This is a genomic window from Proteiniphilum acetatigenes DSM 18083, from assembly GCF_000380985.1.
GTDB classification, from domain to species: domain Bacteria; phylum Bacteroidota; class Bacteroidia; order Bacteroidales; family Dysgonomonadaceae; genus Proteiniphilum; species Proteiniphilum acetatigenes.
Genome location: NZ_KB905695.1, coordinates 1 through 450,365, shown reverse-complemented (window position 1 = coordinate 450,365; position 450,365 = coordinate 1). Strand labels below are relative to the sequence as shown.

At 42.4% G+C, this 450,365-nt stretch carries 351 protein-coding genes, 5 tRNA genes, 1 pseudogene and 1 riboswitch; of the genes and pseudogenes, 153 read left to right on the top strand and 204 right to left on the bottom strand.

The genetic code is table 11. The features are described 5' to 3' along the window. On the top strand, positions 1-292 hold a 292-nt coding region (locus tag F597_RS0108370), incomplete at its 5' end, for a transposase (RefSeq protein WP_026327273.1). A 9-nt stretch (positions 293-301) separates the two neighbouring features. On the opposite strand, the gene F597_RS0108365 is transcribed toward F597_RS0108370, so the two are convergent. From F597_RS0108365 to F597_RS0108285, 17 genes are all read right to left on the bottom strand, one after another. Further along, positions 302-1,063 carry an ABC transporter permease gene (locus F597_RS0108365; RefSeq protein ID WP_019539281.1) on the bottom strand — a complete coding sequence of 254 codons (762 nt, stop codon included), beginning with the start codon at positions 1,061-1,063 and terminating at the stop codon, positions 302-304. Continuing rightward, the gene (locus tag F597_RS20415) at positions 1,060-1,836 is read right to left on the bottom strand and encodes an ABC transporter ATP-binding protein (protein ID WP_019539280.1); all 777 of its coding nucleotides are present in this window, start codon (positions 1,834-1,836) and stop codon (positions 1,060-1,062) included. Before F597_RS20415 ends, F597_RS0108365 begins: the two co-directional genes overlap by 4 nt. Positions 1,837-1,924: 88 nt before the next feature. Further along, positions 1,925-2,833 (bottom strand): NAD(P)/FAD-dependent oxidoreductase, encoded by a 909-nt coding sequence (locus F597_RS0108355; protein WP_019539279.1) that lies wholly within the window; start codon positions 2,831-2,833, stop codon positions 1,925-1,927. Positions 2,834-2,865: 32 nt separating this feature from the next. Further along, the gene (locus F597_RS0108350) at positions 2,866-3,957 is read right to left on the bottom strand and encodes a CobW family GTP-binding protein (protein WP_169337969.1); all 1,092 of its coding nucleotides are present in this window, start codon (positions 3,955-3,957) and stop codon (positions 2,866-2,868) included. A 202-nt stretch (positions 3,958-4,159) separates the two neighbouring features. Further along, positions 4,160-5,923 carry an ABC transporter ATP-binding protein gene (locus tag F597_RS0108345; protein ID WP_019539277.1) on the bottom strand — a complete coding sequence of 588 codons (1,764 nt, stop codon included), beginning with the start codon at positions 5,921-5,923 and terminating at the stop codon, positions 4,160-4,162. Continuing rightward, entirely contained in the window at positions 5,916-7,712 is a 1,797-nt protein-coding gene (locus F597_RS0108340; protein WP_019539276.1) for an ABC transporter ATP-binding protein, read from the bottom strand. Before F597_RS0108340 ends, F597_RS0108345 begins: the two co-directional genes overlap by 8 nt. Positions 7,713-7,828: 116 nt before the next feature. Beyond that, positions 7,829-9,286 (bottom strand): D-alanyl-D-alanine carboxypeptidase/D-alanyl-D-alanine endopeptidase, encoded by a 1,458-nt coding sequence (gene dacB / locus F597_RS0108335; protein ID WP_019539275.1) that lies wholly within the window; start codon positions 9,284-9,286, stop codon positions 7,829-7,831. Positions 9,287-9,325: 39 nt separating this feature from the next. Beyond that, positions 9,326-9,646, bottom strand: a complete 321-nt coding sequence (locus F597_RS0108330; protein WP_019539274.1) for a type II toxin-antitoxin system RelE/ParE family toxin — start codon at positions 9,644-9,646, stop codon at positions 9,326-9,328. Continuing rightward, positions 9,633-9,884, bottom strand: a complete 252-nt coding sequence (locus tag F597_RS0108325) for a hypothetical protein (RefSeq protein WP_139224059.1) — start codon at positions 9,882-9,884, stop codon at positions 9,633-9,635. The genes F597_RS0108330 and F597_RS0108325 overlap by 14 nt, the downstream gene beginning before the upstream one ends. Positions 9,885-10,264: 380 nt before the next feature. Next, a complete protein-coding gene (locus F597_RS0108320; protein WP_019539272.1) occupies positions 10,265-10,882 on the bottom strand; it encodes a porin family protein in 618 nt (205 codons plus the stop codon). A gap of 178 nt (positions 10,883-11,060) precedes the next feature. Next, on the bottom strand, positions 11,061-12,287 hold the full coding sequence (locus F597_RS0108315) for a M16 family metallopeptidase (RefSeq protein ID WP_019539271.1): 1,227 nt from the start codon (positions 12,285-12,287) through the stop codon (positions 11,061-11,063). An 11-nt stretch (positions 12,288-12,298) separates the two neighbouring features. Further along, positions 12,299-13,255, bottom strand: a complete 957-nt coding sequence (locus tag F597_RS0108310; protein WP_026327271.1) for an NAD(P)-dependent oxidoreductase — start codon at positions 13,253-13,255, stop codon at positions 12,299-12,301. Positions 13,256-13,446: 191 nt separating this feature from the next. Further along, positions 13,447-13,520: transfer RNA gene (locus F597_RS0108305), tRNA-Asn, on the bottom strand. A gap of 30 nt (positions 13,521-13,550) precedes the next feature. After that, positions 13,551-13,624 (bottom strand) — tRNA-Asn (locus F597_RS0108300). A 111-nt stretch (positions 13,625-13,735) separates the two neighbouring features. Further along, a complete protein-coding gene (locus tag F597_RS21590) occupies positions 13,736-14,452 on the bottom strand; it encodes a hypothetical protein (protein WP_019539269.1) in 717 nt (238 codons plus the stop codon). A 308-nt stretch (positions 14,453-14,760) separates the two neighbouring features. Continuing rightward, positions 14,761-15,663: a tRNA (adenosine(37)-N6)-dimethylallyltransferase MiaA gene (miaA, locus tag F597_RS0108290; RefSeq protein WP_019539268.1), complete on the bottom strand. Its 903-nt coding sequence runs from the start codon at positions 15,661-15,663 to the stop codon at positions 14,761-14,763. 59 nt (positions 15,664-15,722) lie between these two features. Further along, on the bottom strand, positions 15,723-16,280 hold the full coding sequence (locus tag F597_RS0108285) for an IS1096 element passenger TnpR family protein (protein ID WP_019539267.1): 558 nt from the start codon (positions 16,278-16,280) through the stop codon (positions 15,723-15,725). A gap of 349 nt (positions 16,281-16,629) precedes the next feature. Between F597_RS0108285 and F597_RS0108280 the strand changes: the two genes are divergently transcribed. The 8 genes from F597_RS0108280 to F597_RS0108245 all read left to right on the top strand — a co-directional run bounded on the left by F597_RS0108280 (position 16,630) and on the right by F597_RS0108245 (position 24,742). Then, complete coding sequence (locus F597_RS0108280) at positions 16,630-16,947, top strand: SH3 domain-containing protein (protein WP_019539266.1); 318 nt, start codon at positions 16,630-16,632, stop codon at positions 16,945-16,947. Positions 16,948-16,993: 46 nt separating this feature from the next. After that, entirely contained in the window at positions 16,994-18,448 is a 1,455-nt protein-coding gene (gene rpoN / locus F597_RS0108275; RefSeq protein ID WP_026327270.1) for an RNA polymerase factor sigma-54, read from the top strand. A gap of 27 nt (positions 18,449-18,475) precedes the next feature. After that, positions 18,476-19,090, top strand: coding sequence for a hypothetical protein (locus F597_RS0108270; protein ID WP_019539264.1), 615 nt, complete (start codon positions 18,476-18,478; stop codon positions 19,088-19,090). 78 nt (positions 19,091-19,168) lie between these two features. Next, positions 19,169-19,549: a glycine cleavage system protein GcvH gene (gcvH, locus tag F597_RS0108265; RefSeq protein WP_019539263.1), complete on the top strand. Its 381-nt coding sequence runs from the start codon at positions 19,169-19,171 to the stop codon at positions 19,547-19,549. Positions 19,550-19,653: 104 nt separating this feature from the next. Then, positions 19,654-20,160 carry a 5-(carboxyamino)imidazole ribonucleotide mutase gene (purE, locus tag F597_RS0108260; RefSeq protein WP_019539262.1) on the top strand — a complete coding sequence of 169 codons (507 nt, stop codon included), beginning with the start codon at positions 19,654-19,656 and terminating at the stop codon, positions 20,158-20,160. Positions 20,161-20,282: 122 nt separating this feature from the next. Next, a complete protein-coding gene (locus F597_RS0108255) occupies positions 20,283-22,349 on the top strand; it encodes a dipeptidyl-peptidase 3 family protein (RefSeq protein WP_026327269.1) in 2,067 nt (688 codons plus the stop codon). A gap of 333 nt (positions 22,350-22,682) precedes the next feature. Next, entirely contained in the window at positions 22,683-23,024 is a 342-nt protein-coding gene (locus tag F597_RS0108250) for a DUF6686 family protein (protein ID WP_019539260.1), read from the top strand. A gap of 428 nt (positions 23,025-23,452) precedes the next feature. Next, positions 23,453-24,742: a bifunctional folylpolyglutamate synthase/dihydrofolate synthase gene (locus tag F597_RS0108245; RefSeq protein ID WP_019539259.1), complete on the top strand. Its 1,290-nt coding sequence runs from the start codon at positions 23,453-23,455 to the stop codon at positions 24,740-24,742. A 4-nt stretch (positions 24,743-24,746) separates the two neighbouring features. Here the strand turns inward: F597_RS0108245 and F597_RS0108240 are convergent, their stop codons facing one another. The 5 genes from F597_RS0108240 to F597_RS20405 all read right to left on the bottom strand — a co-directional run bounded on the left by F597_RS0108240 (position 24,747) and on the right by F597_RS20405 (position 27,217). Further along, complete coding sequence (locus F597_RS0108240; protein WP_019539258.1) at positions 24,747-25,007, bottom strand: type II toxin-antitoxin system RelE family toxin; 261 nt, start codon at positions 25,005-25,007, stop codon at positions 24,747-24,749. Further along, positions 24,992-25,201: a hypothetical protein gene (locus F597_RS0108235; RefSeq protein WP_019539257.1), complete on the bottom strand. Its 210-nt coding sequence runs from the start codon at positions 25,199-25,201 to the stop codon at positions 24,992-24,994. The genes F597_RS0108240 and F597_RS0108235 overlap by 16 nt, the downstream gene beginning before the upstream one ends. A 139-nt stretch (positions 25,202-25,340) precedes the next feature. Further along, complete coding sequence (locus tag F597_RS0108225; protein WP_019539255.1) at positions 25,341-25,934, bottom strand: hypothetical protein; 594 nt, start codon at positions 25,932-25,934, stop codon at positions 25,341-25,343. Positions 25,935-25,958: 24 nt separating this feature from the next. Beyond that, on the bottom strand, positions 25,959-26,408 hold the full coding sequence (locus F597_RS0108220; RefSeq protein WP_019539254.1) for a hypothetical protein: 450 nt from the start codon (positions 26,406-26,408) through the stop codon (positions 25,959-25,961). A gap of 218 nt (positions 26,409-26,626) precedes the next feature. Beyond that, positions 26,627-27,217 carry a DUF937 domain-containing protein gene (locus F597_RS20405; protein WP_044060124.1) on the bottom strand — a complete coding sequence of 197 codons (591 nt, stop codon included), beginning with the start codon at positions 27,215-27,217 and terminating at the stop codon, positions 26,627-26,629. A 312-nt stretch (positions 27,218-27,529) separates the two neighbouring features. On the opposite strand from F597_RS20405, the gene F597_RS0108210 reads away from it, so the two are divergent. The 37 genes from F597_RS0108210 to F597_RS0108035 all read left to right on the top strand — a co-directional run bounded on the left by F597_RS0108210 (position 27,530) and on the right by F597_RS0108035 (position 69,973). After that, the gene (locus F597_RS0108210) at positions 27,530-28,324 is read left to right on the top strand and encodes a thymidylate synthase (protein ID WP_019539252.1); all 795 of its coding nucleotides are present in this window, start codon (positions 27,530-27,532) and stop codon (positions 28,322-28,324) included. Further along, positions 28,321-28,836, top strand: coding sequence for a dihydrofolate reductase (locus F597_RS0108205; protein ID WP_019539251.1), 516 nt, complete (start codon positions 28,321-28,323; stop codon positions 28,834-28,836). Before F597_RS0108210 ends, F597_RS0108205 begins: the two co-directional genes overlap by 4 nt. 2 nt (positions 28,837-28,838) lie before the next feature. After that, a complete protein-coding gene (locus tag F597_RS20400; protein ID WP_019539250.1) occupies positions 28,839-29,408 on the top strand; it encodes an RNA polymerase sigma factor in 570 nt (189 codons plus the stop codon). A gap of 84 nt (positions 29,409-29,492) precedes the next feature. Continuing rightward, positions 29,493-30,638, top strand: a complete 1,146-nt coding sequence (locus F597_RS0108195; RefSeq protein WP_019539249.1) for a FecR family protein — start codon at positions 29,493-29,495, stop codon at positions 30,636-30,638. Between the two features lie 280 nt (positions 30,639-30,918). Next, positions 30,919-34,494 carry a TonB-dependent receptor gene (locus F597_RS0108190; RefSeq protein ID WP_019539248.1) on the top strand — a complete coding sequence of 1,192 codons (3,576 nt, stop codon included), beginning with the start codon at positions 30,919-30,921 and terminating at the stop codon, positions 34,492-34,494. Positions 34,495-34,524: 30 nt separating this feature from the next. Further along, positions 34,525-36,252 (top strand): RagB/SusD family nutrient uptake outer membrane protein, encoded by a 1,728-nt coding sequence (locus F597_RS0108185; protein ID WP_019539247.1) that lies wholly within the window; start codon positions 34,525-34,527, stop codon positions 36,250-36,252. 117 nt (positions 36,253-36,369) lie between these two features. Beyond that, positions 36,370-39,936, top strand: a complete 3,567-nt coding sequence (locus tag F597_RS0108180) for a TonB-dependent receptor (protein ID WP_245542009.1) — start codon at positions 36,370-36,372, stop codon at positions 39,934-39,936. Positions 39,937-40,007: 71 nt separating this feature from the next. After that, positions 40,008-41,885, top strand: coding sequence for a RagB/SusD family nutrient uptake outer membrane protein (locus F597_RS0108175; protein WP_026327267.1), 1,878 nt, complete (start codon positions 40,008-40,010; stop codon positions 41,883-41,885). 79 nt (positions 41,886-41,964) lie between these two features. After that, positions 41,965-43,131 (top strand): exo-beta-N-acetylmuramidase NamZ family protein, encoded by a 1,167-nt coding sequence (locus F597_RS0108170; RefSeq protein ID WP_019539244.1) that lies wholly within the window; start codon positions 41,965-41,967, stop codon positions 43,129-43,131. Between the two features lie 40 nt (positions 43,132-43,171). After that, complete coding sequence (locus F597_RS0108165) at positions 43,172-44,122, top strand: polysaccharide deacetylase family protein (RefSeq protein WP_157279029.1); 951 nt, start codon at positions 43,172-43,174, stop codon at positions 44,120-44,122. 137 nt (positions 44,123-44,259) lie between these two features. Continuing rightward, positions 44,260-47,328 carry a golvesin C-terminal-like domain-containing protein gene (locus F597_RS0108160; RefSeq protein ID WP_019539242.1) on the top strand — a complete coding sequence of 1,023 codons (3,069 nt, stop codon included), beginning with the start codon at positions 44,260-44,262 and terminating at the stop codon, positions 47,326-47,328. A 133-nt stretch (positions 47,329-47,461) separates the two neighbouring features. Then, positions 47,462-48,922 (top strand): glycosyltransferase family 2 protein, encoded by a 1,461-nt coding sequence (locus F597_RS0108155; protein ID WP_019539241.1) that lies wholly within the window; start codon positions 47,462-47,464, stop codon positions 48,920-48,922. Between the two features lie 76 nt (positions 48,923-48,998). Then, positions 48,999-50,321, top strand: a complete 1,323-nt coding sequence (locus F597_RS0108150; RefSeq protein WP_019539240.1) for a SpoIID/LytB domain-containing protein — start codon at positions 48,999-49,001, stop codon at positions 50,319-50,321. A 49-nt stretch (positions 50,322-50,370) separates the two neighbouring features. Then, entirely contained in the window at positions 50,371-51,651 is a 1,281-nt protein-coding gene (locus F597_RS0108145; protein ID WP_019539239.1) for an MFS transporter, read from the top strand. Between the two features lie 53 nt (positions 51,652-51,704). Next, complete coding sequence (locus F597_RS0108140) at positions 51,705-52,940, top strand: exo-beta-N-acetylmuramidase NamZ family protein (RefSeq protein ID WP_019539238.1); 1,236 nt, start codon at positions 51,705-51,707, stop codon at positions 52,938-52,940. Positions 52,941-53,053: 113 nt separating this feature from the next. Further along, positions 53,054-54,226, top strand: a complete 1,173-nt coding sequence (locus F597_RS0108135; RefSeq protein WP_019539237.1) for an acyltransferase family protein — start codon at positions 53,054-53,056, stop codon at positions 54,224-54,226. A 159-nt stretch (positions 54,227-54,385) separates the two neighbouring features. Beyond that, complete coding sequence (locus F597_RS0108130) at positions 54,386-55,225, top strand: hypothetical protein (RefSeq protein ID WP_019539236.1); 840 nt, start codon at positions 54,386-54,388, stop codon at positions 55,223-55,225. Positions 55,226-55,393: 168 nt separating this feature from the next. Beyond that, positions 55,394-56,215, top strand: a complete 822-nt coding sequence (gene murQ, locus F597_RS0108125; protein ID WP_019539235.1) for an N-acetylmuramic acid 6-phosphate etherase — start codon at positions 55,394-55,396, stop codon at positions 56,213-56,215. Between the two features lie 11 nt (positions 56,216-56,226). Next, on the top strand, positions 56,227-56,568 hold the full coding sequence (locus F597_RS0108120; RefSeq protein ID WP_019539234.1) for a hypothetical protein: 342 nt from the start codon (positions 56,227-56,229) through the stop codon (positions 56,566-56,568). A 59-nt stretch (positions 56,569-56,627) separates the two neighbouring features. After that, positions 56,628-57,449 (top strand): alpha/beta hydrolase, encoded by an 822-nt coding sequence (locus tag F597_RS0108115; protein WP_019539233.1) that lies wholly within the window; start codon positions 56,628-56,630, stop codon positions 57,447-57,449. A gap of 58 nt (positions 57,450-57,507) precedes the next feature. Next, positions 57,508-58,632: a lipid II:glycine glycyltransferase FemX gene (locus tag F597_RS0108110; protein ID WP_019539232.1), complete on the top strand. Its 1,125-nt coding sequence runs from the start codon at positions 57,508-57,510 to the stop codon at positions 58,630-58,632. A 495-nt stretch (positions 58,633-59,127) separates the two neighbouring features. Further along, positions 59,128-59,634, top strand: a complete 507-nt coding sequence (locus F597_RS0108105; RefSeq protein ID WP_026327266.1) for a GRAM domain-containing protein — start codon at positions 59,128-59,130, stop codon at positions 59,632-59,634. Positions 59,635-59,646: 12 nt separating this feature from the next. Continuing rightward, positions 59,647-60,558, top strand: coding sequence for a helix-turn-helix domain-containing protein (locus F597_RS0108100; protein WP_019539230.1), 912 nt, complete (start codon positions 59,647-59,649; stop codon positions 60,556-60,558). Between the two features lie 181 nt (positions 60,559-60,739). Continuing rightward, the gene (locus F597_RS0108095; protein ID WP_026327264.1) at positions 60,740-61,321 is read left to right on the top strand and encodes an O-antigen ligase family protein; all 582 of its coding nucleotides are present in this window, start codon (positions 60,740-60,742) and stop codon (positions 61,319-61,321) included. Between the two features lie 10 nt (positions 61,322-61,331). Then, positions 61,332-61,853 carry a hypothetical protein gene (locus F597_RS0108090; protein WP_026327263.1) on the top strand — a complete coding sequence of 174 codons (522 nt, stop codon included), beginning with the start codon at positions 61,332-61,334 and terminating at the stop codon, positions 61,851-61,853. Between the two features lie 198 nt (positions 61,854-62,051). After that, positions 62,052-62,840, top strand: a complete 789-nt coding sequence (locus tag F597_RS0108085) for a hypothetical protein (protein WP_019539229.1) — start codon at positions 62,052-62,054, stop codon at positions 62,838-62,840. Positions 62,841-62,888: 48 nt separating this feature from the next. Then, a complete protein-coding gene (locus F597_RS0108080; protein ID WP_157279026.1) occupies positions 62,889-63,170 on the top strand; it encodes a hypothetical protein in 282 nt (93 codons plus the stop codon). Further along, positions 63,145-63,522: a hypothetical protein gene (locus F597_RS22335; protein ID WP_157279023.1), complete on the top strand. Its 378-nt coding sequence runs from the start codon at positions 63,145-63,147 to the stop codon at positions 63,520-63,522. Before F597_RS0108080 ends, F597_RS22335 begins: the two co-directional genes overlap by 26 nt. Positions 63,523-63,546: 24 nt before the next feature. Continuing rightward, complete coding sequence (locus tag F597_RS0108070) at positions 63,547-64,056, top strand: GRAM domain-containing protein (RefSeq protein WP_019539226.1); 510 nt, start codon at positions 63,547-63,549, stop codon at positions 64,054-64,056. 171 nt (positions 64,057-64,227) lie between these two features. Further along, complete coding sequence (locus tag F597_RS0108065) at positions 64,228-65,208, top strand: clostripain-related cysteine peptidase (protein ID WP_019539225.1); 981 nt, start codon at positions 64,228-64,230, stop codon at positions 65,206-65,208. A gap of 44 nt (positions 65,209-65,252) precedes the next feature. After that, on the top strand, positions 65,253-66,296 hold the full coding sequence (locus F597_RS0108060) for a transglutaminase domain-containing protein (RefSeq protein WP_157279020.1): 1,044 nt from the start codon (positions 65,253-65,255) through the stop codon (positions 66,294-66,296). Positions 66,297-66,328: 32 nt separating this feature from the next. Next, the gene (locus tag F597_RS23100) at positions 66,329-66,640 is read left to right on the top strand and encodes a hypothetical protein (RefSeq protein WP_157279050.1); all 312 of its coding nucleotides are present in this window, start codon (positions 66,329-66,331) and stop codon (positions 66,638-66,640) included. Between the two features lie 53 nt (positions 66,641-66,693). Beyond that, positions 66,694-67,251: an HU family DNA-binding protein gene (locus F597_RS22210; RefSeq protein WP_019539222.1), complete on the top strand. Its 558-nt coding sequence runs from the start codon at positions 66,694-66,696 to the stop codon at positions 67,249-67,251. A 157-nt stretch (positions 67,252-67,408) separates the two neighbouring features. Continuing rightward, the gene (locus tag F597_RS0108045; RefSeq protein WP_019539220.1) at positions 67,409-67,630 is read left to right on the top strand and encodes a DUF433 domain-containing protein; all 222 of its coding nucleotides are present in this window, start codon (positions 67,409-67,411) and stop codon (positions 67,628-67,630) included. An 87-nt stretch (positions 67,631-67,717) separates the two neighbouring features. Then, on the top strand, positions 67,718-67,825 hold the full coding sequence (locus F597_RS23095) for a DUF5615 family PIN-like protein (protein WP_169337968.1): 108 nt from the start codon (positions 67,718-67,720) through the stop codon (positions 67,823-67,825). A gap of 108 nt (positions 67,826-67,933) precedes the next feature. Continuing rightward, on the top strand, positions 67,934-68,503 hold the full coding sequence (locus tag F597_RS0108040) for an NfeD family protein (protein WP_019539219.1): 570 nt from the start codon (positions 67,934-67,936) through the stop codon (positions 68,501-68,503). A 6-nt stretch (positions 68,504-68,509) separates the two neighbouring features. Then, positions 68,510-69,973 (top strand): flotillin family protein, encoded by a 1,464-nt coding sequence (locus tag F597_RS0108035; RefSeq protein WP_019539218.1) that lies wholly within the window; start codon positions 68,510-68,512, stop codon positions 69,971-69,973. A 96-nt stretch (positions 69,974-70,069) separates the two neighbouring features. On the opposite strand, the gene F597_RS0108030 is transcribed toward F597_RS0108035, so the two are convergent. Next, the gene (locus F597_RS0108030) at positions 70,070-71,152 is read right to left on the bottom strand and encodes a 3-oxoacyl-ACP synthase III family protein (RefSeq protein WP_019539217.1); all 1,083 of its coding nucleotides are present in this window, start codon (positions 71,150-71,152) and stop codon (positions 70,070-70,072) included. Positions 71,153-71,301: 149 nt separating this feature from the next. Continuing rightward, positions 71,302-72,606: a mechanosensitive ion channel family protein gene (locus F597_RS0108025; protein ID WP_019539216.1), complete on the bottom strand. Its 1,305-nt coding sequence runs from the start codon at positions 72,604-72,606 to the stop codon at positions 71,302-71,304. Between the two features lie 281 nt (positions 72,607-72,887). Between F597_RS0108025 and F597_RS0108020 the strand changes: the two genes are divergently transcribed. The 8 genes from F597_RS0108020 (at position 72,888) to F597_RS0107985 (ending at position 81,997) form a co-directional block, all read left to right on the top strand. Further along, positions 72,888-74,090, top strand: a complete 1,203-nt coding sequence (locus F597_RS0108020) for a saccharopine dehydrogenase family protein (protein ID WP_026327261.1) — start codon at positions 72,888-72,890, stop codon at positions 74,088-74,090. A 115-nt stretch (positions 74,091-74,205) separates the two neighbouring features. After that, complete coding sequence (locus F597_RS0108015; protein WP_019539214.1) at positions 74,206-75,702, top strand: CotH kinase family protein; 1,497 nt, start codon at positions 74,206-74,208, stop codon at positions 75,700-75,702. Positions 75,703-75,794: 92 nt separating this feature from the next. Next, positions 75,795-76,715 (top strand): aspartate carbamoyltransferase, encoded by a 921-nt coding sequence (pyrB, locus tag F597_RS0108010; RefSeq protein ID WP_019539213.1) that lies wholly within the window; start codon positions 75,795-75,797, stop codon positions 76,713-76,715. Positions 76,716-76,951: 236 nt separating this feature from the next. Continuing rightward, positions 76,952-77,404 (top strand): aspartate carbamoyltransferase regulatory subunit, encoded by a 453-nt coding sequence (gene pyrI / locus F597_RS0108005; protein WP_019539212.1) that lies wholly within the window; start codon positions 76,952-76,954, stop codon positions 77,402-77,404. A 17-nt stretch (positions 77,405-77,421) separates the two neighbouring features. Next, the gene (gene metA, locus F597_RS0108000) at positions 77,422-78,357 is read left to right on the top strand and encodes a homoserine O-acetyltransferase MetA (protein ID WP_019539211.1); all 936 of its coding nucleotides are present in this window, start codon (positions 77,422-77,424) and stop codon (positions 78,355-78,357) included. A gap of 158 nt (positions 78,358-78,515) precedes the next feature. Further along, positions 78,516-79,748: a glycosyltransferase family 4 protein gene (locus tag F597_RS0107995; protein ID WP_245542008.1), complete on the top strand. Its 1,233-nt coding sequence runs from the start codon at positions 78,516-78,518 to the stop codon at positions 79,746-79,748. Between the two features lie 15 nt (positions 79,749-79,763). Then, positions 79,764-80,780: a lysylphosphatidylglycerol synthase transmembrane domain-containing protein gene (locus F597_RS0107990; protein WP_019539209.1), complete on the top strand. Its 1,017-nt coding sequence runs from the start codon at positions 79,764-79,766 to the stop codon at positions 80,778-80,780. After that, a complete protein-coding gene (locus F597_RS0107985) occupies positions 80,777-81,997 on the top strand; it encodes a glycosyltransferase family 4 protein (RefSeq protein ID WP_019539208.1) in 1,221 nt (406 codons plus the stop codon). Before F597_RS0107990 ends, F597_RS0107985 begins: the two co-directional genes overlap by 4 nt. On the opposite strand, the gene F597_RS0107980 is transcribed toward F597_RS0107985, so the two are convergent. Continuing rightward, complete coding sequence (locus F597_RS0107980) at positions 81,948-83,150, bottom strand: lactonase family protein (RefSeq protein ID WP_026327260.1); 1,203 nt, start codon at positions 83,148-83,150, stop codon at positions 81,948-81,950. The two genes, F597_RS0107985 and F597_RS0107980, sit on opposite strands and share 50 nt — an antisense overlap. 238 nt (positions 83,151-83,388) lie before the next feature. Here F597_RS0107980 and F597_RS0107975 point away from each other — a divergent pair, with 238 nt between their 5' ends. The 3 genes from F597_RS0107975 (at position 83,389) to F597_RS0107960 (ending at position 85,059) form a co-directional block, all read left to right on the top strand. Next, on the top strand, positions 83,389-83,832 hold the full coding sequence (locus F597_RS0107975) for a DUF5606 family protein (protein WP_019539206.1): 444 nt from the start codon (positions 83,389-83,391) through the stop codon (positions 83,830-83,832). A 90-nt stretch (positions 83,833-83,922) separates the two neighbouring features. Beyond that, positions 83,923-84,759, top strand: a complete 837-nt coding sequence (locus F597_RS0107965) for a phosphatidate cytidylyltransferase (protein WP_019539205.1) — start codon at positions 83,923-83,925, stop codon at positions 84,757-84,759. A gap of 78 nt (positions 84,760-84,837) precedes the next feature. After that, positions 84,838-85,059 (top strand): winged helix-turn-helix domain-containing protein, encoded by a 222-nt coding sequence (locus F597_RS0107960; protein WP_019539204.1) that lies wholly within the window; start codon positions 84,838-84,840, stop codon positions 85,057-85,059. 91 nt (positions 85,060-85,150) lie between these two features. Here the strand turns inward: F597_RS0107960 and galE are convergent, their stop codons facing one another. Together galE and F597_RS0107950 are read right to left on the bottom strand one after the other, a co-directional pair. Then, on the bottom strand, positions 85,151-86,182 hold the full coding sequence (galE, locus tag F597_RS0107955; RefSeq protein WP_019539203.1) for a UDP-glucose 4-epimerase GalE: 1,032 nt from the start codon (positions 86,180-86,182) through the stop codon (positions 85,151-85,153). 134 nt (positions 86,183-86,316) lie between these two features. Next, positions 86,317-89,583, bottom strand: a complete 3,267-nt coding sequence (locus F597_RS0107950; protein WP_019539202.1) for a S41 family peptidase — start codon at positions 89,581-89,583, stop codon at positions 86,317-86,319. 207 nt (positions 89,584-89,790) lie between these two features. Here F597_RS0107950 and F597_RS21585 point away from each other — a divergent pair, with 207 nt between their 5' ends. Both F597_RS21585 and F597_RS0107940 read left to right on the top strand, forming a co-directional pair. Further along, positions 89,791-90,777 carry a peptidoglycan bridge formation glycyltransferase FemA/FemB family protein gene (locus F597_RS21585; protein ID WP_019539201.1) on the top strand — a complete coding sequence of 329 codons (987 nt, stop codon included), beginning with the start codon at positions 89,791-89,793 and terminating at the stop codon, positions 90,775-90,777. 133 nt (positions 90,778-90,910) lie between these two features. Beyond that, positions 90,911-91,825 (top strand): hypothetical protein, encoded by a 915-nt coding sequence (locus tag F597_RS0107940; RefSeq protein ID WP_019539200.1) that lies wholly within the window; start codon positions 90,911-90,913, stop codon positions 91,823-91,825. A 119-nt stretch (positions 91,826-91,944) separates the two neighbouring features. Here F597_RS0107940 and F597_RS0107935 read toward each other — a convergent pair whose 3' ends face one another. The 11 genes and pseudogenes from F597_RS0107935 to F597_RS0107890 all read right to left on the bottom strand — a co-directional run bounded on the left by F597_RS0107935 (position 91,945) and on the right by F597_RS0107890 (position 101,759). Further along, positions 91,945-92,784, bottom strand: a complete 840-nt coding sequence (locus F597_RS0107935; RefSeq protein WP_019539199.1) for a head GIN domain-containing protein — start codon at positions 92,782-92,784, stop codon at positions 91,945-91,947. A 255-nt stretch (positions 92,785-93,039) separates the two neighbouring features. Then, positions 93,040-93,567, bottom strand: a complete 528-nt coding sequence (locus F597_RS0107930) for an outer membrane beta-barrel protein (protein WP_026327258.1) — start codon at positions 93,565-93,567, stop codon at positions 93,040-93,042. A 152-nt stretch (positions 93,568-93,719) separates the two neighbouring features. Then, positions 93,720-94,727: an immunoglobulin-like domain-containing protein gene (locus F597_RS0107925; protein WP_019539197.1), complete on the bottom strand. Its 1,008-nt coding sequence runs from the start codon at positions 94,725-94,727 to the stop codon at positions 93,720-93,722. 13 nt (positions 94,728-94,740) lie between these two features. After that, positions 94,741-95,163, bottom strand: coding sequence for a putative signal transducing protein (locus F597_RS20390; protein WP_019539196.1), 423 nt, complete (start codon positions 95,161-95,163; stop codon positions 94,741-94,743). Between the two features lie 159 nt (positions 95,164-95,322). Then, entirely contained in the window at positions 95,323-96,387 is a 1,065-nt protein-coding gene (locus F597_RS0107915) for a hypothetical protein (RefSeq protein WP_019539195.1), read from the bottom strand. A gap of 155 nt (positions 96,388-96,542) precedes the next feature. Then, positions 96,543-97,877 (bottom strand): annotated as a pseudogene (locus F597_RS21575) (outer membrane beta-barrel family protein). A gap of 70 nt (positions 97,878-97,947) precedes the next feature. Beyond that, complete coding sequence (locus F597_RS22320) at positions 97,948-98,454, bottom strand: hypothetical protein (RefSeq protein ID WP_052319810.1); 507 nt, start codon at positions 98,452-98,454, stop codon at positions 97,948-97,950. 70 nt (positions 98,455-98,524) lie between these two features. Next, a complete protein-coding gene (locus F597_RS21565) occupies positions 98,525-99,577 on the bottom strand; it encodes a BF3164 family lipoprotein (protein WP_019539193.1) in 1,053 nt (350 codons plus the stop codon). 7 nt (positions 99,578-99,584) lie between these two features. Then, on the bottom strand, positions 99,585-100,229 hold the full coding sequence (locus F597_RS0107900) for a hypothetical protein (protein ID WP_019539192.1): 645 nt from the start codon (positions 100,227-100,229) through the stop codon (positions 99,585-99,587). A 48-nt stretch (positions 100,230-100,277) separates the two neighbouring features. Then, entirely contained in the window at positions 100,278-101,330 is a 1,053-nt protein-coding gene (locus tag F597_RS0107895) for a BF3164 family lipoprotein (protein WP_081624344.1), read from the bottom strand. A gap of 33 nt (positions 101,331-101,363) precedes the next feature. After that, positions 101,364-101,759, bottom strand: coding sequence for a hypothetical protein (locus tag F597_RS0107890; RefSeq protein ID WP_019539190.1), 396 nt, complete (start codon positions 101,757-101,759; stop codon positions 101,364-101,366). A 565-nt stretch (positions 101,760-102,324) separates the two neighbouring features. Between F597_RS0107890 and F597_RS0107880 the strand changes: the two genes are divergently transcribed. Next, positions 102,325-104,247, top strand: a complete 1,923-nt coding sequence (locus F597_RS0107880) for a carboxypeptidase-like regulatory domain-containing protein (RefSeq protein WP_019539188.1) — start codon at positions 102,325-102,327, stop codon at positions 104,245-104,247. A 99-nt stretch (positions 104,248-104,346) separates the two neighbouring features. Here F597_RS0107880 and F597_RS0107875 read toward each other — a convergent pair whose 3' ends face one another. From F597_RS0107875 to F597_RS0107860, 4 genes are all read right to left on the bottom strand, one after another. Beyond that, positions 104,347-105,393 (bottom strand): DUF4249 domain-containing protein, encoded by a 1,047-nt coding sequence (locus tag F597_RS0107875; protein WP_019539187.1) that lies wholly within the window; start codon positions 105,391-105,393, stop codon positions 104,347-104,349. Positions 105,394-105,410: 17 nt separating this feature from the next. Beyond that, positions 105,411-107,858, bottom strand: coding sequence for a TonB-dependent receptor (locus tag F597_RS0107870; RefSeq protein WP_019539186.1), 2,448 nt, complete (start codon positions 107,856-107,858; stop codon positions 105,411-105,413). A gap of 162 nt (positions 107,859-108,020) precedes the next feature. Further along, complete coding sequence (locus F597_RS0107865) at positions 108,021-109,028, bottom strand: hypothetical protein (protein WP_139224055.1); 1,008 nt, start codon at positions 109,026-109,028, stop codon at positions 108,021-108,023. A 217-nt stretch (positions 109,029-109,245) separates the two neighbouring features. After that, positions 109,246-109,857, bottom strand: a complete 612-nt coding sequence (locus F597_RS0107860) for an outer membrane protein (RefSeq protein ID WP_019539184.1) — start codon at positions 109,855-109,857, stop codon at positions 109,246-109,248. Positions 109,858-110,304: 447 nt separating this feature from the next. On the opposite strand from F597_RS0107860, the gene F597_RS21560 reads away from it, so the two are divergent. Then, positions 110,305-111,231 carry a GLPGLI family protein gene (locus tag F597_RS21560; RefSeq protein WP_019539183.1) on the top strand — a complete coding sequence of 309 codons (927 nt, stop codon included), beginning with the start codon at positions 110,305-110,307 and terminating at the stop codon, positions 111,229-111,231. Further along, entirely contained in the window at positions 111,228-113,861 is a 2,634-nt protein-coding gene (locus tag F597_RS0107850) for a carboxypeptidase-like regulatory domain-containing protein (protein WP_019539182.1), read from the top strand. The genes F597_RS21560 and F597_RS0107850 overlap by 4 nt, the downstream gene beginning before the upstream one ends. Positions 113,862-114,184: 323 nt before the next feature. Here the strand turns inward: F597_RS0107850 and F597_RS0107845 are convergent, their stop codons facing one another. Continuing rightward, positions 114,185-114,916, bottom strand: coding sequence for a lysophospholipid acyltransferase family protein (locus F597_RS0107845; RefSeq protein ID WP_139224054.1), 732 nt, complete (start codon positions 114,914-114,916; stop codon positions 114,185-114,187). A gap of 252 nt (positions 114,917-115,168) precedes the next feature. Between F597_RS0107845 and F597_RS22315 the strand changes: the two genes are divergently transcribed. Then, on the top strand, positions 115,169-115,453 hold the full coding sequence (locus F597_RS22315) for a hypothetical protein (protein WP_139224053.1): 285 nt from the start codon (positions 115,169-115,171) through the stop codon (positions 115,451-115,453). 102 nt (positions 115,454-115,555) lie between these two features. Here the strand turns inward: F597_RS22315 and F597_RS0107835 are convergent, their stop codons facing one another. The 11 genes from F597_RS0107835 to F597_RS0107785 all read right to left on the bottom strand — a co-directional run bounded on the left by F597_RS0107835 (position 115,556) and on the right by F597_RS0107785 (position 139,335). Continuing rightward, positions 115,556-116,593: an aldose epimerase family protein gene (locus F597_RS0107835; protein ID WP_019539179.1), complete on the bottom strand. Its 1,038-nt coding sequence runs from the start codon at positions 116,591-116,593 to the stop codon at positions 115,556-115,558. A gap of 29 nt (positions 116,594-116,622) precedes the next feature. Beyond that, positions 116,623-118,833 (bottom strand): alpha-galactosidase, encoded by a 2,211-nt coding sequence (locus F597_RS0107830; protein WP_019539178.1) that lies wholly within the window; start codon positions 118,831-118,833, stop codon positions 116,623-116,625. 129 nt (positions 118,834-118,962) lie between these two features. Next, positions 118,963-119,826: an outer membrane beta-barrel protein gene (locus F597_RS0107825; RefSeq protein WP_081624343.1), complete on the bottom strand. Its 864-nt coding sequence runs from the start codon at positions 119,824-119,826 to the stop codon at positions 118,963-118,965. A gap of 15 nt (positions 119,827-119,841) precedes the next feature. Next, entirely contained in the window at positions 119,842-122,997 is a 3,156-nt protein-coding gene (locus F597_RS20365; protein WP_081624342.1) for an immunoglobulin domain-containing protein, read from the bottom strand. A gap of 87 nt (positions 122,998-123,084) precedes the next feature. After that, positions 123,085-125,481 (bottom strand): glycoside hydrolase family 95 protein, encoded by a 2,397-nt coding sequence (locus tag F597_RS0107815; RefSeq protein WP_026327256.1) that lies wholly within the window; start codon positions 125,479-125,481, stop codon positions 123,085-123,087. 56 nt (positions 125,482-125,537) lie between these two features. Then, positions 125,538-127,148, bottom strand: coding sequence for a RagB/SusD family nutrient uptake outer membrane protein (locus F597_RS0107810; protein WP_019539174.1), 1,611 nt, complete (start codon positions 127,146-127,148; stop codon positions 125,538-125,540). A gap of 21 nt (positions 127,149-127,169) precedes the next feature. Then, the gene (locus F597_RS0107805) at positions 127,170-130,223 is read right to left on the bottom strand and encodes a SusC/RagA family TonB-linked outer membrane protein (protein WP_026327254.1); all 3,054 of its coding nucleotides are present in this window, start codon (positions 130,221-130,223) and stop codon (positions 127,170-127,172) included. 16 nt (positions 130,224-130,239) lie between these two features. Next, positions 130,240-132,252, bottom strand: coding sequence for an alpha-galactosidase (locus F597_RS0107800; protein ID WP_019539172.1), 2,013 nt, complete (start codon positions 132,250-132,252; stop codon positions 130,240-130,242). 273 nt (positions 132,253-132,525) lie between these two features. Next, positions 132,526-134,496, bottom strand: coding sequence for a glycoside hydrolase family 97 protein (locus F597_RS0107795; RefSeq protein ID WP_026327253.1), 1,971 nt, complete (start codon positions 134,494-134,496; stop codon positions 132,526-132,528). Positions 134,497-134,534: 38 nt separating this feature from the next. Then, positions 134,535-137,852 carry a tetratricopeptide repeat protein gene (locus F597_RS0107790; protein ID WP_019539169.1) on the bottom strand — a complete coding sequence of 1,106 codons (3,318 nt, stop codon included), beginning with the start codon at positions 137,850-137,852 and terminating at the stop codon, positions 134,535-134,537. 100 nt (positions 137,853-137,952) lie between these two features. Continuing rightward, a complete protein-coding gene (locus F597_RS0107785) occupies positions 137,953-139,335 on the bottom strand; it encodes a sugar porter family MFS transporter (RefSeq protein WP_026327252.1) in 1,383 nt (460 codons plus the stop codon). A gap of 332 nt (positions 139,336-139,667) precedes the next feature. Here F597_RS0107785 and F597_RS0107780 point away from each other — a divergent pair, with 332 nt between their 5' ends. Continuing rightward, positions 139,668-140,567 carry an AraC family transcriptional regulator gene (locus F597_RS0107780; protein ID WP_019539167.1) on the top strand — a complete coding sequence of 300 codons (900 nt, stop codon included), beginning with the start codon at positions 139,668-139,670 and terminating at the stop codon, positions 140,565-140,567. 32 nt (positions 140,568-140,599) lie between these two features. Here F597_RS0107780 and F597_RS0107775 read toward each other — a convergent pair whose 3' ends face one another. After that, positions 140,600-142,000, bottom strand: a complete 1,401-nt coding sequence (locus F597_RS0107775; protein WP_019539166.1) for an NfeD family protein — start codon at positions 141,998-142,000, stop codon at positions 140,600-140,602. A 95-nt stretch (positions 142,001-142,095) separates the two neighbouring features. Here F597_RS0107775 and F597_RS20360 point away from each other — a divergent pair, with 95 nt between their 5' ends. Then, positions 142,096-142,539 (top strand): 2-amino-4-hydroxy-6-hydroxymethyldihydropteridine diphosphokinase, encoded by a 444-nt coding sequence (locus F597_RS20360; protein ID WP_157279011.1) that lies wholly within the window; start codon positions 142,096-142,098, stop codon positions 142,537-142,539. A gap of 140 nt (positions 142,540-142,679) precedes the next feature. On the opposite strand, the gene F597_RS21555 is transcribed toward F597_RS20360, so the two are convergent. The 4 genes from F597_RS21555 to F597_RS0107750 form a co-directional block, all read right to left on the bottom strand. Beyond that, entirely contained in the window at positions 142,680-143,720 is a 1,041-nt protein-coding gene (locus F597_RS21555; protein ID WP_019539164.1) for a hypothetical protein, read from the bottom strand. 2 nt (positions 143,721-143,722) lie between these two features. Beyond that, positions 143,723-144,520 (bottom strand): hypothetical protein, encoded by a 798-nt coding sequence (locus F597_RS0107760; RefSeq protein ID WP_139224052.1) that lies wholly within the window; start codon positions 144,518-144,520, stop codon positions 143,723-143,725. A gap of 5 nt (positions 144,521-144,525) precedes the next feature. After that, complete coding sequence (locus F597_RS0107755; protein ID WP_019539162.1) at positions 144,526-145,341, bottom strand: hypothetical protein; 816 nt, start codon at positions 145,339-145,341, stop codon at positions 144,526-144,528. 378 nt (positions 145,342-145,719) lie between these two features. Further along, a complete protein-coding gene (locus F597_RS0107750) occupies positions 145,720-147,921 on the bottom strand; it encodes a RelA/SpoT family protein (RefSeq protein WP_019539161.1) in 2,202 nt (733 codons plus the stop codon). 123 nt (positions 147,922-148,044) lie between these two features. Here F597_RS0107750 and F597_RS0107745 point away from each other — a divergent pair, with 123 nt between their 5' ends. Together F597_RS0107745 and F597_RS0107740 are read left to right on the top strand one after the other, a co-directional pair. Next, positions 148,045-150,615: a beta-mannosidase gene (locus F597_RS0107745; protein WP_139224051.1), complete on the top strand. Its 2,571-nt coding sequence runs from the start codon at positions 148,045-148,047 to the stop codon at positions 150,613-150,615. 107 nt (positions 150,616-150,722) lie between these two features. Further along, entirely contained in the window at positions 150,723-152,102 is a 1,380-nt protein-coding gene (locus F597_RS0107740) for an MFS transporter (RefSeq protein WP_019539159.1), read from the top strand. A 136-nt stretch (positions 152,103-152,238) separates the two neighbouring features. Here the strand turns inward: F597_RS0107740 and F597_RS0107735 are convergent, their stop codons facing one another. Further along, positions 152,239-154,029, bottom strand: coding sequence for a MutS-related protein (locus F597_RS0107735; RefSeq protein WP_019539158.1), 1,791 nt, complete (start codon positions 154,027-154,029; stop codon positions 152,239-152,241). Between the two features lie 436 nt (positions 154,030-154,465). Here F597_RS0107735 and proS point away from each other — a divergent pair, with 436 nt between their 5' ends. After that, positions 154,466-155,947 carry a proline--tRNA ligase gene (gene proS, locus F597_RS0107730; protein ID WP_026327251.1) on the top strand — a complete coding sequence of 494 codons (1,482 nt, stop codon included), beginning with the start codon at positions 154,466-154,468 and terminating at the stop codon, positions 155,945-155,947. A 51-nt stretch (positions 155,948-155,998) separates the two neighbouring features. Next, positions 155,999-156,904: a 1,4-dihydroxy-2-naphthoate octaprenyltransferase gene (gene menA / locus F597_RS0107725; RefSeq protein ID WP_019539156.1), complete on the top strand. Its 906-nt coding sequence runs from the start codon at positions 155,999-156,001 to the stop codon at positions 156,902-156,904. A 59-nt stretch (positions 156,905-156,963) separates the two neighbouring features. On the opposite strand, the gene F597_RS0107720 is transcribed toward menA, so the two are convergent. Further along, positions 156,964-157,623 carry a hypothetical protein gene (locus F597_RS0107720; RefSeq protein WP_019539155.1) on the bottom strand — a complete coding sequence of 220 codons (660 nt, stop codon included), beginning with the start codon at positions 157,621-157,623 and terminating at the stop codon, positions 156,964-156,966. A gap of 150 nt (positions 157,624-157,773) precedes the next feature. Here F597_RS0107720 and F597_RS0107715 point away from each other — a divergent pair, with 150 nt between their 5' ends. The 5 genes from F597_RS0107715 (at position 157,774) to F597_RS0107695 (ending at position 163,482) form a co-directional block, all read left to right on the top strand. Then, positions 157,774-159,312, top strand: a complete 1,539-nt coding sequence (locus F597_RS0107715) for a helicase HerA-like domain-containing protein (RefSeq protein ID WP_019539154.1) — start codon at positions 157,774-157,776, stop codon at positions 159,310-159,312. 226 nt (positions 159,313-159,538) lie between these two features. Continuing rightward, on the top strand, positions 159,539-160,078 hold the full coding sequence (locus tag F597_RS0107710) for a hypothetical protein (RefSeq protein WP_139224050.1): 540 nt from the start codon (positions 159,539-159,541) through the stop codon (positions 160,076-160,078). 4 nt (positions 160,079-160,082) lie between these two features. Further along, the gene (locus tag F597_RS0107705) at positions 160,083-161,564 is read left to right on the top strand and encodes a DUF5687 family protein (RefSeq protein ID WP_019539152.1); all 1,482 of its coding nucleotides are present in this window, start codon (positions 160,083-160,085) and stop codon (positions 161,562-161,564) included. Positions 161,565-161,715: 151 nt separating this feature from the next. Then, complete coding sequence (locus F597_RS0107700) at positions 161,716-162,411, top strand: ABC transporter ATP-binding protein (RefSeq protein ID WP_026327250.1); 696 nt, start codon at positions 161,716-161,718, stop codon at positions 162,409-162,411. A 156-nt stretch (positions 162,412-162,567) separates the two neighbouring features. Next, positions 162,568-163,482, top strand: a complete 915-nt coding sequence (locus F597_RS0107695) for a DUF368 domain-containing protein (protein WP_019539150.1) — start codon at positions 162,568-162,570, stop codon at positions 163,480-163,482. Positions 163,483-163,489: 7 nt separating this feature from the next. On the opposite strand, the gene F597_RS0107690 is transcribed toward F597_RS0107695, so the two are convergent. Continuing rightward, complete coding sequence (locus tag F597_RS0107690; RefSeq protein ID WP_019539149.1) at positions 163,490-163,900, bottom strand: hypothetical protein; 411 nt, start codon at positions 163,898-163,900, stop codon at positions 163,490-163,492. A 322-nt stretch (positions 163,901-164,222) separates the two neighbouring features. Between F597_RS0107690 and F597_RS0107685 the strand changes: the two genes are divergently transcribed. Beyond that, positions 164,223-164,675: a hypothetical protein gene (locus F597_RS0107685; RefSeq protein WP_019539148.1), complete on the top strand. Its 453-nt coding sequence runs from the start codon at positions 164,223-164,225 to the stop codon at positions 164,673-164,675. Positions 164,676-164,798: 123 nt separating this feature from the next. Here the strand turns inward: F597_RS0107685 and F597_RS0107680 are convergent, their stop codons facing one another. Further along, positions 164,799-165,626 carry a transporter substrate-binding domain-containing protein gene (locus F597_RS0107680; protein ID WP_026327249.1) on the bottom strand — a complete coding sequence of 276 codons (828 nt, stop codon included), beginning with the start codon at positions 165,624-165,626 and terminating at the stop codon, positions 164,799-164,801. 11 nt (positions 165,627-165,637) lie between these two features. Beyond that, positions 165,638-167,773, bottom strand: coding sequence for a putative porin (locus F597_RS20350; protein WP_019539146.1), 2,136 nt, complete (start codon positions 167,771-167,773; stop codon positions 165,638-165,640). Positions 167,774-168,149: 376 nt separating this feature from the next. On the opposite strand from F597_RS20350, the gene F597_RS0107670 reads away from it, so the two are divergent. The 10 genes from F597_RS0107670 to hisIE all read left to right on the top strand — a co-directional run bounded on the left by F597_RS0107670 (position 168,150) and on the right by hisIE (position 178,374). Further along, on the top strand, positions 168,150-169,613 hold the full coding sequence (locus F597_RS0107670) for a LuxR C-terminal-related transcriptional regulator (RefSeq protein ID WP_019539145.1): 1,464 nt from the start codon (positions 168,150-168,152) through the stop codon (positions 169,611-169,613). 324 nt (positions 169,614-169,937) lie between these two features. Then, positions 169,938-170,414: a helix-turn-helix domain-containing protein gene (locus F597_RS21550; protein ID WP_019539144.1), complete on the top strand. Its 477-nt coding sequence runs from the start codon at positions 169,938-169,940 to the stop codon at positions 170,412-170,414. A 346-nt stretch (positions 170,415-170,760) separates the two neighbouring features. Next, positions 170,761-171,618: an ATP phosphoribosyltransferase gene (gene hisG / locus F597_RS0107660; protein WP_019539143.1), complete on the top strand. Its 858-nt coding sequence runs from the start codon at positions 170,761-170,763 to the stop codon at positions 171,616-171,618. Between the two features lie 74 nt (positions 171,619-171,692). Then, positions 171,693-173,141, top strand: a complete 1,449-nt coding sequence (hisD, locus tag F597_RS0107655; protein WP_019539142.1) for a histidinol dehydrogenase — start codon at positions 171,693-171,695, stop codon at positions 173,139-173,141. After that, a complete protein-coding gene (gene hisC, locus F597_RS0107650; RefSeq protein WP_019539141.1) occupies positions 173,128-174,144 on the top strand; it encodes a histidinol-phosphate transaminase in 1,017 nt (338 codons plus the stop codon). The genes hisD and hisC overlap by 14 nt, the downstream gene beginning before the upstream one ends. A 127-nt stretch (positions 174,145-174,271) precedes the next feature. Continuing rightward, positions 174,272-175,360 carry a bifunctional histidinol-phosphatase/imidazoleglycerol-phosphate dehydratase HisB gene (hisB, locus tag F597_RS0107645; protein ID WP_019539140.1) on the top strand — a complete coding sequence of 363 codons (1,089 nt, stop codon included), beginning with the start codon at positions 174,272-174,274 and terminating at the stop codon, positions 175,358-175,360. Positions 175,361-175,500: 140 nt separating this feature from the next. Continuing rightward, on the top strand, positions 175,501-176,079 hold the full coding sequence (gene hisH / locus F597_RS0107640; protein ID WP_019539139.1) for an imidazole glycerol phosphate synthase subunit HisH: 579 nt from the start codon (positions 175,501-175,503) through the stop codon (positions 176,077-176,079). Between the two features lie 145 nt (positions 176,080-176,224). Then, positions 176,225-176,947, top strand: a complete 723-nt coding sequence (gene hisA / locus F597_RS0107635; protein WP_019539138.1) for a 1-(5-phosphoribosyl)-5-[(5-phosphoribosylamino)methylideneamino]imidazole-4-carboxamide isomerase — start codon at positions 176,225-176,227, stop codon at positions 176,945-176,947. Between the two features lie 90 nt (positions 176,948-177,037). Then, positions 177,038-177,790 (top strand): imidazole glycerol phosphate synthase subunit HisF, encoded by a 753-nt coding sequence (gene hisF, locus F597_RS0107630; protein WP_019539137.1) that lies wholly within the window; start codon positions 177,038-177,040, stop codon positions 177,788-177,790. Further along, on the top strand, positions 177,787-178,374 hold the full coding sequence (gene hisIE, locus F597_RS0107625; RefSeq protein ID WP_019539136.1) for a bifunctional phosphoribosyl-AMP cyclohydrolase/phosphoribosyl-ATP diphosphatase HisIE: 588 nt from the start codon (positions 177,787-177,789) through the stop codon (positions 178,372-178,374). Before hisF ends, hisIE begins: the two co-directional genes overlap by 4 nt. Positions 178,375-178,398: 24 nt before the next feature. On the opposite strand, the gene F597_RS0107620 is transcribed toward hisIE, so the two are convergent. Continuing rightward, entirely contained in the window at positions 178,399-179,424 is a 1,026-nt protein-coding gene (locus F597_RS0107620) for a metallophosphoesterase (RefSeq protein WP_052319807.1), read from the bottom strand. A gap of 242 nt (positions 179,425-179,666) precedes the next feature. On the opposite strand from F597_RS0107620, the gene F597_RS0107615 reads away from it, so the two are divergent. The 5 genes from F597_RS0107615 to F597_RS0107595 all read left to right on the top strand — a co-directional run bounded on the left by F597_RS0107615 (position 179,667) and on the right by F597_RS0107595 (position 183,422). Next, positions 179,667-180,158: an RNA polymerase sigma factor gene (locus F597_RS0107615; protein WP_019539134.1), complete on the top strand. Its 492-nt coding sequence runs from the start codon at positions 179,667-179,669 to the stop codon at positions 180,156-180,158. A gap of 14 nt (positions 180,159-180,172) precedes the next feature. Further along, a complete protein-coding gene (locus tag F597_RS0107610) occupies positions 180,173-180,766 on the top strand; it encodes a hypothetical protein (protein WP_019539133.1) in 594 nt (197 codons plus the stop codon). Between the two features lie 67 nt (positions 180,767-180,833). Further along, positions 180,834-181,658: a prolipoprotein diacylglyceryl transferase gene (gene lgt, locus F597_RS0107605; protein ID WP_019539132.1), complete on the top strand. Its 825-nt coding sequence runs from the start codon at positions 180,834-180,836 to the stop codon at positions 181,656-181,658. Positions 181,659-181,798: 140 nt separating this feature from the next. Continuing rightward, on the top strand, positions 181,799-182,749 hold the full coding sequence (locus F597_RS0107600; RefSeq protein ID WP_019539131.1) for a hypothetical protein: 951 nt from the start codon (positions 181,799-181,801) through the stop codon (positions 182,747-182,749). Beyond that, a complete protein-coding gene (locus tag F597_RS0107595) occupies positions 182,736-183,422 on the top strand; it encodes an ABC transporter ATP-binding protein (RefSeq protein ID WP_019539130.1) in 687 nt (228 codons plus the stop codon). The genes F597_RS0107600 and F597_RS0107595 overlap by 14 nt, the downstream gene beginning before the upstream one ends. A gap of 30 nt (positions 183,423-183,452) precedes the next feature. Here the strand turns inward: F597_RS0107595 and F597_RS0107590 are convergent, their stop codons facing one another. The 9 genes from F597_RS0107590 to F597_RS0107550 all read right to left on the bottom strand — a co-directional run bounded on the left by F597_RS0107590 (position 183,453) and on the right by F597_RS0107550 (position 191,042). Further along, on the bottom strand, positions 183,453-184,637 hold the full coding sequence (locus tag F597_RS0107590; protein WP_026327247.1) for a class I SAM-dependent methyltransferase: 1,185 nt from the start codon (positions 184,635-184,637) through the stop codon (positions 183,453-183,455). A gap of 118 nt (positions 184,638-184,755) precedes the next feature. Further along, entirely contained in the window at positions 184,756-185,025 is a 270-nt protein-coding gene (gene rpmA / locus F597_RS0107585) for a 50S ribosomal protein L27 (RefSeq protein WP_019539128.1), read from the bottom strand. A 20-nt stretch (positions 185,026-185,045) separates the two neighbouring features. Beyond that, entirely contained in the window at positions 185,046-185,357 is a 312-nt protein-coding gene (gene rplU / locus F597_RS0107580; RefSeq protein ID WP_019539127.1) for a 50S ribosomal protein L21, read from the bottom strand. Between the two features lie 117 nt (positions 185,358-185,474). Next, positions 185,475-186,977, bottom strand: coding sequence for a bifunctional ADP-dependent NAD(P)H-hydrate dehydratase/NAD(P)H-hydrate epimerase (locus F597_RS0107575; RefSeq protein ID WP_019539126.1), 1,503 nt, complete (start codon positions 186,975-186,977; stop codon positions 185,475-185,477). Positions 186,978-187,058: 81 nt separating this feature from the next. Continuing rightward, a complete protein-coding gene (locus F597_RS0107570) occupies positions 187,059-187,970 on the bottom strand; it encodes a hypothetical protein (protein WP_157279008.1) in 912 nt (303 codons plus the stop codon). A gap of 282 nt (positions 187,971-188,252) precedes the next feature. Beyond that, positions 188,253-188,336 (bottom strand) — tRNA-Leu (locus F597_RS0107565). Positions 188,337-188,344: 8 nt separating this feature from the next. Next, positions 188,345-188,428, bottom strand: a tRNA-Leu gene (locus F597_RS0107560). 264 nt (positions 188,429-188,692) lie between these two features. Continuing rightward, the gene (locus F597_RS0107555; RefSeq protein ID WP_169337967.1) at positions 188,693-190,678 is read right to left on the bottom strand and encodes a PspC domain-containing protein; all 1,986 of its coding nucleotides are present in this window, start codon (positions 190,676-190,678) and stop codon (positions 188,693-188,695) included. A 7-nt stretch (positions 190,679-190,685) separates the two neighbouring features. After that, the gene (locus F597_RS0107550; RefSeq protein WP_019539123.1) at positions 190,686-191,042 is read right to left on the bottom strand and encodes a PadR family transcriptional regulator; all 357 of its coding nucleotides are present in this window, start codon (positions 191,040-191,042) and stop codon (positions 190,686-190,688) included. Positions 191,043-191,308: 266 nt separating this feature from the next. Between F597_RS0107550 and coaBC the strand changes: the two genes are divergently transcribed. Both coaBC and F597_RS0107540 read left to right on the top strand, forming a co-directional pair. Next, positions 191,309-192,508, top strand: coding sequence for a bifunctional phosphopantothenoylcysteine decarboxylase/phosphopantothenate--cysteine ligase CoaBC (coaBC, locus tag F597_RS0107545; protein WP_019539122.1), 1,200 nt, complete (start codon positions 191,309-191,311; stop codon positions 192,506-192,508). Positions 192,509-192,606: 98 nt separating this feature from the next. Next, positions 192,607-194,301: a M23 family metallopeptidase gene (locus F597_RS0107540; RefSeq protein ID WP_019539121.1), complete on the top strand. Its 1,695-nt coding sequence runs from the start codon at positions 192,607-192,609 to the stop codon at positions 194,299-194,301. Here F597_RS0107540 and pncB read toward each other — a convergent pair whose 3' ends face one another. Further along, positions 194,302-195,474 (bottom strand): nicotinate phosphoribosyltransferase, encoded by a 1,173-nt coding sequence (gene pncB, locus F597_RS0107535; protein ID WP_019539120.1) that lies wholly within the window; start codon positions 195,472-195,474, stop codon positions 194,302-194,304. A gap of 370 nt (positions 195,475-195,844) precedes the next feature. Here pncB and F597_RS0107530 point away from each other — a divergent pair, with 370 nt between their 5' ends. After that, positions 195,845-196,810: an NAD(P)-dependent alcohol dehydrogenase gene (locus F597_RS0107530; protein WP_019539119.1), complete on the top strand. Its 966-nt coding sequence runs from the start codon at positions 195,845-195,847 to the stop codon at positions 196,808-196,810. A gap of 15 nt (positions 196,811-196,825) precedes the next feature. Here the strand turns inward: F597_RS0107530 and F597_RS0107525 are convergent, their stop codons facing one another. The 23 genes from F597_RS0107525 to F597_RS20310 all read right to left on the bottom strand — a co-directional run bounded on the left by F597_RS0107525 (position 196,826) and on the right by F597_RS20310 (position 222,611). Then, a complete protein-coding gene (locus F597_RS0107525) occupies positions 196,826-198,421 on the bottom strand; it encodes an aspartate:alanine exchanger family transporter (RefSeq protein WP_019539118.1) in 1,596 nt (531 codons plus the stop codon). Positions 198,422-198,614: 193 nt separating this feature from the next. Then, positions 198,615-198,908: a PG0541 family transporter-associated protein gene (locus F597_RS0107520; RefSeq protein WP_019539117.1), complete on the bottom strand. Its 294-nt coding sequence runs from the start codon at positions 198,906-198,908 to the stop codon at positions 198,615-198,617. Positions 198,909-199,068: 160 nt separating this feature from the next. Continuing rightward, the gene (locus tag F597_RS23025; protein ID WP_342662278.1) at positions 199,069-199,254 is read right to left on the bottom strand and encodes an efflux RND transporter permease subunit; all 186 of its coding nucleotides are present in this window, start codon (positions 199,252-199,254) and stop codon (positions 199,069-199,071) included. Further along, positions 199,226-202,153, bottom strand: a complete 2,928-nt coding sequence (locus F597_RS20340; RefSeq protein ID WP_342662277.1) for an efflux RND transporter permease subunit — start codon at positions 202,151-202,153, stop codon at positions 199,226-199,228. Before F597_RS20340 ends, F597_RS23025 begins: the two co-directional genes overlap by 29 nt. A gap of 165 nt (positions 202,154-202,318) precedes the next feature. Next, positions 202,319-203,335 carry an efflux RND transporter periplasmic adaptor subunit gene (locus F597_RS0107510; protein WP_026327245.1) on the bottom strand — a complete coding sequence of 339 codons (1,017 nt, stop codon included), beginning with the start codon at positions 203,333-203,335 and terminating at the stop codon, positions 202,319-202,321. 143 nt (positions 203,336-203,478) lie between these two features. Beyond that, a complete protein-coding gene (locus F597_RS0107505) occupies positions 203,479-204,924 on the bottom strand; it encodes a TolC family protein (protein ID WP_245542007.1) in 1,446 nt (481 codons plus the stop codon). A gap of 9 nt (positions 204,925-204,933) precedes the next feature. Further along, a complete protein-coding gene (locus F597_RS0107500; RefSeq protein WP_026327243.1) occupies positions 204,934-205,545 on the bottom strand; it encodes a TetR/AcrR family transcriptional regulator in 612 nt (203 codons plus the stop codon). A gap of 505 nt (positions 205,546-206,050) precedes the next feature. After that, a complete protein-coding gene (locus F597_RS0107495) occupies positions 206,051-206,818 on the bottom strand; it encodes a LytR/AlgR family response regulator transcription factor (protein ID WP_019539113.1) in 768 nt (255 codons plus the stop codon). A 12-nt stretch (positions 206,819-206,830) separates the two neighbouring features. Further along, positions 206,831-207,454: a sensor histidine kinase gene (locus F597_RS22310; RefSeq protein WP_157279005.1), complete on the bottom strand. Its 624-nt coding sequence runs from the start codon at positions 207,452-207,454 to the stop codon at positions 206,831-206,833. Between the two features lie 869 nt (positions 207,455-208,323). Then, entirely contained in the window at positions 208,324-208,935 is a 612-nt protein-coding gene (locus F597_RS20335; RefSeq protein ID WP_044060119.1) for a porin family protein, read from the bottom strand. A 223-nt stretch (positions 208,936-209,158) separates the two neighbouring features. Next, entirely contained in the window at positions 209,159-209,629 is a 471-nt protein-coding gene (locus F597_RS0107480) for a hypothetical protein (RefSeq protein ID WP_019539110.1), read from the bottom strand. Between the two features lie 188 nt (positions 209,630-209,817). Beyond that, a complete protein-coding gene (locus tag F597_RS20330) occupies positions 209,818-210,693 on the bottom strand; it encodes an SDR family NAD(P)-dependent oxidoreductase (protein ID WP_044060118.1) in 876 nt (291 codons plus the stop codon). Next, positions 210,644-210,904, bottom strand: coding sequence for a hypothetical protein (locus tag F597_RS22305; RefSeq protein ID WP_019539108.1), 261 nt, complete (start codon positions 210,902-210,904; stop codon positions 210,644-210,646). Before F597_RS22305 ends, F597_RS20330 begins: the two co-directional genes overlap by 50 nt. A gap of 15 nt (positions 210,905-210,919) precedes the next feature. Next, entirely contained in the window at positions 210,920-211,861 is a 942-nt protein-coding gene (locus F597_RS0107465; RefSeq protein WP_019539107.1) for a UDP-3-O-acyl-N-acetylglucosamine deacetylase, read from the bottom strand. 196 nt (positions 211,862-212,057) lie between these two features. Further along, a complete protein-coding gene (locus tag F597_RS0107460) occupies positions 212,058-212,510 on the bottom strand; it encodes a thioredoxin family protein (RefSeq protein ID WP_019539106.1) in 453 nt (150 codons plus the stop codon). Positions 212,511-213,214: 704 nt separating this feature from the next. After that, positions 213,215-213,556: a hypothetical protein gene (locus F597_RS20320; protein ID WP_019539103.1), complete on the bottom strand. Its 342-nt coding sequence runs from the start codon at positions 213,554-213,556 to the stop codon at positions 213,215-213,217. Positions 213,557-213,709: 153 nt separating this feature from the next. After that, positions 213,710-214,003 carry a PG0541 family transporter-associated protein gene (locus F597_RS0107440; protein WP_019539102.1) on the bottom strand — a complete coding sequence of 98 codons (294 nt, stop codon included), beginning with the start codon at positions 214,001-214,003 and terminating at the stop codon, positions 213,710-213,712. 245 nt (positions 214,004-214,248) lie between these two features. After that, complete coding sequence (locus F597_RS0107435) at positions 214,249-217,377, bottom strand: efflux RND transporter permease subunit (RefSeq protein ID WP_019539101.1); 3,129 nt, start codon at positions 217,375-217,377, stop codon at positions 214,249-214,251. 73 nt (positions 217,378-217,450) lie between these two features. Next, positions 217,451-218,473, bottom strand: a complete 1,023-nt coding sequence (locus F597_RS0107430) for an efflux RND transporter periplasmic adaptor subunit (protein WP_026327241.1) — start codon at positions 218,471-218,473, stop codon at positions 217,451-217,453. 126 nt (positions 218,474-218,599) lie between these two features. Beyond that, positions 218,600-220,048 (bottom strand): TolC family protein, encoded by a 1,449-nt coding sequence (locus tag F597_RS0107425; RefSeq protein WP_026327240.1) that lies wholly within the window; start codon positions 220,046-220,048, stop codon positions 218,600-218,602. A gap of 210 nt (positions 220,049-220,258) precedes the next feature. Further along, complete coding sequence (locus tag F597_RS0107420; protein ID WP_139224048.1) at positions 220,259-220,867, bottom strand: TetR/AcrR family transcriptional regulator; 609 nt, start codon at positions 220,865-220,867, stop codon at positions 220,259-220,261. Between the two features lie 101 nt (positions 220,868-220,968). Beyond that, on the bottom strand, positions 220,969-221,817 hold the full coding sequence (locus F597_RS21545; protein ID WP_019539097.1) for a LytR/AlgR family response regulator transcription factor: 849 nt from the start codon (positions 221,815-221,817) through the stop codon (positions 220,969-220,971). Between the two features lie 38 nt (positions 221,818-221,855). Next, positions 221,856-222,611, bottom strand: a complete 756-nt coding sequence (locus F597_RS20310) for a LiaF transmembrane domain-containing protein (protein ID WP_019539096.1) — start codon at positions 222,609-222,611, stop codon at positions 221,856-221,858. A gap of 399 nt (positions 222,612-223,010) precedes the next feature. On the opposite strand from F597_RS20310, the gene F597_RS0107400 reads away from it, so the two are divergent. The 4 genes from F597_RS0107400 to F597_RS0107380 all read left to right on the top strand — a co-directional run bounded on the left by F597_RS0107400 (position 223,011) and on the right by F597_RS0107380 (position 228,434). Continuing rightward, positions 223,011-225,314: an NADP-dependent malic enzyme gene (locus tag F597_RS0107400; RefSeq protein ID WP_019539094.1), complete on the top strand. Its 2,304-nt coding sequence runs from the start codon at positions 223,011-223,013 to the stop codon at positions 225,312-225,314. A gap of 91 nt (positions 225,315-225,405) precedes the next feature. Further along, positions 225,406-226,761 (top strand): TrpB-like pyridoxal phosphate-dependent enzyme, encoded by a 1,356-nt coding sequence (locus tag F597_RS0107395; protein WP_019539093.1) that lies wholly within the window; start codon positions 225,406-225,408, stop codon positions 226,759-226,761. 565 nt (positions 226,762-227,326) lie between these two features. Beyond that, positions 227,327-227,875, top strand: a complete 549-nt coding sequence (locus F597_RS0107385; protein ID WP_139224064.1) for a chromate transporter — start codon at positions 227,327-227,329, stop codon at positions 227,873-227,875. A 1-nt stretch (position 227,876) separates the two neighbouring features. Next, complete coding sequence (locus F597_RS0107380) at positions 227,877-228,434, top strand: chromate transporter (RefSeq protein WP_019539091.1); 558 nt, start codon at positions 227,877-227,879, stop codon at positions 228,432-228,434. On the opposite strand, the gene F597_RS0107375 is transcribed toward F597_RS0107380, so the two are convergent. The 8 genes from F597_RS0107375 to F597_RS0107330 all read right to left on the bottom strand — a co-directional run bounded on the left by F597_RS0107375 (position 228,428) and on the right by F597_RS0107330 (position 238,447). Beyond that, positions 228,428-228,784: a hypothetical protein gene (locus F597_RS0107375; RefSeq protein ID WP_019539090.1), complete on the bottom strand. Its 357-nt coding sequence runs from the start codon at positions 228,782-228,784 to the stop codon at positions 228,428-228,430. The genes F597_RS0107380 and F597_RS0107375 overlap by 7 nt on opposite strands. Beyond that, positions 228,781-229,275 carry a GNAT family N-acetyltransferase gene (locus tag F597_RS0107370; protein ID WP_019539089.1) on the bottom strand — a complete coding sequence of 165 codons (495 nt, stop codon included), beginning with the start codon at positions 229,273-229,275 and terminating at the stop codon, positions 228,781-228,783. The genes F597_RS0107375 and F597_RS0107370 overlap by 4 nt, the downstream gene beginning before the upstream one ends. Positions 229,276-229,332: 57 nt before the next feature. Then, on the bottom strand, positions 229,333-231,753 hold the full coding sequence (gene topA / locus F597_RS0107365) for a type I DNA topoisomerase (RefSeq protein ID WP_019539088.1): 2,421 nt from the start codon (positions 231,751-231,753) through the stop codon (positions 229,333-229,335). A gap of 165 nt (positions 231,754-231,918) precedes the next feature. Beyond that, entirely contained in the window at positions 231,919-232,587 is a 669-nt protein-coding gene (locus F597_RS20305) for an IMPACT family protein (protein ID WP_019539087.1), read from the bottom strand. Positions 232,588-232,663: 76 nt separating this feature from the next. Beyond that, complete coding sequence (locus tag F597_RS20300; protein ID WP_019539086.1) at positions 232,664-232,933, bottom strand: DUF6496 domain-containing protein; 270 nt, start codon at positions 232,931-232,933, stop codon at positions 232,664-232,666. Positions 232,934-233,082: 149 nt separating this feature from the next. After that, positions 233,083-233,877: an ADP-ribosylglycohydrolase family protein gene (locus F597_RS0107345; protein WP_019539084.1), complete on the bottom strand. Its 795-nt coding sequence runs from the start codon at positions 233,875-233,877 to the stop codon at positions 233,083-233,085. 260 nt (positions 233,878-234,137) lie between these two features. Beyond that, the gene (locus F597_RS0107340; RefSeq protein ID WP_026327237.1) at positions 234,138-236,675 is read right to left on the bottom strand and encodes an adenosylcobalamin-dependent ribonucleoside-diphosphate reductase; all 2,538 of its coding nucleotides are present in this window, start codon (positions 236,673-236,675) and stop codon (positions 234,138-234,140) included. Between the two features lie 503 nt (positions 236,676-237,178). Then, positions 237,179-238,447 (bottom strand): serpin family protein, encoded by a 1,269-nt coding sequence (locus F597_RS0107330; RefSeq protein WP_026327236.1) that lies wholly within the window; start codon positions 238,445-238,447, stop codon positions 237,179-237,181. A gap of 298 nt (positions 238,448-238,745) precedes the next feature. On the opposite strand from F597_RS0107330, the gene speA reads away from it, so the two are divergent. Then, positions 238,746-240,644 carry a biosynthetic arginine decarboxylase gene (gene speA, locus F597_RS0107320; RefSeq protein ID WP_019539079.1) on the top strand — a complete coding sequence of 633 codons (1,899 nt, stop codon included), beginning with the start codon at positions 238,746-238,748 and terminating at the stop codon, positions 240,642-240,644. Here speA and F597_RS0107315 read toward each other — a convergent pair. After that, the gene (locus F597_RS0107315; protein WP_019539078.1) at positions 240,632-241,531 is read right to left on the bottom strand and encodes a cation diffusion facilitator family transporter; all 900 of its coding nucleotides are present in this window, start codon (positions 241,529-241,531) and stop codon (positions 240,632-240,634) included. The two genes, speA and F597_RS0107315, sit on opposite strands and share 13 nt — an antisense overlap. Before the next feature lie 17 nt (positions 241,532-241,548). Beyond that, a complete protein-coding gene (locus F597_RS0107310; RefSeq protein ID WP_019539077.1) occupies positions 241,549-243,693 on the bottom strand; it encodes a S9 family peptidase in 2,145 nt (714 codons plus the stop codon). A 265-nt stretch (positions 243,694-243,958) separates the two neighbouring features. On the opposite strand from F597_RS0107310, the gene F597_RS0107305 reads away from it, so the two are divergent. The 12 genes from F597_RS0107305 to F597_RS0107250 all read left to right on the top strand — a co-directional run bounded on the left by F597_RS0107305 (position 243,959) and on the right by F597_RS0107250 (position 260,065). Beyond that, complete coding sequence (locus F597_RS0107305) at positions 243,959-244,309, top strand: DUF488 domain-containing protein (RefSeq protein WP_019539076.1); 351 nt, start codon at positions 243,959-243,961, stop codon at positions 244,307-244,309. A 6-nt stretch (positions 244,310-244,315) separates the two neighbouring features. Further along, positions 244,316-245,650, top strand: coding sequence for a dicarboxylate/amino acid:cation symporter (locus F597_RS0107300; protein WP_044060117.1), 1,335 nt, complete (start codon positions 244,316-244,318; stop codon positions 245,648-245,650). A 165-nt stretch (positions 245,651-245,815) separates the two neighbouring features. Continuing rightward, positions 245,816-247,063 carry an efflux RND transporter periplasmic adaptor subunit gene (locus tag F597_RS0107295; protein WP_026327233.1) on the top strand — a complete coding sequence of 416 codons (1,248 nt, stop codon included), beginning with the start codon at positions 245,816-245,818 and terminating at the stop codon, positions 247,061-247,063. A gap of 217 nt (positions 247,064-247,280) precedes the next feature. Further along, a complete protein-coding gene (locus F597_RS0107290) occupies positions 247,281-247,955 on the top strand; it encodes an ABC transporter ATP-binding protein (protein ID WP_019539073.1) in 675 nt (224 codons plus the stop codon). Positions 247,956-247,970: 15 nt separating this feature from the next. Then, positions 247,971-249,257 (top strand): ABC transporter permease, encoded by a 1,287-nt coding sequence (locus tag F597_RS0107285; RefSeq protein ID WP_019539072.1) that lies wholly within the window; start codon positions 247,971-247,973, stop codon positions 249,255-249,257. An 8-nt stretch (positions 249,258-249,265) separates the two neighbouring features. Further along, positions 249,266-250,522 (top strand): ABC transporter permease, encoded by a 1,257-nt coding sequence (locus tag F597_RS0107280; protein WP_019539071.1) that lies wholly within the window; start codon positions 249,266-249,268, stop codon positions 250,520-250,522. A gap of 93 nt (positions 250,523-250,615) precedes the next feature. Further along, the gene (locus F597_RS0107275) at positions 250,616-251,932 is read left to right on the top strand and encodes an ABC transporter permease (protein ID WP_019539070.1); all 1,317 of its coding nucleotides are present in this window, start codon (positions 250,616-250,618) and stop codon (positions 251,930-251,932) included. Positions 251,933-251,944: 12 nt separating this feature from the next. After that, the gene (locus F597_RS0107270; protein ID WP_019539069.1) at positions 251,945-253,132 is read left to right on the top strand and encodes an ABC transporter permease; all 1,188 of its coding nucleotides are present in this window, start codon (positions 251,945-251,947) and stop codon (positions 253,130-253,132) included. Between the two features lie 219 nt (positions 253,133-253,351). Next, entirely contained in the window at positions 253,352-254,827 is a 1,476-nt protein-coding gene (locus F597_RS0107265) for a TolC family protein (protein WP_019539068.1), read from the top strand. A gap of 23 nt (positions 254,828-254,850) precedes the next feature. Further along, positions 254,851-256,206 (top strand): sigma-54-dependent transcriptional regulator, encoded by a 1,356-nt coding sequence (locus tag F597_RS0107260; protein WP_026327231.1) that lies wholly within the window; start codon positions 254,851-254,853, stop codon positions 256,204-256,206. A gap of 137 nt (positions 256,207-256,343) precedes the next feature. Beyond that, entirely contained in the window at positions 256,344-257,642 is a 1,299-nt protein-coding gene (locus tag F597_RS0107255; RefSeq protein ID WP_019539066.1) for a sensor histidine kinase, read from the top strand. A gap of 74 nt (positions 257,643-257,716) precedes the next feature. Further along, positions 257,717-260,065, top strand: a complete 2,349-nt coding sequence (locus F597_RS0107250; RefSeq protein WP_169337966.1) for a TonB-dependent receptor — start codon at positions 257,717-257,719, stop codon at positions 260,063-260,065. Positions 260,066-260,214: 149 nt separating this feature from the next. Here the strand turns inward: F597_RS0107250 and F597_RS0107245 are convergent, their stop codons facing one another. After that, positions 260,215-262,020 carry an ABC transporter ATP-binding protein gene (locus tag F597_RS0107245; RefSeq protein ID WP_019539064.1) on the bottom strand — a complete coding sequence of 602 codons (1,806 nt, stop codon included), beginning with the start codon at positions 262,018-262,020 and terminating at the stop codon, positions 260,215-260,217. Between the two features lie 255 nt (positions 262,021-262,275). On the opposite strand from F597_RS0107245, the gene F597_RS0107240 reads away from it, so the two are divergent. From F597_RS0107240 to hydE, 4 genes are all read left to right on the top strand, one after another. After that, positions 262,276-263,463, top strand: a complete 1,188-nt coding sequence (locus tag F597_RS0107240; RefSeq protein WP_019539063.1) for a glutamate-5-semialdehyde dehydrogenase — start codon at positions 262,276-262,278, stop codon at positions 263,461-263,463. A gap of 130 nt (positions 263,464-263,593) precedes the next feature. Beyond that, positions 263,594-264,355, top strand: coding sequence for a glutamate 5-kinase (gene proB, locus F597_RS0107235; protein WP_019539062.1), 762 nt, complete (start codon positions 263,594-263,596; stop codon positions 264,353-264,355). Between the two features lie 73 nt (positions 264,356-264,428). Beyond that, the gene (locus tag F597_RS0107230; protein WP_019539061.1) at positions 264,429-265,217 is read left to right on the top strand and encodes a pyrroline-5-carboxylate reductase family protein; all 789 of its coding nucleotides are present in this window, start codon (positions 264,429-264,431) and stop codon (positions 265,215-265,217) included. A 3-nt stretch (positions 265,218-265,220) separates the two neighbouring features. Further along, entirely contained in the window at positions 265,221-266,336 is a 1,116-nt protein-coding gene (gene hydE / locus F597_RS0107225; RefSeq protein ID WP_221406097.1) for a [FeFe] hydrogenase H-cluster radical SAM maturase HydE, read from the top strand. Between the two features lie 158 nt (positions 266,337-266,494). Here the strand turns inward: hydE and F597_RS0107220 are convergent, their stop codons facing one another. The 8 genes from F597_RS0107220 to F597_RS0107185 all read right to left on the bottom strand — a co-directional run bounded on the left by F597_RS0107220 (position 266,495) and on the right by F597_RS0107185 (position 273,618). Continuing rightward, positions 266,495-266,929 (bottom strand): SufE family protein, encoded by a 435-nt coding sequence (locus F597_RS0107220; RefSeq protein ID WP_019539059.1) that lies wholly within the window; start codon positions 266,927-266,929, stop codon positions 266,495-266,497. Further along, positions 266,926-267,936: a M28 family peptidase gene (locus F597_RS0107215; RefSeq protein WP_019539058.1), complete on the bottom strand. Its 1,011-nt coding sequence runs from the start codon at positions 267,934-267,936 to the stop codon at positions 266,926-266,928. Before F597_RS0107215 ends, F597_RS0107220 begins: the two co-directional genes overlap by 4 nt. 211 nt (positions 267,937-268,147) lie before the next feature. Next, positions 268,148-269,662 (bottom strand): potassium/proton antiporter, encoded by a 1,515-nt coding sequence (locus F597_RS0107210; RefSeq protein ID WP_019539057.1) that lies wholly within the window; start codon positions 269,660-269,662, stop codon positions 268,148-268,150. A 12-nt stretch (positions 269,663-269,674) separates the two neighbouring features. Next, positions 269,675-270,583 (bottom strand): S66 peptidase family protein, encoded by a 909-nt coding sequence (locus F597_RS0107205; RefSeq protein WP_019539056.1) that lies wholly within the window; start codon positions 270,581-270,583, stop codon positions 269,675-269,677. Between the two features lie 17 nt (positions 270,584-270,600). Then, positions 270,601-272,559: a DNA topoisomerase (ATP-hydrolyzing) subunit B gene (gene gyrB / locus F597_RS0107200; protein WP_019539055.1), complete on the bottom strand. Its 1,959-nt coding sequence runs from the start codon at positions 272,557-272,559 to the stop codon at positions 270,601-270,603. Positions 272,560-272,944: 385 nt separating this feature from the next. After that, positions 272,945-273,250 carry a Dabb family protein gene (locus F597_RS0107195; protein WP_019539054.1) on the bottom strand — a complete coding sequence of 102 codons (306 nt, stop codon included), beginning with the start codon at positions 273,248-273,250 and terminating at the stop codon, positions 272,945-272,947. A 1-nt stretch (position 273,251) separates the two neighbouring features. Next, positions 273,252-273,506 (bottom strand): 30S ribosomal protein S20, encoded by a 255-nt coding sequence (rpsT, locus tag F597_RS0107190; protein ID WP_019539053.1) that lies wholly within the window; start codon positions 273,504-273,506, stop codon positions 273,252-273,254. 40 nt (positions 273,507-273,546) lie between these two features. Continuing rightward, a tRNA-Glu gene (locus F597_RS0107185) sits at positions 273,547-273,618 on the bottom strand. A 352-nt stretch (positions 273,619-273,970) separates the two neighbouring features. Here F597_RS0107185 and rpmH point away from each other — a divergent pair. The 6 genes from rpmH (at position 273,971) to F597_RS0107150 (ending at position 278,987) form a co-directional block, all read left to right on the top strand. Then, the gene (gene rpmH, locus F597_RS0107180; RefSeq protein ID WP_019539052.1) at positions 273,971-274,117 is read left to right on the top strand and encodes a 50S ribosomal protein L34; all 147 of its coding nucleotides are present in this window, start codon (positions 273,971-273,973) and stop codon (positions 274,115-274,117) included. A 175-nt stretch (positions 274,118-274,292) separates the two neighbouring features. Further along, positions 274,293-274,958: a PASTA domain-containing protein gene (locus F597_RS0107170; protein ID WP_044060116.1), complete on the top strand. Its 666-nt coding sequence runs from the start codon at positions 274,293-274,295 to the stop codon at positions 274,956-274,958. Positions 274,959-274,968: 10 nt separating this feature from the next. Further along, positions 274,969-276,045, top strand: coding sequence for an RluA family pseudouridine synthase (locus tag F597_RS0107165; RefSeq protein ID WP_019539049.1), 1,077 nt, complete (start codon positions 274,969-274,971; stop codon positions 276,043-276,045). A gap of 161 nt (positions 276,046-276,206) precedes the next feature. After that, positions 276,207-277,199 (top strand): D-alanine--D-alanine ligase, encoded by a 993-nt coding sequence (locus F597_RS0107160; RefSeq protein ID WP_019539048.1) that lies wholly within the window; start codon positions 276,207-276,209, stop codon positions 277,197-277,199. Positions 277,200-277,213: 14 nt separating this feature from the next. Next, positions 277,214-278,365 (top strand): 1-acyl-sn-glycerol-3-phosphate acyltransferase, encoded by a 1,152-nt coding sequence (locus F597_RS0107155; protein WP_044060115.1) that lies wholly within the window; start codon positions 277,214-277,216, stop codon positions 278,363-278,365. Beyond that, the gene (locus F597_RS0107150; protein ID WP_026327224.1) at positions 278,328-278,987 is read left to right on the top strand and encodes a NigD1/NigD2 family lipoprotein; all 660 of its coding nucleotides are present in this window, start codon (positions 278,328-278,330) and stop codon (positions 278,985-278,987) included. Before F597_RS0107155 ends, F597_RS0107150 begins: the two co-directional genes overlap by 38 nt. Positions 278,988-279,049: 62 nt before the next feature. Here the strand turns inward: F597_RS0107150 and F597_RS0107145 are convergent, their stop codons facing one another. The 19 genes from F597_RS0107145 to F597_RS0107055 form a co-directional block, all read right to left on the bottom strand. Further along, positions 279,050-280,501: a SusD/RagB family nutrient-binding outer membrane lipoprotein gene (locus F597_RS0107145; RefSeq protein ID WP_019539045.1), complete on the bottom strand. Its 1,452-nt coding sequence runs from the start codon at positions 280,499-280,501 to the stop codon at positions 279,050-279,052. Positions 280,502-280,516: 15 nt separating this feature from the next. After that, the gene (locus tag F597_RS0107140; RefSeq protein WP_026327223.1) at positions 280,517-283,780 is read right to left on the bottom strand and encodes a SusC/RagA family TonB-linked outer membrane protein; all 3,264 of its coding nucleotides are present in this window, start codon (positions 283,778-283,780) and stop codon (positions 280,517-280,519) included. Positions 283,781-284,349: 569 nt separating this feature from the next. Further along, on the bottom strand, positions 284,350-285,123 hold the full coding sequence (locus tag F597_RS0107135; protein WP_019539043.1) for an energy transducer TonB: 774 nt from the start codon (positions 285,121-285,123) through the stop codon (positions 284,350-284,352). Positions 285,124-285,337: 214 nt separating this feature from the next. After that, a complete protein-coding gene (locus tag F597_RS0107130; RefSeq protein ID WP_019539042.1) occupies positions 285,338-287,560 on the bottom strand; it encodes a S41 family peptidase in 2,223 nt (740 codons plus the stop codon). Positions 287,561-287,715: 155 nt separating this feature from the next. Beyond that, positions 287,716-288,861, bottom strand: coding sequence for a 6-bladed beta-propeller (locus F597_RS0107125; protein ID WP_019539041.1), 1,146 nt, complete (start codon positions 288,859-288,861; stop codon positions 287,716-287,718). A gap of 183 nt (positions 288,862-289,044) precedes the next feature. After that, complete coding sequence (locus F597_RS0107120; protein WP_019539040.1) at positions 289,045-289,656, bottom strand: class I SAM-dependent methyltransferase; 612 nt, start codon at positions 289,654-289,656, stop codon at positions 289,045-289,047. 3 nt (positions 289,657-289,659) lie between these two features. Further along, a complete protein-coding gene (locus tag F597_RS0107115; protein ID WP_019539039.1) occupies positions 289,660-289,953 on the bottom strand; it encodes a rhodanese-like domain-containing protein in 294 nt (97 codons plus the stop codon). Positions 289,954-289,998: 45 nt separating this feature from the next. Beyond that, a complete protein-coding gene (locus F597_RS0107110) occupies positions 289,999-292,458 on the bottom strand; it encodes an FAD-dependent oxidoreductase (RefSeq protein WP_019539038.1) in 2,460 nt (819 codons plus the stop codon). 64 nt (positions 292,459-292,522) lie between these two features. Next, the gene (locus F597_RS0107105; RefSeq protein ID WP_019539037.1) at positions 292,523-292,885 is read right to left on the bottom strand and encodes a MarR family winged helix-turn-helix transcriptional regulator; all 363 of its coding nucleotides are present in this window, start codon (positions 292,883-292,885) and stop codon (positions 292,523-292,525) included. A gap of 199 nt (positions 292,886-293,084) precedes the next feature. Then, on the bottom strand, positions 293,085-293,759 hold the full coding sequence (locus F597_RS0107100) for a DUF4332 domain-containing protein (RefSeq protein WP_019539036.1): 675 nt from the start codon (positions 293,757-293,759) through the stop codon (positions 293,085-293,087). A gap of 136 nt (positions 293,760-293,895) precedes the next feature. Then, on the bottom strand, positions 293,896-294,795 hold the full coding sequence (locus F597_RS0107095; protein ID WP_139224046.1) for a hypothetical protein: 900 nt from the start codon (positions 294,793-294,795) through the stop codon (positions 293,896-293,898). A 66-nt stretch (positions 294,796-294,861) separates the two neighbouring features. Beyond that, positions 294,862-295,383, bottom strand: a complete 522-nt coding sequence (locus F597_RS21540) for a WG repeat-containing protein (protein ID WP_019539034.1) — start codon at positions 295,381-295,383, stop codon at positions 294,862-294,864. A gap of 47 nt (positions 295,384-295,430) precedes the next feature. Next, complete coding sequence (locus F597_RS20290; protein WP_139224045.1) at positions 295,431-295,859, bottom strand: hypothetical protein; 429 nt, start codon at positions 295,857-295,859, stop codon at positions 295,431-295,433. Positions 295,860-295,998: 139 nt separating this feature from the next. Then, entirely contained in the window at positions 295,999-296,556 is a 558-nt protein-coding gene (locus F597_RS0107080) for a hypothetical protein (protein ID WP_019539032.1), read from the bottom strand. Positions 296,557-297,118: 562 nt separating this feature from the next. Next, positions 297,119-297,553 (bottom strand): SRPBCC family protein, encoded by a 435-nt coding sequence (locus F597_RS0107075; RefSeq protein WP_019539031.1) that lies wholly within the window; start codon positions 297,551-297,553, stop codon positions 297,119-297,121. Between the two features lie 11 nt (positions 297,554-297,564). Continuing rightward, entirely contained in the window at positions 297,565-297,960 is a 396-nt protein-coding gene (locus F597_RS0107070) for a hypothetical protein (protein WP_019539030.1), read from the bottom strand. A gap of 72 nt (positions 297,961-298,032) precedes the next feature. After that, on the bottom strand, positions 298,033-298,953 hold the full coding sequence (estT, locus tag F597_RS0107065; RefSeq protein ID WP_019539029.1) for a macrolide hydrolase EstT: 921 nt from the start codon (positions 298,951-298,953) through the stop codon (positions 298,033-298,035). 367 nt (positions 298,954-299,320) lie between these two features. Further along, on the bottom strand, positions 299,321-301,645 hold the full coding sequence (locus tag F597_RS21535) for a M56 family metallopeptidase (RefSeq protein ID WP_019539028.1): 2,325 nt from the start codon (positions 301,643-301,645) through the stop codon (positions 299,321-299,323). Continuing rightward, positions 301,642-302,007, bottom strand: coding sequence for a BlaI/MecI/CopY family transcriptional regulator (locus F597_RS0107055; protein WP_019539027.1), 366 nt, complete (start codon positions 302,005-302,007; stop codon positions 301,642-301,644). The genes F597_RS21535 and F597_RS0107055 overlap by 4 nt, the downstream gene beginning before the upstream one ends. A gap of 371 nt (positions 302,008-302,378) precedes the next feature. On the opposite strand from F597_RS0107055, the gene typA reads away from it, so the two are divergent. After that, positions 302,379-304,181, top strand: a complete 1,803-nt coding sequence (gene typA, locus F597_RS0107050) for a translational GTPase TypA (RefSeq protein ID WP_019539026.1) — start codon at positions 302,379-302,381, stop codon at positions 304,179-304,181. A gap of 140 nt (positions 304,182-304,321) precedes the next feature. Here the strand turns inward: typA and F597_RS0107045 are convergent, their stop codons facing one another. The 23 genes from F597_RS0107045 to F597_RS0106940 form a co-directional block, all read right to left on the bottom strand. Then, positions 304,322-306,511: a DUF349 domain-containing protein gene (locus F597_RS0107045; RefSeq protein ID WP_019539025.1), complete on the bottom strand. Its 2,190-nt coding sequence runs from the start codon at positions 306,509-306,511 to the stop codon at positions 304,322-304,324. A 296-nt stretch (positions 306,512-306,807) separates the two neighbouring features. Continuing rightward, positions 306,808-308,121, bottom strand: coding sequence for a ribosome biogenesis GTPase Der (der, locus tag F597_RS0107040; protein WP_019539024.1), 1,314 nt, complete (start codon positions 308,119-308,121; stop codon positions 306,808-306,810). 117 nt (positions 308,122-308,238) lie between these two features. Continuing rightward, positions 308,239-309,132, bottom strand: coding sequence for a GTPase Era (gene era / locus F597_RS0107035; protein WP_019539023.1), 894 nt, complete (start codon positions 309,130-309,132; stop codon positions 308,239-308,241). 123 nt (positions 309,133-309,255) lie between these two features. After that, a complete protein-coding gene (locus F597_RS0107030; RefSeq protein WP_019539022.1) occupies positions 309,256-310,275 on the bottom strand; it encodes a beta-ketoacyl-ACP synthase III in 1,020 nt (339 codons plus the stop codon). A gap of 85 nt (positions 310,276-310,360) precedes the next feature. Then, positions 310,361-310,546: a 50S ribosomal protein L32 gene (gene rpmF, locus F597_RS21915; protein ID WP_076929590.1), complete on the bottom strand. Its 186-nt coding sequence runs from the start codon at positions 310,544-310,546 to the stop codon at positions 310,361-310,363. 31 nt (positions 310,547-310,577) lie between these two features. Further along, the gene (locus F597_RS0107025; RefSeq protein WP_019539021.1) at positions 310,578-311,156 is read right to left on the bottom strand and encodes a YceD family protein; all 579 of its coding nucleotides are present in this window, start codon (positions 311,154-311,156) and stop codon (positions 310,578-310,580) included. A 247-nt stretch (positions 311,157-311,403) separates the two neighbouring features. After that, complete coding sequence (locus F597_RS0107020; protein WP_026327217.1) at positions 311,404-312,495, bottom strand: phosphotransferase enzyme family protein; 1,092 nt, start codon at positions 312,493-312,495, stop codon at positions 311,404-311,406. 240 nt (positions 312,496-312,735) lie between these two features. Then, positions 312,736-313,383 (bottom strand): carbohydrate-binding family 9-like protein, encoded by a 648-nt coding sequence (locus tag F597_RS0107015; protein ID WP_019539019.1) that lies wholly within the window; start codon positions 313,381-313,383, stop codon positions 312,736-312,738. A gap of 191 nt (positions 313,384-313,574) precedes the next feature. Further along, complete coding sequence (locus F597_RS0107010) at positions 313,575-315,602, bottom strand: hypothetical protein (RefSeq protein ID WP_019539018.1); 2,028 nt, start codon at positions 315,600-315,602, stop codon at positions 313,575-313,577. Between the two features lie 4 nt (positions 315,603-315,606). Continuing rightward, positions 315,607-317,034, bottom strand: a complete 1,428-nt coding sequence (locus F597_RS0107005; RefSeq protein WP_019539017.1) for a right-handed parallel beta-helix repeat-containing protein — start codon at positions 317,032-317,034, stop codon at positions 315,607-315,609. 10 nt (positions 317,035-317,044) lie between these two features. Then, positions 317,045-318,781, bottom strand: coding sequence for a 3-keto-alpha-glucoside-1,2-lyase-like domain-containing protein (locus F597_RS21530; RefSeq protein ID WP_019539016.1), 1,737 nt, complete (start codon positions 318,779-318,781; stop codon positions 317,045-317,047). Positions 318,782-318,808: 27 nt separating this feature from the next. Continuing rightward, a complete protein-coding gene (locus tag F597_RS0106995) occupies positions 318,809-320,287 on the bottom strand; it encodes a glycosyl hydrolase family 28 protein (RefSeq protein ID WP_026327216.1) in 1,479 nt (492 codons plus the stop codon). Positions 320,288-320,330: 43 nt separating this feature from the next. Then, positions 320,331-321,494, bottom strand: coding sequence for a glycoside hydrolase family 5 protein (locus F597_RS0106990; RefSeq protein ID WP_026327215.1), 1,164 nt, complete (start codon positions 321,492-321,494; stop codon positions 320,331-320,333). A gap of 115 nt (positions 321,495-321,609) precedes the next feature. After that, complete coding sequence (locus F597_RS0106985; RefSeq protein ID WP_019539013.1) at positions 321,610-323,217, bottom strand: RagB/SusD family nutrient uptake outer membrane protein; 1,608 nt, start codon at positions 323,215-323,217, stop codon at positions 321,610-321,612. A gap of 39 nt (positions 323,218-323,256) precedes the next feature. Further along, entirely contained in the window at positions 323,257-326,742 is a 3,486-nt protein-coding gene (locus F597_RS0106980; RefSeq protein ID WP_019539012.1) for a TonB-dependent receptor, read from the bottom strand. Positions 326,743-326,772: 30 nt separating this feature from the next. Continuing rightward, on the bottom strand, positions 326,773-327,978 hold the full coding sequence (locus F597_RS0106975) for a FecR family protein (RefSeq protein WP_019539011.1): 1,206 nt from the start codon (positions 327,976-327,978) through the stop codon (positions 326,773-326,775). A gap of 31 nt (positions 327,979-328,009) precedes the next feature. Then, positions 328,010-328,594, bottom strand: coding sequence for an RNA polymerase sigma factor (locus F597_RS0106970; RefSeq protein ID WP_157278999.1), 585 nt, complete (start codon positions 328,592-328,594; stop codon positions 328,010-328,012). Between the two features lie 389 nt (positions 328,595-328,983). Then, the gene (locus F597_RS0106965) at positions 328,984-329,811 is read right to left on the bottom strand and encodes a hypothetical protein (RefSeq protein WP_019539009.1); all 828 of its coding nucleotides are present in this window, start codon (positions 329,809-329,811) and stop codon (positions 328,984-328,986) included. 37 nt (positions 329,812-329,848) lie between these two features. After that, positions 329,849-331,558 (bottom strand): RagB/SusD family nutrient uptake outer membrane protein, encoded by a 1,710-nt coding sequence (locus F597_RS0106960; RefSeq protein ID WP_026327214.1) that lies wholly within the window; start codon positions 331,556-331,558, stop codon positions 329,849-329,851. A 12-nt stretch (positions 331,559-331,570) separates the two neighbouring features. Then, entirely contained in the window at positions 331,571-334,996 is a 3,426-nt protein-coding gene (locus F597_RS0106955) for a TonB-dependent receptor (RefSeq protein ID WP_245542005.1), read from the bottom strand. Between the two features lie 235 nt (positions 334,997-335,231). Continuing rightward, complete coding sequence (locus F597_RS0106950; protein WP_019539006.1) at positions 335,232-336,413, bottom strand: FecR family protein; 1,182 nt, start codon at positions 336,411-336,413, stop codon at positions 335,232-335,234. A gap of 209 nt (positions 336,414-336,622) precedes the next feature. After that, positions 336,623-337,216 carry an RNA polymerase sigma factor gene (locus F597_RS0106945; protein WP_019539005.1) on the bottom strand — a complete coding sequence of 198 codons (594 nt, stop codon included), beginning with the start codon at positions 337,214-337,216 and terminating at the stop codon, positions 336,623-336,625. Positions 337,217-337,420: 204 nt separating this feature from the next. Further along, positions 337,421-339,838, bottom strand: a complete 2,418-nt coding sequence (locus tag F597_RS0106940) for a TonB-dependent receptor (protein WP_019539004.1) — start codon at positions 339,836-339,838, stop codon at positions 337,421-337,423. 174 nt (positions 339,839-340,012) lie between these two features. Here F597_RS0106940 and fldA point away from each other — a divergent pair, with 174 nt between their 5' ends. Continuing rightward, positions 340,013-340,519 (top strand): flavodoxin FldA, encoded by a 507-nt coding sequence (gene fldA / locus F597_RS0106935; RefSeq protein ID WP_019539003.1) that lies wholly within the window; start codon positions 340,013-340,015, stop codon positions 340,517-340,519. A gap of 225 nt (positions 340,520-340,744) precedes the next feature. Here the strand turns inward: fldA and F597_RS0106930 are convergent, their stop codons facing one another. The 4 genes from F597_RS0106930 to F597_RS0106915 all read right to left on the bottom strand — a co-directional run bounded on the left by F597_RS0106930 (position 340,745) and on the right by F597_RS0106915 (position 347,890). Then, positions 340,745-342,259: a BACON domain-containing protein gene (locus F597_RS0106930; RefSeq protein WP_019539002.1), complete on the bottom strand. Its 1,515-nt coding sequence runs from the start codon at positions 342,257-342,259 to the stop codon at positions 340,745-340,747. Between the two features lie 17 nt (positions 342,260-342,276). After that, positions 342,277-345,546: a TonB-dependent receptor gene (locus tag F597_RS0106925; protein WP_019539001.1), complete on the bottom strand. Its 3,270-nt coding sequence runs from the start codon at positions 345,544-345,546 to the stop codon at positions 342,277-342,279. 312 nt (positions 345,547-345,858) lie between these two features. Further along, positions 345,859-347,493, bottom strand: a complete 1,635-nt coding sequence (groL, locus tag F597_RS0106920) for a chaperonin GroEL (RefSeq protein ID WP_019539000.1) — start codon at positions 347,491-347,493, stop codon at positions 345,859-345,861. 124 nt (positions 347,494-347,617) lie between these two features. Further along, a complete protein-coding gene (locus F597_RS0106915) occupies positions 347,618-347,890 on the bottom strand; it encodes a co-chaperone GroES (protein ID WP_019538999.1) in 273 nt (90 codons plus the stop codon). A 530-nt stretch (positions 347,891-348,420) separates the two neighbouring features. On the opposite strand from F597_RS0106915, the gene F597_RS0106910 reads away from it, so the two are divergent. The 4 genes from F597_RS0106910 to F597_RS0106895 all read left to right on the top strand — a co-directional run bounded on the left by F597_RS0106910 (position 348,421) and on the right by F597_RS0106895 (position 351,798). After that, on the top strand, positions 348,421-349,227 hold the full coding sequence (locus F597_RS0106910) for an ABC transporter substrate-binding protein (protein WP_019538998.1): 807 nt from the start codon (positions 348,421-348,423) through the stop codon (positions 349,225-349,227). Positions 349,228-349,231: 4 nt separating this feature from the next. Beyond that, a complete protein-coding gene (locus F597_RS0106905; protein ID WP_019538997.1) occupies positions 349,232-349,762 on the top strand; it encodes a cob(I)yrinic acid a,c-diamide adenosyltransferase in 531 nt (176 codons plus the stop codon). 27 nt (positions 349,763-349,789) lie between these two features. Continuing rightward, on the top strand, positions 349,790-350,827 hold the full coding sequence (locus F597_RS0106900) for a FecCD family ABC transporter permease (protein ID WP_019538996.1): 1,038 nt from the start codon (positions 349,790-349,792) through the stop codon (positions 350,825-350,827). Between the two features lie 164 nt (positions 350,828-350,991). Next, positions 350,992-351,798, top strand: coding sequence for an ABC transporter ATP-binding protein (locus F597_RS0106895; protein WP_019538995.1), 807 nt, complete (start codon positions 350,992-350,994; stop codon positions 351,796-351,798). Between the two features lie 12 nt (positions 351,799-351,810). On the opposite strand, the gene F597_RS0106890 is transcribed toward F597_RS0106895, so the two are convergent. The 13 genes from F597_RS0106890 to F597_RS0106830 all read right to left on the bottom strand — a co-directional run bounded on the left by F597_RS0106890 (position 351,811) and on the right by F597_RS0106830 (position 374,752). Beyond that, positions 351,811-352,383, bottom strand: coding sequence for an SIS domain-containing protein (locus tag F597_RS0106890; protein WP_026327212.1), 573 nt, complete (start codon positions 352,381-352,383; stop codon positions 351,811-351,813). Between the two features lie 25 nt (positions 352,384-352,408). Next, positions 352,409-354,454, bottom strand: a complete 2,046-nt coding sequence (locus tag F597_RS0106885; RefSeq protein ID WP_019538993.1) for a glycoside hydrolase family 36 protein — start codon at positions 354,452-354,454, stop codon at positions 352,409-352,411. Positions 354,455-354,466: 12 nt separating this feature from the next. Next, positions 354,467-356,554, bottom strand: coding sequence for a glycoside hydrolase family 36 protein (locus tag F597_RS0106880; protein ID WP_019538992.1), 2,088 nt, complete (start codon positions 356,552-356,554; stop codon positions 354,467-354,469). A 12-nt stretch (positions 356,555-356,566) separates the two neighbouring features. Beyond that, positions 356,567-357,730, bottom strand: a complete 1,164-nt coding sequence (locus tag F597_RS0106875; protein WP_019538991.1) for an MFS transporter — start codon at positions 357,728-357,730, stop codon at positions 356,567-356,569. A 37-nt stretch (positions 357,731-357,767) separates the two neighbouring features. Then, positions 357,768-359,264, bottom strand: coding sequence for a glycoside hydrolase (locus F597_RS0106870; RefSeq protein ID WP_157278996.1), 1,497 nt, complete (start codon positions 359,262-359,264; stop codon positions 357,768-357,770). 21 nt (positions 359,265-359,285) lie between these two features. Then, positions 359,286-359,819 carry a hypothetical protein gene (locus F597_RS0106865; RefSeq protein ID WP_019538989.1) on the bottom strand — a complete coding sequence of 178 codons (534 nt, stop codon included), beginning with the start codon at positions 359,817-359,819 and terminating at the stop codon, positions 359,286-359,288. 22 nt (positions 359,820-359,841) lie between these two features. Beyond that, on the bottom strand, positions 359,842-360,816 hold the full coding sequence (locus F597_RS0106860; protein WP_026327210.1) for an ROK family protein: 975 nt from the start codon (positions 360,814-360,816) through the stop codon (positions 359,842-359,844). 13 nt (positions 360,817-360,829) lie between these two features. Then, a complete protein-coding gene (locus tag F597_RS0106855) occupies positions 360,830-363,229 on the bottom strand; it encodes a glycoside hydrolase family 2 protein (protein WP_019538987.1) in 2,400 nt (799 codons plus the stop codon). 11 nt (positions 363,230-363,240) lie between these two features. Next, complete coding sequence (locus tag F597_RS0106850) at positions 363,241-365,196, bottom strand: sialate O-acetylesterase (RefSeq protein WP_019538986.1); 1,956 nt, start codon at positions 365,194-365,196, stop codon at positions 363,241-363,243. 139 nt (positions 365,197-365,335) lie between these two features. Continuing rightward, positions 365,336-367,207, bottom strand: coding sequence for a RagB/SusD family nutrient uptake outer membrane protein (locus F597_RS0106845; protein WP_026327209.1), 1,872 nt, complete (start codon positions 367,205-367,207; stop codon positions 365,336-365,338). Positions 367,208-367,388: 181 nt separating this feature from the next. Next, the gene (locus F597_RS0106840) at positions 367,389-370,580 is read right to left on the bottom strand and encodes a SusC/RagA family TonB-linked outer membrane protein (protein ID WP_019538984.1); all 3,192 of its coding nucleotides are present in this window, start codon (positions 370,578-370,580) and stop codon (positions 367,389-367,391) included. Between the two features lie 409 nt (positions 370,581-370,989). Next, positions 370,990-373,605 (bottom strand): alpha-L-rhamnosidase, encoded by a 2,616-nt coding sequence (locus tag F597_RS0106835; protein ID WP_019538983.1) that lies wholly within the window; start codon positions 373,603-373,605, stop codon positions 370,990-370,992. 124 nt (positions 373,606-373,729) lie between these two features. Then, on the bottom strand, positions 373,730-374,752 hold the full coding sequence (locus F597_RS0106830) for a LacI family DNA-binding transcriptional regulator (RefSeq protein WP_019538982.1): 1,023 nt from the start codon (positions 374,750-374,752) through the stop codon (positions 373,730-373,732). Between the two features lie 126 nt (positions 374,753-374,878). Beyond that, a riboswitch (cobalamin riboswitch) is annotated at positions 374,879-375,084 on the top strand. Positions 375,085-375,220: 136 nt separating this feature from the next. Here F597_RS0106830 and F597_RS0106820 point away from each other — a divergent pair. The 9 genes from F597_RS0106820 to F597_RS0106780 all read left to right on the top strand — a co-directional run bounded on the left by F597_RS0106820 (position 375,221) and on the right by F597_RS0106780 (position 384,919). Continuing rightward, complete coding sequence (locus tag F597_RS0106820) at positions 375,221-377,359, top strand: TonB-dependent receptor plug domain-containing protein (RefSeq protein WP_019538981.1); 2,139 nt, start codon at positions 375,221-375,223, stop codon at positions 377,357-377,359. 138 nt (positions 377,360-377,497) lie between these two features. Next, entirely contained in the window at positions 377,498-378,007 is a 510-nt protein-coding gene (locus F597_RS0106815; RefSeq protein WP_019538980.1) for a bifunctional adenosylcobinamide kinase/adenosylcobinamide-phosphate guanylyltransferase, read from the top strand. Between the two features lie 145 nt (positions 378,008-378,152). Beyond that, positions 378,153-379,163 carry a nicotinate-nucleotide--dimethylbenzimidazole phosphoribosyltransferase gene (gene cobT / locus F597_RS0106810; protein ID WP_019538979.1) on the top strand — a complete coding sequence of 337 codons (1,011 nt, stop codon included), beginning with the start codon at positions 378,153-378,155 and terminating at the stop codon, positions 379,161-379,163. 5 nt (positions 379,164-379,168) lie between these two features. Beyond that, the gene (cobS, locus tag F597_RS0106805; protein ID WP_019538978.1) at positions 379,169-379,927 is read left to right on the top strand and encodes an adenosylcobinamide-GDP ribazoletransferase; all 759 of its coding nucleotides are present in this window, start codon (positions 379,169-379,171) and stop codon (positions 379,925-379,927) included. An 81-nt stretch (positions 379,928-380,008) separates the two neighbouring features. Further along, complete coding sequence (gene cobC, locus F597_RS0106800; RefSeq protein ID WP_019538977.1) at positions 380,009-380,536, top strand: alpha-ribazole phosphatase; 528 nt, start codon at positions 380,009-380,011, stop codon at positions 380,534-380,536. Positions 380,537-380,616: 80 nt separating this feature from the next. Next, positions 380,617-382,074 carry a cobyric acid synthase gene (locus F597_RS0106795; protein WP_019538976.1) on the top strand — a complete coding sequence of 486 codons (1,458 nt, stop codon included), beginning with the start codon at positions 380,617-380,619 and terminating at the stop codon, positions 382,072-382,074. Positions 382,075-382,175: 101 nt separating this feature from the next. Beyond that, complete coding sequence (locus F597_RS0106790; protein ID WP_026327208.1) at positions 382,176-383,198, top strand: pyridoxal phosphate-dependent aminotransferase; 1,023 nt, start codon at positions 382,176-382,178, stop codon at positions 383,196-383,198. A 66-nt stretch (positions 383,199-383,264) separates the two neighbouring features. Next, positions 383,265-384,239 (top strand): adenosylcobinamide-phosphate synthase CbiB, encoded by a 975-nt coding sequence (gene cbiB, locus F597_RS0106785; RefSeq protein WP_019538974.1) that lies wholly within the window; start codon positions 383,265-383,267, stop codon positions 384,237-384,239. Positions 384,240-384,388: 149 nt separating this feature from the next. Further along, complete coding sequence (locus F597_RS0106780) at positions 384,389-384,919, top strand: DUF192 domain-containing protein (protein ID WP_019538973.1); 531 nt, start codon at positions 384,389-384,391, stop codon at positions 384,917-384,919. On the opposite strand, the gene F597_RS20275 is transcribed toward F597_RS0106780, so the two are convergent. From F597_RS20275 to F597_RS0106760, 3 genes are all read right to left on the bottom strand, one after another. After that, a complete protein-coding gene (locus F597_RS20275) occupies positions 384,906-385,481 on the bottom strand; it encodes a pyridoxamine 5'-phosphate oxidase family protein (RefSeq protein ID WP_019538972.1) in 576 nt (191 codons plus the stop codon). The two genes, F597_RS0106780 and F597_RS20275, sit on opposite strands and share 14 nt — an antisense overlap. A gap of 123 nt (positions 385,482-385,604) precedes the next feature. After that, positions 385,605-388,037, bottom strand: a complete 2,433-nt coding sequence (locus F597_RS0106765; protein ID WP_019538970.1) for a S9 family peptidase — start codon at positions 388,035-388,037, stop codon at positions 385,605-385,607. Between the two features lie 97 nt (positions 388,038-388,134). After that, positions 388,135-388,890: an SDR family oxidoreductase gene (locus F597_RS0106760; RefSeq protein WP_019538969.1), complete on the bottom strand. Its 756-nt coding sequence runs from the start codon at positions 388,888-388,890 to the stop codon at positions 388,135-388,137. A gap of 217 nt (positions 388,891-389,107) precedes the next feature. On the opposite strand from F597_RS0106760, the gene F597_RS0106755 reads away from it, so the two are divergent. From F597_RS0106755 to F597_RS0106745, 3 genes are all read left to right on the top strand, one after another. After that, complete coding sequence (locus F597_RS0106755; RefSeq protein WP_019538968.1) at positions 389,108-389,338, top strand: hypothetical protein; 231 nt, start codon at positions 389,108-389,110, stop codon at positions 389,336-389,338. 122 nt (positions 389,339-389,460) lie between these two features. Continuing rightward, the gene (locus tag F597_RS0106750) at positions 389,461-390,588 is read left to right on the top strand and encodes an AI-2E family transporter (RefSeq protein WP_019538967.1); all 1,128 of its coding nucleotides are present in this window, start codon (positions 389,461-389,463) and stop codon (positions 390,586-390,588) included. A 351-nt stretch (positions 390,589-390,939) separates the two neighbouring features. After that, positions 390,940-393,486 (top strand): ATP-dependent Clp protease ATP-binding subunit, encoded by a 2,547-nt coding sequence (locus F597_RS0106745; protein ID WP_019538965.1) that lies wholly within the window; start codon positions 390,940-390,942, stop codon positions 393,484-393,486. 83 nt (positions 393,487-393,569) lie between these two features. On the opposite strand, the gene F597_RS0106740 is transcribed toward F597_RS0106745, so the two are convergent. The 6 genes from F597_RS0106740 to F597_RS0106715 all read right to left on the bottom strand — a co-directional run bounded on the left by F597_RS0106740 (position 393,570) and on the right by F597_RS0106715 (position 404,390). Next, positions 393,570-394,664 (bottom strand): glycoside hydrolase family 88/105 protein, encoded by a 1,095-nt coding sequence (locus tag F597_RS0106740; RefSeq protein WP_026327207.1) that lies wholly within the window; start codon positions 394,662-394,664, stop codon positions 393,570-393,572. Positions 394,665-394,698: 34 nt separating this feature from the next. Further along, positions 394,699-397,467 (bottom strand): glycoside hydrolase family 2 protein, encoded by a 2,769-nt coding sequence (locus F597_RS0106735; protein ID WP_026327206.1) that lies wholly within the window; start codon positions 397,465-397,467, stop codon positions 394,699-394,701. Between the two features lie 273 nt (positions 397,468-397,740). After that, the gene (locus tag F597_RS23090; protein WP_221406096.1) at positions 397,741-397,854 is read right to left on the bottom strand and encodes a RagB/SusD family nutrient uptake outer membrane protein; all 114 of its coding nucleotides are present in this window, start codon (positions 397,852-397,854) and stop codon (positions 397,741-397,743) included. Positions 397,855-397,973: 119 nt separating this feature from the next. Continuing rightward, complete coding sequence (locus F597_RS0106725; RefSeq protein WP_019538961.1) at positions 397,974-399,593, bottom strand: RagB/SusD family nutrient uptake outer membrane protein; 1,620 nt, start codon at positions 399,591-399,593, stop codon at positions 397,974-397,976. Positions 399,594-399,626: 33 nt separating this feature from the next. Further along, on the bottom strand, positions 399,627-403,088 hold the full coding sequence (locus F597_RS0106720) for a SusC/RagA family TonB-linked outer membrane protein (RefSeq protein ID WP_245542004.1): 3,462 nt from the start codon (positions 403,086-403,088) through the stop codon (positions 399,627-399,629). A gap of 276 nt (positions 403,089-403,364) precedes the next feature. Next, positions 403,365-404,390, bottom strand: coding sequence for a FecR family protein (locus F597_RS0106715; protein ID WP_019538959.1), 1,026 nt, complete (start codon positions 404,388-404,390; stop codon positions 403,365-403,367). Positions 404,391-404,714: 324 nt separating this feature from the next. On the opposite strand from F597_RS0106715, the gene F597_RS0106710 reads away from it, so the two are divergent. After that, positions 404,715-405,257, top strand: coding sequence for a hypothetical protein (locus tag F597_RS0106710; protein WP_019538958.1), 543 nt, complete (start codon positions 404,715-404,717; stop codon positions 405,255-405,257). 64 nt (positions 405,258-405,321) lie between these two features. On the opposite strand, the gene F597_RS0106705 is transcribed toward F597_RS0106710, so the two are convergent. Further along, entirely contained in the window at positions 405,322-405,873 is a 552-nt protein-coding gene (locus F597_RS0106705) for an RNA polymerase sigma-70 factor (RefSeq protein WP_019538957.1), read from the bottom strand. Positions 405,874-406,192: 319 nt separating this feature from the next. Between F597_RS0106705 and F597_RS0106700 the strand changes: the two genes are divergently transcribed. Beyond that, positions 406,193-406,915 carry a DsbA family oxidoreductase gene (locus F597_RS0106700; RefSeq protein WP_019538956.1) on the top strand — a complete coding sequence of 241 codons (723 nt, stop codon included), beginning with the start codon at positions 406,193-406,195 and terminating at the stop codon, positions 406,913-406,915. A gap of 89 nt (positions 406,916-407,004) precedes the next feature. Continuing rightward, on the top strand, positions 407,005-407,562 hold the full coding sequence (locus tag F597_RS0106695) for a GNAT family N-acetyltransferase (protein ID WP_019538955.1): 558 nt from the start codon (positions 407,005-407,007) through the stop codon (positions 407,560-407,562). Here F597_RS0106695 and F597_RS0106690 read toward each other — a convergent pair. Together F597_RS0106690 and F597_RS0106685 are read right to left on the bottom strand one after the other, a co-directional pair. Further along, the gene (locus F597_RS0106690; protein ID WP_019538954.1) at positions 407,540-408,055 is read right to left on the bottom strand and encodes a hypothetical protein; all 516 of its coding nucleotides are present in this window, start codon (positions 408,053-408,055) and stop codon (positions 407,540-407,542) included. The two genes, F597_RS0106695 and F597_RS0106690, sit on opposite strands and share 23 nt — an antisense overlap. Before the next feature lie 137 nt (positions 408,056-408,192). Further along, complete coding sequence (locus tag F597_RS0106685) at positions 408,193-408,807, bottom strand: DUF4230 domain-containing protein (RefSeq protein ID WP_019538953.1); 615 nt, start codon at positions 408,805-408,807, stop codon at positions 408,193-408,195. A gap of 298 nt (positions 408,808-409,105) precedes the next feature. Between F597_RS0106685 and F597_RS0106680 the strand changes: the two genes are divergently transcribed. Continuing rightward, on the top strand, positions 409,106-411,379 hold the full coding sequence (locus F597_RS0106680) for a hypothetical protein (RefSeq protein WP_019538952.1): 2,274 nt from the start codon (positions 409,106-409,108) through the stop codon (positions 411,377-411,379). Positions 411,380-411,691: 312 nt separating this feature from the next. Then, a complete protein-coding gene (locus F597_RS0106675; RefSeq protein WP_019538951.1) occupies positions 411,692-413,290 on the top strand; it encodes a DUF6377 domain-containing protein in 1,599 nt (532 codons plus the stop codon). Between the two features lie 135 nt (positions 413,291-413,425). On the opposite strand, the gene F597_RS0106670 is transcribed toward F597_RS0106675, so the two are convergent. The 8 genes from F597_RS0106670 to F597_RS0106635 all read right to left on the bottom strand — a co-directional run bounded on the left by F597_RS0106670 (position 413,426) and on the right by F597_RS0106635 (position 427,703). Beyond that, positions 413,426-414,442, bottom strand: coding sequence for a DUF4961 domain-containing protein (locus tag F597_RS0106670; RefSeq protein ID WP_019538950.1), 1,017 nt, complete (start codon positions 414,440-414,442; stop codon positions 413,426-413,428). A 12-nt stretch (positions 414,443-414,454) separates the two neighbouring features. Further along, the gene (locus F597_RS0106665; RefSeq protein WP_019538949.1) at positions 414,455-414,925 is read right to left on the bottom strand and encodes a hypothetical protein; all 471 of its coding nucleotides are present in this window, start codon (positions 414,923-414,925) and stop codon (positions 414,455-414,457) included. Positions 414,926-414,964: 39 nt separating this feature from the next. After that, positions 414,965-416,320: a glycoside hydrolase family 183 protein gene (locus F597_RS0106660; protein WP_245542003.1), complete on the bottom strand. Its 1,356-nt coding sequence runs from the start codon at positions 416,318-416,320 to the stop codon at positions 414,965-414,967. 44 nt (positions 416,321-416,364) lie between these two features. Beyond that, the gene (locus F597_RS0106655; protein WP_019538947.1) at positions 416,365-417,876 is read right to left on the bottom strand and encodes a RagB/SusD family nutrient uptake outer membrane protein; all 1,512 of its coding nucleotides are present in this window, start codon (positions 417,874-417,876) and stop codon (positions 416,365-416,367) included. Between the two features lie 200 nt (positions 417,877-418,076). Further along, positions 418,077-421,220: a SusC/RagA family TonB-linked outer membrane protein gene (locus tag F597_RS0106650; protein ID WP_019538946.1), complete on the bottom strand. Its 3,144-nt coding sequence runs from the start codon at positions 421,218-421,220 to the stop codon at positions 418,077-418,079. Between the two features lie 65 nt (positions 421,221-421,285). Further along, the gene (locus tag F597_RS0106645; protein ID WP_019538945.1) at positions 421,286-423,643 is read right to left on the bottom strand and encodes a GH92 family glycosyl hydrolase; all 2,358 of its coding nucleotides are present in this window, start codon (positions 423,641-423,643) and stop codon (positions 421,286-421,288) included. 61 nt (positions 423,644-423,704) lie between these two features. Continuing rightward, complete coding sequence (locus F597_RS0106640) at positions 423,705-426,287, bottom strand: glycoside hydrolase family 38 C-terminal domain-containing protein (RefSeq protein WP_052319805.1); 2,583 nt, start codon at positions 426,285-426,287, stop codon at positions 423,705-423,707. A gap of 30 nt (positions 426,288-426,317) precedes the next feature. Then, entirely contained in the window at positions 426,318-427,703 is a 1,386-nt protein-coding gene (locus F597_RS0106635; RefSeq protein WP_394333051.1) for an SGNH/GDSL hydrolase family protein, read from the bottom strand. Positions 427,704-428,185: 482 nt separating this feature from the next. Here F597_RS0106635 and F597_RS0106630 point away from each other — a divergent pair, with 482 nt between their 5' ends. Continuing rightward, positions 428,186-428,722: an RNA polymerase sigma-70 factor gene (locus F597_RS0106630; RefSeq protein WP_026327198.1), complete on the top strand. Its 537-nt coding sequence runs from the start codon at positions 428,186-428,188 to the stop codon at positions 428,720-428,722. 10 nt (positions 428,723-428,732) lie between these two features. Here the strand turns inward: F597_RS0106630 and F597_RS0106625 are convergent, their stop codons facing one another. Both F597_RS0106625 and F597_RS0106620 read right to left on the bottom strand, forming a co-directional pair. Continuing rightward, on the bottom strand, positions 428,733-429,335 hold the full coding sequence (locus F597_RS0106625; RefSeq protein WP_019538941.1) for a LysO family transporter: 603 nt from the start codon (positions 429,333-429,335) through the stop codon (positions 428,733-428,735). Further along, entirely contained in the window at positions 429,325-429,609 is a 285-nt protein-coding gene (locus F597_RS0106620; protein ID WP_019538940.1) for a LysO family transporter, read from the bottom strand. Before F597_RS0106620 ends, F597_RS0106625 begins: the two co-directional genes overlap by 11 nt. 169 nt (positions 429,610-429,778) lie before the next feature. Here F597_RS0106620 and F597_RS0106615 point away from each other — a divergent pair, with 169 nt between their 5' ends. The 7 genes from F597_RS0106615 (at position 429,779) to F597_RS0106570 (ending at position 442,494) form a co-directional block, all read left to right on the top strand. Continuing rightward, a complete protein-coding gene (locus F597_RS0106615) occupies positions 429,779-430,699 on the top strand; it encodes a FecR family protein (protein WP_019538939.1) in 921 nt (306 codons plus the stop codon). A 266-nt stretch (positions 430,700-430,965) separates the two neighbouring features. Then, positions 430,966-434,361: a SusC/RagA family TonB-linked outer membrane protein gene (locus F597_RS0106610; protein WP_019538938.1), complete on the top strand. Its 3,396-nt coding sequence runs from the start codon at positions 430,966-430,968 to the stop codon at positions 434,359-434,361. 4 nt (positions 434,362-434,365) lie between these two features. Beyond that, positions 434,366-436,201 carry a RagB/SusD family nutrient uptake outer membrane protein gene (locus tag F597_RS0106605; protein ID WP_026327197.1) on the top strand — a complete coding sequence of 612 codons (1,836 nt, stop codon included), beginning with the start codon at positions 434,366-434,368 and terminating at the stop codon, positions 436,199-436,201. A gap of 28 nt (positions 436,202-436,229) precedes the next feature. After that, positions 436,230-436,925 (top strand): DUF3823 domain-containing protein, encoded by a 696-nt coding sequence (locus F597_RS0106600; RefSeq protein ID WP_019538936.1) that lies wholly within the window; start codon positions 436,230-436,232, stop codon positions 436,923-436,925. A 343-nt stretch (positions 436,926-437,268) separates the two neighbouring features. After that, the gene (locus F597_RS0106585) at positions 437,269-439,989 is read left to right on the top strand and encodes a glycoside hydrolase family 2 protein (RefSeq protein ID WP_019538933.1); all 2,721 of its coding nucleotides are present in this window, start codon (positions 437,269-437,271) and stop codon (positions 439,987-439,989) included. A 58-nt stretch (positions 439,990-440,047) separates the two neighbouring features. Further along, on the top strand, positions 440,048-441,202 hold the full coding sequence (locus tag F597_RS0106580) for a glycoside hydrolase family 130 protein (protein WP_019538932.1): 1,155 nt from the start codon (positions 440,048-440,050) through the stop codon (positions 441,200-441,202). Positions 441,203-441,498: 296 nt separating this feature from the next. Further along, positions 441,499-442,494, top strand: coding sequence for a metallophosphoesterase family protein (locus F597_RS0106570; RefSeq protein WP_019538930.1), 996 nt, complete (start codon positions 441,499-441,501; stop codon positions 442,492-442,494). 151 nt (positions 442,495-442,645) lie between these two features. On the opposite strand, the gene F597_RS0106565 is transcribed toward F597_RS0106570, so the two are convergent. Further along, entirely contained in the window at positions 442,646-442,990 is a 345-nt protein-coding gene (locus F597_RS0106565; RefSeq protein ID WP_019538929.1) for a HepT-like ribonuclease domain-containing protein, read from the bottom strand. Next, positions 442,983-443,273, bottom strand: a complete 291-nt coding sequence (locus F597_RS0106560) for a nucleotidyltransferase family protein (RefSeq protein WP_019538928.1) — start codon at positions 443,271-443,273, stop codon at positions 442,983-442,985. Before F597_RS0106560 ends, F597_RS0106565 begins: the two co-directional genes overlap by 8 nt. Positions 443,274-443,474: 201 nt before the next feature. Between F597_RS0106560 and F597_RS0106555 the strand changes: the two genes are divergently transcribed. Continuing rightward, positions 443,475-443,825 (top strand): GntT/GntP/DsdX family permease, encoded by a 351-nt coding sequence (locus F597_RS0106555; protein WP_019538927.1) that lies wholly within the window; start codon positions 443,475-443,477, stop codon positions 443,823-443,825. Further along, positions 443,822-445,144, top strand: a complete 1,323-nt coding sequence (locus F597_RS0106550) for a glycerate kinase type-2 family protein (RefSeq protein ID WP_019538926.1) — start codon at positions 443,822-443,824, stop codon at positions 445,142-445,144. The genes F597_RS0106555 and F597_RS0106550 overlap by 4 nt, the downstream gene beginning before the upstream one ends. Here F597_RS0106550 and xylE read toward each other — a convergent pair. From xylE to F597_RS0106530, 4 genes are all read right to left on the bottom strand, one after another. Continuing rightward, positions 445,130-446,521: a D-xylose transporter XylE gene (xylE, locus tag F597_RS0106545; protein ID WP_026327195.1), complete on the bottom strand. Its 1,392-nt coding sequence runs from the start codon at positions 446,519-446,521 to the stop codon at positions 445,130-445,132. The two genes, F597_RS0106550 and xylE, sit on opposite strands and share 15 nt — an antisense overlap. Before the next feature lie 113 nt (positions 446,522-446,634). After that, a complete protein-coding gene (gene xylA / locus F597_RS0106540; RefSeq protein WP_019538924.1) occupies positions 446,635-447,966 on the bottom strand; it encodes a xylose isomerase in 1,332 nt (443 codons plus the stop codon). A 36-nt stretch (positions 447,967-448,002) separates the two neighbouring features. After that, complete coding sequence (locus tag F597_RS0106535; protein ID WP_019538923.1) at positions 448,003-449,478, bottom strand: xylulokinase; 1,476 nt, start codon at positions 449,476-449,478, stop codon at positions 448,003-448,005. Between the two features lie 135 nt (positions 449,479-449,613). Then, on the bottom strand, positions 449,614-450,365 hold a 752-nt coding region (locus tag F597_RS0106530; protein ID WP_019538922.1), incomplete at its 5' end, for an SDR family oxidoreductase.

The following is a 450,365-nucleotide window of genomic DNA, read 5'->3' as shown; positions in this document are numbered from 1 at the left end:
GGATCTGGGCCAGCATGTTTCCACACATACCTCACTGGTTGTCAAACCGGAAGAGGTGGAGAAGGTCTTGCCCTGGGTACATACGGCAATCAGCAATGTCAAACGCTTGTTACTCGACGTGCACCACAATAAACTCAAACCCGAATACCTGCAATATTACCTCGACGAATTCTGTTATAAATTCAACCGGAGATTTTTCGGGGAGAAACTATTTGACAGGCTTGTGATAGCCGCTGTTTCATATCCTCCTGAATTCAAATCCAAAATTTACAATAGGGCATATTGCGGATAATCATTTTTGTTAAATCTTAATCTTTTTTGAACTTGATAAAGCGAATACGACTGAAATAAACGATGTAAAGGTAAATATAATCAAGGCAATAAAGAAATAATTGGCTTCGGAGGTCCCCACCAACAAGTACCTGCACCCTTCGAGAACATAAGTAACAGGATTTCCCCACGAAACGGTCAGCAGCCATTTGGATGTCAATAATTCCCTCGGCAGAAAGGTGGTGCTGAGAAAAAGCAGGGGAAACACGGCATTTGTAACTATCGACGCACTTTGATACTGACCGGTACGTATCATAATGCCTGCCGAGAATCCGCATAAGGTAAACGACCACAACAGGGAAATGAGTAAAATTCCCAAAACGGAAAGAAATCCGAATTGAAAAGTTACGCCGAATAAGGCTCCGATGGCAATCAAAATTGCCGTAAACACAAGTGATGAAAGCGTGTCTGCAACCATCGGGGCAATAACCAACGACCAACGAGAGGCGGGCGAAAAGTAAAGACGTTTGAAATAACCCGACTGCATATCGGCATTGAGCGTTTGACCTGCCCCTGATGAAGAACCCATTGCCAATGAAATAACCGCTATCGGGAATAGAAATGACAGATAGCCTTTACCGGCAAAAGCCTCCAAATTGCCGATGCCCCCTATTCCCGCATTGTAAACGATGAGGAAGAAAAGACTCATGCCAAATCCCATAAGCGGTGCGGATGGCTGTTTTATCAGTTTGATAATCGCTCTTTTCATCAGTAATATATTTGCTGTATTCATCGCTTTTCGTCGTTTGTGGTGTTTTGTTTAGAAATGGATTTAATGTAATGCAGATAACTGTCGTCCAACGACATTGATGCTGATAGATTTACAAATTCTTTAAATCCCGCAATTGTACCCGAATAATGCAGTTGTCCTTCGATGATAAGCGCCATTTCATTGGCGTATTTATCGGCTTCATCAAGGTATTGCGTGGTTAGCAAAACAGTGGCGTTTTGCGTTTTATTTAGCTGTGTTATGACTTCCCAAAAATTGGCTCTTGCCAAGGGATCCATTCCAACGGTCGGTTCATCAAGAAAAAGGACTTTCGGATGATGTACCAAAGCAAGTGCACAATGGAGTTTTCGTTTGTTTCCTCCCGAAAGGGCACTTGTTTTTTTATCTTTTTCGTTTGACAGATGAAATAACGAAATAAGTTCTTGGGCTCTCGAAAACGCTTCTGCTTTCGACAGTCCGAATAATCTGCCTTGGAATACCAGCAAGTCCTCCACTTTCCCTGATGGGTCGAGTTCGTTGTCTTGCGAGGCAATACCGATGTAGTTTTGAATTTTTGCGCTTTCGGATTCGGGATTTATTCCACCAATCAAAAATTCGCCCGAATCTTTTTGTGATAAAGTGGTTACTATTTTAATAAGCGTGGATTTACCTGCTCCGTTCGGACCTAAAAGAGTGAAAAATTTCCCTTTTTTGATTTCAAGATCAATGCCTTTCAAGGCCTTCGCACCGTTTGGATAACTTTTGGTGAGATTGTGGATTGAAATTTCTGTTCCCATATTTTTTTTGCTGAAATAAGGAAACAAAAGTACAACGGTCAATTTTACGAAAATTGTAAAATCAAGACATTCTTAAGGTTGATAGCCTTTAAAATTCCTCCGCGGTCATTTCGTTGTTTACCATGGCACCGGCAATATTTCCCGCACCTACCGCATAGGCCACGGAACGCATTGGACTTGTATTGTCGCCACAAGCAAAGACATTGGCTATACTTGTTTTCTGGAACATATCTGTTTTGATAAGCCCTTGTTCCGTTAGTTCGCAACCTAACATTTCGGGTATTTTGCAATGTTGTTCAAACGCAGGACGTGCGTAAAGGGCTTGGAGCGCAAAAGTTGAATGATCCTTAAAGACGATTTGCCTGATCTTTCCGTTTTCGTGATCGAAGGAAGCAATCTCTTTCTCAATCAACGGAATGTTATGTCTGGCAAATTTATCCGCTTGTTCCTGTGTAAAATCGGCCTTGCCGTTCGTGAAAACAGTCAGGTGCCGGGTAAGGTTCCGTACCAATTGCGCATAGTGCAAAGCAAAATACCCGTTGGCTAAAATACCTGTCCTTTCATTCTTTACTTCATAGCCATGGCAATAGGGGCAATGGATGACCCCAATTCCCCAACATGCAGAAAAACCCTCGATGTCGGGCATCACGTCGATCACTCCTGTAGCAAAAACCAACTTCTTTGCCGTACACAGGGAACCTGTTTGCGTCGTTATCTCAAAACCGGTTCCTGATTTCTTTCCGCTTACGGCAAGATCGTTGTGAAACTTTACAGTATTGTAACTCAAAACCTGTGTTTTGGCTTTCTCTGCAATTACCTTCGGGTTTTCCCCGTCCTGAGTAATGAAATTATGCGAATGGGGTGTTTGCCGGTTACAGGGTTTTCCGCTATCGATAATTAAAACATTTCGTAACGAACGCCCCAATGCCATTGCTGCGGAAAGTCCTGCATAACTTCCACCTATAATGATCACGTCAAAGTTATTATGATCTGTCATACGATTGAATTTTGTAAAACTGGCTCATCACATCAGGGATAAATAAAATCTTTGTCCAGGCACTGCGCTAACATCTTTTCCAATCCCTGTGAGGCAAGGTCTTTACCGATAAACACCAACCTGCTTTTGGGCATTTCCTCAGGGGGCCATCTCTCCCCCATTGTAATGGCCAGCATATTAGAGACCGACTGGACGATCACCTTTTGCGGCTCATCGTTTGCCCATATAAAACCTTTCACCCTGTATATATTTTTCGCCTGGATATTGAGGAACATCATCAGGCGATGGCCGAACCGGTCGAGGTTGAACGGCCTGTCGAACACAAAGCTGAGCGAACTGATGCTGTGATGGTGAAATTCCTCATGATTCGGATGTGTGTCAGGGTGTGAATGGGAATGGGAGTGTGAATGGTCCTCTACATCGGCATGTGGGGCCGGATGAAGGATGGGATGATCGTGCCCGTCCTTACCGGTTGCCCCGAATGGGGGTATTTTACCGTCGAAATCGTCACGGTTGAATGCCATTATTTTTTCCAGAGGATAACCCGACTCTTTATCCCCCGATAGTATGACGGCAAACGGATTGATATTTCGAAGCAATTCCTCCAATCCGGAAAGATGTCCTTTACACACCGTATCACATTTATTGATCAGGATGATGTCTGCAAAGGTAATTTGCTTACGCGCCTCTTCGGTTTCTTCCAGTTGAAAATCGATCTGTTGGGCATCCACAATGCAGATGGTCCTTTCCAATTTGTAGCACTCCTCTATTTCCGGATAGACCAGGAACGGCTGTGCGATGGTCGCAGGGTCGGCTATGCCTGTGGTCTCGATGATCAGTTCGTCGAATTCATCGTTCCGTTTCCACAATGCATCCAACAGGTCGAACAGGTCTTCATTGAGGCTACAGCAAAGACAGCCGTTGTTCAACTCAAACACGTCCGTGCCGGGTGCGACGATCAGCCCGGCATCAATACCTTCCTCACCCAGTTCGTTTTCAATGATAAACGGGCGTATTCCTTTCCGGTAAGTAATGTATTCGTTCAGAAAGGTGGTCTTGCCGGCGCCAAGAAATCCGGAAATGATGGTTACGGGTTTTGCTGTTTCATATCGATTATTGTCCATGTTTACGTTTTTAGAGATTACAATATTTGCCTTGACAGATTCTATCAATATCTGTGTAATGGAAATACAAATATACAACTTTACCATAAATGCAACACTGTTTCATTAAAAAATAATAAGCCTCATACAAAACAGATTATCCAGACGGAACAAACTGTTAGCAAGTTGCTTGGTTAATGCACTCTTCTCCGACTTTTGGAAACTACCAGACAGGTTTGTTGTGTTCCATAGACGCATCGGTTGACTGCATGCGAAGCATCCGGGCAAAAAGCCCATTTTGTTTTATAAGTGCTGATGGAGAACCGGTTTCGGCTACATGTCCGTTTTCCAGTACGACGATTTTATCGGCATTGGCTACTGTACGCATTCGGTGGGCGATAATTAGCACGGTGCGGTTTTTGACGAGTTCCGAAATAGCAGCCTGTATCCTGGTTTCATTTTCAGCATCTACCGAAGCTGTCGCCTCGTCCAGCAACACGATGGGCGCATCTTTCAACAATGCGCGGGCAATGGATATACGTTGACGCTCTCCTCCCGAAAGTGTACTGCCATTTTCACCGATAATGGTACGGTATCCATCCGGGAGGTTGTGCACAAAGTCATCGCACTGGGCAGCATGCGCTGCACACAATACTTCTCCGTCGCTGGCATCTTTTTTACCAATGCGGATATTGTCCATCACCGATCCATTAAAGAGTACCACATCCTGAAAAACAATCGAATAATTTTTCAATAAGGCTTCAGGATCGATAGTAGTGATATCCGTACCACCGAGGGTAATAGTGCCGCTGTTTACATCCCAGAAGCGGGCCGCCAGTCTGGCCGCCGTACTTTTACCGCCGCCAGAAGGACCGATCAATGCTGTCACTTCTCCCTGACGGGCTTCAAACGAGACATCGTGCAACACTTTTTCCTCATCGTCTTTATAGGAAAAACCGACATGGTCGAAACGAATAGTATAATCGTTCACATAATAATCAGCGGTTCCGGTTTGCACAGGCAGATCCATAATTTCATTCATCCGGTTGATACGAATATCGAGAAAGAACAGTACTGCTCCATGTTCCAATGCGTTGAGCAACGGATTAAAGATCACGGAAGAGAGGATCAGGAAGAACAGGTATATCAGGAAATCCACCTTACCGGCGAGCAACAAGGTCGTCCCGACCAGTATCAGCGTGGGTATTCCCAACTTGATAAGGGCGTGCATGGTGTTAATGATCACCCCGATAAGTAACTCTCCATTGATTTGTCCTTTCTCAAACCGCTCTTGCTCATTCGACAGCTCATAAAGATATGTTTCTTCCTGTCCGTATGACTTGATCTCCTGGATTTGCTGGATCCCTTCCTGAATTTTCTCGGTAACCGCACGTTTTTGTAAATAACTCGCCTGATGCTCTCTCGTCTGCATCTTCTTGGTGAACCAGAGAACCGTCAAGGCTACGGGAACAACCCAGAAGACGGCAAGTGCCAATTGCCAATTCATAAAGCCAAGCCCGATCATCGTCAATATCAACGTAACAAATGAACCCACTAATTGCGGGACAGCATGGGAGAAGGTATGTTCCAGGTCGGTAGCGTCCTGCATGACCGTTGAGGTAAGGTCAGACAGGTTTTTCTCCCCGAAATAGGAAAGCGGCAGTTTACGTAGTTTTTCGGCTAGCGATATACGACGTACGGCACTTTCGTTATACACATTCACATAGGTATTTTCATATTGAAAACGGGTAATGACATAAATGATCCCGATAGCCATTATACTGAAGACAATATATTCCCATACAGAAGTCGTCACTACCTCCCGGCCATTCAAATAGGGCGACAGAAAGTGTTGCAGGAAAAGATATACCAAAATTACCGGCAGCATGAATGAAAAGTTCTGCAAAGTAGTCCATAATACTCCTTTGATAAAATCCCGGGCACCTTGTTCGCTCATGGCGAACCGTTTTTGTATATATTTAAGCATATTTTGTTGTCTTTCTAATGTCCCATTGGACTGATTGTTGATATTCGTTCCACATACGGCGGTAAAGGCCCTCCTTTTGAAACAATTGGGAATGTGTTCCCTTCTCGATAATGCGGCCTTGCTCCATCACCACGATAGTGTCGGCATCTGTCACCGAGGTGAGGCGATGAGCGATCATCACTACCGTCTTGCCGTGCATGAGACGACGTAACGCCTGCTGTATCTCCTGTTCGTTTTCGGGATCGGCAAAAGCGGTAGCTTCGTCGAGAAGCAGGATAGGAGCATCTTTCAGGAAGGCCCTTGCCAAAGTAATACGTTGCTGTTCACCGCCGGAAAGATAAATACCTTCCGTCCCTATTTTTGTATCAAGACCAGCTGGCAGCTTGTCGATGATCTCGCGGCATTGCGCCAGTTCGATAGCCCTGTCGATATCGGCAGGTGCTGCATCAGGATTGCCATAGAGAATATTATCCCGGATGGAGGTCTTAAAGAGTTCGGTGTTTTGAAAAACGAACGATATATGTTTCATTAATTCTTCAGGATGGATCTGTTTTACATTGACGCCACCGATAGATATCATACCGCGGCCGGTATCCCAGAAACGGGCAATAAGGCGTGCCAGAGTCGTCTTCCCGCTTCCGGAAGCGCCTACCAACGCGACAGTCTCCCCTTGCGGGATGGCCATTTCAATATGGGAAAGCGCATCTTTCGACGCTCCGTCGTAACGGAAAGAGACATCATTGAAACGGATATCGTAAATGGCCGGCATAGGCGTCGGCGGCTGCGGTGTCATGAGCTGCTGTTTTTCGTCCGTCATCGCTTCGATCCGCTTTACAGCTTCACCGGCCTGACGATAACCATCGATCACGTACATCAACTTCATGATGCATTGTCCGAAGAAAGGCGTGATAAGCACGTAGAAGATCAGATTCAACGAGACCTGTTGCCAATTACCGCCGATAAATATCAGAATAATTGCCAGGGGAACGAGCAGAAAAGCAAATCCGTTAATGGCTACGGTATAGACCGACATCGATTTCTTCATGGATGCGGAGTATTCCTTCACCCATTTGTTGTAATCCATGATACTATCATAAAACCGCTTAAACGAATAGACCGTTTGCTGGAACACTTTTACCACGGGAATTCCGCGTACATATTCCACTGCTTCGGCATTCATCGCTTCGAGCGAGGTCATATATTGCCGCATGGTGGCAGCATAGTTCTTCCCCATCATCAGATAAAACTGTGCGAAAGCAATCACCAGCGGGATCAGGCAGGCAAGCCCCAGACGCCAGTCGAAGACGAACATCAATATGAGCGTGGTGACAGACACCGTTATGCCTCCGGCCAGGTCAGGCATCTGATGGGCAACAAATGTGTGAATAATGCCGGCGTTATCGTCAATCACTTTCCGCATCTTTCCGGTGCTGTTCTTTGTGAAAAAGCCCAACGGCATGTGTACTGCTTTTTGCATAGCCGAATAACGCAGATTGCGCTCAAGGCGGAAAGCAGCCAGATGCGATAACATCAGCGAGGTAAAATAAAGCAGAATAAAGAGGATGGAAAAACCGAAGGCCCCCCAGGCATAACGGATAATTTCATTACCCGAAGCGGAGGCTCCTTGCGTGAACAACAGGCGGATGATAAGCCATACGCACACGAACGGTATCATCCCTATCAGGTTTCCTAAAACTGAGAGCACAATGGAAAATGGCATCAGCACACCTTTCTTTCCCATATGGCTTCTCAACAGGTTGAAGGTGGATGTCTGTTTCTGAGATTTCATTTTGTATTTTTTCACAAAAATACGACCTCAAAACAGTGATTTCAATCCCTTAAAATTGGGATTTTTTTTAAGAAATGCCATCATTTATAGGGAGTATCATGGCAGGTAATTGGGTTTCAAATATTGTGATCTACCGATAATAAAAACTGCTCAATGGCTCCTCTGACCTGGGGGCGGGTGCCATTGAATTTATTTACCATCACGGCAAATGCGTATTTTTTATTGCCGTCGATCAGATAACCGGCAAAACATTGGACTCCTCCGATGCTTCCGCTCTTGGCAACAACCTTCCCACTCAGCTTTGTATTACGCAGGAAATATTGGAGCGTACCCTCCTGCCCTGCCTTCGGCAGCGAGTTGAAGAATACTGTGGAATGACTGCTTCTATTGTACATATATACCAACAGGTCGGTCAGAAATTGTGCACTTACTGCGTTTTGTGGAGCCAGTCCACAACCGTCAAACATCTGCAATGAGGAAATTGAAATCCCTCTCTCTTTCCAAAACTCTTCCGTGTATTCGATTCCGGCCTCTAACGGATCAATGTATATATCCCCTTTACTATAACGCCCCATGGTACGGATAAGGTGCTCCGAAAAGTGGTTGTTACTTTCCACATTTATCTCCCGGATAATATCCTTCATGGGACGCGACACTTGTGTAAATATCACTTTCCCGACACGATAGGAAGCTGACTTCCGGTCTGTAGCACAAATTCCCGAAAGGTAGTCGTTACGCGCCGTTTCCACATTTCCTATCTGGAAACCGGCACGGGAAAGATAATCAGCCAACGTTTGTCCTAACAACAACCCCGGATCGGGGATATCTCCTTTAATACTGAATTCTGTCCTGCCTGCAGGAATATTCCCCCGCACCGCCCTATCGTACGAGAAAGGCTCACCATAGATATATCCGTTATCGCTCCCGGTACTATTCAAAGAAAGCGAATTTTGAAAGGTTAATCCCTTAATTTCCGGCTCTGTACGCAGGATACGAGGACAACTGTTTCTGTCAGTCGTATTAAAAAACAAGCGATAGCTATTGTCAAAAATACTGATACCATAAGCGCCTGCTGCATAATAATTCCCCATATCTATCCATGTCCATCCCGGCGCGACACCATCATAACCGAACAGATTATCCACTACATAAATGGTATACTCCTTGTCTTTAGGAAGTACCTTTGCGAGTGCTTCGGTACCATTGATAAAAAAGGCATTCCGATTTTCCCCGAAGGCTTCACTACCCAGTGTGGGATCGCCGGAGCCAAACACCAGGATACGCGACGGGTCATTGGCATCAAGGCCCACTTCGGTCTTATAACGGTAATTATCTCCGAAAGTTTCCAACACCGTAGCGGTGGTAAGCAGTTTCAGTGTCGATGCCGGTGTGAGTGATTTTTCAGCATCATATGAAACAATATGTTGACCGCTCTTCAGTTCCACGACGGACACCCCTACCGAAGCATGCTTCAGTGCGGGATGATCAATAAAACGCTGGAGCGCTGTCTGTGACTGTGAGTAGCCAAATCCGGCTACTAAAAGAAGAGTAAGTACAAGGAGATATTTTTTCATTGATCCAGAATTATTTTCAGTATAAAAAGTGAATGCAGATTATTCCTGTTCTTCAATAGTTAAATGATTCGATATAATCTTATTGATATAAATATTTTTGTTATCATCTATATCATAAATAATATACCAAATAGTATTTTGGTTACGACGATACCGATGAACTTTTTCATCAAAACGTTTATGGTCAGGATAAGTTGTATTTATATGAATTAGTTTAGAGGGAATACTTTCACACTGCTTCTTTAATTCAGAGATATAGTCTTGGGTAAACTGTACGCTTAATTCTATTTTATCCCAATGTAAAAGCCCTTCAAAAATATCATCAAAATCGTCAAGTGCCTGTAGACTATACAATACCATTATCAGTACAGAATTTTTTTCTTTTTCTTTCTACCAACTCCCAAAACAATTCACTTTTGATATATTCTCCACCAATATCCTTATCCAATGGCTCATCCCGCTTATACGTTTTTACAGGTTCTTCCACTGCCGGAAGATCGTTTTCAAAAGTAACAATATCGGGAAACTGTTTCAATTTCTCAACAATCTGCCTTCCTTCAGGCGATGTGATGTCTATTGTAAGTTTAATTTCTTTCATAATCACCCCCTGTTTTATATACGTGAAGCCGAGAGACAAACCAAACTTGTTGAGTTTGCCCGAGGCGTCTCTTATATTCTCCAAATATAAGAAATAATCCGGAAGAATATTGATCTCGGTCGGAAAATTCGAGAGAAATAAAAAAATGCCTGTAAAAACACTTTTAGTAATAATTACATGATATTTTCTCTAAATGTCGGTAATAAACAGGAATTAATTCCATCCAGAATTCTGCCCTAATTGAGGATTCAATGGGATTTGAGAAATAAATAATTAAAATTTAACACGGGTAAATTTAAATAACGCACTAAAAAAGGATGACCCCTTTTAAAGAGTCATCCTAATTGATAATCTATTTATAATTATTTTTTGGGCTATGGTTAGAATTTATAACCCACAGAAAGGTAAGCGTTCTGGTTTTTGATATTTCCGTCGGAGACATTGGAAATATTCACTAATCCCATATCCCAGCCCAGATCTATCAGAATAGGACCAAATTCGGCACCTACCCCAAGACCTAAACCGGCATCGAACGGTTTATACTGCCTGTTGCCATCACCGAATATCTTATCAACATCCCATTCCCCGGAGATATTACCAACCGAAGCCTTTCTGCTGCCACCCACTCCGTATGCTGCATAAGGGCCTGCATGGAACACGATTCGCGTTCCAGGTGAAACATCTAATTTATACGCATAGTGAACCGGCAGTTGCAGATACATCAGGTTTTCAGTGTATTTGGCATCCAGGTCAGTATTTTCTGTTTTGAATCCTTTGGTTGTGAAGAACAATCCCGTTTGGATAGCGCTGTTGTACATGAATTCATAGTCAGCCGCCAAACCTATGTGGAATCCAACCTTTGCATTTCTGTCGTCCAATTCGTCACCATAGAAGTTCGACATGTTCACACCACCTTTTACTCCAAGGTTTACCTGGGCACTTGCTGCCGTTACCATGATAAGCATCGCTGCGATCAGCGAAAATTTCATTTTTCTCATAATTTCGTTCTTTTAGTTAAAAATTTAGTTTGTTTGAAGAGTATGTCTTCATTTTTGTTCTGACTATTTCTTCCGGAAATAGTTTAAAAACTATATATACAACACCCGGCTGCCAAATATTGTTTTATCGGATATATTGTATCAAACGATAAAACTCTAGAAATACGTATCCGGCAGATCATACATAACTCAACTGAAAAGGAGATGTTGAGAATATTTCGTTGGCTACTTTTTTGATTTCCTGTTGTGTGATCCCGTCGATCCGGGAATAGACCTCGTTCAACGGGGTGTAGCGGTTAAAATGCAGAAAAGCTTTTCCCATTCCCAACGTATTGTTTTCATGATTTTCCGCAGCAATACCCATCTGCCCCTTCCACTGCCGTTTGGTCCGCATTAATTGTGTAGGAGTTAATTCAGTCTGCATGATTTTCTCAATTTCTTTGTTGATAAGTCTCAGGCATCTTTCCCTGAATTTCGGATCAGAAGCAAAGTAGATGGTGAACAGGCCGGTATCGGAGTACAATGTCAGATTTGATTCCACATGATAGACCAATCCGTGTTTTTCCCTGAGTGAAACATTGAGCCGGCTGTTGAGGCTTCCTCCACCCAGTATATGATTGATCATATACAATACATATTTATCCGGATGATACATATTGAATGTACGCCATCCCATCACGACATGCGACTGGGATGTATCTTTTTGCATCTCCGTCTTTTCGGGAACCAGAATAGCCGGGGATATACGCTGCTTAAGGGGTAATGCTTTATTCGACGGATTTGATGCAGACGAAAAATACTTTTCGGCCATCCGTACGACTTTTGAAAAAGAGGTTTTCCCGAAAGAAAAAAAGACCATATTATCCGGACGATACTGTCTCTCAACGAAACGCTTCATGTTCCCGCTATTGAATGATTGCAGTGTTTCAGGATCACCCAGTATATAGTGCCCCAAATCGTGGCCGTCAAACACCAGATTCTCAAAATCATCATATATCTGCTCCGAAGGAGAGTCTTCATATGAAAGAATTTCATCGATGATCACTTCCCGTTCCCTCTCGATCTGCCGGTCGGAAAACCGGGAGTGAAAAACAATATCATTCAACAGTTCCATGGTACGGGATAAATATTCTTCCGGAAATGCGGCGTACACAAACGTCTCTTCCTTGGAAGTGTAAGCATTAAGCTCTCCTCCTATATTCTCCATCCGGTCGACAACATGATGGGCTCTACGCTTCTCCGTACCTTTGAAAAGCATGTGTTCCACAAAATGAGCCATACCCTGCTCAGCAGGAAATTCATCACGGGTTCCACTGTTCACAGCAATCCCGCAATAGGATATGTCGGATGGAAAAGAACGGTGAATGATGCGTAGACCATTCGATAAAGTATGTGTATGTGTCATTACAAAAAAAATCAATTCACCCGTGATACGGAATAGGTACCTTCATAAAATCCCACAATGTTCTGTGTCATCTCGATCGACATATTGATACGATCCTCTATTGTTTTGGTTGCAGCGTGGGGAGCAAGCACCACATTATCGAGTTCCAGCAATTCCGGTAATATATGCGGCTCATTCTCGTACACATCCAATCCGGCTGCCCAGATTGTATTTTCTTTCAGCGCTTTTGCCAGTGCTTTTTCATCCACCATGCTGCCACGGGCCGTATTGATGAATACGGCGGTGGATTTCATCATCTTCAGTTGCTCTTCACCTATCATATGGTGCGTTTGAGGTGTATATGGCGCATTCAACGAGATATAATCGGCCGTTTTCAATAGCTCCTCAAATGCCACATACCGGGCGTTATATTGTTGTTCGATAGCTTCATCCAACCGATTCCTGTTATGATAAATGATTTCCATACCCGATGCCACGGCACGTCGTGCCAATGATTGCCCGATGCGTCCCATGCCGATAATACCCAATGTTTTTCCATATACCCGCATGCCGCTCTCTGCATAAATACCCCAGCTTACTCCTTCGGGTGTACGCAATTTACGATCATAATAACCTATACGACGGCCGGCTGCCAGCAGAAGCGCAAAAGCGAACTCAGCCGTAGGCTCACGTGTACTGTTGGGTATGTTTGTGACCACAATTCCTTTTTTTGCAGCATAATCAACGTCGATATTGTTGAATCCCACACCGTAATTAGAGATCAACTCTAATTTTTTTGCTCTATCCATGATCTCCTTATCAGTATAAAAACTGAAGTTGGGAACAAGCACCTCGTAGTCAGGGATCATTTCCAGTACCTCTTCTTTGGTAAAATAGGATTTATCCACAGGAAACGTAATATCATATTTTCCTTCCAGAGCCTTCAACCCTTCAGGCTTTAGCCGATATGCAATCAATACTTTTTTCATAAGAATTACGGATTAAGAGACAATAAACTACCAATTACAAATTACCAAGTATCAACTGTCAATTATCAATTGTCAACTGTCAATTGTCAACTGTCAATTATCAACTGTCAATTATCAACTGTCAATTATCAACTGTCAATTATCAATCAAATAAGTATAACAAAAAAACGAGCCTTTCGACCCGTTTTCCGCTCTTCCTCTTGGACTTGAACCAAGGACCCTCTGATTAACAGTCAGATGCTCTAACCAACTGAGCTAAGGAAGAATATTTCACTTTTTAAATTTAACCTTTCTGCTCTTCCTCTTGGACTTGAACCAAGGACCCTCTGATTAACAGTCAGATGCTCTAACCAACTGAGCTAAGGAAGAATGTTCTCTCTGCCGAAAAGCGATGCAAAAGTAGTATAATTTTCCGAATAAACCAATAACTCCCGGAAAAAAATTAAGTGCAGGCTTTTGTGACGAAAGAACCACTGATTGTCATCTTAATCTGTATGCAACACCAAACGTAATGTTGACTGATTGATAATCAGAAATACCCATATAATCAAGATTTGTCAGCAATGATATTTTATTACTCGTATTAATTCTCAACCCCACACCAAAATCGTATCCGAAATAAGCTTCAGACGATTCAGTTTCTGACCCGTAAGAGGCAGTGAAAACACCAAAACCGAGTAAACCCTTAGCCTCGAAATTAACTTTCGGGCTAATTGGAGTAGAAGCCAACACTCCAAACATCAATCCTCCTATACCATAAGAAACATCATCTACGACATGCCCACTGCCAAACCATTTTCCGGCAATACCTACATTGGGATGGAACAAATATCCAAAATCGACCAACGACAAAGTGGCACCAGCTCCTAAATCACTCACGTCACCCACAGGGATAGCAGCTCCTAAGGACAATCCAATAAAACCTCTTCTGGAGCCAGTGTCATTCAAACCCGCTACTCTTCTATTGCGGGATGAAACAGGCTCTCTGACAATTTTTTCTATTTCATCTGTTTGGTAGACGAAAACACTGCCATCAGAAGTTTGTAGTTTAATTTGCTCATTAGGGACCTGTTCAATAATAATACCTCTTAAGATACTTCCATTTTTAAGGTATACAACATCTACAAGGTTGTTTTGCTGAGAAAAAGCAATCAGTGAAACAAATAGAGCTAAGAATAACAAGTTAAATTTTCTCATAATTCAATTATTGCCACCCCCCCGTTCCTAAAGTTTAGGTGAAGTTTAAAATAAAAGCGTTAGAACGGTTGAATACCCCCTTAGTGTCAGATAATATGTCTCCCCTTAAAGAAAAACAACACCCATTTTTGCATCATGTATATTCTTTATAATTGCAGTTGTTTTTCCTATACATTAGTTTACTCATTCATCGACTACAAGGTCAATACTCAAACGCTTTTTGATTTACATATAGATATATTTCTTAGTACTTAATGGCAAAGGTATCTATTTTTCACATATAAAAGTATTTTTTCGATTAATTTCAACTAAGAAACAGATAGCATTATTCTTTTCATTACATCTTCATCCCCATCGGAAAGGTTAATCCAGATCGTTTCTTTGTCCTTCTTAAACCAGGTAAGCTGCTTACGGGCATAATTACGGGAATGCTGCTTTATTTTTTCTATTGCGAACTCAAGGCTACATGTCCCATCGAAATAATCGAAAAGTTCTTTATATCCCACTGTATTGAGTGAATTCAGATGACGCTGCGGATAGAAAGCTCTCGCCTCCTCTATCAACCCTTCTACGATCATTTGATCCACCCGTCGGTTGACACGGTCATATAATTCTTCACGATCACGGGTAAAACCAATTTTTACAATCCGGAACGGACGTTCTTTCTTAGGATTAGTGCGAAGCGATGAGTAAGGTTTTCCGGCCATCAGGCAGACCTCTAAAGCATGGATCACTCGCTTGGGATTTTTTAAATCTACCTCATTATAAAAAACGGGATCAAGAATTTTCAATTGTTGCCGTATTGGATCGAGTCCCTCTTTCCGGTAAATATCCTGTAGCTCCCTGCGCAGCGTTTCATCAATGGTAGGAATATCGTCAATTCCTTTACAGACGGCATCAATATACATCATGGAACCCCCTGTCATTACTACGACCGGATATTGTTCATGCAATTCCCGGAGTAGTAAAAGCGCATCCCGCTCGTATTCACTGGCACTGTAGTAATCTTCCGGGGAAAGTATGCCCACAAAGTAGTGTGGCACACGCTGCAATTGCTGTTCTGTAGGCGCTGCCGTACCGATGATCATTCCTTGGTAGATCTGACGCGAATCAGCCGATAAAACAGGAGATCCTAAAGCTTCAGCTATTTGTAGGCTCCATTCAGTTTTCCCTACGCCTGTGGGGCCAAGCAGCACGAGGAGGGTATTCATTGTTTCGGTAGAGTTAATAACGGCGAAGCCGAATAACAATAATAGTGTTATCGACTGTATTAATATAAATCGTTAGTGTCCGGTTCTGCCGGGGTGTCGTCTAACCCATCAAACCCTTCTCTATCCAATTCGTCCAATTCAAAACTTTCGTCGCCATAAAAAGTTTCCCCCATGTCCAATGAAACTGTATCTGATTTCATAACCTCAATATCTGCGATTTGTTTAGGCGCTTCTCCTACCGAAAGTGTGCATACAGGCGATTTCAGGTTTTTACCGGGAATAAGCTCTGATAATTCTATAAACAATGCGCGTTCGTTAAAGTAATCGAACACAAACATCAGTTTTTGCTTTTCATCTTCCAGATAATCACTCAAAATGCATTCTTCCATAATATAAGAATCCTCATCGGAATAGGTATCCATCTCCACCAGAGTAATCTCCTGCTTCTTACGCCATTTATTGTCACAAAGGAAGAACGACGCCATTTCCTTATTACTGAATCCAGTACAATCTATAATAGCATTGTAAAAATCCAGGAACGTGGCATCCGCATCTATTTTAATTTCTCTCTTGAAGTTATCCACTTCATCAGACAGGATTAGAAACTTGAATATCATTGTGATCTCCGTTTATGCTGATTATTTTTCTATAATTAAACATTTCAAAGGTAATAAAAAGTTTTAATTTTTCACATTTAAGTAATTATTTAATGCATCCAATATACTACAGCACATGGATGAACCTAATGTAAAAGCAATTGTTTTATAAGTATGATATAATTTAGTCATTTGTTCGTTATGACAAAGTTCAACTGACGACAAACCGAACGTTTTCGTTAAGCTAAATGAGCAGAGGACAAGCAAGCTTGTCCTCTGCCATAACGAGAAAACGACTAAATTTATTGAAACCAAAGCAAACTTGTTTGAGCTTTGGTGAGGTGCGAAAATAAAAAATAAAAAAAATCGTATGAAACCGAAATATATGCCCATCGATTCCGGCTATTTTGAACTTTTTGAGCAGGAGATGGAAAAAAATGATGTAAGAGTGATCTATTTTGCTTTTGCCAATGAACCTGAACTGGAAGAGTCACGCGGAAAGATCATCAAGGTAGATGATAAAGGTCAGGAGGGTCATTTTCTTCTCTTTGAGAACGGCGATCAGGTACGTCTCGACAGAATTATCGTAATTAACGGAATACCGGGACCCGCCTATGATGAATACGACTCATACGCCCTTGCCCCTCTCACTTGCCAGGCAGGTTATGACGATTGTTTTATGGAATAGAAATCATTATCTTTGCCTCCAACATTAGACTATTTCAATTGCGTTTATGGCTCTGAAACAACAACAGGAACTAAAACAAACACAACGTCTTTCACCTCTGCAAATGCAGGTAATAAAACTGGTAGAATTAAACTCGGTAGAGGTGGAAGACCGCATCAAACAGGAGATAGAAGATAATCCCGCTCTGGAAGTCTCAGATTCCGGCCCTGCCGGCGAGGAAGAAGAGAACAATAATGAAGCAACGGAGGATATTTTATCCCAAGAAGAGATCATACTTGGTGATTATGCCTCGGAAGATGATATACCGGACTATCGACTGAACGGAAGCGACCGGAAGAATGAGACCAACATTGTCGAGATCAGTTATTACGACGACAAATCGTTGGGTGATTCGTTGCAGGAACAGATCGGATTATTGCAACTGGACGATCACAGGCAGCTGATCGCACAATATATTATTGGCAATCTCGATGAGAATGGTTATCTGCAACGCGACCTGCAATCGATCTCAGACGACCTGTTGTTTCAGCAACAGATAGAGGTATCTCCTCTGCAAATGGAAGATGTGCTGTATGAAATTCAGGATCTGGAACCGGCTGGTGTGGGAGCCCGGAATCTGCGGGAATGCCTTCTGCTTCAACTGGATCGGTATGAACCCACTCCGGCAGTAGAACATGCCAAAGAGATCCTCTCCAATTACTTCGAAGAGTTTTCCCGAAAGCATTACGATAAGATCATCCGACAGATGAATATCACGCAGGACGAACTGCGCGAAGCCATCCGTGAAATCACCTCTCTGAACCCTAAACCGGGCAACGCGCTGGGCGGTACAATGCAGACCGCAATGAATAATATCACTCCCGATTTTATCGTGGACTCTTACAATGGAGAGGTCTCTATCCAACTCAATAACAGTAATGTTCCCAGCCTACAGGTGAACCGATCTTTCTCGGAAATGCTCAAGGGATACAACGAAAACAAGGAGAGCATGTCGAACGACGACAAACAAGCTATCCTTTTTATGAAACAGAAAGTAGACTCAGCCAAATGGTTTATCGATGCGGTGAAACAGCGCCAGAACACCCTGCAGCGTACCATGGAGGCGATCGTAAGCCTACAATACGATTTTTTTCTTACGGAAGATGAAACCCAACTCAAACCCATGATCCTGAAAGATGTGGCTGAAAGAACAGGATTCGATATTTCAACCGTTTCCCGCGTAAGCAATAGTAAGTATGTGCAGACCAATACCGGTATTTATCCTCTTAAATTTTTCTTCTCGGAAGCGATGCAGACTAATAGCGGAGAAGATATCTCTTCAAGAGAGGTTAAATTGATCCTCAAAGAAAGTATCGACAATGAAAATCCTGTCAAACCGCTCACAGACGATCAACTCACGAAAATACTCAATGAAAAAGGGTATGTGATTGCGCGCCGTACTGTGGCCAAATATCGTGAACAATTGAATATTCCTGTAGCACGATTGAGAAAAAAGATATAACTTTGCCGATTCAAAACTGGTTACAGGATGAAGTCTATCGCACACCTAATCTCCACAATCTTTCAACCCCTGCTGATGCCCACCTATGGAGTAATGCTCCTGTTTGTATATACTTACTTCGGGGTAACTTACCTGCAGCAGTTCTGGTTGATAATTACGCCGGTAATCCTATTTTCATTTGTGATCCCGGCTATTCTTATTTTCATGCTCTATAAGATAGGAGTTATTTCCGACCTGTCGCTGAAAGTACGCCGTGAGCGTATTTATCCCTATATGATCACCTTGCTCTCCTATTCTGTAATGATCTTTTTCTATTACAGGATGCGTATGCCGCTATGGTTTTTGATGATCATGGTCTCCTCAGTCGCAATCATGCTTGTTGCTATCCTCATCACTCTGAAATGGAAGATCAGCGCACATATGTTCGGCATCGGCGGACTCATTGGGGGTGCCATGTCTGTAAGCTATTTTGTAGAGCATTCCAATCCTTATTTTATGTTTATGGGATTGTTTATTATCGCAGGCCTGGTGGGTACGTCAAGGCTTATCCTAAAACGTCATACCCTTGCCCAGGTGATTGCAGGATTTTTATTGGGCTTTTTGTTCTCCTTCGTTTGTGTATGGATAGGAGCTCAATCATGAATAGAATCGTTGTTTTTTGACATAAAAGAATTAAATAGTATATTTACCGCATAAATATTTTTTAAAATTATAATCATTATGAATTTTCCTGAAAATGTAAAGTACTCTTCCGATCATGAATGGGTAAGAGTAGAAGGCAACGAAGCGTACGTTGGAATTACCGATTTTGCACAAGGTGAATTGGGTGAAATTGTCTATGTCGATGTAACGACAGAAGGTGAAACCCTGGGTCTGGGAGAAGTTTTCGGAAGTATTGAAGCCGTGAAGACCGTATCCGACCTGATGATGCCCATCGGAGGGGAAGTCCTGGAAGTGAATACCAAACTGGAAGACGCTCCGGAGTTAGTGAACAGTGACCCGTTCGGTGACGGATGGATCATCAAAATAGCAGTCGATAATGCCGATGAACTGTCGGATTTGATGTCAGCGGCCGAATACAAGGAGTTTATCGGAAAGTAAAAATTGATGTGATAATTTGATGATTTAAAGATTTAATGATGATTCAATTCTTTCATTAACACGCCAGTAAATCAACAAATTAGTAAATTAGCAAATCATTCTCTATGAATCCATTAGTAAGTATTATTATGGGCAGTACTTCCGATCTGCCTATAATGGAAAATGCAGCCCAGTTTCTCAATGAAATGGAAATCCCGTTCGAAATGAATGCCCTTTCTGCACATCGGACTCCCGAAGAGGTGGAAAAGTTTGCAAAGAGTGCTAAGGACAGAGGTATTAAAGTAATTATTGCGGCAGCCGGTATGGCAGCACATCTTCCGGGGGTGATTGCCTCTATGACTACTCTCCCCGTAATTGGCGTACCAATCAAATCGTCTCTGGACGGAATGGATGCACTGCTCGCCATCGTACAAATGCCCCCCGGCATTCCGGTAGCGACCGTAGGAATTAATGGTGCGTTGAATGCAGCTATCCTGGCATTACAGATGATCGCTACAGGCGATGAGTCGGCACAGAAGAAACTGTCGGACTACAAAATAAGCCTGAAAAATAAGATCACCAAGGCAAACCAGGAATTGGCATCCGTTTCTTACAAATTCAAAACCAACTGATTGATAATTGATAATTGACAGTTGATAATGGATAACAATTGGTATTTTGTAATTCATAATTCATAATTCATAATTAGTAATTCGTCTTGGTTCTTGACACTTGTATCTAATTTATAATCAATATGAAAAAAGTAATTCTTATGTTAACTGCCCTATCTCTGCTGGCAGCCTGTAACAACAGTAACCAGGCAGATAAGCAAGTACCGGCTGACGACGGTATCGACTACGCTACATTCGAATACAAGGTGGACCGGTTTGCAGATATCGAAATACTCCGCTATCCGGTCCCGGGCTTCAACAGCTTGTCGCTACAACAAAAAGAGCTGATCTATTATTTATCGCAGGCCGCACTCGAAGGACGCGATATCCTCTGGGATCAACACAACCGTTACAACCTGACTATCCGGCGAGTTTGTGAAGGAGTTTACGAGAACTATATGGGCGACAAATCGTCCGAGAACTGGAAACATTTCGAGACCTACCTGAAACGGATATGGATGGCTAACGGCATCCATCATCACTATTCCGAAGACAAGATCATACCTGAATTCCCGCAGGACTACTTCGTCTCTATCGTAAAAGGGGTGGATCCGGGGCGTATGCCTTTCCGTGACGGGATGGCTGCCGATGAGACACTCAATGAAATCCTCCCGGTGATGTTCGATCCGAATGTCATGCCTAAACGGATGAACCAAACGCCGGGTGCCGATATCGTGGCAACTTCAGCAGTGAACTTCTACGAAGGTGTGACACAAAAAGAGGTAGAAGATTTTTATAATGCAATGAAGGATCCTAACGACAATACACCGGTGTCTTACGGTCTTAACAGTAAAGTAGCAAAAGAAAATGACGTTGTCACCGAACAGGTATGGAAACTGGGCGGTATGTACGATAAAGCCATTGAACGCATTATCGGATGGCTGGAAAAGGCGGCTGCCGTCGCCGAGAACGATCAGCAGAAAGAGGTGATCAACACGCTGATCTCCTATTACCAAACGGGGGATCTGAAAACGTTCGACGACTATTCGGTGAAATGGGTGACTGACACCGATTCCCGCGTAGATTTTATCAACGGTTTTATCGAAACCTACACTGATCCGCTCGGTATGAAAGCGACCTGGGAGTCTATGGTGAACTTCAAGAGCGAAGAAGCATCCGAACGTACCCGGATCATCAGCGAAAACGCCCAGTGGTTCGAAGATAATTCTCCTGTCGACGACCGTTTCAAGAAAGAAGAAGTGAAAGGGGTATCGGCCAAGGTGATTACAGCCGCCATGCTTGGTGGCGACTGCTATCCGGCTACTCCAATCGGCATCAACCTGCCTAACTCTAACTGGATCCGACGCGACCATGGCTCCAAATCGGTGACTATTGATAATATCACCTTTGCCTATGACAAAGCGGCAGAAGGGAATGGCTTCAAAGAAGAGTTCATGTGGAGCGATACCGAACGGGAACGTGCCAAAAAATATGGCACCCTGACCGATAACCTGCATACCGACCTGCACGAATGCCTCGGACATGGATCGGGAAAATTACTTCCGGGTGTGGACGGTGACGCACTCAGAGCCTATGGTTCACCGCTGGAAGAAACAAGAGCCGACCTGTTTGCGCTTTATTATCTGGCTGATCCCAAATTAGTGGAACTGGGGCTTTTACCGGACAATGAGGCTTACAAAACAGAGTATTATGGCTACATCATGAATGGTGCCATGACTCAGCTCACCCGTATCCAACCGGGTAAAGATATCGAACAGGCACATATGCGCAACCGGGCATTGATCTCCAACTGGGTGATCGAAAACGGAAAAGCTGACAATGTAGTGGAATTACAGCAACGTGATGACAAAACATACGTGGTGATCAACGATTACGACAAACTGCGCAGCCTCTTTGGAGAGTTACTGGCCGAAGTACAGCGTATCAAGTCGGAAGGCGATTACGAAGCAGGCAAGAACTTAGTGGAAAAATATGGTGTGAAAGTAAATGCGAATCTGCACAAAGAGGTGCTGGCACGCTATGAAGCACTGAATATCGCTCCATACAAGGGATTTGTGAATCCGGTTTATAAACTCGTAACCGATGACAAAGGTAAGGTAACGGATGTAACCGTTTCGTACGACGAAAACTATGTAAACCAGCAGTTGCGTTATTCAAGACAATATTCGGTATTGCCACTGAAGAACTGACGCTGTAGTCAGTAAACATTCAATAAATCTGTTTATTACAGGTATTTCCTTTTCAGGACAATACAAAGCATAAATGTAAATGAGAGGATCGATAACGGAAGGATTTCCGCATTGATCCTCTCATATTTTTTATATAATTTTCATTGTGATAAATATCACATCTTTCGCAATCGTACTCCTGGCAGTATTGTTTATAATTACCTGAAATCATAATAGAGATATCACCTTTTCTAATAAGTTTTCTTTGATTTTCTCATTATATTTAGGGATTGCCCGCTCACCCGTTTATGAATAACTTTGTCATTGAAAGTTTTAGAAAATAGTATAGATCAAATGGCACAGATTATAAACAAAACAAGTTTCGGTTTAGTGTTTAGATGTAGTCAATGTAAAAAAATCCACATTGAGTTTAATAATATCAACCTTAATTTTTCGGAAACTGATTACAAGCGTTTTTCGGATTACATTTATCATTTGGACGGTCAGTATTGGGCAGAACTGAATACTAATTCCCCATATCGCCGAAAGATCCGCATTCCCATCAGTGCGACACCGATCTGCCTGATGCTGACGGTTGAGGAACTCTCGGCGCTACGTAAGTTACTCGAAAACACTTCAGCTTCAGCAGAAGAAGAGCTGATTAGAACTTTTCATACAACAATCCGGTTAAACTAAAGCCAATATATGCTAAAACCATTGGTAACGAACAGATTCCATACACATTTTTCAGTCTGTCTGCAATGCAAGCCTTGTGGCGGAGACTGCTCGTTCCTGGACAATAGTGTTGTTTTTATCCGAAATCAGGAAACACGCCGGGTGAACCGAATGGTGTTCGACACAAGCCTGGCCGCTTGCAACGGAGAATGCGGATATCATTGTGTCACCAATTTTAAACTGATCGAAATATTGAAGAGCACTTCAGTTGTTGTAGAGAATAATATAAGTTCATATTGAAGAATTTATACTGATTGATATCCCTAGATACGAATGATTCGCTGAAGATAACAAGGCATCAATCCAGCTCTCTTTTGTTTCTCTATAATAAATCAATTACTTTTGTACTATTTTCCCATTTCCGTATCAACATGTAGAAAAATTGATGCATGAATTACGACGAAACAATTGATTATCTTTATCGCCAGATGCCCGAATATCAGCGGATCGGCGATAAGGCTTATAAACCCGGGCTCGACAACAGCCTTGCATTAGACAAGATATTCGATCATCCCCACCGACATTATAAAACCATCCATGTGGGGGGTACCAACGGGAAGGGCTCCGTTTCACACCTGTTGGCTGCTATATTACAGGAATCAGGATATAAAGTGGGATTATATACTTCCCCCCATCTGATCGATTTCCGCGAAAGAATCCGTGTCAATGGAGAGATGACCAGTCGTGAGTTCGTGATGGATTTTGTAGAGCACTACAGGGAACAGTTTGAGCCGGTAATGCCCTCGTTCTTCGAGTTAACCATGGAGATGGCTTTCCTCTATTTTGTTCAACAGGAAGTGGATGTAGCTGTGATCGAAGTCGGTCTGGGCGGACGGCTTGACAGCACCAATATCATCTCTCCCGACCTTAGCATTATCACTAACATAGGATTCGATCATATGAAACAGTTAGGCAATACATTGCCCAAGATTGCTGCCGAAAAAGCAGGAATTATAAAGTCATATACACCTGTAGTGATTGGAGAAATGGGCAATACGGAAGTAACACAGGTTTTTATCGATAAGGCACAGTCAGTGAACGCTCCTATTGTCTTCGCAGAACTCTATATGAACAATTTTACGGCAGAAAGAAAAGAGTCCGGATGGTTGTTTCACGCCAACGGGTATCCGGATGTAAAAGGCGGATTAAAGGGACTGGCACAGAACAAAAATGCCAGAACGGTGTTGACGGCTGTGGAGGTACTCCTTGAAACAGGGTATGATATCCCGAAAGAAGCTGTATACAAAGGATTTGCCGACATAATCGCGATCACCGGATTGATGGGCCGCTGGCAGCAGTTACAAACCTCGCCGAAGATCATCTGTGATATCGCGCATAACGCTCACGGGATACGATATGTGGCGGAACAGCTACAATCAGAAAACTTCAATCGTCTCCATATGGTGTTCGGGATAGCAAACGATAAAGATATCGATCCCGTCCTTTCTCTCTTACCACGAGATGCTGTTTATTATTTTACAAAAGCATCGGTAGAGCGTGCCTTGGATGAAAAAATACTGTCACGGCAAGCCGAAGCCCATGGATTAAACGGAGAAAGCTTCAGCAGCGTAAAAGAAGCAATAGAAGCTGCAAAAGAAAACGCCGATAAAAATGATCTCATTTTCATCGGCGGTAGTTCCTTTATCGTAGCGGACGCGTTGCCGCTGTTTAATATTTAGGGAGTTATCGTCTTTTATAACTTTCTTTTCTATGTGCAACCTTTATTACTTCTATACATAAAATATCGTCCTCGATAGAATAAATAATCCGGTAATCTGCTATACGAATTCGATAGTAATTGTTAGATCCAATTAATTTTACACATCCACTTGGGCGTGGATTTTCAGCCAAATCATAAATTGCTTCTGCAATTTTAATTGCATAAACATCCGGAATTTTATCAATCTCTTTTTCCGCCTTTTTATGGATTACAACGGTATACACTTTCCAAAACGTTTATCCATATTTTCCTTAAACTCTTGCAAAGAGATTGTCTCTCCCCCTTGACGGCTATTAGCCTCTTCTATATCCAAAAAATCTTCAAGTAACTCATTATTGCCATGCTTTTTCATGTCAATTTTTACGTAACGAGTCCTTCCTTTCTGGTCTTTTTTTATTTTAATGCCTGAAGAATTCATTATTATAACCTCCTTCTATATTATTGGACTACAAATATATAAAAAAATTTATCAAAAAGAAAACACCGATAAAAATGATCTCATTTTCATCGGCGGTAGTTTCTTTATCGTAGCAGACGCGTTGCCGCTGTTCATATAATTACCAAACTAACACGATTCGGAAGTTGTAATCAGGCAGATATTCCACATATTCATCGCCTCCGAATAGATCTGAAGTCTGAATAAAGAAAGCGACGGTAGGCTGAACTACGCCTTCAGATTTATATTGTATATCGAAACTGATAGTTTCGGTATACGGCGTATCCGCATCATTATAAGTATGCACATAGGGAAGTAATTTTTGCACTTCATTCACACCCTGCTGGCCTATAAAAACATAACCTAAAACAGCTCCTTCTTCGTAAATAAAATCCGTTAACTCTGGTAAATCATATATCGCCTGATAACGACCCGCATCAGGATTCCAGTCCCAATGTTCCTTTAAAACAGTATACGGAAGTATTTCCCACTTCGTAAATTTAGGTTCTAGTTCCTGATTATTCTGCCGCAACGCCTCTTCAATCATCCTCCGAATCTGAGCCTCAGTCAGATAATCATCAGGATAATCATCAGAACAGGAATACCCTCCAAGCAAAACTGCCACAGAAAACAATGATACAGCAACTGTTTTAAATAAATTTTTTCCCATATAGATAGTTTTAATTGGTTTCCATTCGAGCGTAAAAATAATCATTTTTTATCAAAAAAGCATTTGATCTCACCAGATCAATACAAGTCTGAATTGATAGTATGCTTTCGCCGCCGTATCCTGAATACCGTCAGACGGCTGAATATAGAATGTCACTCTGGTGGTCAAAAAGCTATATTCATAGCTTATTGTTTCCGTAAATTCAGTTCCATCGTTCAAAAGAAAACTCCTTGAGTAAGGAAGTTGGGTTTGCACCTCATCCTGATTTTGTACGCCTAAAAAAACATACCCAATCACCGCTCCACTTTCGTAGATGAATTCATCTATATATTTCATCTGTTTAACTACTTCCCACCTTCTCTTGGCAGGATTCCAACTCCATTCCGAAGCATTCACTTCATAATCCTGAATATCCCACGCGGTTTCAGTTATATCGTCATCACTACAGGATGAGGCAAAAAAGCCAATACCTACAAACAGAAGGCCAGCAAACAAGTAGGGAAATAATTTTCTTTTCATAATTCGTTGTGTTGAAGCCATACAGCTTATTTATAAGCTAAGACTTGAAAAAAGTTCTTACGTTTAATTTAAAACAGTAAAAGAGGGAAAAAAGTTTAAACCCATTTCCCCTCTATATTAATACTTGCCTGAAGATCAGAACAAATTATTTAATTCAAGAAGATAAAAGTATTATTTTATACCTCTTAAATATTTGTACTACAATCTTGGGATCAAATTTATCTTCCTCCGAGAAATCCTCCGAGAATATCGTTCAATGGATTGCCGTCGCCATCCTTATCGAGCGCGCCGCCCAGCATATCCATAATTCCACCGCCGGATCTGCTCTGCTGTGAGCTGCCCAAAAGGCCTCCCAGGAGATCGCCTAAACCGCCGGCACCGGTATTGGTCTGCCGTTTCTCTTTACCAAGGTAAGCCATTACAATAGGTGCTAACATGGCCAGCAAAGGAGCTATCTTATTCATACTGACACCTGTTTTCTGAGATATCCCCTGTTCTACAGCGGGAAGGTTGTTCCCGAACACATGCCCCAGGATCCCGTTGCCATCCTGCTGCAATTCCTGTGTACGGCCCTGCAATATGCCGGAAAGGTTATTCAGAAGCGACCCGTCGTGTTTTGACTCGAGCGCTTTGTTCAGGCTTTCCGCCCCGTTGCTGGATTGTACATTTCTGGTAATTCCGGCCAATATCGCCGGTACAGCCATATTGACGACTCCCGACGCCTCTTTTTCATCCATGCCGAATTGACCGGCCACATTTTTCACGATTGATTGCCCCATCGGGCTGTTTAATAATTCTGATAGATCCATTTGCGTGAGTAATTAATAATAGAGTCCAAATATATACTAATTAAACAATTTCTATCCCGGTTGAGTTCTTATAATTAGCATAATGAGGAATAAAACCACACACTGGAATCGCAGTAATTTACAATTACTTTTCAACATTGGATTGCCAGCTGTAAAAAAAAGCGTTATTTTTGTCTATCCACATTATTATGGATGATAAATTTTTAATATAAAAAGAACAAAGGGTGAAATCTTATAAAAAGTATAGTAAGCATATCTTATATCTTGATTCTAAGTTCTTACTTCTAAGTTCTAAGTTCTTTTTTCAACAATATGAAACAATATCTTGATCTATTGCAGCGGGTACTCGACGAAGGTGCCAAAAAAGAAGACCGTACAGGAACCGGTACCATCAGTATCTTCGGGCACCAGAGTCGATATAGGATGAGCGACGGATTTCCGGTACTCACCACAAAAAAACTGCATCTGAAATCGATCATTCACGAACTACTCTGGTTCCTGAACGGGGATACCAATGTGAAATATCTGAATGAAAACGGTGTACGCATCTGGAACGAATGGGCAGATGAAAATGGCGACCTGGGGCATATCTACGGATACCAATGGCGTTCATGGCCCGATTATAATAGCGGACATATCGATCAGATATCGCAGGTAGTCAACACCATTAAGAACAATCCCGATTCGCGCCGTATCATCGTCAGTTCGTGGAACGTGGCCGATATTCCCAATATGAACCTCCCACCCTGCCACGCCTTTTTCCAGTTCTATGTAGCCGATGGCAAACTGAGCCTGCAACTCTATCAACGCAGTGCTGATATCTTTCTGGGAGTGCCTTTCAATATAGCTTCCTATGCGCTACTGCTGAAAATGATGGCGCAGGTTACCGGATTACAGGAAGGAGATTTCATCCACACTTTTGGGGATGCCCATATCTATCTGAACCACCTTGAGCAGGTGAATCTTCAACTGTCGCGTGAACCGCGACCATTACCAAATATGAAGATCAACCCTGATGTCAAGGATATTTTCAGTTTCCGATTCGAAGATTTCGAACTGGTAGATTACGATCCACACCCACACATTAAAGGCACTGTCAGTATATGATGAACCACAATAAACCACATATTGCTATTATCGTCGCACTCGATGAACAAAACGGTATCGGGCGTAATGGCGGACTGCTTTGCTATCTTCCTGCCGACCTGAAACATTTTAAGGAACTTACCACCGGACACAGTATCATCATGGGAAGAAAGACCTATGAATCGTTACCCAAAGGTGCACTTCCCAACCGCACTAATATAGTGATCACCTCCGATAAGGCGGAGAATTACCCTGGCTGTATTGTGGTACGCTCTGTGGATGAAGCGCTGGCCTATTGCAAAAATGAAGATACGGTTTTTATTATCGGCGGAGGAGAACTTTACCGTTCATCATTACATCTGGCCGATAAACTTTATCTTACCCGTATCCATCATACGTTCGACGATGCCGACACCTTTTTTCCGGAAATCGACCCGGATGAATGGGAATTAATTCACACCGAAAAATATAAAACAGACGAAAAGCATAAGTATAATTATTCGTTTCTGACCTATATAAAAAGGAAACAGTAAAAATGGGTGCGGACAGCTGGCAAAAATTCTTACAAGGTAACGAAGACGCTTTTTCAGAACTTTATCGCTTTTATTTCAAAGAACTTTTTGCATACGGTCTGAAAATAGGCTTCGATGAGGAGGTATGTAAAGATGCCATTCAGGATGTTTTTTATAAAATATATATATCCCGGAAGCAGTTGACCCATATCAGAAATATTGAGTTTTACCTGCTTCACTGCATGAAAAACAGATTATTTGATATCCATAATGTGGAAACCCAAATTAACTATATAAATTATAATGATATCATACTGGAGAGTGAAAACAGTGTAGTTGAAAGGATTATTGAGAAAGAAACAGAATTGCAGTGGAAAGATGAAATTAAACGATCACTAAGAGTTTTACCACCGAAACAGAGGAAAATAATTTATTACCATTATCAACTCAATCTATCTTTCAATGAGATAGCAGCCTTGTTGGATATGAACCCTGAAGCCGTAAAAAAATCGACATACAGGGCACTACAAAAAATGAGAGAAAACCAGCAACTAAAAAATCCTTTCCTTACTTTTCTTCTGGCATTCCTTTAACTATATTTGGTTAATATTTATTAATATTGTCCTCCTTTTCCCCTTCGCTCAGTCTTTATTATATAACTAATGATAGAGCCTGTTATGGATTATAAAGATTTTTTGAGCGACGAACTTTTTGTGTACTGGAGAATCCGCCCCACAAAAGAACTGGATGCTTTCTGGGAAAATTTTATTCGGGAAAATGCAGAGCTTCAGGAACCGTTCAATAAAGCTATTGAAGCACTTGAAACAATACGGAATAGAAAAGGTACACTTCAGAACAGCAAAACTTCAGGCCTGCAAAAACTAAATGAAAAAATTGAAAAACAGAGAAGAAAAAAATGGCATAAAATATATGCTTCATCTGCCGCCGCCGTATTATTGTTTGCGTTAATATCCACACTCTTCATTCTGCACGAGAAGTCTGAAAACAGGGAGCCTGGAATGTCTTCCATCGGGGAAGTAATGAACAATAACAATATACAACTTTTTACCGGTAATAACGTATTGGAAATCGATAATAATTCCACCTTGGATCTTTCCGAAAAGAAACACAGTGCAGTGATCCAGAATCCACTTACACAGAAAGAAATCGATTTGAATAATAACCAGACAAACAAACTTATCGTGCCTTATGGAAAAAGGTCGACCCTTATATTGGCAGACGGATCGAAAGTACACCTGAATTCCGGTACCAAAATGGAATTTCCCGGCACATTTTCCGGAAAAAAGAGGGAGATCAGTGTGGAAGGAGAAATCTTCATTGAGGTTACGAAACAAACCGATGTCCCTTTTGTGATCCATACCCCTCATTCTCAAATCACCGTATATGGAACATCCTTCAATGTCTCTTCCTATTCTGAAGATACAAGAGAGTCGGTTGTTTTGGTAAACGGTTCAGTGGAAGTGATGAGCGAAAACAGCGCCGTATTATTACAACCCAATGAAATGGCTGAGATCGAAAACGGCATGATCCTTCGCAAGCAAGTAGATGTTTCGGATTATATCAGTTGGACAAACGGTTATATGCAATTAAATAAAACCCCTTTGAGCGAGGTATTGAAGAAAGTAGGAAGATACTATAACGTAGAATTCCGATACAATCCGAATATGAATATGCATGACCAGACCTGTTCAGGTAAACTATTCCTTTCGGATAACTTGAATGATGTGCTCGAAGTTTTTTCTAAAATGACTTATTTACAATTTGATAAACAGAGTGATGAGACAATATTCATCCACCGATAACTAAATCGATATTATTAATTTAAAAACTATGTATGCCTATGGAAAAAGAAAAATCAAAAAAAGTCGAATAATGCGGCAACATTATTCGACCAGAGTGTGAATTTTGCAGTTAGGCAAGAACAGAGGCCAAGGAAGTTTGGACTATGCCGAGCGATTAGCAAAATCTACGGAGTGAATCGTAATTTATTGGTAACAAATTAAAATTCAAAACAAAGATATGCAAGAAAAGTACACAAGTAAGCTTTTTGTCACGAAAAAGAATGATAAGTTTTTAAAGATTATGAAAATCTATTTTTTTATCACTTTCCTTTGCATTTTTTCTGTGACGGCAGAAAATATTTATTCTCAATCAAAAGCAATCAGCGCCGAATTGGAAAATGTAACGTTGAAAGAAGCATTTCGTGAATTAGAGAAAAACAGCGACTATCTGTTTCTCTTTATGGATGATACCGAAAGCGGTTTATCAAAGATTGTAAATGTTTCCTTTAACAACAAATCTATGGACGAAATACTGGATTTGTTGCTGAGGAATACAGATATGGCCTACTCTATCGTCAACAGGCAGATCACCATTTCAAGGAAACCGGGAAGTGTTGAAAATAAGAAAGAGGCTGAAAACAAAATCAATACCGGGGAAGTGCAGCAAACCCGTAAGACAATTACCGGAACTGTAAATGATGTTAGCGGAGAATCAATTATCGGTGCCAATATTATTGAAGTGGGCACCTCCAACGGTACCATTACCGATGTAAACGGAAATTTCACGTTGCAAGTGGCAAACGATGCAACAATACAGATCACCTATATCGGATATTTGAACCAGACAATCAATACAGCAGGAAACACAAATTTCAACATCACACTAATAGAAGACTCTCAGGCATTGGAAGAGGTGGTGGTCGTGGGATACGGTATACAGAAAAAAGCTAATTTAACAGGAGCTGTATCTACCGTGGATGTAAGCAAGACACTGGAGGCGCGCCCCTATTCGGATATTTCCAAAGCTTTACAAGGAGCGGTTCCCGGGCTATCCGTTATAAGCAGCAGCGGCAGGTTGGGAGCACAGCCCACAGTTACGATCAGGGGGTTGGGGACATTGAGTAATGATGCGAAAAGTAATCCCCTGATAGTTGTGGATGGGGTACCGATGGACGACCTTTCCTTATTGAATACACAGGATATTCAAAGTGTTTCAGTGTTAAAAGATGCAGCCTCAACTTCTATTTACGGTACCAGAGCTGCTTTTGGGGTAATACTCATCACCACCAAATCAGCCCGGCAGGTCGACCGGGTATCAGTGAACTATAATGGAAATGTTGCATGGGATACACCTACTATACTACCCGACTATCCCGACGTGCCCAGTCAGTTGAGAGCGTTAATCGCAGCAAACGGTCGGAGCGGTGCGGCAAATGAGTTGTTCGGCATGTATTTGGATCAAATGCTTCCATATGCCGAAAGATGGAGAGATGAGCATAACGGTAAAAAATCAGGTTATAGGGAAATGATTCCGGGTCACAGAGATGCCCTTACGGATAGTTCCAAGCCGCTTGGAGATTTCATTCTCGACAACAACGGAGTGGGTATGTATTTTGCCGATTGGGATGTCGTAGATATCATGTTCAGGAACTGGAAACCGTCGCAAAGCCATAACCTGTCCGTACAGGGAACAAGTGGAAAAACATCTTACTACATGTCGGTAGGATACAACCATGATGAAGGTATCATGACCTTCTTCCCCGAAAAACTGGATAAATGGACTGCCATGATGAATGTAACCACCGATGTAAAGGACTGGTTGCAGGTGGGAGCACGATTCAATTACAGCAATAAAGACTTCATCGGGCCTGCCACGCGTAGAACGACTTATCAGTATATGTGGCGATGGGGAAGTTTCTTCGGTCCTTACGGAACATATCAAGGTACTGATTTCAGGAATGATATAGCATACCGGAAGCAGGCAGGAGATTGGACCGACAATAATGGTTTTATCCGTATGGGTACGTTTGCAAAAGCTACCCTCGCAAAAGGGTTGACGTTAAATACCGATTACACCTACGATGTAAATAACTATACTTACAAGGGTGCCTATATTCCCGTACAGGTTTGGAACTCCTGGGGTGGAGCCATTGATAATATTGGAACTTTTGAAACTACCTCATACCTGATCCAGGAATCACGAAAGGACAAGTCATTCGCCTTTAATATTTTTGCCAATTATGAATTCTCGCTTGCCAATCAACATAATTTTAATTTTATGTTAGGAGCCAATGCTGAGAGCGGCACCCATTTCAGACATTCTTCAAGAAGAGATAACCTTTTGGATTACAACCTTCCGGAGTTCAATCTTGCAACCGGCTCTCAGTACGTGACCGGACAGCATAACCATTGGGCGACAGCAGGTTATTTCGGCCGTATTAATTACGATTATAAGGGTATCTGGTTACTGGAGATGAACGGTCGTTACGACGGTTCATCACGTTTTCCTGCATCCGATAGATGGGCGTTCTTCCCTTCCGCTTCGGCAGGTTACAGGATCAGTGAAGAATCATTCTTTGTCCCTCTGAGAGAATCCATTAGTAACCTGAAATTTAGAGCATCTTATGGTGAAATTGGTAATCAGGCAGTAGGGGACAACATGTTCCTGTCTACGCTGGCAAAGCGCTCCGATACCGATACCTATTGGCTGGCCGATGATGGTACCAAAGTAGTGGCATATGATTTACCCAAGTTGGTTTCGTCCACATTGATGTGGGAACGGATTCAAACGCTTGACGTGGGATTGGATTTAGGGTTGCTGCACAATGAACTGAACTTCACGTTCGACTGGTACCAACGTACCACAAAAGATATGTTGGCTCCTGGTCAGACCATGCCTCAGGTATTAGGTGCCGATGCTCCATATGTGAATGCCGGCACACTCCGCACACGTGGTTGGGAACTGACAGTTGACTGGCGTCACCGTTTCAATCAAGTGCTTGTATATGCTAATGCAAATATAGGAGATTTCGTTACCGATATTACCAAATGGGAAAATGAAGCGAAATTACTGAATCAAAATTACTCCGGAAAAAGATATGGTGATATCTGGGGATTTGAGACTGAACGCTATTTCACACAAGATGATTTTAATGCCGATGGAACTTATAAGACTGGAGTTGCTTCTCAAGAGGGGCTAGAACAGGGAAGTTTCGCATTTGGTCCCGGTGATGTCAAGTTCAAGGATCTAAACGGAGATGGCGTGATTGATGGTGGTAAAGGTACTGCCGATGATCATGGCGACCTGAAAGTGATAGGTAATACGACCCCTCGTTATCAATATAGTTTCAGATTAGGTGCAGAATGGAAAGGTTTTGACATTGATATGTTTTTCCAGGGCGTGGGGAAACGGGCAGTTTGGACCCAAAGTGCTTTTGTTATGCCGATGATGCGTGGTGCCGATGCTATTTATGCAAACCAGACAAGCTATTGGACAGAAGAAAATCCCGATCCCAATGCTGATTTCCCGCGTTTATTTCCCGGTAATGCCGGAAGAGGAACTATCTCAGTGTTAGAGTTAGGGAATCATAATTTCTATCCCCAATCCAAATATCTTGTCAATATGGCCTATTTGCGGTTAAAGAATTTAACGGTCGGATATACTTTGCCATCAGAGATTGCATCGAAGATCTACATGCAAAGAGCCAGGATCTACTTTAGCGGGAATAACCTGATGGAGCTGATCAACAAAAGCAATGCTCCTGTCGATCCCGAAGTAAATGATAAAGAAGAAGGTGCGAGCCTGGGTAACGCCACATGGGGACGTATAGACCCGATGTACAGGACAGTATCATTTGGAGTTCAGCTTACATTCTAAATTGTTTTATTATTGAAAAAAGAAAGTAATATGAAGAATATAAATATAATATGCATATCTACTATCGCTTTAGTGTTGGCGTCGTGTAGCGATTTTCTGGACAAAGGACCGCTGGATACGTTCACTAACGATAATTTTTGGACCAATGAAAATAATGTGACCGGCTACGCCAATACCTTCTATCAAACATTCCTGGGGTATGGTAATGCCGGTGGAAGCGGACTCTTTTATTACCGGACACTGTCGGATGATCAGGCAGGTAACAGTTTTACTAACTGGACCTTTCAGAATGTGCCGGCAAGTAGTACCAACTGGCGTGACGGATGGGTGGAAATACGCCGTGCAAATATTCTGCTTGAGAACGTGGACAATGTGGAAATGAGTGACGAGGCAAAAAATCATTGGAGAGGCGTGGGCCGTTTAATGCGCGCATGGCATTATTATCAGCTTGTGCGTACGTACGGAGATGTTCCCTGGGTCGATCAGTCTCTTGATATTACTGATGATGGATACCTCTACGGTACACGTGAAAATCGTGACAGTATAATGGACAAGGTACTTGAAGATTTGGATTATGCCTGTCAGAATATGTATGATAATTCAGCAAAGACCAAGTTGAACCGGAATGTGGCCTATGCGATGAAAGCGGAGATATGTCTGTTTGAAGGAACTTACCGTAAATATAGAAAAGCAGAAGATAACCAATCGGCACCGGATATGACGGGAGCCAACAGGTTTCTTAATGAAACCAAGAGTGCAGCGGCGTATTTGATGGGGAAAGAGTTTTCACTAAATAGCTCATATCAGGGAAATTACAACTCAACCGATTTGTCCGGTAATCCTGAAATGATCTTCTATAAAGCTTATAAACAAAGTGTGTTGCATCATTCCCTGATTGCTTATATCAGTTCATCGACACAGATCAGTGGAATGTCAAAAAATGCTTTTGAATCTTATCTGTTTACCGATGGTAGACCATTGGCATCGACATCACTCGATACAAATGATGAAGCAGAATTCCTGGTCGGAACTAAAACAGTCGCAGGAGAAGTGGTGCCCGATACGGTATTGTCCATTAGGAAAATGTTGGAAATACGTGATAAACGGCTCAGTGAGACGATTGATACGGCGCTCTGTTATGTGGGAAGAGGGTTCACTCGTTTTGGAACCGGTATTTCCATGACTTCATCTACCGGTTATGGAGTATCCAAATACGACAATAAGAATCTGGAGAACATATACAGAAACCAAACTTCGGCTAATTTCACGCATGCTCCTATTTTCTGGTTGGCGACCGTCTACCTGCAGTATGCAGAAGCTTGCGCAGAGCTAGGTGATATTACCCAGGATGATCTTGATAAATCAGTTAATAGATTGAAGAGCAGGGCCGGACTTCCTCCATTAACTGTGGATGTCGGTTTTTCCGATCCTGCCAATAATATGGGAGTAAGTGATCTAATCTGGGAAATCCGTCGTGAACGCCGTACCGAACTGATGTTTGACAACTGGACACGCTACTGGGATCTGATCAGATGGCATCAACTTGATAAACTGGATTCGTCGGTATATCCCGATATCCTGCTGGGTGCCAATATTGTGAACGACCCGTATAACCGTGTTATAGATAAGGTGGGAACCTATATTGACGGTAGCAAAGAAATGACACGTCTGTTCGATAAGAAACACTATTGGTATCCCATACCGTCAGATCAGATTTCTTTGAATCCTCAATTAGGACAGAACCCGGGTTGGAATTAATAGATTAAGTGAATCATAATTTATTGGAAACAAATTAAAATTCAAAATAAAGATATGCAAGAAAAGTACACAAGTAAGCTTTTTGTCACGAAAAAGAATGATAAGTTTTTTAAGATCATGAAAATCTATTTTTTTATCACTTTCCTTTGCATTTTTTCTGTGACGGCAGAAAATATTTATTCTCAATCAAAAGCAATCAGCGCCGAGTTGGAAAATGTAACGTTGAAAGAAGCATTTCGTGAATTAGAGAAAAACAGCGACTATCTCTTCCTTTTAATGGATAATACAGAGAACAGTTTATCGACGAGTGTAAACGTTTCTCTTCACAATAAATCTATGGACGAAATTCTGGATTTATTGCTGAGGAATACGGACCTTACTTATTCCATTGTCAATCGACAGATCACCGTTTCAAAGAAACCCGAGGTTATTAAAGACAACAGAAGCGTTGATAACGAAACCAATCCCGATGAAGTGCAACAAACCGGAAAAACCATTACCGGAACAGTAAGGGATGCAAACGGTGAATCCATCATCGGTGCCAATATTATTGAAGTGGGCACCTCCAACGGTACCATTACCGATGTAAACGGAAATTTTTCCCTCAAGGTGGCAAATGATGCCACAGTACAGATCACATATATAGGCTACCTGTCTCAAACAATCAATACGGGTGGAAGAACAAGTTTCAATATTACATTGCAGGAAGACACCCAGGCACTGGAAGAGGTCGTGGTAGTAGGCTATGGTGTACAGGCAAAAGCCAATTTAACAGGCGCAGTTGCATCAGTCGACCTGGGAAAGACAGTCGATAGCCGTCCTATTTCAGATATCGGCCGTGCGTTGCAGGGTGCTGTACCCGGATTAACCATTTCAACAAGATCGGGAGAAATCGGGAGTGCTCCTTCCATTAAGATCAGAGGAGGAGTAGGCTCTCCGAACGGAGATGCCAACCCATTGATTCTTGTGGATAATGTGGAGATCTCGGATATAACACTTATCAATCCGGATGACATTGAATCCATTTCCGTATTGAAAGATGCTGCATCATCTTCCATATATGGTGCCAGGGCGGCATTCGGGGTTATTCTGATAACCACAAAGGCAAAACAACGATACGACAGGCTATCCATCAATTATTCCAATAATTTCGCATGGAGAACCCCGACAAAAAAACCGGAACAACTACCCGGATGGCAACAAGCCGAAATTAATCTGGCCGGGATGCAGGCAGCCCCTTCTCCTGCCAACTCATACAATGTTGTGGCAAATATGATCGTCGACCAGAAAACCGTAGATGGTATGAAAGCCTGGGCCGAACAGTATGGTGACGGAAAAGGCTTAGGCCTGGAGATGGTGTATGGTCGCGACTTCGAAATAGATGCTGCCGGAATACGGTTTTACAGAACATGGGACTGGTATGATATGTACATAAAAAACTGGATGCCACAACAGTCTCACAATCTCTCGGTAAGTGGAGGTAATGGAAAAACAAACTACGGATTGACATTAGGTTATATCCATCAGGAAGGGCTTACCAAAGTGAACCCCGATGTGTTTAACAGGTATAATGCCAACCTCACATTAAATACAGAGCTTAGCAAATATATGAACATCAGGGCTAATGCTATGTACACCAAAACCGGTTTTGATAAACCGTTTATGTATGCGGCGGATTTATATGACCATATGTACTATCTCTACAGATGGCAGCCGATGTATCCATATGGCACTTTGGATGGAAAACCGTTCAGAAGCGCTTTAACCGAGTTGCAACAAGCACCTATGACCCATCGTGATAGAGACTATATACGTCTTGGAGCAGGATTCACGTTAAAGCCGTTGGAAGGACTCACTATTGACTTTGATTTCATCTACACGGCTAATGAATTACGTTATAAAAGATTTGGAGATAAAGTATATGCCTATGATATCTTCACCGCTCATAGTTCTCTTGAAAGTTTAAAGAATTCTTATGGGAATTATATCTCTTCAAGTTACGACTATGTGCGCGAAGAAAGAAGTAACAGGCAGATGTTAACAAATAACATTGTGGCTACTTACACCAGGAAAGTAGGAAAACATGATTTTAATGTATTGGCCGGCTCCAATATAGAACAAAGTGAGTATAGGTATATCTGGACACAGAAAAGAGATCTGCTCAGTACCTCCAGGCCTGAGCTTAATTTAGCCATCGGGGATCCGACTACCAGTTCCGAACATACGGATTGGGCCGTAGCAGGATTCTTCGGGCGGATCAACTATGCATATAATAACCGCTACCTTCTGGAGTTGAATGGACGTTATGACGGCTCTTCAAGATTTCCTAAAGATCAGAGGTTCGCATTCTTCCCTTCCGTCTCTGCAGGATATACAATATCAGAAGAAGATTTTATGCAGAAACTCTATCCCGCGCTCTCTTCTCTGAAAATAAGAGCATCCTACGGGACTATTGGTAATCAAGATGTAGGACTGAACCGATTTATTTCTACGATGGACGGTCAGTTAGACAGCTGGGTTATCAATGGCGTGAGACAGACATCAGTAAGTACGCCTACTGTTGTATCCAGTTCTCTTACGTGGGAAAAAGTAAAAACGATCGACGTTGGATTTGATTCACGATTCATCAATGACAAATTGGGCATTACATTCGACTGGTACCGGAGAACAACCAGTGATGTACTTGCCACCCAAACCCTCCCTGCGACATTGGGTGCTGCAAGCCCCTATCAGAATATGGGAGAATTGGAAACACTGGGCTGGGAGTTATCAGCCGATTTCCGTCACAAATTCTCCAATGGCCTGGGAATTACCTTAGGCGGACAAATCACTGATTATAAAACCAAGGTGAATAAATGGTCCAATAATACAACCATACCCTCTTATGGAGGTAATGGCAACGGATGGTTTACGGATGTAAGTGTCTACAAAGAAGGTATGGTATTAGGTGATATATGGGGATTGCAGGTAGACAGATTACTTCAGGAAAGTGATTTCGATGCAGATGGAAACCTCGTGGCAGGTATACCCAACCAGACAGAGGTATTTCCCGGAAATTACAAATTTGCACCGGGAGATGTATTGTATAAAGATCTGGATGGTGACGGATATATCAGAAAAGGTGTAACAGTGGGAGATGCCAAAGATATGACTATCATAGGGAACGCATTACCCCGTTTTGAATATGGATTCAGTATAGGTGCTGATTATAAAGGATTTGATTTCCATATGTTCTTTCAGGGTGTGGGACAACGCAAACTCTGGGCAATGGGTAATCAGGTATTACCGGGATATACTGCCGGAGAGCCTTATTACAAAGGTGCTGAAGATTATTGGAGAGCGGACAACACGAATGCTTTCTATCCCCGCCCCATGAACTATTCACAGGTAGCTTCGGGTAATTACCAGGTAAACAACAGGTATTTACTTAATATGGCCTACTTACGTGCAAAAACATTGACTTTAGGATATACATTGCCTAAGTCTCTTATCTCTCAAGCTTATATGAGTAACCTCAGAGTGTATGTTACTGCTGAAAACCTGTTTGAATTCGATAATGTAAAACCCGATATCGATCCTGAAATAGATGTTCGCTATGTAGGTACCGCAGCAGACTCCCGCAATTTCGGACGCAGCTATCCTTACCAAAGGACACTTTCGTTTGGATTACAACTTACATTATAATTGATTGTTAAAAAACTGAGATTATGAAACGAGCATATAAATTATTGGCACACAAGAATATTTTTAATAATATGAAAAAATATATACTATATACAGGATGCTTATTACTTCTCATATCGGTACACGGCTGTGACGATTTCCTGGACAAGCCGCCTCTCGACAAACTGGTAAACGATGAGTCATTCTGGGTAGATGAAGTAAGCTTGAGAGCGTATGCGCAGGATTTCTATTCGACTTATTTTGTCGGCTATGCCCAGGACTACAGGGTTTTCGGCGGCTATTTCTCAGGAGATTCATATAATGACGACTTCCTCCTGACAAGTGATAATGTGAGCGATACAAATCAACGCTTATTTTTCCCTACCAGCAATACGACAGGTATCAACTCAGTTACAGCCCTGTGGACAGACCAATACAGGATTGTCCGTAAAGCCAACGTCATGCTTGAGAAGATTCCGGAAATGGGTATCTCCGAGGAAGCAAAAAATCATTGGACAGGGATCGCATATTTTTTCAGGGCAATGGCTTACAGTGCATTGGTAAAAGCATATGGAGATGTCCCATATATAGACATCGCTGTTGTGAATGCCGAAGATTATGAAATCCTGTACAAAGACCGTGATCCTCAGGTTATGGTGGTAAATAAAATCCTGGATGATTATAATTATGCGCTGCAAAACGTTAGGAGTGATGATGGTCTACGCCAGGTAAATAAAGCCGTTGTAGGTGCATTCATGTCGCGCAATATGCTATATCATGCCACCTGGCTGAAGTACCATGGCACGACTGTAGGTCCTTCCTCCCAACCGGTGAACAATGAAGAACTTTCAAAGTTTTTCAGGGGAGCTATCGACGGAGCCGTAAGCGTCATGGAATCCAACGAATATTCTATCGGGAATACATACAATGCATTGTTTACAAGCGAGAGTCTGGCCGATAATCCCGAAATAATATTCTATAGGGAATACACGACAGGCATAGCCACCAATGCACTGATGGCCTATAATGCCAAAGAAGACCAAAGGTTAGGTGGAGCCACTATCGATGCTATAGAAAGTTATCTATGCCTGGACGGACTTCCAATAGGACAGTCTCCTCTATATCAGGGGGAAACAAAACCCAGTATAGAAAATACATTCATCGATCGTGACCCGAGAATTTATGATACGTTTGTCGACTCTCTTCGCATTTTAAATTCCGGGTTATTCAGTGCTGCCTCTCCCACCGGATTCGCTTCGAAAAAATTCCTGAATGAAGAATGGCTCCTTGGAGACTCCCCATACATTACAGGCCTCCTTAGTCCGGCAGATGCACCGGTAATACGCTATGCAGAGGTACTTCTCAATTATGTGGAAGCACGGTATGAAATAAGTAAAATAGGAGGAGAAGCATTCAGTCAGGCCGATCTGGATAAATCCATCAATGAAATAAGAAAAAGGACATTGACAAAATGGGCAGAAACGCCTTCTGTAAACAGGAAATTACCGTCTGTAACTCTTAGCGGAAACAGCCTTGCTGTAAATAATATCGTGATAGATGATCCAGACCGTGACCCATCCGTAGATCCTGTTTTATGGGAAATACGTAGAGAACGCCGTACCGAACTGATGATGGAAGGCAGACGCAGTGACGACCTGAACAGATGGGCAAAATTTGAATACCTGAATACAGGCACATCAAACAATCCCAATAAAAAAGTACTTGGAGCATGGATAGACAAAGCGGATTATCCGGGCATATCTACGGCTGTACAACTATTTGATCCTGAGAACCCGGGAGCAACCCCAACCGAAGGGTATATCAGCTATTTCAGTTTTAGTTCTCCGTTAAGAACATTTGTGAAAGGAGATATAAATTCCGAAAGGAATTATCTGCGGTCTATACCGGCCGCGCAAATAACGATCTATAAAGACAAAGGATATACATTAACACAGAATCCGGGTTGGTAATAGACCTGATCAAAAATAGAGAGGCGCATTTATTATAAAATGAGTCTCTCTATTGCCGATAGAAAAGAAAAACAAACCTATGCAAATAATCAAAATCTTATTTATCTTTTTACTTTCTGCTTTGGCGATGAATGCACAAAGCAACAAGGTGAAAGTAGGTGCGGAATCTACGAATGAATATTTCCCTATCCTGAAAAACAAACGGGTAGCTGTGATGGCTAACCAAACCAGCATGGCAGGTGATGAACACCTGGTGGATATGCTGATAAGAAATAAAATGAATGTAGTAGGAATATTCTCTCCGGAGCATGGTTTTCGTGGAACAGCCGATGCAGGAGAGCATGTAGCCAGTTCAGTGGACGAAAAGACAGGTACTCCCATATGGTCGCTCTATGGCAGTGGGAGCAGCAAGCCGTCACCGGAGAACATGGCACAATTCGACGTGCTGCTGTTCGACCTGCAGGATGTAGGACTTCGTTTCTATACCTATTACGCCAGCATGGCACGCCTGATGGACGCATGTGCGGAACATAACAAGAAAATGATCGTCCTTGACCGCCCTAATCCGAACGGGTTTTATGTGGACGGTCCGATCCTCGACATGCAATATAAATCGGGAGTAGGATGGTTACCGATACCCGTAGTCCATGGGATGACGCTGGGAGAGTTGGCTCTTATGATAAACGGGGAAAAATGGTTACCCGAATCGCGTATTTGTGATATTACCGTCATCAAATGTAAAAATTATACCCATCAGACGCTTTATCAGCTCCCAATTGCTCCATCACCCAATTTACCGAATATGAAATCGATATACCTGTACCCTTCCACATGCCTGTTCGAAGCCACACCGGTCAGCCTGGGCAGAGGTACGGAATTTCCGTTTCAGGTATATGGGCATCCCAATATGAAAGGGTATTCTTTCACATTTACTCCCAGAAGCATTCCGGGAGCAAAAAATCCACCACAACTAAATAGACTATGTTATGGTGTAGATTTAAGGAATATTCCCGATGAAGAAATATTTGAAAAGGGTCTTGATCTGTCATACATTATAGATGCTTATACCAACTTAAATTTAGATGATCATTTCTTCCGTTCTTTTTTCGAAAAGCTGATTGGTGTATCCTATGTTCGGAAAATGATAATGGAAGGTAAACCGGCCGATGAGATAAAAGCGATGTGGAAAGATGATGTGGAAAAGTTCAAGATACAACGCAAGCCTTACCTGTTATATCCGGAATAAAGAATAAATAGAATTCATATACATACTTACAATAAATAGTATGAAAAGAGTAAATCTAATATTGCCACTACTTTGGATAGTGTTCACAGGTTATGCCCAATCATCCTGGATACGTGTCAACCAGGTCGGCTATCTCGAAGACGATGTGAAAGTGGGCGAAACAGAATCCATCCCATTCCGTATTGGCAACGATGTGTATTACGATATCACAGGCGATGATTCATTTCCTGAAATCGAAACCGTCATGCGCGACGGGCTGCTGGGATGTAATCCGGGTTATCTGAGTGCACAGGCAAAGCAACCGAAAAAAGTAGCAGGAGGTATCGTACGCAGTGACAGTTCAAAAAAACAACTGTCGCTTGTTTTTACCGGACACGAATATGCCGACGGAGCCAGGAAGATACAAAAAGTGCTGAAAAAAAATAATATAAAAGGTACATTCTTCCTCACCGGCGATTTCTACAGGAAATACCCCGCCATTGCAAGGGATATTCAGAAAGACGGCCACTATCTTGGTCCACATTCCGACAAGCACCTTTTGTATGCAGACTGGAAGAACCGTGATTCTACCCTGCTTTCCCGGACTGATTTCGAAAAAGATCTGAATGATAATTATCAGACGATGGAAGAAATCGGATTAAAAGTTGAATCTCCACGATACTTTATGCCACCCTACGAATGGTATAATCAGGAAATCAGCAACTGGACCGAAGCGATGGGCGTACAAATAGTGAATTTCACCCCCGGCACAACTTCCAATGCCGATTATACAACGCCCGATATGAAGAATTATCTTTCGTCAGAAACAATTTACAACAACATCCTGGCGTATGAAGAAAAGAATGGATTGAATGGCTTTCTACTTCTGATCCATATCGGTACCGATCCGAAACGGACCGATAAATTGTACGACCGGTTGGAAGATCTGATAAAGAAACTGAAAAAAAGAGATTATGAATTCAAGAGAGTAGATAAACTATTGAAAGATTGAGGTGATCCACCGATTTTTCTTATTTTTGTAAAAATTCGGAAAAGCATCTATTGATTACGTCAGTCCTCCGTACTCAAACTTATCATTTCATTTTGATAAACAGTCCTATATCCATAAAGAGAAAGTAAAATAATCACATGAAAAGATCCGTTTTCATTCTATTCATCCTTGCTCTATCTTATTCTGTTTTTTCACAGAATCCTGCCGACGATTCGTTGAAACTGAAATTGAACAGTTCTCTCACCAATATCTATAAAGAAGTCATGCTGCGTCCCGGAAGGGTTACGGTGGACAGCATCGCGATGAATGAACGAAAAAAGAGTATAGAGTTACATACCAACCTGACGCTATCATACCTCCCCATGCGGGAAAATACAGTCCTGCATATCTATGATAGCGTACGTTACCACCTCCCCCCGGCACAGAAAAAATATCACATAAGCGTTTTTTCCGACGGACAGGAGATCAGCCACCTGATCCCCAATTTCTTCCGGAGTAAGCAGAAAGACAAAAACCGGATGATCGCACACCGGGTGAAAAAACCGCTCGTCACCAATATTTCTTCTCCTATGGGAGATTTCGGCAAAGGATTGCAAAACAACCATATTGCACTGTGGCAAAGCCATGGTTGGTATTACGAGCAGAAACTGGGACGGTGGGAATGGCAGCGGGCACGTATCTTCCAAACGGTAGAAGACCTTTACACACAGAGTTATGTCCTGCCGTTCCTGGTACCGATGCTTGAGAATGCGGGAGCTAACGTACTGATGCCGCGCGAACGGGATTACAATAAAACGGAACTGATCATAGACAATGATGATGTTACCGGAGGGAACCGTTCCGGCCATTCAGGCAGATATGGCGATTCACACTATAGGGAACTCAATGGAAAAGAAAGATGGCAAAATACCAATTCCGCAGGTTTTGCCAATCCAAAAGAGATCTATCCGGATGGTGAAAATCCGTTCAGGATGGGAACAGCCAGACAAATCAAGACAATAACCCGCGATGAAGAGAGTCTCGCCGAATGGTATCCCGATATTCCCGGAAAGGGAAAATATGGTGTCTATGTATCCTATCAAACAGTCAGGAACAGTACAGACGAGGCGCTCTACAGCGTGTATCATGCCGGTGGAAGGACCGATTTCCGGGTCAACCAGCAAATGGGGGGCGGCACCTGGATATTTCTGGGATATTTTTATTTCGACGAAGGAAATAATCATAAAATAACACTCACCAACAGGAGCAGCCGTGCAGGGAGGATTGTCATTGCCGATGCAGTAAAAATAGGTGGGGGAATGGGAAATATCGCAAGAATGCCCCATCCCGACGGATTTGAAAAAGAAAATACAAAAAGTTCCGAAAAACAGGTTTCCAAGGAGACACTTATAGCAAAGATCAACTATTCACCCGAGATAAGCGGCTATCCGCGCTATACCGAGGGAGCACGTTACTGGATGCAGTGGGCGGGCGTACCCGACAGCGTATACAACCGCACTGAAGGGAAGAATGATTATACCGACGACTATGCATCACGCGGCGCATGGGTGAACTGGCTGGCAGGTGGCTCGCCGGTACTGCCCAAGGACGAGGGGCTCAATATCCCTGTAGACATGGCTTTTGCTTTCCATACCGATGCAGGGACTTTCTGGGGAGATACCATAGTAGGAACACTCGGTATTTATATGACGCATTTTAACGACGGGTTATTCGAAAACGGAAGATCGAGATGGGCCTCGCGCGATCTCTCCGAACTGGTGATGGAAGAGATCGTAAGCGATATACGGCGCGAATTCGAACCGGAATGGACACGCCGCCATCTCTGGAATCGTTCCTATGCCGAAGCACGGATGCCTAATGTACCGACCATGCTACTGGAGTTGTTATCCCATCAAAACTTCGCAGATATGCGCTACGGACTGGATCCCTCTTTCCGCTTTACTGTAAGCCGCTCTATCTACAAAGGAATGCTCCGCTTCCTGGCGAACCAGTACAACCGTCCTTACGTAGTACAACCACTTCCTGTAAAAGAATTCAGCGCCCGCTTTTCGGGTGATACGGAAGTGGAATTGAAATGGCAGCCATCGCCCGATCCCGCGGAGCCGTCAGCCACTCCCACCCGGTATACAGTCTATACCCGCCTCAACGGTGGAGGATTCGATAATGGAATCGTTGTGAATAGCAACAGTTACACTACATCCATACAAAAAGACACTGTTTACAGTTTTAAGGTAGTGGCTGTGAATGACGGTGGTATCAGCTTTCCCTCGGAGATACTATCCGTATGCCGTAAAACGGGCCAGAGAGGGGAAGTCTTAATCGTAAACGGATTTACGAGGGTTTCCGCTCCGTTCAGTTTTACTACTTCCGAAGACAGCATCGCCGGTTTTGCAGGAAATGTGGACAATGGCGTACCCTATATTGCCGACCATCATTTTATAGGCCATATGCATGAATTCCGTCGCGTGATCCCATGGATGGACGACGACGCATCGGGTTTCGGTGACAGCGGTGCGAATTACGAAACTACCGCAATTGCAGGTAATACTTTCGATTATCCCTTTATTCACGGGCAGGCCTTTGCCAAAGCAGGCTATTCATTTGTATCCTCATCTGTCGCTGCTATTGAAAATAAAAGCCTATCTTTAAACTCCTATAGTATTGTGGACTGGATACTGGGTAAACAACGGGAATGGTCGGTAGCACGGGGAGCAAAACCACCACGGTTCAAAACATTCTCCAAATCCAACCAGGAAGCTATTACCGATTATTGTAATAACGGCGGCAGCATCATCGTCAGCGGTGCTTTTGTGGGAACCGACCTGTGGGACAATCCGTATGCTTCAGCGGAAGACAGGGAGTGGGCACAAAACACCCTCAGATACAAATGGCGCAACAATTATGGAGCAGTAACCGGAAAGGTCAAAGCGGTGGCTTCGCCCTTCCCTTCCGTTCAGGGAAATTGGTCCTATTATAATACCCTGAACAGTGAAAGCTATGTGGTGGAATATCCCGATGCCATTGAACCGGCAGACGAGAATGCCTTTACCGTCTTTCGCTATTCAGAGAATAATCTAAGCGCCGGCGTCATATATAAAGGGGAACAATATGGTACCGCCATACTGGGATTTCCGATAGAAGCCATAAAAGGTACGGAGAACCGGAATAAATTGGTGAAAGGACTGGTTGATGCCCTAACTGATTAGTTGATTTGAAAATTTGATGATTTGATGATTGAGAAATTAGAATTTAGCACATTAGTCACTACTACCCGAAAGATCGGGACCAGTTATCCCGACATATCAGGATTGCCATATTAGTCACTTTAAAAAAAATCCTATGCAAAAAATAAACGCCTTTATTCTTTTCACACAACCTGAACAGGCAAGAAAAACAGTAGAAGAACTCAAACAGTCGGAACTGATACAAAACATTTATCTGCTTACTCCTGATGAAACTGTCACAACTTTGGAAGATTGTGAAAAGATTATCATCGATAGACTGCAAAGCACGGAAACGATCAGAAAAATCGCCGGTAAATCTACTACCGGTTACACACTTATCTATCAGAAACCGTCCGTCCTGAAACCGGGTTATTTTGCCCTTGAACGGATGGCTCGCATTGCCGGAGATATGCAGGCGGGAATGGTATATGCCGACTATTACGCGGTTATCGACGGCGAAAAAAAGAATCATCCTGTGATAGATTATCAGGAAGGAAGCCTGCGCGATGATTTCAATTTCGGGTCGTTGCTGCTCTATAATGCAGACGCACTCAAAGAGGCAGCAGCAAGGATGAATGAGGATTACCGGTTCGCCGGACTATATGACTTGCGGCTCAAAGTCTCACAACACCACCCGCTGATACATATCAATGAATACCTTTACACGGAGATAGAAGAGGACAAACGTGCATCGGGAGAAAAAATATTCGATTACGTGGATCCGAAAAACCGGCAGGTGCAGATCGAGATGGAACAGGCCTGTACTCAACACCTAAAAGAAGTGGGAGCCTACCTGGTACCACAATTCGAAGAAATCGAATTCAACAAAGATCATTTCGAATATGAAGCTTCTGTGATCATTCCGGTGCGCAACCGTGTAAAAACCATTAAAGATGCCATCACATCCGTATTGAAACAGAAGACTGGTTTCCCATTCAATCTCATTGTGGTGGATAACTACTCTACGGATGGTACCACAGAGGCTATCGACGAATTTAAAGATGATGAACGACTGATACATATTATCCCGGAGAGGGACGACCTGGGCATAGGTGGATGCTGGAATCTGGGAGTACACCACCCGAAATGCGGAAAATTTGCCGTACAACTCGACAGTGACGATGTCTACAGCGGTGAAGATACACTGCTAAAAATTGTCGACGCCTTCTACGAACAGCAGTGTGCCATGGTGGTAGGTACCTACCGGATGACCAACTTCCATATGGAGGAGATTCCACCAGGCATTATCGACCATCGCGAATGGACACCCGATAACGGCCGGAATAACGCTTTGCGCATCAACGGGCTGGGAGCCCCCCGCGCATTCTATACGCCGGTACTGCGCGATATCAAAGTGCCCAATACCAGCTATGGTGAGGATTATGCCCTGGGATTGAATATCTCACGACGCTACCAGATAGGCCGTATTTATGATGTGCTTTACCTCTGCCGCCGTTGGGAGGATAATAGTGATGCGTCGCTCGATATAGTGAAAATGAACGCACATAACCTCTATAAAGACAGGATCAGGACATGGGAATTACAGGCAAGGAAGAAGGTGACAATGGACAATTGAAAATTGAAAATTGAAAATTGAAAGTTAAAAATGATATTCAACAACCCACAATCAACTATCAATTAGTAATTAAAATATGAACGCACCGCTGATTCATGTAGGCATATTATTGCAACAGCAAAAAATTGATTTTTCGCTGACTGACGGTTATAAGTCGAACGGTCGGGAAATACAGCCGGGAGATTATTCGGTTGAAATCTCGGGGGAAAAGATCCTTTTCAAGGGGGAGATATCCGATGAACTCGTTTTCGAAGCCGATGATCTGCATCATAATGCTTTCGGATTGAAAAATGTGATCATCGGCGTGCAATTTCATTGGGAACGAAAGGAAGATCAATATTTTTTGGGTAGCCTGAAATTTATCGTAGAAAACGGCAGTCTCTCGGCGATTAATATCGTTTCATTAGAAGATTACCTCACCAGTGTGATCTCATCCGAAATGAGTGCTACAAGTTCCGAAGAGCTGCTGAAAGCACATGCTGTCATCTCACGAAGCTGGTTGCTGGCACAGATACACAAAAATCAATCACTTGAAAGTACCGGCACCCATTATCAAACGTCATTCGAAACACCAACCGGGATATTCCGTTGGTACGACCGGGAGAATCACAATCGGTTCGACGTCTGTGCCGACGACCACTGCCAGCGCTACCAGGGAATCACCCGTCAATCCACCGAATTGGTAAAAAAGGTGATCCGGGAAACATGGGGAGAAGTCCTTTCCTATGACGGTACCATCTGCGATGCCCGCTTCTCAAAGTGTTGTGGCGGCGTGATGGAAACATTCGAGAACGTATGGGAACCCGTAATACATCCCTATCTGCAGGCAAAACCCGACTATACCGAAGGTTCACTCCTACCCGACCTGACCATCGAAGACAATGCGGAGGAATGGATCCGCACTTCACCTCCCGCTTTTTGTAACACACAGGATGCAAATGTATTAAAACAAGTGCTGAACGATTATGACCGGGAAACAGCCGATTTTTACCGTTGGAAGATAACCTATTCTCAGAAAGAATTATCGACTCTTATCAGAGAACGTTCCGGAATCGATTTTGGTGATATCATTGCCCTGCAACCGCTTGAAAGAGGTGCTTCCGGCCGTATCATCCGTCTGAAGATCATCGGCACGGAACGGGTGATGACGATAGGGAAAGAATTGGAAATACGGCGTACTTTATCGAAGTCGCATCTTTATAGTTCCGCATTCGTAACCGATACTCAGGACGAAGATGAGAACGGAATCCCGCAGACATTTATACTCACCGGCGCCGGATGGGGTCATGGCGTAGGACTGTGCCAGATAGGCGCCGCCATAATGGCGGAAAAAGGATACAGCTATAATGAGATACTGGCGCATTATTTTCCTCAATCAAAAACCGTAAAAAATTACTAATTACTAATTGATAAATTACCAATTACTAATTATAGGTTATATTGAAAAAATGAAAACAACACGCAACCCCTGGGCATGGATCCCTACTTTGTATTTTGCCGAAGGTTTACCCTACGTAGCGGTAATGGTCGTTTCCGTAGTTATGTACAAACGCTTCGGATTATCCAATACCGAAATAGCCCTGTACACCAGCTGGCTCTATCTTCCATGGGTCATCAAACCCTTCTGGAGCCCTTTCGTGGATATCCTGAAAACCAAACGGTGGTGGATCGTATCCATGCAGTTGCTGATCGGCGCCGGATTCGCGGGTATTGCCTTTACCCTACCCACCCCATTCTACCTGCAGGCATCACTTGCATTCTTCTGGCTGATGGCCTTCAGTTCCGCCACACACGATATCGCTGCCGACGGTTTTTATATGCTTGCGTTGGACGACTCACAACAATCATTTTTTGTCGGTATCCGTAGCACTTTCTACCGCCTGGCCTCCATTGCGGGACAGGGATTGCTGGTGATCCTGGCCGGATTCCTCGAGAAAAGTACCGGTAATATCCCATACGCCTGGAGCATTACCTTTTTCATTCTGGCAGGTCTGTTTATCGCTTTCTTTGCCTGGCACCGCTTTATGCTGCCCTACCCTGCAAGCGATACAGGAAAAGCTGCACACACCCCAAAGGAGGTAATGACAGAGTTCGGGAACACATTCAAATCATTTTTCACGAAGAAAGGAATCGGACTGGCTATCACCTTTATGCTTTTATACCGACTGGCTGAAGCCATGTTGGTGAAGCTGGCATCACCTTTCCTGCTCGATGCCCGCGAAGTGGGCGGAGTGGGGTTAAATACTCAGGAGGTAGGTCTCGCCTACGGTACGGTCGGCGTGATAGCCCTGACTCTTGGCGGTATCATAGGCGGTATCGTTGCGTCGCGTAAAGGATTAAAATACTGGCTTTGGCCTATGGCACTGGCTATTACACTTCCCAATGCCGCTTATCTTCTACTGGCGATATACCAACCCGAAAGTTTTATTTGGGTAAATGTGGCAGTGGCTATCGAACAACTTGGTTACGGGTTTGGTTTTACCGCCTATATGCTCTACCTGATCTATTTCTCTCAGGGCGAACATAAGACTGCACACTACTCCATCTGCACGGGATTCATGGCACTGGGAATGATGCTCCCGGGTATGGCGGCCGGCTGGATTCAGGAACAACTGGGATATGTGAATTTCTTTATCTTTATCCTGATAGCTACTATTCCTACCCTCCTGTTGATTCCCTTTATGAAAGTAGATAAGGATTTTGGGAAAGCTAAAAAAGTGAGAAAGTGAAAAAGAGGAATGGTAAAAAGGTTAATTTGATGATTTATTAATTTACTGATTATATGAATAAATTCTTGGTATTTATTGTATGTGGTTTACTCATTTCCTTCTCCTCTTCCGCCCAGAAAATAAACGTGAAGACCGGGATCGAAGTACTGAAAGAAGCCAACTTTAAAATATTGCATGGGAAACGTGTGGGACTGATCACTAATCCGACGGGAGTCGATAACAACCTGAAATCGACCATCGATATCCTGTATGAAGCACCCAATGTGCAACTGGTAGCACTCTATGGCCCGGAACATGGCGTACGCGGTGATGTGCATGCCGGCGATAAAATAGAATCATTCACTGATCCCAATACCGGAGTACCTGTCCATTCCCTCTACGGAGCTACCCGAAAACCCACCAAAGAAATGCTGGAGGGCGTGGATGTACTTGTGTATGATATCCAGGATATAGGATGCCGGTCTTATACCTATATATCTACCATGTATCTGGCTATGCAGGCCGCCGCAGAAAACAATATCGAATTTGTGGTACTCGATCGCCCAAACCCGTTAGGCGGCCTGAAAGTGGAAGGGAACCTGGTGGAAGAAGGTTTCTTCTCTTTTGTAAGCCAACTGCGGATCCCTTATGTCTACGGCCTTACCTGCGGAGAATTGGCGGAAATGATCATCGGAGAAAAGATGATTCCTCAACCTTGTAAACTGACGGTGGTAAAAATGAAAAAATGGCGTCGGAAAATGAATTTCGAAGACACAGGGTTACCCTGGATTCCCACCTCACCTCATATACCGTTCGCCCATTCAGCCTATTTTTATCCTGTTTCGGGGATCCTGGGAGAATTGGGGTATATGTCTATCGGCGTGGGTTATACGCTTCCCTTTGAGATGTTCGCAGCCGAATGGATCAATGCCGAAGAGTTTGCCGGGGTATTGAATGCCAAGCGACTGCCGGGAGTAACGTTCCGTCCTATCCACCTGAAGCCCTACTATTCGGTTGGGCAAGGAAGTAACTTTCAGGGAGTACAGATATATCTGACTGATTTTCGGAAAGCACGCCTGTCGGATATCCAGTTCCATATAATGGAGGTCGCCGCACAACTTTACCCCGACAAAAAGGTATTTGATCATGCTCCCGAAAACAGGTTCGACATGTTCGACAAAGTGAGCGGCAGTGATTTTATCCGACTGGAATTTTCCAAAAACCACCATTTCGCCGATATTCAATCCTACTGGACAAAAGATGAAGAAGCATTCAGGAAATTGTCGAAGAAGTATTATCTTTACAGATAATGTACCTCGCACGATAATGCCTTCGGTGATAATGCGCTTCGCGCGATAGATAAAAGATAATGGATTTTGAATCTTAAATTTGGAATCTTGAATTTTGAATTTGAAAATAATATATGAATACAATAACTACACCTCAGCAAAGCGGCCGGTTACTCTCGCTCGATATTCTTCGTGGAATCACCATCGCCGGTATGATTATGGTCAACAATCCCGGTTCATGGAGTTATGTCTATACTCCTCTCGGCCATGCACATTGGCATGGGCTCACCCCCACCGACCTGGTATTTCCGTTCTTTATGTTTATCATGGGCGTATCCACCTTCATGTCATTGAGAAAATTCCGCTTCGAACCGTCTAAAGCAGCTATCTGGAAAATTGTACGGCGCACCATCCTTATTTTCGTGATCGGATTGGCGTTGGGCTGGTTCGGACAACTGTGCAGGGGACTGGCTTCAGGAGAATCCTTCACACAAGCTGCCACACATTTCGATACCCTCCGCATATTAGGCGTACTGCAACGATTGGGGCTGGCTTATGGCTTTGCAGCACTGATCGCTATATTTGTAAAAAGTAAGTATCTGCCCTGGGTGATTGCCTTGCTGTTATTGGGATACTTTCTTATACTACAATTTGGAAAAGGCTTTGAGATGTCGGAACAGAATATCATTGCCGTAGTCGACCGCGAGTTATGGGGTACTGATCATATGTACAAAGATACCGCACCGTCAGGAGAACGGATTGCATTCGATCCGGAAGGTCTGCTCAGCACACTTCCTTCCATTGCCCATGTACTGATCGGCTTCCTCTTCGGTAAGCTTATCGTTGATAACAAGGAGAATCATACCCGCGTAGAAAAACTGCTGATCTGGGGGACCGTACTTGCATTTGCCGGATTACTGCTACAATATGGCTGTCCTATCAACAAGAAAATATGGAGTCCTACTTTCGTCCTTGCTACTACAGGTTTTGCAGCCCAATTGTTGGGATTGCTGATCTGGATCATCGATATCAATAAAAAAGAGCGATGGAGCCGGTTTTTCCATGCATTCGGTGTAAATCCGCTTATCGTGTATGTTTTTGCAGGAGTATTCGCTACCCTACTTTCCAACATCAGTTTTACAGTACAGGGGGAAGTTATTTCCATCAAAGGGTTTGTCTATGAAATGTTACTGCGTCCCTGGGCAGGTGATTATTTCGGATCGCTGCTTTACGCCCTCTTATTCGTCACTGCTTGTTGGCTATTCGGATATATCCTCTACAAACGGAATATTTACATCAAATTATGATAGCCAATTTCATTGTAATAATGTGCTACGGGCAATAATTAAAAGATAGATGTTGCGCACAATAATGCCTTCGGCAATAATGCGCTACGTGCGATAAAGGAAAATAATTATACAAATAGAAGATTTGGGAATTTACAAATTATCCATGGATTTTGCCATATGCAAGAAATATTAATAGCCGATAGCGGCGCTACAAAATCAGACTGGTGTCTTACAAGAAACGGAGAGATAATACACCGTTTTTCCGGGAAAGGTATTAGTCCTGTATATCAGACACAAGAAGAGATCGCTGAAGAGATAAGGTTACATGTATATCCTCTCTTAAAAGAGGCCAATATAGAAGCGATTTATTTCTATGGAGCAGGGTGTATCCCTGAGAAAACGGACTTGGTACGCGATGCCATTCGTCAATCATTTCCCGTTGAGACTGTTCAAGTCTACAGCGATCTGATAGCAGCGACTCACAGCCTTTGTGGACGCAGATCCGGAATTGCCTGTATCCTGGGAACCGGAAGTAATTCCTGTGAATGGGATGGTACAAGTATCGTGAACCAGATATCTCCGCTCGGTTTTATTTTGGGTGACGAAGGAAGTGGTGCTGTATTGGGAAAAAATCTGATAGGAGATGCTTTGAAAAATCAACTTACTGAAGGGCTGAAAGAAACATTACTCGACGAGTATGATCTTACACCTGCACTAATTATTGACAAAGTATACCGTCAACCTTTCCCTAACCGTTTTCTGGCAAGCCTCTGCCCGTTTCTACTCAAACATATCGAAGACCCGACTATCCGGAGAATCGTTACCCGCAGTCTTTCTGCTTTTTTTGAAAGGAACGTGATGCAATACGATTATCAAAAAAATAAAGTTAATTTTGTGGGCTCTATCGCATGGTATTTTTCCGAACCGTTGAAGGAAGTTGCGGCAGAGAAAGGAATTGAGATCGGAACAATATCCCAATCACCTATGCCCGGACTGATTGAGTATCACAAATTGTAAATTACTAATTACTAATTTAAGTATACCAATCAATTAGCCACATTAGCACTACCCGTCCCGACTCATCGGGATTGGTACATTTAACTACGTTTCGCTCCGTTGAACGTTGTTTGTCACATTAAATTAATCATCAAATCATCACATTAGCAAATCATCACATCAACAGTCATGTCTTTTACTAAAATAACAGAGCAATCATCGCTCTATGACAACTTAGAACAAAAATCTGTTCTCGAAATTCTTACAGAGATCAATCAAGAAGATCAGAAAGTAGCGCTTGCCGTACAGAAAACCATTCCCGAAATAGAGAAACTGGTGACCGGCATCGTGGCAAGAATGCAGCGAGGCGGGCGTCTTTTCTATATCGGTGCAGGTACAAGCGGCAGGCTTGGAGTGCTCGACGCCTCTGAGATTCCACCTACCTTCGGCATGCCTGACACTTATGTGATCGGGTTGATTGCCGGAGGAGACGTCGCGTTACGTAATCCGGTGGAAGCAGCCGAAGACAACCTTGAGAAAGCGTGGGAAGAACTTATAGCACATAAGATCGATCAAAACGATGTGTTGGTTGGTATTGCAGCTTCGGGCACCACTCCTTATGTGATAGGGGCATTACGCCGCGCACGTGAAAAGGGTATCCTTACGGCAGCCATCTGCTGTAATCCCGATTCTCCCGTAGCAGCTGAAGCGGAGATTAAGATAGAGCCCATTGTCGGGCCGGAATATGTGACCGGCAGTACCCGTATGAAGGCGGGAACAGCTCAGAAGATGGTACTCAATATGATCACGACAAGCACCATGATCAAGCTTGGTAGGGTAAAAGGCAACCGTATGGTAAATATGCAACTCACCAATCAAAAACTGGTGGACAGAGGCACACGTATGATCGTCGATGAACTGGGGCTGTCATACGAACAAGCTAAAAACCTGTTATTACTCCATGGGTCAGTCAAAAATGCCATCAATAGTTATCACTCTAAGAAGGAATAGAACTGTACAATATGGCAATCATCATTTATACCGATCATCCCGATCTTTTACTGGACAAGATCTATGAGGCAATAGAAAATAAAAAAGCGGATAAATGGGTAGCGACTGCAGACGGTTATCTTACCTACGGATCACTTCTATGGAAAAATGAAGCTTTTTTTAAGCCTGAGATCTGGGTAGATGACAAACAACTCCGTTTCGGATTGATAAAGCGAAAGGACAGAAAACATATCTCGACAAAACTCTATACAGCTTTTCATGCGAAACTGGTTGAGTTGCTACTGGCCCGTTTCGACCGGGATTTCCGGAATGTAACGGTGACAGCCGCACGCACAGAACCAGACCGGTTCTGAATATTATATTCCCTATTTTCATTTTTAATTTTTCACTTTTAATTTTTAATTTAATAATTATGATCAGAAATATAACACTCTTCCTCTTCATTGCATTATCCACATCTTTGGTAGCACAGGAGATAGGATACGAAACCATTTCCGACATTCCCTATTATGCGGAAGAAGTGCGCCGGCAAGACAGCTATATTGGAGAGCGGTGCCTGCTCGATATTTACTATCCGGTAAATAAAAAAGATTTCACTACAGTCGTCTGGTTTCACGGTGGCGGCCTGACAGGAGGCAATAAAGAACTTCCCGAAGCACTGAAAAATAAAGGTCTGTGCATTGTCGGCGTCAACTATAGGCTTGCCCCGGGGGTAAAAGCACCCGCTTATATTGAAGATGCGGCAGCAGCGGTGGCATGGGTCTTTAAGAATATCGGAAGATATGGAGGCGACAGTTCGCGAATATTTGTATCGGGGCATTCTGCCGGAGGATATCTGTCCATGATGATTGGACTGGATAAACAATATCTTGCAGTTCACGGTATCGATGCCGACAGTATTGCCGGTCTGATCCCTTTCAGCGGGCAGGCTATCACCCACTTTACTATACGAAAGGAGAACGATATCGACGACAAACAACCGGTTATAGATAAATATGCCCCGCTGTTCCATGTCCGCTCCGACGCACCCCCTATGCTGCTTATCACGGGAGACCGCGAACTGGAAATGTTAGGCCGCTATGAAGAGAACGCCTATCTCGCCCGCATGATGAAAGTAGCAGGACATCAGGATACCCGTTTACTCGAACTGCAAGGTTATGGACATGACATGGCATATCCCGCATTTCCTTTGATGTTAAATGAGATAACACGCTTAAACAGAGAGAAAAAATAATTTCCCTGGAGAAACAGGTTTATTTTGCCTACCTTTGCAGGTCTAAAATAAAGAAGATATGCTAACAAACGTCTGCCTCAAGGAGACCGAAGAGTTGTATGCTACACCTATTTTACAGCAAACGGCTTTCTGGTCGGAGGTGAAAACATCCCTGGGAGCTAACACCCTTGCCGTCAATTTTACATCCCAAAGGCCTGATCTCTTTCCGAAATCAGGCGATCAGTCATACATTAAATCGGATCTGCTGGTTATTTTGCAGCAGATCAACCGGAATCATTCTGTAGCTTATGTGCCTTACGGCCCGGAAATTGAACCGGCCGACGAATTCCAGGGTATATTTTTAGAAGAACTCTCCGAATCTCTCCGCTCAGTTCTGCCTCCCGATTGCATCCATATCCGTTATGACCTTTGCTGGGAATCGTACTGGGCCAGGGAGAAAGATCATTTCGACGAGAACGGGATATGGAAAGGCGAACCGGAAAGTCTCTCACAGGAACTACGGTTCAATTTCAGTACGCATAACTGGAATTTCAAGAAAGCCCACTCCAATATTTTACCGGCTAATACCATCTATCTCGATCTGACACAGGATAAAGAAACCCTTCTCCAAAGGATGAAACCGAAAACACGTTACAACATCAAATTAGCACAACGCAAAGGGGTGACGGTAAGATCGATGGGCATGGAAGGAATGGATATCTGGTATGAACTCTATAAAGAGACAGCGACCAGGAATCACCTTCTCCTGAACGATATCAAGTATTTTCGGGCAGTGCTTGACGCCCGTGCAGACAATACCAGTTCTCCGGCCGATGTAAGCCTTCTTATAGCGGAATACGACGAAAAACCGTTAGCGGCTATGTTCCTGGTCATTACAGGTAACAGAGGATCTTATCTTTACGGTGCATCCTCATCGTCACACCGTAACCTTATGGCAACCTACGCATTGCAATGGGAAGCGATCATGAGATCACAACAGGCGGGTTGCACCCAGTATGACATGTTCGGCATTTCCCCTTCACCCGATCCCGAACATCCGCTCTACGGCTTATACAAATTCAAATCGGGATTCGGAGGTGAAATATACCATAGTCTCGGCTGCTGGGATTATCCCTTAGATAAGGAGACCTATAACCTCTTCCGTGCATCGGAACTGCGCAGTCAGGGATATCATTTAAGTTAAAATTTTATTAAGCAGCTGTTTTGAATTTTTATCTCTCAGGGGTTAATTCCCCGCTGCTTGCAGCGGGAAGTAAAAATTATTCCTCTATGATCCCCGACCGCTTGTGGCGGGAAGATTCATTCTATGAGTTATTTCTTTGCCACCAATAATATTTGCCCACCGCCTTTATGTTTACGCCCGGTAGGTAATCGGAACCGTAATCAGTATCGCAGGAGCAAGTATCTTCTTTTTATAAAAATTGGATTCAGAGAGGATGAGCACGCCATAAAAACCTGATAGCCTAATTGCTGCTTATTGCGTTACAGAAAAAACAGAGAAAAGCATTCTCAAACGTTGTTCCTCTAGTGAGGATACATCTTTTCTCAAAAAAATGCCTACTTTTGTTCAGTGTAATCCCTTGGTTCGTAATGACTACAGCGCCATAATCCGAGAACGATAGAGAGGTTTAAATTTGCTCTCGTTCTTCTTCTAAAAAAGTTTTAATTGGAGAATAAGATGAAAAATAAGCAGTCAAAAAAATATGTTTTGTTTTATTTGAACTGGACAATTATGTTTACTATAATCATAATACTAAACGTTCAGCCTGAAATGTTAACTTTGAGAATGATTTTTGTTGCAACTATTATTTCTGCTACTCTTAGTATACCCGCTATATATTATTTCTTTAAGACATTTAGTAAAGAGACGGTTAAAAGTGACTATATACATTTAAATTTGCTGCCTGAAGAAAAATTAATATCAAAAACCAATGCTAGCCTGAAAAAAGGTGTAATTCGTTTGGAAGGTATTTTGTATCTTACAGATAAACATATCCTATTTATCGGGACAGAGTTTTTTGACCGAAATAAAAAATTGATCTGCTTACCTTTACATTTAATATCCGGACATGAACTTGACGATAATTATCAACTGAAAATAAGAGAAGACTCTGGTAAAGAGTATATCATTGCTTTAGAAGGGGCTTTCAGATTTTTCTCAAAACTAAACAATGCCTTGGAGTAGTATGAACTCAAAATGGAACGTCGTAAAAAACATAACTTTGTCAAACTAAATTCTCTTCCTATGTGTAATGCCTATGCGCGTTTAGTCACTATGGTTCTTTTTACAAGCTTGTTTTTAGAATCTTGTAATTGGATACACGACGGGTTCGTCCATTCATTGCAACGCAGGGACACATTTTGTAATTATTCTCTTGGTGATAATTATCATGGACAGGCATTGGGACTATACACTGCTTTGGACCATAATCAACTTGACATACAAATTCAAGAACTCAAAAAACAATGCGACCTTGTAGAAGCTGAAAATAGGATGTTGAAATCTGATTACCGAACCCGGATTATTCTTTTATTAGTTGCCTGTGGGTTACTTTTTGTTATCAATGTAATGCTCTATGCCAAGAGGGAAGAAGCATGGTTCCTTCAAGCAGAAGTGACACAGGAGAAAAATCATATTAAATTAGAGAAGCAGCAAGTAGAATCATCATTGAAGTTATCACGTGAGCAAGTGGAAAACCAGCAGGAGCTGCTATTTCGATACGATTTATTTCTGAAATTTCGAGTAGAACAACAGTTGCTACTACAAAAGAATGCCAACAAAGTGCGATCTAAATATCCAGCATTGGGAGATGCCTATGATAAAATGCTTGAAGTGGAGAGAGAGCGGTTTAATGAACTTGTAGGCACCCTTTTTAAGGTAGAAGATATGGAACGCTTGTTCGATATCCATGATGAAAATAATATCCTGACTAAAAGTGACAGGTTATTGCTTTTTATGCTTGCCAATAATGCCGATAACGAACAGATTGCCGCATTTCTCAATATCTCTGCGGACAACATGAAATCAAGAAAATCATATCTGAAGAACAAAATCATTGCACAAACCACCACTTCCAATGGATTTCAGCGACTGATGGAGTTATTTTGACTAAATCTATTCCTTTTCTTTCCCCTCTTCCGGTAAGAATCCTCCTCTCTTCGGCGCGATATATTATTTATAATTAAATGATTACGGTTTTTTATCAGGTCGTGATTTGCTTGTGTATTGACAATTTCATTTTTTATTTTTTCCTTTGCCTGTGAATGCACCTGAATATTTAAAGAACTAAATGAGACCAAATTATAAGAATATTGAGACATTATATCTATTTACACTTTTTGCAGGTACGCTTTTTTTCATTCCCGCTATATTTGTAGACAGGTTTACTACTGTACCGTCATTATGGATGCAGGTATGGATAAGTACCGGAATATTGGGGTATGTCTTGTCGAGAAAGGGGCGGGCAGCTATCCTGGCAACTGTTGTTATTTTTATCCTGTTTTTTATCCGCTTGTTAAAAGAGCGGGACATCAGGTTCTCTTTCGTCCACTATACGGTCGTTGCTTTATGTTGCCTGTTGTTGCTTGCAGGCTTGTTTTTCATAAAAAAAGACTCGGCCAGCGGCAGGTTACTGATCTGGCAATGTTCGGCACAACTGGTTTCCCGTAAGCCGGTATTCGGATATGGCGGCAACGGTTTCACGACAAATTACATGGATGAGCAAGCCTCATATTTCACAAAGCATCCCGACAGTAAATATGCAATGCTTGCCGACAATGTACGCCACCCGTTCAACGAATTTTTAAAGTGGACGATAAATTACGGCATGGCAGGATTAAGCCTGACGTTGTTATTGGTCGTTAAAGGGTGAAACACGCCGGATGTTACCCCGGTATAAATCGCTTCATACGCATTTACGACACAAAGACCTGTTCCTCTACAATTACGCTGCGGAGTTGAATGTAGTGGGACATTACAAAGAAAGCCTGCAAATCGCGCATGAATGTGATATCCTTTGGGCGGATTATGACCTGCAAATGCTGATGGCAGATAATTGCCTGCAATTACGGCAATACGGAGATACAGAAAAACATCTCAAAAAAGCGGCGGCAATGTGTCCTGTGAAATTCATGCCGTTATACCAGTTGACTGAACTTTATCTGGAAACGGGGCGAAAAGAAGAAGCGCGGGTATTGGCCCAAAAGATAGTGGACAAACAAGTAAAGGTTCCGTCACCGGTTATAAACAGCATCAAAAACAAAATGCGGAATTTGTTGAATGAACAGGACAGTCTGAATGATTCACCCAAATTAATTGAATACAATATGAAACCGGCAACTACTTCCTCATGGCAGGATTGCCTTCCGGATCCAAGGACTCCGAGGGCGCTCCTGCCTACCTGAGACAAGGCGGCATAATACACTTTCCTATTCCGGCAAGCCGCCTGCCTCTCATTGATTTTGGAATAAGGTGAAATCAATTAATAAATATCCAGGAATTGGACATGCAATTTATTACAATGGCGCATTCCACTATTATTGATACAACTTAGGAATTATTGACTTTACAAGACAAATACTTGAACTTTTAAATTAGAATAAATGAAGGCTACTCTTATTTTATTAATCCTGGTTGCATTTACCAGCAACTTAATCATGTCTTATCCTGTAAATCATGTGAATGGAGGAAAATATTTAAAAACGATTGAATATAATGTGATTCACCCAGGCGTGACGGAAGATGCAAACATTTACAACCTGAAACATAAATCGGTAATTGACAGGTTATTTTTTGGGACTAAAAACGCCTTTGTGGAATTCGTATTCACGGATTCTCCCGAGGGAAGTAACGAAGCTGCTGTATTCCGCATTATTAAAAACCGACAGGACGATTCCTATGAACTGGAAGTGATGCGTTTGCAAAACTTGGATGTGTATTATAATAAATTGAAGAATGTGTTGTTGGAAAAGTCGACACCAATTGTCACCCCTTTTTGGTTGTCCACTGTGGTCTCCCGTGAAACAGAGAACCGGATAAGGGAACATAACAAACAGGCAATTCTTCTTGAAAATCAGGATAACCTGTATAAACCTTATCGGCCTGAACCCTTGAAACTTCAGATTAATAAAGAATTAGCTGAGAAAATACATGACAAAACTTCAATACTGATTGAAAATTTCAAAGGAGTAGGAATACCTCTGAACATCGTGGATGGTTTTGAAGTGACATTCCGTTGTGTCATGGACGATGAGTTATGGACTTTATCGATTCATTGCCCACAGGGAAAGGCACTCCGGTTTTCCAGTCTCTTCCGGCAAATAATAGCAGACGGTTTCGATAACAAATTCGACCAGTCCAAATACCTAAAACTTTTTGATGAGATATTATAATTGACTGGAGAAATAAAAAAGAACAATGTAAAAAACATCTGGTATAATATGAATTTTAAAGAACAACTCAAAGCAAGCTGGCCATTTGCGGTTGCTGCCGGCATATTTATCCTGCTTGTCATCTTTTCTACTTCAGGGCTATATAATGTACCCGATATCTTTTGGGGTATAACCTACATATTATTGGCAGTCACATTAACTATTACATGCCTTAAAGCGTCGAAAAGATTTCAACAAAATGGACGATACGGCACTTGTGCCAGATTGATGTATGCCGCGGGACTTTTGTCGGGATTATGGCTTTATGAAGCCATTAAACAGCTGTTCTGAACGACTCAGGAGATTTACCGGACAAATTTCCTCATCCGGTAAATCTCTTTTTCCAAATTATCCGTATAGAGGACGAGGTGTCAGGTTAAAAAATGGGAATGAATCCAGTTGGAATTTTGGAGAATGGTGGCAGAACACTTTTATGCCAAAAGCTGAAGAGGTTGTAAAAGCTGATTTCGCCGGTGCCGCATCTGGTGCTGTGATGGGAGCCATAGCCGGTGGATCAATGGGAACTGTCGCAGCTCCAGGCCCGGGGACTATAACCGTTGGTATTACTGGAGCAGTCGTAGGTGGAGCACAAGGAGCAATCGGAGGTTCAGCACTTATGGGTATTTTAGTTACATTTTGGTAATAACCACAATAATATAAAAGTAATATGAAAAGCAAACCTACCAAAAAGCAGTTTATTTTATTTTATTTAAGTTGGACTATAGTATTTACTATAATTCCAATAATAGTTGTGAGGCAGGAGAAATTAACTTGGGGAATGATCATTCTTGCATTTATTCTCTCTGCTATACTCAGTATACCTGCAACTTATTTTTTCTTCAAAGTGTTAAACAAGCAAACAGGTAGAAGAATGGATATAAGTTTTGATTTGTTATCTGAAGAAAAACTAATCATAAAAACCAATGCTAACCTGAAAAGAAATATTGTTTTGTTAGATGGCTTTTTATTTCTTACGGATAAGCGTATTCTCTTTTTGGGAACAGAGTTTTTTGATCGGAATAAAATGTTGATGTGTTTGTCTTTAAACATAATATCTGATTATGAACATATTAATGGCAGTCAATTAATTATAAGAGATAATTTTGGTAAGAAGTACATATTACTCTTAAATGGCGGCTCTAAATTTCTTTTAGAGTTAAGTAATATTCTTTCGTGAATCTCTCCGGCCCGGATAAATCGATGATTTGTATAGGGTCGGAGATTTAAAATTTATAGTATGTATAAAATTTTCACTACATATATTGTTGCGTTGACTTTTATTTTATTTTCGTGCGAAAAGGATGAATCATTACGTCCCGAATCAGTTAATCGTACTGTTATTATTTATATGTCAGCAGATAATGACTTATCTGCTGATGCCCTTAACGATATAGAAGAAATAAAGAAAGGGTATAACCGCAAAGATGTCCATCTGATAGTGTTTGTCGATTTATCGGGAGAATCGCCTTATTTGTTAGAGATAGCACCGAATTCAGCCAAAACAGTAAAAACATATCCCGAAATAAATTCGGCTTCTGCCTCTCAAATGCAAGATGTTTTGAAAGATGTTATTGATTTATATCCTGCTCATGGCTATGGATTGGTTTTATGGTCGCATGGAACATCATGGCTTCCTTCAAACATGTCATTAAGGTCATTTGGAAGAGATCATGGAAGTGAAATGAATATTCCCGATCTGTCAATGTCGCTACCAGTTCATTTCGATTTTATCTTGTTCGACGCCTGTCTGATGGGGGCCGTGGAAGTAGCCTATGAGCTGAAAGATAAAACGGATTATATCATAGCATCCTCTATGGAAATCATTTATAATGGATTCCCTTATGACAGGGTTATCCCTGAACTGATAAAACCGGTAATCGATTATAAATCTGTGGCACAGCATTATTATAATTACTATGATAATATGCAGGGAGCATATCGTTCGGCAACCGTTTCTGTTATTGAAACACGATATGTACAGGAACTGGCTCTCCGATTAAAACAGCTTTTTGAAGATAATATAGCAAATATTTCTCCGTTTGACCGAACCACGGTTCAACGAATGGATACTTACGAGGAACAATATTGTTTCGATTTAGCAGATTTTGTGGATACGGTTTTTCCCGAAACAGATAAAAGTATATTCACCGACCAACTCAACAAAGTAGTCATTTACAAGGCTCATACTCCGATGTTTTTATCTGAATACGAAATCGAAACCTATTGTGGATTGAGTTGCTACATATCCCATCCTGGGAGGGATGATCTGAACACATATTACAGGAAATCGGGATGGTATAATGCAGCAGGAATTTACCATTTATTTTAATGGAAAAAATCATAAACGATTTATATTATAAGCAAGAAATAGCGATGAAGTATCTTTCTGGAATTCTTTTTTTCTGTTTTTTTCTTCTTTCCTCCGCCTGTTCCCATAAGAATGATAGCCCGCTGGAAGAGGTATTAGGACTTGCCGGCTCAAACAGACATGAATTAGAACGGGTGATTGCTCATTACAAGGCCGATCCTGCGGATAGCCTGAAACTAAAAGCAGCCGGATTTCTTATCCTGAACATGCCGGGGAAATATTCCGAATATTATGAGGCCCCTTGGGAAGATGTGGCGACCGTAAACCTGCGGTGGAGCAGTTCCTCGGACAAATCAAAAGTGTTGGATGCCTATAAAATGGGCAATCCGGTCAGAAGGGACGATGTCAACCACATCACGGCAGAATACCTGGTCTCCAGTATCGACCTAGCATTCCAGGTCTGGAACGACAAGCCGTGGGGAAAACATATTTCATTCGACACCTTTTGCGAGGAGATCCTTCCGTACAGGATCGAAGCCGAACCGCTCGAAAACTGGCGTGAAAAAGTCCTCGCCAGCTTTGCCGATATCAATCAATCGCTAAAGGAAGATTCAACAATTACGGCAGTAGAAGCTTGCAGAAAAGTGAATGACCTCTTACCTCGCTTCCGTCTGGACAAGGACTTCTCAAACATGAGTTTTACCCAATTGATGGCAACAACCAAAGGGATGTGTGACAGCCAGGCGGCATTGGCCGCTTTTGTGATGCGGGGGTTGGGTATTCCTGTAACCATTGATTTTACCCCGCAGTGGAAAACTCTCCCTACAGGACATAGTTGGAACAGTGTTTGCGACAGTGCCGGGCAACATATATCCTTCATGGGTACCGAAACCAATCCTTACAAACCTCATCAGGGCAACACATTGCAGAAAGCAAAGGCTTACAGGAAAACCTATAAGCGCCACAGGGTTGTTGAAACAGATGAAATGCATACCCCGCCCTTGTTTCAGGACAATTTATATGATATTTCTTCGGAACATGATAATATAACAAATATTACCGTCCCGGTAAAACACCGTTCGGATCCGCCGGCTCATATAACGATTTAGGCGACACCGGAGACAAGGCGTTCGACGGTGATATCACCACTTTCTATGACGCAATCGAACCGGATAACTCTTGGACTGGGTTAGATTTCGGGGAAGAAAAGAAAATAGCGGTTATCCGTTACTCTCCCCGGCTCCTGGGGATTGGCATTTATGAAGGATATGAGTATGAGTTGTTTTGCTGGAAGGACAACGGTTGGAAATCAATCGGCAAGAAAACGGCGACGGGACAAACCATCGAATTCAACACCCCGAAAAACGCCCTGTTACATTTGAACAACAATACCGCAAAAAAGAAGGGTAAAGTATTCTTCATCCTCAATGGTGAACTCTTTTATTATAACTGAGTTGCTTATCCGTAGGAAGAAATGTATTCTGCGTGTCGCTATCCGGGCGCCACATGCTTGTGATAACCAGTAAATCGCTCAACAAGGACGACCTTATCAAGACGGCGGTAGCCCGCCGCACCGACCTGAATGCCATCACGCTCAGGGCGTGTATCGACATCCTCAAGCAAATAGCCGTCAAGGAAGTGTGCAACGGGGCATCGGTGGCATTCGGGCTGGGCTATTTCGTCCTGAAAGACACGTCGCAGATCCATACCCGCATCGACCGGGAAAAACAGTATGCCGACACGCGTACCCGGGAACGCATTGTCACGTTTTACCGGACAAGGACGGACACGGTATTCCTCGACGGGGATACGGTAGTGGTGCCTTATTATTTCCCGGAACGCCGGGAAGAAGAAAGGGATATTTCCCGGCAGGACATGCAGTGGAGCCTGCACATCCGCGACAGCATCCAAAAGGCGGTGGAATTAAAGTATAAAACCCAATCACAGGAAAAGGAAAAGCAGAAAAGCGAGTATTCCGGAACGCGCGTCATATACCATCTCGCCTTGCTGGTGACGGGCATGGCGCTCCTGCTCCTGATAATATTGCTTTTGAGGAGGAAATGAGGGGAGGTGTATTACCCGGGATCAATGCCTTACCGGTCATACTTATGCGCTGGCCGGGAATGGCTACAGATGCGATCGGTATAACTTCGATTAAATTTGTCTTGTTCATCTTTTGTTTTTTCGTATATTTGTAAATCCCTTTAAAAATGAATTTATTATGGTAGATTTTAATCACATTATCCGGATCAATCCGAAAAAACGTTTTGGTAAACCTTGCGTAAGGGATACCCGTATTACGGTTTACGATGTGTTGGGCTGGCTTTCGGTAGGAATGACCTACGATGAAATTATCGCTGATTTTCCTGAGTTGACGAAGGAAGACATTCTTGCTTGCCTGGCATTTGCCGCCCGACGCGAACGCTCTTTGCAAACAGCCTGAGATGAAACTGCTTTTTGACCAGAATATCTCATTCCGCATTATGCGTCTGTTACCGGACGATTTTTTCCACAGCAGGCATGTAACTCCGTGGGGCTTAACGACCACGAAGATGTGGAAATATGGCAGTTTGCCAAAGAAAAGGATTTTACCATTGTAACCTTCGATTCCGATTTTTTTGACTTATCGGAGCTGTAAAATATAACGGACGTGGAAAGGATTTGGATTTTCATTTATTGAGATGTAGCGGGCTGCTTGTCTATCTAAAATTCATTTTGTATCTTTGAGCATTAAATCCCAATAGATATGGATATCCTGCAAAACGCCGAACCCCTGTTGCGAACCTTTTGGTATATCGCCGCCCCTGTTACCGTGATTTTTATTATCCAGACTATTCTGACATTTGTAGGTGGAGATTCCATGGACGGAGTGGAAGCCGATTTCGAAGGCGACCTGAGTGACGGGGATGCTCCGTTTCAACTGTTCTCTCTCCGGAATCTCATTAATTTTTTACTCGGCTTCGGATGGGCAGGGATCGCATTCTATAATCTTATCCCCAACAAAACCTTACTGATCCTGGCAGCCGTAATCTCCGGAGTTTTGTTTGTAGCTATCTTCTTTATGATCGTAAGGGTTTTCCTGCGGTTGGCAGAAGATAATTCATTCAAGATGGAAAAGGCACTCCATAAAACAGCCGAAGTATATCTGACCATTCCGGCGAATCGCATGGGTAAAGGAAAAATACTTATCAGTGTGGGCGGCTCGCTACGCGAACTGGACGCCATGACCGATGAGAAAGAACCTATTCATTCGCAGTCGACCGTAAAAATCGTCAAAATAGAAAATAACAACATTCTAATAGTCGAAAAAATCTAAATATTTATGACACCCGAAATGCTTTCATCACCCATGTTTTTAATTATTGTCCTGGCAGTCGTCATCTTCGTCACCATCCTGGCATTGGCATCGCGCTTTAAGAGATGTCCCTCCGACAAGATACTGGTCGTCTACGGACGGACCGGCGGGTCATCGGCCCGATGTATCCATGGCGGTGGTGCTTTTATCTGGCCCGTCATTCAGGATTATGCATTCCTCGACCTGAAACCGTTATCAATAGAGGCTAATCTCACCAATGCATTGAGCCGACAGAATATTCGTGTAGATGTTCCTTCCCGCTTTACCATTGCCATCTCATCGGAACCGGAATTAATGAATACCGCAGCTGAAAGGTTACTCGGCCTTACTCCCGATAAAATCAGGGAACTGGCATCCGATATTCTTTTCGGACAGTTACGTCTGGTGATCGCCACCATGTCGATCGAAGAGATCAACTCCGACCGTGATAAATTCCTCGAGGCCATCTCTAAGACCGTAGATTCAGAATTGAAGAAAGTGGGCCTGAAGCTTATCAATGTGAACGTAACCGACATCAGGGATGAATCGGGATATATTGAAGCGTTGGGTAAGGAAGCCGCAGCCAAAGCGATTAACGAAGCCAAAATAAGTGTGGCGGAACAGGAAAAGATTGGTGAAACCGGTAAGGCCGTGGCCGATAAAGACCGTGAGGTGAACATTGCCTCGGCCAGAAAAGACGAAGCGATCGGCAAAGCCGAAGCCGATAAACTGACCCGTATCAAAACATCGGAAGCCAATGCCACAGCGGTGGAAGGAGAAAATACGGCAAAAATCACTATCGCCCAATCCGATGCCGCACGCCGTGAAAAAGAAGCCGAGGCAGCACGTATTGCCGTAGCAGCAGAAAAGGTACAGCAGGCAAAAGCCCTGGAAGAAGCCTATTCTGCAGAGCAAAAAGCGGAGAATGCACGTGCTGAACGCGAACGTTCCACCGAAACAGCCAATATCGTGGTGCCGGCTGAAATTGCCAAACAGAAAGCGATCATCGACGCACAAGCCGAGGCCGAACGTATCCGCGTACAGGCAAAAGGGGAAGCCGACGCTATCTTTGCCAAGATGGATGCGGAAGCGCGTGGGCTATTCGAAATCCTCAGTAAGCAGGCACAAGGATACAGAGATGTGGTTTCCGCCGCAGGTGGAAATCCCGACAAAGCTTATCAATTGCTGATGATCGAGAAACTTCCTGAACTGATTAAAACGCAGGTCGAAGCAGTGAAGAATCTGAAGATAGATAAAGTGACCGTCTGGGACGCGGGCAATAACGAACAGGGCAAGGGATCTACTGCCAACTTCGTATCGGGACTGATGAAAACTATTCCACCCCTCGATGATCTGTTCAACATGGCGGGAATGAACCTTCCTAATTATTTGAAAGGGGAAGACCGCCCGGAAATAATCCCGGTGGAAGAAGAGACTGAAAAAGAGGAATAGAAGATCTAAAATCTCAAGTAGAAGTAGAGCAAAAGAGGGTGGAATCACATTACAGCAATTCCACCCTCAATTTTTAGGGGTAAAGTAAGAATAACCTTATGGAACCCGGTAAACAATACTGTTAATATTCATACCGGCACCTACCGAAGCCAATACAATATTGTCTCCGCTTCTGAGGGTATGCCCGTCCATCTCACCACGTGTAATGATATCGAGCAACGTAGGGACGGTAGCCACCGATGAGTTACCCAACCATGAAATAGTCATCGGCATAATATGTTCAGGGACCTCCTTGAGGTTATACAATTTAAATAACCGCTTCAGGATAGCATCGTCCATCTTCCCGTTTGCCTGATGGATCAGTACCTTACCGATTTCATTGACATGCAATTTCAATTTATCAAGTCCGGCTTTAATGGCTTTCGGCACGTTCTCAAGGGCGTACTGATAAAGACGCCGGCCATTCATCTTCAGGTAATATTCTTTTTTCTCTGCCAATTCGGGTTTATAGGAATATCCAAGATAAAGCATATTGGCATATTCCAATGCATCGCTACGCGAATTATGACCGATAACACCTACAGGAGTATCGCTTTCTCTCGCCTCCATGACCGCTGCGCCTGCACCGTCGGCATAGATCATACTGTCACGGTCGTGCGGGTCGGATATACGTGACAGTACATCTGCCCCTACAACCAATATCTTCTTTGCATCACCGGAACGGATATAGTAGTCGGCCTGAATAACCGCCTGCACCCATCCCGGACAACCATACAAAATATCATATGCTACGGCAGAGGGATTGGCAATGCCCAGTTTCTGCTTCAAACGGGCAGCCATCGTAGGCAATACATCTATCCGCATATTATCCTTGGTTGTCTCACCGAAGTTATGGGCAAAAATAATATAATCGAGTTCCTCCTTATCCACTCCGGCCGCCTCTAAAGCTCTCTGGGATGCTACAAGAGCCAGATCGGAAGTCGACTCATCATCGCTGGCATAGCGCCGCTCGGCAATAGTGGTGATCTCTTCAAATTTCCGGGTGATCTCCTCGTTAGGCGTGAACAATTTCTCTCCGGTAGAGTCATAAAACTCATAATTGTGAAAAAACTCGTTCTTTATCTGTTTGGCAGGAACATAACTGCCTGTTCCGGTAAAAACACTATAAAGCTTACTCATTGTAAATCTTTCTTAATTGACTTGATAACCTTGTATCTCTTTTTTTACCTCTCTACTTCCTGTTAGGGAATACAAAAGTACATGATTTTTTCTAAATAAACCACAAACAGGTAAAAATAACCATTTTAATCAACGGAAAACTAATTGTATTAATGGGTTATCCCGGTTTCGGGTATTTTGGTGATGACCGGATTAGAGACATCCTCGTAAAGTTCCAGGTCGAAATATTTAGCTGCTGCTGTCACATGATCAAGCACGTCGGAACATATATCTTCATATTTAAGCCAATTGGTTGTAGCAGTAAAGAAATAGAGTTCCAGGGGAAGTCCCTTTGAAGTAGGTTGCAACTGGCGTACCAGTATCAGCAGCCCTTGATGCACATCAGGATGATTTTTCAGATAAGAGAGCAGGTAATGTCTGTAAAGGCCCATATTGGTCAGATTTCTTCCATTGATGGAAAGTGACTTGTCCACACCCCTCGCCTTGTTGTACTCATCGATCTCTGCACTCCTTGAACGGATATAATCCGAAATAAGTCCTATCCTTTCCAGTTCTTTCAACTCGTCATCCTTCATAAACCGGATGGTGGACTGTTTCACGAAAACAGAACGTTTTAATCTTCTCCCGCCGGTCTCTACCATACCGCGCCAGTTCTGGAACGACTCCGACACCAGTGAGTAAGGAGGGATAGTGGTAATGGTCTTATCGAAATTCCTTATTTTCACGGTAGTGAGTGAAATTTCGAACACATCCCCGTCTGCATCATACTTGGGCATGGTGATCCAGTCACCAATACGCACCATATCATTGGCCGACACCTGGATACTGGCCATAAATCCAAGGATAGGGTCTTTGAATACCAGCATCAATACGGCAGAAAGGGCTCCCAGGCCGGTCAGGATATGAGCAGGATTTTGTCCGGTAAGGATAGAGAAAAAGACGATAAAGCCGACACAATAGAGCACAATTTTCACCACCTGGGCATAACTTTCCAGCGGCTTATCCCTCATCCTTGGTTTCTTGGCAAGCGAGTCGAAGAATGCATTAAGAACAGACATCAGAAGCCATATCACATAGAATATCAGGAAAATATCGATTAATTTATTGATCAACACCATTGTTTTCGGGAATTGGTCAAAAATAATAGGGATGGAACCTTTTACCAGGCTATAGGGTATCACCATTGCCAGGTAATGAGGAAATCTTCTGTTAGAAAGATTTTTAGGGAATTCGGCGCGTGAAATCTTCCCAAAACGGTTGAGTATCTTCTTCAGGATAGTACGGGTAAGGTATTGCACTATAAATACCAGTGCTGTTAATACTATCAACAGGATGACCAGGTTGATATACTTAGCCCAGGTATCCGTAATTCCGAGGCTTTGGAGTAATTGGAGGGACCAATCGCTGACAGCATTGGTCGAACGTGAAATTTGTTGGATGTTCTCTTCGTTCATAAAATTATTTGTCTTTTAAAGAAGCCTGACAGCGCAAAGATTAAGCGCAAAGATTATCAGGGTCAGGAATCAAAACATGCGTTATTTGATTAACTAATTAATATATCATCAGATAAGGTGATGAAACGACAAAGGTACAATTTTTAGGTGAAACACGCCTCATTTCACGGATTCATTGTATATTTGTAGGATAGGATTTGTCAAGGCAGTCCTTACTCTGCTATAAAGAGATGAAGGAATTGCTCTTAATATTTATTATATCTAAACAACTTAACGAAAATATGGGAAAAGTACTGATCATTGGCGCCGGTGGTGTGGGAACAGTGGTAGCCAATAAAGTGGCACAAAACAGCGATATCTTCACCGATATTATGCTGGCAAGCCGTACCAAAAGTAAATGCGATGCCATTGCTGAAGATGTGAAACGTCGTACAGGTGTAACCATTCAGACGGCACAGGTGGATGCCGACAATGTACCGGAATTGGTAAAGCTGTTCAACGAACAAAAACCGGAATTGGTGATTAATGTAGCGTTGCCCTATCAGGATCTGACCATCATGGATGCCTGCCTGGAATGCGGCGTAAACTATCTCGACACGGCCAATTACGAGCCGAAAGATGAAGCCAAGTTCGAATACAAATGGCAGTGGGCCTATAAAGAAAAGTTCGAAAAAGCGGGACTGACAGCCATCCTCGGCTGCGGCTTCGATCCCGGAGTGACAAGTGTCTTTACGGCATATGCCGCCAAACATCATTTCGATGAGATCCACTATCTCGATATTGTGGATTGCAACGCTGGCGATCATGGTAAAGCCTTTGCTACCAATTTCAATCCCGAGATCAATATCCGCGAGGTAACACAGAAAGGTAAATACTGGGAAAACGGACAATGGGTTGAAACGGAGCCGCACGAAATCCACAAGCCGCTCACCTACCCCGAGATCGGTCCCAAAGAGTCCTACGTGATCTATCACGAGGAATTGGAATCACTCGTGAAGAACTTCCCCACCCTCAAGCGGGCACGCTTCTGGATGACCTTCGGACAGGAGTACCTCACCCACCTGCGTGTGATCCAGAATATCGGTATGGCCCGGATCGATGAAGTGGAATACAACGGACAAAAGATTGTACCCATCCAGTTTCTGAAAGCGGTACTTCCCGATCCCGGCGAACTGGGAGAGAATTATACGGGAGAGACATCCATCGGATGTCGTATACGGGGCATTAAAGACGGTAAAGAACGTACCTACTATATCTATAATAACTGTAGCCACGAAGAGGCTTACAAAGAGACCGGTGCCCAGGGTGTAAGCTATACTACCGGCGTACCGGCAACCATCGGGGCCATGATGTTTTTGCAGGGTATCTGGAAGAAACCGGGCGTATTCAACGTAGAAGAGTTCGATCCCGATCCCTTCATGGATCAACTCAATAAACAGGGATTGCCCTGGCACGAACAGTTCGACATAGATCTGGAGGTATAATCTACACGTTGTGGCCTATGCTTGGTTGTATCTTATGAAAAACGCGACAAAGAAAATAATTCTTGTCGCGTTTTCAATAAATAATAAGCATTCATCATACAGGAGGAATTGTATTATGCAAAAAATATCGTTAAGAACGCTCCCCCTTTTCATTCTTCTTCTCATCTTAGCAGGCTGCAAGGAAGATACCCCGGATACTCAGTTAGACGGGGACAAAGAGTTACTGGAATATAAATTTGAAGCATCACTGAACCCTCAACTCGTCAATGGAGATATTACAGGGAGGATCGAAGAGGGAAAAATAGAACTGAATCTTCCCTACGATCTTAATATAAGTGAGCTGATTGCCACATTCTCTTACAAAGGCGCAAAGGTATTAGTCGGCGGAAAAGAACAGGTATCGGGTACTACACCTAATAATTTCAATGACGCCGTTATCTATACCATTATTGCTGAGGACGGAAGTATAAAAGAGTATATCGCAACCATTGCATACTCTCCTCCCATACCCCATATATATATTAACACCGAAAACGAAGAGGATATCACCTCGAAAGAGGATTATTTATGGGCTGATATTTCCATCGAAGCCAACGGCTGGGGTAAGGACTATTCAAACAGGACACAGATCAGAGGTAGAGGAAATTCCACCTGGGGTATGCCTAAAAAACCGTACCGTCTTAAACTGGAAACAAAAGCAGTCCTGTTCAACTTAGCTGAGGAGAAGGATTGGGTACTTCTGGCCAATTATATAGATCCTACGCTGATGCTGAACTCTGTAGCTTTTAAAATCGGGCAACTGATTGGATTGCAATTCACTAATCATGCCATTCCCGTCGATTTGACCCTGAATGGCAAGTATGCGGGAAGCTATCTTCTCACCGAACAGGTTGAATTATCTTCAAGCCGCGTAAATATCGATGATAAGAGAGGTGTTCTATTGGAACTGGACATCAACTTCGACGAAGACTTCCAGTTTTACTCCAATAACTATGGCTTACCAGTGATGGTAAAGGATCCCGATGTGGAGTCCGACGAGCATTTTGAACAGATTAAAAGCGATTTTCACCAGTTCGAAGATGCGTTGGCATCAGAATCTTTTCCTGACAATAATTATAAGAATTTTATCGATATAGAATCGGTGGTAAAATACCTGATCGTCTATAATCTCACGCACAATATGGAGATCAATCACCCAAAAAGTATCTATCTCTATAAAGATGACAACGGAAAATACACCATGGGGCCAATCTGGGATTTCGATTGGGCTTACGGTTACGAAGGGTCGATGAAGCACTTTACTTCCCATCGTCCATTGCTCCACAAATTCGGACACTCCGATGCAACCGGCTATACATTCTTCTCACGTTTTTTAGAGGATCCGGAAGTGGTTCAGTCGTACAGGGATATCTGGACCCGGTTCCATACCGAAAAAAAAGGAGAATTATTCGACTATATCGACTGGTACGCCGACAGGATAAAGGAATCCCAAAAGAAAGACCTCCAATTATGGAAAAACGGGACATCTGATTTTGAGGGTACAGTCCGTCAACTCAAAAGCTGGTTAGAAGGAAGGTTCCGCTATATGGACGAAGAAGCATTGTCTATGTGATGCAGTCCACAGCATAATTTCATATTTTCACGATGAAAGCTTTCAAGCAGTAGTAAAATTAGCTATTTTTGCAACAATAAAATTCCTCACGGATGAAATCCAAAAGTTTAGTCAATATCGTCGATTACGACAGGGATGATATCTATCGTATCATCAAAAGTGCTTCCAGGTTCAAGCAGAATCCTGACCGTGATTTGTTGCAGGGAAAAGTGTGTGCCACGCTTTTCTTCGAGCCGTCTACCCGTACAAGGCTCAGTTTCGAGACGGCAGTTAACCGTCTGCGCGGACGTATCATCGGCTTCTCCGACTCGGCCACCAGCAGTTCCACTAAGGGGGAGTCGCTTAAAGACACCATCATGATGGTAAGCAACTATGCCGACCTCATCATTATGCGCCACCATCTGGAAGGATCGGCCCGCTACGCCTCGGAGATATCGCCCGTACCCGTAATCAATGCCGGGGATGGTTCAAACCAGCATCCCACGCAGACAATGCTCGACCTGTTCACCATCTACGAGACGCAGGGGACATTAGAAAACCTCACTGTCACCATCGTGGGCGACCTGAAATACGGGCGTGCGGTACACTCGCTTATCCAGGGACTCTCCCACTTCAATCCTACATTCAATTTCGTGGCGCCGGAAGAGTTACATATCCCCGACAAGTACAAAACGTTCTGCGACAACAAACAGATCCCTTACAGGGAATTTACGGAATTCTCCCCCGAAGCGATCAACAGCGCCGACATCCTTTATATGACCCGCGTGCAGAAAGAACGTTTTACCGACCTGATGGAATATGAAAAAGTAAAGAATGTATATATCCTGCATAACCGTATGCTGGATGAGTCTAAAGAGAATCTGAAGGTGCTGCACCCGCTTCCGCGCGTGAAAGAAATCGACCAGGACGTGGATGAGAGCCCGAAAGCTTACTATTTTGAGCAGGCAAAGAACGGGATGTATACACGCCAGGCAATTATTTGTGATTTAATGGGAATCGTAGATAATAATTGATAATTGACAATTGACAATTGACAATTGATAGTGAAATCTGTGAGTAAGTGAGAGTAAAACAAGTTTACTTGGGTTTGCCGAGCGGGAGCAGATTGCGCGAAACGAATAGTGAAAAATGGCAGGGAGGTCAGACTGGGAGACCGGGAGGCCGGGGGAGATTGGGAGAAACCGATAATTAGTAATTAGTAATTACTAATTGGTAATTAAATTTGGTAATTGGTAATTGAATAATAATTATGGGAAAAGAACTACAGGTTGCAGCGCTCGAGAATGGCACAGCCATCGATCATATACCCAGTGATGCCGTTTTCAAAGTGGTCTCACTGCTTCAACTGCAGAAACTGAACAACCGGATCACCATCGGCAATAATCTGAAAAGCAGCAAGATGGGATCCAAAGGGATCATCAAGGTATCGGATAAATTCTTCCGTGAAGATGAACTCAACCGTATTGCTTTGGTTGCGCCTAATGTAAATTTGAATATTATCCGTAATTTCGAGGTGGTAGAGAAAAAGAAGGTGGTACTTCCCGATGAGATTGTGGAGATCATGAAGTGCAACAATCCCAAATGTATCACCAACAATGAACCGATGAAAACCCGGTTCCATGTGACAGATAAAGAGAAAGTGGAACTTCAGTGCCACTACTGCGAAGTAAAAATAAAAAAAGAAGAAGTAGTCCTTCTATAATTGAAACTGAACTAATTATGCCCGTCAATATACCCGATAAATTACCCGCGATTGAGATCTTAAAAAAGGAGCATATTTTTGTGATGGACGATTTGCGTGCATCCACACAGGATATACGTCCGCTGAGAATCCTGATCCTCAACCTAATGCCGGTCAAAGTCACGACCGAGACCGATCTTATACGCCTTCTGTCCAATTCTCCGCTTCAAGTTGAGATTGAATTTCTGGGACTCTCCACGCATACTCCCAAAAATACACCTATCGAACATCTCATGTCGTTTTACACCAATTTCTCCAAAATAAAAAATGCCTATTACGACGGGATGATTATCACCGGAGCACCGGTAGAAATGCTGCCTTTTGATGAGGTGAAGTATTGGAAAGAGTTCACCCAGATTTTAGATTGGGCACGTACGCATGTCACCTCCACTTTCTATATCTGCTGGGGGGGCCAGGCTGCATTGCATCATTTTTACGGTATCAATAAATATCCGTTGGAGAAAAAACTCTTCGGCGTTTTCAAGCATAGGATAAACGATCCTTCGTTCCCCTTGTTCCGCGGCTTCGATGACGAATTCTATGCACCTCACAGCAGGCATACCACTATCCTGGCCGAAGAGATCAACCGGCATCCCGCTCTGACCATTCTCTCCGAATCGGATGAAGCCGGCGTATATATTGTCACTTCGCGTGGCGGAAGGGAGTTTTACGTAACCGGCCACTCCGAATACTCTCCTTCTACCCTGCATAAGGAATATATACGTGACAAGGAGAAAGGGATGGACTCTGTCGCACTACCTGAAAACTATTACAGGAATAATGATCCTGAATACCCCCCGTTAGTGCAATGGCGATCTCATGCAAATCTTCTATATATAAACTGGTTGAATTACTTCGTATATCAGGCTACACCTTTTAATATTACCGATATCGCAGAATTACAGGACCTCTAAACAGCGCGTACTTTTTGCAGGTTTGCTTAAAAATTGTAACTTAGCGGCTCGGAAAATCCAATCCTGTTGTTCAACGACCTGCTTATAAAAATAATAAGCTTTTTTATCGTTATCTGATGATAATGGGATTGAGAAGAAAAAAGTCAGCAGTTTCACTTGTGGAAAGATCATCTATAAACGATAGCGAAGAAGCAACCGGAAAAGTAAAAGTTGCTTTTTTTACCGATATCCTGATAAAGGACTATGATGGGGCTATCAAGACAATGTACCAACTTATCAACAGGATACCCGACGATCGGTTTGAGTATCTCTTTTTTTGTGGCGTCCCTCCTAAACATGAGATAGGGCATCGCGTTGTTAAAGTCCCCTCAGTCATCATCCCCTTTAACATTTCATACAGGGCTGCTTTACCCAGATTGGCAAAAAAGCGTCTCCTTGGGATATTAGATGAATTTCAACCGGATGTAATTCATATCTCCACGCCTTCCCTACTCGGGGCTTTCGGATTAAAGTACGCAGTGGAGCGGCATATCCCCGTATTATCTATTTATCATACCCATTTTATTTCCTATATGCGGTACTATTTCAAAAAAGTACCGTTCCTGATCAAACCTACCGAGTCGCTTATTGCTTATGCATACAAAAAATTCTATAACCGGTGCGATCTGGTATATGTACCCACCCATCTCATGATCAATGAGTTGATCGATTATGGCATCTCCGGAAAATCGCTTAAACAATGGCATAGAGGATTGGATACCAATCTGTTCAATCCAGGCAGAAAAGACGAGGCCTATATCAGGAGTATCACCGGCAACGACAAGCCTTGTATTCTTTATGCTTCACGGATAGTATGGGAAAAAAATATCGAGACCCTGTTTGATATTTATGATGAAGCCGAAGCACAACAACTGGATGTCAACTTTATAGTGGCAGGTACCGGTGTAGCGGAAGTTGATGCCAGGGTACGGATGAAAAATGCCTTTTTCATGGGTTACCTTAGCCATAGCAATCTCGGAAAATTATACGCATCCACCGATATTTTCATCTTCCCGTCCATATCAGAGACCTACGGCAATGTGGTAGTAGAGGCAACAGCCTGCGGATGTATTCCGGTGATCGCACGGGGTGGAGGTTCACAGGCGTTGGTAGATGACGGCAAGACCGGCTTCCTTTGCGAACCCAACGATGCCAAAGACTATATCGAGAAGATCAAATTACTGCTTAGTGACGAAACTCTCAGAAAAAAGATGCAGAACGAAGGAAGACAATATATCTCTCTATTGAGCTGGGACTATCTCACAGAGGTCTATTTTTCTGATATCGAACGATTAACCGGAAAGCATTTGCCGGAGAAAAAAGCTTTGCCGATAGAAGAACTCTCGATTTAATACGACAAAGAAAAAATGGCATTCTTCAAAAAATACAGGAAATATATCATATTGGCGTTGCTGATCACTGTTTTTCTGTTGATCGGCCGTTTCATATCCACCATCGACCTCGAATTACTTAAAACCTATCTGAGCGGTATGCCCGGTATGTTTGCGGGGGTAATACTAATGTCGCTTTGTGCTTATATCACATCCACTATTGCATGGTTGCTCTGTATGGGAAGTGAAGCAAGGAAAGTACCCTTTGTAGAGCTGTTCATGTTCAGGCATGTAGGCGAAATGCTTTCCCTTTTCAATCCCACGGGTATCGTGGCCGGTGAAAGCCTGAAAGCCGTTATTCTCAACAAAAGAGGCATCAGTGCCACCGACAGTGTGAGCTCCATATTACTTCAACGGGTGTTGGTGATCTTATCGGGGGTAGTGCTGATGGCGGTCTCCGTCCTGTACCTGACAGCCGGACAAATGCTCAATGGCGAAAGTGTGTTGGTGGTATTACTTACATCAATATTTATCGCTTTTCTCGCCTATCTCGTGATCCGCTTTCTGGTACATCCCAGACTCTTTCTTGGAAAGACAATGGAGAATCTGAAAAAGAAAACCGGCTGGAAGCTCTTTTCCGATAAACTAGTTGCCTCTTCCTTCGAAATGAATGAGGTCTCCTCCCGCTATTTCCGGGAAAATAAAAAGCGATTCCTGCTTGCCTTCCTGATGTGCCTGATCCATTGGATCTTTGGAGCAATGGAGTTTTATATAGTATTGAATATGATGGGACTGCCCATTTCGGTTATCCAGGCTTCGGCAGTCGAGATGGGAGTAATTCTTTTTAAAACGATCGGTGCCATTGTACCGGGTCAGATCGGAATAGAAGAGTATGGGAACAAGGTAATGCTTAATGCTATCGGCGTCGTAAGCAATGAAATGTGGCTGGTCGTCACTCTCATGCGCAGAGGCCGTCAGCTTTTCTGGCTGCTTATCGCAGGAATATTTATGCTGATCATCTCCAAAAAACTGCAATTAAAACTACACAAATGAACGAGGTCCTTTGCGTTACACATAAATATCCGCCTTCCGTAGGAGGAATGGAAAAGCAAAGCTACGAGCTGATTAACGGGCTAAAACAATACTATAAAACCCATGTCGTCGCATATCAGAACAAAGGGAACAAAACCATTTGGTTTATCCAACTACGTACAAGGATACAGGCTCTCCTCAGAGAAAATCCCGGTATCAGACTCATCCATCTGAATGACGGTTCTATGGGTGCAGCATGCCTTTGGTTACAGAAACAGGCCGATATACCGGTAGCAGTTACCTACCACGGATTAGATGTGACTTTCCCCCTGGATATCTATCAGCACAGGCTCGTACCACGACTTACCCGATATCAGGGAGCCATCTGCGTAAGTGAGTATACTCATAATGAATGTATAAAAAGAGGATTTAACAGACACACCACCTTTACCGTAAGAAACGGTGTCGACACCTCGATGGGCGACATCCCCTTTGATCCGGCCATTGTAGACAAACTTAAAGAGCAATATGGGATCGACCCTACAGGAAAAAAGATTATTCTTGCCGTTGGCAGACCGGTAAAACGAAAAGGATTTTCATGGTTTATGAAGAATGTATTACCCTTACTGGGTGAAGATGTGATCTTCCTGATGACCGGTCCAATGAAGAGTAAACCTTCCTTTTTAGAAAAAGGAATTGAATCACTCCCGGGTGGCCGTAACCTGCAATTACTTTTAGGCGCTGCCAGCGATTCGAAGCAGGTAACCGAATTACTACAGGTAACAAAAAACGCATACCATCTCGGCAGCGTACCTTACAGAGATCTGATACAATTACTTTCACTGGCCGACCTGTTTATCATGCCCAATATCGTGGTGGAAGGCGATGAGGAAGGTTTTGGTCTGGTAGCACTGGAAGCTGCAATGAGAGGTACCTATGTGGTTGCCTCCGGGATCGAAGGCATTACCGATGCCGTGATCGACGGCAAAAACGGCAGCCTTCTGCCTTCAGGCGATGTAAAGGCGTGGGTTGGTAAAATCTACCAATTATTGGGTGATAAGGAAATGCTGAGACAACTTTCGGAACAGGGCAAAGAATTCACCCGCCGCAACTACTCATGGAATACTATGGTAAATGAGTATCATTATCTTTTCGACAGGATCATCACTCAATATGAAAGTGAAAAACTCAGTCGTTCCGGTCTGTTCCTGCAAACTTCAGGCAGACCGGCTTACTGACGGGGATATCCTGATGGGTATCGGTCAGCAACCCTGTCTCAGTATCGATGCGGAACACCTGTATCTTATTATCATCCCTACCGGCTACCAGAAGGAACTTCCCATTAGGTGTGATCACAAAATTACGTGGATGCTTTGCTGTCAATTGATAACCAGTTTTCGTGAGTATTCCCTCGTCCGGGTCAATGGAAAAGATAGCGATCCCATCGGCCTGCAACCGGTTCGAGGCATATAAAAAACGCCCGTCGGGTGAGACATGGATATCGGCACTACCTCTGGCACCCGTCGAATCAGCTGCAATTATCTGTTTTTGGGTCAACTCACCGAAAGCATAATCAAAAACAATCACTTCTCCCGATAACTCACCTAACAGGTAAAAATATCTGCCTCCGTCGGGATGGAAATCAAAGTGGCGCGGCCCGATGCCTGCAGGTAAAATAAATTCTTTCAGACTGTTATCCATCAACCCGGGCTGTCCCTCAAACGGGGTATCGTTCACATCGAATCGATAAAGTTTATCACTCCCCAGATCGGCAGCAAACAGATATTGCCCGTCGGGAGAATACCTCACGCAGTGCAGGTGGGCACTCTCCTGCCGGACAGAATCCGGGCCGGATCCATTAAAAGCGATCATCGAGACGGCTGAAGTGAGTGTGCCATCCTCTTTTACCTGAAACGAGGTAATGGTTCCCCCTCCATAATTTGCAGTATGCACATTCCGCCCTTTACTGTCGATAGTGATATAACAAGGGGCGCTACTGTTCACAGGGCGGGAGTTCAGCAGTTCTATCTTCCCACTCCGTTTATCGAACGAAAAAGCGTGTACAGCACTCCCTGACTCGTTATTTTCACTTGCCGTGTAAATAAACTGCTCGTCCGGACTCAAGGTCAGATACGACGGATTATCGACTTCCACCATGCTGACCGAGTCGGAATTCCCGGTATCGGTATTGAAACGGTATAAATATATCCCTTTGCTGCCCTCTTCGGAAGTGTAGGTTCCTGCCAATAAAAAGAGGTCTCCACTCATAGTCTCTATCGCCGGAAGCGTCTTCTCCGATGCATTCCTATCGCCTGCTTTTCCGGAACGGTTTCCTGTACATGAAATTAACAAAGCCGTTGCCATGCCTGCCATCGCTATTTTCTTAATCATCTTTCTTACATTTATCGGTCAAAGCATATATTATCGCGCAAAGCGCACTATCACACGAAGCACATTATCGCCGAAGGCACTATCGTGTAAAACACACTACGCGCGAAGCGCATTTCACGAAAGTAACTTATTTTTCCGAAACAAATTCTCTTTTTGGGAAAAAGTTTGCGAATGTGGCGCGGACTCCGTATTTTTGCACCGTTAAAAATTAAACCCGGTTGCTAAACAGAAATTAATTATGTTGTCCGAAATATTATCTATCACCGGCCGTCCAGGCTTATATAAACTCATCTCCACCAATAAAAATATGAATATCGTTGAATCGCTTGCCGATGGAAAACGTGTTCCTGTATATGCACAGGAAAAGGTGGTAGCCCTGAGTGATGTATCCATATATACCCAAAGTGGGGATACTCCGTTGCGGGAGGTATTGAAAAAAATAAAAGAAAAAGAGGGAGGCAAACAGGTATCCCTGGGATCCAAAGCGTCCGGCAAAGAGTTGTTTACATATCTGGGTGAGGTACTGCCCGATTACAGCCGGGACAGCGTCTATGCGGGTGATGTAAAAAAAATAATTTCCTGGTATAATATTTTGACAGAGCACAATATCGACCTGGAAGAAGCGGAAAAAACAGAGGAGAGTGCTTCTGATGAATCTGAAACAAAAGAAGGAGAAAAATAATTCTCCTATTCCGGATTTTGTAGTAAAGTTCCTTGTTTCTATAAAGAAAGAAAACCGTATCTTTGGCAAGTCTTAAAATCATAAGGAAAATTGAACATAAAAGATATCTCTACCCGTGCGGGAGCCGGCATCATTTATATCCTGGTTATACTTTTGGGTCTGCTGGGAGGCCGGTTTTCGTTCCTTGCCGTTTTCGGAGCCATACTGGGTTCCGGACTGTTTGAGTTTTACCGCATGGTTGAGAAAGACACCTCACACGCCATCAGCAAGATATTCAATATTTTGTTAGGAATTATCATTTTTATATCGGTCTTTCTCTATCTCGAAGGTATCTATACCTACCTCCTACCCGTCTGCATCCTTATCTACCTGCTTATACTGATTGCCTCAGCCATTTTCCTGCGCAGACATGATATCCTTCATGGTATCATCTATTCGGTTTTCGGACAGGTCTATATTACCATGCCGTTGAGCCTGCTCATGTTCATTTCCTATTCTCCCAATGTTGCAGGCAATGAGTACGATTGGGTTCCGGTACTGGCTCTCTTTGTGTTCCTGTGGGTGAACGATACGGCTGCTTATTTCATAGGATCGTTGATCGGCAAGCATAAGTTGATAGAACATATCTCACCAAAAAAATCGATAGAGGGTTTTATTGCAGGTATCCTGTTCACTATGCTTGCCTCCCTGATCTTCGCCCGGCTCTATCCCGGCTTTTCCGTCGCTTTCTGGATGGGATTAGCCGTAGTGGTCTCCCTGTTCGGAACGCTGGGCGATCTGTTTGAGTCGCTTATCAAGCGGACTTGCAATGTAAAAGATGCCGGTGACCTCATTCCCGGGCATGGCGGTATACTCGACCGGATCGATAGTCTTTTAGTGGCAGTCCCTGCCGTTTTTCTCTACCTGATTCTGTTCCTCTCTTTTTAAATAATTTTACTTATTCGAATAAGAACAAAACTGTTTCGAAAAACGTTTGAAAGGTAATCCTTTTAAACAGGTACCACTATGAATAAGAAAGTGATCGGAATCAATGCAGGCATTATATGGAACCTGCTGAATGACTACCAAAAGTGGGACATACCGAAGCTATCTAAGGCCTCCGGGTTATCGGAAAAAGAGGTCTATACCGCCATCGGTTGGCTGGCGCGTGAAAATAAGATCGAGATCGATTCTTCAATTGATGATAGCAACGAGCAGTTTTATCTTGTAGTAGAATACTATTTCTAAGCATTTAGCACTCAAAACAATGAAAAGAGGGTGAATCACATTGCATCTGTGAAGTGCACCCTCTTTTGCATTCCTTTTGTCCGGAAAACTATTACATCGTCCCTTTTTCCCGGAGACGCTGCTGCCATTTCCAGGCCGAAGCCATAGTATCCTCAATAGTTTCTACTGCTTTCCAGCCCAGCACGTTATTGGCTTTATCGGGTTGAGCCCAGATCTGCTCGATGTCACCTTCCCTTCGTCCGACAATCTTATAATTCAAAGGCTTCCCCGACACTTTTTCGAATACTTTGATCAGCTCCAGTACGGAAAGGCCGGTTCCGGTCCCCAGATTAAATATCTCCACCTTCTCATCCGACTTGTCTTCGAGCATCCGTTCAATAGCGATGACATGTGCTTTAGCCAGATCCACCACGTTGATGAAATCACGGATACAGGAGCCGTCGGGAGTATTATAATCGTCGCCGAATACGCTTAGTTGCTGGCGTATGCCGATCCCTGTCTGCGTGATATAAGGCACTAAGTTCTGCGGTACACCTAAAGGTAATTCCCCGATCTCGGCCGACGGATGAGCGCCGATAGGATTAAAGTAACGAAGAATGATACTCTTGATAGGAGCGCCCGAATGTACAAAGTCGCGGATGATCTCTTCGTTGATCTGCTTGGTATTTCCGTAGGGTGATGTGGCCGGTTTGACAGGGGCATTCTCATCGATCGGATTTGTATCAGGTTCTCCATAAACGGTACATGAAGAAGAGAACACGATCCCTTTCACATTATGCAGCGGCATCAATTCCAACAGGTTAATCAACGACACTATGTTGTTGCGATAATACATCAACGGTTTTTCCACCGATTCTCCTACCGCCTTGCTGGCTGCAAAATGGATGATACCGTCGAAGGTATATTTCCGGAATAATGCCTTCATCGCCTCAAAGTCGGTACAATCGAGTTTATCGAAAACAGGGCGTTTTCCGGTAATGCGGGTGATGCCTTCCAATACATCGGCATTGGAATTGGATAGATTATCTATAATCACCACTTCGTACCCGGCCTGTTGCAGTTCGACCACGGTATGAGAACCGATATATCCGGTTCCTCCTGTTACAAGAATTTTTTTTGCCATAATATTTTATCAAATTACTAATTATCAATTACAAATTACTAATTATCGATCTTCCATACCTCCTCATTCTCCCAATCTCCTTATCTCCCAATCTCCTTATCTCCCAATCTTCCGATCTCGACTCCCAGGCATTTTTATTTTTCACTTTTAACTATTAATTCTTCACTTTTCAATAGTTCCTCCACTGCCCGTTTCAGTTGCAGGTCATCATCACTCAGCAGCGATTCCGGAGAATTATATACCTTCACATCAGGTTCCAGTTGATTGTTTTCCATCACGGTGCCTTTCGTATCCACCACAGTCACCTGCGGGATGCCGAATACCAGCGATGGATCGACCTGCGTCTCCCACCATACGGCAGTCATGGTTCCCGGCACGGGGGCACCCACCAGTTTTCCGATCCCTAACTCTTTATAGACCCAGGGGAATCCGTGTGCGTTGGAGTAGTTGCTCTCTCCCATCAGCACAATGGAAGGCTTGTTCCATTTGTTGAAAGGATCACTGCCGATATACTCTCCACGGGGTGTAAATCGTTGGTACTCCTTCCCGCTCAGGAGAGTCGCCAGATCATCGTGTAGCCATCCTCCTCCATTGAAGCGGGTATCTACCACTACGGCCTCTTTATTACGGTATTTCCCGAGCAGATTCTGATAAACATCCCTGAAACTGCTGCTGTTCATTCCGCGGATATGGATATAGCCAATGCGTCCGCCGGAATATTTTTCAGTCAATTCTTCCCGCTGTTCCACCCAGCGGTTATATAACAATTCGTTCTCCTCTCCGTAAGTAATAGGTTTCACGATTTCTTCGAACCGGTCTCCTTCGCCGGGTGTATAAGCAGTGATGATGACATGTTTACCTGCCTTTCCGTCGAGCAAATGCCACCAGGTCTTTCCCGCTTCCACCGGTTCCCCGTCGATCTTCTCTATGACCACACCCGCCTTCAATTTCGTATTCGCCTTGATAAGAGGGCTTCCTTTCATGATCTCTTTGATCTTCAAACCGTCTCCTTTATGGGTATCATCCCAGAATACACCCAGGGTAGCTGTCTGCCAGCTACTCCGGGGAGGCGAATAACGGGCACCCGTATGCGATGCATTCAGTTCACCCAGCATCTCCGACAGCATTTCCGCAAAATCGAAATTATTATCGATATGTGGCAAAAATCTGCGGTATGTTTCTCCATACATCTTCCAGTCCACACCGTGTAATTCCTTATCGTAGAATTTATCCTTTACCTGCTTCCACGCATGATCGAAGATATAGGCCCTTTCCGCTGCACCGCGGTAGTTAAAGGGGGCGGAAAACGATACTTCGGTCACTTTCCCGTTCTCTATCTTCTTTATCTTTCCCTGCGATACCAGGTACAGGTTCTTTTCCTCTTTGTCCGGAAGCAATAAACCATAGCCTACATCTTTGCTTAACAGTTTGGTCGTGTTTTCAAGGAAATCCTGTTCCCATAAGTCGACTCCTTTCTCAAAACTGGCAAGATAGTAGAGTTTGGATCCATCCTTGTTCAGGTATGCATCGGACAAATTGGAAGAGTGGCGCGTCAGGCGTACCACCCTGTGACGGCGGTTATCAAGATCGAAAACGAGCGGTTCCACAGTTTTGGTTGAATCCTTATCCGCATTCGATTCATCTTTTGCATCCTTATCTCCTTTTTTCTCCTTGTTTTCAGACTTCTTATCTTTATCCTTCGCCTCTTTTTCCATCTCTTTCTTCAGCGCCCGCTCCTCTTTGTCCATCCGGAAATCATCGTAAGCGTCGGGAGTAAGGAACATCAGATAGGCATCGCGATGTGCTCCCCAACTGCCGTGGCTGCGATATCCGGCCCGGTCGGAGAAGAACAGGATCGCCTTACCTTCCAGCACCCATTTGGCTCGTACGTCGGTATAACCGCTGAGCGTGAGGTTGGTCGTCTCTCCGCTTCCATCAGCTTTTATCAATGCCACATCCTTGTTATTCCAACCACCGGTATCTATATAATCCGAGAGAAGCCATTTGCTGTCGGGCGACCACTGGAACCACTGGTCACCATCGCTGTAGGAATAATTGTATTTGGCATCCATCACCTTTCGCGACTTCTTGCTTTCCAGATTGAGCACATAAATCGCGGAACGGTCTTCCAGATAAGCGATCTCTTTCCCGTCGGGAGAGAACAGCGGCTGGAACGAAGGAGCGTCGGTGTCGGTCAGCTTTGTCTCTTTCAGTTCGCGGGCATAACAGAAATATTTGTCTTCTTTCCGTACCAATTCGGTACGATAGATATTCCAGGTATTGCCACGTTCGGCTGAGTAAACGAGTGAACGTCCATCGGGACTAAAGTCCACATCACGCTCCTGTTCAGGGGTATCGGTAATACGTTTCGTGGTATTGAACTCGATGGAAGTGACAAACACATCACCGCGGGCAATAAAGGCGATCTCCTTTCCGTTGGGTGAGACGGCGATACTTCTTGCGCCGGTGGTAAGGGTCTGGGGAACCATGTCCCTTTCAAAATTGTCGGAAACGATACGGACATCTATTTTACGGGGTTTTTCACCCTTTTTCATATAGTACAACTCCCCGTTAAAAGAAAAGCAGAGATTGTCACTTTTATCGGCTGATAAAAAACGTACGGGATGATCCTTGAAGTGTGTCAACTGAACCGGTACGTCTCCTTCAAGACCGGCACGGTATACGTTGAACGTTCCGTCCTGCTCGCTCAGGTAATAGAAACTATTCCCGTCGGACGACCAGACACCATTGCGGTTTTCACCTTTAAAACCGGTCAGTTTCCGGTGCATCTTCTTTTTGCTGTCATACAACCACACATCACGGGTGATGGACGAGGTATGGTGCTTCCTCCATGCATCCTCATAACCTTTCCTGTCGGTATAAAGCCATAAATCCCCGTGCCGGGCAATATCCTCCATATGAGTCGGAGAAATCATCTGTGGCCGATCCCCATTCAATGACACAGTATAAATCTGGTTAAACAATCCAATCGGGAATTGCTGGCTTTCCTGTGCCGGCTGGATAAAGGTGCTGAACAGTACGGTTGTGTCGTTTTGAAACCCTTCGGGATATTCGTTATTGGAATGGGAAGTGATGCGTTTGGTCTGTCCGGTTTGGAGTGTAACCACATATACATCGAAATTCCCTTCACGGTTGGAAGCAAAAGCCAGTTTATCACCCTTTGACGACCAGACCGGGCGGGTATCGTAAGATGCATGTGAAGTCACTTGTGTAGCTTTTCCGCCGGAAACCGGCACGGTAAATATATCCCCTTTGTAAGTAAACGCCACGGTGGCACCGTCCGGGGAGATCACACTATTACGGAGCCAGAGAGGGGCTTCCTGGGCATGCAGCCAAAAAACAGCCAGTAAAAGCAAGGAAGAAAGCAGGATTTTTCTCATTGAAATATTTATTAGATCATGGGCGGTCAGACGGTATCATACCGTTTACACACCGTTAATTTGCAAAATTACATAAAAATTATAAAACCTAAAACCATAATAGTGTCAAACAGGCTGCGATTATCGAAAAGAGACAATCACATTGTGATATTAGTTTTTTTTAGTATTTTTGTTTAATATTGATCCGTGTTGCGCACTCAAACAGATATGGGATACAGTGTAAAAGCATATTATCGTAAAGAGGATCTTCCTCCGATGGAAGAAATCAATTTTTTTCACAGCCCTTCATCGTTCGATTGGTACGGCAACAGTCCCGCCTATACCCCTTTAATGCTTGTTATTTTCGAGGATAAGGTGCCGGTAGCCGCCATGTTTGCCGTCATTGTGCGGATCAATCGTTTCCTGAGAGGTAAACTATTTAAAAGATGCGTCATCTCCCAACAACCGGCTTTCTTCAGAAAAAAACTGCCTCAGATAGAGATATTCGATACCCTTATTGCCCATCTGGTAAAAGAGGTACGTAACCGGGTTTTTTTCATCCGTTATGAAAATCTAGGAAATGCTATTTTCGGTTATAAGGGGTTTCGGGAAAACGGATTCTATTCGGTAAAATGGATCAATATCCGGAACTCGCTCCAGCGTAAGAGAAGAATCTGGGATCAGCTTTCGAAGAGCAGGAAGAACCAGGTCAATAACGCATTAAAAAAGGGGGTCGTGATGGAGGAATTCACCTCTGAAGAGAAGTTACCGGAGATGTACAAGCTGATCCGTGATACAAACAACAAAAAGATATCGCGCCGGTTCCCACCCTACCAATATTTCGAGAATTTCTTCTGTCACTACATAAGGCAAGGCAAAGGAAAAATATTGCTTGCCCGCTATCAGGGTAAAATTATCGGAGGCGCCATTCTGGGATTCGAGAAAAAAGAGACGGTCTATTGTCTCTACTATTGGGGCAAATCGAAACGATACAAGTTACTCTATCCCACAATTTTCACTATTTATCAGGCGATGCAGATATCGGAAAACAAGGGTTTCCATTATTTCGATTTTATGGATGTAAGTTTTCTGAATAAAAATGCCGGCCGCTCACGGTTCCTGCTTCAGTTTGGTGGTAAACAGCGGGCCACGAGGCGCTGGTACCGGTTCAACTGGGGGTTACTCAACTTCTTTGCCAACCGGATCTACGATTGAAAGTTCAGCTATATCAAGTAAGAAGTAGCCAAAAAACCTGAAAGCGAATTTGATTTTAAGAGAACAATATTCCAATCAAAATAATTAACTTTGCATCAATACGCAGATGTTGAATTAAGGAATAAGGAGCGGTATGAAAGTTATACATAATTGGATCGGAGTGTTATCAGTGGTTTGCATTCTTGGAGTTGTTTCATGCAATAAAAATGATAATATCGAGTTAATATCTCCCTTATATAAAGACTTGAACCTTTCAGGCCGAGGTAATCTTGAGATACCCGTTTTGACGGATAACTGGCATATTGAATCTGTTCTGTACGTGCCCTCAAATGAAGTGATGTTAGACAAGGAGGGCAATCCCTTGACCTTAGGAGACGGAACAATTGAAGCGGCAAACGGCTGGCTGGCTTTAAAACGCTCTGAAGACAATAAATTAATAGTTACCTTAAAAGAGAATTTCGATGTATCGAATGAACGTAAATTTGCCATATATATAAATGATGGAAGCCATCGCGACTACGTCTCTATTGTTCAGCAGGCAGGTGCGGAATACGAATTAGTGAAGTCTGAATACGAAGAAATAGAAACGGAACGTGAAATATATGTAAGCGACGAAGGGTGTAGCAGCATAACATTCACCAATAATACTTCGGAAGCTGTTTGGGAACCTACCGGATATATTTTTGAGGATGTAGTAGAGTCATCAAGTTTCGAAAGCGACGTTTACGGGGCATTCGATTGGACTCAGGGAAAAAATATCGAGATCAGCATGCCGGAATTACTTATAGATAATAAGATATACTGGACGGACAGATGCTTATATAGAGAGGGGCCTACAACAACCCCGTATATCAAAGATATCCCCGGTGGTAGTAAAATCCTGGTGCAACCCTATTCCACGCTAAAGTTAAGAGGAGAAGTCACCTATTGTAAACGGGTTTATAATTGTACTTTCACCATCGAGAATACCAGCAGCGGTACCCGGTTTGAAACAAGCGGTGTATGGACACATATTACACCTATTGCAACACACACAATATCAGAGTAATAAATTAAAGCCACTTCCTATCAATGTATAGGAAAATGGCTTCAATTTTTTGTAAAAATTCACCTTTTCAAGTATGCCTGTGTTACCGATTGTCAGGCTATATAGTGGCTATTTTATTATCAGCTGAATTTCAATGAACTGCTCTTATTTACTCTTTTGTTTACATCGCCCGGATTACCGAAACAAGTTACGTCGGCTGAACCTGACACAGTGATATCGAGGCGGTCTGTAACACGGATACTCCCGTCGGCAGCACCTGAAAAATCGGCATTACAATTACGTGCGTTGAGTTTGGAAGCAGAAACATCACATCCGCCACTCGCGGTCAGGGTAAGCTCGTCGGTCTTCCCCGTCAGTTCAATGTCACAACCTCCGCTGGCGGAAATCCGGGTCGTTTGTGCGGATATATCACACAGTTCCACATCACTACCACCGCTTACATCGGCTCTTACAGCCTGTGCGGAAATAAACCTGATCTCCGCATCACATCCACCCGAAAACTGTCCTTTAAATTGCCTACAGTCCAGCCTTAAATTTTCCAGATCGGTGCCACCACTCAGTGCAAGCTCGAAATCGCCGGTTTTTAGGGGTGTTTCAAAACTGATATCCACACCACCCGATGCTTCTATCTTTCCTAAATCCGTAACGGTAACGTATGCCTTTTGGATTGTGTTTCGTGTGTTACCTAAGTTGCGAAGGGAGAATGTACGGTTGTTTCTCTTATTATAGATATGCAGCGTGCCGTTTTTGACTTCCACTACGGCCCTGTCCAACACCTCTTCACTGACTTCTATGGAAACCGACTGGCGGTCGCCCTGGCGAACAATAACATCCCATCCTCCCGAAGCATTGATAGCGGAAAATGACGCTACCTGACGGTTCTGTTTTATGATTCTGTTTTGCGCCGGAGCGCTGACAAATGCCACAGTGGCAAGGATAATAGTGAATAATGTCTTCATTGTTAATAGTGTTTAGTTTATATTTTTTATAGTGATTGCTTTTTAGCTTTTAAAATACGCATGTAAAAAAACGGAGTAACCATTTTCCTCCCGACACAAAATTTCCTTTGCTTTCTTATTAGACGTAATTAACTCTTGTTTGGTTACATCTTTCTTTATCTTTTTTACTATTTTTTTCTTTCATCCTAAAAGTAAAAGAATAACTTTCTTCATTTTGCAACCAGTGACAGGTTATTTCAATTTTCCTTATCACTGCTAATCCCGCTCATATCGATCAAATCTTGACTTATCAATCTCTTTTCGTTCCTTTTTCGAATAGTCTCCGAAACGATAGGAGAATGTAACCCGGAAGAATGGCGTATCGGCATAATCATGCATCCTCAGATTCTGGTTTTGCCAATTCGTTTTCAAGGTCACACTGCAGGTCTTGAAAATATCCTGTACTTGAACACCTCCCTCCATACGCCGGTCTCTCGATTGCCATTTGACTCCTGCCGTCACATTGGAATAATGCTGAATGGTATAAATTCCCTGTATGGCACCTGAAAGATAAAAGGCCGACAACTCTCCCTGGATGCTGGGAGTGGATGAGATATTAAAACTGTTGTTTATCTGGGCAGAGAATGAATTATGACTATTCTTGAATGCCAGTTCATTGAAGTCGCTATCTTTTTCGGTCTGCCTGAAAAAGTTGAGCGTTAACTGGCTCTCCATGAAGTTCCCCACCCTTAAAGGTATCATACCGACAATACCGTATATATTCCGGTAGTCGAGGTTGACCATCTGAAACCTGTTCTCAAGCTTTTCGAATGACTGGTAAGGCAATTGTGAATATAATTGAAGTTCAAATTACTTTACAACTCTTCCCATCTGGATTAATTAATTGAAAACTCACCTTTTTCACTGGCGTTGATAATTTGACAATTTAATTATGACTACTCAATATAGAATTCCGCATAAGTTTTGTATTCCTCTTTAGTTCTTTTAAAATCAGGTTTTGTATACTCCACGACAATTCTATGCCTGCCTTTTGAATAGAATTTCCAATGTTTGAAGTGTCCTTTTTTAAAATTTACGGACGCACCGGGTTTCAGTGGATAAGCTGTACCAGTAAATATTAGAAGATAAGATTTGTCATTAATGACGACAGTCTCGGGCAAAAATAATTCTCTCCATAAACATTGGTCGTTATCAAAGAATTCAATATGGTAATGCTCCCCGGTAATAATTGTATCATTTGTATTATTTGTTATTTTCACCTCTACTTTATCGGGAAGTGCGGAAAACTCAAAAACTCTTGTCTCCATAGATAACTTTACTGAACGGTGGAAGGTGTCCGGGATTTCGAGAGGCTCAGGCATTCTAAGAAGGAAAACGGTGCCCCACAAACGGTGCTTATAAAGTGTAAAATCAAGTTCCTGGTGATTCTTTAGAAACCATGCAACAGTCACGGGGGATAAACTACCGGCCCTGTTCAAGTCCTCATATATGCTGGCATAACGATCGTCAGACTCACCTATCTCCTGCAGATATTTCTTATATTTTCCCTCAAGATTCAGGTCAAGGTATTTTCTGCATTGTGATTCCCATGGAATATATGCCAGACTCTCTATCCAGATGGAAGAAAAGGCATCATTATCTATTGTTTCCAAAAATTGAAATTTTGTACTGTCATTCAAAAGTGGAGTAAAATTCCCTCCACTAAAAACATCGGTGCTCAATTTTTCAATATAGGCACGATAACTTTCATTGATACCCGTATGTCCTGTCTTTGCCGATACGATACTATCCACGAAGTGGATCATATGCCCGATGCCTTCTAATTCTGTCCGGGTGAAGATTTTCTTTGCAGTCTCGTCCGGAGTCACATCGTTAACTGCAGGATTACAATTTTGCAATATGACCAATATTATCGAGATAGATAAAATAAAATGTTTCATCATTCAGCGTTTGGCATTATTTTTTTACTCTCCACTCCTTTCCACAATCAAAACAGATATAGGAATTTTTAAACACCGGAAAAATAAACCCCACGATCAGATAAGGTATCAGTGTAAGCCAATTGGCTTTTCTCGTCCGACTTATATTTTCAGAATGACAGAAAGGACAGGTATTTGTCCCGTCAAGTTCTCTCTTTGAAAAGACAACTACCTCGTGAGGGATCTCTTTTACACTATCTATAATAATTAACGCCCTTTCTACATCTTCGGAAGGGACTTGTAATTTCACGCCCCCAATTGCATTGGAGTAGAAATTATGTACCTGTACCGTCATTTCATCTTTGAGAAAGGTTCGTATTCCTTCTGATTCCAGTTTTCCCCTGATCACGTATGCCTCATGGGGATAAGTAAATGTTTTTATCGTGACAAGTTGTTCCATTTCCGTCTAAAAAATTATCTCAGTTGATAAGTAGAACTCTTATTGTTCAAATAAATTTAATTCTATATATTCACTAACACCTTCTTCCATGTGTCCGTTCCAAACCATTACAATTTTCGATTTATTTCGGTATCGAATAATAGTTACGCTTCGCTATTTCTACAGGTGGGAAATCACGGGTTCTGCATAAATCACATATTTAAAGACGTCTAAAGTATCAATTATCAATAAAACGATATTGGCATGTTCCGTCACCCAAATGGCACAAGGATAGTCATGGGGATATTTTTTCTGTTCGGAAAACAACTCGTCATACAATTGGAACATCTTTTGCTTCTCTTTATGATCCTCATAGGCAGGTTCTGCATAGAGCTTGCTGAAATAGGAATAAAGTATATCGTAACTTTGATCCCTGTCAGAGGAGAGAACCACTTCAACTGACGGAACAGGACCATTAAAGCTGTATGAAGTCATCAAACCAGGATTGCTGCCAAGTACATCGACATACGCAGTCCATGCCTGTGACGTTTTTGTAATATCTTTCCAGTCATATGCCAGAAAATCCTTGTCATCGGTGACAGATATATCAAGTTGGTCACAGAAAATCTCATTGTTGTCTTTCCATACGGTCAGATACGTTTCATATTCGCCGGGGAACAGGAAACAATGTCCCCATTCCATAACAAGGTCCGAACCATGTCCTTTATAATCAAACACACGATAACTGCCGCTCTGTCCCTTCACGCTCCAGACTATTGAGTCGCACACGGATGATAGTTCGTTGAATACCGGTTCTGAACTATCATTGCGGAGATAAAAACTCATAATGTCGAAAATGTTCCCTCCCGGCTGCTTCACTGCAAGGCGAGGCATCGGATATTCCGTGACTTTCACTTTTATCGTGGCCGACTCTCCCGTCACATTGTCCGTAACGACAATGCTGGTTTCGCCTTTCTGCTTGCCTGTAATTTCGATAATAGCCGTGAAACCCTCATGATTGCCCCACTTGTAAACGGCATCAATCAGTTCGGGAGAAGCTATATCCAGTGTCGTGTTTTCATGGGCAATCAGATAAATGGATGTAGTACGCAGTTGCATCACTTCACACGAATTCTTGGATAATTTCAGGTGATATTCGGTTTTGTCTTCATCATCATTACAACTGACAAAACTGATTGTACCAAGAAACAACACCAATATTCCGAATAAAAATTTAGTTTTCATTCCTATACTTTTTATCATAAATTTATTTTCTGTAAAATTATCACTATGTTCTGATAAAGCAAAAATTGAGACCTATTAAAAGAACATATATTAGATAGACGCAAAAAGTGAAAAACGCTGCACTGTTTCTAATTATTATTTTTAATCGCCACCGGTTAGAATGATAAACGGTTGATTTCCGCATCACCAGCTCCGGTTCCTTTGTACTTACTCCTTGCCGAATTGAAGTTATAACGTACTGTCAATTCCACTTCACGACTGTCGAAACGGTTTAATTGGTACAATTGCATTTGGCTGTTGTACACCAAATTACCATCTTTACGGGTGTTGAATATATCATGCCCTTTCAGTTCCACGCGCAGACTGTTGTCGAAGAATGATTTGGTAGCACCGATATTTACGCCGAATCTGTGTTCGATCAGATGAACATTCTAAATATCGCCTTTTCCCTGATAATTGGCATCGAGCGTCAGAATAAATTCTTTCGGGAGTTTAAACGAGTTTTTGAACGAAGCGGTAGGAAGCGGTTTATTCAGTTGGACAGGTTGGTTGTTCATTGTAATGGTAACCCACTGTTTGATAAATCCTCCGCTCAATTGGGGCGACCAAATGCCGAATGTGGGCGAAAGGGTAAGATAAGCCGTAAAACTAGGCAGTTTATCCAGATTTCGATACGAAAGCAATGATATAGCCGGATTTTTCTCCATTTGTTCCACCCAATTGATAATCGCGCTCTTTTCATTTGCATAACTTGCCATTAACTGCACGAATTTCCATGTGCTAACGAGCGTTACATCGTGTATAACCGACGGTTCCAAAAACGGGTTTCCCGTTTGCATCAGAAAACGGTTGGCGTAAAAAACATTACTGCTCAACTCACGATACCTCGGACGTTTGGTTTTGACGGTATAGCTCGCTTGCAGATAGACGTTTCTCACTTGCGTGGAAAACGAAACGTTCGGAAACCATTGTCCGTACTTACGGCTTTGCCCATCTATTTTCACGCCGTTATCGAAGTAATCGGAACGGAAGTTTTCATAACGTAGTCCCGCGCCTAACTGCCCGATAGGGATGGCGCGCGAATATTCCGCGAAAAAGCTGTTGTTCCGCTCCTTGATGGTCGTATTCGATGTCTGGATGAAATTTTCCGCGTTGCGGTAATCGTCCTCGCGGAAAGTGGCGGTATTTTCGTTTCCGAGCGAAAATTTCCCGCCCAATACGGGATACGGCAGCACTAATTTGGTAGCGGTAAGGCGGTTCTGTACGTTATTTTCCGAAGTTACCGTGCGATCGTCATAATTTTCGCTTGTTTCGGTTACAGACGAAATGGAACGGTTTTCGCTTGTAAAGAAATCGGCATTGAAATCAACATTCAAATCGCCGAACTTACCGTTGTAGTAGGCATTCATTCGGTGTGACGGCGAACTATGCGTTTTTGCCCTATCCACACTTTCCCATTGGTCGTACAAAACACCGTCGGCATGTACCATACTGTTGATTGTTGACATATTTTCTGAACGAGGAACTCCCGAAACTGTATACTTTACTCCTGCATAGTGTTTAGGTGAAATTTCGTAATTCACACCCGCAATTCCCCGCAAAGCTTCGTTCGTTCCGCTCACGTACATTATGTTGCTCTGTGCCCAAAAGCGTATCGACAAATGTTTTCTGCTCCATTTTGCGGTCCTGTATCCACTCATTGTGATTAAAGTAAAACGTTCCGAATACGTCCCAACCGTTCTTACGCCAATTCACATTCAGTTGTTCCGTCAAATCAGTATTTAGCCCCTGCCAATAAGTCGAGCGCACATCGAAACTGAAACTGTCGCCCGCTTTCTTCACGGTCGTAATGCAGATGACGGCTCCGTAGCCCATCGACTGGAAACGCCCTTTCGGGTCTTTATCGACCTCTATCCTGGCAATCCTGTCCGGTGGCAGGTTGAGGGTATATTCCTTGGCTTGCACCACTCCGTCGACAAGATAAAGTACATTTGTCTCATTGCCAACCCTTATCTGGTTCGACATCCTGTCATACCTCAATCCGTGTATCTGGTTTAAAATTTCCAATGTATTGGACGCTTTTTATCGCATCTTTTCAGTTACCAGGTACACATCGGCATTTAACTTTACACTGGCTTTAGTATTTGAACGCAATAACATGGAATTCGGGTTCTGCACTTAATCCATAAATTACCCGGTTTTTTACATCAACATCAAAGTTGAAAATTGTCTGGTCCAGTTTGTATATTTTCAATGGGCTTCCTTCCCAGTCAAAAACGTAAATTTGATCAATCTGATACATTGCATTTCCGGGTTCATATACTATTCCCGAATAGAGGACAAAGACTTCTTCTCCCGCATATTTTGGAAAAAAATAGCCGTCTCTGGATTTTCCGGGATTTGATCTGACTTTAACGATTTCTCCGTCATTCGTCTGTTTTACTACAGGAAAAAAGTGATCCGGACCATGTTTTCTATGTAACAACTTTCCGTCAAAATCGTATATCTCAATTAAATCTGTCTGTTTATGACTGACAAAAATTCTTTTATATTTATAATTTACTGCTATTTGAGACATAAAACCCTCTATTTTCTCAAAATCAGTAAACTCTATGCCACTTTCCGGATATTCCCCCCCTGTTTCCTTCAATTCTCCCTGGCCATCAAAAAAGTAAAATCTTTTAGCTTCCGGTTTCATCATGGATGCGATAATTGTATTACTGTCCAATACGGCCAGTTGATCTACATGGTCGTCGAAAGTGATTTTATTATTTTCAATTATTTCAATTTTTCCTTCTTCGAAATCAATCATATAACGGGAAAGGCTTCTTTTCATCTGGTTTAATATCCAAAGCCAATGGTCATTAGATTGGACGATTACCGGTTCTATAAAATCCTTTGGACCATTACCAAATGCTCCAAATTCTCCAATTTTGCGCAATGTATAAGGATCGAAAACATGAAAATAATTTTCAGTACTCCTATTTTTCATATATAGGAGAGAGTCCCTATAAGTAATACTTACCGGTTTCATTAATAAATCATTGAATTCGATTCTATCCCCATTTAGTACCCTCGTTTCTTTAAAATCTGAAAGTATTATTGTCTCCGCATTTTTATATTGATTTTCCTTACAAGAAAAGAGGCAGGAAATAATGATGATATGGAAGAATATAAATTTATTTTTCATGGTGAAATCAGTTTTTAATTTCTGTCAATACATAATACACGATAAAATATCGATTTAGATGTGGATATATGTTTTTATCCATATTCAGGTTATCAGGTAAAAATTCATCTTTCTGATTCTCTTTGATTAAATTTTCTATAGAACTATCCAATTCTTTTTCTTCATAAATAAGTAATATTGGTATTCTTTTATCATATTCATTTTTTTTTGACTTTTCAAACAAAGCATATTTAAAACGAGTATTCTCTGATGATATTTTTTGTCGGAAACTCTCACCTCCCGGATAATACGTGAACAAACGGAGATGCTTGTCATTTACTATATCAGGTATAATTTCCAGGATTATTTTATTTCCTTTCGTATATCGATCGGCTAAAATTAAATCAAACTCATTGACTATTTCTTTCCCCCCGGAATATTCTTTGACAAATAAAGTAAAATATGTATCATTCAATAATCCGTCAGTCAACACCTTAAGGCCTTCTGCACCTTCGGTTGGTTTTTGCTTCAAACTGTTATCCCCTCTGGGTCTGGTTTCTACCCTTACCTTGCTCCTATCTGGGAAAGGAACTTGTTGGGCTGGCATTTTAACAACAAAAAAGGCTGCCAGAAATAAAAAAGCAAAAAATATTTTCATCATTGGTCCTTTCATAATCTTTTTTATACTGATTCGTATTATTATTAAATTTTCAACTGTAAATTACAATTCTGTATCGAATTTATAGATACTGGTATCTTCTTCATCATCTGGAAAAAGTCCGAGAAAGTATCTGTCGTAAGGATCAACGTCAAAAGAAGCAAGTGGTTGGTCTGCCTGAATTGTGGAAACATGGTTCAAATCCCAATCGAAAACGAATATTTTGGAATTTTTTCTTTGATCTGCATCAATACCAATTTCACTCCGGTTCCACAAGCAATAGAAATAATTTTCAGTTCCCACCACGTCGAAAAAGAACATCTCCGTGCCATCAGAAAATTTCAGTCGTTCGAAATCCTCGATAACCGGTTCCACAATTTCTTTTCCGATTTGTATATCTTTAAGGATATTACCGTTAAAGTCAAATGCGACTATTCTATTGAAATATGTCAAGGCACAAACAACTATGCCTTTCTCTCCATTGGCCAGAATGCTATTTCTGTATAGATGAGTCACATCCTCATCATATTTCTTTTTGGTTTCAGGATAATAAGGCACCCATGCTTTGGTAGACCAGTGTTTATCCCATTTAAAATAAAGACCTTTATTAAAATGCTCAACTCCATTGGCGAAATAAAGTGAGTCTGATATTTTATTCAGGTTGATACTTGGCCAAAGCGAGTCGGGCATCATTTCTTTTTCAATTACATACCTTTTCTCTTCGGACTTATAATCAATATGTATAAGGTTCCTCCTATTCAGATCGAAAAGTTCTATATCACTTTTCCTTGAGATATCTTTCAGAAAGAGTGGAAACTGTATACCCTCGGGGCCCTGGCCTCTTTCTCCCAGTTCTGCAACACGTTCAAAGTTCTTTAAGGATAATGCAGTGATTGGATTTTCATTTCTCTGGGATGTAAGAAAGACGAGAGAGTCAGTAATATGCATATAAAAAAATTGCTGCATATCTTCTTTGAAAACCAATTGTCCCGCACTGGATGTCGTTTCTTTTTCGTCAACCAGGACGAAATGACCGGACGTTTCTTTCTTGTCTTTACAAGAAGAAACGAGGCAAAAAAAGCAAAGAAATAGTGTAAGATAAATGGATGGGGTCATAACAGATATTATATTAATGACAAGTTAATATCTTTATCTCATATCTATAAGGACAGGATCATCCGATTTGATTCTTTTCAATTCGCAGTGATATTTTTTGGTTTTGTCAGAATTGAAATATTGAATTATATCAACATGATTTCTTTTTAATAACCCTGTCTTTTGAGAAAGTGGCATATTGGTAATTTCGTACTCTTTCTTAAAAATATCGATAGCAAGAGAGTCGTTATCCTGATATACCTGCAGGGATTTAATAATATCAGCGCAGCTACCCTTGCTAATCCTACATTCTTTACATCCCCTAAATAATTCAAGGTTGTTGCTTCCGCTTTGATTATTTTCTTTTTGCTGCACTTCACTTTCCTGTGCTACGGAGATAAACGGTGTAGCCCAAAGTATCAAATAAAATAAATATTTACATTTCTTCATAACGCTATTAATTTAAAGATAAATTATATTCAACAATATCATATCCGGCCTGCTCTTCCTCTGGCTATAAAATTACTTCCCAAGTTCTTATTTCCCCAATAAACCACAAGCTATTAAATTCCCATCCGGTGAGAACTTCACATCAGTAATGATATAAGAAATTTATGCATAATGATACTATTAAAAAATAAGACAATCAACATTATGCTTCACGATACATTCACTATTTTAACAGATGCAATGGCGTATTAAAACGCTGCACCAAAAAAGTTAAAGAAGAATAATAGTCCTCCAAAATTGATATAGTTGAGTAAGAAAAAGGCAAGTTGTATCCCGATCATCAGGATTTACATCCCAAAACAGATTGGGAGAAAAGGCAGGTACGTTATTTTTATTTTTTCTCATTTTCTTCTGATGCACCTGGGTGCCGATTACCTTTTATACTTACTCAAAAGTAAGAAAAATAATTGTACTGCAAAAAATGATAAAAAATATGATTTACTAAAATTAGAATTGAGTATTTTTGTCATTATGAAATAATAGCAGATTAAATTGAAATACTGTAATGAGAAATATAAAGATTCTAAATATTACATTCCTAATCTTTTTCTCACAAGCTTTTTTGTTAGTAGTACATTCACAAACAAAAGTTATAAAAGGGAATATTATTAATGAATCCGACAATAGGGGTATCCCCAATATAAACATCTTTTTAAAAAACAGACATATTGGTACCGTATCAGATCAAAACGGGAAATTCGCACTAAATATTTCAGACAAGTACACAAATGAATACCTGCACTTTACAGGAATATCCTTTCAGGGGGACAGCCTTTTAATCAGGGATATTAAATCTCCGGCAACAATAAAATTATCGCCTAAAACCTACATCCTTTCAGAAATATATGTAATACCTGACAGCACCCTGCATACATTATTACGAAAAGCATATAATAATATTCCAAATAACTATCCCAATGTACCCACATTGTATGAAAGTTTTTACAGGGAGAGCGCACAAAATGAAGAAGAACTGCAGGCAGACTTTATAGAGGCTGTATTATCCATCTATAAAGACCCTTATCATAAACCCAGCAATAGCCCGGGACAGGTTGAATTGCTTAAATCCAGGAAAAGAAAAATCAGGGATACCGGTATATTATATTACGGGGGACCTTACCTGGCAATTAAGAATGATTTCGTATTATCCCGCGCAGAGTTTATCCGGCCTCAAAAATTTAAAAATTATGAATTTAAATTCAATGGAGTAAAGTCACTGGAAGGAAAAGATTTTTATGATATTAGCTTTCACAAAATATCTAAAGATTCCCTCACTCTTTCAGGAACGATGATGATTGAAAAGGAGAGCCTCGCCTATGTATCGTTTGACGTGAACAGACACTTAAAGTCAGCAAAACTACCTATTAAACAGCGAATAAATACGATCAATGTGGCTTATGAAGAGACTGCCGGAAAATGGCACCTGAAATACTACAGTTCAAAAAATGAGGATATCAAAAGATTTGATGAAAAAAAAATATTTGGTTCGATTGAATTTATTACAACTGATATTAAAAGTGATTCCATACGTCCAATTCCATATGAACGACAATTACAGTTTTTCGATCCCCTGATAACAAGGGCTGACGAATACAATAAAAAAGGATGGACTGATTACTCTATCCTTGACGGAGAGGACGCAAGTAAATCCAGGTTCCAGTTTACAATAGACGAATCAACTGAAATATTCAAGGAAAATTCACAAGCGAAGTCAATCCGAGCCATGAAATTGATTTCTGTCCTGACCAGATTCCATTATGACATCGGGGTATCGTACAGGCAGGTAAGGACAGGTGCTGTAAACCATGATATTTCTTTTCAGCCTGATGCCAATTCATTTGCAATCAAACACAATCAAAAAGCTACAAATGATAATATTCTTGTTCAAACCGCATTCGGATATAAACTGAATAAAAATATAAACGTATTCTATCAGGAAAATACCGATTTATTCAATAAATCAATCTCGATAAATGAAAGATATGTAGGAATTGGATACAGTAAAAATATAAAGCCGACAGGATTACCTTTATTCCTTGAAGCTTCTCTCATGTTTTCCAGTAATAGCTATTATTCGGATCTTGGTAAATATGATAATCCAATGGCTTTCGATTACAATGGAAAGAAGATAGATTCAAAAGTTGTATCATTCGATTATGGATATAAATATAAGTCTGTTACGCCCCAAATATCATTATCAAAAGGAGTCAGCAGGCTATTTTCCATGAAAATGTACGTGTCGTATGATATCCATTTACTCTCTGATAAGATATTCCGGGTAAAAGAAGAAAAAGGCGGGTTGTTCTCAAAGAAGAAAATCGAATTGAAAGATAATGATATCAATCTCAATTTTAGCAATGAATATTCCCCGTGGGATTCTTTTGGTGTAGGCAATGCACAATTTGGAATCCTGCTAAGATTTAATTAGAAACTACAAATTTTCACTATGCCATCGTCGGTACCAAGTCCGTACCTTCTCCGGTGCAACACCATATCATCCTCATAAATTTATGAGGATGTACCGGAGTTAGTACGGGAAATAATAGGGCAAATAATTTGATTTAAAGCGAGAAGAGAATCGGCAAGTACTGTATGCGCCAAGAATACCCACACCATTTTCTATATTGGAATAGACCTGCACCGGTTCGGTAAAGGGGCCGTAATCTTCGGCATTCAAGGCTTTATTGCCTGAAATGAGGTACTGGTACATATCCTTTGAAATCTCACCTATTTCTATGATATATTCCACTGTCAACTCTCCCCGGGAATTGCTCCCATCATTTATTTTCTCTCCATTGACATACGTTGCAGACTCCAGAATATCAGACAATGAAAAATCGAACAAGATATCTTTCCCGTCTACAAACAGATCCGAAAAAAGGTTATCCGTCCTGTCCGACTCTCCCTCATCACCGAAAATACCCTCAAAGATATTGCCGTTATCTGTAATATTGTTCTTCAATACTTCACTGAGTTTCAGCTCCACTGTCCTTTCCGTAACTAGCATGCCATTATCTGAGAAGTACTGTGAGGCTTTTATAAAGTAATAATTTTCTTCGTTGGCTGCATCTGTTAATTTCAGTTGTACCTGCATATTACGGGATGTAGTTTTAGTTACGGTATTGGGTTGATAGGGATTACTGTATTCCTCTTCCTGGACAGTCACTGTCGAATCATTGACCACGACACCGGGCTTTTTCGGAATTCGGGTTTGAGATGTGACCCTGCTGAGTCCCTCGGCAATAACTTCAATCTTTATATTATCACCTGCCTTTGGCAAGTAGGTTCCCCTGTATATTCCATTCTCACTATGCAAAAGCTGCTCTTTCAGATCGTCGTTTACAAATACAGATACCGTTGCATTGGAAATATGGTTGAACGGAGCTATTTCCCCAAGGACGAAACGGCTTTGGGACAGATGCACGGAAACAACCGAATCAGGAGTAAGCAATGCATTCACCACCACTAGCGGATCGGTGATCTTACCTTTAAATTCGATGTCTTTTTCGCAGGATATAAAACAAGATGTGAAGATGAATAGCAGAAGGGTAAATGATTTATATGCTCGTTTCATTGTCTTAAAAATTAATCTTAGAATTTAATTGTATAGCTTACCGAAGGGATAATGGGAAAGAGCGTGGCCTGCCGCAAAACATTTTTTGTTTTCCGTTCACCCGTCTCATGATTCACGGAGGTTTCATCCCATACATATACATAGAAAGGATTCAGGCGGTTGTACACGTTATAAATACTGACATTCCAGGTGCGAAGGTTTCCCCGTTTGGTTTTTTTGTGGAAATTCACTCCCAGATCCAGCCGGTGGTAATTGTTATACCTGAAATTGTTCCGTGCCTCTATATAAGAATAGGTTTCGGGTGAATAGAATTGATGCCTGTAAGTGGGAGAATCGGCTGCCGCATATTCATGGAAGCCAAAGGTGGCAGCGTTTCCCGTGCTGAAGACCCACGAGGCGGAGACATCTATCTTTTCCGTGAACTTATGCGTACCGGTAATACTGATGTCATGCCTTCTGTCGTACTTGGCAGGAAACCGTTTCCCGTTGTTAATGGTATTTCCGGGGCGGTCGAAGATCCTGTCGGATTTAGACCAGGTGTATCCTATCCATCCGGTCGTATTCCCGAATGAACGTTGCGCCAGGAATTCTACGCCATAAGCTATACCTCGTCCCATGCTCACCTTCTCTTCCCAATTGGTGGATGCTCCCATAAACGAAGCACCATCCTTATATTCGAGCAGATTGTCCATTGTCTTGTAATAGCCTTCCACGGAGAAATCAGCGATATGCTGAAGCGAATAGAATGCTCCCAACGCATACTGGTGGGATTTCATCGGTTTGATTTTTGATGTGGCCGGCACCCACAAGTCCGTCGGCATGCTGATGGTGTTATTGGAAAGCATGTGGATGTACTGATTCATGGATGCATAGCCGGCTTTCAACGACAAGTTGTCGGTAAGCAGCACCCTCAATCCCGCACGCGGCTGCAAAGAGAAGTAGTTGCTGTTCTGCACATGAAATGAAGAGAAATGCACCCCCAAATTCACTTTCAGCATTTTTCCGAGTGAGATGTTATCTTCAAGATAAGCCGCCGTCTCATGGGCATATACTTTGGGGCTTCCGGCTACCGTATCGATGTTTTGCTCTGTCTGGCCGGTATCCATGACTTTCAGGGAAATAACATCGGGTGCAAATGTATGGTAAGTATAAGAGGCACCGAATTTGATGTCGTGATTAACGTTCGGCGTGAAATCAAAATCGGTTTTCAGTGTCCAATCCTGTATCCCGGAATTATAGGTGAGTCGCGTTTCTTCTTTTGTTTGGGGTTGACCAGAATTAGAAGGATAGCGGGTTTCGCTTTCGTAGCCGCTGCCTAATGCCGACCGGTAACGGGTGAATGAAGCGGTAGTATTCATAAACAGTTTGTTGTTCAGGATGCGGTTCCAGCGGAGTGCGGCAATGGCATTGCCCCAATCCCAGTCAAGCTTCGTATGATCTCTGGATTCCAGATTATCACCATAGGAATATCTGTCTTGTGCTTTCAGGTAAATTGCATCATCTCCGAAATAGGTACTCAGGTATAGTTTGTCTTTATCCGACAGCTTATGGGTGAACTTGGCGTTTATATCATAAAAGAAATATCCCGCGCTGTTCACTCCCCCGTTTTCATTATCCTGTGCCATTTTGATGATCGGCTGGGCCAGCACATCGATATAGGTTCTACGCAATGATACGTTGAATGTGGTCTTTTCCTTTATGATAGGGCCTTCCAACTGTAATTTGGATGAGATAAGGCCGATGCTTGCCGTACCACGAATTTTTTTATCGTCTCCGTCTTTCATCCGCACGTCTACGACAGACGAAAGTCGTCCGCCAAACCGTGCGGGAAAACTGCCTTTGTAAAGGGTCACATTTTTCAGTGCATCGCTGTTGAACACAGAAAAGAAACCGAGCATGTGATTGACATTGTACAGCGGCACACCGTCCAACAGGAGCAGGTTTTCATCCGGCCCGCCTCCCCGTACATACAGCCCGGCCGACCCTTCGGTACCCGATTGTACACCCGGCAACAATTGCAAGGCTTTGATCAGGTCGTTTTCTCCAAGGAGGGTCGGGATATTTTTTATCTGCTCAATGGGTACTTCCACGGTACTCATCTGCGATCCCCTGACACCTGTTTCGGAGCGGTTTCCAATCACCGTCACTTCCTCCAGCATGTTATCCAGATCCAGTTGGATGTTCAACACCGTGTCGCGCTGCAGGTAAAATTCCTGTTTTAATGTCCGGTACCCGATATAAGAATATTCGAGGGTTACATCCCCGACTGGTAACGTCAGCGAATAGTAGCCAAAGTTATTGGTTGCCGTTCCTTTAGCGGAATTTGAGTCGAAAACAGTAGCAGAGATAAGGGTTTCACCGTTTACCCTGTCGGTAATGTATCCGCTGATAGTGTAACGTTGTGCAAATACCGGATGAGCAATCATATACAGCAGCATCAGGTAAAGTGTGGTTTGTTTCTTCATAAAATTAAATAACAAGCAATACTCAATGTTGATTTTTTACGTGATATGCTTATAAGATGCGAAGACAGTAAAAATCACTCATACAAGATTGTTAATATACTAAAAAATCACTATATTTCCCACGCCACTTGCAATATTGCTATTGTAGTGTATAATTTTTATTTATCTAAACCAATTAACAGGATTGACTTTTCTTAAAAAAATTGCTCTTTTCCTTTTTCTTTTATACCTCTCCCAGTCTTTCCTCTCTTTTTTGTTATAGTATTTTACATAAATATCGTCCTCTTGTGAAGGTTCGAAATTTGTAAAACTCCATTTAATTATTTTGTCATTTTCAGCAATTTGATACCCAATCGGTGAGATTTCTTCTAAGGTTTCCAGTTTAATATCATGTAGTTTTAATTCAATATCGGCTTTTTCTATCAAGCCATACCATCCTGAACCAGTCTCCAGAATATACTTAAAATATCTATAATCAGCACCATATCCTTGTCCGGATGGCAGTGAATACTCTACTTTTATTTGTTTCCTTTCATTTTTGTCAAAATGAACATTCCATACATACCACGGAAAATTACCTTTTTCCATTTGTTTTCCAAATGGTTGCCAAAGGTCTGATCCGAAGTGTGGTTTTGTCTCTCTCCATCTAAACAAATCCTCCAAAGCTACTCTGGCTGCTTGATATGATGAATTTGAAGAATATTCAAAAAATACATTCTCTTCTATAGTCACATTATTTGCTGAATATATGCTATCCATTTTCCGCTGGTATTCTTTCTCAATATAGTATATATACATATAAGTATTGTAAATGCTATCTAACTCTGAAGGCACACCAATATCATCTTCTGTTAGCATTTTATTGTCAACAAAAATCCTGAAATGCGATTTATCATCATCAGAATAGTCACCCATAGACCAGTATTGAAAATTCATTACCGGAAATCCAACCTGAATAGTTATGCTATCCCCATGGTTTAATAATTCAAAAGTACATGATACTTTGGCTGAATTATTAAATAAGTCAGCATAAACATATTCTTCTGTCATCTGGATTTTACAACTGTCATTTGTATAAATTCCTTTGACAACAATCGGGTTGGGAGCAATGTCAGCGTTAACCCTGACAAATAATAAAAAAGCAGTCAATATTAAATAAAATAGTCTCATATTCATTATTTTATCATACATTATTACCTTATCCTCCTAATGGATTTAATTTCATTAGAAGTAATACAGTATCTCATCGTTGGATAACGTTATCAGTCAGGTGTTTTAGATGGAAAAAAACGGATAAAGATTGTGAAAAATTACCATCAGTATCCGTTTTTAAGATTTAGTTTTTCAAAACTCAGCAAAAGCTGGAATCATATGAAGGTTTCAGGGATCAGAAATAAACAGAAAGCCCTACTGATCCTCCCAAACCTTTTGTTGAATATTTGTAGGAAGAATCCTTTGAATACCGTGCACTCACTTCTGCATATTCAGCCATCAAATCGATAGAAATATTATTGCTGACAAAGAATGCCGCTCCTAATCCTCCAGCCCATGTAAAACCACCGAATGACATACTCTCGGCTTGTGCTCCCTGCATAGCCATTTCCAACGATACATTTGCATATCCTGCACCGAGAGCTACAAACGGACGAACCGGTTTTCTTGTTGGGATGTAATAGGCTACCGTTGGCATCAGAATAAATTGAGATGTTTTACTTTGATAATCGCCATCGGTAATCGAAAATGAAGCCTGGCCGCCGACCGATAAATTATCAATCACAAAATACCCTATACTGGGGGTAATTGTAATTGAATATCCGTCCAAATCCATTGCCTCCCTATCACTGATGTCGATATTAGCACCATATACACGATTAGAAAAATAAGCTCCTTCCATTGACGAGCGGCCTGAAATGGAAAATTTACCTTTTTCTGTTTGTGCAGACATAGTAAATGAGAAAAGACAAAACAGTACTGATACAATAAAAAAATTTTGTTTCATAAAAATGATAATAATTAAAGTAAAGTGTGTATTTCTTTCGTTTTGCTAAAGTGTTACTATTTCGCATCCTCAAGGGAAAGTATCTTCGAAATAAGAATATTTCTCATGATGTCGGATCATATAAAAATAATTCATATGAAGCGCTGCAAATCTAAAATATTTTTTTCAATCTTAATTATATATCTCAGAAAAATAATAGAATTTAAAAAATAATTTATCTGTCTGCTATACAGTATAAATAAATCTTACTTTACAAAAATAATAATGAATAAATACAAACAGTTTGTATTGTATTTACTTTCAATTTATTAAGATCAAATTCGTTTGTCGTGACACGGTATTGAAACAAGAGATTCAGAAAAGCACCATCTTTTAACTAACAACATTAGTTTTATAACGAAAATATTTAGTTAATTTGCCGGTATAAACTTCAAAACAGACCAAATTATGCGACACAAAACAGTAGTTACCGGATGTATAATATCTTTCTTTCTTTTGACAACCGGAAATCTTAACGCTATGCAACCGGCAAAAAATAATCATGTTGATCCTCCGCAGCAGGAAGAATTGGATAAGGCTTTTCTCCGTATTATTTATGTGTTCGATCAGCAGACAACAAAAGAGAAGGAAAAAATTTCAGTAACCGATACGATGGCATTGGATATTGCACAAAACTGGTCGGTGTACTATGATTGGAACAAAGAGCGGAGAGACTCTGTCGCTAAAGTAAAAGATCAGAAATTAATACAAACACTTAAATCGGTAAATGTATTGAAAGATCCCGATAATGAAATTTTTGAACGTTTTGAAGCCATGAACCGAAAACCCGAAATTATGAATGACCGGAAAGGTGAAGATGCACGGATATTTAAGAACCGATCTGACAACACAACTATTACCATAGACAAAGGTCCACTTACCGGAGCGGGTAAAGGTATATATCTCCGATTAAAAGAACAAATACCTCCAATGGATTGGCAAATATCGGAAGATACTATTTCCATAATGGGTTACCTTTGTTACAAAGCCACAGTCCCATTCCGGGGACGTGATTATACGGCATGGTTTTCACCGGAAATACCGGTCAACGAGGGACCATGGAAGTTATACGGTCTGCCCGGAGCGATCCTGGATGCAAAAACGGAGGATGGATTATTTCGCTTTCAGGCGATTGGAATAGAGCAGATAAAAGACGTTCCTATCCGGTTTCCGTCCGACAGAGACTTTGAAGAAGCCAAAACCCTGAAACAGGTTAACGATTACAGAAGGTCGAAACTGAAAGACATATCGCTCAGTTATATGGATAATGGAACGATGACTATATTGAGGAAAAGGAATCCTGTGGAATATAATGATCTGGAATTGAGCGAATGATGAATGTGACAAGGCATTATTTACTGATCTTCCTGCTTATCTGTAGCTGTTTCTCTTCGTTTGCCCAACAGGAGATCAAAGGAAGGGTGCTCGATTCACAAAACCGCAAACCGGTTGTTTCGGCCACGGTCACGATACACCCTGTGGGTTCTTCCTCCATCCTGGCCTATACCATGACGGCAGAAGACGGCACATTCATCCTGAAACGCAACAACTTCCCCGACTCGGTCACGGTGACCGTATCGGCCATGACCATCGAACAGCAGTCAAAGAACATAAAGAGTGATGTTGCAATGATTGAATTTCTGGTTACCGAGAAGACAATGGAACTGAAAGAGGTGGTCGTGAAAGCACCCAAAATACGCCAGTTGGGCGATACCATCCATTACGACGTGGCCGGTTTCATGGATGAGACCGACCGCAGTATCGGCGACGTGTTGGAAAAACTACCCGGTGTGCAGGTGCTCTCCTCGGGACAGATACTTTACCAGAACAAGGAGATCAGCAAATTCTATATCGAGGGACTCGACTTGCTTCAGGGCAAATACGGCCTGGCTACCCAAAACGTAGATGCGTCCAAAGTGGCTTCGGTGCAGATACTCGAGAACCACCAGCCCATCAAGGCGCTTAAGGGGATGGAAATTCCTGAAAATGCCGCCATCAATCTGAAACTGAAACAGTCGGCCATGGGTGCTTTCTTTGCCACGGCACAACTGGGAACAGGCCTCCCGCCCATCCTGCTCAGCAACGAAGCAGTAGGCATGCGCTTCACCCGCTCGCAACAGAATATGCTGGTATATAAGGGCGACAATACCGGAAGGGATATCAGCAAAGAGTTGACTTCCTATTACGACCATTTCGGAAGCAGACCCTCCAACCTCTTATCGGTAATTGCCCCTGCCCCGCCTTCCATCAGGGAACAGCACTATCTTTTCAACGAAGCCCACCTGGTATCGCTGAACGATTTGAGAGGAATCAAGAAAGATCTTATACTCACCACCAACATAAACTTCCTGCACGACAAACAGAAAAGCAGCAGCTTCTCACGGCAGGATATCTACCTGACTCCTTCCGATACCCTACAGATAGCGGAGGATATGGATGCCCGCCTGTTGAAACGGGAACTGGAAGGTTCGGTCACCCTCGAAGGCAATACCGACAACTATTTCCTGAACAACAAACTCAATGTCCGCTCTTCATGGAATGCCCATACAGGCAATATTGCGGGTAGTGAACCGGTGGCACAGTTCCTGCAACTCCCCTCCTTCCATATCGAAAACGACTTCGACTACCTGCGGCGGAATGACTCCCGGCGAAACCGGATAAGGGCAAACGTAGCATATACCACCCGGCACCATTCGCTGGATGTTTCACCCGTATTGTTCGAAGAGTTGAAGAATCCCGACCCGCGTATCCGGCAGGATATTTCTTTCGACCGGTTCAATGCCTCGGCCAGCGTATCCGGACATAAGGACCTGCAACGGTTTAGCTTCGGGTACACTACCGGAGCCTCCTTCCTGCATTACAGGATGGAGTCGGGTTTGCTTTCGGGCACTACCCATACGCCGGTTGCTGCAGATACCTTGCAAAACAATACCAGCCGTACGGAAGCAAAACTCAATTTCTCTCCGTCGTTCGGGTACAGGCCTCCATCAGGTCTCCAATTGAACTTTTCCTTTCCTCTGGACTACCTGTTCCTAAACAGGGAAGACGTGATAAGACAGACAAGGCAAAAGAGAGGACATCTGCTCGTTTCACCCTACTTGTGGATCCAATATCCATTCAGTACCAGACTGGCTATCTTTTCCAATATTTCCTTTTCCAACCATATCGGTTCGGTGAATGAGGATTACAGGGGATACATACTGAATACCTACCGCAGTATGAACCGCAGCGACGGGCTGTTGTCGAAAAACAGCCGCACATCGGCAAACGTAAGCTTCAATTATAAGAACCCGTTCACCACCCTCTTTACATCACTGCGTTTGTTCTACAACAACACATGGCGTAATATGCTTTACGATGTTGGATACAACGGTATCCTGAGTAGCAGTGTAGGCGTTCCCCATCCCCACACCTCACATGATTGGGGTGCAGGTTACTCCATCGGTAAGAGCATCGATGCGATCAACTCCGAAGTGAGATTCAGTACCGGTTATGACCGCAATCAATCGGCAACCCTGCACCAGGGGATAGTCTCCGGTTACAGTTCAACCGGCTATTTCCTCTCACCGCGTATTACAACTGATATCGAGCGATGGATGATTATAAAATACGGTGCCTCCTACCGGCATAGCCGGACCAAAATCAGGGACAACGAAATGGCACCGGTAAATTATTTCACACAGGACATCGCCTTATCGTTGATCCCCGCAAAAGGGTTTACCCTGACCGTTTCAATCAACCATTACTATAATAACATGATTGAATCTTCAGACCGTTCATCCTGGTTCGGAAACCTGGGAGCACGGTATAGGATGAAGAACACGGACTGGATGCTCGACTGGACAAATATTTTCAACACCCGGCAATTCGTGACCTATTCCTACAATGATATCAGCAGCTATTATTCGGTCTACGGCTTACGCCCGGCAGAAGTATTGTTAAGGGTAAGATTCAAGATACTATAAAGAATAGGCAGGGTTACAAATACGTACACATCATTACCTCTCGGTCTATGACTAAAATCCAAACTATTCCCGAAAATATGTAAACAAAAATCAATCAATATCCCTTTGTCTGGAAGAGGTGAGTTGAAAGTACTAAATAAAATTAAAAGACTAATTTTTTCTACTCTATTGTTTGGAAAAAAGAAAGGAGCGCCTTATTTTTGCAACGTGTTTTTCATGGTATTAGATTTAAGGTTAACAATGAAGATTGGTTGTCGTGAGACAACCATTTCTTTTTATATATAGTCCCAAACAATTCTGCCAGTTTTAAAGATCCGTTCCTTTTATTTGTATTGCTCCCATAATGCGGAATAGATGGTATCCCTCGTTTTATCGATCAATCCAGGTGTCTCTGCCTCGGTAAGTGATGCGGTGGGTATTGGGCTATGGATCACAAGTTCCATTTTTCCCGGCCTGAGACGAAAACCATCCCTCTTCAGAACATTATAAGCACCGTTTATAGTCAGAGGCACCACAGGCAGGTCCATATCGTGGGCCAGATAATAGGCACCCCGTTTAAAACGACCCATTTTTCCACTCCGAGTGCGTGCTCCCTCCGGAAATATCACCATAGAGACGCCATCCACTATCTGTTCTTTCGCTTTTTTAATAGAGGCTGCCCGCGCTTTAGGATTGGTATTGTCCACAAACACATGGCCGGCCTTTTCTGAGGCAAATCCTACGAACGGGATCTTCCGTAAACTCTGTTTTTGCATCCATTTGATATTCTGATTCAGGAAACCGTACACCAGGAAAATATCAAATGCACTCTGGTGATTGGCTACAAACACGTACGATTGTCCGGGATCCAGATTCTCATGTCCGCTTGTCTTTATCCGGCAAAGAGCTAACCAACAGGTCAGCCTCGACCACCATTTGGGCGGATAATAACCCCAGAACTTACTTCCGAAGAGGGGAGCCATAACCATTACCGTCAATGCCGTAATAAGGGTAAGCACAATAAAGATCGGCACAAATATGAGCCATTGATACAAAAAAACAAGTATATTTTTCACCACCATTCAGTTTTATTGCGATCAGTCTTCAAAAACGATACCGACGTTCCGGCCATCTCGTCCGCATCAACGGAAACTTTTTCACAAAAATATACAATTTGTGCATTGTTAGGAGATAAAAAAGGCAGTTTTTTATCTCTGAAGTTCATTTTTTCGCTGAATACAAAATTTTTATCTCAAATTATTTCCTTGTTTGTCGAATTTTGTGTTTATTTGCGTTACGAAATCAGAAACATAAATTATTATACACACATGAAAGAATTAGCGAGAAACATCGGGGTATTAGTAATGCTCATAGGCGTTGCTATTTTGGTGATTCCCTTTTTGACGGGCGCAACCAATAACACCAATTTAATCATCGGACTGGTATTGGTTATAGAAGGATTACTGGGACATATCTATGTGAATAACATGAAAAAAGGCGGTTTGATAAGTAATATTCTCTGGGCAATTATACTATTAATCGTCCCCTATGCTATCTTTTTCATCTCAAAGAGAATGGCTTATTCCGACGAAGAAATAGCTGCTTACAACTAACCAAAAGGCATCTGTTTCACAGCAAGATACAAAGTTTACGACAAAATACGAACACCCTGGGGTAAGAACCTCGGGGTGTTTTGTTTAAGTATATGCGTCAGCCTAAAGATATTCTGAAGGACAAACAATACGATACATAATGGTTTCTCTCCAGGTATCGCCCTCTGCATAAATACCTTGGGAAAAATGAGGCCGGTTAGGGGAGTCGGGATAATAGTGGGCCTCCAGGCATACTCCCGATAAGGACTGATAAGAGCCCGAAAGATAATCCCCTGTGTATATCATAACTCCCGGCATTGTTGAAAACACCTCCACACGTATGTCTGAATCTCCGCTTTTCAAAATAGCCAGTCTTTTTAAGTTTCTCTCATTCTCATTCCGTCGCGATATGAAATATGAATTATACCCCTTTATTTTTTCTTTTTTCAAACTCATATTTTCACCTATCACCTTGAATTCCCGAAAATCGAAACCCGGATTATTTTTAACATTGAGATAGGCTCCCGTAGGCAGGAAGTTGTTATCGGATTCAAGAACCCTATCAGACTCAATTTTCAGTTGATGATCCAATATTGTTTCTCTCCCGGATAAATTAAAATATGCATGATTGGTGACATTCACCGGCGTTTTTTGATCGGTTGAAACGTGATAACCCATGAATAGATCATTCTTATCCGTTAACTGATAACTGACTGTCAACGTTATATTTCCGGGGAATCCTCCTTCTCCATCTTCACTTTCAGCACTTAAAATGAGCTTGTCGTTTTCAATTTTATGATCAAATAATTTTTTGTGGAATCCGGAGAAACCTCCATGGTTACAATTGGGGCCATCATTTTTATCCAGAGAATAAGACCTTCCGTCCATCACGAAAGAGGCATTTGAAATCCGGTTGGCGCAACGTCCGATTGTTGCGCCAAGATAATTTTTATCGGACAAATAATCTTCAAGTCTGTCATATCCAAGGATGATATTTTTAATTCTTCCTTTTTTATCAGGGATATTGATCGATTTTATCGTTGCTCCGTAACTGATGATCTCGACACTTGTTCTCTCGTTATTGACTAACCTGAAAAGATAAACGACCTGCCCGTCAATTATACCGAATTTCTCCGACTCGATTGTATGTAGCTTTACCATTATCCAGAGTCCTCTTCCTTACTATCCTTTCATTTCACTGATTTAATCTTTATCACTACACTGGCTCTGTATTTACTAACCGAAGGATTAAAACCTACCTTCATCAGAAATTCCCCGGAATATACTTTCTGATGGTCGACAGGAGTATTTGTTCCTTCATAGAGGTTGATTTCCGTTAACTTATAAGTTTTATCTTTGTCCAATCCCTGTAGTTTTATGGGGCGAAGAGATGTATCCGCCACATCCCGCCAATTGGTAAGGTAATTAAACATAACTCCTTCTGTTTTTTGTTCGTTCACATACATAAGAGACGCCATATCATCTTCATAAGGACTTGCAAGACGGTACATCTCTCCGTGCCACAGGATATCCTTAAAGTCGTTATAATTACGAACCGTCTGTTGAGCAAACTTCATATCCCGTTCACTCAATTCATTCGCACGGATATCGAATCCGAGTTTACCCATTGATGCTACATCTATACGATATTTTAGCGATTTGTCTTTACTCCAGTCGGTAACATGGTTACACATTGCAATGGCAGGATAATAGTAAGAATAATTCCATTGCATAAAAACCCGTTCCAGTGGATCAGTATTGTCACTCAACCAGAATTCAGTAAAATATTTCAGCAAATTATAATCCGATCTGCCTCCTCCGCCGGAACAGAGCATCATCGGTACGGTAGGATATTTTGCCCGTATCCTTTCCAATACGTTCTGTAAACCTTTTGAATATTTTATATATAAGTGTGACTGAGGGATCTTTTTTCGTTCCAAGTATTTCGAATGTCCATTGAAAACAGGAGCGTTGCAATCCCATTTTATGAATGCTAAAGTAGGATTCTCAGTAAACAGATCGTCCACTACTTTAAAAACAAAATCCTGCACCTCCGGATTAGCCAAATCGAGTACCAGTTGATTCCTGAAATAAATTTCGGGTCTCTTTTCCTGTTTGATCACCCAATCGGGATGCTTTTCATACAATTCACTTTTCGGGCTGACCATCTCGGGTTCGATCCATATACCGAACTTAACGCCTTCTTTCTCTGCCTCACGTACCAGAAAAGGGATACCGTCAGGAAGTTTCCTCCTGTTCACTTCCCAGTCACCCAATCCGGTTGTATCATCGTTCCGGGGATACTTATTGGCAAACCATCCGTCATCCAACAAAAACATATCTACACCTAACTTTTTTGCACCACCAAACAGGCTGACCAGTTTATCCTGGTTAAAGTCGAAATAGGTAGCCTCCCAGTTATTGAGTAATGTCAGGCGTTCACCCCGGCCGTCCAGCAATGCATGATCCCTCAGCCAACCCTGCAAATTACGGCTTCCTTTACCTTTTCCTTCAAAGGAAAGCGTATAAACAAAACGCGGTGTCTCAAAAGAGGTGTTCGGTTTCAGATGATAAGCAGACTGATAGGGATTTATTCCGGCAACTATATGTAAATTTTTATATACATCGGTTTCGAATTGCAACGCAAAATTACCATTCCATGCAATTTGACCCATCATTACGGTACCGGATGTTTCGGTTGCCTTTCCATCCAACGATAACATAAAGTTCGGAGAGGTAAGCAAATTTTCTCTTGTTCCCAACCGGCTTTCAATGGTATGCATTCCCTGGCGCAGATGTGTTTCTACAGGTTGCATCTCCTTAATCCAGGAGCCATTATAGCTGGTCAGGTAATAATCTCTATTATTCAGGTACAGATTTGCCGATGCATACTTGTTAAGCACTACATTCCCTTTTTCAGTATGCCTGATCACGCTCCATTGCTCAATCACATCCTTATCTTTCCATGCTTTATAATACAGATCGACAAAGAAAGGATAGACAGGATCTTTGAGCGTAACAACAGTAAGCGTAGCCCCGTCAGATGTTTTCGAAGTCGAATGACTCTCATACAGCAGATCCAGCGAGTTGTTACCATCCACATGTACCACTGCGATGGCAGGCTCTGTAAAGTTATTGTCGATCCCGGCAACTGCATAAGCGTTATTATTGGAGCTTGCGCCTTCAGATCGAAAATTAAAGACTTCTCCCGTCTGTTCATATTCATTTATGTTCGACAAAGACTTTCCGAAATAAATAATCTTTAAACGATTGTTCCCATCGGTTTTCAAAACTATGGCTACATTCTCTGTCTCTATCGGGATTGTAACACTTTGACCAAAAGAAAAAGAGAATGGTAATAAGACAAATAGAATGTTAGTAAGTAAATTAATAGATTTCATTGTTGATTGATTTATATTTTTGACAAACGTTATTTTGAATTGAACTATTTATATTTATTAGATACTGACCAAACTGAAATGTGTACACTACATTTTCTAATTACTTTTAAAACTTTGTTAGCGCAGTTATTATAAATCCAATGCCAATCTAAGCTTTACCCCGACAGAAATAATGCGGGTAACATCCACTAAAGCTTGAGTAATATTATCATCAGTTGAATAAGAAGAATTAATCACACTATTATGTATATACTCAGAAGGTTCCATATTATTATATTGAATCATTCGTTTATCAGAAGCTTTTTGGATATTATTCAATCCATAGTCACAATAGATTCCACTATATAAATTCAGTTTATTACCTAAAATCCATTTCATTCCACTCTCTACAGACAATAAATACAATGTTTTGACTTCCAGATTACCTTTTACATTTTCACTCCCGAAATCCCCAAATCCCATGAAATATGGATTATCTTTAATGGGATTTTCCCATTTAGGATAATACCCGTAATTATTGAATAACGCGCTAACATCTACCCGTTGCACAACAGGAACACCGAATTTAAATCCGGCAGAGGCAAAAAAACTATTTTTACCGGCTATCGGTCGCTGAAACATCACAACAAAAGGAATATTCAAATAGGATATGTTTTGACTTTCACTATACTCTTTTACTGTTGTATGAAATATGAAATCATCCTCACCGTCATATGCAGCATAAGAATCCGAGAAATTTTCCATGCTATATTCTGATCTGGAAATCAACATTTCAACCCCTGAGCCGATACTCCAATAATTTGTTATTTTATAATTATACCCAAACCCGATCGTACTACCAATTTTATCTTTGGATTGTCCGACATTGGGACTATAATTTATTGTCGATAGTCCGCCGGCTACCGACACAGATATTTCATGTCTTTCCTGCGAATAGACTATCATCACAGATAATAAGCAAAAAACTATTATTGTTGTTTTCTTTAACATCATATTATTATTCAAGTTTTATCTGACGATTATTTTCTTACTTTCCAAAAAATCTGTTGCTGTCACATTAATAATATACATCCCCGGACTTCGAAACAAAGAGACAGTAGTATATTGCCCTTTTACTCTTTGCCGGCCTATATACATACCACTGCTGGTATATACTTCAATTACTGCATTTTTCATCTGAGGGTCATCCTGAGGTATATCGACTGTAACACTTCCATTTGTAGGTAGCGGATTTGGATATATCCTGATCTGTTCTTGCGGTGAAAATGTAATTGTCGATTCACATGTGCGCAATACTTCATCACTGGTCGTCGTCACTTCCAAATAATAGAGTGCATTTTCATCCAGTAGCATATCTCTCCGTGGACCGGCTGAATAACTCGGATTGGTTCCAATCAAAATATTATTTTTGAACCACTTATAACTTTTAAATTTATATCCCCCATTCGTTGTATGATTATTATTGGCAATCAGGGTATTGTTCCATTTAACAGCAATCAGATCGTCAAACTCAAATAACCTATCAATTGTGATTTCGTAGGACCTCTTCATTTCCGCATTATCTGCAGACTGTATATCAAATTTTATTTTTGTCCTTCCCATCCGGTCAATGTTCTGCCTAATAATCTTGTTTTCAACAATCTCATCATTAAAAATTATTGTAGCATCCGGATGTTCTGTTGTTATTTCAATATCTATACTATTGGTACCGCATAAAATAAATGGTTCTGCAATATCCCAAAACACATTATTGATTTTCACATCCCTGATTTTTATCTCATCAGTAAGCACCTTTAGTACAGCCTCATTACTTTTTACCGAACCGGCAGAGTTTGACACGACACAGTGGTAACTACCGGCATCCGATAATGACAAATTACTGATTGTCAAGCTATTTAAGTTTGAATTTGCGATCAAATTATCATCTTTATACCATTGATACGACAGACTGCCACCGGTAGCTTCAACTGAGAACGTTACTGAATTGCCCACAAATACTTCTGATGATTCCGGTTGTTCTACAATTTTCGGCTCTGTTTCAAATTCAATATTCGTATCCATCCTGTAAACCCTGACATCCTGGGGTGGAACTGAATATTCAATCCTATTATTTTGGAGTGTCAAAGAGGCTCCTGTCCAAAGCTCCTTAACTCCCAATACTGCATCAGCAGATGCGCCCAATCGATTCAATGGTATATCACCGGTGAGTGTCGTATTATTACTAAAATTAAAAATAGCCAGGTATACTTGATTTTCATGATGCAGTATAAAAAATTTCTCCGACCTGTCATATTCATCTGCCGTATACCCTTCAACGGGGTAAAAAGATTTTCCGATTTTTGCGATGGAATTAATATCTTCATTGGAGGCTACCTGAAGAATACGATTCCTAATCTCCTGTGTACCCTGATAGGTGCCTTTTAAGCTCATGTTATCTCCCAGCATATATAATCCCGTGATAACACCCGAGGTTATTCTGGAGCGATTCTCTTCTTCCTTGTAAAGGTTTCTTGATTCACGGTCATGTAATACCAGGTGGTCAGGATCATTGAACGCATATACCCTATCCAACCACCATCCAAAACTGAGGCTATTCAACATATATCCCGTATGCGATGCATGCTCGGACATCTGCCCCCATGTATCACAGCTGATCCGTTTGGAATGGCCATATTGAGCAGGGAAAGTGGGAGCAATAGACAATGCCAGGAAAATATCGTCACCACATGCATCCACCAACTTCTGCATTCCAAAGTTATATGCCTGTACTCCGGTCGTTATGCCGGATTCATAAAAAGAGTCTGCTTCAAGAGTACCATTATTGATAAAGTCCAATTTAATATATTTATATCCCCATGACTTAAACCGATTGATTTGGTATTCTATATAAGTAATCGTACCGGGATGAGTGGGATCCAATGCCCTTGACTCTATTTCAATAGGTGTCCCATTGGAATACAGATAAATATCCTTAAACCTATATCGTCCGTTTGTTCCGGGCACAATACGTTCACCATCAAACGCCCATTCGGAAAAAGGTGTAAAATAAATACCCGCTTCCTGACCATTATTATTACAATGTTTGACAAAATTGATCAACTGCTGGTCGGTAAAATTCATATCCCACCACGAATCTAAACCTATAACCACAACATCGTTATCGAATCCTCTGGTTTTCAATTCATTTTTTATGAAATTGGAGACATCTATCACTCCTTCATAATTTACATGGGTCTCCATTCCACTCCAACTGTTCCAACCGAATGGTGTTCCTTTATCCCAACTACGGGGAGGAGCTATAATTGCGTTGACATTTCCAAACTGCTCCAACCCTTTACGCCAATCATCAAAATAACCTACCAATATTTTAGGTGATTTCAAAGAGGTGCCGGAAATGCTCCCATGTTGCTTTTGTGTTGAATTATTGATATCCCGCGTTAATCGATGAGTAATACCCCCAAAACATGCCAGATAATCGATATTTTGATTATCTGAAGTCGAAAAACGAATCCCTGTCTTCCAGGTCGTATGTTCTATCGAGCCAATAACCATTCCGTTACGTTGTTCTCCGTTAAAGATGGCTGTAACTTCAAATGACACTGAATCTGTTGTCAAAGGATACGATCCATACCTGATAAAATCGTCATTATCGAAGGGAATGGTCAATACCCTGTTACTGGAGCTACTCGGCAAAAAAGAACTGCGGGTTCGGGTAACTACCGGGGCAATATAATTACTCGAGATAGTTGCAGTTGATTGAATATAAGCTTCGGTTAAGAAATAATCTTTTGAATCGTAAAAATAGAAAATCTGTTCCAGATCCGGCTGACCTGATACACCGGAAAAAGAGATCGTATATTTTTTGCCACTACCGAAATCATCATTTATATCTTCATCTGACAATGTGAGAGACTTATAATCTGAACTTTCCAGGATATCATTGTTGCTTTTAGCTTGTATAAAAACACCGTTTAGGATCGATTTCCCATCCTTCCGATAAGTAAGGGTTCCTGTATTTTCATCATACACAATATTCCAATTACCATAACTTATTTCAATATCAGCTGGTGCAGAGAAAACAGGAAAACTATTTTGTCCGAATAAGACTATTATGAAAAGAACCAGACTTTTTATTATTGTATATTTTTTAGTTGATAGGGACATAATGTAAGATTTTATATGATTTATTACCGGGTCTTATCCTTCTAAGTATAACCATATCAGCATACCAATCAGATTAGTATAAGAAATTCAATAGGATATTATTAATTTATCATCTTTATTTAAAGAAAAACTGAGCAGACCTTCTTTTTCCTTTTCAGGTTGTTCGTTTTTTCCGTTAATTAAAAACTTAACTCCGTTTAAATCATCCATTTTTATACGAAAAGTGTATTCCATAGTAGATTTTAGCGCAGCTGCACGTAACATGCCGTCTTTCCAATCCAAGTCCACTTCAAGTCCACCCCTGACACATAGGCCCCTGAAACTACCGCTTTTCCATTGATCGGGCAAACAGGGAAGAAATTCTATATAACCTTCATGATCTTGTATCAGCATTTCTGCAATACCGGCTGCAGTGGCAGTGTTTCCATCAAATGCATAGATATCCGATTCCGCCCCGGCTATACCTGCCGGAGAAATACTCAATAAGTTATCTGCCAGAAAATTCTGCTCAAACATTCGGACACTCTCATACGCCATTTGTGCATCTTTTAAACGGGCATAGAAACAGATCATATTCGCACGGCTCCATTCCGTATCCTCCCATCCATCGGCAGCCAACCTGTCTTCAATAGTTTTCCGGGCTCCTGCCGCCAGATCCGGAGTTTTATCCAATGATATCTGTGAATACGGATAAAGAGCCAACAGATGGGTAGTATGCCTGTGATTGGGATGTGCCTCTTCATAATCTTCCATCCATTCACGGACACCTCCGTTTTCACGCAACCGGATAGGGGGTAGCAGGGTCAAAGCTTCTCTGAGTGAGTCGGCAAAGAGATTATCCATACCCAATATCTCAGAGATTTTTATACAGTTACTAAAAATCTCGTAGGTCAATACCCGGTCGCAGGTCGGCATCATCGACGCACACAATTCAGTACCATTATACAGGAACGAGTTTTCAGGAGAAATGCCCGGACCGGTAACCAGATACCCTGTATTTGGATCTTCTACCAAAAAATCAAGTAGAAACTTGGCACTTCCTTTCATCAGAGGATAAGCCCTGTTCCTGAGAAATTCCTTGTCCCGAGTATATTCGTAATGACTCCAGAGATGGGTAGCCAGCCACGTCCCGGCTGTAGGAAAAAGCCCCCACAGAATACTTCCCGACGGAGCAGTATACCCCCAGATATTTGCTGTAGTATGTGCAGTCCATCCCTCGCATCCATATATTTTTTCTGCCGTCTTTGTCCCGTGAACCGACAAATCTTCGATATAGGAGAACAACGGATAATTGGATTCGGCCAGATTTCCGATATTGGCCAGCCAATAATTCTGCTGGGTGTTTATATCGAGATGATAGTCGTTCGTCCACCCCATATTACATGCCAGGTTATCATTGAAGAATCCCTGTAATGCAATCGGCAATGGAGAATTTTCCCGTGATGATGCGATAGTCAGATAGCGTCCATATTGAAACAATAACGCATCGAAACCGGTATCGGGAAATCCTGCCCTGATGCTTTCAAGACGTTTATCGGTAGGCAAATGGTTGTTGTTACTTTTCCCGAGCGACAAGGATACTCTATCAAAAAGAGGCTTGTAATCAGCCAGATGATTTTCTTTAATCAAGCTGAAATCTTTGCCTTCTGCTTTTGTAATGGTCAACTCACAACGCTGCTTGTACTCTTCATCTTTATAATTCGTACGGAAATCGACGATAATTGTAGCATCGTCAGCATTTTCAATAATCAGTGAGTTCTCTGTAGTTGTAATTTCACCGCTGGTTGTCTGTAAAGATATGCATCCATTGAACAAGACACCACCCCTACCCTGTCTCGGGAAAAGTGCATCTCCTTCAATGAATAGTTTATTGTTTTCGGCCCTGATTTCGGCATTCCGGAACAAATCGAGTTTTAATTCGAAAGATATACTGGCCGGTTTATCAGAGGTCAAACGGAACGCCAATACATCGTCGGGATTGGAAGCCAGATATTCGCGGGAATAAGATACCCGTCCGATCTTGTAATCGACTCTTCCAACAGCTTCCTCCAAATTCAGACTACGCCGGTAATTCGTGATCTCCGCCTGAGGGTGGTACGATTCGATAATCATATCCCCAATAGGGAGATGTGTTCCAAAGGAGCCTTGATTTCCTTTCAGGTATTCTCCGGCAATCTGATTTCCTTCTTCAAGTTTTCCTTCAAAAAAAAGTTTCCGTAAGCCAGATAATTTCTCTTTACCAAACGGCATTTCCTGATCCGGTTTATACTCTCCCGACCAAATACTCGATTCATTCAGGGCAATTACTTCTCTCTCCACTCCTCCATAAATCATAGCACCCAGCCGTCCATTCCCTATGGGTAAAGATTCCAGCCATTTTTCTGCAGGCTGTGCGTACCATAGCTCTAAGGTTTGAGAGGAGGTACAACTAACAAATGAAGAAATAACAATACAGGCAATACCGAAAGTTTTATAAAATCTCATAATATAGGAAATAGGCAACACCAGAAATTTCTCTGGCGTTGCCAAAAATAGTTATTTTATTGAGGATATCCCGGATTTTGATCTTCCGGACTAAAAAAGTCATTTGTCTTTATCTCTGTATCAGGAATAGGATAGCGTGTATGGAACTCCTGAATGGTAGCTGATTCATGTGCCCAACGATTCCTTTCCTTTACCAACTTCACAAAATTACCTGTACGAATTAAGTCGGAACGGCGCCACCCTTCAAAACATAATTCTCGTAACCGCTCGTCCATAATGTTGGCACGAAATTCCTGCTGTGACATTCCTGTCGACCATTGTTTATCAGCAGGGAGAGTACCGCCCCAGGCCCGTGTACGGATCTTATCATTGACAATTGCTACGGCCTGTGCTGTTTGCCCTAATTCATTGAGACATTCCGCATGGAGTAAAATAACATCTGCATACCGGATAACAGCAAAGTTCTTTCCTGAATTCCACATATTATTGATACCCAGGCCTGACAAAATATCCGTACGGAAATCTTCAAATTTTTTGATATGCGGATCCAATTCATCCGTCGTACCCGTCCACTGTGTCTTTGATAAATCGGGAGTAACATATTCAAATGAACCGTCCGCGGAATACCGGTTTGTATAATAGGTAAAATCATACCGCAAAGAAGTTTCTTTACGTGCGTCTCCATCTTCCCATATTCCTCCTTCTTCTACAGTTTTATAAGTAAAAGGCGTGGGAACAAGGAAATCATAACCGGAGAAAGAGCAACCCTGGCTAAACCATGAGTCTACAGCCCGTGATCCCGTATCAAACTGCCAATAATTACAATCCGGCCATACATTATTGAATTGCAGTTCAAAAATAGATTCTACAGTATTCGGATTATCATATTTAAAAAGATCTTCATAATTGGAAAGTAACTGGTATTTGTCCATAATTTGCCGGAAAGCTTCTTCTGCCTTAACAAAATCCCGTAAACCGGTCTCTTCCGGTGCCGACATATATGCTCGTCCGAGCATTGCCCACGCAGCTCCTGAAGTAGCACGATGAGGCTCATTAGAATATTGTCCCGGTAAATTATTGGCTGCCACCTGAAAATCATTGATAATAAATTCCCAAACATCTTTAAGAGGTTGTCTGCCTAATCCCAGTTCCTGAGTACGGGCAATATCTATGATAGGAATTTCGCCCCAATACATACTCAACTCATACATCAACATTCCCCTGATAAATGAAGCCTCTCCTAACAATTGTTGGGCATACTCAGGATCCTCTTTGGTCAAGCCTAATGCATAAACTGCTTTCGCTGCTGCAGTGACTGCAGGCCATCTGTTATTCCAGATTGCTGCAACCTGGGTTGAAGTGGGGTTCAACTGGCCATTGAATTTATCGAGACCGGCCTGATCTCCTGAAGACAAGAGCTGATAATTACCTTGTTGCGATTCATCCAGACCCAGGTTTGGCATCAAACCGTTCCGGCCTTGCCTGACACCTCTAAAGCTATTGTAAAGTCCCAAAACCAAAGGTTCTACATTCTCAATTTTCTCAAAAACCTGCTCTTCTGTTAAAGAGCCCGTAGGCTGGACATCTAAAAAGTCGGCGCAAGAACCTCCTATAATAATAAAAGAGATTATTGTATAAGCCAATATTTTGTATCTTAATGTTTTCATATGATTATTTATTTTGAGATTTTAAAAACTAAAATTCACTCCCACCACATACATTTTAGTTGGAGGATACCAATCGCCTGTCTCCGGATCATAACCTTTGTAATTGGTCAAACAGAAAAGATTCGATCCGGTAGTGTATACGCGAAGATTGCTTACGTTCAATTTGCTTAAAACCGATTGAGGAAGGTTATACGAAAGGGTAAGTGCCGATAGCCTCAGGTAAGAAGCATCCTGTACACTGAAATCCATCTGATGCGCTCCGTAATGATTATAGTCGAAACCGGCTAAAACACGGGGAAATTCAGCCGTTGTATTGTCCGGTGTCCAACGATCCAGTAAATCGATAGAGGCATTGCTGCTGCCTTTACTTCCAATCAATGATTCATAATACGGGCTTAACCGTCTTGCACCATATGAATAGTTGAATACAGCGTTTAAGGAGAGCCCCTTCCAGGTAAGATCAGTGGCAAAACCTCCATAGAATTTAGGATCGGTTGAACCTATTACCACGCGGTCATTCTGATCGATCTGACCGTCATCATTGGCATCCAACGGATACAAATCTCCCGGATTTACATTGTAACCCTGCCAGTTGATCTTGCTTAGACGTTCCATATCCACTTCCTGAGCAATACCGCCTGTACGCCAGATATAGATCGTATTTCTCGATTCCCCGAGAAACAGGTTTCCTTCTTTCTGGATATTGCGATCACCATCTACATTATAGACCACATCTGCATTACCGTACAGTTGCGTGACTTTATTTTTATCGAGGGATAATGTCCCGGAAAGATTCCATTCAAAATCCCTGGTTTGTATCAGGGTAGCTCCTAAAGAAAATTCGATCCCCTTGTTTTCTATAGCCCCGATATTTTCGATCGTATAGGTATAACCTGATGTGGTGGGTAATGAGTGACTCATCAACAAGTCTTTGTTCTTGATCATAAAAGCATCCACACTGAAATTGATACGATTGTTCAATGCTGTCATATCAAGACCGATATTCCATTGACGTTGTTTTTCCCAGCTTATGTTTTCCGTACCTCTCCGTCCATCGGATACAAATGAATAGGTGTACCCCGTATCAGAAGTGCCGGTATAACTGGTATGGTAAAGTGACAAATATGCAAAATCGGAGATATTCTGATTACCTACCACACCGAATCCTGCACGGAACTTTAATTGATCAAAAAGATCCTGTGACTCCATAAATTCCTCTTCAGTTATATTCCATGCAGCAGACAGTGAAGGAAAAATCCCCCACTGATGCCCTTTGGCAAATTTTGAAGAGCCGTCGTATCGTGCGGTTGCTGTCAGTAAATATCTGCCATCGTAACCGTAATTAGCACGCAGGATATAGGAGAGTAACGTTGCTTTCCACCAGCTGGATGATAATCCTCGTTGGTCTCTTTTATAACCTGAATTCAGACTATGATAGGAAAACAGATTCGATCCAAAACCTTGTGCAGAAGCGTTAATCCAGCTACCATTCGTTTGTGTGGCACTGGTTCCTATCAGTGCATTTATACGATGTTCATCAATAACTTTATCGTAAGATAAGGTATTATCCCATTGCCAGACGGTTCGTTCATCCCGGTTATCTGTAGCCTGCCCCTGTGTCCCATAGCGTTCGGCTTCGTAGATGTCGTTCGGAATATACTCATTTTGTTGTCTCTGCGCATAGTCAAGTGAAAAGGTAGTACGAAAATTAAAGTTTTCCAGGAAGCTTATATCAATAAAGTTGGAACTCATAAATCTATTGTATACCAAATCATTGTCTATGCGTAATGAGCGTAACGGATTAAAATTATTCTGATCGAATATTCCCTGCCAGTTTAATGTCTGAATCTCGTCCGAGATAGGCAGCATGGGATTGGCATTCCGGGCACGATTCATGACTCCGTCGCTGACAATCGAGTTCATCGTACGGGTAAATGAAGAGTTTGTCCCTACTTTTAACCAGGGTTTTATATTCTGATCGGCATTGATGCGGCCGGAATACTTTTCCTGACCTGTTTTCTTTATTAATCCCTTGTTGTCCGAATATCCGAAGCTGAGATAAAAAGCGCCACGATCCGAAGCATTTGAGAAACTTAAGAGATGATTCTGCTGAACTCCCGTACGACTTACTTCATCCAACCAGTTATAATTGCGGTTATTCTGATAGGATTCGAACTCGTAATCGGCGAAAACCCGATTGGAACCCATGACCTCATTTTCAATAAACTCCTCCACATTTCCGTTCGGATTTGTTTGCATATAACCGTTGACATAGGCTTCTTTTCTTAGCTCGAATAATTGTCGTGTATCCATTGTTTTTGGTACCTTTGCATAGTTCTGGATACCTACCCAGCCGTCATAGGTAACCTTTCCTTCGCCTCTTCTTCCTTTTTTGGTAGTAATGAGTACAACTCCATTGGAACCACGGGATCCATACAATGCAGTAGCCGAAGCATCTTTCAGTACTTCAATGGAAGCTACATCATTTAGATTTACAGCATTAAACCCGGCATATGCATTATCCATTACCATCCCGTCAACCACGTAAATAGGGTCTGTTGAGCCATTAATTGTATTAATACCCCGAATTTTGATCTGTGAATCGTCACTCGGTCTGGCTCCGCTTGATATAAAAACACCTGCTACGCGTCCCTGCAGGGCCTGATTTATGTTAGTAACAGGTTTTTCGGCTAAAACTTCCGCACTCACGCTCGAAACGGCTCCGGTAAGATCGCTTTTCCTGATTGAGGTCCCCACTATAATAACCTCATCCAATACTTCAGTATCTTCCTGTAAGATTACTTCCAAAGACCCTCCTTCCGTAATCTCTATTTCCCTGGTCAGATATCCGATATAGGAAATACTAAGGATACTGTTCTTCTCCACACTCAATGTGAAATTTCCGTTTATATCGCTCACCGTACCATTGGTCGTTCCCTTTTCCAGGACACTGGCTCCAATAATCGGATTAGATATCTCGTCTATCACTTTGCCTGTGACCTCCATTTTCTGAGCCACCAAATTAATGCTGCAAAGTAACGCGAAAATCAAATAAATTAATTTTCCACTTTTCATAATTCTCTTCTTAGGTTTAATAATTTGATAAATTAAATTTAAATAGTAATACATCTCTTGCTGGTATTGTAATTTCTAACTGTTTTTGCACTGGCATTTCCGTACCTCTCCATAACTCCTTCGCTATATACTTATTATCATCTGACAATCCTAACCGCTCTACCGGAATATGTAACAGCGTGTCTTCCTCTGAATAATTGAAGAATGCAAAATCAGATGTTCCCTCTTCGTTTATCCTATAAAAAATACTTTCGGATTTTTCCCCGTTCCCTTCAACAGGCCTGAATGCACGCCCGTCTGCCAGAGAGTTGACTTGTTGATTTGTTGTATATCTTAAAGTTCTTTCTTTGGCCTCCTTATCCCCTTGTTTACTGTAATCGTCTCCGAGAATGAACATTCCGGTTATGACGGCAGAGGTGATCCGCGCCCTGTTCTCCCCTTCAGTGGCATCTTTCAATACGACATGATCCGGATCATTGAAACTGTAGATCCGATCCTGCCACCAGCCGTAAGACAAGGCATTCATTGTGTATTCGGTATCTTTTATCTTGTTCCATGCATCGCATGCTATACGTCGCGATTGTGCATACTGGGCCGGGAAAATGGGTGAAATAGATAAATTAATATACATATCAAAGAAGTATTTATCCAGGAGCTCCATGCCGTAGTTATATCCCTGTATTCCTGTCGTGATACTTTCATTATACCATTTATCCGCTTCCATGGCTCCGTGTGTCATAAAGTCCATCTTTACATACTTAAATCCGGTACGCCGAAACAGAGCTGATATCTCTTTCATGGCAGCCTCCACTGCGGGATGAGTAGGATCCAATGCATAAGCGCCGTCAAGCTCCTGCGGTTTACCATTGGCATACAGATATACATCTTTATAGGTATATTCAGATGCGGCACTGAATACCCGGTCAGGATTTTTGGCCCAATCGGTAAAAGGAGTCCAGTAAATACCCGCAACCTGTCCATTCTCGGCACATCGACTGGCATATTCCCGCAATTCCTCTTCCGAGAAACGATTCCAACCGGAATCGAGCCCTACATACACAAGCCCATCGGCATTCCTGAAATTATTATTCTGCAGATTATCCTTAAAAAAATCTGAAACCTGTAATGCTTTTTGATAAGTTAAATCGAACTGCAATACCCCCCAACTATTCCACCCAAACGGCACAGAATGTTTCCATTTGCGGGGAGGGGTGACTACCGCATTTGCATCGGCGTAAGTTTCAAGTCCTGTCCGCCAGTCCTCAAAATATCCGAGGAAAATCGTAGGCGATTTAACAGACTTTCCACTCAGGAATCCATGAGGTTTTACATCCCTCGTAGTTTCGTTGGCAACGCCTCCGTAGCAGGTCAATGAAGACAACTGATTTTCTTCCGATGACAAGTCGATTCCTGTCTTCCAATGATCATGTTCCACTGAACCAACCACTATTCCATTCCGTTTCTCATTATCAAAAATGGCAGTCACCTCATAACTTGTTAACTGTTGAAAATTCATAGGATGTGACTGATAACGGATCCATTTATCATTATCGAAAGGAATAAAGAGAGCCCGGTTATTTTCTCCACCTTCAATCGCTCCTGCCATACTTTGAAGATTGACCGGAGCCATATAGTTTGTACTTACCCCGGCTTCGTCCTTCAACTCGAAATCCGTAAGGATAAAATCCTTATCGGGATATAAATAGAAAGAGTGTACCAACCCGGGAAGTTCTTCTTTTGACGAATAGGTCACCTGATACAAAAATCCCTGGCCGAAACGATCAGAAATACTCTTTGTATTTACCTTGGCATAAGCATATACCTTACTTGAAAGAAGAGTATCCGAGAGTTTATACGTAGCATGCAGATCAGCATAAATCAGTCTGTCATCTTTAAGAATGTCAATGGCGTTCGTCGCTGCATCGTATTTTATAGTCCAGCGATTTACGGTAAGTTCTTCGTTTCCCGAGCAACCCATGAACATTATCCAGGATGCAAGGAAAGTAATGAATAATAATTTCTGTTTCATTTATTTTAGGTTATTAAAAAGGATTAGTCTGTTAAAAGCGATCCATGATCTTGATATTTATTACCCAACTCTATGCACTGCTATATCGAAACAAGGTAAAAGCTCATTCTTACATCAAATTAACAAAACAAAAGTATGTACATCTCATCTTAATGACGGATACATTGGTAGCGAAAAACGTCAATTTCGTCGCATTAACATATCTAACAGTCTGGTCTTAAATAATGTATAATCACTAAATTATATCAGGCTCAACTCAGATTGCCATACTCTTTACAGGGGTGTTACCATTATTGCAAATCCTCCACCCTGTGCCATTCTGATACTCATTTTATCAGTAGAATTCACTTCTATCTTCTCACAAGTATATTGTTCCGCATACAGATTTGCATTTTTTCCGTCTCTGTAAATAGTGGCAATATAACTACCATTCTCCGACAAAAAGGAGAAGTCAATCACAGCATCCCGTGCTTTCCAGTTTGTCATACCTCCGATAAACCAGTTATTGCCGTTTTGTTTTGCAGTCACAATATATTCTCCAATTTCAGCATCTAAAACCCGGGTGTGATCGAACGTAACAGGAACAGTCGCCAAAAACTCCATGATGTCCGGAAATTTACGGTATTCGGTCGGAGCGTCACATAACATTGCCAAATATTGATCGTACACTACATACATTGCCAATTGGTGACATCTTGTTCCCTGTGAATAAGGCATTCCCTCGGCTATAGGCTTAAATAGTTGCGGAGAAGCATTTCTCATAGACCCGGGTGTATAATCGAGGCTTCCATTCAACATTCTTATAAAAGGGAAAGTAACATGGTGTTTAGGACTGGCCGTTAGATCCCATTTCGCACATTCAGCACCTCTTACCGCTTCAAAAGTAATGATATTGGGATATGTGCGCTGGAGTCCGGTCGGTTTACTGCAACCGTGATAATTGACCATCAGTTTATAGGTAGCAGCTTTTGCTGCAAGCGTTTCGTACCATTCCATTTCCAGCTGATCGTCTCTGTCGAAAAAATCCACTTTTATACCAACGGCTCCCCAATTACTTATCATTTTCAAATAGGTATCCGCATTATTTTTCAGCGAGGTAGAAGTACACCACAAAAAAATTCCTACATTCTTGCTTTTGCCGTATTCGATCAACCCCGGAATATCGATATTTTTATTTGTCCTTGAAAGTTCGAAAATATTAGACCATCCGGCATCTATCAATAAATACTCGAGCCCATACTCTGCTGCAAAATCTATATAATACTTATACAATGCAGTATTCCTGTTCTCCATCCCTGAAGGGATAGGAGCATCGGGCAACATAGCATCGTGCCACCACTCCCAGGCCGCTTTACCTGGTTTTATCCATGAGACATCTCCCTCAATTTGCAACGGTGTAGCCAGTTTATACACCAATTCATTTGTCAATAACTGCCTGTCATCATCAGTAGCAGATACGATACGCCACGGAAAAGTATTACACCCATCTACTTCTGCAATATAATCTTTCCTGCTCCTAACTACCGACACAAAATTACCCCAGCTGCCAAGAGACACACTATCCGGGTATAAAGCAAAATCGCCGGTAAACCCCTGCCTGTTTTTCACCAGATACATCCCGGGATAGTTTCTTACATCCGATTCGTTGATAACTACTTTTACTCCAGCCTTTCTGTTCAGCAGAACAGGAGTAATACTTCGTTTATTATCATGGATGGAAGTGTGCGAAGCATAGTCAACATACATTAATTCCCACGATGTATAATTCTCTGTTTCCGGTAAAATTACCGAAGGATTATCAGGGAGATTAAAATTGGCAATTTCATTGACAACCATTATTTCACCATCCATTTTCGTAATGAATCTGTATGCAACACCTTCATTATATGCTCTAAAAATTACAGAAAAAAGATCAAAATCAATGGTAACTTCATTATAGGAGTCATCCAGTTCTTTAAACTTACCGTATAGAGGATGAATTTTTCCCCGATAGTGATCATAACTGACTTTCTCTATATCAGAAAATAATTCCTTTCGCATTTCTCCTTTTTGGATCTCCAATCCAATGTGGGAAGGTTTGATAATTTCCTTATCCCTGTAAAACAAATTATAGTAGATGGAGTCGTCACAGTTTATCCGTATCCGGAATACTGAATCGGGAGAATGAAGTGTTATTGGGTCACCTTTCGCGTACCCTGCACAAATAAAAAACAGGAATGTAAAACAAAAAATAATTGATCTCATATCATACATTGTATCAAGTTGCCCATTATATCTCCGTATTACATTATGACCTGATGGTTTACATCCAGTTCTAAAACCTTTTCCATATACAGATCAGCTTTATCCTTTTTTCCTAAACCTAACCATCCCAGTGCCATCACATTATAGCAATGTATTTTGTTCCGTATGTTCAGGTCGTCTTCCCAGATTGCCAGATCGGGAAGGGAGACTGCAAAATATTCGATTTTACAATCGTCATTCATATGTTTCTCTCCATGGGCAATCAGTTTTCTAAAACGTTCCCGGGCTTTTTCCTCATTACCCAATGCCCTCCAGGCCAGCCCCTGGAAGTAGATCTTATCAGGATTTTCATCATTGTAATAGAACGCCTGTTTAGGCTCATCAGGCCCTTTGGTGGCCTTTGTAAACCATTCAATTGCCTTCTCTTCATCTTTCAATCCTCTGTAACAAACGCCCTTGTAATATTCCACATCATTTTCATTCACCGTACTCAATTTTCCTTCTCCTAAATTATGCGGGTATGCATCCGTTTCGTGTAAGAGCGCAATTGCTTTTTCAAATTCTTCCCTGACAATAGCCTGTTTTGCCAACTCCAGACGACATAACGTATATTGTCTGGTAATTTTACCTTCCCCCCCTTCCCATGGATGGAATTTTCGTGAGTCGATCAGCTCTTTTACCTTTTCATATTCACCCAACTGGTTGTAAAGTGTAATGCGTTCAATAGCCAGATCATCCCGTTCCTGTGCAATGTCCCAGTGCTTTTCCAGCAGATCGAGCCGTTCCCGAGCGGGTACTCCTGTTTTCTTATACAATTGATCCAGTTCCATTAGAATACGGGAATCTGCCGGATCCAGGGCAAAAGCTCTTTCAAGCAACTCCCTTGCTTCGGCTTTCCTGTCCTTTTTATTGTAGTATGCCAAAGCCAGATTACGTAAAACAGTCGGGAACCGGTCATTCAATTCTTTGGATCGTTCCCAGCAGGCAATTGCTTCATCATGCTGCCGTACACCATACCAGAAATTTCCGAGATAGAAAGGAGCGAATGAATCGTCAGGATTCAACCGCATAGCTGTTTGCAGGATATTCACATCCTCGATCTTATTGGGAAAGCATAGTGCAGGATTCATCTTCGAAGCTTTCACAATATATTCTTTCGCTTGTTCGGTATTTCCAGACAAGAGGCTAAAATAACCCAACGTGTAATACACCATCGGATATACATCATTTTCGTTGACAATAGCACACGACAATAACCGGATAGCTTCTTCATATAGTCCGCTTCCGGCAAAATCCAAAGCATACTCTGTGTATGAATATGCGGAATCGCGCGTCAATTCTTGCAGTTCTTTTAAATCGGCATCATTACCGCTCAAAAGGTAACGTTCAAAACGGCATCCCATATTGAACCTGTCGATCGCCAGGGAATCTTCAATTAACTGCAAAGCATCCTCTTTCATTCCCAGTTTTCTGAGGATCGAAGCTTTTAATTGACGGGCTTTATGATTATGCCAGTTACAGATCAGGGATAATTCAACATGCTCCAACGCTTCTTCCCATTTCTGACTGAACGCATCGATCTGAGTCAAAGCGTAATAGGAAGACCCTTGCCATGCGGCATTCCACGTTGCTTTATAAAATGCGTCATACGCTTCCTCGTTGCGTCCCTGCATCTTCAGGCTCCATCCCAGATTGTAGTAGGGTTCTCCGTCATACGGATTCGGGTTCCGTTCGGTCAATGTTTCTATTGCCTTCCGGAAATGGGATTCTGCCTTTCTGAATTGCCCTTTTCGCATCCACCAAAGTCCCAGAGCGTTATTGCAACGGACATCCCCCGGTTCACGCCGTAAAGCTTCGGTATAGTAATCGGTCGGATTATACGTTGCATGGCGGTATTGCTCCAGATGCAATCCGGTTAAAAAAAGCTGCTCGATGGATACAATCTCTTGCGGTTCTTTCGCCGCCTTTGCCGGGGCGGGAATCGGTTTCGTTTCAGGTTTATCGGCCTTGTATTCCAACAACAATCCACCATCCCGACACAGGGTAAACAGCAGATCTTCCGGTAATATATCGCCGGTCCCGATCACTTTTTTATAAGGCTGTGCCGGTGATATATCCGTAATCTCATCCAGATACAGCTTATCCGATGCATCTTTTAATGAAATATGAAGGTTCTTATAATCGGCAGTTGTGTATACAATAACGGTAGTCTTACCATTCTTTACCTCGACATTCACCATGGCATCCTTATTGGCGTTTTTTACATAGCCAACTTCCGAATAGGGCATAAAATACTGTACCCACGACTTCTCCTCATTCGGTTGCAACCAGGCAAAATCGGGTTGATTGTCGGTATAAACACCGGTCATCAGTTCAATATAGGGGCCGTCTTCATCGGTCAGGTTCCGATCCCATGCAATGCCGAAATCTCCACAGCCCCATGTCCACTGTTTTTTTCCGGGCGATATATGATGATTAGCCACATGAAGTAATCCCGCTTCTACATCTTTTTCGTAACCTCCTACAAAGTCGAATTTCGATTGAATAGCCATATAGGAGGTAGGAACAGGAATATTTTTATACTTCGAGATATCGACTCCCGGAGAATAATCCTGTTTGTAATAAACTCCCGTAGCTATCGGAAAATCCGATACTTCACGCTTGCCGTGGTCGAATACCGCATGCACATCGGGCGGGAAAACGGAATGATACCCCTCGTTCACTGCTACGGCAGGGTTTGCCCACCAAAGGAATGTTTGCGGGAAGGCTGTCCTGTTATACACTTTTACTTTGATCTCAAGATAGGCTTTGTCGGGATATAATGTAAAACCCTGCATACCTTTCATACGGAACATACGTTCAACCTCGTTACACCAAACCGTAATGCTCCCGTCTTTATTTTCTTCGATAAGATAATCGGTCGGCATAAATGTACTCGGACGGTGGTGCTGAGGCCAGTTGAATTCGATCCCTCCTGAAATCCAGGGACCGGTCAGTCCGACCAGAGCCGGTTTTATTACCTGGTTGTAATACACGAAATGCCGTTGTTTCACTTTATCGTATGCCATCTGCACACGTCCCCCCAGTTCGGGAAGTATCATTATCTTCAGGTATTCATTTTCAAGAAATAAAGCCTTATAGGGTTTATCTTTTTTCTCATCGGAAATCTTTTCAATTACAGGATAGGGATATACAGATCCTGAACTTCCCTGATAGACCCTTTTTTCCAGAAAGATCGGGTTCTTTTCCTCTTTTCCTGTTTCATACGTCGGAAGGAATACGGTTTCTTCCCAAGCTTTTGCTATACCTTTCTCATGCAAGGTAGACCCGATTAAATATTTTGTTATTTCCTCCATTTTTGCAAGCTATCTTTTTAATATTTACATTCAATTTGAACTTCTCTATTCCGTCGCGAACCGAAATTTTGAAATCGTCGATTTTATAATTGTATTAATTTTATCTTCCTGTAAGTTCTTTTTCAATCGTTTCCAGCGACTTACCTTTTGTTTCCGGTAGATTCCGGTATATAAACAGAAAACCGGACAGGCAGATAAAGCCATATAGCCAGAAAGTACCGTAAGCTCCGAGCCAGCTATTCAGTAGCGGGAATGTGTAGGTCAATACAAAGCAGGCACTCCAAAGGGCAAACGTAGATATGGCCATCGCCAATCCCCTGATTTTATTCGGGAATATTTCTGAAATCACCACCCAGGTGATCGGCCCCAGTGTCATGGCATAGCAGGCAATGGCAAGTACTACCAACAACAATACGGAAATTCCCGTTACTTCGAAATAATAACAGGTACCCAATATAAGGTATATGGCAGATAATCCTATAGCGCCCATTAACAGCAGCGCTCGGCGCCCCAACTTATCTACCGCATACATACCCACAAATGTAAATACCACATTAGTGACACCTGTGATAACAATATTGAACAGGATATCGGAAACGTTGTATCCCGCAGAAGAAAATATTTCCTGGGCATAGTTGAATATTACATTGGTACCCGACCATTGCTGGAAAACAGCTATAACAATGCCGATAAGGAGTATTTTGGGCATCCTGCCCCGGAACAGCGATGTATAATTAACTTTTGAAGCAGCCTCCGTGGACAGGTTCTTTTTGAGATCGTTCATCTGTTGGACAGCTAATAATTCTCCGCCTATGCGTTGGAAGACATTTTTCGCCTTTTCAAACTGATTACGGGTTGATAACCATCGGGGGCTTTCAGGAATAAAGAATACCATCAATAAATAGAATGTGGCAGGAAATGCTTCGGCCCAGAACATCCAGCGCCATCCCATTTGCCCGTTCCATGAAGCCAGAATACTTTCCCCCTGCACAATGGGTTCGGCAATCAGCCAGTTCACAAGCTGGGCTGACAGAATACCCAGTACGATCATCAGCTGATTAATGGAAACAAAGCGTCCGCGTATGCCGGAAGGGGACACTTCGGCAATATACATAGGAGCCACGTTGGAAGCAATTCCAATCCCGATACCTCCGAACAGCCTGTAAAAAATGAACCAGTTCAATGAATCAACCCATCCTGCTCCTATGGAAGATGTCAGAAATATAATCGCAGCAATAATCATCAGCGGTTTTCTTCCGTAACGATCGGCCAGACTTCCGGAAACCATCACCCCCGCAATACAGCCAAGTATAGCACAACTCATTACCCATCCCTGCATGGTTGGAATGGACGATATAGTGAAAAAAACTTCATAAAAAGGTTTCGCTCCACCGATAACCACCCAGTCATAACCGAAAAGAAAGCCGCCCAATGCGGAAACCAGTGCAAGGAACAATAAATAAGAGGTATTGTAATTCTTCATATATGTAAATAATTGCACATACAACCGTCCAATCAATACAGGCCGTTTTTGGCAGTATATATGCTCGTTTTTCCGAATGATAAGTAAAAAGTCCTTTCTCTGATATTTTAATATTACAAAAGTAGGGCGTATATTCTATCTAAAAATGTAAGAAATTTTGCAAAACATGTAAAAAACAATTATTTTAGCACATTCAAACCCGTTTCACTTTATTTCCGGTATTATCATATAAGGTGGAAAGGTGGTAAGGTGGAATGGTGAAAGTGAAAATTCTTGGACTTCTTCACTTGCTGATTCTCAGTTCTAAGTTCTCAATTCTAATGTAAAATCGTATGCAAACAACTATTGCCGACGGATTCAAGGGTGAAAAAGCGATTGTGACACCTTATAATATAAGGACCTATCAGGAAAATAATCCTATCACCCGGCAACTCTATGTGACTCATATCGGTTACTATCCCAATGCAAAATACCACTACAGGGAACGGGAAAAAGGTGCGGGGCAGTATATTTTCATCTATTGCGACAAAGGAAAGGGCTGGATTGAATATGAAGATGAAAGGTATATATTATCCGAAAATCAGTTTTTTATCCTACCCCCGGAAGGACATCATAAATATGGTTCGGATATTCATCATCCCTGGAGTATCTACTGGATACATTTCAAAGGAGAGAATATGGCCATGTTCAATTCTATAATAAGGAAACATATCGATGTGGGAGATACCCATAATAGCCGTCATCACGACAGGATACAATTATTCGAAGAAATTTATCAGAATCTGGAAATGGGATACAATCCCGATAATCTCGAGTATATCAGCTTCTGTTTAATGTATTTTTTTGCTTCGCTGAAATATCTTCCCCAATACAGGGAGATTAAAAATGTAAGGGAGACCGATGTAATCCAAAAAAGTATTGTATTCATGAAAGAGCATCTGGAGGAAAAAATAACACTGAACGATATTGCAGTTGCGGTGGGTTATTCCTGCTCCCATTTAAATACTCTATTTACACAAAGAACTTCTTATTCTCCCATGGCATATTACAATCAATTGAAAATACAACGCTCCTGCTTTTATCTTCAGTTTTCGGATTTAAAGATAAAAGAGATCGCTTTCCGGTTGAACTATTACGACCCGTTTCACTTTTCTAAAACTTTCGTCAAGGAAATGGAAATTACTCCGAAAGAATACAGAATACGATACCGCGATAAGAAAAGACAGGAATAATTTTCAGGACGATATACACCTTTCCACTTAAATCACCTTATCATCTTTGCACCTTTCCTGACCACATACAACTGGAAATTCTCATACCTCTTCACCACCACTTCATCTCCTTTATCAATGAAACCTTTCAGTGAGATGGCATCGTAAAAATCCCCATCCACATTCACCATGCCCGAAGGACGAAGATCAGTAGCTGCTACACCGGTCTTGCCCACCAGAGAAACCGGCTCCATTGACACGGACACATATCCTTCCTGATCGGTATGCAATGCCGCGAATTGCAGGAAGCCAGGCTTACCGATCCGGCCCGACAGGTAAATAATAAGCACCAGCCCCATACCCGTACCTCCTAAGACAACCATTAGCGCCCTGAACATTTCCATGGCGGGTAATCCTTCAAAGTTAAACCGTATATTACCTATAAGTGCGAGTACCAATGCCGAAAAGACAAAGAGTATTCCCAGAATACCGGTTATTCCGAAACCGGGGACGACAAATATTTCAAAGACAATAAAGATTAGCCCCAGAACAAATAGCAGCACTTCCCAGTTCTGAGCATACCCGGTCAGATAAAGAGGTGTAAAATAGAGGATTGCGGCCGTAATAGCTGCAGCTGTGGGGAAGCCTACACCGGGCGACTGCAATTCAAAATAGATACCTCCTATAATAAACATGATGAGGAATGCCTGTACAATCCCGTTAGTAAGAAAACCTCTGACCTTATCATAAAAAGAGGGATTATAGGTCTCTAAAGTGTAGTCGCTGTACCCCAGATGGGTCACGATCACTTCATGCACACTTTCCGCAATACCGTCGCAATAGCCTAATTCCGTAGCCTGACTGGCTGTAAGGGTAAGTATCTGTGTAGAGTCGGCAAAACCGGGTATTACAACCCTTTCATCTACCATCGCTTCAGCAACTTTTGGATCGCGTCTCCATTTTGTGACGGTATCTCCCTCATGGACAGTCACTGTCTTGCCGTGACTCTCGGCCGTAGCACGCATGATTCCCCGCATATAGGACTGATGTTTATCGGAAGCTCTTTCCCCGCTTCCCCCTTCCACCACTGTTGCAGCGCCGATAGAGCCGCTGCTGCGCATAAAAATACTGTCACAGGCGATTGAGATAAGCGCACCGGCAGAAGCGGCATTATTGTCAATAAAAACATAAACAGGAAGGGGTGCATTAAGAATGGCCGTGCGCATAGAGTCGGCCTCCAGTACGCTTCCCCCATAAGTATTCATATGTAAAAGCACTGCGGCTGCATCTTTTCCGGTTGCCTCATGAAGTCCGTTCTGGAGATATATCCATGTATTACTGCCTATATTTTCCTTTATATTGATCCGGTAGACCATAGGCTTGGCATCCTGCGCCAAAAGATCAAAAGAAAAGATCAGGAAAAACAGCAACAATGCGATTTGTAAATTTCTCATTTTTCACAAGGTTTAATACAACAAAGATAATAGATTTTGCGATTCACTATTCATTTTAATTTAAAATGTCTATATTTGTACTTCAATTTATCAGTATGAGCACAATTTTACTAAGCATAGGATCAAATACGTTCGCCAAAACCAATATCGACAAAGCCAAGAGAATGCTTTTATTTCTTTTCCCCGATATTGTTTTCAGTGAGCCCATCCTGACTGAGCCGGAAGACGATAAGTATGCGTACCTTTTTCGGAATGTGCTTGCAAAAGCCAATACTGAAATGTCTCCGGAAGAAGTTATTGACAAGATCAAACAAACGGAACGGGCTGTAGGACGAACTCCCAGGGATAAGTATTTAGGCAGAATGATCATTGATATCGATCTTATTCAATATGACGGTCGGATTCTTCGTCCGCAGGACTATGAGAGGGATTACGTTCAGCAGTTATTACCCACCCTGCCGGACCTTGACGTAACGATTCCCGGCATGTCCGACCCTGATACGATAACAGACCCTGAAATCACGGAAGAGGAAGATTAACAGGTATCTTGTGGAATAAATTCAAGCAACTCCATCCACACTTGTAATGCTTTGACAAGGTAGACGGAGTTGTTTAGGTGTTTTCGAACTCAATTTCGTAAAAGATAACAGTAGTGCATTTCTCGATTTTTATTTAGCTTTTAGTTGGTAACATTCAACGTTATAACACAATAATCCCCCACACCACAACTATTCGTTGCCCGACATACAAGCTGGTATGTTCCCGGATCATAAAAAGCAATATCGACAAAACGACCAGAAGGATAAACAGAGTTTCGGCCTCTGGGGTTCAATATCCATTCGAAATTGGACGGGATCGGAGCTCCATCTGGAAGAATGGCTTCATATCGTGCTTCCTGTCCATTCGGAGGGCTTTGCAGCCCGGCAATTCTTTGTATTGCCGGCGCCCCAAAATGGACTCTCAATGGAGCTACATTAGTCGTGCGGTTGCTATACACAATTTTGCACTGAATCATATCCGAACCATTCCTTGTTTTTCTATATACAGCTTTACTAGTACCCTGACCTGAAACCAGTGTTAGATTACTGTTATTTGTACCCCACTGCACCGTGAATCCCTGTGGTAATACATCGAATTCTTCAATCTTATATTCTGCTTGCTCACAAACTACTGAAGAGCCGGAAATAGAAGGTCTTACATAATAATGCAAATCACTTACCGAGTAAGGACAATCATTTTTATAATGTCGAAATCGAGGAGATGGACCCCATTTTGAAATAAAATAATCCGAGGTAGTAGTCGTTACGGCAGAATGATCGACTGAACCATATGACACTTTAGTTGCACGTGAAGGATCCGAAACTTCGATGTAACTATAATCATTCCAATATTTGTCATCTTCTGGTGTATTTATCCATACCGGGGTATTTATCCATACTGGTGATCTTCCTTCTGTCATATGCCAGGCATAAGCATGACAATTGTATCTATGCGTAGCCTCTGATATGAATTCTATCTTGTTATTGTAAACTCTCAACCAATATTTTTTCGAATCATCTTTTTCCTTTGACGTATAATCCGTTCCTATAAACTGACCTGCTACAACAGGAGTATTATTAGGAGTATAAATAATTACATTAGTATATTGTGCATTAGCATATGCACTAATCATCATTATTGACAAAATAAGATTTATCTTACATACTTGATGTATTTTCATAATTATCTTTTTAAGTCATTCAAAAAACGTTTCGCGTATTTTTCAACTACATCATAAACACATATATCATACCCCCATGTATTTTCACTAAGACCATTTCGTTGAGGGTCACCCACACCATCTTCTGTCTTGAAAGCGCTGTATTTACCATCCTTACTTGCTTCTGTAAGGAATGGAGTATAGTTACCTGCTTTCATGATAGCAACCAGGATATGTCTCGGTTCTTTCAACAGCTTCTTCTCCCGATTCATCATCTTCAACGCCATCATCATAAATTGAACCCTCTCTTCCTCTTTTAGTAAAGATATACACGCATCACTTGCTATTATCATTTCCAAGCATTTCTTGCGCCCTATTACTTCTTCACCCTGTTCTATCATCGAAAGATACCGTGATGCTAAAACTTCAACACAGTTATTCCTACCGAAAATCTCTTTTAAAATTTTGTCATTATTGACCATATTGTTGAACTCTGTCACTCCCGGATGGAGAGAATAAGAACACACCTCACACCATGGCCCCAATACCCGTTCAGGATGGGTAAGGTAAGTATCCAATAAACCGCATGTACTCATGGATCGGATTGTTTCATCACTGACAACAAATGCTTCTGCGTCTTTTATTGTCCAGTTAGCAGGATACTGAATCCCATCGGAAACGCTACCACATCTCTGTTGATAAGTCCCATATCTGGATTTGATTGCATTCCAGTCATCTCTCGTTACAGACGATAAATCATCGTCTTGCGAACATCCAGCAAACACCAATGCCAGATATGAAATATAAAGGAGTTTTTTCATTGTAATCATTTTTGATTGTTAGCGTTTTTGATAAAATTATCCGTTAATATAACCACATCATTAATCAAGGATATAGCATCTTCAATGATACCTGTTTCTATAAATTTGTCCATTTCATGTTTATTCGAATAAGTTTCAAATTCGTCATATTTCCCAATTTTAAGAATTTTGGCCATCATCAAGGTTGAAGATTGAAAGGAAGGAAGAGAGCGGAAAGATTCATCTTGTACTTTTTTTTCTAATTTGCTCCTTGCTTCTATTATCAATTCTAATTTCTCTTCTTCCGTTAAAGATTCTATTATTTCGTCTTGTGATAAAATCAATTCAAGATATTTTAGTTTGATAGTCCAAAATTCATTGGAGTACGACATCTTTTCAAAACCAGACATTCCTGCATCTTTGTATACAGCGATCAAATCTTTTCCTACGTTTTTTCTTGACAGCAAATGTTCAAAAATATTAAAACTGGATAGCATTATAAGGAATCCTTCTTGAGGGGTGTTAAATGCCGTAAAGTATCCAAACAAAGGAAAATCAACAAAAAAGTCTACGATTTCATCTGAAGATGATCTCATCAATACATCTTCAGGAATCTGAACGGCAGCTATTCGTTCTTCCTCGCTTTTTAATAAGCTCCATTCTACTGTTCCTGGCTTTACACGATAAACCCATGCTCGTTCTTTGGCAAGGCGAGTTTGTGCCTGTTCACTCGATTGTTCTTCCTCTGGAACTTTCAGTTTGGCTTCTTCTTCACACCCTCCAATCATTACGAGTAGAAATATGGAAATCACCGTAAATAATAAAAATGTTTTTGTTTTCATTCTGTTTGATTCTAAGTTAATGATAATACAAAGAACCCTTACTACCTGCAAACTTTGTGTACAAGCGGTATCTATAGTCTGGTGGAATATTAGGTTTCATTTTTGTGCTAATTTTGCTGTAAGGATAAAAAACAACCAATTAATCAAAAAAAGTTATACAAATATTATACACTCTCATATTCTTCTTTGATGGTAAAAGTAATAAATATCCTATTGTTAATCAAAACATAACCATCTATTTATAAGATGCAAAAAAGAAAAAAACGTTGCGTGGCCTATGGTTAAATTTTTCATTTTCATGTTATATTTGAATAATCTTTGCCAATTCAAGTAACAGGATAAAAAATAGAAAGATAAATGGATTTACCACGACCACCTTCAATTCAATCTTGAAACGGATTTCACACCTTTCACCGCACGTAGTTTTTTAATTAACTGGTCGAGCATCGAAGTATCTCCCAGCATCACAGCGATATTTCCCTGAAAAAGGCCGTCGTTGGAATCAATGGTGATAGAACGCATCTGTACACCCTCCTCTTTCGAAATGATGGACATCAGGTTGGCCACTATATTCAGTTGATCATTCCCTATCACCCTCAATACAATAGTATAACTGGAAGAGCTTGTCTTACCCGACCAGCGGGCTTTTAATATGCGGTAACCGAACCGGGAGAACAGATCATGGGCATTCGGACAATTCGCACGATGTATCTTTATCCCCTGCGAAGAGACAAAGCCGAAAATATCATCTCCGAAAATAGGATTACAGCATTTTGCCAGTTTATAATCCACACCGGTCAGATTCTGATCGATAATCAACTCATCGGAACCAGTAATTTCAGGTGAAGGCGTCTTTAAAGTAAACTCTTCGGCACTCATCGTAGCATGACTCTCCCGGCCTTCCGACTCCTTACTTTCCAATTCCAGATAGCGGTCGATCACCCAGTTCACATCGATCTTTTCTGAAGCGATATCCACGTAAAACTCGGTGACAGTCTTGTATCTGAGTTTTTTGATGAGTTGCATCAGACGTGGTTCATCCACTTCAATTTTCCGGTTCCTCATCCGCCGCAAAAGCGTTTCCTTTGCGATATCCACCTGCTTGCCGGCCTCCTCCTTCAGTAACTGGCGTATTTTTGTCCGTGCTTTCGAAGTTACTGCAAAGCTCAGCCAGTCCTGCTTGGGTGTTTGATGCGACGAAGTATTGACTGCTACTTGGTCGCCGCTTTTCAGGACATGCCTGATGGGTACATTTTTCCCGTTCACCCTTCCCGACATACAGGTAGCTCCCAGGTTAGAGTGAATGGCGAAAGCGAAATCGAGTACTGTCGCTCCTTTGGGAAGCTTGAACAGATCTCCTTTCGGGGTAAATACAAAAATTTCTTCGTCGTACAGGTCGAGTTTGAAATCGGTCAACTTCTGGCTCAGATTGGTTTCGCTGTCTTCCAGCGACTCCCGCAGCGAACTCAGCCAGTTATCCAGGACCGTCTCCCCCTTTACTCCTTTGTATTTCCAATGTGCTGCCAGCCCGCGTTCGGCGATCTCATCCATCCGTTTCGACCGTATCTGCACTTCTACCCACCTTCCGTCGGGTCCCATCACTGTAATATGAAGCGATTCGTATCCATTGCTTTTGGGAATGGAGAGCCAGTCTTTCAACCGTTTAGGGTTGGGCTGATACATATCGGTAATGATGGAATATACCTGCCAGCATTGGGCTTTCTCCTGTTCTGGCGGTGAATCGAGTATCACGCGGATCGCAAACAGATCATAAATATTTTCAAATTCAATCTTCTGTTTTTTGAGTTTATTCTGGATGGAATAGATCGATTTGGTACGCCCTTTGATATCATATTTCAGCCCTGTTTTATCCAGACGTTCCTTTACCGGCCCGATAAACTCACTGATATAACGGTCACGCGACCGCTTCGTCTCATTCAACTTACGGGCAATAAAATCATACTGCTCCCGGTCGGTATATTTCAGGGAAAGGTCTTCGAGTTCCGACTTGATGGTATAGAGACCCAGTCGGTGTGCAAGAGGTGCATACAAATAAGTGGACTCCACCGCCAGATCTAACTTGTGTGACGGTGCTCTCCCCTTTGCATCGCGCATACGCTGTAGCTGTTGCGCTATCATAATAAATACCACCCGGATATCCTCAGCTATAGAAAGCAGTAACTTGATATAGTTTTCCGACTCTACCGCCGTCCTCTTATCACTGAATTGATTCACTTTTTTCAATCCCCTGAGAATACTCTCCACCTCACTGCCAAATAGCCGCTCGATCTCATCCGGAGAATGATCACCAGCCACAACACTATGAAAAAGTAAGACCGCACATACTGCCGGTTGCTTCAGCCCTATCTCATCAATAATAATGACAGCCGTCCGCATGGCCGACACAAGGTGATATAGCGTCTCGCTGTCAGGCTGCTCTTCCGCTTTTTTAAAGGACCGGCGCAACAACTCTTTCAGTCCCGACACTCTTCGCAGATCCCATTCCTGTCTGAAAAAGGAATAAAGTCTGCCATAGAGTCGTAAAAACTCATTACGGTCTGTAAAAGTATTCTCGCTCATTTTCTCTGATTTGTTGCTTTTTCATTCACAAATTTATAATTTTCTTCCGAATATCAGAGGAGAGGCAGATAAAAGTTCAGGAACAAATGGCTATATTTGTAGGCAAAATTAAATCCGTTTCTTATGCGAAAAAGTCTATCTCTTTTATTTCTTCTTATTCTTGTAATGCCATTTATTTTATCAGCACAGCAGAGTGAAACCCTCCTATTGAACGAAGGCTGGGAATTTTCACAAATGAATAAAGAGCAGTGGTATGCTGCCGAAGTACCGGGATCGGTACAACGTGACTTAGTGCGGCATAATGTACTGCCTGACCCTTTTTATGGTACCAATGAAGAAAAAGTGCAGTGGGTGGAGGATGAAAACTGGGATTTCAGAAAAACCTTCACTGTGACAGTTGACCAGTTACAGTACGACAATGCGCAACTCTTTTTTGAAGGACTGGATACTCATGCCGATGTATTTCTGAATGGTTCACGTATTCTCCGCTCCGAAAATATGTTCATCGGATATAAGGTGCCGGTGAAGCAATTACTGAAAGAGGGAGAAAATCACCTCTATATTCGTTTTTATTCGCCGATACAACTGATGATGCCTGCCAGGACTACCTTTGGTTATGATTACCCGGCGGGGAACGACCACCGGGAAGAAAAGCTAAGCATATATAACCGTAAAGCTCCCTATCATTTCGGATGGGACTGGGGTATACGCATCGTGCAGATGGGTATCTGGAAACCGGTCTCACTTAATTTTTACAACGATGCCCATATAGAAGATTATTATGTAAAGCAGACCTCTGTAACGGAACAGTCAGCTAAGATCGACAATCAGATAGAGATCCATTCCATAGCCAATGAACTGGTACAAGCCATTATCACCATTGAATACGGTTTGCAGGGGAATGTTAATGCCGGTAAGCCGATTTCAAAAAATATCATCTTACAACCGGGTAAAAATCAACTCTCTCTACCCCTGGAAATCAATCAACCCAAAAGATGGATGCCGGTGCATTGGGGAGAACAACATCTCTATGATTTTACGGTAACAGTTATATCGGGCAACCGGGAGATTGCAAAAAAAACTGTCCGGACAGGTTTACGTTCAGTCCGACTGGTACAGGAACCGGATGAACACGGCAAATCATTCTACTTTGAGGTGAATGGTATACCCGTTTTTGCCAAGGGAGCCAACTACATCCCTGGTGAGATCTTCACTACCCAACAGGATGCCGGTTTTTACGAAAAACTGTTTGACAACATCACTGCGGCCAATATGAATTTTGTACGCGTATGGGGAGGTGGTATTTATGAAAACGAGGAATTCTACCGTCAGGCCGACGAAAGGGGTATCTTAGTATGGCAGGACTTTATCTTCGGTTGCGTGCCCTACCCTTCCGACGATACTTTTCTGGCGAATGTGCAGGGAGAGGTGATCTACAATATCAAACGTCTCCGCAACCACGCTTCACTCGCCTTCTGGTGCGGCAACAACGAGATAGAAGAGGGTCTTAATCACTGGGGTTGGCAAAAAGAATATCCGGACGAAGTGATGAAGGCATGGTTCAAAGGTTACGATAAAACATACCGTGAACTGATCCCCGGATTAGTGAACGAATTTGACGGTACACGCGGCTATATCCACGGATCGCCTTATAACTCCAACTGGGGAAATCCCGAGAAATTCGCCGCAAGCGACGCGCACGACTGGGGGTTGTGGTACGGACACCTACCATTTGAAGGAATGGCAGACCGGTTACCCCGCTTCGCCAGCGAATTCGGCTTTCAGTCATTCCCTGAAATGAAAACCATCCGATCTTTCGCTACCGAGGATCAATGGAATCTTGAAAGTGAGGTGATGACGGTACATCAGAAAGCATCGACCGGCAACTCCCTTATCAAAAAATATATGGATATGTATTATCCGGAACCGGGAAATTTCGAGGATTTTGTCTATATCGGTCTGGTGATGCAGGGCAACGGTATGGAGGAGTCGGTAGAAGCGATGCGTCGTGGAAGGCCCTACTGTATGGGAGCGCTTTATTGGCAAATCAACGACGACTGGCCGGTGGTTTCCTGGTCGAGTATCGACTACTACAACAACTGGAAAGCGCAACACTACCGTATGCGGGATGTGTTGGCTCCTCTGGCCCTGGGAGTCGAGTCTAAAGATGGTAAACTGAATTATTATACTATGTCCGATTATCTTCAGGATCATAACAACCTCAGGTTGACCGTGCAGGTGATAGATTTCTCTACAGGAAAAAGGAACGAATTTACCGAGCGTGTCAATGCCAAAGCCAACGACAGCCGGATCGTTAAAACATTCAATATCTCCGAACTGGTAAGTGAAGCAGAAAAGACGCATACCATGATACATACTTTCCTGAGTGACAGTAAAGGGAATGTGATCTCTTCCAAAGATCATTTCTTCTACTGGCCCAACAAACTGGAATTGCCGGAAACAGAAGTGAAAACCAATGTGCAATACCGCGACGGAGAATACAGGGTAACCCTTTCAAGCAAAAAACTGGCGAAAGACGTCTTTGTGGAAATACCCATCCAGGGTGCCCGCTTCAGCGATAACTTCATCGATCTGCTACCGGGAGAGAAAAGAACCATCACCATCACTTCTCCCGAACTGAAAGCGGCTGACAAAACCCCTATTACGGTGAAACATGTCAGGGAAACTTACTAATGTGGAAAAGTGGGAAGGTGGGAAGGTGGAAATAATATGTGCTGCATGTAAAAGAAGTAATTAGTAATTAGTAATTGGTAATCAGCTAATTGGTAATCAGAAACGCAATGGGGAAAAAAGAAGACTTTTCGATATTATTGGTAGTAGCGGTAACCTCCTTTATGGGTACCTTTCTGGTGTCGGCGGTTAATATCGCCCTGCCCACCATTGAAAGGGATCTGGCGCTCAATGCCATCGAGCTGAGCTGGGTCATCACCGCTTTTATACTGGCCATGGCGCTCTTCATGCTTCCGGCAGGAAGCTGGGGCGACAGGAGCGACAACCGGCAATTATTCAAACTGGGGTTGATATTGTTCACCGTCTCCTCAGCCATCTGTTATGTGGCCCCCGACGGGTATTGGTTAGTTGCTGCACGCTTTCTGCAGGGTATCGGTGCTGCTTTTACCGGTACCACAGGCCAGGCTATCTTAGTATCGTCGTTCCCGGCTGAACGACGGGGACAGGTACTCGGCATCTCAGTGGCTTCCGTCTATGGCGGACTGGCGCTGGGACCCATTATCGGTGGGGTCATCACTCTTCATATCGGCTGGCGTTCCCTTTTCCTGATTGCCGCTATCTTCGGCCTGCTCACCATCCTTATCTCATATCTTTTTCTGAAGAGTGATGATAGCAAACACGCATCTGTAAAAGGCGGAGACAAAACAGGCACCTTCCTTTTTATGGTGGGACTCGCCGCATTGGTCTACGGCTCCTCACTGATTCCTTCTGCTGTGGGCTGGGGAATGATGACCGGGGCAGTAATCCTGATTTTCCTTTTCTGGAGATATGAAAGCCGGGCAGAACATCCGATGCTCGATACGCAGCTCTTTTCTCATAACCGCCTTTTCACCTACTCCAGCCTGTCGGCACTTATCAATTATACCGCCACCTTTGCTATCGTCTTTTTCCTCAGCCTCTATCTGCAAAAAGTACAGGGACTCTCGCCACGCGATGCGGGCGCGGTAATCGTGGCGCAACCGGCTATGATGGCCCTCTTCTCTCCCATCGTGGGGAAACTATCCGACAAGATACAGCCGCGCTACTTTGCCACCACCGGTATGGCCATGTGTACAACCGGATTAGGCATGCTGGCTTTCCTCGGTCCCACAACAGCCATCTGGATCATTGTCGCTATCCTTATATGGGTGGGAGTCGGTTTTGCCCTTTTCTCCTCTCCCAATATGAATACCATTATGAGTTCAGTAGAGAGACGGCAATATGGACAAGCCTCGGGACTCGCCTCTTCCATGCGGGTATTCGGACAGATCATCAGCATGAGTATTGTCACCCTGATCTTCTCCCTGCTGTTCGGTAACCAGTCGATAGAGGAAGTACCCAATTCTGTTTTTTTACAGGCCATGCGATGGGGATTTATCATCTTCACCCTGATCGGCGTACCGGGTATCTACTTCTCATTCAACCGGGGGAATTTGAAAAGAAAAGAATAAAAGGCTCAACTTTCTCATGTGAAACTGGAATGTATGCAACTAAAGCGAAGACCTTTAGATTTTTTGCGGGGTATCCATAGCTCGCAATAAACGTTAAAAGAGTAGCTGTCTGATCACGAAACTTGAATAAAAGTTATCACAGTTCTTCCGATAATATTTTTTGTAAAAGATAAGTAGCATTGAGATTTCTGGAAACACCTCTCTGTATTTTATAACTATACTGCTCTTCTTCGGAAAGAGATATCTCGAAACAATAATTTAGAAACAAGTCCGGCAATTCATTCTCCAATTTTGCCAGTTCCAGATCGTGGGTAGCGATAATCCCCGTTACCGGTAATTCCGTCATTTTTTTCAGGAATAATATCGAACCGTCGAGTTTATCTTTGGAATTAGTCCCCTTTAACAGTTCATCCAGGATAATTAAAGTATGGTGGTGAGCACGGCAATACCTTATCAGCTCCCTCATCCTTTCTAACTCTGCCTTGAAATAAGAAGTACCCGATGAGAGATCATCTGTGTTGCGCATACTGCTGAATAAATTGAAAAGTGTGAAACTGAACTTCGAGGCACACACATTCATACCACTGACCGCCAATATATAATTGGCTCCCACCGTACGCAGGAAGGTGCTTTTCCCGGCCATATTGGCACCGGTAATAATCAGAAACTGTTTTTTGATGATTATTATGTCATTGTCTACCCGTTTTTCTTTGGATATAAACGGATGCCCCAGCTCGGATGCATCAATAAGAAGATCTGTACGTTCTGTGATTTCCGGCTGAATGAATTCAGGCAGATTAAACATATAGGTAGCCTGCGACACCCTTGCTTCCATTTCAGCCAATGCACTGATCCAGGATTGGATATGATGCAGATAATTGTTTTTCCACCGGTAGAATTGCCGCAACAGGAACAGATCTCTCAGAAAAAAGCCGTTGAGCAACACAAGGATATAAGCATTATGGCGCTGGTCAAATTTCTTCAACAGGGTGGAAAGCTCCTTCAACGCTTCACGAGAGTTGTAGGTGCCGAACAACTTCTCTTTTAGAGTTCTGTTCTCAGCAGCGTCAAAAGTTTCCTGATGTACAATATGCAACAAATCAGCATGTATCCGGGTATTTTTATGTAGAAAACCTATGTCGGCACCGACTTTGTTCAGCACCTTACTAAAGATCATCGGCAAGAAAAGCTGAATCATAAACAAGGTGACAGATATCGACCAGGGCAGGTATCCCAGCCATGCCAATATTACCGATGCCAGAGTAATAGTGATAGAGATATAAAGAAGAACTAACCCTGTTTTTGAGGTCAGTAGGGCATTGCTACCTTTGTGGGCGCTTATCAGTCTGTAGTTATTTTTCTCTTCATCGAAACCTTTGCAGATAGCCATAAACTGATGCCTGAAATCATCTTTCTGCGTCAATTCCGAAAGCGACTCCTGCCTTGCCACAATCTCTTCTTCGCTTTTCGGAATTGAACTCAGTTTCTCAGCCAGAATAGAACCGGCCTCATGCGTCACTGTCCTGTTGATCATATGATAAATGGAGTTCTCACCGAAAATATCCAGGTCATAAGAATAGGCATGCTTTTTATTAATAAATCGTTCTCCGTTATCAAAAGGGCTGTAATCTCCATTCAGAAAACTGATTTCATTCGTGTACACACGCTGTAAAGCCATATAATAAGCCCTCTTTTGCAGATAGTACTCATCCCACTTGTACAACAACGAGAAAACTGCAAGCGAGAGTGCAGCGAAGATAAAACAGATTGTCCTGTCCCATCCCCATTGATAGGTAGCAATCACAAGGAAAACACCTGTGAGGAAGAACAGTAGTTTCAGAAAGGGGAATATCCTTAACCGGGATTTTACCTTATTCAATGCTATACTATTCTCCTCTATTTTCTTTTTATAATAATCCTTGTTCATTTCTTCAATCGATAAATCAGTGTTTGTAACTAAAGTCGAGACCTATAGATATTTTGCAGGATACCCATAGCTCAGAAATAGCATTTGAATTAAAAAGTCCGCCGCCAAAGATACAATTTTTTTGAGGTTTCCATCCTCCCTCATTTCACCTTAGCACATTAATTATTATCTTTGCATCCGCAAACAAAATATTGGAACGTTTTCGTTAAGCTAAATGAGCAAAGTCAAACTTGTTTGAATTTTGGTGAGGTGCGGAGGAAGAAGACGAAGTCAAAATTACTTTGGTTTTGCCATAGCGAGAATTGAAAATCGAGGAGCGAAGGCGACTCAAAACGACTAATGAAATTGAACTATTTCGTTAAGCCAATACATAGTCAAAACAAGTTCTGACTATGTTGAGCGAAGAAATAGTCTAATGAAATTGAATTATAACAAGATGGCTAAAGAATTGAAGGAGCTTACGCCCCGCAGTAAAGATTACTCCCAGTGGTATCTCGATTTAGTGATTAAAGCCGAACTGGCAGAAAACTCCGCCGTGCGCGGTTGTATGGTGATCAAACCGTATGGTTATGCGATATGGGAGAAGATGCAGCGTCAATTAGACGATATGTTCAAGGAAACAGGACACATGAATGCCTATTTCCCGTTGTTCATCCCCAAATCTTTTCTTAGCCGTGAAGCCGATCATGTGGAAGGGTTTGCCAAAGAGTGCGCTGTAGTAACGCACTACCGCCTTAAAAATGCACCCGACGGCAGTGGCGTAGTGGTCGACCCGGAAGCCAAACTCGAAGAAGAACTGATTGTACGTCCCACTTCGGAAACCATTATCTGGAGTACCTACAAGAACTGGATACAATCCTATCGCGACCTACCTATTCTTATCAACCAGTGGGCCAACGTGGTGCGGTGGGAGATGCGTACACGCCTTTTCCTCCGTACAGCTGAATTCCTATGGCAGGAAGGGCATACAGCCCATGCCACAAAAGAGGAAGCCATCGCTGAGGCACAACAGATGATTAATGTCTATGCAGACTTTGCAGAAAAATATATGGCCATGCCGGTAGTGAAAGGATTGAAATCGGAATCCGAACGGTTCGCCGGTGCTATCGACACTTACACTATCGAGGCATTGATGCAGGACGGTAAAGCGTTACAATCAGGTACTTCCCACTTCCTGGGACAGAATTTCGCCAAGGCGTTCGACGTGCAATTCACTGACCAGAGCGGGAAACGCGACTATGTATGGGCCACCTCATGGGGTGTTTCTACCCGGTTAATGGGGGCCTTGATTATGTCGCATTCCGACGACAACGGACTGGTACTTCCCCCAAAACTGGCCCCTTATCAGGTGGTGATCGTTCCTATATATAAGAATAGTGAACAGCTACAACAGATCAATGAAAAGGTAGCCGGTATCGTAGATCGCCTGAAAGCCCTCGGGATCAGCGTGAAATACGATAATGCCGACAACAAGAAACCGGGATGGAAATTCTCGGAATATGAACTCAAAGGGGTTCCGGTACGTCTCGCCATGGGTGGGCGCGACTTAGAGAACAACACCATCGAGGTAGCCCGCCGCGACACTCTCACCAAAGAGACGCTGCCCTGTGACAATATTGAAAACCACATCAAGTCTCTGCTGGATGAAATGCAGGAAAATATCTACAAGAAAGCGGCTGATTTCCGCACTTCGCAAATCCGCGAAGTGAATTCCTACGAGGAATTCAAAGTGGAGATAGAGAAAGGCGGATTCCTGCTCTGCCACTGGGATGGGACTCCCGAAACGGAAGAGCGCATAAAGGAGGAAACCAAGGCGACCATCCGCTGTATCCCACTCGATGGAGACAAAACACCCGGTCAATGCATGGTAACGGGCAAACCGTCGGCACAACGGGTACTCTTTGCACGGGCATACTAAAAACTGAAAATTCATTTTTAACTACGTTGATTTTCACTATTCACTATCAACATGGCAACAGTAAAAGACTGGATTTCCGCCTTTCGCCTGCGGACACTTTTCCTGGCTGTGGCCACTGTCGTCCTGGGAAGCGGGCTGGCCTTGCACGAAGGGAGTTTCAGTATGACGACCTTCATGCTCACTCTCCTGCTGGCTGTCTCCATTCAGATACTGGCCAATCTGGCCAACGATCTGGGTGATTTTCAGAAAGGGACCGATACTACCGGCCGCAGGAAAGGACCTACACGCACCTTGCAGAGTGGAAAGATCTCACCCCGGGAAATGAAAGGGGCTATTGCCGTATTCTCCGCTATCTGCATCATTACCGGACTTTCTTTAATCCTAAATATTATTGCCTATATTCCCCGGTCTTCTGCAGCCATACTGATCAGCTTGGGAGGATTAAGTATTCTTGCCGCACTCTTTTATACGCTGGGAAAGCATGCCTACGGCTATAAAGGTTGGGGTGATCTACTGGCTTTTATCTTCTTTGGCCCCGTACCGGTGATAGGCACCTATTTTCTCCATACTCACGTGTTCAGTTTTGAACCTGTCATGCCTGCCATCGGGATTGGACTTATCAGTACCATGATATTAAATATCAACAACATGAGGGATATAGAAAATGACAGAGCCTCAGGGAAAGTCACCATCGCTGTAAAATTGGGGATTAGCAGGGCAAAAGCATATCATGGGGGATTGACCCTCGCCTCATTTTTCTTTTTTCTCGGATACAGTAATCTATACGAACCGGCACCCTGGTACCGCTATCTTTACCTGCTCGTTTTTCTCTTTTTGTTCAGGATAATGGATGGTGTTCGGCGGAAAAACGGCCATGCGCTCGATCCCTATCTCAGACTTACATCGCTATCGGGATTTCTGCTATCATTGCTGTTTTCGGTATGTATCAATATCTAAAGCAGACGGGGAACGGTATAGGGGGGGGGGGAACGGCATAAGGGATAAATTATTGTGAATTAATTTGTCTCCATGTAATGGATCAGACCGATAATCGATTCCGAATCCTTAAAATCAACCTTATTCTCCTTGAGATATTTGTTATAAAGCGCTTTCTGCTTGTTGTAAAATCTTTTTATCTGCCCCATCGACGAGAAACTATTCCACCCGGCCCCATTATCGAGCCAATAAACAAAAGAAGTATTCACTTTGAAATCATCAGGCAGTTCCAATTGATAAACTCTGCCGGACTCGCTCCAACTTGAATATGAAGTGACCGAGGATGTTTCTGAAGTTCCTCCGTAGGCAGCCGGCTTACCGGGAGGAATTATCCGGCATTTATACTGTATAAGCAGTTTATATCCATTTTGATTTATGACTTCTACGAATTTTTTATTGTCGAGTAGAACGAACTTACGGTCTTGTATAAAAACAGTATCCAATTGATTCAATGTGATTTCTGCAAAAGCTAATTTTTGCCCGTTCTGATCAAAGATCATTTCTTCGGTAGCAGCATTATAATTGAGCAGGGCCTGATTCTTCGTACCGTTTTTCATCAACACGGTACCATTCATAAACTCGGGAAATATGTAATGATATATTGCTTTTCCCTGCTGCTGGGCATCCAAAGAAAAACAGACCAATATCAGAGAAAAAAGTAAAATATGTCTATAGTTCATGGGTATATTACTTTTAATCTGTTATAAATGATATAAAGGTATATGATATTTTTTGCAACACAAAAAATTTAACTCAATATCATAATTCAGTTTTCCATTTCAATTATTTCGTTAACTTTGCGCAACTTACAAATTTAATAATCGTTTAATATGTTCGATAACAGCAAACGCGCTTTTATAGCCATTAACGATAGTGCGGAAGTATGCCTTGTACCCAGGATGGCAAACCGCCATGGCCTTATTACCGGCGCGACCGGTACCGGAAAGACAGTCACCCTGCAAACATTGTCCGAAACATTCAGTGATATGGGAGTGCCCGTGTTTGCTGCCGATATGAAAGGCGATTTGTCCGGAGTGGCAAAGACAGGAGGTAACAAGGAGAGTGTTGCAAAACGGGTTGATCAATATAACCTGCCTGAAAAAGGATTCGAATACAAGCCGTTTCCTGTACGATTTTGGGACGTATTCGGCGAACAAGGGCATCCGGTACGCACTACCGTCACCTCCATGGGGCCGCTGCTGTTGGAACGTTTGCTGGATCTGAACGAAACACAGGGAGCCATTCTCTCCATGGCCTTCCGGATTGCCGACGATAATGACCTGCTGCTGATCGACCTCAAAGACTTGCAGAAGATGTTGCAATATGTGGGCGATAACCGGACGCAGTTTACCACCCGGTACGGCAACATTTCCCCGGCAAGTATCGGCGCTATTCAACGGGGATTGATCCGGCTCGAAAACGAAGGAGCCGATAAATTCTTCGGCGAACCGGATCTGGAGATCACCGATTTTATCCAAACCGAACAAGGAAAAGGGGTAATTAATATCCTCGCTGCCGACAAGTTGATGAGATCACCACGGGTATATACCACTTTCCTGTTGTGGTTACTCGACGACTTATATGAAACACTTCCCGAGGTGGGTGACCTGGAAAAGCCCAAACTGGTCTTTTTCTTCGATGAAGCACACCTGCTGTTCAATGATATGCCTGCCTCACTACTCGAAAAAGTAGAGCAGATCGTCCGCCTGATCCGTTCCAAAGGCGTGGGTATTTATTTCTGTACCCAAAATCCGGCAGATATTCCTCAAAGTATCCTTGGCCAGCTCGGGAACCGTGTACAGCATGCGTTGCGCGCCTACACGCCAAACGACCAGAAAGCAGTAAGAGTCGCAGCCAATACCTTCCGTGCCAATCCCGCATTCGATACCGGTGATGCTATTACTCAGCTCAACACAGGGGAGGCGCTCGTCTCGTTTCTTGACGAAAAAGGGGCTCCGCAAATGGTTGAGCGTGCCAATATACTCCCGCCGCAGGGACAGATAGGGCCAATAACGGTTGGTGAAAGAGATCAACTGATACGCAGCTCTCTGATTTACGGAGTATACGAAAAACTGATCGACCGGGAATCGGCCTTTGAAATATTGTCAAAAAAACAGGAGTTACTTGAAGAAGAACGACGTCTCGCCGCAGAGGAAAAAGAGCGTATCCGTCAGCTGAAAGAAGCACAGAAGGCTGCACTCGAAGAAGAGAGAGCAAAGCGTGCAGCAGCACGGCAACGGAAGGCCGATCAGGGTTTTCTGGGTGATATCCTCACCCAGGTAGGAAAAAGCACACAACGACAAATCAGTAATGAACTGGGAAGAACCATCACCCGCAGTATTTTCGGGGCGTTTTTCGGAAAAAAATAAGAGACTATTTGAATTTGTTTCGCCATTCAAAAAAGAATTATTTACGGGAAAAATCTTTCTTGTTTTGGCGATCATAGCAGGTATTTGAGCCAAATAAGAGGAAGAAATATGCAAAAAGGAACTTTTGAAAGCGAACATTTTCTATTTACTTCTTTCGTAAGAAATTTAAATAGTTTCTAAACAATTTCTAAATATTTCGACATACTGATATAATCAAACAATAAGTATGGAAACAATAAAGCTCGACTCCCCCTTTAATATGGAAACTTTTATACACTCCAATCGGGTTTTCTGGCATTATATCTGGAACAAAAGGAAAAAACAGCTAATACGCTGGCTGGGGATGTCTGTTATTTTCGTAGGACTCGGAATATTCGTCGGAGTTCGTGACGAGATGCGAAATCCCTATATTTTTATAGGTATTTGCCTCTTTTGTCTGGTGATATTAAGTACGATAGAAATGTTTTTTTCCTGGAGAAAACAAAATAAAAGAATACAAGAGATGGCCGACGAATACAAAAAAGCAGATTCCGAATACATTATTGAAATATCGGAAGAGTCTGTTAATATACGTGATTTTCAGTCCGGTATAACCCTCAAATGGTCTGCATTCAAATACTATACAATATATAAAGAACATATCATCTTAATTCCCAAAAATTATATTGCAGGAGGATTAATCATAAATAAAGAGAATGACGGCCCTGAGAAATACCATCAAACGCTCGAATTATTGGAGCATAAACTAAAATATATAGCACCTTAAGACAATGTACACAACTCTTTTCAAGCACTACTGGTTAAAAAGCATCCGGTCACCCGGATATTACAAAAACCTGATAGTCAACATCTTTATGGGACTCACAGTGCTTTACTTTGTAGTAATCCTTGTGATGATGGGATTTATGTTTCCCAAGCTGCTGGAAGAAATTGCTCCTCAGCAAGATGCCGCTGCAACATTCAGCAGCATAATGATATATGCTGTGATAGCCCTGCTTATGGCCCGTTATCTGATGCAGCCGCTAAGTACTTTGAACATAGAAAATTACCAGGTATTACCCATCAAAAGGGAGACTCTGGTCAACTATCTCCTGTTGAAACCATTGCTCAATCCGCTGAATTATATCACGTTATGTTTTGCTATCCCTTTTGCCATTACCGGAATATATCCGGCTTACGGGACAGGCGGCGCTTTCAGGTTTCTGTTTATTGTAATCTTCCTGGTCTGGTTCAACACCCTGCTCGCTCCCCTGTTGAAACGAAAATTCAACAATATCCTCGTGGGAACAATTGTATTTCTGATGATAGGTGCTATACTGGCAGGGTTGGAATATTTCAAAATTTTCTCCCTGTTTCAATTATCACAGCATCTTTTTGGTTTTCTCTTTGGTAATTCTTTTGTATGGATTTTTGTACTATTGCTCAGCTTATTGGCATTTTTTCTTAATAAGCGCTATTTTGCAAAAAACTATTATCCCGAAAATTTCGACAGAAAAATAAAAAAGAAAGAAGCCGAATCCAGAAGATTCACTTTTATGGAACGGTTCGGGAAGATCGGAGAAATCATTTCACTGGAAATAAGACTGGTGCTTCGTCACAAACGGACGAAAAAAACGCTCTATACGGCAATCTTCTTTCTGTTGTACGGACTCATATTTTACCCAAGCGAGGTATACAATAACAGTCCCGGATGGATGCTGTTTGTCGCTATTTTTGTTACCGGGGTAGGAATGCTGATGTTCGGACAATGGATCATCAACTGGGACGGCGCCCATTTCGATTTCCTGATGACAAGGGATATAGACACGCATACCTATATCAGGGCCAATTATTATCTGATGCTGGCATTATGCATCGCTTCATTTATTGCCACCACTCCCTATTTCTTCTTTGGAAGAGAGATTATTATTTATCATCTGGTGGCACTGGTGTACAACATAGGAGTGAATATCTATGTCTATCTTTTTGGAGCTACTTTCAATACTAAACGATTGGAACTTTCCAGAGGTTCTTCAATGAATATGCAGGGGGTAAGCTACAAAAACTTTATAGTAATGATTCCCCTGGTTATCATTCCCATCGCACTGGTTATCCTGTTCGACCTGTTCTCGGCAGCCCATATAGCATTGATTATTATCGCCCTGATGGGTTTCGCAGGTATCCTTTTCCGCGAAACACTCCTGAAAGTAATAGAGCAGCAGTTTCTGAGAAGGAAGTACGCCCTTTGCACCGGATTCAGGAAAAAGGAATAAACCCCGACATTTTCCGTCCCGTTTAAATGATTTCAACAAAAGATAAAGAAACCAATAAAGTACAAGATATATGCAAGATTATGAAAACAGATCGATAGATCTCTCCGACGCACCGCCGCCTATACCACAATCTGTAAATGAGATTAAGGAAATTATCACAGCGACAAACCTGAAGAAGATATATCAAGGCGTCACTGTGCTTGACATTCCATTCATGGGGATTGGCAATGGGGAAAGTTTCGGGCTGGTAGGAAATAACGGTGCAGGAAAAACCACCTTTTTTCGGCTGATCCTCGACCTGATCGAAGCTTCTTCAGGCGAGGTGAAAGTCGATAGTGAGAAAGTAGCCCGCCGCGACGAATGGAAATCAAAAGTGGGATCGTTTCTCGATGAGAGTTTCCTGATCGACTTCCTCACCCCCGAAGAGTATTTTACCTTCACGGGGAAAGTATATAATAAATCGGAAGGTGATATAGCCCTGTTCCTGGAAACGATGAAAGAGTTCTTTAACGGGGAGATACTGGGTTCCGGGAAACTGATCCGTGATCTCTCGAAAGGAAACCAGAAGAAAACGGGTATCGCTGCGGCACTCATCAGTGACCCGCAGATATTGATCCTGGACGAACCGTTTACGGCACTCGATCCCTCTTCCCAAATCCGGCTGAGGCGGATGCTCAATGAATTAAAAATCACAAAAAAAATGACAATGCTGATTTCAAGCCACGATCTCAACCATGTAACGGAAGTATGCGACCGTATTGTGGTACTTGAAAAAGGGAATGTTGTGAGAGATATCCGGACAAGCGAAAATACGTTGAAAGAACTGGAATCCTATTTTTCAGTTTGAGCGTGATCTATTCGGCATCTTAAGGTGCTCAAAACATATAAATATTATATCTTTGCAATTATTTCATGTAACGAGTAAGCAGGAGGCAAATAATTTACTTTCTACTGTGGCGTGAAAATGACTTAAAGAAAAAAACCATACATATAACAGGGAATAATGAAGGAACAAGAGACCGGGATTGTAAGAGAACCAAAGCAGATTAACCCCGTAGCAGACTGGTTTATCCGTCTTCTGAAAGGAGCCCTCGTAGGGATCGGATTTATCCTTCCCGGACTATCGGGTGGAGTATTAGCTGTTATCTTCGGCATCTATGATCCGCTGATCCGGTTTCTTGCCAATATCCGGCGAAAATTTCTGAAAAATGCACTTTACTTCCTTCCTGTGGCAATCGGCGCCGCTATCGGTATCGTTCTCTTTGCCGTAGTGGTAGAAAAGGCTTTCGGCAAATATGCCGCGCTGTTTGTCTCTCTTTTCGTGGGATTTGTGGCAGGAACTTTTCCTTCTCTCTATAAAACAGCCGGGAAACAGGGAAGAAAATCGTCAGATATTGGTATTCTTATTGTTACCACGATCGCCATTTTTGCGCTGATGTTAGTCGGCGGGCAACAACTTACCGAAGTAACACCCAACCTCATGGTATGGCTCGGATCAGGGTTACTGATGGGGCTGGGACTGATTGTCCCGGGGATGAGCCCTTCCAATTTCCTTATCTATTTCGGCCTTTACGACAAGATGGCTATCGGTATTAAAGATTTTGATTTTGGTGTCATTATTCCGCTGATTATCGGGTTTATTGTCTGTGTACTGCTCTTTGCCAAACTGGCTTCCTGGCTTTTTCGGAAATATTACTCCGGCATGTACCACTTCATTCTGGGAATGGTGGTCGGCTCTTCACTGGCCATTTTCCCTACAGTAGTTTTCCCGGCATTCACTGCTGAACAACTTGCCGTGGCCGGGTTAAGTTTTTGGGGAGCGTTGCTCATGAGCCTTTTGCTTTTCATAGTAGGTACCGTCGCCTCCTGGCTTTTCAGTAAAGTGGAAGAGAAATATCCGCGGGAAGAAATGTTTTAGGCAAGCTTTACTCCTCTCCAGCGATCCTGATCCTCGGGTTTCTCTCTTTCAGTTCAGCTATCAGGCTATCTATATCCGCCTCATTGACTCTCAGCACTTCAAAACCACGTACCTTGTCAATGCGTAGTTGGTTCTTTTTCATTTTTTGCAATCCTATTATATCACCAATAGCTATTCTTCTGTTTTTTGAAAACAATTTCAGTACAAAACGGATCTCCAGAAAATTCAGTTCAGTAACAGCATACTCCTTTATCGTGGTCGACAGAATAAAAACAATGGCAAAAGCAAAGTAAATAAAATCCATCCAGATTCTCTCACCATGTCTGAACCTGTAAATAACTACACCTAACAGGAAGAGTGAAACAATTCCCCAGAAAAGATTCCCAAGTCCGTTATCTGCTTTATATTTTTTTTCCACAACCGTTGAATTAAAGTTATATTACTCCGAAAATACATTAGTTTGTTTCTGTATTCAATACTTTACAAATATATTCTTCAAATATACACTTATTTCTGAAAAATGGGTTAAAAAATGAAAATAATCGGAGAATAGATCAACAGGTTGTTTTTGTCGACGAAACCGGCTTTTCAATAGACAAATCGCCTAATCTCATCTATATAACACTGAATATATGACATTTAAATAGCAAAAAAGAATATTTTCCCTTTAAACTTTTGCTTACCTTCGGAGGTCATAAGAGCAGATCATATTTTTATTCACTTTTTAAAATGTATGTATTATGAAGAAGATTGTATTCATGGCGCTGGTTGCCATATTCACCTTGAGTTTTACCCTTGAGGCTCAGGATAACACAAGAAATAGAAGGGACAACAGGCAGGATACCCGTAGCGGTATGAGATGGACAGCGAAGGAACGTGCCGACAATATGGAAAAGCAATTGGGACTGACTGCTGACGAGAAAGCGAAAGTGCAGGCTTTATTTGAACAACAGGATGCCAAACGGGCTGAGCAGGTTGCTGAACAGAGAGCAAAGAGAGATGAGCAGATGCAGGATCGCACCAAACGTCGCGAAGAGATGCAGGCATTACGTGAAAAAGAGGTGGCCGAAAACGATGCCGAACTGGAAGCTATTATCGGAAAGGAAAAGATGGAGCAGTGGAAGCAATATCGTGCCGACCGCCAGAAAGAGATGCGTAGTTCAAACCGCGAAGGAAGACGGGGGCCTCGTTGAAGTTGAATGATAACCTTCACAAGAGGAATCTGACAACTGGCATATGAGCCTTCATTGAATCGATTGAATAACTACGGGTAAAATTGAAAAGCCGCCTTATACAATGGGGCGGCTTTTTTGGGGTTAGTAATATTTCCGGTATATCTGCCTGAATGTTGCTGTTGCTTTAAACCGGTCGAGCCAACGGTTAAGGCTGTCCAGCAGTACGGGAGAATCTTTTCGTAGTGCCCATGATTCCAATTGCGTGAAACTGATATCAGTCTCAATATCTATCTCCGGCAGGACCTTGGCCAGACGCATGGCCATTTTCTCATCGCATACTGTAAAGTCTATATCGCCCGACGCTACCATTATCACCAACTGTTCCGTTTCATAGGTAGTATCTTCCACAATAAAAATAGTATCTCCTATCTCATGGGAAAGATTCTTGAGTCGTAGGATAGCAGGTGACTCCCCTGCTACATGAATGGTTTTTCCGGCCAGGTCAAGATGTTGGCGAATCGGTTCCAAACTGTCGTTATACTCCTGCTTCCGTTGTACCAGCACCTGCTTGTTCAGCGTGATAGGATTGGTAAAGGCAAAGGTGTCTTTCAATTGTATATTGACCGGGATATTACGGGCGACCAAGTCGTAGCGCATTGTCTGCAGCCCTTCCAGATTCTCATCAAGACTGTTCTCTAGAAAGAGATTCACTTTTATCCCCCATTCTTTCTCAAGTGCCAGAATCATCTCCCGTTGAAAACCCTGTAACGAATCTCCTGAAACATACAATCCGATACTATTGTAGTCTGTCACTACATTCAATTCACCAGATGCTATTATCTCATTATAATCGCGCGGAGCCGAAAGAATGTTCCGGGAGGTTTTCATACCCGTCCTGAGCAGTATCATCACCACTACAGCGGCTACCAGCAAGAGAAGATAGAGATGTAAACGTTTTCGGGACTGCAAACTGTAAAAGATTAATTATGTAAATTCACTGAAACTCCAAGCCTGATGATAGCGGGATTGACCGGATATCCTGGTAATGAAAAATATTCTTTTGGATTCATGAACTGTGAGGCCACATTATAATACATTACATAAAAACGGGTCTGTTTCAGGTGCATATTGGCATAGGCAGTAGCTATAGGATAATTTCCGATCTCTCTCTCACGCTGATTGTAAAATTGCAACAAAGCCGGCTCATAACCAGGTATAAAATACTTTGTATGATAATGTGCATCCACTCCCAGTTGCAAGGTGAGCTCGTTCACAATTTTGGTCTTCAGATACATATTGGAATAAACACTGAGCTTAGGCACAGGGATTACTTCCTGATTACTCGAAGTCTGGTAAACCACCTGATTATCCCAGTTGAATATGCCAAAACGCAGGTTCTGCTCTATACGCGCGGTCACCAGTTGCACATTGCCGCTCTCCTGGGCAATCTGCCTCTCACTGTTATAATAAATGAAATTCTGCAGGTTCTCTACTCCTGCACTTAATGTAGTATTTGTAAACGGTATATGTAGTTTACCTCCGGCGTAGACCCTGCGAATATCACCAAAATTATGGTTCCAACGGAAATATTTTGAGTAATAATTCTCTTCCAGATATTTAGGTTTTAAGTTTTTAATGTAGGCATGCGCAGAAAGAGTAGTCCGTTTTCCGGCAATATCAAAACCGGTCTCCACATCACCCATCGCCCTGAATTCACCCAGGTTCGCTCCCAATATCCCCAGATCGGCACGGATATTAAACAGAAGATTATCGCCCTGCTGTTTATTCAGTACACCTCCTATGGTAACGGCACTTTCACGGTGCCGCATCATTCCGCGTCCCACACTGTCCCTCATGGAATAATTCCGCAGGTCATGTTCCAGAAAAGCGGTCAGCCCGAATTTCACCCACTCTTTGAATCCTTCCCGCAGACCCACAGAAACAGTGTTCTTCATTGATGAGAAACGGATACTGTCATCCACAGCCCCCTCATAGAACCGATTGGGATAAAACTGGTCTATCCGGTGCATATCTACACCATCCACATTCACAAAGGCGGTATCATACGACAGGAATCGCCGATATTGCTGAGTAAACTGCGACGAAAAACCTATACTCGCCACAGGAACAAACTGTCCTTTCCCTTTGTGTAACGAATCGGCCGGTGTCTCCACATACCCCAGATTGTACCTGCCTGACAAGAAGAAACGGTTATTGCGTAATGAGTTCCATGTATTGGTGAATTTAACCGGGATATCCCTCGACGTAAAATTCTGTTGAACGGAATCAGGATGCGTAATAAAACGCTCATCCGTTATTCCTCCGTTCTCGGCATTGACCAGAGATCCAAGATTCATAAAAGCATGTGCTTCAATCCTGTCGGAAAGGTAATTTCCAAAGAGTGAGAAATTATTATGCTTCACTGCCTGAGAGTTGTAATAACCGCGGGCATTGATCAAATCGACGTCTAATCCCACATTCAGGCTTTTCCCGAAATTAGAGACCAAGCGTGCCTCAAAGCGTTCCTCTCTGGTTTGTTTAGGAACAGCACGATTATAACTCAATCTGGAATAGGGTACCCGTGTATTGACGAACAATACCTCTTCCGGATCTTTCAGATAGAGATAGTAAGCATTGTTGAATATAAACTGTTCGGTTTCTGGCCTGTCGGCAAAGATCTTCGAAAAAGCCGGAGATCCCAGTGGTGCCAAGAAGCCCATGGCTACCGATTGTCCGTCGGGAAGGATGCTCTGTTGGTAATTATGGAGTAATGTATCCGAAACGGCAGGCAGACGGTTACCGGTACGCGCATCGATCTTCCAGATAGTCATTTGTGCCAGCCGACGAAGTGAATCGGCCTCTGCCCCATGATCGTGTATCAGGTGATCGAGGTGCGATGCCTGTCGGGGTGACGTCGAATCCAACTCCTGCCCGTTACGTTCCGGAATCTGCCGGGGAAGAAGATCCAGTGAATCAGGATTCGTTGTGATCTGCGATGAATCGGGCAGAATAATGCGCGCCTGCGAATAGGTGGCCGTCACGCAGAGAACACATGCCAGAAGGGATATGAACAGCTTTTCTTTCATCGGATGCAAATCTACATAAAAAATTGCCATCCACGGATAATCAAGCCCGCTTTTCTCTCATTTTTGAGGATTTTTAGGATGAAACATAACCATGCGATCCGTTTGTCTACTGACTAATATATTTGAAAATCGTCATCCTGTTGACATTTTCCCATATAAGGATAAAAAAACGCCTATAACCATATTATGTCATCTCGGCTTATCAAGGATTGTGCCTCCAATCTCACCTGTAAACTATACTATATCCGTTTATTTTACAAACTCGGGTACATGACGGGTATCTGTTTTTGTTGCATTATTCCCCACAGGAGAAAGTATAAATACCCTTTATTTCTTAATTTTGTCATTTTGAATCCCTATTAGCGATATTCGTAAAAACCGAAGCAGTTAAGATAATTAAATAAAAATGAAAGGAGTCATACTGTTTGCAGCGACATTATTGGCTATTGCCGGTTGTTCCTCGCCAAAGGACCCTCCGGCTACCGAAGTACGCAAAGTGGACAGCCTTCTCGAACTGTCTTACCAAAGCAATCGGGCAATAAATCCGGAAGCCAGCCTCCGGTATGCTTTAGAAGCACTTGATCCGGCTAAATCTGTAGGTTATCGTAAGGGAATAGCAAGGGTTTATTATCTCATCAGTAATGCGTTGTACAATACGGGTAGTTATAATAAATCTCTGGAATACATCTTACTAGGTGAAGAATATGCGGACGGAGATGCCCAGATATTATCTGATTTTATACGTATAAGAGCCCGTATCTATACCTATATGGGATTATACGAAAGCGCAAAAAAAGAGTTTCTGAAAGGGCTTTCTTATATAAAAGAGATAAAACAACGCGAACGACGGGAGTTTCTGACGGCACTCACTTACGAGAACCTGAGTCATTTCTACGCCGTAACAGACCGTCCGGACTCGTCCCTCCTCTATGTCCAAAAAAATATGAAGATTTTAAATGAATTGGATGAAGATTTTGTCTATACCAGCCTCATCAATTCATTTACCACCATAGGGAAATTCTATGTAGCAGAGCAAAAATACGATTCTGCAGGAATTTATTTCGACAAAGCGATACAATTAGCAGAAAAATATACCTTTTCTTACCATTCAAGGACCTGGGCCTATAGGGGAGATATGCACTTTCAGAAGAACGAGGTCGATTCGGCATTATACTACTATTTCAAGGCCCTGGACAATTTGGAAGAGACCGGTTTAAAAGGAGAATATAAGGAACTCTACGGAAAAATATCCAATGCCTATTCGTCACAGGGTGATACTACCGCAGCTCATGAATATGAAAATAAGAAATTACTTATAGAGGGTCAGTTGAACGAAGAAAAACTCAAATCTACCCAAAAAGTGCTCACCCTATTGACAAACGAAGAGAAAACACAGATGCAGAAAAGATATTTCATTATTCTGAGAGTGATTATCCCTCTTTTCTTGCTTCTAATAATTTTCACATGGTGGTTTGTGAGGCAATATAAGGTAAAATATATAAGAAAAGAAGCACATGAGATGGAGATATACAAGATTAGAGAACAAGAGACAGAAAAGCTTAAAATAAGATTGAATAAATCGCTTGATGAAATTATCGAACTGGTTAAAAAAAATGACCCTACCTTCATGATTAAATTCCAGGAGGCTTACCCCCGGTTTACGACTTCACTTCTGGCTATCAACCCTAAAATACAACCGAGCGAACTGCATCTGTGCGCACTTATTTACCTACAATTTACAACCAAAGAAATTGCCGATAGTATGTATCGTTCTGTAAAAACCATCCAAAACCGAAAAAACAGCCTGCGCAAAAAATTAGATATCCCCTCCGACATAGATATAGCTATATGGTTGAATGAAGTTATTTAACAGGCACATACAAAAAGCTTAATAACCACAAAAACCGTCTCCACATAAGAATCAGATAATATTTTCGCTAAAACAGGTATCTAATGGGTATCTGTTTTTTTTAGTAAAATTCTTTTTTAGAATATATTTGCCTGCTCTAATTTCAAAACCTCTTCTATAACGCACAAACAGGAACTCTGTGGTTATTTATCGATACACTAAAATACATTAGTGTTCTTAGCGAGACCATTTATACAAAATAGGGGAAAGATATTATTCTATGCAGAAATATTGAATTACATCCGGATTCGAAAGTATAGACAGAAACTTTTTTAAAAGTATTATATGAGTGTTAACACAAAAAAAAGAAAAGATGAAGTACGCAAATATTTGCTGACGGACGTGGCATCGTGTACATTTACTTTCTCGGACGGGCTGAAAAGCAGGGTAACTCCATCACCCGATAATGAAATTGTTCTTGTAAAGTTGATTCCGCGCACGTCAAAATCAAAACAGTTTGAGGATAGTGTGTTACAGAACTATTTATCGGCAAAAACTGTGTCCGAACTAGCAAAACTGTGCCACTACGACTGTTTAAGGACATTTACACGCCATTTCAAGAAATATTTCGGCGAAGCACCCTATCAATGGATGCTGGACCACAAAATGGAAGAGATACAGTCTCTGGTACTCAGCTCCGATTTAAGTATTACTGAAATATCCAGAATGTATAACTTCAAAACAGTATCTCATTTGGTAGGTGTTTACAAAAAGAGATTCGGTACTACACCTCAAAAAGGCAGATCATCAAATGATATCTGATTCTGTTATTCGAGCCTATTATTTCTATAAATCGATGAAAAGTTATTACAAGAAACTTCCTGAAGTAAAATCGAGATCCTATCAAGAATAGAGTACTGCTAAAAAATACTCCTTATTATGGGTTGTTTTAAATAATTTCATTATCTTTGTCCCATCAAAATAATAAAAATGAAAGCAAACTTGTTCCATCATCATCATTTTCATACTTGCAATCAGGCGAGTTGAGGTTGGTATGTACGAACAGAAAAAGCATATATGCATAAACCCGTCTGAAGGAACTCAGGCGGGTTTTTTGTTTAACATCCAATCGGACATATCCGGGACGATTGAGTAAAGTGAATAAAGAATGGAAAAAATTAAAATCGCTATTCAAAAAAGCGGACGGTTAAGCGAAAAATCCCTCGACCTGCTCACGGAGTGCGGCATCAATGTCTCCAACGGCAACCGCAAACTGAGAACAGAAGCACACAACTTCCCTATGGAGATCCTCTTTCTGCGGGATGACGATATCCCGCAATATGTAGAACAAGGCGTAGCAGATATCGGTATCCTGGGGCAAAACGAGGTATGGGAAAAAGAAAAGGATGTAATAGAGATCGAAAAACTGGGTTTCGGAAACTGTCGCCTTTCTCTCGCCATTCCGAAAGATGAAGTTTACACGGGACTCGATTATTTCAATGGTAAACGAATAGCGACAAGCTATCCCAGGATACTGAAAAAATTTTTCCGGGAGAAAGGAATGGATGTGAAGATTGAAGAACTGGGGGGAAGTGTGGAGATTGCTACCGGAATCGGCCTTGCTGATGCCATCTTCGATATAGTAAGTACCGGAAGTACCCTCATCATGAACGGGTTGAAGGAAGCGGAAGCAATCATCAAAAGCCAGGCTGTACTCATTGGTAACAAAAACCTTTCGACTGCCAAAACCGAACTGCTGGAGCGGTTGTTATTCCGTATAAAGGCTTACAAAAACGGACGCGGTAAAAAATACGTTTTGCTTAATGCACCCAACGAGGTCATCCCCGATATTGTGAAATTATTACCCGGCATGCGTTCTCCCAGTATCCTTCCGCTGGCCGACAAAGGTTGGAGCAGTGTCCACTCCGTGATTCATGACGACGATTTCTGGGAAATCATCGATGAATTAAAGCGCCTGGGTGCCGAAGGAATCCTTGTAGTGCCTATTGAGAAGATGATCCTCTGAATTGATGTGATAATTCGATGATGTGATGATGTGCCAATTGATCTTCAAATCAGTAAATCAATAAATCAGTTATAATGAAAACGATTTCAAACCCTTCGCAAAGCAAAAGGAAGAAACTGGCCGAACGCCCTATGATCAGGCAGCGGAAGTTGATGAATATTGTGGAAAAGATATTTTACAATATCCACCGAAAAGGAGATAAGGCAGTACTCACCTATAGCCGTCAATTCGACTGGCCTGCTCAGGAGACATTGGAAGTGGATCGTGAGACCATTGAACAGGCGGCGGGATTAGTGCCCGAACGGCTAAAACAGGCTATCGGACTGGCACGAAAGAATATAGAAACCTTTCACCGTTCACAGCAGGAAGAGATATGTAAAGTGGAGACCGCTCCCGGCGTGCTCTGCTGGCGTGAATCGCGTCCAATCTCCCGGATAGGTATCTATGTACCCGGCGGCACTGCCCCACTCTTTTCCACAGTACTGATGCTCACGGTACCTGCAAAAATTGCCGGATGTAGCGAGATAATATTATGCACGCCTCCTAACGAGGAAGGGAAAATCCATCCTGCCATACTCTATGCCGCCGTACTGACGGGAGTGACGAAAATATTTGCTGTAGGAGGGATCCAGGCTATCGGAGCAATGGCTTTCGGTACGGAAAGTATTCCAAAGGTTGATAAAATATTCGGCCCGGGCAACCAGTACGTAATGGCTGCCAAACGGTCAGCCCAGTATTATGGTACGGCTATCGATATGCCGGCTGGCCCAAGTGAACTTCTGGTGATTGCCGACGACACTTCCAACCCGGCATTCGTAGCTGCAGACCTATTGTCACAAGCCGAACACGGACCAGATAGCCAGGTGATCCTGCTTTCAGACAATAAAAAGGTAATCAAAGCGGTCAATAAAGAGCTTGATATCCAACTGGAAAACCTGCCAAGGAAAGAAATTGCATCACAGGCTCTTAAAAACAGCAAGGCAATCTTCTTCAAAGATTTGGATGAATGTATCGATTTCAGTAATTTCTATGCTCCGGAACACCTTATCCTGGCTACCGAAAACCCGGTACTATTAAGCCGGGATGTCACCACAGCCGGTTCCGTATTCCTCGGACATTATAGTTGTGAGAGTGCCGGCGATTACGCCAGCGGAACCAATCACACCCTCCCTACAGGCGGACATGCAGCGGCTTACAGTGGTGTATCACTCGACAGTTTCGTTAAAAAGATCACCTTCCAACAACTTACCGAGGAGGGAGTGATAAGCATCGGTAATACAGTGGAGATCATGGCTGAAGAGGAACAACTCATTGCCCACAAGAATGCCATGACTCTTCGTCTGGGAGCGGTAAAGGCAAGGCAGATAGCGATGACAGGTTACACGCAGGAGCAAGGGCAAGATCAGGAACAAGAACAACAAATACAACAAGAGGAATCTCAAGCATCATCACAAACAGAGCGGTACGATGCAGAAGAGCTGACTCAAAAAGAACAACAAGAAGACGAAAATGGAGAAATTTGATCTGGAATCGCTGGTACGCCCCAATATCCGGGCATTACACCCCTACTCCAGTGCACGAGATGAATTCACGGGTGATGAAGGTATCTTCCTCGATGCTAACGAAAATCCGTTCGGACAAAGGAATCGTTACCCCGACCCTCATCAGCGCCTGCTAAAAAAAGCCCTCTCCGAAAGAAAACAGATCCCGGTGGAGAACATCTTCATCGGGAACGGAAGCGATGAGGCAATCGACCTGATTTACCGTATCTTCTGCGAACCGCAACAGGATCGTGTAATCATCTGTCCCCCTACTTACGGTATGTATGAGGTATCAGCCAATATCAACAACGTGGAAGTGCTCCGGGTGCCGCTGACCGATCAATTCAAATTAGACATCGATAAAATACTATCTCTTCAGGCACAATGTATCTTCGTCTGCTCTCCAAATAATCCTACAGGGAACAGTCTTCAAAATGTAGAACGACTGCTTCAGGAGTTCTGCGGGATCGTGGTAGTCGATGAGGCCTATATCGACTTCAGTGGCGGCAACAGCTTTCTCGAAAAATTACCCGATTATCCCAATCTGATTGTGATGCAGACTTTCAGTAAAGCATGGGGATTGGCTGGGGCACGTGTAGGTGTAGCCTATGCAAGCGCTGACATCATCACATTGATGGACAAAACAAAACCTCCCTACAATGTAAGTTCACTGAATCAGGCAGAAGCGCTCAGAGCGTTATCTAATCCTCTTGAATTTGAGCGGCAACTCTCCATCATTCTGGAGCAACGTACATTGCTGGAAAAAGAGTTGAAAGGTTTGTCCATGGTACATCATGTCTATCCTTCCGATGCCAATTTCCTGCTGGTAGAAGTGACGGAAGCCAATGCGATCTATCGATATCTGGTCGGGAAAAAGGTGATTGTCAGAAATCGTAGTACTGTCATCCGCAATTGTCTCCGTATCACAGTCGGTACACCGGAAGAAAACCGGATGCTGATAAACGAATTGAAAAATTATAATTAAGAATGGAGAATTATCAATTACTAATTACTAATTGTTGTTTTCGTTGCTGCGGACTTCTAAATTTCTCCCCTTCTTGACTTCTTGGACTTCTTGACTTCTAATTTCTAAACTTCTTAGTGCAAAATATATGAAAAAAGTATTATTTATCGACCGTGACGGGACGTTGATCATAGAACCTGAGGATGAACAGATCGACAGCCTGGAAAAACTGGAATTTTATCCGAAGGTATTCCGGAACCTCTCCCGTATTGCCGGCGAATTGGAATACGAATTGGTGATGGTTACCAACCAGGACGGGTTGGGTACTCCCTCATTTCCCGAAGAGACTTTCTGGCCGGTACAGAACAAAGTCATCAAGGCTTTTGAAAATGAGGGAGTACATTTCAGTGAAGTACTGATCGACCGATCTTTTCCCCACGAAAACCTACCTACCCGAAAGCCCGGTATCGGTATGCTCACCCATTATATGAGAGGAGTATACGATCTGGAGCATTCTTATGTAATAGGAGACCGGATAACAGATGTACAACTTGCTGAAAATATGAATTGTAAATCTATTTTACTGAATAATAATTCATATCCGGGAGTCACACTGTGTACTACAGACTGGGGAGAGATCTATCAGTTTCTGAAAGAGGAGCCACGCAGAGGGAAAGTACACAGAAAGACTTCCGAGACCGACATCTTCGTCGAGGTGAACCTTGACGGCAAAGGGAAAAGCGATATCTCAACCGGATTGGGATTCTTCGACCATATGCTTCACCAGATCTCCCGCCACGGCAATATCGACCTTACCATTCGCGTCAAAGGTGATCTGCAGGTGGATGAGCATCACACGGTAGAAGATACGGGAATCGCCCTGGGAGAAGCTTTTATACAGGCGCTGGGCAAAAAGAAGGGAGTGGAACGGTATGGTTTCCTGTTACCGATGGATGATTGCCTGGCACAAGTGGCTATTGATTTCGGAGGACGCCCCTGGTTAGTATGGGAAGCGGAATTTAAACGCGAATTCGTAGGTGATCTTCCCACAGAAATGTTCATGCACTTCTTCAAATCGTTCAGTGACAACGCCCGCTGCAATCTCAATATTAAAGCGGAAGGCGACAATGAGCATCACAAGATCGAATCTATCTTTAAAGCCTTTGCCCGGGCAATAAAGATGGCAGTAAAGCGAGATGGAACAGAAGGTATACCCAGTACGAAAGGAACACTGTAGTTGATGTGATGATTTGTTGATGTGATGATGAAATCTGAATTGAATCAACGTTCGGTGGAGTCAAAATCAATATAATAAATTAATAAATCATAATAATATAAATTTTGAATCTGGAATTTTGAATTTGAAATAATTCAACAATGATAGCAATAATCAAATACAACGCTGGCAATATCACATCGGTCAAAAATGCGGTCGAACGGCTGGGTTATGAGTGTAAGGTGACCGATGATATTGATGAAGTTCTATCTGCTGAAAAAGTTATTTTCCCGGGTGTGGGAGAAGCAAAATCAGCAATGAATCACCTGGAGAGTAAAGGATTAGATAAAATTATTCAATCTTTAGTTCAACCCACACTGGGTGTTTGCCTTGGGCTTCAACTGATGTGCCGGCATTCGGAAGAGGGTGATACAAAGTGCCTTGGCATCTTCGATGCGAAAGTGAAAAAATTCCCTGCAACAGATATTGTCCCACATATGGGGTGGAACAATCTGGAGGTCGAGGTTAATCCACTTTTCAACGGTTTCGGTAAAGATGATGCTGTTTATTTCGTGCACAGCTATTATGCAGAAATATGTTCCGAAACTATTGCCCGCTGTGACTATATCTTGCCGTTCAGCGCCGCAATGCAAAAAGACAATTTTTATGCCACACAGTTTCATCCTGAAAAATCGGGTGACGTGGGCGAAAAGATCCTGAGGAATTTTCTGGACCTATAATGCTAATATGCCAATATGAATAATGTGAATCAATGTGCCAGTGTGAAAAAAGAAGTCAGAAACAGATATGTGCATATTGTCCTGGAAAAGTCTGCAGCATACTTATGATTGCTTTTACAAATAAATGATCTAACTCAATCAAAAAATGAGAATTATTCCGGCCATAGATATTATCGGCGGTAAGTGTGTACGCCTCACTAAAGGCGATTATAATACACAGAAAATATATAACGACGATCCGTTCGAAGTAGCCAAAGAATTTGAAGCGAACGGTATACAATACCTGCATGTGGTGGATCTCGACGGCGCTCGCTCGAAGCATATTGTCAATCATAAGATTTTACACGATATCGCCTCGAAAACCTCGTTGAGAGTTGATTTTGGCGGTGGCATCAAATCAGATGAAGACATTCGTATTGCTTTCGAGAATGGAGCGTCACAAATTACCGGTGGAAGCATCGCGGTACAGCAACCTGATACTTTCCGGCAATGGCTCGGCACATACGGATCGGAAAAGATTATTCTTGGCGCCGACAGCAACAATCGGAAAATAGCGACACACGGTTGGATGCAACAATCGGAACTGGAGGTAGTCGCTTTTATTTCGGATTACGCAAAGAAAGGTATCGTGTATGTCATCTGTACCGATATTCAGAAAGACGGCATGCTACAGGGTACATCCAACGAATTATACCGCGAGATTATCGAAAAAACCGGTGTAAAACTGATTGCCAGTGGAGGTGTTTCTTCAATCGACGATCTGCAGGTATTGAAGCAGCTTGGTTGCGACGGAGCAATCATAGGAAAAGCGTTCTACGAAGGAAAGATCACTCTTCGTGAATTGCGGGAGTTCGTAGAAAAATTATGAATTATGAATTATGAGTTAATATTTGGAAGTGGAGAATTTGATGATTTCATAATTTTAAATTTGGAATCTTGAATCTTGAATTAAAAAGTTATGCTGAAAAAAAGAATCATCCCCTGTCTTGATATCAGGGACGGACGTACCGTCAAAGGGGTCAATTTCGTGGATATCCGCGATGCAGGCGATGCGGTGGAACTCGCCAAGCGATATGTGCAGGAAGGTGCGGATGAATTGGTCTTTTTAGACATCACCGCTACTATCGAGAGGCGTAAAACGCTCACGGAACTGGTCACGCGTGTTGCACAGGAGATCAATATCCCGTTTACCGTAGGGGGAGGTATCCATTCGTTAGACGATGCACGCGCCATTATCCAGGCCGGGGCCGATAAAGTCAGTCTGAACTCTGCAGCTGTCAAGCGACCGAAACTGATCACCGAAATTGCCGGGCAATTTGGAAGTCAGTGTGTAGTACTTGCTATTGATACTAATTTCGAAAATAATGAATGGATCGTATATACCCATGGGGGTAAAACGCCGACAGATCTCCGTACCGTCGACTGGGCAAAGGAAGGCGAACACCGTGGCGCAGGGGAGATACTGCTTACCTCGATGAATAACGATGGTACGAAGGATGGTTTTGCTATCGACATTACAATTGCTGTCAGCGAAGCGGTACGCATCCCGGTGATCGCTTCAGGCGGCGCCGGAACCCTTGAACATTTTTCTGAAGTATTTACACAAACGAAAGCAAGTGCGGCACTGGCGGCCAGTATTTTTCATTTCAGGGAGATTTCTATCCCTACACTCAAAGATTATTTAAAAACTCAAAATATACCCATACGATGAATATCGATTTTTCAAAATCGGGAGGATTAGTTCCTGCCGTCATTCAGGATACGCTCAGCTTACAGGTATTGATGGTCGGCTATATGAATGAAGAAGCGTTGGAGAGAACACAGAAAGAAGGAAAGGTGACTTTTTTCAGCAGAAGTAAGAACCGCCTTTGGACAAAAGGGGAAACATCGGGCAATTGGTTGGTTGTGGACGAGATCCTGACGGATTGCGACAATGATACCATCCTTATCAAGGCCTATCCGCAGGGGCCAGCCTGCCATACCGGTTCCACATCCTGTTTCGGCGATAAACAATCGAAAGGATTTCTCTATGAACTGGAAAATGTGATAGAGAAGCGGATCACCGAAAATCCGGAAGGCTCATATACTTCAAAGCTGTTCAGCCGTGGTGTAAACAAAGTGGCGCAGAAGGTAGGAGAAGAAGCCGTCGAGTTGGTAATCGAAGCGAAAGACAACAATATCGATCTGTTCAAAAATGAAGCTGCTGACCTGCTCTACCACTTCCTGATCCTGTTAAAAACAAAAAAACTGAAACTGGAAGATATTGAAGCCATATTGGTTGAGAGGCATAAATAGTTAAAAACCCCGGACGATCCTACATCAGAACTCAACATTTTCAAAAACAAACTGTTGGTCTGGTTCTGTCTTGTATTCGTTTATGTACGGAGAGTAAGTTTTTACGGATATTGTTTTATTTTCAGGATCAATGGTAATGATCCGAAGAAATCCATTTCCGCCATTTTCAGAACCTTCTACTCCCGACTGGTAATTGGCCAGCATCTGGTACACATCATTGCCATGCATTCCGGTGCTCACCAACTGCCCCGTACCACTATGGAGTACATGTCCGCTGAATACCAATAATACATTGGGATACCGGCTCACCAGCTTCTCCCACATCATTTCGCCATCGTTGACGGACTCGTCGCCTGTGTCTTTGCCCACACCATATCGTTGTGGTACCCAGGAATGATCCCGATCGATACTCATACGGGTATCATCCGAATACATATAATCGTGGGTATTAATAATGACCTTATGTTTGGGATGTGCCTCAATCACTTCACCCGCCCAACGCAATATTTTATCGCGTGTACCAAATTCGAGCGAAAGGATCAACCAATCCAATCCGCCGGCACGAAAAGTATGGTAGGTATTTTCCATCTTTCCGGGTTCAAAGGCCCCGCCGAAATGTGCCATTTTACTATACCGGTCGTAGGGTAAGTATTTGTTGAAAAGTTCTGCGTCCCGGTTACTGGCACTACCTCCCGGTCCCAGGTCATGGTTACCCGGCACAAACGTATATGGCACTTTACCGTCCATTACAGAGAAAGCTGCGACAGCGTTCTGCCATTCCTCCTCGGAGTTGTGATCGGTAATATCTCCCTGTTGAAGGACAAAAGCGATACTATCAGCATTTTGAACGATCCATTCGGTTTGCGAACGGAATATTTCAGGATATAAACGGGAATACACTTGCGTGTCCGGCAATAAGACAAGATTAAACGGTTTTGCCCCATCAGTACAGGACGACAAAACGAGTAATGCCGGAATGATAAATATTGCTGGTATTACCCATTTCTTTAGTTCGCTGAAAAATGATGGTTGCTTTATATTTTTCCTCATAATAAATGGTATAAGTGTCGTATATATTAACGTTTACCTGAAATTTTCAAATAAAAGGCACATATATCGGTTAAATCACTATATTTCAACGTATTAATCAATATATAACACCAAACATCCACGAATACATGCAGGACAAAATTATAAAAAGATTTCGGAGATGGGTAATTATTTTAATAAAAAAAGTTGTTTATTTTGCCATTTTTCCGGATATATTGCGTCTAATATAGAAAAAGAAGATAATGGAGGGAAATAAAAAAGAGCATGCCTTTGTAAAAATCGTTCAGGAACACGAACGGATCATCTATAAAGTCTGCTCTTTCTATGTTTCGGACACCTTTCCCCTTGCCGATCTGTATCAGGAAGTGGTTTGTAACTTGTGGCGCGGTTTCCCGAAATTCAGGAATGAAAGTTCTCCCGGAACATGGATTTACCGGGTTGCCTTGAACACCTGTATCTCGGGTATACGCAAGGAGAAGAAACGCCCGAAAAGCGATTACCCTATCGAAGATTTATCCGATTGGTTTATCGAACAGGACAGCCTGAACGAAAATATCCGTGAAATGTACCTGCTGATCAACCGGTTGAAAACACTCGAAAAAGTGGTTGTCCTCCTTTATCTCGAAGAAAAATCCTATCAGGAAATCGCCGACATCACCGGCTTGACATTAAGTAATGTGGCCACAAAGCTGAAACGTGCAAAAGAGAAACTCAGAGAAATGTCACACCTCTAAAAAAAACAGGAATTATGGAATTAGACGAATTAAAAAACACGTGGGCTGCGCTAGACAAACGGTTAAAAGAGAACAATACACTGAACGAAGTTATCATCCTGAAAATGATACAGGTAAAAGTGGAAAAAACGTTAAACAGGTTAATACTTTGGGATATTTTTTCGGTTTTCATCCTGATTGCGGTCATTCCCGTCATAGTTTATTGGCTCGACAAATACTCAGGAAGACTACTGTTCGGGGATATTGCAGTTATCTATGGGGGTATTATTTGCGTCGTTTCCGCTATATGGTACATATATAAGATTCGGGAATTAATAAAAATAGACGTTACGGAAAATATCCGCGACAATATTTATTACACCAATAAATATGCGGTTCTGGTTAAAAGGGAAAAGCTGATCATGGCATTTGTCGGGCCCAGCATCGCTTTACTTTGCGTCGCCGCGTATGCCGAAGCGAAAGTAAGTGTTTCGTTATGGATATTGTTGGGGTGCATGTTTGTTTTAGCGTCCCTGATAACCGCATGGTCATATAAAAGGCTTTACCAAAAGAATATAGATTCGATCCTGAAAAGCCTCGGAGAGATCAAAGAACTGGAAGAAGAATAAACATCGCCAGCCAAAAGATTTAGCGGTAATCGCATAACATACGAAAGTTCAATAAAGTATAGTTTATATGAACGGATTCCTATATATTCACTGGGATGTGAATCCGAAGCTGATAGATGCAAACGGATTCAGTTTGGGATATTATAGTTTGTTATTTGTCGGAGGACTGATATTAAGCGCATGGATCGTAAGAAAGATCTTTCAAAAAGAAGGATTATCGGACAATGACTATGAAAAGCTGGCTCTCTATTGTGTGGTGGGCATTGTATTGGGCGCCCGCTTAGGACATTGCCTGTTTTATCAGCCTGATTATTATCTGAAACATCCCTTAGAGATGATTCTCCCATTTTCATGGGAAGGCGGCCGGTTCGTGTTGACCGGCTACAGAGGGCTGGCCAGCCACGGAGGAGCAATCGGCTTGATCATAGCCGTCCTGGTTTTCAACCGAAAAACAGGTATTCATTATCTTACGGTTTTTGATTATATCGCCATTGCAGTTCCGCTGGGAGGGGCGTTTATCCGGTTAGGCAATTTAATGAATTCCGAAATAATTGGAAATCCGACCAATGTACCTTGGGCATTCATCTTCGAAAGGATTGATCAGGTTCCCCGCCATCCCGCCCAATTATATGAAGCGATCGCGTATCTGATATTTTTCGTACTGGTTTACAACATGTATACAAAGAAGAGAAAAACATTGAAACGAGGATTTTTATTTGGTTTGGTGTTGATGTTGATCTTCACTTTCAGATTTTTTATTGAATTTCTAAAACAGGAACAGGTCGATTTTGAGAGAGGATTGGTACTGAATATGGGACAATGGTTAAGTATTCCTTTTATTCTATTGGGTGTTTATCTGGTATTTTTTTATAAGGAACCGATAAAAGAATAAAATACACGAAATAAACACTATATTATCAGGTTTGTATTTCGAAAATTGATTGAATTCCCTTAAAACAAGGATAAGGGTATCTATGAAAGACCTAAACCGTTCATTTTTCACTAACTTTGAGGCACAAGAATGGGAACTACATGGTGGGAGCTTTTCTTAAAATACGATTTAAGCAATTATACCGGGGTCTGATGGGGATCGGGTTGTTCCGTATTGTTTTCCTGGTCTTATTGTTCGCTTATCTGTTACTCTTCCTGTTCGCATCAACGAAAAAACAACCCGGTTCGCTGTATGTTGCCGCCGGAACGGTATTCATCATCCTGAGCCTGCACATTCGACGAAAGGACAAACTATTCCTGAAAACCTGTTTTGAAAAGCATACGCAAATTTATTTGTCGGAATATGCAGCGCTTGCGTCCATCGTCGTTCTGTTCCTGGCCGTTCATTTGCAATGGATCGCGTTGCTGGTGCTATTGAGCAGCATTTTCCTGATTGCCCGGACCGACATCACACCACGACACCTCCACACACTGAATACCAAGCTTCAATCCTTTATTCCGGCATCCTCCTTTGAATGGAAAGTGGGAATAAGGCAATCGTTTTTTATCTTTGTTCCGGTATGGATCATCGGCTTTTGCTCTTCTTTTTTTATAGGAAGCGTGCCGGTAGCATTGTTGATTCTCGGCATTATCGTTTCCGGTTTCTACAGTCAAAACGAACCATACCAAATGGTTATTCTATATGAAAAAAGCGTCAACCGGTTTTTGTACGGTAAAATCGGAATGCAGATAACATTATTTGGCATAGTCGCTTTCCCTCTGATCCTTATCTTTATCGTTTTCCATTCCGATAAATGGTATATTCCGGTCATTGAATTTCTGATCCTTACATCGATACATGCCTATCTGGTATTGACCAAATACGCTTTTTACGAACCAAACCGGAATTCCCAGGCCGCACAGATTATCGGAGCCATCGGGATGGTAAGCATGTTCATCCCGGTTCTCCTGCCTGTTATATGGGCGTTATCCGTTCTGTTTTATATAAAATCGCAGAAAAACTTAAACATCTACTTACATGATTTCCATTAAAGACCTAACTATATCGTATGATAAACAATCCACCGTTATTGATTCTCTGGATTTATCCATGGAAGAAAACAGCATACACGGTATCGTGGGGTTAAACGGAGCAGGAAAAACAACACTGTTGAACGCGATATACGGATTGATAAAAACGGATTCCGGAGAAATACACCGTGCGGACCAGAAAATTACCAAAAGGGATATATCCTACCTGACTACGGAAAATTATTTCTATTCGAACATTACCGGCAGGGAATACATCGGGTTATTCCGGAATGTGCGCTTTGACCTGGATAAATGGAACGAACTGTTTTCGTTGCCGCTTGACGAACTGATCGACCATTACTCCACAGGAATGAAAAAGAAACTGGTGTTACTTTCCATCCTGAAACAGGATAAACCCGTCCTGATCCTCGACGAACCGTTTAACGGGCTTGATATGGAAACATGCCGCATTATCCGTTCTATCTTATTGCGATTAAAAGAGCGGGAAAAAACCATTATCATCACATCGCATATTATGGAAACATTAACCAATCTATGCGATTACATCCATTATCTGGAATATGGAAAAATAGTCCTGACTACAGATAAAACCCATTTCCAAGAATTTGAAGACACTCTTTTCAAATCAATAGAAAATAAGAATATCGGGTTAATCACGGAATTAATCGATTAATACTTTCCGGCACGCGATCCACACCTAATTTTATAAAGGTGCTTTCCGGCAAATAATCCACACTTTCTGCCCTTCAGCAAGCGTAGTGGCAAACAGGTAGATATCACCGCCGTCCTCTAATCCGGTTTTGCGGCGGATCTCGGCGACCGTCATCGGGAAATTGCGGACAGTGATATTCGCTTTTTTCGTCTCTTGGGAAAATACCTTTATGTTTTTCTTATTCGGAACAAAAAATGACTCTACTTTAAAAATGCGACCGGGAAAATCTTCGACAACTTTACCCGAGGTATATAAATGGCTGTTAATATGCAATTTTTGAAGGTTATACGCCTGCGCTACCGATTTAAAAGCACCTGCTTTCAGGATAGATGCATTGGGCTCGTATAAATAATGATCCGGTTTGTCAGCAAAAGTGATCATCGCTTTGTGTTCCTGTGTCACGGTAAACGAAAAGCGCTTCTCCCTACTCGCCCGTTTGAGGTTTACGGCAACAAACAGCGGTTCATCCACAGCCGTTTTCGATAACAGGAAAAGTAATTCCTTGCATTCGTTTTCCACCGAAACTACGTGCACCGCACTCACACAATCAAGGCTTTTCACCGCTAAAGAAATATCCAGCATGGGAGAATATTTCACCATAACCCTGTTTGATTTTTCAAGTAGCAACGGTTTTATTTCCGATAAATCGGGACTGCAATCCTCAATACGGAACTGCTTCCTTCCCGCATTATCCCGTCGCGAAGGATCGAGATAGATAAAATCGAGCGGAGGACTCTGTTTCAGAAAACCCTCTGCTCCGGCACAATGAACCGACGCATTTTTCAATCCTAACACTCCGAAATTGTGCTTCGCAATCCGGCATAAATCCTTATTCTGCTCCACATAGGCCGCTTCCCGGAAATGCGGCGACAGGAATGAGAAATCAACTCCCATTCCTCCGGTCAAATCGGCAAACGTATCGTTTTTCCCCGAAACCAGCGAAGTCTTGTAGCGGGCTGTCAGTTCCGACGAAGACTGTTCCAACGAAAGATGCGGCGGATAAATGATATCTTCCTCCGCATACCACGAAGGTATTTTCTTTTCTGCCATTTGCCGTCCTGCAATCTGCACCAATAACAAAGGCATATCATCACGCACAAAACGCAAGGCTGTCCTGCGCACGTCTTCGCGTTCATGCGCAAGAATAAACTGCTTTTGTTCGGATGTCAACTGCATAGGGATATACAAAAAATAAAAACAACCTTACTTTGGGAAGCAGGCTGTTTTTATCAACTAAAAAATTATATTTTATGGTTCAAGTTCCCTTTTACCGGAACACCAAAGGCAATTGCCGTTAGGCTTCTGCCTGTACTCTAGGTTGTACCGATACGAATGAGCGGTTGTCTCTCCTTTTCCGGAAAACCACTACGCCATCTACCAGTGCAAACAAGGTATGATCCTTACCCATACCCACATTCTCTCCGGGATGATGAGATGTCCCACGCTGACGCACGAGGATATTACCGGCTTTTGCCGTTTCACCACCGAATATTTTCACGCCCAATCGTTTACTTTCCGATTCACGGCCGTTCTTGGAACTACCTACACCTTTCTTATGTGCCATTTCCTTCTGATTTTAACTGATTAAGCAATAATCTCTTTTACTCTCACTTCGGAGAACTGTTGACGGTGACCGTTCAGTTTCCTGTATCCTTTTCTTCTTTTCTTTTTGAAAACAAGAACTTTGTCGCCTTTCACATGGGAAAGGACTTCTACTACAACTTTCGCTCCTTCGATAACCGGTACACCTACAGTTACGGTGCCGTCCTTATCAACGAGCATTACTTTCTCAAATTCCACCTCAGCACCCTGATCGGCGTTGATCCTGTGGACAAATAATTTTTGGTCTTGTTCAACTTTAAACTGTTGACCCTGAATGTCTACAATGACGTACATATTAAAAATAACCTGAAGTTACGTGCCTGAGGCGGGCCACTCTCCGCAGCCTCTTTTTGGGCCTATTGGCAAATTGAGGTGCAAAATTACACAATTAAATCGTAAAACCCAAACAGATCAGTTCTTTTTTTCCAAACTCCGGTATGCATTTCCTATATTTTCAATGATATCCGAAGCGACGAAACTGCGGGGATGAATGCACTCACCAGCGATGTCGGCAGTCATTCCATGCAGGAAAACCCCTATTCTGGCGGCTTCTACCGCTTGATACCCCTGCGCCAACAAGCTGGTGATCATACCGGTCAGCGCATCTCCGCTTCCGGCAGTAGCCAGTGCAGGCGTGCCACTGCTATTGACATATATTTCTTTTCCATCGATAATCAGCGAATAAGCTCCCTTTACTACTACGATCACATCATATTTACGCGCAAAAAACCTTGTTTTCTCTATCTTGTCATAATCGTCGCGCCACTCACCAATCAGCCGCTGGAGCTCTTTCGGATGGGGAGTCAGGATGGTTTCTGACGGCAGAAGTGATAGCCAGTCAGGATGCCCGGCCAGGATATTCAACCCGTCGGCATCCACCACCAACGGAGTATTGTTCTTCTGAAGGAACTGGTATATCGCCTGCGCTGTTTCCTCATGCAATCCCATACCTATACCTATACCGATCGCATCCGGTTTCAGTTCGTAGTCAATAGAGGTAATATGGTTCGCACCCTTATCTTCAAGGGCCATCGCTTCAGGGAAATAGCATTGTATTGCCGTCACGCCACATTTGGGCAGATAAGCCGTAACCAATCCACAACCGGTTTTGAGTGCCGCTTTCGATGCCAGGGAAACCGACCCGCATTTGCCGAGGCTTCCACCGATAATAAGCGCATGTCCCAAAATTCCTTTATGGACAAATTTGGAAAGCGGTTTCAGCAGATCTCTGATTTTCTTCTTTTCCGTCAGGTAAATATCTGTCTCCGCTTCAGCGATAGCTTCCTGGTTTAAGCCGATATTTACAATACGGACATTCCCGGTAAACCCGGCATTTTCGGGAAGAAACAGAGCCAGTTTAGGTATCTGGAACGTCACCGTTTCAGTCGCTTTCACCGCGAACTTCGTTTTCCGGTCCGAAAACAGCCCACTCGGCGCATCGATACTGATCACCTCTTTTCCGCACTCATTGATCCGAGCGATCACTTCAGCAGCGGCTCCACTTACTTCCCGCGACAATCCTGTACCGAATATACCGTCGATCACCACATCAAACGGCGACAGATCGGGAATATCCTCTTTGTTAAGAATCTTTTTATAGGGGATATTTTCAGCTTTCACGCGGCGGATATTGTGGGTACAGTCTTCGGTATATCTATTGCCGAACTCCACCATATAAGCCTTCACCGGATACCCCGATTTATGTAACAGGCGGGCTACAACCAATGCATCACCACCGTTGTTACCCATCCCGGCAAAGATAATTACGGATGTATTTCTGTCCGTATATTTCTCCGTAAAAAATCGATAAAAAGCAGTCGCAGCACGTTTCATTAACTCAAGAGAGGAAATTCCCTCCCGTACAATCGTTTCGGCATCTATCTTGCGGATCTGTTCCGATGTAAGGATTTTCATACAATCTAAACTATTTACTTCCTATGAAGCACCAAAATATTCAATTCGAAATATAAATATACAAAATATATTTTCTAAAGATTAATCCGACGGAAGTTCAATATTCTTATATCTTCTGTAGATAGCTACCATCAGCGTGCCGAACAATACCGCCATAACGATCATGATATGGCTGGCCAGTCCCTCTACGGTAAAAGAGAGTCTGATCAGGGTCGTGGAGACAACAAATCCTGAGTTTCGCATCACCTTGGGGAACTCATCGGTCGCAGCAAATGAAAAAAGCAGTATAATTACATCGCTAATGATCAGTATCAGGAAGAAAGAGGAGAATAGCTCTTTGGATGACAAGCCGGTATTTTGAACCCAATCGATAATTGAATGGTGACTGAACCAGTCCACCAGGTTAAAAACAACCATCACAAGAAATATAACCCCAATCACCAGTGCCAAAATTTTTTTGGCATAGATATATTTTTTCTTCTTTCTCGGGATTCCATCAGGTATTCCCTTTGTACTATTATTGCTACGAATGCTCTTTTGATTTTGTGCATAATAGAGATAAATCAGGAAAAACAGGACAAGTATAGTGATCAGGGTGTAAATAAATTGCGGATTGTTGTACATCTGATTCAGATCCGACGAGATCTTTAGTTTGGGGATCTCTTTAAATATTTCCCGAATGGTGATAAGAGCAATCACTTCAAACTGCTTTCCAATATATACGATCATCGATTTGGGCAGATAGTAAATCAGGCAATATACTTCATAATAAAGGATAATGGAAAAAGGGGTATAAATGGCATTCACCGGATTACTGAATCCATGGACATAATCTCCCGCATCAATCACTCCCAATTGCACCAGCCATATAACACCTAAATGGAGGAAGAAACCGATCATGGCAGCCACAAAAATCAACCTCTCCAATCTCAATTTAGTCTTTGAAGATAGTATTTTGTTATAGATAATTGTTAAGATTGCCTTTAACCTCATTATTCATACGATTAGGATACAAAAATAACAAATAGGGAGAGAAATAGTTGCTTTCCCGAAAAGAATCCGGAAAGAAGACGTTTTACTCTATGCTTTTTTACTATAAGCTAAACTCTTTTTTACTTTGCGAAACTTGAATTAAAAGGTAAACTTGTTGAAGAACTTATTGAGTTTGCTGTTATTGCCGCATAACTCTATTTTAAAATCTATAACGAACTATTGTTAAAAAAGATGGAAAAGCAGCGGAATAAAAAAACCACCATGAGTGTGGTGGTGTTAAAGTGCGCAGGATGAGACTCGAACTCACACGCCGTAACCGGCACTACCCCCTCAAAGTAGCGTGTATACCAATTTCACCACCTGCGCATTTGCAGTGCCCAGAACAGGACTCGAACCTGCACGTTGTTACCAACACTAGTCCCTGAAACTAGCGCGTCTACCAATTTCGCCATCTGGGCATTATCATTAATTTAAATAGAAAAACAGGCCACTGCCTGTCGCTATCCGAAAGCTCATGTTTCCGGCTATATGAACCGTCTGTTTCCGAATTGCGGATGCAAAGATAATAGTTTTTTTATACCTGAACGAATATTTTTAAAATTTATTTCCAATTCATTGTGATACCTTTTATATGTCGTTACTAAAAAAGGAAAACCGCTCCACAGGGGAACGGCCTTCCGATTCACAATGAAAAGTCAAGTAGAGTAGAATAAAAAAGTTATTTATATTGAGTCAGTAGAAAGTGTCATAAAAACTTCTCCCTCTTCAGAAATATCTACAGGCAGATAATTGGTATTGCGTGAGTAATTCCTGATCCTCTTGCGCACGACGGCCGGAGGCCTGTTGTCTTTGTAATCACGCAGTGCTTCACTCATCTCAATCGTTTTGCCCGCCGGCACCGATATTTCTACGGTGATGCTCTGGTTTCGGAATCCCTGCTCCACCGGTACCGAAAAGAATTCCGGAAGTAACAACAGGGAATCTTTCTGTACAATCTCATAAGAAAACTGTGCGATATCGGCTTTGGCGGAACGAAGATCTTTACCATGTATGGCAGATATGACCCGCACATGGAACAACGAGTCGCTGCTTTTACCTATCTGCAGGTTAATGTTATCAAAAAGGAGAGAATCTTCATTGATCGTGGTATAAGGCAGTTCGTCGATTTTAGTGCCCGGTCCGTATCCTGTCTTGAATTCAGCATAATCTTCGGCATAGGGTTGCATCTCCACATACATCTTGCCCGAGCTAACCAATTCAATGGAGACAGTTCTTTCACTGGAGCTTTCCACGCTGAACTTGTCGGCTATCCGTGCACCCAGCACACCGGATATCACCAGTCCCACAATCCAGAGCACAGAGGCGACAATCCCGATAGCCGGACGCGATTTGGCTTTCGTAGTGCGGCGCACAATCCATATGATGACCGCTATGATCGGAACCAGGAAGATCAATCCCAACGCGGTAAAGAGCAGATTGGTCTCATAACCGGGATCAATAAACAGCGACTTCAACGGCGAAAGATGTGTTCCGGTTACTAATAATCCGACAAACAGACCGATCAATACCAATAAGAAGATTCCTACAACTGAGAAGAAGATAATTTTCAGAAAGATAATCAATGCATTCAGGCAGCCGGAGCGTTCAGGTGGGGATACCGTTGCAGTACGACGCTCAGACAGAGGTGGTTCGGGAGGCATCTCCTCCATCCCGATGGCTTCATCCTCTTCACTCTCAACTTCTGGATCTGCGGCACGGAAGGCATCTTTTTTTTCTACCGACGGGCGAAAGTTTCCCTCATTGGAGGTACGGCTCCTTGAACTTGCTACATTGTCGGTTACCTTTTCCCTGATCGAACGGATATAATCCTCTTCACCCATCATTTCCAGCTTCTGTTTCACGGTCTTTGCCACGGGAATAATCGCCCAAAGGACAACATAGACTACTACCAGGCTCGAGTTGATATTCCAGTTGAAACCCACATTATCAAAGATCCGGTTCAACGGAAAAATGGAGATCATCCCAATCATATTCAATACAAGCGGTGTAAGGAACAGGAGACGGGGTATCCATGAATCGATGCGGAAATAGGCAGCAATACCGCCGCATACCCCGCCAATAAAACGGTCGTTGGGATTCCGGTAAAGCCGCTTGGAAACATTCGATTCCAACACTTTCGGTTTTAACACGATCCATAATACAATGTATACCCAAAAAAGAAATCCAAAGAACAGTACAAAGAGAAGTCTTATCCATACGGGGTCGGTTTTGAAATAGTGTGCTAACCCGCTACAAACACCACCTATAATCCGATCGCCGGCATTCCTGTGTAAACTTTGGCGTTCGCTTTCGGTTGACCAAGTTTCACTTTTGGGAGCACCGGAATTTCCCGTACCTGATTGAGATGATTGGGATTCCTGCCCGGTGCCCGCAACTTCTTCGTAATCCGAATCGAATTCCTGTGGCCTGCCGATACTGTCGATAACAGCTTTCACATCTTCATCAGTGATGCAATTGATGCCATGCTTCAAACGGTTGCCAAACAATTCGGCGATACGACATTCTATGTCGTTCACAATCTCATCGCCGCCCTCTTCGCGAGAAAAATAAGTCTTGAGACTACCAATATACTGCTTCAGCATTTCGTAAGCAGTCTCCTCGATGGCAATCACCTGACCCTGAAAATTAATGTTGATTACTTTCTTCATATGGATTCTATTCTGATTGATTTTCATGTGACTCGCCCCTCTTTTGCGTGAGGGTCTCAACTCCTGTCGCTAACTCATTCCATGTCGCTTGCAGAAGGATGTAAAACTCGTCTCCTTTTTCCGTCAGACGAAAATATTTGCGTGGAGGTCCCGAAGTACTCTCCACCCACTGGTAGGTAAGTATTCCGGCATTCTTCAAACGGTTGAGCAGAGGATAAAGGGTTCCCTCCAAAAGCTGTAATCCCGCATCCTTCATCTCGTCAATAATATCGCCGGGATAGGCTTCGCTTCTTTTGATGATGGAAAGAATACAATATTCCAATACTCCCTTTCTCATCTGGCTTTGCGTATTTTCAATATTCATCTCTGTATCATTTTATACTGCAAAGATAATCAAAGCAAGGTATTATGCAATACAAAGTACCAAATATTTCTTCAGAATTAAATTTATTTAACATTAAAAGCGGTAAATGTAGCCTTAATGAGACTGTATAGAGTTTGATTCTTGTTACTTTTGCACATCAATTATCACAACTTCCCGAGAGATCGGGACAAGTAGTCCCCTATTTATCGGGATTATAAAATCAACACAACTTGTCCCGACTTGTCGGGATCATCAAATCAACATTTATGTCGCTTCAGGGAAAACATATTGTATTAGGTATCACAGGCAGCATCGCAGCCTATAAATCGGCTATTCTCACCCGGCTGTTGATAAAAAAGGGAGCGGAGGTACAGATCGTGATTACTCCGGCCGGAAAGGAGTTCATTACGCCGGTGACGCTCTCCGCACTTTCGGGACGGCCGGTGATCAGTGATTTTTTTGCCTCGGGCGATGGTACCTGGCACAGTCATGTGGATCTGGGATTGTGGGCAGACGTGATGATTGTGGCTCCGGCTACGGCTGCTACTATCGGTAAGATGGTCAACGGGGTCGCCGACAATATGCTGATCACCACCTATCTTTCCATGAAAGCACCTGTCTTTGTGGCGCCGGCCATGGATCTCGACATGTACAGGCATATTTCCACCCAACGCAATATCGAAAAACTGAAAAGCGACGGAGTGCAGATCATCGATGCAACCGACGGGGAGCTGGCCAGCCACCTTGAAGGGAAAGGCAGGATGGAAGAGCCGGAAAATATTGTGTCTGTTCTGGAACAGTTCTTCGCTACCGGAAATGATCTTGACAAGAAAAAGATCATGATCACTGCAGGACCGACCTATGAACGGATCGATCCGGTACGTTTCATCGGCAATTTCTCTTCCGGGAAGATGGGATTCGCTTTGGCGGAAGAATGTGCTTCACGGGGTGCTGAGGTGATCCTGATCACAGGCCCCACCGCATTATCAGCTTCACATCCCAATATATTAAGGGTGAATGTGGAGTCAGCCGTCGAGATGTATGATGCCGCACTAAAGATTTTCCCGCAAATGGATGCAGCCATCCTCTCGGCAGCAGTAGCCGATTACCGCCCGGAGGAGATGAGTGAGGAGAAAATAAAGCGGTCAGGAAATGAGCACTTATCACTCTCTCTTGTTCCCAATCCCGATATCGCAGCTTCGCTCGGAAAAATAAAAAAACCGGGGCAATTGAGTATCGGTTTTGCTCTGGAGACCAACGACGAAGAATCGAATGCGATAAAAAAGATAGAAGAAAAAAACTTCGACTACATTGTACTCAATTCACTGAATGACCGGGGAGCAGGCTTCGGACACGACACGAACCAAGTGACGATCCTTTCCCGCGACGGCGAAAAACAATCATTCTTACTGAAATCAAAGAAGGAAGTGGCAAAAGATATTATTGATACGGTTTTTGGTAATTGAAAATTGAAAATTAGTAGTTTCCAAATCCAATATCCGACATCCCAAATCTAAAGTCTTGGTTCTATCATCATTCTTAATTTTTCACTCTTAACTATATAATGCGACTACTTAAATTACAACTTATATTTTTCTTATTTTTCACCAGCACTCTCCTATCTTATTCGCAACAATATAGAAATCCCGTTACCATTTCACCCGCTCTTAGCGGCAACTTCGGTGAATTAAGAAATAATCATTTCCATTCCGGGATCGATTTCAAGACACAACAGGTGGTCGACAAACCCATCATCGCCATCGAGGACGGGTACGTCTCCCGCATCAGTGTCTCTCCCGGGGGCTACGGACTGGCACTCTATGTAGACCATCCTTCTACCGGCCATACCAGTGTCTATGCGCATCTCAACAGCTTCTCCAGAGAGATTGCGGAATGGGTAAAGGAACAACAATACCAACAGGAGCGATTTAGTGTCATTCTCTATCCGGAGCCGGGCATGTTACCGGTAAAGAAAGGAGAACAAATTGCTTTGAGCGGCAACACCGGCAGTTCCGGCGGGCCTCACCTCCATTTTGAGATACGCGATACCCACACGGAAGAGCCGTTGGACGCATTGGAATTTCTGGCTAAGATACCCGATACACGAAAACCGGATATTCAGGGGATCACCTTTTATCCCATACTTGAAAAAGGGGTAGTTAACGGTAGCGGCAACCCAGTCAGACTTAATATTAGCAAAGATAAAGCGGGAAATCCGTCACCACTGGGAAGAAACATTGAGGTCTGGGGACGCATTGGTGTGGGTGTAAAGGCATACGACCGGATGGACGGCCAAAATAATATCTACGGGGTAAAGCATATCCGTCTTTTCATGGATGACCGCCAAATATTCAGCAGTACCATAAACCGGTTCTCATTCGCGGATACACGTATGCTGAACACTTTCATCGATTTTGAAGATTGGAGAAAGCAACGGTCATTCTTTATGAAATCATTTATTGAGCCAGGCAACACCCTTCCATTCTATGAAGCCGAAAACAATGGATATATCGATATTGACGAAGAGAGGCCCTACCGATTCCGGTATGAACTGGAAGATCATTACGGGAACAGGCTGACCTACAATTTCACCGTCGACGGAAAATCCCAGTCTATCCCCCAAAGACCGGATTGTAATAACTGGATGGCCTGGAACCTCTATAACTCTTATATGGAGATGGGGTTCCAATTGCAAATCCCAAAAGGGAATCTATATGATGATATCTGCTTCTTCCATTCCTCCACCAGAAGCCCCAACCATTATTCCGACCTGCACCGGGTAAATGACACCCCTGTACCACTGCACAACCGTGCAGATATGTGGATCGGCATGCATACCGACACATTGCTGAACAAAAAAAATTACGGAATCGTCAGGATCAACGACAACGCATCGGAGAGTTGGGTCGGGGGAGAGTATGTCCGTGGAGGTATTAAAGTCAGCATTCGCGAGTTGGGTGATCGGTACGCCATATCGGCCGATACTATCGCTCCCGTCATAACACCTATAGAACCAGCTACCTGGGTAAATCAAAAACGCATCCGCATCCGGCTCAGGGATGACAAGAGCGGTATCGCATCATTCAGGGGAGAGATCAACGGCGAGTATGTATTGTTCACACACGACAGCAAATCATCGATCTATACTTACCGGTTTGATGATAGCCGGCTGACAAAAGGTCAACAGCAGGTATTGGTCTTTACTGTTGTTGACGGGGCAGGCAACCGAAGCGAGTATACCTACAACTTTTTTTATTAATTACAACCCCAGTACCGCCTGGGCAATCGCTATCTCCCGCTCGCTGCCGGTATGCTTACCTTCTACATCCGATAGTTTGATGCACTCCTGCCACTCTTCACGGGGAGTCATCTTGCAGCGGAAAAGCTTCATCACGATATTCATCCCTTTGATATCGTTCCCTACATCGGCTGTCAGATTTGTACCAATCCCGAAAGTAGCACCGATACGGTCGCCGCAATATTCTTTGATTTGAATAGCCTTATCCACATTCAGGCTGTCGGAAAAAACCAGGTATTTAAGTTTAGGATTTACACGTAACTCCTCATACCTCCGGATCACCTTGTCGGTAAACAAGAACGGATCACCGCTATCGTGACGCAGGCTGGTGAAGAGCGACGCATGTTTTTTACTGAAGTTACGCAGAAAAACATCGGTGGTATAAGTATCGGTCAGCACAGTACCCAGATCGCCGTCGTAAACATTGATCCAATTCTCCATCGACATATAATTGGCCATCTTGTAACCGTAGATCGACCCGTGGAACTGCACCCATTCGTGCGGATGGGTACCCGATACGTTCAGGTTATGTTTAAATGCCATATAGACATTGCTCGTCCCATAGAGGCTGGTACCGGCATGTTGCTTCAACAGCCCGGTCACCCGGTCTTCCACATCAGCACTGAACCGCCGCCTCATTCCGAAAAGGGAAACGGAAAGATTGTATTCCTGCATTTTCTTTGCTTTCTCTACAGTTACCGCTTCCATGTACTTCAGGTCGGGATAGCGGCCGGTCTCACGGAAAAAGAGCTCCGATACGGTAGCCAGGATAGGCGTTTCCCAGAGAGTGACACGGTAAAGGAGACCACGAGCCTTTATATGCAATTTGCTTCCTTCCATCGTGATTTCCAATTCTGAAGGGTCGAAACGAAATCCTTTCAGAAAATCAATATAGATTGGCGGCAAATAAGGCATTTGCTTCCTTACAAATGCCTCTTCTTCTTTGGTGAGTGCAAGGTTTGACATCTCCTCCAGTTCTTTTCTCAGCAGCCGGTCAAATCCTTCCGGATAGTCACCATTACTCCGGTCTATAAATTCAAACTCGCCGTAAGCCCTTGGAAAGAGCTTCGAATAGGCATAACCGGTGGTAAACTTATAAAGATCGGTATCGAGGATACTCTTAATAATTGCCATATCTTTTATTTATTCAATTTATTGAACATTTTCATTAAGCAAGAGCAGAACAAATTTATTTGACTCTGTCTTTTTCCTTCGCACCTCACCAAAACTCAAACAAGTTTGTTTTTGGTTTCGGTTTGTCGTCAATTGTTTTGCCGAGCGCAGAATTGAAAATCGAGGAGCGAAGGCGACTCAATTAACCGTTGAGGAGCCTGCGACTCAAAACGACTAATGTAATTGAACAATACAACATCTCAAACCGAAATCCGGTTCACCACTCTTTTTATTCTCTATTCTAAAAAAATATCGTATAAAATATATTATTTTTGCTTCTCACTTCTTACTTCTGATTTCCGAGTTCTAATTTCTTTAAAAGAATAATCATATGAAAGCAGCCGTTTATACCCGGTATGGTCCGCCGGAAGTTGTAAAAATTACAGAAATCGACAAACCGGAACCAAAAGACAATGAAGTGCTGGTAAAAGTGATTACATCCACTGTAAACCGTACTGACAGCGGATTTCGAAGTGCTCAATATTTTGTATCGAGATTCTGGAGCGGCCTGTTCCGTCCAAAAAACCGGGTATTGGGATGTGAATTTGCAGGTATAGTGGAAGATACCGGAAAAAGTGTCATCCGATTCAGGAAAGGCGACAAGATATTCGGATTCGATGATAATAATTTCGGCGGACACGCAGAATACCTCGCCCTTGCAGAAAACAGCGCCATAGCATCTATGCCTTCTAATGCTACCTTTTATGATGCTGCTCCCATCACAGAAGGCGCTCATTACGCGCTGGGCAATATCAGGGCGGCGAGAGTGGAAAAAGGAAGCGACGTAATGGTATATGGTGCGACAGGGGCTATCGGATCGGCTGCCGTGCAGTTATTAAAGTACTTCGGGGCAAACGTGACGGCGGTATGCAACACAAAAAATGTGGAACTGATTAAATCTCTAGGCGCCAACCGGGTAATCGACTACCAGACGGAGGACTTCACCAAAATCGATACAAGGTTCTCTTTTATTTTCGACGCCGTAGGTAAAAGTTCCTTCGGACAATGCAAACCATTACTGACGAAAAACGGAGTTTATATCTCCACAGAACTCGGGAAGAACGGGGAAAACATCTTTCTGGCCCTCTCTACCGCACTCCGGAATGGAAAAAGGGTATTATTTCCCACCCCGACCATCACTCAGGAAGATATTCTTTTCTTGAGAGATCTTTTCGAAACAGGCGCATTTAGGCCTGTGATCGACAGAGATTATACACTGGATAAGATTGTGGACGCCTACCGTTACGTAGAAAGTGGACAAAAAACGGGGAATGTAGTGCTGAAGATCGTTGAATAACAGATCCCTAACCGGTTATCCCAACAGGGCGAGCACTTGTATCAATACGATCAATAATATCATGGCTACCGGATATACAGTGGCGTAAGCCACGCTGGGAGCAGTGCTGTCGGTCATGGAATCGACAGTGGCCAACCCGGGGGTACTGGTCATTCCACCGACAATGGTACCCATTAAATCCAGAATAGGGATTTTGAACACGTAAAATCCAAGCAATCCGGCGACAATCATGGGTACTATCGTGACAACTGCGCCGGTAAGGAAATAGGGTAAGCCATAAGTTTGGAATGTAACGAAAAGATTTGCTCCTGCCGATGTGCCTACCTCGGCAAGAAAAAGCAACAGCCCGAGTTGCCGCAGTAGCTGGTTTGACATGCCCGACATCGACCAGAGAATAGGTCCTGTTTTCCCCAGTTTACTAAGCACAAGTGCCGTAATGAGTACCCCACCCGTCAACCCCAGGGAGAAAGAAAATGAATTGGAAAAAGATATCTGCAACTGTCCCACCAGTATGCCCAATACAATACCCATGGCTATCGGGAAAAAATCGGTATCGGATAATTTCTTCTCGTTGTTACCAAGCAGCAGGCCTACTTCCTGCACACTTTTTCGTTCACCTACCACTACCACCTTATCACCGAATTTCAATTTCAGGTCGGGTGTGGGAGAAAGCACTATCCCACTCCGCCGGATACGGGTAATATTACAATGATAGGCCCGTGAAAGGTCTAATGCTCCCAATGTTTTATCCACCATCCGTTTATTGGTAACCAGGAGCGATTCCACCACCTGATCATGATCTACAGGCAGTTCTATCTCGGTACGTTCGCCGATAAACAAGGCTAGCTGGTTCAAAGAGTTATCCGTTCCTACGGCTTTGACCAGATCCCCTTCCCGGAGGACGGTTTTCGCTCTGGGAATCACCATTACACCGTCGTGAATCACACGGGAGATAACAGCTCCCGTCATGGTGCGGATCTGCAATTCGGACAATGATTTATTGAATACTGTAGGATTCTTTACCCGGAAAACAGCAAAATTCACTTCGGGATAAGCCGCCTTTTCCTGCCGGTCGAGCCGAAGCGCCTCTTCCTGAAGATCTACGCCGATTATTTTCGGAAAGAACTTCACGAACAGGATCACCCCTATCACACCAAACGGATAAGCAATACCGTAAGCGATTGAAGCAAGCGGTGAATTGGTACTATCAATGGCTACCGCCAATCCCGGTGTACTGGTCAATGCACCGGCGATCAAGCCTGTCACTCCCGGCATATCTATCCCCAGGAAATAAGCTAACCCCAATGCGACAGCGCCGGCACTGATTACAATAATCAATGCCATCATCAACAGCTTTTTACCGTTTTTTTGGAACGAATCGAAAAAACCGGGACCCGATTGCAGGCCGATAGTGAAAATAAACAACACCAACCCGAAATATCCCAGTGAGCTGGGAATGGTCACACCAAAATGTCCGAACAACAAGGCGATGAAGATGACGGCCGACACGTCGAGCGAGATACCTTTGATCTTGATACGTCCCAGCATATAGCCGAGCGCTATAATAAGGAAAACTGAAAAATAGGAGTTCTGGAGCAATGAATACAACATAACAATGTCCGTATTAATGAATTATCTATGACAATCTGGAAGACGCTGCAAAAGTAGTATTTATCATTCGTTCAGACAAGAGACGGAAAATAATTCTTATCAATCCCATGATATGCAGTATGGAGGTATAACTTAAAAAAGCCGAACATATCCATGCCCGGCTTTTGACTTAACTGTATGTTTATTTACGGAATCACATTATACCTTCAATATTCCACACAAAGGCACGGAGGCCCAGGTTGGGCGACTCTTCATCGAGTTTCCTCAGATAGTCCAGCAACAGCTTCACCCTATTATCCTCTACAATGGTGAGGATAGCCTTGTTCACCGAAGGCCAGGCGTGGGAGCCGTAATGCGGCTCTCCGGTCTTGCTTCCCCGTCCGTGGATCTCTTTCCATGAAGTGAACCCGCGTATATTGAGTGAGCTCAGGTTGCCCACGATCTCATCGTAGTGCGCCTGGTCTAAAGTTATCATTACTGCTTTCATTTCTTTTTATTTTTTTAGAAGTTAGAAATAAAAAATTAGAAGTAGGAAGTGGAGAAGTCCGGGAAGTCAAGAATTTCGAAATTTCTATGGCCTTACTTCCTGATTTTTGGCTCTCATCTTCACTTTTCATTTTTTATTCTTAATTTTCAATTTTCCACTTTCAATTGTCAATTACCAATAGCGCACGGTGTTTCTTCCGTTGGCGTTTTACTCCGTTTCCTCCAAAAACTGAATAGAGTACAGGAATAAGGATAAGCGTTACAATCGTTGAAAATGTCATACCGCCAATAATAGCGATACCGAGCGATTGCCACATTTCAGAACCCTGCCCTGTACCTACTGCCAACTTTTGGGTTCGAACGGCCTCCATGTACTACCGCCGTGATAATGGACATACCTCTCTCCCTGTTCAGGTTGATGTAGTCGACAAGCACAATACCGTTCTTCACCACCATCCCCACAAGCATTACCAGTCCAATGAGTCCCATAATTCCGAGTGGTTCACCGGTGATCGCAAGTAACAGCAACGATCCTATAAACGCGAACGGAATGGAAAAAATAATAATGAACGGGTATGTAAGTGATTCGAACTGGGATGCCATTACAATGTATACCAACAGGATAACGATAACGATCAGCATCGTCAACTCGGAAAATGACTCCTGCTGGTCTTCGAGCGAACCGCCTATCTCCACTTGTATTCCCATAGGAATATCCAACGTTGAAATGGCGCTGTTCACATCTGCCGCGACATCACTCAAAGCACGGTTATGGATTGAACCGCTCACAGTCACTATTCGCTGGCGATCTTTACGGTCGATCTCAGGCAGCGAAGAATTTTCCACCACTTTTCCCAAATCCCGCACACGCACTCCCACGCCCATCGGATTGTATATCAATATATTTTCAATATCCTCTATGGATTGGCGTGATTTTTCATCATAACGTACACGGATATCATATTCCTCACCTTCTTCGCGAAAACTTGTCATCGTCATACCGTTTATCCGGTTCCTGACAGCATTGGCAGCAGTTCCCATACTTAAGCCGTTGAGTGACAGTTTTTCCCTGTCGAACTCAATCTGGTATTCCATGCGATAATCCTGACGGGAAATGGTCACGTCACGTAAACCTTTAATATCCTCTAATTTAGATTTTACTTCTGCGGCAAGATTGTCGGTCTCAGCAAAATCATGCCCATAGATCTGCACATCCATCGTGCTTCCGCCACCCATGCTTCCTGTTGATCCCCCGGGAGTCACTACGAAGTGACTGATGGTCGGAATAGCAGCAAGATCGCTACGCAATTCATCCGAAATATCATGAATGGATCTTTTCCTGAACCTGGCCTCCTTCGTACGGATATTAAAACTCATAATATGCGCTCCGTTTTCTTGAATGGAGGCGATAATATTGTCTTCATCAGCCTGCCCTACAGTAAAAGAATTGATCTCTATCTCAGGATACTTCTCTCCTATCAGTCTATTGATCTGTTGACCCGTGGCGCGGGCTAACTCCATCCTTGTCCCTGTAGGCAATTCCACAGTCATTGAGATGGTATTATTATCAGAGCTCGGCATAAATTCGGTTTTAAGTGTCACTGCCGATACTACGGCCCCAATAATGAATATACCTATAATCACACCCAATGTAATGCCGCGTTTTCTCACTACTCCGTTCACCAACTTACCATAAGCTAAGTCTAATTTGTCGAGCAACGGAAGGATATGCTTATTATACCATTTGTCGAATTTACTCACTTTCGCTTCTTTCGTCGATCTCAACATTTTGGCACTCATCATCGGGGTAAGTGTCAACGCAATGATCATTGAAAGAGTAATGATGATGGTCACCATCCATCCGAGTTGTTTGAACATTACCCCTGCAAGACCGCCAACTAAAGTCATCGGCAGGAAAGCCGCGACAATGGTCAAGGTGGATGCAATCACGGAAAGCGAGACCTCTTCGGTACCGTAAATCGCCGCTTGCCGGGGACGACTACCGCGTTCAATATGCGAGGTAATATTCTCAAGTACTACTATTGCGTCGTCCACTACCATGCCGATACAGATTGAAAGTGCCGACAACGAAATAATATTAATGGTGTTTCCAGTGATATACAAATAGATGAACGATCCAATGAGCGAAATGGGGATAGCCACCATGATAATTACGGTAGCCCTCCATCGCCCCAGGAATAATAAAACAACAAGACCCACAATAACGAGGGCAAGCAGGATGGTTTCAAGCAAGCTGTTGATAGAAACCTTTACATTATCCGAAGTATCTATTACCGTTACCAGTTGGATATCGGGAGGAAGATTCTTCTGAAGTCCGGGAAGTAATTCTCTCACCGCGTTCGCGATAGCGACCGTATTGGCTCCTGTCTGTTTCTGGATCATGATGGAGGCGCTGCGTTGCCCGTTGGTATAACTCTCCATTACATCTGACTGAACGGTATCGCTTACTACGGCCACATCTTTCAGATAAACAGATTGTCCCTGGCTGGTGCCGATCACGATGTCGTTTAATTCCCTACTCTCGGATATCTCGCCTTGAAGACGCAGCATGTAGGTTTGCGACCCCACGTTGAGGTTTCCGGCAGGAACGTTCACATTTTCCGCGGCAATTTTCTGGGCGATTTGCTCAAGGGGAATATTGTATGCCTCCAGTTTTTCGGGGAGCACGTTTACCTGCACTTCACGTTGCGGTGCACCGGAGACGGAAACAGTACCTACGCCCGGAACCCTGTTAAGGGGGGTGGCAATCTGATCATCCAGAATCTTATATAACGCGTTCGCGCTCTCGTTTGCCGTCGCGGAGAGCACGATCACCGGTATCATATCGGTGCTGAATTTTAACAGCATGGGGTCACTGGCTCCGTCAGGAAGGGAGCTGGATATCAACTCTATCTTATCCCGGACGTCGTTCATAATATTGATCATATCCGACCCCCAATTGAACTCGAGCATGATCACCGATATATTGTCCTTTGAAGTGGAGGTAATCTCTTTGATGTTTTCCGTAGAGTTCAGCGCATCTTCCAAAGGACGGGTGACATTTGTCTCCACGTCTTCCGCACCTGCACCGGGATAAGCGGTCATCACCGATACCATGTTCACATCCATTTCGGGCAACAGGTCAACCGGAAGCTGCCGGTAAAACATGATCCCGATAAGCACAATTCCAATAAAGATCAGCGAAGTCCCAACAGGATTCTTGACCGCGGTTTCATATATCTTCATATTATTTTATTTTTAATTCAAGATTTCAGATTCCAGATTCAATATTTGGCTTACGCCGATTATTAATTGACTACGTCGATTTGCAATCCAGATTTATCTACACTGGTTTTTAATTCAAATCCCTAATTTTAAATTCTTGAATTTTGAATCTTAAATCTGAAATTTTTAATCAATAACTTCCACTTCGGCGCCTTCAATCAATCCGGAATTTCCCTGAACGATCACACGGTCACCGACATGTAACCCCGATACTATCTCATATTTATCGCCAATCCGGGTTCCCAGCTCTACTTTCGTATAGACGGCCTTTCCATCTTTTTCCAGAAAAACATACCGGTCGTTGGACCCGCTTTGTTTCAAGACCGCCAAATCAGTGACGAGCGGACGCTCATTGGTTCCGAAATTAAGTATCACGCGTGAAAACATTCCCGGACGAAGACGTTGTTCGGTGTTGTTCACTTCAATCTCCACAGGAAAAGTACGTGAGGTAGGGTTAATCGTCGGATGGATCAAAGATATTTTTCCTTCGAAAGTTTCACCCTCCAACGCATCCACGACTATTGTAGCAGGCATCCCCGGAGATACTTTACTATAATATGATTCCGATACATTGATGACTATCTTGACCGGATTGATATTTTCAATCGTCAGGATCGGCATTCCGGCAACCACATCACCCGGATCATAATTACGGGCGGTTACAATTCCACTTATGGGACTTATCAACCCGGTATTTTCCCCGGTAGTATTCAGTGCTGTCTGGGCGACATCAAGTTGTGTTTTCATCTGATCCAGTTGTTGTCTGGAAACACCTCCCACTTTATACAATTCACTGTATCTCTCATAATCGCGCCGTAGAGTAGCCAATTGTGTCTCCTGCTGTGAGTAATTGGCTGCATCCATTGTTACCAGAGTCTGTCCTTTGGAAACCCGACTGCCAATATCCACATGAATAACCCTGATACGACCACCCATCGCGGGAGTGATATGATTGACAGCTTTTGCTTCAACTGTTGCTGTGAAAGATGAGAGTTGGTCTACAGGCATCAATCTGACCTCTTCCACTATGATGTTTCTTTTAGCGTTCTCTGTTTGTTGTTCACTCTTACCGGATCCTCCGCATGAAGAGAGTGTTAGAAGAGCAGCCAACGGCATAAATTTTAGAAAGACTTTTCGTTTCATTTGATTTTTATTTAGTTTCAACTTCTTTGATTTTATATTTCGATATTCAAATTCTAATCAATTCATTTATTATCAATACTTTTACCAGTTTATCGGTATCATCACATCAATAGATCAATAGATCATCAAATCATCACATCAACTTAGATATCATAACCGAGTGTTTTTTCCAAATCTGCTTTGGATGCCAGGTAGTCATAGATCGCATTTCGGTATTGCAACTCAGCATTGGTTACCGCAAGAGCAGCCGCATTCAGGTCCACGATAGTTCCCGCTCCTGTTTCATATCTTTTCTGCGTGATTTCGTATCCCTTCTTTGCCTGCTGTACAGATGATTCAGCGGCGACAACCTGTTCAATACTTTTATTGATAAGCTCTACACTGTTCCTGACAGATAGCTGCAGATTGCGTTTCAGGTTATGACGCTGCTCCTGCAGTTGAAATAATTGAATTTCGGATTGTTTGATATTGTGATACCGTTGTCCGCCGCTAAAAATAGGGATGGAAAGCGTCACTCCTACCACGGAATAAGGATCCCAACGATATGTGTTAAACTTGAAATCGTTGTTCTGGCTTATATAAGAATAGCTGAAAGAAGAGGTAAGCGTAGGCAAACGTTGAAGTTTTTGAATCTCATATGCGTTCTTCGCCTGAATGGCTTGCAGGTCGAACTGTCTTAAATCACTATTACCTGACAAATTATTATCGGAAGGTACAATGGCTTCAAACATCCATTTTTCATAATCAGAAAGCGATCCCACAATCTCCACCGGCAGCTCAGAGTCAATACCCATCAGCATTTTCAATTGAAGTTCTGCGATTTTCAACATGCTTTCTGACTGCAGGATATTGGGAATAATGCTTTTGAGGCGGACATCGGCGGTAATGACATCGTATTCGGCAACGATACCCTGCTCGAACTTATTTTTGATATTCACCAGGTTCAAAGAGTCGGTCGCATAGGTTTCCCTGAACAGTTCATAGCTGTCTTTCGCCAACAGTATACTGTAAAAGGCTTTTTTTACCTGATGGGTCAGGTCGATCTTCGAAGAGCGCGACTGTTCCATGGCCATCTCCAGGTCGACCTTACTCATCTGGATGTTTTTCCATAACGAAGGAACGACCAGTGGTAAACTAACATTGACTGTTCCGTTCCATATATTTTTCCTTCCCACCTGAATTCCTTCATTGGCATCGGCATCGGAACTGGGTGTCATCATTTTCCCGAAAACTTCCACGATTTTTAATTCTTCGGGGGTGAATTGCGATGGATCAACAGATCCGCCGCCAAAAAGACTGCTCATATCCGTGTCCAGATACATCGTCTGGCGTTTTAAAGTATACTGATACTGTCCGATAAGATCTATCTGGGGAAGCAATGCGCCATAAGCGCTTTTTTTAGCATAATCCTTTTTCTCCACCTCCATATCGGCGACTTTTACCAAAGGATTTTCACTTAGCGCTATTTGAATAGCCGTCTCCAGATCTACACGTAAAATTCCGTCATCTGCTTCCTGTGCTGTCGTAACAGATAACCTTAACAATCCACAAATCGTCATTACGACGATACCAATTTTTGTAGCTCTCATAAAATATTATTAATTATTTGAATGGGGTAAGTTGGCAATATATTGATCTATGATTTCAATACCCTTAGGAGTAGAAATTCCGCGAAGCATATTAATCATCATATTGGAAATCAGATCCATACGAGACAAAGAAACTCTTACTGAATAAATACCGCAGATTTTTATGCAAGTACTTATATCCAACATAAAGACAGTTTCATCCAAATTTATTTTTTTACGGAAATAATTGTCTTTTATTCCTTCTTTTAGCAGTCGTTTCAGATAGATATTATTTTTCTCTGCATCCTGCAAAATGCCTTGATAAACTTCCGGATAATATTTGTAAATATCCTCCCAGAATATAGCAGCCGGTAATCGGGTGTATTTATAATCATTAATTATTTGTAAACATCCACAGACAACATTCTCCGATTGGCTCATGGTCTCAATAATTCTCAGGGTTCTATTCTCCCGGGAAACAAGGATACAATTCTTCAAAATATCCTCTTTGTTTTTAAAATTCTGATAGATAGTTCGTTTAGAGATACCCAGGGAAGATGCCAAATCGTCCATGGATACATTTTTAATGCCATGAAGGCTGAAAAGGTCTGTTGCTTGTTGAATTATTCTTTCTCTTAACATTATACACCCATATTTACATTTTTGACAATGCAAAGTAATACTACAACCGCGCAGGTTGTAGAGAGTGTAATTCCCAAACGGCTATTTTAAGTGCTGAAATATAAAAAAACAATGCCGAGTCTCCATCGGCGGTAGTTATAAGTGGTTATCACTCATTTATTAATTAAAAACAGCTCAATTTTGATGAGAATTGAGCTGTTTTTGCTGTTGGGTTGAGCTATAAATAAGTAGTATTATCATTTGTTTTTAAGCTGATACCGGACTTACTCTGATTTGTCCGCCAATTGCTTTCAACTTTTCATAATGCATTTAATTTGTGGTAACTGATATACGATAACGCAAGTATCCCGATAAAAATAAGCGGGAAAAACGATTGAAAACCCATTCCATCTACTGCAAAATGGCTTATACTCGCAAAAATAAAGTTGAACAGAAAACCTGCATAAGCCCATTCTTTAAGGCGTTTTGGAACTTGCGGATATAATTAAAACGACGCTACTCATTCTCAATCATCTGTTTTCATGTACCATTTTTTAAAATCGGCACTTCTGGCACGACTCACAATTATTCTTTCGGGCGTAGGAACAGAAAGATTTACTGCTAATTTCCCGTCAAACCACATCGAGAGGTCGGTTACGGCCTGGTGCGAAATAATGAATTGCCTGTTTGCTCTGAAAAACAGATCGGGATCGAGTTGTTTCAAAAAATCATCAAGCGATGTATCCATCATGTAATCACGCTTATTGAAACAGGTGATCACGGCCTTTTTATTCTGTGAATAAACATAGGCAATATCGTCGGATGAAACAGGTATCAGTTTATCCTTGAACGGGATAAGGAAACTTTTTTTGTGTGTTTTATTCACCTGATGGATACTTTTCATTATCTGTGCAATCACATCGGAGTGATTGTTGTTGGGCGAGAAGTTCTTCAGTTTGGCCAATGCCTTTTCAAGGCTGTTTTTACTGATCGGTTTGAGTAAATAGTCGATGCTGTTCACCTCGAACGCTTTCAATGCATACTGGTCATAAGCAGTGGTAAAAATAATCGGGCAACGGATTTCAATATTCTTAAAAATAGAGAAAGAGTCTCCATCGGCAAGATGAATATCCATAAAAACCACATCGGGCAGCCTGTTTGTCGAGAACCACTCTATACTCTCATCTACATTTTGCAGTACCGCGATAATATCGATATTCTCATCTACCGACTTTATGAGTCTTTCAAGATTCTGCGCGGCAGCAAATTCGTCTTCTACAATTACAGCGTTCATATGAATTATGAGTTATTTTATATTGATAAACTTATCGCTATACTTCTCCAGATTTTTTATAAGCGGGATCTCCACTCTGAAGACAGCATCGTTGGCTTGTATGCTGATATTTTTCCTGAACATCAACCAATAACGCTCGTTAAGATTAGACAATCCCAAACCATTTCCAGGGCTCACGTCTTGTCTTGGTTGAAGATTATTTTCGACAATAATCGTATCATTTTCCATCATTTCAATAATTAGATGTAATGGTTTATTCAAGCTTACTATATTATGTTTAACCGCATTTTCCACCAACGTCTGTATAGCGAAAGGTAAAATATAATACTCTTGATAGTTGTCCAAAACCCGAATGTTGACAGAAAAAGCGTTTCCGTAACGGATCTTCATTAGATAAATATAAGATTCAGTAAATTCCAGCTCATCGGAAAGTGTCACCACCGGACGTTCCTGTATAGTATATCGAAATACTGACGAGAGCTGCATCAGGTACTCATGTGCCCGTTCATCATCGTAACCGATCAATCCGTTGAGCGAGTTGAGCGAATTGAAAAGGAAATGGGGATCGGTCTGATTTTTCAACGCGTTGTACCGGTTTTTAAAATTTTCAATGGTAAGATTCTTGTTTTCTTCCATCCTCTCTTGATTTTTAATGATCAGATAGATCAAATAAGTAAAAAAAACAGAAGCAATAAAAAGAAACATATCTTTGACAAACTGAATAATAGAATATTGGTGCGCTGTTAGCTCACTCTTGAACCAAATTCCCAACAGTTGAGAAATCATAGTGCTCAAAACACCTATAAAAATAAACATAATGAAGAATGACATCCACGCCTTTCTTCGATTATCAGAGAAGCGGGTAAGTATCCAAAATTCAATTCGAAAAAAGAGATAGAGTAAAAACGTATTTATCAAAAATAGAATTACAGGTTCAAAAAACAGGTTTACAGGTTCTATATAATACTTTGATCCGGAAATTCTTTCAGAAAATCTTTCTCCTATATTTTCTCCCATATAGTAACTATAAATTAAAATGACAAGCTGTACAAAGACAAAAAATATGTTGATAAACAGCGCTGATAAAAAGGCCGTTCTTTTGTCTAATCGAATAATAGAAGGTTCTGTTTTCCGAAACATTTGGGCTATAGTAATATATTGGTTGTTTATAGATCTGCCAGGGCAATGCAAATATAGTGAAAGCCGAGAGAAGAGCCAAGCTTGTTTGAGCTTTTCCGAGGCGCATCCTATATTATTCAAATATAATCAAAATCACTCACTTACAAAACAAAGAAGCAAACTCAACGGGCTTCGGATTATATTTCCTGCAGCCCGTTGAGCTTTGAAGAAGAAGAAACACTATACTTCACCTTATTTGAGGAGATTGCCCCTGTCAGACTTCACCTTTATCCCATCAGGCGTGCGATACAAACTTAATGCCGGCACATCTGCATGGTTGGGGTAAATGTCGGGTATCGAGGCAATCTCTTTTCCTTAGGTTCTCTTTAGAAGCGATAACCAACGCCAAGACTCACAGTCTGTGTACGCATGGAAGCGTGATCTTTAAGAGCGTCTAACTGATCCACCAGTCCGAGCTGGTATCCGGCATTAATCTGGATACCGTTATGGAATTCATAGCCGACCAGTGCTCCCAATCCAAAATCCCACCGGTTCATATCGGCCTCGTCATTCACCTTCTTGTACAGATCTTTATCGGCGTCTTTATATCTTGCATCAAAGCCAAGTCCCAGATAGGGCCCTACACCGGCATAAAACTTACCGCTATTGGTATAGGTTTGTCCCAGAAAGTAAACCGGTACCTGCATACCCCATTGCCTAAAGTCGTCTTCAGCAGTTCCGGTTTCCATTTTGGAATTACGGTAGAAGAACATTACTTCCGGTTGGATGGAGAAATTCTCATGCAGACCAATGTTCATAAATCCACCCAGCGTAGGGCCCAATTTCATTGTACTTGACTGATTATCTAAATCGCTAAGTAAAAAATTCGACATATTTGCTTCAGCTTTCACGCCATAAGATATGGGAGTTTGAGCATTCACTGTCACCAATCCTGTTGTCATCAATACTGACAAACACACTAAAAACATCTTTTTCATTTTTCTGAATAATTAATTGAGTAATAAAATCTTTTTCTTTTCTCTTGTTTGATATTGCAAAGATATGGCTTCAAAACACTGCCTGCTCCTAAAAATTACCCAAACGGTAATTTTGAATACCGAATTAAAACATATCAATACTTAAGTCAAGGCCCGGCAAAGGTTTCATTAAACAACACAATCATTACGTTCAGTTATCTGCAAAAGATAGTAAACCTTAGTCCTAATAGAGTGTATATCGCAAACTAAGGGCAAATCCGTTAAGCCAATAGTCGTTATAACTGTTAGTGAAGTTAAAAGATGGTTTCCAGTCCAGCCCAACAGTATAAGGTGTTCGGGCGATACTGTATTCCAGGCCAGCCATCAAATCCACTCCCAACAACAAATCGGTTTTGTATTTTTCCTTCTCATAGTGTATAGCTCCCAGATGGGCGCCAACCCCTACGATCCACGATAGATCGGATGATCCCGGCACAAATTGCTGATATTCATACATTCCAGTGAGTTGAAAGTAACGGGGTGATACAGAGAGAATAAACTCGGCCGCATTTTCGGGAGCGAAGAAATATTTTAGCGTTAAACCGCTGTCATATCCTAATCTCACACCAAGAGATGTATTGTAATTTTGTGCATTTAAAGTGGAAGTAAGCACCGTGATAGAAAATGCGGTAAAAAACAGTTTTTTAAATCTCATAAGCAGATGTTATATGTTTGTATTCAATTACATTAGACTATTTGAGTCGCCTTCGCTCCTCGATTTTCAATTCTCGCAACGACATAATACAAGCAAGCTTGTCTTCTGTTCGTATTGCTTAACGAAATAGTTTCATTTGTGTCATCTCTGTCGGCGTACAAGAATTTATTAGCGAGTAGTAAGAGATTTTATTTGAATAATTTTACTCCTGTTATCGTCTCGCAATAGTTCCAAATGATCTCTTTTGTCTCCACCGAAATATATTTCTTATTTACCTTCTTAGGTTTGCGGTTGTAAAAATACAAGCCGCTGGTATCTTCCACCTCTTCCGAAGAAGCGAGATAAACAATGGTATCCGCTCCCTGTTCTGCTGTTTTCATCAGCAACCGCATCAGAGGAAGCATGATTGCTTTTCCTAAAAAGCCTCTTCTTTTCGCATCTTCCACCATTTTCTGGTTTATCACCACACCGGGATGAAGTGAGTTGACGGTAATATCAATACCTGTCTCTTTAAACTTCCGGTCTAATTCCTGAGACATCATGATCAAGAAGAGTTTTGCATTCCCATAAGCCCTTCCGGCTGTGTACCCCTGTTTTAATTCTATATCCTCAAAGTCGGGTTTTGCCATAGAACTATGTCCATCCGAAGCTGTAAATACAATGCGCGCATCGGAATGCTTTTGTAGCTCGTCGGTAAGTAACGCGGTCAACAAGTAAGGTGCGACGAAATTTAAGGCAATGGTCTTTTCTATCGCGTCGGCAGTCTCCATCCTTTCCTTACCAAAAATGCCTCCTGCATTGTGGATGAGTATGTCTAATCCGTCAAAGCGCTGCTTGAACCTTTCTGCCAATTGATGGATATTACCCAGCAGTGACAAATCGGCTAAAAGATAATCAACATGAGGGTTATCGCTTTCTAAAATGATCTCCTGTTGTACCTGAACGGTTTCGTACTCTTTACGACCCGTGATAATAATATGGTGCCCTTGTTTTGCTAAGGCCAATGCCGCGGCTTTACCCATGCCCTGTGTCGCTCCTGTGATCAAAATTGTTTTTTTTCTCATAATGATTGATCGTTTTTTTTCTAATTAAGCTGCCTATCAATCCTCCAAACAATAATCCATACACGCAATTTGTCCACAATTCCGAAGAAAAACCAAATGTACCGTCATAGATCCCATAATATAGCCAGTAAAGATATCCGCCTATCAATCCCAGAGTCATACCCAGAAAAGAGATCATGTTTCTCCTGACAAATAAAAAGATAGTCTTCATATTAATGGGGGTTTTCTATGAAAAATTTGTATGCATCTCAAAGACAGACCTCGTTTCGATCTGTTCAACTATATTCCTTGCGAACAGGTTATTGATCCGGTGACCGGGACGATTTGCGATTATTCTTCCTTTGATAAACCTGCCGACAAGGGCTATATCTCCGATAACATCCAGTAATTTATGCCTTGCGGGTTCATTAGGAAACAAAAGCGGCTTATTTACTATATATCCGGTTTTATCAATCTTTCTCCTCTCTATACCCATGACATCGGCCAACCGATCCAATTCCTTCTGTTGAATGAGTTGATCGTAAATAACAATTGCGTTATCCAGGTCCCCGCCCTTAATCAATCCGGTTTTCAGGAGACTTTCGATCTCTCTTATAAAGACAAATGTTCTGCACATCGAGACTTCATCTTTAAAATCGGATAAATTTTCCAGAAAGGCCTTTTGTACAGGTAAAACCTCCGAGTCGAATGCTATCTGCACATGGATGCTAAATCTGTCAGAGGGCATTAATATCAGGTATGATCCTGTTTCAGCATCGAAATATTCAATATTCTGATCCACCTCATAATAGATCCTCTCTTCAGACTGCTCTTCGAAACCTACCCTGTGAATATTATTCACATATTCAACAGCGCTCCCATCCAGTATCGGAAATTCAGGAGAATCAATTTCAATCAGGCAATTATCAATCTCACATCCGTAAAGTGCAGCCAACGCATGTTCTATCGTAGCAACCTGTACTCCATCTACAAGTAAGACAGTACATCTTTGGGTATTCATTACATTTTCGGCAGAAGCCGTAATTACCGGGCTTCCTTGAAGATCAGTCCGTTTGATCTTGTATCCGAAATCAACAGGCGCCGGCCGGAATGTGATAGTAGTTTTTACCCCTGTGTGTAATCCTTTCCCCTTGATAGAAAAAGCTTCTCTTATGGTTCTTTGTTTCATATGATTAAATCATTTATTTTCACACGATTATTTTATATATACATTATGGTGTGTGGAATTGACACCCGTTCGGTCGTCGAACGTTGTTCCGCAGTAATCATGTTCCTTTGTAAGAACTTTTCTTCTGCTCGTTTTATATTTTTATTTTTTCGTTATGGTGTATGTAACTTTTTCGTTAAACAAGAGCAGAGTAATTTTATTTATTTGGATCAATAGCTTTTACCCTATTCACTATTTTCTCTAAATTATCGGTAGATACAATACCCATGACTCGTTTTGTTTCAACATCTCCGTTAAGTATTAACAGGTTGGGAATTCCGGAGATATTGTACTTATAATAATATTCAGAATTCTCTTCAATATCCATAGCGTAAAAATTGATACCGTGAAGACTTTCGGCATCCAATTGCTCTATATTGTATCGCATCTTCCGGCATAATTCGGAATCTTTCCGATAGAAAAACAGGAAGTTTATACTCTCTTTGTCAAGATTAACCTCATGTAATTCGGTCAGAATCGAATTGCCTTCTTCCGACAAAGGAATATGGTTCACTTTTTTTTCGGCTATAACTCCGGTCAGTACGAAGAATATTACAATTGCCAATATAAAATGCCAGGGTCTGAAATAAAAAGAATGACTATTATCCATTATTTACCTCTTCAATATCTGCTTATAATCTGCCTTCTCAATAAGATTATTCCTGTAAAACTCATCACTGAAAACACTATTACAGATACGGTAGATACAATGGCTATCCTTAATCCCTTTTTCATACGATATTTTTTCTTTATGGTGTATGGAACTTTTTCGTTAAACGAGAGCAGAGTAAATTTATTTACTTTGCCGAGTGTAGAAAAAGTCTAACTTTAGTGAACTCGCTTCAATCATTTACTTATGTGTGAATGATTATTATGCTCGTTTCATTGCTTGATAAAATTTGAATAATCCCTAATTTTTATAATACAAAGTTATAGTACAGTTTCGCGCCTTTTTTTACAAACTTACCGAAACGAATGTTTTGGTTACCCAACTGTAAAAAATCGATACCAAAAAGTTGCCGACTGTAACATGTACGACGGAAAATCCAAAAAGAAAGGCGCTACTTTTCAGCAACGTCGACATAGAGCTATCCAAACGGTACTTTACCTGCCAAACTTCAGTATAGCAGTATTGAAATAATTGGAAGGAATAATAAAAGATGGAGTATTTAAGGAGATATATTTTTCACATCACGTATTTTTCGGATGCTCGAAGCTGAATAAGCTTATCGTACACTTCGGCCTGATAGAAGCCGAATGTTTCGAGACCGTAAATATAAATTTCCTTGCGATGTGTCTTGAACAATCGACTTATTACAACCGGTTTTTGATCTGCTGGGCTTTCCATTGCTCAAATTCCTGATTAGCTTCTTCTAGTGGGGTAAATTCTCCTTCTTCTATTTCACGAAAATATTGAAACCACTCCTCTTGTCCTGCAATGAAAGGTTCATTTGGATGCCATTTTTGTTCAGAAGTAATAGGGTTCATTTCTGTTTTCTCTCCGGAAAGATATTCAGCCGGATCTTCCCTCACAATATCCGATAGGGTATCTGTTTCCAACCTGGAAAGAAACTGTTCCACGAGACGAAGACTTTCAGGTGGAAGGTTGGTGATCTGCCGGTGTAACCGGTCGCGCAGTTGGTCATCGGTCAGCATAATAAATTGGATTTCACTGTTAATAATGAAACAAAGATAAAAGTTTTATTTGAATAAACCGTGGACTTACATCACTAAGTTCATAATCATTTACAGTCAAGAAAGGCGCTACTTTTCAGCAACGCCTTTCCGAAATTGATCATCCGGATCAAATTACATCATATCTTCAATATTCCAGACAAAGGCACGTAGGCCCAGGTTGGGCGACTCTTCATCGAGTTTCCTCAGATAGTCCAGCAACAGCTTCACCCTGTCATCCTCTACAATGGTGAGGATGGCCTTGTTCACCGAAGGCCAGGCGTGGGAGCCGTAATGCGGCTCTCCGGTCTTGCTTCCCCGTCCGTGGATCTCTTTCCATGAAGTGAACCCGCGTATATTGAGTGAGCTCAGGTTGCCCACGATCTCATCGTAATGCGCCTGGTCTAAAGTTATCATTACTGCTTTCATTCTTTTTATCTTTTAGAAGTTAGAAGTTAAAAATTAGAAGTAGGAAGTGGAGAAGTCCAAGAAGTCAAGAATTTCTATAGTCTTGATTCTTGGCTCTCATATTCACTTTTCACTACGTAGGTTTTCTGTCATCACTCGGCATAGTGCAAATAAATTTGACTCTGCCCTCGCTCCTAAGAAAATTCACTTTTAGTTTTAACTTCTTCACTATTCATTCTTAATTCTTAATTTTCAATTTTCCACTTTCAATTGTCAATTACCAATACTGCACGGTGTTTCCTGCGTCTTCTGCGCACACCGTAACCCGCCATCATGGAATAGAGCGCCGGGATCAATATAAGGGTAATGATAGTGGAGAAAGTCATCCCACCGATAATGGAGATACCCAGTGATTTCCACATTTCCGATCCCTGCCCTGTACCAATTGCCAGGGGAACCATACCCAGGATAGTAGTAAGGGTGGTCATCAATACGGGGCGCAACCTCGAACGGCCTCCATGTACTACCGCCGTGATAATGGACATACCTCTCTCCCTGTTCAGGTTGATGTAGTCGATCAACACGATGGCGTTCTTTACCACCATCCCCACAAGCATGATCAATCCCACAAATCCCATGATGCCGAGCGGTTCTCCCGTAAGGGCAAGGAAGAGGATAGAACCGGTAAAAGCAAACGGCACGGTCAGGATGATCATAAACGGATAGGTGAGCGATTCGAACTGCGATGCCAATACAATATATACCAGCAGAGAAACGATCATAAGAAGAAGTCCCAACTGTGAAAATGATTCCTGCTGGTCTTCCAGCGATCCACCGATCTCCATCTGTACTCCTGCCGGCAGATCTGCTTCGGCCATAATGGTATTTACATCGGTCACCACCTCACTCAGGGCACGTCCGTAAATGGTACCGGTCACCGTCACAATACGCTGGCGATCCTGACGGTCGATCTGCGGCAGTGTAGAAGTTTCTATTACTGTCCCCAGATCACGTACCCGCACACCGGCTCCCATCGTGTTGTATATCAATATATTTTCGATATCTTCGATAGACTGGCGGTATTGTTCTTCATACCGTACCCGAATATCATACTCTTCTCCTTCTTCACGGAAACGTGACATGACAAGACCGTTGATCCTGTTTCTGATAGCATTGGCCGCCGTACTCATGTTCAGTCCGTTCAACGCTAATTTCTCACGATCGAACTGTATCTGGTACTCCATCCGGTAATCTTTTCTCGATACCGTGATATCGCGCAATCCTTTCACTCCTTCCAGTTTAGTTCTCATCTCAGCAGCGAGTTGGTCGGTCGCAGCCAAATCGTAACCATATATATCCAATGCGACATTACTTCCACCGGTCATTCCCATATCGCCTCCACCCGGCATTACCCGGAAACGGTGCAACTCCGGCATATTGGCAAGATCCTGACGTATTTCGTCTGATATATCGTAGATCGTCTTTTTTCTGTTCTTGGCCTCCGTCAAACGCATCGTATAGGTCATGATATTGGAAGCATTTTCCTGCATAGCCGCCCAGGTGTTATCTTCATCGGCCGCACCCACACTGAAAGAGATGATCTCTATCTCCGGATATTTCTCCTGCATTCCCTGTGCTATCCTGTGGCCTGTCTCCCGGGCGACTTCCATACGGGTTCCGGTAGGCATCTCCACGGTAATGGCAATTTCATTGTTGTCGGACGCCGGCATAAATTCCGTTTTCAACGTGATAGCACTGACAACCACACTTATAATAAAAACAACCAGCACACCCAATAATGTGAGTCGCCTCCTGCGGGCCACCCAATTCACCAATCGGGCATAAGCATGATCGATTCTGTTGAGTACCGGTAATATCCTTTTATTATACCACCTGTCAAAACCGGACACCTTGGCATCCTTGTTCGACCGCATCATCTTCGCACTCATCATCGGGGTAAGTGTCAAGGCTATGATCAGCGACAGAGAAATAATGATGGTTACCATCCATCCCAACTGCTTGAACATCACACCGGCAAAACCACCGACCATAGTCATCGGTAAGAATACCGCAATAATGGTCAGTGTAGAGGCGATTACGGAAAGGGATACTTCTTCCGTACCGTACACAGCAGCCTGTCTGACTCGGCTCCCCCGTTCAATATGGGTGGTAATGTTTTCCAACACCACAATGGCATCATCCACCACCATCCCGATGGTAATGGAAAGAGCCGAGAGCGAGATGATATTAATGGAGTTCCCGGTAAGGTAAAGATAAATAAACGACCCGATCAGCGAGATGGGTATGGTCACCATGATAATGATAGTGGCACGCCACCGCCCCAGGAAGAAAAGCACGATGATACCGACGATAATAAGTGCCAGCACGATCGTCTCCAGCAAACTATTGATGGATACTTTAATATAATCGGAAGTATCCATTACCGTAACAAGCTTGATATCGGGCGGAAGACTCTTTTCCAGCACAGGCAACTGTGCTTTTACCGCATCAGCAATCGCTGCGGTGTTGGCACCCGACTGTTTCTGTACCACAATGGAAGCACTCCGCTGTCCGTTGGTATAATTCTCCTGTATACGGGACTCCAGTGTATCTTTCACCGATGCCACATCCCGCAGATAGATGGCGCGTCCCTGGTTGTTACCCACAATGATATTGTTCAGGTCGCGGCTGTTCTTGAATTCTCCCTCGAGACGTAACATATAGGTCTGCGTGCCGATATCGAAATTACCGGCAGGGACATTCACATTTTCAGTGGCGATCACTTGTGCGATCTGTTCCAGGGAAATATTGTATGCCTCCAGTTTTTCAGGTACCACATTCACCTGTATCTCCCTTTGGGGGGCACCACTGACGGAAACAGTACCCACACCCGAAATACGGTTGAGCGGGTTGGCCACCTGTTCGTCGAGTATCTTATACAGTGCTCCCGAGCTCTCTTGTGCGGTGGCAGAGAGCACTACTACCGGTATCATGTCAGAGCTGAACTTCAGGATCATGGGATCTTCCGTACCGTCAGGCAAAAAGCCCGATATCAGAGATACCTTATCCCGCACATCGTTCATCACGGCATCCATATCTGTACCGAATTCGAACTCCAGCATGATCATTGACATACCGTCCCTCGATTGTGATGTAATTTCTTTCAGTTTCTCGGTAGAGTTCAGGACATCTTCAAGCGGACGGGTTACATTGGTCTCCACGTCTTCAGCACCTGCACCCGCATAGGAGGTCATGACCGAGACGATATTCAGGTCGATATTGGGATAGAGATCTATAGGCAATTGCCTGTAGAACAAAAAGCCTATCAGCACAACACCGATAAATATTAATGATGTTCCCACGGGATTTTTCACCGCGGTTTCATATATCTTCATACTTATATATTTTTAATTCAAGATTTCAAATTCAAGATTTAGCTTCGCTGATTTGCAATTCAAATTTTGAATTTTAATCAATAACTTCCACTTCAGTCCCGTCAATCAGGCCTGTATTACCCTCTACGATTACCCTGTCACCATCGTTCAGCCCTGAGACGATCTCATATTTATCATTGATCCGGACTCCCAGTTGTACCAACGTATAGACAGCTTTCCCGTCTTTTTCCACAAATACATAGCGATCATTAGAACCTACCTGCTTCAGGACAGCCCTGTCGGAAAGCAACGGACGCTCGTTGGTGCCGAAATTCATCCTCACACGGGCGAACATGCCGGGACGCAGCCGCTGATCACCGTTAGGCACCGATATCTCTACGGTAAAAGTGTGCGAAACCGGGTCAAGCGTGGGGTAGATCAGTGATACACTTCCCTGAAACCTTTCACCGCCCAAGGCGTCTACTAACACTTCCACAGGCATTCCCTTCACCACCTGGCTATAATAAGACTCTGAAACATTGACTTTCACCTTCACCGGATTGATACTCTCAATGGTGAGGATAGGCAATTGTCCGGCCACATCACCCGGATCGTAATTACGGGCAGTCACCACCCCGTTTACCGGACTGGTCAGTGTAGTATTCTCATCCAGATTATTCAGGGCATACTCCGCCACATCGAGTTGGGTCTTTGCCTGATCGAGCTGCTGTTTGGAAATACCACCCACTTCATACAACTCTTTATAGCGTTCATAGTCCCTCTTTAACGTGGCAACCTGTGTCTGTTGTTGTGAAAGATTTGCCTTATCCATGGTTACCAGGGCCTGCCCACGACGAACCTGCGAACCTACATCTACTTTAATCTCGCGGATCCGTCCTCCCATGGCGGGAGCAATATTATTCACCTGATCGGCCTCTACCGTAGCGGTAAAGGTAGATATCTGATCCACCGGCACTAACTGCACCTCTTCTACACGTACCCTTGTTTTCTGTGAAGCTTCACTTTCAGCGCTTCCGGTACGGTCTGCTCCTCCACAGGAAGCAAGCAATGCAACTGCCAGTAAAGGAGTTATTCTCAATAAACTGTATCGTCTCATATAATTATTTATATATTTTATTTTTAAATTGGGTTCCACATTCAAAATTCAAGATTTCAGATTTCAGATTTGACTACGTTGATTTGCCATTCGAATATTAAATTTTGAATCTTGAATCTTAAATCTTTATTCTATATTCACCGGTGCAATATCATAGCCGAGCACCTTTTCCAGGTCAGCTTTGGCTGAGAGATAGTCGTAAATAGCGTTCCTGTACTGCAATTCGGCATTCAGCACAGCCAATGCCGCCGCATTGACATCCACGATGGTACCCATCCCCGTCTCGTATCGCTTCAGAGTGATCTCATGACCTTTGCGGGCCTGCTCCACAGATGACTGGGTAGCCACCACCTGCTCGATATTTTTGTGGATAAGGTCGTAGTTGTTCCTGATCGACAGTTTGAGCCCCCGTTCCACATCCTTGCGCTGTTCATCCAACTGCCATAGCTGTATCTGCGATTGTTTCAAGTTGTGGTAGCGTTGTCCGCCACTGAAGAGAGGTATCTGAAGCGTAACACCCAGCATGGAATAAGGATCCCAGCGGTAAGTGCTGATCTTGAAATCGTTGTTCTGGCTCATATAAGTCCAGTTGAAAGAGGTAACGAGTGAGGGAGCATACTGCAGTTTCTGCAGTTCATAGGCTTTCTGTGCTTGTTCGGTCTGCAGGTCGAATTGCCTGATATCGCTGTTGTTCATGAGCGAAGTGTCTGCCGGGATAATGGCATCAAACATACTCTTCTCATAATCATCCAGTGAACCTACCACTTTCAGCGGCATATCGCTGTCGATCCCCATCAGCATTTTCAGTTGCAGTTCGGCGATTTTCATCATATTCTCCGACTGGAGTATACTGGGGATAAGGCTTTTCAGCCGTACATCGGCGGTGATCACATCATATTCAGCCACTATCCCCTGATTGTAGCGGTTACGGATGTCCTCCAGGTTAATGGAGTCTGTTTCGTAGGTTTTCCTGAAAACGTCGTGGCTGTCCTGTGCCAGCAGCAGGCTGAAGAATGATTTCTTTACCTGGTTCACCAGATCGATGCGCGATGCACGTGCTTTCTCCATGGAAAGTTGGATATCCACCTCACTCATCTGGATATTTTTCCAGAGCGAGGGTACCACTAACGGCAGGCTTACATTCAACCCCGCCGACCAGGAATTGAAACGTCCCATCTGGATACCTTCTCCGGAACTTTCGGTATCACCACCCATCACCTTTTGCAACACCTGCAGTATCTGTAACTCATCGTCGGTATAGTCTCCGGGATTAATGTCGCCACCCATGAAGCTGAAACCTTCATCAAAATATACCGTCTGCCTTTTGATGGCACGCTGGTACTGCCCGATCAGGTCCATCTGCGGCAGGAGTGCACCGTAGGCCGATTTCTTCGCATACTGCTTCTTGGTGATCTCCATATCGGCTATCTTCACCGTGGGATTTTCGCTCAAGGCAATCTCCAATGCCCGGTTCAAATCGATCCGCAAACTATCGGTTTGTTGTGCTGTCGCCGTCGATAAGCCGGCAAGGCCCGACAGCATTAGTAATAATAGTATTATACTTCGTAGATTCATTATAATCACTTCTTTTAATAGTTCAATTATATTAGACTATTTGAGTCGTCTTCGCTCCTCGATTTTCAATTCTACGCTCAAATAGTCAAAACAAGTTTTGACTATGTATTCGCTTAACGAAATAGTTCATTAAAAAGACCGTTTCTTTCAGACTTTTTCTACGTTCGACATAGTCAACTAATCTCAGTTAATTTCCAGCAAAGAAACAGTTCATTTGTTTTTTTGTTGTTCCAGGTAGGCATCTATAATCCGAATCCCTTTTCCGGTCATGATACCCCGCACAAAATTGATCATCATTGTGTAAAAAAGTTCTCTAAACGAAAAAGGAGGCTTTTCGAGGTAGGAGGCGCGGATATAAGTGTAGGTACTTTCTTCTACCAGAAAGGCAGCTACATTCACATTCAGATCCTCACGGATATATCCCTCTTCAATCCCCTGCCGCAGGAAATTCCTCAAATGAATATTATTGATCTCGGTATGCCTCCTGATTAGACTGGCAGCCCGAGGATAATATTTCTGAATATCTTCGAAGAATTTTACATTGCAAACAGGTGCATTCTCATGCACTTCGATGATTTTGATAAAAACCTCCACCACATTATTGCATTGAGCGAAAAGAGTTTCAAACATCTCTTTTCTTCTATCTCCAAACCAGACAAGTGTAGACAACAGAATATCTTCCTTATCTTTGAAATTCTCATACAATGTTCTTTTAGAGATACCTATCGAGGATGCTATCTCATCCATCGACACATTCTTTATACCGTATTGCCGGAACAGATCGCCCGCTTTTTCTATAATTCGTTCCTTTAATTCCATTTTTAAATTTAAAAAAGCGGTGCAAAGGTAAAACGGAAAACTCAAAAACTCAAATTGGTTTTCCAAGTTTTAACATACTTTACATTAAGATTCTGTTACGCTCAGAGGTTCAGCACGGTCCGCAACGCCTTGTAGCCCGCAATGCTGGCCCTGATCTTGTCTCCGTTCTTAAGGGTAAGCATCTGATTCTGTTTTTCGTACATCTCTATACGAAGTATCTTTTCCACATTCACAATATAAGAACGATGCACTCTAACGAACTGAGACGAAGACAGACCGGCTTCGAAATACTTCATGGTCTCTTCTTTGAGAAACCTGTTCTGGTCGGTTACTATCTGCACATAATCGCCGTCGGATTGGATATAGACAATATCAGGGACAAGAATCACGTGTATCTTCTGACCAATCTTTACCGCTACCCGTTCCAGCACTTCGCTCTCTTCATTGTTATTCTCTTTTTCCCTGTCGGCGTGCGGTTCCGCGGAGTCTGTTTCCGGTCCCTCTTCTTTCTGCCTCTCCTTTTCAGTTTCCCTTTGTATCATCCTGAAATGGATCATTTGCACATGTATCACATACATAAACAGGCCGATAAAAACGGACAACGGAATAAGTGAACGAATCTCATCCCTGTTTTCATTCCCGAGCAGAAGGATGGAAGAGAGATAACCAAAGAGCACCCAGATGGATACATAGAGGAACCCCAATGCGAAATAATTGATAAACCGCTGAAAGACATCTAATCTCACATAGTTGGAAGATGGAATGATGACTGCCAGCAGCATCCCCATTCCCAACAAGATGATCGCATCGATGCAACTCTTGAGTAAAAGCAAACCGCAGGGAAAGGAGACAATCGGGCGAAATGCCGCCGTTTGCAATAGGGCGTACATTACGCCCAGGACTATCACCGGTAACAGTCGTAAGGGTATATACGTCAATGAGAGTTTCATTCCTTGTTTTTAAATTGGGTTACCGTTTTTCTGTTTGTCTACCGTATTTCGCATCCTCCGAAGGTCAGATTGCCTTGCAGTATCAACTTTCGGGTATGATCGGGCTGGGAAATGATCCGATTATCTTCAACACCTCCCAGAACAGTCTGAAATCGTGTCTCGATCCACCAATCACCGGGAATATAGAGTTCCACTCCGCCAAAAGTGGCGTCAATATCGAGAAAGGTCTCTCCTTCCGGGAGCGTGGTTCTTCTCAGGTCGAGCACCACACCGCCAAAAGTGGCGTTTATGCTGCCGCCGCTGAAAACAGGGTCTAAGAAAATGCTCTCGGAACCGCCGAATAGTACGCTTTTGTCTATTCTCCCGTTTACGTTTTCTGTAGAATCGGCTCCTATCTGTTTGTATCCGTGCTGCCTCCTACCCCTGCCGGAACCTATCCTGAAAACAAGCACAAGTCCCAGGAGGATGAGCAATACCGGCCAATAGATACGGGCAAAATCCGTATCAACGCCGCTGATAAATCCCGGATAAGCTTCCGCTATACGGGGAAGCAGGAAGAAGAGTCCTGCGATCAACCAAATCACCCCGAAGGAATAATCTCTTTTGGAAAAACTGATAATGGAAAGTACAATAAAGATCATCGGCCATGAAAACAGGATAGGTCTGAGGGCGGCATCAATCCATCCGAAATTAAATGATAGAAACAGCAACCCGGCTATAATCAACAACAGACCGAAAATAATCCCTTTCGACTTTGGCGAATGATGAAATGTAGAACATGAATTTGTTTCCATAATAAATACAATTTAGAATTTGCACAAATTTACGCTTCAAAAGGGGTCGGAAACAACTGAAAATCGATGAACGCATCCGATTTACCCGACGAATGAACTATTTTTTCCTTTAAACGATACCTTTTTTCTCCGTCCTGGATAATATTTATCTTTGGGCTGTAAATGTATGAAAATAACAGTAAGCCATATGAAAAGAAACACATTTTTTTATTCTTTTTCTCGTTGGAGACAACTCTCCTGCTATTATCTGTAAGTTGCATCGGTAAGGGGTAACGCCAGGCCCATGAACGCAAATGGTTTATTGGTATTGTGAAGGAGAAGCAATAAAAATTATAATTTGTGATGATAATTTTATAAATTTGCACACATTTATATTTTTACCGCACAATAACAATCAAAATGGCAAATAATAAACTACATGACGACGCCCTTGCCTATCATTCGCAGGGGCGCCCCGGAAAAATAGAAGTTGTTCCCACAAAACCCCATAGTTCGCAACGCGATCTCTCACTCGCCTACTCTCCCGGCGTGGCAGAACCTTGCCTGGAGATCGAAAAAGATCCGCAGACAGCCTATGATTACACATCGAAAGGTAATTTAGTGGCAGTAATCTCCAACGGTACCGCCGTACTGGGTCTGGGTGATATTGGTGCAATGGCAGGTAAACCCGTGATGGAAGGGAAAGGATTGCTCTTCAAAATATTCGCCGGGATCGATGTGTTCGATATCGAGGTAAACGAAAAAGATCCTGAAAAATTTATTGAAGTGGTGAAAGCCATCTCCCCTACTTTCGGGGGCATCAACCTGGAGGATATCAAAGCGCCGGAATGCTTCGAGATCGAAGAACGCCTGAAAAATGAACTGGATATACCCATTATGCATGACGACCAGCATGGTACGGCAATCATCTCCGCCTGCGGATTGTTGAATGCATTGGAACTAAACGGTAAGAAGATTGAAGATATCCGTATCGTGGTGAACGGTGCGGGAGCCGCTGCCAACTCTTGTACACAGTTATACATCGCTTTGGGAGCAAAACCGGAAAATATCGTGATGCTCGACTCAAAAGGGGTGATCAACACTTCGAGGACCGACCTGAATGATCGCAAAAAACCATTTGCCACTACCCGCAATATCTTTACTTTAGAGGAAGCTATAAAGGACGCCGATATGTTCCTTGGTCTTTCCGTAGCCGATGTTCTTACTCCCGAAATGCTCCAGTCAATGAATTCCGACCCGATCGTATTTGCACTGGCCAACCCCAACCCGGAGATTTCTTACGAACTGGCCATGGCATCAAGAGAGGACATTATTTTCGCTACAGGACGTTCCGATTATCCCAACCAGATCAATAATGTACTGGGATTCCCCTATATTTTCCGCGGAGCGCTCGATGTGCAGGCAACCTGCATCAACGAGGAGATGAAAGTCGCCACGGTGTACGCACTGGCAGAGCTGACTAAAAAAGCGGTGCCCGACGTGGTGAATGCCGCCTATAGCATCAAGAAACTGAGTTTCGGCAGAGACTATATCATACCCAAACCCCTGGATCCGAGATTGCTGACTACTGTCGCCCCGGCAGTGGCAAAAGCAGCTATGGAGTCGGGTATAGCCCGCAAACCGATCACCGACTGGGAACAATATGACCATAAGTTGCGTGACCTGATGGGATTGGACAACAAGATGATCCGCCGCCTGTTCGAGATGGCGCGCCAGAATCCGAAGCGAGTAGTCTTTTCCGAAACTAACCACCTCAACATGCTCAAGGCAGCCGAAACGGCGTATGCCGAAGGGATATGCAAACCCGTTCTGCTCGGGAACGAAGAGAAGATTGCCAAAGTAGCCAAAGAAAACCAGATCAGCCTCGAAGGAATTGAGATCGTGAACCTCCGGCACGACCGGGAAGAGGAGAGGCGTTTACGTTATGCGGAACTCCTTGCACAGAAGCGGAAACGACACGGTATGACCTTCGACGAAGCAGCCGAGAAGATGTTTGAGCGGAACTATTTCGGCATGATGATGGTAGAGACGGGCGATGTGGACGCCATGATTACGGGTGTGTTCAGTAAATATGCCGATACCACTGATATTGCCAAAGAGGTGATCGGTATCCGTGACGGGTTGAACCACATCGGCGCCATGCATATTGTCAATACAAAAAAGGGTGTACTCTTCCTTGCCGATACACTCTTCAACCGCCATCCCGACACCGAGGCGCTGATAGATATCGCCCGGCTGGCCAACGCTACTGTTAAGTTTTTCGCGCACGATCCGGTAATCGCCATGATCTCCTACTCCAATTTCGGCGCCGACTCCGTAGGTAGTCCCGCAAGTGTGCATAAGGTAGTGGACACGCTGCATGAAAGATATCCGGAACTGGTAGTGGACGGTGAAATGCAGGTAAACTATGCACTCAACAAAGAACTGCGCGACAAGAAATACCCGTTTACCCGCCTACGTGATAAAGAAGTAAATACCTTGGTATTTCCCAATCTCAGCTCGGCCAATTCAGCCTATAAATTGTTAAGGGAAACCGGTACGAAAGATATTATCGGTCCGATCCAAATGGGATTGAAGAAACCGGTACATATCCTCGATGTGGAGACATCGGTACGTGATATCGTCAATATGGTGGCGGTAGCGGTAATAGACGCGATCGTGGAAGAAAATATCCAAACAAATCAACTCACAAGGATTGAATAAAAGAGGATGCGCAGGAAAGCTATTTTTGTCCGGTAAAATCCGGTAAAACAAATAATAAATTATGACTGTTGAACTTAAACAATAAATAGTAATGATGGAAAAAAGAAAAAAATTTATTCTCCCGGAAGCAGAGATTCCTACGCAGTGGTACAATGTAACGGCTGAAATGAAAAACAAACCTCAACCCATGATCAACCCGCAGACGAAAGAGCCGTTGAAAGCGGAAGATCTTTATCCTCTTTTTGCCGAAGAGTTATCGCGTCAGGAGATGAACCAGACCGATGTATGGATTGATATCCCTGAAGAGGTAAGAGAAAAGTACAAGATATACCGCCCCAGCCCACTGGTACGTGCTACCGGATTGGAAAAAGCTCTCGATACACCGGCGCATATCTATTTTAAAAACGAAAGTGTAAGCCCGGTCGGATCCCATAAGCTCAATTCGGCACTGCCCCAGGCATACTACAATAAGATAGAAGGAATCACCAATATCACTACCGAGACCGGAGCCGGACAATGGGGTACCGCGCTGGCATTTGCTGCCAGAGCATTCGATCTGGAACTGGCCGTTTATATGGTAAAGATCAGCTACGAACAGAAACCTTACCGCCGCTCGCTTATGCAGACCTGGGGAGCGCAGGTGATCCCCTCTCCCAGTATGTCGACTAAAGCAGGACGGAAGATCATCACCGAGCATCCCAATTACCAGGGCAGTTTAGGTACAGCTATTTCCGAAGCCATTGAACTGGCGATGCAGACTCCCAAATGCAAATATACGCTGGGAAGTGTACTTAACCATGTGGCACTGCACCAGACGATCATCGGTCTGGAAGCAGAGAAACAGATGGCAATGGCCGATGAGTATCCCGACGTGATAATCGGCTGTTTCGGCGGTGGTTCCAACTTTTCCGGTATCAGCTTTCCGTTCCTGCGTCACAATATAGCCGGAAAAACCAACACACGGTTTATTGCGGCCGAACCTGCATCCTGTCCCAAGCTAACACGAGGGGAGTTCCGTTATGATTTTGGTGACGAGACCGGTTATACACCGCTGATCCCGATGTACACATTAGGACACAAATTCGCACCGGCCAATATCCATGCCGGAGGACTCCGCTATCACGGCGCCGGCAGCATCGTAAGCCAGTTGCTGAAAGACAATTTAATCGAAGCGGTAAGCGTCAAACAACTGGAGACATTCGAAGCAGGCGTACTCTTTGCCCGTACCGAAGGCATTATCCCTGCTCCCGAATCGACCCATGCTATTGCTGTCGCCGTCCGGGAAGCACTTCAAGCCAAGGCAGAAGGGAAAAAAAAGGTGATCCTGTTTAATCTCTCAGGACACGGATTGGTGGATATGGCTGCCTATGACCAGTACCTGGCGGGTGACCTGACTAATCATGAGGTTTCTGATGAAGAAATCAGTAAGTTTTTAGCAGAGTCATAACTCCACTGAAAATAAGCGCTATTGCGGATAAACAGACGAAAAAGGGTAAAAAATAACATAAATAATTTGGAAGTTTCATTTTTAGCCCCTATCTTTGAAAATACAATTGAATGAGTTATTGCCGCATTGGTCGATTGGGAAACTCATCAATTACATTTTATGAACCGAGACTCGTTTTTGGTATCAATGGCGGGCCGCATCCTTCGGGATTCCGGTTTTACCGGGACAGCGGATTACAAAGATACCCGGACACTCAAATCCTGTCATAAGGAGTTTCGTCTTATTCCACCGGTGCGGCTTTTTATAAAAAGCAGATTAGCAAGAAGATCTTCTCTGATTGCAGTCTGCTTTTCACTTTATATGTAAGATGATTCAAGATTTAGCTACGCTGATTTTGGCTCCGCCGAACGTTGTTTCAATTCAGATTTAAGATTATGAATTGCAAATCGACGTAATCAAATCGTAAAATTATCACATTAGTTTTATCAGTCTCATTGGCACTACATGTTCCGACTTGTCGGGATTAGTCTCATTGGCACATTGACACATTAGTTTGATGGCTACAATAAAACAATATTGGGAACTCTTCCTTATCTTCTTTAAGATCGGCGCCTTCACTTTTGGAGGTGGTTACGCCATGATTCCCCTTATCCGTAATGAGGTGGTCAACAAAAAGAGATGGCTGGAAGATGATGAATTTATGGATATGCTTGCCATTGCCCAGTCCATGCCGGGGCCTATTGCGCTGAATACAGCCCTGTTCGCGGGAAATAAACGGCTTGGGTTCAAGGGGAGCCTCTTTTCAGGCGCAGGCGTTATCCTACCCTCGTTTATCGTGATCCTGCTTATCGCCATGGTATTTACTCAATTCAAAGATAACCCGCTGGTAGAGCGTATTTTCAAAGGGATCCGTCCCGCAGTGGTAGCGCTGATTGTCGCTCCACTGTTGAGCCTGGGTAAATCAGCCGGTGTAAGATGGAAAAACCTATGGATTCCGGTTGTCGTGGCGCTTGCAGTCTGGCAGCTAAACGTCTCCCCTATGTATATTGTACTCGCAGCTATCCTTTTAGGAATTTCCCATTTTATTTATTTGAGAACGAAAATAAATAAGTAATATGGAACTATTGGACCTGTATCTGGCATTGTTTGTAGCGTTCTTTAAGATCGGCCTGTTCGGTTTTGGAGGAGGGTATGCCATGCTGCCTCTTATACAGCACGAGATCGTCGATACGCATCAATGGATGTCGGTAAGCGACTTCACAGATATCGTAGCTATCTCGCAGACCACGCCGGGGCCTATAGCCTTCAATTCAGCTACTTATATAGGTTATTCGGCCGTTACGGAGATGGGATTTGCGTCGGGTTACGGAGTGATTGGCTCGGCAATCTGCACCTTTGCGGTAAGTCTTCCCTCTCTTATCCTGATGACACTTGTCACCGCCTTTTTCTTCCGGCTCAAGAATAACCCATGGATGCAGTCAGCCCTCTCGATACTAAAACCGGCTATTATCGGATTGATTGCCTCTGCAGCACTTATACTGATCACCCCCTACAATTTTATCGATTATAAAAGTTGGATTATTTTCGGAGCGGTATTAGTGGCATCCATCAAAAAGGTAGATCCCATCCTGCTCTTTTTTCTCTCCGGAGTGATCGGGTTGATTTTTTACTGAACCGGTTTCTCTGATATCCCGGATTCATTTGTCTTATTGAATACTTCCTTTTGAAATTCCCCTGACTCTTTTAGTGCTTTTTTCAATGCTTTCTTTGCTTTCTGCCTACGCCGTGCTCTCTTTCCCCCACGGATAAGTAGTATCAGCAAGAACAGGAGGAATACCGCAATCAGGATCAAAAACCATGTTTCAGTATAAAATGGATCGCTGGTGTAGTCAATATCTATATTAAGGTTGATGCCGGCTATCTCTTCGGCAGCAACACCCGACAACGGGACTGATACTAAACCCCATAATCCTGCAACTCTCCTAAATATCGTTTTCTGTTCTATTCTATTTATTTTCCTCATACTACTTTCTGATAAGCAAGCCGTTCCGTTCCGTTGGATACATAGATGATACCACAGCGGGTAAATCCGAGTTTTTCCAGGATCTGCTGCATCACCCGGTTATCACGATGGGTATCTACCCGGATGTTGCGGCACTGTTCGAAACACCACCGGAAACAAGCTTCAGCCACTCCTTTTTCCTTTCCTGCCGATGCGATACGATGCACTGTACCATAGAGGTCACTATTGAGCCATTCCCCTTTATAGATCTTCTTATAAGTGGGATCTTCTCCGACAATAAAGCAGAAAGTCCCGACCAGCTCTCCATCCTGATTTTCACAAACGAAACTATGTCCGGCACCGATCTCTTCCGTGATATATGCAGTCGAAGGATATCCCTCTATCCATTGTGAAGCATTCCCTGTACGGCACATAAAATCACGTGCGATGGCGTATATTTCCATCACCTCCGGCAGATCGTCATAGGTTGTGGGTCGTATCCGGGTGATCATTTTAATTATTTACAGCACCACAGTTGAATTGTCCTGATTCTTGACTCTTATCTCTCTTTATGCCTTTTTGGCTGATGTTTTCTTTGCCGTCGCCTTCCTGGCTGTCGGTTTTCCCGTAGTTTTCTTTGCAGTTGCTTTAGCAGTGGTTGCTTTTCCTGCTCCTTTTTCCGTTTTGGGCTCTTTCCCCTTATCGGTATCTGCAATGATCTTCTGACAATCTTCAAATGAGAGCTCCTCAGGTTTCCGTCCCTTTGGAATTTTATAATTCGACTTTTTATAGGCGATATAAGGACCATAACGCCCGTTCAGCACCTGTAGATCGGGTTCTTCCTCAAATGTTTTAATGATCTTTTCCTGATCTTTTTTCTCTTTTGCTTCGATCAGTTCGATAGCTTCATCAAGTTGGATCTCTAATGGATCGACTCCTTTGGGTAGAGAAACAAACTTACTGTTGTGACGGATATAAGGGCCGAAACGGCCCACTCCTATCACTACCTCTTTTCCCCTGAAGTCACCAAGTGTCCGCGGTAGTTCAAAGAGTTTAAGGGTCTCTTCGAGGGTAATGGTTTCAATGGATTGTGATTTCTGTAATGAAGCAAAAAGCGGCTTCTCCTCTTCATCCTGGGTACCGATCTGCGCCATGGCGCCATAACGGCCGATCTTCACAGACACCTGCCGTCCCGTCTTAGGATCTGTACCCAACACCCGTTCCCCCGCCTTATGTTCGGTACGCATCTGGGATGTCTCCTCCACAATGGGATGAAACATCTTATAGAAATCAGCGATTGCTTTATTCCACTGCGCTTTTCCTTCGGCAATCCTGTCGAAATCCTTCTCCACATTCGCAGTGAAGTTATAATCGACGATCGAGGGGAAATATTCTATCAGAAAATCGTTCACAACCATACCGATATCGGTCGGGATTAATTTGTTTTTGTCGGCGCCGGCAATTTCTTTCTTGTCGGTGTCTTTGATAACACCTTTTTTGAGGGTAAGGATATTATAGATTCTCTCTTCTCCTTCTACATTTCCTTTTTCCACATACTCCCGATTAATAATAGTGGAGATGGTCGGTGCGTAGGTGGAGGGACGTCCGATACCCAGTTCTTCCATCTTTCTCACCAATGCCGCTTCGGTATATCTTGGAGGGCGCTGTGTGAAACGCTCCGTAGCATTGGTTTCCAGCATGGCAAGTTGTTCACCTTTTTTCATGGGAGGTAACATCCCCTCTTCATTCTCCCCGTTCTCCTCATCAGTCCCTTCCAGATAAACGCGCAGGAAACCGTCGAATTTGATCACTTCTCCGTTAGCCACGAATTTACCGTCGTTGTTGGAGATGGTAATATCCGCAGTGGTACGTTCCAGTTCGGCATCGGCCATCTGCGAAGCAATAGTGCGCTTCCAGATCAGTTCATAGAGTCGTTTTTCCTGGACAGTACCATCGATCTCATGCGTACTGATATAGGTCGGCCGGATGGCTTCGTGCGCTTCCTGTGCACCTTTCGACTGGGTAGCATACTGCCGGCTTTTGATATATTTCTCTCCGTATTGCGCGTCAATCTCCGTCTTAGCGGTTCCGATCGCCAATGCAGACAGGTGTACCGAGTCGGTACGCATATAGGTGATCTTCCCCGACTCATAGAGACGTTGTGCTACCATCATCGTCTGTCCCACCGAAAAGCCTAACTTGCGTGATGCTTCCTGTTGCAGGGTGGAGGTAGTGAATGGAGGTGCGGGTGATTTCCTGGCCGGGCGGACGTGGACATCTCCCACGGTAAAGGTCGATGTCTTGAGTTTCTCTAACAATGCCAGCGCTTCGGCTTTGGTCTTTAACCGTTTGTTGTATTCGGCCTTGATCTCATACTGATGGCCGTTTTCCTCTTTCGTGAAATGAGCTACGATACGGTAAGCTGCTTCCGACTGAAAATTCTGGATATCCCGTTCCCGCTCCACGATAAGGCGTACGGCAACCGACTGTACACGTCCGGCAGAGAGGGCGGGTTTTATCTTTCTCCACAGTACCGGTGACAGTTCAAACCCCACGATACGGTCAAGAACCCTCCGCGCCTGCTGTGCATCTACTAAGTTCTGATCAATGTTACGGGGATTCTTGATAGCTTGCTGAATGGCATCCCTGGTGATCTCATGAAACACAATACGTTTGGTCTTATCCTCTTTCAGGTCCAGTGCATCGAAGAGATGCCATGAGATAGCTTCTCCTTCACGGTCCTCATCGGAAGCCAACCATACCGTTTCGGCTTTTTTTGCCGCCGCTTTCAGTTCAGAGACAACTTTTTTCTTATCGGATGGAATTTCATAGATCGGTGTGAAACCATTCTCGATATCAATGCTAAAATCTTTTTTCTTTAAATCGCGAATATGTCCATAGCTGGACATGACATGAAAATCCTTTCCGAGAAACCTCTCAATTGTCCTTGCTTTTGCAGGCGACTCAACGATAACCAGGTTTTTATCCATTCAAAATGATCTTTCTTCTTATTTATTCTATTAGAAAACAATGCACGTCTTATAAACAATTTTCTTCTATCTCACCTCATCCGAACTTAACAAGTCTACTTTTCGGGTGCAAAAGTACTAAGTTTTGTGCAAGGAGCAACAATTTTCCCCGAAATTCCTTCTTTATTAAGGTGTTTTATGCTTATCTCCTGATTTGGAATCGGGGAATTGGGATTTGGGATCGGCCGGTCTGCTTTGCGGATAGGAAACGGCAACCCCATGAATAGATGTCAGTATATCAGAGAGTTGCAAAGACAGTGAACGACGTATTTCCAGGCGCATGCAGCAACTATCGGTAAAATTCTGTGTCCATCGCACAGCGTCAAATTGTTTTAACACACGCATCACCTCGTTAAGTAAAATATAATCGAAAGTAATATCGATGGTATCGTCCACTGTTCTCTCCACGATCTTCGCGTTGGCAACAGCATCGGCAGCAGCTTCCTTGTATGCCTTGATAAGTCCTCCTGTCCCCAGGAGAGTACCACCGAAATAGCGTACTACGATGATAAGCACATCGGTCAGTTCTGCCGAATTGATCTGCCCAAGAATAGGTCTTCCGGCCGTTCCCGACGGTTCACCATCATCGTTCGAACGGAAATCGTTTCTCTCCCACCCCAGCATATATGCCCAGCAGACATGACGGGCATCGTAATATTTCTTACGCTGCTCCTCCAGGATTACCTTTACCTCATCGGCACTCTTTACCGGAAAGATATGAGAGATAAATTTACTCTTTTTTTCGGTAATATACCCTTCGGCAGGCCGGATCACGGTCTTATAAGTATCGTCCATACCACAAAAATAGTAAAAGTGGATGGAACAGGCATAATGCCGACAGGGTTGTTTTAATGTTTCACGCTCAACTTAATTATTTCTTTGACTGTTTCTGCTGTTTTGAAGATGTCTTCTTATCGGATTGTTTTGATGTTGTTTTTTTGTCCGACTGTTTCGAAGATCTTTTTTTATCTGGCAGTTCCGGGACTTTATATCCGGCCTGGTCTGCCTCGGAAATTCCTATGGCGATAGCCTGGTCTCTGTCGGTTACTTTTTTGCCGGCCGAAGTCTTTAGTTTTCCCTTCTTAAATTCAGACATAACTTCGCCGATCTTTTCCTGTGCTTTTTTCGAATACTTAGCCATACCAGTTCCTTTCTTTTTTATATTTATAATAGACTACGATACAGGTATATAAACATATCTGCTCAGATAATGTTCCTCCCACGGTATTTCCTTTATCAATATTTATACGCAAATAATTCTCTTTAACAGCTATTATGCCTATGACTCTTTTATCTCGAAGATATTCTCTTTTCAAACAGGTTCAACAGGTCGATGAACGTTTCGGGTAAGATGTTATATACAAAATCGAGAATATAGATGGGGATTTCCTTGTAATAAGCTGCTGCAATGGCTCCTGTCATACAGGCTATGGTATCGCTGTCGCCTCCGATTGAAATAGCCAGCCGGATAGCGCTTTCATAATCCGAACTTTCGAGGAAAGCCCTGATCGCTTGTGGGACGGAACCCTGGCAAGTAGTGTCGAAAGTATAATACGAACGGATCTCATCAAGCGTAAAATTGAGATCGTAGCCAAAAGTTTCGGTGATGTATTGTTTTATTTCATCCTTCGTTTTTCCCTTTCGGGCGAAAAAAACGGCAGAAGCAACTGCCTGTGCGCCTTTGATACCTTCAGGATGATCGTGGGTCACTTCCGCTGTTTGTCTGGCAACGTCCAGCACCTCTTCCAGCGTGTCAAAGGCAAAACCGACAGGACTCACACGCATCGCCGAACCGTTTCCATAACTTCCATATGGTGCACGGTTTTCCGATTGCAGCCACTCGATAAAAAAGCCGCCATAACCCCGGTAAGGATGCTTCCGTCCATATTTCCAAATAGTTTCGGCAAAATCTTTGTCATGGAGAATAGCATCGGCCACAGCGACCGTGAGTACAGTGTCATCCGTAAAGTCCGATTTATCCGAGAACAACGGAAACTTTGTCGTCTTCATGTTATTCCGTTCAAAAACGGAACCAATGATATCACCCGCGATTGCACCTATGATAGTTGGTGTAGGATAAAGCATAATTATTCAAAGATTTATCGTGTTAGACGATTTATCGTTTTGATGCGTACTTATACTGAGGATGATTTCTTCTCAAATCACTATCACCCGTAAGTTTTACTTGTGATACATAACACCTACGAAAATATGATTTTACATTCTAAATTGCAAGAATTATAGGTATATATCAAAAGGCTTACCCGCCAAACCGGTAGTTGAACCGGAATGACGGGTAAGTAAGTTATACAGGATATGCTCAAACCTACCTGAAAGGTGTCCCTTTAACACTTGGATGCACCGCAGTTACGGCACTTAAGGCATCCTTCCTGATAAACCAATGTTTCCTGACCGCAGACAGGACATTTCTGCCCTTTGGCTTCGGTTTCGTTGGGCAGGTATTTCTTCAGTGCCCGCTCCACACCGTTCTTCCATGTGTTAATGGTCTCGCTGTCGAGTTCCAGTCCCGATACCAGCTTGATCACCTGGTCGATAGGCATCCCGTAACGCAATACACCGGAAATCAACTTTGCATAGTTCCAGTACTCGGGATTGAACTTACCATCCAGCCCTTCGATGGTCACCTTGTAACCACGCCTGTTCTGGAACTGGAAATCATAATGCTTCCGGCCGTCGCTGTCATATGCCTTGATAATCTTCCCGGAAGTAACCGTCTTAGGCAACATAATACCATCATCCTCATCATTGATCCCAGTGAAGATCTCATACGGCCTGCCATTATGTAATCCGATGAAAGCGATCCACTTCTCCTTATTATTCTGGAACTTGATCACATCGGCTTCCAACTCAACAGGACGGGAGGTGACAATTGCCGGCAATTCGTAACAGTCATCGTCTTTTTCTTCTTTTTTGTCACCGTTGGAGATAAGCACACCGGCCCGCGATCCGTCGCGATAGACCGTACAACCTTTACAACCGCTCTTCCATGCTTCCATGTATAATTCGCCCACCAGCTCCTCGGTCACATCATTCGGCAGGTTGATAGTCACGCTAATTGAGTGGTCTACCCATTTCTGCACTCTTCCCTGCATCTTTACCTTTTGCAGCCAGTCCACATCGTTGGAGGTAGCTTTATAGTAGGGTGATTTTGCCACCATCTCATCGATTTCTTCGTTGGTGTAGCGTTTGGTAGTAGAATAGCCCTTGGCTTCCATCCAGGTCACGAATTTATGATGGAACACCGTGTATTCTTCCCATGAATCGCCGTTCTCATCCACGAAGTCGATCTTCACATCCTTGTCATTGGGGTTTACCTTACGACGACGGGTATAAACAGGCAAAAAGACCGGCTCGATACCCGAAGTGGTCTGCGACATAAGACTGGTTGTTCCTGTAGGGGCGATGGTAAGGAGGGCTATATTACGCCTTCCGTATTTCACCATATCCTCATACAGCTGAGGATCAGCCTCTTTCAGGCGATTGATAAAGGGATTGTTTTTCTCTCTTTCTATATCGAATATTTCGAATGCACCCCGCTCTTTTGCCATCTCCACAGATGAGGCATAGGCATTGAGTGCCACTGTACGGTGTACTTTTTCCGAGAAATCATTACCCTCGTCAGTTCCATAACGAATACCCAATGCAGCGAGCATATCTCCCTCTGCAGTGATACCTACACCGGTACGACGCCCTTGCAGGGTTTTAAGTTGGATCTTCTTCCAGAGATTACGCTCGGAATATTTTACTTCTTCCGATTCGGGGTCGGCTTCTATTTTTTCGAGGATCATATCGATCTTTTCCGATTCCAGATCCACGATATCGTCCATGATACGCTGCGCCAACCGTACATGTTTGCCAAACAGTTCGAAATCGAAATAAGCATCCTTCTTAAAGGGATTCACCACATAGGAATAAAGGTTGATAGCCAACAGGCGGCAACTATCGTAAGGACACAAAGGGATTTCACCGCACGGATTGGTCGATACGGTTCTGAAACCCAGGTCGGCATAACAGTCGGGGATCGACTCGCGGATGATGGTATCCCAGAACAGCACACCAGGTTCAGCCGATTGCCAGGCATTGTGCACGATCTTTTTCCATAACCTCTCGGCATCAATCGTTTTTTCATATTTCGGTTTGTCGGAATCGACAGGAAACTTCTGTACATAGGGTTTTCCTTCTGATGCAGCTTCCATAAATCCATCATCGATTTTTACCGAGATATTGGCTCCGGTTACTTTACCCTGCTCCAACTTGGCATTGATAAAATCTTCCGAGTCGGGATGCTTGATAGATACGCTCAACATCAGAGCACCTCTACGACCGTCCTGTGCCACTTCACGCGTGGAATTGGAGTAGCGTTCCATAAAAGGAACCAAGCCAGTGGAAGTGAGTGCCGAATTCTTTACGGGCGATCCTTTCGGCCGGATATGAGAGAGGTCGTGCCCTACCCCGCCGCGGCGTTTCATTAATTGTACCTGCTCCTCGTCGATACGGATAATGGCGCCATAGGAATCGGCATCGCCATCCATCCCTATCACAAAGCAATTTGATAACGAGGCCACCTGGTAATCATTTCCGATACCGGTCATAGGACTTCCCTGGGGAATGATATAACGAAAACGGTCGAAAAGGTCAAACAACTCTTTTTCGCTCAATGGATTGGTATATTTCTTTTCGATCCGGGCTACTTCTTTGGCCAAACGCCAATGCATATCTTCGGGCGTCTTTTCATAGATATCACCCTGACTGTCTTTGAGGGCGTATTTGCTTACCCACACCTTGGCCGCCAGTTCATCGCCCTGGAAATACCTTAACGAGGCGTTATAGGCTTCGTCGAAAGTGTATGTCTTCTTTTTCATCAGGAAAAAATTATATAATAAATAAAATTTCAATTACATTAGACATTTTGAATCGCCTTCGCTTCTCGATTTCCAATTCTGCGCTCGGCAAAACCAAAGCAAGCTTTGTTTCTGCTCTCACTTAACGAAATAGTTCTAAAATGTCACTTATTCTCCAAAACAGACCACTCAATTTATCAAAGTAAGGTTTTTTGGTTTTGCAAGTTTATGGAAAGTTTCTAAGAATCCAAAATTTTTATCTATTTTTTTATCAACAAAATCCCAAAGTTCTCCATAAAAAATCATAAAATATTAATAATCAGATAATTAATTTTACCAAAGAGAGAAAAAGTTTTCCAATTGGTATAACTTCACTGAATTTCAAACAAATAAATAAGTAAAAAAAAGAATATAAAAAACAGAGAAAATATAAATAAAAAAATCACCCAACAGGTGAAACCTGCTGAGTGATAGGACTCCCGGATGATTAATAAGTCGTCCCGGATTATAAATGGTGTATAAATCTACTTGTCGAAATTTTTTACTGCACCCATAAAGAGAATGGCACCGGTGGAATTTTCCTGAATGAGATAAAGGAAAGGACGATTAGCGTTAAATACCACTTTTTCCGGATTTACAGGAAGGGAGGTCATTATCATCCCGATTGTAGTAACAGCTGCCGCTTCGGTACCCAACTCATCAGTACTGATATAGGTATCCTGTTTAACGAAATCAATTTTAGCAGGTGCATCACTCATCCGTGAAAAATCGGCCGCATTGGCAAAAGCGATCCCCATCCCCATTTTTGCAAGTACCTCATTCAACCTTTTACTATACTCTGTTTTGAATTTAGGTAAGGAGAGTTCAACCTCGGTCTCATGTAATCCCGACTTCAAATTTTCCCAATAACCCTCCTGACGGGTTGTTGCTATCACATCCTGTAGTTTTTTATCCTCTGCAGGCAGGAGTACCATCATACTGAAAGCCTGATTACCATAGGGAAGTTGTACTAACTGGAGGTTCTCATCATTGGTATAATTAAACTTTGCAGTTTGCTTCATCATCTCCACATTTTTCCGTGTACCATTTTCATAGGTAAACGGCCTTTCAGAAGTGTTCTTCTTGTCAAATTCTGAAGTCCATATACCTTTAAAGTAAATGGCATTAAGCAGATACATCAGATCTTCAGGTTTGGTATTCTCTATCACTTTCTCTATCAAACCGTTGGTATTATCCGATGCCCACTTATTAATAATACTTACGGTTTCAGGACGAGTAAAATCGACAGCTTCTACAGTCGCCTCATAGAACGAGCGATTAGTATTAACAAAATCGGGCTTGATCTTAACGGATTGATTGGTAAAAATAGCGTTGGCAATTGATAACTTAGTAGAAGGATCTGTTTTTAATAATGCCTCCCTGAGTTTTTTATAGTAACTATTGAGTTCATCATCGGAAAATCCATCCATTTTCAGCGTTTGCTGCATAGCCTCCTTTGTTTTGCCGGCAGCACCGTTCCATGTCATGGCAAGAGCCATGCTCAGGCTCAGCGGCGAAACCATAAAATTATTGTCTTCGCCGAGGGATTCTTCCACAAACAGATGTTCAAAGAATTCAAACGCAAAAGTCTGGTCTGCACGTACCATCTGCTGCTCTGCCGAGCGCAGGTCTATCCGGATGGGATCGGGGAGATCTCCGGCCCGCACATCACTGCCGTTTTTATCACAAGACATAGCCCAAAACAGGCTTGTAATAATTACCATTAATAATAATGAGTTGATCTTCGATAGCATAACAGTTATATTTAAGTGAACATTCTCCATTTACATATTTATATGATGTATTTAAACGGCAAATTGTTGCAAAAAGACCATTAAAAAAGGTAAAAAAGAGAAAAGGTGGGAAGGCGGGAAGGTGGGAAAGATGACCGGGAGACTGAGGGGACTGGGAGATGGCTGGAGATGATGGATGAAGATTTTGGCTGCGGTAACTGTAAATGACAAAATTAATGCGTATTTTTGCCTGCTGATTGATCAGGCCTTATACTGGTTGATCGAATTTATGTATCACCTTTAAATAGTGTCTGTCGGAATGAGAAGATGGCGTATTGAAGACTCGGAAGAGTTGTATAATATCAACGGTTGGGGAAACGGTTATTTCTCCGTCAACGAAAAGGGTCATGTGCAGGTAACTCCACGTAAACAGGGAGGCTATAGCGTAGACCTGAGCGAGCTAATGCGTGAATTGTACCTGCGCGATGTTTCAGCTCCCGTATTGATACGGTTTCCCGAGATACTGGACAACCGTATTGAAAAGATATCCCAGAGCTTTGCCATCGCATCCAAAGAATATGAATACCACGCCCAGAATTACATCATCTATCCTATCAAGGTAAATCAGATGCGTCAGGTAGTAGAGGAAATCGTTTCAAGTGGTAAAAGATTCAACATCGGCCTTGAAGCCGGCTCCAAGCCGGAATTGCATGCCGTACTTGCAATCAATACCGATAACGACTCGCTTATCATATGCAACGGATACAAAGATGAAAGCTATATTGAACTGGCGTTGCTGGCGCAAAAGATGGGAAAGAAGGTGTTTATTGTGGTAGAAAAACTGAATGAACTCGACCTGACCATCCAGATCGCTAAGCGGCTAAAGGTAAAACCCAATATTGGTATCCGTGTGAAGCTGGCCAGCTCCGGCAGTGGCAAGTGGGAAGAGTCGGGCGGCGACGGCAGCAAATTCGGACTCAATTCGAGTGAACTGCTTGAAGCACTGGAGGTGCTTAAAACAAATAAGATGGAGGATTGCTTTCAGCTTATCCATTTTCACATAGGAAGCCAGATCACAAAAATACGCCGCATCAAGACGGCGCTGCGTGAAGCAGCACAGTTCTACGTGCAGCTCCATGCCATGGGGTTCAAGATTAAATATGTAGATATAGGAGGAGGATTGGGTGTCGATTACGACGGCACACGTTCCTCTTTTACCGAAAACAGTATCAATTATTCTATTCAGGAATATGTGAATGACTCTGTATTTGCTTTTGTGGATGCGGCAAACAAGAACGAGCTACCCCACCCCGACATTATCACAGAATCGGGACGCGCACTTACAGCACATCATTCGGTTTTAATCTTTGAAGTGCTGGAAACGGCTACCTTACCGGCATGGCCGGAGGACCAGGAGTTGGAAGAGGATGCCCATGAATTGGTGAAAGAACTCTACAATATTTGGGATACGCTTACACAGGCGCGGATGCTGGAAGCATGGCACGACGCACAGCAAATAAGGGAAGAGTCACTCGACCTTTTCAGTCTGGGCATGCTCGATTTGAAAACCCGGGCACAGATGGAGCAACTCTATTTCTCCATCGTGCGGGAAATCAATATCACCAGCAACCGGGCTAAACATGCCCCCGAAGAACTAAGGCAACTATCGACTCTGCTACCCGACAAATATTTCTGTAACTTCTCGTTATTCCAGTCGCTACCCGACTCATGGGCTATCGACCAGGTGTTTCCGATCATCCCAATCCACAGGTTGGACGAGAAACCCGACAGGACAGCCACACTGCAGGATATCACCTGTGACTCGGACGGGAAAATATCCAACTTTGCTTCGCAGGATGGATTCCGATCCGCTTATCTTCCCGTCCATTCTCTTAAAAAAGATGAATCTTATTATATAGGTGTTTTCCTGGTGGGGGCTTATCAGGAGATTCTGGGCGACCTGCATAACCTATTCGGCGACACCAATGTGGTACATGTTTCTACGGGCGAAAGCGGATATAAGATCGATCAGATGATCGATGGTGAGTCAGTAGCGGAAGTACTGGAATATGCGCAGTATAATCCCAAGAAACTGGTTCGTACCGTGGAGACCTGGGTGATGAGCTCCGTAAAACAAGGGAAGATCTCGGTAGAAGAAGGGAAAGAATTCCTCTCGAACTACCGGTCGGGGTTGTACGGATATACTTATCTGGAATAAGCGCATTCCTCGTCCACCACTTCAAACTCAATGGTACAGTGCTGTACCCCCATTGACAGCAGTTTGTCCCGGATCTCCAATTTTAGTCGGTGTTGTGCCTCCATCGGAAGAGCGCTACGAAGTACCACGTGAACGGTCATTACGTTATATTCGCCGTCTACCGACCATGCATGGAGATCGTGTACATCTTGCACTTCTCCGATTTCCAGTAGCGACCGTTTCACTTCTTCCATATCAAGCTGCGAAGGACTTCCCTGCAAAATAATACGCAAGCTTTGACGGATATTTCTATACACATTATAAAGGATATAGAGAGAAATGAGAATGGAAAGGAGAGGATCGATAAATGGCGCGTCGACAAAATACATGATCCCTGCACCTATCAATACCGCCAGCCACCCCAGCACATCTTCCAGGAGATGTAGCGACACTACCCTTTCGTTGATTGAGCTTCCCTTCCTCAGCCGAAGGACAGCCATCCCGTTAATGATCACTCCCAGAACGGCAAGCAACAACATCCCTTTCACATCGGGATGTTGAGGATTAAACAGACGGGGAATAGCATGCGTCAGGATCAGAATACTTCCCACCAGCAGTACCACCGAATTGATCACGGCTCCTAATAACGAAAAACGTTTGTAGCCATAGGTATATTCCTTGGTTCGGGGTCTCTTTGCCACTTTTTGGAAATACCATGACAGCCCGAGCGAAAAACTATCGCCCAGATCATGGACTGCATCCGAAAGGATTGCCACACTATTGGTTATCAAACCACCGACTAACTCAATAATGGTGAAAGAAAGATTCAGAAAAAAAGCCGCTCTGATATTCTTTACATCCGTGTGTCCGTAGTGATGATCGTGATGGTGGTGCTGATGTGCATGCATAACTAATTCAACTCTGTCTATTTATCGATCCCGACACGATTCAGGATAAAGGCAAACTCAAAGGCAGTATCTTTGATACCGTCATATCGCCCCGTAGCACCTCCATGGCCTGAATCCATATTCATATGAAGTAACAGGATATTATCATCCGTCTTCAGTGCACGCAGTTTAGCCGCATATTTGGCCGGTTCGTGAAAAAGCACCTGCGAATCGTTGATACCGCCGGTAATCAATATATTGGGATAATCCTGCGCGGTGATATTATCATAGGGCGAGTAAGAAAGGATATAGTTGTAATATTCCTCTTCATTGGGGTTCCCCCACTCTTCATATTCACCTGTGGTGAGTGGCAGCGTATCGTCGAGCATAGTGTTGACTACATCGATAAACGGTACCTGCGCTACGATAGTCTGGTAAAGGTCCGGACGCATATTCGCCACGGCACCCATCAGCAATCCCCCTGCACTTCCCCCCATCGCAGCCAGTCTGTCGGAAGATGTATAACCATCCTGTATCAGTTTTTCGCTGCAGGAGATAAAATCGGTAAAGGTATTCTTTTTATGCAACAGTTTGCCATCTTCATACCATTGCTCACCCAGGTCACTTCCTCCACGGATCTGGGCAACGGCGTACACAAAACCGCGATCGATCAGGCTGTACATGCTCGCACTGAAATAGACATCGGAACTTATTCCGTAACTTCCATAGGAATAGAGCAACGCGGGATTGCTGCCATCTTTCTTCAATCCTTTCTTGTAAACGACAGCCATCGGAACCTGCACTCCGTCGGGAGCGGTCGCCCAAAGCCGTTCCACTGTATAATCATCAGGGTTGAATCCGGAAGGCACTTCCTGTTCTTTCAGTTTTTCCGTTTCTTTTGTCTCTATGTTATATTCGTATAAAGTAGTGGGGCGGTTAAGCGACGTATACGAATACCGGAAAGTGACGGCATCATATTCGGGATTACCGCTGAGTGATGCCGTATAGACCGGTTCGGGAAAAGCAATCGTTTCCGTTTTTCCCTCTCCGGACACCGGTTTGATCTGAATTTCAGCCAGTCCGTTTTTCCTTAACTCGAGCAACACATGATCTTTCAGTATATCGATCGATTCTATACGGACATTTTTATCATGGGGCATAAACAGTTTCCAGGTAGCACGATCTTCATAGCCGGTGAGCGGCATTTCGTAGATCATACCGTTAAGATTCTCTTTGTCTTTATAACGCACAAAAAACTTGTCCTTATGCGGATAAACACTATACTCCACATCCTGCACGCGGGGAAGGAACACTTTAAACGGATCGGCAGGCCGGTCGGCAGAGATATATCTCTCTTCGGATGTGGTAGAACTTGCACTGGCAATAAAAATATGCTGCCTGGTCTTGCTACCGTAGACGTAAGTGCCAAAACGGGCATCCGTCTCTTCATATACCAACTCACCTGCTGTCGCATCCAGTTGTTGCCTGTATATTTTAGAAGATCGTAATGTCTGGTCGATCAGGCTGTAGAAAAGCGTCCTGTTGTCGTTAGCCCATGCTACCGAGGCAACGCCATCCATCGAAAACCCTACATCTTCACCCGAAGCAAGGTCTTTGACTTTCATTTTAAATTCGGCATATGAACCGGTCTCATTATAGAAATAAACCGCCTTGCTGTTATCCGGACTGATAGAATAGCCTCTGAAAATAAATGCAAGTTTCCCTTCGGCCATCGCATTCACATCGAAAATAATCTCTTCCGGGGATTCCATCGCCCCTTTACGACGACAATAGGTGCGATACTGTTTCCCTTTTTCAGTGCGGCTATAGTAGTAATAACCATCCTTAAACGAGGGATAACTCTCATCATCCTCTTTCATTCTACCTACAATCTCATCAAAAATGGTCTGCTGAAGCGCTTTGGTAGAGGCCATTATGCTATCTGTATAGATATTCTCGGCATTGAGGTAATCAATTACCTTCGGGTTGTTTTTGTCTTTCAACCAATAATAGTTGTCGACACGCTGTTGCCCGAAGTTGATAAACGTATCGGGAATCACTTCCGCTACCGGAGGAGCGGGAAAATCGGATTGTTTCAAAATCTTCACTTCTTCTTTTTTAGGATTGCACGATACGACCATAAGTGTAATAACACTCACAATCACCAAATTAATATGTCTCATGCGATTATTTTATTTCTGTTTATTCAATCGTCCGATTTACCGGGTCATTTCACCATTATATTGACTCTTCTATCGGGTTCGTAAGGCAAAATTACATGATTTTTTCTGAAAATAACACGAACTCATAAAAATAGCTATTTATGCAGTAAGAGCAGGGAGTGAAAATCTAAGTGAAAAAATGTTGAACTTTCTATTTATCCTTTTGTTATAAAGTGGCAATTCAATCAATCTAACGGATATAATAATACCGCATAATTGAAACATTATGATCCGGATTAAGCGTATATATGAACAATTGGGTGATGATGACGGTTATCGTATACTGATAGACCGGCTTTGGCCCCGCGGCATATCCAAAGAAAAAGCCGATGTGGATCTCTGGTTGAAAGAGATCGCCCCGTCAACCGAATTAAGAAAGTGGTTCCAACACGATCCTGCAAAATGGAAAGAGTTTGGTGAACGATACCGGAAAGAGCTCTTCAAAGAAAAGGAGAACCTGCACCGGATAAAAGACCTCGAAAAAGAGCATGGTAACGTGACACTGCTCTACGCAGGAAAAGATGAGGAGCATACCCATGCATTGGTATTACTGAAAATGTTAAATAAAAAAACGTAATTAAAAGTGAGGAAACTCCCCCTGCATTGGAAGATAGTAATAGGAATGACGCTCGGCATATTGTTCGGCGCACTGGTCAGTAACTTCAGTTGGGGGAAACAGTTTGTAAGTGACTGGATCGCCCCTTTCGGCACCATCTTCATCAGGTTATTAAAGTTGATAGCAATTCCGTTAATCTTTACTTCGTTAGTAAAAGGGATATCCGACCTGAAAGATATATCGAGATTCCGACATATCGGAGTCCGGACTATTATTCTATATATCAGTACCACAGTAATTGCTATCATCATCGGGCTGTTGCTGGTTAATACGCTAAAGCCGGGAGCCGGGATCTCGCAGGAGACTATTGACGAGTTGACAGAGACCTATGCGGGAAATACATCCATCATCACCAACCTACAGGAAATAGAACAGCAAGACAGCGGTCCATTGACTTTCCTGATCGATATAGTACCTGAAAATATTTTTACCGCTTTCGGCAATAACAGTTTGATGTTACAGGTGATCTTCTTCTCTATCATTTTTGGTATCAGCATGTTGTTGATCGATCCGGAAAGTGCAAGACCGGTCTCCAGACTGATCAACGGATTGAACGAAGTGGTGCTGAAGATGGTCAACCTGATCATGCTGATGGCGCCCTTTGCCGTATTTGCTCTTCTGGCACAGATTATTGTCAGCACCGACAATGTGGAAATACTCCAAAAATTACTCTTCTACGGAGCCACTGTGGTTTTAGGGCTTATACTGATGCTTAGCTTCTACCTGATCGTCGTCTATCTTTTTACAGGAAGAAATCCCCATTGGTTTATCAAGGGGATTGCTCCGGCACAACTTCTCGCTTTCTCCACCAGTTCGAGCGCAGCCACATTGCCGGTGACGATGGAGCGGGTAACTGAACACCTGGGTGTAGATAATGAAGTGTCGAGTTTTGTATTGCCGGTAGGCGCCACTATCAATATGGACGGCACCAGTCTTTACCAGGCCGTGGCCGCAGTCTTCATCACCCAGGCACTTCATTTCCCATTGGATTTCTCCGACCAGTTGACTATTATTCTTACCGCTCTGCTGGCTTCTATCGGTGCAGCAGCCGTACCCGGTACCGGAATGATCATGCTGGTAATCGTACTGGAATCGATCGGCTTTCCTGCCGACAAGTTGGCGATCGGCCTTGCATTGATCTTTGCCATTGACCGTCCGCTCGATATGTGTCGCACAGTAATCAACATCTCAGGCGACGCCATGGTATCAGTGGTAGTAGCCAAATCACTTGGCAAATTACATCATTCTGTACAAAAGGAAGAAAATCCACTCCATAATCAGAATGATATATCCCTGCACTAATCCTTCTTCTTTTCCGTAGTTACATCTCTACATCTTTCCAAGTGTCCGCTTCCGTACAGAACTGTTCGGAAACGGACACTTAATCTCCACATTCAATCCTAATAATCAGCGTATTATATTTATGGCATGCGTTTTGTTTTTAATAAAGCAAAACAGACAACATATATGGACAGAAAAATACCCAAAGATGTTCTCCTCAAAGAGAAAAGAAAAAGATGGATCAAATATGGAACTATTATCCTTTCCTCTATAGTGGTCATCGCTGTGATCATCTCCTTGCTCCGGGACAGTATATCCCTGAAAAATATCCAACTCTCCTCCGTCGATAAAGGAACGATTGAAGTTACCGTGAGCGCATCGGGAAAAGTGGTACCGGCATTTGAAGAGACCGTCATTGCTCCTATCGAAAGCCGTATCATGAAAGTGCATAAAAGAGCCGGCGACTCCGTAGATGTAGGTACTCCTCTTTTGCAACTCGACCTGCAAAGCATTGAGACCGATTATCGTAAAATGCTGGACGAGCTACAAATGCGACAGTACCGTATCGAACAACAGCGTATCAAAAACAGCAGTACACTCAGCGATATGGAGATGCAGCTAAAAGTGAATGATATGCAGATCGACAAGATGGCGGTAGAAGTGGTCAACGAGAAATACCTCGACAGCATCGGAGCAGGTACTACCGATAAGGTGCGTGAAGTGGAGATCAGTTACAACGTAGCAAAACTGGAACAAGAGCAGGCACGCAAAAAATTCGAGAACGACCGTAAGGTGGCTGATGCTGAATTACGCGTACAGGAACTGGAACTGGAAATTTTCCGCAAAACACTTGCCGAGACCAGACGTATCCTCGAAGATGCACAGATCCGCTCTCCACGGAAAGCCATACTCACTTATATCAATAATCAGGTGGGCGCCCGTGTGGGACAGGGAATAGAGGTAGCTATCCTGTCAGACCTGTCACAGTTCCGTATCGATGGCGAGATTGCCGACAGTTACGGTGACCGTATTTCTGTTGGAAGCAAGTCTGTCGTAAGGATCGGAAGTGATGAATTGACGGGGGTTGTCAGCAACGTCACCCCACTGTCGAAAAATGGTGTGATCCAGTTCACCGTGCAATTGGATGATCCCGATAACCAACGATTGCGGTCGGGATTACGTACCGATGTTTATGTGATGAATGCCGTCAAGGAGGACGTATTACGTATTGACAACGGCACATATTACAGTGGTCAGGGCACGTATGAACTGTTTGTACTGAATGGCGGTACCCTTGAAAAACGAAAAGTACAATTAGGCGAAAGCAATTATCAATATGTCGAAGTGATCTCCGGTCTGGAACCGGGCGACCGCGTAGTAGTATCCGATATGAGCCGGTACAGGGATAAGAGCAGGTTGAAAGTGTCTGAATAAAATGCCAATGAGACCAATGTGCCAATGTGGCTACATGCCAACATGCCAATGAGACCAATGTAAACAATAATTTAATGATTAAATTGGTAGATAAATTTCATTGGCACATTAACTACACTTCGTTCCGTTGAACGTTGTTTGACATATTAATAAATTAGCACATTGGTTTAGTCTTGGCTCCCAAGAAGAAGTAATATTTAAACAAATAAATGACAAAATGGAAACGATGATTTTATTGGACAAAGTACACAAAATTTACCGTACAGAAGAGATTGAAACCGTAGCATTGGAAAACGTGAACCTCGAAGTGAGGAAAGGTGAATTCCTGGCCGTAATGGGACCGTCGGGGTGCGGCAAATCGACTCTTCTCAACGTGATGGGCTTGCTCGATGCACCCACATCCGGAAAAGTAATTATCGACGGCAAAGAAACAGCTGAAATGAAAGACCGTGAACTAGCCAGGTTCCGCAACGAAAACCTGGGCTTTGTGTTTCAGAGCTTCCACCTGATCAATTCACTCAATGTGCTCGATAATGTAGAACTTCCTCTACTTTATCGCAAGACGGGAGCACGCGAGCGTCGCCGGCTGGCAGAGGAGGTACTTACACGCGTCGGCCTGTCACACCGGATGCGCCATTTTCCCACACAACTATCGGGCGGACAGTGCCAGCGCGTAGCCATCGCCCGCGCCGTCATCGGTAACCCGTCGATTATACTTGCCGATGAGCCGACAGGAAACCTTGATTCGAAAATGGGCGCTGAAGTAATGGACCTACTTCACAAACTCAACTGCGAAGACGGTCGTACCATCGTGATGGTAACGCACGACGAAAGCAAGGCCAAAGAAACTTCACGTATCATCCGCTTCCTCGACGGTCGACAGATCTCATAAAGAAAATCTAAAAAAATGATTCAACAATATTTCAAACAGGCGTGGCGGCTACTGAAAGAGAATCCAGTATTAAGTGCCATTTCCATTATTGGCACAGCATTGGCGATCTGCATGATCATGGTGATCGTGATGTCGCATCAGGTAAAAAATGCCCCTTATCCGCCCGAAACCAACCGGGATCGAATGCTGTACGTGAAATGGATGTCAAGCAGGGAAAAAAATTCGACGAACACTGGCTCGTCCAACGGCCCGATGGGTTACGGTTTCGCCAAATCATGCTTCAAAGCACTGGAAACACCTGAGGCAGTCTCTATTGTGTCAGCTTTTGCACCATCGGCTATGGTAGCCATGCCGGGCCAGAATATAGCTGAGAATTATGATAAAATGCTTACCGACGAGGATTTCTGGCAGGTATTCGATTTCATATTCATTGATGGTAAACCGTACACAAAGGCCGATGTAGACGCCGGATTACGGAAAGTCGTCATCACTGAAAAAGTAGCCCTCAAAACATTCGGTACCACAATTGTTTCCGGACAACGCATTTTGATCGATTACACGGAGTTTACAGTAAGCGGTGTGGTAAAAGATGTCTCTGCACTGGCAACGGCCGCTTACTCGCAGATATGGATGCCGATCACTACCGAAATTCTTCCGGAAGGGGGTGCAGAGGGAATAAGCGGCTCCTGCAGAGTATTTATTCTGGCAAAACACAAAAGAGATTTTCCGGCAATAAAGGAGGAAGCGGAAATACTTCGTAAAAAATACAACGACGGAACGACTACCTACGAAGCCTTCTATCGCAATCAACCAGATACCCATTTCGTCTTTTTACATCGTAAATGGGCAAACCAGGAACCTGATATGAAATCAATCGTACGACAATCGGTCATTGTACTGGTGCTTTTGTTGATCGTTCCAGCCATCAACTTATCGGGAATGATGAATTCAAGGATGAGAAAACGCCTCTCCGAACTCGGAGTAAGGCGGGCCTTTGGAGCCTCTCAGAAAAACCTGCTTTCACAAGTGATGTGGGAAAGTATGCTGCAAACACTGTTAGGCGGTGCATTAGGTTTAATTTTCTCCTACATTGCCGCTTATGCCCTGAAAGGAATAATTTATGAAAACAGTGATATGGCATTCCATTTGGGCGAGGTCACCCTCAACCCTGTTTCATTGCTCAGTCCCGCTATTTTCCTATACGCACTTCTGTTTTGCCTGTTACTTAACACGCTATCTGCATTTATTCCCGCACGGAACGTATCACACAAGCCCATCGTAGATTCTATTCACTCAAAATAAATCATATTATGTTTAAGCATATCCTCACGATCATCAAAAACGAACGCAGGCAAAATATCGGTTTATGGATAGAGTTGCTGATTGTCGCCCTCTTCCTTTGGTATATTGTAGATAACGTGTATGTAACGCTGAATAATTACTACAAGCCATTAGGTTTCGATACGGAGCATACCTATATCATGCGCCTGGGATTATTAAATGAAAGCAGCTATGAGTATGTAAAAGATATATCCACTGAAACTGCTGTAGGATATCTATACACAGCGTTGGAACGCATCCAGCGGAATCCGATGATTGAAGCGGCAAGCATATCATTCCACTCCAGCCCTCATATCGGAAGTAACAGATCGCGAAATATCCACCGGGATACACTCAGTACGAAATATAGTGTACTGAACCGGACGGTCACACCCAACTTTTTCAGAGTATTCAAATACCAGGTGGAGAACGGGAGCACCGATGAACTGGTGCAAGCACTCGAACGCAATGAGTTGGTGATCTCACCCGGAGTGGCCAAAGAGCTCTTTCCCCACGATGAACCGCCAGTCGGGAAACAGGTATCCTTCGAGAAGAGTGACTCTGCTCAACTATACAGAGTGGGAGCTGTCTCCAGGGTAGTCCGGTATGACAATTTCTCCAATTGGAATTCTTATTTTGCACAACGTATAGACAATGACTTCCTCAAAACTTTCACCGGCGAATGGGTCGGCGGTCTGGAATTCTGCGTGCGGGTAACACCCGAAGAAGATCATGATTTTATCCGTCGTTTCCGGGAGAATATGACTCAACAATTGCGTCTCGGCAACTATTATCTGGGAGAAATACAATCAATACCCATCAATAAAAAAGCATTTCAGAAAGACGACATCAACGATCTGAAAATGAGGATGTTTATTGTCTTCTTTTTGCTGGTCAATATTTTCCTGGGGATTACCGGAATATTCTGGTTCAGGACACAACACCGACGGAGTGAAATTGGCCTGCGTGTTTCGCTGGGTGATACTCCCAAACAGGTACTGAGAAAATTTTACATCGAAGGCTTGCTACTACTCACAACGGCAATGGTTCCGACAATGATCGTGATCTATATACTCGGCAGAGAAGGGATATTTGCTACTTACCTTATGCATTTCACCCCCGGAAGGTATTTTATTGGCTTTGCCATTACATATATCCTTTTGATAATAATGATTGTTCTCGGCATACGAATTCCCGCCCTTAAAGCGGTAAAAGTACCGCCGGCAACAGCATTGCGGGATGAGTAGTATGATGATGTGCTAATTAATGTGCCAAAATGTGATGATTTTACGATTTGATAATTGGTAATTAGTAACTGGTAATTGGTAATTAAAATAAAAATGATCCGACAATATTTCAAACAGGCGTGGGAACTGATAAGGCAAAATAAACTCTTCAGTATTATTTACGTTGCCGGAACAGCGCTGGCGATTTCTATGGTAATGGTAATTGCCATCTTTTTCTATCTGAAAACAGGTAATATTTACCCCGAACTGGAACGAAACAGATTGTTATTCGTAAAGATGGCTCAAATAACCCCCAAAGACACTACCGAAAGGTCAAATGCAAGTGCATTCCTATCGTTACAGACAGTAAAAAACTGTTTTTACAATCTTCAATCGGCCGAAGTGGCAACGGCAACACTCTTTACCTATAAAGAGAACTATAAGGTACATACATTGGGGAGTACAATAGACAAAAAGGTATATGTAAAATATACAGATGCAAATTTCTGGAAGGTATTTCAATTTCGTTTTTTACAAGGTAAACCGTTTTCACAGGAAGAATTCGATTCTGCCATTCCATCCGTGGTAATCTCGGAAAGCCTTTCACAGCATCTTTTTCCCAATGGTCAGGCAATCGGAGAATATTTTATCATGAATGAAAAAGAGTACCATGTAAACGGTGTGGTTAAAGATGCATCTTACCTACTTTCGGAATCATTCGCCCATATCTGGCTACCTTATACACTGCACCCAAATCATACGGAAACTTTTGCTCAAGAAGGTATCCTGGGTTTTTTCTCAGTAGTCATTCTTATGAAAAATTCCGGCGATACCCGAAGAGTAAGTGAAGAAATCCATACCAGCCTACAACGATACAGCTCCAATCTTACACACAATATCGACTTATTGGGACAACCCGACAATGTTTTGGCAAGCTCTTTTCGTATGGGAAACAGTCCATTGGATATCAATGATATTCTTCAGAAATTCGTTTTCGTATTACTGATTTTTATGTTGGTGCCTGCAATTAACCTGTCGGGATTAAACAGTAGCCGTATGGAAAAGCGTTTGGCTGAAATGGGGGTACGCAAAGCCTTTGGTGCGCCAAATAGCACGCTGTTAAACCATATCCTTATCGAAAACTTCCTGCTCACACTTATCGGGGCGTTTGTCGGCTTGCTGATATCTTATCTACTGATAACGGTTTTCAGTGATATGTTGCTCAGTGGACTCTCTATCCTATCATCAGATATAGAGACTGTTACCGGAAGCACATCGGGTATAACCCCGGGAATGCTTATCAATTTCACAGTTTTTTCGCAGGCATTCGTGGCAGCACTCATTGTCAACACCTTATCAGCCATTATTCCGGCTTACCGGTTTACAAAAAAGAACATTACCGACTCATTAAGCGAGAACTACACAAATTGAAGTCTGAAAAATATGATACAACATATATTAAAACAAATCTGGACACAACGCCGCCGCAATGGCTGGATCTTCAGTGAATTATTATTAGTTTTCGTACTGTGCTGGTATATTGCGGATTATGCTTTTGTAATGGTACATAACCGGATGATCCCGAATGGATACGATATCACCGATACCTGGCAAATCGTATCTGGAAAGAATATAAATGACAGCACACGTTCCGATTTCGACCGTTTTCTTGATAAAGTCAAACGGTTTCCGGGAGTGCAACATATTTTTGCCACATCGGACTGGGGTGTTACCCCTTTCGGTGGCTCATATACCGGATATCAGATACAACGTGACTCAACATCCACAGGCTATAATGCACAGACCAAAAGAATTGGATCAAACAGTTATTTCGATGTATTTAATATTCATTCAATCAATACGAAACAACCGGCACGGTTATTTTTATCGGACTATAACACGGTCATGCTTACTCAAAACCTGGCAGAATCGTTATTCGGGGAAGAAAGCCCTATAGGCAAAACTGTCTATTTTCACAATAAGACATACCGGGTTACCGATGTAGTAGAAAACCAAAAACGGTTCGACTATTCTCAACCGGGCAATGTGATTTTTTATCCCGATGATCTGAACGAGATGTCATCTTCGGAAATATCTATCCGTACGGGCAGTAATTTTTCCCTGGAGCAATTTAAACGCGAAGTATCATCAGATATAAAATCTTATCGCGCTATACAACGAGCACAGGAGTTTGAGTGGGGAATTACCAAAGAGGTGCGGATAAGAAACGGTGTAATGATTTTCTTCCTGCTCAATATCGCACTGGGAGTTATCGGTACATTCTGGTTCCGTAATCAGACGCGGCGCAGCGAAATAGGGTTGCGCATGGCAATGGGGAGCAGCCACAGGCAAATTCAAATTCAGTATCTTATAGAAGCCTTATTGATATTGACACTAGCTACAATTCCTGCCGTCTTCATCAATATAGTTATTTTGCAGGCAGATCTTATTAAAACGTTGGGGCAGGAAGTAACCAACAGCGGCTATATTACGGCCAACAAATGGCTTCGCTTTCTGATAACAAACGGAATTACCTATATACTGCTTGCCACTATTGTGGCTTTCAGTGCATGGATCCCTGCCCGGCAGGCGTCGAAAGTACATCCGGTGGAAGCATTGAGGGATGAATAGCGGATATGGAACGGTGGAAAGTAGGAAGGAATGAAATCATATTTTTAGTGTAAAAAAACTGGTGGAATACACGCAACTAAAGCAGAGACTGTCCGAATTCGAACTCTGAGTGTTCGTTTTCGGACAGTCCCGTTTTCATTATACACTAACACACAGAAGGTTATATTTTTGGCACATACTTTGTCTATAGACAAACGAATTCGACACAACGAAAATCTTATGCAAAAAATAACTTTCATCACTTTACTTGTTTTATTCTCTCTGGCAACGGGGACGTCAGCACAGCAGGTGCTGACACTCTCCGAAGCCGTAGAAATGGCACGACGGCAATCAGTGGATGCAGCAGTAGCACTTAATGAATTAAAAACATCCTATTGGGAATATCGTACCTACCGGGCAGATCTGCTGCCCGAAGTGAATTTTTCCGCTACCCTCCCTGATTATCGCCGAAGCTATAATCTGTACCAGAGTGAAGACGGCACCTATAAATTTGTCAGAACCAATTCACTGGGTATAACAGGAGATGTCTCCATCGACCAGAATATCTGGCTGACAGGCGGGAAGTTGTCACTCAATACATCATTGCAATATATCGATCCGCTGAATACCAGCGGAGCCAACCGATACTATATGAGTGTACCGGTGGGAGTCACATACACCCAGCCTATCTTCGGTGTAAATAGCATGAAATGGAAACGGCGCATTGAACCCATCCGGTATAATGAAGCGAAAGCGGCTTACCTGGAAAATGTGGAGATCATCACACTCCGCACCATCACCTACTATTTCCAACTACTGCTGGCAAAAGAAAACCTACATATTGCCGAACAAAACAAGAAAAACGCCGACCGTATTTACGAGATTGCACAGGCACGCCGTAAAATGGGACAGATATCAGAAAACGAACTGCTGCAATTAGAACTTTCGGCCCTGAAAGCAGCATCAAATCTCACCAAAGAACAGTCGGCCCTCAACGGTGCGATGTTCCGCCTGCGGTCGTTTTTAGGATTAAGCGAAACCGATACCATCGATCCGGTTATCCCGGAAATGGTGCAATATCCCGTGATCAGTTATCACGAGGTACTGGAAAAAGCACAACAGAACAACCCGCTTGCACAAAATATCCGTCGCCGTCAGTTGGAAGCAGATTACGAAGTAGCGAAAGCCAAAGGGGCACAACGGGAGATAGATCTGTTCGCTTCAATAGGTTATACCGGACAGGATCAGGTACTCCGCGCAGCATATCAGAACCTGATGGATTATCAGGTAGTGCAGGTAGGAGTGAAGATTCCTATTCTGGATTGGGGAAAACGCAAAGGGCGCGTAAAAGTAGCGGAATCTAACCGCGATGTGATCGCCTCACGCCTCAAACAGGAACAGATGGATTTCAATCAGGATATTTTCCTGCTGGTGGAACAATACAATCACCAGACGGAACAGTTACGTATTGCCCGGGAAGCCGATGAGATTGCGCAAAAACGTTATAACACATCGGTCGAGTCATTCATGATCGGAAAAATCAACACACTCGACCTGAATGATGCACAACTCTCAAAAGACAATGCCCGCGCCAACTATGTCTCAGAAATGCACCTATACTGGTATTACCTCTATCAACTGCGGAGCCTTACATTATACGACTTTGAGAAAGGAGTAAATATGGATGCGGAGTTTGAACGACTGATAAGAGAATAAAAAATAGTAATTTTGCGCTTATGATGATCCTGATAATTGACGATGATGCGATTGTACGTTCTTCACTTTCATTACTGTTGAAACGTGCAGGTTATGAAACCGAAGCGCTAACTTCTCCCGAAGCGGCGCTGGAATTCATACGCCATACTCCACCCGATCTGATGCTTATGGATATGAATTTCTCATTGACGACCAAGGGTGAAGAGGGATTGGAATTGCTGCAGAAAGTCCAGGTTTTTTGTCCAAGGGTACCGGTAATACTGATCACGGCATGGGGATCTATCTCGCTAGCCGTGCGTGGAATGAAGGCCGGGGCTTTCGACTTTATCACCAAACCGTGGGATAACCGCCATCTGCTAAAATCGATAGAAACAGCACTCGAACTGAAAACGCGAAAAATGACCTCCGGCTCGCCACAAACCCGCCGCGAACTGGATAGTCAATACGATTTCTCTTCGATCATCGGTCAATCAAAGGCATTGGTCGATGTGCTCTCCACCGTAGCCCGTATCGCCGATACCAACGCATCGGTATTGATCACGGGAGAAAGCGGAACAGGTAAAGAGTTGATAGCAGAGGCAATTCACAAAAACAGCTCACGAAAAAAACAGCGATTCGTGAAAGTCAATCTGGGAGGTGTATCGCAAAGTCTTTTCGAAAGTGAGATGTTTGGACACCGCAAAGGGGCATTCACAGATGCACATGCCGACCGTACCGGACGCTTCGAACTGGCCGATAAGGGAACCATCTTTCTCGATGAGATCGGCGAACTCGACACCACCTGTCAGGTGAAACTTCTACGTGTATTACAGGACCAGACCTTCGAAGTGCTGGGCGACAGCAATCCCCGGAAAGTGGATGTGCGTGTGGTTAGCGCTACCAATGCCGATTTGCAGCAAATGGTGCGAGATAAGACCTTCAGGGAAGATCTCTTCTACCGCATCAACCTTATTCAAATCCATTTACCGGCTCTGCGTGAGCGTAAAGAGGACATCCCCTTGCTGGCACAATTTTTTGCCGACCGACAATCGACACAAAACAGGCTGCCATCAGTATCATTTACTCCCGAGGCATTCGAATTGCTCCAAATCTTGCCTTTCCCCGGAAATATCCGGGAGTTGAAGAACTTAGTGGAGCGTACCATACTTGTCAGTGGAAAGAGTCGTATTCAGGCAGATGATCTGCAAAACCAGACATCTATGCGGGAAATATCTCCGGCAGCCCACGGCACAATTCAGGGTATGACGTTAGACAATCTGGAAGCGCAGACCATCCGCAATGCTATCGAGCAACACAACGGTAATCTGTCAAAAGCCGCCCGTACATTGGGGATAAGCAGAACCGCCCTTTACCGGCGTATTGAGAAATACGGGTTGTGAAAATGATATAATGATTCGGAGATGTGATGGTGTGATGATTAAAAGATAGAGTGATTTAAATCTGAATTAGTAATCGACGTAGTCAATTAACAATAGGTGTAAGCCAAATCTTGATTCTTGATTCTTGAATTTAAAATATGAAATTGAGAGTATACTTCTATATCCTGGTATTTTTATTGCTGTTGATCTTCGGGTTCATACTCTACGAAAATCTGCATACATTGTCGTGGAAAACAGTAACCTTAGAAGGGCTCATCCTGGTGGCCTTGGTATATCTGGCTGTTTTCTACCGGAAAACGGTACGACCGCTGCAAATGATCAGTAGCGGAATGGATCTGCTCCGGGAGCAGGATTTCAGTTCCAGACTCCGTGAGGTGGGACAGTTTGAAGCCGACAGGGTGGTCGCCATTTTCAATAAGATGATGGCACAATTGAAGAACGAACGTCTCCAACTCAGGGAACAGAATGAATTTCTCGACCTGCTCATCTCCGCTTCACCCATGGGAGTCATCGTACTAAACTACGACCATCAGATCACCGACCTGAATCCTGCAGCGGTCAAACTACTGGATCTGGATAATGCAGATGAAATAAAAGGTAAAAAACTCACTGAAATAAAGGGATCGGTGCCGATCGACCTTTCGGAAATCCCTATGCATGAAACCCGTTCTATAGGTTTAAGTAACGGTACTGTATATAAATGTACGCTGGAATCGTTCGTCGACCGGGGATTCCCTCGTCCGTTCTATTTAATCGAGGGTCTCACCGAGGAGGTACGCCGGGCCGAGAAGAAAGCATACGAAAAAGTGATCCGTATGATATCGCATGAGGTGAACAATACCACTGCGGGGATCACCTCTACCCTCGATACTGTGATCGAGGAACTGGCGTCTCTTCCCGAAGCGCAGGATATGCGCCAGGCCATGCAAATTTGCGTGGAGAGGTGCTACGGGATGAGCCGCTTTATTACCAACTTCGCAGATGTGGTAAAGATTCCGAAAGCGGAGCGGGAACCTGTCGACCTGAACCGGTTAATCGGCAACCTGACGCGTTTTATGGAAGTGATGTGCCACAACAGGAATATTCAACTCACTTTTCAACCCGATGAAAACCTCCAACCGGTATTACTCGACACATCACTGTTTGAGCAGGTGTTGCTTAATATCATCAAGAACTCGGTAGAAAGTATTGAAGAAGGGGGAAAAATAGTCATCACCACAGGTTCGCAACCGCGAACACTGGTCGTGGCGGATAACGGCAAAGGAATCAGTAAGGAGATCGAGAAAAAGATATTTAATCCCTTCTTTTCCAGTAAACCCCAAGGACAAGGAATCGGGCTGCTTTTTATCCGCGAAGTACTTACCCAGCACGACTTCCAGTACTCTCTCCGCACTTATCCCGACGGATGGACACGATTTATCATCCGGTTCGATTAAAAAACTTCTAACATAAAATGTAAAACATAACAATGAATTTCAGCAGTTACTTATCTTGTACAATGAGGAAGATAATGATTGTTCTGTGCTTTTTGTTTATCCTTTGCGTTGTGAGTGTAGCCCAGAAATCTACCCAAACGATGCGTGGGATCATCTTAGATGCACAAACAAGAGAACCTCTGCCCTATGCAACCGTCTTGCTTCCGGAAAGCGGTAAGGGGACAACCTCAGATGCAGACGGTAATTTCACGCTAGAGAATATTGATGTCGGCCGCTATAATATACAGTTCGGGTTTGTGGGATATAAACCGTTAATAATTCCAGATATATTAGTAGGTTCCGGGAAAGAAGTACTCCTTGAAGTACTCCTCGAACAGCTAACCACTGAACTGGAAGGAGTAGTCATCACACCTACTATCAGCAAAGACCGTCCCATCAATAGCATGGCATCCGTGAGTGCACGCACCCTATTGGTAGAAGAGTCATCGCGTTATGCCGGTAGCTTCGACGATCCCGGGCGGATGGCAGCCAATTTCGCGGGTGTAGCATCGGCAGGAGTGGCAGTAAACGCAATAGTCGTACGTGGAAACAGCCCCAAAGGTGTGTTATGGAGAATTGAAGGCATCGATGTGCCGGTTCCGAGCCATTTTGCAGGTTCAAACGTGGCCGGAGGAGGTGGTATTACCATGTTCAGCAGTCGGCTACTGGCGAACTCCGACTTTTATACCGGAGCTTTTCCTGCCGAATTTGCCAATGCCGGTGCCGGCGTATTCGACATGAAACTAAGGAACGGGAATAACCATAAAGCAGAGTTCGGTCTGCAGGCGGGAATACATGGTGTGGAAGCAGCTGCCGAAGGGCCTCTGGCTAAAGGATATAACAGTTCTTACCTCTTCAACTACCGGTACTCTACCCTGGCTTTGATTTTCCCTTTACTGCCCGAAATGAAAAATTCAGACGAGCTGCCTGTTTATCAGGACCTCTCGTTTAAATTGAATCTTCCTGCCGGGAGAGCCGGCAACTTCTCGGTATGGGGTATCGGCGGGTTAAGCAGCAGCCGGATGAGAGGAACCAACGACACTCTGAATTGGATATACCCCGAAAACAGGATAAAGATGGACTTTTATTACAACATGGGAGTAACCGGTATCAGCCATTCCAAAACCCTGAAATCAAAAACACTTATCAACTCCGGCCTGGCCTTAAGTGTATTCACTACAGGCTATAGGGAAGCGGGCCGGCTCTCATCCGATACTCCTGATATATTTACCGATCTGTTCGAAGTACGTTCCCTTAACAAAAGATTAAATTATTACACACGTATAAACCATGTCCTTAGCAGCAAAATCATATTACGTGGCGGTATAAATATCGGTGCAGAAAGATTCGACCTCACCGGCGACGCCCTGAATTATTCTTCCGGCCATAAAGAACAGACCATGCAGGGTGAGGGTAATTCTCTTTTGGTGAATACGCATCTCCAGTCAAAGTGGCACGTCAATAACCTCTTTTTTGTTACCGGAGGTTTTAACCTGTCGTGGTTCAACCTCAATAACGAAACCAAAATTGAACCCCGTTTATCTGCATCCTACCAAATAACACCCAAGCAAATGATTTCGCTGGGCTATGGATTGCATCATCAGACCGAACAGCTTTCCATATATTATGTAAGCAAGTACGATTCCGTGCAATACAGACATTATTATCCGAATAAAAAACTGAAGAGGTATGGTGCTCACCACCTGGTGTTGTCGTACGATTACAAGGTCACCTCCAATATCAGGCTGAAAATAGAACCTTATTTGCAAAAACTGTATAATGTCCCTGTTGTGGACGGCACAGCCTACTCGATGATTAATTTCCTTAGTGACTGGACGTTTAACAGGGAACTGGTCAACAAGGGAAAAGGAACGAACTATGGAGTTGACGTTACTGTCGAAAGATTTCTCGATAAAGGGTACTATCTTTTATCGACCCTCTCGCTCTATAAATCGGACTACACAGGCGGTGACGATCTGAAATACAGGTCGCGGTTCGACGGCGGTTACGTGTTTAATTTACTCGGTGGAAAAGAGTTCACAATAAAGGGAAAGAATAATCTGGGACTCAACCTGAAACTGACATTAATGGGACCTTATCTGTCCCAACCCGTAAATACCAAAGCAAGCCTGTTAGCTCAGGATATTATTTATGACAGTAACAGCCCTTTTGTTTATCGCAATTCATCCGTGGAATACATGAGTGATGTCACCTTTTCGTATAGCATAAATAACGTGAAGACAGCATCTATTTTTGTTGTACAGCTCAAAAATTTCATGGGTAGACAATACCAGGGTAAAAAGTTTAATCTGAGAACTCAACAAATTGAGGACGACTATTTCAGCAGCATCGTACCTTTTGTCAGCTATAAGTTCGAATTTTAAGATAAGACTGGCATACCGGAAAAGAATTGTTTCATACGTGCTTACACTTATATCAAGAACCGCAGCAAAAGCGAAAAAAGGTGGAAGGCAAATGGGTAGAAGTCACCCCTACCGGGAATTACAGTATAGTGAAAGATTGGTAATTGAATTCAAACGGCAAGGGTATCGAGCATCTTATTGAGGTTAAGGCTGCGGGCCGAAGCGTCGAATATTTTGCGGTATTCTCCGTTCAGTTTATAGAGCGATTCATGTGATCCGGTTTCTACTAATCGTCCGTCCTTTAACACATGGATCACGTCGGCATCGATGATCTGCGATAGCGAGTGTGAAATAATCACCACGGTACGTCCCTCCTTAATGGCATCGAGGCTCATTTTAATATGCTCTGTAGCTATCGCATCAAGACTGGCAGTAGGTTCATCGAGAAAGATTACGGGTGGATTCTTCAGGAACAGCCGGGCAATGGCAATTCGTTGCTGTTGACCGCCGCTCAGATTAAAAGCATCGGTATCGTAACCCTCCGGAAGTAAAAGTACCTGTTCATGAAGGAAAGCCCTTTTCGAAGCTTCGATCACCTCTTCCCGTGTAGCGTCGAGTTTCCCGTAAAGGATATTGTCGTAGATTGTTCCTTTAAAGATATGATTCTTTTGCAGTACCAGACCTATATTGTTCCGCAACGAACCATTCTCATAGTCTTCCAGGTCGATCCCGTCCAACAGGATATTTCCACTATCGGGTTTATAAAATTTACAGAGAAGATTGATGAGTGTGCTCTTACCGGCACCGCTCAATCCTACGATGGCAGTAGTCTTTCCTTTTTCAAGGAAGAGATTTATATCCGAAAGCGCCTGCTTTCCGTTAGGATAGGTGAAGGTGACATCACGCACTTCAAACTGCCCCTGCACATTCCCGGCCCTGATGTCACCTCCGGCTTCCACTGCATCTTCGTTGGCAAGCACTTCAAAAAAACCGTCGGCATAGATCAGGGCGTCGTTGACCTGATCGTAGATACGATGTAACTGGCTAATAGGCGCCGATACGTTGCGAAAGAGCATGATATGCATCATAATGGCGCCGATTCCCATCTGCCCGTCGAGCACAAGGAACACAGTCAGGATGATGATAAGCACCACCCCGATCTGCTGGATAAACGATTTCAGGCTCTCATATACATAACTTGTCCGACGGGTCTGTAACTGATTGTTCAGCATTTCCATCTGCACATCATATTGTTTTTTCCCCTCCGGTTCTTCCCGTACAAAACTTTTGATCACCGTGATAGAGTCGATGATATTGATAAGTCCATGGTTTTTACGTTCACGTTGTCCACGCAACTGGATACGCCATCCTTTCAGGCGGCCTGCCTGTTTCTGGCTTACGTAGAAATAGGCCGGCATGATGATCGTTGCCAGCAAACCCACATAAAGATTGGCGTTATACATCACCACAAGAGCGATAATGGCGGTAGAGAACAAGGGTAATATATCGAGGAAGAAGTTTTGCACTAATCCGATAAGGCTCTCTATCCCCCTGTTGATACGTGTTTGTAGCAATCCGGTCTGATTCCCGGGCTCGGAAAAAAAAGACATTTTATAACTTAGAATCCTCTCTACCGACGCTTGCGAGAGATCACTCCCCACTTTAATGCGGATTTTTTCCCCGAAATATTTTTGTCCGAACTGAATACCGATATTCAACAGCTCATTGGCTAACATAATGGCTGAAATGATCAACAGCAGCCGGACCCCGTTCTCAAACGGATCGGGGTGCCTGAGTAACTCCTCCACACGGGTGATCGTTTCATTCACCAGGAGCGGATTTACCTGGGCTGCAAATGATCCGATCAGTGTGAGGAAAAGAGTTCCTGCGATCATCCTCCTATAAGGTTTCACAAAAGGAACCAGATTCCGGAAAAGGGCTCTAAAAGATTGAGTGTAAGTTTCTTTATTAATCATTGGCAGTTGGACTTTACAAACCGCAAAGGGTTTAAATCATCTTAATCATAATTCAAATTGAGTAGCATAGCAATTCTTTTAAGAATAATTTGTTACCTTTGGAACCAAAATACTTTCAATTACATTAGTCGTCTTCTTGCTATGGCAAAGTTCAAACAAGTTTGACTTTGCTCATTTAGCTTAACGAAAACGTTCAATAAATTTAGACTATTTCTTTCTGAAATAGTTTTTTCACCATCTCGATTTCACAGCAATATGAAGAATGAACAAAAAAACAACGTATTACTCTCTCTCGCGCAGCTATTGGAGTTAAACAGAGAGAAGATTATGAAGGTCAACGAGGCCGATATAAGTGCATTTCCCGATATGGACGACTCCATGCTGGACCGGCTTAAAGTAGATGAAAAGAAGATCAACGGAATGATCCGTTCATTGGAAGAAGTCGCTTCACAACCCGATCCGGAAGGAAAAACCCTCTATGAATTCGTTCGGGAAGACAGACTGCGTGTTGTCAATCAGACGGTACCGTTCGGAACCATCCTGATCATTTACGAATCGCGCCCGGACGTTACCATCGAAGCGGCGGCAACTGCTTTCAAGGCCGGTAACCATATTTTGCTGAAAGGAGGGAAAGAAGCGCGCCAGACCAATCTATTACTCACCGAGCTGTGGCAACAGGCACTCACCGGGCAAAATGCCAGCACGGACTACATACAGTATCTCGATCTATCCCGCGAAGAGACACAACGCCTCATCAGGGAAAACAGTCACCGGGTGGATCTCATTATTCCCCGCGGTGGAGAAGGGTTGATCCGGTTCGTGCAGGAGAACGCTTCGGTACCGGTCATTGTGAGCGGCAGGGGCAATAATTTTCTCTATGTGGATGATAACTCCGATTTCGCAATGGCTGTCCGGTTGGTAGTGAACGGGAAAAAGCGTATCAGCGTATGCAACGCCATAGACAAAGTGTTGCTTCACAAAGATATCGATGAATTGGAAGAAAAACTGTCTAATCTGGTGACAAACCTTACAGAAAAAGGTATCGAGGTGTGGGGAAACAAAGAAATAGCCTCTCTCTGTAACAGTATTAAGGTAGAAAACAATGCAGCCACGCTTTGCGAAGAATATCTGGCGCCAAAACTATATATATCTCTCGTAGACGGGATACAGGATGCCATCAATATGATCAACTACTACTCCGGTGGACATACGGCGGTGATAGTCACTAATGATGCCACAAAAGCCGTTGAATTTATGCAACAGGTAGATTGTGCCGCAGTCTATCACAATGCTTCATCGCGTTTTACCGACGGGGGACAGTTCGGCGTTGGGGCGGAGATCGCCATTAGTACCCAGAAGTTGCACTTCCGTGGCCCATTGGGTGCGCAGGAGTTGGTCACTAACAAGTGGTTTGTGTATGGGAACGGGCATATAAGGGAGTAGAAAAACGTGAATTCTCTCAGGAGCGAGAGCAGAAGCAAACACGTTTGTTTTATGCCGGGAGACGACAGAAAATCTACGGAGTAAAAAGTAAAAAAATAAAAACTAAAAGTGAAATCTGCGAGTAAATAGGATGAAAAAAAAACTGATCATAAAAATCGGCACCTCTACGCTTACGGCAGGGACGAACCGGATATCATTTGCTGTAATCGAAAGCCTGGCACGACAGATCGTAGAACTGAAAAAAGATTATGATATCGTAATCGTTTCATCAGGGGCAATTGCTACCGCAAGACAATTTGTAGAAATCAATGGTTTTAACAAGCGGGTCGACTCAAAACAGGCCCTGGCTGCTATCGGACAGACCAAACTGATGGAGTTGTACGACAATATTTTCAGCACATTCGGACTGAATATCGCCCAGATATTACTGACCTATCGTGATTTTGAAAATCCGGTAGCTAACGAGAATACCCGAAACACCATCAAACGCCTCTGGCAAGTCGATTATATTCCTATTGTCAATGAGAACGATACCGTCTCCATCGAAGAGATCGTGTTGGGCGACAACGATAAACTCTCAGCTTTGGTCGCAGCAATCACTGAAGCGGATCTACTCATCCTTGTCTCCGATATCGATGGCATTTTCGACCGGAATCCTCATTTGCATGCCGATGCACAATTGATTGCCGAAGTATCCGATCTGAATTCCATCAAAGAATACATCGAAGAGAAAGAATCATTACTCGGTACCGGCGGTATGTCTTCCAAAGTACATGCTGCAGAAATATGTATGCTGCACAGTGTGGAGATGTGGATTGTGAATGGCCAGCGTGCCAATTATATCATCAACGCCATGGGCAACCGCATCCCCTTCACCAAGTTTGGTAAATAAGGTGGGAAAGTGGGAAAGTGGGAAGGTTGATGATGATACTTTTAGTTTTTAACTTTTAGATTTTAGTTTATTAATGAGCGTAAAACATGGTTTTATAGGCTTCGGCAATCTGGCCAAAGCAGTTTATCAGGGTTTAAAAGAGGAAGAAGGGATTGAGTTCTCCTATTACGCCAGAAGCCGGAGAGAAATAGATATACCCTATTATGAAAGGATGGATGATCTGGTTGCCTTTGCAGATGTGATCTGGCTGATGGTAAAGCCACAGGATTTGTCCGCTGTGCTGGAAACACTGAAACCACTCAACCGGGTAAGAAAGACCATCGTTTCACCCGTTGCCGGCAGAAATATAGCTTTCATTGAACGTTATCTGGGTAAAGAGCAACTGATCGTACGCATCATGCCCAATCTGGCAATGGCTTACCGTAAATCGGTGACTGCTTTCGCCACCAATCAGCCCGGAAACCGGAATGCAACAGAAATTTTCAACCTGCTGAAAAAATTAGGGAAAGCTGTACAATTGGAAGAGAGCGGCTTCGACTTGTTCACCGCAGTCTTCGGAAGTGGCCCCGCTTTTATCCTCTCTTTTATCCAGATTTTCAAGGAGAAAATGCAGGAGTTCAATCTTCCCGGAGCGCTTCTCGACGAACTCCTGTTAGAACTTACACAGGGGACTACCCTCTATTTTAGCCAGAACCAGAAAAACCACAGTATCGAGCAGTTGATACAAAATATCACCAGCAAAGGAGGTACGACCCAGGCCGGCCTGGATTACTTCCGCACACACGAAATAGGTAAACACTTCGAAGGGATACTTGATGCCGCCAAAAACAGATCTGTGGAGATGGCTAAGAACGGAGATTGAGAGATGAAAAAGGCAGAGACACAACATGATATCATGAATAGACTCTCTTCTCCTTCCTTGAAAAAGGAAGATATTGTTCCCATCTTGAAAATGGGCACGAGAGAAGAGATGAACATCCTCCAATCCCTGGCAATGAAAATCAAACAGGAGAGGGTTGGCCGGATAGTCTATTTCCGTGGGCTTGTGGAATTTTCAAACCTATGCCGCAAAAACTGCTTTTATTGTGGATTGAGAAAAGAAAACAAAGGGGTGAACCGTTTCCGCCTTAGCGAAGAGGAGATTCTCCATGCAGCCGCCTTTGCACATGAAAAACGCTACGGTTCGTTAGTGCTCCAGTCCGGCGAAAATCAAAGCGAGGAACATATCGATTTTATTTGCAGGGTCGTGGAGCAAATCAAGTCAAAGTACGATCTTGGAATCACCTTATCCTGCGGAGAGCAGAGTGAGGATACTTACCGTCGCTTTTTCGAAAGCGGAGCACACCGCTATCTCCTTCGCATAGAGACTTCTTCACCGGAACTATACGGAAAATGGCATCCCGAGGACGGAAAACACAGGTTTGAGACACGTCTCAATTGTCTAAAATCATTGAAAAAAGTCGGTTTTCAAGTGGGTTCCGGAAGTATGATAGGTGTACCCTACCAGACGTATGAGGATATTGCGGGTGATATTCTTTTCCTACGGGACATGGAAGTGGACATGATGGGAATTGGCCCTTTCATCGAACATTCGGGGACCCCGTTCTACCGGAGCGAAGCTTATTCCATCCCACGGGAAGAACGGCTGAAGGTCACGCTGACGATGATAGCCGTTTTGAGAATATTGCTAAAGGATGTAAACATTGCCTCCACCACAGCCATGCAGGCGTTGGACAAATTCGGCCGGGAAAAGGGATTACTGTTCGGAGCCAATGTGATTATGCCGAACCTCACCCCTACCATCCGAAGGAAAGACTACCTCCTTTACGAGAACAAACCTTGTCTCGACGAAGATGCTTTCCTATGCAATAATTGTCTCGAGGCGCGTATAGCCAGTGTGGGAGAGACAATAGGATACGGACAATGGGGAGATCCACTACATTTTTTTCGTCGGATTAATCACTCTTCTTCACCATCTTAAAATTTGACTACGTCTATTTTGGCTCCGCCGAACATTGTTTCAATTCAAATTACCTAACCACCTTTCCACCTTCTCTTATTGGCTAATTAGTCATATTGGCACATTATTCACATTGTCAATCAATTCATCGATAAATCAATAAATTCCAAATTTAAATATCAGTTTCTCTCCTCTTTGGCTTTATATGCAATGGCATAAAAACGGATCTGCTTGATTACCGAGAGTAATCCGTTAGAGCGCGTTGGTGAAAGATGTTCGGTAAGTCCGATCTCTTTCATAAAGCGCAAATCGGTATTGATAATCTCATCGGGGGTACGCCCGTTAAATACCCGTAGTACCAGTGCTAGCAATCCTTTCACTATGATGGCGTCACTTTCTGCCTGGAACCAGAGCTTTCCGTCACGATAATCGGTCTGCAGCCAAACACGGCTTTGACATCCCTCAATAATATTCTCAGGAATTTTATATTTTTCATCGATCGGTTGCAGAGCGTTTCCTTGTTCAATAATAATGGCATATTTATCCATCCAGTCATCGTAGATGCTGAACTCATTAATAATTTCCTGTTGTACTTCGTCTATTGTTTGTATCATGTTCCTTTTTCTGTATAAATCACTTCCATTACTGTTTGTCCGGCTACCTTGAGGCTACTCCTGTCAATATTGCGCATATCATCTCTATGCGTATGCCAGTGTGGCGCAAATCCGGTATGGGTATCGGTCTTCAGATTGATTATATTGATACTCGGCGCCCGGTGATGCTGGTTGGCCGGCAAGTGATCGTCAGTAATATATCCTCCGCTTTTCGATAGGAAGTAGTTGCTGTATCCTAATTTTGCTGCGATGTTCCACACTTTTTCCAATGCATTCGATGCATATTTCATGGAATATCCCTCTTTCAGAAAGGTAGCATTTGCAGCGCCCACCATATCAAGTAAAATGCCATAGGCGGCTTTGTAATGTTCCACATGAGGTTGTTCAGACCAGTATTGCGACCCGAGACACCACCAATCCCCCTGTACCCAATCGGTATCAAAAGAAGGTTGTCCCCAATCTTCCAGATCGAAAAAGATTATGTCGATTCCGACTTCCACCGGATGTCGTTGCAGGTGGCGGGCAATTTCCAACAGCACCCCTATCCCACTCGCTCCATCGTCGGCACCTGCAATGGGTTGTCGTTGCCTGTCAGGATCAGATTCCTCATCGGCAAAAGGGCGAGAATCCCAGTGTGCAAAAAGTAAAATTCTTTTCTCTTTTTCAGGATAATAACTCCCTATGATGTTGCGTATCGTCAGATTTTTACCGTCGTAGTGAGTAATATCCGCCTTTTGTTCTATTACCTGTGCTCCGAATTCGGCCAGTTTTCCCACTAAATAATCACCACAGGCTTTATGTGCCGACGAGCCGGGCACCCTGGGACCAAAACTCACCTGTTTCGCCACAAACGCATAAGCACTGTCAGCATTGAATTCAGGAGAAATTTGCCGGTATGACTCCACCTGTACCATATTTTTATTGGATTGACAGGAATTGCATGATATGGAAAACAGCACTCCGGCTATTAACAGGATCAACAAAAAAAGACTACCCACACGACTCATATTGCATCTTTATTTCGGATGTGAGATTTCGGATTTCAAAATTCCAGATTTGGCTTACGCCGATTGTTAATTGACTACGTCAATTGCTAATTCAAATTCCAGATTCAAAATTTTGAATTGAAACAACGTTCGGCGGAGCCAAAATCGGCATAGTAAAATCATCAACCTCTCTACTTCTTAGTTCCAATTCCTAATTCCAATCAACAAATCATTACTGATTCTTCTGATAAGAAAAATTCGAAATCCCTATATTCTGATAAGTCTCTCTCAACGCCTCTTCATTGTCGGAGATAACCAACAATTTATCTCCTGCATGCAGTTCGGTCTGTCCGGTCGGCACAAAAAATTGTTCACCTCTTTTCACCATAACGACCAGCGTCTTATCCGGCAAAGGCATCTCTATCAAATTCTTACCATAATTCAAGGTTTCTTCTGTAATCAGTATTTCCGTCATCGCCGATTTGATCTCTTCAGCAAACTCTACATCAAAATCCTCCAACGCTTTATGTTTTTGCGGTTTTTCGGCCAGATTCAGCCATCTTGCCACCATCGGAAGGGAAGTACCCTGCACAAGTAACGAGACAATGGTAATCACAAAAACAATATTAAAAATCCACCGTGCATCCGGAATTCCCGCAGCCAACGGCAAAATAGCAAAAATAATAGGTACTGCACCTCTCAGCCCCACCCATGAAATATAGAGGTTGTCCCTGAAACCTATTTTACGGAATGGGATCAATGTAAGAAATACAGTCAGCGGACGTCCGATAAAAATCAGGAAAGCGGAGATAATCAAAGCAGGAACAATTACTTCAATCAGTTCGCCGGGATTGACAAGCAATCCAAGTGTAAGGAAGAGCAATATCTGACTCATCCAGGCCACTCCATCAATAAATTTCATAGAGGTCCGTTTATGCGAGAACTTAGCATTTCCTATTACCAGTCCGGCAATATACACGGCAAGGTATCCGTTTCCTCTCAGATAGTAGGTAGCTGCAAAAATAAATATTCCTTGGGTCAATAAAAGAATAGGATAAAAAGAGCTGTTATCCATACGGATACGGTTAATGATAATCACCGCTCCTTTTCCCAGCAGATAACCCATTCCTGCACCGACAACCAGTTGTATCACGATAGTGAGGATCACCATGCCGATATTGGGATCGCTTCCAGACTGGATGATTCCCATAAACACAATGGTAAGCATATACGCCATCGGGTCATTACTTCCACTCTCTAATTCCAACAATGGCCGGAGGTTATTTTTAAGCGAAAGTCCTTTGGAGCGCAATATCCCGAATACCGATGCCGAATCGGTCGATGAGAAAGTAGATGCAAGCAACATGGCTGTCAACAGGCTGATTCCCAAAGCAGGAAACATATGACCGGACAACCAATAGGTGAACAGTCCGGTTAGAACGGCGGTAATAAATACCCCTAAGGTAGCAAGTATCACTCCGGGCCAGATAACCGGCTTGATTTCAGAGAATTTAGTATCCAATCCACCGGAAAACAGAATAACGGTCAAACAGATCGTACCGATCGTTTGTGCAGTCTGTACATTCTCAAAAACCAGACCGAATCCATCGGATCCGAAAACCATTCCCACTACAAGGAAAAGCAACAATACGGGGACACCAAAACGGTGACCTGCTTTTCCAATCAACATACTTATAAAAAATAGGATAGATCCTACTAATAATAATAATTCAGGGCTTATCGTCATCTTATGATAGTTTTATTGTATGAATGAAATAAATTCTTCTTCAATTCTCAATGCGGCTATCTCCCCCATGATCAGCGGGAAGTTCAATTTCACATGTCCCACCGGGAAATTAAAACAGAGAGGGAAATCATATTCACTGACTGCCTCTCTAATAGATTCCAGTAGTGGGGAATACATTTGGTTGTCCTCTTCATAACCGGTGAACTGACCGACAATCAGACCACTGATCCTTTTGAATATCCCGGCAAGTTTCAACTGATGTATCATCCGGTCTACACGATAAGGTACTTCACCAATATCCTCTATGAACAGTATACCTCCATTGGGAATTCTCGCGTATTTAGATCCCAATACGCCGCAGAAAACCGACAGATTTCCCCCAAACAATCTCCCTGTAGCCTCTCCCTCTCTATTTAAAAGAGAACTTTTCTCTCCCACAGGAATCCCGTATTTCACAGGCTGTCCCGCTAAGATACTTTTTGTATAACGCACAGCTATATCTTCGGCCCCTTCATCGGAAAAATGTTGAGCCATCGGCCCGTGAAGGGAAGCTATGCCGTAGGTTTGCAACGCAGCATGAAGTAGAGTTATATCACTATAACCGACAACCCACTTCGGATTTCTTCTGATCCCCGAAAAGTTAAGCTTTCCAAGCAAATGAGCCGTTCCATAACCGCCTCGGGAGCAGAAAATAAGTTTTACATCCGGATCATCGAACGCTTTTTGCAGATCAGAAAGTCGTTGTGCTACCGAACCGCTGAATCGCCCTGCATCGCACAAGGCGTTTTCACTGATTTTCGGACGAAGTCCCCAGCTATCCAAGACAGCGGCTGCGTCCTGCACGACATATCCGTCAATTTTTCCCGCAGGAGAAAGGATGACGGCTCTATCGTTGAACTGCAGTGACGGCGGTCGCTTCATCTTGTTATTTATCTCATCTATGCATCGATATTGGCATAGGTCGCATTCTCTTCAATAAATTCCCGGCGCGGGGCTACCTCTTCTCCCATCAACATGGAGAAGATAATATCCGCATCAGCAGCATTCTCAATCGTTACCTGCTTCAGGGTACGGTTCTCAGGATTCATTGTTGTCTCCCAGAGCTGTTCGGCGTTCATCTCTCCAAGACCTTTGTAACGTTGCGTATGGATAGCATTTTCGTTACCATCGGCATATTTGTTGATGAAAGCCTGCCGTTGCTGATCGTTGTAGCAATACTCTTCAATCTTTCCTTTCTTACAGAGATAGAGGGGTGGAGTGGCAATGTAGACATATCCACTTTCTATCAGCAGACGCATATAACGGAAGAAAAAAGTAAGAATAAGAGTATCGATGTGGCTTCCATCCACATCAGCATCTGTCATCAGAATGATTTTATGATACCTCAGTTTCTCGATATTGAGTTCTTTGGAATCCTCCTCGGTTCCTATAGAAACACCTAAAGCAGTATATATGTTCTTGATTTCATCACTTTCCAGCACTTTATGTGGCATCGCTTTTTCAACATTGAGAATCTTACCGCGCAACGGCAAGATAGCCTGGAATATACGATTACGTCCCTGCTTGGCAGTACCACCGGCAGAATCTCCCTCCACTAAAAATATCTCACTCTGTGACGGATCTTTGCTGGAGCAGTCAGCCAGTTTCCCGGGTAACCCTGCACCCGATAACGGAGACTTACGCTGTACCATCTCACGTGCTTTGCGGGCAGCCTGGCGAGCCGTGGCAGCCAGGATCACTTTTTCCACAATCACCCTGGCATCTTTTGGGTGTTCCTCCAGATAATATTTCAGGGCCTCTCCTATTGCCTGATCCACGGCTCCTATCACTTCACTGTTACCCAGTTTTGTTTTAGTCTGCCCTTCAAACTGCGGCTCTGCCACTTTTACAGAAAGTACGGCTGTAACTCCTTCGCGGAAATCATCACCGCTGATTTCCACTTTCACCTTATCGAGCATTTTAGAATCTTCGGCGTACTTTTTCAATGTACGCGAAAGGCCGCGTCTGAAACCCGTGAGATGCGCTCCACCTTCAATGGTGTTGATATTATTCACATAAGAGTAGATATTCTCGTTATAAGTATCGTTATAGGTGAGCGCTATTTCAATAGGAATACCATTTTTCTCGGTAACAATATGGATAGGTTCCTGAATAAGTGATTCCTTGTTTTTGTCGATATAACGGACAAACTCTTTCAATCCCGTTTCAGAGTAAAAACGTTCTGTTTTAAACACACCTTCCTCATTCACCACCCGTTTATCTGTCAAAGTAAGCGTAACACCGGCATTCAGATATGCCAGTTCGCGAAGACGGGTCGCCAGGATATCGTACCGGTATTCCATTGTGGTAAAAATGGTGTCGTCCGGTTTAAATGTGATAATCGTTCCGCTCTCTTTTGTCTCCCCTACAATTTTCACGTCGGCGTAAGGCTTACCTTTCGAATACTCCTGCACATAAATCTTCCCATCCTTATGGATTTCGGCTTTCAGATAGATAGAGAGGGCATTCACACAGGAAACACCCACACCATGAAGTCCACCCGACACTTTATAGGTACCTTTGTCGAACTTTCCCCCGGCATGTAATACGGTAAGCACCACCTCAAGGGCTGACTTCTTTTCCTTCTCGTGGTAATCGACAGGAATACCACGTCCGTTATCCTTTACAGTGATTGAATTATCTTCATTGATGGTCACGTTGATGTCCGTACAGTAGCCGGCCAATGCTTCGTCGATTGAGTTATCCACTACTTCAGACACCAAATGGTGCAATCCTTTTTCACTTACATCCCCGATATACATTGCAGGGCGTTTACGTACCGCTTCAAGCCCTTCGAGCACCTGAATATTTTGAGCAGAATAATTTCCGCTTGCATTTTTTTTCTCTTCTTCTGACATTTCTTTCAATATATATTAAAACTACCTGTGAATTAAACCCTTACAATAGATTTACCAATTCTTCCAAAACTGAACAAAAATACGAAAAAATAGTCACTTTTCCAACCCTTTTTGTTTTTTTAGAACGATTGCGTTAAGCTAAATGAGCAGAAAGCCGAACTTGTTCGAATGTTTTCAATAAGCGAAAACAGAAGCAAAACAAGTTTTGATTATGTTGAGCGTAGAAAAACTAAGTTCACTTGAATTATGCCATAGCGAGCAAACGACTAACTTTAGTGAACGTTTGCGTTAAGCTAAAAAACGGTTAAGCTTCCGGAAAAGGCCATAAACGACAAAAGCGGACAATAAGTCCGCTTTTGTTATATAATTAGATAGAGTGTACAGTCTAAAACTCGTAATCGATAGCTGCCCTACCGATCCTTACTTTCGCAATAAACTCCCCCACTTTCAGATGTTCGGGGTGTTCAGCATAAATTTTCAGATCTTCCAGTGAATCAAATTCACTGTCGAGCACAATATCATAATTTTCGGAGGAAGCCTGAGGATGATTCGGAAAGACCTCTATCTTTCTGATTACAGGTATCACCTTTTTTAACGCTTCTAACTTTTCCTTAACCAGGAGAATGTTTTCTGTTTTAGCATTCCCTTCGGCCTCTCCGGCCAACTTAAAGAATACCAGATGTTTTATCATCTTAACTCAGACTGTTCACATGAGAAGCCAGTTTTGACTTCAGGTTATTGGCCTTGTTTTGGTGTATCACATTCTTCTTAGCCAACTTGTCAAGCATAGAACAAACTTCAGGATACATCTTCTGAGCCTCTTCTTTAGAAGTGATTGTACGTAATTCCCGCACTTTATTTCTAGCAGTGCGTGATACGTATCTGTTTGCCAGACGACGAACTTTGGTTTGTCTGATTCTCTTTACAGATGATTTATGATTTGCCATTTCTGTTGACGCGTATGTTTAAATTTTTCTAAATAAATTGTAGCCCATAGGGGAATCGAACCCCTCTTTCAAGAATGAAAATCTTGCGTCCTAACCGATAGACGAATGGGCCCTTTCGGGCGTGAACCCTATTGTTAAAGATCTTGCTGTCTCAATTGCGGGTGCAAATATAGAACGTTTTTCTGAAAGCACAAAACTTTTCTTTTAATTTTCTTCATTTTTCTTTTCATTTTCTTTCCCAGATCTGTTCAAAGGGCTGAAAAAGAGAAAAAAACTATTTTTATATTATATCAAATTGGTTCTTTCAAATATTTTATCTAATTTTGCAGCCCGTAAAACAAGGTTTCCAATTATTAAGGTAAGAGAAACGGCAAGAATCGGGAGGCAAAAAAAGACCTGGAACCAACCGGACTTACACCATATATAAAAGACAGGAATAAGAAACAAAAATAAAATATAATCGTATGAAAAGAACATTTCAACCCTCTAACAGAAAGAGAAAGAACAAACACGGATTCCGTTCCAGAATGGCTTCCAAGAACGGAAGGAAAGTGCTTGCTGCCCGTCGTGCAAAAGGCAGGGCTAAATTATCCGTGTCAGACGAATATTAAAGACATTATCTTTAAAAAACAGGAATAGGCAATTCTATTCCTGTTTTTTGTTTTTCCCTGCATACCTCTGCCTGCACCTTCACTTTTCTTTTTCTATATCTCTGCTCTCCCACTCTCATTATTTTTTGTACTTTTGTATCCCGTATATGCTTATACACTTATACGCTCGATTGTTATGAGTAAAAAACAAACTAAAAAATCTATCCTCAGCAACAACATTATAAAAAACCTGCTGATGATTATAGTATGCGGTGTACTGCTTGTCGTGCTGGCATTGCTATTACTGAACGTTTATACAAGACACGGACAAAATGTGGTTGTGCCTTCATTGGAAAGCCTCCAGATAGAAGAAGCAAATACTATCCTCAGAGCCAAAGGTCTACACGCCGAGATCGTGGACTCTATTTATCAGCGCGATGCCGTACCGGGAGCAATCATTGATCAGAGGCCCAAAGCCGGAAATAAAGTGAAGGAGGGACGCGCCATCTATTTGACGATTTACGCCAAGAATCCTCAGATGATTGCCATACCGGAATTAACGGACTACTCTATCCGTCAGGCCTCTGCGCTACTCAATTCAATGGGATTCACCCAGCTCTCGATCCAGGAGGTACCGGCAGAATACTCCGGTCTGGTGGTAGCTGTGGAATACCGGGGTAAAAGACTGGCCCCCGAAGAAAAGATCCCTGCCGGTTCGGCACTTACACTGGTTGTTACCAGCGGAGTACTTGCCGACTCATTAAGGATCGATAATGAATACATCGTACCGCCTGAACGGATAGGCAACGGCAATAGCCTTCAATCGGGAAACGACGGGGCAATAGACGATTCATTTTTCTAACAGATTACTTGTGACGGAACAGAATTTGGACGACATCGATTTTTTATCTGAGGATGACGATGGAATAGTAGAAGGGTCCCGGGACGAAAATCAGAAATTCGAACATTTTCGGTTTGTAGCAGATAAGGGACAAAATATGCTGCGAATCGATAAATTTCTGTCTGTCAGGATAGAAGGGATTTCCAGAAACCGTATTCAACAAGCAGCCGAAGCTGATTGTATCCTGGTGAACGGGCAACCGGTAAAATCGAGTTACAAGGTAAAACCGCTCGATGTGATCTCTATCGTGATGGATCGTCCCAAACGCGAACTGGAGATCATACCTGAAGATATCCCGCTTAACATTGTCTATGAAGATGATGTTCTGATGGTGATCAATAAACCCGCCGGCATGGTAGTACACCCCGGTCACGGAAATTATACCGGGACCCTGGTCAACGCAGTAGCATATCATCTGAACCGGGATAATATCCGTAACATGGATGATCCGAGACTGGGTCTGGTACACAGGATCGATAAAGATACGTCAGGCCTGCTGCTGGTAGCCAAAACCCCTGAGGCCAAAACAAACCTCTCCGGACAGTTTTTCCGTAAAGAGACAAAGCGTATGTATGCCGCTTTGGTATGGGGGAATCCGGCGGACGACCACGGAACAATAGAGGGTAATATCGGGCGCGACCCGAACGACCGTATGCGTATGCGTGTCTTCCCCGACGGTGATCACGGCAAACCGGCTGTCACCCACTACAGCGTACTGGAACGATTCGGTTATGTAACATTAGTACAATGCCGGTTAGAGACAGGGCGTACACACCAGATTCGTGTTCACATGAAACAGATAGGACATCCATTGTTTAATGATGAACGCTATGGAGGTAATGAAATCCTTCGCGGCACCCATTTCGCGAAATATAAGCAGTTTGTTTTCAATTGCTTCGCTCTCTGTCCCCGGCAATGTCTACATGCACAAACATTAGGTTTTGTACATCCTACCACAGGAGAAGAGCTCTATTTTGAAAGCGATATCCCGGAAGATATGCAGTCGGTCATCGATAAGTGGAGAGCCTATAGTAGTGTGGCCAGATGATTCGGTGAAAAAGTGGAAAGGTGGAAAGGTTTGTTGATTTAACAATTTTATAATCTGACGGTTTAGAATTTGGGATCTGAATTAGCAATCGACGTGTCAATTAACAATCGGTGTAAGCCAAATCTTGAATTTTAAATCTTAAATTTTGAATTCTTGAAATAATGAAAAAAAATGTCGCCATTGTGTGGGGAGGCTACTCTTCGGAAATAGTGATATCCGAAAAGAGTGCTGCCGGCATTTACTCCTTTATGGACAAGGAGAAATACAACGTCTATAAGGTCAGGATAGACCGTACCTCATGGGAAGTGGAAGTGGAAGATCAGGGTTGTTTTTATCCGGTCGACAAAAATAATTTCAGTTTTACGGATGGCAACGGCAGAAGTATCCTGTTCAATTTCGCCTATATCACTATCCACGGTACTCCCGGCGAAGATGGAACACTCCAGGGCTATTTCGATATGCTGGGTATCCCCTACTCTAACTGTGGAGTACTGGCGTCAGCGCTGACGTTCAACAAATTTACCTGTAACAGTTTCCTGAAAAACTTCGGAATCAGGGTGGCCGATTCAATACTCCTGCGGAAAAATGATCCCTGTCAACCCAATGAGATCATCTCCAGGCTGGGATTACCCGTCTTCGTAAAACCCAATCTGGGCGGTTCCAGTTTTGCCACCACCAAAGTAAAAGAGAGTGTTCAACTCGTAAAGGCTGTCGAAGAGGCTTTCCGGGAAGCACCCGAAGTGATCATCGAGAGCTTCCTGCAGGGGACAGAAGTGACCTGCGGCTGCTTCAAGACCGATAAAGGAATGACGGTGTTACCTCTTACGGAAGTAGTTACCACCAATGAGTTTTTCGATTTTGACGCCAAGTACAATGGTCAGGTAGAAGAGATTACCCCCGCGCGGCTTTCCAAAGAAATCACCCAGACTATTCAGGAGGAGACCGAAAGAATATATCGCCTGATCGGTGCGAAAGGGATCATCCGGGTCGATTATATCTTGATAGGCAATGAGCCTGTTCTCCTGGAAGTGAATACTACACCGGGAATGACTGCCACCAGTTTTATTCCTCAACAGGTAAACACTGCCGGCCTCTCCATGACAAATATTATCTCTGAGATAATAGAAACAGAAATGAATCAGGTATACTTTTAACCCGTAACAATATTATGACAGAAACAATGAATCGATTCAACGATATCAGTCCCATTCCCGACAGCAAAGTTCCGGAGACGATTGAGAGACTCATTGCCAACAGTTATTTCAGGCGCGCAGCCGAAACCTTTATAAAACCCCTTCCGTGGGAACAGTTTACGGCAATCATGAGTCAATGCAGGACCAAGGACGATTTTCAGCGTTACATCATCTATCCGGCCATGAAGCAACTGATCGCCAAAACCACTACCGAGATGAGTGGTGCCGGATGGGAAAATATTCCCGAAGGCACAGGAACCCTTTTTATCTCCAACCATCGTGATATTGTACTGGATGCCGCTTTTCTGAATATGCTTATGGTCGATCAGGATAAACCTACCACAGAGATAGCTATTGGCGACAACCTGCTTATCTACCCGTGGATAGAAGAATTGGTACGCCTTAACAAAAGCTTTATCGTAAAACGGGGTGTATCTGTACGCCAGATGCTGGAGGTGTCAAAACATCTTTCGGAATATATCCATGATACGGTGAAGCGAAGGGCACAACCGGCATGGATTGCACAACGCGAAGGGCGGGCAAAGGATTCGAACGATAAAACACAGGTGAGCCTTTTAAAGATGCTCACTCTGCACAATAGCTCCGATCCGGGAAAGGCATTACAAGACCTGCACATTATTCCCCTTTCTATTTCCTATGAACTGGACCCATGCGATTATCTCAAAGCCAAAGAGTTTCAGCTTAAGCGAGATAATCCGGGACACAAAAAAACAGAAGCTGATGACATAGAAAATATGTTCACCGGTATCATGGGATTCAAGGGACGTGTCACATTCCGTTTCGGTACCTGCATCGACCAGGCTGTCAAAGTCATTCCCGAAACAACAGGCAGAAATGAGTTACTTGAACAGGCGGCCTCACTTATCGACCGGGAGATTTACCGTAATTACACTTTTTTCCCGTTCAATTACGTGGCATACGATTTAATGACCGGTACCAAACGGTTTTCATCGCAGTATACCGGTGGAGATCTGTCGAAATTCAATACCTATCTGCAAGACCAGATCGGGAAAATTGACATCCCCAACAGAGACGATGTTTTTCTACGTGAGAAAATGATCGAGATGTATGGTAATACAGTTAAAAACCATCTGGAAGCGCAATAATTATACAATGAGAGGTCATACGGCTACTCTTTTGGCATTTCTGCTGATTCTCCTTCTTTCCGCATGTGAAAAGGATCGGGGAAGGATAGACGACTACCTGGTGGAATTTGCTACGGTAGTAAAAGAAAACTCAAACTACCGTTTCAGACTCGACAATGGAAGATTGCTTATTCCCGAAGAAGTAAAAAACTACTCCGGCGAAGAAGGACAACGCGTCATTCTCAATTACATTCCATTGGAGGGAGATGCCATCAAAATTAATTTTGTATCTAATATATTTACAGGTACTATTCAATCGGACGGATTCCCGCAAAATTACTCAGATGATCCGGTAAAAATCCAAAGTATATGGGTCGGCGGAGATTACCTGAATCTGGTCATGGAAATAGAATACCTTAGAGAACCACACAGCGTGGCACTGCTCCGTGATCATTCTTCCACATCGGTAGATCTCTATTTCAGCCATTCTTCAAACGATGATCCTCCGGGATATCCCAAGATAATGTATGCTTCTTTCCTTCTCACGGACTTGCGGGAGCAGGTAGACAGTTCTCTTGTCCCCTTCCGGTTTTTTATCAACACCTATACCGGAATACGTATATTTGAACTGGAATTAAAATAAAAGCTGCGAATTTTATTCCGCAGCTTTCATTATTTCTATACATATTCAATAATAAACCGGTTCTATTTTACTCCTGTACGCTTGTCCCACCAAAGTTGTTTACCCCAACCATAGTCAACAATACCCTGTAAAGCGACATCCAGTTGTTCTTTGTTATAGAGGTATTCATTTTGGCGATAAGGTGCGCGGAACGGTTGTGAATTATGGGCTGTTCCATAAATTGAACGGATAGTTACATAATTATCGCGGGGAACTCCGGTTCTGCGGTATAAACTCCACGCTTCATGGTTTTCCTTGAACAAAGCGACCCACATCTCTTCCCAGATACGGTCATTGGTATTATCCCACTTTCCCTTTCCTGCTAAATAAGCATTCGCATTGGCAGTTGTCACATCATTCTCTTCCATTGAAAGCAGTACTGCTTTTTCATAGGCCTGAACTGCAGTCATTCCCACATTCCAGCCCAACATTGCAGCCTCCGCAATAATGAAATAGGATTCGCACGCTTTATAGAAAGGTGTAAAGCCTTTAGGATCCAGTGCATATTTTCTGCCAATATGCGAGATTGTCGAAAAATTCTCTACTGTTGGAGCACCATTCTGATAACCACGGAATTCTCCGTCATTGGCAGGTTGAGCGATAACCCCAATTCGCGGATCTTCCATATCTTTCAAATGATTAATCAAAATATCAAATATACCGAAGTTATCAGGACGGGATGATTCATCTTCATACCACATCTCCTCATAGGGAGCAGCACCCGGCCACCAGAAAATACATCCGGAATCATTGGCGTCAATATAGGGATACTTTACAGAATTTCCACATATTTCTTCTATGGTACTTTTGGCCAAATCGGGAGCAACACCGGAGATTCGCATCGCAATTCTTAAACGCAGAGAATTACAGAACTTCTGCCACTTTTTTATATCGCCATCATAAATAAAATCCCCGTCACCAATTTCTCCACTTCCCGGATTAGCAGCTATAGCATCGGCAATGGTTTTAAGCCGTGCCAACAAATCAGGATAGATTTCCTCCTGCTTGTCATATTTAGGAGTGAGAATACCTTCAGCACCTTTAAATGCATCAAAATAAGGGACATCTCCCCAGGCGTCTACCAGATATTGCCATAAATAGATTTGCCATATTTTAGCAACATATGCAATCTGTGCATCTTCCTGTACACTCTCCAACATTTTATTCAACTGTGTATTATTATAATAACATCTATACCATTTATTACCATACGAATTGTTATTAGGAGTAAAACCACTCATATCATCAGGATATTGGATTTTCACGAGATAACCGGCAAATGTACCGAACACATCTTTTTCACCTCCAAACTCTTCTGCAGTCGAACGCAACACATTGGCGAGCATATTGGTTGGCGGCACTTCATTTAATGCAAGCGGATTGGTATCAATCTCTTCAAACAACCCCGTACATCCCGCAAGCAACATAGCAGCAAAAACAATCAATACAGCTGTTTTTTTAATTATATTTTTCATAAGATCTCTCCTTAATTAAAATGTAACACCTAATTTTATCCCAAAACTACGTGAGGTAGGCACTGAAGCCTGTTCAAATCCGAGTCCTCTACTATCGGAAGATACACCTCCTGTTTCCGGATCCAACCGTAAGGTATTTGATTTATGTACCCACAGTAGAGCCAGATTAGAGCCAATCAGTGATATTTGTGCACGACGAATAGCACTTGTCTTCAAAAGACTACTTGGAAATACATACGTCAGACTAAATTCACGCAATTTCAAATAGGAACCGTCAAACACATTGAATTCACTGATCCCTGTTCCTTCAAAGAAACGTTGTGCATCCACTGTCTTGTTATTTTCAACCCAATTGCCGCTCTCATCCTGCATAACGAAAGTTTCATTCTCCATAAAGTTTTTTCCGAGAGTAATCCCATTCTCACGAACATTATTATCCACCGTTGCTTTGGCTGTTCCGGCAACATAACTATGGGACATGGATTGTGACCAGATATCACCGCCCATACGCAAATCAAGCATAAAAGCCAATGACCAGTTCTTATACGAAAATTCATTCCGCCATCCGCTTATAAAATCGGGGGTAATATATCCGATATTCTGTGTATTCTGCTGCTCCATCAATCCTTCCTGGTTTACCCTGATCGCCCCTTTCAATGGGCCCTCATAACCATCATCAGGTTTTCCGTCGTTATCATAATCATAACCTAAACGTTTGTAGGCAGATCCGACCAGAACACCCCAGGGCTCTCCAACTTTCGCTTGTGTAGGGATTCCCCACGTCCAGCCGATGCCATAAGTATTCACACCCGGGTATAATTCCAGCACCGTTGTATTTTCTTTTGAGAAAGTGAATGAGGTTGTCCAGTTCAGTCCTCTCGGATTCCGGAGAATATCACCTGCCAACATTACTTCAACACCACGGCTCCTTATCTTACCTGCATTGATCAACATCGAACTGAATCCAATTGCGTCTGATGTGGATACAGAAAGAATCTGGTTTGTTGCCACTTTATGATAATAAGACAAATCCAAACGAATACGGTCATTCAGGAAGTTAATTTCCATACCTGCTTCTTTTGTCAGGATACTCTCCGGTTTCAGATTTTCGTTGGGAAATTGATAACTGTAATACATCTGGGCAACACCATTGAATGAATTGGAATCAGCGCTGTATGTTGCACGTCTCCGATAAGCCGAAGTGGCGTTACCTATTTCTGCAATAACTCCACGGAATTTCAAAAAGGATAACACATTATTTTTTAATCCTTCAAATGATGTCGTTGGAATCCAACTCATACTAATAGAAGGATAAAAAATAGGGTCGAGGATGGTAGAACTCCAGTCATTCCGGACACTCCCGTCTACATACAATTGACTTCTCCAACCGACAGAGGCATTGGCATACACAGAATTTGAACGGATATGGCTGTATCCCATACCGGTAGCGGCATCACCTTTACGGTTTCCTATCGTATATACTCCCAATACCGTCAATTTGCTTGCACCCAGTGTACGGCTTTCCCAATTCAGATCACGATAGTTAGCTCCTGCCAACGCATTAATATCAAAATCTCCGAATCTTTTATTGAAATAAGCGATGAAATCAAGATTTAATTCCGAATTCTTTTCCGTATAAGTACTGAATCCTCCTTCCGGATAGTCTCCATAATCAAAATAATGCTTTTCGAAACGTCCTAAGTTATAATAATCCATTCCCAGACGGCCTTCAAATCTTAGAAAATCAAAAGGTTCGTAAAAAAGAGACGTTTTTCCAAAGAAACGATCACGCTGGTAACTGTTCGTGTTTTCATTAATATTAAAATACGGATTCACATGATAGTTATAATTCCAGTTATAGAACGTATAAGCGCCTGTGGCATCTTTTTCAGCCCAATTATCTTTCAATGATTGCATGTTGATCTGACGGGCAGACCATAAAAACAAACCATTGATAGGGTTAGCGCCTCCATAACCCTGCCATAACAAATTATCACTTTCCGTACGGGTATAATTGGCGGATAAGTCGAACTTCACATATTTATTGAGTGTCATGGTTGAATTCACTTGTCCGCTATAACGTTGCTGATCGGTATTGGGCACTGTACCGATCTGGCTTCTGTAAGACAAAGAAGCACGGATATTTGCTTTTTCCGATTGAGATAAAACTGATATTGTATGATTTTGTGATGTCCCTGTCTGGAAAAAACTCTTCACATTATCCGGACGGGAAATCCACGGTGTTGGCTGCCGAACCCCATCAATCACCGGGCTGTCAAATTGTGGTAAACTTAATCCTATATCCAATCTCGGGCCCCAGGATTCGTCGTAACCATCATTTACTCCTCCTCCTTTTCCATCTACATAGCGAAATCCGTAAGTGGAAGCATAATCGGCATAACTCATTTCCGGATGATTCTGTTGCCATGCATATTCGCTACCGTCCGATCCCTGTCCATATAAATTCTGCAAACGGGGCATATTGGCAATCTGATCGACCGTAAAATTGCCATCATACGAAATTTCCACTCCTCTGGCTTTTGAACCCGATTTGGTAGTGATTAAAATAACACCGTTACCTGCCCGCATTCCATATAAGGCTGCTGATCCGCCTTTTAGTACTGTCATACTTTCGATATCCTCAGGGTTAATATCATTCAATCCTGACCCATAGTCCACTCCATTGTAATAATTGTCGCCGGAACGTTGCGTATCATTAGAGATAGGTACTCCGTCAACAACGATCAGTGGTTGCTGATTCGCACTCAGCGAAGAGTTTCCCCGGATAGATATGCGGGAAGAAGCGCCTACCGTTCCCCCGAATGTATTCACATGAACACCTGCGATCTTACCCGTCAACGATTGGGTTATATTCATTTGCCCGGCCTTGGTCAGTTCATCCGATCTGATCTCCTGTACGGCATAGCCCAGGGACTTCTTCTCACGGGTAAGCCCCATAGCCGTTACCACCACTTCTTCCAAAGTCCGGGTATCGGTTTGCATAATTACATTTACGACTGATCTTACCGGAACCTCTTGTGTAACCATTCCGACATAAGTAATAACCAGCGTTTGAGCACCTGCCGGCAGATCTAAAGAGAATTTCCCGTCATAGTCTGTCACTGTCCCAACAGCAGTGCCTTTTACCATGATAGAAGCACCTATAACAGGCTCACTGTCGTCCGCAGAAATTACAGTACCTGTCGTCCGCATTAATTGAGCGTTTACCAACCCAATGCTGATAAAGAAGCATAATAAAAAGTAAATTAATCTTTTCATAAACATGCATGAATTGAATGTTAATATTTAATTATGGGTGTTGTTGTTTTCCTTTATTAATATATCCATAAAGCATCTATATGAATATATTAAAGCAATGTATTAGTGATTTACCCCTTCCCTTTGGAGAATTCAAAAATCTACCAATCAGGAAACGTCAATAAAATCCAATACAGGACTATATATCAGTAAGGGGAAAGTCTAACCTTTGTTCTATATTCTCTACTAATCTCAATATTGAGGAATATCAATCTATTTTCGACGGGTATTCGGCTGCAAATATAGAAAAAAATATTTAATCAACACTTTTTTTGAAATTTCTCTTTGTTTTTATCACATTTAGTATAAATTCCTCTATAATTTATAAGTAATTTACAAGATTAGGTTAAATATCAAGTATCATTCCAAGAATAGAAAATACAAAGTAAAGGGAAGGTTGTGATTTTAGTCAAATTAACTCAATGCAAATCAAGTTACATTTATTTACATCATCTTAAAAAACAATTGCATCTTCTAAGCACAAAATATTCTTAGAAGATGCAACAATAAGCTCAGATATAATGCTTTGTTTATTTGTTACTGGTCAAGGGCGGGATAGGATCCTCATCTATTACAAAGTCTATGGGCAGGAGACATTTCACATGTACCTTTTCACCGTTATTCTCACCCGGTATCCATTTCGGCATAAGGCCCAACACACGGATAGCTTCTTCATTGAGCGACTTATTCGATCCTTCCACTACTTCTATATTTGAGATGGAGCCGTCACTAGCTACTATAAACGAACACAGGATTCGTCCTTCGATACCTTCCTGTCTGGCTTCACGCGGATAACGGATATTATGCGCAATAAAAGCAGATAATCCCGACTCCCCGTAGGTATATTGCGGCATCTTATCTACTATAGTGTAGATAGTATTGTTCTCAATTACTTCAGGATTCGTTTTAGAATAATTACGTGTAGCCTGGACTGGGTTACCGGACGCTACCGCATTCTGATTGAGCCTGAAATACATGGGCACATAGGTTTCGGAACGTACGATCTCTCCCTTATGCCTGGCTGGACGCCAAGGCGGCATAGCCTGCAAAATACGCAGCGCTTCCTGATTAAGCAACGAGTCAGCACGATGGATAATATTAAAGTTGGAAAGTGTACCGTCTTTCTCCACCACAAAGGTATATACTACCAATCCCTGGGCATTACGCGCTCTCGCATCTTCCGGATACTTCAACGTATTTGCAATAAAACGGTGCATTTCCGGAGTTCCTCCCGGATATATCGGCATTATATCGGGTTCTTCAAAAACCTTGTCGCTACTCGACATCGGCGCATCTTGCGCCATGATAACTGATTGTTTCGCAACAAAGCCTCCAATAAAAATGCATGTGACGAAAACAAAGAGAAATTTACGTATACTCATCTGACTAAAATACTCTGAAATATGTTACATTTGATCCAGAGACAAAGGTATAAAAAACCACTGGTTTACACAAAGGAAAAAACTGCATAGATCTTAAATTTTCATTCTCTATAGGAATGTTTTACTCTATTTCGCTTTATTGTTCATTTATAATCTCGATTGCTTTTTCCAGCACTTCATCTCTCCCTGCTTTTATTCCGTTTATTGTAGGTTCAATTTTCACATCGGGAACAATACCTATGCGTTGGGTTTCTTTTCCATCAGGATAATATACACCGATACCCGAAATCATAGTTCTTAATCCGCCGGGTAATACTATGGTCGACACATTTCCATCTGCACCAGCCGTTGTACTTCCTACAATCGTAGTATTCTCTCCTGCCCTGAAAGACATGGCTGTATATTCCGCACTACTTTGAGTAAGTTCATTGACTAATACTACTAATTTCCCTTGATATATTTCTTCCGTACCTGGAATATTCAGGTCTGAGCTAAAGGTAAATTCCCCCGGATTATTTATATTTCCATTGGTAAATTTCACAAACGGGGTTGGTGAAGAAACAAAGTATGGTGCTAATGAAAAGGGCATAAAAGCCGATGGATAATTACGAATGTCAATAATAATCCCTTTGGTATCTTTGAAAGTTTCTTTGATGACAGGCACATCTTCATTATTAATGGATGCCAATGTAACATAGCCTATATTTCCGTCCAGAAGTTTATAGCATTTCTCGTCTTTATTTACCCTGTACCAATGATACATATTCAAATTGGCCCTGGGGTATAGTATTAATTCTTTTTGCTTGATTTGACCGGAAGAAACATACTTTACATTGACTACCTGATTTTGGGATCGTAATAAGTCAGCGGAAATATCCCGTAATCGGGCTGCTTCATTGGACGCAGGATAATACTTCTTCAAACTATCTACGATAAGCTCTGTGGTTTTACCATCGATATGAGTGATCACATCACCTATTTCCAAACCTGCCGATTCTTTCAATTCAGGATTGTAATAATCTGTTACAACCAACTTTTCCTCTATAAACCGAACCTTGAACGGAGCATACATATTTCCCCTCAACTCCTCTACTTTATCCTTGCCCCCCCATAGATTAGCGTGAGTGTCATTTACCTCGCCAATGACTTGAATAGAAACCAACTCATATTCCAACTCGTTTTTTGCGGAAAGAAATAGGGGGATATATTCTTTGAGGACATCATTCCAATTTTTATCCGTCAAATGTTTATTCGGGAAGAAATATTGGATCATATTCCAATACTTATACAATGATAACAGTCTGAAACCTGCATCTGGATAGGGCGTATTGGAGTATGGCTTTTCATTTTTGAATTCAGGATTTCCTACACCCGGAAACATAGCAATATAATAATGCTTGCCCTGATGCCTGTTCATGTAAATATCTTTGATTCTCTTTTTCAAAGTGATATCCATATTACTGTTATCTACCCATGATAAGTCGGGTTTCAGATAAGCATCGGATAGGGTTTCCTTACAGGTTTCGCAAGCAGGGATCTCTCCATATTTCTCAATCCAGGTCAGCAGTATCTTGTCTCGTCGGTTATTATTGCCTGCGTTTAAATATTCGGGCAATATTCGGAAGAGTTCATAATCCCAATTGTAATCTCCTTTTCCTGCCGCAGGATGGTGATACTTCAAAAACCCCCACAGTTTTCCCAACAATTCCAGATTGGTCATCAATTGCTCATCCAATACCGGGAAAATAATATTTGAACCGTTGTCAAATTCCCTGTCTTTATCAGCAGGAACTTCTTCCTTTTTGTATGTTTGTGCATCTTTAATGTCTTTTCCATCAATCGTAATGCTGAAATCATCCAGCCACATTTTTCCTTTCCCGACCAATAACCCTCCAATTACAATTTGTTCGGTTTCTGAGGGATTCATTTGCAAGGTTACTTCATACTTTTTCCAATCAGTTGTTCCCGTAATGCCGCGTTGATGCATGTTATCAAATGCAATCCCCGGATCAATTCTCATCCATAAGCCTGCATAACCATCCGCTACATTTTCCGTTTTAATGTAACCAGATAAGGTGATTTGCTTTCCTTCATAATTATGGGGAAGGGTAAAAGCCAAGGCTTTGTAATTGGAGGTCTCTCCGCCATATTCAATAACAGCCGAATATTTTCCACTTTTCACTGATACTGAATCCAGGTATATCTGATAATCGGCACTACCAAAATTATACCATCCGGTGGGCTTTCCATTTTCTATTTTTTCAAATCCGAAATTAAATTTCGATTCGATTTCCTTTGTTTGACATGAACTTGATAGTGTCAATCCCAAAACAATAACTGTAAAAATCACCCTTTTCATTATACTATTTTTTAGGTTTACTAATTTTTATATTTCAACTACTTTGAATCTAACGAACGGGAACTTGCGCAGTGACGGTTTACGCGCAGTGTTTTCCTCAGAGTGACTGCCTCTCCATTGCGCCAAACCGTTTATTGCAGAGCGACCTCTCAAAATCACCACAACTTTGTTTTAACTTCGCTTTTCAACTTTCCGATAAACACCACGTTGTTTGCTCCTTCTTCCAGGGTCGAAAGCGTTTTATTAAGTATCTGCTTGTCATTCTCGGTGCAATCCCTTTTGGCGAGGCGATTTTCAATATCCTCCATTAACTGTTCGGTTTGAAGGTTATGTACCCAATATCCGTCGCGAAGTTGAACAATATAGGTCGGTGCGGGCATGTTTCCATAATAATCATTTACAACATTAATCCATGACGATGTCTTATTCTTCAGGTCTGTTGTGACTAAACCTTTACCGAATATAAAGGTCAGTAACATGTCTTTATTAAGTTGATAATATTGTTTGTAAGGTTTTTCAGACGAATCGAATGTCATCATGAAGGCAGGCAATATTTTATTGTTTTTTACATCAAAGTGATACAATGTATCGCTACTGGTGTGGAGAAAATCAAATATACCCGGTGCATTTCTCGTATTGAATATTTCACCGTTAAAATTTTGTACAATTAAATGTGAGGGTGGGATCAATTCTTTCAGGATTTCACCTGTGTTAACATCAAACTGTATGGCAACAGCCCTGTCGTCACTAAACGGCATATGTACGACCGTCAAGACATCATTGGAGAGAAACATTTTAGGCTTTTTCAGCCTGTGAGGTGCAATGATATCTTTAAGAAATTCCCCTGATGTGTTGTACACCAGTATTTTATCACTACTCATAGACGCCAGATATACTAACTCATTTTTTTCGTCAATAATATCATCATAAAGCGATATAGTATACTCGCCGGGACCTCCCCCAATCGAACCGACTTTGCAAAGAAATTTTCCCGAACGGTCGAACAGCATATAAGGTTTATTGCTCCGCTGCCTTACACCGATATATTTATCAGTAACCGTAGTGAACCATGGATCAACATACGCATCTTCATTGGATTCCAATTGCACTAAAGCGCAATCTTCCACTAAACTGCTGAGAGGTAATATTGTTGTGTCCGATTTCAAGTCATTCAATGAAAAAACATATACTTTATCTCCATTTACAATGACTTCCGATACCGAACCATCACCTTTGGATGAACAACAATACGCACCCAATACAAGGGCCGCAAAAAATAGAATTTGGGTTTTTGATTTCATGTTACAAATTTTAATTAAATATTAGACTACTAATTCTAACTCCATCGCTGTATTTTTCACTGATATTGGCGATGGACGGGATCTATTGTGCCAAAGCCTGTTAACGGCACAAATATACGCAATAGTATTAGAAAACAATCGATCATTACAACAAAAACTAAGATAAATAGAAATATAGTATTGCTATATTTTTTCGGCTATGCATTGAATCACAGAAGAAGTTCCAATATGTCCGTAGCCTTCTGATAAACAGATATCTTTTTCCTCTAATTTGAGTATATGAAAACCGGTAAAAATTTCTTCTACCTCTTCAATTGAGAAGAGCATACCAGGATCTCTTGGCCCACCTGCCTGCGGATTATTCAATTGGTATTTTTGCTGATTTTTACTGAATGCTTCGAAGATTACTTTTCCGCCAATCTTCAGACAAGGGGACAAATGCTTATAACAGGCATGCTTTTGCTCCTCAGGAAGATGCGCATAAATAAACGCAATCACATCAAAAACACTTTCATGACAATTGAAATCCGGATAATCACATACATGATAATTAATTCCAATACCATTCTCCCCGGCAAGTTCCAGCGCTTTTTGCCGGGCAACGGAACTACTGTCAAACGCCGTAACATCCCATTTTCTGCATGCCGCATATACGCCATTCCTCCCCTCTCCTTCCGCAGGCAACAGGATTTTTCCCGGAGACAATGTATCCATGACCGTCCGAAAAAAATGATTGGGTTGTTTCCCATATATATATTCCTCTACGGAATAGCGTTTATTCCAATCTGTGTTCATTTCCTAAAATGATTGCCATCCACCGCCGTTATACGCTTCAAATCCTTCGCTTTTCAGTAAGTTCACAGCGTAAGCGCTTCGTGCACCGCTTAGGCAAATGGCAACAATGGGGATATCTTTATTGAGATTCCTGATTTCATCCGGCAGAATATCCAATGGAATATTCACCGACCCGGCAGCATGACCGGAATTATACTCTTCCCGACTACGCACATCCAATAATAATGCGCCATTTTGAATCTTCTCCTTTAATTCACCCTTACCCGGCGATTTGAATATATTTCTAAAAAATCCCATTTCCTATTGTTTATTATGTATACTCAATTTAATCTGCACAAAACTTTAAATAAATAAATTGATATTCGACTGTTCAGCCCGTTCCAGATAAGTAGCCACTCCACCAATAGTCACTCCATCCGCCAGTTCTTCTTTCTGTATCCCCATCACATCCATCGACATGGAACACGCTATTAACTCCGCTCCTCCGTCTATGGCTTGCTGCATCAGTTCCTCCAGGCTGTCTATATGTTTATTTTTCATCACATATCTCATCATCTTTCCGCCTGCGCCCATCATGTTGATTTTCGATAATCCCAGTTTGCGGCTGTGCGAAGGAAGCATCATACCGAACATGCGGGAGATGAAATCTTTTTTCACAGCGGGTTTGTACCGCTTCTTAATAACGCTCAACCCCCAAAACGTAAAGAATATACTCACCTTTTTACCCGACGCCAGCATGCCGTTTGCAATTACAAAGGTTGCCAATGCCTTATCCAGATCGTCGCTGAAAACAATCAATGTTTTGGTATCGCTATTATTCATAAAATGATTACTTACAGATGCGGAAGAATTTTTCGCCTCTGTTTTTTCTACAGTAGCTGTAATGACTCCTCCCGAATGATCGACATCAATAAGCTTTGCTCCCACCATGTTGCACCAGGCGTTCAGATCCTGCCCGAAAGCCTGATCGGTAACTTTTATCGTCAACCGCTGCCCGGGCGATAGCGTATCGTAATGCTTTTTCAATTCCCTGATCGGTCCGGGGCACTGCAATCCGCAGGCATCAACAATAACTTTTTTCTCCTGATCCACCCTTATCTCCCCGTCATCCCGGATCACAGGAACGAAATCGCATTCAAGACCGGTACCATTCCGTTGATCGTGAATGACACACGAATAGGTTTTATACCCTCCCGACAAGTTATAAACAGTAGAATATCCGTGCTGTAAAAGGATACGTGAGGCCGTATAGCCTCTCAACCCTACCGCGCAATAAATATAAATCGGTTTATCGGCGGGAACTTCGGAAAGCCTGTCCCGCAATTCATCCAGGGGAATATTGACAGCCTTATCGATATGGCCGAATTCAAATTCCTCTTTTGTCCTTACATCAAGGATCATAGTATCGGATCCCACCTTGTCCATATCATCCCAGTGGACAATCTTTACCCGTCCGGTGAGGATATTCTCGGCAATAAATCCTGCCATATTCACCGGATCTTTCGCCGAAGAAAAAGGCGGTGCATACGCATGCTCTATCTCCTGCAGATCGTAAACACTTCCCCCGTTACGGATCACCTGCGCCAACAGGTCAATACGCTTGTCCACCCCGTCGAATCCGACCACCTGTGCCCCGAGTAGTTTTCCGTCGGGAGCAAAGTTGATTTTGACGGACAACGGTAAAGCACCGGGATAATAGCCGGCATGCGACCCTGCATGGCTGATCGACGTTATATACTTTATTCCTTCCCGCGAAAGCAACCTTTCTGAAGCACCGGCAGAGGCAACTGTCATATCGAATACCTTGGCGACGGAAGTTCCGATCGTCCCTTTGTAAACCCTTCTGTTTCCCGTTATGATGTTATCGGCAGCGATCCTCGCCTGTTTGTTCGCCGGGCCGGCAAGCGGGATAAGCGCGGGTTTCCCGGTGATAGGGTTCTTCACTTCCACGGCATCGCCTACCGCATAGATATCCGTGTCGGACGTCTGCATATAGTCATTCACCACGATTCCTCCCAAACGGCCGATTTCCAGCCCGGCGTCCTTAGCCAGGCCATTCTCAGGCGTTACGCCGATACTCAAAATAACAATATCAGCCGTAATGGATTTTTGGCTTGCCAGATATACATTGATATACCCGTTATCAGATTCAAACGCCATAATATTTTCCTTAAGAAAAAGGTCTATTTTTTGTGAACGGAGATATTGATGCACCATAGAGGCCATGGGGTAATCCACCATTCCCATCACCTGATCGGCCTGCTCTACCACCGACACCGATAGTCCGGCTTCTTTTAGGTTTTCAGCCATTTCAAGTCCGATAAACCCTGCTCCGACAATCACCACCGATGCTGCTTTTTTTCCGGTGATTGCAGATTTTATCCGATCCATATCCGGCACATTGCGCAACGAAAAGATGTTTTCATTCTCTATGCCACTGATCGCCGGTTTTATGGGTTTTGCACCGGTAGAAAGGATGAGTTTATCGTATCCTTCCTCATATATGGTTGCCGTTTTCAAATCCTTTACCGTGACAGCTTTTTGTGCAGGATCTATTGCGATAACTTCCGACTTTGTGCGGACATCAATGCGGAAACGACTTCTGAATCCTTCCGGAGTTTGCAGGAATAAATCTTCCCGGTTCCCGATTGTTCCTCCGATATGATACGGTAGTCCGCAGTTGGCATAAGATACATACTCATCTTTCTCGAAAAGAATAATTTCCGCCTCTTCATCCAGTCTCCTGAGACGTGCAGCTGCAGTAGCCCCTCCGGCTACTCCCCCGATAATAATAATCTTCATATTTATGTGTTACTTATTTGTCAATCTATATATTTGCTAATGGCAACTATATAGGTAAAATTTTTTACTCTTCTGCCACAGACTTCAATCTATCCATCAAAGAATTTACATCTATATTGAACTCCCTCATCTCCCTGATTTTTTGTTTGCCGGCATCCGTCAGTGTAAAAATCATCTGACGCTTATCGAAAACTCCAATCTCGCGCAAAATATATCCTTTTTCTTCTATAGTATGAATAATACGCGACACCCTCGAACCCGACAGTCCGATAAAATCACATAATTCGTTGGCAGATTTCGGTTTACCGTCTTTCAGGCAACAAAGCAGCGCCCCTTCATTGATGGTAATCCCTGCTTCCTCTGCAAACTGCTTTTCATAAGCGTAAAGTATCTTATAAAGATCTTTTAAACGGCAGATTGATTCCATTGAAAATAATTGCTATTACAAAATATTTGCAAAGTAAATACTTTTCAGGCTAGCATCCAAATAACTTTTCAATAATTTAATTTAATGCTCTCCAATAAATGAGCACACCTAATATGTATCGTCTTTAAACTGAATATGTATCGTCTTGTAAACTGACCGCTAACGGGTTTTGTGCTGATATCTGGTGTTTATTTATTTCTCAATATTCAATTTCCAATGGTATTTCAGTTGCAGCTTCTATTAATATCTTTATATCATTCAATCCAATTTGTCCTTTGAAAATATTTTTTTCTTTAATAAACTGGTTCACTCTTGTATGTAAATCAACCGGGGCAGATTTTGAGACTCTCTCTACTGTATCTACTCCCAAATCGTATAATATCTGGGCATAAGTCACCCCAACCCATTTTATTCTCGACAAATCAGTCAATTTGGTCAATTCTAAAATATCCTGATAATCTATCCCTGTCGAATCTGCCAGTTCTTTTCTATCAGATTTTTTTATGACTTTTCCATATAGTTCTTCTGTATTTTTAATTCCAATTTTCTCCAACTTGTCGATTGTGTTTTTTGAAATTCCGATAAAATCAGCAAGCTTATTTGGCTTTGGCAAAGTACTGTTTAATTCTCTAAGCAAAATAGTTAAATAATCACCCGACAAGCAATCAACTTTTGATAGTTCTGTAAATTTGTCCTTTTTCTTGAGTAACTGAATCAGTCCTTTGACATTTTTAATCCCGATACTCTTTAGATATCCGAATCGCTCATCCAACTTTTCTTTAAGAATCATTCTGCTCGGAGGTAAATATGCTGATTCTAATTTTATCCGATAATCATCAATTGTTATCTTTTCTAAGTCAATATAGTATCCCATAATTTTATGAACTTGTTTAATTTTTATCTGTGTTCGGTGATCCTATTGCACTTGCTCCCAACGGGCGGACAATCGAAGCACAAAATTCCATGTTTGCACGTCAGGCAGGCTGACGCCGATCCGTTGTTAGCATCCGTTATTCTTGTTTCTGTTCTTTAAAAATTTCTTCTAATATATCTTTATACTTAGTGTATTTGTAGAGATTTCTTTCTTTCAAAATTGAACCAAGCAACAAATCGTTAATTTCTTTATCAGTTCCGTCTTCCTTGTTCAGACAAATCAAATGGGATAAAAGTGTTTCGTAATACTTGTTAAGGTAATAGCTCTTATAGCTCTGTATTCCTTTGTCTTTTACGATATTCATTTCAAAGTCCGTAAAGTAAAAGTCAGTGTATTGATAATAAGGTCGTCCGTTAAACTTAGGATATTTTTTTATGTTCTCATATGCTTTTTGTGTGTTTGGTGGCTTGACAACATTCATATATCCCCAAATTGTCTTGCCACAATAGTCCATACAACATAAAAACAAAATACCTTTTTCTGTATCGTCTCTGAGTTTATAGTCTTTAAGTTTAAAATCAATTTTTAAAAAGTCAAACGGTTGATTTTTGTTTCCAACTGCTGTAAATAACATTCCGTAATAGTTGTCAACTAACTCATAAGTGGGAATATTTTCAGAAGTCAAACTGTCTATAAGTTTGTTATTATCAACCTGATTTTCCTCTCGAAGGTTAAGGTTAATGGCTCTGATTATGAAAATTTGTTTTAAGGTTTGGTCGTCAGGCCTGGATAGAAACCTATGTGTCAATAACTTATTTTTTGTTGTAATCGTCTGAATAATAAAGTCAGTTGCAGTTTGTAAGTCCGTCGGAACATTTGCTTTAACGTCTTTAAATACTTCTTTGGTAGGCTCGTTACGAAACATAAAGTCTTTGTATGCCTTACCAAGTTCGATAAGTTTTTCGTTGGTATTTGTCTGTCCGAAAATCAGAACTGTCAAACAAAGTCCTAAAAGTGTTAATGTCGTCTTTTTCATTGTCTTTACTATAATGGGTGTTAATGGGCGAAATCGTAACGAATGAAACAATGGGCAACGGACTACTTAGTTGTAGCCGCTCTGGACGTCCCAATTATCAAAACTATTTTTTGTTGGAAGGTGAATTTCAAACCTATTATTAATTTCCTTTTCTAATCCTCCTTTTTGTTTGATATCAAAATCATAATGTTCATTCGAAGGTTCACCCCAATTAAAGATATAATCGTAATTATCATTTATCTCTTTCAAAGGTACATTCGATTGTAAAAGTTTCCCTTTAAGGTCATAATATTTCCAGCTATTTTGGTGTAAAACAACTATTTTTGATTTTGGAGTTTCCTCACCAATCCAAAATATAGGAATATCGACTATCACATTATCGTATATACAAGGCAATATTTCTTTATTTTTACAAGATACAACACCATATTTTCCATTTTTTCGAACTTCAATAATCTCATTTTGAGGTAATCCGACATAATCATATTTTATTGGTATGATAATCTTACCTTTGGGAGATATTAAGCCATATTTACCGTCTTTTTTTACAAAATGAGCTTCAGGTCCGTATTCTACCCAACCCGACAAACCATCGTAGATAATAGGGATTATAACATTTTATGGCTTTCTTTGACTTAGTGTTTGGCACTATACAATTTAATGCCTGATATTTTCCAATTACCATCACTACTAAAATCAATCGTTTTCTCGTTCTTGTCAAGTGGCTCGAAAGTAAGCGTAAACGCTACAAGTCCCGAATCAAGGGGAGTCCTTTCCCTTTCGTCCAAGGTAATGCCATCACTCCCAATAATTTTGTATACCTTTCCGCTACCACCTGTCAACGTTGACTTTGACGAAAAACGATACCAATTTTCGGGTCTTGAATATTGATAAAAATCAAAATGCACGATGGTTGCCGTATCGACAAACTCAATTTTCAAGATTTCGAGCTGACCTCCTGTGTCGTTACTTTCAACATCGGGATTAAAAATAACATTCGGGTTTTTGCTGCAACTTGCAGCCAAAAATAATGTCAATAGGGCGTAGAACAACTTAATTTTCACATTTTAATCATTTTAACGTGGTAAGTATATATAAAACCTCTCCAAATGTAAACTCGCTTTGTAAATACTTTCTTGTCTGATGAATTTTGCACTGTCGTTCGCAAATGGTACATCGTACCACGGCTTGGCGTTCGGTTATTTATATTCGTGTTACTAATTTTAGTGTTTTTAAATCGTAAATCAAGATCTCGTTCTTATCTGTTTTATCATATTTGTTATTGCCGTTTGTATCGTAATGACCTGTTACAACAATTGCTCCTGATTCCTTATTTACAGTCCAAGTACGTACAAAAAACTTATCTTCTGTCAGTTGTGTTTTTTCTTTTCCGTCTGTTGATAAAATGATTATTTGAGTCGGATCCTCCCAATCAATGCCTTTCTTTTGGTTTAGATCAATGGTTCTTGCTGAGAGAACAATTACATTAATCTCTAAACTGTCTATTTTGATTTGTTTAATTTCTCCAATATATGCTTCTCTATGAAAATCAATCTGTTTCGTTTCTCTATTTGTGGTATTGATAAAAAGCAAATATTTCTCTTTTGTTTCAACCATTTTTCCTCTATTCTCAATTGTTGCAATCACATATTCTGTACCTTCAATTTCTGTTAGTTTGTCGAAATGTACGTAATTGTATTTGTCCTGTCCAAGCAAAAGACCGCTCAATAGAAAAAAAGTAATCGCAAAAAGTTGTTTCATATTATTGAATTGTATTGTATTGTTTTTATTCATCACTCTGCTGACACCTGACGAACTGGAGTGCATTACATGTTATAAGTTACTGCTTTGTTATCGGAAAAGATCATCAGGCAATAAAGCATAAGGATTTGTCTTATACTCTCTTCTTAACAGACATAAGATACGCGTTATTTCTTTGTGCCTGATCTCTATTTTTGAATTACGACGAACTGCAAATATACCAACAATATTAATAAACAGTCATTTATCACAACAAAAATTAGAACAAATAACATTCTTATTTAAAACAGGTATTGAAAGCAATCTTTCTGCTGGAAACTGTTTCTCATTAGCCTAACAGATTTTATAAACATCTTTCTGCTTTATCTCAATCGGTTCCTCTCTTAAGCAAAAAAACTGTTGCCCATAAACGGTCTTAATAGGAGGTAAAGTCAAGTTCTTGATGATTCATAGCTAAACCACAATATATGGTGAGAAATCTCCCACCCTATACAAACCTTCATATAGTTCAGCATACCGGTCGTCAGACTCTCCTAACTCTTGCAGATATTTCATATATTATTTATTGATTTGGAAAACTGTCCATTTCCACAAAATTGCGAAGTGACTGCCCAAGTATGTTGTTCCAACCCTCGTTGAAATTTTTCTCCGCAAAATCGGGGTTGTCTGCTGGGAACGTGTCTAAATCTGAGTGGGTTAGTTTCAAACGGGTATTATTCCGGTCTTCACTGAACAGTTCAAAAGTCACCAACGATTGTCCTGCATAACCTTCATAATTCCACGTGTATGCAATTTTTTTAAGCAGTTCCACCTCCACAACCGTACAGCGGTGTAAATATCTCTTTTTTTCATTTCCTCCATAAAATTGGAATTCAAATCCTACTTCTGCTTTGAAATCTGAAACCTCAAAATACCATTGCTTCATTTGGTCCTTATTCGTGATGGCTTCCCAAACTTTTTTTATTGGGGCTTCATAAATACATTCGATTACTAGCATTTTTTTGTCTATTATTTTTTTACTCTTATCCCTAAAATTATTAACACAACAACTATAGTAATAGCTATCGAGTCTATCAAAATTTCTAAAAAGTCGGTTTTATTTTTATATAATGTGCTCCCGAAAATAACTATCCATCGGGCGATCATAATAATCCCGATCATCCATGCAGCAAATCTCACTTTTGACAAATCCTTATAAAAGGCCATAAGAAGAAAGGCGACACCAAAAATCAGATTTTCAGCTGTAATAATGTGCCATACATAAAAAAATATAGTTCTTGCATGTATATCAAGAACATCTACATCAAGCATTGGTAAAGTAACTAATTGTCCATTCCATGCATGGGTAACTGCGGAAAGAATCACTAAAACTCCTACGAGCAAATAATAATAATTTTTTATCATATACCTTAAGATTTCATTTAATCTGTTCTTTTGAATCTCTCTGACACAGAACCCTTATCAGATTCGTTGTTCTTATTTTCGGGTGTTTACATGTCTGGCCACTTCTTCAATAATCGTATCCCAATCTTCAAAATGTAATTCGTGTCCTGTTCCTTCAAGTTTAAGAAGTTTTGAATTTTTAATTTTGTTAAATAGGATATTTGTATGTTTAAAATGCCAGATAAGATCATCTGTCCCATGAATTATAAGGGTGGGCTGTTCAATTTCGTCCAGTCTATTATAATATTTTTCACCGCCTTGTATATTTGCATGATTAAACATGCTTAAATAGTTGTTTGCTCTTCTAAATTCGGCTCTTATTAATTTTTCACCTCTTTTCCTGTCGTACTCTTTTCTACCGCTCATTAAGGCGGCTCCCTCCATCATATATTCAACAACACTATCTTCGTTTGCCCAATCCACTGTTTGTGATTTGGCTTGAAAATCTAAAACTCCGGGGTCCATTTCAGGAATAGCCGGGTCGGAGTCGCCCCAGGGCCCTGTTGAGATAAGGGTAAGAGTTTTTACTCTTTCAGGGTATTTTATGGAAGCGATTTGAGCAATTAAGCCACCCAATGACATACCTATAAAATGAGCACTTTCAATTTTATATCCGTCTAAAATGGCAATTGCATCATTTGTCAAGTCAACAATATCATAAGCTGTACTACCTATTTCGTAAAAAGTAGATTTACCCACATCCCTGTTGTCATAACGAATTACATAAAAGTCTTTTTCTGCTAGTTGCTGACAAAATTCTTCATCCCAATATAGCATTGAAACAGTGGCTCCTGCGATCAATAAAATTGCAGGATTTTCTTTATCACCAAAATTCTCCGTGTAAAGTTCAATATCATTGGTCGTTATTATTTTTTCTTTCATTTCTGTAGTTTTCTGTTTGCAACTATTCATAGTCAGTCCGAAAATTAAAAATAAAAGCCCGGTTTTTTTCATTGTCTTTCATTGATTTCTGTCTGCCTATGATTTACAACGCTCGCTAATAAAGATCTTTCTTTCACAATGTAAATGCGAAAATCTTAGGAGTTAAATGCGACCAGCATTGAAGCGGATTTTACTGCATCACACAAATATACGCAATAAGAGTAAAAAACAACCCCTTATAACAATAAAAACTAAAACAGATTCTATTTTTCAGTAAAAAAATTATTTCCTTTCACGCACCTGAAGATATGAAGTTTTTTATATTTTTGCCTTTACTAAATTCGTGGTAATTCTGTTTTATTTTTTCCACGAAAAAAGCGGTTGGCATCGGAAGTGAAGCGCCTTTTGCCAACCGCTTGCTTTTAAAAATATATTTCTATTATATACTTAGCACGAAAATAGACTTTTTCACTTTTAACTTTTTATCTACTACGACATTAATGTTATCTACATCCGTTTTTGTCATATCGGAACCCACGCTTATCAGTGCAATATCTGCAGGTTCTAACGCCGATATAGTGGAAAGTAGTTCCTGTATAATACTTTCATTATCCGATTTATTAGAAATAATTCCATAGCGAAGAGAACCGGATTTATCAGGAACAATTTCATAGTGAAGTGAAACGGTTTGTAGATCTTCTTTTTCTCCATAACTCACGGCACTATAATAGCCATTCTTTTCTTGCCCGTCTTTCATCACCGAAACATTAATAATAAACTTCTCATTCCTTCGCCCTTCCTGTTCCCTGGGATTAGCATCTCCACTGTAATTTTTCGGGATATCCTGCAAAAGTAATAGCGGTTGCTCTTTTCTTAGCTGTTCCACAGGGATATTGTTGTGTTCCGAAATCTCATTCAAAGCCGTTTCATATGCTTTTGGCAGGGTAGAAGTCAGAAATGTAAAGATAAATTGGGGAGAGGCATTTATATCATGCTGAAAACCAAAATATATGGGAACTGGATCATTTATTTTTATTGTCTCTGCAATAAATTTTTTCAGCACCTCCACTGATAAATCGCTGTTCGCTTCTTCGGGGCTTTTAAACCACTTACTTGACACCTTACTTTGGTACATCACCTGGTTTCTGGAATTGACGAGTATGAGCAGGAGACGTTTGGCCTGATTGGTTCCCGGTTTGATCTTCATGTCTTCAGGAGTGATTCCTTTTTCCTTACAAAATTGTTGTACTTCTTCCCAATAGAAAAAAGGATTTTCCTGCACCTGTTTTACAATACCTCCCGGACTACTTGTTTGCACAGAAGTATATGTGATCAATAAAGGGAATTCTTCTTTTAATTCTTCCAACAATACACTCTTCTTCAAAGCTCTCTCACATGATGATTTGTGATATGCGTCCCTTATCACATTTTTCACGAATGAAACATCTTTCATTTTAGTGTCATTTTCGGCACCCAAAATAAAATGAATGTCTGTTGATGTCGTTTTGCGAATTGCTTCGGTAATTAAATCCGTAAGGGTTTTGGCCAAATCGGATTTCTCTTTCAGATGAAAGACTTCCATAGAAGCGGCCTCTGCATTTTTATTCATCAGGTACAACTGATCTTTTGTATTCAGGTACAGGTAAGCCAGATAATTATCTTTCTGCCCGTTCCTTACAGAGAGAAAGTAATCTGCAGCATCTTTCCGGGACTGATGATCCGCTATTCGCTCCTCGACTCTCTCGGGCTGTGCAAATGCTAACAATAAAACTGCCATAAGTGGCACGATCAGCAAAACCTTCAGCCGTGCCCATGTACTCGATTCTTTTCGTAACATCATAGTAATTCTGTTTTTAATTTTTGATTGATTGAAACTGTTGACGACGGAAGTGAAGCGCCTTTCGCCAACAGCTTTTTTTACTAATAAGAGTTGATATTCCCTTGCATCTATTCCCTGCATTATCACGGCATTATCTGCCTCATATTCATGCACCTCACGCAAATCATTATACAGCGACCATACGGCAGGATTAAACCAGTGTATCATCAACAATAGCTCTAAGAATAGAATATCCCGATTATGCCGGTATCTGATATGCATCTGTTCGTGGAGGATGATCTCTCTGGCATGAGTGCGGTAGTCAGCTTCGGAAAGCACGATATATTTGAAAAAACTGAACGGAATAATGTCATCACGGCAAATGACCAACCGGTATCCGTCACGTTCCGTAACCGGATTACCCCGTATAATGAGTCTCAATCGCCATAAAGATATGATCAATCGTACGCACATAATCAGCAATCCCAGCAGATATATGGCAAAGGCAACGACAAAGAGGGGAAACATTTTTTTCTCGCTCACCACTGGTTTTTCTCCGGAAATCATCGCCAACTCCCTCTCTTCCGAAGTTTCCCTTATTTCATCCGGGTTCATCAAAACTGCCTTTTCCTCCGGAGACAAAGGCAATACCACCTCTTCAGGGGCTTCCCTTATTCCATCCGGATTCATCAAAGCGGTCCCTTTGGAAGTTTCATAGGAAACAACCATTTTCTCTAACCGTAAGAGAGGCCTTTGGATCATATTGGGTTGTTTGATCTCTATTTTCACTAACGGAAGAACGGAGCAAATTATCAACCCTACTATCAGCGTGATCCGCGTAAGGCGGAAAAAGGTCTCCTTCATCAGCAACAGGCGGAAAAAAAGAGAGAAAACCACGAGACAGACGGTCGCTTTTATCAGATATAAAATGAATGCCCCTATCATCTTTGTTTTCCTTTTTCTATCTTTTCTATCAATCCTTTTAATTCATCTACCGACAGACTTTCCTCTTCGATCAAGGTCGACACCACATTCGTGTATGAATTATCGAAATAGTCTGAAACCACCTTCCTGAGTGCTTTCCCTTTAAAGTCTTCCAGCGAGATCGCAGCAAAATATTGATAGGTGCTCCCATACACTTTATGATCGACAAATCCTTTCTCTTCCAACAATCTTACTACAGTGGAAATCGTATTGTAATGAGGTTTCGGATCAGGATATTTTTCCAGTATTTCACGCACAAACATAGGACCGTTGTCCCATAAGTACTGCATAATTTCTTCTTCTTTCTCGGTCAATCGTCTCATTATTATCTGTTTTTAAAAGTATACAGCACAAATATAGAGAAATTATTCAGACACCAACTATATATATTGTAAGTATAACTATAAATAACAGTTTAATATTATATATAATAGTTATTCACATATAGCAATTAAAAAGGAATTATTTTGACATTATAGATTCTTCATATTCGAATTTGTTCGCTCGTTCTGACAAGAGACAACATTCGGCGGCCGGAGAGACTCAATTGACAGAATACATCAATCTTCTATTGAATGATAATGGCTTTATAAAGAAAATAAATGAGATATAATGCTACTAAAAATAAATCATATAATCAATTTTTCATTGAAAATCTGTATCTTTGCACCCCTAAAAAGAAAGATTGTTTTACATGCAGAATATCCGAAATATTGCCATCATCGCCCACGTAGATCACGGCAAGACCACTTTGGTGGACAAAATGTTGATGGCAGGCCATCTCTTCAGGGACAACCAGCAGACAGAAGATTTGATCCTCGACAACAACGACCTGGAGAGAGAACGGGGTATTACTATCCTCTCAAAGAATGTCTCCATACGATACAACGATATAAAGATAAATATTATCGACACACCCGGCCACGCCGATTTCGGCGGTGAAGTGGAGCGCGTGCTCAATATGGCGGATGGCTGCCTGTTGGTGGTAGACGCTTTTGAAGGACCTATGCCGCAGACACGGTTTGTATTGCAAAAGGCACTTGAGATCGGACTAAAGCCTATTCTGGTGATCAACAAAGTGGATAAACCCAACTGCCGTCCCGAAGAGGTGCAGGAGAATGTATTCGACCTGATGTTCAGCCTCGACGCTACCGAAGAGCAACTCGATTTCCCCACCATTTACGGTTCCGCCAAACAGGGATGGATGTCCGACGACTGGAAAAAACCGTCCGGCAGCATCATTCCCCTGTTGGATGCGATCATCAAATATATCCCTGCACCCAAAGTGCTGGAAGGCACGCCGCAGATGCTGATCACCTCTCTCGATTTCTCCAACTATGTGGGTCGTATCGCTGTAGGACGCGTACACCGCGGCACCATCACATCGAACAAGGATTATGCGCTTTGCAAGAGGGACGGAAGCATCAAAAAGATCCGCATCAAGGAGGTAAACCTGTTTGAAGGGTTGGGACGCGTCAAAGTGGATGAGGCAACCTCAGGTGATATCTGCGCACTGATCGGGATCGAAGGATTTGATATCGGGGATACTGTGACAGATGTGGAAAAGCCCGACCCGCTCGACCCTATAGCTATCGACGAACCGACCATGTCGATGCTGTTTACCATCAACAACTCACCCTTTTTCGGACAGGATGGTAAATATGTAACTTCACGCCATATCTATGAGCGGCTGATGCGGGAGTTGGACAAGAACCTGGCACTTCGCGTGGAGGAGACCGGCAGCGCCGATTCATGGATCGTATATGGGAGGGGTGTATTGCACCTCTCGGTACTGATCGAGACCATGCGCCGCGAAGGATATGAGCTGCAGGTAGGACAACCACAGGTAATCATCAAGGAGATCGGAGGAGAAAAGCACGAGCCGATGGAACAGCTCACTGTGAACCTCCCCGAAGAGTCGGCCAGCAAGGTGATCGACGTAATCACCCGCCGCAAGGGGGAATTGCTTACCATGGAGAATAAGGGCGACCGTATGCACATGGAATTTGTGATTCCCTCACGAGGTATCATCGGACTGAACAATATCGTACTCACGCTTTCCGCCGGAGAGGCTATTATGGCACATCGTTTTCTGGAATTCCGTCCATGGAAAGGAAATATCGAAAAACGCCAGAATGGATCCATTATCGCGGGTGAGTCGGGAAATGCCTATGCCTATGCTTTGGACAAGTTGCAGGACAGAGGCAGGTTTTTCATTGAACCGCAAACCGATGTATATGAAGGGCAGGTGGTAGGCGAACACAACAAGGAGGGCGACTTGGTGGTCAACGTCACCAAATCGAAAAAACTGACCAACGTACGTGCATCAGGAAGCGACGACAAGGCGCAATTAGCCCCACCCGTCATCTTCAGCCTGGAAGAGGCGCTGGAATACATCAAGGAAGATGAGTATGTAGAAGTTACACCCAAACACATGCGTATCCGCAAGATACTGCTGGATGACAACGACCGCAAACGGGCGGCTAAGAAAGGGTAAAAAAACAAGTCTGATACTCTAATGGCGTGTTCGGGAGTTGCATCCTATAGTGAATAGAATAGTTCATGCCGGGTAAACAAAAAAAGCGGCCGGATTATTGTCCGGTCGCATAACTATTATTATATCAGTGAGGCATATTGCTACAATTCTTCTTCGATCGCTCTGATCTTCTTCTCTAATAAGACTAATTCCGATTTAAGCCTATCCACTTTCTGATTCATGTCATCCAGTAGATGATTTCCTTTTTTGGAAGAAACCGACAGGAATCCGATATTGTTTTCATACGTCTGCAATTCATTTTTTATCCGCTCATACTGACGTACCAGTTTTTCCCGTTCCCTGAAAAGCTGCCCTCTTGAGTTATCCGATTTCGCCATATCGGAGATCGTACTTTTATATGCCTCCAGTTTTCTTTCTGCCTTATCAATATTCAGCCTGTCGAACTGAGCTTCCGTAGCCTCATAGAACTCTTTATAAATACGGTCCTTCATCTTATAGGGGACATGACCGACCTCATACCATTGATCCATCAACTCGCGCAACTTAGTCAAAGCCTCTTCCGTTTCCAAAGCAGTATCCAACTGATTTATTTTCCCGATGATCACTCTTTTTTCTTCCAGATTCCTTTGCTCCTGTTCATATTGCGATGAGGTATGCGATTTTTTCTGTTCAAAGAAGTAATCGCAAGCTGAGATAAACCGTTTCCAGATACTATCAACATATTTGTGCGGGACAATACCGATCGTTTTCCACTCTTTCTGGATATCGATCATTTCCCGTGTCGTATTTTTCCAGTCCTGACTATCCTTAATAGCTTCGGCACGTTCACAGAGAGCAATTTTTTTCTTGAGGTTTTCTTCCATCTCTCCACGAAGAGATTTGTAAAACTCGTTTTTACTTCTGAAAAAGAAGTCACAGGCTGCCCGGTAACGTTTATAGATCTTTGTATTCCATTTTCTCGGCACAAATCCTATCTGGCGCCATAGCGTTTGTATCTCAAGTACTTCTTTTACTTTGTTATTCCAGTCTTTGACCGATTTAAGCTGGTTGTAATCAATTGCTTCGAGCTTCTCGCAAAGTGCAGTCTTTAATTCCAGGTTTTCATTTTCTTTCTCCCTTAACTGTTCAAAATGAGCCTGATATTTTTTATTGATTTGAGTTGATGCCTCTTTGAATCGGTTCCATATCTCTTCCCTGTCTTTTCTGGAAACCGGGCCGACCTCTCTCCACTCCTGATGCAGGTTTTGCAGCTGATGGAAAGCCGAAACCACATCCGGTTCATCGTTGAGTCTCTCTGCCGCTTCACATAACTCAGTCTTGATTTCAAGATTTTTCTTGAAGTCATATTCTCTGAACTCATTATTGATACGTACCAGATCATAGAATTTCTCTACGTACCGCTGATACGACTTCCATAACTCATTCACTTTTTCCTGAGGCACCAGTTTAATGTCATTCCACTCTTGTTGAAGCAATTTAAATTCCTGGTAGATCTTATTGAAATCCTCTTGCCCCTGGGTTTCGGTCAATACTTTGATCTGTTCTATAATAGCCAGTTTTCTAGCTACATTTTTCTCTTTCTCCGCCTCTTCTCTTGCGAGGATATCCGCCCTTTTTTCCTTTATTTTCTGGATTAACTCCTTTCCTTCAGTGTAAATTTCGGGTTCTTTTCCTACAAAATCAATCTCTTCGCCGCCGTTTGAGAGGAACACTTGCTTCTGTGATTCCGTTTCGTTTCGCAAAGAACGATAGAATTGATTTTTATACTCATCCACATCTTTACGTTTGGGATTTTCCGAGTTCAACAGTTCACGTAAGTTATGTACAATCTCTTCAATGGGGAGCAAGGCAACGGAAGGATCGTCTGTAAGGGAATCTTCATCAGTATCTTCTTCCTCCTCATCTTCAGTATCTGCCACACCATTACCATCGTCCAGATCATAATCAATGGTAGAGTGTTCTTCTTCGGTAACCTCTATCGGCTCCGGTTCTTTTACAGTTTTCTCTTCACTGTCTTTTTCTTCCACACTAACTTCTTCCGTGATAGCCTCTGGTGTAGTTTTCTCTTCCGGAACAACTTCTTCCGAAATTGAATTCTCATCGACAACTTGTTCCGCTTCTTCCGGCAACTCTTCCGCAGCTACCTCTTCAGAAGCAATTTCTCCCGTTCCCGGCAGATCATCTTTTTCAGTATCCTCTACAGCAGGGGTCTCAGTTTGAGGGATCTCTACCGCTGAATCCTTTTCCGGGAGTTCAGACTGCAGGTCTTTACTATTTTGTTCTTTGTTAACAGGTAATTTCTCGTTGTCAAGATTGTTTTTCGTATTCATCAGTAGTCCCTTCGTTTAATCCGGCTTTAAAAGCCTATATGTTGCATTTCAATTTTATTCTTTTTAAAACAAGATAGCAGTTTTTATCATTCGCCTACTTTTTCAAAAGTAATACAAATTAACGCAATATTTTTGTGATTTCATACGATTAGTTCATTTTTTTCTTCAGAATCAAGAATCAAGAACCAAGAGTCAAGACTTTATAAACTAAAAGTAATTTTCACTATTCTCTCTCCCAGTCTCCCCATCCCCTCAGTCTCCCAGTCATATATCACCTTTCCTCCTTCTAACCTTTATCATTTCTCCCGGAAAAAGATATTAATCGGGGTCCCGGAAAAATTCCAGTTTTCCCGCATTCTGTTTTCCACAAATCGTTTATATGGTTCTTTGACCCATTGAGGCAGATTGCAGAAGAATACAAATGAAGGAACTTGTGTATTGGCCAGTTGGGTGATATACTTGACTTTTATAAACTTTCCCTTGTTAGACGGAGGCGGTGTCCTCTCAATAATCGGCAACATCACCTCATTCAACTTACTGGTAGGTACTTTGCGTTTTTTATTCTGGTATACTTCTTTCGCGGTATCCATCACCTTCAGGATTCGCTGTTTGGTAAGTGCCGAACCGAAGATTATCGGAAAATCGGTAAACGGCGCCAGACGTTCACGGATTGCATTCTCGAAAGTCTTGATCACAATGTTGTCCTTCTCTTCCACCGTGTCCCACTTATTGACAAAAACGACCAATCCTTTCCGGTTTTTCTGAATGAGTGAAAAGATATTCAGATCCTGGCCTTCAATACCACGAGTAGCATCGAGCATCAGGATACATACATCAGCACTTTCGATAACACGGATGGAACGGATTACAGAGAAGTATTCCAGATCTTCCGTTACCTTTCCTTTTTTACGAATTCCAGCCGTATCGATCAGATAAAAATCCATACCGAATTTATTGTAACGCATATGGACAGAGTCGCGCGTAGTGCCGGCGATATCGGTTACGATGCTCCTGTCTTCTCCGATCAGCGCATTGATAATAGAAGATTTTCCAACATTAGGACGACCTACTACAGCAAATTTGGGAATATCATCCAATTCCTCCTCAGTATTGTCTTTGGAAAACAGTGTGAGGATATGATCCAGCAGATCGCCGGTTCCCGAACCATTAATAGCCGAAATACTGAACGGATCACCCAATCCAAGGGAATAAAATTCTGCCGACTGGTGTCCCAGGTCGAAATTATCCGATTTATTGGCTACCACTACCACAGGTTTACCCGATCTACGCAGCATCTGGGCTACTCCTTCATCGAGATCGGTCAAGCCATGCATCACATCCACTACAAAGAGAATCACATCCGCTTCTTCTATGGCTATACGTACCTGTTTATTGATTTCATCTTCCATCACATCGTCGGAATTCACAACCCATCCGCCGGTATCCACCAGCGAAAATTCCTGGCCGCCCCAGATTACTTTTCCGTACTGACGGTCACGCGTGGTACCGGCAGTCTCTGTTACAATAGCCTGACGGCTTTGTGTCAAACGGTTGAAGAGAGTGGATTTCCCCACATTAGGACGTCCTACTATCGCTACTAAATTTTGCATATTTTTTTAAAAGAATTTTAGAACTAAGAAATTAAAAATCAGAATTTTATTAGGAGCGAGCACAGAGTCAAGTTTACTTGATCTATGCCGAGTGACGACAGAACCAACCTTTCCACATTAATCCAGCCGATACCCGAAAGTTTTCAACAGATTATCACGGTTCCGCCAATCTTTTTCCACTTTCACATAAAGTTGCAGAAAGACCTTTTTCTCAAAAAAGCGCTCGATATCTTTTCGCGCCATTGTACCCAGTTTTTTCAATGATTCACCTTTATGGCCGATTACAATCCCTTTTTGTGAATCACGTTCCACCAATACAATCGCCCTGATCCGGATTATATCATTTTCTTCCTTGAATTCCTCCACAACCACTTCAATGGAATAAGGCACCTCTTTCTGATAGATAAGTAACGCCTTCTCCCTGATAATTTCAGTGACAAAAAAACGGGCGGGCTTGTCGGTAAGCGCATCCTTTTCGAAATAGGGAGGTGATTCCGGCAAAAGCTCAAGAATACGCTTCTGTACCACATCGACACTAAAATTATTCAATGCCGAAATGGGATATATCTCTGCCTGTGGTAACAATTCCTGCCATTGTGCTACCATTTTCTCCAATTCTTCCTGATTAGTCTGATCTATTTTATTGATCAATAGCAGGATTGGGAGATTCAATCGTTGCACCTTACCCAGAAATTCGTCATTTTTATCGATCTTCTCCACCACATCAGTCACATAGAGTAACACATCGGCATCATCCAGCGCCGATAAGGAGAAGTTTAACATTGATTCCTGCAACTTATAATTAGGACGTAATACTCCTGGCGTATCGGAATAGACCACCTGGTACTCAGGCTTGTTCACTATACCGATAATACGGTGACGCGTGGTCTGTGACTTTGCGGTGATAATGGATATCTTCTCTCCTACCAGCCGGTTCATCAATGTGGATTTGCCGACATTGGGATTACCTACGATATTGACAAAACCGGAACGATGTTTATTCTGCGACATATTTACGACTCTTAATAGGACAAAGATAATATCTACCGAACGATTTTACCTTATTGTAACCCAATAAAGATAAAAAACGCACCGTTCCCGATGCGTTTAACTCATTCCCACTTTTCCACCTTTTCACTTTTCCACCTTTCCACCTTCTTTCCCATTGTATCCCCACTTCAGGTAAACACTTCCCCAGGAGAAACCGGCTCCAAAAGCGACCAGGATCACATTATCCCCTTTTTTCAGTTTAGGTTCCCACTCCCATAAACAAAGCGGGATAGTACCGGCGCTGGTATTTCCGTAACGCTCTATATTGATCATCACTTTTTCGCGGGGTAATCCGCTACGGTCTATAGTAGCATCTATGATACGCATATTGGCCTGATGGGGAACCAGCCAATCCACATCGTCGGCAGTGAGGTTGTTACGCCGCATAATATTCAACGAAACTTCCGCCATACGTGAAACGGCATGCTTAAATACCACTTTCCCATCCTGATATACGGTGTGCTGAGCATTCTCCACCGTTTCATGCGTAGCGGGGAATTTACTGCCCCCGGCTTTCATTTGCAACGGATGATACCCCACTCCATCCGAATGGAGTTCCGCATCCATGATCCCGATATTCTCTTCGGTAGGCTCAATCATCACCGCCCCTGCCGCATCACCGAAAAGAGGGCAGGTAGTCCGGTCTTTATAATTAGTGATGGACGACATCTTATCACCCGCCAACAGAATTATCTTTTTATACTTGCCTGTTTGGATGAGACCGTTGCAAATCTCCAGTCCGTAAACAAATCCGGAACAAGCTACCTCCATATCGAAACAGAAGGCGTTTTTGATACCGTTCTGCTCAGCCACGATAGAGGCCGCCGAAGGGAAAATATGGTCTGGAGTAGAGGTAGCGAAAATTACCGCATCGACCTCTTCGGGAGCCGTATCCGTTTTCACCAGCAGCTCTTTTACGGCCGCCGTACCCAATACCGAAATACCCTGCTGTTCACCCTTTAAGATTCGTCGTTCTTTGATTCCTACTCTGGTCATGATCCATTCATCGGACGTATCGACCATGGTAGAAAGTTCTTCGTTGGTGAGGATATAATCCGGTACTCTGGCAGTGATTCCGGTGATTACGGCGTTTAATTGTCTCATCGTCGTAAAAATAATTATTGCAAAAAGACCCTGAAAAGCAATTCTGACGTTTCAGGGTCTACTATTTCTGTAAACTAAAGGATAATTATGCCGTTACGTCTTTTTCGATAGCCAATTTACCTCTGTAGTAACCACATTCGCCGCATACGGTGTGATAAATATGCCATGCACCACAGTTGGGGCAGATTGCCATAGTAGGCAATTTGGCATGATCGTGCGCTCTCCTTTTACCTTGTCTCGCAGAAGACTGTCTTCTTTTTGGATGTGCCATTTCTATATTTGGTTTTTAATTGTTTATATACTCAATTTTCTTCCAGATTCAATCCTTTGAGTGCATCCCAACGGGGATCGTTGTCCTGCGACTCATCTTCATCAGAAAAATCATCATCCGGAATCTCTCCGTCGTCGTCATCGGCATCGTCTGTACTGACTGCCCGATGTTTGCGTAATTTAGAGGAGACCACTCTGTTACATTCCCCGGTAGGATGTACATGTTTAATGGGTATGGTCAGGGCAATAAATTCATACAGGAACCAGGCAATATTGATCTCTCCTTCTTCTTCGGGGATAATCACTATTTCATCGCTTTCCTCGGAATATTCCTTACCGAACTTTACGATCAACCGGCTCTGCGTATCCACGTCTAAATTCATATCATCCAGACACCGTGTACAAGGCACCTGAATTATTCCTTTAAGATCGAAATTAAATTCGAAAGTGGATGACGTTTTCCGTACTTTCACCGTCACCTTCACATTACCTTTCCGTACTTCGTCGCCATCAATAGCGTCGAAGAATTTTCTATCCAGGTCATACTCAAAGGTATGCACTCCTTCGGATAGATTTTTCAGGGAAATATTGTACAAACTGAATTTTGCCACGTTTTTTCCTCAAAATAAAGCGGTGCAAAGATAGTAATTTTTTCTTTACACCGCCTGTTTTTACTGAATATTTATCAATTTACCAATTACTCTATTAGAAGTCAAGAAGTGGAGAAGAATGACGATAATTGAAATTTGAAAATGAATAATTAACTACATCCCAAATCCGATATCCGACATCCCAATTCCCAAATCCTAATTCTCAAACCCTAAATAGTCCTGATTCTTGGTTCCTGGTTCTTGAATCTTAAATTCCCGCCGCTTCTTTTACAATCTGCTGCATCTTCTCAAAGTTTTCCTCAAGGCTTTGCAACAGTTTGAACTGCGCTTGGGTTCGCACCAGATTGTGTTCCGGATAGGCAATCTTGTAATAGGTATCACCATCGATATAATCGGTGAAGAAACGTACCGTCTGCATGTAGGTAAGCAGTTTTGCCCCAAAGGCAAGGTTTTCTATCTCCACACCGGTGAGGAAGGATGCTGCATTTTTCAGATAACCTTTCGCATATGCCTCAAAAATATCCAGATCAACGGAGACATTATCGAGGTTCTTATCATCTTCCGCACCGGTGTTGGCCCCCGTACGGATAAAATCACCAAAATCGGAGAGCACGTAGCCCGGCATCACGGTATCCAGATCCACCACACAGAGTACCTGATCGTTACCGTCAAACAAAATATTATTCACTTTGGTATCACAATGGTTGATCCGCTTGGGCAACTTACCCTCACGGTACAATTTCTCTGCTTTGCACATCTCTTCAGCACGGTCCTCAATCTCTTTTACCAATGCGGCGACTTTATCCAATCGTCCTGCCTTGTTAGCCTCCACGGCCTGACGGAATGTCTCTAAGCGGGCTTCCATATTGTGAAAGTTCGGAATGGTTTCAAACAAAGGCTCTCCCGGCAGATCTGCCAGCATTTTCTGGAAATCGCCGAAAGCCATTCCAGCGCGGTATGCCAGTTCAGGATTGATCTCATCGTAACTTTTGCTCTCTTTAATAAAATCCATTACCCGCCAGTAGTCTCCTGTGGCATCCTGGTAATAAAGTGCTCCTTCCTGCGTAGGAACCAGCGTCAGTACACGACGATTTATATCGGTGACTCCCTGTTTCTCCAGTCTTTTGCGGATATGTTCCGTTACTCTCCGGATATTATTCTGCAATTCGTGTACATTCTTAAATATATAGTGATTAATGCGTTGCAACACATACTCTTTATCACCATCACCCGATACCACTTTGTATGAATCATTGATATGCCCTTTACCCAGCGGTTTTATCTCCATGTTAGCATCGTCTCCGATAAATTGAGAAACGATCTCTTTCAGTTTGTTCATCTCTTCCATTATATTTCAATTACATTAGTCGTTTTGAGTCGCCTTCGCTCCTCGATTTTCAATTCTCGCTATGGCAAAGTTCAAGAAAACTTAGATGTTTTCTACGCTCGACATAGTAAAAACAAGTTTTTCCTCTGTATTCGCTTATCGAAAACATTCAAACAAGTTTGACTTTACTCATTTAGCTTAAAACGTTGTTTTAGTTCTATTAAAATTGTACGATCTGTCTCTATTCCAATATCATTCCAATTCCAATAGTCCGAAGAACTGAGGAACATGGAAATTTGGTTTGGGTAGATCGATGGGATTCCAGCTTAAAAAGTGGGGCTCAGGTGTCTCATCCCCACATTTATAGAAGTTAGCCCTTATCCTTTGTCCGGAAAGGGATTCTTGGGTGTCAAACCCCAGAGCTTTTCTGGGTATTTCCAGATACATACTCCAATCGCTCACCTGCCGGTTTCCCTCATATCTGTGACTAATAGTGCCATATCTGAAGATAGTCGGCATTTCAAGTGTCTGTTTTTCACCTTTCTCCCTTGTTTCATGCCGCCTGGAAAGCAGTACTCCTAATATATTACATTCGAAATTGCGATACCTGCTTTCTCCTTCTCGTTGCATAAAGAACTCTACACAGCTATCCTCCCACACCGATCCGAAATCTTCGGTATTTACTGCACGGACAGCTTCTCCGATCACCGTATAATAAAGGTAGAGCATTTCTCCATCGTGTGCCACACGCACTGTTACAGACAGGCTTTTAGGGAAATCGTCTTTCCAGTTCACCTGGTCGACTGGCGCTTCCGCTCCGACTTCCTGAAGTATCTTTATCTTATCGAATATCGTTTCAAGTTGTGAAACATTTTGCTTTGGGACCAGCAGTGTTCTCATATTTTACTTTTTCTAATCGGTAGATGGAGTATCTAAGAATTATAAACCAGACAAGTTGTTCCGATTTGTCGGGATTACCAAATCAATAAATTTTTCCCAAAGATATCCTTTTTAATGAAAACGGGCAAAAATATTATTTCTAAAAGTAATAACCCTGGATGTCTCTCGGCCATACCTGTTATGCATTTATCCTACAACTCTATCTCCAACGATTTACCACTATCGATCTGTCCATCCCAGACTATACGATCACCATCCGATACTGTCATATGGATATTATTATTTTTATTCACTATAAAGAAGTTCATATCTCTGTTCAATATTTTACATGAGGTCAGCGACAATTCATCCCAGGAGTCAGGTATCTGCAGAGTTATTTTAAAGCGATCCTGTCCCAGCGGTTCAATTCCCAGTATTCCTTCGGTAAAGATCCGGCAATAAAGGGCACTTTCGGCCGAAAGATGACGCATACCGTATTCCGGATAAGCTTCCACAGCATAAGGAACACGCTTGCCCAGCAGACGGGATTGGGAATAGGACGACAGCCGGCCTAAAGCCCTGTCGGCCGCACCGGCTTTGAAAGCCCCCCTGAAAGCATAGAGTGTTCCCCTGTCCCAGAAGACGTTGTCTCCGGGCTCGACTAATATGCCGTTATCGGCCCACAGCTTGTCGAAAAGGGCATTCAGGGTACCTTCTTTCCGCGTCTGGATACCCATGACAAGCGGCAGGCAAATCCAATGTCGAAATGTCTGATGCCCGTCGAAATAACGATAGGTTTCAATACCGTCGATGGTTGTTCCAAAATAGTTATCAATGGCTGTTTCCAGTTTTTTTGCTTTGCGAAGGAAATCTTTCTCAACTGCCGGTTTTTTATCCAGCATGCGGGCTACCCTTGCCGCATTGACAAGTCCACCATAATAAAGTGACGAGGTAGCCAGATTGGCATCACCTGTCGGGATACGGCCCTCCATCTCATCCGTATCCGATAATACCACGCCGTACCCGTTGAGATTGGCATTGCAGTATTTTATGCTCCATTCGATCAATGGCCACAGTTCTTCCGCGATTTTTTTATCGCCTGAAGCCAATACGAACTGGGAAGTACCATAACTGATCATGGCTGCGTCTCCCCGGTCCTTGGAACAACAGGGAAGATCGCCTTCCATCTCGAAAGATGACCTGATAAATTCACCTTCCGGCGGAATATTTTTCAGAAAATGTTTATAGGCATTATAAGCGGCTATATTGGCCTTCTCATATCCCAACCAGGGAAAAAACGGGCCGCTGTACTCTACCTGGTCATTGGCCCAAACCCCTGCATAATAATTCCCGCCTCCCGGTGAGTGCACCAATCCCATTTTAGTCTCAAAAATACTCTCGGAGGCCCTGATCTTGGAAAAATAAAACAAGGTATTGATAACCGAATCCGGAGATTTCAAAACAAGGTTGTTTTTCATTTCATTTAAAAAGACCTTCCTTTCAATCTCAGCATCAATAAACCCCTGATCCACTTCCGGTTCATTGCTCATTCCTGCAGAGAAGTAAAGCCCAAAGGAATAATCCTCTCCCGGCTCGATAATTACTTCCGGTTTTGAATCGCAACGAATGGCAACCTTATACACTCCATGCATCCCCTTCTCTTCCTGTTCGAAAGCAGTATGCCCGATATAAAGTCTTTTTTTCACCGGTGAAATGTTCTTTATTACCCACTTTTCCACCAGTTGCCTTTGGGTCATGGACGGGAATATCGTCCGTTCTATGATCATCCCTTCAACAGGAGAATGGAAGAAGGTCAATTGACCGTCTATCCTCACCGAATCGAGTTTCGGCTGGAGAATGATATCCTCAAAAACGATGGATGGTAAAAATTGATCATTGAAACTGCGGCGGAGATAAGCCCGGTAATTATACCAGTCGGGTTCTGAAGAGCCGACAAACCTCCTTAATTGCGGAAAAATTATATCACGGTTTACTCTAAGATATTTCTGTTTATCCACTTCGTACCTGACAATAGACGAAAGTCTTTGCCCGGACATCTCAATATCATCCGCATGCGGAAGTTTATCTTCGTCTACGATGTTCCATGTAATGGCATCCTGATCCGGTGAAATATTCCAATACTGAGGATCGGGTATAGTCTGTGATTCATTCTGTGCTCCAACCTGACAAAAACCAAATGCCATTATCAGGAACGTTAATATAGCGGATAAATATCTCATACGATTATTTTGTTGTGACAGGACGGTAAGCTCCGTACCAGGGAGACGGTGCATACTTCCATTTATTCTTATTTTCCGGTTGTGGCAGTGAAACGGGAACAAAATCAAAAAGTTTGCTGTTCCTGTATTCCGGCACAGCGACCTTATTCCCTTCAGGGATATATTCAATGACTTTAGCGTCATACTGGCCGATACGGATCGCTTTATTCTTCATTCCCGACACAAGATTATCCTTTACGACAATATTTTGTTTTTTCAACGCACCGGGCAACTCATCTTTGGCGAAACCAAATCCTATCTCGTAGTCGAATCCTTTATCACACAGGTTGTTATAGATAAATACATCCTTACAATTCGTCGACAGGATATCGATGCTTCCTACATTGCCACTGAACCAGTCGTCCGAACCACAATTATAGAAGGTATTGTTATAGATATGGATATCGGAACGCAAAAGGTTATCACCCCACAATCCGAACAAGACTCCCGCTCCCTGGATATTATAGGCCAGGTTGTGGTGAATGCGGATGTTACGTGCTTCCGATCCTTTGCCTTCCACACTGATCGCGAATCCCCACCCTGCCGAATGGGCAATATTATCGCGGAACTCAATATCCTCGAGCAATCCGAACCATGCATCGGCATAATAAGCCTGCCGCGGCACATCATGCACCAGGTTATTATGTACCACACCATGCGATGATACTTCTTTGCAGTCTATCCCTTCTTTATAGCAGTGATGCACATGATTATAGCTGATTTCGAAATAGCGTGCCCCGCATATCGATATCGCCTCATGGGGGGCTTCATGTCCTTTTCTTGTTTCGGGCAGACGGAAATCAAGGTCATTGGCTCTGGTTACCTCACAACCGGTTACGATGACCGAATCGGCGTACCAGACCGATATGCCCGAATTAAAACTCCTGTCTACGCTACATCCCTCCACCCTGATATATCTGGTATTGCGTTTTTCCTCCGGAGCTGCTTCCGGAAGATTGGAAGAATATCCCACAAGTATTCCCACGGAATAGGAGTTCCTGAAATGGAGGTCTTTCACATGGATATATTCCTTTGCCGTGATTTGGAACAATCCCGCAGACTGTGATGAGAACGGTTTTTCGTTGGTAACAATTACCTGTTGCCCGTCGATAATCGCTTTTTCTCCCGGCATTCCCCTGTAAAGTATCCATGCACCAGGTTTGCCAGATCTCTGAGGGATAATTTGTTCATCGATATAATATTCGCCTCCGCGCACAGTAACGGTATCCCCGGCCTGGGCAACCGAGCAGGCCTTCTGGATAGTGGCGAACGGATCCGAGACAGTCCCTTGTGCACTATCAGTCCCATAATGGGCAACGAAGTATTCTTTTGCTGATATATACGGGGTAAAACATAATAAAAAGAGACAAAGCAGATAATATGTAGTTTTCATTTCTGTGAATTTAATTATAATCTTTGATATGATTCGCTAGAAACGCCAGCAGGCCACCGATTGAGCGTTCATAATAATGCCCTAAGTTATGGTCTGTATCGGGAAGAATCACCACACGGTGGTCAATACCTTCCCCGGTGAGAATATTGGCAAAATCCTTGAATGCGTCAGGCTGGTCACCATCGCCATTGACCAGATAAAACCCGTAATTGACCTTTTTCCATTGAGGAATCGCTTTTTCGATGGCAGCCTTTAATTGCGGATTATCAAGCTTTAATTCTCCGCCCATGCTACCTGTCACGCAAAAAAGTCCGGGATGCATCACCGAAAGATATACGGCGCCCTCCCCACCCATCGAGAAACCGGCCAATGCACGGGATTCTGCCCGCGGAATAGTATTGTAATTCTTATCTATCAAAGGGACCAGTTCGTCGACAATCATTTTTTCCACCTCTCCCCGGTAATAACTGACTCCCCCGTTCGGGAACACGCAAATCAATGGAGGCAGGAAACCATACGCGATGGCTTTCGACACCCAATGGGAAAAGGATGCGGCATCGGCAGACTCTGTCCCTCCTACACCGTGTAGGAAATATATTACCGGATAACCTTCGCTACGCTCTTTTTGATAATATTCCGAAGTCCATACCACATAGCCTACCTCCTTGCCTAACGCTTCGCTCTGCAACACGTGATGACTCAACCCTGGCATCGAAGTTATTTCGGGATTCACCCATTTTACTTCGGTGTCCGCTTCTTCCTCCACCGGTGTAGAGGAAGAAGATATCGCAGCGTCTGCCGGGGTTTCAAAGCTTGTCAGACTCCTTCTGAACTCTTCGGGTATTTCAGTGATCTTTTTGATCCTTATATATTCAACAAACTGTTCCCCTCCTTCACTCTGTATTTTTATCGCTCCTTTGGTAAGCGGTACCAATCCCCCTCCCTCCGCTTCATATCGTGAATTATAGAGCACAGTAACTACTTTTCCATTGACAGCATGAATAATGGTCTCTCCCAGACAGATAAGATCGAGTTCATTCCATTCCCCGAGAGGATTATCCGCTATCGGGTTTGCCACGGCAATCTGCATATCGGGGATCGAGGAACTGAATGTGCTTGGCGTTCCGGCAGGATCAAAAAAGTACATAGTATCTTTCAGACTGGGAATAACAGGTTTCAGGATCGGAATAATCGAAGTAATACTCTCCGGCAAATCAGTGGATACCTTACTTGGTATATCTCCATAGCCTCCGAAACTCCAGTAACTTCCGATATCTCCATCATGGATATTAAATTCATGGGGTGATCGTTCCTTATCCGAAGCGGGGTTTACAACATGGTAGAAGATACCGCCATCCCGTGGACGATCGCCCAGCCATTGCCATTTCTTTCCGAATTTGAATTTATATTTCAAATGATAATTGTCGTATTCTTCTTTGGAAGTCAAAAATCCAATCAATTCACCCGATATATGAAGCACTTTCTTACCTTCATGCATCTGGTAACTGAAAACGGTTGAATCGGGATTATCAGAGAGATAGACTTTGGGTATCAACCATTCGGGCGGATACTGCATTTCCGATTCCTCCACACCTTTCTGTTCCGGTTTCAGGACAAAGTGAGACCAGTTCGAAAAGTCAGTATAATTCAACAGATCGACCCATTCTTTATTTTCAGCCTTTTTACATGAAAATAAAATAAAGACCAATACAAGTACAGCGATATTACGTTTTTTCAAGAGTATCATAATGAGACGGTTTGGATAAGTTTTATACTATTTCACACGGATATTTCGGGCAAATTCGGTATGCAATTTGAGTTCCTCTAAGGAGTTGATCCTCTTTCCATATAGTTGCAGATTTTCAATCGTTACCCCGTCGATTGCGTGCTGATCATCGTAACCGATAAAGATTGAAAACGGATAAATCCCTTCCAATACCTGAATATTCCTGAAAGTTATATTTTTAATCTGTCCCCTGTATTTTGCATGCTCCTCTCTTTTACCTTCCGGTATTCTTAATTCGTTATCCCATACGTCATGAGTAATAAATTCGTCCAAACAGGCTTCATCGGACGATCCGTCCGTACAAAACTTCGACCTGAAAATACCGAGGTCGAACAGTTTATGCCGCGCATCTTCAATCCGGATATCTTCATACAACACATTGCTGACGATGGCTTTGTCCGAATTGTGAATACTGAACACAGCCCCGGATTCTACATGAATAATATCACAATCGCGAAAAGTAATATTCTTTACTTCCGCGGCATGTAGTTCGAAACCGATCTCCAGTCCGTTCCCCCATGCTGCATTCCAGAACACGCATTGCTCGACCAGTACACTGTCGACAATCACATTATCCGGATAATCGAGATGCGCCTTCACAGCAACACAATCGTCTTTCACCCGAACAAAACAATCCTTCACATGCACATTCCGGCTACGGACAATATCAATACCATCATCGCTCGGATTATCGCTGACCAGCTTCAACCCTGAGATAGTGACATTCTCGCAATTGATGGGTACGACCTGCCAGGTAGTACTGTTGTGTAAGATAAGTCCTTCAATTGAAATATTTTTAGAGTCGATAAACTCAATAAATCGCTGGTATTTCCCTGCCGACCCGTATCCATTGTCTACGGAGAAAATGGCTGCCGTCTGCTCCTGGGTCAACCGGTTGTTCAAACTACCGTCCATTATACCATGACCGGAAACCCTTACATTTTCCACTCCTGTGGCCGAAATAGCGCCTACCACATAAGCCCCTCCTTCAATATAGATATGTTGTCCGGATTTGGGCCGTATTACTCCCGGACGATGTACTTTCCCGGCTTCAAAAAAGAGAACATCCGGATCGTCTTTGGATGGTTTCTCCTCTTTCGGATTGGCAAAAATAAAAAGAGGATGACTCAGCTTCCCGTTGATCTCCACACTGTAGTTACCCGGTTCAGTGATAGTAAAACAGATTTTATCCTCTTTGATCACTGGTTTAATCCCGGCACTTAGCGGACGGACATCTACCCATTTGACTGTTACTTTACTTTCAATTTCAACAGAAACAGCATGCTCCATCTCAAAAGCGGCAAATGAACAAGGTACGGGATTATCTATCACATGAACCGGAACACCGTCCACTGTAAACGCATAACTATCGGAAGCCTTTATTTCTTCCGGATAGGAATAAGTCCGTATGGAAGCAAATATCGATGGGGAAAACAGGATCAGAATCAAAAAAATATATTTCCTCATAATTGAATGGGGGATTATATATAACTGATAAAAATTATAATTGTCAATACTTCTGAAGCAGAGTCAGGAGTTTACGATCCAGTTTATGCCCGTACCAGTCTTCATAGGCCACATCCTTTCTTCCTGAGTCAAGTATACCGAAAGTCCCGCGAAAGTTCCATAATCCCCACCCTATTCCGTGGGTTGTCAATATATCCAGTTGGTCTTCAAACCATGCGAGAAAGACATCATGGGGTGTTTCACTGTAACATCCGCATTCACCGCAATGTACACCCACACCTTGTTTCACCAGATCGGTCCAGGGGCGGTAAAAATCTTCAAGCACCTTACGGTCAAATTTCTCACCGTTGATAATACCCGGCCATACAGGCAGCGGTGCATCATCGGGATTTTTCCATACCCAACCGGCACGATAATGGGATACATAATGCGGATAATACCCCCTGCAGCTCTGCCCTATGGGAAGGTCCGTCAGTTCGGGAACCACCAGGGCACCTCCGTTATTCCCGTCAGCGACCACAATTCTGTCGGCATTCTGCCGGTGAATAACGTCTAAACATCCGATAGCCACTTTACGGTAAATACTACCGGGAATGGCTGTGGCCGGAGCGAACTGATCGTTCATATCTTCTTTGAAACAAGGCTCATTGACCAGGTCGAAACTTAATAATTCAGGGGAAACATTTTTAAAACGTTTCGCCCACATATCCCAGTGCTGGTAAAAAGCCTGCTGTGCCTCTTCATCTTTCCATAAGTTAAAGGGTTCATGGAATCCGGCATTTATACAAAAACCGGGAGCCCGGTGTAAATTGAGGCTTACATGCAAATGGTATTTATTGGCCGTATAAACTATTTGTTCAACAGCCTCAAGCGCTTCTTCCCTGAATCCAACCGTTTCTTCGGGAGTAATATCCCTTCCCGTGGCCGGATCATATTTCAGGTAGCTGGGATAGGCCATGGGAACACGGACAAAGTCGAATCCCCAATCGGCCATCCATTTGAAATCCTGTTCCGTCGCGGCAAACCGCTGAGGATTTCCCACATACCGTTGAGGGGAAAAGAAGTCGAGAATATTAAATCCACGCCAGCGAGGCAACTTATTCTTCTCTAACTGATAATCAGGCAATGCAAAAACATTCGACTGGCTGTTCATTGCCATCATACCGGCTCCTATTGCGGCTGTTCTTAAAAAATCACGTCGTTTCATATAATTCATGATAAATATTTTAAAGATACAAATATTGTCTTTATGATGGAATGATTTTATCCACAAATAAGGCTAAAGCCTATACAAAAGCTTTAGCCTTAATTCTGAAATCCGGTTATTCATACCCTGGATTATTTCCTGCCACAGCCATCAGAGGATTCGTATCCATTTCCCTTTGAGGTATGGGGAATAACAGGTGCTTTGGCACTTCGAACTCAAAATTTCCCTCATCATAGTTATAACCAAAATCTCTTGCGGTCCATGTCGACAGATTAATAAATCCTGCGGCATGCCAACTGCGCAGATCCGTCCAACGGATACCTTCTTCGGCGGCCAATTCCACAAACCGTTCATCCATGATATCCTGAATGGTTACGGATGTCAAATCAGCAGGAACGGCAGATACACTTCCGTCTTTGGTAGATCGCCGGGCCCGTTCGCGGATATCATTTACCTGTTGGAGCGCTTTCGCCTGATCTCCTGTCTGCAAATAGGCTTCGGCTGCCAGTAACTTTATATCGGCATAACGAATCAAACGCGTATTATTGGTAGAATTGATCCCCCATACCGGTTCAAACCAGCAACGTCCCGGAAATACATATTTCATCAGTTGCTGATTATCGAACTTTTCCCAGGGTTCTGCCGGCACTGTAACATCTCCATATACATTGGTCGTATAATTGGCGAAAGTAAACTCCTTGCGTGGATCTCCATTCTCAAAAGCACTTATCAATTTCTTAGTAGGACCGTAGATCCCTGACATATAATTACCCCAATGGTTGGTACTATAATGATACATAGCTCCCATTTGACCTACGCCTCCGCCAAAATTATTATCCAGCCAGGCATTGTCCTGTTCGGTAGCATGACTTGCCTGATACTCGAACAGGGATTCTTTATTATTCTCATAGTGATAATCGAAGTTGTCGGCAAAATGTACCAGTTCACGTGTTTTAATTTTCTCAAAAGCGGTGATTGCCTTCCGGTAATCTTCCGAATTAGCGTTATTATACCTTGCACGGAGCGAATAGCATTTTATCAATAAGCCGTAAGCACTTTCATTGAAAGCCCGTCCACGCTCTGTTTGCAAAGGCCAGTAGTTTTCTTCCGGTAACAGGGTAGCTGCGAGTTCCAGGTCTTCAATGGCTTTATCCAGCATCTGAAACCCTTCGGAAGGGGGCAGGAGAGCTTCCGAAATTGTACGGATACGTTTATCCTGCAGAGGCGCTTTGCGAAAGAAGTCCCATAAACGGTAAAAACACCATGCACGGAGAAATAATACCTCTCCTTTGTTTATCTCATACAACCCGGGAGTTACATAGACAGCCTGTACCTCCTCTTCTTCTATCTTTTCCAGAATAAAATTACAGCGATATATCATTTGATAAAGACGAGTCCATAAGATGCTTACCTGGCCGTTTGTACTGTTTAACCCGGAAAAAGCTTCCAAGGCAGCCCTTCCGGCATCCTGATGTGTAATATCATCGCCGGGAAGGAACAGAATTTCATGTATCCCTCCTCCGTCATTCAATAAAGCTCCGTACATATTCGCCATTGCAGCATAACAGGCACCCACACCTTCCTGAATACGTAATTCACTTTCAAAATATTCATTTTCCAACTCTGACGTAGGCTTGATATCAAGTTCCGAGGAACAGGAAAAAAATCCGGTGAAACATATTGTCATCAGAGTTACAATACCTATATATCTATATATTTTCATGATTATTTTATTTCTTTATTTCGGTATATGGAACCTTAATTAAAACTTAGCCGTTAATCCCATAAAAAGTGTCTGGGGTGCGGGGTATGCATCACTTTCAGGATCAAGACCGGTATAAGGCGTGATCGTGAAAAGATTAGATGCTCCAACAAAGATCCTTATATTGCGTATATAGTTTTTTGATGCATTATATAAGGACTGAGGCAAGGTATATCCGATCTGAATATTCTGGAGTCTGAAATAAGCACCACTTTCGAAAAAGAAATCGGAGTATCTCAGATTACCAGCCGGATCTCCAAAGACAAGACGGGGATATTCATTCTGTTTGTTTTCAGGTGTCCATGCTTTATACACGATTTTAGTCACATTGTCGCCTTCGGTCGGCATAAAAGTCAGCGCTTTTATTCTGTTATACTTTACCACATCTCCGACTCCTGAAAACTGTACACTACAATCAAAACCCTTGTATTCTGCATTCAGATTAATACCGTAGAAATATCCCGGAATAGATTTCCCGATATCCACCATATCATAAGAGTCTATCTTACCGTCAGCTCCTTCAGAGTAGAATTGTCCATCCTCTTTGGGTGCTCCTCTCAAATCCTGAAAATAAAAATCTCCGGCACCCACTTTCCCCGATATGTAATTGACATCTTCATATTTTTGCATCCATTCCCGCGCTTCCTCGTCTGTCTGGAAAATACCGGCTACCTTATATGCTTTATGATAAAACATGGAATGACCTTCTTCCACCGTTCCTCCGGAGGTAGGAATATGCTTATACGTTTCCAGTACCTTATTGGCGGTGGTAGTCAAATTAGCGCCGACAGCATAGTGCAACTGTCCTATTTTGCTTTGCCAGTTAGCTGTAATTTCAACACCCTGATTCTGCACTTTCGCCACATTGGCTACGGGCGTTTCTACTACCCCTACACTGGGTGGAATATCTATAGCTTGTAATATACCGTGCGTTTTCTTATAATAATATTCAGCTGAAAGGGATAACCCCCTGAACAGTTGAGAGTCAAATCCGATATTGAATGTTTCTGTTTTTTCCCACGTCAGGTCTCTGTTTGGAATACCGAAAATGGTAGCTCCTTCATAAAAAGCACCTGATGCGGGACGATCGTTTTGAGAGGTATTTCCCATTGCATAATGAGGCGCTTTTGATATAGCCGATAAATAGGCCATATCCCGGACTTCCTGGTTTCCCAATTGTCCCCAACCGGTTCTCAGTTTAAGATCGTCTATCCATGTGATATCTTCCATAAAAGATTCACTTTTTAAACGCCAGGCAGCAGACAAAGAGGGGAATGTTCCCCACCGGTTTTCCGGTGCGAAACGGGCGCTGCCATCCCTGCGTACTGTGGCATCGAGGTAATATTTATGAGCATAATTATAACCTACACGAAATAAATATCCTTGTAATGCCCAGCGCAACTGTTCACTCCCTACACTTGTATAGTTCCTTTCACCGCCCAGATTACGCAGATAGTCTTTTTTAGTAGTCATGTACTCGGTACTGGTGATCCGGTACTTTGCATCATATTTCTGGTTAGAAAAATTGAACAGAAAATCAAAGTTATGGTCTCCGAAACTGTTTGCATAGTTGGCCATCAGTTCCTGTACCAGATTATTATTGTATGTATCTCTTTCCCCATATGAACCAACAGATTTACCGCCGCCCAATGCCCGGGGGTCTCCGGATGTATAGTCAAAACCATTGGCATCATAGTCGGAGAATGTATATCTGGTTGTAATATACCTGTCAAGGCTGACCGTTCCCCTTAGTGTCAATCCTTCCAAAGGTGTTAATTCGAGGTAAATATTCCCCATATTTCTCCAGGAATCATACCGTTGATCATTCGTATTACTCCTTCCAACCTCATTGATCCGCGTACCTGCTCCATACAATTTTTGGTTGGCGTAGGAACCGTCAGGTTGAATACCGCCGACAGCATAAGCATATCCGTTATAACCGGGAATCCCTTCTGCTGCATAAATAGGTTGCCACGGAGCACTCCGTATAAGATCAAAATAATCATCCGGAGCTGCTTTTCCGGCAGCATTCACCAAACGGTAATTCATTCCGGTTCTGATCCAATCATTTATTTTAGTATTGATTTTTACTGCGCCGGAATACCGTTGCAGGTTATTTACCAATATTGTTCCCTCAGTATCGCTGTACCCCAATGACACATAGTAGTCGGTGTTGTCCGTTCCACCGGATACTTTTACCGAATAATCCTGTGTCGCAGCGTTTTTATTACGTACGGCATCTTCCCAGTTATAAGTAGGGGAATTTCCAAGATAGCGCGGGCTGGAAGGATCAAAACGTCCCACATTATCCTCGTTTGGATTTCTTTCCGGGTCAGAAGCAAAAACATCCTGTACAAACTTAGTATATTCAGGTGTAGATAACCAGTCTAATTCCTGCGTAATATTCTGTATCCCAAAACGACTGCTGAAATCAACAGAAGGTTTATCCTGCCGTCCTTTCTTTGTAGTGATCAACACCACTCCGTTAGCTGCACGGACACCATAAATTGCAGCAGCCGAAGCATCTTTCAATACAGAGATCGATTCAATATCGTTGGGATCTATCATCGTCATTATATTAAGTGGGCCTCGCACATCCTGAATACGGGCATGTTCCCCTTCTATACCGGCACCCATCTCTGTAATGGGAATACCATCAACGACATATAATGGATCAGAAACTCCCCATGTATTCGTTCCGCGGATACGAATGGTAGGACGTCCCATTGGGTTTCCCGTAGTCCCTGAAACCTGTACTCCACTCATTGTTCCCTGCATAGCGTTTTCTGCACTCATCGTTATGGATTTACTGATCGTTTCCGAACCGATATTAGAGATAGCTGATGTTATATCCCTCTGAGTCCTTGTTCCATATCCTATCACCACCAATTCTTGCAAGGATTGCATATCTTCCTGCAAAGTGATTTGAATGGTATTCCTGCCTGCAGTATTAACCTCTTGTGTCAGATACCCGATATATGAAATATGCAGTACAGCATTTTCTTCCACATTCAATGTAAAATTTCCGTCTATATCGGTGATGGTTCCGTTGGAAGTGCCTTTTTCCAGAATATTGGCTCCTATAACAGGAACTCCTTGCTCATCTGTTATTTTTCCGGTGATTGTCTTTTTTTGTTGCCGGACAGCTTTCTCCTCAGCCGCTTTTTTCATGATATACACCTGCCGGCCATCGATTTTGTACGTATTTTGCGTACCCGCAAAAAGGAGGTCGAGTACCTTCTCAATAGATTCGTTGCTCACCTGTAAAGTGACCTTCCGGTCGAGATTCACATCGTTATTGTTATAGAAAAAGACGACATTGCTATTCTTCTCAATAATACGAAGGATCTCCCTTACCGATTTATCGGTCTGATGAATGGTGATTGCCTGTGCATTTGATTCCCAAAGGGAAAATAGTTGTAGAAAACAGATCATGACAATGATCTGAACTCTCTTCCGTTTAAACCTGAATTTGATCTGCTTCATGACATAGTAAATAAATGAATTAAACTGATATTATTGATTAAACTGTATTCTGTATTCGTTGTCCTTTACACCGAAATTAAACGAGGCAATTTGTGACAGGTTATTGAGTAAATGGGAAAGGTCTTCTTTCAGTTCCAGTTTACCCGAGCACAGAGTCCCGGACGGTTGTGGCGGGAAGATCATGGTAACATTATAATAACGGGCCAACTGCTGAAGGATATTCTCGATAGGTTCATCCCGGAATATATATATGCCATCGCGCCACGAAGTGTATATCTCCGTATCCACAGTCTCTACATTGCTCCCCTGTTGGGTGTATGTGTATGATTGATTGGGGATCAACCGCGTGTTTAGCCCGTTCTGCCTTACATTTACCGATCCATTCACCAAAACGACCCTTTTGAAGGAGTCTTCCTTATAAGCCGACAAATTAAAAGAAGTACCCACCACTTCAATCTCCAGTTGGCTCGTTTTCACCAGGAAGGGGCGATTTTCAGCGCGTTGTACCTCGGCATATACTTCTCCGTCCACATAAATCTCTCTTTTATTATCAGGAAAAGTAGCCGGATAAATCACCGTCGTACCGGCATTCACCCATAACGAAGTTCCATCGGCCAACGTTAAGGAGGCTCGTTTTCCATACGGAACGCTTAACTGGTTATAAGATAATTTTACTACTGACGGATACACGGTATCGGGACGTGTTTCCTCATTGTTAACAGTGAATGATCCCGTGCTGTCATACTTTATCTCCGCATCTTTTCCATCGATCTCAACCAGTCCGTCTTCAGTAACAATACGTATTTCCTCATGAGCTTGCTGTTGTTGAATCGATTGAAACTGTGTATAATCAATATCCGTATCCGGACGATCAGACACATCTTTTTTCTCTGAAAGAAAGGGTAGCATGAAGCCGATGAGAATAGCTCCACAAGCCGCAATCACCGGATATTTGTACCGATGTATTCCTTTGCGCTTGTTTTTCAACGATTTTCTGGTTGCATCGATCCTTTTCCACAGCCGGTCTTTTCGTACCTGAGAGATTTCGTGCCGGCCTTTCCTTATAGTGTCCAGCAACATAATGGCGGAAATAAATTCATTAATGTCGATCTTTTTCCGGTCGACGAGTTCCGACCAGAAGAGTTCACTCTCCCTGGTAGGGGAGATCATGGATTCAACGAAGAAATCATCATCGAGAAAGTCAATATCTTTATAATGGCTATAGTCTGTTCGCATTTCTTATCCGTAAATTCTTTTATTCAATTGATCATTTTTTATCCTGATCCGTGTTATGGGAAGGAGAGATATCTTTATTCCGGATCCTTAATACAGATCTATATATCAACGTCTTGACCGACTGATAATTGATCTGCATGATCTCCGATATTTCATCATAAGAGAGGCCTTCGATAAAACGTAAATGAACAGCCTCCCGCTGATTCCGGGTCAGGCCTGATAACAAGCGGTTGACCAATCTTCTCTTATCATTTTCTTCTTCATTCTCAATCCAATAGTCCTGGCTATTTTTCTCAGCGAACAAATCTGATGTATCATTTAAAATTTCCACATAGCGTTTGTTTCCTTGCAATAAAAATAAAAGTCTGTGACGAAATGCTGTATTGAGATACTGCTTTAAGTTAGATATACCGGCAAGCCTTTGTTTATTGGTATAGATATCAATAAACACATCATGGATCGCATCTTCTATTATGCCGATGTCGGGATGAAACGATAAGCCATATGTATACAGGTTATCCGCATATGTTCTATACATAAATGCCAGCAGATCTTCGCTTCCGTCAAGCGGTGCATCCTGACCGGATCGGGTTACACGATCTTTCTTTTTCTTCATTCTTTTCAAATCAATTTCCATGATGCTGATTTTGACAAGGAAAATATCGCACTATTCTCTGATCTCTGATATTTCTGAAAACCAAACGAATATATAATAAATATGAGATTCACAACTGGCTTATTAGTAAAGTTCTCTAACCGGCAGATAATTCTATAGATAAAACCTCAGTTTCATATTCTCTTGTATATATAAATAAGGGAAAAATAATGAAAAATAGTATTCAATTTAAATGTTAAAAAACAATATAAATTTCAACTGCTTAGGGGAATTTTGATGGAGTTATGATCCAAGAGGTTAAATTGCAAGGATAACATAACTCAAAAACGAGGGCTATTTCCTGTGTATCCACAGGAAATAGCCCTCGCTCAATTGTGGGAAATACAACGCTATTTCTTGGGAACGAATACCCAAAAATAAGCAGTACCCCATTCCCCGGTACCTGCAGGAGCATATGCCAGCACTAACCGGTCTTCACTGAGTTCAAGGATATCATATGTATTCACCGGAATTTTCCCTTCATCCGGCGAGACACCGCATAAAACAGTTACACCAACTGTTTTAAACTCTCCTATCGCCCAGGACACACCTCCGGAGGTTTCTTTCTTCTTTGCCATGTCGAAAGAGAAAGAGCCTGCGACAGTAGTACCATTATTTCGTTTCTTTGTCAACGAGGCTCCACTAATGGAGAATACCATACTTGCACCGGGACCTTCCCCTGCTGCCTGCTCTTCTACTCCATTCTGGTCGAGTACCCACCACGCTGGTCCAAAGCTGGCAAGATAACCTCCATTACCCCAGCAATTAGTAGCAGCCCATTCCCATTCTTTTTCTCCGTCTCCACAAAGCAAGGCCCATTCTGCAGGTACCGGGAAAGAGAGTTCTTCCACATTTACGGTCAATGTTTTAGTTATAGTAGAACCGTCCGGATTTAATCCCGTAAAAATGATATCGTTATCTCCTGTAATCACGAGTAATACGGTATCTGTCATTTTTTGTGAGATCCCTACCCCGTAATTCCAGTTCGACATTACAGGACTATGATTTTTCATCACTACTTTATTCGATCTTTTTCCATCAATCAGGATAGGGGTTGCAGAAATATCCAACTGTTCCGCCGAAATTGGATCCCCCATCGGCAATCTTTTTTCAATTGGTTCACAGGCCATGATAAATAACCAAAGTAACGTCAGGATATATAATATAGATTTTCTCATGATGTTTTATTTTAATGTTTCCAATTCGATTAAGATACTACCAACCAATGAACTCTGCTGCGGTCGTACCCCATCCCTCATTTTGCACAAGTACTCCGTCAGAGAGCTGAATCTGGGAGGTGGGAATAGGCCAGAATCCGCCTGTAGCTTCATAACGCGCCTGATATCCTCCACCAAAGGCACGCATTACCGCATCAACACCACGGTTCTTGATAGCAACACCCTCTTGCCTGGCCAGCTGTGTAGCGGCATCTCCCCATCTCATCAGGTCAAAATAACGCAAACCTTCAAAAGCCAATTCCCAACGACGCTCTTTTTTGAGAACTTCCAACGAGTAAGCTACCGGACTAAGGCCGACACGCGCCCTTACCCTGTTCAGACCGGTAGCATCCTGTGCTAATTCCGAATGCATCAGCAACACGTCTGCAAAACGGATCAGTACCAGATCTTGTGTATGGGCCAATTGATAGTCCACATTGGCACCATCTTTCAAGACAGCATACGAAACAACGAATTTGTTCTCCTCATCATAAGCAGTAATAGGTATATATTTCTTCTGCCAATAACCGGTCTCCTCCATTTGCTTATCAGCCCCCCATTCATAATCGGTCAACTCAGTTTCAATATTCAGGATGGATGCTGTACGTCGGGGATCTGTCGGTTCGGTCTGTCTCCATTCGTTCCACAATTCAGAATTGACCGGCCCGGCCCCCCATCCTTGACCGAATGGGAAGGTCGATTCACTCCCATTCCCGCTTCTGAGACCGAAATGCAGGTTGTACTGATTGGAATATCCCAAAGTGAATTGATCTCCCCAGTCGACTGATGTTCCGAATTTTACCGCAAACACCGTCTCTTTGTTTCCGTCGTCTTCCCAGCGGAGTCCTTTGTCTTTCGTGAAACTATATTTCTCTACCGTATATTCGTTGGTGTAAGGCCATAGATTCCGGTAATCGCTCACCAGATCATGCCCACTATTATTGATACAATCCGTCAGCCATTCTATCACCTGAGCTCTGCTGATACTTCCTTCTCCCTCAGGCAAAGGCAGTGCATCCTTTCCGTAATATCCCGTATAGAAAAGAAATACTCTTGCCATCAGTGCTTCTGCCGCCCATTTGGTGGCATGCCCCGCTTCCACCGAAGTGTAAGGTGTAGAGTACATCATTTCTATCGCATTCTTCAGGTCGGAAGCAATCTGCGCGTAGGTTTCATCGGCAGGTGTTTTGGGAATATTTTCTGCTTCTGTTTTCAGTACCAACGGTACTTCTCCAAAAGTCTGTGACAATTCGAAATAGAACAATGCACGAAGGAAGTGTGCTTCTCCCTTGAAGTGATTCTTTTGCGCTTCACTTTCCCAGTCTTCGCAATTATCCATTGTCTCCAGAGCCATGTTTGCCCTGAATATTCCCTTATAACGGGCTTCCCAATAAGTACCAAACCGATTGGGCTTGGTATTCATCAGCTTGTCAAATCCCTGCATATCCTTGTCATTCTCACCTCCACCTCCAAAACGGTCGTCGGAAGCGAGTTCAGCCATATAAAAATGGGTATCGGCAACATTGGAAATAGCCAGACTCAGGGTGCTATATATACCCGTCAGCGATTTTTTCGCATCCTCTAATGTGATGGGGAAATTACTTGTATTTTGTTTTGTATAGCTCTCGGTATCGAGAAAGTCCTCACAACCAGCAAAAATCAATATAAAACAAACGGTTAGTGCGATATGTAGTATTTTTTTCTTCATAATTATACTTCATTAGAATTTTAAATTAACACCAATCAAATAAGTCCTGGGACTCGGATAAAATCCCAGATCAATACCGGATACCCATCCTTGCTGGTCACCGTATCCCACTTCAGGATCCATTCCGGAATATTTGGTAAAGGTGTAAAGGTTTTGTGCGGTGAAATATATCCGGGTCTGAGTGAAGGGCAACTTATGGAAAACCTTTTTCAGGTCATACCCCACAGTCAGATTCTGTAGTTTCACATAATCTCCGTTTTCGATATAGATATCCGAAATATTCTGCCAATTAGGATGACTACCACTGGTCAACCTCGGCAACCTGTTGGAAGTACCTTCACCATGCCATCTCTCGAAAATCTCAGTCGTATAATTCTGTAATGGGCTATCAGCAAACGAGCGATATGATTTTGCAATCTGATGGCCAAATTTACCGACCGCCGTCAGTGAGAGATCGAAGCCTTTATACCCAAAATTGATTGATAAACCTGCCTGAAAATCAGGATTGGGGTCTCCAATCATCACCTTGTCTGCATCGGTAATGGCACCGTCGCCGTTTGTATCCATGAAGATAAGGTCACCCGGCTGTGCGTTTTCCAACTTGGCTTGGGTGGAGGCTACCTGTTCTGCATTCTGGAATACGCCGGCAGTCTTAAATCCCCAGAAATAACCAATCGGGTAACCGACTTCTGCACGGTACATCTCCTTGGTTCCCTGACTGAGTACATTCTCTGCCCCATGAATAATCCCTTCGGCATTGGCAATACGGATTACCTCGTTCTTATTATAGGCAATATTAAAATTAGCTCCATAAGTAAAATCACCCACTCTGTCATTCCAGTCCAGACCAAGTTCCACCCCCCTGTTTCTAATATCACCACCATTGATATAAGGAGGATTTGTTCCATAGGATGCCAGAATAGGTGCCACCACTAACCAATCTTTGGTAGTTTTATTATACCAGTCGAAAGTCACACCAAGACGACTATTTGCAAAACGCGCGTCTACACCGATGTTCAACTGCTCCGAGGTTTCCCATGTAACATCCGGATTGGGCAATATATCTGCATAGCCACCGGTAACCAGATCGGCTTTATTATTTCCAAAATAGTACCCGTTTTTCTTATCAAATGAAATGGTTGCCAGATACTGGAAAGGATCAATACTACTGTTACCGTTTTGTCCCCAACTGGCACGCAGTTTCAGGAAATCCATCCACGAATGGCTATTTTCCATAAAAGGTTCGTTACTAATAACCCATCCTCCGGATAAAGAGGGAAAATATCCCCATCTGTGACCTCTGGCAAAATTAGAAGAGCCATCGGTTCGCAATATTATCGTAGCGAGGTATTTTTCCTTGTAATTATAATTGAGACGTCCAAAAAATGAGGCAAGAGCACCTTTTCCCCACGGCTCTCCGCCCACAGAGGTCTCATTTGCAGTAATACCCTGTGTATTGTGGAGCCATGCATGCTTCCAGGAACCAGGGAATAACGAGTTGGAATTTTGTCCCTCGACACCTTCTCCAAAACCCCATTTTTCAATGGATTGCCCGATAACGGCATCAAAGGCATGCACGTCATCTATATTCCAAAGGTAAGAGAGCGTATTTTCAAAAGTATAGTTATAACCCGATCCTGCACTCTGACTTACGTCATCCGTTGCATTGGTGAGAGTAGTCGACAGTTCATAGGTGGGCGTATACTGCCTGTAAGTGTAGGCACTCATCCGGTAACCAAAACTACTACGGTACTTCAAATTTTTAATCGGCTGAATTTCAGCAAACACATTAGCGAAGAGCATATGGTTTTTCGAAAGATTCTGCCCTCTTCGATACACCATCTCAGCCAGAGGATTGCTGGCAGCACCCTGCAGGTTCCATTCATCCCTCACTTTACTGGATTGATCATAATAACCACCATCGCTATTCAATATGGGCATCAGAGGATTACCGACGAGCAGGTTATGTACGTCATTCCAATAGATATTTCCGATACCAATACCTGATTTTGTATTATAAGAGTAGGTTAGATTTTCTCCAATAGTAATTGCATCAAAATCCTTCACTTTCAGGAGAACATGTTCAGAATTGATCCTTGCTGTATATCTATTAAAATGGGGTTCAACAGGTTTACCGATAATACCATCCTGCTCTGAATAGGAGAACCCCATGGAAAATTTAGACATTTCCGATCCCCCCAACAGTCCGAATGCATGGTTTTGCGTAATAGCATTTTCATTCCTTGCCTCATCCAACCAATTGGTTCCGTTCCAGGATCCATCCATAATCAATTGATACTGATTGGGGATTTCCTTGGCAAAGTCAATCAACGGAGTACCCTCGTTAAAACGGGATTCGTTGATAATAGCCATATATTCTTTGGCATTGAGCAACGAAGGCATCCTGTATACATTCTGCCATCCCATCCAACCATCGTAGGTCAGTTCCGTTTTTCCTGCCTTTGCCCTCTTGGTAGTCACCAGAATAACTCCATTAGCAGCTCTTGCACCATAGATCGCTGCAGAGGCAGCATCTTTCAATACATCAATAGATGCAATATCGGAAGGGTTCAATAAGTTAATGTCACCTCCTGCCACACCATCAATCACATAGAGCGGCGTAGAATTTCCTATTGTACCAATACCACGGATATGGACTTTGAACCCTTCTCCCGGCATACCGGAAGACTGGGTTATATTTACCCCGGGAGCCTGGCTTTGCAATGCGCCCAAGGCACTGGTGGTGCTCAGTCTGGTAAGATTATCCCCGTCCACCTGGACTGTAGCACCGGTGATAAGCCGTTTTTTCTGCACACCGTATCCAACAACGACCAGTTCCTCAAGAGCCTGCGTATCTTCCAGTAATGTAATTTCGAGAAGAGTCCTGCCGGCTGTCGGGATTTCCTGGGTTAAATAACCAATATAAGAAACCGATATCATAGCATCCGGCTCAACATCCAGCACGAAATGTCCGTCCATATCGGTCACGGTCCCATTTACTGTACCTGATTCAATAATATTTGCCCCAATAATGGCATACCCTTCGCTGTCTTTTATAGTCCCGGTAATTCGTTTTCTTTGTTGTCTGGGCTCATCGATTTGCGCAGTTTGGTCGGTTTTGGGTGTAGATGAATCAATCTTATAAAGCGAAACCTGCCGTTCTACTACCTTGTATCCCAGATTGGCATCCTTGAGAATGGTTTCCAGAATGGCCTGTATAGACTCATTACTCACCCTGATGCTTGTTCTTTTACTCAGTTCAGCCTGGGCATCATCGGTAATGAGGAACAGATAATCGCTTGATTTCTCTATTTCCGAAATCGCATTTTTTATGGTTACGTTTCTCAGGTTGAGAGAAATCTCTTTCTGCTGAGGATATACGTTCTCTGCGGCAAGTCCCAATATGCAGAGAAAGAAAAGGAATATAGACATCTTCATGATCCTTAAACTTCGGTTGCATTTTTTAGATGCAAATTGTTTAGATTTAATAATTTCTTCCATACATTTGTAATGATTTTTAGTTTACGTTGATAGGATTAATTGTAAATTAATTTTCGCACGATCGGGCAATGTGGCAGCATTGTCCGATTTTTCGCTTTTTTCTGATTTTTTCTATTCATTCTCGTTTTGGGTTTATTTCATAGGCATCATTTTTTACTTCTGTTTATCAATATTATTTTTTACTGATTTTTATCAAATTGTCATTCCTGAGATAGGTTGTAGAGGAGAGGATAGAGACAGAAGTCATGACACTATCCAGATTACTCGACAGAAATAGCTTACCAGAAAAGGTATGGGCATTCAATTCTACTTCTGGTGTTTCCTCAAACTGCACGTTATAGTATCTTCCTACTTTTTTTAATATCTCTGACATCGGTGTTCTGTTAAATTCTAACACCCCACTTTTCCAACTGATATATTCTGATACATTCACAATTTCCTTGGATATCTCTCTATCGGTAATATCAATCTTCTCGTTCGGTATCATTTCAACCATTCTGTTATCATCTGTCTTAACCATCACTTTCCCATCTACCAATACTACCGTTTTCTTTACTTCATCTCTGTATGCCGAAATATTGAAAGAGGTGCCCTGTACGTGGATGTCTGCTCCCTGCATATGCACAATAAACGGCACTTCCCTATTTTTAGCGACATGAATAAAAATCTCTCCATCCAGATAAATGTCGCGTGTCTCTCCGTTGAACCTGGAGGGAAAATCGAGTTGTGTTCCGGAGTTCAACCATATTTCAGTACCATCGGAAAGCGTGAGATTTGATCTTTTGCCATAGGGAACGACTAACTTATTGAGACTGGTCTCGGTGAGTAATAATTCTTTCTTCTCCGCACTATCGGTCACCAATGCTTTTCCTTCCCCTATCAAGTCGATACGCGAATGGTTGGAGAGATTGATCTTTTCTCCTGCCGATATCAGATATATCTCCTCCTCAGGTAGCGTTTGTCCTATAATGGTATCGGCATTTTCCATGAAAGGCAGTCGGTCTCCTTCTTTGAACAAAGCAAAATAAAGAAGCATCAATGCTCCAGCCAGGAAGACGGCAGCCACGGAATAGACACGCGATAACTTCCGGCGCTTTTCACGGCGGGAGATATTCTCCAATACTGTCCTGTAAATATTTTTCTTATCCGTCTCCGAAAGAGGATAGTGGTTAAGCTGCATTGCATTAAACCGGGAGACAGCCTCACGAAATACTTTCTCCAGATGTGGGTTTTCCTTCACAAAGTTCTCCCAATATTCATCCAATTCCTTCGTTTGAAGGAGTCTCCATCTGATAAAATCCTCATTATGAAGAAAATCATGCTCGCTGTAAGAAAACCGGTTTTTATTATCCACAATAATCTGTTTATATTAATGACGGACTTGTTTTTCTTTTGTGGACATAAATAAACAAAAAAATCAAAAATTTAACACTTTCCACAGAAAACTAAAAGATGATCGAGCTTTCCGGAAAATGAAATTGACACAAAATTGTGGAGTACTCTGTTTTTTATAAGGAATGGGCTTTTCGGAGGGATCTAAGAGATTACTTTCTTTCACAAAGATCACCGGAGCAGAAACAGCAGTGATAATATGCTTAGAACTTCCGGAAAATCTTCTTCAGAGACTTGTTGGCGTAGTTTTTCCATTGTCCTGTACAGTAATTTACGTGCAGACTCTTCGCGGATATCCAGCACATCGGCTATTTCCTTATGTCCCAGTCCTATCATATATTTAAGGTAGACCACTTCCCGCTGATTGGGGGTCAGTCCGTTCAGAAGTGAAGTGACTTTTTTCTTTAGGATCTCCGCATCTTCACTGTCTATTATATTATCGAGCACGGTTACTTGTACAGTAAAAGATTCAGCAACAGATTCAAGGGTTTCTTCTTTAATCTTTTTCCTGGATAGATCTATAAGACGATGTTTGAACGATTTGAAAATATAAGCGGTGACATTTTTCACATAAGACAAATTGTCTTTAGAGATATAAAGTTTATAGAAGGTGTCCTGTATAGCATCTTTACACATTTCCTTTTGAAAACCCAGGCTAATTCCATACGAGTATAAATCATCAACATGGTTATTATAAATAATGGAAAAAGAGGGCTCATCTCCCTTTTCCACAAAACTCCTCCAACTTAGATCAATAGAAACCATTTATTATAACCCGGATTTTCTGTACTTGGTTTGGTATTGAAAAACAAATTAACGTCATTTTTTCTTTGTGGGCAAATTTTTAATTAGAAATAAATAACAACAAAAAAAACGTACCCGGTAAAATACCGGGCACGAAGATTTAATTGTAAAAAAGAAAACATCATGATAGTTTCTTCGGTTCTTTCTTAAGTTGGATAATTTCCTCTAATAACTTATATTTATCGAAATTCCTGCATAATAGAGTGCGCCATAAAGAGGAGCATAGATAAACGCCGCATCATCGAGGTGTTTCTCATCCTGAATATAATTGAATATATTTTTTGCTCCGGCATAGATATTGAATAGTCCGAAACGTTTAGAGGCCCGTACGTTGAAAGTCATATAGGGCTCCGTCTCTTTGATCTTTGAATTTTCAGCCGTCTCGCTGATATAATCGATATACATTTTGCCCTGATAGATACCGTAGAGTGTGAACATCCAACTCTTCGGCGAATATTCTATCTTTACACTTCCGGTAGTGGACGGAAAGCGGGAAATGTAGCGGCTGATATTCGCATATTCTGTTTCAGCCCAGTCTCCCCTGTTATTTTTATACTTTCCGCTATTCAATGCAAAATCCACACCCAAATTCAAATTTCTGGCCGGATTCGCCATTACCATAAACTCTATTCCTTTTACCACAGCATCATCAATATTTTCCCATTGGTAGGTATATCCCAGTTTTTTCACCTCATCATCGGCATCAGCAAAATCAATCTTATCCTTCAGGAAAGTATAAAACAGGTTGGCGCTGACCTGGAAATGATCGCCGTAATAATCTGCAGAGAAATTGGCACTGCGTGATGTCTCGGCTTTCAGTTCAGACGATTTCCATACACGGGGTGAACCGCTGCATAAGTGCAGGTCTTCCGAAAACCCGTAAGGCGCCCTGAAGCCTGTTCCGGCATTTGCCCTTAGGGTAATCTGTCTTGTCAGTTGATATTTTAGCGCCAGACGAGGATTAAAGCTCGTTTCATCGAACTTTGTTTTCGGGAAATCGTCATCAAATACCTTCCTGTCGGAACTATATTCTTCTCCCGATGAGTGATGATCGATACGCACACCGGGTACCACCGTAAACCTGGGTGACACATTCCATTCGTCCTGAATGTATGCTCCCATTTCACGGGCATGTTTACGGGCTATGGATTTATAAGCATTCCCATAATATTCGCTGGCTTCGTCTACCACTGTGTACATCCCGGTTTCATTGAGGTTTGTGGTATAGTACTGCATTCCGAAGACCAGGTTATGATTTTCGAATCTTGAGTTAAAACTGAGGGTCGATACCCAGGTATTTTCTTTGGCTATATAGGGCCGCATATCCAGCACGTCGGGTGTTTCCCCGTCGTGTGTATCCATATAATCACCCAAAAAAGAATCATTGGTTGCTTCCCTGTTGTGATTTATGTAAGTGGTGTTGAACTGCAGTTCGGAACGCTTTCCGACAGGCTTTATATAGTTTACTTCTCCCTCGTATCGGTTAGTAGTGATATTCTCAGTACCATCGGTAAACGGATTTTTATAATAGTCGCCGGTAATAGTTCCTCCTGCCCTCTTTTCGTTGATACCTTTTCCCCTGAAGATAAGCTTATCGTCCTTAAAGAAGGGATTATCCACATAAAGGCTGAAGCCCATATTGTGCAATTTCGATTCCACACGATCGGCTACTCCATCTTTTTGTTTCACTTCTTCCCGTGTATCTCCCTCTCCCGTTTCATCAATCACGTCATGGTCGACCTTTTGCGCATAAACATTCAGCCCTATGTTACCTTTGTCATTGCGCATGGAAGAAGAAATATTATAGGCATTGGTACCATAATTCCCGAATTGGATATCAGCTGAAATAGAAGGGATTGCCGACGGTTCACGCGTAATAATATTGATGGCTCCTGCCACGGCGCTACTCCCGTAAAGGGCGGAACCTGCCCCCTTCACAATCTCGATCCTGTCCACATCACCTGTTCCGATCTGCTCCAATCCGTATACACTGGCCAAACCGGAATAGACCGGCTGTCCGTTTATCTGTACCTGTGTATGTTCGGCGCCCAGTCCCTGCATGCGTACCATGGAGAAATTACAGAACTGGCACTGATTCTCGACCCTGAGACCGGGAATCGCTTCCAGCGCTTCAAAAATATTCTGGGCATTTTTTGTCCTCAACGACTGGGAAGTAACCACTTCAGTACGGATAGGGACATTCTTTACGAAATGCGGCGTCCGTGTACCTGTGACAACCACCTGTTCGAGATTGAACATGTCTTCTTCCAGTTCAAAACGGATTTCGTTATCTTTCCCGGCATCTACCGTTATATCGATCTCCTGAGGTTTGTATCCCACATATTGGGCGACGATAGTTTGTTTTCCTTCCGGAATATTTTTCACTGTAAATGTTCCATCGGAGCGTGAGGATGTCCCTTGTGCAGTCCCTTTTACAAAGATGGTAACGGATGGCAGCCTTTCTTCGCTATTTTTATCCTGTACGTATCCCGAAAGCGTTCCCTCGCTTTTTTGTGCCTGTGAAAAAGCATCGGATACATACAACAACGCAAGCAATAATAAAAATAAATGTGTAGTTTTCATTCTGTTATGTTATTTACTGTGTATGATACCTAAAAAGAACGCAAAATTACTACCAATTATAGACTATATCAATCCCTAATAGTTATAATTTTTCAGTAAAAAGTAATCATTTTTGGTCATTGCGACATTGAATAAAATCGTGTTACTTTGTAAAAAATTCAATAATTAATAAATATGAAGTCAATCGCTATTATTTACGGTTCAAGCACGGGTAACACAAAATACGCAGCCCAGTTAGTCGCTGAAAAACTGGTCGGATATTCACCCGTATTAAAAGACCTTGCAGATGTATCCTCTGAAGAATTACAAGAATCCGACGTACTTATTCTGGGTGCTTCCACCTGGAGTATCGGAGAATTGCAGGACGATTGGGAAGCATTTTTTCCAAATATCGGGAAAGTCGATCTGACGGGAAAAACCGTTGCTTTTTTCGGTACGGGAGACGCAGAAGGATATCCCGATACTTTTGTGGATGCACTCGGCATTCTTTACGATGAGTTTACCAAAACAGGTTGTACTTTCGTGGGAGAAGTATCTACAGAAGGATATACGTTCGATGATTCCCAGGCTCTCCGGAACGGAGTTTTCGTGGGATTACCGCTGGACGAAGACAACGAAAGCGACAAAACGGACAAGAGAATAGAAGCCTGGGTAAATTCACTAAAACCGTATTTGGATTGATATTCCTATAATGATGATATTTGCTGGATATTCCGGTAAGACTCATTAGAAAAGATCAACAGACACAAGTCCTCATAAAGGACTCTTCTCTCTTTTAAATTATCAATCATGTACGACACACTATCAATAAAAACCGCGTAACAATAATTGTTACGCGGTTTTTATTATCTGTTACGCAACTTATGCTGCGTGTTACATTGCTTATGGTATATGGTTTCGTATTACTTACTCTGCACTTTCGTGGCTGAAATAAATACCATTTGCAAGTTGAACTACTCCTTGATAAGAGCCCTTCGTGGCAATAACGGTGAGTCTGTCTCCAACTTTGATATCTTTGGCAGCTATCAAGCCTTTTCTAAAATCGCCGGTTGCACCATAACCCGGATAACAGCCATACACATAAATCTCGCTGTCGCCGTCTTTCAAATAAAGATTACCATAGTCCGGATTAGTAATTGATGTAATTTCACCGGTTACCATATAGTAATCTGTACTGGAATCGGGTTTGGTCAGCACCTCGGCAATGGTAGCGGCAGTTACAGGAATAACGCTTTCCAGAACGGCTCCACCAACCTGAGGAGTACCATTATATTCGGCACGTTTTCCGACAATTGTGATGATGTCACCCACTTTCAAGCCTTTGTCTTTGAAATCCTGAATACCATACACATACGTTTCACCGGAGAAATCCCTCAAGTATAAATTGCCATATGTAGTATTGGTTATATTGGTGATCACACCTGTCAAACGGTATTGCGTGTCACCAACTACAGCTGCGAGAAACTCTGCAACAGTTGCTTTCACAATCGCTCCTTTTTGGGTAAGCGTTGCTTGTGTTGTATAGTCTTTATCCCCGTCAGTGGTGTGGAATGTGATGGTGGTTCCACGGTCTCCACCGGCATTGGCAGCGGCTTTGAATTTCACAACTGCATTCGTTCCGGCCTGTTGGATAGACGAAATGGACAACCAGGACTTGGCATCTTCAGGAATTTCTACCGATACGCCTTGCCCTTTACAGGTAAGGTATGCTGTGAACTCACCACCTTCGATAGGAAGCACTTCGTTTTCAACAGAATCAACCTTCACAAGTGATTTGTTGATATCGAGAACCGTTACATTCACCATTTGAGGTGATCCGGCGTAAGTAGATTTCGGTCCTTCAATGGTTACTTCATCTCCCACTTCAAGACCAAGACTCAGGAAATTTCTTGTTCCACCCTTCGCATCAAGCGTTCCGTAGATATACAAGGAGCCGGTTTCATCGGTTATGTACCAATTACCATACTCCGTATTTGCTATTGACGTACAAACTCCCGTTACCCGGAAAGTTTTTCCGTCGGGACCTGTGTTCACTTCAGCCACCGTGGCCTCGGATATCTTTGCCAAACCCTGGATGATGTTAATTCTCTGCGTTTTACCGGCACTGCTAAGTAAAACCTCCGCAGTGCGACCATCTATGGCAGATGGAGCAGTAAATGTAAGTTCTGATTCACCGGCACTTCCGCTGGTTGAAGAGATCGTCAGCCATTCAACCGGATCTTTCTCGGTAGTAACTTTCTCTGCCGTCCAGCTCTCCTTAGCTGTTACAGTAATAGTTGTAGAACCACCCCCTTCAGGAATAGACACGTATGACGACGATACCTGAATTTCATCAAGCAACGTCACAGCATCCTCATCGGCACAACTTGTCATCAGGACAACTGTTGCAATGAATAATGGAAATAAATATTTTAGTTTCATATTGTCTGTACTTTTAATTAGTTGAACATATATTTGATACCAATTGAAGCATACCAGCACTGACCCAATGAATAGCTTGGAGTAAATGTCTGGGTATCACCATTGATGGAAGCGGGTGTAGAGAATGTAGCGACACCGTCGGCATCCACACCTTCATATCTCAGGATACGGGCTTCCGAACCAATGGCAGGATTCAAATATTTAGCTACGCCCCAACTAGAGTTGAAGAGGTTCATCACATTTTTGATATCAAAACTAAGCTGCAGCCTATGTTCGTCTTTACCTGTATTTACAAGAAAATCATGTTTGTAGCTAAAGTCGATGCGATGTACCCAGGGAGAGTAAACACTATAGGGCTCCGCATACTTGCCTTGTTGATTTTTTAAATAACTATTGCCATGTACATAGTCCATAAAACGGGTTTTGTCTTCTTCCGTCAAAAAGCGGAATTGATTGTTCGCCACTTCATCGTCGGTAGGAACATAGATTGCATCGTAGTTGTAACCGTCACTATTGATATCGTTAACCATCATGTATGAGTAGTTAACTCCACCACGCCATCCTTCATAGATAAAGCTATAGTGATTGCCGCTTTTGTCGTGGGCAGTAAGCGAAGCCACAAGACGATCGGGCGTGTTGTATTGGGAATTGTGTAACCTGATGTGGTTGGGTCCTTCTACTGTAGGAACGTATGTAAATGCAGATTCAGCATTCGATCCGGGCATACCGGTTACATCTTTGGCCACCGTGTGTGTATAGGCTGCCATCACGCTGAGCCTTTCTGTCGGTTGGGCATTGAAAGTGATGTTGCCTGACCAGCCATAACCGCGGCTTGTGTTTTCCAATACAAATGCCCTTGTGCCGGTACGATAACCATCGGGATAAATCGGACGATTGTCCACACCGTTGAAACGGGCAAAACCACCTACGGAGGGAATACTCCAATCAGAGATAGAGACACCGTTGATGGTTTTGTTGAAGATCCCTTCTACCGTTACTGAGGAGGGGAAAGGTGTTGGAAATGCATAGTCAAGAGCAAGCGAAGTCTTCCATACCTGCGGCATTTTGAAATTTTGATCTACGGCCGCAATAGCTGAAGGGACTGTCCCGTCTTCGGGTGATATGGTTGTAGGATATCCCAATGACGTTAATTTGTCATAAAGGGCAGCGATAGTGGCTTTGCCGTTGGCATCAGTTACCAGACCGCCGGCAAATTCATCCATTGAGAAGCCTTTCCTTGCAGCTTCCGCGTCATTTATTTGTGCCTGATATTGCACCATACCACCGTTGGTAGGCATATTGGTAAAGAATACAAGCGGTAAATTTCCGGAGAAAAGACCGGTACCACCACGTACTTTCAGGCTCTTGTCTCCAAGCGCATCCCATACAAAACCTACACGGGGAGAGAATATAACACTCGCTGAAGGCCATTTACCGGTGTCGATACGTCGGCCGGAATAATCAATGTCGTAAATCGCCTGATTCGTCATCAAGTCAGCATTGTTGAAGAAAAGTCCATCGATACGAAGACCGTATGAAAGTTTGATTTTTTCGCTGATACTCCAATCATCTTGCGCATATACTCCAATTTTGTTACTTCTCACGCGGGCCGCAGGATTTTTTTCTCCGTCATAACCATACGTCAGGTTCACAATTTCAGGTACTCCCCCGTTTAAGAAGTCATCGAGACTTCTGTAGCGATAGTATCCGGTACCGTTACGCATATAAGCATTATCTGCCATCTTGTATTCGTATGCGACACCTCCTACGACTTTGTGGTTACCCAGGTAATACGTCAATTCATCTTTAATGTTCAATACATTGTTGTGGACACCGTTGTTCCAGGTGAAAAGCTCATACCCCAAAGAGATATAGGACTGATCATCTTTCAAAATGTCGATGAATGGGAATTCTGCTGAATTCGTCCCTCGGATATCGTCCAATTTTGAGAATGTTGCCAGGAACTGGTTAGAAAGGTTGTCTGACAATCGGCTGTTCAAGTCGAAAGAGAATGAATGTACAAGGTTGTCCTGCGAATACATTGAATTTGCATATGACATTGATGCTTGTGACATCCTGGCCTCCGACATACGGGTACCTCCATCCATGGAAGTAGCATTAGGCGATCTCCATGAAACATTTTTTGTGTAATTATAACGCAAAGCCAGACGATGTTGGTTGGTGATATTCCAATCCAGACGGGCAAGGAGTTTGCGATTGCTTTCATCTGCCGGGAAATTGGTGTAAGATCCCGTTTCATATCCATATTCATTTCGCACAAAATCAGAAACCCTCTTAAGGTCGTTTTCTGTTGTGCGGGAGATAAAATTGTCAGGATTAGCGACACCATCTGTGGAAGGTTTCCAACGATTGGCTATGGTTGGTATTTTCGCCATTTCAGCGTTTACGAAGAAAAACAATTTGCTTTTGATAATGGGACCACCTATAGTGAAACCGTAGGTGGTATTACGATCTTTTTCACGCACGTCTTTTTCGACCAGTTGACCTCTAACGGCATTACCGCGCATATTTTCATTTCTATGATAAACGTAAGCACTTGCTTTGAAGGTATTTGTACCGGATTTTGTAATAGCGTTTACACCACCACCTATGAAGTTTGTCTGACGAACATCGTATGGCGCGATTACAACCTGCAATTCTTCGATAGCTTCAAGAGAGATGGGGTTACCTCCACCAGGCAGAGCGTCACTTAAACCGAAGTTATTATTGAAATTAGCTCCATCCACAGTAAAGTTAGCCGTACGACCATCTGTACCGGCAAAGCTCATACCATTCCCTCCATAAGGTGAAAGGCGGGTAACGTCCATAATACTACGGCTTACTGTAGGCAAATTAACTATCTGGCTATTTGTGATATTCGTCACTGCTCCGGTTTTCTCAGTAGAGAATTTTGTGCGGGTTGCAGTAACTACAACTTCATCCAATGATGTTGCTTCTTCGGAGAGTACGGCATTCAATACATAGTTTTCACCCAGGCTCAACGTAATGTTGTCTGTGGTGTTAGTACCATATCCAATGTAAGAAATTTCCACCGAATAAGGCCCACCTACACGCATACCGTTTAAGTTGAAGCGTCCCTCCATGTTGGTTACAGTACCATAAGTTGTCCCTGAAGGTTGGTGTGTGGCAATCACCGTTGCACCGATAACGGATCCGTCAGCATCTGTAACACGTCCGCTCATACTGGAGGTAGTTACCTGAGCCTGCATCACAGTAGCCATCATTAAAGTAAGAGCTACAGCTAAAAACTTCAATTTCTTTACCATAAATTCAATGTTTAAATTATCAATTGTGTTTCTAATAAAACTAAATATTATACCCTATATATTGCGCAAAAGTACGATAATTTTATCTAAAATCTGTTACATTTTTGTTACTTTCTTTATCCTTTTTCAGGTTCGATCATAATTAAAAATATCGGGCTAAAACAATATAAAACAAAGGGGATGAAGGAGGTAATAAATTGACACAAAAGCACTCTTTAAAGTTTTTTTCTAACAAAAAATAAGGCGAATGACTTCCAATTTTCATTTTCAGTCATCCGCCTTGATAACGTATTAATATAATCTATAAATTGATTACATCATGCCGCCCATTCCTCCGCCACCCATCGGAGGCATTGGGGCAGGATTTTCTTCTTTTTTATCGGTGATCACACATTCGGTTGTGAGGAACATACCGGCAATAGAAGCCGCATTTTCCAAAGCAACACGGGTCACTTTCGCCGGATCGATCACACCTGTCTCGTAAAGATTTTCGTACTGATCGGTGCGGGCATTATAACCAAAATCGGCTTTGCCTTCACGCACTTTCTGTACTACTACGGCACCTTCTTTTCCGGCATTCGATACTATCTGACGAAGTGGTTCTTCAATAGCGCGCTTCACGATTTCAATACCGGTAGTTTCGTCTTCGTTTTCGCCTTTCAGGTCTTCAAGCGCTTCAATAGCGCGGACATAAGCCACACCGCCGCCGGGAACGGTTCCTTCTTCTACGGCAGCACGGGTAGCCGACAAGGCATCCTGAACACGGTCTTTCTTCTCTTTCATTTCCACTTCGGAGGGTGCACCCACATACAGCACCGCTACACCGCCAGCCAGTTTAGCCAAGCGTTCCTGCAGTTTCTCGCGATCGTAATCGGATGTGGTTTTCTCGATTTGTGCACGGATCTGTCCGATTCGGTTGCTGATAGCTTCTTTTTCGCCGTCACCGTTCACAATAGTAGTGGTATCTTTGTCGATAGTCACTTTTTCTGCGCTACCCAACATATCGAGGGAAGCGTTTTCCAAAGTAAGACCTTTTTCTTCTGAGATCACCACACCACCAGTCAGGATAGCAATGTCTTCCAACATCTCTTTTCTGCGGTCTCCAAATCCCGGTGCTTTTACTGCAGCCACCTTCAACGATCCGCGCAGACGGTTCACAACTAAAGTAGTGAGTGCTTCAGAGTCGATATCTTCAGCAATGATCAACAGCGGTTTTCCGGTTTGAATTCCTTTTTCCAGGATAGGAAGAAGATCCTTGATAGCAGAGATCTTTTTATCATGGATAAGGATGAGCGGGTTTTCGAAATCTACTTCCATCGCTTCCGTGTCGGTCACGAAATAGGGAGAGATATATCCGCGGTCAAACTGCATACCTTCCACTACATCAACGTAAGTATCGGTACCTTTTGACTCTTCTACGGTGATTACACCTTCTTTACTTACCTTCTGCATCGCCTCAGCAATCAGTTTACCGATAGTTTCATCACCGTTTGCAGAGATTTTGGCAACATTCTCGATCTTTTTCAGGTCATTGCCTACTTCAACAGCCTGATTTTTCAGATTGTCAACCACTGTGGCAACAGCTTTATCGATACCGCGTTTCAGATCCATCGGATTAGCACCGGCAGTCACGTTCTTGAGCCCTACACCGATAATAGACTGTGCCAAAACGGTAGCGGTAGTTGTTCCATCACCGGCATCATCATTGGTTTTAGAGGCAACCTCTCTCACCAACTGAGCTCCCATATTCTGGAAAGCATCATCCAATTCGACCTCTTTCGCTACGGTTACACCGTCTTTAGTGATTTGAGGAGCACCATATTTTTTATCAATAATTACATTTCTGCCTTTAGGACCCAATGTAACCTTAACGGCATCTGCCAATTCGTCCACGCCTTTTTTCAGAAGGTCGCGGGCATCCATGTTAAATTTAATTTCTTTAGCCATTTTATTATTTCGATTTTCTTGTTTGTTTTTAATTGGTTGATTTAGTTCACATAAAATTAGATTTCAGATTGAATAAGGTTGAACCATCCCGTCAATCTATCATCTTTCTTTTCAATCTTGCGATTTATCCGATGATTCCTAAAATGTCAGACTGACGCATGATCAGGTATTGTACACCATCGATTTCAATTTCAGTGCCTGCATATTTTCCATAAAGCACTTTGTCGCCTTGTTTGACGACCATTTCTTCGTCTTTTGTACCTTTTCCCACAGCTACTACTTCACCTTTCAGCGGTTTTTCCTTTGCCGTATCGGGAATGATGATTCCACTCACTGTCTTTTCTTCTGCAGCTGCCGGTTTTACCAGCACTCTGTCTGCCAATGGTTTAATATTCATACGATTTCTTTAATTTTTTATTTCGGTGTATGGAACTCGCAGTAATCATGTACCAGACCTTAATGATTTGAGTGCTCGTTTCATACTACGAAAATTGATGTTAATATAATTAATGTTAGTTATCTAATTGACATTACCTCAACAGCGAATTCTGTGCCAAATTTATTCAAATCATTTTTCTGACAAAAAAACAATCGACCTGAATAGAAACTGACAAATTTCCTGCCAAAATTTCAGTCCCACATCATACATGAAATCCCCAAGGTCGAAAAAGTTCTCGCTATGGCATATTATAAGGTAAACTTTGTTGTTTTCAAATCTTATTATACTATTTTCCCGTTTCTTGTTACCTTTGCAGTGAATTAGGAGGAAAGGGAAAGTGATGAATAATTGAAAATTGAAAGTTGAAAATTAGTAATTCCAACATCCCAAATCTAAAAAGTCCTTATTCTATGTTCTCTTAAGAAACAAAAGTTTCAACGCATTTTTTGAGCGGAAAAAACATTGTGGAATGCTTTATTCTAAAGAAAATGAAAAAAATATTTCTATTTCTATCTATTGTCATAGTATTTACCGTACAGGGACAGCCATACACACGTATCGTGTCGCTGGCTCCCTCATTTACGCAGAGTATCTATTATCTGGAAGCGCAAGACAATCTTATAGGATGTACAAGCTATTGCGTGGCAGCTAAAGGGGACAACAAAGAGATCGTATCTTCAGCAGTAAAAGCGAACGTGGAAAAGATTATCAGCCTGAAACCCGATCTGGTATTGGCGTCGGGACTGACCAACCCCAAGGACATAGAATTATTGAGAAAGGTTGGAATAAAAGTAGAGATTATCCATTCTCCAAAATCTTTCCGGGAAATATGTAGCCAGTTTATACAGATGGGTAAGTTGGTCGGCAAAACCGAAAAAGCCAATACGCTGATAGAAGAAAGCGAACGTACCATCCAGGAAATAGCAGAAAAGAACAAAAACAAAACAATGCGGAAGATGTTTTTCCAAATCGGAGCCAATCCATTGTTTGCCGTTACGCCCAATACATTCATGGATGACTATATGACATTCCTCGGCATCGAAAATATCTCAAAAAAACTGACACAAGGTGCTGTTACGCGGGAATTCGTTATCGCTAATAATCCCGATTATATTTTCATTGCCACCATGGGTATTGTAGGAGAAGAAGAACTGAAAGCATGGAGCAGGTATTCCAGTCTCAAAGCAGCCCAGAATAAACAAATATATATCATCGACTCCGATATAGCCTGCCAGCCGACTCCCATTACTTTTATACAAACAATAAAGTTGATGGATGAACTGATCAATAAGTAATCAAATGAGACAATTAGGATTAATACATATATATACAGGCGATGGAAAAGGCAAGACAACCTCAGCCGTAGGATTAGCTGTACGAGCCCTGGGGAGTGGATTCAAGGTTTGCTATTGTTCTTTTCACAAACGCCCCGAAAAATACGGTTATGCCGAAATGGAAAGCCTCAGAAAACTCGGAGCAACAGTACTGAATTTCGCCAAAGGTCATCCCCATCTGGATAAAAGTATCGATGGAAACCAAATCAAAAAGGAAGTTCCGGAAGCTATCCAAACTATTAGAGAGAAACTGGCAACCGAACATTATGATCTGCTTATCTTAGACGAAATACTTATTTCAGTCCGAGATCAATACCTGGACGAATCCATATTACTTGATTTTATAAAATCCAAACCGACCAATATAGAACTCGTAATGACAGGCAGGGCTGCCACAGATAACGTGATGGAACTCGCTGATTACGTTACGTTCTGTAAAAAGCTGAAACATCCTTATGACCGGAAAATACGGAGTCGGAAAGGGATTGAGTATTAAACGCCGACAGAACTATTTCCGAAATATATGTTAAGCAACAAAGGAATGGGACAAAAACAATGGATCTGGGGTTTATATGTCCTGCTACTTCTGGCAGGGCTCATAGTTGCATCCATACTGTCACTGGGGATGGGTGAAATCTCAATACGAATCGGAGACCTGCCACATATCTTTTCCGAAAAGGAGAGTATGGAGTACGGCGTATTGGCATACATCCGTATCCCCCGCACATTACTCGGCCTGACCATCGGCGGAAGCCTCAGCCTGGCCGGAGCCATATTACAGGGGATTTACCGAAATCCTTTAGTAGAACCATATACGCTTGGGATCTCAGGCGGCGCCTCGTTGGGTATCACCTTTGCCATTGTGGCCGGGCTGCATCTGCTCAATATCCTGTTCCTGCCGTTGGCCGGCTTCCTTGGCGCTTTTGCGACCATCTTCCTTGTATATACCCTCAGCCTCGGAAGAGGCGGACTCAGTGTCAACCGGATGTTACTGATCGGTGTGATGATCAGCTTCATCGCTTCTTCACTAATGATGTTTCTCATGTCCATCACTTCCACGGACAATATCCATGGTATTGTTTTCTGGATGATGGGGTCGCTCAACGAAACGAACAGCACTATGATCACGGTAATGATTGCCCTTTCTCTCTTCTGCCTGATCGTATCATACCTGTTCGTCATGCCACTCAATGCACTTCGACTGGGAGAGGAAAAAGCCAGGCACCTCGGATTTAATGCAAACAGTGTGATCCGTATACTGTTCATCATTACATCACTGCTTACCGGAGCATGCATTGCCGTGGCAGGGGTCATCGGATTCGTGGGACTGGTTATCCCACACATCGTACGCCTATGGGTAGGTACCGATTATCGTATACTACTTATCTCATCTTTCCTGAGCGGCGGCATATTCCTGATCCTGTGTGATGTAATTGCACGTACTATCATCTCGCCCAACGAACTGCCTATCGGAGTAATTACCGGTATTGTTGGCGGCGTGGCCTTTATCGTTTTATTGAGTAACTCAAGACGGAAAGAACTCAGACGATATGATGATTAGTTGATGTGATGATGTGATGATGTGATGATTGAAAAAAAGATTGAAGAAGATAGATGAGGATTGAAGGAGATTGAATAATTTATGTGAATTCTTTCTTACTTCTTTAATTTTTCACTTTTAGTTTTGATAATTGATAATTGATAATTGATAATTAGTAATTTAACATGACTCCTTTCCTCGACATACAAAACCTCTCCTGCGGATATAGCAGCGGTTTCCGGGTACACGACATCAACCTGTCGCTCACCGAAGGGTCGTTTGCGGGTATCATCGGGCCCAACGGATCCGGGAAAACCACATTATTCAGGGGGATCTCAGGAGCACTGCCTTTGAAGGAGGGACACATCCTGCTTGAAGGAGCCGATCTGTCGAAACTTACATGGAGGGAGAAAGCGCAAAAACTCGCCATCGTCTCACAATTCTCCGAAACAGCAGAACTCTCTGTAGAGGAATATGTGCTGATGGGACGACTACCCTATCGTCAACAATTCCAGTTCTTCGACAGGAAAGAAGATATCGAGATAGCGCATCACTATATGCATTTGACCAACACCTTTCGCCTGCGCAACAAATCAATGACAGAATTGAGCGGCGGTGAGCGACAAATGGCCAATATTGCCTGTGCCCTTTCGCAACACCCCCGCCTTTTACTCCTGGATGAGCCTACATCACATCTCGACATCACTCATCAGATGCAGTTCATGAACCTGATCCAACGGCTGAACGAAGAGATGAAACTAAGCGTGATGATGATCATACACGACCTCTCCCTTGCCGCCGAATATTGCGACTTCCTGCTGATGATGAAAAAAGGGACAACCTTTTACCAGGGAGCACCCGAAGAGGTTATCACTTATGAACATATCGAAAATGTGTACGACACAGTAGTGATCGTGAAAACCAATCCCGTATCAGGCAAACCGGTAGTCTTTCCCGTATCCGAACAACGGCTGAAAAACGGGAAAAGATAAAAGTCCGTAAACTCAATGTCCCAACTTACTTTCTATAAGCTGGATCATGATGTGAATTACTTTAATATGTATCTCCTGTATTCTATCTGAAAAAGGAGTTTCGGGACTTGCTATTGAAACATCGGAGATGTCATTAAGTCTATTCTTTCCTTCTTTTGTCAGAGAAACAACTTTCATATCAAGTTTTTTTGCTTCGTAAGCTGCCCTGACTACATTCTCTGAGTTTCCACTGGTACTTATAGCCAGGAGTACATCATTTTTATTTCCTGTTGCTTCAACAAATCTTGAAAAAACGTCATCAAACGAAAAATCATTTCCTACACATGTCAGATATGCCGGGTCATTAATAGCAATTGCAGGATATGGTTTTCGATTATGTCTGAATCGCCCGGTCAGCTCTTCTGCAAAATGTGCCGCATCGCACATTGATCCACCATTACCACACGAAATTATCTTTCCGCCGCCAGCCAGACAATCAGCCATAATTGTCGCAGCCTGATCTATCAGTTTTATATTAACCGGCTTATCAATAAACTTTTGTAAGGTCGACAAAGCCTCAGACAAACTATGTATAATTTTATTCATATCGTTCATGTCCATTCTGAAATAGTTACTTTCCATATTCAAATATCAGTGAACTACGGGGTTCACTTAAGGTCAATTGTAGGCCTTTTCTCAATTCATCTCCCGTTTTGACAAAACTCTCGCCGGTATCTCTGTCAGTAAGTGTGTAAGTTTTCTCCGGATCAACGGCCGAAAGTTTGACCATTATAGTTTCATCCGGGCTTTGATCTCTTCTGAAAGCTACTATTATTCCTGTGTCATCAGAAGGTCTGTGTAATTGATATGCCAACCAGATATCATCAGTTGTCATATCTTCATAAGAGGTCAATGGATAATAGTCTTCATAAAAATAAGGTCGTACATCCATGAATTCCCTGAAACATCTCTGCATCTCTGTAAAAGAGGAGGAGGCTTCCGTTATTTTCCAGTTGAAAATGACAGATGTACCTAAACTCGAACGAAAAGTAAATTTATCATTTTTTTCAACCCCTGTACCTGTCAATGGCAGGAAGAAACTCAACCCGTAAGTATGGGTCTGATATCCGATTGGTTCACCATAGCTATAATCGGTACGCCATAACGGGGCGCTTCTTTTCATCGATTCAAAATCGAGACGTCGTCCGCCACTCGCACAATTGTCGACTATAGCCTCAGGAAATCTCTCCAGCAAATAATCCCAGAAAGCATATAACCCTTCTATATGGCGTATTTCACGCATTCCGGTACGCCCGGGTTCGTCATTTTCTCTCCAATAGTCATCTATCCTCATATTGAAATCCTGACGATAATAATCGATACCGTTTTTCTCCATAAAATCTCCAATAAATTTGCAGAGCCAGTTTAGGGCATCTTTATTACCTAAGTCAAAAAGATAGGCATCTGTTCCTTTGGCATCGAGCATCCATTGTCTATGTTCTGTACCCCATTTAGACTCCTTTATTACTCTTTCGGGTTCAAACCAAACCATAAATTTGGCACCCGCTTCATGTACGGCATCCGCAATTGGTTTTAAACCTCCGGGAAATCTGTTTTTATCGATTTCCCAATTGCCTACCGTATTTGCCCAGTTCTTGTTATTCTCTACTTCATTTGCTTTTATATACCAACCGGCGTCTAACCAGAACACTTCAGGCACAAGTTTAAACTTTTTGTAGCGGTTAATCATAGCCAACGCATAATCAGTAGTCAAACAGGTATATTCGTTACAGGGATGCGGATCCCCATAATTGAAGCTGGTTGACACCGGATATACAGCAGGTTTTCCATTGATTTTAGGTGCCTGGTGATTTATCATAAACCGTCGGAATGCATTGTGACCACTCATGCGATTTTCATCATTCCAGAACAACAGGCATATACTGGGTGTACGGATAGACTCATTTCCATTTAAATAGGTGTTGAGATTCTTCATTCCCGCGTCGAAAGATATCGCATTATCCGATTTTTTTTCAAAGCAAGAATACCATGTTCCGGTCCAACCTATAGCGAACATAGCGCCCTGTCCTGAAGTAGATTCTATATTAAAGAACGGAAAAGCGTGGTCGGACGAACGTCCGTCGCGTGGATAAATTTCAAAGGACTCTCCACCCGCCAGGATTTTCCTGCGTGGATGGAAATCACCTCTGGATGGAGTACTGCCATCGGCATAATGTACTATTATTTCACCGTCAGATGCATATTGGAAATCTATATCGATAACTTTTACCTGTTCAATAGTAGATGAATTTCCGGTTAAGCCATTGGAAAAACCTAACACCCACTCCACTGCTTTGTATTCAGGATAATATTTCAGATTACACTCCACACTCATTTTTGTTTTTTCATCCTGCCACCTGTAGATATTGTTAAAAACACCTTTCTCGATCTCGCCTAATTTCTGTGACGAAAATTTCCATTTCCTGATAAAATTGCCTGAGTGCTCACTATTATATACAAAAGAAAAAGGAGGTTGCTTACCCTTTCTGAAGTTGTCTTCTACCCAGTTTTCAATTTTCACTTCCTTTTTACCAAACTTCGATATAGCCTGGCCGTATGAAGAATTGGAAATAAATAGTGACAAAATGATGATATATAGCACAGTATATTTATTCATAATCTAGATATATTACTTAATAATTTCATAATGCAACAACAGGGATCCTTTCGGCTGTTCTATACTCAGTTTGAATCCCTCTGACAACTCTTTACCGGTCTTCACCAACGTGAAATTCTCATCATCCTTATTGATGACCTTATAACTTTTATCGGCCTGGACTCCTCCCAGTTGGACAACCAGGCTGTTGTCTTCCGATTTTTCGCGACGAAAAGCCACAATAATCCCACTTTCATCTGATGGTCTGTGCATCTGGTATGCAAGCCAGATATCATCTCTTGTCAGGTCTTCTATTCCGACAAGAGGATAGTAATCTTCATAAAAATATGGACGAACCTCTGCGTATTCTTTCAGGCAGTTTTGCATATCGATATAAGATACATTTTTGTCTGTTATCTTCCAGTTATAGATCAATGCACTGCTGATGCTCGAACGGAACGAATAAGAATCTGTCTGCAGAATACCTGTACCATGTAATGGTAAAAAGAAGTTTAACCCATAGGTATGTCCCTGATAACCATCCGGATCATCATAATGATAGTAATCACTTCTCCAGAGCGGCGCACTTCGGGAAATGGTCTCCAAATCCAAACGACGTCCTCCGCTCGCACAATTGTCAATCAGCAGTTCGGGAAATTCTGCCATCAAATCATCCCAGAAAGTATAAAGTCCTTCAATATGTCGTACTTCTTTCATTCCGATACGTCCGGGCTCATCGTTTGCTTCCCAGTATGCATCCGGCCTCATATTAAAATCCTGCCGATAGTAATCAATCCCGTTTTCACGAATCATATCAATAATCCATTGAGTCATCCATTTACGGGCCTCCGGATTACCCAGGTCGAACAATAACCAACCGTGCAGATGGCTATCCGGTAACCGAAGCATCCACTCCGGATGTTCTACCGCCCATTGCGTTCCTTCGATCACCCTCTCCGGCTCGAACCACACCATAAATTTTGCACCTACTTTGTGCGCTTCATCAGCAATAGGTTTCAATCCTCCTGGAAACCTTGACTTATCAACGGTCCAGTTACCTACCGTATTTGCCCAGGTCTGATCCGTCTCAAAATCAGCCGCACCGGTATACCACCCGGCATCCAGCCAATAGACTTCCGGTATTAATCCGAATTGCGTGTAGCGTCGGATCATAGCAATAGCATAATCTTCGGTCAAACAGGAATATTCCGTGCAGGGAGCCGGATCCCTATAGTTAAATCCGCTGGAGAGCGGATACTTTGCAAATTCCCCGTCAATCTTTCTACTTTGATGCGCCAGCACAAACCTCCTGAATTTGTTGTGCCCGTCTATTCTATTTTTAGAATTCCAGAAAAGCAAACACATAGACGGGGTACGAATTGTTTCACCCGTTTTGAGGTAACTCTCAAAGCGTTTCATTCCCGACCGGATAGAGATGCTATTATCTGTATTTTGCACAAAATCGCTTACCCACGTACCAGACCACCCGATTGCAAACATAAATCCCTGGTCCGACGGAGATTCAATATTGAAGAAAGGAAATGCCGTTTCGGAAGAGCGACCCCCTTCAGGCATATGCTGAATGGTTTTGCCTTTTGTCAACACTGTTGACCGGGGATGAAAATCAGCTTTGGATATGTGATTACCTTCTGCCGAATGGAGAATAAAATCACCTCTGTTGGCATACTCAAAATCCATATCGATCACGTTCACAGATGATATGATTTTAGAATCCCCAGATCCGATATTTGTAAAATGCAATACCCACTTTACAGCATCGTAATCGGTATAGCCATCCACATCACAATCTATCCTAAGACCGGCTTGCTTACTTTCATACGTAAAACGATATTTTACAACATTCGCTTCGTCACTGACAAGCTTCTGCGAAGAGTAACTCCATGCTCGTAAAAAGGATTCAGACTCTTTTCCATCATAGACAAAAGAAAAAGGAGGTGTTTTACCTTGTGCGAAAGTTCCGTTAATCCATTGAATTATTTTTACCGGTTTATTCGCATACCTTATCTTTTGCTGTGCTTCTAATTGCGTCGGGCAAAGGAATGTCAATACCAACAAAGAGATAAAACAAACCATTCCACTTTTACATATCTTAAACAACATACTTATAGTCAATTATTTATTACTAACTCCTTTAACCTTACCAATCAACCATACCATATACAGCCACACAATGGTTATTACGAGTAAAGCTGCTATCTGAGTACCGAATTTGTCCGAAACAACACCAAGCAAGGGTGGCAACAAAGCGCCTCCCGAAACACCCATGATCAGAAGTGCGGAAACTTCATTGGCCCGATCAGAAACACGTTTTAACGACAGTGAAAAGATAATGGCAAAAAGATTGGCATAGCCTAATCCGAAAATAACCACACAGGCCAGCATTGCCCATAAATTTCCGGTCATAAGCATCCCCACAAGTCCTATCGCGGCTAACAATACACTAAAAGTAAAAAATTTAGTCTCAGAATATTTCAACAAGAATATTCCACCTCCCAGAGCACCAAGTGTGCGGGCAAAAAAATAAACACTATTTCCCAATCCGGCTTCGTTTAACTCAAGTCCGCATCTCTCCATCAAAAGTTTTGGGAAAGTCGTATTCATTCCGACATCGACGCCCACAAGAACCAATATTCCAATAAAAAAGGCTACGATATATGTATCGTTGAACAATCTAAAGGTCATTCGAAATGAAACCGTTTCTCCTTTTTTCGATTCCTCGATCGGAGTAAGCCACAACCAGACAAGGGCAATCAGAGAGGTAACAGCATAAACCGGGAATATCAGTTTCCAGCCAAAAGCCATTCCTGACGCCCAACTTGTAATGATAGGCCCAAGAAACGAGCAGACAGCTTTTACAAATTGTCCAAGAGTAAGTGTACCGGTCAGCTTTCCTTTTTGTACTACATCTGTCACTAACGGATTGAGGGCGACCTGTAATAAGGTATTTCCTATCCCGACAACAGCAAACGCAATCATTACCATTATAAAATCATACGAAATGATTGGAATACAAAAAGCAATAACCTGCAGTACAAAACTTAAAAGTACTGTTCTTTTCCGGCCAATTTTATTCATTAGCATTCCTGTAGGTATGGAAAGCACTAAAAACCAAAAGAAGCATGACATAGCCAACATATTGGCTAAAGTATCATTCAGGAAAATAAAATCCTGTTTTACATAGTTTATGGCAATTCCGATAATATCTACAAATCCCATAATAAAAAAACCAAACATTACGGGCAGTATTTTTATTCCGATAGTATCTTTTTTCTCCATAGAATTTATGTTAGAGTATTTATTACGGCATCCGTTTTTATTTCTGACGGCAAAGTACCACTGAATTTTCCCTGACTTCAAGACAAAGTCTCTCCCCATCTGCTTTAGCAGTCTCTGTGGACATAATCAGACCGTCATCTTCCGGCAAACCATTCTCTTCATACCGATATATGTCGAAAGAACCTTTTACCAAAGCGTTATTAATTGCCAGCAATTGTGGGGAGTCAGACCCGTTTGCAAACACATAGGTCCACTTCCCTTCCCTATCCTTAAATGCAGAACCTATTGCATAACTATCATTAAGATCAATCGGATAGATTTTGGAGCCTGGTTTTAAAAAGCGAGTCAGCAACGAGTATGAATAATATTGGGGACGTACTTCATAATCTTTCTTTATTCGGCTATAAGTAGAGTCCGTTCTATAAGCTTCTTTCATATACTTCCACAGTCCCAGTTGCTGCATTTGCTGATAATCGGCATCTCTGCCATAATACTGATCAATCAGGCTCCAGTAACTTACTCCGGCGGCTCCCGCATTGAAGAAATTAAGCACCAGGCGAGTCATTAACACCCCACGGGCATACAGGTCGATATCCCTCTGCCGGGTAGCTCCCACACACTGATTCGATCCAAATTCCCCTACCAAATGCTTTTTACCTGCCTGAGCTGCGATATTTACATTATTCTTTTCCCAATCATAAATCACATCATTCGGTGTATCATAACCAAAAATATAGGTATGAGAGTTGAATACATCCGCTACATCCGATAAATTTTCAGCACAATCCACCAGGTAAAAGGTCCTGGTGTCCGTATTATCCGACAGATTAAACCTCACTTTTTCCCTTATACCCTCTTTTTTAAAGCGACTATCCAACACTTTTGCCATTTTGATATATTCGGAAGAAGTCAGCAGAGGTCCACCGTCAGGCTCATTCATAGGTGTAATCTCTTTTACACAGCTATAATCGCGGTCTTCAATAAGGTGTTTGATTAACGTTGAAAAATTTTCTGCCCATTCGTCATAATCCACAGGACCTGTGATCCAAACACCTTCTTTATCCTGATCGGCCATAAAACAGGTCTTGACATGTGAATATCCCGGATCCAACAGAGAAACATTTACCGGACATCCCCATACAACGATACAAACCTCCATTTGTTGTTCCTGTGCCAGATCTAGCACCTTGTACAAAGATTGCATCTCCGGAGAATCAAATGTAAACTTACCGATATCTGTTATATGCGGATCATTGTTATCATTTACAGGTTCATACCATTGGGGTAATACCATCACCCTGAACTTTTGCAACTCCATTTTTTTTACTCTGTCCACAACATATTGCCAGTCCGATTCTTTGGAACCATCATTGCGCGTCAGATTTTGAGAAAAAAAGTGAGGGTCCAGTTCTGTACCCATTGCTTCCAGTTCTGTGCCGGTTGGTACACCGACAAAAACATCAGTGTATTCCTTTTTATTACACGAAATAACGGTAATAAACATGATAAAAAGAGAAATAATTCTATTTTTCATAGTCGTACTATTTTTATTTTTTCATTTACTTTCATAATTTCTTGCAGCATATATAACAGGTTCCCCTACTAAATCAGGGACCGTAGGGGTATGCCAGAAAAAAGAAGGTATAAGGCCTATCTCAAACTCTTCGGCCGACTTTACGAAAGCATCCAGATTTTGGAAAAACTTTTCCTTATCTGTCAAATAAAGATCCCAGTTTTTTGGCCAATATCCTGCAAGTGAAAAACGAATGAAAGGGACATTACGCTCTTTGAGATAAGCAAAACCTATTTTATACGAATCATCGTCATACTGTCCCTCATCTAACGTACGTGTAAACCCGTTGAAATAGTTAACTCCTATCCCCTTGTAGGGAACTCCATTCAATAAAAGCTCTCCATTTGCTGACACAGAAAGTCCGGGATATTGATCTTTCTTTGGAGGAATTTCAGTATCATCATCTGGTGGTATTTCTGTTTTACCTTCTTTCCCACACGAAAACAAACAAATGAAAACGAATAAAGAGAGTAAAAGATACTTTATTGATAATTTCGTTTTTAATAACGTATACATAAAAGATATGATTTTCAGTTTTTCAACCTCTATTCAATAAATTAGCCGCAACAGAAAGCGCTGCATAATCTCCTATCTGTTCACCTAATCTGGAGGTCAAGACCTTACATACTTGCCTGGAATTAGGCAACGCTTCTTTTCTGATGATCTCCAACATACGACCCTCCATTAACTCCTGACACCTGGTATAAATCCCTCCTATCACAATTGCTTCCGGGTTAAGAATATCGATAACAACCGATAATCCTTTTCCTAATGCTTCTGCAGAGATATCAAATATCCGAAGAGCTAATTCATCTCCCTTCACAGCTTCTTCCGCTACCTTTTGCGCTGTAATCAGTTCCATTTCTTCCGGTTTACACCATGCGACAGAAATTCCCATTTGCATTTTCTCCAAAAGCAACATTTTAGCTATCTGGGTAATCCCCCCACCACTGCAGAATCCTTCAAAAGAGCCTGACTTTCCATATCCTACCGGCCCATGATCTGATAGTCGGATATGTCCCAGTTCCCCGGCATTATCATTCGCTCCTGTATACAATTTACCGTCCAGAATAAGCCCGGCTCCTAAACCTGTACCAAAAGTCATAAAAACCATATTCCTCACTCCTCTCCCCGAACCATACTTCCATTCAGCCAGAGCACAGGCATTTGCATCATTCTGCAGACCGGTTTTAATCCCATACTTATCTTCTATAATTTTTACGATAGGTACATTATCCCACCCCTGCAGGTTAGGAGGAGACATGATTACTCCTTCGTTACTATCTAAGGGTCCTCCACAACTTATACCCACTGCAGCTATCTGATCTTTTGATAAAGTGTGTTTCCTCATGATATTATCGATCGATGCCACTATGTTATGAATGGTATCCTCCAATGAAGTTGTCGGGAACTTATTTTTATCCAGGATATGTAAATCAGAGCCATCCCTGTTACCGTAGATTACAGCACATTTCGTACCTCCTACATCAATACCTAAAATATTTTCTTTCATACGATTAAAATAATCAAATGTCATATATATCTGTTTTCTCTAACCAGGTCTTGTAATCATTTAGATTGAACGGAGGATCTCCGTATAAATAGTGGTTTAATAATTCCTTACCATCTACCGTATAACGGATCAATAAGATTCCCTGTCCCTTCGTTTTTGGTAACTCCGCAATCTGTAGTCTGCTATTAGCTTTACTATCAAACGTACCTTTATATATTTCTTTTCCGGTCATTACATCAGATATAACCACATCTCCTTTGGAGGGTTTCCGGGTATCATTCGTTACCACAAGAGTGTGGGCATCCTCTTTTGCATCATTTATAAAAACACAGACATCCTCATGTACTGTTTTCAAAAAATGGAAAGCCAGTTTTTTTGAATTGTAATAATCAACTATAGCATCCGAAAGTACGGGCCATCCGTCCCGTATATTCCACCAGATTATTCCGGATCGATTGGGTTTATCACCTCTCCACATCTCTACAAAAAACTTCATTGCTTCTGCCTGCACAACCTGGGATGCCATGATAAAATCGTCCAATTTCTCCGGCACAGAACCGAATAACAACTTCACCTGATTAGTCATCAGATCGTTACGTCCTCCCTGTTTGGGCGACTGATGATATATCCTTACCGCCTTTGTCATCCATTCGTCATTCCACAGTCCGACTTTTCCGTCAAGCCATGGATTTACACACTCTTTGGTAAACATTTTTTCCAGACTTTCCCGATTGGGACATCCATGATATCCTATCTCACTCACAAACTGAGCTTTGCTCTCCGTATAAAAAGGATCTTTATAATATCCTCTTGGACCCCATAAATGGTTTTCAGGGAGAAGGTCGTCGTGACTCCCTTCATCATATACAGCCTGACTATAATAGGGAGAGCTAGGGAGAAAATCCCGGGTTGGATCCATCTCGTAGATGACACGGGGCAGGATGGTTCTTGTTATCACATCTTCATTCGGATTAATGTTATAATGAATCATACCCCAACGTAAAGCCACATCATTCTCATTATTCCCGGACCAGAGAATTAAAGAGGGATGGTTCCGGAATTTCCGGACTACTGAAATTGCTTCTTTTTCTATGGCATCGGCAAAATCCTGTCGTTGCGGGTAGAATGTACACCCCATGGCAAAATCCTGCCAAACCAGGATTCCATTTTCGTCACATAATTCAAAGAAACGGGAATCCTCATACACACTTCCACCCCAACATCTGATCATATTACAATTCATTTCCACCACCAGATTCAATGCATCTTCGAGGAGTGATGCATCCCGGCTGTGTAGTGCGTCAAGAGGAACCCAGTTTGTTCCCTTTATAAATAAAGGTTCTCCATTTACGATAAAACAGAAACGCCCGGGGTCATCAGGGAAATGATTGATATCCTTGAGGTCGAGGCTTGTCGTCCGTATCCCAATTCTGGAAGAATGAGTTGACAGTATCTTTCCTGTTTTCGATACCAATTTCACTTCAGCATCATATAGTGCAGGGTCTCCATACCCCTTAGGCCACCAGAAGTCCACTTCATCAAGGTTTATATTCAGTCGGCAAGCATGTTTAACAATATCAAAATCTGCCTTATAAACTTCTCTTCCTTTCCGATTCAGTGTAACGATTCCACGGCAGTTATCCAGTTGATCAAAGGGAATTTCAGTTTGTAGATCCAGATATACCAATGCTTTTTTGTTCTCTAAATCTATATTTGCAGTCATCCAGTGGGCATCAATAATATTTGTATGATTGATAATGCGAAGTTCTACATTTCTCCAGAGTCCTGCGCTTACCAACCTGGGCATGATATCCCATCCATATGTATGTGGAGCTCTCCGAACATATACAGATTCTTCGTTTGCAAAATTCCCGATACTGAATGTTCCTAAAAAATATTTCTGAGCCTCCAATACGGATGAACGAATAATCACCTGAAGATCATTTTCCCCACCCTTCTTTACATACTTTGTTATATCAAACTCATGTTCAATCAGCATATTATCTACAGAACCGACCAGCTGGTCATTAAGCCATATATCAGCAAAGCAGTCTATCCCTCCAAAGAATATCTTTACATATTCATCTTCTTTGATCTCTGGTGTTGGGAATTTCTTTGAATAACACCACTGATATCCTTCATATTTTCTTAATGAGTACACATTGTTACCGATCATCGGATCTTCTATTATCCCTGCAGCCAACATATCCAGTTCCACATTACCCGGAACCATGGCTCTTATTGTTGATCCCTTGATCTTTTGCAGGTCGTCCGGCGTTCTGACAGCTTCCCTTGGTTGAGGAAAATACGTCAATTCCCAACTTCCGTTTAAAGAGATATTGTCCGCTATTGCCTCAAAATGAGATAAGCAAATAATAAGTAACACTAAATAAATTTCAACTCTTTTCTTCATGTCTATAAATTTTAGTATTCCGTACTAATCTTCCAGTTATCCGTCCTGAATGGGGCAGCAGGCAGGTCTGCACTATTAAATAAATTCACATCGGGGTTGATAGACCAGCAATAACGGACCGCGACTGGAATTTTTATTTTATCGGAATAAACTACCACCTTATCTTTCCCTTCAAGATAAGCCCGGGCCCATATAAAATTCTGATCTGCTCCCGCAATGGTAAACCCTTCTATATATCCATATTTGTTCATGACCTTTAAGCCTGAGGCTACATTATCAAACGTTATCATAACCGTATCATTTCGTATACTCATAGATTTATAGGTAGGACCGGAATATATAATATCGGTCATTCCATAATCTTTGTTCAGGGCAATACAGGCAAGTCGTTTGCCAACATCTTGCTTATTCCTGGGATGTATATCATTGGCATCACCAATATCCGTAGCAATTGCTTGACCGGTATTTTTAAGAGACAACGTCAGTGTTTGTGCTTCTCTCAGTTCGGCCCAACTATCCGCAGCGGGAGGAATTTCTGCTTTAGGCATATAACCGGCCAACTGCGTCCAGTAAAAGGGAAAGTCATATCCCCATTTCGATCTCCAATCCTTTATTAGCGTAGGAAACAAAGTCCGATAATTATATGCCTGACCGGCATTATTCTCACCCTGATACCAAATGACTCCTTTAATGGCAAAATCCTTTAAGGGATCTATCATTGCATTATATAGCAACCCGTAATATAAATTGGGAGTCACATCTTCATAATGAAGATCTTTTGTCTCAGCCGATATTTTATATTGCCACTCTCCTACTAATGAATATTTTCCACCTGTAGTTTCGACATATAAATCTTCTTCTTTCCCTGTAAGTCCCCCTGCCCGAATAATATCTGCCACTTTGATGACTATTACATTCGCACCTTTTTTCAGCACTCCCTGGGGTATTTGGTAGTATCTATCAACTCCGGCTCCCTTTGTTTCCCCGATCCTGATTCCATTTATCCATGTTACATCGTTATCATCGACCTTACCTAAAGATAATACTCCAGCCTGATTCGTATCTTCGTCTAATACCAGAAACTGATATCTGAGCCACACCACTCCGTCAAACAAAGCTAAAGCAGTATTACTCCATTCCTGGGGTTGAAGCATTAATTCCCAAGACTCAGAATTAAATTCAGGAGTATACCACTTTTCTTTCTCTCCGATATCATTTTCCACGACACTTTCAAAAGCCTTCCTCTTTTCTTCATTGTTTTCCAATATTATCCCAATATCTTCTACCTTTGCGTTGTTATACTTCGCTTTAAACTTATCTGGTAAAATCTGAAACGAGTCCATACTTATCCAGGTTTCGATATCAGTCCCACCCCATGAGGAATTGATTATGCCAATAGGTATTCCTGTCTTTTGATGAATTTGCCGGGCAAAAAAGTATGCCACAGCCGAAAAATTTGAGACGGTCTGAGGAGAACATATTTTCCACCGCCCATTCACTTCAACACCGCTCTTTACAGATAAATCGGATTCAACCTTGAATGAACGGATTTCAGGATAATCAGCATTGCTTTCTTCAACTTTATAATTATATACTTGTCCTCCCTCTCCATTGACCGTCATGGCCATATTGGACTGTCCGGAACAAAGCCAGACATCTCCAATCAATACATTCACGAGCTCAATTTCATTTTGCTCACCTACCACTTTCACCTTCAACCCTTTCCCATAATCCATCGGGGGAAACACTAATTGCCATTTCCCCATTTCATTTGAAACTGCAGTTTTTAATTGTTCGTCAACTATAACTTTCACTTTTTCTCCAACCGGAGCATAGCCCCATATTTTTATTGGTCTATGAGCCTGCAACACCATGTTATCCGAAAAAATATCGGCCAAACGAACTTGCGAACAAAGCGATAGCGTTACAAGGAATGCCATCAGCAATATGGCTGTTTTTTTCATCATGTAAGAATTTTAATGTCCCGATAGAGATATTTTCCAGATTTTTTATTTAAATAACTGACAAATATTTAATCGTTAATTGTCACTATCGGGACACTCAATATTAAATAGTTATAAGGCGTATTTCTTTTAAATCCTATATTTAATATCCAGGATTTTCAACTAAATTCGGATTAGCCGCAATACGCCCTTGACCGATAGGAAAATAATAATTCTTTGCAGGGAAAGTCGGCGTTTCATTCGATCCGTCTATATTATCAATAAAATCCAGCCGGTACTTTCCGGAAGCAGCATCATAAATATAACGCAACCCGGTATAAGTACGTGTCAGTGTTTCAACCGCTGTTCTCCAACGTCTTAAATCCCAGTAGCGATGATTCTCAAACACTAACTCTACTTTTCGTTCATGACGAATTTTTTCCCGGTCAATAGAACTTAATCTTGCTATACCCGCCCGATCACGAATTTGGTTAACAGCATCCAAAGCTTCACCTGGTTGGTCTAACTCAAAAGCTGCTTCTGCATAATTCAGTAGAATTTCTCCAAGACGGAAAATCAAATAATCGGTAGTTGATTCAGAAAACCAATTCATATTATTGGCTGTCGGATCCAGATATTTCATTACTCCAAAACCGGTATTTGGCGTATTTCCCTCCTTGAAACGCACTAATTGATCACCTACAGCCGGAACACCCTCATATGAATCATAACGTCCATCGATCAGCGCTCCTTCTTTTGATATAATTCCGTTATGCATGTCAATCCTGTTTTCACCTAAAACGCCACCTACTGCACCCGGCCAGGAGGTCCCGTTTGTCCATACAGACGCAAAAAAGCGAGGATCCCGGTCGCCCCACAACTCATCCATTGTCCATAAGCGACTCTTTGCATACTCTTTATCAATCACGCCGGAACTACCATCTACAAGTTCAAATTCTTCCACCATCTCCAGATAAGGACCGTGATAATTCCCTACTCCCCAGACATTTGGTCTGGGGCATTCGACCATATCCCAGGACCATCTGTTGGAACCACCGTCCATAAAGCCTGGGCCAGAGTGTTGCTTGACCATAATTGCTTCGCTGTTGCCCTTCTTCAAGAAAATATTCTTAAAATTCTGGACTTTATCCGCATCTACGTTATAAAGTTGAAAAGGACCATCAGTGATGATTTCTTTACTTGCATCGTACGATATCTGATAATAATACGCTGCATCTCCACCAGAAAATCCCAGTAATCCGTTTAATTGTTGTGTCCCGAACTGAGCAACACTTGCTGCATACAATGCCGCCCTACTGCGGAGTGCCAATGCTGCCCATTTGGTAGCCCTGCCAGCTTCACTGACAGAAGGAAGTATGTTGGAAATTTCGTCTGTTTCTTTCAGTATAAAATCGAAAACCTCTTTTTCAGTATTTCTTTTAGGAAACAATACCGTTGAATCTGCATCCAACTCTTGCACCTGGGTAACCAGAGGAACTCCTCCATACCGTTTTGCCATAGCAAAATAACAAAAGGCTCTTAAAAAACGGGCTTCCGCTATGCGTTCTTCAACATTTTCTATGGTAGAACTGGCAGCGTTATCAATAAAATTATTTAATTGCCTGATGGTATAATAAGAATTACCCCACCATTCCAATTCTCTGCCATTCGACTGTATTCCGTTTCTTTTTACACCTAACAGGTGCGCCTGTGCTCCAAAATTATATTTGGCCTCATCTGCTATTTCAAGGGTACGAACGGTTCCTTCCATCTGTGCGCTAAACCCCATAATAGTCCCCCAGCTATTATCATCCCGGTTCATAGGAGCACCATCCCAACTTGTCATCAATGCGATCGCATCTTGAATCATTACTGGAGTATTTGCATATAACTCTGCCAAATGTGCGTTCAATAGGTAAGGGTCGTTCCATACCACTGCATCGGAATATCGGTCAGTTGGAGATTGGTCTAAAACGTCATAACAAGACGTCATTATACACAATGCTATTATTGCTATTTTTATTTTTGTTTTCATACGATTAAAATTATTTATTTTCAAATGCACCGTATGTAACTCACATATAATCATATACTTATATAAACTTTCTCGTTAAGCTAAATGAGTAAAGGATAAGCTTGCTTGGACTATACCATAGCAAGAAAAAGTCTAACTTTAGTGGAAATGATTATAATGCTCGTTTCATAATTTGTACGAATTAAAATGTAAGATTACAACCAACGCTCATAGTATACTGTTGCGGATAATATACTCCGGCTCCGTATCCTTCCGGCATTTCCGGATCAACACCATATTTACTAATAGAACTTACTGTAAAAAGATTGGTGCCGGCAATGTATAGTCTGAGTTTACTGACTCCCATTTTGGTTAGTACAGATGCCGGGATTTCATAACCCAGAGAAATGTTCTTCAAGCGCAGATAAGCTGTGTTATGGTTATGATAATCTGAGTAAAACCAGTTTGTGGATGAACCTCCTGGTCTGGACGCCAGGGCATCCGCTCTGTTATTTCTCGTTTCATGCCAATAATTACGGTAATAAGTTTCGATCGGGGCAGCTGATAAATCAATATAAGTCGTATAATCAAATGCACCCTGAAGTAATGCAGAGAAGTCAAAATTTTTATATCTGAACCCCATATTGACTCCAAAACTCCAGTGAGGTGTAGATCCCTTACCGATTTCTTTTTGATCACGCCAATTGATTACTCCGTCGCCGTTCAAGTCCTTATATTTCACATCACCCGGCCTGAGCGATGAATTATCATTATTCAATGCATCAAAGGTATAATCCCATACATCAATCTCTTCCTGGCTGGTAAATAATCCATCAAAAACATACCCATTGCGTCGATCAGTATATCGTCCACTATTTTTATATAGTCTGATTTCATCCGGATCCGTATAGATGGCTTCATCATAATCAATCCATTTGGATCGTGAATAAGCTATATTACCTGAAATATCATAATCAACTTCACCTAACTTACCAATAGTCCCCAGTCTCAATTCAAAACCACTCGTACTCAAGCTGTTCAGATTTTCCTGCGGCAGTGCTGCCCCAAAAGTAGAGGGTAATGATTGTACGCGGGTACCCGGAATACCGGTACGCTCGCGATAGAAATATTCAGCTTCCCCATACAATTTACGTTGCCACAATGAGAAGTCAAGGCCTGCATTATACACTGACATCTTCTCCCACGTTAAATAAATATTTGCCAGGCTTGAAGGAACTAATGCAGAAATCAATACGTCACCGATTGTATAAGTAGCATCATATGAATATCCTGCCAGATAAGCGAAGTTCGCCACGGCATCATACCCGGACGCCCCATAACTCATGCGAAGTTTTAAATTATCAAATGTATTAAACTGGGTCATGAATTCTTCCTTTGCAATGTTCCATCCCAACGAGACACTTGGGAAATAACCCCACCTATGCCCTTTTGCAAAGCGTGAGGAGGCATCTGACCGCAGAATCGTCTCAAGCATATAACGATCTAAATAACTGTAATTCAATCGCCAAATCCAGGATATACGTCCTATACTACTGCTAGCTGAATTATTGGCTGCCGTAGTAGGGTCACCGGCAAACAATTCCTCTAACACCATCGATTGAAATCCACTCCGCGAAGTATTAAAACTTCTGTTATTCTCTTCCTGATACTCATATAAGAACATCCCTGCAATGGTATGCGCATCAAGGAATGTATTATTATAATTCAGAGAATATTGCTGCACTAATTTTGTATTATTACTGCTGGATCTGCTCAAAAACAGAGGATCTTGTGAATTACGCACATGTGTGTACAAATCGGCTTCTGCATTGTAAGTATAAAACTCCGCCTGGTCTTTTACAACTTTTTGATTATGGTCATTATTCCGGTAGATAACTATACCTTTTGCATTTAATCCGGGAATAAAACGAAAATCATATTTCACTTCTCCTCTGAATTGGGTAGTGTTATTTCGACCATCCTGATAACCGCTTAATTCGGAGTTAGTAGCCCATATAGGATTACCATAAGGAATTCCGGCATAAGATAGTTTGGCAGGATCAGGTAATGTTAAAGGATAAGTCGGATCGGCGGCATAAATCAAATCTCTCCAGAAGTTATTATTCGTTCCTACGCCATCGGCTCCGGACGGATAATAACGTTGCTCTTTGAAATGCTGTACATCCATTGCAACGGAAACTCGATCTGTTACTTTTGCATCCAAATTAACCTGAAAGTTATAACGATCATAGTTCCCTCCATTCTTTTTCAGAATAGTTTCCTGTGTGTTATAGCCAAAATAACCGTAATATTTGATATTTTCAGTACCACCTGAGAGAGTTACATTATGGTTTTGCTGGGGAGCGAACGTTCGAATAGATGCGTCAAACCAATCTGTATTCAGATACCTGGGATCAGTGCCATCTTTGTATTTTTGTATCTCCTCCTGTGTAAAAGGAACCAGGTTGGGATCCTTACCGGTATTAAGCCATAAGTCAACCTGGTATTGTGCCCGTTCTGCTGAACTTGCCGGTTTAATGACTTTTGTGGAACCTTGCAAGGTTAATGAACTATTGACAGCTATCGTCGGTTTGGATTGCTTACCTCTTTTGGTAGTAATCAAAATAACACCATTACCTGCCCGTGCGCCATAAATAGAACCGGTACCATCCTTTAAGATAGAAATCGTTTCAATCTGCTGGGTATCTAAATTGCTTAGACTGGTTTCAATACCGTCCACGATGATCAGCGGAGCTCCGAACCCACGAATATTTAAGCTGGCGTCATCGGCACCCGGAATACCGGATGTTTGTTTTGTAACCAGACCGGGTAATTGTCCCGCAAGCATATTCGTGACATTGGCAATAGGAGCTACAGTAATCTTATCCGATTTGATTTGGGATACGGCTCCTGTTACAGTGGCTATTCTCTGTTGCCCATACCCGACAACGATAACTTCATCTAGAATTTCGAGGTTTTCAATCAATGTCACGACAATCCTTTCTCCCGGGACCGGACGCACTTGCTGAGATACAAAGCCAATATAGGAAATCTCCAATGTAGCATCTCTCTTGACTGAAAGGGAGAATTCCCCGTCAACATTTGTTATTGTACCATTATTAGGTTCTCCTTGCTCAATCACATATGCCCCAATAATTGATTCCCCATTGATATCAACAACTTTTCCCCTAACGGTTTCTTTCTGTTGTTGATCAATGAGGGAACGTTCGCTTTTCCCTTTATTATAGGCAGATTCATTAAGAGGTTCTGCAAGGGAATTCCTTCCCGATGTGTTTTCTGGCCAATCAGAAGGACTTTGGACATTCAACGCCTTAGCACATATTGAAAATGCTAAAAACCCATAAAATGCCAATAAGAAAAAACAGTGTTTCATAATAACGAATATTTAAAAATAAAAAGTCTAAGTTCACTAATAAAATATCTCCTTACTCTTATGAGAATAGACTGATCAGTATTACTAAATATTATTCCAATCAGTAGATTTTATTTTTCAAGTTTTAGAATAAACTTTCCTAAACCTTAAAAAAGGCCGGAAAAAGTCACGGATTCTAAACCGTTTTAACAACAAATATTTGTATTATTATCCTTTCAATCTGCGGAATTCATTCCGTCATGATTACACTAAAAGATATTTCTATCTTTAAAAATTCCAGATGATTTTCAATATTCCATAGGCAATGTGTATATAATTGTTAGACATTCAACTCAAAATTGAGAAGTAAGTAATGAAAAGATAGTCAGCCATTCTTTCAATAAAGTATAATGAATGATTATTGTGATTATCAATTATCGAATACAAATTCGTAACGGCCTCCTCCAACTTCTATCATTTTATCAGTATAAATGGTTGCTCTGGTATTTAATGGAATAGTAACCAAAAGCCTGATTTTGTCGCCTTCGCGTGCCCATTCCGATTTAATCACACCCTTTACGGACTTATATTCTCCTTTCACCCATGAAAGATCCTCAATATAGTCCGGCTTTATAATAATATTTTCAAATCCCCGGTTTTCAACATCATAATTTATTCCAGCCAGCGTATTTACCATCCAGGCACTTATGTCTCCCAGAAACACATGATTGATTGATGCATCACGGAAATCAGGTGATAAGACCCATGTTTCAGGTAATGTCGTAAATCCTGACTTTATCCAGTTACCCCAGGAAGGGGCTGTTTCCCGTGTGGCCATCAGATAAGCAGTCTCGGCATAGCCGTATTTCGACAACATTCTTGGAACATACTTGCTCCCCAATACACCAAAATCCAAATGATAATCATTTTCTATAATGGATTTATTTAAATTTTCCGCAACCTTTGTTTCATATTCTTCCGGTACAATCCCAAAAGCAAGTGCCACAGCCTGAGCGGTCTGTGAGCCATTGGCATAGAAGCAGGTCTGATGATTGAAATATTTTTTATTGATAAGAGTTTTTAAATTCTCTGCTTTCTTTTTATAAGGTTCACTGGCATTTCCTGTTATTTCAGCAAAACGCGCCATTAAGACATTATCCAGGTAATAGAAACAGGTAGTAGTGTAATCTGTAGGTGTTTGGGTATTATAATATACCCAATCCCCTATACCATAGGTTACCGTTCCATTTTCATTTTCTCTGTTTTTGAGATAATTCAAATACTTCTTGCATGTATTATAAATTTTATAAATAGCTCTTGTATCTCCATAATATCTTTCCAAAGCATCCGGTATTATAAATAATGCCGCATCCCATACGGGGCCTATCCAATCATCATACCCCCAACCCGAACTGGGAATTATGCCGGAAATATTGCCCTCAGGCCTCTGATTATCTATAAAATCATCCAGCCATTTCTCATAAAATTTAATTCCATCATAATTTAATAAAGCCAAATCTATAGCCACATGTCCATCGGCGGTCCATCCATTTTTTTCTCGTTGGGGACAATCGGTAGGAATACTATGAAGATTGCTTAAGTACGACTGATTGGTTGCTTCCCATATTTTATTCAATAATTCATTTGAACAGCTAAAATGCCCAACTTTTTCCAAATCGGAATGGATGAAAAGTGCTGATAAATCCTGCTTTTTCAAGACAATAGGTGAATCGGATTTAACTTCAACATAACGAAATCCATGATAAGTAAATTCAGGAGTGAACGACTCTTCTCCTTCCCCTTTCACAAAGTATGTGTCCGTCTGAAATTCAACATCCTTAATCGGTTTATAATAAATATCCAGATTTCTCATTTCTATCCGTCCATTATCCTTTAGAAGTTCTCCGTGAGTAAGCGTCACTTTTGTCCCTCTCTTGCCTCTTAATTTTATATTACAAACTCCGGAGAGATTGATTCCCATATCAAAAACAAAAACGGTATCACCAAAGGCCTGCATAGAGACTGCCGGTATTTCTTTTGTAACTCGCATAGGCTGCATAGTTTGTGACACTAACAAGGGTGATGGAGAGCTCGTGACTATGGCATAATCCCAGTCACCATCATCAAATTGAAGATTATTCCAATTAGGGATTTCTTTTCGGGCATCATACATTTCTCCGCTATATATATTGTTGTATATATGAGGCCCTATCGAGGTTTTCCATGTGTCATCTGTCGGTATTATCATGGTAGTCCCATCTATGTACCTTATATGGATCTCCATTATCATCTTTGCTCTATCACGCCATTGTGCTTTTTCGAAATCCCATGTAGCCACAGGTGCATCTGCATTAAAAAAACCATTTCCCAAAACAGTCGCGACAATATTACGTCCTTTTCGAAGGGATTCTGTAATATCTATGGTCGAATACAAATTCCTTTTATCATAATGTGTATAGCCAGGATCCAGTTTCATATCATTCGGAGCGTCTCCGTTTACATACAATAAATAATAGGCGGCCGCACTTATATAGAGTTTAGCTGATTCAATCTCTTTCTCTATATCAAAAGTTTTTCGAAACATAGGAGCAGGACCAAACGATTTGTCATTTTTATCCGTTATCCATTGGGCTATCCAGTCTGAAGTATGCATCATTGATGTTTCAAAACTGTCTACAGCAGATACAAGAATATTATCTTTACGACTCCACGAGGTGACACGCCAATAATACTGTGTATGAGACTCTAAGCTTTTTTCACCTGTATATTCTACCCTATTTATATTACCTGGTATTTTGCCTGATGTCCAAAAAAATATTCCTTCTTCTAAAGCTTGCTTAGAAACAGCCATATCCAATTTATAGGCTTTCTGTACAAAATCTCCATTATCCGATTGGTAAGTCCATGTAAAACGAGGATTTTGTTCATCAATATTGATGGGTGATTTCAAATATTCACACCGCAAATCAGAAATCGTCACAGAATCATTTTTACATGAACTAAAAAAGATAAGACCACTCACTATCCCTATCACTAATTTTTTCATGATTCACCTCCTTACTTAAACGGTTAAGTTTAATTTTTCTATGTAATCTACAACTAAATAATCTTTCATTTATGCAAAAATAAATTTACTTGAACGGTTAAATAAAGAATTAAAAAAATAATTGCTAACTACGAAAATCCAACGAGCAGGAAAGGATTAATTGCTTAGGCTCAATTTTCCTATTTCGTTTTGTTCGATTTTGTTTAACAAAATCAATTTGCTCAATTAATAAGCTAACCGCATTTCTGCCTATATCTTCTATCGGCATTCTCGCAACATTTATACGAGGTGCTACAACTTTAAAGATTGGAACCCCGTGAATGCTTGCAAACTCAAACTCCGGCTTTATTTTTCTTGTATGAAAATACTGAAAAGTTTCAAGCGCTAAAATGTGAGTCGTAAAAAAGAAACCATCCACATCAGGTACATTCTTAAAGATATCATCTAAAACTTTATAAATATTTTTTTCATAATCCACAAAATTAACTTCCCCGTATAAATCCGGATCAATACCTAGTTTTGATTCCCGTAAAGCGTCTTCATAACCTTCTCTACGCTGATTCATTGTGGTAAGATACGAATTTGTAGTCAGAATTGCTATCTTTTTACATCCCTTATTGATAAGATGTTTGGTCAGCATATAACTGCTATCTCTGTTATTGATGATAATATAGGTAGCATTCAACTCCGGAAAGTAACGGTCTATGGTTACTAACGGATATGATTCATCTATTAATCGTTGAATTTCAATTTTTGAACGTTTGGTAGGGGCAATAATGATCCCATCAACCACTTTAGCTTTAAACAGTCTGACAATTTCATCTTCCCGATCTATATCAGATTCAGAACTACCTATCATCAGCGAATACCCGTTCTTTCGGGCTTCTGACTCTATTTCCCGCGCTACTTCCGAATAAAAGCTATCAGAGATAGAGGGAAGTATCAGTCCTATCGTTTTAGTTGTTCCGGTATTGAGACTTCTTGCTATCAAATTCGGCTGATAGTTAAGTTCCATGGCATACTCAAGAACCTTATTTGCTGTCGACTCACTGATCCCTTTTTGTTGCGCCCGTCCGGACAATACCCACGACACTGTCGTTTTCGACAGATTCAACTCTTTCGCTATGTCTTTTAAAGATGGACGCATAGGCTAGTTTAACCGATTAAGTTGCAAACTTAGAAAATAAAAATTATAAAAACAACAATAAATAAAACTTTAACATTTCACAAAATCCCGGAATGATTTATTTCCCGCTCACAAATAAAAGTAGTACCTTTGCGCTGCTTTTCGGGTATAAAGGAATTCGGTAGTTTGCCGTACGCAAAGAAGCCGAAGCTGTACCCGCAGCCGTATGTTCCCCTTTTATACGGTTATCCGGCATTTTCAAATGTGCAAGTCACTGTCCCGATAAATCGGGGTGGGAAGGCAACGGATAACCGGGAACGAGCCGGAAGACCTGCCCGAAAGCATCAGCCATCCAAGCTTTCGGGATAAAAGCAGCGTTGAGACTATTTCCGGTTTTCTATATTTCCCACCAATCGGAATTTCACAACACACTCTCCCTTGAAAGTTTATGGTTCAAACAAATGTTTAACTGTAAATTTTTTCTCAACAATGAATAAGAACTTTTTTTCGGGCATCATTGCCCTGTTTTTCGCCGGTACATGCCTCTATGCACAGGATTCTGCCGAACAATCATATGACCTGGATGAAGTGGTAGTTACCGCTACCCGTATGGGACTTCCATTAAAGAGTATCCCCCAGAAAGTGGAGATCATCGACAGTAAAAAAATAGCCACAGTACAGGCTGACAATGCTGCTGATCTGCTTAAACGGACGGTCAATCTGGATATCATACAATATCCCGGTGCTTCATCGGCAGTGGGTATGCGCGGGTTCAGTCCTTCCGCCCATAACCGCAATTACACACTGGTACTGATAGATGGTAAACCGGCCGGAACAACCAACCTGACATCCATACCAACCGATTTTATCGAGAGGATAGAAGTGGTAAAAGGTCCCTATTCGGTGCTTTACGGCTCGGATGCAATGGGAGGTGTAATCAACATCATCACACGTAGACCAGGCAATACACGGACAGGCAATATCAGCCTCAGCGCCGGAAACTTCGGACAGACCAATTTCAACGGATATGCATCGGGAGGCGTTTCCGATAATGTTTCCTTAGCGCTCGGATTTTCACGGAAAGCGCAGGATAAGGACTATCGCATCGGGAAGAAAAACCTGCTGTCTGTTTCTGAAACAGAAGAACTGATCCTGGATAAAAAGTCGTATGGCGACATCATGACAAACAGTCAATACCAGATCAATCAGTTTATGGGGAAACTGAATATTGGATTCAATGATAAATGGAGTGCCGACTTATCCGGAATATTCGTCACATCAAATGATATTGAAATGCCCGGCAACTACTGGCATTCGGAAGGATTGAGCAAGAAAGACTTCGACCGTACCAATACAACAGTAGATATCCGCCGTGCTACTTTTAACAACACACTCCTGATCTCTCCCTATTATTCAGTGTACAATGAAAGTAATTACGATAACAATACCGGGGACGGATTTATCAATTATCGTGAATCGGTCAGACAATACGGATTAAAGCTGAGTGATACGCATACCTGGGGCGCCTTCCAACTGATCGGAGGAATCGATCTGGACGCACATAATGTCTCTACTGAACGCTTTACCGATAAAATGACGCCTACAAGCCCCTACCGCCCTAATCACAATAATCTGGCTTCTTCGGTTTTTGCGCAGGGTGCTTATACTAAGGGTAATCTTTTCGTCAATGCCGGCTTGCGTTACAACTATACAAAATTTACCCTGGAAGCCGATGATTTTCTGGGTAATGAAAAAAAGAGCAATGGTTATTCCAACTTTAATCCTTCGGTGGGGATCAAATATTTCCTTACACCAATGCTGAATCTCCATGCCAGTGCAGGAAATGCATTTTACGTACCCGACGCCTATAAGATGGCCGGGAGATTCGAAGCGGGAGGCATGCAATACAGGGGAAATGAAAATCTGAAGGCAGAAACATCCACCTCATTCGATTTCGGGATGAATATTTCAAATAATGAATGGCTGAATATCGATTTTACTTATTTCCACGCATTTTATACCAATAAAATTGTCAATGTTCTGGAGACCGATGAAACGACTAATGAAACATATTATACTTTCGACAATGCCGACAAGGGTCGTATGAACGGTTTGGAAATCATGTTCTCTTCCGATATCGCCAAAGCCCTTGGATCACGCTATAGCTTCGAACTGTATGCCGGTTTTACTCATCTTTTCAATGACAAGTTTGATGAAATAAAAGACAAAGGTACACCGGATGAAAAAACGCTGACCAAAGATATGTTATACGTCCGCCGCAATACCGGAAACTTCGGGATTACATTTGACAACAACCACGGTTTCGTAACCCGACTGAATGCCCGTTATATCGGAAAACGGCTCGAGAATGACTGGATGGTATGGGCTAACCTTCGTCCTGATATAAAACCGGAGGATTATTACACCAAAGGCGATTATGAAACAACCGACCAGATCCTCCAGCATTCGGCTCATCTGGTATTCGATTATTCTGCCTACTATAACGTAACACCGCAGGCACGCATCGGTATCTCCGTCTCCAACCTGTTTGATGAAAATTACAGTGAAAAAGACGGATACAATATGCCGGGACGCAGTATTATGGGTTCGTTCAGCTATTCATTCTAAAGAATTCGGTAAATTTGCACCAATCCCTGCAGGATAAATCCTGACTATAAAAATGAAACTCGTCCGGGATGACAGTAGTGCTGAAACAGCCACAGTGTGTCGGGTTCTGACTATAAATAGAAATAAAACTGTAGAATAATGCGGGAGATTATTTTCATAACAGGCGGACAACGATCAGGCAAAAGCCGGTTTGCACAAAAGTTGACGGAAGAATATTCCGCTAACCCGTTGTATCTGGCGACGGCCCGTCGCTGGGACGATGATTTCGAGCAGCGTATCCGCCGTCATCAGGCTGACCGTGGCGAGCAATGGGAAACCATCGAAGAGGAGAAACGACTGAGTTCACTCTCCCTTGACGGACGGACAGTACTGCTCGACTGCATCACACTGTGGCTGACCAATATCTTTCACGAAAACGGCTACAATCTCGATGCTGCACTGGAAGAGGCAAAGTCGGAATGGAACGGTTTCATTCAGCAGGATTTCCGGCTGATCGTTGTCAGTAACGAAATTGGAATGGGACTTCATGCTCCCGATGAGGCTTCGCGCCATTTCACAGACCTGCAGGGATGGGTCAACCAGCATATTGTCGCATCGGCCGATAAGGCTTACATGATGGTATCGGGGATTCCGTTGCAACTGAAGTAGGTGGGGAAAGTGGTTAGGTGATGAATAATTGAAAGTTGAAAATTGAAAATTGTATTTCTTGACTTCTCCACTTCCAGTTCTAAGTTCCCAATTCTAATTTCTTAATTCTTAGTTCTTAGTTCTAACTTCTTTTAGTTTAAAAAACATGAATATTGAAACTGCACTTCGTAGTAAGATCAACAGCCGCACAAAGCCGGTAGGTTCACTCGGCAAACTTGAAGAGATTGCTTTTAAGATCGGCAGGATACAACAAACACTGACGCCCGAACTGCGTAATCCTGCCATACTGGTATTTGCGGCTGATCATGGCATTGCCGACGAGGGGGTAAGCCCCTGCCCGAAAGAGATCACCCATCAGATGGTGATGAATTTCGTCCACGGAGGCGCCGGGATCAATGTGTTCGCACGCCAGCACGGTATCAACCTGAAAATTATCGATGCCGGTGTCGATTTCGATTTTCCGACAGGATCAGGTGTTATCGATGCCAAACTAGGCCGTGGAACCTACAATATGTTGTATGAACCGGCCATGAGCATAGAGATCTGTCACAAGGCGATGGAAAAAGGAGCAGAATTTGTCCGTCAGGAATTTGAGAATGGCTGCAACGTGATCGGTTTCGGAGAAATGGGTATTGGAAATACCTCACCGGCATCATTACTGCTGCACAAATTCGCCGGCATTCCACTCGAAGAGTGCGTTGGGCGTGGTGCCGGACATGATGATACAGGTGTCCGCCATAAATGCGATGTCCTTCGACGGGTTGCAGAAAAATATAATCCCGCTACGCCACTCGAAATACTGGCTACATTCGGAGGATTCGAAATTGCGATGATGTGTGGAGCCGTACTTGAGGCGAAACGGTTGAATATGCTGATCATTGCCGACGGATTTATCGCTACTTCCGCCTTTCTTACTGCATACGAAATGCAACCCGATATCCTTGAAAATACTCTCTTCAGCCATTCGTCGGATGAGAAGGGCCATATATTGATGCTTGAATATCTGCAAGGCGATCCAATCCTTCACCTCAACCTACGGTTAGGCGAAGGCACTGGTGTCACTCTGGCTTATCCTCTTATCAGATCGGCATTGATCTTTCTCAACGAAATGGCCGGTTTTGAGGAAGCCGGCGTACATGACGTAAGCAAAAAATAAGGGAAATGAAACAGCAACTCAACCTCTTTTTCCACGCACTCCTATTTTACAGCCGCATTCCGGCAGGTAAAATCGACTATTCGGAAGAAAATCTCACGAAAGCATTCCGTTATTTTCCATTGGTCGGCATTATTGTGGGTGCGCTTGGAGGTGGAGTCTTTTTGCTGTTCCAATGGATACTCCCGATGCCGGTCGCCCTTGTGATAGCAATGACGGCAATGGTACTTCTAACAGGGGCAATTCACGAGGACGGTCTCTCTGATTTTTTCGATGGGTTTGGAGGTGGACGCGACAAGGAACGTATTCTTTCCATCATGAAAGAGAGCACTATCGGCGCTTATGGCGTTATTTCCCTTATCCTGTTATTTCTGCTGAAATTTATGTTGTTGCTTTCCATCGACTCATCACATATTATGGTGGTGCTGATTGCAGCACATGCTTCGAGCCGTGTGCTGCCGGTCTTCATGGTGAACAGTTCCCGTTATGCCCGCACCGGAGATAGTAAAGCGATGCACACCCGCAGAAAAACAGATATGACTACTTTCCTGCTCGCCCTTACTTTTGGTCTTGTACCATTGATTTTCATACCCTGGCAAATCATATCGATTGTCATTCCGCTATATGCGATGATTATGATCCTGTTGAAAAAATATACCGAAAAAAAGATAGACGGCTTTACCGGTGATGTATTGGGTGCGTTACAACAATTTTCGGAACTCGCTTTCTATCTTATTTGCATTATAATATATCACATAAATCAATAATTTGATATCTGTAATTTCAGACATACACATTTCTCTTTATACACTAGCGAAAGTTCTGTAATTAGTAATTGGTAATTCCTCATGAAACTCTATCTTGTCCGACATACACGTGTGGATATGCCGTCAGGGATCTGTTACGGACAGACCGATGTACCATTGGCCGCTTCGTTCGAAACCGAATCGGAATCTGTCCGGTCGAGATTATCGAAGATACAGTTTGATGCTGTTTTCTGTAGTCCGCTGAGCCGATGCATAAAACTCGGTTCATTTCTGGCTTATCAATTCCAACTCGACGACCGGTTGAAAGAACTGAACTTCGGCGAATGGGAAGGCCGGACCTGGGATACGATTTTCGAATCGGAGACAGGGCAGAAGTGGTTTGGAGATTATCTGAACGAAGCCTGCCCGAATGGAGAATCATACCAGCAGATGCTGTATAGGGTGGAGAATTTTATCGCCGATTTGCCTGAGACCGACGGCAATATATTGGTTATCACCCATGCCGGAGTTATCCGCGCATTCCGGGTATTGCTGAAAAACTGGCCGGTAAAGAAAGCATTCGACAAGCCGGTTGCCTACGGACAGATCACGATTATAGAGAAACGGTGAGAAAATAGTAAGTCCTGAGACATCAAACTATTTACTTATAAATCATCAAACCACAAAGCAACTAAAAATATCATCAACGAATGAAGAAACTTCGGCCCATTATGTTTGTCGGCACCGGATCCGATGTAGGAAAATCGGTAATCAATACCGGTTTTTGCCGTATATTCCTGCAGGATGGCTACTCCCCTGCCCCGTTTAAGGCGCAGAATATGTCGCTCAACAGCTATCCGACCGGTGACAATCTCGAAATAGGCCGTGCACAGGCTGTACAAGCGGAAGCATGCGGAATCGACTGCACCGTAGAGATGAACCCGGTCTTGCTGAAACCGACCGGCAACTCGACCTCGCAAGTGGTACTCAACGGCAAGCCGGCTGGTAATAAGTCGGCACGGGAGTATTTCAATGAGACCGATCGGGATGCACTGTTTACAGAAGTGATGCGTTCGTTCGATAAGCTGACCGCCCGCTATAACCCGGTAGTGATTGAAGGGGCCGGCAGTATTTCAGAGATCAACCTCCGGGAGAAAGATATCGTGAACATGCGTGTGGCACTTCATACCAATGCTGCTACATTTCTGGTTGCCGATATCGATAAAGGCGGTGTGTTTGCCAGCGTGTACGGGACCCTTCAATTGCTTCCCGAAGCCGAACGCAATGCCATCAAAGGGATCATCATCAATAAATTCAGGGGAGATATTACTCTGTTTGAAGATGGTAAAAAGATACTGGAAGAGCTGACAGGAAAACCGATAGTCGGTATTATTCCCTACTGTAAGGGACTTTTCATCGAACAGGAAGACGGGGTAGTTATCGAAAAAAAGAAAACGGCTTTTAAAGCCGGAAAAATCAATATCGGAGTGATATTGTTGAAACATTTGTCGAACTTTACCGATTTCAATATGCTGGAACTGATGCCGGACGTGAATCTTTTCTATTCGGACAATGCGGAAACATTGTCGCAGGCCGATATTATCATTATCCCGGGATCAAAAAATACGCTGTCTGACTTGAAAACATTGCGGGAAAAGGGTCTTGATAAAGCCATCCTGGTGCATCACCGCAACGGAAAACCGGTGTACGGTATCTGTGGCGGTTACCAGATGATGGGTGAAGAGGTACGCGACCCTGATGGCGTGGAGGGCGATATCCCATCTCTACCCGGTTTAGGAATTCTTCCGGTCGTCACCACCCTTGCCGACGGTAAACAAACGCGACAATGCCGGTTTTCATTCATTAAAAGCAACATTTCAGGTGAAGGATACGAAATACATGCAGGATATACACCTTCCACTCGTCCGCTCTGTCGTATGGAAAACGGTGAAACCGACGGCTATTTTCTGAACGACAATACCTGGGGTACCTATATCCATGGTATTTTCGATAATGCATCGGTTATTGAACAGGTTCTACATCAGATAGATCCCGCTATTTCCGCTACCGTAGATTATAAAGCCCGCAAGGAAGAGGGATATAACCGGCTCGCCGATATCATTCGGGAAAATGTGGATATGGAGTATATTTACCGGTGTCTGCGGTAATATGATAGTGTGCTTCGGACAATAAAGGATAGGGCGCTTCGCACAGATAATGCTTTCGGCAATAATTGGTAATTAGTAATTCGTAATTGGTAATTAAAGGAATGCAAACAGGTCATGGTAACGACATATACAACTATCCGGGCGCTATAAGATGTGACTTCAGTTCTAATATTCCTTACCGGAACGCATCGGAGACCATTGCAGATTATCTGAAAAGTCGCATGGATACCATCCGCAATTATCCCGATCCGAGCAGTCGTAAGTTAACAACCCAATTGGCAGATTTTCATGCTGTTTCTCCCGATAATATACTTGTAACAAACGGTTCTGCCGAAGCGTTCTATTTGCTCGCACACCTCTTTCAACACCGGGAAAGTGTGATCCCTTATCCTACTTTTTCGGAATATGAAGATGCCTGTCACGCTTACCGGCACAGGATTTCATTCCTGCCGGTGGAATCATTGCAAGACTCCGTTCACTTTAATGCCGATACGGTTTGGTTTGGCGTACCGAACAATCCCGACGGAACGATTGTGAACAACGACGCGATTTCCCGCTTTTGCAGCGAAAACCCTCATACCTCTTTCATCGTGGATGCGGCTTATGACGACTTATGCCCGCGAAACGAATCAGTGAAATCGCTCCAGGGCAGATTCAGGAATCTGATTACCGTATACTCGCTTACAAAAACATTCGGCATTCCCGGACTACGCTTAGGATACATTATAGCCGGTCAGCAGGTAATCGATGTTATCCGCTCATTGCGTCCTCCCTGGTCGGTAAACGCATTGGCATTGGCAGCCGGCAGTTTTATCATGGAGAACCGGGACAGGCTGTTGCCGGATGCCGTTTCACTTTGTGCCGAATCAGCACGGTTACAACAAGAAATCTCTGCATTGCCGCAATTCGAAGTGACCGCTTCGCCATCCAATTTCTTTTTGGTGAAGATGAAAGAGCGAACAGCGGCAGAACTAAAATATTTCCTGATCGATAATTTCGGTCTGTTGATCCGTGACGCATCCAATTTCAGGGGATTAACTCCGCAATATTTCCGTATTTCGGTACAGGAGGAAGCATGGAACCGTCAGCTTATTGAAGCACTGAATCTGTTTTATACAGGATAAAGAACGAGTGTCAATCAGAGAGTAGGATTTTCAAACAGTTACTTATATCAGATTGATTGTATTACTTTGTATCATTTTTTTACTACATATCAGGATTTTCTTATTCCGCTATTGGGCGGGTTATTGCTGGATGCGCTCATTGGTGATCCCCACCGTTTGCCGCACCCCATCCGTCTGTTCGGCAGCATGATAGCATGGTGCGACAGGCAATTTAACCGGGGAAATCATCGAAAGAGAAATGGCGTACTGGTCGCCTTGGGACTGGTATTATTGGTCTTTACACTTTTATATAGTCTGGAACGGATACTTTCTCCCTACCCTGCCGCCCTGCTCATCATCAACACTATTCTCTTTTTTTACGCGATCAGCAACCGGAGCCTGATCTCCGAAGCGATGAAAGTAGAAATGCTGGTTGTGAAAGGGGATATTCCGGCGGCACGAAACCAACTGGGCTGGATTGTGGGACGTGACACATCTCAACTTACAGCAAAACAGATCCGCACGGCAACACTCGAAACACTAGCCGAAAACCTTAGCGACGGGGTGATCGCACCCCTGTTTTTCTATGTGCTCGGTGGAGTTCCGTTGATGATGGCATACAAGATGATAAATACTATGGACTCCATGATCGGGTATAAAAATGAGAAGTACCGCGATTTCGGATGGTTCGCCGCCCGCATCCTCGATGATACAGCCAATTTTATTCCCGCACGGCTGACTGCTTTATTAATGGTATTATTGCCACCCTCAAAACGTGGATTACGCTTTATCCGCAAGTATGCCGGATGCCACTCAAGTCCCAACTCCGGTTATCCGGAATCGGCGCTGGCCGGTATTCTCAACTGCCGATTCGGCGGTCCAAACGTGTATCATGGCAAATTAGTAGAGAAACCCTATATAGGAGAGAACAACCGGGATCTCTCACACGCCGATGTACGGCGTGCCTGTTTCATCAATATACGGGTTACCTTGACAATGATGCTGATGATCATTCTGTTCCTTTACGGATTATTCTACTTTTTGAATTATCTCACCATTTAGTTTCAAACTTTTTAGTTACAAACTATTTAGTTTTATATTTTTCTTATACCTTTGTCATACATTATTTCTCCGTGCCGCTGGAGAAAAACATCTCTGGTAGAGTCCGTTGCAAAAACGGTTATGGCTAAAAACAAAACCATAAGAAAAGTATGTCAAAAAAGAAAAAAAGCAACCGAAGTGTATATTTGATAGTTTTATTGATCATAATAGTCGGTCTGGCAGTATACTTTTTACAGCGATCCGGCAACGAACCGGAAATATCAACGCAATCCGAAGCAATAGACATTCCATTCCGTAAGCAGGGAGAACTGTTCTTTACAAGTCAGCAGAATGGCGACACACTGGCAATGATCGATATTGAAGTGGCCGATAACGACCAATTACGAGCACGCGGATTAATGTACCGGCGTACCCTTCCGGAAAATGCAGGAATGTTGTTTATTCAAAGCATGGAAGAAATGCAGAGTTTCTGGATGAAAAACACTTACATCCCGTTGGATATCCTTTTTGTAAATAGGGATAAAGAGATCGTGACCATTCACGCCAATACCACCCCGTTAAAAGAGTGGAACTATGCATCTACGAAACCGGCTATCTATGTAGTGGAGGTAAATGCGGGATTCACCAATCGGCACGGTATACGTACCGGAGACAGGATAGAATTCGTTATCCCGGAATAACACCCTCCCTCCCCCATTTCATTTCCTTACCGTCGGAATCATATTTTTTCCGTTTGGCTGTAATCCGCTCTATGGCAATTCTGTAGATATTGGTTAGTTTCATTCCTGATGTGACAGCCATATCGAACAATGCCATTTTATCAGGAGTATATTTCCGGCAGATTACCTCCAATGCCCGGCGTTTTCCTTCATCGGTCGTGACAGGTTCAACCTTACCATACACGATTGCCGAAGCAAATTCGGTGGTAAATACCTTACTCCCGATATCTCCGGCTTTCTCCTCATCCGTTCGCATCTCTTCCAGTTCCTCATCCGAAAACAGGTCCGGCACGTTCACATCGGTCACGAATGTTACACAGACAAGTGGCTGTGATTGCAACAGATCCACCTTCGTTCCACTCCTTGCCGAATGAAAATAGAGATATTCACCGTCCCTGGCTACTGATAAAGGAATGGCATAAGGATCACCATTCGTGTCGGTAACCGAAAGCACGGCAAAAGGGGTACGGTCGATTACCTGCACTCCCCAATCGCGCCCCATTTCACGATCTTTTCTTCTCATTTTTTATCATTTATCGCCTAAGTCTCCTACACTCCACAAATCTCCTCGTCTCCCACTCTCCTTTTTCCTACCTTCCTACTCGCCCTCTCTCCCCAGTCTCCAAGTTCCCCGGTCTCCCTCTCATCACTCATCATTCTTACCTTTGTTTTTTACATATTTTTCCAGCCATTGATCCTGCTCCCACAACAGGTGGAGTACGTTTTCACGAGCGGCATACCCATGGCTCTCCTTCGGCAGGATTACTAAACGGACCGGTGCACCGAAACTTTTTAACGCCTGGAAATAGCGCTCGGTCTGCATGGTGTGCGTACCGGAATTGTTATCACTTTCCCCATGGGTAAGCAACATTGGTGTTTTCATCTTATCTGCGTGCATAAAAGGCGACATGGCATTATAGGTTTCGGATGCCACCCAGTAGTTCCGCTCTTCCGCCTGAAAGCCGAACGGTGTAAGCGAACGATTGTATGCTCCGCTACGGGCTATACCTGCCGCAAACAGATCGGAATGCGTAAGCAGGTTCGCCGTCATAAATGCACCATAGGAATGACCGCCGACGGCAATCCGTTCCCGGTCGATATATCCCAGTGCATCTACGGCATCTATCGCCGCTTTGGCATTGGCTACCAGTTGTTCCACAAAAGTATCGTTCGGCTGTTCATCTCCTTCTCCCACGATAGGAAAGGCTGCGTCATCAAGGATCGCATAGCCGCGTGTTACCCAGTAAATAGGATTTCCATACGACAGGTAGGTGAATGAATTGGGATTGGCAGTAGTTTGTCCCGCGCTACTCCGGTCTTTGTATTCGGTAGGATATGCCCACATGATCATAGGCAGTTTTTCCTTTTTCTCCCTGTCATAACCGACCGGCAGGTATAAGGTACCGGTAAGTTCTACCCCATCGTCGCGTTTATAGCTGATCACTTCCTTATAGACATTTTCAATGCTTTTGAACGGGTTTTCAAAGGCGGTCAACGGCTCCGCTGCACGTTTGCTCCTGATATTGCGGATATAATAATTGGGATATTCTGTCGGCGATTCAATCCGGGTGATCACCGTACCTTTTTTACTGTCGACAAACGTGACTAACTCTTCCACTTTATCGGTATAGGCAGACTGATAGATCCGTTTCTTTTTCAATGTTTTCATATCCAGTTCGTCGATAAACGGAAACTGTCCCTCAGCAGTGAAACCGTCTCCAAAAAAGTAAATCGAATTTCCGTCCATTTTCAATGTATAGGTTCCCAGCGCATTTTTTGTAGTTTGCGGGTAACCGGGATCCTCATAAACATTCTGATAGTTCCGGTCGATAACGATACGAGATTCCTGTTTGTTGTCCGACGGATTAAAAATATACATCTTCTGATTCCGCGTATTCCACCAGCGGTCATGAAGAATAGCGTATTCATTGTTTCCCCAGGTAATACCTGCGTAACGGTTAATGGTCTTTACCAACGAACGGGGTGTACCGGTGAACGGAGCATCGAGTTCGAATACCTCATCACGGAAATCGACTTTCACTTCCGGATCACCTTTATCGAGTGCCTCCACCCAATAGAGGGTCGACGGCTTGTCGGCACGCCAGTAAATGTTCCGTTTTCCCTCCTGCGTAGCCATAAATCCTATCGGAAGGTTATCCAGTAACGGCTGTTCATTGAATTTCATTAAGAAATCTCCTTCAGTCGTGTATATCTCCGCGACATTGGGAAAGCTATAATAAGGAACGGTATATGAGAACGGACGGGAAAGTGTGGTCAGCAACAGATATTTTCCATCCGGGGAAAATAATTGCCCTATATACATTCCGGCCCCTTTCCATTGTGTTTTCGATCCGTCGAGCCCGATCTTATAGAGTTCCGATGTCATTAACGTTTCGAAATTAGTCTCATCTACCGGATTTTTCAACAGGTCCTGATAAGTACGGTTTTGTGATATCTGTCCGTCGCTGACCGACACAATTGGTCCTTCCGGCAAAGCTTTTTGGGTATCGATCAATCCAGGCCGGTTTTCAGGAAGTATCCTTACCAGTAACCCCGTTCCATCACTGAACCAACTGTATGGAAATCCGGCATTGGCATTTACAACGGCATCCGTCAGTCTTTTCGCCTGCAAGGTTTTCAGGTCGGCAATCCACAACTCTACACCGTTTTCCACCGTATTGGTAAAAGCAAGTTTTGTCTCATCAGGCGAAAAAAGGACATTGGCAATAAGTGGTTCGGAAGGTAAGCCTTCTATTTGCTGTATTTCCTTATCAGTCGTTTTTTTATAGCGGATATTATTAAAATAGGTAATGGTACTCGATATATTGGCATCGGGATTGATACGTAGTCCTGCCAACCTTACTTCAGGCTGATTCAAGTCGGACAATGTTTTGAACGTATTCCGGTAAAAGAATAACATCTGCTCACCTTTACTGTCCATATTGACTGACGGCGCTCTCTCGATATCTACCAGTTCCAGAATTTCTGCCGGTGGCACCTGATAGGTGATATTTTCCTGCGATTCAACAAACCGGGTTGTCATAAGCAAAACAAATAAAATGATACAAATTCGTTTCATGATAGATATGTTTTTTATTAGTCATAGTTTATATTTGTAGAATATAAGATGCGCCTCGGAAAAACTCAAGCAAGCTTGGTTTTTCTCTCGGCTTTCATTATATTTTATGAAAAACAGAAGCCGATGCCTGTGCTGTAGGCATTACGACCATATCGTTGATATTCACATGCGGCGGACGGGAAACTGCGAACCAGATACACTCTGCAATATCGTCGGCGACTAAACACTCATATCCCTCATACACTTTATCGGCACGGCTCTTATCTCCATGAAAACGTACAATGGAAAATTCCGTTTCCACGGCACCGGGACATATCTGCGTTACTTTTATATTATGGGGAAGCAGATCAAAGCGCATCCCTTTCGTCAATGCGTCCACGGCATGCTTGGTAGCGCAATAGACATTTCCATTGGGATAAACCTCTTTTCCGGCGATGGATCCGATATTGATGATATGTCCTTTTTTCCGGGAAATCATTCCCTGTGAAATGCAACGGGTAACATACAACAGTCCCTTTACGTTAGTGTCGATCATTCGGTTCCAGTCAATGCTGTTACCCTGCTGAACCGGCTCCAGACCGGCAGCCAGACCGGCATTATTAACCAATACATCTATACTTTGCCATTCCGGGGGTAGATTTCCCAGGGCAGCATTCACTTCCTCCTCGTCCCGTACATCGAAACAGAGAGCCAACACATGCGAGCCGTTCTCTTCGAGTTTATTCTTCAATATATTCAATCTATCCTGCCGTCTGCCGGTGATTATTATATCGAACCCATTTCCGGCAAGTTTCAGGGCTGTAGCTTCTCCAATTCCGGAAGTTGCTCCTGTTACTAACGCTATTTTTTCCATATAATTCAATTTTAGAACCAGGAATCAAGAATAAACTAATGTGCTAATTTATTAATATGCCAAACATCGTTCAACGGAACGAAGTGTAGTTAATGTGCAAAAATAGTGTAAAAAAAAACATAATCCTTATTTTAATAAACAAAACCTTACTCCCAAAAACAAAAAAGCCTACTTTTACGTTATCAGAGAATAAGATCATATCACAAAAATATTATCTATGGAGGAACATTTTATTACGGTGAAAACATTTGCCTTCCCCGCCGATGTACCCATCGTCCAATCATTTATGGAAATGAGAGGGATTGAGACCTATATGAAGAATCTCACCTCCAACAGATTGGCTTATACCCTCGGAGAAATAGAGATGCAGGTGAAAAGTTCCGATTATGAAAGCGCAAAAGAAGCACTGATCGAAGGCGGATTTGCAAAACCGGAAGATTTTCTATAATTTTTCGTAATCTTTATTCAACTATTCAACATTTTAAGATTGAATAGGATTGAGTCGGATGGGACAATTAAAGGGATTAATTAAATAAACACAAATATATTATAAATTTCATAGAATTTCCGATGTCGATAGAACAAGAAAAAAAAGAAATACGGTATAAATATATCCTGATCGGATTTCTTATCCTGTTAGGACTGATCATTTTCAGGCATACACGTCCCTATATGAGTGGGTTTCTGGGTGCAGCGACCTTGTATGTACTTGTGAACGGGCAACAGAAATATTTCACACAAAAGCTTAAATTCAAAAAGTCGCTCAGTGCATTGCTCATCGTGTTGGAAGTACTTTTCTTTATCCTTCTCCCCCTCACCGGACTCACTTTTCTTGTGATTGATACTGTGTCGGGAATTTCTATTAACCCGGAAGCAATACTGATACAGTTCAACGAATTTGTCGACAGGTTAGAAGAAAGACTGGGATTTAATATATTCACCCCTGAAAATCTGTCCGCTTTACCGAGAGCAGGGTCCAATATCCTGCAAATGCTTGGGAACAGTGTCTACTCGTTCATAATCAATGTTATTGTCATTCTATTCGTATTGTATTACATGCTCTTCAATAACGATGAGTTTGAAACAGCTATCAGGGAAGTCTTACCGTTCAAGGAAGAGAATAAGCAGATCCTTGCCGAAGAAACCCGTATGATCATCCAGGCAAACGCCGTAGGAATACCTCTTCTGGCAATTATCCAGGGCTTTTTTGCCTACCTGGGGTATCTTTTTTTCGGTATAGACAGTGCGATTTTATATGCCATTCTTACTGCTTTTTCCACCATACTGCCCATCGTAGGTACCATGATTGTCTGGGTTCCGTTAGGGATCACCCTGCTGCTGGGTGGAGATTATGTGAACGGTATCGCATTACTTATATATGGTATGTTTATTATTGGAGGCGTGGATAATGTTGCCCGTTTCTTACTGCAAAAAAAGCTGGCCGACATCCATCCGTTGATCACCGTATTCGGAGTACTTATAGGGATTCCCATGTTCGGGTTTTGGGGAGTTATCTTCGGACCGCTGTTGCTTTCCCTTTTCATACTGTTCTTCAACATGTTCCGACACGAATATATACCGGGATCAAAAGCAGAACCCCGTGTTACCACACGCATTAAATCCCGGAAGGTGAAAATTCCGATGTATGAATCGGTCAAACCCAAAAAGAAAAAGGGAAATGTACCCGGGACTGATTGATTCAATTACAAAATTGAAAGTAAAAAGTGAAAAATGAAATTCGCTATCGTGTTTATTGCTCGAAGCGCATTATCCTTTTCCCTTATTATTCACTACTTCCCGATCTATCGGGACAGGTTATTCCTATTGGTCGGGATTAGCACATTGGTTCTTCATCAATACTTGTCCCGATTTATCGGGATCAATAAATCAGTAAATCTTTTCTTTGGCACTGTTTTTGCAACTCTATATGGAATGGTCATTATAAATGAGTGATTAATTTTTTATATGACCCTCAAAAAATTTTATTCGATTTAAAATAAAAGACTATATTTGTAGTCGATACACAGCTAAAGAAGGGAATAAAAATATATGGATAGCAATTTTTCACAACGGGTCAGAGACATCATGGCTTACAGCCGGGAAGAAGCGGGAAGGCTCCAGAACAATTATATAGGGCCTGAACATCTTATGCTCGGCATCCTTCGCGATGGCGACGGATTAGCTATTCAGGTGCTCCAGGATTTCGATATCGATCTGCATGTGCTGAAAGATTATATCGATTCGCACGTACGTGCTACTCAGGAGCCTTATGATGGAACCAATGAACTCGTAATTAATAAGAATACGGAAAAAGCATTAAAAATGAGTATTCTGGAAGCGCGTCTTACCAAGAGTCGGGAGACCGATTCCGAACATATTCTGTTGGCGCTGCTGAAAGAAAAAAGTACATTGATAAATGATATCCTCACACAATTTCAGCTCGATTATTCAAGTGCGTTTCTCTATATAAAAAGTATTCTTGACAACCGGACTGAAGATGGGGACGGACAATCACCCTCTGCAGGAGCGAATTTCACCGACGACGATGACGAAGATGCGAACGAAAAATATCCGTTCAATCCGGGAGGAGGTCAAAGCTCCTCTTCGCAGACAAAAAGCAGTGGATCTGATACTCCCGTACTCGATAATTTTGGGACGGATATCACCCGCGCTGCGTTGGAAAACCGTCTCGATCCGGTAGTCGGACGGGAAAAGGAGATTGAACGCATTGCGCAGATCCTCAGTCGTCGCAAGAAAAATAATCCGGTACTCATCGGTGATCCCGGTGTGGGTAAATCGGCCATTGTAGACGGACTGGCATTGCGTATTACGCAGAAGAAAGTCTCCCGCGCACTATTCGACAAACGGGTGATCGCTCTCGATATGGCGTCGATCGTTGCGGGAACCAAGTACCGCGGCCAGTTCGAAGAGCGTATCAAAGCGATATTGAACGAACTGTCGAAGAACCCGAACATCATCCTCTTTATCGATGAGATTCATACTATTGTAGGTGCCGGTGGTGCTGCCGGATCGCTGGATGCAGCCAATATGTTAAAACCAGCTCTGGCACGGGGTGAGATACAATGTATCGGAGCCACTACCCTTGATGAATACAGGAAGAATATTGAGAAAGACGGTGCATTGGAACGCCGGTTCCAGAAGGTGATAGTGGATCCCACCACTCCGGAAGAGACACTGCAGATACTGCGAAATATCAAGGAGCGGTATGAGGAGCATCACAATGTGCGCTATACCGACGAGGCACTGCAGGCATGCGTGAAACTGACAGATCGTTATGTTTCCGACCGGACTTTTCCCGACAAGGCGATCGATGCACTCGATGAAGCCGGAGCCCGGGTACATATTTCCAATATAGTGATACCTAAGACCATCGAACAACTTGAAGAGGAGTTGAAAGAGGTGGAACAGCAGAAAACCGATGCGGTAAAAGCGCAAAAATATGAGTTGGCAGCCAGCTATCGCGACAAACAACGGCAGTTATTACTGGCACTTGAAGCGGAAGAGGAACGTTGGCAGAAAGAGATCAAAGAAAAGCCGGAGATCGTCGATGAAGAAAAAATCGCTGAAGTAGTGGCAATGATCTCGAGTGTGCCGGTACAACGTATCGCACAAGCGGAAGGGCAGAGACTGCTGGAAATGCGCGACGAACTGAAAAGCAAGGTGATCGGCCAGGATGATGCTGTGGACAAAATCGTCAAAGCCATCCAGCGGAACCGGGTAGGACTGAAAGATCCCAACAAACCCATCGGCACGTTCATGTTCCTCGGCCCTACGGGGGTAGGAAAAACGCATTTGGCCAAGAAGCTGGCAGAGTTCCTGTTCGATTCGTCCGAGAATCTTATCCGCATCGATATGAGCGAATACATGGAAAAATTCAACGTATCGCGTCTCGTGGGAGCCCCTCCGGGATATGTGGGATATGAAGAGGGCGGACAGCTTACCGAAAAAGTACGCCGCAGACCCTATTCCGTCGTGTTGCTCGACGAGATCGAAAAAGCGCACCCCGACGTATTCAATATCCTGCTTCAGATACTGGATGAAGGACATGTGACGGACAGCCTCGGACGCAAGATCGATTTCAAGAATACAATCCTGATCATGACCTCCAATATCGGAACGCGGCAGTTGAAAGATTTCGGCCGTGGTATCGGGTTCAATACCAATCACGATGTGACTGATGCCGAATATTCGCGGAGCATCATTCAGAAAGCGCTGAACAAGGCATTTGCACCCGAATTTCTGAACAGGGTAGACGATATCGTGATGTTCGACCAGTTGAGCAAAGAGTCGATCTACAAGATTATCGATCTTGAGTTGAAAGGCCTCTATAAACGCATCGGGGATCTCGGATACACTGTTGTCCTTACTGAGTCGGCGAAAGAGTTTATTGCCAATAAAGGATACGACGTACAGTTCGGAGCACGTCCGCTAAAACGGGCTATCCAGAAATACATCGAAGACGAAATGGCAGAAATGATTATCCGCACCGGTATGAAAGAAGGTGAAACCGTTCTGGTAGATTTTGACGATGAAAACCAGAAGGTGGTTATGAAAGTAGAAGAAAAAGTGGAATAGTACATTCCACTTTTTCTTTTTTAATTGTGATCCAATCACATTCCGTAAGCGTCGTAATCTATAAAATGAGCGATAAGGTCAACTTAGCGCAGTTTAATCACTTCGCTTCCTGCCAGTAAAAATGCTCCGGTACCATACACTTCCCAGCTGTCTTCATCAAAGTTCTTGCGGGGATCTGCTCCGATAGGTTGTACCCACCCTACACGGCCTTCTTCGTTCACACAGTTATTCAAAGCTATCCAACATTTCTCTATGGCGGGTTTGTAGGTCTTACTATCCAATAAACCATTATTTACCCCCCAGGCTAACGCATAACAGAAAAATCCGGAACCGCTTACTTCTCCACCCGGGTACGAATCCGGATCGAGCAAACTGGCTCTCCATAATCCATCCGCTTGTTGGAGAGATAATATACGTTCTGCCATCTCCTTGAATAACTCTTCATAGAAAGGACGCTCCGGATAATCCTCCGGTAATTCCTTTAGAATCCTTACCAGGCCTCCCATGACCCAGCCGTTTCCACGGGACCAGAAAATACGTTTTCCGTTAGCTTCATATCTATCTTTACCATCGTTCTTGATCACATAATTCAAATCACGGGCAAAAAGCTTTTCTTCCTTATTATACAACAGATCATAGCATTCCTTAAAATATTGATCATTGTATTGGTAATAAACCGGATCATTTAATGTCTTCCCTAATTTCACTAAAACAGGAGGAGCCATAAACAGGGCGTCGCACCACCACCATTTAATCACCTCAATTCCTCTATGCGGGTAGGGATTCTTAAATAAGATCGAAAGTGTGTCGATGGTAGGCTGAATCATCTCCTGTCGCTTCTCAATCCTGTATAGATCTATATAGGTCTGAGAGATAGCGATATCATCTGCATGATACCAACGCCTGTACGGACGCCATTGCGTCGAGTCATTTCCCATCGCCATCATTGCGTCGTAGATTGTTTGCGATTTTGTTGTCTCCCAGGCGGCAAACAACCCGGCATAAAAAGCACCGTTTGTCCAGTCATTCGGAGCATGGCGGGGATGCCTGATTTGCCACTCTGCCGTTTTATTCATTGTATTTCTGATCGATTCAGGGCTAAAAACAGTCCCCGCGTTTTGTGCAATACAGGATATGGATAACAATATCCCTCCAATAAAAAATAGAATTTTCTTCATTTTCAGTTAGTTTATATTTGGATGTTTATATATCTCAAGGAATGAACTTTAGATAGATTTTTCCTCTCAATGGTTCAGCGTGCCCGGAACTCAAAAAGTAATTTGGCTGGCTCTGCGGCCCGAGATCTCCAGCTTGCTTGAACTTTGTTCCTACCGGACTGATCGCATTGAGTACGGACAGCTGTCCGTCCGGAAACTTACCCAGCGTATTATCGTTATTACGCTTCATCGGATTGTCAGGAGTAAACAAATGAAGAAACAAATCTTCGGATGCAGCCACTATTCGTATGACTCCTTCATCCGTAGTAAGGTCTGCCGCATAAAGGTTAGAATGAAATCCCTTAAACTCAGGATATTCCCATGATTCTCCGGTAACAGTATTGTTATAGTCTTTTTCCCAGATATTAAAAGAAACTCCCTTCATTCTGTTTTTCCAAACCCTGTAAGGCCCGTTCCCCAGCCACTTGATATGCTTTACCTTATCCTCCGGATAATCAAATGTGATCCCTATATGATCATGATAACCACCGATATCAAATGAATAATCAATCTCAATCCATCCTGAAGGTAACAATGACAAGGTAATCACATTTCGCTTACTCTGTCGGCTACTATTTTCATCTTTAAAGATCAATTGTATCTTCTCAAGATTATCTTCAACCACTTTATTTAGTTTACTCAGGACCATATTACCGTTGGTATATCTCGGACCATTTTTAAGAGATAATCGTTGACCTTTGACCTCGATCAGGTGAATAAGTCCATTTGTCCGATCTATTACAAGCCTGGCATCATTACAGCTAAATATGATCTCATCATTCCGCTCTTCCTGCTCAACAATGTTATTCTCTTTTTCAATTAATCTTGAAGCGTATTGATAAGCAGGGGTAATCGTTTTCGTCCAGGTATAGATCTCTCGGCCATAAATATCCGTAGCGGTCAAATATAAAGCATCATAATCGGAAATATTTTCCGGAACCGAAATTTTTATCAATCCATTGAAACCCGGTGGAATATCCGGTACGGAAACATTTGCTGCCAGTTCTTTCTTTATACCGGCAATATAATCGAATTTAATCCATTTTGCCGTAAAAGTACATTGATTCAGGTTTGTAAAATGATAACGGTTCTGTACCCTGAAAACACCGTCGAAGGTAAGAGGCAGAAATGTTGTTCCTTCCAGGTAAATGGGCGACCAAATCTCTTTAATGGCATAAAAGCTACCTTCTTTTTCGCGAAAGGGACCTACAATACCATCTGCAGCGTGGTTGCCATCGGTGTCCATCTCGTTGTCTCTATCATTTCGTACAATGCCTTGATCTACCAGATCCCATAAAAAACCACCGACACTTAAAGGATTGAATTGCATAAGATTCCAAAAATCATCCAATCCTGCCCCATGTCCACCGTCATACAAACCATGCATAAACTCGGTCGGAAAGAACAATTTATTTCCATTGAACAAAAAATGAGTTCCTATTCCGTATGCAGGATAGTGATATGTGTTAGTATATTCTTCCTCAAGCCAGGGATGGAAAACATGCCGTTTTTGAATATCGAATCTGGGATATTCCGGTACCAGATCGAAATTAAATCCGCCTTCATTGCCATTTGCCCACATGACAATACTCGGATGATTCACGTCCCTGATAACTAACTCCCGCACGAGTTTTTTTCCTGCTTCAGTGTCATACATGGACTGCCATCCGGTAAGTTCATCAATAACATAGAGTCCCAGGGAATCACATATATCGAGAAAATGCCGGTCGGGAGGGTAATGCGACATTCTGACAGCATTCATATTCATTTCCTTTATCAGTAAGGCATCCATTAAACTGATAGAATAGTTCGTTGCTCTGCCTGTGGTCGGCCAGTGTGTATGCCTGTTGACTCCTTTAAACTTTATTTTGGTTCCGTTTATATAAAAACCATCGCCCGGACGCAATTCTACCGTTCGAAAACCAAACTTTTCCGTAACAGTGTGTATACTTTTTCCGTTCCTGATTAATGAGACTTCTACCTGATATCTTTCAGGAAATTCGGAAGACCATAATTTAGGGTTATCAAATACACCGGACAAACGGGTTATGCCGATTCTGTCAGTATGAGCAGTTACGGCATTACCAAATAATCTACCATCCAAAGTTTTAACCTGGGCCGTAACCTGTGAGTTCTGTATATTGCCACTAAGGAAAACATCAATCTGAAAAGTCCCATCGCCTCTTGCATCAATAGCAACACGGTCAATATGCTCTTTCGGAAGCGCCTCTAACCACACCGGACGATATATTCCTCCATATACCCAAAAGTCCGACTTTCGTTCAGCATTCTCTACAGATTCATTCGAAGACGATTTATGAACAGTAACTTCAAGAAGGTTATCTTTACCAAACTTCAGTAAATCCGTAATATTGTATTTAAAACAATAAAAGCCTCCCTGGTGAATTTCGCCCGCAGTTTGTCCGTTGATCTTCACCTCGGTATCTGTCATTACTCCTTCAAATACAATATTAATTTGTTTCTCCCTCCATGTTTCCGGCAGCACAAATTGATGGCGGTATATGCCTGTTTCATTTATACGTTCCTTATCATGTCCATAAGTAAACTGACCAAAACCTTCGAATTCCCAATTAGAGGGAACCGGGATCTTAGTCCATTCTCCGCTTTTGTGACCTGCGGTACAGAAAAAATCCCACAAGACGGTATTGTCACTTCCTGTACCGGACAGATACAGGGATTCTGTTTGCTGGCCATAAGAGAAAAAAGTTAATAAACTTATACACAATAAAATAAATCGTTTCATGCGATTAAAATTTTAGACATAAGAATCAAGATACAGGATATAGAATTTGGGATGTGGGATGTGAGATGTGGGATGTTGATATGATAAGTGGCTAACAACCAATCACCATTATCAATTGTCAATTACTAATTACCAAATCATGAAATTTATCCACCTGTCCACCTTATCACCTATCCACCTCTAGCCCGTTTCATAACACGAAAATACATAAAATCTTAGACCACAGAATGAAAAATCCAATAATCTTTTACTCTGTGGTCTAAAATATAATTATCATTTATACAAACTATTTTGTACCAAATTAGGATTAGCATCCAATTCATTTTGAGGAATCGGGAAAACATAATGTTTCTCTTCTACTTTGTATTTTTTAATACGCGTAGTCATCAGATTCCTTGGAGCTATCACGGAAGAACCAAAAACCCCAAAAGTCATAAGCAACTTTTGGGGTTCAATTAAATCAGGTTATTCGGGAAACCAAATACCTTTCTTTTAAGAGAAAGTGATTAGTTCCATCCTGGATTCTGATGTCCTTCCAGAGAAGGGTTAGCTTGCATCTCAGATAACGGAATGGGCCATAACAGCGCATGCTCCGGAATAGCACCAACTCGGGTACTTCCATCAGGTTTATTTTGAATCGCTGCAGATGCCAACGGAACCCATCTCAGTTTACCGGACTGCATTCCATCTGCTTCGGGATATAAGCGGGTACGACGAATGTCATCCCATATCTTAAATTCCAATGGGAACTCATGGAGACGTTCAGTCAGAATAGCCTGTACCAATGCATCCCCACTTGCAGTCTCATCAGCCAATCCTGCACGTTTCCGCACTTGATTGAGATACCCTCTAGCTTCTGCATCATTCCCAGTCCTTGCAAGACCCTCAGCCGCAATCAATAACACCTCTGCATAACGGAAGCTAGGCATGTTATAATCACCATTTCTACCGTTAATCAAAGATCCTTCATCAAACCATGCCCAATTTCCGACATTATCCAATGTGCGGGTAACAGTCTCCCCATCTAAACTAAAGGTGTATTCCCTAAAGAAAAATTGCTTCTCCATACCACGAATATCTGAGGAATGATAACTATTGATAATCATGTCACAAGGCAAATAAGCGTTGTAGAGAACATCTCCTCCGGGTTTGAAAATACCCCATTGGAAAGCATCCGTTCCAATTGAACGTACTGCATAAGAGTTACCCACATTCAAACTGGTCTGGTTATACTCTTTAGCATAAATGATCTCATTTGATGATTTTGTGGTTTTAATGATGTTGTATGCAGAATTGAGGTCGGAGGTAGTTCCATTAGGATGGATTAGGGCATGTTGTCCTCCATTCACCACATTAATAGCCATATTGGCAGCTTTCGTATAATATTCATTTCCACCATTGACAGGAGCACCAGCCCATTGCAAATACACTTGTGCCAGTAATGTTTGTGCCATAGGCCTGGTCGCATAACCTCCATTGTCGTAAAACGCAACATTAGGCAATGCATCCATAACACTTAACAAATCTGCTTCAATATTTTGGTATATCTGTGCTGAAGGAACACGTTCCTGATAGATACCGTCTAACGAAGTATAGGGAAAATCAATATAGGGAACATCTCCAAATTCTTTCACTAGATAGAAATAGGCATATGCACGGAAAAACTTACCTTGTGCAACAAAATTGCTGATTTGCTCACTGCTCAACACATCGGTCATATTCGGAATATTGGCAATCACAAAATTGGCACGCATGATGCCAATATAAAACTCGGTCCATATCTTCTGTGAAGTGGCATCAAATGATTCCACATTAAAGTTGCCACCTTCTGATGCGTTAGTAAATGTACGGTCTTTACGTTTATCAACAAATAACCCGGACGCAACTCCCCCCCACATAGTGGCTTTGGGTGTCCATCCACCATCCACATCGATATTATGCAAATAAGGAACTCCACCGAAATAGAGTGCATTAACCCCGGTTTGGGCATCTGCTTCAGTTCGCCAGAATTGACCGGCATCTTTTACATCCAGCGGATTTTCTTCCAAGAAGCTGTTGCATGAACTGATCAGCAATGATACTGCAACCATGCAAAGGACATATATATTTTTTTTATGTAATTTCATAGGATAATATTTTTTTAATTTTATAACCATGAATTAAAATGATACATTAAGACCAAAAGTAAATGTTCTTGCACGAGGATAGGTAAAGAACTGACGGTTGGTCCCCCATTTATTACCACCCAAACGGGAGGAGTTATCAGGATCGTATCCCAGATAGTCGGACGAAGTAATCAGGAAAGCGTTGTTCACACTTCCGTACAGGCGTAACGCAGAAAAACCTGCTTTACGAAGAATTGTCGGATTGAATGTGTAACCCAACTGAATCAGATTACCACGAAGATAGGAGCCATCGGCTACCCAAGTATCATCAGCATTGGCATTATTTCCCATCCCAAAGTTTGCCAAACGTATGGCCTGTGCTGTTCCATTAGGATTGTTTGTAGGATGCCATGCATCTTTCCAGAGACGATCTAAACCGCTGGTAAGGAAACGCCCTTCAGCAGAGTGGAAATATTCCTGCATAACTTCTGCTCCAAATGAAAATTGCAAATCTACAGTCAGGTCAAATCCCTTATAATTGAAAGTATTGATAAATGACCCCATCCAATCGGGCAAACCATTACCAAGGATTTCACGTTGTTTATAAGTAACCTTTTCTCCAATGGTAGAAGGCACATTCATTGTTTCAGGATCCCAGTTACCGGGAACACCATCATAAATACCGGCACGTTTATAGCCGTAGAATGTAGAAAGTTCCTCTCCTTCACGGATCAACATTTCATAACCGACAAAACCATCAAGCAGTATCTGGCGTTTACCTGTAATCTGATCAACCGCAGAACTCTCATCTAATTTCTCTACACGGTTTTTATTGAAACTTAAGTTAAGGGTACTGTTCCACTGGAAATCATGCGTCTGAATCGGATATGCATTAATTAATATATCTAATCCGCGATTGGATACCTCACCAATATTGTCTGTGATAGATGAAAAACCGGTGGATCTCGGCAATGGGCGGCTCAACAAAAGGTCAGTAGTATATTTATAGTAATAGGAAGCCTCCAAGCTGACTCGGTTATTGAACAGTCCCAGCTCTACCCCAACATCCCATTGACTAGTCCTCTCCCATTTCAGATCAGGATTAGGCATGCGTGACATATAGGATACTGTTTTCAACTCTTCTCCAATGATTGTTGTCGACTGACCGATAGTGGCTAACGATGAATAAGTTCCTATCTCGGAGTTACCAGTAATTCCATAAGAAGTGTGAGGTTTTAATCTACTAATCACCGGGTGATCCTTAAGAAAATCTTCGTTAGACATCATCCACCCCAAACCAATAGAAGGGAAGAAAGAGTATTTGTTATTTGCCCCAAATTTCGAAGAACCGTCCCAACGGCTTGTTATAGTAGCCATATACTTACTATCATAAGAATATACTCCACGTAAGAAATAGGAATTCATAGCCCATCTGTCGTGATCACTATCAACAGAGGGACGCTCTGTTCCGGATCCCAAATTATAATAGCCATAGAAATCATCACTAAATACCCTATCAGAAGCACTAAAGTAAGTATAAGTACTTTCTATCCATGAAACACCCGCCATAGCATTTATATAATGCTTACCAATATCCTTATTATAGGTCAGGAATGTCTCTTCTTGCCAATAAATTGAACTTGAGGTATTCGCGGAAGCGGCTCCATCATTCGCACTTTGATTGATCAATGGGCGTGGCATAAACGGTGTATAATTTGCATTACGGTTATTCTGATAGTCAATACCAAATTGCGTTTTCAATTCAAGATCTTTTGTCAGATGAAAAGTCAAACCTGCATTACCAAAAACCTGTGTTCTATATTGGTTGGCGACCATTCGTTTAAGCAACTCAACAGGATTACCAACTCCCTCAGGACTAAAACCTTGCAAACCACTATTTGGATTATCTTTATCTCTTAAGATGGATGTCGTCTGCACATCATTCGATTGCATATATACCCCATCCAGCATCACGGGGATGAAAGGTGATGCTTCCACCATGGTACGCGCAGCACCCTGCCCATAAGGATTGTCTGAAGTTCTATTTGCCCATGTATGGTTTACTAACAAATTGACGCCGGTAGATAACCATTTGGTAGGTTTATCATCATACGCCAGTTTAGCATTCAGACGTTTCATATAAGAATTGTGAAGAATCCCCTGTTGATCAGTATAATTTAAAAATGCTCCAACTGACGAGGCCCCACCACCACGCTGAATACTAAGCTGATGGTTATGAGAAATAGCCGTACGGGATGATTCTCGCTGCCAATCTGTATTGTATTTAGGCGATCCATCTGAATTGAATAGACGTGGATCTGTAAAAATCTTCGACAAGTCTGTATCAAAATTCCGGCCCTGCCAAGCATTGGCATTTTCTAATCCCTGCTTGAATGCAGCCATCCATTCATTAGAGTCCATCACGTCCATGTATCTTGCCATTGTACTGACAGACAAGGAACCATCATAAGAGATACGTGCACTCGATCCGGTATTTCCTCCACGCTTAGTGGTTACAAGTATAACACCATTAGCTCCACGAGCACCATATATAGCTGCGGACGAAGCATCTTTCAACACTTCAATCGACTCGATATCATTTGGATTAAGGAACTGGAAATTAGACATAACCACACCATCTACCACATATAAAGGATCAGCCGAAGCATTGATCGTAGAAATACCGCGGATGATAACACGCATCTCACCTCCTGGTTGTCCCGTGTTGGAAAAGATATTCACACCTGCAGCTTTTCCTTTCAATCCTTCCAAAGCATTGAATGATTGACTCTTAATAATGTCAGAACCTTTGGCTGTAGAGATAGAGCCCGTCACATCAGACTTACGTATAGATCCGTAACCAACAACCACCAGCTCGTCCAGTGCTTGTGTGTCTTCCTGCAATGTTACTTCAATGGAACTTCTACCGGCGACACTGATTTCTTGCTCTATATATCCGATATAAGAGATACGGATGGTAGCATTTTCATTCTCTACCAGTAACGAAAAGCGTCCGTCTATATCAGTAACTGTACCGTTATTTGTACCCTGTTCAACGATGTTGGCTCCAATTATAGCTTCACCCTGTTCATCAGTAACTGTTCCGGTGACCTGCTTTCTTTGCTGGAGTACAGTATTCACCTTATTCGCCGCCTCGTTATCCTTTCTTATCTCTTTTTTATCAATAAAAATATACTTTCCGGATATTCTATAGGTAAGTGAAGAATTTTCCATTAACTGATCCAGTATCTCATGGATATTCCGGTTTTCCAGGTCTACATCATAGTGAATGTTGCGGTCCACATCACTGCTTTTATAAAAAAACACGTAATCGGACTGATTCTCAATAGCAGAAACAATCTCGTCAAAGGTTGCCTGCTGCATCTTTACCGATAGTTTTTCATTTTGGACATAATCACCGGCAAAACCATTAAAATTGCCGGTAATCAGAAAGACAAAAATGAACATCACGGTTAAAGATCTTTTTCTCCATAGGGAATCTGTTAATTTATTCATATCTTTGCATGTTTTTGATGAACTATTTCGTTAAGCCAAATGAGCAGAGCCAAGCTTGCTTGAGCTCTGCCATGGCAAGAAATAGTGCGTTTTTGATGAATTAAAAAATAGTATTCTACTGTTGCTTGTGAGACAATAGAGGTGATTTAATTAATTGAAAACGAATTATGGGCCGGGATACTGTTGGCGCAGTCTCCTGGCTTTATTTATTATTTCAGGGTTCTCTCATAGGCATTTGTTTTTTATAAGTTATTAATCTATTTTGAATTATGATGATCATCTTTTCTGAAGAAAGATCGTATCATCACTGAACTGTAACCGGAATTGTCTTTTGAAATTAAGGACATTTGCAATCTCTTCCTTCGTCTGATGGGCAAAGAACTTTCCCGTATATTCTTCCTTCCTATCCACTTCATCCGGAATAATAATGGTAACACCGTATATCTTCTCCAAACGACGGGCTATTTCCTCTAATGGAGCGTCTCTGAAAGAATAAATACCTTTCATCCATGATGTAGCGTCCAATGTATTTACTTCCGACAGAGTCGTTTGATAAGACTGCTTGTCAAAATAGATCTGCTGATTCGGATACATCATAACTTCATTTTTCAGGTTGCCTTCGTTATCATATGTCCCTAATTTCACTTTTCCGTTCACCAGAGTTGTAATTGTATAGGGGTCGGAAGAATAGCCAAAAACATTAAATTCGGTACCCAACACATTGATCCGCTGTTTATCGGTATGAACGATAAAATCATGCCGGTCATCTTTCGTTATACTGAAATATGCTTCTCCATCCAGATATACTTCTCTTTCTCCTCTACCAAACTTTTCCGGATACCGAAACAGGGAAGAAGCATTCAACCGAACGATGGATCCATCAGATAACCGGATGGTTTGTGGCTCACTTTTGGCTCCGGTTCTGACCTCAACCCATACTATCTGATCATGCCCCTTGTAAAAGAAACGGACCCCAACAACCATCAGTAAAATAGCAACCGCAGCCACTCCTGCATAGCGTACGATGCTGATATAACGCTTACCCTGATTTGTTTCTGATGATGAAATATGTGTTGCGGATTGTTTCTTAAGTTTTTCCCATAAACGATCCCAACTTGCCTCCATTTCTATTACATCAGGTTTTTTCACTCCTTTACGAAGCTCATAAATATGTTTTAATTGGAAGAAATTATCTTTATTTTCCTGCGAAGTATGATACCATTGCAGGAAAACCTGCATATCATCCTCAGTCTGGTTCCCTTGAAGCACACGTACTACTATTCCCGGAACGTCTTCATTCATTGGTTATATCTTTTTGTCGAACTCTTTGTTCTTTCGTCATAACTCACCAGAAATCAACAAGTTTCCTGGTTTCAATTTATCGTCAGTTGCTTTGCCAAAACAGATTGATAATCTAAGTAATTGAATTGTATCATCAAATTTAGAGTATTTCTGATTATATTATATATACGATTGTTAAAAGTGAACTACGTATTATTTTTGAAAAATTTTTATATAAAAAATAAATAATGAGAGTGTATAATATATATATTAGTCATTAATCGATTTTTACAATAATTGGGGGAATCCCTTTATTTTCTCAATATTATACTGTATTTTTGAATTATGAAACTATTATTACTTTTAGTCTTATCAACCATCGTTTACATTCCATCGACATACGCACAGCAATATGCCGTAACCGAAGATGGCAGAAGGGTCATCCTTCACAGGGACGGGACATGGGAATATCTGCATATCCCCGAACACCATCCGCAGGCGACGGGAGAAAGCGGGAAAAAAGCCCGTATCCTCATAGGAGAAGAAATTATGATTTTCTTAAACAACGGTCAATTAGAAGATTTTTCTATTTTGACGAACGGGCAAAGGCTGTATGATAAAATGAATGGGAAATTAAAACGAATAGGTCGCCACGAAATCGAGTACGACTTTCACACCGAGCGGGTGAAAAAAATCGGCGGATACACTATCGAATATGATTTTCATACCGACAAAGTCAAGAAGATCGGCGATTACCCGATAGAATATGATTTCCATACGGGAAAAATATCACGTATCGGCAACACCCGTTTCGAATATAGTTTTTTCAACGGTAAACTTACCGATATCTCCGGTCATACACCTGGGATTAAGATCACTGTATATTAATACGAAACGAGCATATCAAAAATATAAAAAATAAAATAATCGTGTGAAAAGTAAAAATTTTATATCAAAAAAAGGAAAGAAAGAGAAAAGTAATCAGACTATCCCGAAGAAATTTCAGGGCTTTATAGACATGTGTCTCTACCGTTCTGACCGAAATATCCAATTCTTCGGCAATATCGGTATGCTTTTTTTCTTCGAGATAGGCCTTCTTAAAAATCTCCCTGCGTTTGGACGGTAGTTTTTCAATAGAAGCATAAACAGCTTCTATTTTGTCTTTATCCCATAAATAGTCTTTCGGCGATTCGTAATATTTTAGTTCGTCCAGCTTAATCTGTTGAACAGCTTTATTCATAAAAGTGTCCTCCACCTGTTGATGTTTCAAATAATCGTAACAGGCATGTTGAACCATAGACAAAAGGTAATTTCTGATATTTTCTTCCACAATGATCGTCGACCTTTTATCCCATATCTTAAGGAAAATATCGTGGACAATATCCTCCGCTGCATGGGCATCTACAAACTGCCGGGCAAAAAAGACCAGATCTCCGGCATATTGCAGGTAAAAAGCTTTAAAATATTCTGTAAAAATACCTTGATCTTCTTTTTGCTTTTTCATTTCGGAATTCTAAAGATATCCACCAAAGTGAAACTTTCATTGCTGTTAAAGACATCAGGCACAGGACTGTCCTGTGGGTATTTCCTGTCAAAGCGGGTTGAATAGTCTGCCGTAAACATTAACATCGATTTAAAACAACCCTCAAAAGTATAAAAAATAAATAAAAGTCATCTTCGGCAAGTTTACTTTAAACAAGAAAATTCATCTTCTGTATGTCGCTTAACGAAAAACCTGATATGGATAAACACATACAACCTGTTAAACAAAACAGCGGAAAACTTGTTTACTTTAATCACAGAAACGATAACATAAGATCAAAATGAAGATAGAAGTATGGACAGATATCATGTGTCCCTATTGCCATATCGGCAAAATACATTATGAGAAGGCACTCCGGCAGTTTGATCATGCCAATGAAGTGACTCTCGAATGGAAAGCATATCAGCTCAACCCCAACCTTCCGGACAAAGGGAAGGGTATCCCTGTCAAGCAATACTTAACGGAAATGGCAGGATATTCTGAAGAAAATGTAGATAATATGTTTGCCGGAATCAAGCGGCTGGCTGACGAGGCAGGTATTCCATTTGCTCTCCCCAACGCAATTGCTGCCAATACACGTGACGCACACAGATTAATCAAACTGGCAGCAGAAAAGAAACTGGATTCCGTTGTCCTGGGAAAACTGTCGAAAGCTTATTTCGAAGAAGCTAAGGATTACAGCGATTGGGAGTTGCTTGTCTCTATCGGGAAAGAGGCGGGTTTAGAGGAAGAAGAGATACGCCGCATGTTGGACAGTAACGACTATCTCTATGATATAAAGCAAGATATGCAGGAAGCGGCCAATCTTGGGTTTGATACCGTACCCACTTTTCTGATGGACAGGCGGCAGGCTGTTATAGGCTCGGAACCGGTAGATCTGTTTGTAAAAGTGCTGAACAAAGCATATAGTGACTGGAAAAACCGGACAGAAAAGGATACTTCGCCGGGACCGGAAGTGACCAGAGGTAAGTCATGTGACGCAGACGGGATGTGCGAGATTTAATTTTTTCATGTTTGAAAGGATTATGGTATCTTTGCACACAATGGAATAAGACCTACAGGTCTTTACTAACTTTTCAATGAAGCATATAAATGGAATATTTGCGGATTGATCCCACCGATACAGCGCGCTGGGACAGAGTTTGGAAATTGTATGAAGAGAGTTTTCCATTGGCGGAAAGACGAAAAAAGGACGATCATTTGCGTGCTCATGCAGATGAGCGATTCTTTCCCTTATCGGCATGGGAAGGAGAGGAATTGATAGGGTTGATATTCTTCTGGGAATGGGATTCCTATCGCTATCTGGAGTACCTTGCAGTTAACCCTGAGCTTAGAGGACAAAGTTTCGGATCTCAGATGTTGAAATATTTGCGTGATTCGGAGCATACCATCATTCTCGAAATCGATCCCCTCAGCAATGAATTATCGGTACGTCGCTTACAGTTCTATGAACGGGCTGGTTACACGCTCACTCCCTATCGCTTTATGCACCTACCCTATCGCCTCGAGGCAGAACCACAGGAGCTACTTATACTAAGTTATCCGAACATGATCACCAAAGAACAGCACAATGATTTTGTCCGGTTTGTGAATGAGGAGGTGATCCGTTACTGTGAAGGTTATCCTTTCAACCAAGCACCGATTTCATAAGTTGCAGTAATTGCTCTACCATCAGTTTTTCTCTTTTTGATCGTGGATTGATAGGATAAATGATGACCAGGATTTTTTCTTTATCCTCCATCTTCAGGTATCCCCCTAATCCCCATGAGGTCATTCGCGCATCTGTTCTGAACTTCAGGATGTTCTTTTTCCTATCAGAATAAGAGATGATCCATTGGCGGTCGATCCGCTGCATCACCTCATCGAAAGGGTATTCTGTCCGTCCGTTAAAGTGAAACAGCTCTGTCTTCTGACCGGAAAAAGAGGGAGGATCAGGATCATCCGATTCCATATAATCGAGCCGTTTTGAGAAATAATATGTAATGATCGCGGGAGGGATCATACCGACAATAAAAAACACTAACGCCGCCTGCCAGAGATTGACTTGCACCCTCCACAAAAAACAGACTACTACGATAATCCCAACGTAAAAAGCCAGGAAAATGGATACCCAGTATAAGTATAACCTGAATGTGAATCTCATACGATTAAAATTAGAACCACGAGCCAAGAACCAAGATTCAAGACCCATTTGTAAATTTACATATTAGTTTCTTGGCACATTTAACTATGCTTCACTCCGTTGAAAGTTGTTTGTCCCGACTTGTCGGGGTTGGCACATTAGTTCAGTTGTGGCATGACCAGTTCTTCTGTAATATGGATATCTTTAAAACCCATCTCTCTCAAAAGCGAAGTGATAGCAATCTTCGCTTCATCGGTCGCTTGCCTGTAGATACCCTGTTCAACTGCATCACGGATCATCACATTTTTCTCCCGTGAAATCGCCTCGTTGTAATCCGATATTTTAATGGGATTAAACGCATTCTCGCTTTCATTGTACACCTGTATTGATTTTTCATCAATCACTGTATCCAGTATTTTAGGTTTAGGAATCGAGATATGAATAGTAGTGTCGTTATCTACAGTCACATTTATCCGGTTAAAATCCACTCCGGCCTTAATATATCCGTTATATTTCAGTAAAAAATATTTGTCGGTCAGCGGCACATTGATATTTAAAAACTTACGGTAGTCTTTATAACTGATCACTCCCGTATAGTTATACCTGACCAATGCCAGCTCCTGTATATAGGAAATACGATTCATCACCGATGAACTGTCGTATCCTCTCTCTTTCTCAGCCCTTTTATTCCCTGCCAGCAGCAGGATCGCTAAAATAACTGAGAGAACGAAGAAGAAGACCGTCAGTATATTTATCCTTATTTTTGTACTCACTACTATAAATTTGTTATTGCTTACACATAGCTATTATATACCCAATACATCATTTCCAAATTCATCCTATCGGAGGACTAATGACTTTCATTTTACCAACAGACTCAATCTGTTTTATCAAGGCGACTCCCCAAGGTAATACAAAAATAGTAATTAAAATAAGAATATGAAGAAATTTCCTATTTTCAGATTTTTTTATTTATAGCATTATTTATCTATCTTTGAGGATCAATACATAACAGTTACATATTTTGTATAACCTATTACTCGTTTAAGATTTACTATGTTAAAAGAATCATTGAAGAATATCCCAATCCGCGACCTTCATGACAATGGAAAATTATCCGTTCGCGCACTCAATTGTTGTCTTTATATAGATCTATACACCCTCTATGATATTATTACCTATTATGAAGAGGGTGGGTCTTTTATGGAAATTCGAAATGTAGGCCACAGGACCTCGCTTGAATTAGAAACACTATGTAAAGACATTCTTTTTCAGCTTAAAGAACCCCAAATTGGGGACCATCAAAAAAAAGAGCCGGAATATGATAGAAAATCAGAAGTAAAAGAGTTGATTGAGAATGATCTTCACCATGCCCTCAATGATAAACTTATTTCTCCTGCCGAATTATTTAACTACTTGTCTCCCCTAAAAAAGATTTTAGTTGAAAAAAAATATAATGAACTTGTTTCGTCTTGTTCTAAACGGACAGCCAGATGGTTAGGTAAAATCAATTTTGAGAATTTTATATATGATTACCTAATTGAGCGGGACGGAGTTCTTATGAATATCAGGAATTTAGGCAAGAAAGCATATCCTGAACTCATAGCGTTAAAAAGAAAGTTCGAAAATGAACTTTTAAATATTATACTTTTACCGGAGGATGCTTTTCCGAGGGAGAGGCTAATATTGGAAAAAGGTAAATGGTTTGAGGAGGATTTTGTATATGATTACTATACACAACAGGGACATATACCCATGTTTTGGATACTCGAAAAAGAACTCAGGTCAAACGACAGGAGGGAAATTGATGTCCTTCTTCATTCATACCACATACTCGAAAACAATAAACTATTAACAAACAACTCATTAGGAAAAATACACAATCTATCAAGTCAACGGATCAATCAAATTAAAAATAAAACATACAGGAACTTCTTTTCACCCAATAATTCCTTTATTAAACAAATGAAAGAAGAATGTTCCTTTTATCAGCATTCAATAAAGGAGGACGATATTATATGGCAGGACGATGACCGCATCTCAGCATTGATTGAACGGGAAAATATTCATTTCACCCGGGCTTTTATCCTGAAGATACTCTCTCTGTTTACCGATTCCACACATATCTATATGGGTAGCTTTGCTATCAGGGAAAATGATAAGACATGGAAAAACAGTGTATTGATTCCGGCAGGGTTGGCAGAGTCTTTCAATTTTAACAGATTTATCACTGATATAAACCATCTTGTGTCAATTAGTAGAATAGACCTTATATCACACCTCGGAGTCTACTTATTAAGCTCGCCAGGATGGCAAAAATATAAGGACGGAATACTGGAAGGTGTAATAAAGGTTGCGTCCGATATCCTTGAGCATGAGTTCGGCCTTGCAACCGTCTCGGGAAAAGTCATCACTCCACCCCCTCCTGTTCTTCCCAAACAACCTTCCGATGTGATATATGAAATATTGAAACAGCAAGGGACACCCATGCACATAGATGATATATTTACAGAATTTAAAAAGATACTCCCGGAACATAAATATACCTCCTCCAAACAGCTTCGGCCTCTTTTATACCAACACGATTTAATAACCCACAAAGGCCGAAAAAGCATGTATATGCTAAAAGAATGGAAACATATCAAGTCGGGTACCATCAGGGAAACTATCATTGAATTTTTAAATGCACACGATAGTCCACGGGCAGTCGGGGAAATAACAGATCATGTTTTGCAATATTTTCCTGAGACAAATATCAACAGCATCCGGACATCGATGATCAAAGACTCAAAGAAACGTTTCAAGCAATATAAGAACGGGTGTTTCGGTTTGAGCAATAAGACCTATCCAGACAAGACGGGCGACCCGGCGACGCTTGGTATTTCCAACAAGCCATTTGATGAGAGACTGGCTGACTTGGAAAAGTTCATCTCACAGAACTGGCATTTCCCTTTTTCCGCTTCAACCGATCAAAATGAAACTTCACTGTATCGATGGTGGAGATTACAATGCATTAATTTTGATCAACTGACGGAAGGTCAAAAATCTGAAGTAGAGAGAATAAAAGATCAATATGCAGATATTGATACGGAAAAAAAAGTCTATGAGTGGAACAGTAAGTACAATATGCTTATTAACTTTCTATCTGATAATCAACGAATGCCTTCCTCAGGCAGCATAGGTCTTGAAAAGATGTTATACGATTGGTATAGCAGGGCTAAGAACGATTTCAAAACGAACCGTTTAAACGATGAACAAAAAAAGAAATACTTGAAATTTGAAAAATTGGCGAAAAATCCATATTCTTTCACATCTACAATCTTGAACGGTAGAATATCAAAATAAACCTCTTTGTATTGACTTTTTCGGTTATTTTTAATCTCTTCTTTTCTTTAGGTTTATCTACAATCGATTGAAACATTTTTTGTGTCTGTTTCAGGAATCTTTTCTCTGTATTTTCGACTTATAGCTATATAAAAATCATTAAGACATACAAATTGATGTATATCAGCTACACAACTTTATTATTATGTTAAATATGGCAATACACCACAAAATTATATATATATTTGTACATTACGGTTACAACCGCTAGGATAAGGTCATGAATGAATTCTTAAAAGCAAATTACTGGATCAACCGGAGAGATTATTTACTATGAGGCTCGCGTATGTTATACTTTTATTGATTATTTTTCCAACGGCCATTTTCAGCGTGGAAAGTGAAAACGATTCCCTGCTGAAAGTGCTGGACAAGGTTATTTCAGAACGATCCGGATACACAAAGATAAGGGAAGATAAGATCCAGGAATTGAAGCAGAGAAAACAACTACTGGTCGATACGAACGATATAATCAATATCAACTCGAAAATTATCGAACAATACAATAGTTTCATTTGTGACTCTGCAGAGTTTTATATCAAAGAGAATCTATCTCTTGCAAACAGACTGGATGATCAGGATATCATTGTGGAGAATCTGTTGCGCTTATCCTATATCTATTCACTATCGGGTTTGTTTCTGGAAGCTTCTGAACTTTTCGACTCTCTTGATTATGAAAGCATGTCAGACAAAGACAAGGTATGGTATTGTTGGAATTCTATTCGATATTTTGAGAGTCTTATATTCTATACTTCCGATGCAAACCACTCGCTGGTATATGAGAAACAAAAGGAATCCTATAGAGATAAGGTAATGGGGTTGTTAGACGAAGGATCCGAAGAATATAAAAAAGAATTAGCACATAAGCTTCAGGAAGAAAGGCAGTTTTCAGAGGCAGAAAAATTGTTGTTACCCGTCTTTCATAATCAGACACCTGAAACACACGGTTATGCAATGGCTGCAATGAATCTCGCCAAATTATACCGCCACTCAGGTAAAAAAGAACTTGAAAATTATTACCTGATTATCGCAGCGATCACCGACATAGAATTGGCGGTAAAAGAAAATGAAGCGCTGCTGTCTTTAGCCATAAACCTGTATGAAATGGGGGATATTGACAGGGCATACGAATATATAAGGATAGCTTTGGATGATGCGCTGTTTTATAATGCAAGATTTAAAAACTCCGTTATTGCACGGGTACAACCCATCATTGAAGACACCTACCTGCAAAAAATTTATTCTCAACAGAAGAATTTAAAGAACTTCTCAATCATTACCAGTCTATTTGCATTGGTCCTGATCATTACCTTATTTTATCTGTATCTACAGGTCAAGGCCGTTTCAAAAGCCCGGAAGGAGCTTAGAATAATGAACGAAGATCTTCTGCAGTTGAACCGGAAGCTGGATGAAGCCAATACCGTGAAAGAACACTATATCGGTTACTTTATGAACCAGTGTTCTATCTATGTCAATAAACTTCACAAGTATCGGAAAAATGTGAACCTGAATATAAAAACCGGACAGATAAACAATCTATTTAAATTATCCACGGATGAATTGGAGAAAGATATCTCCGAATTACATGCCAATTTCGACAAAACTTTTCTGGCACTTTACCCCAACTTTGTTTCGGAATTCAACTCTCTGCTCAGGGCTGATGAACAATATTATCCCGAAAGAGGGGAGTTAAATAATGAACTTCGTATATTCGCTTTGATCAAATTAGGGATCACAGACATGAAGCAGATCGCCGACTTTCTGCACTATTCGGTGCAGACTGTTTACAACTATAAAAGCAAAGTAAAGGGAAAAGCCCTGGCTGGGGGTGATCAATTTGAAGAAATGATCATCAGGATCGGCAGTATATCTTAAAAGAAGGATATTTCAAAATAGAGAAACTATCTGAATTTCTTAAAAAAAAGGATATAATCACCCGGTTCTTTGGGCATTCCTTTTTAAAAGGGAAGTATCCAAAGAACCGGGTGAAATTAATTCAGGTATAACCCCCTACTCACAGGTTTCCTCTATCACAAAATTATCTTGCGTTTCATTATCCAATATAACCACACTTTTATCCTTATTTGTGAAATGAACCTGAATGCCTGATATATCGGCATCTTTGGATAAACCAAAGAATTCTCTTGGGTAAATGTATTTCTGGAAAGAAGTCACTGCGCCCAGATTACCCAGTGATTCCATAAGAGTTTTATCGGAAATCTCGTCCACGATCTTTTCTTTCTCTACTCCACCTTCCATGTACAGTACCTTTGCATACAGATGAACATCGCCATCTTTCAGACCGCCTTCGGTTACGTAGTTCGGTTCATTATAGCGGATGGAGAATATATCACCGAAACCAAAAGTGGCAGGAACGAAAGATACTGCGGGGTCAGAAGTGAAGTCCATTTGAGGCTCATCACCACCGGTAACTTCCAGAAGTTTAGCTTCTACCACATCCTCACCTGGGTATTTTTCATTGTGGAATCCAAATGCTTCACCACAAAATGTGTACCCCGCATAGAACTTCACGGCACGTGGACCTGTATGAAGTTTTATGTTCACCGTACCCACTACAGTTTTTTGGTCTGCAATGTTATCATTGATTTGGAAAGTGGTAGCCGATTTAAATACGACCCATTCCATCGGCCCCGTGTTGCCAAGTACGCCCATACGGCTCTGGAACGAAGATGCCCATGGCATTCCGTCCGTTGGATTTGTGTCTGTGGCACTCATCAGTACCATGGGTTCGTTGGTAACTTTATTCCCGGCAAATGCCGCGTCAGTGGTAAGAGTCAACATAGCATTGTCTTTCACATTCCAGGCTTTAGGCATTAATATACCAAATGCCAACTTACTGTTACCATCGGTTTCGGCAACGATTTTTATCTTTACTGTTATGTTGATATCACTGTCAACCTGAGCATTGTCGGGGTGAATGATCTCTTCAATGGTCATGCAGGTGACAACAAGGAATAAGAGTACCAACAATGACAACGCGTATTTATATTTTTTTATGTATTGCATATTATTACAATTTTATTGATTAATGCTTTTGAAAGTATATTTATAATCCAGTGACGGACAATCCAGTTTGAAAGGGATGCTAAACTCACCGTTTACATAGTAGGCGATTAATTTGTCCGATTCAGTTAAACGCAATTCATTGGGAAGCACGCTCGTATTGAGATATGCATCCACCTTACCGGCTGGGATTTCATAGCTGTAAGGTGAAAAAGGCACATCGCCATTACTGAAAGTTACCGCACTGATCTTGTTATCGGTATAATGCAATGTCAGTTTGAAAGTATCGAAGAAGTCGAACTTCTGGGCGAGGTCGATCCCGTTAATGTTTACCTCATCATACTGGTAGACATGGAAGAGGCCATAATTTATATCGTAGTCAGACGGGTAATCGGATGATATTTGTGTTCGGTTTTCGTCTTCGCAGCTTACAATGGCGAATAAAACCGAAACCACAATAAGTATGAATGCATATTTTTTCATCATTTTAATTTTTAAGTTTATAAGTTGTGAATTTACAGTCTCTTAATCCATAATTTTATCTATATCGATCCAGAAAAACCGGGGGCGATACGTACTTACATCGCTGAACTGCTCCGCAAATACTTCGGTATTCACGTTGTAGCTGACAAGTATCATCCCGTCTTTCTCAAACTGCGGATGAGCCATCGCATTGTAGGTCAATAAATGGGGAGTGTTCTGCTCATAGGTTTTAAATATGAGCTGTTTATTTCTCCACGGTCCGGTAGGGCTATCAGCAATAAACGTGTATATCTCTCCGGAATTAAAAGTCTTCTTTTGGGTGAGCAGTACATACTTGCCCCGCAGTTTGAACACATTGAACTGTGACGAAACAGGGACAGTTGATAAGCCTTCCAGCTTCACGGCATCTGGAGGATTTGCACTCCAACCCGAACCGTTATAATATTGCCAGTTATCGTAAGGATTACCTACGGCAGTCCGTGCAACCAGTACTTCGGTGATGGGATCCATATCATTTCGTATATCCACCTGTGCATAGATATAATTATAATCACCATCGTTCAGTGCGGCCATTCCGTAATGAATATCCGGAGAGCCGTTGAATGGTATGGGCGTTATCTTATTCAATTCTAAACCGGGAAGGTTATACTCCAGTATATGGGTGGTTTCATACATGAATCCCCACATGCCTTCACCTCCCTGATACATCAGGGTTTGAAAGATGTATAACTTATCACTATTCACAAAACCGTGTCCGGGCCAGTACCATTTCTGCTCATCAGGATAACCCGGAGGTACTGCTGCAGAAGCATTCCTGTCACCCCCGTACCCGTAAATGGCGCTCACCTTACCATTGTCATACACAATATAGGTATTGCGATACATACGGTCGGATGTAGGGCGTTGTCCATTAGTAACCGTTCCTACGTAGGAGTCACCCATCAGGAAGATACTTCTTCCATCAGGCAAGGCAATGGAATACATTCCATCGCCTGCGGTTACGCTTCCCTGGTCGGGAATGATGACGCCTGCAATCACTTTGTCAAGACCATCAATCTTTGCCTGGGTAGTGTTGGTGGTTATAACTTCGTTGCCCTTCATCAAAGAGAGAGTTACGGATACAGGTTCATTGTATGGCACATGGGTGAAGTAGACCGTCGTTGCGTCTCTTCCAGCAGTTTTAGTTGTGGCCGGTTTGCTCAACTCAATACGATAATTATCGAAACTGATTTCCGGGTTGGTAAGTTCCCACGACAAGTATAGCGTATCCGCGTTGAATGTACTGGCAATTTTGATATAGGTATGATCACCGTCTGGTTCAAAGGGATTCTTCCTTATACTGTCATCACTGTCCGAGCAAGAGACGAAGATGCAAAGTAAGAATGATAATAATATCATATGGTTATAATTGTACTTCATATTAACTACTCGTTATTAAATGATCAATCCCTCTTCAAATTAGGATTTAACCTCTTTTCCCTGATCGGGTATGGTAACAATAAACTTGCTTCGGTAAACGGTGCTGTATGAGTCGGCGTCTGGTACCCGATCATATTTACCATCTGTCCTGTGACAGCATGTAAAGCCCTGCGGGTTCTCAACATATCATACCATGTCTGATTCTCGAAAGCCAGTTCCCAGAAACGTTCCTGCAATATCCTGTCGACAGTGATGGATGTTGGTTTCACTTCTTCCGGCAATGCACGTTTTCTAACGGCGTAGTAGGCTGCAATGGCATCGGCATCGGTTGTGGTTCCTCCATCGGCCTGGGCTTTTGCTTCAGCCAACATCAACAGTACATCTGCATATCTTAAGAGTGTAAAGTTGGCTCCGGATTTTCCGGTTACCGCGGCATCCTGGTCCCAGTACTTATAGATATATAGCCTGCCGAGGTCTACCATGCCCGATTGGTCGAGTGCCTCCTGTTGGGTATAATAGAATTCTCTTTCTTCTTTGCGCTTATCGCCTTCGGGATAGGTGTCGAAGAACATCTGGGTAACAGTGATTGCTCCACCGTAAGCAGCACTGGCAGAAACAGCTTTTACCGGCGCAGGATAAGCCAGCAGGGCACTATGGAGGGGATTACCTGCATTGTCGGCCTCTCTCTGAATGGACCAGATGATCTCTCCGGAATTTTCAACAGTCCTCAACTCTTCATAGCTGTCGAACAGATTGAATCTTCCACTGTTATATACCTGCTTTGCCATGTTGTAGGCCCTGGTATAGTATTCGGTTCCCTTTTGAAGGGGATATCCGGCCATCGTAAGTAAGACCTTGGCGTGTATAGACTTCACGGTTCCCTTAGTTACACGGCCACTGGTATTTGTCCACTCCATATCTTCCATCAGTTCGCCAGCTCTTGTCATATCCGCATCGATCTGGGTGTAGATGGCATCTACGGATGATAATTCAATGGCAGTGTCGGTTACATCTCTGGTAGGGGTGAGCTTCAGTGGCACCGGTCCATAGAGTCTTACCAGATTGAAGTAAAAGTAAGCACGGAGGAAATAAGTTTCGCCCAGGTACTGGTTCCTTTTGGCCTCACTTATCGTCCCTTCTGCCATACCTTCTATACCTTCGATGATGCTGTTGCAATTCTCGATAGCTCTGTATGCTGTCTCCCAGAATCTCTGTACATAGCTGTTATTGTCCGCAATGAGCAGACTGTTGGCCTGAGCGAGGTCTTGGGTACCTGACCCGCGCATACGTTCACCGTATCCGTGCATGAATTCCAGGAAAATGAAGCTCTGCGAACCGGGCTCAATATCTGAGTCCATAATATCGTCAACAAAAGTGTATATACCGTTGACAGCAGCCAAGACCTGCTTTTCGTTCTGGTAATATGAATCGGGGTTCAGAAATGTCTTTGGCTTTTCTTCAAGGAAAGAGTCGCATGAAGTGATGATTACCGCCAGGGCAATGAGCCAGCTTATATTTGAATATATCTTTTTCATACAATTATTTTATTTGTTTACATCAATGTGTATGGAACGTTTTAGAACCAGAATTTTTAGAATCAAGAACGAAGAAATTAGAACTAAGAAGTGGAGAAGTTCACTATTTCATTATTCATTATTCATTATTTACTTTTCACTTTTAATTCTTCACTAACAAAGTCTTGACTCTTGGTTCTTTGTTCTTTACTCTTTAATTCTTAGAATGTAATCTTTATATTAGCAGTAACTGTTGTTGGACGAGGGTATGAGTAGAAGTCGATACTCTGTCCGTTGTCTGTATTGAATGCTCCCATTTCTGTGTCATATCCGGGGTATTGGGTGAATAACGCAAGGTTTTCAACGGATACTCCCAATGAGAGGTTGTTTACTTCCCTGAGCCAGTTAAGCACTTTAGGACTGAAAGAATACGAGAGTACAACGTTGCGTATTCGCAGGAAGTCCCCTTTATGAAGCATATACGAATCTTTTTCGTTTTCACCGAAGAATGGGTCTGACGGCAAACGCAGTGCGGCAACCATAGTATTTTGATTCTCGGGTGTCCATGCTTTAAGTATATCTTTCACGCTGTTGCTGTACAACGGTCTGTTTTCGCCCATGGAATGGGTAATACTCATGATCTTGAAGCCGTACACATAATTAAGGTCAACCATCAATGAAAAGCCCTTGTAGGTAAAGGTATTCACCATGGTGAGGTTTCCTTTCGGTCTGCCGGTTCCCATTAACTGACGATCTTCTTCGTCGATCTTATAGTCACCGTTCACATCTTCGTACTTGATATCACCGGGTCTTTTGCCATACCTGGCAGCTTCCTCTACCTCGGCAAGACTCCAGGTACCCAGTCTTTTATAGACGTAATACGATGCCCAGTCTATACCTTCCCGGGCTATGGTATTATTCCCTGTATCAATGGTTTCTCCGTTTATATCTATTGTTTTCACTTTATTAGTGGAGTACACAAGATCTGTCACCCACATAAAATCTTTTGTATGAATGTTGCGGGATGTAATGGTAGCCTCGAATCCATCGTTCCGTATCTCGCCAAGATTGGACCATGTAGTAGCATATCCGGTGGTGATAGGTATCTGTTTCTCGAACAACAGGTCCTGGGTTGACTTGGTGTAATAGTCCATGATTACCTCTAAGCGGTTGTTGAAGAAGCTGAGATCTAATCCAACATTAAACTGTCGTGATGATTCCCACTTGAGGTCTTTGTTACCCAAATTGCTCAAAGTTACATACGACGTGAGCTCCTTGTTGAAAATGGTAGAGCCGTTTCCGTATTGTGAAATGGTTCTGTAATTGGGGATGGAGGCATTACCAACCACACCGTAACTTGTTCTCAGCTTGGCCTGGCTTACTACATTGAGGAGCGGTCGGAAAAAACTCTCTTCCGAAATACGCCATCCGGCAGATACTGACGGGAAGTATCCGTACTTGTTGTTCATACCAAAGTTTGAAGCACCATCAGCACGGAATGTAACACCCAGCAGATACCTGTCGCGGAAACTGTGATTCATCCGGAAATAGTATGAATTCATCGTATTCTGATTCATCCCGGATCTGGGTTCATGCCATGTTGTTCCTGCCGAAAGGTTATGATAGTCGAATGAATCATCGAAGTATTGTTCGGAACCGGAGGATGAACTTTCATTGCGATTATAATACCAACTGGCACCCAGCACAAAGTTAGAACTGAGTTGTCCGTTGAAATACTCATCGGTATAGGTAAAGTAGTTTTCGCTGGTGAGTTTCTGATTATCGGAGTTACTGATATCCGCGTAACCACCATTATTTTCGCTTACGTCCAGAAGTCCGGCTTTGGCATAACTCATCCCCTTCCTGTTGCTCTGCTGATAGTCTCCCTGGACAGTCAGCGTTAGCTTTCTGGTTAGGTCGAGAATGGAATTGAGGCTGAATACGGAGAAGTTGGATTTCCATTCATCCCTTCTATCCCGTAACAGCAGCAGTGGATTCTCTCCTTCTTCGGAAAATTTGTAATCTCCCTTGCGTCCCCAGGTACCATCTTCGTATTTAACAGGCACAATGGGCGGCATCTCGATCATATTACGGATCGCCCCCTGACCGAAAGAACTTTCCATATCGTTATTGTTACCTTTCTGACTTCCTACGGTTCCTACAACCTGAACGCGGAGCCAGTCCTTGATCCTGCTGTTTACATTAATAGTACCGGAAAAGCGTTCGTACTCGGAACTTTTCATCACCCCTTCATAATTCTGATAAGCAACACTTGAATAAACACTTGTATCATCATTGCCTGATGAAAAAGATACAATGTGGTCATTGGTAATGGCTGTGCGGGTCATTTCCTTCTGCCAGTCTGTGTTATACCTGGGCGAAGCAATAAGCAGTCCATTTTCATCGTACTGGTAGTTGCCGGAAGCATCCTTAGCATAGTAGAAGAGTTTTTCGTCGGCAGTGGTAAGGTGAGGCATGGTTTGTCCGCTGTAAGCATAGCTGCGCCGTTGAACTTCCATATATTCATCGGCATCCAGCATGTCGAGTTTGCGATTCATAAAACCAAATCCCATCTTACCATCGTAGGTAATGGAGCCTTTGCCTTTTTTACCTTTCTTGGTGGTGATAAGTACAACCCCGTTTGATCCCTGGGCGCCATACATAGCGGTGGCAGCTGCATCCTTAAGGATGTCGATAGATTCCACATTCGCAGAGTTGATGATATTGGGGTCAACCCCAATTACCCCATCGAGCACATAGATAGGATCTTTGCCCGCATTGATGGAGCCCATTCCACGAACGCGGAGGGAAGAACCACCACCAGGTCTGCCGGACATTGATACGTTTGTTACCCCGGCCACTTTTCCGGCTATGCCTTGCATGATGTTAAAGGCAGACGGGCGTTCATTCAATTCATCACTTTTTACAGAACTCACTGCTATGGACATATCTTTTTTTGAGCGGGTTCCGTATCCGATAACTACCAGATCTTCCATCAGAACAGCATCCGGTTTCATAACCACATTGTACTGTGAATTATCACCGATTGTCAACTCTACAGTCATCATTCCCACATACGATATCTGCAGCGTTTTAGCATCTGAAGGTATTCTTAAAGAGAAAATTCCGTCAATATCCGTGGTGGTACCTATTGTCGTACCTTTCACTACAACAGTCGCACCAATTACAGAATCACCGTTCTCATCTGTTACCACACCGGAAATAGTTCTTTCAGGACGTTGTGAAATGAGATCTGAAGAGGCTTTCGCCTGTACTCCGCTATTTAATAGCAGTATCAGGATCAACAGCAGTTTTACAATTTTGGAAAACACACCAGGTGCATCCGCTCTCTGTTTTCTTTTCATGTTTGTAAACAATTTTTGATTAATAAAAAGTTGCACTTATTTATGGTTAAGTATATATAAAATAATTACTTACCCCATTCTTTATTAGGAGTACTTCCCATATATAATTCCAAAACACCTCCCTGAACGATATCAGAAAAATCAAGATAGCATTCGCTATATTCTTCTCCGTTCAGCACTGCCTTTTGGATATATATATTTGCCGGACTATTGTCATGGGCAATGATTGTAAATTTCTCTCCCCGGGCGTAATCGGGGTCGAGCCTGAAGTCTACCCTGTCGAATACCGGGCTGGTAATCTCTAATCTTGTATCCCCGGGGCAGGAAGGATGAATGCCCGATGCTGTTAACACATACCATGCAGACATCTGCCCGGCATCTTCGTTACCTACAATTCCTTCCACTTCATTACGATATGCATTCTTACAAATATGCCTGCTCCATTTCTGTGTATTCCATGGCTCATTCAGTTTATTGAATAAGAAAGGCACAAAATGCACCGGTTCATTGGCATGATTGTAATAGTCATTCCACAACAGGTCATCCGGGGTTTTATCAAAGAAGCTGTACAGGTCTGCCAGCACTGCTTTTCTTCCACCCATAAGTTCCACCATACCCTCTATATCATGTGGTACAAACCAACCCTGCTGGTAAGGGTTTGACTCCACACACCCATACCATTCGGTTGTACGGGCGTTTTCCGGCCAGTCCTGCCATGAGCCGTCTGCTTTGCGGGGACGGAACCATCCTTTTTCCTTATCAAAAATATTCCGGTATGCCTGAGATTTCTGAGCGTATACCTTTGCTTCTTCGTCTTTACCCATTGCACTCGCTAACTGTGAAATACACCAGTCTGTATAGGCATATTCCAATGTATGCGAAATACTGAGCTCAGAGGGAGTATATCCCAGTTTATCATTACCGAATACACGGGAAGTATTTTTCGCATACTCATAGGCTTTTTCTACATCGAAAGTCCGGATTCCTTTTACATAAGCATCAGCAAGTACCGAGAGTGCCGGATTCCCGAGCATGCATCCGGAATAAGCATTCACAATTTCCCAACGTTCATAATATTCTTTGCCACTTTGTTCAGCCAACGTAACGAGTGAATTTATCTGATCACTTACCAGAGAAGGATTTATAATTGTTTGTAGCGGGAACTGACTGCGAAACACATCCCATCCACTGAATATGGTCCGTTTGGTAAAGGTTTCGTTTGTTGAATAAATTGTATTGTCACCACCCATATAACGACCGTCGGCATCGGTAAATATTCTGGGATCAATCATAGTATGATATAATGCAGTATAGAATATAGTCTTGTCATCATCACTTCCTCCGGATATTTTAATCCGGCTTAACTCTTTATCCCATAGCTGACGTGCCTGAGTCTTCACTTCATTGAAATCTAACGAGGCTATTTCAGTGTTGAAATTATTTTCTGCCCCTTCCATATCGACAAAGGAGATACCCACTTTCAGTGTAATTTGCTCTTCTTCCTGAGTAGGAAATTCGGTATAAAAACCAAGATGTTTTCCTTTCATTTCATCCTTTCCCGTAATAACCGGAGCTTCGGACACTCTGGTAAGGTAAGGAGCGCTCACCACATCATCTTTCTTCCGGCTCCAACCATCAGGAATATCGGCACTCCAAAATCCATAGTTCTCCAACGGCTTGCTGAAACGGGCGAAAAAATGTACGGTATAGTTTGTATTACCTTCTCCGTCGCCCCAGCCACCACCATCGGGCGTGCATTTCATCCACCCCTTGATGGTATATTGGTCTACCACTTTCACATACTGTTCTACAGATGTTCCTCCCACCCTACGGGCAAGGTCAATCTGAATACGTGATTTTTTATTTTCGGGAAAGGTAAACTTCAATATGCCGCAACGGGGTGTAGTGCTGCTCTGCACATTGATCCCGTAATCTGTAAGGTCGACCGAATAAAATCCGGCCTCGGCAACCTCGGATTTCTTATCGTAATACGATCTGTAGCCGGTGATACTCCCGTCTTCCTTTCCTGCAATTTTTTTCAATTCGCCGGTTGTGGGCATCACCAGAAAATTACCCAAATCCCCGAACCAGCCTACACCGCTCATTTGTGTAAAAGCAAAACCTTCTATTGTTTTATGTTCATAGCTGTATCCCGGGCTGTTATCCCCACCGGTAATGGTATTCGGACTTACCTGTACCATGCCGTACGGGGTGGTTGCTCCCGGAAAAGTTTTACCTAATCCGTGATAAACTCCGGCTGCCGAAGTACTGGTACTTGCCCCTATAAAGGGGTTTACATAATCCGCTGGTGAGAATTTTGTTGTATTATCTTTCTTTGCGTTTGAACAAGAGGTAATCCCGGTCATTGCGCAGAAGACGAATAAAAGAATAACTGCTGTCAGCTTGTTTCGATTGGATATCATATTAATTGTTTTAAAGGATCTAAGTCAGATATATAGTCATGTAGCAGTGTTGCGAACTAAATCATTCTTTTATTTGCAAATCGATAAACCGCAATGTCACAAAGCCGAATTGGGGGATTGTTATATTTGTCTGCAACCGCCCCGCCCCCTTATCGACAGGCGATAATTCACGGATAGTATCACCTTTTAAGTCTACCTGCTCTATTTTATCCACACTACAGTTCCAGGTCACTTCGCGGGAAATTTCGCGGGAGGATGTATTATAGATACGTACAAGCAGATTGCCGTTCTCCACGACCATAGAGGTTATTTCCAGATTGTCACCGATCGTTTCGAGTATTGATCTTTCCTGTTGTTCAGGGGAACCCGACGTGAATTGTGCGACCATTGGTTCATTCCATTGACTGCTCGCTTTTTCCACCTCTCCCCTCTCCCAGTCGCCGGAATGAGGCAGAAGCGCATACCGGATTTCGGTGGGGCCATGGATACTGTAATCTCTCCCCCATAAAGCCCTACCGGTATATTGCACAGTTAACCCCAATGGCAAACTGTCTGATTGCAAATAACTCGTAGCATGATCTGAAAAGAGTGCAACTCCATAATCCTGCTCCTGACCGGTAATATCCACCCAATTCAGGATAACATTGTGCTTGATAGTGTCCCAGCTTGAATAAAGCGTATTGTCAAGCTTACTTTCGGTGACATCAAACGGTGCGTTCTTATATATCTTCCGGCCTATATCACTGAACGGAAACCGTACATGAAGCTTATAGTCATCATTATAAAAAGCCTTATTCCGGTCAGTGGCTTCATAATTATCGCTCTGGTCATACGCACCAATCCGCGGCTGCCCATCCCAGTCGATATGCAGGGTAAAATCAATACGGGGATTATTTTCATAAAAAGTGATCAGTTGATAATAGTTATGCCCGGCAATTTGGTTTTCGACTTTTACACGGGTAAATAACTCTCCCTCTTCCATCACTGAGACTGTAGCCTGGTTTTCTGATCCCTCATAAAATCTGTCCTCCTTATAAAAAAAGCCTCTCAGGTCGTTCAGGTATTTCCCGTTTTGGACCAATTGTTTGTTCCCCTTCTTTTTATCGATCAGGCTTGTGATCGTACCACCATGCGCAGGATCAATAATTACTGAGTAATAGTCTGTTTCTATTGCGAGTTTTTCTGAAGATGTGAGTTTCTCTGAGGAAAGATCCAGCTCTTTTTTAGAGGGCAGTTCCTTATCACTCTGTTTCAGCCAGTAAGTAGCATAGCCCATTCCCGGCACCGATGCTTCAAAGAACAGTGTTACCTCTCCGTCAACACTTTCTGATAATTGATGGGGTACAGGCTTACCCTTGGCATCAATGACTACTATCTTCCGGCCTCGAAAATGTTCCGGAAGAATCAGGGCGACCTCTTCTTTACGTGCCGATCCCAGCGTATTATATACACGGATATATTCAGTATTATTCGTCCTGGCAAAGAGGTTTGATATCTTTTCGGACGCGATTTGATTTGTAGCTTCAGTCCACCGGACTACTTTATCGGCCCAGGTATCTCCCGGCCTGCCGTTATAGGGAACAATCCAGCAGTCGTGGTGTTGGGCAAGCATCAACGTCCTCCATGCTTCGGCAAAATCCTCTTCCGGCCAACTCTTGCCGTTGAAGAGATAATCCATTGCAGCCATCTTTTCTGCAGTGACGAGCAGGTTCTCACTCTCCCGCACCTGTTTGGCAATTTCCTGCACCACTTGTGCACCCCACACCAATCCCGGTTTGATATCTTCCTGCGTGAAATGCCAGTCTTCCGGTTCCACCTTTCCTTTTATCATTTCAAAATAATTGGTCCAGGTAGTATATCGCATAGGCTGGTATTCACTGCGCCACGGACCTCCGTCCCATCCCGCATCCTGAAAACACATCCCTACCGGAAACTGTATACCATTGGCAAAGCATTTCTCAATGAAACTGTTGGAGTTGGTCCACGATTCGGTCTGCCAGGTCGATTCCGTAGATAACTCTTCAACAGCATATCTCGGCACAGCCGGAATAGAAGTCCCGTCAGGCCCGATCCAGTTTACCAGGTTCTTTCCAAAAGCACTGGTATAACCTCCCCAACATGTATTAGGGTTTCTCAGTACCGCGTACTTATAACCAAAACCTTTCAGTATCTGCGGTAAACTACTCGTGAAGCAGGGCTCTTCCACGGCATAAGTCACGAAAGAGGCACTTGGAAAATACTCCCGGGTCTTTGCCATACCGTAATGGAATTGCCGGATAATACTCTCACCCGAGATATTATAACAGTATGGTTGTGACCAGGTCGGGTTTACAAACTCTATACGTCCCGACGGACCCTCTTTTTCAAAATATGCCTGGAATGCCTTAAAGTTCTCCGCGTCTGTCACACTGATCGTATCCCAGGTCTCGGGCTCGATCTCCAGATTGATTGCCCAATCAGGATGTTTCTCCAGTTGCTCTACCATGAATCGTGCCTGCCACTGCGGGTAATGACCGTAGATACCGCCATGATAACCATCGGTGAACCATGCGGTCTGTGACAACACAGGTATTTTCACCAGTAGAAAACAAAACAGAATAAAAACTGACAACCTATGTTTTTGACTTAAATTTTCAAGTACCATATCGTTTCTTTTACAGGGATTACAATCCAATCAGATTTTCACTAAAACTATCTTTCTCTTTACCGGTTGGTTTATCTCATAGATCTTCGTAACGAGCATATCCATTTCCGCCTGCCGCGTTTCACGAAACGATGGATGCATCATCCGGGCATAATTATCCCTATGCATTCTCAGCCATCCGTTGTTACCCGTTTCCTTATCAAGTGCTTCAAGCGATGCACGGTTATTGGCAAACAGCAATCCCCTTTCCTGAAAAAAGCCGAATTGTATCCAGGCATAGTCCCGGAAATTTCTCTCAATCTCCCACCGCACTTCATTCAGATGCATAATCGACAGAGCCTGCTGGTATTGCGGTGTTTTTGTTTCTGCCGCCAGGTTCACCCCTTTGTTCAGGTCGTCAGACGACCATGTCCCGATCTCTTCTCCATCAATGAACATCTTGTAATCACCTTTCTCTAAATCGGAGACTTTAATTACCTCCTGATTCATTTCTTCCATAAATGGTATATATTTCATTGCGTCGGCCTGTGATTTTTTTGCGTTCCATCCACGCGGAATGGTATCTAACGGATAGGGTAACGAATAAGCCAGGTAATCAAAAGAGAGTGTCCCTTCATTTCCTCTTATATTGGAGATTTCACAGTTTGCCGACCGGACAACCGACTTTTTGGACGCATTCACCTCAAAGTCCGATACTACATTGGAATCCAATCCCTGCTCCTTGAGAAAGAAGTAAGCCATCACCATGTGTCCGTCATTTTCAGGATGAATCCGGTCAAGACCACAAAGGGTGAATCCCGGATCGTTCACCTGGAACTTTTGGTTAATGGCTGTCATAGGGGCGTTCAGATCCAGAAATTCCCAGTTATTCTCTTCTGCTGATTTCTTCTGAAATGCCACAATACGCTGCATCACGTCATTTTTCCCCCTCAGAGCAGTATTACCATCAATCTTAGCAGCTCCATCATACGGAGATCCTCCCATCATCACGATCTTTGTACCGGAGAGCCCTTTCAACCGACCTTCCAGCAGCTTGAAATTTTCATAGGTTTCCCGGTATTTTTCTTCGCCAAACCTGGCTCCGTCATCTCCGTTATATTCCTGGTATCCCGAATCGTTCATTCCGAATGTAACGACCAGCGTAGTGGGATTCTTACTGAACACGTCACTATCTAAACGTTTATACATGTCAAGAGCCGTATTGCCACCGATCCCTGCATTCAGTATACGCAGATCCCTGTTTGGAAACCTTGTCATATAATAGAGCCAGATAAATGAGTGATAGTGCCCTCCATCTGTAATACTGTTTCCCAGAAAGACAACCCTTTCCCCTTCCCCGAACTGGCTAACCGGTTGGGAGAACAAGCCAACAGCTATACCCAACGCGATAAAAACTGATGTAAATCTTTTTGTAATATTCATAGTAAATATCATTGTGACCCGAAGGATCTGTTTAACTAAAAAAATTTAACATAAGGTAATGACAGAAATAGTTCACTTTTTACTCCGACATACACAAATAATTCATGGTAGAGAGTAATTTACCCTCTTCTCCCCATTCTTGGTAATTATAAATATATTAAATAATGATTTTGCAAATATAAAGACGAAAAATACCCTTTCAAACGTAAAGTAGGTTTAAAAGTAAACGATTTTACAGTGAAAAATAAAATAAAACACTGTATATTATAATATTATAAAATACAAGGAAGATCTTTCTGGTAAACTGATTTGAAATGAACTTCTTTTTTATAGCCGCACGATTATGTTAAAAAAACCGACAGGCTGCAAAGTTTTGTTTATATTTGCAGAATAGTAGGATGCGCCTCGGAAAACTCAAGCAAGCTTGGCTTTTCTCTCAGGTTTCACTATATTTGCCGCTCAAAGTTAAGTGCCGGATGGAGTCATTTTCCGATATACAAAGTTTCAACCTCTTATTCAACGAATATCACGAACGTTTTATCCGTTTTGCGATAGGGTACGTGAAAGACAGGCAGACGGCAGAGGATTTTGTGTCTGAGGCTTTCGCGGTATTTTGGGAAAACAGGCGGCTGCTATCTCCCGACACCAGACCGCCGGCCTATCTTATGACTATCGTTAAAAACAAATGTCTTAATTATCTGCAACATCAACAGGTACAACAGCGTGTAACGGAAGACCTAAGAGATCATTCCGAATGGTTACTCCAAACAAAGATCAGTACACTGGAAGCATGCGAGCCCGATTTTCTGTTCTCCGGAGAGATACAAAAGATCATCGACTCCACATTGAATCAATTACCGAAGAAAACACGACGGATATTCCTGATGAGCCGTGTTGAAGGATTTTCATACAGTATGATTGCCCGAAAAATGGATCTCAGTCAGAAATCTATAGAATATCACATTTCGAAGGCTCTTGAGCTGCTGCGTGAATCGTTGAAAGATTTTATGTAACCACTGCTCATTATATAGAAGAGAATATTGTAACCAAAACAGGTACGCTGAGATCGAGTATGAATCCATGAAAAACAGAGATAACGGCAAATTCTTTCCCTGAAAATTTCAATATGATCGGGAGTGTGGTATCCATTGTAGTTGCCCCACCTACTGAAATCGGAGCCAGTTTACCGAAATATTTTACAAAAAGAGGGGCAAGCAATAATGCCATTATTTCACGGAGTATATTCGAAAGTAATGCAATGGTGCCGAGTTCCACCCCTTTGTATTCCGTTATAAAAATACTTGATAATGAATAATAACCAAAGCCGCTACCTACAGCCATGAATTCGATAACTGAGCGGCCGGGAAGTAGAAAGCCAATTATTGCACATCCCAATAGCGTACCCACAATCGTTGCCACTGGTAGCAAATAAAACCGTGGGTCTATTCTTGTGAAACGCCTGAGCGTATTGGAATCGTTACCCAAACTCAATCCAACACAAAACATCAAACAACATAATGCGTAAAAGCTTATATCATTGTCGACGACAGAAAGCGGAATAATTTCGAAATGACCGAAGAATACCCCCAGGGCAAAAAAAGAGACAATAATAAGACTACTCTTCATGAAGGCCTTTTCTCTTATTATTAATATGTTTCCAGAGCAATAATGCAGCCACAGCGCTACCAAAGACCGCAGCAAGGGTAATAATTAAAGCTTCCACCCCAATATTGGCCAGCCCGGATATTATTTCAGGATTACTACCTACCTCTAATCCGAGAATAAATAAAAGAAGCCAAATCAGCAGGATAATAATTTTTGAAATATTTCTGAATTCTTTTTTTCGTAACACGAATCCAAAAATGCCTCCCAATAGCATAAAACCAATTGCAATAAACATATTCAAAAAGATTTGTCTGTTATTTGTTTGAAACGAGTGTATTAAGCATATAAACAAAAGTAAATAAATAATCAGATATACCAAAGTCAACATAATTTTAAAAAAAATACTCATCCGTTTAGGGTAGTCGAATGTTGAAATGTTATATATAAAGACACAATTTTAGATAATGAATAAAGATCTATTATACCGTTTTTTTGAAGGTAATACGACACTGGAGGAAGAAAAACAGATTAGACAGTGGATAGACACATCTGAAGAGAATAGGATTACGTTCCTGCAGGAACGTAAAATATACGATGCAATATTATTCAGGTCTCCCGGTATCTCAAACACGAACAGAAAAAGGCGTACAATTGGGTATCATATCGGTGCGATTGCGGCGAGTCTATTCATCCTCATTGCGAGTGCACTGTATCTGCACACTCTGCGACAAGAGAATAACTCCTTGGACTATAATACACTTGTTGTCCCTGCAGGTCAACGCATCCATCTGATCCTTGCCGACAACACCGACATTTGGCTGAATGCCAATAGTACATTGCGTTACCCTACGGAATTTTCCAGGAAGGATAGGACTGTATATTTAGACGGGGAAGCCTTTTTCGAGGTAAGTAAGGACGATAAAAAACCATTCATGGTAAAAACAACTTCGGGAGACATTAAGGTAACCGGCACATCATTCAACGTAGAAGCTTATTCCAAACATGGAGGTTTCGAGACCAGCCTGTTCGAAGGAAGTGTGGAGATTTACAAGAACGATCATAAACTTACTACTCTCAAACCTGATGAAAGAAGCTACCTGAAAGATGGAAAACTATATGTGACCCCAATAACTGACATGGATAAGTATCTCTGGAAAGATGGTTTGATCGCCTTTAATAATAAAAGACTTGAAGATATCCTGCAGTCTCTCGAAAAATATTTTGATATCCGGATACAAATCTCTAACAGCTCGTTACCACAACGCACCTATACCGGAAAATTCCGGCAGTCTGATGGAGTGGATTATGCTTTAAGGGTGCTGCAGAAAAGTATCCATTTTTCCTACCAAAGGGATGAAACAACAGGGATAGTGTATATAAAATAACAACTATTCGGTTAAGCCAAATAAGTATAAGACAAACTGGTTTGCAGAAAACAACTCAGTTTGTTTGAATATACCATGGCGAAGAATAGTCTAACTTTAGTAAATTTAAAATGAAATGCCTATGTAGTAAAGTGATTAAGCAGTAGAAAACTAAAAAATCGGCAGGCGTTGCAGCGCCCACCGATCGGATGTTTTCGTTGACAAAGCCTAAAATTATCTAAGTATCAACTTAAAACAATTACAAATGTATGAAGAAAAACAATTCAATGGGTAGTCAATTAACCGAAAAAATACCCATAAACCATTTTTTATTGATTATGCGCGCAACCTTTATTCTACTATTTACCTGCATATTTTGTGCTATGGCGGAAGTCGGCTATACTCAAAACGCCAGGGTTACGATTAACAAGCGTAATACAACTCTCAAAGAGGTGCTAAACGAAATCGAAAAACAAACCGATTATCTTTTTATCTACAACAATGAGGTGAATACAAATGAAAGGGTGTCGGTCAGAGGAAAGCAGGAAGCAGTCTCAGAAATACTCAATTCCCTGCTCAAGGATAAGGATATTGACTACACTATGGAAGGAAATCATATTATCCTCTCTATCGGAAAATCCGAAGACAATGGTAAGGAAATAGTCACAACCATTGTCCAACAACAAAAAAAACAGATAACTGGAAAAATTACTGACGAGCAGGGAGAATCTATTATCGGAGCTAATATTGTGGAAGTTGGGACAACCAATGGAACGGTTACTGATATAGATGGAAATTTCACTCTTCAGGTAGAAAACGATGCCACAATTCAGGTCTCTTATATAGGCTATCTGGAACAGATTATCAGTGTAAGTGACCAATCCAATTTTAACCTGATATTGATAGAAGATACTCAAGCGTTGGAAGAAGTGGTTGTTGTGGGATATGGGGTTCAGAGAAGGGCATCTGTTACAGGTTCCGTTGCGTCCATTCAGGCTTCAGACATCACAAGTGCCAAAACAGCCAGCGTAACCAATGCGTTAGCAGGAAAACTCCCCGGATTACGCGCAGTTCAAAGAAGCGGTGCTCCCGGAGACGATGCCGCATCAATTGATATCCGGGGCTATGGAAACGCTTTGATTATCGTGGATGGCATTGAGCGGGATTTCAATCAAATAGATGCAAACGATATTGAGTCTATCAGTATTCTAAAAGATGCATCTGCAGCCGTATACGGATTTAAAGGGGCAAACGGAGTAATATTGGTTACAACGAAAAAAGGACAGCAGGGGAAGGCCAAAATAGACTATACAGGATACTATGGTTTTCAGAAAATCACACGATATCCGACACTGATGAACGGGTACGAATATGCGTTACTCTATAATGAGGCTCAACAAAATCTGGGTGTTAACGCTCCCTTTTCAGATGAAGACCTGACGAAATTTAAGAATGGCATTGGTACAACTGATTGGTTTAATGAAACTGTACGAAGCACTATGCCTCAAATGTATCACAACGTAAGTGTTTCTGGAGGAAGTGAAAAAGTTAAATACTTTTTTTCTTTGGGCTTAACAGATCAGGAAGGCATGTATAAATCGAACGATTATAACTTTCAACGATATAATGTCCGATCAAACATAAACGCTGAAATAACCAAGAGTTTAACTGTTGATCTGCAATTAAGTGGACGTCTTGATTCAAGGCAAAAACCCTATGAAGCCGAACCACTGACACGCAGCATACAAATGGCAAGGCCTATTTATTCAATTTATGCCAATGATAACCCTGATTACTGGCAGGTTCCCGGGGACAAAGGAAACCCCATCCATTTATCTGAAATAGACAATGTTGGTTATTCTAATAGGGACAGAAGGGTCTTTAACGGGGCAATATCCTTCAATTGGAAAATCCCTTGGTTACAAGGCCTGTCAGCGAAAGCCATGCTGGCATATGATTTTACTAACACGAACAATAAAAACTGGTATAAAGAATATTACGAGTATCTGTATGACGCTAGTACTGATACATATAATATAGCAGGGAGTCATACGATATCCGAACTAACCGCAAAGAATGAAAATTATTTCAAACCGACACAACAATATTCTTTAAACTACAATAACGAATTTGGAAGTCATGATATTTCAGCTCTATTATTATGGGAATTATATAATGATAGAACTGAATGGGTAGAAGCATATCGTCAATTCTCTATCAGTGCAATTGACCAGATTAATGCCGGAGATAAAGTCAATATAAACAATGGAGGAAATGCCTCAGTATCGGCTCATCAAGGATTTGTAGGAAGATTCAATTATGCCTATGCGAGCAAATATTTGGCTGAATTGAGTTTCAGATATGACGGTTCGTACAAATTTGCACCCGAGAAAAGATGGGGGTTCTTCCCCGCAATTTCTCTGGGATGGAGAGTTTCCGAAGAAAGTTTTTTTAAAGATAAATTTGAAAATGTTGAAAACTTGAAACTGAGAGGTTCATATGGAAAAATTGGTGATGAAGGGGATTTTGCTGCATACCAATATCTATCCGGATACACCTATCCAAATGGAAATTATGTGTTAGGCAGTGGTGGACTATCAAATGGAGCAAAGGATAAAGGAATGCCCAATCTGAATCTGACATGGTACGAGTCTACCACTTTGAACGTCGGCTTTGAAACATCTGTATATCAGGGGTTATTATCTCTGGAGTTTGATTATTTTCAGAGAAATAGAGAGGGATTACTTGCTACCCGCCTGTTAACATTACCTACCACATTCGGAAAATCACTCCCTCAGGAAAATTTAAATTCGGATAATACAAAAGGATTTGAAATCGTCCTCGGCCATAGAAATAAAATATCAGACTTTACCTACGATATAAAAGGTAATTTTTCCGCTACCCGTTCTTCGTACGGTCATGTAGAAAGAGCTGAGTCCGCAAACATGTATGACAACTGGAGGAATAACACGAATGATCGTTTTAAATCCATCAGCTGGGGAAAGAAAGTTCTGGGTCAATTTCAGTCCTATGCAGATATTTTGAATTCACCTATACAAGATGGAAATGGAAATAAGTCTCTAATGCCGGGGGATTTGAAATACCAGGACTGGAATAATGATGGAATTATTGACGGGAAGGATGACCAGCCTATTGGGCATGGAGACAATCCCTGGATGTACTATGGTTTAAATTTATTCGGGAGCTACAAAAACATAGATGTTACATTATTTTTCCAAGGCGCAGCCGGGCACGAGGTCTTCACAAGTGGAGATTTTATGGATCCTTTTATTCAACAGGGATTAGGTAACGGGTTAAATCTCTGGATGGATAGATGGCATAGGGAAGACCCTTCGGATCCCTATAGTAATTGGATCCCAGGCTTTATGCCCGCCCTTAGACCTGCCGGTTTTCAAGCGAATACCAGTAATAATACATGGACAATGCAAAAAGCGAGTTATTTACGTTTGAAAACCCTTGAAGTGGGTTACTCGTTTTCGGATAACTGGATAAAAGGAGTTGGACTTGAAAAACTCAGACTATATGTAAACTCCTTCAATCTTCTGACTTTTACCAATAATACCGGTATAATGAAATACATGGATCCGGAAAACAGTAATGGCCATTTTAGGTATTATCCACAGATGAAGACATTCAATTTTGGTATCAATCTTACATTTTAGTATTATGAACAAAATATTTATTACATTTTTAGCTATTGTTTGTTTCATTAGTTGTAGTGATTTTTTAAATAAAGAATCGTTTGATATCATTACGCCGGAACAAGTTTGGAAAGAGCCTAAATTAATTAACGGTGTTCTGGTTAATCTATATGACGGATTACAAGTGGAAGACTTTAATTACTGGTATAGAGATGCATGGAGATTAATAAATCCCACATCAATGTCTGACGAAGCCCAAGGGTCATTCCAGAAAGATCCTTTATTTGATAATGGTAGTGCCACATATACCTACGAAGATGCACTGTTCGAACAAAAATTTTCTGATCGATATGTATTTATTCGTAATTGTAACGACTTCTTAGATCAATTGGAGGGGGCTGAATCATTATCTTCATCTCAAAAAGAGCAATTAAATGCGGAGGTAAGGTTTTTGAGAGCGATGCACTATTTTTCTTTGGTAAAAAGATATGGTGGGGTTCCACTTATAACTGCCCCACAAGTGTATGATCCTTCAAACCTTGAATCATTAGCTGTTAGCAGAAATAAGGAAGTAGAGATTTATGACTTTATTGTTAAAGAATGCCAGGCAATATCTGAAATTCTTCCTGAGATAAGACCCGAATCAGAAAAATATCGGGCAAATAAAGGAACCGCACTGGCTTTATGCTCAAGAGCTGCTCTCTACGCCGCTTCTATAGCGAAATACGGTACAGTTCAATTAAATGGCCTGGTAGGAATAGACCAAAGCGAAACTCAACGGTTTTATCAATCTTCTTATGATGCATCCAAGGCATTATTGGATATGGGCATATATTCACTTTATAGTAAAAATGTAAATGACAGAACTCAAAACTATTATGAGATTTTCATAAAGGGAAATGGGGATAACGGTGAATATATTTTCCAAAAGCAATACAATGTGGCAGGAGGAAAAGGTCATGATTGGGACAAACGCAATGCTCCATTTTCATACCGAGGAGGAGGATGGGGATGCGGGATGGCTCCCACCCTGGAAATGATTGAGACCTATGAATATATGGATGGTGCCAGCGGAGAACTAAAGATCAAAGAAAATGGAGTTCCCATACGATTCTCTGATCCTTATTCCCTTTTTGAGGGCAAAGACCCAAGATTATTTGCTTCGGTATATCTTCCGGGATCACCTTGTAAGGATAGTAAAATTGAATGGATTAGAGGAATTATTATTTCAGACACTGAGAGACATCAAGCTACGAATCAACCTGATGGAGGAAATACGGTGGAGGTGAATGGCGTTGTCTATAATACAAGTGGTAAAGATGGGGGTGCTGATGCAGGAGATGCCTCTAAGACAGGATTTTATCAGAAGAAATTCTGGGATGAAACGCTTACCGACATGAATATGGGTAAATCTGAAACTCCCTGGCCGGTTTTTCGTTTGGGAGAAATATATTTGAATCTTGCTGAAGCTGCATTTGAACTGGATAAAAAGGACGAAGCATTATCTGCCGTGAATAAAATCCGGGAAAGGGCGGGAATCGTTGAAATTTCAGAAATTTCAATAGAAAAGATTCGTCATGAACGAAAAGTAGAATTAGCTTTTGAAGGTCATCGTTATTGGGATATGAAGCGTTGGAGGATTGCCCATCTGGATGTCAGCCAGGGAGGATTAAATGGGTTCAGAGGCTCTGCACTATACCCATGGTTTGACATCAGGGATCAGAAATTTATTTTTGAGATTGGCACTAATACTCCAAAACAAACAAGGATATTTCTGGAAAAGAATTATTACACAAGGATTCATAATGAAGATATGAACTCTAATCCGAATTTAGTTCAGAATCCCGGATATACAAACTAAATGGTTTTATTTTAAATGTAGAAATAATATGAAGAAGAATATTATAATATCAGTATCTGTCTGTCTCCTGTTGATGTTGACAGGATGTATTCAGGGATTAGATAATTACGATGCTCCTAATGGTGGAATCAAGGGTCTTATTCTTGATGAAGAAACAAACAATCCCATACCATTACCAGTACAGGGATCCACAGGTGTTATTGTAAAGATGTATGAACAAAATACAAATGCGAAGCAGTCTGTAGATTTTTATGCAAAATATGATGGTAGTTATGAAAATTCAAAAATTTTCAATACCGAATATAAAGTTGTAGTCGACGGACCATTTGTTGAACCATGTGAAGGAACTATAAAAGTGAATGGAGCTACCTCTTTTGATCTCAGGGCTACACCTTTCTCAAGAATTGAGGCCTCGGCAAATTATTCTGAGGGGATTATTACGATTCAATATGAAGTGAAACCAACCAACAATTCTTTTACGGTTGATAATGTTTTCGGTTATTGGAATTTTGCTCCCGGAGTGGATGATGGTGCAGCTAATTATGCTAAGAAAGTAACCACCAAAGATAGTAAGGGCCAAATATCATTCGATTTAAAGAATGACAATGCCTTTAAATCAAATGAATATAAAATCATCTCAAACGGGAATAAGATATATGTCCGGATTGGAGCTGCTATTAAGGGAAAAATCAACTATAGTACAATAATAGCGGTTCAACTTTAACATATATCTTTCAATGATTTAAAAAATACTTTCATAATTGCATTATTTAAATCTGTATTTTAGAAAATACTCATTAATATTCAAAATCATCCAAATCAGGAAAAATATACTCTGGTTTGGTCACCTCTGGTAAGGGATTACCGATCAGGCCTGATCTCAGGACTTCCGGTCCATGTCTGGCCTGATCGGCTAATACCTTCGGGTATTGGGATGAATGCGGAAAAAACGACACCGATACCAGCATGAGCGGCAAGGAAGTTTATGCGGTCCCTTACGGCACTAACAGGACAAGGGTGCGGAGAAGAAAAGGAGGTGAACTATTGAAATCAATTGAAATAAAAACATGATGCGAGAAACTCTTTTTTTTATAGCTTTCTTATTTACCAGCCTGTGCTACGGACAAGAGATAAAGAATGAACGTCTTTATGATTGTATACTGAGTTCACGTGATGGACATGGTGGAGAATATGCCTGGAAGATGAGAAGGGCAGGAGAAGTTCACAGTGAGGTGGAAGATGTTTCCACACCAAAGGTGTCTACAGACGACTGGATGCCGGCCATCGTCCCGGGGACCGTGCTAAACTCATTGGTGCATAATAAAATCTATCCGGAACCCTACTATGGTTTGAATAATAAACTGGAATCGAATCTAATTCCGGATATTTACCATGTAGGTCGCGACTTTTACACCTACTGGTTTCGTACCGAATTTGAAACGCCAACAGCTCATTTTAAAAATAAAAAAACGTGGTTGCAGGTCGACGGCATTAATTATCGTGCCGAGATATGGCTGAATGGTAACATGGTTGGAAATATCGCCGGTATGTTTTATCAGGACCACATTGATATTTCTGATTATATTTATCTCGACAAAAAAAATATATTGGCAGTAAAGGTCTATCCTGTGGATGTACCAGGTACGATTAAATCAAAAGGTAAAAAAACTATCGGAGCATTGAATGATGAATTCCAGAACGGAGGAAACGGAGAAATTGGGAAAAACGTCACACAACTCATGACAGTCGGTTGGGATTTCACCTATTTGGATGGTATCCGCGATCGAAATACGGGTATTTGGAAAGATATCTCTATTTATACAACAGGAAATGTTAGTTTACGCCATCCTTTTGTAAAGTCGGATTTATCTAAACCTGATTATAATGTCTCAAGACAGACAATATCCGTTGAAGTGATTAACCCGAATAACAATTGGACGATACAGGATGTTACAATTGTAGGAGAAATCAAGGATGAAAACGTGCGCTTTGAAAAGCAAGTCCAATTAGCCAGGGGAGAGCGAAAAGAGATATCTTTTAGTCCGGAAGAATATCCGCAATTGGTTTTAAAGAATCCACGTTTATGGTGGCCGATTAATAAAGGGAAGCAAGAACTCTACAACCTGTCACTAAAAATTCTGGATAAGGATAAAAACCTTATAGATTCGATCTCTACCCGTTTTGGCATACGTGAAATCACTTCCAATACGGCTACTCCTGATAAATCCCGAACATTTTACATAAACGGGAAACCTATTTTTATAAGAGGAACAAACTGGCTCCCGGAAAACATGCTCAGAAACTCGGAAGAACGTACATATGCGCAACTTCGCTATACAGCTCAAGCCGGGATAAACCTGATACGTTTCTGGGGAGGAGGCATTACAGAATCCGATTATTTCTTCCAACTATGTGATGAATTGGGAATCATGGTCTGGACGGAATTCTGGATGACTGGGGATACCAAACATCCTGTCGATGAGAGTATCTATTACAATAACGTGACCTCAACAGTCAAACGGATTCGGAACCATCCCTCTTTAGCGTATTATGTTTCTTCCAATGAATCCACAGAAATGTCCTATACCGAAGCATTAATCCAGAACCTGGATGGAACCCGCGGATATCAAATGCAATCGGAGTGTTGTGGAGTTCACGATGGCAGTCCATATAAGCAGGTCAATATCATGTGCCATTACGAAAATACAGCTTCAGACAGAGGTAGTCGTATAGACGGCTTTAATCCTGAGTATGGTGCACCATGCCTGCCAACGGTAGAATGTTTACGTGAAATGATGGACGAAAAAGATTTGTGGCCCATTAATAAGGAGGTATGGGATTATTCGGATGGTAACGGATTTCATTTAATGACCGGAATGTACCGCGATATGGTAAATGAGTACGGAATTTCGAAAAGTATAGATGAATTTGCAGAAAAGGGTCAATTGGTGGGAGCTTTTAATTATAAAAGTATATGGGAGGTATGGAATTATAACAAATTGAACCAGGGTGACCGCTATTGTTCCGGATTTTTGTTTTGGTATCATAATCCCCCGATTCGTCAGGTTTGTTCGAGAATGTGGGATTGGTCGTTGGAACCGACGGCAGCACTTTATGCCGCACAAAATGCTTGTGAACCCCTGCACCCCCAATTCGATTTTTTGAGAAACACGGTTTCTGTAGTCAACGATTATTACCGATCTTTTACGAATTATAAAGTGCTGGCTGATGTGTATGATTTGAACGGGAAAAAAGTTTTCTCAAAAGAAATGACCGTGAATCTACCGGAGGATGGAGTTGCAAAAGATCTTTTTACGATAGATTTTCCACCAACTATTACGAGTGTTCACTTTATTAAGTTGAGGCTTCTGGATGAAAAAGGCACGGAAGTGGGCAATAATTTTTATTGGCGATCTAATTCGCATTACGAAGGACGTAAAACATTAACAGGCCCAACAACCTCCGGCTTTCAGGATTTATCAAAGTTAAAACAGACTAAATTGGAGATAAGCTATCGTGAACATAAAGAAGAAGAGTGTTATTTAATAGACATAGAGGTCAAAAATACTTCACGCACAATTGCATTCTTTACACAACTTCAACTTCTTGATGAGAATGATAAGCCAATACGTCCATCTTTTTATTCCGATAATTTCTTTTCACTGCTACCCGGAGAAAGAAAAGCAATTCGAATCGAAACAAACGCTCAGAAATCAGTCTCGAACCCAAGACTTGTTTTAAAGGGTTGGAATGTAAAAAAAGAAATTTACAATCTGCACCACCACTAAAAAATAGGATAACAATTGTAACGACAAATTTTATAACTACTATATTTTTTGCTTATTTATGAAAAAAAAGTATTCAATTTTTATTTTACTGCTCATTACAGTTTTAGCCGGATCCTGTAGTAATGCAAAACAACAGTCCTCAGCAGAGGAAGACAAATTACCCCAATGGGCCATTGGACCTTTTGAACGTCCTGAAAATCCTAACCCTGTTATTTCTCCTCTTCCGACGGAGTTTTATTGCCCCATGAAGGGTGATACTATAAAATGGGAAGAAAGTGATACTTTCAATCCTGCAGCAACCGTAAAAGGGGGAAAAATCGTAGTGCTTTACAGGGCCGAAGACAATTCAGGTCAAGGGATTGGTAAGCGTACGTCCCGTATCGGGTATGCCGAATCGAAAGACGGCATAACGATGGAACGTCGTACAGAACCAGTGCTTTTTCCCATGGATGATGCTTTCAAATCCATCGAGTGGCCGGGAGGTTGTGAGGACCCCCGGGTTGCCATGACAGAAGATGGGCTCTATGTAATGCTTTACACAGCATGGAACCGGGAGACGCCCCGTCTGGCCGTAGCGACATCCCACGATTTAATTCAATGGGAAAAGCACGGCCTCGCTTTTGGCAAAGCCTATAATGGGCGCTTCGAAAACCTGGCCTGCAAATCGGCATCCATTGTCACTAAAGTAAAAGATGGTCAATTAGTTATTACAAAATTGAATGGAAAATACTTTATGTACTGGGGCGAACATGCTGTATGTGCTGCCGTTTCTGACGATCTTATCAATTGGGAACCCGTACTGAATGAACAAAATGAATTGAAGGAAATCGCTAAACCTCGAAAAGGATTTTTCGATAGCAGACTGACCGAGTGTGGACCACCGGCAATTATTACTCAGGATGGGATCGTGTTGATGTATAATGGTAAAAATGGAGATGAAAAGGATGGAGATACAGATTATCCGGCAGGCTCTTATTGTGCCGGACAGTTTCTATTCGATCTCAATGATCCTTATAAAATATTGGATCGTTTGGATAAACCGTTTTTCTATCCTGATGCACCGTTTGAAAAGAGTGGACAGTATAAAGACGGGACCGTCTTCATTGAGGGACTAGCCTATCTCGATAATCGATTTTACCTCTATTACGGATGCGCCGATTCACATGTGGCTGTAGCTATTAATGATGCAAAGAAAAAGAATATGAACAAGTAACAATTATTTTTGAATTCTTTTACTCATGGAGTAAGCAGTTTGATATCGAATTTCGGTGAAAGTATAGGGTACAGGGTGGCAGGAAGAACTTTCTTGTTGCCCTGTACATATCATTATTCATACCGCTTAGAATAGATATTCTTCAAAATTGTATATTTTTGCAATGGTGTGAATAAAAAAATGGAAATTATAAATTTGCCGTTTGTTTCAGATGATGGGATATCCTTTCCGATGGCACGTAGTGCCTGAAAATGGATAATATCGATATTGAAAATCAAAAATATAAATTTATTTGTATGCACAAAAAATGGATCATTGTTTCACTTTTCATCGTGATCGCTTTCACGTTGAATGCCCAGAAACTCTCTTTTAAGAAAGACAGGACATTCAAGATCGTACAGTTTACCGACATGCATTACATGCATGGGAATCCGAAATCAGATACAACCCTGATGCTTATACCCAGGATACTGGATGAAGAGAAGCCTGATATGGTGGTATTTACCGGCGACATCGTAACAGGGAAACCGGTAAAGGAAGGTTGGGATGCCGTAACAAAATTCGTGATCGATCGCAAGATACCGTTCGCCGTAACCTTGGGTAATCACGATCATGAACAGGGTGTAACAAGGGAAGAGATTGCTGATATTGTTACCGCCTACCCTTTCAACATCAACAGGTTATCGGATGTCAGCAGAGGTAGGGTAATGGACAATGTGATTCCGGTCTATAGCAGTGAAAAACCACTGAAAGAAGCAGCTCTGATCTACTGTTTCGATACAGGAGCCTATTCCACGATAGATGATGTAAGTGGTTACGATTGGGTAACCACCAGGCAGATAGAATGGTATCGGGAACAAAGTATCCATTATACCGTCAAAAATAATTTCCAGCCGCTACCCGCCCTCGCCTATTTTCATATTCCGTTGCCTGAATACCGGTTAGCATTCAACGATGAAAAGAACGTACGCTATGGGGAAAGAAAGGAAGACGAATGCCCTCCCGGACTTAATTCGGGTATGTTCCTATCGATGAAGGAGATGGGGGATGTTATGGGCACATTTGTGGGACATGATCATGTGAATGATTATGTAGTAAATTACTATGGTATAGCCTTGGCTTACGGGCATTTCAGCGGTTGGAAGACCACCTATACCCCTGAAATCAACGGAGCCCGCGTAGTAGTGCTCAAGGAAGGAAAACGGGCATTCGACACATGGCTCCACCAGTTAGATGGAACTATTCGGCACAAGGTTTCGTATCCGGCAGAGTTTACCAATCCGGGGAGATAGTTTTTTCATAAAAGAAATACTTACTTATTCAGTGGCAGAATTTATTCCTTGTCATCGAATATTTATTTGGTGCTTTCTTGGGTTATATCAAAATTACCATTCAAAGTTCTCCGTGGACGATAAACTCAAATCCTTTATTTAAGTTTTGACTTTATTTATTATTCTTGATGACTGTTTCCAACCAAACAATCATTTCATCTAAATATGTTTCTATAATATTCCAAACTATCTCATAATCAACTCCAAAATAATCATGGACTATTCTATTACGAAATCCACGTATTCTTGTCCATTCAATCTCCGGATTTTTGTCTCTAAAATCCGGGACAATCCGATTTGCGGCTTCCCCAATTATTTCGAAATTTCTAACAACCGCATCTTTGGTCTTATCATCCGCTAAAAATGAATTATAATCATGACCTTTTACATATCGCTTAATCTTTTGAGCAGATTGCAACATATCATCTAACAGGAACAAAATATCACGTTTAGACATATAGTAGATCCGAACCTATTGATTCTAAATATTTTTCTTTAATACCATTTTTTGAAACCAAATCCACCTTAAATCCAAGAATGTCTTCCAATTCTTCGGCTAAATCAATAAATCTTACGCCAATCTTGTCAGAAAACTCGACAAGAATATCCAAATCGCTGGAATCGTTTTGTTCTCTTCTAGAATAAGAGCCAAAAATCGCCATTGATTTAATAGGATAACTATCAAATAATCTGCTTTTATGATTATACAAAGCACGTGTTACTTCTTCTAATGTCCTCATAACACAAAAATACTATTTCTTATCCAATCACAAAATTCATTCACTCATTTTTTATGTTTTTGATTAAATTAGAGACGCTTAAAAAATTGGTAGTTTTCTCGTAAATCGACCGGATTCATTTTATTTAATTATTTTTGTCCACGGAATAAAAACCCTCAACAATGAACAATACACGTAACATGAAAAAACGATTAAAGTAAAATGAGTATCGTTACACTCTCTATCCTGGTTCTGCTGGGCATCGTACTTATCGTGATACTCACTTCCGTCACGAAACTAAACGCGTTTGCTTCGCTGTTTATCGTGGCCCTGTTGTTGGCCATGATCACCCTCCCTGATAAAGATGTGGTCGGAATCCTGAAAGAGGGGTTTGGGAGTACCATGGCATCCCTCGGGGTTCTGATTATTTTCGGGACGATTATTGCCGTGGTGTTGGAAAAAACAGGCGGTGCCATAAGCATCGCTAATTATATTTTGTCGAAGACAGGACACGGTAAAGCCGCTTCAGCAATGGACTGGCTTCATTTTTCATATTGTGATAAAAAAAGATGAGAAAGAAAGCCGAAGAAATATTTCTCGCCGGAGTTGAAAGTGTTTTGCCTGAAAAGTTGATTCAAAGACAAATAAAACGGAATGGTGATATACTGCAAATTACCGGTAAATCATACCCGTTATCCCGATTCAGGCATATTTACGTTTTGGCAGCCGGAAAAGCAGCCGCTTTAATGGCTAAAGAAACCGAACAAATTTTAGGCGACAAAACAACAGGGGGGCACGTTGTTACCAAATACGGGCACGAAACAAATTTAAAATACCTGAAACTTACTGAAGCGGGACATCCGATACCGGACGCTGAAGGCGTGAAAGGGACACGAAAAATGCTGGACATTGCCCGGCAAGCCGGTGAAGAAGACCTGGTTGTCTGTCTGATATCGGGCGGTGCATCAGCACTGATGGCGGATTTCCTTGAAGGAACCACGCTCGATGACCTGAGACATGCAAATGAACTGCTGGTAAAATGCGGTGCTGATATTACCGAAATAAATGCCGTGCGCAAACATCTTTCGAACGTGAAAGGCGGACAACTTGCCAAAACGATTTATCCGGCAACAACCGTTTGCCTGATTTTATCGGATGTTACCGGTGACCGCCTCGATGTCATTGCTTCCGGCCCTACCTTCGGGGACACCAGCACTTTTGCCGACGCCTGGGCAGTCATCGAAAAGTATTCGCTGGAAAATTCTTTCCCGTCTCCCATGCTGAACCATTTGAAAAAAGGATTGACCGGTTTAATTCCCGAAACACCCAAGCCGGACGATGCTATTTTCAGGAACGTCCAAAATTACATAATCGGGAATAACTTACTGGCACTTGAAGGTGCGTCGCGTAAAGCACATGAGCTTGGTTTTAAAACCTATATCATTACTGACAAGCTAAAGGGAGATTATACGAATGTAGCTGATTTTATTCTGAAAACAATCGAAAATTACCAACAAGCTGCCGGCAAAAAGCCCGTTTGCCTGCTTTTTGGGGGTGAACCGACTGTAAAAGTTTCGGGAAATGGATCGGGCGGGCGCAATCAGCACCTGGCCTTGTATTTATCTACTAAAATTGATCACAAAAAACACATTACCATCTTATGTGCAGGAACAGACGGTACAGATGGACTGACCGATGCCGCGGGAGCCGTTGTTGATAATGAAACGATAGTTACTGCGGTGAAGAAAAATATCGATCCCCGGCTTTTTCTCCAAAATTCCGATTCTTACCATTTTTTCCAACAAGCCGGCGGTCATATTATCACCGGAAACACACGGACGAATGTAATGGATATGGTAGTAGTCGTGATGGAAGCTTTACCGCTTCCATAGTTTTTCCATTTCTTCAAGCGATTTACCTTTGGTTTCAGGAACCATCTTCCATACGAATAATGCTGAAATGACAGCCATCAACCCATAAAAACCATAAGTCATTCCACTGCTGAATTCCATCATTGCAGGATATGTAGAAGAAATCAGATAATTGGCGAACCACTGAAAAGCAACGGCTACCGCTACGGCCTGCCCACGGATCTTGTTCGGAAAGATTTCTGATATCAGCACCCAACAGATCGGACCCCATGACATCATAAAAGAGGCAGTATATATAATGATAAATATTAATGTACCAATACCTATAATATTATTAAAAGCCAATGCCGATATGGCAAACATGCCTATAGCCATCCCTATCGATCCTGTAATAAGAAGCGGTTTCCTACCCCACTTATCAACGGAAAGAATAGCGACAACCGTAAAGACAACATTCACAAAGCCCATTACGATAGTCTGCAACATTGAAGCATCTTTGGCCGCTCCCATACTTTCAAAAATACGGGGAGCATAATAAAGCGCTACATTTATCCCTACAAATTGCTGAAAGACCGATAAAAGAATACCTATAATTATCACTATTTTTCCATATGAGAATAGCTTTGCCCTTTCAGTTGTCTGCCCTATAGACTGCTTAATCTCTGAGAAAATCGTTTGCGTTTTCAGCTTGTCGCTATAAATTTTGTTCAAAACCGACATTGCCTGTTCATTCCGGTTTGACAGCACCAGAAACCTCGGCGTCTCGGGAACCAGAAGTAATAAAACCCCGAATAATGCCGCAGGAATAGCTTCCGACGCAAACATATACCTCCATCCTACGGTATTTATCCATTCTATACTCTGTCCATATGCAATTGCCCAATTCACAAAGTACACCACCAACATTCCGAGGATAATGGCAAACTGGTTGAATGAAACCAGTCGACCGCGGATATCAGCAGGCGCTATCTCGCTGATATACATAGGCGATACTGCTGAAGCAAGTCCTACCCCAATACCTCCAAGGATACGGTAGAAATTAAACATCAGCAGTAATCCTATCGAGGGTTCTCCACTGGTAAAGAATAATACTTCCGGATAACCCGATCCTAAGGCGGAGAGGAAAAAGAGTACCGAGGCAAATAACAATGTCCTCTTACGTCCAAGGCGGTTCGAAAAGAATCCCGACAAAACTCCCCCGATTATGCAACCGATCAATGCACTCGACACTGTCGCTCCATGTATCAGGGAATTCAGGCCCAACGGTCTGATAAGAAAGGCTTCGATAGATTTCTCCGCTCCCGAAATAACCGCCGTATCATACCCAAAAAGTAATCCTCCCAGGGTAGCAACCAATGTGATACCAAACAAATAAGGTTTATTATACTGTTTTATCATGTTTCAGAAAATAAAACAATGAAAGAGGGTGTCCGACAAAGTCTTCATGGGTTCAGTATCCTGATGGATCGGGAGGAAGACCGGGACACACTCTTTTCATTGTACGTTTTGTTTTAGATATACATATTTACAATTGCCTCATACAACTCCTGCTTGCCGCTGATCTGTTCCGGTTCACGTCCTGATGCCAACGCATATGCACGCATATCTTCCAGTGAGAGCTTCCCTTCCTCGAATTCTTTCCCCTTACCACTGTCGAAAGAGGCGTATCTCTCTTTCCGCATCTTGATGTAGGGCGATTCTTCAAGGATGGCCGCTGCCGCCTCCAATGCACGTGCAAAGGCATCCATACCGGCAATATGTGCGATGAAAATATCTTCCAGATCAGTAGAATCACGACGGGTCTTGGCATCGAAATTTGTCCCGCCTCCCTGCAATCCTCCGCTTTGCAGGATGACAAGCATGGCTTGTGTCAGTTCGTACACATCCACAGGAAATTGGTCGGTATCCCATCCATTCTGATAATCACCTCTGTTGGCATCGATAGATCCAAGCATACCGGCATCTGCCGCACATTGCAGGTCATGTTCAAACGTATGGCCGGCAAGGGTAGCATGGTTCACTTCAATATTCAGTTTGAAATCCTTATCGAGGTTATGGGCACGAAGAAACCCTATCACGGTTTCCGCATCATAATCATATTGGTGTTTAGTGGGTTCCATCGGCTTCGGTTCGATAAAGAAAGTACCTTTAAAACCCTTTGCTCTGGCGTAATCGCGTGCTTTGGTAAGCATCATGGCCAGATGCTCTTTTTCACGTTTCATATCGGTATTCAGCAAACTCATATAACCTTCGCGTCCTCCCCAGAATACGTAATTCTCACCTCCCAGTTCAATGGTAGCGTCCAGGGCATTTTTGATCTGCGTAGCGGCATAAGCCACACTGTCAAAATTGGGATTGGTAGCCGCACCGTTCATGTAGCGCTTGTGACCGAAGACATTGGCCGTACCCCAAAGCAGTCTGATACCGGTTTCGTTCATTTTCTGCTTGATATAGGTCACAATAGTCTTCAGATTGGCTTCATACTCCTCCAGAGAATTGGCTTCATCTACCAGATCCACATCATGGAAACAGAAATATTCGATACCTACTTTCCGCATGAACTCGAAACCGGCATCAACTTTCTTTTTAGCTCTTTCCATCGCATCACGACCGTTGTTCCATTCAAAATCTTTGGTCTCCACTCCAAACGGATCTCTCGCTTCGGCGCAAAGCGTATGCCAATAAGCCATTGAAAATTTGAACCAATCCTTCATCTTGCGTCCGTAAACGACTTTTTCGGCATCGTAATACCGGAAGGCCAACGGATTTTTGCTCTCTTTACCTTCAAATTCTATCTTTCCAATTCCGGGAAAAAATTCCTCTATTTTCTTTTCTGCGTCCATAATGTAAATTTATTAAAAGATTATTATACTATTATTTTATGATATCAGGGATTTCCAGCGTTGGTATGCATTCATATATTGACCTTTATTCTTATTATCCGGTTCCACGGTCATAATTTTCTTCAATGAGGAGAATGCTTCTGTAGGCGACGCATATATTCCCGCACCGATACCGGCAGCTTTTGCCGCACCTGCTGCTCCGTCGGTATCGAACAGTTCGATAACCGCACCACTTACTGAGGCAAGCGTTTCCCTGAACAGCGGACTGAGGAACATATTGGCATTTCCTGCACGAATGACCCGGATATCCATCCCAATCTCCTGCATGATCTCCATTCCGTACTGGAAGGAAAAAACGATTCCCTCCTGGGCCGCCCGTAACAAATCGGAGCGGGAATGAATATTGAAATTAATACCATGGAACGAACAGTCCACATTCCGGTTTTCCAGTACACGCTCCGCACCGTTCCCGAAAGGGATTACCGAGAGGTCTCTTGCGCCGATGGGCGATTGCGCCGCAAGTGTATTCATCTCATTATAATCTATCTGTCCCGGCATAATATTTTTCTTTATCCATGAATTCAGAATACCCGTACCGTTGATACAAAGTAAAACACCTAATCGGGTACGATCTGGTCCATGATTGACATGCGCAAATATATTCACCCTCGACAAAGGATCATATTTTACCTCATCCAACACTCCGTAAACCACACCTGATGTACCGGCAGTAGAAGCAATCTCTCCGGGATTAAAGACATTCAGGGAAGCAGCATTATTGGGTTGATCTCCTGCCCGGTAGCTGACAGGTGTTCCGGGCCATAGACCAAGCTCTCTTGCCACGGAGTCAGATATCCGGCCTTGTATGCCGAACACCGGCGTTATATCGGGGATCAGCTCTTTCTCGAATCCGAAATAATCCAGGATATCCTGCGATATACGATTCTCTTTAAAATCCCAGAATATTCCTTCGGACAATCCCTCCACAGTAACCGATATCTCATCTGTCAACCTCATGGCAATATAATCGCCCGGCAACATGATCTTGTAAATACGCTCATATATCTCCGGTTCATTCTCTTTTACCCATGCCAGTTTTGAGGCCGTAAAGTTTCCGGGAGAATTCAATAGATGGGATAAAACCTTCTCTTGCCCGATCGAATGAAAAGCCTTCTCACCAAAAGGTACTGCCCGGCTGTCACACCAGATAATGGATGGACGTAGCACCTCCCTGTTTTTGTCTACCATCACCAATCCGTGCATCTGCCATGAAATACCGATGGCTTTAATATCCTGAGGGTCTGCTTTCGATTGTTCGAGTACTGAAGCGGTAGACAATCTAAGGTTAGTCCACCACATCTCAGGGTCTTGCTCGGCCCAGCCCGGCTGTGCGGCATACATCGGCATCTCTGCCTTGGGATAAAAATCGGATATCACGGTTTTTCCGGTTTCAATTTCCACCAAAGCAGCTTTTACAGAGGAACTCCCTATATCATAGCCTAATAAATACATAATTCATTCTTTTTTAATTATTTAAATGGGTTGCATACTCGTTTCCCTGATCATTTCCCATACCTCCGGGTAATCACGGAACAAAGCTAAGCAGATTCAGTGTAATTTCCTCTTATAGAGGAAGTAAAAATATCATCACATGGCAAATCCGTTGAATCCTCCGTCTATGGTGATGGTTGTCCCGGTCACAAAGGATGAGGCATCGCTCACTAAATAGTGGATTGCCCCGCACAGTTCCTCGGGTTTTCCCATCCGTTTGAAGGGCGTCTGGCGTATGACATCCTCTCCCCGTTGGGTGTAACTACCATCGGGGTTTGTGAGCAAATCCCGGTTCTGTTCGGTGATAAAGAAACCCGGTGCTATGGCATTTACCCGTATCCCCTCGCCAAATTTGGCAGCCACCTCATTGGCCAGGAACTGCGTGAAGTTGGTGACCCCCGCTTTTGCCGCGGCATATCCGGCTACGCGTGTCATCGGACGGAAGGCGGCCATCGACGAGAAATTAATGATATTCCCCTTTTTTTGTTCCACCATGGGTTTGAGAAAAACCCTGGAAGGCAGCACGGTGCCGGTTAGGTTCAACCGGACCACCTTGTCGAATTCATCCAGATCCAGATCGAAAAAGGTTTGTGCGGGACTGATGTTGGCTCCCGGCATATTCCCACCGGCTGCATTGAGCAATGCGTCGATACGCCCGTACCGTCCCAATATCTCTTCCCTGTTCCGTACCAGCACAGCTTCGTCCAGCACATCAGTTCTCAGGAACAGCGCTTCCTTGCCTTCCGATTTGATTTTGTCTACACTCCCCCTGCCTGCCTCTTCCCGGCGCCCCAGGATAACTATTCTGGCGCCCTGGCCTGCCAGGTAGGATGCAATTACACTTCCCA

Excerpts from the sequence above, each read along its gene's own strand:
- F597_RS0108365 (WP_019539281.1), bottom strand. The coding sequence starts at position 1,063 with ATGAATACAGCAAATATATTACTGATGAAAAGAGCGATTATCAAACTG.
- F597_RS20415 (WP_019539280.1), bottom strand. The coding sequence starts at position 1,836 with ATGGGAACAGAAATTTCAATCCACAATCTCACCAAAAGTTATCCAAAC.
- F597_RS0108355 (WP_019539279.1), bottom strand. The coding sequence starts at position 2,833 with ATGACAGATCATAATAACTTTGACGTGATCATTATAGGTGGAAGTTAT.
- F597_RS0108350 (WP_169337969.1), bottom strand. The coding sequence starts at position 3,957 with ATGGACAATAATCGATATGAAACAGCAAAACCCGTAACCATCATTTCC.
- F597_RS0108345 (WP_019539277.1), bottom strand. The coding sequence starts at position 5,923 with ATGCTTAAATATATACAAAAACGGTTCGCCATGAGCGAACAAGGTGCC.
- F597_RS0108340 (WP_019539276.1), bottom strand. The coding sequence starts at position 7,712 with ATGAAATCTCAGAAACAGACATCCACCTTCAACCTGTTGAGAAGCCAT.
- dacB (WP_019539275.1), bottom strand. The coding sequence starts at position 9,286 with ATGAAAAAATATCTCCTTGTACTTACTCTTCTTTTAGTAGCCGGATTT.
- F597_RS0108330 (WP_019539274.1), bottom strand. The coding sequence starts at position 9,646 with ATGGTATTGTATAGTCTACAGGCACTTGACGATTTTGATGATATTTTT.
- F597_RS0108325 (WP_139224059.1), bottom strand. The coding sequence starts at position 9,884 with ATGAAAGAAATTAAACTTACAATAGACATCACATCGCCTGAAGGAAGG.
- F597_RS0108320 (WP_019539272.1), bottom strand. The coding sequence starts at position 10,882 with ATGAGAAAAATGAAATTTTCGCTGATCGCAGCGATGCTTATCATGGTA.
- F597_RS0108315 (WP_019539271.1), bottom strand. The coding sequence starts at position 12,287 with ATGACACATACACATACTTTATCGAATGGTCTACGCATCATTCACCGT.
- F597_RS0108310 (WP_026327271.1), bottom strand. The coding sequence starts at position 13,255 with ATGAAAAAAGTATTGATTGCATATCGGCTAAAGCCTGAAGGGTTGAAG.
- F597_RS21590 (WP_019539269.1), bottom strand. The coding sequence starts at position 14,452 with ATGAGAAAATTTAACTTGTTATTCTTAGCTCTATTTGTTTCACTGATT.
- miaA (WP_019539268.1), bottom strand. The coding sequence starts at position 15,663 with ATGAATACCCTCCTCGTGCTGCTTGGCCCCACAGGCGTAGGGAAAACT.
- F597_RS0108285 (WP_019539267.1), bottom strand. The coding sequence starts at position 16,280 with ATGATATTCAAGTTTCTAATCCTGTCTGATGAAGTGGATAACTTCAAG.
- F597_RS0108280 (WP_019539266.1), top strand. The coding sequence starts at position 16,630 with ATGAAACCGAAATATATGCCCATCGATTCCGGCTATTTTGAACTTTTT.
- rpoN (WP_026327270.1), top strand. The coding sequence starts at position 16,994 with ATGGCTCTGAAACAACAACAGGAACTAAAACAAACACAACGTCTTTCA.
- F597_RS0108270 (WP_019539264.1), top strand. The coding sequence starts at position 18,476 with ATGAAGTCTATCGCACACCTAATCTCCACAATCTTTCAACCCCTGCTG.
- gcvH (WP_019539263.1), top strand. The coding sequence starts at position 19,169 with ATGAATTTTCCTGAAAATGTAAAGTACTCTTCCGATCATGAATGGGTA.
- purE (WP_019539262.1), top strand. The coding sequence starts at position 19,654 with ATGAATCCATTAGTAAGTATTATTATGGGCAGTACTTCCGATCTGCCT.
- F597_RS0108255 (WP_026327269.1), top strand. The coding sequence starts at position 20,283 with ATGAAAAAAGTAATTCTTATGTTAACTGCCCTATCTCTGCTGGCAGCC.
- F597_RS0108250 (WP_019539260.1), top strand. The coding sequence starts at position 22,683 with ATGGCACAGATTATAAACAAAACAAGTTTCGGTTTAGTGTTTAGATGT.
- F597_RS0108245 (WP_019539259.1), top strand. The coding sequence starts at position 23,453 with ATGAATTACGACGAAACAATTGATTATCTTTATCGCCAGATGCCCGAA.
- F597_RS0108235 (WP_019539257.1), bottom strand. The coding sequence starts at position 25,201 with ATGAATTCTTCAGGCATTAAAATAAAAAAAGACCAGAAAGGAAGGACT.
- F597_RS0108225 (WP_019539255.1), bottom strand. The coding sequence starts at position 25,934 with ATGATTATTTTTACGCTCGAATGGAAACCAATTAAAACTATCTATATG.
- F597_RS0108220 (WP_019539254.1), bottom strand. The coding sequence starts at position 26,408 with ATGAAAAGAAAATTATTTCCCTACTTGTTTGCTGGCCTTCTGTTTGTA.
- F597_RS20405 (WP_044060124.1), bottom strand. The coding sequence starts at position 27,217 with ATGGATCTATCAGAATTATTAAACAGCCCGATGGGGCAATCAATCGTG.
- F597_RS0108210 (WP_019539252.1), top strand. The coding sequence starts at position 27,530 with ATGAAACAATATCTTGATCTATTGCAGCGGGTACTCGACGAAGGTGCC.
- F597_RS0108205 (WP_019539251.1), top strand. The coding sequence starts at position 28,321 with ATGATGAACCACAATAAACCACATATTGCTATTATCGTCGCACTCGAT.
- F597_RS20400 (WP_019539250.1), top strand. The coding sequence starts at position 28,839 with ATGGGTGCGGACAGCTGGCAAAAATTCTTACAAGGTAACGAAGACGCT.
- F597_RS0108195 (WP_019539249.1), top strand. The coding sequence starts at position 29,493 with ATGGATTATAAAGATTTTTTGAGCGACGAACTTTTTGTGTACTGGAGA.
- F597_RS0108190 (WP_019539248.1), top strand. The coding sequence starts at position 30,919 with ATGAAAATCTATTTTTTTATCACTTTCCTTTGCATTTTTTCTGTGACG.
- F597_RS0108185 (WP_019539247.1), top strand. The coding sequence starts at position 34,525 with ATGAAGAATATAAATATAATATGCATATCTACTATCGCTTTAGTGTTG.
- F597_RS0108180 (WP_245542009.1), top strand. The coding sequence starts at position 36,370 with ATGAAAATCTATTTTTTTATCACTTTCCTTTGCATTTTTTCTGTGACG.
- F597_RS0108175 (WP_026327267.1), top strand. The coding sequence starts at position 40,008 with ATGAAAAAATATATACTATATACAGGATGCTTATTACTTCTCATATCG.
- F597_RS0108170 (WP_019539244.1), top strand. The coding sequence starts at position 41,965 with ATGCAAATAATCAAAATCTTATTTATCTTTTTACTTTCTGCTTTGGCG.
- F597_RS0108165 (WP_157279029.1), top strand. The coding sequence starts at position 43,172 with ATGAAAAGAGTAAATCTAATATTGCCACTACTTTGGATAGTGTTCACA.
- F597_RS0108160 (WP_019539242.1), top strand. The coding sequence starts at position 44,260 with ATGAAAAGATCCGTTTTCATTCTATTCATCCTTGCTCTATCTTATTCT.
- F597_RS0108155 (WP_019539241.1), top strand. The coding sequence starts at position 47,462 with ATGCAAAAAATAAACGCCTTTATTCTTTTCACACAACCTGAACAGGCA.
- F597_RS0108150 (WP_019539240.1), top strand. The coding sequence starts at position 48,999 with ATGAACGCACCGCTGATTCATGTAGGCATATTATTGCAACAGCAAAAA.
- F597_RS0108145 (WP_019539239.1), top strand. The coding sequence starts at position 50,371 with ATGAAAACAACACGCAACCCCTGGGCATGGATCCCTACTTTGTATTTT.
- F597_RS0108140 (WP_019539238.1), top strand. The coding sequence starts at position 51,705 with ATGAATAAATTCTTGGTATTTATTGTATGTGGTTTACTCATTTCCTTC.
- F597_RS0108135 (WP_019539237.1), top strand. The coding sequence starts at position 53,054 with ATGAATACAATAACTACACCTCAGCAAAGCGGCCGGTTACTCTCGCTC.
- F597_RS0108130 (WP_019539236.1), top strand. The coding sequence starts at position 54,386 with ATGCAAGAAATATTAATAGCCGATAGCGGCGCTACAAAATCAGACTGG.
- murQ (WP_019539235.1), top strand. The coding sequence starts at position 55,394 with ATGTCTTTTACTAAAATAACAGAGCAATCATCGCTCTATGACAACTTA.
- F597_RS0108120 (WP_019539234.1), top strand. The coding sequence starts at position 56,227 with ATGGCAATCATCATTTATACCGATCATCCCGATCTTTTACTGGACAAG.
- F597_RS0108115 (WP_019539233.1), top strand. The coding sequence starts at position 56,628 with ATGATCAGAAATATAACACTCTTCCTCTTCATTGCATTATCCACATCT.
- F597_RS0108110 (WP_019539232.1), top strand. The coding sequence starts at position 57,508 with ATGCTAACAAACGTCTGCCTCAAGGAGACCGAAGAGTTGTATGCTACA.
- F597_RS0108105 (WP_026327266.1), top strand. The coding sequence starts at position 59,128 with ATGAAAAATAAGCAGTCAAAAAAATATGTTTTGTTTTATTTGAACTGG.
- F597_RS0108100 (WP_019539230.1), top strand. The coding sequence starts at position 59,647 with ATGGAACGTCGTAAAAAACATAACTTTGTCAAACTAAATTCTCTTCCT.
- F597_RS0108095 (WP_026327264.1), top strand. The coding sequence starts at position 60,740 with ATGAGACCAAATTATAAGAATATTGAGACATTATATCTATTTACACTT.
- F597_RS0108090 (WP_026327263.1), top strand. The coding sequence starts at position 61,332 with ATGTTACCCCGGTATAAATCGCTTCATACGCATTTACGACACAAAGAC.
- F597_RS0108085 (WP_019539229.1), top strand. The coding sequence starts at position 62,052 with ATGAAGGCTACTCTTATTTTATTAATCCTGGTTGCATTTACCAGCAAC.
- F597_RS0108080 (WP_157279026.1), top strand. The coding sequence starts at position 62,889 with ATGAATTTTAAAGAACAACTCAAAGCAAGCTGGCCATTTGCGGTTGCT.
- F597_RS22335 (WP_157279023.1), top strand. The coding sequence starts at position 63,145 with ATGAAGCCATTAAACAGCTGTTCTGAACGACTCAGGAGATTTACCGGA.
- F597_RS0108070 (WP_019539226.1), top strand. The coding sequence starts at position 63,547 with ATGAAAAGCAAACCTACCAAAAAGCAGTTTATTTTATTTTATTTAAGT.
- F597_RS0108065 (WP_019539225.1), top strand. The coding sequence starts at position 64,228 with ATGTCAGCAGATAATGACTTATCTGCTGATGCCCTTAACGATATAGAA.
- F597_RS0108060 (WP_157279020.1), top strand. The coding sequence starts at position 65,253 with ATGAAGTATCTTTCTGGAATTCTTTTTTTCTGTTTTTTTCTTCTTTCC.
- F597_RS22210 (WP_019539222.1), top strand. The coding sequence starts at position 66,694 with ATGCTTGTGATAACCAGTAAATCGCTCAACAAGGACGACCTTATCAAG.
- F597_RS0108045 (WP_019539220.1), top strand. The coding sequence starts at position 67,409 with ATGGTAGATTTTAATCACATTATCCGGATCAATCCGAAAAAACGTTTT.
- F597_RS0108040 (WP_019539219.1), top strand. The coding sequence starts at position 67,934 with ATGGATATCCTGCAAAACGCCGAACCCCTGTTGCGAACCTTTTGGTAT.
- F597_RS0108035 (WP_019539218.1), top strand. The coding sequence starts at position 68,510 with ATGACACCCGAAATGCTTTCATCACCCATGTTTTTAATTATTGTCCTG.
- F597_RS0108030 (WP_019539217.1), bottom strand. The coding sequence starts at position 71,152 with ATGAGTAAGCTTTATAGTGTTTTTACCGGAACAGGCAGTTATGTTCCT.
- F597_RS0108025 (WP_019539216.1), bottom strand. The coding sequence starts at position 72,606 with ATGAACGAAGAGAACATCCAACAAATTTCACGTTCGACCAATGCTGTC.
- F597_RS0108020 (WP_026327261.1), top strand. The coding sequence starts at position 72,888 with ATGGGAAAAGTACTGATCATTGGCGCCGGTGGTGTGGGAACAGTGGTA.
- F597_RS0108015 (WP_019539214.1), top strand. The coding sequence starts at position 74,206 with ATGCAAAAAATATCGTTAAGAACGCTCCCCCTTTTCATTCTTCTTCTC.
- pyrB (WP_019539213.1), top strand. The coding sequence starts at position 75,795 with ATGAAATCCAAAAGTTTAGTCAATATCGTCGATTACGACAGGGATGAT.
- pyrI (WP_019539212.1), top strand. The coding sequence starts at position 76,952 with ATGGGAAAAGAACTACAGGTTGCAGCGCTCGAGAATGGCACAGCCATC.
- metA (WP_019539211.1), top strand. The coding sequence starts at position 77,422 with ATGCCCGTCAATATACCCGATAAATTACCCGCGATTGAGATCTTAAAA.
- F597_RS0107990 (WP_019539209.1), top strand. The coding sequence starts at position 79,764 with ATGGCATTCTTCAAAAAATACAGGAAATATATCATATTGGCGTTGCTG.
- F597_RS0107985 (WP_019539208.1), top strand. The coding sequence starts at position 80,777 with ATGAACGAGGTCCTTTGCGTTACACATAAATATCCGCCTTCCGTAGGA.
- F597_RS0107980 (WP_026327260.1), bottom strand. The coding sequence starts at position 83,150 with ATGATTAAGAAAATAGCGATGGCAGGCATGGCAACGGCTTTGTTAATT.
- F597_RS0107975 (WP_019539206.1), top strand. The coding sequence starts at position 83,389 with ATGTTGTCCGAAATATTATCTATCACCGGCCGTCCAGGCTTATATAAA.
- F597_RS0107960 (WP_019539204.1), top strand. The coding sequence starts at position 84,838 with ATGAATAAGAAAGTGATCGGAATCAATGCAGGCATTATATGGAACCTG.
- galE (WP_019539203.1), bottom strand. The coding sequence starts at position 86,182 with ATGGCAAAAAAAATTCTTGTAACAGGAGGAACCGGATATATCGGTTCT.
- F597_RS0107950 (WP_019539202.1), bottom strand. The coding sequence starts at position 89,583 with ATGAGAAAAATCCTGCTTTCTTCCTTGCTTTTACTGGCTGTTTTTTGG.
- F597_RS21585 (WP_019539201.1), top strand. The coding sequence starts at position 89,791 with ATGGGATACAGTGTAAAAGCATATTATCGTAAAGAGGATCTTCCTCCG.
- F597_RS0107940 (WP_019539200.1), top strand. The coding sequence starts at position 90,911 with ATGAAAGTTATACATAATTGGATCGGAGTGTTATCAGTGGTTTGCATT.
- F597_RS0107935 (WP_019539199.1), bottom strand. The coding sequence starts at position 92,784 with ATGAAGACATTATTCACTATTATCCTTGCCACTGTGGCATTTGTCAGC.
- F597_RS0107930 (WP_026327258.1), bottom strand. The coding sequence starts at position 93,567 with ATGGTCAACCTCGACTACCGGAATATATACGGTATTGTCGGTATGATA.
- F597_RS0107925 (WP_019539197.1), bottom strand. The coding sequence starts at position 94,727 with ATGATGAAACATTTTATTTTATCTATCTCGATAATATTGGTCATATTG.
- F597_RS20390 (WP_019539196.1), bottom strand. The coding sequence starts at position 95,163 with ATGGAACAACTTGTCACGATAAAAACATTTACTTATCCCCATGAGGCA.
- F597_RS0107915 (WP_019539195.1), bottom strand. The coding sequence starts at position 96,387 with ATGAAAACTAAATTTTTATTCGGAATATTGGTGTTGTTTCTTGGTACA.
- F597_RS21565 (WP_019539193.1), bottom strand. The coding sequence starts at position 99,577 with ATGAAAAATAAATTTATATTCTTCCATATCATCATTATTTCCTGCCTC.
- F597_RS0107900 (WP_019539192.1), bottom strand. The coding sequence starts at position 100,229 with ATGAAAGGACCAATGATGAAAATATTTTTTGCTTTTTTATTTCTGGCA.
- F597_RS0107895 (WP_081624344.1), bottom strand. The coding sequence starts at position 101,330 with ATGACCCCATCCATTTATCTTACACTATTTCTTTGCTTTTTTTGCCTC.
- F597_RS0107890 (WP_019539190.1), bottom strand. The coding sequence starts at position 101,759 with ATGAAGAAATGTAAATATTTATTTTATTTGATACTTTGGGCTACACCG.
- F597_RS0107880 (WP_019539188.1), top strand. The coding sequence starts at position 102,325 with ATGAGAAATATAAAGATTCTAAATATTACATTCCTAATCTTTTTCTCA.
- F597_RS0107875 (WP_019539187.1), bottom strand. The coding sequence starts at position 105,393 with ATGAAACGAGCATATAAATCATTTACCCTTCTGCTATTCATCTTCACA.
- F597_RS0107870 (WP_019539186.1), bottom strand. The coding sequence starts at position 107,858 with ATGAAGAAACAAACCACACTTTACCTGATGCTGCTGTATATGATTGCT.
- F597_RS0107865 (WP_139224055.1), bottom strand. The coding sequence starts at position 109,028 with ATGAGACTATTTTATTTAATATTGACTGCTTTTTTATTATTTGTCAGG.
- F597_RS0107860 (WP_019539184.1), bottom strand. The coding sequence starts at position 109,857 with ATGAAACAAAATTTTTTTATTGTATCAGTACTGTTTTGTCTTTTCTCA.
- F597_RS21560 (WP_019539183.1), top strand. The coding sequence starts at position 110,305 with ATGCGACACAAAACAGTAGTTACCGGATGTATAATATCTTTCTTTCTT.
- F597_RS0107850 (WP_019539182.1), top strand. The coding sequence starts at position 111,228 with ATGATGAATGTGACAAGGCATTATTTACTGATCTTCCTGCTTATCTGT.
- F597_RS22315 (WP_139224053.1), top strand. The coding sequence starts at position 115,169 with ATGAAAGAATTAGCGAGAAACATCGGGGTATTAGTAATGCTCATAGGC.
- F597_RS0107835 (WP_019539179.1), bottom strand. The coding sequence starts at position 116,593 with ATGGTAAAGCTACATACAATCGAGTCGGAGAAATTCGGTATAATTGAC.
- F597_RS0107830 (WP_019539178.1), bottom strand. The coding sequence starts at position 118,833 with ATGAAATCTATTAATTTACTTACTAACATTCTATTTGTCTTATTACCA.
- F597_RS0107825 (WP_081624343.1), bottom strand. The coding sequence starts at position 119,826 with ATGATGTTAAAGAAAACAACAATAATAGTTTTTTGCTTATTATCTGTG.
- F597_RS20365 (WP_081624342.1), bottom strand. The coding sequence starts at position 122,997 with ATGTCCCTATCAACTAAAAAATATACAATAATAAAAAGTCTGGTTCTT.
- F597_RS0107815 (WP_026327256.1), bottom strand. The coding sequence starts at position 125,481 with ATGAGATTTTATAAAACTTTCGGTATTGCCTGTATTGTTATTTCTTCA.
- F597_RS0107810 (WP_019539174.1), bottom strand. The coding sequence starts at position 127,148 with ATGAAAACATTAAGATACAAAATATTGGCTTATACAATAATCTCTTTT.
- F597_RS0107805 (WP_026327254.1), bottom strand. The coding sequence starts at position 130,223 with ATGAAAAGTGGAAAATTAATTTATTTGATTTTCGCGTTACTTTGCAGC.
- F597_RS0107800 (WP_019539172.1), bottom strand. The coding sequence starts at position 132,252 with ATGAAACAGAAATTATTATTCATTACTTTCCTTGCATCCTGGATAATG.
- F597_RS0107795 (WP_026327253.1), bottom strand. The coding sequence starts at position 134,496 with ATGAGATCAATTATTTTTTGTTTTACATTCCTGTTTTTTATTTGTGCA.
- F597_RS0107790 (WP_019539169.1), bottom strand. The coding sequence starts at position 137,852 with ATGGAGGAAATAACAAAATATTTAATCGGGTCTACCTTGCATGAGAAA.
- F597_RS0107785 (WP_026327252.1), bottom strand. The coding sequence starts at position 139,335 with ATGAAGAATTACAATACCTCTTATTTATTGTTCCTTGCACTGGTTTCC.
- F597_RS0107780 (WP_019539167.1), top strand. The coding sequence starts at position 139,668 with ATGCAAACAACTATTGCCGACGGATTCAAGGGTGAAAAAGCGATTGTG.
- F597_RS0107775 (WP_019539166.1), bottom strand. The coding sequence starts at position 142,000 with ATGAGAAATTTACAAATCGCATTGTTGCTGTTTTTCCTGATCTTTTCT.
- F597_RS20360 (WP_157279011.1), top strand. The coding sequence starts at position 142,096 with ATGAGCACAATTTTACTAAGCATAGGATCAAATACGTTCGCCAAAACC.
- F597_RS21555 (WP_019539164.1), bottom strand. The coding sequence starts at position 143,720 with ATGAAAATACATCAAGTATGTAAGATAAATCTTATTTTGTCAATAATG.
- F597_RS0107760 (WP_139224052.1), bottom strand. The coding sequence starts at position 144,520 with ATGAAAAAACTCCTTTATATTTCATATCTGGCATTGGTGTTTGCTGGA.
- F597_RS0107755 (WP_019539162.1), bottom strand. The coding sequence starts at position 145,341 with ATGAAAACAAAAACATTTTTATTATTTACGGTGATTTCCATATTTCTA.
- F597_RS0107750 (WP_019539161.1), bottom strand. The coding sequence starts at position 147,921 with ATGAGCGAGAATACTTTTACAGACCGTAATGAGTTTTTACGACTCTAT.
- F597_RS0107745 (WP_139224051.1), top strand. The coding sequence starts at position 148,045 with ATGCGAAAAAGTCTATCTCTTTTATTTCTTCTTATTCTTGTAATGCCA.
- F597_RS0107740 (WP_019539159.1), top strand. The coding sequence starts at position 150,723 with ATGGGGAAAAAAGAAGACTTTTCGATATTATTGGTAGTAGCGGTAACC.
- F597_RS0107735 (WP_019539158.1), bottom strand. The coding sequence starts at position 154,029 with ATGAACAAGGATTATTATAAAAAGAAAATAGAGGAGAATAGTATAGCA.
- proS (WP_026327251.1), top strand. The coding sequence starts at position 154,466 with ATGGCTAAAGAATTGAAGGAGCTTACGCCCCGCAGTAAAGATTACTCC.
- menA (WP_019539156.1), top strand. The coding sequence starts at position 155,999 with ATGGCAACAGTAAAAGACTGGATTTCCGCCTTTCGCCTGCGGACACTT.
- F597_RS0107720 (WP_019539155.1), bottom strand. The coding sequence starts at position 157,623 with ATGAACTATAGACATATTTTACTTTTTTCTCTGATATTGGTCTGTTTT.
- F597_RS0107715 (WP_019539154.1), top strand. The coding sequence starts at position 157,774 with ATGTTCGATAACAGCAAACGCGCTTTTATAGCCATTAACGATAGTGCG.
- F597_RS0107710 (WP_139224050.1), top strand. The coding sequence starts at position 159,539 with ATGGAAACAATAAAGCTCGACTCCCCCTTTAATATGGAAACTTTTATA.
- F597_RS0107705 (WP_019539152.1), top strand. The coding sequence starts at position 160,083 with ATGTACACAACTCTTTTCAAGCACTACTGGTTAAAAAGCATCCGGTCA.
- F597_RS0107695 (WP_019539150.1), top strand. The coding sequence starts at position 162,568 with ATGAAGGAACAAGAGACCGGGATTGTAAGAGAACCAAAGCAGATTAAC.
- F597_RS0107685 (WP_019539148.1), top strand. The coding sequence starts at position 164,223 with ATGAAGAAGATTGTATTCATGGCGCTGGTTGCCATATTCACCTTGAGT.
- F597_RS20350 (WP_019539146.1), bottom strand. The coding sequence starts at position 167,773 with ATGGCAATTTTTTATGTAGATTTGCATCCGATGAAAGAAAAGCTGTTC.
- F597_RS0107670 (WP_019539145.1), top strand. The coding sequence starts at position 168,150 with ATGAAAGGAGTCATACTGTTTGCAGCGACATTATTGGCTATTGCCGGT.
- F597_RS21550 (WP_019539144.1), top strand. The coding sequence starts at position 169,938 with ATGAGTGTTAACACAAAAAAAAGAAAAGATGAAGTACGCAAATATTTG.
- hisG (WP_019539143.1), top strand. The coding sequence starts at position 170,761 with ATGGAAAAAATTAAAATCGCTATTCAAAAAAGCGGACGGTTAAGCGAA.
- hisD (WP_019539142.1), top strand. The coding sequence starts at position 171,693 with ATGAAAACGATTTCAAACCCTTCGCAAAGCAAAAGGAAGAAACTGGCC.
- hisC (WP_019539141.1), top strand. The coding sequence starts at position 173,128 with ATGGAGAAATTTGATCTGGAATCGCTGGTACGCCCCAATATCCGGGCA.
- hisB (WP_019539140.1), top strand. The coding sequence starts at position 174,272 with ATGAAAAAAGTATTATTTATCGACCGTGACGGGACGTTGATCATAGAA.
- hisH (WP_019539139.1), top strand. The coding sequence starts at position 175,501 with ATGATAGCAATAATCAAATACAACGCTGGCAATATCACATCGGTCAAA.
- hisA (WP_019539138.1), top strand. The coding sequence starts at position 176,225 with ATGAGAATTATTCCGGCCATAGATATTATCGGCGGTAAGTGTGTACGC.
- hisF (WP_019539137.1), top strand. The coding sequence starts at position 177,038 with ATGCTGAAAAAAAGAATCATCCCCTGTCTTGATATCAGGGACGGACGT.
- hisIE (WP_019539136.1), top strand. The coding sequence starts at position 177,787 with ATGAATATCGATTTTTCAAAATCGGGAGGATTAGTTCCTGCCGTCATT.
- F597_RS0107620 (WP_052319807.1), bottom strand. The coding sequence starts at position 179,424 with ATGAGGAAAAATATAAAGCAACCATCATTTTTCAGCGAACTAAAGAAA.
- F597_RS0107615 (WP_019539134.1), top strand. The coding sequence starts at position 179,667 with ATGGAGGGAAATAAAAAAGAGCATGCCTTTGTAAAAATCGTTCAGGAA.
- F597_RS0107610 (WP_019539133.1), top strand. The coding sequence starts at position 180,173 with ATGGAATTAGACGAATTAAAAAACACGTGGGCTGCGCTAGACAAACGG.
- lgt (WP_019539132.1), top strand. The coding sequence starts at position 180,834 with ATGAACGGATTCCTATATATTCACTGGGATGTGAATCCGAAGCTGATA.
- F597_RS0107600 (WP_019539131.1), top strand. The coding sequence starts at position 181,799 with ATGGTGGGAGCTTTTCTTAAAATACGATTTAAGCAATTATACCGGGGT.
- F597_RS0107595 (WP_019539130.1), top strand. The coding sequence starts at position 182,736 with ATGATTTCCATTAAAGACCTAACTATATCGTATGATAAACAATCCACC.
- F597_RS0107590 (WP_026327247.1), bottom strand. The coding sequence starts at position 184,637 with ATGCAGTTGACATCCGAACAAAAGCAGTTTATTCTTGCGCATGAACGC.
- rpmA (WP_019539128.1), bottom strand. The coding sequence starts at position 185,025 with ATGGCACATAAGAAAGGTGTAGGTAGTTCCAAGAACGGCCGTGAATCG.
- rplU (WP_019539127.1), bottom strand. The coding sequence starts at position 185,357 with ATGTACGTCATTGTAGACATTCAGGGTCAACAGTTTAAAGTTGAACAA.
- F597_RS0107575 (WP_019539126.1), bottom strand. The coding sequence starts at position 186,977 with ATGAAAATCCTTACATCGGAACAGATCCGCAAGATAGATGCCGAAACG.
- F597_RS0107570 (WP_157279008.1), bottom strand. The coding sequence starts at position 187,970 with ATGAGGTTAAAGGCAATCTTAACAATTATCTATAACAAAATACTATCT.
- F597_RS0107555 (WP_169337967.1), bottom strand. The coding sequence starts at position 190,678 with ATGAAGAAAGTAATCAACATTAATTTTCAGGGTCAGGTGATTGCCATC.
- F597_RS0107550 (WP_019539123.1), bottom strand. The coding sequence starts at position 191,042 with ATGAATATTGAAAATACGCAAAGCCAGATGAGAAAGGGAGTATTGGAA.
- coaBC (WP_019539122.1), top strand. The coding sequence starts at position 191,309 with ATGTCGCTTCAGGGAAAACATATTGTATTAGGTATCACAGGCAGCATC.
- F597_RS0107540 (WP_019539121.1), top strand. The coding sequence starts at position 192,607 with ATGCGACTACTTAAATTACAACTTATATTTTTCTTATTTTTCACCAGC.
- pncB (WP_019539120.1), bottom strand. The coding sequence starts at position 195,474 with ATGGCAATTATTAAGAGTATCCTCGATACCGATCTTTATAAGTTTACC.
- F597_RS0107530 (WP_019539119.1), top strand. The coding sequence starts at position 195,845 with ATGAAAGCAGCCGTTTATACCCGGTATGGTCCGCCGGAAGTTGTAAAA.
- F597_RS0107525 (WP_019539118.1), bottom strand. The coding sequence starts at position 198,421 with ATGTTGTATTCATTGCTCCAGAACTCCTATTTTTCAGTTTTCCTTATT.
- F597_RS0107520 (WP_019539117.1), bottom strand. The coding sequence starts at position 198,908 with ATGAAAGCAGTAATGATAACTTTAGACCAGGCGCACTACGATGAGATC.
- F597_RS20340 (WP_342662277.1), bottom strand. The coding sequence starts at position 202,153 with ATGAAGATATATGAAACCGCGGTCAAGAATCCTGTTGGGACTTCGCTG.
- F597_RS0107510 (WP_026327245.1), bottom strand. The coding sequence starts at position 203,335 with ATGAAACGAAAAGTCTTTCTAAAATTTATGCCGTTGGCTGCTCTTCTA.
- F597_RS0107505 (WP_245542007.1), bottom strand. The coding sequence starts at position 204,924 with ATGAGAGCTACAAAAATTGGTATCGTCGTAATGACGATTTGTGGATTG.
- F597_RS0107500 (WP_026327243.1), bottom strand. The coding sequence starts at position 205,545 with ATGTTAAGAGAAAGAATAATTCAACAAGCAACAGACCTTTTCAGCCTT.
- F597_RS0107495 (WP_019539113.1), bottom strand. The coding sequence starts at position 206,818 with ATGAACGCTGTAATTGTAGAAGACGAATTTGCTGCCGCGCAGAATCTT.
- F597_RS22310 (WP_157279005.1), bottom strand. The coding sequence starts at position 207,454 with ATGGAAGAAAACAAGAATCTTACCATTGAAAATTTTAAAAACCGGTAC.
- F597_RS20335 (WP_044060119.1), bottom strand. The coding sequence starts at position 208,935 with ATGAAAAAGATGTTTTTAGTGTGTTTGTCAGTATTGATGACAACAGGA.
- F597_RS0107480 (WP_019539110.1), bottom strand. The coding sequence starts at position 209,629 with ATGAGATTTAAAAAACTGTTTTTTACCGCATTTTCTATCACGGTGCTT.
- F597_RS20330 (WP_044060118.1), bottom strand. The coding sequence starts at position 210,693 with ATGAGAAAAAAAACAATTTTGATCACAGGAGCGACACAGGGCATGGGT.
- F597_RS22305 (WP_019539108.1), bottom strand. The coding sequence starts at position 210,904 with ATGAAGACTATCTTTTTATTTGTCAGGAGAAACATGATCTCTTTTCTG.
- F597_RS0107465 (WP_019539107.1), bottom strand. The coding sequence starts at position 211,861 with ATGAAACAAAGAACCATAAGAGAAGCTTTTTCTATCAAGGGGAAAGGA.
- F597_RS0107460 (WP_019539106.1), bottom strand. The coding sequence starts at position 212,510 with ATGGATAATAGTCATTCTTTTTATTTCAGACCCTGGCATTTTATATTG.
- F597_RS20320 (WP_019539103.1), bottom strand. The coding sequence starts at position 213,556 with ATGCTGACCGATGACCAACTGCGCGACCGGTTACACCGGCAGATCACC.
- F597_RS0107440 (WP_019539102.1), bottom strand. The coding sequence starts at position 214,003 with ATGAAAGCAGTAATGATAACTTTAGACCAGGCGCATTACGATGAGATC.
- F597_RS0107435 (WP_019539101.1), bottom strand. The coding sequence starts at position 217,377 with ATGAAGATATATGAAACCGCGGTGAAAAATCCCGTGGGAACATCATTA.
- F597_RS0107430 (WP_026327241.1), bottom strand. The coding sequence starts at position 218,473 with ATGAGACGATACAGTTTATTGAGAATAACTCCTTTACTGGCAGTTGCA.
- F597_RS0107425 (WP_026327240.1), bottom strand. The coding sequence starts at position 220,048 with ATGAATCTACGAAGTATAATACTATTATTACTAATGCTGTCGGGCCTT.
- F597_RS0107420 (WP_139224048.1), bottom strand. The coding sequence starts at position 220,867 with ATGGAATTAAAGGAACGAATTATAGAAAAAGCGGGCGATCTGTTCCGG.
- F597_RS21545 (WP_019539097.1), bottom strand. The coding sequence starts at position 221,817 with ATGAAACTCTCATTGACGTATATACCCTTACGACTGTTACCGGTGATA.
- F597_RS20310 (WP_019539096.1), bottom strand. The coding sequence starts at position 222,611 with ATGGAAACAAATTCATGTTCTACATTTCATCATTCGCCAAAGTCGAAA.
- F597_RS0107400 (WP_019539094.1), top strand. The coding sequence starts at position 223,011 with ATGGCAAATAATAAACTACATGACGACGCCCTTGCCTATCATTCGCAG.
- F597_RS0107395 (WP_019539093.1), top strand. The coding sequence starts at position 225,406 with ATGATGGAAAAAAGAAAAAAATTTATTCTCCCGGAAGCAGAGATTCCT.
- F597_RS0107380 (WP_019539091.1), top strand. The coding sequence starts at position 227,877 with ATGGAACTATTGGACCTGTATCTGGCATTGTTTGTAGCGTTCTTTAAG.
- F597_RS0107375 (WP_019539090.1), bottom strand. The coding sequence starts at position 228,784 with ATGAGGAAAATAAATAGAATAGAACAGAAAACGATATTTAGGAGAGTT.
- F597_RS0107370 (WP_019539089.1), bottom strand. The coding sequence starts at position 229,275 with ATGATCACCCGGATACGACCCACAACCTATGACGATCTGCCGGAGGTG.
- topA (WP_019539088.1), bottom strand. The coding sequence starts at position 231,753 with ATGGATAAAAACCTGGTTATCGTTGAGTCGCCTGCAAAAGCAAGGACA.
- F597_RS20305 (WP_019539087.1), bottom strand. The coding sequence starts at position 232,587 with ATGGACGATACTTATAAGACCGTGATCCGGCCTGCCGAAGGGTATATT.
- F597_RS20300 (WP_019539086.1), bottom strand. The coding sequence starts at position 232,933 with ATGGCTAAGTATTCGAAAAAAGCACAGGAAAAGATCGGCGAAGTTATG.
- F597_RS0107345 (WP_019539084.1), bottom strand. The coding sequence starts at position 233,877 with ATGCTTTATCCTACACCAACTATCATAGGTGCAATCGCGGGTGATATC.
- F597_RS0107340 (WP_026327237.1), bottom strand. The coding sequence starts at position 236,675 with ATGAAAAAGAAGACATACACTTTCGACGAAGCCTATAACGCCTCGTTA.
- F597_RS0107330 (WP_026327236.1), bottom strand. The coding sequence starts at position 238,447 with ATGCTATCGAAGATCAACTCATTATTATTAATGGTAATTATTACAAGC.
- speA (WP_019539079.1), top strand. The coding sequence starts at position 238,746 with ATGAGAAGATGGCGTATTGAAGACTCGGAAGAGTTGTATAATATCAAC.
- F597_RS0107315 (WP_019539078.1), bottom strand. The coding sequence starts at position 241,531 with ATGCATGCACATCAGCACCACCATCACGATCATCACTACGGACACACG.
- F597_RS0107310 (WP_019539077.1), bottom strand. The coding sequence starts at position 243,693 with ATGAGACATATTAATTTGGTGATTGTGAGTGTTATTACACTTATGGTC.
- F597_RS0107305 (WP_019539076.1), top strand. The coding sequence starts at position 243,959 with ATGATCCGGATTAAGCGTATATATGAACAATTGGGTGATGATGACGGT.
- F597_RS0107295 (WP_026327233.1), top strand. The coding sequence starts at position 245,816 with ATGGACAGAAAAATACCCAAAGATGTTCTCCTCAAAGAGAAAAGAAAA.
- F597_RS0107290 (WP_019539073.1), top strand. The coding sequence starts at position 247,281 with ATGGAAACGATGATTTTATTGGACAAAGTACACAAAATTTACCGTACA.
- F597_RS0107285 (WP_019539072.1), top strand. The coding sequence starts at position 247,971 with ATGATTCAACAATATTTCAAACAGGCGTGGCGGCTACTGAAAGAGAAT.
- F597_RS0107280 (WP_019539071.1), top strand. The coding sequence starts at position 249,266 with ATGTTTAAGCATATCCTCACGATCATCAAAAACGAACGCAGGCAAAAT.
- F597_RS0107275 (WP_019539070.1), top strand. The coding sequence starts at position 250,616 with ATGATCCGACAATATTTCAAACAGGCGTGGGAACTGATAAGGCAAAAT.
- F597_RS0107270 (WP_019539069.1), top strand. The coding sequence starts at position 251,945 with ATGATACAACATATATTAAAACAAATCTGGACACAACGCCGCCGCAAT.
- F597_RS0107265 (WP_019539068.1), top strand. The coding sequence starts at position 253,352 with ATGCAAAAAATAACTTTCATCACTTTACTTGTTTTATTCTCTCTGGCA.
- F597_RS0107260 (WP_026327231.1), top strand. The coding sequence starts at position 254,851 with ATGATCCTGATAATTGACGATGATGCGATTGTACGTTCTTCACTTTCA.
- F597_RS0107255 (WP_019539066.1), top strand. The coding sequence starts at position 256,344 with ATGAAATTGAGAGTATACTTCTATATCCTGGTATTTTTATTGCTGTTG.
- F597_RS0107250 (WP_169337966.1), top strand. The coding sequence starts at position 257,717 with ATGATTGTTCTGTGCTTTTTGTTTATCCTTTGCGTTGTGAGTGTAGCC.
- F597_RS0107245 (WP_019539064.1), bottom strand. The coding sequence starts at position 262,020 with ATGATTAATAAAGAAACTTACACTCAATCTTTTAGAGCCCTTTTCCGG.
- F597_RS0107240 (WP_019539063.1), top strand. The coding sequence starts at position 262,276 with ATGAAGAATGAACAAAAAAACAACGTATTACTCTCTCTCGCGCAGCTA.
- proB (WP_019539062.1), top strand. The coding sequence starts at position 263,594 with ATGAAAAAAAAACTGATCATAAAAATCGGCACCTCTACGCTTACGGCA.
- F597_RS0107230 (WP_019539061.1), top strand. The coding sequence starts at position 264,429 with ATGAGCGTAAAACATGGTTTTATAGGCTTCGGCAATCTGGCCAAAGCA.
- hydE (WP_221406097.1), top strand. The coding sequence starts at position 265,221 with ATGAAAAAGGCAGAGACACAACATGATATCATGAATAGACTCTCTTCT.
- F597_RS0107220 (WP_019539059.1), bottom strand. The coding sequence starts at position 266,929 with ATGATACAAACAATAGACGAAGTACAACAGGAAATTATTAATGAGTTC.
- F597_RS0107215 (WP_019539058.1), bottom strand. The coding sequence starts at position 267,936 with ATGAGTCGTGTGGGTAGTCTTTTTTTGTTGATCCTGTTAATAGCCGGA.
- F597_RS0107210 (WP_019539057.1), bottom strand. The coding sequence starts at position 269,662 with ATGACGATAAGCCCTGAATTATTATTATTAGTAGGATCTATCCTATTT.
- F597_RS0107205 (WP_019539056.1), bottom strand. The coding sequence starts at position 270,583 with ATGAAGCGACCGCCGTCACTGCAGTTCAACGATAGAGCCGTCATCCTT.
- gyrB (WP_019539055.1), bottom strand. The coding sequence starts at position 272,559 with ATGTCAGAAGAAGAGAAAAAAAATGCAAGCGGAAATTATTCTGCTCAA.
- F597_RS0107195 (WP_019539054.1), bottom strand. The coding sequence starts at position 273,250 with ATGATAAAACATCTGGTATTCTTTAAGTTGGCCGGAGAGGCCGAAGGG.
- rpsT (WP_019539053.1), bottom strand. The coding sequence starts at position 273,506 with ATGGCAAATCATAAATCATCTGTAAAGAGAATCAGACAAACCAAAGTT.
- rpmH (WP_019539052.1), top strand. The coding sequence starts at position 273,971 with ATGAAAAGAACATTTCAACCCTCTAACAGAAAGAGAAAGAACAAACAC.
- F597_RS0107170 (WP_044060116.1), top strand. The coding sequence starts at position 274,293 with ATGAGTAAAAAACAAACTAAAAAATCTATCCTCAGCAACAACATTATA.
- F597_RS0107160 (WP_019539048.1), top strand. The coding sequence starts at position 276,207 with ATGAAAAAAAATGTCGCCATTGTGTGGGGAGGCTACTCTTCGGAAATA.
- F597_RS0107155 (WP_044060115.1), top strand. The coding sequence starts at position 277,214 with ATGACAGAAACAATGAATCGATTCAACGATATCAGTCCCATTCCCGAC.
- F597_RS0107150 (WP_026327224.1), top strand. The coding sequence starts at position 278,328 with ATGGTAATACAGTTAAAAACCATCTGGAAGCGCAATAATTATACAATG.
- F597_RS0107145 (WP_019539045.1), bottom strand. The coding sequence starts at position 280,501 with ATGAAAAATATAATTAAAAAAACAGCTGTATTGATTGTTTTTGCTGCT.
- F597_RS0107140 (WP_026327223.1), bottom strand. The coding sequence starts at position 283,780 with ATGAAAAGATTAATTTACTTTTTATTATGCTTCTTTATCAGCATTGGG.
- F597_RS0107135 (WP_019539043.1), bottom strand. The coding sequence starts at position 285,123 with ATGGCGCAAGATGCGCCGATGTCGAGTAGCGACAAGGTTTTTGAAGAA.
- F597_RS0107130 (WP_019539042.1), bottom strand. The coding sequence starts at position 287,560 with ATGAAAAGGGTGATTTTTACAGTTATTGTTTTGGGATTGACACTATCA.
- F597_RS0107125 (WP_019539041.1), bottom strand. The coding sequence starts at position 288,861 with ATGAAATCAAAAACCCAAATTCTATTTTTTGCGGCCCTTGTATTGGGT.
- F597_RS0107120 (WP_019539040.1), bottom strand. The coding sequence starts at position 289,656 with ATGAACACAGATTGGAATAAACGCTATTCCGTAGAGGAATATATATAT.
- F597_RS0107115 (WP_019539039.1), bottom strand. The coding sequence starts at position 289,953 with ATGGGATTTTTTAGAAATATATTCAAATCGCCGGGTAAGGGTGAATTA.
- F597_RS0107110 (WP_019539038.1), bottom strand. The coding sequence starts at position 292,458 with ATGAAGATTATTATTATCGGGGGAGTAGCCGGAGGGGCTACTGCAGCT.
- F597_RS0107105 (WP_019539037.1), bottom strand. The coding sequence starts at position 292,885 with ATGGAATCAATCTGCCGTTTAAAAGATCTTTATAAGATACTTTACGCT.
- F597_RS0107100 (WP_019539036.1), bottom strand. The coding sequence starts at position 293,759 with ATGGGATACTATATTGACTTAGAAAAGATAACAATTGATGATTATCGG.
- F597_RS0107095 (WP_139224046.1), bottom strand. The coding sequence starts at position 294,795 with ATGAAAAAGACGACATTAACACTTTTAGGACTTTGTTTGACAGTTCTG.
- F597_RS0107080 (WP_019539032.1), bottom strand. The coding sequence starts at position 296,556 with ATGAAACAACTTTTTGCGATTACTTTTTTTCTATTGAGCGGTCTTTTG.
- F597_RS0107075 (WP_019539031.1), bottom strand. The coding sequence starts at position 297,553 with ATGCTAGTAATCGAATGTATTTATGAAGCCCCAATAAAAAAAGTTTGG.
- F597_RS0107070 (WP_019539030.1), bottom strand. The coding sequence starts at position 297,960 with ATGATAAAAAATTATTATTATTTGCTCGTAGGAGTTTTAGTGATTCTT.
- estT (WP_019539029.1), bottom strand. The coding sequence starts at position 298,953 with ATGAAAAAAACCGGGCTTTTATTTTTAATTTTCGGACTGACTATGAAT.
- F597_RS21535 (WP_019539028.1), bottom strand. The coding sequence starts at position 301,645 with ATGATAGGGGCATTCATTTTATATCTGATAAAAGCGACCGTCTGTCTC.
- F597_RS0107055 (WP_019539027.1), bottom strand. The coding sequence starts at position 302,007 with ATGAGACGATTGACCGAGAAAGAAGAAGAAATTATGCAGTACTTATGG.
- typA (WP_019539026.1), top strand. The coding sequence starts at position 302,379 with ATGCAGAATATCCGAAATATTGCCATCATCGCCCACGTAGATCACGGC.
- F597_RS0107045 (WP_019539025.1), bottom strand. The coding sequence starts at position 306,511 with ATGAATACGAAAAACAATCTTGACAACGAGAAATTACCTGTTAACAAA.
- der (WP_019539024.1), bottom strand. The coding sequence starts at position 308,121 with ATGCAAAATTTAGTAGCGATAGTAGGACGTCCTAATGTGGGGAAATCC.
- era (WP_019539023.1), bottom strand. The coding sequence starts at position 309,132 with ATGTCGCAGAATAAACATCGTTCCGGTTTTGTCAATATCGTAGGTAAT.
- F597_RS0107030 (WP_019539022.1), bottom strand. The coding sequence starts at position 310,275 with ATGAGACAATTAAACGCCGTAATCACCGGAATCACTGCCAGAGTACCG.
- rpmF (WP_076929590.1), bottom strand. The coding sequence starts at position 310,546 with ATGGCACATCCAAAAAGAAGACAGTCTTCTGCGAGACAAGGTAAAAGG.
- F597_RS0107020 (WP_026327217.1), bottom strand. The coding sequence starts at position 312,495 with ATGAACAAACTGAAAGAGATCGTTTCTCAATTTATCGGAGACGATGCT.
- F597_RS0107015 (WP_019539019.1), bottom strand. The coding sequence starts at position 313,383 with ATGAGAACACTGCTGGTCCCAAAGCAAAATGTTTCACAACTTGAAACG.
- F597_RS0107010 (WP_019539018.1), bottom strand. The coding sequence starts at position 315,602 with ATGAGATATTTATCCGCTATATTAACGTTCCTGATAATGGCATTTGGT.
- F597_RS0107005 (WP_019539017.1), bottom strand. The coding sequence starts at position 317,034 with ATGAAAACTACATATTATCTGCTTTGTCTCTTTTTATTATGTTTTACC.
- F597_RS21530 (WP_019539016.1), bottom strand. The coding sequence starts at position 318,781 with ATGATACTCTTGAAAAAACGTAATATCGCTGTACTTGTATTGGTCTTT.
- F597_RS0106995 (WP_026327216.1), bottom strand. The coding sequence starts at position 320,287 with ATGAGGAAATATATTTTTTTGATTCTGATCCTGTTTTCCCCATCGATA.
- F597_RS0106990 (WP_026327215.1), bottom strand. The coding sequence starts at position 321,494 with ATGAAACGACGTGATTTTTTAAGAACAGCCGCAATAGGAGCCGGTATG.
- F597_RS0106985 (WP_019539013.1), bottom strand. The coding sequence starts at position 323,217 with ATGAAAATATATAGATATATAGGTATTGTAACTCTGATGACAATATGT.
- F597_RS0106980 (WP_019539012.1), bottom strand. The coding sequence starts at position 326,742 with ATGAAGCAGATCAAATTCAGGTTTAAACGGAAGAGAGTTCAGATCATT.
- F597_RS0106975 (WP_019539011.1), bottom strand. The coding sequence starts at position 327,978 with ATGCGAACAGACTATAGCCATTATAAAGATATTGACTTTCTCGATGAT.
- F597_RS0106970 (WP_157278999.1), bottom strand. The coding sequence starts at position 328,594 with ATGAAGAAAAAGAAAGATCGTGTAACCCGATCCGGTCAGGATGCACCG.
- F597_RS0106965 (WP_019539009.1), bottom strand. The coding sequence starts at position 329,811 with ATGAGAAAATCTATATTATATATCCTGACGTTACTTTGGTTATTTATC.
- F597_RS0106960 (WP_026327214.1), bottom strand. The coding sequence starts at position 331,558 with ATGAAGAAAAAAATACTACATATCGCACTAACCGTTTGTTTTATATTG.
- F597_RS0106955 (WP_245542005.1), bottom strand. The coding sequence starts at position 334,996 with ATGAAGATGTCTATATTCCTTTTCTTTCTCTGCATATTGGGACTTGCC.
- F597_RS0106945 (WP_019539005.1), bottom strand. The coding sequence starts at position 337,216 with ATGGTTTCTATTGATCTAAGTTGGAGGAGTTTTGTGGAAAAGGGAGAT.
- F597_RS0106940 (WP_019539004.1), bottom strand. The coding sequence starts at position 339,838 with ATGAAAACTACACATTTATTTTTATTATTGCTTGCGTTGTTGTATGTA.
- fldA (WP_019539003.1), top strand. The coding sequence starts at position 340,013 with ATGAAGTCAATCGCTATTATTTACGGTTCAAGCACGGGTAACACAAAA.
- F597_RS0106930 (WP_019539002.1), bottom strand. The coding sequence starts at position 342,259 with ATGAAACTAAAATATTTATTTCCATTATTCATTGCAACAGTTGTCCTG.
- F597_RS0106925 (WP_019539001.1), bottom strand. The coding sequence starts at position 345,546 with ATGGTAAAGAAATTGAAGTTTTTAGCTGTAGCTCTTACTTTAATGATG.
- groL (WP_019539000.1), bottom strand. The coding sequence starts at position 347,493 with ATGGCTAAAGAAATTAAATTTAACATGGATGCCCGCGACCTTCTGAAA.
- F597_RS0106915 (WP_019538999.1), bottom strand. The coding sequence starts at position 347,890 with ATGAATATTAAACCATTGGCAGACAGAGTGCTGGTAAAACCGGCAGCT.
- F597_RS0106910 (WP_019538998.1), top strand. The coding sequence starts at position 348,421 with ATGAAAAAAATATTTCTATTTCTATCTATTGTCATAGTATTTACCGTA.
- F597_RS0106905 (WP_019538997.1), top strand. The coding sequence starts at position 349,232 with ATGAGACAATTAGGATTAATACATATATATACAGGCGATGGAAAAGGC.
- F597_RS0106900 (WP_019538996.1), top strand. The coding sequence starts at position 349,790 with ATGTTAAGCAACAAAGGAATGGGACAAAAACAATGGATCTGGGGTTTA.
- F597_RS0106895 (WP_019538995.1), top strand. The coding sequence starts at position 350,992 with ATGACTCCTTTCCTCGACATACAAAACCTCTCCTGCGGATATAGCAGC.
- F597_RS0106890 (WP_026327212.1), bottom strand. The coding sequence starts at position 352,383 with ATGAATAAAATTATACATAGTTTGTCTGAGGCTTTGTCGACCTTACAA.
- F597_RS0106885 (WP_019538993.1), bottom strand. The coding sequence starts at position 354,454 with ATGAATAAATATACTGTGCTATATATCATCATTTTGTCACTATTTATT.
- F597_RS0106880 (WP_019538992.1), bottom strand. The coding sequence starts at position 356,554 with ATGTTGTTTAAGATATGTAAAAGTGGAATGGTTTGTTTTATCTCTTTG.
- F597_RS0106875 (WP_019538991.1), bottom strand. The coding sequence starts at position 357,730 with ATGGAGAAAAAAGATACTATCGGAATAAAAATACTGCCCGTAATGTTT.
- F597_RS0106870 (WP_157278996.1), bottom strand. The coding sequence starts at position 359,264 with ATGAAAAATAGAATTATTTCTCTTTTTATCATGTTTATTACCGTTATT.
- F597_RS0106865 (WP_019538989.1), bottom strand. The coding sequence starts at position 359,819 with ATGTATACGTTATTAAAAACGAAATTATCAATAAAGTATCTTTTACTC.
- F597_RS0106860 (WP_026327210.1), bottom strand. The coding sequence starts at position 360,816 with ATGAAAGAAAATATTTTAGGTATTGATGTAGGAGGTACGAAATGTGCT.
- F597_RS0106855 (WP_019538987.1), bottom strand. The coding sequence starts at position 363,229 with ATGAAGAAAAGAGTTGAAATTTATTTAGTGTTACTTATTATTTGCTTA.
- F597_RS0106850 (WP_019538986.1), bottom strand. The coding sequence starts at position 365,196 with ATGATGAAAAAAACAGCCATATTGCTGATGGCATTCCTTGTAACGCTA.
- F597_RS0106845 (WP_026327209.1), bottom strand. The coding sequence starts at position 367,207 with ATGAAAACAAAAATAAAAATAGCAATAATAGCATTGTGTATAATGACG.
- F597_RS0106840 (WP_019538984.1), bottom strand. The coding sequence starts at position 370,580 with ATGAAACACTGTTTTTTCTTATTGGCATTTTATGGGTTTTTAGCATTT.
- F597_RS0106835 (WP_019538983.1), bottom strand. The coding sequence starts at position 373,605 with ATGAAAAAATTAGTGATAGGGATAGTGAGTGGTCTTATCTTTTTTAGT.
- F597_RS0106830 (WP_019538982.1), bottom strand. The coding sequence starts at position 374,752 with ATGCGTCCATCTTTAAAAGACATAGCGAAAGAGTTGAATCTGTCGAAA.
- F597_RS0106820 (WP_019538981.1), top strand. The coding sequence starts at position 375,221 with ATGAATAAGAACTTTTTTTCGGGCATCATTGCCCTGTTTTTCGCCGGT.
- F597_RS0106815 (WP_019538980.1), top strand. The coding sequence starts at position 377,498 with ATGCGGGAGATTATTTTCATAACAGGCGGACAACGATCAGGCAAAAGC.
- cobT (WP_019538979.1), top strand. The coding sequence starts at position 378,153 with ATGAATATTGAAACTGCACTTCGTAGTAAGATCAACAGCCGCACAAAG.
- cobS (WP_019538978.1), top strand. The coding sequence starts at position 379,169 with ATGAAACAGCAACTCAACCTCTTTTTCCACGCACTCCTATTTTACAGC.
- cobC (WP_019538977.1), top strand. The coding sequence starts at position 380,009 with ATGAAACTCTATCTTGTCCGACATACACGTGTGGATATGCCGTCAGGG.
- F597_RS0106795 (WP_019538976.1), top strand. The coding sequence starts at position 380,617 with ATGAAGAAACTTCGGCCCATTATGTTTGTCGGCACCGGATCCGATGTA.
- F597_RS0106790 (WP_026327208.1), top strand. The coding sequence starts at position 382,176 with ATGCAAACAGGTCATGGTAACGACATATACAACTATCCGGGCGCTATA.
- F597_RS0106780 (WP_019538973.1), top strand. The coding sequence starts at position 384,389 with ATGTCAAAAAAGAAAAAAAGCAACCGAAGTGTATATTTGATAGTTTTA.
- F597_RS20275 (WP_019538972.1), bottom strand. The coding sequence starts at position 385,481 with ATGAGAAGAAAAGATCGTGAAATGGGGCGCGATTGGGGAGTGCAGGTA.
- F597_RS0106765 (WP_019538970.1), bottom strand. The coding sequence starts at position 388,037 with ATGAAACGAATTTGTATCATTTTATTTGTTTTGCTTATGACAACCCGG.
- F597_RS0106760 (WP_019538969.1), bottom strand. The coding sequence starts at position 388,890 with ATGGAAAAAATAGCGTTAGTAACAGGAGCAACTTCCGGAATTGGAGAA.
- F597_RS0106755 (WP_019538968.1), top strand. The coding sequence starts at position 389,108 with ATGGAGGAACATTTTATTACGGTGAAAACATTTGCCTTCCCCGCCGAT.
- F597_RS0106750 (WP_019538967.1), top strand. The coding sequence starts at position 389,461 with ATGTCGATAGAACAAGAAAAAAAAGAAATACGGTATAAATATATCCTG.
- F597_RS0106745 (WP_019538965.1), top strand. The coding sequence starts at position 390,940 with ATGGATAGCAATTTTTCACAACGGGTCAGAGACATCATGGCTTACAGC.
- F597_RS0106740 (WP_026327207.1), bottom strand. The coding sequence starts at position 394,664 with ATGAAGAAAATTCTATTTTTTATTGGAGGGATATTGTTATCCATATCC.
- F597_RS0106735 (WP_026327206.1), bottom strand. The coding sequence starts at position 397,467 with ATGAAACGATTTATTTTATTGTGTATAAGTTTATTAACTTTTTTCTCT.
- F597_RS23090 (WP_221406096.1), bottom strand. The coding sequence starts at position 397,854 with ATGACTACGCGTATTAAAAAATACAAAGTAGAAGAGAAACATTATGTT.
- F597_RS0106725 (WP_019538961.1), bottom strand. The coding sequence starts at position 399,593 with ATGAAATTACATAAAAAAAATATATATGTCCTTTGCATGGTTGCAGTA.
- F597_RS0106720 (WP_245542004.1), bottom strand. The coding sequence starts at position 403,088 with ATGAATAAATTAACAGATTCCCTATGGAGAAAAAGATCTTTAACCGTG.
- F597_RS0106715 (WP_019538959.1), bottom strand. The coding sequence starts at position 404,390 with ATGAATGAAGACGTTCCGGGAATAGTAGTACGTGTGCTTCAAGGGAAC.
- F597_RS0106710 (WP_019538958.1), top strand. The coding sequence starts at position 404,715 with ATGAAACTATTATTACTTTTAGTCTTATCAACCATCGTTTACATTCCA.
- F597_RS0106705 (WP_019538957.1), bottom strand. The coding sequence starts at position 405,873 with ATGAAAAAGCAAAAAGAAGATCAAGGTATTTTTACAGAATATTTTAAA.
- F597_RS0106700 (WP_019538956.1), top strand. The coding sequence starts at position 406,193 with ATGAAGATAGAAGTATGGACAGATATCATGTGTCCCTATTGCCATATC.
- F597_RS0106695 (WP_019538955.1), top strand. The coding sequence starts at position 407,005 with ATGGAATATTTGCGGATTGATCCCACCGATACAGCGCGCTGGGACAGA.
- F597_RS0106690 (WP_019538954.1), bottom strand. The coding sequence starts at position 408,055 with ATGAGATTCACATTCAGGTTATACTTATACTGGGTATCCATTTTCCTG.
- F597_RS0106675 (WP_019538951.1), top strand. The coding sequence starts at position 411,692 with ATGAGGCTCGCGTATGTTATACTTTTATTGATTATTTTTCCAACGGCC.
- F597_RS0106670 (WP_019538950.1), bottom strand. The coding sequence starts at position 414,442 with ATGCAATACATAAAAAAATATAAATACGCGTTGTCATTGTTGGTACTC.
- F597_RS0106665 (WP_019538949.1), bottom strand. The coding sequence starts at position 414,925 with ATGATGAAAAAATATGCATTCATACTTATTGTGGTTTCGGTTTTATTC.
- F597_RS0106660 (WP_245542003.1), bottom strand. The coding sequence starts at position 416,320 with ATGATATTATTATCATTCTTACTTTGCATCTTCGTCTCTTGCTCGGAC.
- F597_RS0106655 (WP_019538947.1), bottom strand. The coding sequence starts at position 417,876 with ATGAAAAAGATATATTCAAATATAAGCTGGCTCATTGCCCTGGCGGTA.
- F597_RS0106650 (WP_019538946.1), bottom strand. The coding sequence starts at position 421,220 with ATGAAAAGAAAACAGAGAGCGGATGCACCTGGTGTGTTTTCCAAAATT.
- F597_RS0106645 (WP_019538945.1), bottom strand. The coding sequence starts at position 423,643 with ATGATATCCAATCGAAACAAGCTGACAGCAGTTATTCTTTTATTCGTC.
- F597_RS0106640 (WP_052319805.1), bottom strand. The coding sequence starts at position 426,287 with ATGGTACTTGAAAATTTAAGTCAAAAACATAGGTTGTCAGTTTTTATT.
- F597_RS0106630 (WP_026327198.1), top strand. The coding sequence starts at position 428,186 with ATGGAGTCATTTTCCGATATACAAAGTTTCAACCTCTTATTCAACGAA.
- F597_RS0106625 (WP_019538941.1), bottom strand. The coding sequence starts at position 429,335 with ATGAAGAGTAGTCTTATTATTGTCTCTTTTTTTGCCCTGGGGGTATTC.
- F597_RS0106620 (WP_019538940.1), bottom strand. The coding sequence starts at position 429,609 with ATGTTTATTGCAATTGGTTTTATGCTATTGGGAGGCATTTTTGGATTC.
- F597_RS0106615 (WP_019538939.1), top strand. The coding sequence starts at position 429,779 with ATGAATAAAGATCTATTATACCGTTTTTTTGAAGGTAATACGACACTG.
- F597_RS0106610 (WP_019538938.1), top strand. The coding sequence starts at position 430,966 with ATGGGTAGTCAATTAACCGAAAAAATACCCATAAACCATTTTTTATTG.
- F597_RS0106605 (WP_026327197.1), top strand. The coding sequence starts at position 434,366 with ATGAACAAAATATTTATTACATTTTTAGCTATTGTTTGTTTCATTAGT.
- F597_RS0106600 (WP_019538936.1), top strand. The coding sequence starts at position 436,230 with ATGAAGAAGAATATTATAATATCAGTATCTGTCTGTCTCCTGTTGATG.
- F597_RS0106585 (WP_019538933.1), top strand. The coding sequence starts at position 437,269 with ATGATGCGAGAAACTCTTTTTTTTATAGCTTTCTTATTTACCAGCCTG.
- F597_RS0106580 (WP_019538932.1), top strand. The coding sequence starts at position 440,048 with ATGAAAAAAAAGTATTCAATTTTTATTTTACTGCTCATTACAGTTTTA.
- F597_RS0106570 (WP_019538930.1), top strand. The coding sequence starts at position 441,499 with ATGCACAAAAAATGGATCATTGTTTCACTTTTCATCGTGATCGCTTTC.
- F597_RS0106565 (WP_019538929.1), bottom strand. The coding sequence starts at position 442,990 with ATGTCTAAACGTGATATTTTGTTCCTGTTAGATGATATGTTGCAATCT.
- F597_RS0106560 (WP_019538928.1), bottom strand. The coding sequence starts at position 443,273 with ATGAGGACATTAGAAGAAGTAACACGTGCTTTGTATAATCATAAAAGC.
- F597_RS0106555 (WP_019538927.1), top strand. The coding sequence starts at position 443,475 with ATGAGTATCGTTACACTCTCTATCCTGGTTCTGCTGGGCATCGTACTT.
- F597_RS0106550 (WP_019538926.1), top strand. The coding sequence starts at position 443,822 with ATGAGAAAGAAAGCCGAAGAAATATTTCTCGCCGGAGTTGAAAGTGTT.
- xylE (WP_026327195.1), bottom strand. The coding sequence starts at position 446,521 with ATGATAAAACAGTATAATAAACCTTATTTGTTTGGTATCACATTGGTT.
- xylA (WP_019538924.1), bottom strand. The coding sequence starts at position 447,966 with ATGGACGCAGAAAAGAAAATAGAGGAATTTTTTCCCGGAATTGGAAAG.
- F597_RS0106535 (WP_019538923.1), bottom strand. The coding sequence starts at position 449,478 with ATGTATTTATTAGGCTATGATATAGGGAGTTCCTCTGTAAAAGCTGCT.